Origin of the sequence: Geobacter sp. DSM 9736, assembly GCF_900187405.1 — a bacterium.
GTDB lineage: Bacteria > Desulfobacterota > Desulfuromonadia > Geobacterales > Geobacteraceae > DSM-9736.
Genome location: NZ_LT896716.1, coordinates 1148178 through 1609550 on the forward strand (window position 1 = coordinate 1148178; position 461373 = coordinate 1609550).

Annotated in this window: 369 protein-coding genes, 4 tRNA genes, 1 other RNA gene, 8 pseudogenes and 2 riboswitches (2 of these 384 running past the window's edge); of the genes and pseudogenes, 147 read left to right on the plus strand and 235 right to left on the minus strand. The window is 55.8% G+C overall.

Annotated elements, in window-relative coordinates:
• The 4 genes in view from CFB04_RS17825 to CFB04_RS05455 are tightly spaced (each overlapping or abutting the next) and all read left to right on the plus strand, a layout consistent with a single transcriptional unit that may run on beyond the window.
• Positions 1–7, plus strand: the final stretch of a protein-coding gene (locus CFB04_RS17825; RefSeq protein WP_157698725.1) for a hypothetical protein. 164 nt of this gene lie to the left of the window's left edge; 7 of the gene's 171 nt are visible here — the last part of the coding sequence; the start codon falls outside the window, past its left edge; it ends in the stop codon at positions 5–7.
• On the plus strand, positions 7–1725 hold the full coding sequence (locus CFB04_RS05445; RefSeq protein ID WP_088534326.1) for a hypothetical protein: 1719 nt from the start codon (positions 7–9) through the stop codon (positions 1723–1725). Before CFB04_RS17825 ends, CFB04_RS05445 begins: the two co-directional genes overlap by 1 nt.
• On the plus strand, positions 1722–1976 hold the full coding sequence (locus tag CFB04_RS05450; protein WP_088534327.1) for a hypothetical protein: 255 nt from the start codon (positions 1722–1724) through the stop codon (positions 1974–1976). The genes CFB04_RS05445 and CFB04_RS05450 overlap by 4 nt, the downstream gene beginning before the upstream one ends.
• Positions 1977–2348 carry a hypothetical protein gene (locus tag CFB04_RS05455; protein ID WP_088534328.1) on the plus strand — a complete coding sequence of 124 codons (372 nt, stop codon included), beginning with the start codon at positions 1977–1979 and terminating at the stop codon, positions 2346–2348.
• 168 nt (positions 2349–2516) lie between these two features.
• Here CFB04_RS05455 and CFB04_RS05460 read toward each other — a convergent pair whose 3' ends face one another.
• Both CFB04_RS05460 and CFB04_RS05465 read right to left on the minus strand, forming a co-directional pair.
• On the minus strand, positions 2517–2756 hold the full coding sequence (locus CFB04_RS05460; protein WP_088534329.1) for a hypothetical protein: 240 nt from the start codon (positions 2754–2756) through the stop codon (positions 2517–2519).
• 2 nt (positions 2757–2758) lie between these two features.
• A complete protein-coding gene (locus CFB04_RS05465; RefSeq protein ID WP_088534330.1) occupies positions 2759–3319 on the minus strand; it encodes a recombinase family protein in 561 nt (186 codons plus the stop codon).
• Positions 3320–3767: 448 nt separating this feature from the next.
• Here CFB04_RS05465 and CFB04_RS05470 point away from each other — a divergent pair, with 448 nt between their 5' ends.
• Positions 3768–4409, plus strand: a complete 642-nt coding sequence (locus CFB04_RS05470) for a super-infection exclusion protein B (RefSeq protein WP_157698726.1) — start codon at positions 3768–3770, stop codon at positions 4407–4409.
• A 16-nt stretch (positions 4410–4425) separates the two neighbouring features.
• Positions 4426–5280: a hypothetical protein gene (locus CFB04_RS05475; protein ID WP_088534332.1), complete on the plus strand. Its 855-nt coding sequence runs from the start codon at positions 4426–4428 to the stop codon at positions 5278–5280.
• A 174-nt stretch (positions 5281–5454) separates the two neighbouring features.
• Here the strand turns inward: CFB04_RS05475 and CFB04_RS05480 are convergent, their stop codons facing one another.
• Entirely contained in the window at positions 5455–5823 is a 369-nt protein-coding gene (locus tag CFB04_RS05480) for a hypothetical protein (protein ID WP_088534333.1), read from the minus strand.
• A 210-nt stretch (positions 5824–6033) separates the two neighbouring features.
• On the opposite strand from CFB04_RS05480, the gene CFB04_RS05485 reads away from it, so the two are divergent.
• Complete coding sequence (locus tag CFB04_RS05485; protein ID WP_088534334.1) at positions 6034–6231, plus strand: hypothetical protein; 198 nt, start codon at positions 6034–6036, stop codon at positions 6229–6231.
• A 448-nt stretch (positions 6232–6679) separates the two neighbouring features.
• Here CFB04_RS05485 and CFB04_RS05490 read toward each other — a convergent pair whose 3' ends face one another.
• Positions 6680–7858, minus strand: coding sequence for a methyl-accepting chemotaxis protein (locus CFB04_RS05490; RefSeq protein ID WP_088534335.1), 1179 nt, complete (start codon positions 7856–7858; stop codon positions 6680–6682).
• Positions 7859–8256: 398 nt separating this feature from the next.
• On the opposite strand from CFB04_RS05490, the gene CFB04_RS05495 reads away from it, so the two are divergent.
• The 7 genes from CFB04_RS05495 (at position 8257) to CFB04_RS05525 (ending at position 14676) form a co-directional block, all read left to right on the plus strand.
• On the plus strand, positions 8257–9483 hold the full coding sequence (locus CFB04_RS05495; protein ID WP_088534336.1) for a nitrogen regulation protein NR(II): 1227 nt from the start codon (positions 8257–8259) through the stop codon (positions 9481–9483).
• An 18-nt stretch (positions 9484–9501) separates the two neighbouring features.
• Positions 9502–10848: a sigma-54 dependent transcriptional regulator gene (locus tag CFB04_RS05500; RefSeq protein WP_088534337.1), complete on the plus strand. Its 1347-nt coding sequence runs from the start codon at positions 9502–9504 to the stop codon at positions 10846–10848.
• A gap of 176 nt (positions 10849–11024) precedes the next feature.
• Positions 11025–11309: a hypothetical protein gene (locus CFB04_RS05505; RefSeq protein WP_088534338.1), complete on the plus strand. Its 285-nt coding sequence runs from the start codon at positions 11025–11027 to the stop codon at positions 11307–11309.
• Positions 11310–11330: 21 nt separating this feature from the next.
• On the plus strand, positions 11331–11861 hold the full coding sequence (locus CFB04_RS05510; protein ID WP_088534339.1) for a DNA-binding protein: 531 nt from the start codon (positions 11331–11333) through the stop codon (positions 11859–11861).
• A 23-nt stretch (positions 11862–11884) separates the two neighbouring features.
• The gene (locus CFB04_RS05515) at positions 11885–12733 is read left to right on the plus strand and encodes a transporter (protein WP_088534340.1); all 849 of its coding nucleotides are present in this window, start codon (positions 11885–11887) and stop codon (positions 12731–12733) included.
• Positions 12734–12752: 19 nt separating this feature from the next.
• The gene (locus CFB04_RS05520; RefSeq protein WP_088534341.1) at positions 12753–13643 is read left to right on the plus strand and encodes a hypothetical protein; all 891 of its coding nucleotides are present in this window, start codon (positions 12753–12755) and stop codon (positions 13641–13643) included.
• A gap of 502 nt (positions 13644–14145) precedes the next feature.
• Positions 14146–14676 (plus strand): hypothetical protein, encoded by a 531-nt coding sequence (locus CFB04_RS05525; protein WP_088534342.1) that lies wholly within the window; start codon positions 14146–14148, stop codon positions 14674–14676.
• Positions 14677–14747: 71 nt separating this feature from the next.
• Here the strand turns inward: CFB04_RS05525 and CFB04_RS05530 are convergent, their stop codons facing one another.
• Complete coding sequence (locus tag CFB04_RS05530) at positions 14748–15251, minus strand: hemerythrin domain-containing protein (RefSeq protein ID WP_088534343.1); 504 nt, start codon at positions 15249–15251, stop codon at positions 14748–14750.
• Positions 15252–15372: 121 nt separating this feature from the next.
• On the opposite strand from CFB04_RS05530, the gene CFB04_RS17830 reads away from it, so the two are divergent.
• The 3 genes from CFB04_RS17830 to CFB04_RS05545 all read left to right on the plus strand — a co-directional run bounded on the left by CFB04_RS17830 (position 15373) and on the right by CFB04_RS05545 (position 22315).
• On the plus strand, positions 15373–17025 hold the full coding sequence (locus tag CFB04_RS17830) for an AAA family ATPase (protein ID WP_157698727.1): 1653 nt from the start codon (positions 15373–15375) through the stop codon (positions 17023–17025).
• Positions 17022–17615, plus strand: a complete 594-nt coding sequence (locus tag CFB04_RS05540) for a general secretion pathway protein GspB (protein ID WP_088534344.1) — start codon at positions 17022–17024, stop codon at positions 17613–17615. Before CFB04_RS17830 ends, CFB04_RS05540 begins: the two co-directional genes overlap by 4 nt.
• A 236-nt stretch (positions 17616–17851) precedes the next feature.
• Positions 17852–22315 (plus strand): kelch repeat-containing protein, encoded by a 4464-nt coding sequence (locus tag CFB04_RS05545; RefSeq protein WP_088534345.1) that lies wholly within the window; start codon positions 17852–17854, stop codon positions 22313–22315.
• A 192-nt stretch (positions 22316–22507) separates the two neighbouring features.
• Here CFB04_RS05545 and rlmB read toward each other — a convergent pair whose 3' ends face one another.
• The 5 genes from rlmB to gdhA all read right to left on the minus strand — a co-directional run bounded on the left by rlmB (position 22508) and on the right by gdhA (position 28330).
• The gene (gene rlmB / locus CFB04_RS05550; RefSeq protein ID WP_088534346.1) at positions 22508–23260 is read right to left on the minus strand and encodes a 23S rRNA (guanosine(2251)-2'-O)-methyltransferase RlmB; all 753 of its coding nucleotides are present in this window, start codon (positions 23258–23260) and stop codon (positions 22508–22510) included.
• Between the two features lie 21 nt (positions 23261–23281).
• Positions 23282–24004, minus strand: coding sequence for an orotidine-5'-phosphate decarboxylase (gene pyrF, locus CFB04_RS05555; RefSeq protein WP_088534347.1), 723 nt, complete (start codon positions 24002–24004; stop codon positions 23282–23284).
• Between the two features lie 21 nt (positions 24005–24025).
• Positions 24026–25741 (minus strand): proline--tRNA ligase, encoded by a 1716-nt coding sequence (locus CFB04_RS05560; protein ID WP_088534348.1) that lies wholly within the window; start codon positions 25739–25741, stop codon positions 24026–24028.
• 61 nt (positions 25742–25802) lie between these two features.
• Positions 25803–26861: a flavodoxin-dependent (E)-4-hydroxy-3-methylbut-2-enyl-diphosphate synthase gene (gene ispG / locus CFB04_RS05565; RefSeq protein WP_088534349.1), complete on the minus strand. Its 1059-nt coding sequence runs from the start codon at positions 26859–26861 to the stop codon at positions 25803–25805.
• Positions 26862–26980: 119 nt separating this feature from the next.
• On the minus strand, positions 26981–28330 hold the full coding sequence (gene gdhA / locus CFB04_RS05570) for an NADP-specific glutamate dehydrogenase (protein ID WP_088534350.1): 1350 nt from the start codon (positions 28328–28330) through the stop codon (positions 26981–26983).
• Positions 28331–28609: 279 nt separating this feature from the next.
• Here gdhA and rlmD point away from each other — a divergent pair, with 279 nt between their 5' ends.
• A complete protein-coding gene (rlmD, locus tag CFB04_RS05575) occupies positions 28610–29986 on the plus strand; it encodes a 23S rRNA (uracil(1939)-C(5))-methyltransferase RlmD (protein ID WP_088534351.1) in 1377 nt (458 codons plus the stop codon).
• A 69-nt stretch (positions 29987–30055) separates the two neighbouring features.
• Here the strand turns inward: rlmD and CFB04_RS05580 are convergent, their stop codons facing one another.
• The 3 genes from CFB04_RS05580 to CFB04_RS05590 all read right to left on the minus strand — a co-directional run bounded on the left by CFB04_RS05580 (position 30056) and on the right by CFB04_RS05590 (position 31949).
• Positions 30056–30922, minus strand: a complete 867-nt coding sequence (locus CFB04_RS05580; RefSeq protein ID WP_088534352.1) for an NAD(P)-dependent oxidoreductase — start codon at positions 30920–30922, stop codon at positions 30056–30058.
• Positions 30923–31014: 92 nt separating this feature from the next.
• Positions 31015–31671 carry an endonuclease III gene (gene nth, locus CFB04_RS05585; protein WP_088534353.1) on the minus strand — a complete coding sequence of 219 codons (657 nt, stop codon included), beginning with the start codon at positions 31669–31671 and terminating at the stop codon, positions 31015–31017.
• Positions 31668–31949, minus strand: coding sequence for a hypothetical protein (locus CFB04_RS05590; protein ID WP_369833232.1), 282 nt, complete (start codon positions 31947–31949; stop codon positions 31668–31670). Before CFB04_RS05590 ends, nth begins: the two co-directional genes overlap by 4 nt.
• Positions 31950–32000: 51 nt before the next feature.
• On the opposite strand from CFB04_RS05590, the gene CFB04_RS05595 reads away from it, so the two are divergent.
• Positions 32001–32882, plus strand: a complete 882-nt coding sequence (locus tag CFB04_RS05595) for a PHP domain-containing protein (protein ID WP_088534355.1) — start codon at positions 32001–32003, stop codon at positions 32880–32882.
• Positions 32883–32931: 49 nt separating this feature from the next.
• A complete protein-coding gene (locus CFB04_RS05600) occupies positions 32932–33150 on the plus strand; it encodes a hypothetical protein (protein ID WP_088534356.1) in 219 nt (72 codons plus the stop codon).
• Positions 33151–33169: 19 nt separating this feature from the next.
• On the opposite strand, the gene CFB04_RS05605 is transcribed toward CFB04_RS05600, so the two are convergent.
• From CFB04_RS05605 to nadC, 9 genes are all read right to left on the minus strand, one after another.
• Positions 33170–33991, minus strand: coding sequence for a cytidylate kinase family protein (locus tag CFB04_RS05605; protein ID WP_088534357.1), 822 nt, complete (start codon positions 33989–33991; stop codon positions 33170–33172).
• Positions 33992–34109: 118 nt separating this feature from the next.
• On the minus strand, positions 34110–34793 hold the full coding sequence (locus tag CFB04_RS05610; protein ID WP_088534358.1) for an MgtC/SapB family protein: 684 nt from the start codon (positions 34791–34793) through the stop codon (positions 34110–34112).
• 29 nt (positions 34794–34822) lie between these two features.
• Complete coding sequence (locus CFB04_RS05615) at positions 34823–35683, minus strand: ATP/GTP-binding protein (protein WP_088534359.1); 861 nt, start codon at positions 35681–35683, stop codon at positions 34823–34825.
• A gap of 12 nt (positions 35684–35695) precedes the next feature.
• Entirely contained in the window at positions 35696–36589 is an 894-nt protein-coding gene (locus tag CFB04_RS05620; RefSeq protein WP_088534360.1) for a hypothetical protein, read from the minus strand.
• Entirely contained in the window at positions 36586–37533 is a 948-nt protein-coding gene (locus CFB04_RS05625) for a hypothetical protein (protein WP_088534361.1), read from the minus strand. Before CFB04_RS05625 ends, CFB04_RS05620 begins: the two co-directional genes overlap by 4 nt.
• Before the next feature lie 71 nt (positions 37534–37604).
• Positions 37605–39704, minus strand: coding sequence for an elongation factor G (fusA, locus tag CFB04_RS05630; RefSeq protein WP_088534362.1), 2100 nt, complete (start codon positions 39702–39704; stop codon positions 37605–37607).
• Between the two features lie 30 nt (positions 39705–39734).
• The gene (locus tag CFB04_RS05635) at positions 39735–40499 is read right to left on the minus strand and encodes a type III pantothenate kinase (RefSeq protein WP_088534363.1); all 765 of its coding nucleotides are present in this window, start codon (positions 40497–40499) and stop codon (positions 39735–39737) included.
• Between the two features lie 18 nt (positions 40500–40517).
• On the minus strand, positions 40518–41528 hold the full coding sequence (locus tag CFB04_RS05640; RefSeq protein ID WP_088534364.1) for a biotin--[acetyl-CoA-carboxylase] ligase: 1011 nt from the start codon (positions 41526–41528) through the stop codon (positions 40518–40520).
• A 3-nt stretch (positions 41529–41531) separates the two neighbouring features.
• The gene (gene nadC / locus CFB04_RS05645; RefSeq protein WP_088534365.1) at positions 41532–42359 is read right to left on the minus strand and encodes a carboxylating nicotinate-nucleotide diphosphorylase; all 828 of its coding nucleotides are present in this window, start codon (positions 42357–42359) and stop codon (positions 41532–41534) included.
• A gap of 816 nt (positions 42360–43175) precedes the next feature.
• Here nadC and CFB04_RS18505 point away from each other — a divergent pair.
• Together CFB04_RS18505 and CFB04_RS05655 are read left to right on the plus strand one after the other, a co-directional pair.
• Positions 43176–43910 (plus strand): GGDEF domain-containing protein, encoded by a 735-nt coding sequence (locus CFB04_RS18505; RefSeq protein ID WP_369833235.1) that lies wholly within the window; start codon positions 43176–43178, stop codon positions 43908–43910.
• Entirely contained in the window at positions 43898–44380 is a 483-nt protein-coding gene (locus CFB04_RS05655) for a tetratricopeptide repeat protein (RefSeq protein ID WP_088534367.1), read from the plus strand. The genes CFB04_RS18505 and CFB04_RS05655 overlap by 13 nt, the downstream gene beginning before the upstream one ends.
• Here CFB04_RS05655 and CFB04_RS05660 read toward each other — a convergent pair whose 3' ends face one another.
• Positions 44381–44905: a DUF4124 domain-containing protein gene (locus CFB04_RS05660; RefSeq protein WP_088534368.1), complete on the minus strand. Its 525-nt coding sequence runs from the start codon at positions 44903–44905 to the stop codon at positions 44381–44383.
• Positions 44906–45028: 123 nt separating this feature from the next.
• Here CFB04_RS05660 and CFB04_RS05665 point away from each other — a divergent pair, with 123 nt between their 5' ends.
• On the plus strand, positions 45029–46051 hold the full coding sequence (locus tag CFB04_RS05665; protein ID WP_088534369.1) for a cytochrome c3 family protein: 1023 nt from the start codon (positions 45029–45031) through the stop codon (positions 46049–46051).
• Between the two features lie 194 nt (positions 46052–46245).
• Here CFB04_RS05665 and flgM read toward each other — a convergent pair whose 3' ends face one another.
• From flgM to miaB, 7 genes are all read right to left on the minus strand, one after another.
• Positions 46246–46554, minus strand: a complete 309-nt coding sequence (gene flgM / locus CFB04_RS05670) for a flagellar biosynthesis anti-sigma factor FlgM (RefSeq protein WP_088534370.1) — start codon at positions 46552–46554, stop codon at positions 46246–46248.
• A gap of 87 nt (positions 46555–46641) precedes the next feature.
• On the minus strand, positions 46642–47286 hold the full coding sequence (locus CFB04_RS05675) for an HAD-IIIA family hydrolase (RefSeq protein WP_088534371.1): 645 nt from the start codon (positions 47284–47286) through the stop codon (positions 46642–46644).
• Between the two features lie 3 nt (positions 47287–47289).
• Positions 47290–48840 carry a glutamine-hydrolyzing GMP synthase gene (gene guaA, locus CFB04_RS05680; protein ID WP_088534372.1) on the minus strand — a complete coding sequence of 517 codons (1551 nt, stop codon included), beginning with the start codon at positions 48838–48840 and terminating at the stop codon, positions 47290–47292.
• Positions 48841–48851: 11 nt separating this feature from the next.
• The gene (guaB, locus tag CFB04_RS05685) at positions 48852–50324 is read right to left on the minus strand and encodes an IMP dehydrogenase (protein WP_088534373.1); all 1473 of its coding nucleotides are present in this window, start codon (positions 50322–50324) and stop codon (positions 48852–48854) included.
• Between the two features lie 141 nt (positions 50325–50465).
• Positions 50466–51536: a M42 family metallopeptidase gene (locus CFB04_RS05690; RefSeq protein ID WP_088534374.1), complete on the minus strand. Its 1071-nt coding sequence runs from the start codon at positions 51534–51536 to the stop codon at positions 50466–50468.
• Between the two features lie 13 nt (positions 51537–51549).
• Entirely contained in the window at positions 51550–52047 is a 498-nt protein-coding gene (locus CFB04_RS05695; protein WP_088534375.1) for a bifunctional nuclease domain-containing protein, read from the minus strand.
• Positions 52048–52081: 34 nt separating this feature from the next.
• Positions 52082–53407: a tRNA (N6-isopentenyl adenosine(37)-C2)-methylthiotransferase MiaB gene (gene miaB / locus CFB04_RS05700; RefSeq protein ID WP_088534376.1), complete on the minus strand. Its 1326-nt coding sequence runs from the start codon at positions 53405–53407 to the stop codon at positions 52082–52084.
• 130 nt (positions 53408–53537) lie between these two features.
• Between miaB and CFB04_RS05705 the strand changes: the two genes are divergently transcribed.
• A complete protein-coding gene (locus CFB04_RS05705) occupies positions 53538–54119 on the plus strand; it encodes an HD domain-containing protein (RefSeq protein ID WP_088534377.1) in 582 nt (193 codons plus the stop codon).
• A gap of 53 nt (positions 54120–54172) precedes the next feature.
• Here CFB04_RS05705 and hisG read toward each other — a convergent pair whose 3' ends face one another.
• Positions 54173–55048 (minus strand): ATP phosphoribosyltransferase, encoded by an 876-nt coding sequence (hisG, locus tag CFB04_RS05710; protein WP_088534378.1) that lies wholly within the window; start codon positions 55046–55048, stop codon positions 54173–54175.
• Positions 55049–55068: 20 nt separating this feature from the next.
• Positions 55069–55443 carry a phosphoribosyl-AMP cyclohydrolase gene (hisI, locus tag CFB04_RS05715; protein WP_088534379.1) on the minus strand — a complete coding sequence of 125 codons (375 nt, stop codon included), beginning with the start codon at positions 55441–55443 and terminating at the stop codon, positions 55069–55071.
• A 286-nt stretch (positions 55444–55729) separates the two neighbouring features.
• On the opposite strand from hisI, the gene CFB04_RS17835 reads away from it, so the two are divergent.
• The gene (locus CFB04_RS17835; RefSeq protein ID WP_157698728.1) at positions 55730–58399 is read left to right on the plus strand and encodes a 6-bladed beta-propeller; all 2670 of its coding nucleotides are present in this window, start codon (positions 55730–55732) and stop codon (positions 58397–58399) included.
• 69 nt (positions 58400–58468) lie between these two features.
• Here the strand turns inward: CFB04_RS17835 and CFB04_RS05725 are convergent, their stop codons facing one another.
• Together CFB04_RS05725 and CFB04_RS05735 are read right to left on the minus strand one after the other, a co-directional pair.
• On the minus strand, positions 58469–59314 hold the full coding sequence (locus CFB04_RS05725; RefSeq protein ID WP_157698729.1) for a hypothetical protein: 846 nt from the start codon (positions 59312–59314) through the stop codon (positions 58469–58471).
• 115 nt (positions 59315–59429) lie between these two features.
• On the minus strand, positions 59430–59744 hold the full coding sequence (locus CFB04_RS05735) for a hypothetical protein (protein WP_157698730.1): 315 nt from the start codon (positions 59742–59744) through the stop codon (positions 59430–59432).
• A 495-nt stretch (positions 59745–60239) separates the two neighbouring features.
• On the opposite strand from CFB04_RS05735, the gene CFB04_RS05740 reads away from it, so the two are divergent.
• Both CFB04_RS05740 and CFB04_RS05745 read left to right on the plus strand, forming a co-directional pair.
• Positions 60240–62945 carry a cation-translocating P-type ATPase gene (locus CFB04_RS05740; protein WP_088534384.1) on the plus strand — a complete coding sequence of 902 codons (2706 nt, stop codon included), beginning with the start codon at positions 60240–60242 and terminating at the stop codon, positions 62943–62945.
• On the plus strand, positions 62942–63445 hold the full coding sequence (locus tag CFB04_RS05745; RefSeq protein ID WP_088534385.1) for a hypothetical protein: 504 nt from the start codon (positions 62942–62944) through the stop codon (positions 63443–63445). The genes CFB04_RS05740 and CFB04_RS05745 overlap by 4 nt, the downstream gene beginning before the upstream one ends.
• A 230-nt stretch (positions 63446–63675) precedes the next feature.
• Here CFB04_RS05745 and CFB04_RS05750 read toward each other — a convergent pair whose 3' ends face one another.
• The 12 genes from CFB04_RS05750 to lepA form a co-directional block, all read right to left on the minus strand.
• Positions 63676–63876 carry a DUF1858 domain-containing protein gene (locus CFB04_RS05750; RefSeq protein WP_088534386.1) on the minus strand — a complete coding sequence of 67 codons (201 nt, stop codon included), beginning with the start codon at positions 63874–63876 and terminating at the stop codon, positions 63676–63678.
• A gap of 28 nt (positions 63877–63904) precedes the next feature.
• A complete protein-coding gene (gene greA, locus CFB04_RS05755; RefSeq protein WP_088534387.1) occupies positions 63905–64381 on the minus strand; it encodes a transcription elongation factor GreA in 477 nt (158 codons plus the stop codon).
• Positions 64382–64603: 222 nt separating this feature from the next.
• Positions 64604–67852 carry a carbamoyl-phosphate synthase large subunit gene (carB, locus tag CFB04_RS05760; protein ID WP_088534388.1) on the minus strand — a complete coding sequence of 1083 codons (3249 nt, stop codon included), beginning with the start codon at positions 67850–67852 and terminating at the stop codon, positions 64604–64606.
• A gap of 184 nt (positions 67853–68036) precedes the next feature.
• Positions 68037–71237 carry a carbamoyl-phosphate synthase large subunit gene (gene carB / locus CFB04_RS05765; protein WP_088534389.1) on the minus strand — a complete coding sequence of 1067 codons (3201 nt, stop codon included), beginning with the start codon at positions 71235–71237 and terminating at the stop codon, positions 68037–68039.
• A 169-nt stretch (positions 71238–71406) separates the two neighbouring features.
• Positions 71407–71736 (minus strand): DMT family protein, encoded by a 330-nt coding sequence (locus CFB04_RS05770; protein ID WP_088534390.1) that lies wholly within the window; start codon positions 71734–71736, stop codon positions 71407–71409.
• Positions 71733–72659 (minus strand): radical SAM protein, encoded by a 927-nt coding sequence (locus CFB04_RS05775; protein WP_088534391.1) that lies wholly within the window; start codon positions 72657–72659, stop codon positions 71733–71735. The genes CFB04_RS05770 and CFB04_RS05775 overlap by 4 nt, the downstream gene beginning before the upstream one ends.
• Before the next feature lie 78 nt (positions 72660–72737).
• Complete coding sequence (gene carA / locus CFB04_RS05780; protein ID WP_088534392.1) at positions 72738–73865, minus strand: glutamine-hydrolyzing carbamoyl-phosphate synthase small subunit; 1128 nt, start codon at positions 73863–73865, stop codon at positions 72738–72740.
• Positions 73866–74008: 143 nt separating this feature from the next.
• Positions 74009–75283 carry a dihydroorotase gene (locus CFB04_RS05785; RefSeq protein ID WP_088534393.1) on the minus strand — a complete coding sequence of 425 codons (1275 nt, stop codon included), beginning with the start codon at positions 75281–75283 and terminating at the stop codon, positions 74009–74011.
• 171 nt (positions 75284–75454) lie between these two features.
• A complete protein-coding gene (locus tag CFB04_RS05790) occupies positions 75455–76390 on the minus strand; it encodes an aspartate carbamoyltransferase catalytic subunit (protein ID WP_088534394.1) in 936 nt (311 codons plus the stop codon).
• Positions 76391–76421: 31 nt separating this feature from the next.
• Complete coding sequence (pyrR, locus tag CFB04_RS05795; RefSeq protein ID WP_088534395.1) at positions 76422–76961, minus strand: bifunctional pyr operon transcriptional regulator/uracil phosphoribosyltransferase PyrR; 540 nt, start codon at positions 76959–76961, stop codon at positions 76422–76424.
• Between the two features lie 215 nt (positions 76962–77176).
• Complete coding sequence (lepB, locus tag CFB04_RS05800) at positions 77177–77845, minus strand: signal peptidase I (protein WP_088534396.1); 669 nt, start codon at positions 77843–77845, stop codon at positions 77177–77179.
• A gap of 46 nt (positions 77846–77891) precedes the next feature.
• Positions 77892–79694, minus strand: a complete 1803-nt coding sequence (gene lepA / locus CFB04_RS05805; RefSeq protein WP_088534397.1) for a translation elongation factor 4 — start codon at positions 79692–79694, stop codon at positions 77892–77894.
• 180 nt (positions 79695–79874) lie between these two features.
• Here lepA and yhbY point away from each other — a divergent pair, with 180 nt between their 5' ends.
• On the plus strand, positions 79875–80165 hold the full coding sequence (gene yhbY, locus CFB04_RS05810) for a ribosome assembly RNA-binding protein YhbY (RefSeq protein WP_088534398.1): 291 nt from the start codon (positions 79875–79877) through the stop codon (positions 80163–80165).
• A 33-nt stretch (positions 80166–80198) separates the two neighbouring features.
• Here the strand turns inward: yhbY and CFB04_RS05815 are convergent, their stop codons facing one another.
• Positions 80199–80828 carry a hypothetical protein gene (locus CFB04_RS05815; RefSeq protein ID WP_088534399.1) on the minus strand — a complete coding sequence of 210 codons (630 nt, stop codon included), beginning with the start codon at positions 80826–80828 and terminating at the stop codon, positions 80199–80201.
• Positions 80829–80903: 75 nt separating this feature from the next.
• A riboswitch (cyclic di-GMP riboswitch) is annotated at positions 80904–80980 on the minus strand.
• A gap of 92 nt (positions 80981–81072) precedes the next feature.
• Between CFB04_RS05815 and CFB04_RS05820 the strand changes: the two genes are divergently transcribed.
• Complete coding sequence (locus CFB04_RS05820; protein ID WP_088534400.1) at positions 81073–81267, plus strand: ferredoxin; 195 nt, start codon at positions 81073–81075, stop codon at positions 81265–81267.
• A 156-nt stretch (positions 81268–81423) separates the two neighbouring features.
• Here CFB04_RS05820 and CFB04_RS05825 read toward each other — a convergent pair whose 3' ends face one another.
• Positions 81424–82554 carry a deoxyguanosinetriphosphate triphosphohydrolase gene (locus CFB04_RS05825; RefSeq protein ID WP_172825545.1) on the minus strand — a complete coding sequence of 377 codons (1131 nt, stop codon included), beginning with the start codon at positions 82552–82554 and terminating at the stop codon, positions 81424–81426.
• A gap of 183 nt (positions 82555–82737) precedes the next feature.
• On the opposite strand from CFB04_RS05825, the gene CFB04_RS05830 reads away from it, so the two are divergent.
• The 10 genes from CFB04_RS05830 (at position 82738) to CFB04_RS05875 (ending at position 92925) form a co-directional block, all read left to right on the plus strand.
• Entirely contained in the window at positions 82738–83835 is a 1098-nt protein-coding gene (locus CFB04_RS05830; RefSeq protein WP_231934384.1) for a class II fructose-bisphosphate aldolase, read from the plus strand.
• A complete protein-coding gene (gene rsmD / locus CFB04_RS05835) occupies positions 83823–84416 on the plus strand; it encodes a 16S rRNA (guanine(966)-N(2))-methyltransferase RsmD (RefSeq protein ID WP_088534402.1) in 594 nt (197 codons plus the stop codon). Before CFB04_RS05830 ends, rsmD begins: the two co-directional genes overlap by 13 nt.
• 24 nt (positions 84417–84440) lie before the next feature.
• Positions 84441–84932, plus strand: a complete 492-nt coding sequence (coaD, locus tag CFB04_RS05840) for a pantetheine-phosphate adenylyltransferase (RefSeq protein ID WP_088534403.1) — start codon at positions 84441–84443, stop codon at positions 84930–84932.
• A gap of 67 nt (positions 84933–84999) precedes the next feature.
• The gene (locus CFB04_RS05845; RefSeq protein WP_088534404.1) at positions 85000–86193 is read left to right on the plus strand and encodes a pyridoxal phosphate-dependent aminotransferase; all 1194 of its coding nucleotides are present in this window, start codon (positions 85000–85002) and stop codon (positions 86191–86193) included.
• A 116-nt stretch (positions 86194–86309) separates the two neighbouring features.
• Entirely contained in the window at positions 86310–87281 is a 972-nt protein-coding gene (locus CFB04_RS05850) for a PilZ-like domain-containing protein (RefSeq protein ID WP_088534405.1), read from the plus strand.
• A gap of 257 nt (positions 87282–87538) precedes the next feature.
• The gene (locus tag CFB04_RS05855; protein WP_088534406.1) at positions 87539–89068 is read left to right on the plus strand and encodes a glutamate synthase-related protein; all 1530 of its coding nucleotides are present in this window, start codon (positions 87539–87541) and stop codon (positions 89066–89068) included.
• Positions 89069–89226: 158 nt separating this feature from the next.
• Complete coding sequence (locus CFB04_RS05860; protein ID WP_088534407.1) at positions 89227–89676, plus strand: 4Fe-4S dicluster domain-containing protein; 450 nt, start codon at positions 89227–89229, stop codon at positions 89674–89676.
• A complete protein-coding gene (locus tag CFB04_RS05865; protein ID WP_088534408.1) occupies positions 89673–90950 on the plus strand; it encodes an NAD(P)/FAD-dependent oxidoreductase in 1278 nt (425 codons plus the stop codon). The genes CFB04_RS05860 and CFB04_RS05865 overlap by 4 nt, the downstream gene beginning before the upstream one ends.
• 40 nt (positions 90951–90990) lie before the next feature.
• Positions 90991–92106 (plus strand): glutamine amidotransferase family protein, encoded by a 1116-nt coding sequence (locus CFB04_RS05870; RefSeq protein ID WP_088534409.1) that lies wholly within the window; start codon positions 90991–90993, stop codon positions 92104–92106.
• Positions 92107–92178: 72 nt separating this feature from the next.
• Positions 92179–92925, plus strand: a complete 747-nt coding sequence (locus CFB04_RS05875; RefSeq protein WP_088534410.1) for a hypothetical protein — start codon at positions 92179–92181, stop codon at positions 92923–92925.
• 182 nt (positions 92926–93107) lie between these two features.
• Here the strand turns inward: CFB04_RS05875 and CFB04_RS05880 are convergent, their stop codons facing one another.
• From CFB04_RS05880 to CFB04_RS05930, 11 genes are all read right to left on the minus strand, one after another.
• Positions 93108–93836: a DUF72 domain-containing protein gene (locus tag CFB04_RS05880; RefSeq protein WP_088534411.1), complete on the minus strand. Its 729-nt coding sequence runs from the start codon at positions 93834–93836 to the stop codon at positions 93108–93110.
• A 76-nt stretch (positions 93837–93912) separates the two neighbouring features.
• Positions 93913–94800 carry a signal peptide peptidase SppA gene (sppA, locus tag CFB04_RS05885; protein ID WP_304441162.1) on the minus strand — a complete coding sequence of 296 codons (888 nt, stop codon included), beginning with the start codon at positions 94798–94800 and terminating at the stop codon, positions 93913–93915.
• 85 nt (positions 94801–94885) lie between these two features.
• Positions 94886–95278 (minus strand): hypothetical protein, encoded by a 393-nt coding sequence (locus CFB04_RS05890; protein WP_088534413.1) that lies wholly within the window; start codon positions 95276–95278, stop codon positions 94886–94888.
• 16 nt (positions 95279–95294) lie between these two features.
• Positions 95295–95681: a response regulator gene (locus CFB04_RS05895; RefSeq protein ID WP_088534414.1), complete on the minus strand. Its 387-nt coding sequence runs from the start codon at positions 95679–95681 to the stop codon at positions 95295–95297.
• Positions 95682–95710: 29 nt separating this feature from the next.
• Positions 95711–96670 carry an ABC transporter substrate-binding protein gene (locus tag CFB04_RS05900; protein WP_088534415.1) on the minus strand — a complete coding sequence of 320 codons (960 nt, stop codon included), beginning with the start codon at positions 96668–96670 and terminating at the stop codon, positions 95711–95713.
• Between the two features lie 16 nt (positions 96671–96686).
• The gene (locus CFB04_RS05905; RefSeq protein ID WP_088534416.1) at positions 96687–98777 is read right to left on the minus strand and encodes a hypothetical protein; all 2091 of its coding nucleotides are present in this window, start codon (positions 98775–98777) and stop codon (positions 96687–96689) included.
• Between the two features lie 19 nt (positions 98778–98796).
• A complete protein-coding gene (locus tag CFB04_RS05910; protein WP_231934386.1) occupies positions 98797–99819 on the minus strand; it encodes a DmsE family decaheme c-type cytochrome in 1023 nt (340 codons plus the stop codon).
• 62 nt (positions 99820–99881) lie between these two features.
• Entirely contained in the window at positions 99882–100763 is an 882-nt protein-coding gene (locus tag CFB04_RS05915) for an ABC transporter ATP-binding protein (RefSeq protein WP_088534418.1), read from the minus strand.
• An 86-nt stretch (positions 100764–100849) separates the two neighbouring features.
• A complete protein-coding gene (locus tag CFB04_RS05920; protein ID WP_088534419.1) occupies positions 100850–101293 on the minus strand; it encodes a hypothetical protein in 444 nt (147 codons plus the stop codon).
• Between the two features lie 28 nt (positions 101294–101321).
• The gene (locus tag CFB04_RS05925) at positions 101322–101735 is read right to left on the minus strand and encodes a CoA-binding protein (protein ID WP_088534420.1); all 414 of its coding nucleotides are present in this window, start codon (positions 101733–101735) and stop codon (positions 101322–101324) included.
• Between the two features lie 115 nt (positions 101736–101850).
• Positions 101851–102507, minus strand: a complete 657-nt coding sequence (locus tag CFB04_RS05930; RefSeq protein ID WP_231934463.1) for a tetratricopeptide repeat protein — start codon at positions 102505–102507, stop codon at positions 101851–101853.
• Positions 102508–103069: 562 nt separating this feature from the next.
• Here CFB04_RS05930 and CFB04_RS05935 point away from each other — a divergent pair.
• Positions 103070–104287, plus strand: a complete 1218-nt coding sequence (locus tag CFB04_RS05935; RefSeq protein ID WP_088534422.1) for an ammonium transporter — start codon at positions 103070–103072, stop codon at positions 104285–104287.
• Between the two features lie 16 nt (positions 104288–104303).
• Here the strand turns inward: CFB04_RS05935 and CFB04_RS05940 are convergent, their stop codons facing one another.
• From CFB04_RS05940 to CFB04_RS06025, 18 genes and pseudogenes are all read right to left on the minus strand, one after another.
• Positions 104304–105374, minus strand: coding sequence for a low specificity L-threonine aldolase (locus CFB04_RS05940; RefSeq protein WP_088534423.1), 1071 nt, complete (start codon positions 105372–105374; stop codon positions 104304–104306).
• A 25-nt stretch (positions 105375–105399) separates the two neighbouring features.
• On the minus strand, positions 105400–106023 hold the full coding sequence (locus CFB04_RS05945; protein ID WP_231934388.1) for a TPM domain-containing protein: 624 nt from the start codon (positions 106021–106023) through the stop codon (positions 105400–105402).
• Between the two features lie 33 nt (positions 106024–106056).
• Positions 106057–106920 carry a YgcG family protein gene (locus CFB04_RS05950; RefSeq protein ID WP_088534425.1) on the minus strand — a complete coding sequence of 288 codons (864 nt, stop codon included), beginning with the start codon at positions 106918–106920 and terminating at the stop codon, positions 106057–106059.
• A gap of 6 nt (positions 106921–106926) precedes the next feature.
• Positions 106927–107511 (minus strand): LemA family protein, encoded by a 585-nt coding sequence (locus CFB04_RS05955; protein WP_088534426.1) that lies wholly within the window; start codon positions 107509–107511, stop codon positions 106927–106929.
• A 70-nt stretch (positions 107512–107581) separates the two neighbouring features.
• Positions 107582–107821, minus strand: a pseudogene (locus tag CFB04_RS05960) (SemiSWEET family sugar transporter); the annotation flags it as partial.
• Entirely contained in the window at positions 107821–108555 is a 735-nt protein-coding gene (locus CFB04_RS05965; protein WP_088534427.1) for an RNA methyltransferase, read from the minus strand. The pseudogene CFB04_RS05960 and the gene CFB04_RS05965, both read right to left, overlap by 1 nt.
• 7 nt (positions 108556–108562) lie before the next feature.
• A complete protein-coding gene (locus CFB04_RS05970; protein ID WP_088534428.1) occupies positions 108563–109183 on the minus strand; it encodes a DedA family protein in 621 nt (206 codons plus the stop codon).
• A 172-nt stretch (positions 109184–109355) separates the two neighbouring features.
• Positions 109356–109904 (minus strand): 2-oxoacid:acceptor oxidoreductase family protein, encoded by a 549-nt coding sequence (locus CFB04_RS05975; protein ID WP_088534429.1) that lies wholly within the window; start codon positions 109902–109904, stop codon positions 109356–109358.
• Between the two features lie 28 nt (positions 109905–109932).
• Entirely contained in the window at positions 109933–110754 is an 822-nt protein-coding gene (locus tag CFB04_RS05980; RefSeq protein WP_088534430.1) for a 2-oxoacid:ferredoxin oxidoreductase subunit beta, read from the minus strand.
• Between the two features lie 2 nt (positions 110755–110756).
• On the minus strand, positions 110757–111890 hold the full coding sequence (locus CFB04_RS05985; protein WP_088534431.1) for a 2-oxoacid:acceptor oxidoreductase subunit alpha: 1134 nt from the start codon (positions 111888–111890) through the stop codon (positions 110757–110759).
• Between the two features lie 23 nt (positions 111891–111913).
• A complete protein-coding gene (locus CFB04_RS05990) occupies positions 111914–112108 on the minus strand; it encodes a 4Fe-4S binding protein (protein ID WP_088534432.1) in 195 nt (64 codons plus the stop codon).
• A 207-nt stretch (positions 112109–112315) separates the two neighbouring features.
• Positions 112316–113275, minus strand: a complete 960-nt coding sequence (mdh, locus tag CFB04_RS05995) for a malate dehydrogenase (protein ID WP_088534433.1) — start codon at positions 113273–113275, stop codon at positions 112316–112318.
• A gap of 38 nt (positions 113276–113313) precedes the next feature.
• Positions 113314–115536: an NADP-dependent isocitrate dehydrogenase gene (locus CFB04_RS06000; protein ID WP_088534434.1), complete on the minus strand. Its 2223-nt coding sequence runs from the start codon at positions 115534–115536 to the stop codon at positions 113314–113316.
• A gap of 292 nt (positions 115537–115828) precedes the next feature.
• Positions 115829–116527, minus strand: coding sequence for a LysM peptidoglycan-binding domain-containing protein (locus CFB04_RS06005; protein ID WP_231934390.1), 699 nt, complete (start codon positions 116525–116527; stop codon positions 115829–115831).
• Between the two features lie 18 nt (positions 116528–116545).
• The gene (gene aspS, locus CFB04_RS06010) at positions 116546–118327 is read right to left on the minus strand and encodes an aspartate--tRNA ligase (RefSeq protein ID WP_088534435.1); all 1782 of its coding nucleotides are present in this window, start codon (positions 118325–118327) and stop codon (positions 116546–116548) included.
• Positions 118328–118487: 160 nt separating this feature from the next.
• A complete protein-coding gene (locus CFB04_RS06015) occupies positions 118488–119006 on the minus strand; it encodes a BCAM0308 family protein (RefSeq protein WP_088534436.1) in 519 nt (172 codons plus the stop codon).
• Positions 119007–119174: 168 nt separating this feature from the next.
• The gene (locus CFB04_RS06020; protein WP_088534437.1) at positions 119175–119624 is read right to left on the minus strand and encodes a hypothetical protein; all 450 of its coding nucleotides are present in this window, start codon (positions 119622–119624) and stop codon (positions 119175–119177) included.
• Positions 119625–119698: 74 nt separating this feature from the next.
• Positions 119699–120292, minus strand: a complete 594-nt coding sequence (locus CFB04_RS06025; protein WP_088534438.1) for an ACP phosphodiesterase — start codon at positions 120290–120292, stop codon at positions 119699–119701.
• A gap of 197 nt (positions 120293–120489) precedes the next feature.
• Between CFB04_RS06025 and CFB04_RS17840 the strand changes: the two genes are divergently transcribed.
• Positions 120490–120666, plus strand: a complete 177-nt coding sequence (locus tag CFB04_RS17840; protein WP_157698731.1) for a hypothetical protein — start codon at positions 120490–120492, stop codon at positions 120664–120666.
• Positions 120667–120707: 41 nt separating this feature from the next.
• On the opposite strand, the gene CFB04_RS17845 is transcribed toward CFB04_RS17840, so the two are convergent.
• Complete coding sequence (locus CFB04_RS17845; protein ID WP_157698732.1) at positions 120708–120878, minus strand: hypothetical protein; 171 nt, start codon at positions 120876–120878, stop codon at positions 120708–120710.
• A gap of 383 nt (positions 120879–121261) precedes the next feature.
• Between CFB04_RS17845 and CFB04_RS06030 the strand changes: the two genes are divergently transcribed.
• From CFB04_RS06030 to CFB04_RS06050, 5 genes are all read left to right on the plus strand, one after another.
• The gene (locus CFB04_RS06030) at positions 121262–123769 is read left to right on the plus strand and encodes a glycogen/starch/alpha-glucan phosphorylase (protein WP_088534439.1); all 2508 of its coding nucleotides are present in this window, start codon (positions 121262–121264) and stop codon (positions 123767–123769) included.
• A gap of 106 nt (positions 123770–123875) precedes the next feature.
• On the plus strand, positions 123876–124058 hold the full coding sequence (locus CFB04_RS06035) for a DUF1328 domain-containing protein (protein WP_088534440.1): 183 nt from the start codon (positions 123876–123878) through the stop codon (positions 124056–124058).
• A gap of 102 nt (positions 124059–124160) precedes the next feature.
• Positions 124161–124808, plus strand: coding sequence for a DUF3793 family protein (locus CFB04_RS06040; protein WP_088534441.1), 648 nt, complete (start codon positions 124161–124163; stop codon positions 124806–124808).
• Between the two features lie 132 nt (positions 124809–124940).
• Positions 124941–125129: a DUF1328 domain-containing protein gene (locus CFB04_RS06045; RefSeq protein ID WP_088536717.1), complete on the plus strand. Its 189-nt coding sequence runs from the start codon at positions 124941–124943 to the stop codon at positions 125127–125129.
• A gap of 132 nt (positions 125130–125261) precedes the next feature.
• The gene (locus CFB04_RS06050; protein ID WP_231934392.1) at positions 125262–125528 is read left to right on the plus strand and encodes a hypothetical protein; all 267 of its coding nucleotides are present in this window, start codon (positions 125262–125264) and stop codon (positions 125526–125528) included.
• 34 nt (positions 125529–125562) lie between these two features.
• Here CFB04_RS06050 and CFB04_RS06055 read toward each other — a convergent pair whose 3' ends face one another.
• The 3 genes from CFB04_RS06055 to CFB04_RS06065 all read right to left on the minus strand — a co-directional run bounded on the left by CFB04_RS06055 (position 125563) and on the right by CFB04_RS06065 (position 129200).
• A complete protein-coding gene (locus CFB04_RS06055) occupies positions 125563–126840 on the minus strand; it encodes a hypothetical protein (RefSeq protein WP_088534442.1) in 1278 nt (425 codons plus the stop codon).
• Positions 126841–126961: 121 nt separating this feature from the next.
• Entirely contained in the window at positions 126962–128119 is a 1158-nt protein-coding gene (locus CFB04_RS06060; RefSeq protein WP_231934394.1) for a hypothetical protein, read from the minus strand.
• A 214-nt stretch (positions 128120–128333) separates the two neighbouring features.
• Positions 128334–129200: a hypothetical protein gene (locus tag CFB04_RS06065; protein WP_088534443.1), complete on the minus strand. Its 867-nt coding sequence runs from the start codon at positions 129198–129200 to the stop codon at positions 128334–128336.
• Between the two features lie 337 nt (positions 129201–129537).
• Here CFB04_RS06065 and CFB04_RS06070 point away from each other — a divergent pair, with 337 nt between their 5' ends.
• Complete coding sequence (locus CFB04_RS06070; RefSeq protein WP_197692580.1) at positions 129538–130371, plus strand: glutaminyl-peptide cyclotransferase; 834 nt, start codon at positions 129538–129540, stop codon at positions 130369–130371.
• Positions 130372–130406: 35 nt separating this feature from the next.
• On the opposite strand, the gene CFB04_RS06075 is transcribed toward CFB04_RS06070, so the two are convergent.
• A complete protein-coding gene (locus tag CFB04_RS06075) occupies positions 130407–131411 on the minus strand; it encodes a transposase (protein ID WP_157698733.1) in 1005 nt (334 codons plus the stop codon).
• Positions 131412–131590: 179 nt separating this feature from the next.
• On the opposite strand from CFB04_RS06075, the gene rbr (CFB04_RS06080) reads away from it, so the two are divergent.
• The gene (gene rbr / locus CFB04_RS06080) at positions 131591–132166 is read left to right on the plus strand and encodes a rubrerythrin (RefSeq protein WP_088534445.1); all 576 of its coding nucleotides are present in this window, start codon (positions 131591–131593) and stop codon (positions 132164–132166) included.
• Between the two features lie 137 nt (positions 132167–132303).
• Positions 132304–133611: a M23 family metallopeptidase gene (locus CFB04_RS06085; protein ID WP_088534446.1), complete on the plus strand. Its 1308-nt coding sequence runs from the start codon at positions 132304–132306 to the stop codon at positions 133609–133611.
• A gap of 58 nt (positions 133612–133669) precedes the next feature.
• Here CFB04_RS06085 and CFB04_RS06090 read toward each other — a convergent pair whose 3' ends face one another.
• A complete protein-coding gene (locus tag CFB04_RS06090) occupies positions 133670–134521 on the minus strand; it encodes a rod shape-determining protein (protein WP_231934395.1) in 852 nt (283 codons plus the stop codon).
• A gap of 410 nt (positions 134522–134931) precedes the next feature.
• Here CFB04_RS06090 and CFB04_RS06095 point away from each other — a divergent pair, with 410 nt between their 5' ends.
• Together CFB04_RS06095 and CFB04_RS06100 are read left to right on the plus strand one after the other, a co-directional pair.
• Positions 134932–135900, plus strand: a complete 969-nt coding sequence (locus CFB04_RS06095; RefSeq protein ID WP_197692583.1) for a queuosine salvage family protein — start codon at positions 134932–134934, stop codon at positions 135898–135900.
• 216 nt (positions 135901–136116) lie between these two features.
• Complete coding sequence (locus tag CFB04_RS06100) at positions 136117–137400, plus strand: sialidase family protein (RefSeq protein WP_088534448.1); 1284 nt, start codon at positions 136117–136119, stop codon at positions 137398–137400.
• 13 nt (positions 137401–137413) lie between these two features.
• On the opposite strand, the gene CFB04_RS06105 is transcribed toward CFB04_RS06100, so the two are convergent.
• The 26 genes from CFB04_RS06105 to rnr form a co-directional block, all read right to left on the minus strand.
• Positions 137414–138223, minus strand: coding sequence for a metallophosphoesterase (locus tag CFB04_RS06105; protein WP_088534449.1), 810 nt, complete (start codon positions 138221–138223; stop codon positions 137414–137416).
• A gap of 22 nt (positions 138224–138245) precedes the next feature.
• Positions 138246–139169, minus strand: a complete 924-nt coding sequence (locus CFB04_RS06110; RefSeq protein WP_197692585.1) for a diacylglycerol kinase family protein — start codon at positions 139167–139169, stop codon at positions 138246–138248.
• A gap of 87 nt (positions 139170–139256) precedes the next feature.
• A complete protein-coding gene (locus CFB04_RS06115) occupies positions 139257–140882 on the minus strand; it encodes an ABC-F family ATP-binding cassette domain-containing protein (protein ID WP_088534450.1) in 1626 nt (541 codons plus the stop codon).
• 100 nt (positions 140883–140982) lie between these two features.
• Complete coding sequence (locus tag CFB04_RS06120) at positions 140983–142323, minus strand: NAD(P)/FAD-dependent oxidoreductase (RefSeq protein WP_088534451.1); 1341 nt, start codon at positions 142321–142323, stop codon at positions 140983–140985.
• Positions 142320–143555 (minus strand): glycosyltransferase, encoded by a 1236-nt coding sequence (locus tag CFB04_RS06125; protein WP_088534452.1) that lies wholly within the window; start codon positions 143553–143555, stop codon positions 142320–142322. The genes CFB04_RS06120 and CFB04_RS06125 overlap by 4 nt, the downstream gene beginning before the upstream one ends.
• 2 nt (positions 143556–143557) lie before the next feature.
• Entirely contained in the window at positions 143558–144220 is a 663-nt protein-coding gene (locus CFB04_RS06130; protein ID WP_157698735.1) for an ABC transporter ATP-binding protein, read from the minus strand.
• 52 nt (positions 144221–144272) lie between these two features.
• Complete coding sequence (locus CFB04_RS06135) at positions 144273–145046, minus strand: ABC transporter permease (RefSeq protein WP_088534454.1); 774 nt, start codon at positions 145044–145046, stop codon at positions 144273–144275.
• Entirely contained in the window at positions 145043–145945 is a 903-nt protein-coding gene (locus CFB04_RS06140; protein ID WP_088534455.1) for a glycosyltransferase family A protein, read from the minus strand. The genes CFB04_RS06135 and CFB04_RS06140 overlap by 4 nt, the downstream gene beginning before the upstream one ends.
• Before the next feature lie 6 nt (positions 145946–145951).
• On the minus strand, positions 145952–146803 hold the full coding sequence (locus CFB04_RS06145; RefSeq protein WP_088534456.1) for a decaprenyl-phosphate phosphoribosyltransferase: 852 nt from the start codon (positions 146801–146803) through the stop codon (positions 145952–145954).
• On the minus strand, positions 146796–148589 hold the full coding sequence (locus CFB04_RS06150; protein ID WP_088534457.1) for a M48 family metallopeptidase: 1794 nt from the start codon (positions 148587–148589) through the stop codon (positions 146796–146798). Before CFB04_RS06150 ends, CFB04_RS06145 begins: the two co-directional genes overlap by 8 nt.
• Positions 148586–149389 carry an ABC transporter ATP-binding protein gene (locus CFB04_RS06155; protein WP_369833241.1) on the minus strand — a complete coding sequence of 268 codons (804 nt, stop codon included), beginning with the start codon at positions 149387–149389 and terminating at the stop codon, positions 148586–148588. Before CFB04_RS06155 ends, CFB04_RS06150 begins: the two co-directional genes overlap by 4 nt.
• Before the next feature lie 80 nt (positions 149390–149469).
• A complete protein-coding gene (locus CFB04_RS06160) occupies positions 149470–150330 on the minus strand; it encodes a M48 family metallopeptidase (RefSeq protein WP_088534459.1) in 861 nt (286 codons plus the stop codon).
• A complete protein-coding gene (locus tag CFB04_RS06165) occupies positions 150327–151118 on the minus strand; it encodes a hypothetical protein (RefSeq protein WP_088534460.1) in 792 nt (263 codons plus the stop codon). The genes CFB04_RS06160 and CFB04_RS06165 overlap by 4 nt, the downstream gene beginning before the upstream one ends.
• Positions 151119–151194: 76 nt before the next feature.
• Positions 151195–151512: a hypothetical protein gene (locus CFB04_RS06170; RefSeq protein WP_088534461.1), complete on the minus strand. Its 318-nt coding sequence runs from the start codon at positions 151510–151512 to the stop codon at positions 151195–151197.
• A 20-nt stretch (positions 151513–151532) separates the two neighbouring features.
• Positions 151533–151745, minus strand: coding sequence for a type IV pilin protein (locus CFB04_RS18420; RefSeq protein WP_088534462.1), 213 nt, complete (start codon positions 151743–151745; stop codon positions 151533–151535).
• A 199-nt stretch (positions 151746–151944) separates the two neighbouring features.
• Positions 151945–153327, minus strand: coding sequence for a sigma-54 dependent transcriptional regulator (locus CFB04_RS06180; RefSeq protein ID WP_088534463.1), 1383 nt, complete (start codon positions 153325–153327; stop codon positions 151945–151947).
• Positions 153309–154967, minus strand: a complete 1659-nt coding sequence (locus tag CFB04_RS06185; protein ID WP_088534464.1) for a nitrogen regulation protein NR(II) — start codon at positions 154965–154967, stop codon at positions 153309–153311. Before CFB04_RS06185 ends, CFB04_RS06180 begins: the two co-directional genes overlap by 19 nt.
• Before the next feature lie 2 nt (positions 154968–154969).
• Positions 154970–156190 (minus strand): type II secretion system F family protein, encoded by a 1221-nt coding sequence (locus CFB04_RS06190; protein WP_088534465.1) that lies wholly within the window; start codon positions 156188–156190, stop codon positions 154970–154972.
• Between the two features lie 12 nt (positions 156191–156202).
• Complete coding sequence (locus CFB04_RS06195) at positions 156203–157306, minus strand: type IV pilus twitching motility protein PilT (protein WP_088534466.1); 1104 nt, start codon at positions 157304–157306, stop codon at positions 156203–156205.
• A 19-nt stretch (positions 157307–157325) separates the two neighbouring features.
• A complete protein-coding gene (gene pilB / locus CFB04_RS06200; protein ID WP_088534467.1) occupies positions 157326–159035 on the minus strand; it encodes a type IV-A pilus assembly ATPase PilB in 1710 nt (569 codons plus the stop codon).
• Between the two features lie 38 nt (positions 159036–159073).
• Positions 159074–159958 carry a shikimate dehydrogenase gene (locus tag CFB04_RS06205; RefSeq protein ID WP_088534468.1) on the minus strand — a complete coding sequence of 295 codons (885 nt, stop codon included), beginning with the start codon at positions 159956–159958 and terminating at the stop codon, positions 159074–159076.
• A gap of 167 nt (positions 159959–160125) precedes the next feature.
• Entirely contained in the window at positions 160126–161982 is a 1857-nt protein-coding gene (locus tag CFB04_RS06210; RefSeq protein WP_088534469.1) for a DUF2723 domain-containing protein, read from the minus strand.
• Complete coding sequence (locus tag CFB04_RS06215; protein WP_255396961.1) at positions 161969–162997, minus strand: lysylphosphatidylglycerol synthase transmembrane domain-containing protein; 1029 nt, start codon at positions 162995–162997, stop codon at positions 161969–161971. Before CFB04_RS06215 ends, CFB04_RS06210 begins: the two co-directional genes overlap by 14 nt.
• Before the next feature lies 1 nt (position 162998).
• On the minus strand, positions 162999–163961 hold the full coding sequence (locus CFB04_RS06220) for a bifunctional riboflavin kinase/FAD synthetase (protein ID WP_088534470.1): 963 nt from the start codon (positions 163959–163961) through the stop codon (positions 162999–163001).
• Between the two features lie 16 nt (positions 163962–163977).
• Positions 163978–164811 carry a twin-arginine translocase subunit TatC gene (tatC, locus tag CFB04_RS06225; RefSeq protein WP_088534471.1) on the minus strand — a complete coding sequence of 278 codons (834 nt, stop codon included), beginning with the start codon at positions 164809–164811 and terminating at the stop codon, positions 163978–163980.
• A 91-nt stretch (positions 164812–164902) separates the two neighbouring features.
• Entirely contained in the window at positions 164903–167197 is a 2295-nt protein-coding gene (gene rnr / locus CFB04_RS06230; RefSeq protein ID WP_088534472.1) for a ribonuclease R, read from the minus strand.
• 181 nt (positions 167198–167378) lie between these two features.
• Between rnr and CFB04_RS06235 the strand changes: the two genes are divergently transcribed.
• The 3 genes from CFB04_RS06235 to CFB04_RS06245 all read left to right on the plus strand — a co-directional run bounded on the left by CFB04_RS06235 (position 167379) and on the right by CFB04_RS06245 (position 171482).
• Complete coding sequence (locus CFB04_RS06235; protein ID WP_172825441.1) at positions 167379–169559, plus strand: tetratricopeptide repeat protein; 2181 nt, start codon at positions 167379–167381, stop codon at positions 169557–169559.
• 191 nt (positions 169560–169750) lie between these two features.
• Positions 169751–170164, plus strand: coding sequence for a MarR family winged helix-turn-helix transcriptional regulator (locus tag CFB04_RS06240; RefSeq protein ID WP_088534474.1), 414 nt, complete (start codon positions 169751–169753; stop codon positions 170162–170164).
• A 13-nt stretch (positions 170165–170177) separates the two neighbouring features.
• A complete protein-coding gene (locus CFB04_RS06245; RefSeq protein ID WP_088534475.1) occupies positions 170178–171482 on the plus strand; it encodes a TolC family protein in 1305 nt (434 codons plus the stop codon).
• Positions 171483–171522: 40 nt separating this feature from the next.
• Here the strand turns inward: CFB04_RS06245 and gltX are convergent, their stop codons facing one another.
• Both gltX and CFB04_RS06255 read right to left on the minus strand, forming a co-directional pair.
• Entirely contained in the window at positions 171523–172923 is a 1401-nt protein-coding gene (gene gltX, locus CFB04_RS06250) for a glutamate--tRNA ligase (RefSeq protein ID WP_088534476.1), read from the minus strand.
• Positions 172924–172956: 33 nt separating this feature from the next.
• Positions 172957–173136 (minus strand): DNA gyrase inhibitor YacG, encoded by a 180-nt coding sequence (locus tag CFB04_RS06255; protein ID WP_088534477.1) that lies wholly within the window; start codon positions 173134–173136, stop codon positions 172957–172959.
• Positions 173137–173303: 167 nt separating this feature from the next.
• On the opposite strand from CFB04_RS06255, the gene CFB04_RS06260 reads away from it, so the two are divergent.
• Positions 173304–174395 (plus strand): AAA family ATPase, encoded by a 1092-nt coding sequence (locus tag CFB04_RS06260; RefSeq protein ID WP_088534478.1) that lies wholly within the window; start codon positions 173304–173306, stop codon positions 174393–174395.
• A gap of 60 nt (positions 174396–174455) precedes the next feature.
• Here the strand turns inward: CFB04_RS06260 and CFB04_RS06265 are convergent, their stop codons facing one another.
• From CFB04_RS06265 to CFB04_RS06275, 3 genes are all read right to left on the minus strand, one after another.
• Complete coding sequence (locus CFB04_RS06265) at positions 174456–174680, minus strand: GSU3473 family protein (RefSeq protein WP_088534479.1); 225 nt, start codon at positions 174678–174680, stop codon at positions 174456–174458.
• Positions 174681–174774: 94 nt separating this feature from the next.
• Complete coding sequence (pgsA, locus tag CFB04_RS06270; RefSeq protein WP_088534480.1) at positions 174775–175365, minus strand: CDP-diacylglycerol--glycerol-3-phosphate 3-phosphatidyltransferase; 591 nt, start codon at positions 175363–175365, stop codon at positions 174775–174777.
• A gap of 36 nt (positions 175366–175401) precedes the next feature.
• Positions 175402–175941 (minus strand): lytic transglycosylase domain-containing protein, encoded by a 540-nt coding sequence (locus tag CFB04_RS06275; RefSeq protein WP_088536723.1) that lies wholly within the window; start codon positions 175939–175941, stop codon positions 175402–175404.
• Positions 175942–176205: 264 nt separating this feature from the next.
• On the opposite strand from CFB04_RS06275, the gene nadB reads away from it, so the two are divergent.
• From nadB to CFB04_RS06290, 3 genes are read left to right on the plus strand one after another with little or no spacing between them, the layout of a single operon-like run.
• Positions 176206–177801: an L-aspartate oxidase gene (nadB, locus tag CFB04_RS06280; RefSeq protein ID WP_088534481.1), complete on the plus strand. Its 1596-nt coding sequence runs from the start codon at positions 176206–176208 to the stop codon at positions 177799–177801.
• Positions 177802–177814: 13 nt separating this feature from the next.
• Positions 177815–178093 carry a chorismate mutase gene (locus CFB04_RS06285; protein WP_088534482.1) on the plus strand — a complete coding sequence of 93 codons (279 nt, stop codon included), beginning with the start codon at positions 177815–177817 and terminating at the stop codon, positions 178091–178093.
• Between the two features lie 3 nt (positions 178094–178096).
• The gene (locus CFB04_RS06290) at positions 178097–178306 is read left to right on the plus strand and encodes a hypothetical protein (RefSeq protein ID WP_088534483.1); all 210 of its coding nucleotides are present in this window, start codon (positions 178097–178099) and stop codon (positions 178304–178306) included.
• 58 nt (positions 178307–178364) lie between these two features.
• On the opposite strand, the pseudogene CFB04_RS06295 reads toward CFB04_RS06290, so the two are convergent.
• The 5 genes and pseudogenes from CFB04_RS06295 to CFB04_RS06310 all read right to left on the minus strand — a co-directional run.
• Positions 178365–178613 (minus strand): annotated as a pseudogene (locus CFB04_RS06295) (HD-GYP domain-containing protein); the annotation flags it as partial.
• Between the two features lie 126 nt (positions 178614–178739).
• Positions 178740–185042: a fibronectin type III domain-containing protein gene (locus CFB04_RS06300; protein WP_197692587.1), complete on the minus strand. Its 6303-nt coding sequence runs from the start codon at positions 185040–185042 to the stop codon at positions 178740–178742.
• A gap of 41 nt (positions 185043–185083) precedes the next feature.
• Positions 185084–189796 carry a CxxxxCH/CxxCH domain-containing protein gene (locus tag CFB04_RS06305; RefSeq protein WP_369833280.1) on the minus strand — a complete coding sequence of 1571 codons (4713 nt, stop codon included), beginning with the start codon at positions 189794–189796 and terminating at the stop codon, positions 185084–185086.
• 141 nt (positions 189797–189937) lie between these two features.
• Positions 189938–192145: pseudogene (locus CFB04_RS18510) on the minus strand (CxxxxCH/CxxCH domain-containing protein); the annotation flags it as partial.
• A 239-nt stretch (positions 192146–192384) separates the two neighbouring features.
• The gene (locus tag CFB04_RS06310) at positions 192385–192852 is read right to left on the minus strand and encodes a hypothetical protein (RefSeq protein ID WP_088534487.1); all 468 of its coding nucleotides are present in this window, start codon (positions 192850–192852) and stop codon (positions 192385–192387) included.
• Positions 192853–193006: 154 nt separating this feature from the next.
• On the opposite strand from CFB04_RS06310, the gene CFB04_RS06315 reads away from it, so the two are divergent.
• Positions 193007–193306, plus strand: a complete 300-nt coding sequence (locus tag CFB04_RS06315) for a zf-TFIIB domain-containing protein (RefSeq protein WP_088534488.1) — start codon at positions 193007–193009, stop codon at positions 193304–193306.
• Between the two features lie 4 nt (positions 193307–193310).
• Here CFB04_RS06315 and CFB04_RS06320 read toward each other — a convergent pair whose 3' ends face one another.
• Both CFB04_RS06320 and CFB04_RS06325 read right to left on the minus strand, forming a co-directional pair.
• A complete protein-coding gene (locus CFB04_RS06320; protein WP_157698736.1) occupies positions 193311–193673 on the minus strand; it encodes a PilZ domain-containing protein in 363 nt (120 codons plus the stop codon).
• A gap of 100 nt (positions 193674–193773) precedes the next feature.
• Positions 193774–194277, minus strand: a complete 504-nt coding sequence (locus CFB04_RS06325; RefSeq protein WP_088534490.1) for a DinB family protein — start codon at positions 194275–194277, stop codon at positions 193774–193776.
• A gap of 152 nt (positions 194278–194429) precedes the next feature.
• On the opposite strand from CFB04_RS06325, the gene egtD reads away from it, so the two are divergent.
• Both egtD and CFB04_RS06335 read left to right on the plus strand, forming a co-directional pair.
• On the plus strand, positions 194430–195497 hold the full coding sequence (gene egtD / locus CFB04_RS06330; protein ID WP_157698737.1) for an L-histidine N(alpha)-methyltransferase: 1068 nt from the start codon (positions 194430–194432) through the stop codon (positions 195495–195497).
• Entirely contained in the window at positions 195494–198889 is a 3396-nt protein-coding gene (locus tag CFB04_RS06335; RefSeq protein WP_088534492.1) for an IscS subfamily cysteine desulfurase, read from the plus strand. The genes egtD and CFB04_RS06335 overlap by 4 nt, the downstream gene beginning before the upstream one ends.
• 24 nt (positions 198890–198913) lie before the next feature.
• On the opposite strand, the gene CFB04_RS06340 is transcribed toward CFB04_RS06335, so the two are convergent.
• Entirely contained in the window at positions 198914–199468 is a 555-nt protein-coding gene (locus CFB04_RS06340; protein ID WP_157698738.1) for a DedA family protein, read from the minus strand.
• Between the two features lie 98 nt (positions 199469–199566).
• On the opposite strand from CFB04_RS06340, the gene CFB04_RS18035 reads away from it, so the two are divergent.
• Positions 199567–199722, plus strand: coding sequence for a hypothetical protein (locus CFB04_RS18035; protein ID WP_172825445.1), 156 nt, complete (start codon positions 199567–199569; stop codon positions 199720–199722).
• 36 nt (positions 199723–199758) lie between these two features.
• Here CFB04_RS18035 and CFB04_RS06345 read toward each other — a convergent pair whose 3' ends face one another.
• The gene (locus tag CFB04_RS06345; RefSeq protein ID WP_088534494.1) at positions 199759–200892 is read right to left on the minus strand and encodes a M20/M25/M40 family metallo-hydrolase; all 1134 of its coding nucleotides are present in this window, start codon (positions 200890–200892) and stop codon (positions 199759–199761) included.
• Between the two features lie 222 nt (positions 200893–201114).
• Here CFB04_RS06345 and CFB04_RS06350 point away from each other — a divergent pair, with 222 nt between their 5' ends.
• Positions 201115–201816, plus strand: a complete 702-nt coding sequence (locus tag CFB04_RS06350; RefSeq protein ID WP_088534495.1) for a hypothetical protein — start codon at positions 201115–201117, stop codon at positions 201814–201816.
• 136 nt (positions 201817–201952) lie between these two features.
• On the opposite strand, the gene nifJ is transcribed toward CFB04_RS06350, so the two are convergent.
• Both nifJ and lon read right to left on the minus strand, forming a co-directional pair.
• On the minus strand, positions 201953–205669 hold the full coding sequence (gene nifJ, locus CFB04_RS06355; RefSeq protein WP_088534496.1) for a pyruvate:ferredoxin (flavodoxin) oxidoreductase: 3717 nt from the start codon (positions 205667–205669) through the stop codon (positions 201953–201955).
• Between the two features lie 47 nt (positions 205670–205716).
• Positions 205717–208152: an endopeptidase La gene (lon, locus tag CFB04_RS06360; RefSeq protein ID WP_088534497.1), complete on the minus strand. Its 2436-nt coding sequence runs from the start codon at positions 208150–208152 to the stop codon at positions 205717–205719.
• 629 nt (positions 208153–208781) lie between these two features.
• Here lon and CFB04_RS06365 point away from each other — a divergent pair.
• Complete coding sequence (locus CFB04_RS06365; RefSeq protein WP_088534498.1) at positions 208782–210008, plus strand: ATP-binding protein; 1227 nt, start codon at positions 208782–208784, stop codon at positions 210006–210008.
• Between the two features lie 118 nt (positions 210009–210126).
• Here the strand turns inward: CFB04_RS06365 and CFB04_RS06370 are convergent, their stop codons facing one another.
• Entirely contained in the window at positions 210127–212652 is a 2526-nt protein-coding gene (locus tag CFB04_RS06370) for a PAS domain-containing hybrid sensor histidine kinase/response regulator (RefSeq protein WP_088534499.1), read from the minus strand.
• Positions 212653–212878: 226 nt separating this feature from the next.
• Between CFB04_RS06370 and lexA (CFB04_RS06375) the strand changes: the two genes are divergently transcribed.
• From lexA (CFB04_RS06375) to CFB04_RS06385, 3 genes are read left to right on the plus strand one after another with little or no spacing between them, the layout of a single operon-like run.
• Complete coding sequence (gene lexA / locus CFB04_RS06375; RefSeq protein WP_088534500.1) at positions 212879–213499, plus strand: transcriptional repressor LexA; 621 nt, start codon at positions 212879–212881, stop codon at positions 213497–213499.
• A complete protein-coding gene (locus CFB04_RS06380) occupies positions 213475–214731 on the plus strand; it encodes a DNA polymerase IV (RefSeq protein ID WP_088534501.1) in 1257 nt (418 codons plus the stop codon). The genes lexA (CFB04_RS06375) and CFB04_RS06380 overlap by 25 nt, the downstream gene beginning before the upstream one ends.
• A gap of 6 nt (positions 214732–214737) precedes the next feature.
• On the plus strand, positions 214738–217728 hold the full coding sequence (locus tag CFB04_RS06385; RefSeq protein ID WP_088534502.1) for a DNA polymerase III subunit alpha: 2991 nt from the start codon (positions 214738–214740) through the stop codon (positions 217726–217728).
• Positions 217729–217886: 158 nt separating this feature from the next.
• On the opposite strand, the gene CFB04_RS06390 is transcribed toward CFB04_RS06385, so the two are convergent.
• The 14 genes from CFB04_RS06390 to CFB04_RS06455 form a co-directional block, all read right to left on the minus strand.
• Positions 217887–217963 (minus strand) — tRNA-Met (locus CFB04_RS06390).
• A gap of 66 nt (positions 217964–218029) precedes the next feature.
• The gene (locus tag CFB04_RS06395) at positions 218030–218785 is read right to left on the minus strand and encodes an SPOR domain-containing protein (RefSeq protein ID WP_088534503.1); all 756 of its coding nucleotides are present in this window, start codon (positions 218783–218785) and stop codon (positions 218030–218032) included.
• A gap of 43 nt (positions 218786–218828) precedes the next feature.
• The gene (gene argS / locus CFB04_RS06400; RefSeq protein WP_088534504.1) at positions 218829–220514 is read right to left on the minus strand and encodes an arginine--tRNA ligase; all 1686 of its coding nucleotides are present in this window, start codon (positions 220512–220514) and stop codon (positions 218829–218831) included.
• On the minus strand, positions 220511–220696 hold the full coding sequence (locus CFB04_RS06405; protein ID WP_088534505.1) for a hypothetical protein: 186 nt from the start codon (positions 220694–220696) through the stop codon (positions 220511–220513). Before CFB04_RS06405 ends, argS begins: the two co-directional genes overlap by 4 nt.
• A gap of 130 nt (positions 220697–220826) precedes the next feature.
• A complete protein-coding gene (locus tag CFB04_RS06410; RefSeq protein WP_088534506.1) occupies positions 220827–221150 on the minus strand; it encodes a septum formation initiator family protein in 324 nt (107 codons plus the stop codon).
• Positions 221151–221161: 11 nt separating this feature from the next.
• Positions 221162–222097: a UDP-glucuronic acid decarboxylase family protein gene (locus CFB04_RS06415; protein WP_088534507.1), complete on the minus strand. Its 936-nt coding sequence runs from the start codon at positions 222095–222097 to the stop codon at positions 221162–221164.
• A 15-nt stretch (positions 222098–222112) separates the two neighbouring features.
• Entirely contained in the window at positions 222113–223459 is a 1347-nt protein-coding gene (locus CFB04_RS06420) for a UDP-glucose/GDP-mannose dehydrogenase family protein (RefSeq protein ID WP_088534508.1), read from the minus strand.
• 88 nt (positions 223460–223547) lie between these two features.
• Positions 223548–224375 carry a 16S rRNA (adenine(1518)-N(6)/adenine(1519)-N(6))-dimethyltransferase RsmA gene (rsmA, locus tag CFB04_RS06425; protein ID WP_088534509.1) on the minus strand — a complete coding sequence of 276 codons (828 nt, stop codon included), beginning with the start codon at positions 224373–224375 and terminating at the stop codon, positions 223548–223550.
• A 1-nt stretch (position 224376) separates the two neighbouring features.
• Complete coding sequence (gene tsaD / locus CFB04_RS06430; RefSeq protein ID WP_088534510.1) at positions 224377–225411, minus strand: tRNA (adenosine(37)-N6)-threonylcarbamoyltransferase complex transferase subunit TsaD; 1035 nt, start codon at positions 225409–225411, stop codon at positions 224377–224379.
• A gap of 70 nt (positions 225412–225481) precedes the next feature.
• Complete coding sequence (locus CFB04_RS06435) at positions 225482–226801, minus strand: PhoH family protein (RefSeq protein WP_088534511.1); 1320 nt, start codon at positions 226799–226801, stop codon at positions 225482–225484.
• A 39-nt stretch (positions 226802–226840) separates the two neighbouring features.
• The gene (locus CFB04_RS06440) at positions 226841–227104 is read right to left on the minus strand and encodes a hypothetical protein (protein ID WP_088534512.1); all 264 of its coding nucleotides are present in this window, start codon (positions 227102–227104) and stop codon (positions 226841–226843) included.
• Positions 227101–228255 carry an aminotransferase class V-fold PLP-dependent enzyme gene (locus CFB04_RS06445; protein ID WP_088536724.1) on the minus strand — a complete coding sequence of 385 codons (1155 nt, stop codon included), beginning with the start codon at positions 228253–228255 and terminating at the stop codon, positions 227101–227103. The genes CFB04_RS06440 and CFB04_RS06445 overlap by 4 nt, the downstream gene beginning before the upstream one ends.
• Positions 228256–228315: 60 nt before the next feature.
• On the minus strand, positions 228316–229677 hold the full coding sequence (locus tag CFB04_RS06450; protein WP_157698739.1) for a right-handed parallel beta-helix repeat-containing protein: 1362 nt from the start codon (positions 229675–229677) through the stop codon (positions 228316–228318).
• Positions 229637–230713 carry a sensor domain-containing diguanylate cyclase gene (locus CFB04_RS06455; RefSeq protein WP_088536725.1) on the minus strand — a complete coding sequence of 359 codons (1077 nt, stop codon included), beginning with the start codon at positions 230711–230713 and terminating at the stop codon, positions 229637–229639. Before CFB04_RS06455 ends, CFB04_RS06450 begins: the two co-directional genes overlap by 41 nt.
• Before the next feature lie 281 nt (positions 230714–230994).
• Between CFB04_RS06455 and CFB04_RS06460 the strand changes: the two genes are divergently transcribed.
• From CFB04_RS06460 to rbr (CFB04_RS06480), 5 genes are all read left to right on the plus strand, one after another.
• Positions 230995–233229 carry a vitamin B12-dependent ribonucleotide reductase gene (locus CFB04_RS06460; RefSeq protein ID WP_088534514.1) on the plus strand — a complete coding sequence of 745 codons (2235 nt, stop codon included), beginning with the start codon at positions 230995–230997 and terminating at the stop codon, positions 233227–233229.
• Between the two features lie 264 nt (positions 233230–233493).
• Positions 233494–233958 carry a Fur family transcriptional regulator gene (locus CFB04_RS06465; RefSeq protein WP_088534515.1) on the plus strand — a complete coding sequence of 155 codons (465 nt, stop codon included), beginning with the start codon at positions 233494–233496 and terminating at the stop codon, positions 233956–233958.
• Between the two features lie 128 nt (positions 233959–234086).
• Positions 234087–235580, plus strand: a complete 1494-nt coding sequence (locus CFB04_RS06470) for a catalase (RefSeq protein WP_088534516.1) — start codon at positions 234087–234089, stop codon at positions 235578–235580.
• Positions 235581–235690: 110 nt separating this feature from the next.
• Entirely contained in the window at positions 235691–236698 is a 1008-nt protein-coding gene (locus CFB04_RS06475) for a cytochrome-c peroxidase (RefSeq protein WP_231934465.1), read from the plus strand.
• A 157-nt stretch (positions 236699–236855) separates the two neighbouring features.
• Positions 236856–237431, plus strand: a complete 576-nt coding sequence (gene rbr, locus CFB04_RS06480) for a rubrerythrin (RefSeq protein WP_088534517.1) — start codon at positions 236856–236858, stop codon at positions 237429–237431.
• A gap of 66 nt (positions 237432–237497) precedes the next feature.
• Here rbr (CFB04_RS06480) and CFB04_RS06485 read toward each other — a convergent pair whose 3' ends face one another.
• From CFB04_RS06485 to CFB04_RS06540, 12 genes and pseudogenes are all read right to left on the minus strand, one after another.
• The gene (locus CFB04_RS06485) at positions 237498–240287 is read right to left on the minus strand and encodes a BPTD_3080 family restriction endonuclease (RefSeq protein WP_088534518.1); all 2790 of its coding nucleotides are present in this window, start codon (positions 240285–240287) and stop codon (positions 237498–237500) included.
• Positions 240284–240547, minus strand: a complete 264-nt coding sequence (locus CFB04_RS06490; protein ID WP_088534519.1) for a DUF2442 domain-containing protein — start codon at positions 240545–240547, stop codon at positions 240284–240286. Before CFB04_RS06490 ends, CFB04_RS06485 begins: the two co-directional genes overlap by 4 nt.
• Before the next feature lie 12 nt (positions 240548–240559).
• Complete coding sequence (locus tag CFB04_RS06495; protein WP_088534520.1) at positions 240560–240829, minus strand: DUF4160 domain-containing protein; 270 nt, start codon at positions 240827–240829, stop codon at positions 240560–240562.
• Positions 240830–240842: 13 nt separating this feature from the next.
• Positions 240843–241127: pseudogene (locus CFB04_RS06500) on the minus strand (site-specific DNA-methyltransferase); the annotation flags it as partial.
• Between the two features lie 12 nt (positions 241128–241139).
• A complete protein-coding gene (locus tag CFB04_RS06505; protein ID WP_157698740.1) occupies positions 241140–241412 on the minus strand; it encodes a MazG-like family protein in 273 nt (90 codons plus the stop codon).
• Positions 241413–241493: 81 nt separating this feature from the next.
• Positions 241494–242426, minus strand: coding sequence for an HNH endonuclease (locus CFB04_RS17850; RefSeq protein WP_157698741.1), 933 nt, complete (start codon positions 242424–242426; stop codon positions 241494–241496).
• A gap of 31 nt (positions 242427–242457) precedes the next feature.
• Positions 242458–243024, minus strand: a pseudogene (locus tag CFB04_RS06515) (site-specific DNA-methyltransferase); the annotation flags it as partial.
• Positions 243025–243334: 310 nt separating this feature from the next.
• Complete coding sequence (locus CFB04_RS06520; protein ID WP_231934398.1) at positions 243335–244354, minus strand: rhomboid family intramembrane serine protease; 1020 nt, start codon at positions 244352–244354, stop codon at positions 243335–243337.
• Positions 244355–244734: 380 nt separating this feature from the next.
• A complete protein-coding gene (nifK, locus tag CFB04_RS06525; protein ID WP_088534523.1) occupies positions 244735–246204 on the minus strand; it encodes a nitrogenase molybdenum-iron protein subunit beta in 1470 nt (489 codons plus the stop codon).
• Between the two features lie 328 nt (positions 246205–246532).
• Positions 246533–247972, minus strand: a complete 1440-nt coding sequence (gene nifD / locus CFB04_RS06530) for a nitrogenase molybdenum-iron protein alpha chain (protein ID WP_088534524.1) — start codon at positions 247970–247972, stop codon at positions 246533–246535.
• A gap of 279 nt (positions 247973–248251) precedes the next feature.
• Entirely contained in the window at positions 248252–249121 is an 870-nt protein-coding gene (gene nifH / locus CFB04_RS06535) for a nitrogenase iron protein (protein WP_088534525.1), read from the minus strand.
• A gap of 872 nt (positions 249122–249993) precedes the next feature.
• Entirely contained in the window at positions 249994–250560 is a 567-nt protein-coding gene (locus CFB04_RS06540; RefSeq protein ID WP_088534526.1) for an ANTAR domain-containing response regulator, read from the minus strand.
• Positions 250561–250886: 326 nt separating this feature from the next.
• Between CFB04_RS06540 and CFB04_RS06545 the strand changes: the two genes are divergently transcribed.
• The 4 genes from CFB04_RS06545 (at position 250887) to CFB04_RS06560 (ending at position 256587) form a co-directional block, all read left to right on the plus strand.
• Positions 250887–251879: an efflux RND transporter periplasmic adaptor subunit gene (locus CFB04_RS06545; RefSeq protein ID WP_088534527.1), complete on the plus strand. Its 993-nt coding sequence runs from the start codon at positions 250887–250889 to the stop codon at positions 251877–251879.
• Positions 251880–252121: 242 nt separating this feature from the next.
• Complete coding sequence (locus CFB04_RS18515) at positions 252122–254065, plus strand: ATP-binding cassette domain-containing protein (protein WP_088534528.1); 1944 nt, start codon at positions 252122–252124, stop codon at positions 254063–254065.
• The gene (locus tag CFB04_RS06555) at positions 254062–255165 is read left to right on the plus strand and encodes an ABC transporter permease (RefSeq protein ID WP_088534529.1); all 1104 of its coding nucleotides are present in this window, start codon (positions 254062–254064) and stop codon (positions 255163–255165) included. The genes CFB04_RS18515 and CFB04_RS06555 overlap by 4 nt, the downstream gene beginning before the upstream one ends.
• A gap of 300 nt (positions 255166–255465) precedes the next feature.
• Positions 255466–256587 carry an ABC transporter permease gene (locus CFB04_RS06560; protein WP_088534530.1) on the plus strand — a complete coding sequence of 374 codons (1122 nt, stop codon included), beginning with the start codon at positions 255466–255468 and terminating at the stop codon, positions 256585–256587.
• Here the strand turns inward: CFB04_RS06560 and CFB04_RS06565 are convergent.
• Positions 256582–257115 (minus strand): isoprenylcysteine carboxylmethyltransferase family protein, encoded by a 534-nt coding sequence (locus tag CFB04_RS06565; protein ID WP_157698742.1) that lies wholly within the window; start codon positions 257113–257115, stop codon positions 256582–256584. The two genes, CFB04_RS06560 and CFB04_RS06565, sit on opposite strands and share 6 nt — an antisense overlap.
• 180 nt (positions 257116–257295) lie before the next feature.
• Here CFB04_RS06565 and CFB04_RS06570 point away from each other — a divergent pair, with 180 nt between their 5' ends.
• From CFB04_RS06570 to galU, 8 genes are all read left to right on the plus strand, one after another.
• On the plus strand, positions 257296–257607 hold the full coding sequence (locus tag CFB04_RS06570; RefSeq protein ID WP_088534532.1) for a YggT family protein: 312 nt from the start codon (positions 257296–257298) through the stop codon (positions 257605–257607).
• A gap of 1 nt (position 257608) precedes the next feature.
• A complete protein-coding gene (locus CFB04_RS06575; protein ID WP_088534533.1) occupies positions 257609–258061 on the plus strand; it encodes a DivIVA domain-containing protein in 453 nt (150 codons plus the stop codon).
• Positions 258058–258363, plus strand: a complete 306-nt coding sequence (locus CFB04_RS06580) for a DUF167 domain-containing protein (protein WP_088534534.1) — start codon at positions 258058–258060, stop codon at positions 258361–258363. The genes CFB04_RS06575 and CFB04_RS06580 overlap by 4 nt, the downstream gene beginning before the upstream one ends.
• A gap of 73 nt (positions 258364–258436) precedes the next feature.
• Positions 258437–258688, plus strand: coding sequence for an FmdB family zinc ribbon protein (locus tag CFB04_RS06585; RefSeq protein ID WP_088534535.1), 252 nt, complete (start codon positions 258437–258439; stop codon positions 258686–258688).
• A gap of 275 nt (positions 258689–258963) precedes the next feature.
• On the plus strand, positions 258964–259809 hold the full coding sequence (folD, locus tag CFB04_RS06590) for a bifunctional methylenetetrahydrofolate dehydrogenase/methenyltetrahydrofolate cyclohydrolase FolD (protein WP_088534536.1): 846 nt from the start codon (positions 258964–258966) through the stop codon (positions 259807–259809).
• A 64-nt stretch (positions 259810–259873) separates the two neighbouring features.
• Positions 259874–260521 (plus strand): methylenetetrahydrofolate reductase C-terminal domain-containing protein, encoded by a 648-nt coding sequence (locus CFB04_RS06595; RefSeq protein WP_088534537.1) that lies wholly within the window; start codon positions 259874–259876, stop codon positions 260519–260521.
• A 172-nt stretch (positions 260522–260693) separates the two neighbouring features.
• Positions 260694–261563 carry a methylenetetrahydrofolate reductase gene (locus CFB04_RS06600; protein WP_088534538.1) on the plus strand — a complete coding sequence of 290 codons (870 nt, stop codon included), beginning with the start codon at positions 260694–260696 and terminating at the stop codon, positions 261561–261563.
• A 71-nt stretch (positions 261564–261634) separates the two neighbouring features.
• Positions 261635–262498, plus strand: coding sequence for a UTP--glucose-1-phosphate uridylyltransferase GalU (gene galU, locus CFB04_RS06605; RefSeq protein WP_088534539.1), 864 nt, complete (start codon positions 261635–261637; stop codon positions 262496–262498).
• A 12-nt stretch (positions 262499–262510) separates the two neighbouring features.
• On the opposite strand, the gene CFB04_RS06610 is transcribed toward galU, so the two are convergent.
• A complete protein-coding gene (locus CFB04_RS06610) occupies positions 262511–263437 on the minus strand; it encodes an energy transducer TonB (protein WP_088534540.1) in 927 nt (308 codons plus the stop codon).
• Positions 263438–263672: 235 nt separating this feature from the next.
• Here CFB04_RS06610 and CFB04_RS06615 point away from each other — a divergent pair, with 235 nt between their 5' ends.
• Positions 263673–264605: a TerC family protein gene (locus CFB04_RS06615; RefSeq protein ID WP_197692593.1), complete on the plus strand. Its 933-nt coding sequence runs from the start codon at positions 263673–263675 to the stop codon at positions 264603–264605.
• A gap of 24 nt (positions 264606–264629) precedes the next feature.
• On the opposite strand, the gene CFB04_RS06620 is transcribed toward CFB04_RS06615, so the two are convergent.
• Complete coding sequence (locus CFB04_RS06620) at positions 264630–265709, minus strand: AI-2E family transporter (RefSeq protein WP_088534541.1); 1080 nt, start codon at positions 265707–265709, stop codon at positions 264630–264632.
• 70 nt (positions 265710–265779) lie between these two features.
• Positions 265780–267096 carry a hemolysin family protein gene (locus tag CFB04_RS06625; RefSeq protein WP_088534542.1) on the minus strand — a complete coding sequence of 439 codons (1317 nt, stop codon included), beginning with the start codon at positions 267094–267096 and terminating at the stop codon, positions 265780–265782.
• Positions 267097–267255: 159 nt separating this feature from the next.
• Here CFB04_RS06625 and lexA (CFB04_RS06630) point away from each other — a divergent pair, with 159 nt between their 5' ends.
• From lexA (CFB04_RS06630) to CFB04_RS06715, 18 genes are all read left to right on the plus strand, one after another.
• Positions 267256–267855: a transcriptional repressor LexA gene (gene lexA / locus CFB04_RS06630; protein ID WP_088534543.1), complete on the plus strand. Its 600-nt coding sequence runs from the start codon at positions 267256–267258 to the stop codon at positions 267853–267855.
• A 37-nt stretch (positions 267856–267892) separates the two neighbouring features.
• Positions 267893–269119 (plus strand): DNA polymerase IV, encoded by a 1227-nt coding sequence (dinB, locus tag CFB04_RS06635; protein ID WP_088534544.1) that lies wholly within the window; start codon positions 267893–267895, stop codon positions 269117–269119.
• Between the two features lie 68 nt (positions 269120–269187).
• Positions 269188–269502 (plus strand): hypothetical protein, encoded by a 315-nt coding sequence (locus tag CFB04_RS06640; RefSeq protein WP_088534545.1) that lies wholly within the window; start codon positions 269188–269190, stop codon positions 269500–269502.
• 82 nt (positions 269503–269584) lie between these two features.
• A tRNA-Sec gene (locus CFB04_RS06645) sits at positions 269585–269682 on the plus strand.
• A 187-nt stretch (positions 269683–269869) separates the two neighbouring features.
• Positions 269870–271111 carry an integrase arm-type DNA-binding domain-containing protein gene (locus CFB04_RS06650; RefSeq protein WP_088534546.1) on the plus strand — a complete coding sequence of 414 codons (1242 nt, stop codon included), beginning with the start codon at positions 269870–269872 and terminating at the stop codon, positions 271109–271111.
• 50 nt (positions 271112–271161) lie between these two features.
• Positions 271162–271368 (plus strand): hypothetical protein, encoded by a 207-nt coding sequence (locus CFB04_RS06655; protein WP_157698743.1) that lies wholly within the window; start codon positions 271162–271164, stop codon positions 271366–271368.
• A 44-nt stretch (positions 271369–271412) separates the two neighbouring features.
• Positions 271413–271808, plus strand: coding sequence for a hypothetical protein (locus tag CFB04_RS06660; protein WP_088534548.1), 396 nt, complete (start codon positions 271413–271415; stop codon positions 271806–271808).
• A 101-nt stretch (positions 271809–271909) separates the two neighbouring features.
• Positions 271910–272563, plus strand: coding sequence for a hypothetical protein (locus CFB04_RS06665; protein ID WP_088534549.1), 654 nt, complete (start codon positions 271910–271912; stop codon positions 272561–272563).
• Between the two features lie 78 nt (positions 272564–272641).
• A complete protein-coding gene (locus CFB04_RS06670; RefSeq protein WP_088534550.1) occupies positions 272642–272878 on the plus strand; it encodes an AlpA family transcriptional regulator in 237 nt (78 codons plus the stop codon).
• 70 nt (positions 272879–272948) lie between these two features.
• On the plus strand, positions 272949–273197 hold the full coding sequence (locus tag CFB04_RS06675) for a DUF5659 domain-containing protein (protein ID WP_088534551.1): 249 nt from the start codon (positions 272949–272951) through the stop codon (positions 273195–273197).
• 267 nt (positions 273198–273464) lie between these two features.
• Entirely contained in the window at positions 273465–275231 is a 1767-nt protein-coding gene (locus CFB04_RS06685; protein WP_197692595.1) for an AAA family ATPase, read from the plus strand.
• A 75-nt stretch (positions 275232–275306) separates the two neighbouring features.
• Positions 275307–275783: a hypothetical protein gene (locus CFB04_RS18200; RefSeq protein ID WP_088534554.1), complete on the plus strand. Its 477-nt coding sequence runs from the start codon at positions 275307–275309 to the stop codon at positions 275781–275783.
• A 208-nt stretch (positions 275784–275991) separates the two neighbouring features.
• The gene (locus tag CFB04_RS17860) at positions 275992–276150 is read left to right on the plus strand and encodes a hypothetical protein (protein WP_157698744.1); all 159 of its coding nucleotides are present in this window, start codon (positions 275992–275994) and stop codon (positions 276148–276150) included.
• Between the two features lie 56 nt (positions 276151–276206).
• A complete protein-coding gene (locus tag CFB04_RS06700; RefSeq protein ID WP_157698745.1) occupies positions 276207–276743 on the plus strand; it encodes a hypothetical protein in 537 nt (178 codons plus the stop codon).
• 105 nt (positions 276744–276848) lie between these two features.
• The gene (locus tag CFB04_RS06705) at positions 276849–277244 is read left to right on the plus strand and encodes a helix-turn-helix domain-containing protein (protein ID WP_088534557.1); all 396 of its coding nucleotides are present in this window, start codon (positions 276849–276851) and stop codon (positions 277242–277244) included.
• Between the two features lie 56 nt (positions 277245–277300).
• Positions 277301–277684 (plus strand): hypothetical protein, encoded by a 384-nt coding sequence (locus tag CFB04_RS17865; RefSeq protein WP_157698746.1) that lies wholly within the window; start codon positions 277301–277303, stop codon positions 277682–277684.
• Positions 277685–278390: 706 nt separating this feature from the next.
• On the plus strand, positions 278391–282164 hold the full coding sequence (locus tag CFB04_RS06710; protein ID WP_088534558.1) for a PAS domain S-box protein: 3774 nt from the start codon (positions 278391–278393) through the stop codon (positions 282162–282164).
• Positions 282165–282374: 210 nt separating this feature from the next.
• Positions 282375–284171: a GGDEF and EAL domain-containing protein gene (locus tag CFB04_RS06715; RefSeq protein ID WP_172825451.1), complete on the plus strand. Its 1797-nt coding sequence runs from the start codon at positions 282375–282377 to the stop codon at positions 284169–284171.
• A 42-nt stretch (positions 284172–284213) separates the two neighbouring features.
• Here the strand turns inward: CFB04_RS06715 and mobB are convergent, their stop codons facing one another.
• The 16 genes and pseudogenes from mobB to CFB04_RS06795 all read right to left on the minus strand — a co-directional run bounded on the left by mobB (position 284214) and on the right by CFB04_RS06795 (position 298827).
• On the minus strand, positions 284214–284714 hold the full coding sequence (gene mobB, locus CFB04_RS06720) for a molybdopterin-guanine dinucleotide biosynthesis protein B (RefSeq protein WP_088536729.1): 501 nt from the start codon (positions 284712–284714) through the stop codon (positions 284214–284216).
• A gap of 27 nt (positions 284715–284741) precedes the next feature.
• A pseudogene (locus CFB04_RS06725) lies at positions 284742–285221 on the minus strand (molybdenum cofactor biosynthesis protein B); the annotation flags it as partial.
• The gene (gene moaC / locus CFB04_RS06730; RefSeq protein ID WP_088534560.1) at positions 285218–285727 is read right to left on the minus strand and encodes a cyclic pyranopterin monophosphate synthase MoaC; all 510 of its coding nucleotides are present in this window, start codon (positions 285725–285727) and stop codon (positions 285218–285220) included. The pseudogene CFB04_RS06725 and the gene moaC, both read right to left, overlap by 4 nt.
• Positions 285728–285735: 8 nt before the next feature.
• Positions 285736–286953, minus strand: coding sequence for a gephyrin-like molybdotransferase Glp (glp, locus tag CFB04_RS06735; protein ID WP_088534561.1), 1218 nt, complete (start codon positions 286951–286953; stop codon positions 285736–285738).
• Between the two features lie 13 nt (positions 286954–286966).
• Entirely contained in the window at positions 286967–288070 is a 1104-nt protein-coding gene (locus tag CFB04_RS06740; RefSeq protein ID WP_088534562.1) for an ABC transporter ATP-binding protein, read from the minus strand.
• Positions 288067–288765 carry an ABC transporter permease gene (locus CFB04_RS06745; RefSeq protein WP_088534563.1) on the minus strand — a complete coding sequence of 233 codons (699 nt, stop codon included), beginning with the start codon at positions 288763–288765 and terminating at the stop codon, positions 288067–288069. The genes CFB04_RS06740 and CFB04_RS06745 overlap by 4 nt, the downstream gene beginning before the upstream one ends.
• On the minus strand, positions 288765–289616 hold the full coding sequence (locus CFB04_RS06750) for a substrate-binding domain-containing protein (RefSeq protein ID WP_088534564.1): 852 nt from the start codon (positions 289614–289616) through the stop codon (positions 288765–288767). Before CFB04_RS06750 ends, CFB04_RS06745 begins: the two co-directional genes overlap by 1 nt.
• A gap of 120 nt (positions 289617–289736) precedes the next feature.
• A riboswitch (molybdenum cofactor riboswitch) is annotated at positions 289737–289853 on the minus strand.
• 428 nt (positions 289854–290281) lie between these two features.
• Positions 290282–290615, minus strand: a transfer-messenger RNA (tmRNA) gene (gene ssrA / locus CFB04_RS06755).
• Positions 290616–290910: 295 nt separating this feature from the next.
• Positions 290911–291366 (minus strand): SsrA-binding protein SmpB, encoded by a 456-nt coding sequence (gene smpB / locus CFB04_RS06760; RefSeq protein ID WP_088534565.1) that lies wholly within the window; start codon positions 291364–291366, stop codon positions 290911–290913.
• A gap of 61 nt (positions 291367–291427) precedes the next feature.
• Entirely contained in the window at positions 291428–292672 is a 1245-nt protein-coding gene (locus CFB04_RS06765) for an amidohydrolase family protein (protein ID WP_088534566.1), read from the minus strand.
• Positions 292673–292756: 84 nt separating this feature from the next.
• Positions 292757–293155: an aspartate 1-decarboxylase gene (gene panD, locus CFB04_RS06770; protein WP_088534567.1), complete on the minus strand. Its 399-nt coding sequence runs from the start codon at positions 293153–293155 to the stop codon at positions 292757–292759.
• 3 nt (positions 293156–293158) lie between these two features.
• On the minus strand, positions 293159–294007 hold the full coding sequence (panC, locus tag CFB04_RS06775; RefSeq protein ID WP_088534568.1) for a pantoate--beta-alanine ligase: 849 nt from the start codon (positions 294005–294007) through the stop codon (positions 293159–293161).
• Between the two features lies 1 nt (position 294008).
• Positions 294009–294812, minus strand: coding sequence for a 3-methyl-2-oxobutanoate hydroxymethyltransferase (gene panB / locus CFB04_RS06780; protein WP_088536730.1), 804 nt, complete (start codon positions 294810–294812; stop codon positions 294009–294011).
• A 294-nt stretch (positions 294813–295106) separates the two neighbouring features.
• Positions 295107–297086: a methyl-accepting chemotaxis protein gene (locus CFB04_RS06785; protein ID WP_231934400.1), complete on the minus strand. Its 1980-nt coding sequence runs from the start codon at positions 297084–297086 to the stop codon at positions 295107–295109.
• A gap of 87 nt (positions 297087–297173) precedes the next feature.
• Complete coding sequence (locus CFB04_RS06790) at positions 297174–298259, minus strand: 6-phosphofructokinase (RefSeq protein WP_088534570.1); 1086 nt, start codon at positions 298257–298259, stop codon at positions 297174–297176.
• A 70-nt stretch (positions 298260–298329) separates the two neighbouring features.
• Positions 298330–298827, minus strand: coding sequence for an HIT domain-containing protein (locus CFB04_RS06795; RefSeq protein WP_088534571.1), 498 nt, complete (start codon positions 298825–298827; stop codon positions 298330–298332).
• A gap of 253 nt (positions 298828–299080) precedes the next feature.
• Here CFB04_RS06795 and CFB04_RS06800 point away from each other — a divergent pair, with 253 nt between their 5' ends.
• Positions 299081–301336, plus strand: coding sequence for an NADP-dependent malic enzyme (locus CFB04_RS06800; protein ID WP_088534572.1), 2256 nt, complete (start codon positions 299081–299083; stop codon positions 301334–301336).
• 128 nt (positions 301337–301464) lie between these two features.
• Positions 301465–302169, plus strand: coding sequence for a TonB C-terminal domain-containing protein (locus tag CFB04_RS06805; RefSeq protein ID WP_088534573.1), 705 nt, complete (start codon positions 301465–301467; stop codon positions 302167–302169).
• 42 nt (positions 302170–302211) lie between these two features.
• On the opposite strand, the gene CFB04_RS06810 is transcribed toward CFB04_RS06805, so the two are convergent.
• The gene (locus tag CFB04_RS06810; RefSeq protein ID WP_088534574.1) at positions 302212–304083 is read right to left on the minus strand and encodes a tetratricopeptide repeat protein; all 1872 of its coding nucleotides are present in this window, start codon (positions 304081–304083) and stop codon (positions 302212–302214) included.
• Between the two features lie 155 nt (positions 304084–304238).
• Here CFB04_RS06810 and CFB04_RS06815 point away from each other — a divergent pair, with 155 nt between their 5' ends.
• Entirely contained in the window at positions 304239–305033 is a 795-nt protein-coding gene (locus CFB04_RS06815) for a sulfite exporter TauE/SafE family protein (protein ID WP_088534575.1), read from the plus strand.
• A 595-nt stretch (positions 305034–305628) separates the two neighbouring features.
• On the opposite strand, the gene CFB04_RS06820 is transcribed toward CFB04_RS06815, so the two are convergent.
• The 11 genes from CFB04_RS06820 to recG all read right to left on the minus strand — a co-directional run bounded on the left by CFB04_RS06820 (position 305629) and on the right by recG (position 315079).
• Positions 305629–306624 carry a hypothetical protein gene (locus CFB04_RS06820; RefSeq protein ID WP_088534576.1) on the minus strand — a complete coding sequence of 332 codons (996 nt, stop codon included), beginning with the start codon at positions 306622–306624 and terminating at the stop codon, positions 305629–305631.
• A 434-nt stretch (positions 306625–307058) separates the two neighbouring features.
• A tRNA-Gly gene (locus tag CFB04_RS06825) sits at positions 307059–307133 on the minus strand.
• Positions 307134–307172: 39 nt separating this feature from the next.
• Complete coding sequence (locus CFB04_RS06830) at positions 307173–307913, minus strand: ABC transporter ATP-binding protein (RefSeq protein ID WP_088534577.1); 741 nt, start codon at positions 307911–307913, stop codon at positions 307173–307175.
• Between the two features lie 31 nt (positions 307914–307944).
• A complete protein-coding gene (locus CFB04_RS06835; protein WP_088534578.1) occupies positions 307945–309105 on the minus strand; it encodes an FtsX-like permease family protein in 1161 nt (386 codons plus the stop codon).
• A gap of 29 nt (positions 309106–309134) precedes the next feature.
• Positions 309135–309587, minus strand: coding sequence for a DUF2318 domain-containing protein (locus tag CFB04_RS06840; protein ID WP_088534579.1), 453 nt, complete (start codon positions 309585–309587; stop codon positions 309135–309137).
• Between the two features lie 20 nt (positions 309588–309607).
• Complete coding sequence (locus tag CFB04_RS06845) at positions 309608–310006, minus strand: heavy-metal-associated domain-containing protein (protein ID WP_088534580.1); 399 nt, start codon at positions 310004–310006, stop codon at positions 309608–309610.
• Positions 310007–310017: 11 nt separating this feature from the next.
• Positions 310018–310446, minus strand: a complete 429-nt coding sequence (locus tag CFB04_RS06850) for a hypothetical protein (RefSeq protein ID WP_088534581.1) — start codon at positions 310444–310446, stop codon at positions 310018–310020.
• A 203-nt stretch (positions 310447–310649) separates the two neighbouring features.
• The gene (gene gluQRS, locus CFB04_RS06855) at positions 310650–311600 is read right to left on the minus strand and encodes a tRNA glutamyl-Q(34) synthetase GluQRS (RefSeq protein ID WP_088534582.1); all 951 of its coding nucleotides are present in this window, start codon (positions 311598–311600) and stop codon (positions 310650–310652) included.
• Between the two features lie 339 nt (positions 311601–311939).
• Positions 311940–312248: a pyrimidine/purine nucleoside phosphorylase gene (locus CFB04_RS06860; RefSeq protein WP_088534583.1), complete on the minus strand. Its 309-nt coding sequence runs from the start codon at positions 312246–312248 to the stop codon at positions 311940–311942.
• 53 nt (positions 312249–312301) lie between these two features.
• On the minus strand, positions 312302–312748 hold the full coding sequence (locus tag CFB04_RS06865; protein WP_088534584.1) for an FxLYD domain-containing protein: 447 nt from the start codon (positions 312746–312748) through the stop codon (positions 312302–312304).
• A 42-nt stretch (positions 312749–312790) separates the two neighbouring features.
• The gene (gene recG, locus CFB04_RS06870; protein ID WP_088534585.1) at positions 312791–315079 is read right to left on the minus strand and encodes an ATP-dependent DNA helicase RecG; all 2289 of its coding nucleotides are present in this window, start codon (positions 315077–315079) and stop codon (positions 312791–312793) included.
• Between the two features lie 320 nt (positions 315080–315399).
• Here recG and CFB04_RS18315 point away from each other — a divergent pair, with 320 nt between their 5' ends.
• The 3 genes from CFB04_RS18315 (at position 315400) to CFB04_RS06885 (ending at position 318644) form a co-directional block, all read left to right on the plus strand.
• Entirely contained in the window at positions 315400–316467 is a 1068-nt protein-coding gene (locus tag CFB04_RS18315) for a cytochrome c3 family protein (protein WP_231934409.1), read from the plus strand.
• A 398-nt stretch (positions 316468–316865) separates the two neighbouring features.
• Complete coding sequence (locus CFB04_RS06880) at positions 316866–317909, plus strand: PAS domain-containing protein (protein WP_231934410.1); 1044 nt, start codon at positions 316866–316868, stop codon at positions 317907–317909.
• A 120-nt stretch (positions 317910–318029) separates the two neighbouring features.
• A complete protein-coding gene (locus tag CFB04_RS06885; RefSeq protein WP_088534586.1) occupies positions 318030–318644 on the plus strand; it encodes a PAS domain-containing protein in 615 nt (204 codons plus the stop codon).
• A 42-nt stretch (positions 318645–318686) separates the two neighbouring features.
• Here the strand turns inward: CFB04_RS06885 and CFB04_RS06890 are convergent, their stop codons facing one another.
• Together CFB04_RS06890 and CFB04_RS06895 are read right to left on the minus strand one after the other, a co-directional pair.
• Positions 318687–321353 (minus strand): response regulator, encoded by a 2667-nt coding sequence (locus CFB04_RS06890; RefSeq protein WP_088534587.1) that lies wholly within the window; start codon positions 321351–321353, stop codon positions 318687–318689.
• A gap of 108 nt (positions 321354–321461) precedes the next feature.
• A complete protein-coding gene (locus CFB04_RS06895) occupies positions 321462–321914 on the minus strand; it encodes a DUF2147 domain-containing protein (protein WP_088534588.1) in 453 nt (150 codons plus the stop codon).
• Between the two features lie 147 nt (positions 321915–322061).
• Between CFB04_RS06895 and CFB04_RS06900 the strand changes: the two genes are divergently transcribed.
• The 4 genes from CFB04_RS06900 (at position 322062) to CFB04_RS06915 (ending at position 326595) form a co-directional block, all read left to right on the plus strand.
• A complete protein-coding gene (locus CFB04_RS06900) occupies positions 322062–323489 on the plus strand; it encodes a cobalamin-dependent protein (RefSeq protein WP_088534589.1) in 1428 nt (475 codons plus the stop codon).
• Positions 323490–323556: 67 nt separating this feature from the next.
• Complete coding sequence (locus CFB04_RS06905; protein ID WP_088534590.1) at positions 323557–324267, plus strand: methyltransferase domain-containing protein; 711 nt, start codon at positions 323557–323559, stop codon at positions 324265–324267.
• Positions 324264–325484: a U32 family peptidase gene (locus CFB04_RS06910; RefSeq protein WP_088534591.1), complete on the plus strand. Its 1221-nt coding sequence runs from the start codon at positions 324264–324266 to the stop codon at positions 325482–325484. Before CFB04_RS06905 ends, CFB04_RS06910 begins: the two co-directional genes overlap by 4 nt.
• Before the next feature lie 4 nt (positions 325485–325488).
• Positions 325489–326595 (plus strand): type III polyketide synthase, encoded by a 1107-nt coding sequence (locus tag CFB04_RS06915; RefSeq protein ID WP_088534592.1) that lies wholly within the window; start codon positions 325489–325491, stop codon positions 326593–326595.
• On the opposite strand, the gene CFB04_RS06920 is transcribed toward CFB04_RS06915, so the two are convergent.
• Both CFB04_RS06920 and CFB04_RS06925 read right to left on the minus strand, forming a co-directional pair.
• Positions 326573–327985, minus strand: coding sequence for a radical SAM protein (locus CFB04_RS06920; RefSeq protein ID WP_088534593.1), 1413 nt, complete (start codon positions 327983–327985; stop codon positions 326573–326575). The two genes, CFB04_RS06915 and CFB04_RS06920, sit on opposite strands and share 23 nt — an antisense overlap.
• Positions 327986–328123: 138 nt before the next feature.
• The gene (locus tag CFB04_RS06925) at positions 328124–331111 is read right to left on the minus strand and encodes a PAS domain S-box protein (RefSeq protein WP_088534594.1); all 2988 of its coding nucleotides are present in this window, start codon (positions 331109–331111) and stop codon (positions 328124–328126) included.
• Positions 331112–331325: 214 nt separating this feature from the next.
• On the opposite strand from CFB04_RS06925, the gene CFB04_RS06930 reads away from it, so the two are divergent.
• Positions 331326–332270: a DUF523 and DUF1722 domain-containing protein gene (locus CFB04_RS06930; RefSeq protein WP_088534595.1), complete on the plus strand. Its 945-nt coding sequence runs from the start codon at positions 331326–331328 to the stop codon at positions 332268–332270.
• Positions 332271–332292: 22 nt separating this feature from the next.
• On the plus strand, positions 332293–332688 hold the full coding sequence (locus tag CFB04_RS06935) for an OsmC family protein (RefSeq protein ID WP_088534596.1): 396 nt from the start codon (positions 332293–332295) through the stop codon (positions 332686–332688).
• A 35-nt stretch (positions 332689–332723) separates the two neighbouring features.
• Here CFB04_RS06935 and CFB04_RS06940 read toward each other — a convergent pair whose 3' ends face one another.
• Positions 332724–333188 carry a metallophosphoesterase family protein gene (locus tag CFB04_RS06940; protein ID WP_088536732.1) on the minus strand — a complete coding sequence of 155 codons (465 nt, stop codon included), beginning with the start codon at positions 333186–333188 and terminating at the stop codon, positions 332724–332726.
• Between the two features lie 223 nt (positions 333189–333411).
• On the opposite strand from CFB04_RS06940, the gene CFB04_RS06945 reads away from it, so the two are divergent.
• Together CFB04_RS06945 and CFB04_RS06950 are read left to right on the plus strand one after the other, a co-directional pair.
• Positions 333412–334755 carry a serine hydrolase gene (locus CFB04_RS06945; RefSeq protein ID WP_088534597.1) on the plus strand — a complete coding sequence of 448 codons (1344 nt, stop codon included), beginning with the start codon at positions 333412–333414 and terminating at the stop codon, positions 334753–334755.
• 281 nt (positions 334756–335036) lie between these two features.
• Positions 335037–341630 carry a PAS domain S-box protein gene (locus tag CFB04_RS06950; protein ID WP_172825452.1) on the plus strand — a complete coding sequence of 2198 codons (6594 nt, stop codon included), beginning with the start codon at positions 335037–335039 and terminating at the stop codon, positions 341628–341630.
• 59 nt (positions 341631–341689) lie between these two features.
• On the opposite strand, the gene CFB04_RS06955 is transcribed toward CFB04_RS06950, so the two are convergent.
• The 19 genes and pseudogenes from CFB04_RS06955 to fdnG all read right to left on the minus strand — a co-directional run bounded on the left by CFB04_RS06955 (position 341690) and on the right by fdnG (position 397983).
• Entirely contained in the window at positions 341690–342850 is a 1161-nt protein-coding gene (locus CFB04_RS06955; protein WP_088534599.1) for a lipocalin-like domain-containing protein, read from the minus strand.
• Positions 342851–345451, minus strand: a complete 2601-nt coding sequence (locus tag CFB04_RS06960) for an FtsX-like permease family protein (protein WP_088534600.1) — start codon at positions 345449–345451, stop codon at positions 342851–342853.
• Entirely contained in the window at positions 345448–346146 is a 699-nt protein-coding gene (locus tag CFB04_RS06965) for an ABC transporter ATP-binding protein (protein WP_088536733.1), read from the minus strand. The genes CFB04_RS06960 and CFB04_RS06965 overlap by 4 nt, the downstream gene beginning before the upstream one ends.
• 170 nt (positions 346147–346316) lie before the next feature.
• Entirely contained in the window at positions 346317–346676 is a 360-nt protein-coding gene (locus tag CFB04_RS06970; RefSeq protein WP_088534601.1) for a hypothetical protein, read from the minus strand.
• 134 nt (positions 346677–346810) lie between these two features.
• Positions 346811–347179, minus strand: coding sequence for a DUF2267 domain-containing protein (locus CFB04_RS06975; protein ID WP_088534602.1), 369 nt, complete (start codon positions 347177–347179; stop codon positions 346811–346813).
• A 529-nt stretch (positions 347180–347708) separates the two neighbouring features.
• Positions 347709–350537: a CxxxxCH/CxxCH domain-containing protein gene (locus CFB04_RS06980; RefSeq protein ID WP_088534603.1), complete on the minus strand. Its 2829-nt coding sequence runs from the start codon at positions 350535–350537 to the stop codon at positions 347709–347711.
• Positions 350538–350666: 129 nt separating this feature from the next.
• Positions 350667–356444, minus strand: a complete 5778-nt coding sequence (locus CFB04_RS06985; protein WP_231934414.1) for a CxxxxCH/CxxCH domain-containing protein — start codon at positions 356442–356444, stop codon at positions 350667–350669.
• Positions 356445–356455: 11 nt separating this feature from the next.
• Positions 356456–360772 (minus strand): CxxxxCH/CxxCH domain-containing protein, encoded by a 4317-nt coding sequence (locus CFB04_RS06990; RefSeq protein ID WP_088534604.1) that lies wholly within the window; start codon positions 360770–360772, stop codon positions 356456–356458.
• Positions 360773–360791: 19 nt separating this feature from the next.
• Positions 360792–364598 (minus strand): CxxxxCH/CxxCH domain-containing protein, encoded by a 3807-nt coding sequence (locus tag CFB04_RS06995; RefSeq protein WP_088534605.1) that lies wholly within the window; start codon positions 364596–364598, stop codon positions 360792–360794.
• Between the two features lie 21 nt (positions 364599–364619).
• Positions 364620–370622 (minus strand): CxxxxCH/CxxCH domain-containing protein, encoded by a 6003-nt coding sequence (locus CFB04_RS07000; protein ID WP_088534606.1) that lies wholly within the window; start codon positions 370620–370622, stop codon positions 364620–364622.
• 631 nt (positions 370623–371253) lie between these two features.
• Positions 371254–383358, minus strand: a complete 12105-nt coding sequence (locus CFB04_RS07005) for a DUF2341 domain-containing protein (RefSeq protein WP_088534607.1) — start codon at positions 383356–383358, stop codon at positions 371254–371256.
• Between the two features lie 10 nt (positions 383359–383368).
• Entirely contained in the window at positions 383369–388501 is a 5133-nt protein-coding gene (locus CFB04_RS07010; protein WP_088534608.1) for a CxxxxCH/CxxCH domain-containing protein, read from the minus strand.
• A gap of 376 nt (positions 388502–388877) precedes the next feature.
• Positions 388878–389345 carry an MOSC domain-containing protein gene (locus CFB04_RS07015; protein WP_088534609.1) on the minus strand — a complete coding sequence of 156 codons (468 nt, stop codon included), beginning with the start codon at positions 389343–389345 and terminating at the stop codon, positions 388878–388880.
• An 11-nt stretch (positions 389346–389356) separates the two neighbouring features.
• Positions 389357–390334 (minus strand): GTP 3',8-cyclase MoaA, encoded by a 978-nt coding sequence (moaA, locus tag CFB04_RS07020; RefSeq protein ID WP_088534610.1) that lies wholly within the window; start codon positions 390332–390334, stop codon positions 389357–389359.
• The gene (gene fdhD, locus CFB04_RS07025) at positions 390321–391724 is read right to left on the minus strand and encodes a formate dehydrogenase accessory sulfurtransferase FdhD (RefSeq protein ID WP_088534611.1); all 1404 of its coding nucleotides are present in this window, start codon (positions 391722–391724) and stop codon (positions 390321–390323) included. The genes moaA and fdhD overlap by 14 nt, the downstream gene beginning before the upstream one ends.
• A 139-nt stretch (positions 391725–391863) precedes the next feature.
• Entirely contained in the window at positions 391864–392493 is a 630-nt protein-coding gene (locus tag CFB04_RS07030) for a molybdenum cofactor guanylyltransferase (RefSeq protein ID WP_088534612.1), read from the minus strand.
• A gap of 1 nt (position 392494) precedes the next feature.
• On the minus strand, positions 392495–393703 hold the full coding sequence (gene nrfD, locus CFB04_RS07035; protein WP_088534613.1) for an NrfD/PsrC family molybdoenzyme membrane anchor subunit: 1209 nt from the start codon (positions 393701–393703) through the stop codon (positions 392495–392497).
• Between the two features lie 434 nt (positions 393704–394137).
• A complete protein-coding gene (locus CFB04_RS07045) occupies positions 394138–394953 on the minus strand; it encodes a 4Fe-4S dicluster domain-containing protein (protein ID WP_088534615.1) in 816 nt (271 codons plus the stop codon).
• Positions 394950–397983, minus strand: a pseudogene (gene fdnG, locus CFB04_RS07050) (formate dehydrogenase-N subunit alpha). The gene CFB04_RS07045 and the pseudogene fdnG overlap by 4 nt, the downstream one beginning before the upstream one ends.
• Positions 397984–398254: 271 nt before the next feature.
• On the opposite strand from fdnG, the gene CFB04_RS07055 reads away from it, so the two are divergent.
• From CFB04_RS07055 to CFB04_RS07070, 4 genes are read left to right on the plus strand one after another with little or no spacing between them, the layout of a single operon-like run.
• Entirely contained in the window at positions 398255–399640 is a 1386-nt protein-coding gene (locus CFB04_RS07055; protein ID WP_088536735.1) for a sigma-54 dependent transcriptional regulator, read from the plus strand.
• Positions 399637–401709, plus strand: coding sequence for a cache domain-containing protein (locus CFB04_RS07060; RefSeq protein WP_088534616.1), 2073 nt, complete (start codon positions 399637–399639; stop codon positions 401707–401709). Before CFB04_RS07055 ends, CFB04_RS07060 begins: the two co-directional genes overlap by 4 nt.
• Positions 401670–402710, plus strand: a complete 1041-nt coding sequence (locus tag CFB04_RS07065; RefSeq protein ID WP_088534617.1) for a flagellar hook-length control protein FliK — start codon at positions 401670–401672, stop codon at positions 402708–402710. The genes CFB04_RS07060 and CFB04_RS07065 overlap by 40 nt, the downstream gene beginning before the upstream one ends.
• Positions 402700–403005 (plus strand): EscU/YscU/HrcU family type III secretion system export apparatus switch protein, encoded by a 306-nt coding sequence (locus tag CFB04_RS07070; RefSeq protein WP_088534618.1) that lies wholly within the window; start codon positions 402700–402702, stop codon positions 403003–403005. Before CFB04_RS07065 ends, CFB04_RS07070 begins: the two co-directional genes overlap by 11 nt.
• Before the next feature lie 104 nt (positions 403006–403109).
• Here CFB04_RS07070 and pta read toward each other — a convergent pair whose 3' ends face one another.
• Both pta and CFB04_RS07080 read right to left on the minus strand, forming a co-directional pair.
• Positions 403110–404111, minus strand: coding sequence for a phosphate acetyltransferase (pta, locus tag CFB04_RS07075; protein ID WP_088534619.1), 1002 nt, complete (start codon positions 404109–404111; stop codon positions 403110–403112).
• 119 nt (positions 404112–404230) lie between these two features.
• Positions 404231–405496, minus strand: coding sequence for an acetate kinase (locus CFB04_RS07080; RefSeq protein WP_088534620.1), 1266 nt, complete (start codon positions 405494–405496; stop codon positions 404231–404233).
• Between the two features lie 256 nt (positions 405497–405752).
• Here CFB04_RS07080 and CFB04_RS07085 point away from each other — a divergent pair, with 256 nt between their 5' ends.
• On the plus strand, positions 405753–405920 hold the full coding sequence (locus CFB04_RS07085) for a DUF362 domain-containing protein (protein ID WP_088534621.1): 168 nt from the start codon (positions 405753–405755) through the stop codon (positions 405918–405920).
• Between the two features lie 70 nt (positions 405921–405990).
• Here the strand turns inward: CFB04_RS07085 and CFB04_RS07090 are convergent, their stop codons facing one another.
• Complete coding sequence (locus tag CFB04_RS07090; protein WP_088534622.1) at positions 405991–407121, minus strand: DUF3426 domain-containing protein; 1131 nt, start codon at positions 407119–407121, stop codon at positions 405991–405993.
• Entirely contained in the window at positions 407121–407681 is a 561-nt protein-coding gene (hpt, locus tag CFB04_RS07095; protein WP_231934416.1) for a hypoxanthine phosphoribosyltransferase, read from the minus strand. Before hpt ends, CFB04_RS07090 begins: the two co-directional genes overlap by 1 nt.
• Before the next feature lie 152 nt (positions 407682–407833).
• Here hpt and CFB04_RS07100 point away from each other — a divergent pair, with 152 nt between their 5' ends.
• A complete protein-coding gene (locus tag CFB04_RS07100; protein WP_088534623.1) occupies positions 407834–408517 on the plus strand; it encodes a DUF1573 domain-containing protein in 684 nt (227 codons plus the stop codon).
• Positions 408518–408522: 5 nt separating this feature from the next.
• On the opposite strand, the gene CFB04_RS07105 is transcribed toward CFB04_RS07100, so the two are convergent.
• On the minus strand, positions 408523–409410 hold the full coding sequence (locus tag CFB04_RS07105; protein ID WP_231934423.1) for an MBL fold metallo-hydrolase: 888 nt from the start codon (positions 409408–409410) through the stop codon (positions 408523–408525).
• Between the two features lie 133 nt (positions 409411–409543).
• Between CFB04_RS07105 and CFB04_RS07110 the strand changes: the two genes are divergently transcribed.
• Positions 409544–409620, plus strand: a tRNA-Arg gene (locus tag CFB04_RS07110).
• A gap of 65 nt (positions 409621–409685) precedes the next feature.
• Here the strand turns inward: CFB04_RS07110 and CFB04_RS07115 are convergent.
• A complete protein-coding gene (locus CFB04_RS07115) occupies positions 409686–410639 on the minus strand; it encodes an HD-GYP domain-containing protein (RefSeq protein ID WP_088534625.1) in 954 nt (317 codons plus the stop codon).
• Between the two features lie 232 nt (positions 410640–410871).
• Here CFB04_RS07115 and CFB04_RS07120 point away from each other — a divergent pair, with 232 nt between their 5' ends.
• The 5 genes from CFB04_RS07120 (at position 410872) to CFB04_RS18205 (ending at position 416185) form a co-directional block, all read left to right on the plus strand.
• Positions 410872–411891, plus strand: coding sequence for a 4Fe-4S dicluster domain-containing protein (locus tag CFB04_RS07120; protein WP_088534626.1), 1020 nt, complete (start codon positions 410872–410874; stop codon positions 411889–411891).
• Complete coding sequence (locus CFB04_RS07125; protein ID WP_088534627.1) at positions 411878–412714, plus strand: FAD/NAD(P)-binding protein; 837 nt, start codon at positions 411878–411880, stop codon at positions 412712–412714. Before CFB04_RS07120 ends, CFB04_RS07125 begins: the two co-directional genes overlap by 14 nt.
• Positions 412711–413466 (plus strand): NADH:ubiquinone oxidoreductase, encoded by a 756-nt coding sequence (locus CFB04_RS07130; RefSeq protein ID WP_088534628.1) that lies wholly within the window; start codon positions 412711–412713, stop codon positions 413464–413466. Before CFB04_RS07125 ends, CFB04_RS07130 begins: the two co-directional genes overlap by 4 nt.
• Positions 413450–414727, plus strand: coding sequence for a Ni/Fe hydrogenase subunit alpha (locus CFB04_RS07135; RefSeq protein ID WP_088534629.1), 1278 nt, complete (start codon positions 413450–413452; stop codon positions 414725–414727). The genes CFB04_RS07130 and CFB04_RS07135 overlap by 17 nt, the downstream gene beginning before the upstream one ends.
• A 153-nt stretch (positions 414728–414880) precedes the next feature.
• A complete protein-coding gene (locus tag CFB04_RS18205) occupies positions 414881–416185 on the plus strand; it encodes a hypothetical protein (RefSeq protein WP_197692597.1) in 1305 nt (434 codons plus the stop codon).
• Positions 416186–416273: 88 nt separating this feature from the next.
• On the opposite strand, the gene CFB04_RS07145 is transcribed toward CFB04_RS18205, so the two are convergent.
• Together CFB04_RS07145 and CFB04_RS07150 are read right to left on the minus strand one after the other, a co-directional pair.
• Positions 416274–417554 carry a class II fructose-bisphosphate aldolase gene (locus CFB04_RS07145; RefSeq protein ID WP_088534630.1) on the minus strand — a complete coding sequence of 427 codons (1281 nt, stop codon included), beginning with the start codon at positions 417552–417554 and terminating at the stop codon, positions 416274–416276.
• Between the two features lie 94 nt (positions 417555–417648).
• On the minus strand, positions 417649–420330 hold the full coding sequence (locus tag CFB04_RS07150) for an HAD-IC family P-type ATPase (RefSeq protein WP_088534631.1): 2682 nt from the start codon (positions 420328–420330) through the stop codon (positions 417649–417651).
• Positions 420331–420477: 147 nt separating this feature from the next.
• Between CFB04_RS07150 and mnmH the strand changes: the two genes are divergently transcribed.
• The 8 genes from mnmH to CFB04_RS07190 all read left to right on the plus strand — a co-directional run bounded on the left by mnmH (position 420478) and on the right by CFB04_RS07190 (position 428789).
• A complete protein-coding gene (mnmH, locus tag CFB04_RS07155) occupies positions 420478–421512 on the plus strand; it encodes a tRNA 2-selenouridine(34) synthase MnmH (RefSeq protein WP_088534632.1) in 1035 nt (344 codons plus the stop codon).
• Positions 421513–421532: 20 nt separating this feature from the next.
• The gene (locus CFB04_RS07160) at positions 421533–422483 is read left to right on the plus strand and encodes a zinc metalloprotease HtpX (RefSeq protein WP_088534633.1); all 951 of its coding nucleotides are present in this window, start codon (positions 421533–421535) and stop codon (positions 422481–422483) included.
• A gap of 260 nt (positions 422484–422743) precedes the next feature.
• Positions 422744–423163, plus strand: coding sequence for a PPC domain-containing DNA-binding protein (locus CFB04_RS07165; RefSeq protein ID WP_157698747.1), 420 nt, complete (start codon positions 422744–422746; stop codon positions 423161–423163).
• Positions 423164–423233: 70 nt separating this feature from the next.
• Positions 423234–424136: an RluA family pseudouridine synthase gene (locus CFB04_RS07170; RefSeq protein WP_088534635.1), complete on the plus strand. Its 903-nt coding sequence runs from the start codon at positions 423234–423236 to the stop codon at positions 424134–424136.
• Between the two features lie 219 nt (positions 424137–424355).
• Complete coding sequence (asnB, locus tag CFB04_RS07175; RefSeq protein WP_088534636.1) at positions 424356–426389, plus strand: asparagine synthase (glutamine-hydrolyzing); 2034 nt, start codon at positions 424356–424358, stop codon at positions 426387–426389.
• Positions 426390–426410: 21 nt separating this feature from the next.
• Positions 426411–427427: an NAD(+) synthase gene (nadE, locus tag CFB04_RS07180; protein ID WP_088534637.1), complete on the plus strand. Its 1017-nt coding sequence runs from the start codon at positions 426411–426413 to the stop codon at positions 427425–427427.
• A 15-nt stretch (positions 427428–427442) separates the two neighbouring features.
• Positions 427443–427724 (plus strand): acyl carrier protein, encoded by a 282-nt coding sequence (locus tag CFB04_RS07185; protein ID WP_088534638.1) that lies wholly within the window; start codon positions 427443–427445, stop codon positions 427722–427724.
• Between the two features lie 327 nt (positions 427725–428051).
• Positions 428052–428789 carry a GNAT family N-acetyltransferase gene (locus tag CFB04_RS07190; protein WP_088534639.1) on the plus strand — a complete coding sequence of 246 codons (738 nt, stop codon included), beginning with the start codon at positions 428052–428054 and terminating at the stop codon, positions 428787–428789.
• 15 nt (positions 428790–428804) lie between these two features.
• Here CFB04_RS07190 and CFB04_RS07195 read toward each other — a convergent pair whose 3' ends face one another.
• The 6 genes from CFB04_RS07195 to dnaE form a co-directional block, all read right to left on the minus strand.
• Positions 428805–428981 (minus strand): DUF1328 domain-containing protein, encoded by a 177-nt coding sequence (locus tag CFB04_RS07195; RefSeq protein WP_088534640.1) that lies wholly within the window; start codon positions 428979–428981, stop codon positions 428805–428807.
• A gap of 84 nt (positions 428982–429065) precedes the next feature.
• Positions 429066–429863 (minus strand): tetratricopeptide repeat protein, encoded by a 798-nt coding sequence (locus CFB04_RS07200; RefSeq protein WP_231934424.1) that lies wholly within the window; start codon positions 429861–429863, stop codon positions 429066–429068.
• Positions 429864–430138: 275 nt separating this feature from the next.
• Positions 430139–430849, minus strand: a complete 711-nt coding sequence (locus CFB04_RS07205) for a pseudouridine synthase (protein WP_088534641.1) — start codon at positions 430847–430849, stop codon at positions 430139–430141.
• Between the two features lie 245 nt (positions 430850–431094).
• Positions 431095–432744 carry a methyl-accepting chemotaxis protein gene (locus tag CFB04_RS07210; RefSeq protein ID WP_088534642.1) on the minus strand — a complete coding sequence of 550 codons (1650 nt, stop codon included), beginning with the start codon at positions 432742–432744 and terminating at the stop codon, positions 431095–431097.
• A 175-nt stretch (positions 432745–432919) separates the two neighbouring features.
• Positions 432920–433876, minus strand: coding sequence for an acetyl-CoA carboxylase carboxyltransferase subunit alpha (locus CFB04_RS07215; RefSeq protein WP_088534643.1), 957 nt, complete (start codon positions 433874–433876; stop codon positions 432920–432922).
• 159 nt (positions 433877–434035) lie between these two features.
• Positions 434036–437512, minus strand: a complete 3477-nt coding sequence (gene dnaE / locus CFB04_RS07220) for a DNA polymerase III subunit alpha (protein WP_088534644.1) — start codon at positions 437510–437512, stop codon at positions 434036–434038.
• 179 nt (positions 437513–437691) lie between these two features.
• On the opposite strand from dnaE, the gene CFB04_RS07225 reads away from it, so the two are divergent.
• Positions 437692–439080: a TatD family hydrolase gene (locus CFB04_RS07225; RefSeq protein WP_088534645.1), complete on the plus strand. Its 1389-nt coding sequence runs from the start codon at positions 437692–437694 to the stop codon at positions 439078–439080.
• Here the strand turns inward: CFB04_RS07225 and CFB04_RS07230 are convergent.
• From CFB04_RS07230 to CFB04_RS07250, 5 genes are all read right to left on the minus strand, one after another.
• Positions 439077–440255 carry a GGDEF domain-containing protein gene (locus CFB04_RS07230; protein WP_088534646.1) on the minus strand — a complete coding sequence of 393 codons (1179 nt, stop codon included), beginning with the start codon at positions 440253–440255 and terminating at the stop codon, positions 439077–439079. The two genes, CFB04_RS07225 and CFB04_RS07230, sit on opposite strands and share 4 nt — an antisense overlap.
• Before the next feature lie 163 nt (positions 440256–440418).
• Positions 440419–440946, minus strand: coding sequence for a hypothetical protein (locus CFB04_RS07235; protein WP_088534647.1), 528 nt, complete (start codon positions 440944–440946; stop codon positions 440419–440421).
• Between the two features lie 24 nt (positions 440947–440970).
• On the minus strand, positions 440971–442389 hold the full coding sequence (locus tag CFB04_RS07240) for a DUF1566 domain-containing protein (RefSeq protein WP_088534648.1): 1419 nt from the start codon (positions 442387–442389) through the stop codon (positions 440971–440973).
• A gap of 54 nt (positions 442390–442443) precedes the next feature.
• On the minus strand, positions 442444–443070 hold the full coding sequence (locus CFB04_RS07245; RefSeq protein WP_088534649.1) for a DUF1566 domain-containing protein: 627 nt from the start codon (positions 443068–443070) through the stop codon (positions 442444–442446).
• 151 nt (positions 443071–443221) lie between these two features.
• Positions 443222–444493 (minus strand): DUF1566 domain-containing protein, encoded by a 1272-nt coding sequence (locus CFB04_RS07250; RefSeq protein WP_172825453.1) that lies wholly within the window; start codon positions 444491–444493, stop codon positions 443222–443224.
• Between the two features lie 298 nt (positions 444494–444791).
• Between CFB04_RS07250 and CFB04_RS07255 the strand changes: the two genes are divergently transcribed.
• Positions 444792–445226, plus strand: coding sequence for a CBS domain-containing protein (locus tag CFB04_RS07255; protein ID WP_088534651.1), 435 nt, complete (start codon positions 444792–444794; stop codon positions 445224–445226).
• Positions 445227–445308: 82 nt separating this feature from the next.
• On the opposite strand, the gene CFB04_RS07260 is transcribed toward CFB04_RS07255, so the two are convergent.
• The 3 genes and pseudogenes from CFB04_RS07260 to CFB04_RS07270 form a co-directional block, all read right to left on the minus strand.
• Complete coding sequence (locus tag CFB04_RS07260) at positions 445309–447426, minus strand: response regulator (RefSeq protein ID WP_088534652.1); 2118 nt, start codon at positions 447424–447426, stop codon at positions 445309–445311.
• 81 nt (positions 447427–447507) lie between these two features.
• Entirely contained in the window at positions 447508–449919 is a 2412-nt protein-coding gene (locus CFB04_RS07265; RefSeq protein ID WP_369833284.1) for a CheR family methyltransferase, read from the minus strand.
• Positions 449908–450521, minus strand: a pseudogene (locus CFB04_RS07270) (chemotaxis protein CheB); the annotation flags it as partial. The gene CFB04_RS07265 and the pseudogene CFB04_RS07270, both read right to left, overlap by 12 nt.
• Positions 450522–450797: 276 nt before the next feature.
• Between CFB04_RS07270 and CFB04_RS07275 the strand changes: the two are divergent.
• Complete coding sequence (locus CFB04_RS07275) at positions 450798–451772, plus strand: chemotaxis protein CheB (RefSeq protein ID WP_088534655.1); 975 nt, start codon at positions 450798–450800, stop codon at positions 451770–451772.
• A gap of 477 nt (positions 451773–452249) precedes the next feature.
• Here the strand turns inward: CFB04_RS07275 and CFB04_RS07280 are convergent, their stop codons facing one another.
• The 3 genes from CFB04_RS07280 to yedF form a co-directional block, all read right to left on the minus strand.
• The gene (locus tag CFB04_RS07280) at positions 452250–453266 is read right to left on the minus strand and encodes a transglutaminase family protein (RefSeq protein WP_088534656.1); all 1017 of its coding nucleotides are present in this window, start codon (positions 453264–453266) and stop codon (positions 452250–452252) included.
• A 47-nt stretch (positions 453267–453313) separates the two neighbouring features.
• Entirely contained in the window at positions 453314–453739 is a 426-nt protein-coding gene (locus CFB04_RS07285; protein WP_088534657.1) for a rhodanese-like domain-containing protein, read from the minus strand.
• Positions 453740–454073: 334 nt separating this feature from the next.
• Positions 454074–454655 (minus strand): sulfurtransferase-like selenium metabolism protein YedF, encoded by a 582-nt coding sequence (gene yedF / locus CFB04_RS07290; protein WP_088534658.1) that lies wholly within the window; start codon positions 454653–454655, stop codon positions 454074–454076.
• Positions 454656–454790: 135 nt separating this feature from the next.
• Here yedF and CFB04_RS07295 point away from each other — a divergent pair, with 135 nt between their 5' ends.
• Positions 454791–455678: a selenium metabolism-associated LysR family transcriptional regulator gene (locus CFB04_RS07295; protein ID WP_088534659.1), complete on the plus strand. Its 888-nt coding sequence runs from the start codon at positions 454791–454793 to the stop codon at positions 455676–455678.
• 76 nt (positions 455679–455754) lie between these two features.
• Complete coding sequence (locus CFB04_RS07300) at positions 455755–458307, plus strand: PAS domain S-box protein (RefSeq protein WP_088534660.1); 2553 nt, start codon at positions 455755–455757, stop codon at positions 458305–458307.
• A 43-nt stretch (positions 458308–458350) separates the two neighbouring features.
• On the opposite strand, the gene CFB04_RS07305 is transcribed toward CFB04_RS07300, so the two are convergent.
• The gene (locus CFB04_RS07305; protein WP_088536738.1) at positions 458351–458854 is read right to left on the minus strand and encodes a nitroreductase; all 504 of its coding nucleotides are present in this window, start codon (positions 458852–458854) and stop codon (positions 458351–458353) included.
• A 123-nt stretch (positions 458855–458977) separates the two neighbouring features.
• Between CFB04_RS07305 and CFB04_RS18520 the strand changes: the two genes are divergently transcribed.
• Both CFB04_RS18520 and CFB04_RS07315 read left to right on the plus strand, forming a co-directional pair.
• Complete coding sequence (locus CFB04_RS18520) at positions 458978–459184, plus strand: ArsR family transcriptional regulator (RefSeq protein ID WP_088534661.1); 207 nt, start codon at positions 458978–458980, stop codon at positions 459182–459184.
• A 234-nt stretch (positions 459185–459418) separates the two neighbouring features.
• Positions 459419–459613, plus strand: a complete 195-nt coding sequence (locus tag CFB04_RS07315) for a GSU3473 family protein (protein ID WP_088534662.1) — start codon at positions 459419–459421, stop codon at positions 459611–459613.
• A 19-nt stretch (positions 459614–459632) separates the two neighbouring features.
• Here CFB04_RS07315 and CFB04_RS17870 read toward each other — a convergent pair whose 3' ends face one another.
• Complete coding sequence (locus CFB04_RS17870) at positions 459633–459782, minus strand: lmo0937 family membrane protein (RefSeq protein WP_157698748.1); 150 nt, start codon at positions 459780–459782, stop codon at positions 459633–459635.
• Between the two features lie 186 nt (positions 459783–459968).
• On the opposite strand from CFB04_RS17870, the gene CFB04_RS07320 reads away from it, so the two are divergent.
• The 3 genes from CFB04_RS07320 to CFB04_RS07330 all read left to right on the plus strand — a co-directional run.
• On the plus strand, positions 459969–460415 hold the full coding sequence (locus tag CFB04_RS07320) for an Hsp20/alpha crystallin family protein (protein WP_088534663.1): 447 nt from the start codon (positions 459969–459971) through the stop codon (positions 460413–460415).
• A 21-nt stretch (positions 460416–460436) separates the two neighbouring features.
• Entirely contained in the window at positions 460437–460838 is a 402-nt protein-coding gene (locus CFB04_RS07325) for an Hsp20/alpha crystallin family protein (RefSeq protein WP_088534664.1), read from the plus strand.
• 226 nt (positions 460839–461064) lie between these two features.
• A protein-coding gene (locus tag CFB04_RS07330) for a hypothetical protein (RefSeq protein ID WP_088534665.1) crosses the window boundary here: on the plus strand, positions 461065–461373 show its 5' portion. The gene runs 129 nt beyond the window's last position; the window shows 309 of its 438 coding nt (coding positions 1–309); it begins with the start codon at positions 461065–461067; the stop codon falls past the right edge of the window.

Here is a 461373-nt window from a genome sequence, read left to right on the forward strand (position 1 = left end):
CAGGTAATGCCCGAGTTCGGAAAAGCACAGCCGTCCACCCGTAAGCAGGTTGACGCCCGTGATACCTTCAGTTGGACTACTCCTAATTTAAAAATTACCGCAAGGCCAACTGATCCTTACGAGAAGCAAGGCGGTGGACCTGACCCCTCAGTAACCTCTTTCGTAGAGACCCTGAAGAACATTGAGGGTATCACGAACGGATTCATCTCAATCCAGAAGGCCTACAAGGAAGAGAACGCTCAGAAGGGTAAGGCTGATGCCGTTCAGGGTAAACCCTACGAGGAACCTGAAGGCTTCCTCAACACAGGGTACGGCTACAGGGAGGCCTACGAGGTCACCCAAGGTGAAGCCAAAGGCCTTGAGTTCAGGAAGGAGTACCTCACCAAGCTGAAGGAGAACAACTACTTTCAGAATGACCCTGAGCCGCAGAAGGCACACGACAAGTTCTTCCAAGAGCTTTACGGTCATCATTTCTCTTCAGTAGGAACCAATAGCACCATCATGTTTGGTGCCTCAGAGCAACTGAAGCAGGCACAGGTGGAAGGCTCCATTGAGTTCCAGAAGGCTTCCTATGATACTGCCAAGACCTCATTCACCAACTCGATAAGCCAGATGCAGCAGGACCACCTGTTCACCTATGCCAGGGGCGCAAGGACCGAAGAGGACATCGCCAACCTGAGACGCCTGATGAACGATGATTGGGCCTTGAAGGTCAAGCCTACCAACTTCGTGACTCGTGACGAATATTCCAGGATGGTGGTAGCCAACATCGGAGCGGTGGCAGTGAAGATCGCTCAAGACCCCAACAAGACATCCTCAGAGGCACTCTCGGAAGCACATAGACTCCTTTCGCTGTACGACTCTCCCGACCCCGACACCAAGCAGAGTTGGAGTACGATGGTGGACGCTGAGGGGAAACTGAAGTTCAGGGGTGACATTGAGCACATTGAGAAGAGAATAACTGACATTCAGCACGAGAGAGAAAAGCTAGACCATGAGTGGCTGAAGAAGAAGCAGGACGCAGAGGAGAAAGACCTTTTTATCAACACGGTCCTGAATCCGCAGACGCCCTACACGGAGAAGTTGGCAGCTATCAAGGGGGCAAAGTTCCTCTCAGGTAACCAAGTTGAAGACCTTGTGGCGAAGGCATACACCTACCACCACGAGGAACGGAATATCATTGAGGACTACCCGGCAATAACAGACCTTAGGGAGCGTATCGAGATGGCTTCAAGCGTCCCGCAGCTTCAACGCCTCAGGTCATCCGTAAGTAAGTCCTATGGTTTCCAACTCAATGCTGCCACTGCTAAGGAGCTGTTCACGCGGATTACCTCCAGGATTGACGGTATTGAATCAGACCTCAGGGCGAACCGTTCCATAAATCTGCAAGAGCGTCAATTTTGGTGGGAGCGTGTAAAGGGTGTTGTGGGGGAGAAGACTTTGATTGACATGGACAACGTGAACGGCCCGCTACGCGTCAATGAATACGGCAAGCTATTCTTCAACAGATTAGGAACCGGCGAAGCGCCCCATAAGGTAGCTGAAGACCTACTCAAGCACTATAAGGAAAGCATAAATACTGATGCCGCTCAGGTCTTTGGCCCCTCTAAGTACACCTCAGCTGAAGCGATATTGAGAGACGCCGAAAGCGGAAAGATACAATGGGACGTAGCAAACCAAGAACTCGAACGATTTATAGCCACGCAGAAGAGGAAGAAACAATGACAGAACCGCAGAAAGGCGTATCCCGGAATAAAGGGACCACCTACCACGTCAACCTTGACAGGCACTCCCTGAGATCACTGAAGGGATGCCACGAGATTAACAACGCACACGGAAACGACCACAGCCACAGCGTGATAATCAGGCGCGCCCTCAGGGTCTATTATGCACGTCTCAAGAAGCTGAAGAAGCAGCCCTCCCGGTATGAAGATGAGGCGTTGCACCTTGATCGAGCTGCAAAGGGAGTCGTTTAGATGGTAGGCGGCAAGACTGTTCCCGCCTCTGCTGAAGAATTGGCAAAGAGGCAGCTTGAAAGAAAGATCAGAGAAGTTCAGAAGGGCGGACACTTCAAGGGCAAAAAGGAGCTGCTGAAATTCCTGCACGGGGAACAGCTCTCACCACGGCAGAGCATCGCTGCACACTGCTATGAGTGCATGGGGTACTATGCTGATGGGAAGGACGCCTTTCCAGATAGAAAGCTAGATTGCCGCTCAACACTCTGCCCCTCTTACCCCTACAACCCTTACCGCGAGGGCGGGAGTCAGAAAAGACGGAGCCTTTCACCGGAAACCCGTCAGAAGCTTTCGGAACGCATGAAGCAGATGAGGACTACAAGAAGCTCCTGAGCTACTTTCAAGGGGTATTCTCTGGTCTTTACGGGTTGCCCCATGCTATCCCCTTACCCGACCATGTGCAGCCGGTTGTAGACCATTGAAACGCAGTAGACACCGCCATGCCCACAAGAACAGAGAAGGTTCTCCCCTAAGGATCACGGGAAGCCTTCTCTGTTTTTTTCAAATCCCATTGAGGTTGATCAATCTCCGCTTAAGATCGGCCTTGACCGCTGTAGCCTCTCCCCCTGTCCATGCTGTACTTGAAGCGAGGAACATGACAACACCTTCAACCCGCGTCTGTTGGTCTGTGTCCTTCATAAGCTGAAGCGCCCCAAGCGCCCCCCTTAGCTCCGGGGCGTATTGTCTGGAAATGTAGGAGGCCAACTCAGGAACGGGCATCACTGATATATCCTTTCCCATTGCTAAGCCTCCTGCCGGATGTACTGGTACAGGGTTTCACGGCTAATCCCAAAGTCCCGCGCTACCTGTGCTTTACTCTCTCCATTCCCTACCCGTTGACGTAAGGTTTCTACCTGAGTATCCGAGAGGGACGGCTTACGCCCCTTATAGACGCCCTTCTGTTTTGCTATCGCTATTCCCTCCCTCTGCCGTTCCTTGATCAATGCTCTTTCAAATTCGGCAAATGCCCCCATGACGGAAAGAAGTAGCGTTGCCATGGGTGAATCATCACCGGTGAAGGTAAGACCCTCCTTGACAAACTGAACGCGGACCCCACGTCCCGTCAACTCGTTCACAATCCTCCTAAGATCATCTAGGTTCCGCGCTAACCGGTCCATCGAGTGAACAAGGACCGTGTCACCCTGCCTCAGAAAACGCAGCATCTCAGCCAATGCCGGTCTGTTAGTATCCTTTCCAGACACCTTATCTGTGAAGAATCGGTCTAGCTCCACCCCCTCCAGCTGTCTCCCCGTGTCCTGATCTACCGTGGATACCCTCAGGTAACCTATCCGCTGCCCGTTCATGGTGTCCCTCCTCCATCAGTGATAGTGTCAGGTTAGACTCTAAGACTTAAGTGGAAATGTGTCAAGAAATAAATTTGCTGACCCTATCCTGACGCTAATAAAGAGACTGCCTGACGTGGTGCTAAGGTATACCCCAGGTTGACACACCTCCCATTCCTCCTCGCACTGGACATCACCAAGGCTGTCGGTTGCGTCCGAGGATACGAGGTGCCATGTCCCCTTCACTGTCACAATGGAACGGCGGCTCAACTTCAGGAGTCCTGGAAGTATATCCCGCCTGTGTGCCTTTCGAGACCCCCACGGGGGAAAACGCAAACAGCCGGGATAACACACACCCTTTCACATTTTTGCAGCATTTTGGTCCGAGTTGCATTTTCTAAAGTGCTTTATTTGGAGCGGTTAACGGTGATATAGTAGCATACCCCATGTTTCAGGCATGGGGGGAGTTGTGAAGGTTACCTTAGATATCAACGGCAGTGAGGATACTGGAATGTTAAAGGAAGCTTTAGGGAACATTCTTGACATACTGAAGTCACCAAAGCTTGTTACCTGGATTGCTATAAGTTCTGCCGCTGTCTTATATATTCCTGACCGATACGCACCTTTTCTAATACCCTTCAGAGAGTCATATGGTGTTTACACCACGGTTACCCTTGTTTCTGCCTGTGTGTATCTGCTTATTGATGGTGTACTGTGGCTCATAAATAAAGTTCAAACACGGCGCAAGCTAAAGAAGGCAGTGCAAAGGTTGTTAAATAGGCTTTATGACTTATCCTATGAAGAGAAAATCATAATGCGTGAGTTTATCTTTCAGGACAGTAAGAATATCAAGTTCCCCATTGAACAGAGAGTGGTAAACGGACTTGCAAGGGATGGCTTGATTCAGTTAGTACAGAGACTACCTCAGTTTTCCTCAGGAAGCTTTGTAGGTGTCTTCAGGCTTACACCCACCATTGATGGCCTACTTACTGAGGAGGTTGTGGGGTTGCCTGTAGGGGAAATTACGCGGGAAGAACGGCAGCGTATTATCAATGAGCGGCCTTACTTCGTTCACAAGATTACCGAAAGGGAGAGGATATGGGAATGGTAAGTAAGGGGGAAACGCTATGAGCAAACTCACCGAAAAGGACGCACCCCTTACCCGTGAAGAAGTTCAACAATACCTTGAGAGTTACTCAGATTTTTCTTTCGAGGTAAAGGTACTGTCCACCCTTACTGCACAGGGTTTTGATTGTTCCCATTCCCGTGTCTATAGTGATCCAATTACGGCTAAAACACGACAATACGACATTAGAGCTGCTCGTTTCACTCCTACATCTGATTCGGTTTTCCATGAGCTTTTATTACCGGTAGAGTGCAAGAATATCCGGCCCGAATATCCATTGGTGGTTCACTGTCTCCCGAGAAGACGCGAGGAGGCAACTCATGATGTGGTTGTCACTGTAAACGGGAAAAGGAGGGGAACGATTACTGTACCTCCCCAATTTTCATGGTACCGAGAACGCACACTAACAGGGAAGGCTATTGACCAATTACGCCGTAAGGAAGTGGACAAGAAAACACCCCCAGTAATAACCGGCTCAGATGCTGAGGTTTTCGATAAGGTCACACAGGCACTCTCCTCAGCCTACGGAGTAATCGAGAATGCTGGCAAAAATATGGGTGGTTTAAAGCTGTTAGTTTCGTCAGTAGTGCCTATACTAGTTATACCCTCAGGCACTCTCTGGAAACTTAGCTATGATGATACAGGCAAGGTCTGTGAAGGTCCGGAGTGTGTACAACAGGTGTCTTATTACTGCGGTAAAACCTGGAGCTTTGCCGGAGACCTCGTCAGTAAGTATAATATCAGCCACCTGGAAATCGTAACGTTTGATTATCTCGCGGACTTCCTCAAGCTGCTTTACCTGGACAGGGACGACCTTATAGACCTACTGACCAAAGAGGGGTTTTTGGCCCGATAAGCGTAGTTACTACGGTGGGAGGAAGGGGAAAAGAAACACAAAGCGCCCCCCGGTGGCCTTCCGGGGCAACGTGACAGCACCTAAAGTGGTACTGGAGGCGCTTTGCGTCAGTGTTCAAAGGAAGTGGCCTATAGCACCCCCGTGCGACCGGTCACGGGTACGCCTACAAAACTGTCAACGGTCGGCAAGATGATTAGCCGTAAATCTTCCGCCACGAGAGAAGCCACCCGCACGGAGGGGGACACCTGAGGCGCTACTGAAGAGTTTTTCAGCCTCCTCAGCGGCCTCCTTTCCCGTGTAACCGCGTACCGTGCAGGTACACTCGGGATCAGCCCCCGCTCTTAATGCTCCCACCCTGGCGCGGTCTGCTAGGTGCTCCCCGCGTCTTGCTATGTCCTCAGCAAACTGATTAAGAACAGCTTTGAAGGTAGGCTCCAAGTTCTCATAGTCTGCAAAGATCGCGCGCTGTGCATCCTTATAAAAGAAGTAACCCTCCCCGACTTCTAGAATGACGCCACCTGTCCCACGAAATTCAAGCCTCATTAGCCCCTCCCGTTACAGTGAGATGAGGGTAATATGGCTGTGAAAATGAAAAAGAACTAGACTTATAGTTATTTTTTATGCATTGTCTCATACGAAACAGAGACTAATCGTTGCAGATCAGAAACGATTTCCGTTTGGAAACGGTTTGGCTACCTGAACTATTCGGGGTTTCAAATAGTATGGGCTGTCACTTTAGCAGGAGGTGCAACAGTGGAGGACAAACAAGGCTTTGTGTTAAAAGTCGTTTTTCTCATGCTTATTGCTTCTATTCTGTCCGCGTTCATCGTCAAAGAGTTGCCCGGACGTTACCAGATTTCAGGACCATTCGTAATTGACACAACAACTGGGATTATAAAGAGACTGACGCCGCTAAACCAGTATCCTATCACCTTTGATAAGCTGCCATAACCCACGTACCTGAACCTTAAAAGATCAGAGGGAAAATGAGCTTGACGCGCCTTCCCTTCAGTGCTACCGTTGTTGCCACAAATGTTGCCACTTCAACCGGCACCAAAGGGACAACCTGAGCAAAGGCAGATAGAACAGTTATAGCGTCACTTCAAGAACTTAGGGCGTTGCACGAGGACTAACAGGGTTAAGCCTAGAGAGTCCCCAGTATCGCCCACCATTCAAAACATCTAGGGGTCAGCGCAGATATGCCTGACCCCTTTGCAGTTTATGCTCCTCTGAGTTCTAGATGGCAGACGTCTCTGCGGTTATTCAATTGTCGGTCATTCGGAACTCCGGTTACCTTGGCACTGCACCCCACGCTTTCACTCATCGCGGGGTGTTGAAGAGGAATCTGGTCATGTATCCAGCTAGATGCTGTATGACCCTTTATGGAGGTAGGAAATTCCTACAGCCTGAACTGCCCCACCAGCTTCTGCAGGTGTTCCGCCTGTGAGGAAAGATCGGAGGATGCTGAAGCGGTACTTGAGGTGCCTTTTGCCGTTCCTTCAACTTCTTCGGTTATACGCTGGATGTTATTGGAGATTTCCACAGTTGTAGACGACTGTTGTTCAGCTGCCGTTGCAATCTCGTTCACCTGCGCGGTCACCTCGGTGATCTGTTGCAATATCTCGGATAGAGCGTCCCCGGCCCTTCCTGAATAGTCCGTTCCCTTCTCGACCTCGACAACCCCCTCTTCGATCGCTGCGACCGCCTCGCTTGTCTCCTTCTGAATAGTCCTGATCATCTCGCTTATTTCTCGGGTCGCTCTCGTTGTCCTTTCTGCCAAGGCTCTAACTTCATCAGCAACCACGGCAAAACCTCGCCCCTGCTCACCAGCGCGGGCTGCTTCGATGGCGGCATTCAACGCCAGCAGGTTGGTCTGATCCGCTATGTCTTCAATGGTCGTGACTATTTCGCCGATCTGATTGGACCTTGCACCGAGTTCCTTTACCGTCCGTGCGACATTGTTGACGCGCGTTGAAATGGAATCTATGCATTCGGTTGTTTTGAGAACAATATCTGCCCCCGAACGGGCGGTGCCACTTGCCCGCGATGAGCTCTCCGCTGCATGAAGACAGTTGGTGGCTATCTCCGCGGAGGTGGCTGCCATCTCCTCACTTGCTACGGCGACTGTGTTGGCTTGGGTTGCAACGTTCTCAGTTCCGGTGGCTATCTGATCCGCGCTGTCCTGCAGTAGGCCAGAGGCAGTTGAAACTTTCGAGGAAGTCTCGGAAATCTGGAGAAGGATGTTGCGCATGGTGGACTGAAGCATGCCAATTGATCGTATGATACTGCTGATCTCATTGTTTCTCTTGGGAGCGATGTTCTGCGTGAGGTCCCCTTCCGTCATCTTCGAGAGGTACCCCATGATGCGGTTTAGAGCCTCGTTGACGGACCAGAATAACAGACCGCTGAAAAATATTCCCGTAGCGACGAAGACCGATGTTGAGACAACGGCCAGAGCCGGGGAAAACATTCTTCCAGCAACAACGGCAACGATTATGCAGAGGCTGTAGCAAACACACAACAGGATAATCCTGGTCCGTACCTTCAGCCTTCTATACAGGTCGAGTATATCTAACATCCTCCCCTCCAGCGCTCAATCCATGATTTTATAGCTGCTTATCGAACAAAACCTATAATTCTTGAGGAGGTTTATTTTTTCTTGTCATTTCGATGAACATGAATCTGCTTAGAGCCCATACTCGGCGCGATTGTGGTTGGCGAAAGGTCTCAGTTCTTAAGAAAGTACAACGCGAAGAATGCCTCCAAGCTTATTTAGATTAGGCTAACTACATGTGGACCTACATATGTTTTTTCCATTGACGCATGCAACTTCTTCTCTATAGTACCTCTCATATATGACTACGGTTATGCTCTCAGTCGACTGCGGAGGCTAATATCTATCGCAGCAGCGTTCTTTCTACCCCTCTTGCTGCTGTACGGCCATGGCTAAATGCGGCTGCATCTCGGATCTGACAAATGCAAAAAGCACTCATTCTGACGTTTGGGATTCTCCTCACACTCGCACTGGTCTGGTTTTCTATGAGCAATTACCGTGCAGCGTCTCCCCTGGCCGAAGAAAGTCTCCGAGGCATCGCCCTTTCAATCACTGCTGCGGTGGAGAGTGCTGCAGCATCCGATCATGGCCTTCTTTCACTTGCGAACTTGCGTACGAGAGATCTGGCGTTTCTTAGTATCGTAGACAGGAATGGTCGAATCCGCTTCCATTCAAACCCGGATCTCATCGGAACCAAGGCCGACGATGTCCGCTACGGCAAAATGCTTGGATCTGGTCGATCCGTTGACGGCCGGGTTCTGCTGCGGACGGGAGAGCGGGCCTACGAGTTCCTTGCTCCGGTTCATCTTCCCGGCGGCACGACACTCCTACATCTCACCCTCCATACTTACCGTGCTGACGCCGTTGTCCGGAGAGCCAGACTAAACATCTCGATCATTCTTCTGCTTCTCATCGGCGGATGGGCAGCATCCCTGGTAATTTACCGCCTTTCGGTACGGGAAGAGAAGCATCAGCGGAGGATGGCGCATCAGGAAAATATGGCCCGACTGGGGGAAATGGGAGCGGTTCTTGCCCACGAGATCAGGAACCCCTTGGGCGGCATCAAAGGTTTTGCGCAGGTCATCGAAAAAAGACCGGTGGATGAAAGGAACAGTAAATTTGCCAGCCGGATCGTCGCAGAAACGATTCGGCTCGAAAACTTGGTCGCCGACCTTCTCAGTTACGCGCATAACAATAGATTGAAGTCGGAAAGGGTAAACCTTTGCGATGTTATCGAACATTCCGTATCGCTACTGCGTCCCGAGGCGAACCAGCACGCGATCGAGCTGTCGGTTTCGTGCGGAGACTCCATGTACCTGCTCGGCAGACGCGACCACCTGGAACAGGTGCTTCTCAACATCATCCGGAACGGCATCCAGTCCATGCACCAAGGGGGGGTACTGGCTATCGAAACCGGCCGCACCGGCACGACCCTGGTTGTAACCATAACAGACACGGGGGAAGGTATACGTGAGGAGGATGCTGAGAGAATATTCGATCCTTTCTTCACCACGAAGGCAAAGGGCACTGGGCTCGGGCTCCCACTCTGCAAGAAAATCATCGAGGAGCATGAAGGTTCCATAGAGGCGAAATGTTCATCCGGCAAAGGGACTTCGATCATCATTAAACTGCCGGGTCTTACCGAATAAAAGGAGATAAATCCGGGTATGAAGGGATATGTGCTTCTTGCAGAAGACGATGAAACGTTTAGGTCCTTTCTTCAGACCATATTGGAGGATGAAGGGTACAAGGTAACGCTGGCCGGTGACGGTCGGCACGCGGCGCAACTTCTCGCACGGGAGAGCTTCGACCTCGTGATATCGGACCTTAAGATGCCGGGGAAAGGAGGCCTCGAGCTCTTCCGGGAGACGCGGAACGCCCCCTCGGCGCCCCCCTTCATCTTTCTCACGGCCTTCGGAACGGTCGATGAAGCAGTCGCCGCCATGAAAGAAGGAGCGGTGGATTTTCTCACCAAACCCCTCCCCTCCCCCAATGCGCTCACAGCCGTGCTCGACCGGGTGATGGAGACGAGACTGCGGGCTAAAACGCTAGTATCAATGAGGGAATCAGAGATCGCGGGTCTTCCACCCGAAGAACTGATCTTTGCAGGCATGGCAATGAGGTCGGTCCATAAATTGGTACATGATGTCGCCGGAACCACGGCAAACGTCCTAATTTATGGGGAAAGCGGTACCGGCAAAGAACTCGTGGCCCGGTCGATCCACCTGCTCAGCCAAAGGAGCTCGGCTCCTTTCATCCCACTGAATTGCGCGGCGATTCCGGAAAACCTGCTGGAAAGCGAGCTTTTCGGGCATGAGAAAGGCGCATTCACCGGAGCAATCCACGCGAGGCAGGGAAAATTCGAACTAGCGGGGGGCGGCACCATCTTTCTCGACGAGATCGGCGAGATGCCGCCGGCGCTCCAGGCAAAGCTGCTACGTGTGCTGCAGGAACGTACATTCGAGCGTGTGGGAGGAAGCCGTGAGATCCGTGCGGACATGCGGGTCATCGCTGCCACCAATCGAAACCTGGAAGAAGAGGTCTCCGAGCGACGTTTCCGGGAAGACCTTTTTTACCGCCTCAATGTTTTCCCCCTCAATCTCCCACCACTTAGGGAACGGCGGGATGCAATCCCGCTCCTGGTGGAGTATTTCCTCGACCGCTTCAGCCGTCAGTTGGGGAAAACCGTGCGCGGACTGGACCCGGCGGCCATGGAAATCCTGTCGGTCTACCCTTGGCCGGGTAACGTCCGTGAATTGCAGAACGTCATTGAGCGGGGGGTGATCCTCGCCCAGGGAGTGGTGAGGTGCGAGAACCTGCCGAATGCGATGCTGCAGGCCTCTGCCATCGAAGGACGGGACAGCCGGGAGGTTCTCAGGGGGGTCGAACGAGATATCATCGTGCGAGCATTGGAAAAGCATAAGGGGAACCGGCGTCTTGCAGCGGAAGAACTTGGAATTTCCCGCCGCTCGCTCCAGTACAAGCTGAAAGATTTCGGTCTCGTTGGTGAATGAAGAATGATGGTGCAAACCTTTTCTCACATGGTGCAGAAAATTGCACCATGTGAGGAGACAGGACCAAATCAGTTGAATGAATACCTTTAAGTTACAGCAACATGCACTACACCTTGATTCCGGCACGTTCCGTGGAATGCCCTCCTTCAACCATTACAGGAAAGGAGGTAATACAGATGAAGGAAATGAAGAAAACGGCTCTGTATGCAACAACGGCTCTCACGCTGGTGGCCCTGTCGGCCCCGGCTTTCGGGAGAGGGGGTAACCAGGGCAGCGGCAGGGGCAACGGCAATTGCAGCAACTGCTCCAAGCAGCACCAGGTTAACCCCAAATGCGACGGCACCGGAATGCGTCAACGACAGAGGGACGGTTCCGGCACGCGGCACAACGTGAACGTGGGCACGACGACGGCGCCCCAAACCACACCGATGACTACCGAAACGACTCCGGCAACTCCATAGACAGCAAGGAGCATCAACCGCATGAAAAGAGGCCGCCATATCCCCCGTCTCCTCTTCCTGGCACTGGCAGGAAACTTCCTGTTCCTCGTGCCGGTCTACGCCGGTTTTTTCGGTGGGGATGAGAATGGGAGAAGCGGCCTCGACCTGAATTATGGCTATGATATCAATACTGTCACCACCATTACGGGTAAGGCGGCTTCGCCTCCCCGGCAGATTGAACTGGAGCATGTAGTTATCGAGCTTAATACCGCCGGCGAGCCCGTAAACGTCTGTGTCGGTCCCGCCTCGTACTGGCAGGAAAGCGGAATTTCAGTCAACGTAAACGACGAAATCACCGCAAAGGGTTCAATGGCCCAGGGAAAGGATGGGAAGAACTATCTGATGGCTCAGAAAGTCATCAACCAGACATCGGGAGCGACCGTAGAACTCCGGTCCGACAGGGGAAACCCGGCATGGTCCGGCCGAGGCATGAATCGCTCCGGGCGCCCCGAAGGTGGAATGCGAATTCGGGGTGGCGGAATGATGCGCGGCGGAGGGATGATGCGCAGGTGAACGTGCGCTACACCAGGAGAAACATGATCACTCAGATTCTAAGACCTCTCGCTCTGTCGATCTTCATATCAGTGACCCTCCTCCCGTTTAAGAGGGCGCATGGCGAGATTCTGCCCTTCCTAGGTCTCGGTTTCGAATTTACTTCCGGCGACTATGGAACCGGCACGCGCACAAATACCGTTTTCGTCCCGGTCACGATCGGGGCGGACCTGACGGACCGCTGGGGGGTACTGCTCGAAATCCCCTATATTTACCAGGACAACACCAACGTCATCGGCAGACAGTACAACCAGATGCAGATGCAGACAACCAGGATGAAGACGGCGGCTGCGATGGTTCCGGGCTCCGGAAGCATGGGGCGCACGGCCTCATCGAATCCGTCTGCCGGCCGGGGAGGACTTGGGGACCTCACGCTCCGTATCGGGTATGTAGCTATTGAGGAGACACGCGCACTTCCCCGGATCAAGCCGGTCGCATCCGTGAAGCTCCCAACCGCAGATAAAGATCACGGTCTGGGGACGGGAAAATTCGAGGAAAGCCTCTCTGTAGAATTCTCAAAATGGATGGGAGACTGGTATGGGTTCATCGAGCCGGGTTACACGTTCCAGGGAAGCTCACCTGCCCTTGCACTGAAGGACTATCCTTTCCTTGACGCAGGTATCGGATACCAACTGACGAACCGGTTTCGTCCCCTCCTAATTGTGAAATCTTCCGGAGCTCCGCAAGAAGGGGCAACTGCACTTCTGGATGCACGAATCAAAGGAAAGTATCAGACCACGGCTCAAACCGGCATAGAGGCTTACGGGGCCAAGGGAATCACAACATCGAGCCCCGATTACGCAGTAGGACTTACCATTTACTACGATTTCTGAAACTACCAAGGAGAATTGCATGAAAAAAAAAGCAGCTCTTACACTCATCGGCGTACTTTTCATTGCGGGTTGCAGCGGCTCAGGCAGCACCGGTTCTGCAACACAGATAAGCGGGGCCGTGGCGGATGGCTACCTGCAGAATGCCCTGGTATTCCTCGACAAGAACAGAAATTACCAGCTCGATCCGGGTGAGCCTTCCACGACCACCGACGCAAACGGAGCATATACTCTCAATGTCGCTCCCGAAGATGTTGGTATTTATCCAATTGTCGCGCTTGCCATCGAAGGACAAACCATCGACGCTGACACACCCGGGGTCCCCCTGACCAGCACCTACGTCCTATGCACCCCCGGCGCCGCAGTGTCCGGCACGGTCAATAACTTCATCAGCCCTTTTTCTACACTTATCCGCGAAAAGCTCGAAGCCAATCCTGGCATGACGGTGGCGGATGCAATAACGCAACTGCGTAACCAACTAAACATGCCCGCCGGTGTCAACATGATGGGGAACTATGTTGCCGGATCCGCATCAGGGCTGCATGGAACAGAATACCAGGAGATGCACCAGGTAGCCCGTCAGATGGCGGGGCTGATGGCTGAGCAGTCGGCTCTCGTGATGAACGGAAGAAGCGTCAACACCAACAACTTCCGGAGCATGATGGGGGAAATAAACGATTACCTCCCACAGATTGCGGATAATGCCATCGGAGGGGAGGGAATGAACAGCGTGTTCATGAACACCATGCGAGCACGAATGCAGACAGCAATGGAATCACTGCCTGCTTACGGCGGATTCAGAAACTACTCCGCAACCTTCCGCAGCATGACGAGTGTCACGTATTTCTGGAATTTTTCTGGTGGACGCATGCAACCTCGTGGGGGAACAATGCGTGGTGGCATGGGAAGATAGTGAACAAAACAGGCGGCCGCTCCAATACGAGCGGCCGCTTTCCGGTTCCGAGCGGATAAGTTGGCTTAAGTTTGCGGATTCAAGTATTGCGCGTTTCGGTGCTATTTTCCGGCTTCATCTTTTTCAATTTTCTCTTTCTTGACACCCCGGGCCCCGGGGCTGCATGTGTCGGACATTCAGGTGGGAACACCGAGGCGGGGCAGGACGTACTTTTGCAGAATAATCCATACTGCGAGAATCCCGAACATTACTAGCAGGTCTTTCATAGCGCTCCCTCCGCGTATGAATATAGTAAGAATATATAGCATAATCAATATATTTTTATCAGACCTCTCCGCGCCTCCTCTTCCTCCCCAATATGCTCAATGCTAAATTCCCAATCCATCCCCGCCGCATTTTATTGACAATAAGTTAATTTGTAATTCTTTATTATACGTTTATACTTTTCTGTAAATTGCGCCGATGCACGCGGCGCCCACATTCAGCTACAGGAGGAGCAACGATGAAGAACGCAAAACGGTTAATATGTGCCGCAGCAGTTGTGGTTGCTCTGTCAGGAATGGCATGTACCAGCGGCAGAAGCAGCAGCATGGGAGGGGCAACGGGAGGAAGCACTGGCTCCGGCACAGGCGGCGCAATGTACAATTACACGAGTTCTTCTGGAGGTACGGGGGCAGGCGGAATCGGCGGAGGCAGTTATGACACCGGCGGAACCATGCAGAACGACACGACGGGTTACGGCGGTCAGAAAGGGTACGATCCTGGCGGCTCAACAGCAAACGAGTCTACCGCCCCTGGAGGTCCGAGCAGCAGGCGTGGACCATACGGTGAGAGCAGTGGGTTCGACCCTGCCCGGATGGGTAATTTCACAAGTGCAACAAGCGGCTCCGGCGCCGGTGGTACGGGCACCGATCAGGACGCGGCTCTTCGCAACTACACCAGTTCGACCAGAGGATACAACGCAGGAGGAACCATGAGGTCCTATTCCAGCGCATCAGGCCACAGCACAGGAGGAGGGACGGCTGGCTGGTAGTTGACCGAAAAAGAATGCTAAAAGGCCGCTGCCCGGATAGAGCAGCGGCTTTATTTTTAGGGTGTATCTTATTATCTTTCCGCTCTCGGCTGTCTCGGCTGAGAGATTTTCCCCTGTGCCGTCTGGGGAGCACGCTGCTTCTCAGACATGATCTGATCAGTGATCTGCCTGACCTGGTCCTGGCTCAAGAGCTCGATAGCCTGAGGAAACACCTCGTTCTCCTCGGTATCGACATGATCTTCCTTCGCGTCCTCAAGAGCAAGGAAGTTCGATTCCCACTCCTCCGATCCGACATCCTGGTCCGCCATCTGCTCGAGAATGTCCTTCAGGTCGTCATGATCCGTGTATGCATCCTGAATAAGCTCAGAGAGTTCCTCGAAATCGAGGAGGATAGGATAGACATATTTTTCTTCAAGATTCATGTGTTGGTTCAGTTCATTCTCAAGACGGCTGCAGAGTGCTTCCTTCTGGGCCTGCTCCGCGTCGCGTATTTCCTCCATAATGCTCGTCACCGTTCGATGGTCCTGTTTAAGGATCTGGAAGACATCCTGTCCCTGTGCTTGTCTGGTAGCCATAGTCACCCCCTTGGGTTAGAGATCTATAACAAATCCTAGCTGATAATCGGCCCTAGGCAAGCAGTTTAGCCAACTTGCAGAGGGTGCCGGAGAAAATATTGGTTTGCATGGTGACGAGGAAATGTTACAGTGGCCGGGCTTTCAGACGACAGATGTTTCCTTCCCTCAGGCCGAGCATAGCATGTACTGCAGCTATTACGGATTCCGCGAAAAACCGTTCAACCTTACTCCCGATCCGGGATTCATCTTTCTCGGTGAACAGCATCGCGAAGCATTCGCTCATCTCCTCTACGGCATCGACAGCCATACCGGATTTATCTCCCTTACGGGAGAGGTGGGAACCGGAAAGACAACCGTCATTCGCACCCTCCTCGGCCAGCTCTCAGCCGACAGGTACCGCACTGCGATCATCTTCAATCCCTCCCTCTCCACAATCGGACTGATGCAGGCCATCACCAAAGAGTTCGGTCTCCCCGTTTCCTTCTCCGATACGACGGAACATCTTCTGGACCGGCTGAACAATTTTCTATTACAAGAGAACGAGTCAGGAAGGACCGTAGTGCTCGTGATCGACGAGGCTCAGAACCTGGCTCCGCAAGTCCTGGAGCAGGTTCGTCTCATCTCCAACCTGGAAACGGAGCGGCACAAGCTCATCCAGATCGTGCTCGTAGGCCAGCCTGAACTGCGCGACCTGCTCTCCCGGCGCGAGTTGCGACAGTTGAAGCAGCGGATTGGTGTGAGCTGTCACCTCAACCCGATGAAATTCCAGGACACAAGGTCGTACGTCGACCATAGACTCGGCATCGCCGGACGCAGCGACGGCGGTCTCTTTTCCCCCGCCTCGCTCCGAAGGATACACCGTTTTTCCGGCGGAATTCCGCGTCTGGTCAATCTGGCCTGCGACCGCGCTCTGCTTCTCGGTTACAGCAGGGGGAAAGTGCCGATTACCGGCAAAATGGCGGACATAGCCATAACCGATCTTAGGAAGACCGATAAAAGGCGGATATGGCATAGGAGAGGTCTGGCCTGGGGTGGAGCAGTGCTCTGTATTGCTCTGGCAACAGCTTTTTTGCCAGACTTTTTGTGGAATAGAGAGACTTCAACGCCGGCTGAAGCGGTAATACCTGACAGGACTGCCGACCTGCAAAGGATTTTGGCAGCCATGACTGCAAATGAAAGCGCGGCAGTAGCTTTCAATGCCATGGCCACGTGCTGGAGCGTTCAACCTCTCATGAATCCATCAAATGATGTGGTGCCGGAGCAGCTGGCACGGGAGCGAGGACTGAGGTCGATGAAATTTACCGGAGACCTGGCCACACTCGAACGCCTCGACTCCCCCGCCCTCCTTGAACTGTCCCTCCCCACGGCGGGCACACGCTACCTGGCGCTGACCAACATGGATGACAGCGATCTTCTTACGGTTCCCCAGCTTCCCGGCAACAATCGGCTTACAAAAGCGGATTTAGCCGAGCTTTGGACCGGACGCGCGTTCATCTTCTGGAGGAACTACCTGGAAATTCCGACAGGGCTCAAGGAGGGCGCACGTCCCGATCTGATCTCACGGCTTCAGGGCCTTCTTAAGGGAAGCGGCACTTATTCCGGACCGCTGAACGGCAAATTCGACTCCGAAACCATCTCCGCAATCAAGACGTTCCAGCGACAGAATAATATAGAGGAGACCGGAACAGCCGGACAGCAGACACTGATCCTGCTCTACAGAAGTGGCGGAGGCTTCTCGGTTCCATCGTTGCACCGCAAGGAGAAGGTGTCGTGAGCCTTATACTCGATGCGCTAAAAAAACTGGAACAGGAAAAAGTACGCCAGGAAAGAGGTCAGAAACTCGGCGCTGCCATCGTCGCGCCCGTGCCTCGGCACTCGTCCCGTACTCCGGTGATTGCTCTCGTTCTGGCAGCCGTTTCAGTCACAGCCGTAGCAACCGCGCTTATAGTCAAGGGTATCGGCAACAGAACAATCGATGCAGTATCCACTCAGCAACCTCTCGAAAAAACTTCTGCCGGTATCGTTGTTTCTCCGCTTCCTGAGCCGACTTCAGCCTCGCCTGCTACACCATTGCAGCCAACTGCTATTTTAAAAGAGGTCGCGCCCAAACAACACACCTTGCCCTCACCCATCCTGCCCCCCATTTCACACTCTATGAATAGCCCCGAGTCCCCCGAACTGAATGTAAGCGGCATTGCATGGCAGGATGAGAAAAGTGCCCGGCGCGCAGTGGTTAACGGCGCATTGGTTGCGGAGGGAGCCACTATCGCAGGTGCTCGGCTCATCGAGATCCTTCCCGACAAGGTCCGCTTCAGCTTCGAAGGCCGCACCATCGACGTTACCAATTCGACTCCCTTCCCCTGATTCCCTCTCTCAAAAGCCATCCAAACACTATTATTAATTAAATTTTTTTATTTATAGGTATTATATTTGCATTTATATGAAGATTCGTATTGATCCATGTCCAAAACCAAAGTAATCAAGCCGAGTTCCGCTCAGGAGCGATTCCCGCTCTTGCCCTTTGACCGGAAAACCCCGGCTATATGACTGCCGATTAGAAGGAGATTCTTCAGAAAAAGTAGAAATAAAAGGAGGGGGCGATGGCCGGATGTGTGCGGTTCGTAAACCGGTTGCACAGCTGCTGGTTTCTCGTGGCAATACTTTTTCTGCTGTTCATACCCTATCCGCCTCCAGAAGCATCTGCTGACGGGTTTTCATCGGCGGCCCCAATGGGAGCGGCTCGCTCCTACCATACGGCAACCATCCTGGGTACAGGCAATATCCTCATCTGCGGAGGCCTGGGCACAGGATACCTGAGTTCCACCGAGCTTTATGACCCGGTACGTAATGTCTTTCGCCCCTCCCCCCCGCTTTCCACTCCCCGCTACTACCATTCCGCTACCCTTCTCCCCAACGGTAAGGTTCTCATAGCAGGAGGGAGCGTCAACGCCTCTGAGTATTTCAGAAGCACGGAACTGTATGATCCCTCTACCAATACCATCTCTGCTGCAGCCGAAATGGCTGACCCCCGCAACGCTCATACGGCGACGCTTCTTTCAGACGGCAGAGTCCTTATCGCCGGAGGGTATACAGGGACCGCAACCTTAAGCCGCGCCGAGCTGTACGATCCAGGAACTAATTCGTTCTCCCGCACAGCCGGCGACATGGGCTCACAACGCAACGCCCATACCGCCACACTCTTGCCCGGAGGAAAAATCCTCATAGCCGGAGGATACGTCGGCTCCTCCGCTCACCGTTCGACGGAAGTTTACGACCCGGCAACAAACACCTTCACTAACCTCAATCAGATGAACACTGCTCGCTTCTATCACACCGCGACACTGCTTCCAAACGGTAAAGTCCTTATTGCGGGTGGAGCCAACGATACGGCAGTACTCAGCAGTGCAGAGCTTTTCGATCCCGTCACGGGGACCTTCACAGCCGTGGGGAGTATGTCTTTTGCCCGTCAGTTTCACTCAGCCGTACTTCTCCCAAACGGAAAAGTCCTTATCGCTGGAGGTCGCTACGGCAACACCTTCTTGAACAGCGCCGAGATTTTCGATCCCGATACGAATCTGTTTACTAACGTACCGGGAATGCTGGCCCCTCGGCACGCGCACACAGCCGCACTAATGGCTAACGGAAAGGTCATGATCGCCGGAGGAAGCAATATGACCGGAGCCGTACGCAGTACGGAGGTCTATAATGCAGCCACCGGCTCGTTCTCGCCGCTTTCCGCCATGACAGATCCGCGCACAGGTCACGTCTCCGTGCTCCTTCCAAACGGAATGATCCTTACAGCAGGCGGCGATGGCGGCTCAGGGGCAGTCAACACAGCGGAGACATTCGATCCCTCCACCGGCAGCTCAACGAGCACGGGTATCATGGGGGCACGACGAAAAGCACTCACTGCAACGCTTCTGGCTTCCGGTCAGATTCTGATTGCTGGCGGCAATGACGGATCGAGCAGTCTTTCTTCTGCTGAGCTCTACGATCCCGCAGCCCGCACCTTCACCCACGCATCCGCCATGCATACGCCACGGCAGAACCATACAGCGACGCTGCTTCCCGACGGGAAGGTCCTATTAGCAGGAGGATTAAATAACGGAGCCCCCTTGCGCGAAGCCGAACTTTATGATCCGGCCACCAATTCATTCGCCCCTGCCCCCAGCATCAACACAGAGCGTCATTCCCATTCCGCCGTCCTTCTCCCTTCCGGAAAGGTCCTGATTTCAGGAGGAACAAATTCATCCCCTCTTAGATCGAGTGAACTGTTTGATCCGGCAACGGCAACCTTTTCTCCCACGGGGAACATGCTCGACATACGCTCTGAACATAGCGCACTCCTGCTTCCCGACGGAAAGGTGCTTGTAACAGGCGGTACGAATGGTGTTGCAGCACTCTCCTCAGCCGAGCTGTACGATCCTGATACCGGCTTCTTCAGCGCCACTGGCTCTCTTGCCGCTGCCCGGCATTCTCATACATCCACCCTGCTCAACAATGGAGAAGTTATTGTCAGCGGTGGCATAAACGCAGGAGCGTCAGTCAGTTCCGCAGAGACATACAGTTCTGTGACAAATAACTTTTCCCCAGCTCCTTCCATGACCTCTCCCAGAAGTTCTCACACTGCTGTTCCGTTGCTGGATGGGAGAGTCTACGTCGCCGGCGGCCGAAGTGCGGCCCCTCTTGCGTCGGCGGAAGTGTACGATCCCGGGCTCGGGGTGTCCGAGACCCGCCGGCCTGTCATTTCGACAGTCGAACCGGTGCCGTTTAAACCTAACCAGCTGGTTATTTCCGGGACAGGATTCACGGGAACCACTGAAAGTTCGGGAGGTTCGACCAACAACTCCTCCTCCGATTTTCCGATCTTTCAGTTGCAGCGAGTAGAAGGGGGTCTGACCAGCATTGTAACTTCCGACTCAACGGCCCCTTGGAGCTATAACTTGTTTGCTTCGGCACCCTTCCCCCCCCTTCAGATGGGACACTATCGGGCAAGCATACGTAACAGCAGTATCCCGTCGAAAGAAAAAATCATTCTACTTGCTCCCGCCGTCTCCGCTGCCCCGGGTTCACACGATTTTTCCACCGTCCATGTGAATCATCAGAGCGCGCCACAGCCTTTCACCATCTCCAACACAGGTTCCGCCGACCTCAGCATCACCACGATGCAGATCACTGGTCCTGATGCCGCCATGTTTTCCGCTACCCCAGAACCGGGTTGCAGGCTCTCCGGCATCTGGGGAGTGGAGGAAGCCTGCGACGTAGCAGTCACCTTCGCACCAACATCGGAAGGAATAAAACAGGCGACTATGAGCATAACCTCCAATGATCCCGAAACGCCTGTCATCACACTCTATTTCTCCGGAAGCGGAGCGATTGCTACCTACACCCTTACTGCAGGCTCCGACGGGACAGGAAGCGGAACTTTCAGCCTTTCCACAGGGGAAAGCTGCTCGGGACCCTGCAGTAATTCATATGCCGAAGGCACATCGATAACGATCACCGCCAATCCGGACCAAACATCTTTATTCACCGGCTGGACCGGCTGTGATTCGACTGTCGGCTCCGAATGTACGATGACCGTGAATTCAGCCAGAAGCATCATAGCCACTTTCGTCCATGCTTTTCCTCTCAATGTGACACTCAGCGGGGGCGCAAGCGGCACGGTAAATCTCTCTACGGGAGCAACCTGCAGCGGAAACTGCAATATTCTGATCGGCGATGGAGCGCTTGTTACCCTCACCCCCCTCCCCGGTACATCCTCATTCTTTTCCGGCTGGGAGGGATGTGACACGGTCACGGGCAACTTATGCACCGTTAACATGTCAGCCGCTCGAAATATAATCGCCACCTTTGGAGCGGTCTACCCTCTGACAGTTTCTCTTTCCGGCACAGGAACAGGCTACGTCAACTTGTCGACCGGCCAGACCTGCTCCGGCACCTGCAGTTACCCCTTCAACAGTGGAAGTACCATTACTCTCGCAGCAAGTCCCGAGGCCGGATCGACATTCAATGGGTGGAGTGGCTGCGATTACATAAACGGCTCCTCATGCACCGTAACGATTGCTGCTACAAGACAGGTGACTGCAATCTTTTCCCCTACCTTTCCCCTTGCACTCGAAGTATCGGGAGAAGGACGCGGCACCGTCAACTTCTCCACAGGTCAAAGCTGTTCGAGTACCTGCAGCCACAATTTCGGCAGCGGATCGGTAGTTGTACTTACCGCAGCACCGGAGTCCTCCTTCAGCTTCGGGGGCTGGACAGGCTGTGATACCGTGGTGGGCAACGCATGCACGGTAGCGATATCGGCAGCGCGCAATGTCACCGCCACCTTCACCTCCTCGCCTCTCTCGCTGAATCTGAATTTCAACGGCTCCGGCACGGGTACTGTGACTTTCTCAACCGGAGAGATTTGTACCGGTACATGCAGCCATCCCTTTGGCCCAGGAACAGAAATAAGCCTTACCCCGGCCCCAGGTAGCGATTCGATCTTCAGCGGCTGGTCAGGTTGTGATTCCGTTGGGGGAAATGTCTGCACAGTCACCATAAACCGCGTCCGGCAAGTTACGGCAACGTTCTACAGGGCGTACAACCTCTCATTATCAGTGCTTGGCCCCGGGATAGTGCTGCTTCCCACTGGAGGAATCTGTTCCGGCACCTGCAATCAGACAGTCATCGCCGGTACAACCACCACGTTCACAGCTTTACCGGAAAGTAGTGCCGTCACCGAATGGAACGGGTGCGATTCGCAGACAGATAACACCTGCACCGTTACCATTAACAGCCAAAAAAGCGTAAGTGCCGGTTTCGGTTACCTCGTTAAACTGGGCGAGCGTGTTTTTACCACCATCCAATCAGCATATAACGATGCAGGGGATGGTGACCGGGTACTCATACGCAACAGGGAGTTCCCGGAAATTCTCACCTGCAGCCGGGCGATCACCGTCACCATCTCAGGTGGCTATGACAGGGAGTTCAGCAGCATTGCCGGTCAAACTTCTGTCCTCTCACCTCTGATAATAGGGAAAGGTAGCGTGGTAATAGAAAACGTGGTGATTCGTTAGTGAACTTTGGTTTGGAGGGGGGAGGTCAGCTTGGAAGGCGGCTATGGAACATGCTGAGCGGGGGAACAACAGATGCCCTGACTCCCTCTTTTCTGACGGTGGAACGGAGACGTCGGCGAACGCAGTGTTATCTGGATTTTTAGTGGGGTGGGTTTCCATTGGTTATTGAGGGAGGCCTGTCGTCATTGACAGCTAACTTGCCCCGGAAACCTGCATCCGCTGGCGGACGATTTCAAAAAGCACGATCCCTCCGGCAACAGAGGCGTTGAGGGAGTTTACTCCACCCTTGAGCGGTATACTCACCATCGCGTCGCACGATTTGCGCACCAATGGCCGCACTCCTTCCCCTTCGCTACCGATGACAATCGCTATATTCCCTGTCATTCTCTGGCTATAGATTGAATCGGATGCCTCGTCGGAAGTCCCATAGATCCAGAAACCCTCATCTTTAAGTCGCTGCAGTGCCTGAACCAGATTAGTAACCTGGGCCACCGGTATAGTCTCTACGGCTCCGGCAGATGCCTTTTCAACCGTGGCGGTTACGCCGGCAGCCCGGTCCCGGGGAATGACAACACCGTGTGCGCCCGCACAAGCGGCACTTCTTACGAGGGCACCAAGGTTGTGCGGGTCCTGGATGCTGTCGAGTACAAGCAGAAGGCCCGGCTCACTACTTTTCCGCCAGATGGTGACAATCTCCTCCAGATCTGTGTAGGCGAAAGCCTCCATCCTTAGGGCAACACCCTGATGATGTGGTGTTCCACAGAGCCTGACGAGATCGTCCCGTTCGCGTCTCCGGACAGGAACTCCCCTTTCCGCAGCCAGTGCCACTAGTTTTTCAACCCGCCGTTCCTTTTCGTGAGCAACTATAAAAAGCTCGAAGGCCCTCCGTTTTCCGCGGAGGGCCTCCATGACAGGATTAATGCCGTAAACGAACTCATCTTTCATGGCTTTTCCTCAATTCAGGCTTCAAGCTCCAACAGCTGCAACTTCGTCGACAATGGCAGCACATGCACTCAGCGGATCGGAAGCAGCGCTGATCGGTCTCCCTATTACAAGGTAGTCTGCGCCGGCCTTCACTGCTTCACCAGGGGTCATGATCCGCTTCTGATCGTCCACACCGGCAAAGACAGGTCGAACTCCCGGAGTCACAATAAGAAAATCGGTGCCGCACTCCTCCCGAATGGCTCCGACCTCCTGGGGAGACGCGACAACGCCATCAATTCCGGCTTTTTGGGCTAAGCGAGCAAGCCTTACGACCATTTCCTGCAGCGGCCTCTCGATACCTACCTCCTGCAGAGTCTGCTCCGTTGAAGAGGTCAGAATTGTCACTGCCAGCACTCGTGTGCTGCGCGATTGTGAAGCTTTGTCCAGCTCTTCCCGCGTGCGCGCCATCATCTCGTAACCGCCGAGAGCGTGCAGGTTGAACAGCGTTACCCCCAGCCGGGCGGCCTCTATGGCGGCCATGGCTACAGTGTTTGGAATATCGTGATACTTAAGATCGAGAAAGACCTCGATCCCCCGGTCGAGAATTGTCCTGACGGCGGCGGGTCCGCTTGCAGTAAAAAGCTGCTTTCCAACCTTGAACATCCCAACGTGCCCGGAGAGCAGAGACGCCCACTTCTCTATCTCTTCATAACGATCTACATCAAGAGCAAATATGATTTTTTTCAGAGCTTCATCACGGGTCATGTCTCAACCTTTGCATTATATTCAGGACGAAAGCGCCTGTTTTACCGTAGCTACAACAGTCTCTACCGCATCGTTCATCGGCAGGAGCCGAACCTCTCCGGTTTTGCGGTCTTTGAGCTCAACTTTTCCTTCTGCCAGATTCTTGCTCCCCACCACCAGGCGGAGCGGTATGCCTATAAGGTCGGCATCCTTAAATTTGACTCCGGGTCGCTCATCACGGTCATCGAGAAGCACTTCGACTCCTGCAGCCGAAAGTTGCTCATACAACGACTCCGCAGCGATACGCACCTCATCCTTCTTCGGATCGAGAGCCGATACGATGCAGTGAAAGGGTGCAATCGGAAGAGGGAAGATAATCCCGTTGTCATCATGGTTCTGTTCGATGCATGCAGCCACGGTCCGGCTGACGCCGATGCCGTAGCACCCCATAAAGATCGTCTGTTCTTTACCCTCTGCATCAAGAAAAGTCGCCTTGAGAGCCTTTGAGTACTTCATGCCTAACTTGAAGACGTGACCGACCTCAATTCCGCGCCACATTTCCAGGCTGCCGCCGCTGCACCGTGGGCATGGATCTCCCTGCACTACGTTGCGGATATCGGCCCACATGGTGGGAGTGAAATCCCTGTCAAACCTGACATTTTTATAATGGAGGTCCTTGGCATTGGCACCGGTCACAAAGTTATTCATGCCGCGGACGGCAACATCGGCGATGATTTTCACTGAAAGACCGACAGGCCCGGCAAACCCCACCGGAGCCCCCGTAATACTTTCAACCTGTTCGTCGGAAGCCATCTCCACATGATCGCATCCGAGGGCATTCCTCAGCTTGATCTCATTCAGATCGTGGTCCCCCCGCAGAAGCGCAACCACCTGCTCACCATCCGCCAGTAGAACAAGAGTCTTCAGTAAGGCCGAACTCTGCACCCCGAGAAAACTCGACACTTCTTCGATGCTGCGCCTGTCCGGAGTGAGGACCTTTTCAAGTGGACCATTTTCAGCGCTGACGACACACTCCACCTGACGCGCCTCTGCCTTTTCAACGTTGGCGGCATATTCACAGGCGGAGCATGATACTATGGCATCCTCCCCCGATTCGGCAAGCACCATGAATTCGTGCGATGAAGTCCCGCCTATGGAGCCCGTATCCGCTTCAACCGCCCGGAATTTAAGACCGCACCGCTCGAATATGCGACGGTAGGCTTTATACATCTTTTCGTAAGCGTTGTCGGCGCCAGCTTCATCCACATCAAAGGAATAAGCATCCTTCATGATGAACTCTCGCCCCCGCATCAGCCCGAATCGGGGCCTTATCTCGTCACGGAACTTTCCCTGTATCTGGTAAAGGTTCAGGGGCATCTGACGGTAGCTTTTAACTTCCCGGCGAACCAGGTCGGTGATGACCTCCTCGTGGGTCGGTCCAAGGCAAAATTCGGCATCCTTGCGATCTTTGAATCGCAGCAACTCCTTGCCATACTGCTCCCAGCGCCCCGATTCCTGCCACAGCTCGGCCGGTTGTACCGTCGGCATGAGAAGCTCGATTGCTCCCGCCCTGTTCATCTCCTCTCGGATTATATTCTCTACCTTCCTGATGGATCGGAGCCCCAGGGGAAGGTAGTTGTAAATTCCGGCAGCGAGCTTGCGGATCATGCCTGCGCGCAGCATGAGCTGGTGAGAGATCACTTCCGCATCCGCAGGGGTCTCCTTGACCGTCGGAATGAAATACTGGGAATATCGCATCGTCTACCTCGATCGGATGCGTCCTTGGGGGACGCTAAGGATTATCTTCTAGAATACTTGCCTACAGCTTCCGCATCATCTGCTCGACCTCAGCAACAAGAGCATCCGCAAGTTCCTTCTCCGGCACCTTGCGAACAACCTCACCCTGCCTGAACAGAAGCCCCTCTCCCTTGCCGCCGGCTATCCCGACGTCAGCCTCACGGGCTTCCCCCGGACCGTTGACCACGCAGCCCATCACGGCTATCGTCAATGGGGCTTTTACCTCGCGCAATCGCCGCTCAACCTCTTCAGCCACACTGATAAGATCTACCTGGCAACGGCCGCATGTGGGACAGGAAACCAGGTTTACACCATGCTGGCGAAGCCCGAGGCTCTTGAGAATCTCATAACCTACCCGCACTTCGTCTACGGGATCGCCGGTGAGGGACACACGGAGGGTATCCCCTATCCCCTCAGCCAGCAGAATCCCAAGTCCGACCGCTGATTTGATCGTACCCGAAAAAGTGGTCCCCGCTTCTGTAATGCCTATATGGAGCGGATAGTCCACCGCCTGTGCGAGAAGCCGATATGCATCGACAGTCCTCACAACGTCGGAAGCCTTGAGCGAAATCTTGATCTGGTCGTAGCCGAGATCCTCAAGAATGCGGACGTGCCCCAGCGCCGACTCCACCATTGCCTCGGCCGTCGGATGTCCGTATTTCTCAAGAAGCTCTTTTTCCAGAGAACCTGCGTTCACGCCTATACGAATCGGGATACATCGGTCACGAGCCGCCTGTACGACTTCCGCAACCTTCCATCTCTCACCGATGTTGCCGGGATTGAGGCGCAGACCGTCGACACCCTCATCGAGCACCCTGAGGGCGAGACGGTAGTCGAAATGAATATCGGCCACTACGGGAATGGGACTCTGCCGCTTGATGACACCAAGAGCCTCCGCCGCTTCCATGTCTGGGACTGCGCATCTCACGATCTCACACCCCGCAGTCGAGAGATCGTTTATCTGGGCAAGGGTTGCGGCTACAGCACGAGTGTCGGTGTTGCACATCGACTGGACGCTGCAGGGAGCGCCGCCACCGATCTTAACTGCACCAATGGCTATCTGTCGGGTCGGTTTTTTCATGGCCGGGGCATAGTAGCCAGTTCATCTGATAAAGTCAAGGAGGGAGCGGAACCGGGAGCTGAACGAGAAAAAGGCGGGGATGGTTCCCCGCCTTTTTTATAGCATCGTCAAATGAATGGTTAAACGAGGCCGTGAGCAACCATGGCGTCGGCTACCTTGATGAAGCCGGCAATGTTTGCACCGACAACATAGTTCCCGGGTGCGCCGTACTCTTCCGCAGTCTCGTAGCAGAGCTTGTGGATGCCGACCATGATGTTTTCAAGCTTCTTCTCGGTAAACTCGAAGCTCCAGGAATCACGCTGAGCATTCTGCTGCATTTCCAGGGCAGAAGTGGCAACGCCGCCGGCGTTGGCCGCTTTGCCAGGACCGTATGCGATCTTGGCATCCAGGAATACTTTAACCCCTTCCGGAGTGGTCGGCATGTTCGCCCCTTCACCGACTGCGATGCAGCCGTTCTTAACGAGGGTCTTTGCATCCTTCCCGTTGATCTCGTTCTGGGTAGCGGAGGGCATGGCAACCTGACACGGAATGTCCCAGATGTTGCCGTTTGCGATGTACTTCGCATCCTTGTGGTAGGTAGCATAATCGGAGATGCGCCGCCGCTCGACTTCCTTCAGCTGCTTGATCAGGTCGAGGTCGAGACCTTTTTCGTGAACGATTACACCATTGGAGTCGGAGCAGGCAATGCACTTGCCGCCCAACTGGTGAATCTTCTCGATTGTGTAAATGGCAACGTTGCCGGAACCGGAAACGAGGCATGTTTTTCCTTCGAAGGAATCTTTCCGGACCTTGAGGGCTTCATTGACGAAAAAGGTAGCGCCGTAGCCGGTTGCTTCGGGACGAACCAGAGAGCCGCCCCACTTGAGACCCTTGCCGGTAAGTACGCCTGCCTCCCAGCGGTTGGTGATGCGCTTGTACTGACCGAACATGTACCCGATCTCACGGCCGCCTACACCGATATCGCCGGCGGGGACGTCCGTGTGCTCACCCAGGTGGCGGTAGAGTTCAGTCATGAAACTCTGGCAGAAGCGCATGATCTCATCATCAGACCTACCTTTCGGATCGAAATCGGAACCGCCCTTGCCGCCGCCGATAGGCATGCCGGTAAGAGAGTTCTTGAAGATCTGCTCGAAACCGAGGAACTTGATGATGCCGAGGTACACCGACGGGTGGAAGCGAAGGCCCCCTTTATACGGTCCGAGTGCGCTGTTGAACTCGACACGGAAGCCGCGGTTGATGTGAACCTGCCCGTTGTCATCCTGCCAGGGCACCCTGAAGATGATCTGCCGCTCCGGCTCACAGATGCGCTCAATAATCTTCCGCTCAAGGTATTCAGGATGCTTAGAGACAACGGGACCGAGAGATTCGAGAACTTCGGCAACTGCCTGATGGAACTCCACTTCCCCCGGGTTCCGCTTGAGAACGTCCTGATAAATTCCTTCAAGTTTTTCATCGACCTGTGGTGACATTACTACCTCCCTTGTTGAGTTAAATGCATAAGCACTATGCATGTGTGTGCCTATTTTCCGTGCGACACTTGCAGCCACCGGGCCAACTTGAGCACAAAAGTAGCAAGGTGCCGTTTTTAAAGATTATTATGCCCACAAAATGTGCACCCAAAAACATCATGTCAGGTTTCGACACTTCATCTGATTACATTTTGTGCTTCAACTTCTACTCATTGACGACTCAGTGAGTTTTAAAAAAGTAACATTGACAGTACAGACATTTTAAGGTCTATTGACCAAATGGATAAGAAAAGGCAGCCAGCGATAAATGGAGCGCAGGTCGGGCAATCACTTGATGTGACTATTACATCACTTGACAGGGACGGATATGGCCGTGGGACTGTAGAGAGCCAACAGGTTAAAGTCGCGGGGGGGCTGCCGGGAGAAACCGCACGAGTAAAGGTGACCCATTGCTCCCGTAACATCATTCACGCGGACCTTATCCGGGTCCTGAGACATTCCCCCGATCGCCTTATAACCAAGAACTGCGCCATCTCATCGGAATGCGAGGGGTGCCCTATCCTGCCTATGAAATATTCGGCACAGCTGGCATGGAAGCAGGCGATGGTGAAAGCGGAGCTGGAGAAGGTGCTTCCTCCCGGCGCGGTATCGTTGTCTCCAACCACACCTTCGCCTTCCCCGTTCAACTATCGGAATTCGGCAAAACTTGTTGTGGCTGGGAAACATGCACTACCGCAGATAGGGATTTACAAGCGCAACAGTCACGATGTGATCGATATTGAAAACTGCGCCCTCCACCACCCGCTTATCAATACGATAATAAAGACAGTAAAACAGGGGATCAAGAAGGGAAAGGTGCCTATCTACAGTCCGAGAACCGGATCCGGGCTCCTGCGTTATCTCGTCATCCGTGTCTCCAGCTCCGAAAATCGGGCGATGGTCATCTTCGTTACTGCTGATCGCAGCTACAATGAAATACACCATCTTGCACGCCACCTTCAGGCAGCCGTTCCGGAAGTTGCAGTAGTTGCGCAGAACGTCAACTCTTCCACTGGGAATATCATACTAGGTCCTCGTGACCATTTTCTTACCCGTCAACAAACCCTCATCGATGCCATCGGGAATATCCGCTTTTCTATCTCGCCTCACTCCTTTTTTCAGGTGAACAGCGGCTGCGCAGCCATCCTCTACAAAAAAGTGAGGGAGTACGCGGATCTGAATGGAACCGAACGAGTACTCGATCTTTATTGCGGAGTAGGAGGTATTTCTCTTTTCCTCGCAGATCAAGCCAGGGAAGTAATGGGGATTGAATCGGTTCAGGCTGCGGTTGCTGATGCCGAACGTAATGCAAAGCTCAACGGAGTAAGCAACTGCCGGTTCCTTGCCGGAGATGTGGCTGAACTACTTGAAGATGCTGGACGGGCAGATGTGGTTATACTTAATCCGCCCCGTAAAGGGTGTGACGAGGTGGTATTGCGGAAAGCGGCACAATTGGAGCCGGATAGAATGATCTATGTTTCCTGTTCACCGATTTCCCTCGCTCGTGACCTGAAACTCCTTCATGAACTGGGGTACGTAGCCACTTCGGTTCAGCCGGTTGACATGTTTCCGCAAACCCCACATGTAGAAAACGTGACGCTTATAATAAAGAAGTAACCGCAGCTTCGAGGAAAAGAAAAAGGCGCTCGGTTGAGCGCCTTTGAAGTGTTTGATTACATCCGGGTGCTACTTTCTCAGGACCTTTACCACGGCTGAGAAGTCTTCCTCCCCTCTTCCGTCCTTCACCGCCTGCTCGTAAGACGCACAGACAACTTCAGCAGCAGGCAACTCAAGGTTAACCTTCTTTGCAGCCTCCATCACGAGAAGCAACTGCTCATGAACGTACTTCAACGCCAGGTTCCGAGTGAAGTCCCCACGGGCTATGGTTCGCCCCTTAGAGTGGAAGAGAGGAGAAGCAACCCCGCCGGAGTCGAGCACCTCCAGAATCTTGTCTACGTTGAAGCCCAGTTTCTCGCCGAAGACCAGTCCTTCTGCCAGAGCCTGCATCAGCTCAGCCTGCACGAGGTTCACCAGGAACTTCATTCTGGTGGCATCTCCTATCTCGCCAATGTGTATGATGTTCAGGCCGAAATAGGAGAAGAGTTCGCGACAGCGGCCTACCAGAGACTGGTCCCCCCCGGTGAGAATAGTCATAAGTCCGTTGGCTGCATGTTCCTTGGTGCCCCAGACAGGAGCGTCGAGAAACATTACGCGTCTGCGGGCTGCCTCATCTGCCATCTCCATGGTGCTTTCGAGGGAATGGGTTCCCATATCGACGAGTATCGTGCCTGGATCGATTCCGGCGAAGATTCCCTGCGGACCATAGAGGTCGGGGCGCAGACGCTCCTTTTCAGGCCTGATGATGATGACGACGTCTTTCCCTTTGGCGGCAACCATCGGGTTCTCCGCTGCAACAGCGCCTTTGCCTACCAGCTCATTTACGGGTTCGGAGTCGCTGTCGTACACCATCAGCTTGTAGTTCCCCTTCAGCAGGTTTGCTGCCATATACCTGCCGACCGTTCCCAACCCGATGAATCCGACGTTCCTCAACATATCCGGCCTCCTGAAGTATCAAATAAAAGTGTTATGCGTAATAATACATCTCTCGGCAAAAGAAACAATAACATTATTTTAAAACGAAACGATCAGCGGGATTTTTTCACTCCTATACGGTCGCAGACGGAGAAGAGCGGACAAGTGGAACACTTGGGAGAGGTCGGCAAACAGAGGTTCTGACCGAAGGTAACAAGCCAATCATTGATTACCGGCCAGTAGCGGACAGGCAGCTTAGCACGTAGTACAGCTTCAGTATGGTCAGGACTGGTTGTAGACAAATACCCCCACCGATTGCAGATGCGATGAACATGGGTATCCACACAGATACCAGGTTTTCCGAATCCGAGGGTCACTACCAGGTTTGCAGTCTTACGCCCGACCCCTTTCAGCTTGAGGAGTTCGTCTATTTCATCCGGAACCCTCTCCTGGTACTCCTCGGCAAGAATCCGGCAGATCTCTTTTATCTGCGCAGCTTTGTTCCTATAGAAGCCCACGGGGTAAATTGCTTTCTCCAAGACCGCTAGCGGCAACTCTGCCATTGCAGAAGGGGTATCAGCGAGAGCGAAGAGGCGCTCGGATGCAGCCCCGGTCGTCTTGTCCCTGGTGCGGAGGGAAAGAATACAGGAGATAAGCACCTTGAATGGGCTTCCTTCACGCTGTGATACGATTGTTACAGCGGGGGATTGCCACTGACTGACTGCTTCACCAAGCACCCCCATGGCATAATCGATATCGGTATCCTTCACCGGAGTCCCCGGTTTCGGAAAATTCGCATGAAAAGAACACCAATGATCGACAGGCAGAGGCCGACGCAAAAAAAGAGGTAGCCGATGCTTCGTCCCTCTCCCCATCCAAGGAAATCACGTCCTTTCATAAAAGCAATCATTGCTAAACCGGCAAAGGTACCGATTCCGCCAAGGATATAAATGGTGAAGGCTGCAACAGCAAGACCTATTCCCTGTTTTTTAACCATAGTTTCCTCTACGTTGAAGTTTTCTGGAATACTACTCATTCTATTGGCCACTGACAACCGAAACTTCCTTTGCTGACGGATGGGATAATGATATAAGAACCTATGACTGACAAACAGAAGCGGTTGGTGGACCTGCATATCCACTCATGCCATTCGGATGGGCTTCACACCCCTGTGGAGCTCGTGCGCAGGGCGAAGACGCGAGGCCTGGCGGCCATCGCCATTGCCGATCACGATGCTGTCGAGGGAATAGACGAAGCCTTGGAGGCCGGGAGTCAATACGGCATCGAGGTTATCCCTGCAGTTGAACTCTCGGTGGAACTAGACGAGTACCGGGATGTGCACGTGCTGGGATATTTAATAGACCACCACGATCAGCTGTTCCGGAAACAACTGGCGCTTTTCAGGTCGCGCCGCGAGGAGCGGGGCCGCCTAATCGTAAAACGGATAAACGAACAGCTGGCTGCAGAACACCATGAGCCGATTCGGTATGAAGAGGCAGTCGCAACGGCAGAGGGGGCGCTAGGGCGGCCTCACATCGCGCGACTGCTGCTGGCAAAAGGAATAGTGCGCACTATGCAGGATGCCTTCCTCCGCTACCTGGGGCCGTGCGACGTTCCGAAAGAATACTTTCCGTTCGATAAGGCACTGAAAGAAATCAGACGCATCGGGGGCGTATCTGTCCTTGCTCACCCGCCGAGCATATCCCAGGACCGGGAGATTCTAGGAACTGTAATACGGGGCCTGGTTGAGAGGGGGCTTGATGGAATTGAAGTATTCAACAACATGTGCTACAAAGAGGACTCGCTGTTCCTGGCGGGACTGGCAGCCGAAACCGGGCTCATTTCGACGGGTGGATCGGACTTTCATGGTGGCGATTCAGACACGGAGATTGGAAGTCTCCGTAATGGCCTCAAGGTGAGTTACGAATGCGTTGAGAAACTGAAGGATCGTCAATCTCGCCGCATTCTATCTGCCACCTGAACAATCACGGCAGTCGAAATGCAATTACATCGCCTGAAAGAAGGACGCCATGGCCGATGCAAAAGAAGTACTGGAACTGATGAGGAACGTAGCACGATCCAGGCTGGACATGCTGAACAATGGTGTTACGTTTTACGATGAGGGGAAAAAGGCATTTTATGCCGGGGAGTACCGCAAGAAACTTGACGAGATAGATCGCCTGATACGGCGCTTCAGCCTGAAGCTCGTCCACAGTAAAGAAAAAGAATCAGACCGCCCCGAGTCTTAGCCGAGACTCTCCACAACCCCTATTTTTTGTAGGGTTTGTAGCTGATTACCTGCACGGTATCCTCAATCTCCACGACCCCTTCTATCCCTGCGATGATAGTCATCGCTTTCTCTTTTTCCAGCTCCGAATGAACGTGACCGGCAAGGAAAACCTCGCCTCCTCTGGCGCTGATTCGGAAATGTGATGTTTCAATATTGTCCGCCTTCAGAAGCTCAGTCTCTATCCTTTTGGCAAGGATGACGTCATCCAGGAAAGAGTTGGCCTCCGCCTCAGCTTCTTTCAGCCGCGGATCTCTTGCCGCCGCTACGATGCTGTCTACAATGGCCCCAACTGAGAGACGGGAAGTGTTGAAAACAAGATCGTACCCCAGCGAATCAGTCCAGTCTCGGTCGAAATAGAATTGAATGAATCCCCCCCGCTGATGATCACTTTTGCGAATCAGTTCACGCGCCAGATCGGGGTCCATCCATTCGCGTTCTGCGAAGTTCTCAACTCTCTCGTCAAATGGAGCGGTAAACCTTATACGTAACACGTTCCGCATTTCCTTCAGCAGGTCCTGTGCACCTCGGCCGTAGAGGATTGCATTCCCCTTTTTCACGCAGTCGAGCATGATGAGATCAATCGTTCCAAGACATGCGGCGTGCACTCTATCTTCGGCAGAAAGAAAAACCGGAGGCTTTTCATCGACCCGCTCAACCATTTCGGGTGTAAGACCGTACAGGGGAGCGAGTTCAGCGATTTTAGGACCGTCGATAAGAGTGTATTTGAGTTTCTTGGCTACTTCCCTTGTTATCTGATAAGCGCCGGTGCCCATTTCTCGGGAAACGGTTATGATCGCCATCTTTCCTCCTGGTATTATTCCGCTGCACAGGGCAGTTCCCTCTGGGTACAATCTCGGAAGGTTTTTAGCATTTTACGAGCCGAGGGACAAGGGGTAATTTATCTTGAATTGACCTATCCTATTCAATCCTTACTTTCTTGACCCCCTCAACCGACGACAGGTTTTCTGAAAGCGCTTCGAGATGTCCGCGAGTATTGTATTTCGCTTGATATTCGAGAAGAAGCTCCCCTGCCTCGACATTTCTCTCGACTGCTACGTTCACCAGCATCAGTTCGCTCTCAAGCAGCAGCTGTTCTATACGCTGTTTCTGTCCTGTTCTGTCGCTGCTCCACACTTTGATCGCAGTATAAGCATCCCGTCCGAGTCTCAGCTCCACTCTTTTCAGGAGGAGCAGGCTGAACAGGGAGAGAACCGTCACAAGGAAAGCCGTCAGAAACATTCCGATCCCGCATGACAGCCCGATTCCAGCAGCTACCCACAGACATGCAGCCGTAGTCAATCCTCTTATGGAAGTCCGCTCCCTGATGATGGCTCCAGCACCGAGAAACCCTATCCCTGTGACGATCTGGGCAGCAATCCTTCCCGGGTCCACTCCTATTGGCATCGCGCCGCTGAAGTTGCCGTATATCCTATAGATGTACAGTGAAGCAAGGGCGTATAGGCATGATCCGAGGGAAACAAGCAGATGGGTCCTGAAGCCTGCTGACCGACCATGAACTTCTCTCTCCAAACCGATGAGTCCACCCAGCAGAGCTGAAATGACGAGTCGTACTGCCATGTCTGAATTGAGATCGTGAACCATGATTGTCCTATGATATGAATTTAAAGGGTTTAACCATCCAGAGATACAGAGACCGTCACAGTGAACCGCTGATACCGGTCACCACATGTTACTGTCAGTGGCAGGCGTACTACGCCATTCTCAAGCAACGGCTCACCCAACTCGACTACATGTCCCAACACAGTTTGTCCATGGGTTTCTAGGTGCGCAGTCTTAACCTCTTCAGGCGCGCCTATCGGCACACCAGCAGGTGAAGGACCCTGGCCGCTGCCGAAGATATCGGAAATCTTCTTTTCGAACATTCCTGTTGAGTCCGTCACGTTAAGTCCCTGCTGACGTAGATCGATTTGGATCAACTTCAAAAGAGTACCCAACGTATCGACCACTCCTTCTCCGGACCTTGCGACAGCGGAAACCGTTCGAAAGGTATCGGCATTTAACATGCCGATCATATCCCCAACCGGAGAAGCACCCGGCAAATCCCGTTTGTTGAGCTGAATGACCATAGGGATTTCACGTAACGACCGACCTACCTCCTCCAGCAACTCCTTAAGTTGCCGAATGCTGTCGCTATTGGCCTCCATGCGTGCCGGGTCCGAATCTGCAACGAAAACGATGCCGTCGACCCCTTTCAGCACCATCCTCCATGAAGTAGAGGAGCCATCATCGAGCAGCGTATACAGGTGATACCTCAAAGAGTAACTCGAAGGTGCGGAATCTGCTGAAGCCGAAAGGATATCGAAGAAAAGCATGCGAGCGTCATGAAGTTCCATCAACTTCGGCTTCCCACGCTCCTTCTCCTGTAGCTGAGAGAATACCTGCTGAAGGTTTGTCTCCTTACCGGCCATGCCGGGCCCGAAATATACGATCTTCGCGTTTATCTCCTGCTTGATATGGTTAATCAGGGCCACGCAGCATCTCCCTTACCTTTTCTTCTGAATGGTGTTCAACATCTTTCGAGCCTGCGCCGCAATGACTGAAGATATATTCCTGCTCTTCGCGAGCATGCTGAGGTCCCTTTCGGACAATGTGGAGAGAAACCGTAATGCGACCGGTAGAGGCGTCTTGCTGTTCTCCACAAGAGCCTTACGAATCCGGTAGTTCTTGATCCAGTCCTTGTTGCAGCAGATGAGCCGCACAGCTTCGTCATTGATCGTGCTAGACCGGGCGACAACTTCTATTTCCTGATCCGTGATTCTGGGATTCTTCAGAACCGCTCCAGAAACCAGCTTGTTTGTGTCCCTCAAGAGTATGCTGCGCCATTCCTTGTCACCCGTCATGGCGTATTTTATTTTCTCTGTAATGCTCAACTCCTGAGCCAGGCTATGTTTGCTCCTGAACTCCTCGCCTTCATCATCCGGCACATCAAGAATTTCATCCTCAGATGCGGGATCAAGATCACCGTTGGGAGTATCTGGGTCATGATTCGGCGGAGCGGCTGCGGCAATGAAATCCCGAGTCCCCTTATCAATAAGAGGATGAGCCATGATAAGCAAAATGATATCTTCCTTGGTACGGTGGATCCGAGCCAAAGCATCGAGAACCTTTGGGTGAGTTTCGGGTGAAAGAACCAGTTCCAGCAGCATTCCGTGCGACATGCCCTGGAGTGCAGCAAGTGCGGCCGACCGTATCCGTTCGTCGTGATCGCGGCTAAGAACTACGAGAACAACCGCCAGCTCCGCTGTAGGAAAAGAACCTTCCCCGCGTGCTGCCTTGAGCTTCTCTTCTGTTCCCGCCTCTCCATTTAGAAGGCGCGCAGCCGCAGGGGAGACCCTAAGCCTTACCTTGTGTACGGATACACCAGGCCGGTCCGTCACTTTGATGCCACTACCCTTGCCTCGATCCCTGCCTTATTCAGGTCCCGGACCTGCCGCTCAGCAGCCTTCCTCGGTAGTCCCGAAGCAGTGATGCGGCTGACTGGAAGGTTGACCTTAACATCCCGAACGGTGATTGAGAAACCCGCCGCCATCAGTCGATCCCTTTCTTTTACCGCCTGCCCCTGATTGTAAAAGGAACCTGCGTAGAGAGAGTACCCTCCGTTCTCATGCAAAACAAACCCTGAGCCCGTGAATTTCCTCAACCCGTTCAAGTTGCTCTCGGCCTCCTGCCTGGTGGGATGCCGAGAGACATGGAGCCGATGCATTTTCTCCTCTTTCTTCGTCTGTATAACTGAGATCTTTCTGCTGCCCGCCTGCTTAAGGCTGAACGAAACCTTTTCTTTTTCTTTCGCAAGAACTACATCCACCACAACCGAAACTGCATCTACTGCTTTCGTTTTAGGCTTATCAGCTTTCTTTTCCTTCTGAGACTTCGCAGCGCGCTCTTCGCTCTGGCTCTGCCGGGAAGCAGACGCCTTCAGTTCAGGTTCTGCGCGCGGTGCCAAAGCACCTTTATCCGCCTTCTTTCCGTGCTCCGCCACAACAGGAGAAGGCGTTTCCGGCTTCTGAACATTGGAGGGCTTGTCGGCGGTTCCAGCAGTCCCCCGCTCTGCGCCCCCTTCGGCTGCACTGACTTTTTGCTGTGCTGTAGTCATCTGCTGCTGCTCTACACGGGGCGGGATAGGTTGTTTTAGCACAGGAGCCTCCGTTGCAGGAGCGGTTACCCCTCCATCGTGAGGCTTGATCAAACCGGTAAAAAAATAAGCATACCCGGCCAGAAGAGCTACCATAAGCAGGAGCAGCAGAAGCGTCCGCTGCACACCGCCTTTTTCACCCAATGCAGGGTTCTTTCCGGCGCCCCTCGGCTCCTGTGGAACAACCATACAAACTACCTCCTTGTTGTGCAGGTACAGCCGTAATGCCCTAATGGGTTCGGCTGTACCCCCTGCGTTTCCTAATGGGAATGATTATTTTTCCCCTGTTCCGACGCCGATTCAGCGATGATTTTCTGGGCAAGGTGCGTCGGCACCTCTTCGTAATGAGAAAACTCCATTGTAAACATGCCGCGGTCACTGGTCATTGATTTCAAGTCGTTGGCGTAGGTGAGGACCTCGGCCATCGGCACAACCGTCCTGATTATCTGAGAGTTTGCCTTCGGTTCTACCCCCACTACCTTCCCGCGCCTTGAATTGATGTCCCCTATGACGTCCCCCATTACTTCCTCGGGAACCGTTATTTTCATATTCATGATTGGCTCAAGAAGCACGACCTTTGCAGTTTCCATTGCTTTCTTGAAAGCCAGGGAACCGGCGACTTTAAATGCCATCTCTGAAGAATCGACAGTGTGAAAGGAACCATCGAAAACCGCCGCCTTGAAGTCGACGAGAGGATACCCAGCGAGAAAACCGTCCTGTGCAGCCTCGAAGATACCCTTTTCTACAGCTGGAATGTACTGACGAGGAATGACTCCTCCAACAATCTTATCCTCGAACTGGAAGCCGTCCCCCCGACTCAGCGGAGAGAACTCAACCCAGCAGTCGCCATATTGCCCACGTCCACCACTCTGTTTCTTGTACTTTCCCTGTGCCTTGACACCTGCCTTGAAAGTCTCAAGATACGGTACCTTCTGGGTCTTCATCTCCACGTCTACGCCGAACTTGCGCTTCAGTTTCTCGATAGTCACCTCAAGGTGAACCTGACCCATACCCGACAGTATCAGCTCCCGAGTCTTTTCATCCCGACGGGCCTGGATCGTCTGGTCCTCCTCCATGAGGCGCTGGAGAGCCCCGTGGATCTTGTCCTCGTCATTCTTCGTCTTTGGCTGTATCGCATACGAGATTACGGGCTGCAGGGGCTTTATCGGCTCGAAGACAATAGGTTTGTCCTTGGAACAGAGTGTGTCACCTGTCAGCGTCTCCTTGAGCTTCGCCACCGCAACAATGTCCCCTGCAACGGCTTGCTTGATCGGCTTCTGCTTCTTGCCTTCAAGCTGAAATATCTGTCCTATCCTTTCCTCGGCCTCTCGTACGGAGTTGTATACGGTTGAATCTGAATTCAGTGTTCCGGAGTATATTCGAAAAATAGTGATCTTCCCGGCATAAGGGTCGGAAGTCGTTTTAAAAACCAGTGCAGAGAAAGGTTCCGACTCCTCAGGAGCGCGTTCCTCTATCTCTCTGGTCTTAGGATTCGTGCCGTGGACCTTTCCCCTGTCGAGCGGCGACGGAAGGCAGTGGCATATGTAGTCGAGGAGATGGCGGACGCCTATGTTCAGAACAGCAGAGCCGCAGAAGACTGGGGTAAAGGTATAACGAAGTGTACCGATGCGCAGACCGTCAAGAATTTCTTCCTCTGTCAGTTCGCCTGTCTCCAGATACTTCTCCGTCAATGCATCATAAGCCTCGGCGACCGTCTCAACCAGAATTTCACGCAGTCTTTGAGCCTCGGGTTGGTACTCAGCGGGAATCTCTGTTTCGGTGTAGGTACCCGAAAAATCCTTAGCATAGCGATACGCCTTCATTCGGACCAGATCGATGACACCCTCGAACGTTTCCGCAGCGCCCAGCGGCATCTGCACCGCGACCCCCCGAGCTTTTAGCGACTTCTCCATGTCATCTATTGCCCGCAGAAAATTCGCGTATTCCCTGTCCATCTTGTTAACGAAGGCGATACGGGGGATTTCGAACTCATTAGCCCATTCCCAGACCTCCTCGGTCTGGACCTTCACCCCCGAAATAGCGGACAGAATAACTACGGCACCGCCGAGAGCCCTCAAGCAGGCTCGCGTATCGGCAATGAAGTTCCCGTACCCTGGGGTATCCACTATGTGAAGATCATAGCCGTTCCACTCGCAGTGATGGAGGGAAGAGGAAATAGTGATCTTACGCTTTATTTCCTCGGGGTCGAAGTCCATGTTGGAAGTACCGTCATCGACACGTCCCAACCGGTCGGTCATTCCAGCATCGAACAACAATGCCTCAGTCAAGGAAGTCTTACCGGCACCTCCATGAGCGACAATACCAAGGTTCCTCAGCTTTGCGGTGTCATACTTCGGCATACACTCTTCCCCCCTTTGGATGTATTGTGGCTATCTGTTCCGCTCGTACAAAATGCGCAATCCTTCCAAGGTTAGAAACTCGTCCACGCCCTCTATTGTTTTGGATTCGGGAGCAATCAATCCGGCTAGCCCCCCTGTAGCGATCACTTTTGGATTATCCTTGCTTTCGTTCTTCATCCTGCCGACAATCTCGTCCACAAGGCCTATGTAGCCGTAGAAGATGCCGGCCTGCATGGAATTCACGGTATTCTTGGCTATGATGGCCGGAGGTTTGATGATTTCAACCCGCGGCAGCTTGCTTGCCTTCTGAAACAGCGCTTCCATGGAAATCATGACCCCCGGGACGATTGCCCCGCCGCAATATTCCCCCTTTCTGTTCACATAATCGAACGTTGTAGCCGTGCCGAAGTCGACGATCACCAAAGAGGTCCGGTATTTTTCGAAGCCTGCAACGGCATTGACTATCCTGTCAGCGCCGACTTCTTTCGGATTATCGTAATGTATGGGCATCCCCGTTTTTATTCCGGGACCCACGACATAGGGTTTAAAAGAAAAATATTGCTGTGACAGTTTTTCTAGGACCCCCGTCAGGGTCGGAACGACGGAAGATATTATGATGTCTTTCACATCGCCGAAGCTGATGCCCGCAAGACGGAACAGGTCGTGGACAAGGATCCCGTACTCGTCGGGTGTTTTCGATTTGTCGGTCGATACGCGCCAATCCCTGACAAGATGATCGCCGTCGTAGATGCCGAGGACTATGTTACTGTTGCCGACGTCGATTACCAGAAGCAAGAAGACCTCCCTGTTCCTTTATATGAGAGTAACATCGCCAGCCAGTATTTTTTCCACGGACCCTTCCCCCACCTGCAGAAGAAGGGCGCCATACTCATCGATTCCGATGACTACCCCGGTCACTTCCCTCTCCTGAACGGTCACCCTGACAGAGCGCCCCATAACGGTACTGCGTGCCAGCCATTCATCCCTAATGGGTTTATAACCGTTTGCAAGAAAGCTGTCGTACAGGTCATCCAGAGATCGAAGGAGGACGCGCGTGAAGGACTGACGATCAACTGCTTTTTCCTGCTCAAGCAACAATGATGTGGCCGGATGCCGCAGCTCCATCGGAAATTGGTCGCAGGTCATATTTAAATTTACGCCGATTCCGAGGATGATGAAGTTCACCTGCTCCGTTTCCGCACTTAACTCATTCAGGAGACCCGCAACCTTCCGCCCGTTGACAAGGACGTCATTCGGCCATTTTATCAAAGGACGGAGATCAGTCTCCTGCTCGATGGCTCGGGCAACCGCAACCGCAGATGAAAAGGTCAGCTGTGCAGCCTGCATCGGTGCTATAGGTGGCCGTAGGATAACAGAACAGTAAAGATTGACGCCGTCGGGAGATTCCCAGCGCCGCCCAAGTCGACCTTTTCCTAACCGCTGGGCTTCGGCGAGAACAACAGTCCCCTCTGCTGCGCCTTCCTCCGCTAATTGGTAGGCCGTTTCATTAGTTGACTCGATCTCACGGTACCAGACCAGCCGGGAGCCGATTCTTTTTGCATCAAGTCCGGCAGAAAGCTCCGGAGGTATCAGTGTATTCGGTGCCGAAATAAGCCGATAGCCGCGGGAGGGAACCGCGGCTATCTCGTACCCCAGATCCCGGAGAGCTTTAATATGTTTCCATACGGCAGTTCGCGAAATATGCAGCGCATCGCTCAACTCCTCGCCGGAAAGAATCCCGTCTCCCCGCCGACGGAACATGTCAAGAATCCGGTGGTCCGTTCCGGTGGCGGCGGAATCAACCAGTGAGGCATTGCAGTGCATATGTTAACCCTTTAGCAACATTGATATGTCCATTGCGCGAGCGGAATGAGTTATCGCCCCTACCGATATGATATCAACCCCCGTCGCCGCTATCGTCGCAACGGTCTCAAGACTTACGCCGCCAGAAGCTTCCACAAGTGCCTTTCCACTGATGATTCCGACGGCTTCCCGCATCATATCAGTGGTCATGTTGTCCAGCATAATAATGTCGGCACCGGCTTCAACAGCCTCAGCGACTTGCGCCAGAGATTCGGTTTCAATCTCGATCTTCATGGTGTGAGGTATGTACGCTCTGGCACGCCTGATGGCTTCAGTTATACCGCCCGCCGCCGCAATATGGTTCTCTTTGATGAGTACGCCATCGTAGAGGCCGGTACGATGATTTATCCCACCACCGACTCTGACCGAGTACTTCTCCAGCATTCTTAGTCCGGGAGTCGTTTTTCGGGTATCCACGATCCGGGCCTTTGTACCTTTGACAGCTTCCACATAACGGGAGGTTAGGGTTGCTATGCCGCACATTCTCTGAAGAAGGTTAAGCGCAACCCGTTCACCCTGAAGGAGAAGTCCTGCATCTCCATCAAGATCGGCCAGGACATCCTGAGGTTTCACCCTTGCTCCGTCCGAAAAATGAGGGGTAAAGCGAATGGATGTACTAAGAAGATGAAAAACTCTTGCCGCCACATCGATGCCCGCGACGAGCATTTCCTCTTTTGCCTTAAGAACAGCTCCCCGTTCCCCACTCGCACCGACCACCGCCAGCGTCGTAATATCCCCGGTATGGATATCTTCCAGCAAAGCATTTTCTATTATTCTGTCTAGACCGATCATGATCTCCCCTCGAATGCCCGTTTATATCACAGCTTACGTACTCCCGCAACCACAATGGGTTTTCACGCAGTCATTGCCTCCGGCAGCCTGTTCATGCCCTTCCGGCTTATAGCCCATCCCACCACTCCGCAGGACCGGAATAAAGAATACCAACCTGAACAGACCGCTACTTCTGTTGACTTATCCCCCCCCGTGCAATACAATGCCGCAACTAAATAACTCAACTAGAAAAATATCATGTTACGTCTACAGTTTACCCTGGTTCAGAAGCTGATCGCCAGTTATGCCGCGATAGCGTTCTTTACCCTTGCAGCCCTGCTCTTCTCCATTACCGGCCTTTATTCCATTAACAAAACGGCACGGGATATCGCCCATCACGACCTCGTCGTGATAAGCTCAGCCCAGAAACTGCGCGAGTCGCTTCTCGCACAGGAACGTGCTGCAGGCAGATATGGCATCCTGAAGAGCCCTGAGTTCATAGAGCTCTTCCGGCAGCGTCAAAGCGAGTTTCTCGAAACCGTCAGTGTCCTGGGCACGCGCAGCAAAGATCCTGAAGTGCTAAAACTTGTGGCCTCTTACGAAAAATATCAGCATGTCATCGATGGCCTGTTCTCCGGCGCTGATGACCAGAGAGAAGTTCAGAAAGTTCTCACAGGTCAGCTCCTCAAGAGCATAGACAAGATATCTCTGAATGGACAACGGCAGCTCGATGTCAAACTTAAGAATGCAGAGAACAGGGAACGCTCTACTATACAAGCCACACTCTTTCTATCCTTTTCCGGATTTCTGCTGGCTGCTGGGGTAGCAGCCTACGCTGTGTACACCATATCAAGATCTATCAGGAAGCTTAAGCGTGCCACTCATCGCATAGCCGAAGGCGATTTCGACTACGATCCCCAAATTCCCCCAGGAGATGAAGTAGGAGATCTTGCACGGGATTTCACCTCCATGGCGGCTCGTCTCAAGGTTCTCGAGCAGATGAGCCTGGACGCGAGCCCTTTAACCCGGCTCCCGGGGAATATAGCCATCGAACGCGTACTTAGCAAGCGTCTGGCAAGCAATGAGCTATTTGCAGTCTGCTACGTTGATCTTGATAACTTCAAGGCATACAATGATCGTTACGGCTACATAAAAGCCAGCGAAGTAATAAAAATGACGGCAGAAATAGTTTATGAAGCTGTTGGAGCACTTAACGAGGAAGATTCATTTGTCGGTCATGTAGGTGGAGACGACTTCATCATTGTGGTCTCCTCGGATAATGCAGCCCCTGTTTGCGAGAATGTCATCAGCACCTTCGACCGGGAAATCCGCGGACACTATAGCGCGGAAGACCTCGCAAAAGGAGCAATAGAAGGAGCTGACCGATATGGCGTCCATAGAATATTTCCTATAATGACGATATCCATTGCAGCAATAATTTGCCAGAAGGGCCTTTATGATTCCGCAGTCGATATTGCGAAAAATGCAGCGGACATGAAAGAGTTTCTGAAGGCAAAGCCGGGCAGCAACTACTACATCAACAGGCGTACCCATCAAAGATGCGAACACTGACAGCTGTCATTATCATCTCAATGCTCTCCGGATGCGCCCAGATCCCGACATGGATGCACCTGAACTCTTCCCCCTATGAACAACGCAAAAGGCTTTCCCAGGCGGTAGAGCTAGTGAAGGAAGGAAATAATGCCTCCGCCTCCCGCCTTCTTGCATCAATCTGCCGCGAACCAGGCGTTCCCGGGATAACGGATGAAGCCCTTTTTCGCCTGGCTCTTCTTTCCCTTCGTGGAGGGGACAGAGAAAATGCATCTAACATGCTGGAAAGGCTGGGAAGGGAATATCCCCGCAGTATTTGGACCAGGACAGCGAATCCTATTGTTGAGTTGCTTGCACAGCACGACGACCTCAGGAACCAGAACCGCACCCTAAAAAACACGAATCAGGCGCTTACACGGGAAAACAAGGAGCTCCTCCAGAGCATTGAGCGCCTGAAACATCTGGATCTGGAACTGGAACTGAAGAAATAACTATTGACGCCACCCCGGCGGCACCCCTCCCCTGTCGGCATCCTGCTCCAAGGCCTCTAGTTTTTTTTTCAGCTCCTTTATCCTCACCTCATCCTTCTCGATCTTCTCTTTGAGTGCATTATATGCTCCCCGGTCTGATGGCTTCTGGTAAAGTGTCCGCCTGCGGTTGATTTCAAGAAGGCGTTGTCGCTCCTCAGGCAACCGATCCTCTATTAGCGAGATCTCACTGCGCAACCCTTCGAAAGAACTTCGCCACCATGATTCATCACGCCCTCCTGGCTGAAAGCGTCCACCATCTGCAGGTGACGCAGAATCGACTGCAAAGGATGCATCATCATTTATTATCATTATGTTCGGTTGCTCTGACACATTCCTTTTACGAACATTTTTGCGGTATTTCTGAGGGACCTTGTCAAGAGTGTCTGTAAATCCAACCGACCCCCTGTCGTCTGTCCATTCATATACCTCTGCCAGAGCCTGCGATGAGAGTATGCAGACTGCGACAACGATAGCGATGAGTTTCATTCCAGCCTCCCCTTTCACATACAAACGCCCGCTGAGTGCGGCTTCATAGTTTTAATTTAATTTGACGCCCTCTTCTCTGCTTGTGTATAGTGTGACGGATTTATCTTACGCTCAGGAGTGCTTATGAAGCCCAGATTCATGATCGTCGTTACCCTGCTGGCAGCAGCTTTAGCCTCGATCTCCCATGCCAAGGAAACTAAAAACATCGAGTATCGTTTTGCAAGCGCCGATCCGGTTGTTTTCAGCCACGACCTGCACCTCAAGAAATATAACAACAACTGCAGGATTTGCCACAACGCCCTGTTCGATCTACGCAATCGTCGGCACTTCACCATGGCGGAAATGGAAAAAACCAAGTCATGCGGCGCCTGTCACACAGGTATCAAGGCCTTCAGTGTTTCCGATGACAGACACTGCACTAAATGCCACAAGGGGAAACCCCGTGCAGTAACCTATCGTGTCAAGGGAGCCACAGAAGCTGTTTTCAGCCATCAAGCTCACATCACCGCCACTGGCGGCAAGTGCAAAAGCTGCCACAACGGCAAAATCCTTACCGGGAAAGACCGGGGGGTGACAATGGCTCAGATGGAAAAAGGACGCACGTGCGGTGCGTGCCATAACGGCAAAACAGCTTTTACAGTTGCCGGCAACTGCGGTAACTGCCATAACGGAATGAAACCGAAAGAGATTGTTTTCAAGGCGAAAGGTATCACCAAGGCTACGTTCAGCCATGACTTGCATCTTGGAATGTACGCATGCAAAGATTGCCATACCGGTATCTTTCCATACAAAGCCGGCGCAAAGCATTTTTCCATGGCCGACATGGCCAAAGGAAAGTCATGTGGATCATGCCACAATGGTAACGATGCCTTTACATCTAACGGTGACTGCGACAAGTGTCACAAAAACTTCAAACCACGCGACATCACCTACAAGACTGACATGGGAGAAGCTAAATTCAGCCATGATGTGCACCTCAGCATGTTCAAGTGCGTCGACTGTCACACAAAACGTTTCCCTTACCGGTCGGGAGTCAAGCATTTCACGATGGGAGACATGGAAAACGGTCAATCATGCGGTGGCTGTCATGACGGCAAGGATGCCTTCACAGTCAAGGATAACTGTAACAAGTGCCATAAAATCTAATTGGCCACAATACATCCTCCGACGGCCCTGTCTCTCGACAGGGTCGTTTTTATATGGTTGGTTTAGAAGCTGCTCTTAACCAGCATATAACACCTGCGGCGACTTGAACCAGTCATTCAGCAAAAAAAATCCCCGCTTCTTTGGCGGGGACTTGTTCACATCGGCGATCCAGCGACTATTTGGCAGTTACTTGCCTACCCGGTGTACCCATTCTTCAATGCGCTTATCATTTTAGCAGCCACGTCCTTGCTATCTACCTGATACCTCCCGGACTCGACCGCCACTTTCAGCTCCTTGACCCGATCAGGGCGAGAATCCGGAATCTCCTTCAACGATTCACTTGCCTTGTTGACTCGCTCAACCGATGGAGAAAGGGTAACATTGTCTCCTCGTACAAGGGACGCTTCAGCAGGCTTTACGGCCTGATTTGCAGCCTGCTCCTCTACCTTCTCATTCCTGAAGGGATTGACGGCTACCTGCTGTGTGCTTTCTTCGATTTTCATCGGTATATCCTCCGCGCAGTATTTCGTTAAGTTTTCATATCGGCAAGGAAGACTAATAACTTTAGAAAAAAAGCTTATATCTGTTTTTTATCTGAAACACGGCAACTGCAGCAAGGCGGGAAGATCATTGATGATGAAGTCAGCCTGTTTTAGTTCCTCAGGTTGACCATAGCCGAAGCGGCAACCAACTGTTGCAACCCCGGCAGCTTTTCCGGCTACCATGTCATTGATGCTATCCCCTATCATTACCGCATTAGAAGGTGGTATTGAAAGGTCTTGCAGAACTTTGACAATAGGGTCAGGAGAAGGCTTTCTGGTTGGTAGGGAATCTCCTCCAAGGATAACGTAAAAATACTCGTCAATCTTTAAAAGAGAGAGTAGTTTTCGGCAGAGGTGCTCGACCTTGTTCGACACCAAAGCAATTGTTGCACCCTGATCCTTTAGTTCTCCGAGCGTCTCAAGTACACCCGGGTAAAGCCTGGACCGCTCCACAAGATGCTTTTCGTTGTAGGATAGGAAAAGATTCAGGCAGTGATCTACTTCAGAAGCATCTGCATCATGTAGCGCATGCTCCACAAGGTACCTAGCCCCTTGTCCCACGAGCTTCCTGACGTCTCCCATTCCAAGTGCTTTACGCCCTGTCATCATCATGAAGTGATTTACGGCATCGGTTAGGTCGGGAAGCGAATCGACAAGGGTACCGTCCAGATCGAAGATAACCAGCTTTGTCAAGCTCTATTCCCACTCGATTGTAGCTGGAGGTTTCTGGCTGATATCATAAACTACCCGATTCACTCCTTTAACCTCATTGATAATCCGGGAAGATATACTTCCCAGGATATCATAGGGAAGCTTGACCCAGTCCGCAGTCATCCCGTCGAGAGAATTGACAGCCCTCAGTGCGACCGTGTAATCATAAGTGCGTGCATCCCCCATTACACCAACCGTACGAACAGGAAGAATTACCGCGAATGATTGCCATATCTCCCGGTACAGCCCTGCCTTCCGAATCTCTTCAAGAACGATCGCATCCGCTTCTCGAAGAATATCCAGTTTTTCCTTGGATATCTCGCCAATGCAGCGGATGGCGAGTCCCGGCCCCGGGAAAGGCTGCCTGTAAATAACCTCATCCGGCATCCCTAGTTCCTTCCCGAGCAGACGCACCTCATCTTTAAAAAGCTCGCGCACCGGTTCAAGGAGCTTCAAGTTCATCTTTTCCGGCAGCCCCCCTACATTATGGTGACTTTTGATCACAGCCGAGGGACCTTTTGTGGATACGGATTCGATCACATCAGGGTAAAGCGTACCCTGCGCCAAATAATCCACATGACCAAGCTTTTTAGCTTCCTCTTCGAAGAGAAAAATGAACTCATTACCGATAATTTTTCTTTTCTGCTCAGGATCTGTTATCCCCTCCAGCTTCTCAAGGAAGCGGTCAGAAGCATCTACATAGGCAAGATTAATGTGGAAGTGGCTTCTGAAAAGACTTACGACTTTGTCAGCCTCCCCCTTTCTGAGCAAACCATTGTTAACGAACACGCAATGCAGTTGATCCCCTATTGCCTTGTGAATCAACACGGCGACTACCGATGAATCGACCCCCCCCGACAAGGCACAAAGAACTTTGCCGTTGCCTACCTTGCGGCGGATATCCTGGATTTCCGTTTCAATGAAGTTGGCCATGGTCCAGACGGGGCGGCAGTCACAGATGGCAGAGATGAAATTACCGAGAATCTCTTCACCGCGTGGAGTATGCACTACCTCAGGGTGAAACTGAACGCCAAAGAAGCGTCGCTGCTCATCCTTCATTGCGGCCACCGGGCAGTGGTCAGTGTGAGAGATAACCTGGAAGCCACTGGGCAAGCTTTCGATGCGGTCCCCGTGAGACATCCATACTTCAGCTTTTCCTTCAAAACCAACAAATAAATCCTTAGAATCGTCCACAGTCATGAGGGACCGGCCATACTCCCGCTTTTTCGACCGCTCGACTTTCCCTCCCAACTGGTGAGTCATGAGCTGCATGCCGTAGCAGATTCCCAGAACCGGAACATTAAGATCGAATATCCGGACATCGGAATGGGGAGCATCCTCGTCATAGACACTGGAAGGACCACCGGAAAGGATAATTCCTTTCGGCTGGAATTCCTGTATCCGCGAAAATGGCAGGTTGTAGGGATGAATTTCACAATAGACGCTTTGTTCCCTCACGCGGCGAGCAATCAGCTGAGTCACCTGAGAGCCAAAATCTAATATGAGTATTTTTTCACTATGAATATCAGCCGTCATTATCGTTCCTGTCAGTTGCTACCGACCCGGTAGTTCGGTGCTTCTTTAGTTATAGTAACATCGTGCACATGCGACTCCTTGAGTCCGGCACCGGTTATTCTTATAAAGCGGCCTTTGAGGTGTAGCTCTTTTAAGGTCCGACATCCGGTATATCCCATTCCCGCCCTTAGCCCACCCATGAGTTGGTGGATGCTGGTAGATAGCGGCCCGCGCAACGGCACCATGCCTTCGATGCCTTCGGGAACGAGCTTGACTTCACTCTCGACGTCACTCTGAAAGTAGCGGTCCTTGCTTCCCTCTTTCATGGCACCGATGGATCCCATGCCCCGGTAACTTTTGTACGCCCGCCCCTGATAAAGTATTGTATCCCCAGGGGACTCTTCAGTCCCGGCAAATAAAGAGCCGATCATGATGACGTCTGCACCCGCTGCGACCGCCTTCGTTACGTCGCCTGAATATTTGATTCCACCATCTGCAATAATAGGAACACCATACTCTCTCGCTACACGCGCACACTCTTGAATTGCCGTGATCTGCGGAACGCCGACCCCGGCAACGACGCGTGTAGTACAAATCGAGCCCGGGCCGATCCCAACCTTGATTGCATCCACTCCCGCCTTAATCAAAGCTTCGGCTGCATCAGCGGTGGCAATGTTCCCAGCAATCAATTCAAGCTTAGGGAAGGTCTTCCTCGCCCGGATTATAGCATCAAGCACTCCCTGAGAATGACCATGAGCTGTATCTATAACGACTAAGTCAACCCCTGCCCGCATGAGTGCTTCAATCCGCGACTCCATGTCGGCAGAAGGACCGACCGCACCACCGACACGTAGCCTTCCCAGGCTGTCTTTACAGGCATTGGGATATTTCTTGATCTTTTCAATATCCTTGATGGTGATCAGACCTTTCAGGTTCTTCTCATCATCTACCACCAACAGTTTCTCAACCCTTGTATGCTTCAGGTGCTCCTTTGCTTCATCAAGGGTTGTTCCGACAGGTACGGTTACAAGATTCCTTTTCGTCATCCGCTCGGAAATCGGCAGGTCCATATTCGTTTCAAATCTCAAGTCTCGGTTCGTTAATATACCAACCAATTTTCCGTTAGCCTTGGTAATCGGAACTCCTGAAATACGATACTCCGCCATAATGGCAAGAGCCTCTCTTATCTTCTGGTTCGGGCGCATTGTGATCGGGTCGACGATCATCCCGGACTCGCTCTTTTTTACCTTATCCACCTCCATAGCCTGCGCTTCAATGGAAAGATTCTTGTGGATTATGCCAATTCCGCCCTCGCGGGCCATTGTAATGGCGGTCCTCGCCTCGGTGACGGTGTCCATGGCAGCACTTACGAGAGGTATATTCAGAGTTATATTACGGGAGATGCGAGTGGTGAGGTCGACCTCTTTAGGTAATACCTGGGAGTGGGCAGGTACCAGCAAGACGTCGTCAAATGTAAGTCCTTCCAAAACGTTTTCCTCTAGCATTGCCTTCTCCTTTTACAGTTTTTCGGAAAAGTATTAACCGGGCAAATTAGTACAGGGGGTGGTGCAAGTCAAGTTAAAATGGGCTCAACAAATTGAGGATGAGTACTGCACTAAACCCTTGGCAAGGATAGGGGCATAGCATCAAACAGGAATGAAACTGTTCTCTTTGCTGATTCGGCGAACTGTTGCCACAAGCAAGTTCACCGACTGCTCCAGATCAGAGAGGGAGAGAACCTCCACGGGTGTATGCATGTAGCGAAGAGGTATCTTGACCAGCGCAGTAGCGACTCCACCCCGGGAAATCTGCATTACGTTTGCATCAGTCCCTGTTGCTTTCGGGATGCCGGTAAACTGTACGGGTATTTTTTCGCGCTCGGCGGTTTCCGCCAGAAGCTCAAACAAAGCCGGATTGACATTTGCGCCCCGGGGAATGATCGGCCCCTTTCCTAAGGCCACCTCCCCGTTGTGTTTTTTCTCGACATCCGGCTGGTCCGTACAAAAATCCACCTCCACACAAATCCCTACATGAGGATTTACAGTATAACTACTCGTCGTGCCCCCCCTTAGTCCTACCTCCTCTTGGACAGAGGAGACTCCAAACAGGTCTGACGAAAGTCCTCCTTCCTCGCTGATTCTGCGCAAAACCTCAGCTACAACGAAACTGCCGGCCTTGTCATCAAATCCACGAGCTGTAACACGATCTCCCTCAAGCTCAAGAAGCTCGACGCTGAAGGTAACCGGATCCCCGACACGGACCAGCCCCTCGGCCTCCTTTTTTGAGCCTACTCCGATGTCTATATACTGGCTATCTAGCTTAACTACAGTTTCACGGTCCTTCGCTTCCATAAGATGTATTGGTTTTTTACCGACAACACCAGGAATCGTGCCGTTTCTGCCATGCACCAATACTCGCTGCCCCGGTACAATGTGCGGGTCGACACCACCGATGGCACCGAAATAAAGAAAACCACGGTCCTCTATGTATTTGATCTGGAATCCGATCTCATCTGAATGGCCAACCAGCATCACTCTGGGCAATTCTTCTGTCCCCGTCCCCCTGACAAGACCTATTACATTGCCTAGCACGTCAGTCTTTGCTTCTGCAAAAGGCTCTATATAGGAGCGGAAAACCCGCTGGGCCGGCTGCTCATAGCCAGAAGGGCTCGGAGCGGCTATCAACTGACGAAGGAAGTTCAATGATTCTGCGCGCATTATACCTCCGATGCTACATAGGATATTTACCCATATCTTTTGGATCCAGATTATCTAGAAATTCTACGAATCGACGAGCGTCGCTTTCCGCTCCCCCATTGCCCAGTGAGTCAAGAGATGCTTGCGTCAGTACAGTATAGTCAACAAGAATTGGCAGCCGGTACTTCAATGAACATAGTACGGCCTCGCTCCCCTTGATCTCGACCGTCACATCATCGGAACCCTCTCTCCTAGATGTGAGGGTCCCGTACAGTATTCCGTCGCAAATGCGTTCAATGGAAATACGGGTGACTGATACTCCGAGCTGTTTCAGCAACACTGCAACAAGATCCTCACGTCCACTATGTGAGATCATTTCCCGACCTATAAGCTCAACAGCAATGGAAACGGCTTCGTTGGAACTGACCCAGATCGGTACCATGTTTTCTTCACGTAAATCCCGTAAAAGCACCGCGAGTTTCTTTGTCAAGGCATCTAGCGCGAATCCATATACATTCATTTCAATAAACATTATAACCTCTTCTGGTGTAACATCAGGTGATGTTTCAGACAGAACAAATTTCACCTAAAAGGGAGTTCTGATAGGCCGCTGTAATCTGCACGTTTACAAGTTTACCTCTGTATGACTCATCCCCTGGAAAGTTGACAATACGGTTGCCTGATGTTCGACCGAACACCTGTCCTTCTTTTTTGCTTCGTCCTTCCACAAGGACTTCCTGAACCGACCCCACATGTCGGGAGTTGCTTTCAAGCGTGTGCAGACGCTGCAGTTCCTGGAGCCGGCTCAGCCGCTCCTGCTTCTCCTTGCGTTTAACGTCATCAGGTAGTCCGGCAGCCTCGGTACCTGGCCGAGCTGAATATATAAACGAGAAAAGGTCTGCATACCTGACCTCTTCCATAAGCGACAGCGTTTCCAGAAAATCTTCTTCCTTTTCTCCAGGAAATCCAACGATCATATCGCCTGTGATCTGAATATCCGGCCTGGCCCGCCTAAGACCATCAATCATTGCAAGATATTGGCGGCGATTGTAGCCACGGTTCATTTTCGTGAGGATCAAGTCACTTCCAGCTTGGGCAGGAAGGTGGATATGGCTGCATAATTTAGGTAGGTTCGCAAAGCAGTTCATCAGCTCAAGAGAAATATCCTTTGGGTGTGAGGTCGTGAATCGAATTCGCTCTATGCCTTCTATGCTGGAGATTTCGTGTAGAAGATTCGGAAAATCGTGCTCATCAGCCTCCTTCAAACCGTACGAATTGACATTCTGCCCAAGCAGAGTCACCTCTTTAACACCCTGGGCCGTCATCAGCCTAATCTCGCGTACTATTTCGGAGGAGCTACGACTTATTTCTCTACCCCTTACATAAGGGACTATGCAATAGGAACAGAAGTTGTCACATCCCTGCATGATGGTTACAAATCTTGAGGGTCCGCCTGACGTGTCACTAAACGGGAACAGGGCGGAACGTGTTTCCCGGTCAAGAAAGTGAACCTCCGCACTTCTCTTGCCCTGTTCGGCGGCATTTACCATATCAGGAAGCAGATGTAGGTTGTGAGTCCCGAACACAAGGTCGAGGTGAGGTACTTTTTCAAGGAGCTTTTCTCCTTCCTGCTGCGCCACACAGCCCCCCACGCCGAGGATCAGGCTTCTGTTCTTCTTTTTCAGACCTTTATATGTTGCGAGATGGTTGTAGACCTTTTCCTCCGCTTTAGCCCTGACGCTACAGGTGTTTAGGATGATGAGATCCGCCCGCGACGAATCCTCCACCGGTTGATATCCGATGCCCTTGAGCAGAGCGATGATCTTATCCGAATCGCTGACGTTCATCTGACAGCCGAATGTTTCTACAAAAACCGACTTTACTCTTTCCAAGTTCCGCTTCTCCGTTCCGTTATAATCCTGTAATTCTTGAATATCCTTAGTTCAGTTGACATCTTCGCTCATGAGCACTAAGCTCACAACACTTATATCGTACGACAAAGAGAAAAAGGGAGCAACCTCGATGGATCCACTCCAGCTCTTGCATAAATATTTTCCGGATCAGAAGGCAAGGACCATAGTTATCACACACAGTCGTCTTGTAGCCGACAAAGCAGTATCAATCGCAAACCGCTTAGGAACGCCTGATATCAGATTTATAGAGGAAGCTGCCATGCTCCACGATATAGGGGTGTCACGCGTGCATGCACCAAGAATTGGCTGTTTCGGACCCAATAACTATATCTGTCACGGAATATTAGGGCGAAGCATCCTGGAGGATGAAGGATTTCCACAACACGCACTGGCCTGCGAGCGACACATAGGCGTTGGTCTCACAGTAGAAGACATCCTGCACCAGCAATTACCTCTCCCCCACAGGGACATGACGCCCGTAACGCTTGCTGAAGAAATAATCAGCTTTGCTGATCTATTTTATTCCAAAAAGCCGAATGAAATATCGAAGGAAAAGTCGGTTATAGAAGTGCGAAAAAATCTGGCCCGCTTTGGCCAGGCAAAGGTCGTAATTTTCGATGCCCTACTAGACAAATTTTCCGCCGGATCAAACACCATAAAACTTGAGCTGGGCAGTTGCCATTTCAGCTGACAACAAAAAGGGGCAGTCAAGACCGCCCCTCATTATTTTATAATCGGTTTGAGTCAAATTATTTTATTAAGCGGGTATTCAATAATACCCTCAGCACCCTGCTTCAACAGTTCCGGAACGATGCCCCTCACTTCCTTCTCGGGGAGGATGCTTTCGATCGAGACCCAGTCCGAGTTGTACAGGTTCGCAACAGTGGGATTTTTAAGACTTGGCAAAATCTTGATGATCTCTTCAACCTTGCTGCCAGGAGCATTCATCTTGAGACCTACCATCCCCTCGGCCTTAAGGGCGGATTTCAGAAGAGTAGCAATCTGCTCGATTTTCCCTCTCTTCCACGGATCTGCCATTGCAGCCCTGTTAGCCACCATTACCGGCACCGACTCCATCATCTCGCACACGATCCGCAACCCGTTTGCTTTTATTGTCGAGCCAGTCTCCGTAACTTCCACGATGGCATCACAAAGCCCATCAACCACTTTTGCTTCAGTTGCCCCCCATGAAAATTCGACTGTTACCGGAATGCCTCTATCAGCAAAGTAGCGTTTCGTGAAACCCACAAGCTCCGTCGAGATGGTGGCTCCATGAAGGTCCTCCGGCTTCTGGACAGGGGAATCCTTCGTTACCACGAGCACCCAACGTGCCGGACGCCTAGACACTTTTGAGTATACCATCTCGCATATTGTCACAACATCCGACTCGTTCTCGGCCACCCAATCTCGGCCAGCAATGCCGACATCTATAGTGCCACGCTCAACATATTTCCCCATCTCCTGGGGACGTATTAGCTTACAATGAATGTCCTCATCGTCTATGGTCGGAAAATAACTGCGGGACGAAATTCCGATGTTCCATCCAGCCTTTTTAAACAGTTCGACAGTTGCCGCTTCAAGGCTACCCTTGGGAATGCCAAAATTCAAAAGAGTCTTCATTTGTTCTCCTGGACAATCTATTACTTGTATACTTGCGCCGGATCGAAAAGAGGATTCGAGTGCTCCACCCATTTTCCATCCTCCCATTTGACATAAAAGCAGCTACGATTCCCCGTGTGGCATGCTGCCGGACCATTTTGTCGAACCTTGATTACAACTGTGTCAGCATCGCAATCCGTAAGCACCTCCTGAACGTCTTGCGTGTTTCCAGACTCCTCCCCCTTCATCCAGTACTTATTTCGACTGCGGCTGAAGAACCACGTCTTGCCGGTTTCAAGGGTAAGGTTGAGAGTTTTCTCATCCATAAAAGCAACCATGAGAACCTCGTTCGTCTCGCAATCCTGGATTACGGCCGGGATAAGCCCCCCCATTTTTTCAAAATCAAGCTTGATCATATAATCATCACTCCTGTGCCGACATTTTTACAGAAGGTTTTTGAATACACTACTGCTTACCAGGTGTCAATAGTGTTGGCCACTGATGATAAGACTTGAACAGGCTGCTCAATGCTAGGACATAGCTGGAAGTGGAAGTATCGAATCTCGCCTCGGAGATCCTCCAGCTATAACGAAAAGAACAGGCATTCTCTAGCAACATGGGTAGAGCAAATTGCAGGATCCTGACACCAAAGATTAAGGCACTAAACATGCACCGGTCCGTGTAACAATCGGGAAGGTCACTATGAGGTGGAGAAGTTTCATTATACACGGTTTTATAGCAGGATGTAGTTTGGTCCTGACCCCTATTAATGTTTGTGCGATACTGCCCCCCCGCATAGCGACACTTCCACCTATAACAGAGGGTTTACGTACTCCTATTCGCCTCGTCCAGACCAACTCTGAAACAGTGTACGTCACTGATCCCCGTAGTGGCGGAATCATCCATATTGACTTAAACGGCAAAGTCATCAAACACATTCCTACGGATCGAATACCCATCGGCATTGCAGTAACTTCGCAAGGAGAATTGCTCGTCACTCAAGAAGACCATGTTGTCATTTTGGACGGCTCAGGAGCCAAGATAGGAGTACTTGGTGCGGCAACGGGACAATTCAAATTGGCTAATGGGATTACACTGGATGATGTTGGCAACATTTATGTTTCCGACAGCCTAGCCAACTGCGTCCAGGTGTTTGATCGAAACGGACGCTACATTTTCAGGTTCGGAGAAAGAGGTTCCGAACCAGGACAACTCTCTTCACCCACAGGAATAACATTCGAAAGAAATTCCAGGCAGATTGCTGTTGCGGATACATTAAATGGAAGAATACAATTTTTTGATCTGGCAGGACTGCACAAAAAAACAATCGGTTCCTACGGGACAGGACCACTTAGGTTCACCTCACCACAAGCAGTCACATTTGAGTACGAGACCCATACCGGATCCCTTACGCGAATGTATGCTGTAGATAGCTTCCAGAGCACAGTACAGGTTATCAATCCATCCGGGTCCGGCACCTTTATCGGCTATGTCGGCAGCTATGGGACCTCCCCAGGAAAGCTTGTCAATCCCTCCGATGTTGCTTTTTCTCAGGCTTCACGGAAACTCATGGTCGTTAATAGTCTAGCTAGCGGAATATCTCAATTCAGGATAGGGATCGACAGTACTGTACGCGAGATACCGCTACATCTAACGATCGACCAAGTACCTACCATTATAACAACACCCTCTCTCACAATTTCCGGGACTGTGACAACTGGTGCCAGACTTTCAGCGTCCGTAACTACTGGTTTGATCCGTTCAATCAAATACCCCACTCCGTCAACTTGGGGTATGGAGGTAGAACTCCTCAGTACCGGAATAAATAAAATAGAAGTTAGGGCGACCAGCGACAATGGAGAACATATTCATGAGTCAATCTCCGTATGCCTCACCACTGCTTTGCCAACAATTACAATAGACCCAATTCCATCTCTTAGTAACAGTCCATACCTGCAACTCACAGGCACTAAAGCTGCCAACGATACTGTCTTGATCTCTACTGACAGCAGTGCGGTAGTGGGCTTAGTAAGCTATCCTAGCGCCACAACCTGGCAAGCAGCTGTCTCTGGTCTTTCTCAAGGAGATAACACATTGACTGCCGTTGCTACCAACGGTTCAGCAATAAGTGCAACAACCACCAAAGTCACTATCGACACGACACCTCCATCTCTCACCGTCTCAACCCTCCCGAATGAAAGTTCCGCTGCTGAACCTTTAATGAATATAACTGGTATCGCTACTGATGAACACCTAGACAAAATATTAGTTAATGCAAATGAGGCTGCGATATATAATTCTATATTTAGCAGCGCATTGATACTTAAAGGCGGAACAAACAATTTAGAAATATCCGCATACGACAAAGCAGGCAACATAACAACTATTAAGCGGGGGATTCGTTTCATTATACCTACTCCCCCCGTTATCGTCACCTCACCAGCTGATAACTCATGGGTGGAAACAGGCGTCATAACCCTCGTGGGAAAGACTGAACCCGGATATGACATAATGGTGAATGACATTGCTGCTACGCTTGACGGCTCACGTTGGGAAGCCACCGTTCCCTTAGGTTCAGGAATGAATACACTTCAGATTACTGCCTCGCAACCTGTTGGGGCAAGTTACAGTCTGAAACGAACTATTTTCAGCGGCCCAGGCCCCGCATTCTCTCTTACAGTTCCTCCTGAAGATACAGCTACAAAAGAAGAGACTGTCTCCTTATCAGGGTCAGTAGAATCAGGCACCAGTCTGAGCTACACCATCAACGGAACCAGCTACCCGCTAACCCAACTTAGTGGCGTATTCAGCCTCACATCCGCCCTACGGCAAGAAGGAGTCTACCCCATAGTAGTGACAGCGATCGATTCCGCCGGTAATCCTTCCACAATAATCCGGACGTTAATAAGAGACGTAACCCCCCCTGCCATAAGCTTGAAGCTGAATACTGATGTATTGACTTCGAAAGTGATCACGGGAGAGGCAGAAACTGGAGCAGTAATCTCCGCCCGTAATGAGAACACGGTAATTGCGTCGACAGTGGCGATCGAAGGAAATTGGGCTTTGGACCTAAATGGATACAATTTCACGAGAGATTCACTGGCCATCATCGCTCGTGATGCCGCGGGAAATGAACGTGTACGTTCCTTATACTCCACCGGTGCAATAGTGAGCGGTGGCGGAGAGCCTGATCTGCGGGATGCAGTAAAGCTTTTTAGAATCGCTTTCGGATATGACCAACCATCGCCGCAAGAACTTGAGACAGGCGACATAGCTCCCCTGAAGAATGGGAAGCCTAGCCCTGACGGCATAATCGATGCCAATGATGTAATACTGGTGTTATGCAGGTTGATAGGCTTGATACAGTGGTAATGGCCAAGAGATATATAAAAAGACAAGCGCGGTTAACCGCGCCTGTCCGTCTGACTCATAGAAACGATGCTAATGCGCTGGCGTCATCCGACGTCGTATCGTGGCACGTGAACCTATTGCTCCTCCTGCCACTCCCAAGGCCAGAGACAAAAGAACGCCGAAAAATAGTCCCCATGAGGCTCGGGCCAAGCTCGAAACAGCAGCCGAAGCAGCCCCTTTTGCCTGCTGCGGCAACTGCTGTGCGGAGCCGAACATCGACAGACCCTGGTCAACCATACCAGTCGCTCTCTCCCGTGAAAACCCCATCTGATTAACCATCACATTGATTGCTCCTTCCCTGTCACCGGCCTGCAGGTTCTTTTGCACCGCCTGCAATGATTCTGGGGTTATATTGCCTCCTTCACCTCCTCCTTTAAGGAGTTTTTCAAGCCCCGCCTGAGCCGAAGGTGAACCCGCTGCACCACCAGCAGTTACAGCTGCACCTCCCGCAGCTGCTTTAAATCCTTGCCCAAGGGCTCCAAAGGCTCCTCCGACGAGAGAACCTATCGACGTGGTGATGAGATAAGCAAACACAAGGGTACTGACCCCCCAAGCTATAAGACCGTGAAAAATACCGTCTGCGAGCCTTGAGAGCCCAGACATCCGTGCGGCAACATACCCTCCTACAAAAGCAGACAATACCATACTAATGCCCGTCCAGATCACTGCAGCAAGCGGTACCGTTCCAACCGGTTCTGCAGCTTCTGGATTGATTGCCGTAAGGCCAGCAGCGACTCCTAGTAATCCTAGCAGGAGGTATGTGGCCATTCCGCTCGCAAGACCCCCAAATATTGCTCCCCAACTGATCCAAGGGAAATACTTTCTCTTACCGCCTGAAATTCCTGATGCTCTTGTTCCCAAAGTTTGAGTTTCCATTTAGCATCCTCCTTTCGGCAACTGCCTGCCATCGGCAGACGCTGCTGGTGACGCTCTTCGGGATGATAAAAAAAAAGATTTCCCGTAACATGAACAGGAAATCCTCCCTTGCAACTTACCAATGCCTGAATGGCAAAAGCGAGATGTAATAGCATGGGTGTTCCCGGCTGGCCGGGGACACCCATTTCAATTTATCAGTAGCTTGAGCTGCTGCCTGAAGAACTGCCACCCATAGAACCGCCTGAAGAACTGCCACCCATGGAACCACCCGTTCCTCCACCCTTGGAGCTGCTTGTATAGCTACCCATAGTACCACTGCTGCCACCAGCTCCGGAACCACTGCTACTATCGGAGCTGCTCCCGTAGGAGGATCCACCTGTCCCTCCCCCCATGCTGCTGCCAGACCCCGTGTCTGAACTGCTGCTTCCATACGATCCACCTGTGCCGGACCCGCTGGAACTACTCGTGCCAGCACCCAACGCCATTCCTGAAAGAGCAGTCAACGCAGCTGCAGTCAAAACGAGACGCTTAACACTATTCATCGTATTCCTCCTCAATTAGCTGTGTTTGAGCCTTTGTCGACTCATGTTTTGAGAAGTATACCATTCGCATTAGATCTTTCAAACCTGAAGTAATTTATAGGCATATTGGAGCAGGCGATACTACTATCATTAAAACCATACATTTTTGAATGCAATCCTGAGGAGCTCTCCATGCTATGAACACAAGCATCCTTCTTAATCCTCTTTTTCAACTTCATCCTCCATGTTCTTCATCACCCAACGGCTCCTTTCTTACCAGGCTAGCAAAGCTTTTGTCATTAGCCCCTTTAATTGCACAACCCTTCATCTACTGGTACTATGTCCCCCAAGTATTTGGCTGCACGAGGCTTTCCGGCTATCTAGAAGGGAGACATTCCTTACCGATGAAGAAAACAATCTGGCACCAGCTTTCCGCTGCAGCGGCACTTGACGAGTTACATTCCGAACAAACCGGCGGCCTCAGCCGAACCGAGGCACAGCAACGCCTGGGGATATATGGAACGAACGAACTTGTCGAACAAGGAAGAAGGAGTCCTCTAAAGATACTGTGGGAGCAAATTTCTGCTACGATGGTAGTGGTCCTACTGGTCGCGGCAGGCATAGCAGGCCTTCTGGGAGACATCAAAAATTCTGTCGCAATTCTTGTGATAGTAGTTCTCTTTGCGGCATTCGGATTCATCCAGGATTTTCGTGCCGAGAAGGCAATTGCCGCCCTCAGGCAGATGGCTGTTCCGACTGTGCGTGTGCTGAGGGACGGCGTACTGCTGGAGCTTTCTTCACGGGAACTCGTTCCCGGTGATATTGTCCAGATCGAAGCTGGCAACCTGATTCCTGCAGACATGCGGCTTCTTGATACATCAAACCTTCAGATTCAGGAGTCTGCGCTTACTGGAGAATCGGAACCGGTATCGAAAGTTATTGATCCCCTCCACGAAGAAAATCCTCCTCTCGGAGATCGACGCAACATGGCATATATGGGAACTGTGGTAACCCGTGGACGCGCCACCGCCCTCGTCACCTCCACAGGGATGCAGACCGAGCTCGGTAAGATTGCCGGGCTCATGCAGCAGAAACCACCTGAACAAACCCCACTCCAGCACCGCCTCGATCGTCTCGGTAAAAATTTAGCGGTAATAGGCATTGCCATAGCAGTGCTTATTTCCGCTCTCGGCCTCGCCCGGGGGGACACTGTTCATCACATGCTTCTTACCGCCGTTTCCATTGCGGTAGCGATCATCCCCGAGGGCCTTCCCGCTGTTGTGACTATCACCCTCGCCTTGGGAGCACAGCGGATGCTCCGGCGTAACGCCCTGATCCGCAAGCTGCCCGCAGTAGAGACCCTTGGCTCCGTTACCGTGATCTGCACCGACAAAACCGGAACCCTCACACAAAACAGGATGACCGTGACAGTGCTTGAAGCGGGTGGCGAACGCCTGGAAATCTCTGACGAGATAGATAATGGATTAACTTCGGAGGCGATCACGGCTTCTCCAGGCTCTTCCTTGGCGCTACTTCTCCTTGGAGGGGCCCTCTGTAACGACGCACGCATCGGAGAATCAAACGGGGACGAGAGGATCATAGGCGACCCGACGGAAGGGGCTCTCATAGTTGCTGCAGCGCGAGGCGGAATTTCTACCGACCTGCTCTCGGAGTTTCCCCGGCTAGCCGAAGTACCCTTCGACTCTGAGCGTAAAAGGATGACCACCGTCCACAAAGCATCCGATGGCTCCAAATGGATGGAGGCTCTTGGTTCTTCCACCCCATGGATCGCCTTTACAAAGGGAAGTGTTGACGGGCTGCTGCACATATCCGACACATTTCTTTGGGAGGGAACTGTAACTTCTCTGGGCGAAGAGCAACGGAAGCGTATAGTTTCCTTAAACGAGCAGCTCGCCGAGCGGGGGATGCGCGTTCTCGGGGTAGCCTGCCTCGTCCTGGACAGCATGCCTGACACCGTGGATTCAGTTCTTGAATCAGGACTCACCTTTATCGGCCTTTTCGGAATGATCGATCCTCCACGGGATGAAGTAAAGGACGCCGTGGCACTGACCCGGAGCGCCGGAATGCGCACGATCATGATAACGGGAGACCACCCTCTTACGGCTGCAGAGATAGCACGCCAGCTTGGCCTGCCGAACCACGACAAAGTCGTTACCGGCATCGACCTTGAGAAAATATTGCCTGAAGACCTCGGACAAGCAGCCTCTGAAGCCGGAGTTTTCGCCCGTGTATCACCGGAACACAAACTGCGCATCGTGGAAGCGCTTCAGCGAGGAGGGCAGATAGTCTCCATGACTGGTGACGGGGTGAACGACGCGCCGGCACTGCGCCAGGCAAACATCGGGGTGGCGATGGGGATCACCGGTACCGACGTCGCAAAAGAGGCCTCTGACCTGGTGCTCCTCGATGATAACTTTGCCACCATTGTGGCCGCCGTTCAGGAAGGACGAACCATATACGATAACATCCGGAAGTTCGTGCGCTTTTCAGTGGCGGGAAACATCGGAAAGGTCCTCGTTATGCTCCTCGCTCCGCTTGCAGACAAGCCAATTCCTCTTCTCCCCCTTCAGCTCCTCTGGCTTAACCTGCTGACTGATGGACTACTAGGTTTAGGAATGGGAGTTGAACCACCCGAAAAAAACATCATGCGCCGCCAACCACATCCTCCCGGCGAGGGCGTGTTCACCAAGGGTGCATGGATAAGAACCGCATGGATCGGCGGATTGATAGGCGGTCTTTCCCTTACGGCAGGGGCCTGGTACTATATGCACGGAGATCCCCGCTGGCAAAGCCTCCTCTTCACATCGCTGGCTTTTGCACAGGTAGGTCAGGCACTTGCAGTGCGCTCTGGTCGTGACTCCCTCTTCACTGCGGGTCTCCTCTCAAACAAGCTTATGCTCGTTATGGCCGTGGTCGTGATTATCCTCCAAATGCTAGTAATATACCTCCCCCCGCTTCAGGCGTTCTTCGTTACCCGCCACCTCGGCTTCCGAGAGATTCTTATCGCAACCGGCATCGGCGTCATCGTGTTTTTCGCTATCGAAGGGGAAAAGATAGTTCGGCGCAAAGCGGCAAAGGACGAAGCATGAAGATTGAAGTGGTAGTGAACGACCTTATGCAGACGGATTATGTATACCTCCGTACGGAACCCCCTGGTAAGAATTTTCATCCGGAGTTCAAGCCCGAACTGTCACCAGGTGAGCTCCTGATGATGGGTGTCTTCGGTGGCAAATACATGACAGACTGCGCTACGGAGTTTCCCGAAGACTGGTATGCTAATGCAAGGCTATGCCATGAACGACACGTGCCGGAACTGAATTTCTTCGGCGTCAACGCCTCAAAACCCCTCTCCTACTGGCGGGCCAAGGGGTGGATCTACCATGAAGATCCGCGGGGATGGTTCCAGTGGTACTGCAGGTACTACATGGGGAGACGCTGTTCGGACGACTTGCGGCAGATCGCCCGGTGGAAGGCCATCTGTCGTCATGTTGCACAAGTTAGGAGAAACTGTCCAGAAGGAATCCTCGCGTGTCGCAGAAAGCAGCGCCAAGCATTGCTCCACTGGGCGTACGACAGCCGAAAGATCTGACCCCATAACCAAACAATAAGGTAACGGCAATTTGCGTCTCCTGACACCAATGCATTTTGTTGGAACGAAAGTCCTTCTACCGAGCGGCCCCTTTTTTTGTTTTGTGCCAACTTATCTTCGTATCATCTGTCGGGTGTAAAGCGGTGGAGGGAAATTCAAAATGAGGGAGATTCAAGAAAGAAAACAGAGGGCGTCTGCAGGCGCCCCCGAGAGTGGAAACATATGCTGCTTTAAGCGAAGAGCGCGTTGATGTCGCGGACGATGTCGTCCACGTTGAGGCCGTGGGCTGTGCATCCCTGCTCCAGCGTCTCGTTCTGTGCACCCATGCACCCGATGCACCCAAGGTTGTACTTTGCGAGAACCTTCACCACATCAGGGTGCATGCGCATTACCTGGGCGAACGTCATATCTTTGTTGACCTGCTGACTCATGGTGGAACTCCTTTCCCGGCTTTACGGTCTATTCGTATTTTATGTCGATGATCTCGTATTCCTTGAGACCAGAGGGGACTTTGACCTTGACGGTGTCATCAAGCTTGTGGCCGATGAGCGCCTTTCCTACAGGTGAGGTACACGAGATCTTCGACAGCTTGATGTCGGCCTCGTCTTCACCGACGATTTTGTAGGTGATCTCCTCCTCGGTGGCGGTGTCGTATAGGGTGACGGTGGAGCCGAAGACAACCTTGTCCGGCTTGAGGTTGGTGAGGTCTACCACATAGGCGCGGGCAAGCTTGTCCTGGAGCTCGAGGATACGCCCCTCGATGAAGCTCTGGCGGTGCTTCGCCGCGTCGTACTCCGCGTTCTCCGAGAGGTCTCCATGGGAACGCGCTTCGGCGATATCCTGAATGACCTTCGGCCGCTCCTCGCGGATCAGGCGTTTCAACTCTTCTTGCAGTGCTTCGTAGCTCTCTTTAGTCAAAGGTACGGAATGGGACATCCTTCAATCCTTGAACGGTTGTTGAAAAACAGCCATCTTGCCGCCGTCCTCGAAAGCCCCCGTGTGCGGCGTAGCGCTGCTACGCCTCCGTGGGGCTTCCTGCGGGTGCGACAACCTGGCTGTTTTTGAACAACCTGAGTGTCGTATGCTACCAAGAGTGTTCGTAAGCTATCAAACTGAGAGAGCGCCGTTGACGGCGCTCTGATTCATCTTCTGCTTCCTCTAGGAGAGAAATTCCTGGAGGGGTTTTACGTCCAGTTCTTCCTGCCGCATGGCGATGATACCGTCTACGGCCGCCCGGGCACCCGCTGTGGTGGTGAAGTAGGCGATGTTGTTCATGAGGGCGTTTCTACGGATTGAGAAGGAATCGGCGACTGCCTGGGCTCCCTGCGTGGTGTTTATCACCATGCAGATCTCGTTGTTCTTGATGGAGTCGACGATATGCGGCCGTCCTTCGACGACCTTGTTCACAATCTGGACCGGGATACCTTTCTCCTCGAGATACCCCGCGGTGCCGCGGGTGGCAACCAATTTAAAGCCGTTAGCATACAGGTTTCTAGCCGCTGAGACAATATGTTTTTTGTCGGCGTCCCGAACGCTGATGAACACCTTCCCCGTCTTAGGTAGCCGAACGTTCGCGCCTAGCTGCGCCTTGGCAAATGCCTTGGCGAAGGTGTCATCTATCCCCATCACCTCTCCGGTGGACTTCATTTCCGGACCCAGGATGGTGTCAACCCCCGGGAATTTTACAAATGGGAAAACCGACTCTTTTACTGCAACGTGCTTCGGCTCCAGCTCTCCCGTTACCCCAAGTTCGCGCAAGGTCTTACCCGCCATGATCCGTGCAGCAATCTTCGCCAAAGGACGACCCGTCGCCTTGGAAACAAAGGGGGCAGTGCGGGAGGCGCGCGGGTTAACCTCGAGGATGTAGATCTCGCCGTCCTTTACTGCAAACTGCACGTTCATCAGCCCCTTTACGTTAAGCTCCAGCGCCATCAGCTTCGTCTGGCGCTTGATTTCGTCGATGATCTCCTTGTCGATGGAGTACGGAGGGAGGGAGCAGGCGGAGTCGCCGGAGTGGATTCCCGCCTCCTCTATATGCTCCATGATCCCGCCTATCACAGCTTCCTTCCCGTCGCAGAGGGCGTCGACGTCGACCTCTATCGCCTCGTCCAGGAACTTGTCGACGAGGATCGGGTGCTCGGGGGAAGCCTGCACCGCGGTGTGCATGTAGCGGCGAAGCTCGTCCACCTCGTAGACGATCTCCATCGCGCGACCGCCGAGGACGTAGGAGGGACGGACCACAACGGGATAACCGATCCGGTCGGCCACCTTCTCCGCCTCCTCGAAGGAGCGGGCGGTGCCATTCTCCGGCTGACGGAGACCGAGCTTGTGGAGCATCACCTGGAACCGCTCACGGTCCTCGGCGCGGTCGATGGAATCGGGGGAGGTGCCGATGATGGGTACCCCCGCCTTCTCGAGCGCCACCGCGAGCTTGAGAGGAGTTTGCCCGCCGAACTGGACGATCACTCCGTCCGGCTTCTCCACATCGACGATGGAGAGGACGTCCTCGTAGGTGAGGGGCTCAAAGTAGAGCCGGTCGGAGGTGTCGTAGTCGGTGGAGACGGTCTCCGGGTTGCAGTTGACCATGATCGTCTCGTATCCGTCCTCGGCTAGTGCGAAGACACCATGGACGCAGCAGTAGTCGAACTCGATCCCCTGCCCGATCCGGTTCGGCCCGCCGCCGAGGATCATGATTTTCTTCCGGTCAGTCGGCTCCGCCTCGCACTCCTCCTCATAGGTCGAGTAGAGGTACGGTGTATGGGCGACGAACTCCGCGGCACAGGTGTCGACCCGCTTGAAGACCGGTTTCACGCCGATAGAGAGTCGAAGCCTCCGAACCTCATCCTCCGTTTTCCCCCACAGCTTCCCGAGGAACTTGTCGGAGAACCCGAACCGCTTCGCCTCCCGGAGTTTGCTTTTCAGTTTCTCCTCTACCTCAACCTCTACCTTAACCTGTTTTAGCTCCTCCTCCTTCTCGATGATCTGCCGGATGTTGTGGAGGAACCAGGGATCGATGGCAGTGACGTTGAAAATGTCGTCGACGGTCATCCCGCTTCTGAAGGCGTCCGCCACGTACCAGAGGCGATCACAGTTGGGGGTCCGAAGTTTCTCCATGAGGAGCTGCTGCTCTTTCGATGTGAGGGCGCGGCGCGTCTCGTCGCTGTCCTTGAAGAGACGGGAGTCGAAGCCGCAGACGCCGATCTCCAGCGAGCGGAGCGCCTTCTGGAGCGACTCCTTGAAGGTTCGCCCGATGGCCATCACCTCGCCGACCGACTTCATCTGGGTGGTGAGGGTTGCGTCGGCGGCGGGGAACTTCTCGAAGGTGAAGCGCGGGACCTTCGTCACCACGTAATCGATGGTTGGCTCGAAGCAGGCCGGGGTCTCGCGGGTGATGTCGTTGGTGATCTCGTCGAGGGAGTAGCCGACGGCAAGCTTGGCGGCGATCTTGGCGATGGGGAAGCCGGTGGCCTTGGACGCCAGCGCCGAACTGCGGGAGACGCGGGGGTTCATCTCGATCACCACGAGGCGCCCGTCCCGCGGGTTGATGCCGAACTGGATGTTGGAGCCGCCGGTGTCGACGCCGATCTCGCGGATGATCTTGAGGGAGGCGTCCCGCAGGATCTGGTATTCCTTGTCGGTCAGGGTCTGGGCGGGAGCGACGGTGATGGAGTCGCCGGTGTGGACCCCCATCGGGTCCAAGTTCTCGATGGAGCAGATGATGACTACGTTGTCCTGGGTGTCGCGCATCACCTCAAGCTCGTACTCCTTCCACCCGATGACCGACTCCTCCACAAGAACCTCGTCCGTAGGAGAAGCCTCTATGCCGGAAAGAGCGATCTTTTCATACTCCTCCATGTTGTACGCAATGCCGCCGCCGGTACCTCCCAGAGTGAAGGAAGGGCGTACTATCGCGGGGAAGCCCACCATCTTCACAACATCCATGGCTTCCTCTCTGTTGTGTGCAAACCCGGACCGCGGCACGCCCAGGCCGATCTTCTCCATAGCGGCCTTGAAGAGCGTCCGGTCTTCTGCCTTTTTTATGGCCGGAAGTTTGGCACCGATGAGCTCCACACCGAACTTTTCAAGAACGCCATTTTCCGCCACCGCCACTGCCGTGTTGAGGGCAGTCTGGCCGCCGAGAGTCGGAAGCAGCGCGTCGGGGCGCTCCTTCTCGATGATCTTCGCCAGCATCTCCGGCGTTACCGGCTCCACGTAGGTTCGGTCCGCAAAATCCGGATCGGTCATGATGGTGGCCGGGTTGCTGTTGAGGAGCACCACCTCGTACCCCTCCTCCTTGAGCGCCTTGCACGCCTGGGTACCGGAGTAGTCGAATTCGCACGCCTGGCCGATGACAATGGGGCCTGCGCCTATGATGAGGATCTTCTTTATATCTGTTCTTTTCGGCACTTTAATGCTCCTTTTTGTGCTGCCTGACAGTTTCTTAAAAACGGAGGTTGTTCAAAAATAGCCAGATCGTAGCACCCGCAGGAAGCCCCGCGTAGGCGTAGTACCCTCTGGGGCATAAACAGCGTTACGCCGCTCAAGGAGGCTTTCGAGGATGGCGGCGAGATGGCTGTTTTTCAACAACCGCTTACTTGATGGCAGCATGGTACTCCTGCAGGCTGCGCACCGAGTCCTGCCCCCGCTTGCGGGCGGCAATCCCCTCTGCGGCGGCAATGGCCGCAGAGGTGGTCGTGATATAGGGGACCTTGTGCTTGATGGCTGCCTTCCGTATGTACGAATCGTCGTGAAGGCTCGTCCTCCCCGACGGCGTGTTCACCACGAGATGCACGAGCCCGTTCTTGATGGCGTCGGCCACATTTGGTCGCCCTTCGTGCATCTTGAGGAGGACTTCCGCCTTAACGCCGTTACGGTTGAGGTACTCAGCAGTACCCTCAGTCGCCTTGATGCCGAATCCGAGGGAAGCAAAGCGGCGGGCAGCTTCCAGTGCTCCAGTCCGATCGTTTTCGGCAACAGTGATAAGCACAGAACCTTCCAGCGGGAGCTTCGCATTCGCCCCCTCCTGGGATTTGTAGAAGGCAAGGCCGTAGGAAGAGGCCATACCGAGGACTTCACCCGTGGAACGCATCTCCGGGCCGAGCACCGGGTCCACCTCGGGAAACATGTTGAAGGGGAACACCGCCTCCTTGACGCCGAAGTGGGGAACCGGACGGCGCACGAGGCCCATGTCCTTCAGCTTCCCCCCCAGCATCACCTGGACCGCCAGGCGCGGCATCGGAATGTTGCAGACCTTGGAGACAAGCGGAACGGTACGGCTCGCCCGCGGATTCGCTTCCAGAATATAGACACGGTCGTCGGAGATGGCGTACTGGATATTCATCAGTCCCACCACCCCCATCTCGACGGCAATGCGACGGGTATACTCTTCAATGGTGTCGATGTGCTTCTGCGGGATGCTGACGGGAGGAATTACGCAGGCCGAATCCCCGGAATGCACCCCCGCCATTTCGATATGCTCCATAACCGCCGGGACGAAGGCATCGGTGCCGTCACTGATGGCATCGGCCTCTGCCTCTATCGCATTCTGGAGGAACCGGTCGATGAGTATGGGGCGCTCAGGTGTGACGTCCACCGCCTTAGCCAGGTATTCCCGCAGCATTTCCTCGTCATGGACCACTTCCATAGCCCGGCCGCCGAGGACGTAGGAGGGGCGAACGATGAGCGGATAGCCGATTCGGGCGGCTATAGTCAATGCATCTTTCAGGTTATCCGCCATTCCCGATTCGGGCTGGGGGATGCCCAGTTTGTGCATCATTGCATTGAACTGCTCCCGGTCTTCGGCCATGTCGATGGTATCGGGAGAAGTGCCGATGATCCGCACACCGGCATCCTGCAATTGACGGGCGATATTCAGGGGGGTCTGTCCTCCGAACTGCACGAGCACCCCTTCCGGCTGCTCCTTCGCATAGATCGACAGCACATCCTCCACGGTGAGCGGCTCGAAGTAGAGCTTGTCGGAGGTATCGTAGTCGGTCGAAACCGTCTCGGGATTGCAGTTGACCATGATGGTCTCGTACCCCGCGTCTTTCAGGGCAAAGGCGGTATGGACGCAGCAGTAGTCGAACTCGATTCCCTGGCCGATGCGGTTGGGGCCGCCGCCAAGGACCATGATTTTCTTCCGTCCGGAGACGGAGACCTTATCGGGTGCATTGTAGGTTGAAAAATAGTAGGCGGCGTTCTCGACCCCGCTCACCGGCACAGGCTCCCATGCTTCCGAGAGCCCAATGGCAATCCGCCGTTCGCGGACCGTCTTTTCCGTAAGCCCGAGAATCTGCGCCAGGTACCGGTCCGCAAAGCCGTCCTTTTTCGCCTGAAGGAGCAGTTCGTCGGGGGGGAGGTCTCCCTTGTGGGCGAGCATACGCTCTTCCAGCTCCACGAGCTCCTTCATCTGCTGCAGGAACCAGACCTTGATGTGGGTCCGCTGATGGAGCAGCTCGAGGGACGCTCCCTTGCGGAGCGCCTCATAGAGTATAAACTGCCTCTCGCTGGAAGGTTCCGCCAGCATCTCCATCAGCTCGGGAAGACTCCGCCGATTGAAGTCCCTCGCGAAACCGAGGCCGTAGCGGCCGTTCTCCAGGGAGCGTATCGCCTTCTGGAGCGCCTCCTTGTAATTCTTGCCGATGCTCATCACTTCGCCGACCGCCCGCATCTGCGTGCCGAGCTTGTCCTGGACGCCCCTGAACTTTTCGAAAGCCCATCGGGCGAACTTTACTACGACATAGTCTCCGCTGGGGGTGTACTTCTCAAGGGAGCCGTCCCGCCAGTAGGGGATCTCGTCGAGGGTCATGCCGGCTGCAAGAAGGGAGGACACGAGAGCGATGGGAAACCCCGTCGCCTTGGAGGCGAGAGCCGAAGAACGGGAGGTGCGGGGATTGATCTCGATGACAACGACACGGCCGCTCCTGGGGTCGTGGGCGAACTGCACGTTTGTGCCGCCGATAACCTCTATGGCGTCAACGATCCGATAGGCATAATCTTGCAGCCGGGCCTGAAGCTCCTGAGTGATAGTCAGCATCGGTGCAGTGCAGTATGAATCGCCGGTGTGCACCCCCATGGCATCGACGTTCTCTATGAAGCATACGGTGATTTTCTGGCTCTTGGCGTCGCGGACGACTTCCAGCTCCAGTTCCTCCCAGCCGAGGACAGACTCTTCGACCAGCACCTGACTGACCGGACTGGCCGACAGGCCGCGGCTCACGATGGTCTCGAACTCATCCATATTATACGCAAAGCCACCGCCTGTTCCCCCCATAGTGTAGGCAGGACGTATAACAACCGGGAATCCGATCTTCTCCAGTACTGCCTTAGCATCTTCCATAGTGTGGGCGATGTCGCTGCGGGCCGTCTCGATGCCGAGAGCTGTCATGGTATTCTTGAAGGTCTCTCGGTCTTCGCCCCTCTTGATGGCGTCAAGATTGACGCCTATGACCTTGACTCCGTACTTCTCCAGGACACCGGCTTCAGCCAGGGCGCTGGAAAGATTCAGCCCTGTCTGCCCGCCCAGATTAGGCAGCAGCGCGTCGGGGCGCTCCTTGGCGATGATCTCGGTGAGGGTCGGCACGTTGAGCGGCTCGATGTATGTGGCATCCGCCATGCCGGGGTCTGTCATGATCGTGGCCGGATTGGAGTTCACAAGTACGATACGGTAACCGAGCGCCCGCAGCGCCTTGCATGCCTGTGTTCCGGAGTAGTCGAATTCGCAGGCCTGACCGATGATGATGGGTCCCGAGCCTATGATGAGGACTTTGTTGATGTCAGTACGTTTCGGCATTGTTGCTCCTGAAATGGTTGTTGAAAAACAGTCATCTAGCCGCCGTCCTCGAAAGATCCCGTGTGCGGCGTAGCGCTGCTACGCCTTGGGGCTTTCTGCGGGTGCGACGACTGTCTGCTTTTGAACAACCTTTGGTTTCAAACCGTTATCTGGTTAACATCTTTAAAAATCAGCCCCGGAAGATGAAGAAGACTGCTCCGGCGAGGCAGCAGCCGGCCCAGAGGTAGTTGAGGCGGATCGGCTCACCCATGTAGAGGATTGCGAAGGGGACGAAGACCGAGAGAGCGATCACTTCCTGCAGTATCTTCAGCTGACCGAGATCGAAGGTGCCGTACCCGGCCCGGTTTGCCGGGACCTGAATGAGGTACTCGAAAAAGGCGATCCCCCAGCTGACGGCCACGGCAATGTACCAGGGCGCGGCTCGCAGGTTCTTCAGATGGGCGTACCACGCGAAGGTCATGAAGATGTTCGAGAGTGCAAGCAGTACGACCGTTCTCATACCGGCTTCCGATCCTCGTCGAGCTCCTGAACCCATCCGTTCTCGAGCCCTGCCGCCTCTAGGGCCTCTACAGCTATCTCATACTCCTCCGCGGTGACGGCGCGGTCCATCCCCGGAATACCGGCCGCCTCCCCTGCCGGGAAGTACTGGCTCATCAGCGCAATATGTGTCTCCCGGCCGAGGTGCTCCGCGATCCAGGGGAGGGTTTCACTGCTCCCCGCCCTCCCCTCCGGGAGGACCAGGTGCCGGATGATGAGACCCCGGACGGCGATGCCGTCGTCATCCACCAAAAGATGCCCCGCCTGGCGAAGCATTTCTGATACGGCGGCCCGGTTATGCTCCCGGTAGCCGGGGGCGCCGGAGAGTTCCTTCGCTACCCGGTCGACGGCGTACTTCATGTCGGGGAGGTAGATGTCGACCACTCCTTCGAGGAGGCGAAGCGCATCCACCGTCTCGTACCCGCTCGAGTTCCAGACGAGGGGGAGACGGAACCCCTTCGGGATCGCGAGCCAGAGGGCCGCAAGAATCTGCGGCAGGAAGTGGGTCGGCGTCACGAGGTTCACGTTGTGGGCGCCGCGCCGCTGGAGGTTGAGCATCCTGTCGGCAAGCCCGGTGGTGGTGAGGTCTTCCCCGTTCCCGAGGTGGCTGATGGGGAAGTTCTGGCAGAAGGGGCAGCCGAGCGTGCACCTCGAGAAGAAGATCGTCCCCGAGCCCCTGCTCCCCGAAATCGGCGGCTCCTCTCCGCGGTGGAGGTTCGCCGAGGCGATCCGCGGCCGAACGCCGCTACGGCAGCGTCCCTCCTCCCCCCGGATGCGGTCCACCCCGCAGCGGTGGGGGCAGAGGTCGCAGCTGCGAAGCCGGGCATACGCCTGCCGCACGCGTTCTAAAAGCTCACCTGATTGAAAAAGATCAATGTACTTCATAATCGTGAGAGGTAAGACGTGAGACGTAAAGACGTGAGACGTAAAAGCTTTGACTTCTAACGTCTAACATCTTACGTCTCACGCCGTTTTAAACTTCTCCATCATCTCCGTGAAACGCGAGAACAGATAGTGCGAATCGTGCGGCCCCGGCGAGGCCTCGGGGTGGTGCTGGACCGAGAATATCGGGAGGTTGCAGTGCATCATCCCCTCCACCGTCTGGTCGTTGAGGTTCTCATGGGCGAGGCTGCATGTATCGACAAGGGACTCGATGTCGACGGAGAAGCCGTGGTTCTGAGCAGTTATCTCCACCCGCTTCGTCTTCATGTCCATCACGGGGAGGTTCGACCCGTGGTTGCCGAACTTGAGCTTGATGGTCTTCCCGCCGAGCGCGAGCCCCAGGAGCTGGTGCCCGAGGCAGATGCCGAAGATCGGTTTCTTCCCGATGAACTTGCGGATGTTCTCCTGCACCTCCGTCATCGGCTCCGGGTCGCCGGGACCGTTGGAGAGGAAGATCCCGTCAGGATTCATGGCGAGGGCCTCGTCGGCGGGGAAGGTCGCCGGAACAACCGTCACGTCGCACCCCGCGGAGACGAGGCAGCGCAGGATGTTGTACTTGATCCCGAAATCGTAGGCCACCACCTTGTACTTCAGCTCCGAGGGCGCCGCCTGCCCGTAACCATCCCCGAGCTCCCAGAGCTTCTCAGTCCAGTGGTACGGCTTCGCGCAGCTGACGCCGCTCGCCAGGTCGAGCCCCGCCATGCTCGGAAGGGCCTGCGCCTTTTTCACGAGACTCGCATGGTCGAAATCGACGGTCGAAATGATCCCGTTCTGGGCACCCTTGTCCCGCAGGTGCCGGGTGAGCGCCCTCGTGTCGATCCCCTGGATCCCCACCACCCCGTTCTCCTTGAGGTAGGCGTCGAGGCTCATGGTGGCCCGCCAGTTGGAGTAACAGTCGAGGTATTCCCTGACGATGAAACCGGAGAGATAGAGCTGTGCGCTCTCGATATCCTCGTGGTTGATGCCGGTATTGCCTATCTGGGTGTAGGTCATGGTGACCATCTGCCCCTTGTAGGAGGGATCGGTGAGGACCTCCTGATAGCCGGTCATGGCCGTGTTGAAGACGACCTCCCCGCTCGCTTCGCCGGAGGCGCCGAACGAGGTTCCTTCAAAGACGCGCCCGTCGGCAAGCGCCAGTACCGCTTTCATACAAACTCCTTCTTGACGATCAGCCACAGAGACTCAGAGACACTGAGATGAGAGCAAACTTCACAGGTTAAAAGCACTCTCTGAAGTCCTGGAACCAGAAATCGAAGTTCTCTGTGTCTCTGCGCCTCTGTGGCAAATTGGATTTACCGTTTATACACGACCTTGCCGGCGACGATGGTGCACACCGCGGCGCCCTTCATCTTCTCGCCGAGCCAGGGTGAATTCTTCGACTTGCTGGACAGCCCCTCCGCCGTCACTGTCCACTCGAGCTTCGGGTCGATAAGGGTGATGTCGGCGGGTGCGCCCTTCCTGAGGGTCCCGCGGTCGATCCTAAGAATTTTTGCCGGGTTGGATGCCATTTTCTCAACCATTGCAGCAAGAGTCAACACCCCTTCCTCCACGAGGCGGAGGGAGAGCGGGAGCGAGGTTTCAAGGCCTATGATCCCGTTCATGGCGAGGTTGAATTCGATATCCTTCTCATCCAGATGATGCGGGGCGTGGTCGGTGGCGATGGCATCGATGGTCCCGTCGGCAAGCCCCGCCTTGATAGCGGCCATGTCCTCCGCCGACCGAAGCGGCGGGTTCATCTTTGCATTCGTGTTGTAGCCGCGCACCGCATCCTCGGTGAGGGTGAAGTAGTGGGGCGCCGTCTCGCAGGTAACCTTCACCCCCCGCGCCTTGGCGTTCCGGATGATGCGCAACGCCCCCTTAGTGGAGACGTGGGCGATGTGGACCGGGGAGCCGGTGAACTCGGCGAGGTAGACGTCACGGGCGGTGGCGGAGTCCTCGGCGGCCCAGGGAATCCCCTTGAGGCCGATCTCGGTGGCGGTGAACCCCTCGTTCATCACACCCTCCCCCACGAGCGCCAGGTCCTCGGCATGGGAGATCACCATCATCCCCATTCCGCGGGCGTACTCGAGAGCACGGCGCATCACCTCCGAGTTGACGACGGGCCGGCCGTCGTCGGAAACCGCGACGCATCCGGCTTCCTTGAGCTCCCCCATCTCGGCGAGGGTCTCGCCCTTGCTCCCCTGGGTAATGGCGCCGATGGGGAATACGTTCACCACCCCTTCCGCCTTCGCCTTGGCGAGGATGTAGGTGGTAATCGCCTTGTTGTCATTGACCGGCTTCGTGTTGGGCATGCAGGCGACGGAGGTGAACCCGCCGGCGGCCGCTGCGCGGGTGCCGGTGACGATGTCCTCCTTGTACTCAAGCCCCGGGTCGCGCAGGTGGACGTGCATGTCGATGAGCCCCGGCGTCACGATTTTGCCGGCGGCATCGATCGTCTCGACCTTCCCCGCCGGAGAGAGCCCTTTGCCGATCTCCTTGATCGTCCCGTTCTCCACGAGAACATCGAGCGTATCGTCAATCCCCTGCGACGGGTCGATCACCCGTCCTCCCTTGATCAGCATATTCATGATTCACCTCGTAATCGTAGATTCACTGTTTTCGCCACAGAGACTCAGAGGCACGGAGATACTTCTTATAAGGCTCCAGATTTTGGTTCCCAGCTAGTCGGCGCGCTTATCGAAATCTCTTTAGGTTTCCTCAGTGTCTCCGTGGCTCTGTGGCGGAAGTATTTCGGGGGTTTATTCACTTGTTAACTCCCCGCCGCTTACATGGTACAGCATCGCCATCCGGACGGCGACGCCGTTTTCCACCTGCTTGAGGATCCACGACTGGTCCCCGTCGGCAGCGTAGGAGGAGAGCTCGACACCCCTGTTGATGGGGCCCGGGTGCATCACCATCGCCCCCGGCTTGGCGAGCTTCAGGTTCTCCGGATTGAGGCCATAGTAGCGGGCGTATTCCCGCATCGTGGGAAGCATCGTCTTCCCCTGGCGTTCCAGCTGGATGCGGAGCATCATCACCACGTCGGCATCGGCGATGGCATCGCGCATGTCGTTGCAGACGGTGACGTTGCCGAGCCTCTCCACACCCGCCGGGATCATCGTCGGCGGGCCCGAGACGAAGATCTGCGATCCCATTTTCGTGAGCCCTGAGATGTTGGATCGGGCGACGCGGCTGTGACTGATGTCCCCGACGATGGCGACCTTCAGCCCCTCCAGCGTCCCGAAGCGGTCACGCATGGTCAGCATGTCGAGAAGCCCCTGGGAGGGGTGCTCGTGGGCTCCGTCTCCGGCGTTGATGATGGAGCTCTTGAGGCGGCTTCCGAGGAAGTAGTGGGCGCCCGAGACGTTGTGGCGCATGACGATGATGTCGGGTGCCATCGCTTCAAGGTTCTTCGCGGTATCGAGGAGGGTCTCCCCCTTGGTGGACGAGCTGGTCGAGGTGCTGATGTTTACCGTGTCGGCGGACAGCCGCTTCCCTGCGATCTCGAACGATGTGCGGGTGCGGGTGGATGCCTCGTAAAAGAGGTTGATGATGGTTTTGCCGCGAAGGGTCGGAACCTTCTTGATGTCACGGCTGTTGATCTCCCGCATGTTCTCCGCTGTGTCGAGGAGAAGCAGGATTTCCTCCTTGGTCAGATCCTTCAGCGCAATAATGTCCTTATGTTTGAAAACCATGTTACTCCCCCTCCAACGGTTAGAGTACGCGCTACGGCTTCTCGACAATTACTTCAACCGGCTTTTCGTCGGCATCGAAGGCTACGATGATGCTCTCGGCACGGCTCGTAGGGACATTCCTCCCGACAAAGTCGGCTCTGATCGGCAGTTCACGATGTCCCCGGTCCACAAGGACCGCAAGCTGTATGGCAGTCGGCCTCCCATGGTCCATGAGAGCATCCAGGGCTGCCCGAATGGTTCGGCCTGTATAGAGGACGTCGTCGAAGAGCACCACACGCTTCCCTTCAATGCTGAACGGAATATCTGTGTTGCCGACAGGGAGGTGGGCGGTATGCCCCTTGATGTCGTCCCGGTAGAGTGTAATGTCAACCGCTCCCACAGGAAGCTTCACTCCTTCGATCTCCTCAAGCCGGAGGGCCAGCTCCTTGGCGAGATAGACTCCGCCGGTCCTGATCCCCACGAGGACCAGATCCTGCACCCCTTTGTTCCGTTCGAGAATTTCGTGGGCGATACGCGTAAGGGCTCTCCTGACCCCAGTGCTGTCGAGAATCACCGTTTTCTCAGCTGCCACGCTCTCTCCTTTCCGATGCGGCAGGTGCCGCACCCCTTCGGATTCGAACTACAAAAAAAGCCTTCCCGCGCGCAGGCGGAAAGGCTCTTGATATACATCGAGAGTATGCCGTTTCTCACCTTTGCTAACCTCACGGGGTTAAATTAAAAGGTAAAAGTCTGTTCGAAAAGTCGGGTGACATTATCACCCATTCCGTTTCCCGTCAAGGAAGAAAATCAGTCGATCAGTTTGCCGATGCTCCCGAAACGTACGCGGAAATTCTCCTTGTCCCAGGACCAGTACTTGATGAAGGCTAAACCCTTGATCTTGTCAGCGGTAACGAATTTCCAAAAGCGGCTGTCGTAGGAACGATCACGGTTATCACCCATGACAAAGTAGGCATCAGGGGGCACGGTAACGGGGCCGAAGTTGTCCCGAGGATTCATCTCTTTAGGGATGACCTCCTTCTCCTTGTGAACCTCATGGGGATTCACGTATAGCTTACCGTTCACGAAAACCTGTTTGTTGCGCCCCTCCACCACATCGCCGGGAGTACCGACTACCCGCTTGATGAAATCCTTGCTCGGGTCCTCAGGATACTCGAAAACGATAACATCTCCCCGGCGCGGGTCCCGGATCTTGAGGACCTTTTTGTTGGTGAAGGGTATCTCTGTGCCGTAGATGAACTTACTGACCAGGATGTGATCCCCTATTGCCAGAGTATCTTCCATTGAGCCGGAAGGGATCTTGAACGCCTGCACCACGAATGTTCTGATTACGAGAGCGAGGAGGACTGCGATAATAATCGATTCGGCATATTCACGGACGATATGCTTCTTCTTCGGCGCGCTTTCTGCCTCACGAACCGCCTGCCCCTGCTTCTCCTCGTTGTTGTATTCTGTCATCGAAACAAGTCCCTTTCGGATGGTATGAGTAGGGGAGATGTCGGGTTTACTTGTCCTCGACCCGCAGGATGGCAAGGAACGCTTCCTGAGGAAGTTCCACGTTCCCCACGTTCTTCATCCGCTTCTTCCCTTCCTTCTGCTTCTCGAGCAGTTTACGCTTCCTGGTGATATCACCGCCGTAGCACTTTGCGAGCACGTCCTTTCGCATCGCCTTCACCGTCTCCCGCGCTATCACCTTGTTACCGATGGCAGCCTGGATCGCCACCTCAAACATCTGCCGAGGGATTAGCTCCTTCATCTTCGAGACCAGGTCTCGTCCGCGGAAGTAGGCCTTTTCTTTGTGGATGATGAGCGAGAGAGCGTCCACAGCTTCTCCGTTGATGAGGATGTTCATCCGCACCAGGTCGCTCTGCCGGTAGTCGAGCTGCTCGTAGTCGAGGGATGCGTAGCCCTTGGTGATCGACTTCAGGCGGTCGTAGAAGTCCAGGACCACCTCGTTCAAGGGGAGTTCGTAAACGATCATCACCCGGGTGGGGGTGAGGTACTTGATCTCCCGCTGAATCCCCCGCTTCTCCTCGCATAGCGCGAGAATCCCCCCGACGTATTCATTGGGGGCGTGGATGGAGGCGAGGATGAAAGGCTCCTCGAGGTAATCGATCTCCTGCACCGGCGGGAGCAGGTTGGCGCTCTCGATGGTGATTACCTGCCCCCCCACTTTATGAACGCGGTAGACGACGGTGGGAGCGGTGGTGATCAGCTCCAGGTTGAACTCACGCTCTAGCCGCTCCTGGATGATCTCCATATGGAGAAGGCCAAGGAAGCCGCAACGAAAGCCGAACCCGAGGGCGAGCGAAGTCTCCGGCTCGTAGGAGAAGGAGGAGTCATTCAACTTCAGCTTGGCAAGGGCGTCCCGAAGCTGCTCGTATTGGACCGTGTCGATGGGGTAAAGACCGGAGAACACCATCGGCTTCACTTCCTTGAAGCCGTCGAGAGGCGCCCCGCACTGCCGGTGGAAATGGGTGACGGTATCACCTACCTTGGCGTCCTTCACCTCCTTGATGCCGGCGATGATGAAGCCGACCTCTCCCGCAGAAAGCTCTGGCACCTCCCGCATCACCGGGGCAAAGACCCCCACCTTGAGCGCCTCGTAGCTGCTGCCGGTGGACATGAGAAGGATTTTGTCCCCCTTCTTGAGCACCCCGTCGATGAGACGGATGAGAATGATCACCCCCTGGTACTGGTCGTACCAGGAATCGAAAAGGAGCGCCTTGAGGGGCTTCTCCCGTTCTCCCGAAGGCGATGGAATTTTCCGCACGATCTCCTCAAGGATCTCCCGGGTGCCGATGCCCTCCTTGGCGCTCGCGTGGACGGCATCGTGGGCGTCGAGACCGATGATCTCCTCGATCTCCTGCTGGACCCGCTCCGGGTCGGCAGCGGGAAGGTCGATCTTGTTGAGAACCGGGAAAACCTCGAGGTTGTTGTCGATGGCGAGGTAAACGTTGGCGAGGGTCTGGGCCTCTACCCCCTGTGAGGCGTCTACCACGAGGAGCGCACCCTCGCAGGCGGCAAGGGAGCGGGAGACCTCATAGGTGAAGTCAACGTGGCCGGGGGTGTCGATCAGGTTGAGGATGTACTCTTTCCCGTCGTCAGCCCGGTAGGTCAGCCGCACCGTCTGCGCCTTGATGGTGATGCCTCGTTCCCGCTCCAGGTCCATCTTGTCGAGGAACTGGTCCTGCTTCTCCCGGTCGGAGAGCGCCCCGGTGTACTCTAGAAGCCGATCGGCGAGGGTGGACTTGCCATGGTCAATGTGCGCGATTATGGAAAAATTGCGAATGCGTTCTAGGCTCATATACTCACTTTGTCGTAAGGTGCAACGTTGGAAGATATAACAAGTACGTAGGCGTGTAAAGGAAAATGAGGCTGCCGCCCGGCTTGTGACGGGCGCCCGCGGGTAATGCGACCTGCCCTTGTTGCCATATAGGCAAGAGCGTGGTATAGGTCACCTACCATGGGAAAGGAAGGACGATAAATGTTAAGCGGTAAGCAGAAACGGTTCCTGAGAGGGCTCGGCCATTCCCTCAAGCCTGTTATTCTTGTCGGAAAGGGAGAGGTAGATGAGGGGCTCATTGCTGAGACAGGTGAGGCACTCGCTTTTCATGAGCTGATAAAGGTCAAGGTGCTCGAAAGCTGCCTGATGGAGAAAACAGAGGTGGCTCAGGCCATTGCCGTAGCGTGCGGAGCTGAGGTTGCCCAGATCCTCGGCCGCACCATCCTGCTCTACAAACAGAGCAAGGAACGGAAGATTGAACTTCCACGGTAAAGAAAGGCGGAGCTCCCGCTCCGCCTTTTCTGGTCAGTCGTCGTCACGACCATGTTTGTGACGCTTACGTTCTTGCTTCTCCGCTTGCTTGATTTCCTTCCAGTTCTGGTGGTCGCCCCTGCGCCGGTCCTTCCAGTGGTCGTCATGATCGCCTCTGCGGCGGTCCTTGGAATGATCATGGTCATGCCTGCGATGTTCCCTCCACTCGGGACGGAAGTGACGGCCACGATAACGGTCCCTGTCGACTTCGTAGATGCGGACCTCCTGGTCGCGATAAGCTCGTATCCGGTCGAACTTGTGCCGGCGAAGCCCCGGGGGTAGGTGCTTGTATTTGACCCGCATCCACGGTCCGTCATAGTAGGATGCCCGGTACCAGCCGTTGTCTCTGTAGAGATAATAGGCCCCCGATACATAGAAAAGGTCGTAAGGTACGCCCACCGCAACGTAGAAACCAAGGCTGGGCGGAATGATGAACTCCGGAGGCTCCTCGATCACCACCACCGGCGGGGGTGCGGAAACAACAACGGGGGGCTGAGAGATCACCACAGGAGGGGGTGCGGAGGGTCGGTTTCCAACACTGACGTTAACGTCGAAACCGACATCCGATGCGTGGAGGGGGGCTGCGCAGAGCAGCAGGAGGGGGATAAGCGCTGCTTTCTTCATCTGGTCTCCTTTCTGTCATTCCCCGACTGCGTTTGCCGGAAAATGAAAAGCCGGGGCTAAAATATCGGTGGATATTTCGGCAACCCGGCTGTCTCCTTGAGACCCTGTAGGCTTTCCGCCCCTCCCTCACAGGAGGTTTAGTATTATCGTGTATCACCTTGCGGCTTTTGTTTATGTCGGATTGTAGATACTCCGAGTCGAGTCGCGAAGTCAAGGGTAAATTGCCGAACGGAAAGGGAGCGTAATGAAAGAGGTGTATGTCGACCGGGAACAGTGCATCAGCTGCGGGCTCTGTGTTTCCCTCGTGCCGGAGGTCTTCCGGTTCGAAGAGGATAAGTCCATTGCCCACGACCCGCACGGGGCACCCGAGAACCGGATCCAGGAATGCGTCGACGGCTGCCCTGTCTCGGCCATCCATTGGCGGGAGGAGCAGGAATAAGGTGCTCCGTTAGAACATCCGCCAGAAATCCAGGTCGCTCGAAAACAGCCAGGTCGTCGCACCCGCAGAAAGCCCCGCGGAGGCGTAGCAATGCTACGCTGCACAAGCCGGCTTTCGAGGACGGCGGCGAAATGGCTTTTTTTCAGCAACATACTTCTAGACCGGCTCGTACGGTTCGTAGAGGCGTTTGTACTCATCAAGCGCGAACCGGTCCGTCATCCCCGCGATATAGTCACAGATAACACGTTCCCGCCCTACGTCCTCCATTTTCCTGAGATACTTCCTTGGCAGAAGTGTCGGGTGCTTTACATAGGTTTCGAATAGCTGTACTAGGTACCGCTCAGCTTTGACCCGCATACGCTCCACCTTGAAGTGGCGGTAGAGGTTCTCCAGAAGAAACCGCTTAAGCTCCCTGTTTTTGGCGGCCATGGAGGAACTGAAGCTGACTACCTGGCGGTTTACGCGGCGAAGGTCCTCAAGAGAAGATATTTGGTTATCCTTCAGGTTCTGAAGCGTTACCTGTGTCAGGTCCTTGATAAACATACCTATCATCGCGCTTATCGTCTGATGCTTCATCCGCTCTGGATCCAGCCCGGGATAATTTGCAGCAACCATACCTGCAGCCTCATGCCACAGCTGGACCTGCTCCAGTTGGGCCATGGATATATAGCCGGACTTGAGCCCGTCGTCGATGTCATGGTTGTTGTATGCTATTTCATCGGCGTAGTTGATCAATTGGGCCTCGACAGTTGGCACCACGCCCGGGAGGAATTCACCTATGCTTTCGACAGGCCTGTCATAAGGAGAGGAATGCTTGATGATGCCTTCCCGCACCTCCCAGGAAAGATTCAGTCCGTTGAAACCCGGGTAGCGCTCCTCCAGTTCGTCTACAACCCGCAGCGACTGCAGGTTGTGTTCGAACCCACCATAACCCTCCATCAGCCGGTTCAGAACCTCTTCACCAGTGTGACCGAAGGGAGTGTGTCCAAGATCGTGTGCAAGAGCAAGCGCCTCAGTGAGCTCTTCATTGATCTTCAATCTCCGGGCAATGGCTTTGCCTATCTGAGCTACCTCTAGAGAATGAGTAAGCCGGGTGCGGTAATAGTCCCCCTCATGGTTGACAAAGACCTGGGTTTTATATTCTAGCCTGCGGAATGCGGCACAATGGATGATCCGGTCACGGTCACGCTCAAATGCTGGACGCTGGTCCCGAAACATCTCCCGGTGTTTTCTTCCGCGGGAAAACACGCTCCGGGCTGCATAACCTGCCAGGTCGGGACGCTCCATGGCGGCCTCTTCAAAAATTTCATTTTCCTCGGTCATGGGGCGTATTTAAACCCGCTCTCCGTGGGGTGTCAACCCCAAACTTCCCCTTGACTAGCTTGAATTGACATGGTAGCTTTTACTACTTTTGAAAATTTTCATAAATCCGGGAGCAGTGCCTAAAGCCTGACAGGCATACATCCTTACATGATGAACGACAGCCTACTTGCACGAGTTCCGGATATAGTGAAAAGCCGACTCGGCTCTTCAAGCCCTCTATGCCTTCTTAACGGCAATGACATTTTCGGCGCCATCGGTCAGATCAACATGATCGTGATGGCATGCAATCCCCGGATAAGGCACGTTATACCCGGCATCATGCAGGCTGCTGAGGAACTTGACGCCATCCTCGCCTTTGAACTCACGAAATCGGAAGGTGGCATCGACGGAGGATATACGGGCATGACGCCCGAAACCTTCTTCAGCACCATTGTCGAGTATGCGGGTTCTACGAATTTCACCAAACCATTCCTCGTTCACGCCGACCACATCACCATCAAGAACACTACGGATACCGAACTGGAATCCGCACGCCTGCTAATCGATGCGCAGATCAAAGCCGGCTTCACCTCCTTTGCCCTGGACGCATCCTTCAATCCGCTTCACGAGAACATTGACATAATCGCAGACCTGGCTGCTCCCATCATTGCAGCAGGGTATTCCCTCGAAGTTGAACTTGGTGAAGTGAAGCCGGTCGGCAGCAATTCCGAGCTGACTTCTGTTGAAGAAACAGAAGCCTTTCTCGAAGGCCTCGCCGCACGGGGCATTAAACCACGTCTTCTTGCAATCGACAACGGATCCAAAACCGGGAACTATATAGAAGGTCAAATAGTAAACATAGACCTGGAACGGACCAAGCAGATCCACACGGTAGCAGAATCCTACGGCGTGTCGGGTCTGGTTCAGCATGGAATTACCGGTACTCCCATCCGTATCGTGGGGAAGCTGGCCGAATATGGAATCAGAAAGGGGAATATCGGAACCCTGTGGCAGAATGTTGCCCATGCCGGACTTCCCCTCGATCTTATGGACGCTATGCGGCAATGGGCGCGCGATCACAAGCAGGACATAAAATACGCAACGAGGCTGTTCAAGGATCAAATAGATGCCATCCCCGAGGAGAATGCGCGGCTGATTCACGAGATGGCGTATCGGGAAGCGAAGGAGTTTCTCACCGCATTCGGCGCCAAGGGAAGTGCCTCGCGGCTCGCGATTGCTTTAAAGGATTCGTCTTGCGGATTGTAGCGGGATCCGCCAAAGGAAGAAAACTGCTCGTCCCGAAGGGACAGCGGGTGAGGCCTACGGCTGACAGGGTGAAAGAAGCTGTATTCAGCATCTTGAAAACCCTCCTGGGCGATCTCGACGGCTGCCGGGTCCTCGACATCTTCGCCGGAACCGGCAACCTGGGAATAGAAGCATTGAGCCGTGGTGCAGCAAGTGCGGTCTTTATCGACAATCACCGAGAATCCGCATTGACGATCGAGAAGAACATCAGATTAGCCGGGTTCAGCGAAAAATGTCGGATAATTCAGAGCGACGCACTCCGAGCTCTTCAGGCGATTGAAAAGGAGAGAATCCGCTTCCGACTCGTCTTTCTGGACCCTCCTTACCGAATTGGATTTGCGGAGAAGGTACTCAACCACCTGGGCACTTCGACTGTAATCGAACCCGGGGCTGTTATCGTAACTGAGCATTCGCTACAGGAGAACCTCCAGGACCGTTTCGGAAACCTGCAGAAGTTCGATGCACGCACATATGGCGACACAGCACTCTCCTTCTTCAGCCCTGAGGAAAGAGAAGAATTCCCCGTTGCCGACGAGACCTGACCTTATCTACCACGAGGGGCACCAATGCCGAGAAAGATAGCTGTCTATCCCGGGTCATTCGATCCGATCACGTACGGGCATCTCGACATCATCAACCGGGGGTTGAGGATATTCGACAAAGTCATTATTGCCGTCGCTCGTAACTCGGCGAAAAACTCACTCTTCACCATCGAAGAACGCGTCGACCTGATCAACGATGTCCTCGCCGACAACGACAGGGCAATTGTTGACACCTTTGACGGCCTTCTGGTAGACTACGTCCTCGCTCATCAGGCCACTGTGATCATCCGGGGGCTCCGGGCCGTATCCGACTTCGAGTACGAGTTCCAGATCGCTCAAATGAACCGCAGCATTTCTCAGCATGTGGAGACGCTGTTCATGATGACCTCCGTCCCCTACAGCTACCTTTCATCATCCATCGTAAAGGAAGTAAGTTCGCTTGACGGGCCGGTCGAAGCCCTTGTGCCGCCCGTTGTTAAAAAAGCGCTGGATGACAAATTCCGTTCCCTTAAATAATCCAGAATAGGTTAATAACGAGAAGGACTACCCCCGGGGTCGCCCCCCACACAACAAGGAGGTAACAATGAAACTTGCAGATCGTGTTAACAAGATCCAGCCTTCCCCGACGCTGGCAATAGATGCCAAGGCAAAAGCCCTCAAGGCTCAGGGTGTCGACGTGGTTGGATTCGGAGCCGGTGAACCGGATTTCGACACTCCCGTAAATATAAAGGAAGCCGGTAAAAAGGCCATCGATGCAGGATTCACAAAATATACTCCGGTCGGCGGAACCGATGAACTTAAAGATGCAATCATCGCAAAGATGAAGAAGGACCACGGGCTGGAGTATACCAGGGATGAAATTTCCGTCGCCTGCGGCGCAAAGCACACACTCTACAACATCTCTCAGGCACTCATTCAGGAAGGGGATGAAGTAATCATACCCGCCCCTTACTGGGTATCGTACCCGGACCAAGTGGTACTTGCCGGCGGAACCCCCGTCTTCATCGAAACCGGAGAGGAAACAGCATTCAAAATCACGCCGGCCCAGCTCGAAAAAGCTATCACGCCCCGCACTAAAGCCCTTATCCTCAACTCCCCCTGCAACCCCACGGGCACCAGCTACACCCAGGAGGAGCTGAAGGCCATCGGCCAGGTCTGCCTGAAGTACGATTTTCTTATCATTTCTGATGATATTTATGAGCGGCTCATCTACGACGGAATCACCTTCAGCAATATCGCACAGGTTGTGCCGGAGCTTAAGCCCCGCACCGTCGTAGTCAACGGCGTCTCAAAGACCTACTCCATGACCGGGTGGCGTATTGGCTACGCCTGCGGACCCAAGGAGCTCATGGCCGCTATGACGAAAATGCAGTCCCAGTCGACCTCCAACCCCACCTCCATCGCCCAGAAAGCGTCGGTTGAAGCCATCGCCGGTTCCCAGGATGCAGTTGCCGAAATGGTGAAAGAGTTCGAAAAACGACGTACATACATAGTCGAGCGGCTCAACGCCATGCCGGGGGTCACCTGCTTCAAATCAACAGGCGCATTCTATGTTTTTCCGAACTTCTCAGGTGTCTACGGGAAAAGTTTCAACGGAAAGAAAATCAGCAATTCTTCCGATTTTGCAGCCTATCTTCTGGAAGAAGCCAAAGTGGCCCTGGTACCTGGAGTAGCGTTCGGAGCCGATAGGTACGCCCGCCTATCTTATGCAATCAGCATGGAGAATATCAAAAAAGGTATGGACCGGATCGAAGAAGCCATCAAAAATTTATCCTGATATGCTGAAGTTTTTCATAACTTAGACGATGAAATGCGGGTGAATCATTTTTTCACCCGCATTTTTTTTGCCGCCCCCGCCTATCCGGCGCAACAGACTCTCGATGAGGCCCAAGCTTGAGCAGCTATATCCCTCAGTACCAGAAATATTTCTCTGTAAACCAGCGGGTAATCGTACGGATACCGTTGGAAGAAGGCGGCACCTTCAAGGAATGGGCCGAAGTGAAAACTCTTCGGGAAGACCTCGTCGATGTACAGCTATCTCGAGACATCTTGCCCTCAGGTGCAGAACTCTCTTCAGGAACTACCCTGGAACTTCGAATGGGCACCAGAGGGAACGGTTACCGCTGCCGTGCGATGGTAGTGGCGACCGGAAACCAGAAGCGGCTTCGCCTGCGTCTCCTGGGGGACGTCCTTCTTGATGAACTGAGAGAGTACTTCCGCATAGATGTTTACCTCCCGCTGCAGTTGACGGTCCCAGTCAGGCAGGACGCGGAAAGAGTACTCGAAGAATGGCAGATGAGAAGAACCGTACGTCTTCGAAAAAAGCAGAAGGAGTCGCAGGCATATAATGGCTGGATTCCTGACACTAAGGAGGAAGTCCCAGCCAGAGCTGCAAACATAAGCGGTGGAGGGCTTAGAGTAACTATTCCGGAGAAACTGCATGATGGAGACCTGGTGCTTTTCGAGCTCACCCTCCCCCTTCATCCACGCATCGTGATCGATGTGGTCGGCCAAGTCATCACAAGCCAGGAGATCTACGCCGGCACCACTTCTCTTCACTCCACAGCATTCCGCTTTTTCCACATCGATGAGCGGGATAGGGACCAGATAGTAAAGTACATAACAGCAGAACAACTCGCCCTCTTACGGCATTACCGCAAAGGGCTCGAAATCTCCCCTGATGACCCGGCAATGCTGCGATTTGCACGGAAACAGGTTATTGCTCTAGCGGTGGCGTCTGGTGTGTGTCTTTTTCTTATATGGTTTCTTTCGTGGGCCTCAGCGTACCGCGCCACACATCCGAGAAGCGAACTTGAGCGTATTTTTCATAAGGGGCTCATGGAATATATCGAAAAGATCCGCTGAGTATCTTCCCCAACTCTAATACATACCAAAACTACTCTCCGGGCTACCCAATCTTTAGCTGAGCCCAATAAAGCTTTTTATCCCCCATAGAGCCATATTCCATTTTCACCCCTCGTTTAGCTACAGTAGCTCTTCTATAGACGCACACATAAAGAATTACAGACACTCACTTTTATGGCACATTTGTAGCATAGCCAAACACAATCGCATCGTCTGAACCCGGATCTGTTTACAATCCGGCCATGGAGGTTTCACAGGTGCTCTACAAAACCGTCAACGAGTCGTTCAACGAATTCCTGATTGACCGCAGCGATGCCAAGTGCATCCGCTGCAAGGTGTGCGTCCGGCAATGCTCCTATGATGTGCACGAATACGTGGATCAGGACGACTCGCTCATCGAAGACAATTCGAGCTGCATCGGCTGCCGGCGCTGCTCGGCTCTCTGCCCGACCGGCGCAATTACTATCCGCGCCAACGAGGAAACCTTCAAGCGGAACGAGTCATGGTCCAACGCCCATATCCGCAACCTCTACGCCCAGGCAGACACCGGCGGGATTCTGCTCGCTGCAATGGGGAATCCGGCGAAGTACCCGATCTACTGGGACCACATGCTCCTCGACGCATCCCAGGTGACGAACCCTTCTATCGACCCGCTCCGCGAGCCTATGGAGCTGCGCACCTACCTCGGGAAAAAGCCGCACGCAGTGGAGGTAGTCCGGGATGAAAAGACCGGGAAGCCACGGCTCGCCACGAAGCTTTCCCCCCAGATCAAGCTCGAGTACCCGTTCATCTTTTCCGCCATGAGCTACGGCGCCCTCAACCTCAATGCACACAAAGCGATGGCAGCCGCTGCCGAAGAACTCGGCACGATTTACAACACCGGTGAAGGTGGGCTCCACAAAAACCTCTACAGGTATGGGAAGAACGTCATCGTTCAAGTAGCCTCAGGGCGCTTCGGCGTGAGCGAGCAGTACCTGAACGCCGGCGTCGGAATAGAGATCAAGGTCGGACAGGGGGCGAAACCGGGAATCGGCGGGCATCTCCCCGGCGAGAAGGTGAACAGCGAGATCTCAGAGACGAGGATGATCCCTATCGGGTCGGACGCCATTTCCCCCGCCCCTCACCACGATATCTACTCTATCGAGGACCTGCGCCAGCTCATCTTCGCCCTCAAGGAAGCGACGAACTACGAAAAGCCAGTTTCGGTGAAGATTGCCGCGGTCCACCACGTGGCCGCCATCGCCTCGGGCGTGGCAAGAGCCGGAGCCGACATCATCACCATCGATGGATTCCGAGGGGGGACAGGCGCGGCGCCACAGGTCATCCGAGATAACGTCGGGATCCCGATGGAGCTCGCCCTGGCCGCAGTCGATTCCCGCTTGCGGGACGAGGGGATCAGGAACCAGGTCTCCATCGTCGTCGGCGGCGGGGTGCGCAACTCCAGCGACGCCATCAAGGCCATTGCGCTGGGCGCAGACGCCATCAACCTCGGCACCTCCACCCTCCTCGCGCTCGGGTGCACCCTCTGCCAGCGCTGCTACACCGGCAAATGCCCATGGGGAATCACCACCAACAACCCGTACCTCGCAAAGCGCCTCAACCCGGAGATCGGCGCGGAGAAGCTTGTGAACCTGATCCACGCATGGGGACACGAGATGAAGGAGATCCTCGGCGGGATGGGGTTGAACGCCCTTGAGTCGCTGCGCGGCAACCGCTACAAGCTGCGGGCTGTGGGGCTGTCTGAGAAGGATATGAATATACTTGGTGTCATGCCGGCCGGAGAGTAAATCCGGGGCAATCTCATCTACAGGCTGTGGATTTTAGGCCAGATTCTCGCACCCGCAGGAGCGACCGCGGAGGCGTAGCCCGGCTACGCTGCACAAAGGAGCAACGAGGACGGCAGCGAGATGGCCTGAAAGCCGCAGCCCCTACAACAGGAACAGCTATGAAGCGAATCTACACACTTGAAGATGCCTGTATCGGGTGCCACCTCTGCGAGGTCGCCTGCATCACCGAACACTCTACCTCCAAGAACCCCATCAAGGCGTTCCTCCACGAGCCGCAGCGTCCTATCTCACGCTGCACCGTCGAGGAATTGGACGGGGGAGTGGTATCCTTCTCCACTACCTGCAGGCACTGCGACGAGCCGGAATGCCTGAGAGCCTGCATCTCCGGGGCGATCCAGAAGAACGAGAACGGCGTGGTCAGGATCGATGCCGAGCAGTGCGTGGGTTGCTGGTCCTGCGTTATGGCATGCCCCTACGGCGCGGTCCAGCGCAACGTGAACCGGAAGAAGGCCAACAAGTGCGACCTCTGCCCTGATCGCTCAACTCCGGCCTGCGTGGAGGCCTGCCCTAACCGGGCACTGGTGTACAAGGAGGGAAGCCAGAAATGAACTACGTCATCATCGGCAATTCCGTTGCAGCCGTCGGAGCTGTGAGAGGCATTCGCACCGTCGACCAGGAAGGGACAATCACCGTCATATCCCGCGAGAAGCATACCGCCTACGGCCGGCCGCTCATCTCCTACCTCCTCGGTGGGCTGATCACCGAGAAGCGGATGGCTTACCTCCCCGAGAACTTTTACGAGAAGAACCGGGTGAACCTCCTCCTAGGTTCCGAAGTGGTAGGCGTCGACACCGCCAAGAAGACATTGAAGCTGGCCGGCGGGGACAAGCTCCCCTTCGACAGGCTTCTCATCGCCACCGGCGGTGATCCGTTTGTCCCCCCCATCGAGGGTCTTGCCGGTAAAGAGAAAATCTTCACCTTCACCACCTGGGACGATGCTGCAAAGCTCAAAGGGGTTGCCGACGACATAGAACGGGTCGTGGTGATCGGCGGGGGCCTCATCGGCCTCAAGGCGGCTGAGGGTCTCCACCTCCTCGGGAAGAAGATCACCATCGTCGAACTCGCCGACCGGATCCTCTCTGCCGCCTTCGATCGGGCAGCGGGACGGGTGGTGGCCAAGAAAATGAAGGCCAACGGGATCGACGTAATTACCGAGGACACCGTGGTGCGCATCGAAGGCGACGGGGCAAAAATCGCCGGCGTCACACTCAAGTCCGGCGACTTCCTCCCCTGCGACACAGTCATTGTCGCCATCGGCGTCCGTCCAGCCTCCTCCTTCCTCAAGGGGAGCGGAGTGGAAGTGAACCGTGGTGTCGTCGTCGACGACCGGATGCAGACGACTGCCGAGGGTATCTATGCCGCGGGTGACGTGGCCGAAGCACGCGACTTTTTTTCCGGAGACAAGAACCCGATGCCGATCTGGCCCGACGCCTACATCCAGGGGGATGTGGCGGGGGTTGCCATGGCAGGCGGGGAAAAGCGCTACGGCGGCGGACTCGCCATGAACTCCATCGAGCTCTTCAAGGTCCCCACCATCTCGATGGGAATCACCAACCCGGGAGACCCGAAGCGCTACGAAATCCTCACCTACCAGGATCTGGAAAACTACCAGTACCGGAAGGTGATCCTCGAGGGGAACAGGATTGTCGGTGCAGTCCTGGTCCGGACCGTCGACAGAGCAGGAATCTTCTCCGGGCTGATCCGCGAAAAGGTCGACATCACCCCCTTCCGGGAAAGACTCCTCGCTCCCGACTTCGGGTTCGCGCACCTGACGAAGGAAATTCGCACCATCCTCTTCGGCCCCTGCGGCAAAGCCGCCTAAGCCAAGGATCAAGGTTGAGAACAACCGGAGGCAATAGCTAATGAATCGTAAACCTACACATAACTTTCAAAAAGACATCTCCAACTGCGGTCTTACCGGCTTCATCTCCACCTCAGGAAAGTCTGTGGAAGGGAGCGTCATCATAAAATCTATCTCCCTCATGCACGACCGCGGTAACGGCCTTGGCGGCGGCTTTGCAGCCTACGGCATCTACCCCGAGTACAGGGAGCTCTTCGCCTTCCACCTCATGTACGAAAACGACATGGCGCTGCAGCTCACCGAGGAGTACCTGGAGACGCAGTTCAAGATCGAGCACGAAGAGGACATCCCCACGCGGAGGGTTTCTGCCATAGCCAACCCGCCGGTCTTCAAGCGCTACTTCGCGCAGCCGCTGGAAACGGCCGAGTACCGGGAAGCCATTGATTTCCAGAACATGACTGACGAGGACGTCATAGTCAGACACGTGATGCGGATCAACAACGAGATCGAAGGAGCCTTCGTCGTTTCCTCCGGGAAGAACATGGGTGCTTTCAAGGGGGTGGGATACCCGGAGGAAATCGCCGACTTCTTTCGCCTGGAGGAGTACAGCGGATACATCTGGACCGCCCACAACCGTTTCCCGACCAACACCCCCGGATGGTGGGGGGGCGCGCACCCCTTCACCCTCCTCGACTGGTCCATCGTCCATAACGGCGAGATCTCTTCCTACGGGATCAACAAGCGGTACCTCGAAATGTACGGCTACCTCTGCACGATGCTCACCGATACCGAGGTGGTCGCCTACATGCTCGACCTCCTCATCCGCAAGCACGGACTCACACCAGAGCTGGCAAGCCTCGCCCTCGCCTCCCCCTTCTGGGAGCTGATCGACGCTCTTCCCGAGGACGAGCGGCAGCTCTTGACGGCACTGCGCCAGACGTACGGGAGCGGGCTCCTCAACGGCCCCTTTGCGATCCTCTTCGCCAGCAACGAAGGGCTGATCGGACTGAACGACCGTGTCAAGCTCCGGCCCCTCATCTGCGCCACAAAGGACGACTTCGTCTATATGGCCTCTGAGGAGGCGGCAATCAGGGAAATCTGCCCGCAGCCGGACCGGGTCTGGGCGCCGCGGGGAGGCGAACCGGTAATAGCAAAACTTCAGCCGGGGGTGGTGTAAGGCAGGAAGAGGTAAAGGTAGAGGTAGAGGTAGAGAAAAACCAAGCTACGCTTTGCTGTGCAAGGAGCATTTATGAGAATCGACGCGCAAGGAATGTACTACAAGGACCTCAACGGCAAGATCCGTGAAGCGGTTTCCGCTGGAGCCGCCGAGATCGACCTCCTCAACGTCAACGGCCAGTACTTCATCGGCGACGGGATCAACAAGCCTGTCACCCTCACCATTCACGGTGTCCCCGGTAACGACCTCGCTGCTTTCATGAACGGAGCGAAGATCGTCGTCAGGGAGAATGCCCAGGACAACATCGGAAACACGATGAACGCCGGAAAGGTGATCGTCCACGGCCACGCTGGCGACGTGCTCGGCTACGGCATGCGGGGCGGCAGGGTCCACATTCTGAAGGACGTTGGATACCGCGTCGGCATCCACATGAAGTCGTACGACGAGAACAAGCCGGTCCTCGTGGCCGGCGGGAAGGCAGGGGACTTCTTCGGCGAATACATGGCAGGCGGTGTCCTCATCCTTCTCGGGATGTACTCCGACGAGCCTGAGAAGCCGAAGCACGGATACTGCTTCGGCACCGGAATGCACGGCGGCGTGATCTACGTCCGCGGCGGGGTCGACGAAGGGAAACTCTCCAGGGAGGTCGGGGTCTTCGACCTGACGCCCGAGGACAAGCAGGAACTGGAAGGATACCTCAGGGATTACTGCAGCGACTTCGGTTTGGACGTGAAGCAGGTTCTCAAGGAGAAATTCGTGAAGATCGCGCCGAAGAGCAGGCGGCCCTACGGCAACATGTACTGCCCGATGCCGCGGTAGACGATTGTTGAAAAACAGTCATCTCGCCGCCGTCCTCGAAAGCCTCCGTGTGCGGCGTAGCGCTGCTACGCCTCCGTGGAGGCTTTCTGCGGGTTCGACGATCTGACTATTTTTGAACAACCTGACTTTTCAATAGCCTCGTACAATTTCTATAGCGGGGCCTTCACGGCCCCGCTCATAACCTACCCCTCCATCATCCCCCTAAGCTCTACCGCGTTCCGCGGCGCATACCCCCCAATATCGTTATTGAAATAGATGTAGACGTCCCTCCCCTTTTCCAGATACCCCCGAATCCGTCCTGCGTCGACCTCCAGTTCCTTGGCGGAGTAGTTTCCGGTGTAGTGCATGTCGTGACCGTGTCGCCTGATGTAGACGAAATCTGCAGTTTGGGGTGGATCGACAAGGAAGGGTGGGTTGTCGGCGGCGCAGATGTTCACGCCGTAGCGGCGGCAGATGTCGGTTACGCTGGGAATAAGCCAGCTCGGGTGGCGGAATTCAAAGGTGTGGCGCACGGGATAGGGAGCGATGAGCTCGAGGAACGACGCGAAACGGTCGAGGTCGAGCTGGAAGCCCGGGGAAAGCTGCCAGAGTACCACCTTCAGCTTGTCACCGAGATTGCGGGCGGCATCGAAGTAGCGGTGTACCGCTTCCTCGGCGTCGGCCAGACGCTTGATGTGAGTGATGAACCTGCTCCCCTTTATGGCGAAGGCAAACCCTGACGGGGTATCATTTCTCCATTTCGAGAACGTTTCGGGGGAAGGGAGACGGTAGAAGGTTACATTCAGCTCCACCGTGGAGAAGACGGTGCAGTAGTGCTCGAACCACCTTCTCTGGGGGAGCTTTTCAGGGTAGAAATTCCCCCGCCAGTGCTTGTAATTAAAGCCGCTGCACCCGATTTCGATAGATGCCATCGAACCCTCGCAACAACCTGTTCTTCCATCAACAGATTATCTACCACGTTACCACAACCTCCCGAAGGCGCAACATTCACCATACTCCTGCAGCAGGTTCATATATGGCGCTGAGTCCCGTCTCCTGCCGGAGCGTCTGAGTAACTCTGACGGCAGCCTCCTCAACTAGCAGATCGAGAAGGAGTTTCTTCTTTTTCGGCGGGCAGATCACCTGCGGTTCTCCCTGGATTCCTCCGAGTCTGCCGGCCTCCTCGATGGCATCCTGAAGAGTTCCCAGTCGGTCAACGAGCTTCAGATCCTTTGCCTGCTCCCCTGACAGCACACGGCCATCGGCTATTTTTCTTACCTCATCTACCGGTATTTTTCGTCCATCAGCGACAGCCCGGACGAATTGGCTGTGGGCACTGTCGATTACGCTCTGCAATACCCCCTTCTCCGCTTCAGTCAAAGGACGGAGAGGAGAACCGGAGTCCTTGAACTCTCCTGTTTTCAAAGTAAAAGCTTTCAGCCCTATCTTATCCATCAGCCCTTGCACATTCGTAAGCTTCATCAGAACGCCTATACTGCCGGTGATGGTGCCTGGATTGGCAAATATGAGACTGGCGGGGGCGGAGATGTAGTATCCACCGGAGGCGGCGAGACTACCCATCGAGACCACCACCTTCTTACGGCCCGCCAGCTTCTTCACCTCGTCGTGAATCTCCTGTGATGGTGCCACTATTCCACCAGGTGAATCGACACGTAAAACTACAGCCTTCACACGACCATCCTTTCCAAGATCGCGCAATTGCTTCACAACTTCCTGAGAGTCCAGGATCATCCCCTTCACCTCAACGAGACCTACCCCATCCCCCCTGAGGGTTCCAGCTCTACTAAAAAGAAGAATTACTGATAATACGGCGGTTAAAGCGCAGGCCAAAAAACCGCCCGCAACGACCCAAACCCATACCGGCGTTTTTTTCACGCTAGCTTCTCCTGGTTCGAAAGGAATACGCTCCGTTTATCCGGGCGACATATTAACTGCAAAAATCTGAATAGAGACAAGACGATCAGCAGCCGCAGCCACAATTGTGGCAGACCTTGCGGTTGTGATCTTCGGGGGGGATTGTTTCAGGAGCAAAAGCAACGCGGTTCACAGCTCTCCTGATATCTTCCTGGAGGTCGAGATTTGCACTCTTACCTATGACATGCCCGACACACAGACTGCTGAACCCATCTGCAGGCGAGGATATCCGGACCGAGTTAAGCAGGTCAGCATAGCTGTTGATTGCGATGGTAATGGCGTCGTTTTCCGCTCTTTCGAGTTGGACGCCGTACCGCAACAGATCTCCCGCCAGGTCTTGCAAAAACGATTCGAACGACGGACCGGCGATATCCACCTGCCAATCGTTTCTCACGTGTTCCTGACGAAAGAACGTCAGCACCATTTTCTTACCGTTCATCCCTGCGCTTCCTTTCTTACCCTACCTGAGCCTTTTTCTGGAGCGAACTGAAGATCATGTCCAGTACTGCCTGCTGCTTCGATTCGAATTTATTGAGAACCGCGAGACAGGTTCCAAGGGGAAAATGCTCATGGAGGTAATCCGCATCCCTGCCTGAAAGAATAATGATCCTGTTCTTGTCGATGCCGATTTTCGAAGCGAACTGGAATATCTTCATCCCGTCGATCATCGGCATTTCAAGATCTATCACAAGAAGGTCGATCCCCTTCTTACGTATGATCTTCAACGCCTTGAGCGGTTCGTTGCAGACTTCGACCTGCAGAAGCGGATAATACAATTTGATGTTGTTGCTCAATGCGGTCGAATAAGTTTTATCATCATCTACGATCAGGATCTTTCCCATTTACACCTCAGACCTGCTGCTGGTCTCCATTACTTCAACACCCTCGTCGCCTGGCCAAGCACCTGAAAAGGAACGTGAAGATCGAGTGACTTCGCGACACGCATATTGATGACGAGGTCCACCTTCTTGGGGGAGATAATCGGCATCTGAAGAGGCTTTTTCCCACCTATTATCCTGGCCGCGTACTCCCCGGCTAGCTGGCCCTGCTCCGCCGGACTTACTTCCAAAGAAATAAGAGCTCCTTTTTCGCAGGCATCCGGCATTTGCGACACGACAGGTATACGGTGCTCATTGGCTTTCTGTACTATCTTCTCAAATCCACGGCACCCCACGGCGCATTCGGAGACATAGATGGAGTTTACCTGGGAGATAACGGAATTCAATGCTCCATCAAGCGCTGCCACGGAGGAAACGTTTAACTCGGTGACAAGAAAACCCTGCTGAGCCGCAATTCGCTTGATCTCCTTCAGCTGCACCATGGACCCGATCTCCCTGGAATTGTATACTACCGCGATGTTCTTGATTGGCTTTATCCCAAGGAAATTGGAGATGAGTGTCGTCATGGGCACCTTCGAGCTTACCCCCGTCAGATTATGGCCGGCGACCGTCAGACTTCGCGTGATTCCCGTTTCCACGGGGCCATAGACATCCACGAACACTACCGGCACATCCACTGATTCGCGAACAGCCGCCAGTGTGACCGGAGCGCCGTACGTCACTATTATGTCGGCACCTAGAGCATTCAGTTTCCTGATGCTGTTCGCCCAGGAAATCGGATCCGGATTCGGCGTCTGAAGAACGATATCAAGATTATCCCGATCGAACCCCCTGGCCGCCAGACTTTTGACGAGCGCCTTATGAGCCTCCCGGTAGCGGGGTTGATCGCTGCTGATCACCGCAGCCAGGAATTTACCTGCGGCAGTGGCGGATACTGCCGGTGATAGCAGCAGCATAAGCAGCAAAATGTATTTAATGCAGCGTAGCGACATCAATGCTCCGGAAGTATTACCATGCGGCGTTCAGCAAGAGCATGTAGCTGTGAATCGTGCCATTGAAAATAGAAGCACTGGCCTCATCGTCATAGTCGCGGAATGAATAATCGAAGGCACATGAGACATTTTGCGTAATCCGATACTCCGTTCTGGCAGAAACCGTACTCTCAACTGTCTTCGTACGTGAGATATCACGGATTGAGGCAGTATCCCCGATAACAGCGCCACCCTGGGAGACTGCAAGAAAAGCCGGATCAAACTCGGACAGAGAACGTACCTGCTGGAGGAGAACCGAAAGATCGAGATTCTCGTTTAACCGGTAGGTGGAGTTTAGTGCGTAGACGTGCGCTTGGGAAGTGAAGGCTGCTGCATTGGACACTGCATCGGCAAAGGATGTGAAAAGGACCGATTGGTCGACTGAAGTACGGAGGAATCCGTAACTCGCGGTGACAGTGAAATCGGTAAGGGGAGTTGCCCACAAGCTTGCTGTAAGCCTGTTGTCCCTCTTGTCCCTTGCTAGCGGCGACCCGTAATTGCCGAAAGTAATATCGGGAAAAGTAAGTATAACCGAACGGGCTATGACGTCGTTTGAATCACGTGCCGCCACGTACCCGGCAGTTGCTCCCCAGCGATTGGAGCTGTTGTAAGTTGCCAGGAGCTGCCCCTCGTGACGTTCAGAGAATGAAGTGCCGTACGAGGGGGTATCGGCGGAGCTGTATTCGTACTGTGCCTTCAGGCGCAGCCCCTTGTAGGCTCTGCTTATGACGGAAAATCTTCCCCTATGGGTGGTTGTCGTCTCAGGCAAGTCTCTCCAGTGCATCAGCGTATCCCGATCGCCAAGGTCTGAACGGCGGAGGAAGCTCCCCCGGTATTCGCCAACGAAGGTCAGTGAATTGGCCGGCCTGACGGACAAGGTGGCTGTGACAATGTTGTTCACGCTGTCAAGTGTCGGACGCACGGAGATGGCGTCGGTGAAACGGCTCCCGATGGTTGCCGGAGTGCTGTGGTCAACCTCCTGCAGCCGGTATTTTATAGCCAGCGAAAACTCCTTGCAGGGGGTGTAGACAAAATCGGTGGCAGCGTTATGGAGGGTGGTTGAAGTACCGTCAGCTCCAGAAATATCCGACAATCTGGAGAGATTTTCCCTTTTACCGTAAGAATAGGATGCGGCTCCGACGAGACCGCCAGCCAGGGAGGTGTGGAATTTTACGGTGTGCGAGATGAGCCTGCTGTCAGGGTCCTCGTTATGCTGCTGAAGTCCTGCAACTCTCAAGGGGTTACCGCCGACAAAGCTGGTTACCGGTATCGGCGCATCATCTGCGAACTGCCTCACCTGAAAGGAGTAGATGAGGTCGACGGGGCCAAGATGAGTGTCGAAACCGATGGTGCCCTCATGGGTTTTCCGGTCGACAGGGCGACTGACTGCGTAGATACGGTTCAGGGGTCCCTCGAACGCTTGATCGGCAAAGATCTGCTGGCGGTTCCCTTCCCGGAAAAGCCGCCAGTATCCGAGGTTCAGGTGGAACGGGAAGTCGTGGATCTTGTATCGGAAGGTTGCGAGGTCCTGTTCGGTGCGAATTCCGTAGCGGTAAGTCGGGTCGGGAACAGCCACGTAGGATGCGACACTGGGGCTGTCAGCGCGCCCTGTAAAAAAATCGGGCGTAAACAGCTCCTCCCGGTCCAGGTTGTGGAACATCGATTCGGTGCGGATGTGAAACCTGTAGTCTCCCCGGTAGTCGAAAAGCAGATCACCGTAATAATCATGATCGTTGAGAAAACTGCCGTCGAGGGAGTATTTTAGATTCGCTCCGAGCCTGTTGTAATAGGCTCCGAAGACGGGGCTCGAGTGGAGGTAGTCGAACTCCGCCCCCCTTCCGCCATACCCGTCGATCTGGAGAAAACGGTAGCCCAAATGCCCGCCGGTAACGATACGAGGCTCCAGGGGAGCAGTGTCGGCATTACCCCCGTCCGCACCATCCTCGGAATCAGCGATGACATAAGGCTGATCGTCCGCCTCCGCCACCAATGTCTCAGCTCGAGCGGAAACGGCGGCTGCCACGAGAACGACAGGGATGGACAGCTTCCAGAGCAGTTGTCTCAACACGCGAATACTCCTTGCCGGCCTACTGACGAAGCGTTCCGGGACCGGTGAGGGCCGGGGCCGGTATGTCGGTGCCGTGGACCTGGGAATGGCAATCAGTGCAGCGGTTGGTAAAGAGCTTCTTCAACTCGGTAGCTCCTGTCCTGTACTCCCCAATCGAGTTCTGGGGATAATTGATCATGTGCCCCGCATGGCACTGGAGGCAGAGAAAGGGCATCGAGGCGCTGAGCAGGTTGTTATTGACGGAACCATGCGGCGTATGGCAGTTGGCGCAGTTTTCGGTGACGTCGCCATGCTCGAATACAAACGGCCCCTGCTTTTCCATGTGGCACCTGGTGCAGGTATCCTTCGGAGTTATCCCCCGCAGGAGATGCTCCTGAGTGGACCCGTGCACCTCGTGGCAGTCGACGCAGGCAATCTTCTTCTCAAGGAGCGCATGGTGAGAGAAGAGCTGGTTTTCGGCCTTCACTTCCGGATGGCAGCCGTAGCACATCTCTGCCATCTCCCGATGGCTCACCTTCTGCTGCGGCCCTTGATGAAGCTTATGGCAATCGAAGCAGCTCACGTCGTTGAGAGCATGGGCGCTGGCATTCCAATGAGCGAGGGCGGGAATGGAAGCGGCTGAATGACACTTAAGGCAGATCAGCGACTGTGCCTGGGGAGGAAGGTTCATGATATCCAGGAAGGTGGTGGTGTCGCACTTTTTGTTGAGGCGGTCGTTCTCTTCCGGATTGTCCGGCAGATTCTCTATTGCCAGGCTTCCCGGACCGTGACACGACTCGCAATTCACCAGGGGAAGTCGTGTTTCCGGTTTTATCTGCTCCCCATGTACGCTACGCCTGAAATCGTCGGTGATTCCGTCATGCTTGTGGCATTTGGCCACACAGTTGTCGGTTCCGACATATTCGGCATCTAGGCGACCAACGATCATCCTCTCGTATTCACGTACCGGAAAGAGCGGTTTACTTTCCTTGAGGTTGGCACAGGCGGCGAGAAAAAAGGAAACCGAGGACAGCAGGAAGACCCACCCGAAGATACGTCGCAAACGCTTCTCCTCCTTTGACAGCACACACAGCCGTAAGATGCAGCGGCACATAACAAGGCGAACTATTCTTTCGCAATACCCTTCGTCGTAGTATAGATGAATCCGGTAACGATAGGATTACTGCTCCCCTTGATCTCCCGAGGGGTTCCGACCTCGACTACCCTACCGTCATGCATCATGGCGAGCCGGTCAGATATGTAGAGCGCGAAATTGAGATCGTGAGTAACGATTACAGTGGTGTTTTTGGTAGTTTCTTTCAATTTGATAATCGTGTTGGCCAACTCGTCGGTGGTTACAGGATCGAGTTCGGCTGTCGGCTCGTCATAAAGAATAAGGTCGGGATTCATAGCAAGGGATCTGGCTATTGCCACCCTTTTCTTCATTCCTCCCGACAGTTCTGAGGTACGCAGTGTTTCGGTTCCCTCCAGCCCTACCAGGGCCAATTTCTCGCGTATGATCTCCCTGATTCTGTATTCCTTGCATATCCGCTTTTCCCTAAGCCATAACCCAACGTTTTCACCGACGGTCAGAGAATTGAAAAGGGCAGAAGATTGAAAGACCATACTGTACCGGTAGTCAGGCACGTTCGTTGTGCGATTCTCGCTGAAAATCGGCAACTCATCGATGTATATCTCTCCTGAATCCGGATTCTCCAGTTTCACCACATGCTTCAGAAGGACGCTTTTCCCCGTTCCGGATGGACCAATGATTGAAAATGTCTCTCCAGGTCGGATCTCCAGATCGACATCCTTCAGGACATGCTTTTCCCCATAATACTTGTTCAGCTTCTCTATCCTTATGGAGACCCCACGGGTATTGGAAAGATTGATGGCGCATTCAGGTTCTTCATCATGAAAGATGGACCCGGACAAACCATGCTTCAATTTGTCGAAAAAAATGCCAACATTGGATTTGTGATGGTCGTTGAGGAGCTTAGGAAACACGTTAATTTCCCTTTGACGGTAGTGAAATCACCGAATTCGGCACTTCATGCAGGAACAGGCACAGCGCCCGCTCCTTGCTGGATGCTTCAGAAGATATACCTGCGCGCGTTGGTAAAGTAGCTCTTGTGCCGATAGATGTACTGGGTAAGCAAAAGTATGGCCAATGCTGCAGCGACATTATTAACCACCAGAGCTTCCTGCTCTATCCGCCCCCCAAGCACTTTTTCAAGTTCAGCAGGGGCGATGAGAGTGAGGTTGACGATGGTATTGCAGATCTCAAAAAGATTGTAGAAGAGGAGAAGATACCATGTCAGCATCTGCCGTTTCATGAGGCCAAGAAACAGGTAAAGGCAAACGAGGCTATCGGCAAATACTAGAACCTTACCTGGGGTGTCGAGATAGATCTTCCCCATAAAGGGAAACGGGTTCCCGAAGGTGGAGGCCGAAACAAGAAAGAAAAAAAGGTACAGGCCGGTGATCAGCGTCAACCCGAGAGGTCTACGTATTTCCTGCTCATCAGTCTCTGTCATTGAAACCTCACACGCATCGGACTGAGAGTTAGTGGGTTACCAGGAACCGGTGCTCCTTCAGGATGCACCTGTCCATAATCACCGTGAGACCAGCCTCTTCTGCTCGTCTTGCAGCATCTTCATTCACTACACCTTCCTGCATCCAGACTACTCTTGCACCTATTGCTATAGCGTCTTCCACTATGGAAGGGACTGCCTCTGAACGTCGGAAGATATCGACTATATCGACCTGATCGGGGATATCACGAAGGCTGGCGTAGCATTTTTCTCCGAGAATCTCCTGCTCCGCCGGGTTAACAGGAATAATGCGAAAGCCGGCGCGCTGTAGATACTGTGCGACTCCGTGGCTCGGTCGGAAGTGATCCGATGAGAGCCCCACGACGGCAATTGTTTTGCACATGTTAAATATCTGTTTCAGGTCCTTCCCTATTTGTGCTTGCATGGCTCCTCCCTTCACTTTCTTCTCATGTCGCTGACCCAGACACAGATGAAGATGACTACCATGACTCCTGCGATGAATATCCAGTCTGCTGCACTGAAACCGAACATCGTAACCCCTATGCGTTAAGATCTTCGAGAGCCCGTCTCGCATCGGCGTGATCGGGATCAAGGCTGAGCGCCTCCTTCAAATAATCCTCGGCGTACTTGGGCATCCCCATGTTCCGGTAGCAAAGCCCGAGAACGTACCATATCTCCGGAATCGGAAACTCAGCTGTAAAGACCGAATCCTCCAGCACATCCAGGAGAAGAGCCGAAGCCTCCTCATCTTCCCCCTGCTGATGCAGGCCGAAAGCAGTCGCAACTACTTCCAGGTAATCAACAGCCGGAACGTGAGAAAGCAGCCCCTGCTCGATCCTTTGGAGGCGCTTGTCCAGTTTTTCCGCAACTGACTCATCAAGACCAGTCTCTATCACCCTGCGCCAGAGCTGCTTCGCCTGATCGTATTTCCCGAGGATGTAGGAAATCTCTCCAAGATTATAGAGAGCATCTCTGCTATCCGGGTCCAGTTGTACAGCCGAAGCAATGTATTTCTCGGCACGATACAGGGAGACTGTCGTGAACTGGAGACCCGAAAGGCGCATGCCTTTGTCAAAGTAGGTCATGCCGATTTCGAGGGGAAAGCGTGAATTCTCAGGTTCCAGGAGCGCGAAGATCTTAAGGTAATTTATCTTGCGATCAAGGTACGGCACCTCCACATCCTTCTTGTCGAGCATCACGATGTGGCTGGCAAGCTCAGAGAGATAGTGCGGGTATCCATCCCTCAGAAGTTCTGCATATCGTGACGCATTCAGACAATCCGGATTGCTGCGCAGTGCCTGGTAAATTCCACGACCGACTGCATCGTAGGAAGGCTGCTCATCCCCGAGTTTCTGAAAATCATCCTCCAGAAGAGGTACGGGTAGCTCATCATAGAAAAAACGGAACTTTCCGTCTCTCCCTTCCAGCAGTGCGCCGGCAGGGGGCGTATAGTAACGGATGCCTGTTATCGGCGTCGGTGCTTGTGTTTGAGGTTTCTTGATGACTCTCTCCTCTCACTGGATGGTACTCCGTTTGATACATTGTATGCGAGCCACCGTCAACCTCTATTTCCCCATCGCCTTTTTTTTAGGCAAACAGGCTTTGAAAACGTGCAGGCGATTCTATCCAAACATCCAGAAACTATGCGTATCCTGCTGATATCAAGAGTTTACCATATTGGCAAACAGCTTGCTTTGCATTGCAGGCAGTGCGACGGTCACCATCGCCGGTGCCGCATCTTGCCAACGGGGGTAAAAAATGGAAGCTTTGTCGATGGAGACGCTGCGAAGCAGCACGGATGTGCTCTTTCTTATGCTCGGGGCTGTAATGGTCTTCGCAATGCACGCGGGGTTCGCCTTTCTCGAAGTAGGAACGGTGCGCCAGAAAAATCAGGTGAACGCACTTGTAAAGATACTTACCGATTGGTCCGTGTCGACCATCGTCTACTTCATCGTCGGCTTCCCCCTCGCCTACGGGGTCTCTTTCCTTGTACCTTCCGGCACGCTCATAGCCTCGGCACAAGGCTACGACCTCGTTCGCTTTTTCTTTCTTCTATGCTTTGCAGCCTGCATTCCGGCCATAATTTCGGGAGGTATCGCGGAGCGAGCCAAATTCTGGCCACAAGTCATCGCCGGTGCCATCTTCGCCGGGTTCACCTATCCGCTGTTCGAATCGCTGATCTGGGGTCAGAATGCATCCCTGTTGCAGGGGCTATTCAAGAAGATCGGCGGCGCCGAGTTTCACGATTATGCCGGGTCAGTCGTGGTTCATTCTATCGGGGGATGGCTTGCTCTTCCTGCTGTACTGATCCTCGGCCCGCGCATGGGGCGCTACCTGCGTGGTAAATCGCATCCGATTCCGGTCAGCAATATCCCATTTCTTGCACTAGGCTCGTGGATTCTCGCTGTAGGCTGGTTCGGCTTCAATGTCATGAGCGCCGGTCACATCGAGAAGATTTCCGGACTGGTTGCCGTGAACTCCCTTCTTGCCATGATTGGAGGTGTGCTCTTCGCTCTTGTCGCCGGCAAGAACGATCCCGGCTTTATACACAATGGCGCCCTTGCCGGACTTATCGCCGTCTGCGCCGGAAGCGATATCATGCACCCCCTTGCGGCTTTTTTCACTGGGGGCATAGCTTCACTGATCTTTGTCTACGGGTTCCACATCGAACAGGAAAAGCTGAAAATAGATGATGTCCTCGGGGTCTGGCCGCTACACGGAGTTATAGGATCGTGGGGTGGGATCGCTGCCGGCATATTCGGTCTCGAAACGTTCGGGGGCTTGGGTGGTGTAAGCTTCGTGAGCCAGCTGCTGGGAAGCCTTTGCGCAGTCCTTTATGCGCTCGCAAATGGCTTTGTCATATATGGTCTTCTTTCCAGAACGGTCGGAATACGACTGGACGAGGAACAGGAATTCTCCGGAGCGGATTTGAGCGTGCACCACATTGGGGCATATCCTGAGAACAACGTCCGGTAAGCCTTTGGCAACAGGTTTAGAAACCGGGAGAAGCTTCCTGTCTGGCAAGCTCCTGAATATCCAGGACCAGCTGATCTATATCAGCATCGGTGGTTTCCCAGGAGCACATGAATCGAGCCCCCCCTGAGCCGATGAACGTATAGAAGTGCCACCCTTTCCCGCGCAGCGCGCTAAGCATCCGTTCAGACATCTCGATGAAAACGGAATTGGCCTGGCAGGGAAACATCAATTTAATGCCGGCGACTGTCTGAAGCCGCTCCGCAAGTCTTCGAGCACACCGGTTTGCATGGGCTGCATTCCGGATCCAGGCCCCGGATTCAAGCAAGCCCACCCAAGGAGCCGAAAGATACCGCATTTTGGAAGCAAGCTGCCCCGCCTGCTTGCAACGGTAGTCGAATTCCTTGGCAAGCTCCCTGTTGAAAAAAACAACCGCCTCCCCCACCGCCAGCCCGTTTTTGGCTCCACCAAAACAAAGTACGTCAACACCCGCCTGCCAGGTCAACTCCCGCGGACGCACGTTCAGCGCCGCAACAGCATTGGCAAACCGCGAACCATCCATATGCACATGAAGCTGCAACCGTTTTGCCAGGTCGCCGACCTCCCGCAATTCATCCACAGAATAGACCGTGCCGAGTTCGGTACATTGCGTGACGCTCAGCGCCCTAGGTTTCGGGTAGTGAATATCTGATCGACGTTTCACCGTATGCTCAACCGACTCCAGGTCCACCTTTCCGTCCGGCCCTGGGACAAGAAGAACTTTCGTCCCGTTTGAAAAAAACTCGGACGCTCCGCATTCGTCCGTTTCCACGTGGGACGTCTCATGGCAAATGATGCTGTGATAGGAATGACATAGTGAGGCCAATGCCAGGGAGTTTGCTGCCGTCCCGGTAAAGACGAAAAAAACTTCACAATCGGTCTCAAAAAGATCGCGTATGCACTGACATGCCCGTGAAGTCCAGTTGTCATCCCCATAAGAAGCGGCGTAACCTTCGTTTGCCGCGGCCATTGCAGCCCAAGCCTCGGGACATATTCCCGAGTAATTGTCGCTGGAAAACTCATTGCGTAAAGACACCTGCACCTTCTCCACATCTCCCTCCCGTACCCGTTCGTGATCAGATTATTAAGTGGTCAGGCAATTCGTTCTTGTCGTCGCTGCGCAGCGGAAAATGGCGCTCCAGTTCCAGCCCGCATGCAGTAATTACTCTGCAGAGCGTATCGCACCCATTTCCTTTCCTGATACCGGATGCAAGTTCGCCCGCTAGGTGCTGCCAGAAATCGGGTGGTATCTTCGAGTTTATGCCTCGGTCTCCGAGTATCCAAACCTTCCGTTCAAGAAGAGAGATATAAATGAGGATGCCGGTCTCGTCCCTGGTACGGTAGAGTCCTTTTTCAAAAAATGCCCGAACGGCCCCGCTTCGTACTGCAGTTGCAATGCGTACTCGACCTATGAAGCCTAGCTTCAGGCGCGGCACTCGCCTCAACACAAGGAGCAGTGGGTAGTACCCTAGGCAGACAAGGGGTACATAGGTCCAAATCGAGACATGCCGGACAGCGACGGAAATGACCAGGGAAAGAAGTCCGCTCAGCAGAATTGCCCCCAGGTAATCGGCCTCCCGGTAATCATCGCTTTGCGGAACGACCATAGTCGCAATTTCGCCCGAAGTCCTGGCCTCGGCCTTCTGCGTCGTGCTCCGTATACACTCCTGCTCTTCGACTGTAAAAAAATTCCTAGCCATTTTAAGACTCATGTGCACATGCTTCGGTCGTTGTCACCAGTCACCGGAGGCACCGCCGCCTCCAAATCCGCCCCCTCCACCTGAAAAGCCTCCACCGCCGAACCCTCCGCCACCGCCAAAACCACCACCGAAACCGCCGCCGTAGAAGGGGCCGTGAAAGCCACCTCCTCTCCGCCCGTTTCCGAACAGCAATGCCAGTACAAGTCCCAGCACGAAACCGGCCACTCCGAGAAGGACGAGAAGCAGAAAACTCAGGCCAGGAAAGGTGATACCGGCTACGAAAGGCAGTCCAGCTGCACCAGCCAATCCTCCGAGAAGCCGAGAAATAGCTCCTAGAAAAATACATGCAACAAGCAGGAAAATGACAAGCGTGAAGACTGGTGAAGCACTCGTCTGTCCCTGGCGAAGGTCGCGCGAGTGCGCATACTCTCCCTTGACAGCCGCCATAATAGCGGAAATTCCTGCCACGACCCCGCCATCAAAATCACCTGCTTTGAATCTCGGAGAAATCTCCCCTCGAATGATCCTGCCGGACAGAAGGTCCGTCATCGTACCCTCAAGCCCCCTCCCGACCTCTATCCGTACGCGACGTTCCTCCTTGGCAATTATAATTATAAGGCCGTTATCGACCTTCTTCTGTCCAATACGCCAAGCCTCAGCAACTTTGATCGAGTACTCCTCAAGAACTTCTCCTCCCAGCGTAGGAATAGAGAGAACAACGATCTGAGTACCCTCACGCTCTTCGAACTCCGCGAGGCGGCGCTCAAGACTTTGTGCGGTCTCCGGAGAAAGGATGCCGGCATAGTCGTTAACGTGCCCTTGCAAAGGAGGTACATCAAGAGGATGTCCCCACTGGGGAAGAAGCAACAGCAAAAAAAGGATTAGGAGGCGTTTCATGACTGATCAGAATTTGACCTTGGGCGCGACTTTGGCTCCCTCGTCCGCCTGGAACGGCTCCTTCCGACTCAGATGAAGCAGCAAAGAATTGGTAAGGCTGTTGGGAAAGGTTCTGATGCTGGTGTTGAAGTCCTGGACCGCCTTGTTATACCGAACCCTCGCTACATTGATCCGGTTCTCGGTCCCCTCCAACTGGTTCTGAAGATCAAGGAAATTCTGGTTTGCCTTAAGATCGGGGTAACGCTCAACCACTACCATAAGTCGGGAAAGAGCACCGGAAAGTTGACCTTGAGCAGCCTGAAATTGGGAAAAGGCCTGCGGATTGTCGATCAGCTGCTTCGACGCCTGAATCGATCCCACCTTTGCACGGGCTTCAGTAACCGCGGTGAGTGTCTCAGCTTCATGTTTCGCATACCCTTTAACTACCTCAACCAGGTTGGGAATCAAATCTGCACGTCGCTGATAGGCCGCCTCCACATCCCCCCACGCCGCAAAGACCTGCTCCTCCATGGCCTGCATTGTGTTGTAGCCGCAGCCCGAAAGGACCGCCAGAACTGTCAGAATCGGGACCAGCCTGAGCATTTTGCGCATATACCCCCCTTTTCATCTTGCTATCACAAGGATAATCACCATTCCGACGGTTGTCATCCCGCCGGTAGGAAATAATCATAAAGAGCAGCAGAAGGCAACAGACCAGCGAGATGATATCCGCCACGATAAGCGGTATGTCATTGATGATGATGCCGTAAATAAGCCACAATGTGACGCCGATGCTCAATAGGATCGGCTGCCAGATCGACAGGTCCCGCACCTGGCGGGTACGGTATACCCTTATCACCTGCGGAATTCCGGCAATACTGGTAAGTGCGCCAGCAATGAGTCCAAGATGCGTTACCGTCATTACCTTTTTTTCCCTTTATATTCGTTGGTGGCCCAGTCTATCTGAGTCATCATACCGCGAAAGATGGCTACATCACGGCTGTCCATTTCCGAGCGTGCGAGTATCCGACGGAACGTTCGCATCAGATGGTCAGGATTCTGCGGGTTGAGAAAGCCGATCCGTAGAAGGGTCTGCTCCATGTGACTGTACAGCGATTCGAAGTCACCGGCGGCAGCGAGTTGTCTACCGCTCTTCTCCCCCTTGCTGCTCCTTGCTTTGAAAAATTCGTATGAAAAAATGAGGACCGCCTGTGCGAGATTCAAGGACCCGTACTCATCATCAGTGGGTATAGTTGCCTGCCATGTGCATTGCGCAACCTCTTCCGTTGTTAGACCGCTGTCCTCACGACCGAAAACGAAGGCAGCACGGTTAATATCTATTTGTGCATTCAGGCGCGCGGCAACCTCTACAGGAGACATGATATCCCTGCGATATTTTCCGTGGCGGCGCGTGGTAGCTATCGAAATATGACGATCTGATAGCGCCTCGGCCAAGCTTCCAAAAATCCGAGCACTGTCAAGGACATCCCGAGCAGAGACGGCAAACCTGTACGCATCAGGATGCTGAACAGGACAAGGGTTCACAAGGAGCAATTCACGCAGCCCCATGTTCTTCATGGCACGGCATACCATGCCGATGTTTCCGGGGCTCTGCGGCTCTACTAGAACCACCGCCACGCTACTTTGGTTTTGCATTTAATGATTACCTGTTACCAGCGCGATATTCTTTGATTCTTTTGAGTCGCCGACGTGCGGGCCTTCGGCGCCACCATGCATGAACAAAATGAAAGGCCCACATGCAGCCGATGATCGTTATCAGAATGAGCAGGAGGTGATGTTCATATTTACCGACATCCTCAACAAACAGAGCAGCGCTTTTACCAAAAAGGTAGCCGGCCAGAGAAAAGATGACAGACCAGGAAAAGGCGCTGAGCAGGTTCAGCCACGCGAATTTCCTCCCGGGAAAGCTCGTAATCCCGAGAATAACGGGTAAGACAATCCGGAAGCCGTAAGTGTAACGGGAAATGAAGGCTACAAAGGTGCCGTATCGTTCTATCAGGCGTATGGCTTTACGAAACTTCCGGGCTATGAAAGGAAATTTTCTGAGAAGACGAGTCCCTTGCCACCGTCCAACGTAGAAGTAAAACTGATCACCGAGGAAAGATCCGCTAAGGGCAACCAGAATGACTCCGGCAATGTGCAGATAACCCTGAAAGGCGAGGAACCCGGCAATAATGAGCCCCGCCTCCCCCTCAAGAAAGGTCCAGAGAAAGAGGACCCAATAGCCATGTGCCTGGAGGTATTCACGTAGGAACTCCTGCAAGGCGCCCCCGGTTCCTCATGATACAAACGTGTCTATATTACAGATCGAATGCTGTTGCGTCAATGGGGGCAGATGGAACGATCCGGATTGCTGCTCAGCAAAAAACTACGTGCCAAAAAAAAGCCCGGCAGAATACTCTGCCGGGCATTATACAGTAACAGGACTGTACTGTTTACTTCTTAGCAGCCAGTGCCTTCTCGAAACCGACCTGAAAAGCCTTCTTGTTCAATTCCAGAAACGCCTCAGGAACGCGGGCAAGAACAGCTTTCTCGGCACTTTCCTTGGTAACGACACCGGTAAGAGCGACCATCGCGCCGAGAGCAACGATGTTGGTAACGATCTCACGTCCGATTTCATTCTTCGCGGTGTTGGTGATATTGAATTTGGTCACCTTGAAGTTCCCGGGCGGCTCACGGAGAACCAGGTCGGAGTCGATGAGAAGCACGCCCCCTTCCTTGAGATCATGGGAGTACTTGTCGGCTGCTTCCTGGGTGAGCGCGAGGAGCGCATCACACTGGGTAACCTTTGGGTAGTCGATCGCGGTATCGGAGATGATAACCTCCGACTTGGATGCACCACCGCGGGCCTCCGGGCCGTAGCTCTGGGACTGGACTGCCTGAATCCCGTCATAGATCGAAGCGGCCTCGGCCAGAATGACGCCGGCCAGGATCAGGCCCTGTCCGCCAGCGCCAGAAAACCTCAGTTCATATCTTCCAGCCATTATTGTTATCTCCTTTTATAGCAGTGAATTACTTGGCAGCGCCCTGGGCCCGCTCGATGACCTTCTGATACTGCTCGCAGTACTCCGGTTTGTCTTCTTTGTAGAGGACACCTGTAAGAACCTTCCCCTTGAGCTGCTCAGGGTCCATCTTCTCGGCAGCCTTAACAGGAACAGCAACGTTCTTCAGCTCGTTCATCATCTCGACAACCGAACGGAACTTGTTGCGGCGACCATAGCAGGTCGGGCAGTCATCGAGGATTTCGACTACGGACATCCCCTTGTGCTGTACGGCTTCAACTATGAGCTTGTCTATCTGATTCGCATGGAAAGCGGTACCGCGAGCAACGAAAGTCGCACCAGCACCGATGGCAAGCTTGGCAATATCGAACGTCGGATCAGGGTTGCCATAAACAGTGGTGGAAGCCTTGGCGCCGGTCGGGGTGGCGGGAGAGAACTGGCCACCGGTCATGCCATAGATTTTATTGTTGAGGATGACGTAAGTCATGTCGATGTTTCTGCGGCAGGCATGAATGAAGTGGTTTCCGCCGATGGCGGTACCGTCGCCGTCACCGCCGACAACGAATACGTTCATTTCCGGCTTTGCCATTTTGACCCCTGTGGCAAAAGCAGCGGCGCGGCCGTGGGCAGTGTGAAGCGTGCAGCAGTCCATGTAGCCGGGGAGCCGGGAAGCACACCCGATACCGGAGACGATGGCAGTGTTCTCTTTCTTGAGCTGGAGGGCGTCCATTGCGCGGATCAGACCCTTCATGACAATTCCGTGGCCGCAGCCGGGGCACCAGATGTGCGGCAGCTTGCCGGGACGGATGTACTTTTCATATTCAAAAGCCATGGTTACTTGACCTCCTTGATCTTGGCAAGAATCTCATTCGGATTCACCGGCTCACCGTCAACGTGGTAGATGCCGTGGACCGGTGCATTCCCTTCAATGCATCCCTTGACAACGCCATTACACATGCCGAGGCTCATCTCGGGAGTAATGAATGCCTTGACTTTCTTGGAGATCTCGAGCAAACGCTCCTCGGGGAACGGCCAGAAGGTGATGAGACGGAAGAGGCCTGCCTTGAGCCCTTCCTTGCGGGCCTGGTCGACGGCATAGCGGGCGGAACGGGAGGTGGAACCGAAGGCAACGATGACGACGTCGGCATCATCAACCTGGTACTCTTCCCACTTCATGATGTCGGCCTTGTTTGCTTCTACCTTGCGGATCTGACGCTCTTCCTCGGCCTGGACGATCGACGCCTTAGTGGTCGGGAAGCCGTCTTCCATCTTGTTGAGGCCGGTGACATGAAACTTGTAGCCGGAACCAAAAGCGGCAAGGGGAGGAACATCCCCGAATTTTGTATCGTACGGCTTGTACTGTTCGGGCGGAACCGAGGGAGCAGTGCGGTCAATGACTTCGAGCTCGCCCGGCTCAGGGAAAACGATCCGCTCCCGCATGTGGCCGACGATCTCGTCGGGCATCACAAATACCGGCATGCGGTATTTTTCGGCAAGGTTGAAGGCGCGGACGGTCTCCTCGAAGAGCTCCTGGACGGATGCCGGAACGAGGGTGATGCTCGCGTGATCACCGTGGGAGCCCCATTTGGCGCACATGATGTCGGACTGGGAGGGGCCGGTCGGCATACCGGTGGAGGGGCCACCGCGCATGACGTTGACGATGACGCAGGGGACCTCGGTAATGCAGGCGTAGCTGATGATCTCCTGCTTGAGGGAAAGTCCCGGGCCGGAAGTAGCAGTAAGCGACTTCGCACCTGTGAGCGCACCACCGATAACGGCGGACATGGCGCCGATTTCGTCTTCCATCTGAATGAACTTGCCACCGATCTTCGGCAGCTCAACCGACATCACTTCTGCCACTTCGGTGGAAGGTGTGATAGGGTAACCTGCGAAAAACTTGCAGCCGGCGTACAAAGCGCCATGGGCAGCGGCTTCGTTACCCTGAAGAAATGCAACTTTCTTTGCCACTTTCGATACCTCCTGTTGATTGGTTAAGGTGTAACCTTGATTGCAAAGTCAGGACATCTCAGCTCGCACTGCATGCATTTGATGCATGCCTCGAGATTTTTTACAGCCGCGACGAACCCCTGCATTTCCAAAACCTTGGTTGGGCAGAACTCGACGCAGATGTGGCATCCTTTGCAGTACTTCTCGATGATCTCGATTGTCGGAAGCTTCTTTTCCATCTACTTGCGCTCCTTTTTGGTGGATAAGCCGTTTTGGCTAAAAAAACCCGATCAAACTACCATACTTTTTTGTGTAATACAACACTTCCGTAGCGGAGGGAATAAGTGGCGGCGCGTAGGGGGGTCTTTTCGGAAGTCAAAGCTAATAAAGGGAAAGAAGGGCAGGTGCCCTTCTTTCCCTTTGCAGTTACAACACATCAAACGATGTTATTTCATGCTGTCGACGAGCTCCTTGACGGCTGCCACGGACTTGTCGAACATGCCCTGCTCTTCGGCGTCGAGGGAGAACTCGATGATCTTCTCGATTCCATTGGCACCGAGAACACAAGGTACGCCTACATAATACCCTTTTACGCCGAACTCGCCGTTGAGCAGAGCGCAAACCGGGAGGAGGCGCTTCTGGTCGCGGAGTATCGCCTCGACCATGGCGATGGCACTGGAAGCCGGGGAGTAGAAAGCAGAACCAGTCTTGAGCAGAGCGACGACTTCGCCCCCTGCACCCTGGGTACGCTTGACCATCTCAGCCATGACTTCCTTGGCCTTGGCCTTGTCGCCGTTGTACTTACGCTCGAGGAGCTCCATGACGGGTACGCCGTTGACGTTGGCGTAGCGAACGATGGGGACCATTGTGTCGCCGTGGCCACCGAGAACCATCGCGTTGACGTCGCGAACCGAAACGCCGAGTTCCCAGGCGATGAAGGTGGCGAAGCGGGCAGAGTCAAGAACGCCGGCCATACCCATGACACGGGTTGAGGGGAAGCCGGTAATCTTCTGACAGAGGGTAACCATGGCATCAAGCGGGTTGGAAATGACGATAACAAAGGAATTGGGGGCGTACTGCTTGATCCCCTCGGCAACCGAGGTCATGATCTTGGCGTTGGTTGCGATAAGATCATCACGGCTCATGCCGGGTTTGCGGGGAAGACCCGCAGTAACGATGACCACGTCGGAACCTTCGATGTCCTTATACTCGTTGGCGCCCTTGAGACAGATGTCGAAGTTATCAACCGGAGAAGCCTCGGCGATGTCGAGAGTCTTACCCTGGGGCATCCCTTCGACGATGTCGAAGAGCACCACGTCTCCGAGCTCGCGAAGTGCGCAAAGCTGGGCGAGAACGCCACCGATCTGACCACCACCGATTAATGCAATCTTCTTTCTAGCTGCCATGACCTTCCTCCTTGTAATGGAATATGTTTCCTCTACCACTAAGCAATAGAGTCGATAATTGCATTGAGGGTCGGGCTCGGACGCATAGCTTTAGAGACCTTCTCTGCGTCGGGATGATAGTAGCCGCCCATGTCGACAGGTTTCCCCTGGGCCCCGATCAGCTCCTCGTTGATCTTCGCCTCGTTCTCGGCAAGCTTCTTCGCAACGCCGGCGAACTTGGCCTGGAGCTCCTTGTCCTTAGTCTGCGCGGCGAGAGCCTCCGCCCAGTACATCGCCAGGTAATAATGGGAACCGCGGTTATCGATCTGCCCCACCTTACGTGCCGGCGATTTGTTGTTATCGAGGAATTTGGCGATTGCCTGATCCAGGGTCTCGGCGAGAACCTGGGCCTTGTCGTTCTTGAACGTCCCAGCTAGGTGCTCCAGCGATGCGGCAAATGCGGAGAACTCGCCGAGGGAATCCCAACGCAGGTACCCTTCCTTCTCGAACTGCTGAACATGCTTAGGAGCAGACCCTCCTGCACCGGTCTCGAACAGCCCGCCGCCGGCGAGAAGAGGAACGATGGAGAGCATCTTTGCGCTCGTGCCGACCTCGAGGATCGGGAACAGATCGGTGAGGTAGTCACGGAGGACGTTGCCGGTACAGGAGATGGTGTCCTCTCCCTTGCGTATCCTCTCCAGCGAGTAGTTCATGGCATCAACCGGTGCCAGAACCTTGATGGTAAGGCCGGCGGTGTCGTGATCCTTCAGGTACTTCTCGACCTTCGCGATGACATTTGCGTCATGAGCGCGGTTTTTATCGAGCCAGAAAACGGCGTGGGCACCCGTCGCTTTTGCCCTTCTCACGGCAAGCTTAACCCAATCCTGGATCGGGATATCCTTCACACGCGACATCCTCCAGATGTCACCCTTCTCCACCTGGTGTTCCATGAGAACTTTCCCGTCTTCAGCAACAACGCGGATGGTCCCGTCAGCCGGTATCTCGAAGGTGGTGGGGTGTGAACCGTACTCCTCCGCCTTCTGGGCCATTAGGCCGACGTTGGGGACAGAACCCATGGTTGCCGGATCGAGTGCACCGTTCTTCTTGCAGTCTTCGACTATCGCCTTGTACATCGTTGCGTAGCAACGATCAGGGATCATCGCCTTAGTATCCTGAAGCTTCCCTTCCGGGTTCCACATCTTTCCGGATTCACGCACTACGACCGGCATGGAGGCATCAACGATGATGTCGTTGGGCACATGGAGGTTCGTGATCCCCTTGTCGGAATCGACCATTGCGAGAGCAGGACGTTTCGCGTATACGGCCTTGATGTCCCCTTCGATCTCGGCACGCTTGGCCTCGGGAAGGCTCTGCATCTTATTATAGAGATCACCGAGTCCCATGTTCGGGTTGACGCCGAGCTGCTTGAAGGTATCGGCATGCTTATCGAAGACTTCCTTGTAGAAAACAGATACTGCGTGGCCGAACATGATCGGGTCGGAGACCTTCATCATTGTGGCCTTGAGGTGGAGAGAGAGGAGCTGGCCATTTTTCTTTGCGTCCTCGATCTGCTCCTCATAGAACTTCCTGAGAGCCTTAACACTCATGAAGGTGCCGTCTAAAATCTCACCCTTTTCAGCCTTGAGGCCATCCTTCAGGACCGTTACCTTACCATTACTTTCGAGCTCTATGCGGAAGCCGCCGCCATTCTCCATGACGACAGACTTCTCATTGCCGTAGAAGTCGCCGCCGGTCATGTGGGCCACTTCCGACTTGGAGTCGGATGTCCAGGCGCCGAGCTTGTGGGGGTGTTTCTTGGAGAAGTTCTTCACCGAAAGCGGCGCGCGGCGGTCGGAGTTACCCTCACGCAGAACCGGATTCACCGCACTGCCGAGAACCTTCGAGTAACGGGCCTGAATCTCCTTCTCGGCATCGTTCTTCGGGACTTCCGGGTAGTCGGGGACGTTATAGCCTTGGGACTGGAGCTCCTTGATCGCGTCCTTGAGCTGCGGCACAGAGGCGCTGATGTTCGGGAGCTTGATGATGTTAGCCTCAATGTTCTGGGTCAGCTCGCCCAGTTGAGTCAGGTAATCGGGAATTCTCTGCTCAGGCTTCAGGTTCTCCGGAAAAGTGGCGATTATCCTGCCTGCGAGGGATATGTCCCTTGTTTCGACCTCGACTCCTGTACCTTGGGTAAACTTCTGAATGATCGGGAGCAGGGAGTAAGTCGCAAGTGCAGGTGCTTCATCAATTTCAGTCCAGATAATCTTGTGTGTTGCCATGTTCCCTCCTTGGTTTTTATGCCTGTATGCCAGGAAATTAATGGAATCACCTACAGGTGCCATCTACCACAAAAAGCTTCATCCGGTTCTTTAACCAGAAGATAAACCACCGGAACACCTACACAAAAATACATACAAGCGCCCCAGCAGAAGCCACCCTAAACACTCCACCAGGCCCTATAATGAGTTTGTATACAGTATACAAAGAACATTAAGCTGTCAAGCAAAATGTCCTCTTATTTTTAACGTTTACTAAGAATAAAAATGAAGGGAACCACATCGGCTGGCGAGGTCAATAGATCGAGCGTTGTTGTGCGTAACGGCGGGCCTCGTTGATGTCGTCACGTGAAAGGTTGCGCGGGATGCGCAGAACCTGCCCCGGCCAAATATGCCGGGGATCTTTTATTTGGTCGCGGTTCGCGCGGTACAGAAGAGGCCAGAGAGATGGATCGTTATAAACGTCTGGCGAAGCTGCAATGAGAGGAAGCGTCTCGCCCCTCTTCGCGGTATGGAAAGCTGGAAGCGGACGCTCCCTGCTCGGGCGGGTTTTCTCGGGAAACCGCTGCTTTTGTTCACGCCTCAAGCGCGACTCTGCATCGGCTTTTTCCTGCTCCTGCCTGCGCTGCTCCTCCAAAAGGTGTTGTCGACGCTGCTCCTCAAGTCGCTTGGCCTCAGCCAGTCTAACGTTTTCCTCCTGCTGCCGCCTTTGTTCAGCTGCGAGCTCGCTTTCGAGGAGTTTACCCTTGGTCAGTGCGAGGCCAAAATAGTTGTCTGCTTCCTTCACATCGCCTGCCGAGAGGCGCGCATCTCCCATCCGCATCGCATCTTCGGCACTTGTATATTCTTCGGGGAAAATGCGCCCCCCCCCGGAAAGGCGGACACGATCCAGGGTCATTGCAGCCTCATGCCGCCATACAGGAACAGGCGAAGCACAGGATGAAACCAACACCCCCACAAGCGCCGCGCTCGACATGAAATACTTGATGCTCATCCAGATCCCGGTTTCGGGCTATTTAACCGATAATTTGAGACCCAGTTCGCGCAGCTGCTTATCATCTACCCGGGAAGGAGCCTCCGACATGAGACAAGCCCCTTTCTGGGTTTTCGGGAATGCAATGACGTCACGGATGGAGTCACTGCCGGTGAGTAGCATGATTAAGCGGTCCATGCCGAAGGCAATACCCCCGTGGGGCGGGGTACCATATTCGAGTGCATCAAGCAGAAAGCCGAACTTGCTTCGGGCATCTTCATCTGAGAGCCCCAGCATGCGGAACATGAGGGACTGAATCTTTTCCTGGTGGATCCTGATACTGCCCCCCCCGATCTCGTTACCATTCAGCACAAGGTCATAAGCCTTAGCACGGCATCGTCCGGGGTCCGCTTCTACAAACTCCAGATCTTCGTCCATAGGGGCAGTGAAGGGATGATGTACCGCCGCCCACCTCTTCTCCTCATCGTCCCATTCGAGAAGTGGAAAATCCGTAATCCAGACGAAGCGGTAGGTCTCCTTGTCCACAAGACCCAGAATTGCGGCAAGATGGTTCCGCAGCTTTCCAAGGGAGTCATTCACCACCTTCGGTCTATCTGCTACAAACAGCAGCAGATCTCCCTCTTCGGCACCGAACTTCTCGTTCATGGCAGCAATTTCGTCAGCGGTGAAAAACTTGGCAATAGGTGAATGCCACTCTCCCTGCTCTATCTTCACGTAAGCAAGACCCTTCGCACCATATATTTTTGCGAATTCCGTCAGGTCATCGATCTCCTTACGCGAGAAGCGGGCACAACCCTTTGCGTTCAGGCCCTTGACAATGCCACCTGAAGCAACAACCTCGGCAAAAACCTTGAAGCCGGCGTTCCTTACTGTCTCTGACAGTTCAACAAGTTCAAGGTCGAACCTGAGATCGGGATTGTCGACACCGAAACGGCGGATCGCCTCAGAATAAGTCATTCGTTCAATGGGCAACTCAACTTCCACCCCTTTCGCTTCACGGAAAACGAGGGCCATGAGCCCCTCCATTACACGAATAATGTCATCCCTGTCTATGAATGACATTTCACAATCTATTTGTGTGAATTCCGGTTGGCGATCCGCACGCAGGTCTTCGTCCCGGAAACAGCGTACGATCTGGAAGTACCTGTCGTACCCGGAAATCATAAGTATCTGCTTGAAAATCTGAGGCGATTGCGGAAGGGCGTAGAACGACCCCTGATTGATACGTGAGGGAACAAGAAAATCACGAGCTCCCTCCGGCGTTGATTTAGTGAGAAAAGGAGTTTCTATTTCGAGAAAGCCGTTGTCCGTCAGATACTGCCGGGTCACTTGGGCAACCTTGGATCTGAGGATGATGTTGTTCTGCAGCGCAGGGCGACGGAGATCAAGATAACGGTGCTTCAGGCGGAGATTCTCCGCCACGTCCACATAGCCGTCCAGAGTAAATGGCAGTGCCTTGGATCGATTGAGTAGCTTGCACTCTGTGACGAGAACCTCCACTTCACCTGTGGGCATTTTCGGATTAACAGTCCCATCAGGGCGAGGTACGACTGTCCCACGTACCGCCACAACATATTCGTTGCGTATTGCTTCAGCCTTCACGTGGGCAGACGCGCATTTCTCGGGATCGAAGACCACTTGCGCCACGCCTTCCCTGTCACGGAGGTCGATGAATATTACTCCACCGTGGTCGCGCCTGCGGAGAGCCCACCCCATCAGCACAACCTCCCTACCCACGTCTTTTCGGGTCAGCATCCCGCAGTAATCAGACCGCTTCCAATCCCCCAAAAAATCAATCACAGATACGTCCTCCCCCACTCGACAATGAAAAAATCCGGGGCAGTATACTCAAAAAGCCCCGTAGCTTCAAGGAATAAAGCCATGGACTCTGCCTCAGCACTTCCCGCAGTCATTTATCGCTACACGCTCCATTGTCACAAAAACCGAGCGCACGGAATACCTACTGCTGCCTGCTCCATAGCACGCGGACGAAGTTGTGCTCGTGACTCCACAGATATTGAAGGTCACCGCTGTGTGCCTTGAACACATCCCGCCCTATCTTTTGTGCAAGTTTATCATCGGAGGTGGAAATTGTGAGGACATTTCCTTCTTGGACTACTTCCATAATCCGTGAAAGCGGATTCTTCATGCGGGACTTTTTCTCTGTATTCTTAATTGTATTAAGTATCTCGTCTTCATGCTGGATCAGGTAATCACCTCGGAACGTAGCTATGCCTGCAGGATTATTGTCCAGCATTCGCTGGCATGCCGGGCAGACAATCGAGTGTCTGATGACTCCCCGGCTGGTTACCGAAAACTGTTCCTCATCGAGATACCAGCGCTTGTTCCAGTAAATCGCTTTGCATCGGGAGCACCGGGCAGCCTGTTTGGAGGTAGCTTCAGTATGATAGACATCAGTACTGCGGGTCGCTCTCTGACCTTTTTCCTCCATACTTATCCTATGTCCTCTCGGCGTCATGACCCCTCCTTCCAGGTATCATTACTCTGGGCGATCAACAGCTGGTAATTTTAGTATAGGCGAGACAGAACCCTTTACAACTAACGGAGAGACGGGTAGCTAATCCAGATGAGGAACAACGGGGAAATTCGAGGGGGAAAAGTCAGCCCCGGCAGGCGCGAGAACGTCTTAGCGCAAACCGAGGCGACCCAGGAAACGGCCGAGGAATTTGTTTAGGGGATGATCGCGAGACATAAATGACAAAACGGGTGGCTTCCGTGTCCCTATCTCTTCGAGCCTGTTCCGTATATCCTCATTGTCACCGAGAGCAAGACCGGCCCTAAAAGCTTCCAGAGCTTCAGCCTTTTGATTCTGTATTAGGTAGATCTTGCCCATGTTGAGGAAATGTACAGGGTTGGGATCGAGCTCAGCCGCCCGTGCGCAAAGATCCAGTCCCTTCCGGAACTGTCCACGCTCTCGTGCGGAACAGTACCCAAGGTACGACCACCACTCGATTCGATCATGTAGCTTAAGCGCTTTTTCTATGTGCGCCAATGCCGTAAGCGTATCATCAGCATCCAGCGATTTGAGGGCGCGGGCAAACTCCCGCCCTGCCTCGGTTTCACAATCTGATATCATCCACTCCTCCCGCAAGCAGCATATCGCGCTCTTATCTTCCTAACATGAAAGCACTAAATGTCAAAACAGTCATGCTAACTCCCATTGATCAACCTTGTTTTCTCATCTGTCGCGAAATCGATCACTCTCGGCAAGAACTCCTGAAAATCCTCTAGCAGTTCATCATAGTTGCGCGCCAGCTCTTGATGCCCTTGAGCCAGCGGATTCACCCTCGCCACTCGACGTGACATCCGTTCCAATGCTCGAGCAATTCCGGAAACCTCAGTATATGAGGGGATCAATTCCCCGAAAATAAGGGGAACGATCGGGCGCAGGCGTTCCGGAAGCATAAATGCCCGCCCCTCCACCTGGGTTCGAACCCAAAGCAAATATCCTTCTAGCGGCTTGTCAGACCATTTATCCCATTGCCTGGCAAGAAAGTGATCATAAAAGAGATCGACCAGCACGCCCCTGTACAGTCCATACCGTGATGACAGCCTGTAGCGGCTTCGGCGGAAAACCAAGTCGCTCTCGGCAAAACGGTCGATTCGGCGGTGGAGTATGATACCCGCCCTTAAATCTAAAGGATAATCGGTACCCACCCTTCCCTTCACAAAATCGCCCATGAAGTTACCGACGATAATATCGGGATTTGTCCCGGAGAGAAAAAGGTGGATTAAGAAATTCATTCTCACCTGCAATATCGGTTTACGAAAGGTTTTGTTTTAACCTTTTTCTCACTGATTCGCAACCGGTTTACACATTTTCATGAAAAAATAGTGCATCACGGCTTGTTCCAGAGCTTCAATGAAAATCCATCTCTTACAGGTAGGCGGAGGATGTATTTAGGGAAAGAAAAAAGGGGATCAAGGAAGAGCACGAAAAAATGGAAAAAACACGCCTGAGGGCGCGAGCGGAGACTTGGAAAAATTCACAGGCTACGGCACAGAAGGAGCGGGGGGAAGTTAATTTCCCGGCAGGTTCAGGTACCGGCGCCTGCCATTTCCCCATAGGATGTAACCGGCAGTTCCAGCAGCGGCAGGAAAGTCAGGCGGATCATTAATCAGAACCTGCTCCGAACCCCTCGTCTCGGCTGAACCTGAATTATCGCCTCCACGCAAGAAGAATTTTTTTCCTCCATTCTTCATGGCGGCAGAAGGCATGCGTTTCGACAATGGCACGAATTACGTAGTTGAGTGCTAAAGCCATAACAAGAGCGAGAGCAGCTGCGGCAGCAGCAGTCACAGTCGAAACCAACATAAGATCATTCATCATTCACCCCGTCATTTGCTTCATGAGTATCCTGCACCCACACTGACTTTGTCAACCACGAATCCTGAGGGGAGCAAAACCGGATCAGTCGCAGGATGCGCTGCCGCACAGACTTCTAACAATCTGCTACACTGTAATTAATATTTCAGAACTGAGGAGCATGAATATTTTCGGGAGATCCAGCAAAGGGTTACAGATCAACTTCATCCTATTTGGCTGCGGGGGATCGATCAACCTATTGACGAACATGCGCCTAAGGGGTCATGTTCTTCTTTTGGATCGTTCGCTATCAATGCTAAGTAAAGTAGTCGCCTGAGGCGCCGAAGAAGAGAGAATGCCTAAGAATCCATACCGCAGCGGTATCGCGTGATGCCGCAGGAGACCCTATGACCGCCAAAAAGAAAGGTTCACTCGCGGCTGCCTCAGCATTGGCCGAACTCCCTTCACTGCCGATGGATGCGCCTTCTTTGCGTACCGCCTTCCGCCACTACTTCGCCTACAACCTGGGAAGGGATAAATACTGCAGGTCAGTCTATTACCTGTACCTTGCACTGGCGCTTACTGTCCGTGACCGGCTTATAGAACGGTGGAAGAACACACGTTATACGCACCTGGAGTCAAAGTGCAAGCACTCATACTATCTTTCACTGGAATTTTTGATGGGTCGGACTCTCGGCAACGCTATGCTGAATCTGGGCATGACGGATGCCGCTTCCATTGCGCTCCATGAGCTAGGCGTAATCCTGGAAGAACTTTCAGACGCTGAGCATGACGCAGGACTCGGTAACGGAGGCCTGGGACGACTGGCCGCCTGCTTCCTGGATAGTTGCGCTACGCTTCAGTTACCGGTTATGGGTTATGGAATCCGATATGAGTACGGGATGTTCCGCCAAAGAATAGACGACGGGAAACAGGTAGAAGAACCGGATCACTGGCTCCGAGAAGGAAATCCGTGGGAAGTGGCACGACCGGAATACACACAGCGGGTGTGTTACGGCGGTCGCAGCGAATTCTATCAGACATGTGACGGTCGCACGGCAGTTCGCTGGGTCGACACTAAGGATGTGCTCGCAGTCCCATATGATGTACCTATACCAGGTTACCGGAACGGAACTGTCAACACCCTTAGACTTTGGAAAGCCGCGGCCACGGACGAGTTTGATCTTGGCGAGTTCAACGCCGGGAGCTATCCCGAATCAGTGGCAGCAAAGAATGCTGCTGAAAACATAACCATGGTTCTTTACCCTAATGATGCAAGTGAAAACGGAAAGGAATTGCGCCTCCGTCAGCAGTACTTCCTCGCATCCGCCAGCCTGCAGGACGTGCTTGCACGCTGGAAAGCGTTACATAAAAACGGGTTCAACGACTTCGCCTCCATGAACTGCTTTCAACTCAACGACACCCATCCAAGCTGCGCTGTTCCTGAACTGATGCGGCTGCTGATGGACGAGCATGGATTGGGCTGGGATCAGGCCTGGGAAATAACCAGCGAAACAATGGCGTACACTAACCACACCCTGCTTCCGGAAGCGCTTGAAAAATGGCCGGTACACCTATTCCGGCAACTTCTCCCGCGAATTCTCGACATAATATTCGAAATCAACGCACGATACCTTCGGGAAGTCGCGCACCGGTGGCCAGGTGATCACGAGAGACTGCGTCGGATGTCTATCATCGAGGAGGGAGAAACACCGCAGGTGAGGATGGCTTATCTTGCGGTAGCGGCAAGTTTTTCAGTAAACGGCGTCGCGGAACTGCACTCCCGACTCCTGACAGAAGGTCTTTTTCGAGACTTTTACGAACTGTGGCCAAAGAAATTCAACAACAAAACAAATGGAGCAACTCCCCGGCGGTGGCTGGCATTGTGCAACCCACGATTGAGCTCTCTCATTACCGATACCATAGGGGACAAGTGGATAGCAGACTTGAGTGAGGTTCTACGGCTCTCAGATCACGCAGGCGATGCGGCACTCCGGGAACGATGGCACAGTGTAAAGCGTCAAAACAAGGAGCGGCTGGCCGCCCTCGTGAAGTCGGAATGCGGGATAACACTCAGCCCCGATGCTCTGTTCGACGTCCAGGTAAAGCGAATCCATGAGTACAAGCGCCAACTCCTGAACGTTCTCCATATTATTCACCTGTACGACAGAATCAAAAGGGGAGACACTGCCGATTGGACGAACCGCTGCGTCCTGATAGGCGGGAAGGCCGCCCCTGGCTACTTCATGGCGAAATTGATCATCAAACTGATAAATAACGTTGCCAAGGTCATCAACGAAGATGATGAAATCGGCGATCTCCTGAAGGTGGTCTTTTTCCCCAACTACCGCGTGAGCGCATTGGAAGTCATCTGCCCCGGCACTGACTTGTCCGAACAGATTTCGACCGCTGGCAAGGAAGCATCGGGTACCAGCAACATGAAGTTCATGATGAACGGAGCATTGACAATAGGGACTCTTGATGGGGCCAACATTGAGATTCTCGAAGAAGTAGGCGAAGAGAACTTCTTTCGTTTTGGTCTTGACTCAGCTCAGGTAGAGAACCTCCGTAAGCATTATGATCCATCGGGAACCATCAACGGTGACCCCGACCTTGCGCGGGTAATTCAGCTTCTAAAGAGCAGCTACTTCAATATGTTCGAACCGGGAATCTTCGATCCTCTGATCAACTCCATCACAAGCCCCCGGGATCCTTGGGTAACTGTGGCAGATTTCCGCAGCTACGTCGACACGCAGCAGCTGGTATCCCAAAGCTACCGTGATAAAGATCGATGGAGCCAGATGAGCATTCTCAATACCGCCCATAGCGGTAAATTTTCAACTGATCGTACTATCGCCGAGTACAACAACGAAATTTGGAAACTCAAGCCTGTCCAGCCACACCCGATAGCTTAGATGGACATGAAGTGCTGGATGATAGTGATATACTTTAGACTGTGTGGTCAGAAAATTTACTGGAAAAGGAGGTAACGGCAGCATAGGAAAAGGGAGGTGAGAGAAAATGTTAAGGTGGGCGGTAATATTTTTCATCATCTCCGTCATCGCCGCTATTTTCGGCTTTGGAGGCATTGCCTCCGCAGCAGCCGGCATAGCCAAGGTCCTGTTCTACCTGTTCCTGGCAGTGGCGGTGATCATGCTGATTCTGGGCCTGACGGCAGGCCACCGTCTTACCCATCACCGGTAATGATCACACTGGAAGGCGGCAATACTTGCCGCCTTTTTTATTGACATTTGATCGCGGCTATTGTAAATGAAAAATACTTTCATTTTCACGAGGAGCCATTGCATGAAAGTTAACCACAGGATTAACCCCGGACGAAATACATCTTGGAGCGACCTCGCCGGCAGATTCCCCCAAGGTCGTGACTGTCTCGCCTCCTTTTTGGCAATGAACTGCGCTGAAGTCGTGGCTGGAGTAAAACCCGCCAATCTCTTAAATATCGTTGGACGGACGCGTCGTTGCGGTACGAATCTTCTACTTCTTTGGGAGCTTCACGGAGCAGATTTGATGGCGGAAACTGAACTCAATGTAGTTGAGCTCTGCAAAGAGGATAACAGGCTACTTCTGCTTGTTTTCAATAGCAAGCAAATGCAAAACATACTTGACGCAATACCGGTTCAGCGCGTGCTAACGGAATGTGGTTACGACAATCCTGGCTCCATCCCCCACGTTCTGGACATATTGAAAAGAAGAGTAAACAAAACCTGCTTTCCACATGAAATAGGAGTGCTTCTAGGTTACCCGCTGAAGGATGTACTCGCGTTTATGGGGCGGATAAATCTTCCTTTCACTTGCCAAGGACCATGGAGAATTTATGGCGACCCCATGCGGAGCCTTCTGCTGGCTGACTGTTACAGGGATTGCAGAAAAAATATGGCAAAGCGTCTCAATGCGTGCATTACTCCAATAGACTGCCTAGTGAATGCAGCCTGATAATAAGAGATAATGTTTTAAGTCGATATATTGACTACATCTTACAAATTTATATTGCTGGGCGGTTGTGCTGGCGTGTGGAATGATATAATCCAAAATGTAAGGATAGGTTAGAAAGGGAGGTGAATGGGGATGTTGTACTGGGCAGCTGTCTTCTTCATCATTGCCATAGTAGCCGCGGTTTTCGGGTTTGCAGGGATAGCCTCTGCAGCAGCCGGCATCGCAAAGATACTATTCTTCCTGTTCATAGCAGTAGCCATTATAATGCTGATACTAGGCCTCGTTGGAGGTGGGCGTATCACTCGTCGGCCACATCTGTAAGACTTCCATGGAAGGGTCTGCTTCAAGAAGGCGGCTGTTTGAGCTGCCTTCTTTAGTTTCTGGACCATTCGAATTTCTGCTGGACGATGAACTCATCCTATTGTAATGTTCGCCTGCAAAAGGAGGAATATTATGTTCATGAATGATGACCTTGGTGCATCGGTTTACAAATCCTGGAGTAACAAACAGCAGCGGGACGAGATAAAACGGCTGGTGGAAGGATATAGAAACGGACTTCCGGTTGGGGTGCTGTGCAAAATGTCGGAAGCGATAGCTGGCAGCCGTAAACGGGCCAGAAGGTACATCCAGCAGATGCTCACCCCCGAAGAGCGTAACGAAGCAGTCGCAAGGGAGACCACCGAAGGAATGCGCATGCTGCTGAAGGAGTTCATGCTGTAATCCAGCACCGGCTCCGGGCGGATCAGCAGGAGTCTCAACCGAACCGGTAGACCTGCCTGCCATCCTGATATAGTTCGATAGGACCATCCTGCGAGACCTTGATCACCCGCCCGAATATTGATGCAGCGCAGGCTGCCGTGGTCCTTCCGCCTCCACTTACTACCTCCCGGGCATGGGATGTGTCGATGATGAAGCCAGTCTCGACAAGCTTCCCCCCCTTGTTGAAAACCGTCATTCCGTCCGAAGAAAGAATTCGCAAAAGAGTTCCTGCACGTTTCAGCTCACCGATTTTCCTGCCTTTCACCCGGCTGACGACAAGCCTTCCTACAGGATCATCCCCTCCGACCGAACCCTTCTTTAAACCTTCGAGGTGCTTCGCTCCCCGCTCAAGAATCAAAATAACAGTGCCATGCCGTATTTTAGAAAGAGCGTACGCTGTCCAAAGCAGATCGTCGGCAGCACTTTGGTCGAGTGTGCCACCAAGAAATGAGCGGAAGATATCCGGGTCGAAAACCGCCCAGACGCCCTTCCGTCTCACGAGCAGTTTGTCCGGATTCAGAAGAACCTCGATTTCGGATGAATCATTTACAGTTATGGCAAACGCACCGCTCCCCGCATTCCTGATGAAGGAAAAAATGTTACGATACGTCAACCGCTCGACATCGTCGCTGACCTGGTCGCTGCTCGTACGCAATAGTCCCGTCACCTGCATAGCGACATTTGCGACAAAAAAAAGACTGTTTCCATCCACGAAACGATACGCGAGAGGGTTGTTGAAAAAATTCGGTGAGATAGACTGGTACGGTTGCAAAGGGATCAACGTGTGCCCTCGCGATTCAATCAGCCTGCGAAGTTCGGGGAGTGTTGTACGGTGGACAATGAAGCCGCTCGTTGCAGGCTTGCCTTCGTATCTCTGGTAAGACAGGTTCTTTAGAAGCTGGATCAGCTGCTGGATTGGCCAGAAGCCCTTTCTGCGGTCACCTCTCAGCGAGCGGGCAACCGTGATATCCATAATCGAAGCCAGCAATGCAGTCCTGAAGTGAGCAGCATAACCTTCCTGCCGAAAACCGGTGAACATTGCAGCGAACGCGGTCATCAGTTCACGGCAGAAAGCTACCTCTGTGCGGGTAAATGGAAGTTCGCTTCGGCGAGCCGTGAAGGTGTATGCGATTTCATCAATAATGAACCGTTCCCTGATAGTCTGTATCTCCGATTCCCCACGCTCCCCCTCGATCACTTCGAGATAAACAGAAGCTCCACCAAGAAGTGTCTCGATATTCCCCCGGATCGCATCAAATACGGCTGCCGGCATCCTGTTACCTCGCATTACGTAAGGCGTATAGTATAGCTGAACTTGCATGGCTACGGAGCACAGGTCAATGCTCCACAGAAATGACTATTTAAAAAGCCCGCAGAAGCGGGCTCTTTTTGAATTACTGGTATTGTATGTAAATCGGCTTTGGATTGAGCCGCAGCAGGTCCTGGGGTGTCATGAGCGGATCCCCTTTTTTGGTGTCGTTGTGATAGAAGAGCTTAAACCCCGTGTACTGGACAGGCTCCGAAACTATGTAATCTCTGTAGGAGTCCCTCTTGAGCCAGGGAGCGCCCCATCCGTCCATGTGCATAACAAGCTGAACCTCGGGGCGAAGCTGAATCAGCTTTGAATTTGTCACCATATTGCGAGTGAAACGGTGGACTATAAAAACCTTAGGGGGGAGCTTGTACTGCTTCACAAGCTTTTGCAGGTATTCCGATGCGAAGTTGATGTCCGCCGCATCATACGTACCAATCTTGCTACCAGGAATCTTTCCGCTCTTGATGAGGTTGAACTCCGGATCGATTGCAAGGTGAACGTCCGGGTTCTTGAGTATCCATTCGAAGCGGGGGAGGAGCGTCCTGAGGTTCTCGTGGCCGGTCTGAATATCTATGAACATGATGGCGTTGGCTTCCTTCGCCCACCCATACACCTCGTTGACAATCTTGTCCGGCATCACCATCCTATACTTCCCGGCCTTCCCGGGAGCACCCTGTGCCACAGCAGCAATGAGATGCAAGGCAGGTTGTACCGGAAGCGACGGGTCCGCCTTTTCCCATTTCACAACCTCTCCCTTCAGGCGGCGCAGCATCTCATCCTTCGGATATTCCCCCAGAGCTCCCATGCGCTTGGAAAGAGGATTTCCGTAATATGCCACAATACGCTTCTTCGGCAGAATTGATCCGGGCAACGGTTCAGGACCTTTCACCGGCCAACCGGACTTCTCTGCGTACTCCGGATCTTCACCAGCGTTGTACTTCCTTTTCGGCGCAGTAGCGGCTGCTCCGCCACCTGTACTGGCCCCAGTTGTCGTTTCTGCCTGCGCAGCTTCCTGTTTGGCTGAAGTGCCTACTGCAGAACTTCTTACTGCCTGCGTTGCGGCTTCCAGTGTAGATGCTTTCTCACCACCACTGGCGTTCTTTACGACGGCATCTTCACCTGCCCGAGCCGACTGCTGATTCTCCTGGGCACAGCCTGAAGCAACAGCAGCAAGAAATAATACTAGGGAAGCGACAAGAAGAGGACGGGATGAATGATGACTCTGCAGGTGTTTCACGGGTTTGCTCCTCGAAAACCGCAATTAACTGCGGCCATGGGGGTAATAGGCACATAAAAAACCACAGGCATACCTGTGGTCATAAGACCTTTTCTTTATACCACTCGTGAGCCGGACTCGGCAAGAGACAAAAGCGTTCGCATAAATCATTCAAGATGTGCAATCGCAGAAAGGGAACAGGCATTGCCTGGAAGGCATTAAAATGGAAGAAATCTCAAGAGGCAGGTTCGCGAATACAAGCCGCAGCCGGCGTTTCAGTCAGCCCGATAAGTTTATTGTAACTTTCCTTCATAAACAGCTTGGCCCCCTGCAGGACAAGGGGATTGATCCTGCAGTTACCGGGCAGTTGCAGAATTTTGCACCCTCTTATGATCTTGGATTCATCCAAAGAAGGCTTCCCTGTAGGCAGCCCCCTGAAGATGAATTTCGCGTTGGTCATTGCAGCCATCTCTCTTTTTGTATGAAGAATAAAATCGGTAATCTTGAATTTCTGGCTTTCATTATTAGAAAAGAAAATATCGTCATAAATAACATCTTCTATATAGAGCGAAATATCGATGGCGCACAGTTTTTCCTGATAAAACACGCCAAGTATTAAAACTTTTGGATTTTCGAAAAGGATCTTGGCCCATGAGTAGAACTGATTCTTTATAAGCCTCTCTTTTTTGTAACTGTGCCTGGTGCGGTGGTAGAACTCGACGTAGGGTTCGTACGCCCCCTCCACGAACTCCATGATGTCCGTAACCTGCCTCACCTCGAAGTTTTTTAGCCCCTTCTTTGTTAGCCATCTCTGTTTTTCATTCAGCTTCTCAAAGGAATAGCTCTGCAATTCATCGTAAACTAGCAGGTTAATTTGCGAGTTAGCCGAGACCCGAGAAGGTACCGCATGAATGATACCCCCGATGCAGGAGCCTCTCGGATATCGGTTCACGGAGGGATCGACTTCCGAGAACGGAAAGAGAGGTCTGAAAAAGAACGGCCTAACCTGCGCCCACCACACGCCGTCTATCAATTCCACCTTCATACCGTTTGCGCGGCTGTACTCAGCAAATTCATCGATTGTGATCGGCTCCCAGTTCATACTTCCAAAGTCTACCCGAGGTGTTGATTTAGTCAATTTCTAACTTCACCTAACAGTAAATATTAGCTTTAATTATAACGTGCAATGCCTTTGCTTATGTCAATAATTAGAACCATTCATTAGTAGTCAATTTTGCCTTTGTTACACATACGATATCTACAAAGTATTATTGGTTACAAATGATATACTCATTACCAGTGTCATGTAGTCATGCACTTCGATCAAAAGATAGTACGATTAGACACGGGAGGTAATGAATATGGCGGCTGCAGTGCAAATTCTAATTCTATGGGTACTCTTACTTTCAGGGTGCGGATCAGGAGGGGGTGGGGCTCAAGTGGTGCAGAATATTAATGGTGACGTCTCTACAGATAATGAACCGACTGGACCGTCTCCCACATCGGAAGGTCCCACATCGGTAAACCCAGCACCGGCAAGCCCTGCATCCGAAGCCGCTACTTTGGACGATACTGCACCCGGCCCGTCGCGACCTGCACCGGTTGAGGTCCTTCGGACTTATCCCCATGACTCCTCTGCGTTTACTCAGGGCCTTCTCTTTGAAAACGGTTTTTTATGGGAAAGTACCGGAGGCTACGGAACATCTTCCATTCGACGTGTAAACATCGAAAGCGGGCAGGTCATTCAACAGGAAGCTCTTTTCGGGGCATTCGGAGAAGGTATCGCGAGACTAGGGAACAGGCTGTATCAAGCGACACTAGAAGGTCAGACCGGCTATATATATGACCTTCCGGTTCTGCAGCGTAGCGGCACATTCACCTACGAGGGGGAGGGGTGGGGATTGACTAGTGACGGAAACCTGCTGATCCTGAGCGATGGGACGAGTTCCCTTCGTTTCATAAATACTGAAATTAACCGAGTGGAACATACGGTACAGGTCACCGAGGGAGGGGTGCCAGTAGCCCAACTGAATGAACTTGAATGGGTACGGGGGGAAATCTGGGCCAATGTCTGGCATAGCGACAGGATTGTTCGTATTGATCCACAGACGGGGATCGTGCGAGGCTCCATCGACCTGTCCGCGCTCGCACCGGCCGTACGACATCAGAACCCGGAGGCTGTGCTGAACGGCATCGCCTGGGACAGCACATCGGACCGTATATTTGTAACAGGCAAATTATGGCCAGTGCTTTATGAGATAAGGGTGCCGTAGTCGGATTTTCATACACCTAAGGCATTATCACTGTATCAGAAGAGGGAGAGCTGGTCGGACGTGACCTTCTCCCTACCCTGATCCTTTTCGCCCTTCTCTTTTTTGCTGCTACCAGCCGCAACCCGCCTCTTTTTTTCCCGTGACGGCTCCGGCGTTTTCATAAAAGCCTCTTCTGCGCGTGACCGCTGCATTGCCGCCTGAAGGGTGCTGCACTTTTTAAGGATGCGCGAAATGCTTGAGTAGTGCAGTCTCAGGAAATCAGCAACTTCCTTCTGTGAATATCCCCATCGCTCTACCGCTTCCAGTATCCTCGTGTCCCGCTCCAGCTCCCGTCTCGACTCGAACAGAGCTGCCAGTTCCGGCCGGTTGACAAGCCTCTGGGAGACAGGTATCTCCTTAACATCCATATGGCTCTTCAGTAGGGGCTCAAGCTTTGTGCAGAAATCTTGACTTCCCAGCACCACCTGTCCCTTTACTCGCCGCAATGGGTTCTCTCCCTGCATACCTGCCAGAACATACTCGCGGAAAGAACCAGCGGCATCTTCACCTTCAAAAACTTTGAGTATACGCTTCATATCCAGACACTTGTGTGGGAGTTCCATTCCACAGGTGCTACGATAGCTGCTCCAGGCATACATTTCGATTTCGTTCACGATACGCTCTCGCAAAGGATCGAGAAGAAGGTATCGAATAACATCCCGCAGGTCCGGGCCCTTTTCTACAAGGACCGATTTAAACCTTCCCTGAAACAGGTGCCCGCTTTTCTTTTCTGTGCGATTGAAGTATTGAGTGTATACGGAATTTACCTGTCGCATCCCCTTCGAGAGGTTTCCATCGGGTGTTTCAATTATGAGATGATAGTGTGAGTTCATCAGACAGTACGCATGGCAGACCCAATTGAACCGCCGCACCGTCGAATCAAGTATATCCAGAAAAGCCTCGCGATGATCATCGGATAGAAAAACCCGCTGGTCATGGTTGCCGCGAGACATCACGTAGTAAATCGCACCGGGAAACTCCAGCCGAAGCGGTCGTGCCATTAGCTCCTCCTTTAGAGACAGTGGGACTATATCAAACATCAAAATATTAGTAAAGACCCGACCCCGCCGAAAGAGCAGCGATTCCTGTTCTGGAAAAATCTTGTTTGTTGTGATACATACCGGAGCATAATGCTCCGCCGATAGCGGAGACTCATACCTTTCCAAGAGGAGATCGACCGATGGGGAACCTTAAAGGAACTAAAACAGAAGAAAACCTTTTGAAATCCTTCGCAGGTGAGAGCCAGGCTAGAAACCGCTACACCTATTTTGCCGGAACCGCTCGAAAGGAAGGTTATGTACAGATAGCCGACATTTTCGAGGAGACTGCAAATCAGGAAAAAGAACATGCGAAACGCTTCTTCAAGTTCCTCCAGGGTGGACTTGCAGAGATCACAGCCACTTTTCCTGCTGGGCGTATCGGCACAACCGCGGAAAATCTCCTGGCAGCTGCCGTGGGAGAAAACGAGGAGCATACCCAGCTCTACCCGGCTTTTGCAAAGGTAGCCATAGAAGAAGGTTTTACGGAAATCGCCGCAGTATGGACCGCAATTTCCGTCGCCGAAAAGCAGCACGAAAAACGGTACCGTGACCTGCTTGCCAACATAGAAAAAGGGCAAGTCTTTGAAAGAGCAGAGTCGGTCACATGGCGATGCCGTAACTGCGGGTACCTACATGAGAGCAACGGCGCACCGGAAACTTGCCCCGCTTGCGCGCATCCCAAGGCACACTTCGAACTCCTGGGGGAAAACTGGTAATAGCTACAGCTTGTGGAGCTTTTGGGCATCAAGAGCTTCACTCGCTCTGTACCGCAGCTTCCCGCTGTACGTATACTCTGACATAACTTCCTGCTCTGGTATACTGCATGTAAATGACTAGCTTGGAAAGGGTAAGAATGAAACGGTCAGCGCTCCTGTTTTTCTTCATTTTGCTCGTTCTCGCATCTGCCCTCGGTCTTTATTACTTTTTTGGCACTCCTGCTCCCACAGTGTCGATCAGTCCCGATGGCGGACCGGTTTCCGCTCAACGGGAAGTAGCGGTGAGCGTCGACGCCTCCGGGAGCGTTCTGAGACACATCTCAGTTGTAGCCAGCCAAGGGGACAAGTCCTTCACGGTGTTCTCGAAAGAGTATCCCGGCAGCCTTCAAAAAGCCAAGGAAGCTTTTACTCTGGCTCAGGCCGGGCTGAAAGAGGGGGAGTTCAAGCTTGAGGTAAAAGCCAGCAACGCCCCTCTTCATTTCGGGGCCGGCAGAACTTCATCCGTTGCCCGATCGTTTCAATACGACAACACCCCTCCCGCAATTTCCGTACTTAGCCCTGCCCATAACATTTCCCACGGTGGTGCGGGGATTGTCGTCTATTCCGTATCCAAGGAGGTGGAAAAGACCGGGATCATATTCCATAACAGGTTCATACCGGGATACCGGCAAGGCGGGAACTTTTATGCGTGCCTCTTCCCGTTCCCCTACAATGTTGCTCCTGAGCAGTTCATCCCCAGAGTTGTAGCAGTTGATCGGGCTGGCAACGAGCGTCAAACAGGAATCAACTACCACCTGCTCAGAAAGAGTTTTCCCACCGATCGTATTACCCTTTCGGATCCGTTTCTTGAAAAGACAGCTGCCGAGTTCAAAAATAAATTCCCACAAATAACTGACCCACTGGAGATGTTTCTTAAGGTAAACAGGGAACTCCGAGAGCAGGACGCACAGGCCCTTTTCCAGTATGCCCGCCAGACTTCCCCCCTCCCCCTCTGGCAAGGTCAGTTTTTACGTCTACCCAATTCTGCTCCGCGGGGTGCCTTCGCTCAAACTCGCACCTACATCTACAAGGGAAAACGGATAGACCAGCAGACCCATCTCGGAATAGATCTCGCCTCACTGGCCCAGTCTCCGGTGCCGGCCGCCAACAGCGGTAATGTCGTTTTCTCGGGTGACCTTGGTCTCTATGGGCAGTGCGTCATAATAGACCACGGACTCGGACTCCAAAGCCTCTACGGCCACTTGAGCAGAACCGCCGTCAAAACAGGCGACAAAGTTGAAAAGGGGCAGGTGATCGGAAATACCGGAGCAACCGGTATGGCTGCCGGAGACCATCTTCATTTTGGAATTGTTGTTTCGGGAATACCGGTCAGTCCTGTAGAGTGGTGGGACCCATCATGGATCAAGAACAACATTACGGGTAAGCTGGAGATGGTAAGGAAATAAGGGATAGCTCGTTCCTCCCTGTCCTGTATACCACTTTTTTGTTGAAATCAATTTCACCTTACCGATCACCCCGGCTGACATCACAACTCCCCCTCCACATATCTGTCGCCGCAACCACGGGAAGAATGGCCCTTACCCCTTCAACCACGGCCTCAAGAGGATGGGGAGCAAAGGTTACCGTTATCCCGGTCTGCTCCTCTACACGCTGCCGCATCCCGGGTATAAGCGCACCGCCTCCGGTGAGACGAATCCCGCTATCGATCAGTTCGCTGCCGAGACGGTGAGGCGCATCCTGGAGGAACGAGCTGATTGATCCAAGCATTTCCTTCATTACGGGTTCGACGGCACTGATCATTTCCTCACCAGCCGCGAGCTTGTCACGCCGTGCTACTCCGATCCTTCTGATGAATTCCTCCGCTTCATTTTCCGTTATGACCTTACCCAGAAGACTCCAAGCTTTCTCAATTACGGCGCCTCGCATCCTGGCAATGCCACCCCTTATCGTGACTGTAGTCACTATCCTCCCCGAACTTATGATCGCGCAGTCGGTGACCCCTTCCCCAATGTCGATCACCGTATGGGCAAAGGGAGATGCCACGTCGACCCCGGCGCCGATGGCGGCCGCAAGCGGCTCTGGAACTATGACGACGGAAGAGGCCCCTGCACGCAGTACCGAATCCACGAGCAGATCTCGCTCAGCTCGTGACACATCGCCTGGCGCACATGCAACTACGCGAGGACGCACCAAGCCGAAACGGCGCGTCTGCCTCAGTAATGGCTCCAATACAGCCACCGCAGCTTCGCCATCGACGACTGCGCCTGCAGTTACTGCATGATGATCCCCTGCCAATGAGGGGGTAGAGATCACAGGACCGCTCGATGTTGCTACCCGCGTTGTAGCTGTTCCCACATCGATCGCTACATCCTGCGTCCAAATGGAACAGCAATGTTGAATTGATCCCATAAAAAACCGCCTAGATTCGATGTTCGGGATAGCCCCACAATGATCATCGGAGGTATCAGGGAAATCTTCAATAATAATTGCGTGTTCCTATGTGAACAGGACACATTGTTCATGAATGAGCCCATCTTCTCTTATAGGCGTACACATTGAGATCCATAACGGATACGATACGCTGTTGAAAAGGATCAGGTGTAGTCACGAATTTGATGGTTGCTGCTTCGGCAGTTACCGAAGCAGTGGCACGACGGGAGATTTTGTTAGTGGCGTGGCACGTGCGTCACCACCCCTGTTACTTCCAGGAAAAACAAGCTGCTGGCAGACCTCTACCAGGAGGTTGTGGTAGCCATGGAGGGAATATGATGGATCATGGATTTCTGGAAAAGGTCAGAACGCGGTGCAAGGCGGTAGCGGAGCAGGCAAAGCACGTTGTTATAAAGCATGATGCCATTCCGGAATATGCCGCTTCGCTACCTCTTTCACGCATAGCAATGCCGGAGCATCATCCCGACCATCACTATCTGGGCCATGAATATGATACTGTTGCCTTCTTCCTCACTCTCGACAGCATCAACTTCGGTTCCGGGTATTTCCCGTACCTGAGGAAAAACACAGACCTATCGGGGTACTTCACCATTGCTACCGCCCTGAATTCTTATTTCCGTAAGGCCGGGCACATCCCTCCAGAACGATTGGAGAGGATCACGCCAAAGCAGTGCGAGGAGCTACTAGAACAGAACGCTTCGGACGAACCGGTGCGGGATCTGATGACTCTCTATGCTAAAGCTTTGAACGACTTGGGAAGATATGTCATTGAACGGTTCGGCGGTAGTTTCACTTCTTTGGTGGAAGCTGCGGGCTTTTCCTGCGACCGGCTAGTCGGCATCCTGACCCAGATGCCGTATTTCAATGACTCCGCCTGCTATGGAGAGCTTTCGGTTCCTTTCTACAAACGGGCGCAGATAGTCTCCGCTGACCTGTTCATAGCTTTCTCCGGGAAAAAGTGGGGGCGGTTCGATGATCTTGAACGACTAACGATATTTGCAGACAACCTCGTCCCTCACGTTCTGCAGATGGATGGGGTACTCGTCTACACGCCCCGACTCGCCGACCGCATAGTCCGTGAAGAACCTATCGAGAATGGCTCACCGGAAGAAGTAGAGATCCGGGCCTGCGCTGTACATGCGGTCGAACTCCTGGTTGCTGAATTGCACCGAAACGGGGCTATGGTGACAGCTATGGGGATCGACAACCTCCTCTGGCACCGTGGGCAGTCCCCGAACTACAAAAGCAGACCCCGTCATCGGACGAGGTGCGTGTACTATTAGCTCCAGAGTACCCTCCCCACCCTTCCACAGTCCCTCATAAGCCGGCGAATCACCCCTTCCTACAGGTTTAAAGCTTTGTCTTCTGGATTAGATTTACTGGCATAGTACACTTTAGCTAGATTCTCAGGCATAGGAGTCGGAATGAGTCAACGTCATTTCCCGCTAAGCTGGTTCAGGAGTTGGGCTGGCTTCCTGAATGTGTGCCTAGGTGTATCCTTGCTTACTGCGACCGTTTCCGCTGCAGATCCATGCCGATCTGTCATGTGGGAAAAGACTATCGAGATCGCGGCAGGACATGGAGAACGTGGACCATGGCAGCAAAACGAATCTTCGTATGACTACGTCGATGATCCGACGGTCGATATGGATTATCGTGGCAACGTCTCCGTCGCTTGGGTAGATCAGGCTGACAAGGATATCTTTTTCCAACGCTTCTCTATCGATGGCAAGAAGCGAATCGGCGACCGGGTGAACATCTCCCGCACTCCGGAGACTTTTTCATGGTTGCCGCGCCTGGTCGTGGAGCCAAAGGAGTCGCGTAAGATCTACATCATCTGGCAGGAGATCATATTTTCAGGTGGAACGCATGGGGGGGAGATCCTCTTCGCATATTCAGTAGACGGGGGGGAGAGCTTCTCAGAGCCGGTTAACCTGTCCAAATCCACCGGTGGTGACGGAAAGGGACGCATCAACCGAAAACTTTGGGATAACGGCAGCCTTGACATGGTCGTGGATACGCGAGGTACTGTCTATGCAGCGTGGACCGAATATGACGGAGCGCTCTGGTTCAGCCGCTCCAGCAACGGCGGAAAAACCTTCTCCTCACCGCGCAGGATAAGCGGCACGCGTGCCAGCCCTGCCCGGGCACCTTCGCTGTCGCTAGGGCCAGGCCGCACATTGTACCTTGCGTGGACTGTGGGGGAGCAGAATTCCGCTGATATCCATCTCGCCGCTTCGCCGAATGGAGGAGAGCCCTTCCATGAAACAAATGTAGTGGCACGCACACCGGGTTATTCCGATGCACCAAAACTTGAAGTCGACCGGAAGGGGGTGCTGCACCTGGTGTATGCAGAGAGCCTGAGGGATAGTATAGAGCCAGTCAAAATCATATATACTTCCACAACAGATGGAGGTCGTACATTCCTCCCGCCGCGGGACATTTCTGGTCCCGTGCCCAAAGCAGGCAGCAGAGCAGGCTTTCCGGACATCGAAATTGACGCTGAGGGGAAAATCTATGTGGTTTGGGAATCGTTTCAAGGCCGCAATGAGCGTCCAAGAGGGCTGGCAATAGTCTGCTCGAAAGACGGAGGGAGAAGATTCACCATCCCGAAGCTCATCGCTGGAAGCGCAGACCGCGATGGGTACAATGGCAGCCACCAGGGCTTGCTTATGAAAAAGCTGGCTGTGAACCCAAACGGAGAGGTGGTCCTGGTGAACAGCAGCCTGGTGCCGAATGTAAGGAGCCGAGTATGGATGGTTCGTGGAAAGAGCATGGAATGAACAGCAGGAAAAATCAAGATAGCAGCCATCCCTCTCCGGCTTGCTGGTACCGTTCTTCCCTGAATACCTGAAAAATCCCCTGCTCCACCCGCCAATAATACCGTTCGATGGTTACAAACGGCCTTTCTATCCGAAGCACGTTAAACGTATTCAATTCACCTCTTCCCCGGGTAGAGGTAGCTGTTCCTGCATGGACCACCAGTGCTGAGTACCCCTGAATCGGGTAGCGTGATGCTGTCCCGCCGGTGTGGCTTACATGGTAATGTCCGGCCAGCAGCAGATCGGCTCCGCATGACGCCATGACCTTCATAGCCATATCTGCGCGGCCAACCACCGTCGCCTTGCGCCACTGCCGGGGCAGGTCAAGTGGGTGGTGCGTCACCAGGACCTTGATGACCTTACTGTCAATCGAGCAGAACCGCTGGCGGACCCGGCTGATCTGTTCATGATTTATCCGGCCGTTCTTGAAGGTCAATGAACGGGCAGTATTTAGCCCCAGCACCGCTATCTCATTATCGGAATAGAAAGGTTCGGCTTCGCTGCTTATGTACCTGCGGAAGTTAGCCAGCGGACGGAAGAAGCGACCCACCACGTTAAAAAGAGGGACGTCGTGGTTCCCGGGAACAATTATCTGAGGAGAGGGCAGCTGAGCAAGGAAGTCACGAGCTTCTGCAAACTGCCTCTCGCTTGCCCTTTGTGTAAGGTCCCCCGAAACAACCACCACGTCGGGATGTACACCGCGAACCGCATCTATCAGCGGTTGTACAGTGGGGTATGCAATTCGGCCGAAGTGGATATCGGATATATGGACGATGGTGCGCATCTTGAGCTCACGAGAAAAGAAATCAGCTTGAATCGCCTTCCCTCTTCGGCACTAGCACCCTCAGGCCGCCTTTCCGGCAACGGAACCGAAGTGGAGGCGCCATAACTACTACTTCTCCGTCAAGAGCAACCCTGGTGCGATGGGTGCGGATATCTACCTGCAGCTCTTCGGTACTGAATATGTCCAGTTGCTCCGCATCCCTGATTCGGCCGAACATCGCACGCAGCACAAGAGCGAGAAGCCCCGATCTGCCTACCTGGTGCGCCATATACACCGACAATGCCCCTGCATCCATACTGGAACGGGTTCCGAGTTTCAACCCGTCGATCTTGTACTCATTGTTGCCAACGAAGAGAAATGGCGTCTTCCTGATGATGGTTTTTTCTCCGGCTGACAGTGTCACATGCAGAACCGGATACCACCCGAGCACAGTCAGCGCACCTCTGAAAAAGGCCCACCATTTGGAGCGTCCCATCCGTTGGTGCATCTCTCGATGCTGAACGATCAACGGGTAAAGGCCCAGGCTCGAATTGTTTATGAATGTCCGGCCGTTGACTTCTCCCAGGTCCAGCACTGCGGTGTGCCCTTGCGCGACAGTGGCGACTGCATCATCAAGGTCAAGCGGAATGCCGGCATCCTTTGCAAAGTGGTTCAACGTACCAAGGGGAAGAACGCCGAGTGCCGCATCGGTCGCCGCAACAACCGAAGCGACTGTACTTACCGTGCCGTCACCACCGCCGGCTACAACGGCCCAACAGCCTCTCTGAAGCGCCTCTTCGGCATGCTGCCGGATCTCCTTGTTCTGAACGCAGACGCAAGATTCCGGGTCTATGCCCTGCGCATGAAACCGTTCCCGAACACGTACGGCTTCGTCGGGCGCTCCGACGCTTCCCGATCCTGCATTGATGATCACCGCTATTCCGGAACCGATCGCGCGCCGGCCCACATATTCTCCTTGAAAAATCCGTATTTTTAAACGTACTCACAACATTATTGTATACGAAATTCCGGCACTTGACAGAGCTCATATCGTTCAGGCATCTGCCTGGATTTTTGAAAGATAGTATTCATAGTTCCCTTCGTAGGAGCGCATCTCGCCGTGGTCTATTTCGAACACCCTGTCTACCAGCGACCGGAGAAAGTGTCGATCGTGAGAAACGATGAGAACGGTTCCCGTGAATTCCTTCAGCGCATCCAGCAGTATCTCACGGGAGCGGATATCCAGGTGGTTTGTGGGTTCGTCCAGTACAAGCAGGTTCACCGGCCTTGCAAGGATCGTCGCCAGCACCACCCTGCTCTTCTCCCCCCCGGAGAGCGTCTCGACCCGTTTGTCCACTGCGTCGCCGCTAAACAGGAAAGCCGCAAGGAGGTTTCGTATGACGCCTATGCCCGCCAATGGTATCGCCTCCTGCACCGTCTCGAAGACCGTCTTCTTTGGGTCAAGGACATCCATGGCGTGCTGACTGAAATACCCGACGGCTACGTTGGCACCCAGAACAACAGTGCCCGTCGTTGGCTCTGTCTGCCCCGCCAGCACCTTCAGAAAGGTGGATTTTCCGGCTCCGTTCACCCCCACCACCGCCACCTTGTCACCCCGACGAACCATACCAGACACCCCGCCGAAAACCGGCTTAGGAGCGCCATCAGGGTTGGACCAGCATTTCGATAATCCATCCATAGCCACCACATCGTCGCCGCTTCGGGGGGGAGGTGCGAATTCGAATTTCACCATCCTTTCCTCGGCCGGAATCTCGATCCTCTCGATCTTCTCCAGCTTCTTCACCCGTGACTGTACCTGGGCCGCATGAGAAGCCCGTGCCGCAAATCGGGAAATAAATTCCTCCTCCTTGGCGAGCATCTCCTGCTGCCGTTTGTGCGAAGCCAGCAGCTGCTCCCGCCGGATTTCCCGCTCGCGTTCGTAAAAATCGTAGTTGCCACTGTAGGTTGTAATCGTCATGTTGGACACTTCAACGATGCGAGAAACTACCCGGTTCATAAAGTCACGGTCATGGCTCGTCATGAGCAGTGCTCCCGTGAACTCCTCGGCAAGCCACTCTTCGAGCCAGATGATCGACTCGACGTCCAGGTGATTGGTCGGCTCGTCGAGAAGCAGCACGTCGGGCTGCAGGGTCAGGATGCCTGCCAGCGCTATCCTCATCTTCCACCCGCCACTGAACGACTCCACCGGATGGTTAAAACGATCTGGACCTATGCCGAGGCCGGTCAAAACAGCCTGTGCCCTCGTATCAAGCTCGTATCCTCCGGCATGCTCGAACCGCTCTACCGCCTCGCCATATCGTTCCAGCAGGGCGGCCATCTCCTCATCCGACTGCGGTTCGCACATCGCCGACTCCATCTCTTTCAGCTCCGAAGCCAGCCTGACAGTTTCGGCACACGTAGCCATAACCTGCTCCAGTGCCGTTTTCCCCGACATCTCCCCCACGTCCTGGGAGAAGTAGCCTATTGTCGTCTTTTTCGCTACGGTCATCTCGCCGGCATCCGGCTCCTCCTGCCCCGTGATGATGCGAAAGATGGTCGTCTTACCGGCGCCGTTGGGACCGACGAGACCGGTGCGCGTTCCGGAAAGAATCTGAAAGCTCGCGTCACGGAACAGCACCTGGCTACCGTGCTGGCGTGTAATGTTCGAAAGGTGGATCATGTTCTTCTCTCCTCAATAAAAAACCACAGGAGGGTTCCTGTGGTTCGTGCTGAGTCCGTTTATACCACTGCCAGGGGATGAGACGCAACTTCAACCTACCTCAGAAGGTTGATTCCTCCGCTCCCGTCAATATCCGTTCAACAACCTCCACCCCCTGCATGAAGCTGTGATCCATATTTCCAACCTCGTACTTCCATGCTCCAAAACGCCCACGCGAGTATACCCCCTGGGACTCAAGAAACGGGTTGATCACAGCGAGCGCAGCATCCCTGCCGAGGGATGGGACAGGATAGGAGTATGGAATATCGATAAGGTAGCGACTGATTATCCGTTCTCTCTCCTCTGTAGTGAGCAGGCCTACGTTGACCAGCCCCTGAACCGTGTCTTCGATTATAGTTTCGCGCCTCACCGGTTTATGGGAAGAATATGTCGTTTCGCACATCAGCGAGAAGTAGCGGCTTATGTCACCATCCGGCAAGTTCCACGGCGAGTAATTGTGGAAGTTGGTAACCCGGTAAAATGGACAGTTATCCTCGGGGAAGTACATCCAACATCTACTGTCGCGCCTTTTTCCTTCGACGCCGATTCCGACGATTAGGCCGCTGTTGTGAATGAGCTGGGAAGCCGCCTCATGCACCCGGGCCGGAACATTCTTGCAGAGGCCGATGAAAATATCGAGAGGGATGGTGGTGATGAGGACGTCATAGTATTCCCGCCGCCCATTGGCAAAGGCAAGCTCTCGGGCGGCAAGATCGACCTCAATCAGCTCATGGGTGAGCATGATGCGATCCGGGAACCTGCGTGCGATGCCGCTGAATATTGCTCCAGTCCCTCCCCTTTTCGGAAACCTGAAGGTATTGTTGGGCCCCCAGCTCAGATCGTCGCGACCTTCGGCGATGTTCCGCTCGATCCTCGCCAGATCCACTACGCTCACCCGTTCAGCGATCCACTCCTTGCTCATCTGCTCCAGCGGTGTGCCCCATACCTTCCGGTTATAGGGTTCCATGAAATGCTTGACGATTCCCGCACCAAACACCGCGTCCAGCCATTGACTGAAATTGGCAGCACCAGCCAGGTTGCCTTCGAGGTTGCGCAAGCCATCGACGCACTCCTGCAGAACCAGCTCTGGAAGGTACCGTACGTTGTTCTGAAAAGGGTACGGGACCCAGGTGCCGCAGGTTCTGACCCAGCTCTCCCGCTGGTGCTCGTAATACTCCCCTTGCAGCGACTCTTCAACAGCTCTGTCGAAGTAATCGTAGTGGGAGAATAGGACATGGCCGCCGATGTCCCATGTGAAGCCGTTGTCATCGGCAAAGGATGCGGATAGGCCGCCGACATGGTCGGAAAGCTCATAAACTTGCCACGTTTGATAACCAAGGCTATTAAGACGGTGAGCAGCGCCAATCCCACAGGGGCCCGCGCCTACAATGGAAAAATTCATGGTACCTGCAGTAGCGCTTGGCTGCTCTGGCGCACAACGCTGAGACTCTCAACATGTTCGCGAAAAAGCTCTTCATAAGACTTGTACATTGTATTTAACGAGAAAAGCTCATTTACTCTTTCTCGCGAGTTTTCAACACACTTGGCCATATCAGGTTCATCGCGAAGAAATTCAATTATCGCCTTTTGTAGAAGGTCAGGCCTTTTCGGCAGTACAATGGCTCCATAAGCAGTGCATTCTATCTCTGATGAGGTTTCACTTCCAAGAATCTCTGCAGGACCTGTTTTACACCTCGTTGCTATAACAGGTGTACCTATTGCCATGGATTCAACCAATACAAGTCCAAATCCTTCAAAAAGTGAGCTAGAGACAAGACATCGAGCTTTCTTTATGTATTTGTAGGGATTCGATCTATATCCAGCAAAAACGACTTTATCCGATAGACCGAGCTTCGAAGATAGTTTCTTAAGTGCCGAGGTATGACACTTTTCAGGTGAAACATCATCGCCTAGTATCAATAGATTTAAATCATTGAAATGTTCTGTAACGGCTTTGAATGATTGTAAAAGATAAGTAAGTCCTTTCTGATAAGAAATTCTACCTACAGTTATTATATAATTGTCACTAATATCTATATCTTCGATTGGTTCCTCGGATTTTATTTGAACCCTATCAATATCTATTCCATTATATATAACTCGCACTCTGTTTGAAATTCTGCTTCCGCATATATCGATAAGATCAGACATCCCTTCTTTTGACACGCACACCACACAATCGGCCAAATTATAGTAATGTTTGGTAATAAGCTTTTTTAACCATGTGAGGGTTTTGTATTTGATTTCATAACACATCGATGCGTAGGTGTTAATGTGATCAGATATAATACACGTAACAGGAAAAGATACTTGATTACCTTTACAGGCTAGAACATTAACAAGATTATTGATCCACAACCCGCTATAGACGATGTCAGGTTTAATCCGATTAAGTAGCGCCGCGATTTTAGCAGACAGCCCGTATATTTTTACAAAATCCAATATCCCGTCTATATTTGTATTAAAACCGTACACTTTGACGCCCTCAGGGAGAGAATCTAACAATACACCTTTAGCCTGAAACAGGATCAAAGAACATTCATGGCCGTTACTGGTCAGATTTCGTATTAAGTCCAGATAAATATTCTCCGTTCCACCTGATTCAAAATGATGCAATAAAAAAGAAATTTTCATATTCAACCCTCTATAGCAAAAGATGACATAACACCAGAGTCTACTTGGATCAATGTATTACATATTGAATTAAGCTGCTCGATATTGTGGCTCACAATGATCATGCTTTTGCCGCTCTGTCTAATCTTCATCAATCTTTCCAGACAACGAGCCTGAAAACGTTCATCCCCTACTGCCAGAACCTCATCAAACAAGAAAATGTCTGCCGGGCTGTGAACTGCTATGGAAAAAGCCAGACGAAGATACATGCCGGAAGAATATTTTTTTACCGGCACATTCACAAAGTCCTGTAATTCCGAAAATTCCATTATTTCACCGAGCTTCCTCTTTGTTTCACGGACGGAAAGACCTAGAATGCTACCATTCATGTAGATGTTTTCTATACCAGTCAAATCTGGATGCATACCGGCACCCAGCTCAATCAACGGGGCAACCCTGCCATCGACGTTGATGCTGCCTCTTGTAGGATAGGTCACATTTGAGATAAGTTTCAGTGAAGTACTCTTACCGGAGCCATTCGGTCCATACAATCCAAGGCACTGTCCGCGACGCACATCGAGACTCACGTCTCTCAATGCCCAGAATTCCCCATCATCTAATTCTGCATTATGATTTCTGCGCCTGGTAAAGAGGTTGATGATTTCCTCTCTTATCGAATTATTCATCACAGGTCGCTTGGAATATTTTTTCCATACGTTTCTGAATTGTATGACTGGTTCAGATAACATCGGCGAATGCCCTTTCGATACGGATGAAGATGCGGTACACAATGAAATACAGCACCAATACTCCGCACGTCATCAGTCCCATCTGCCACAAAACAACTCCTCTTCCCTCTATACTTACACGTCTCATATTCTCGACTATGAACGTCAAGGGATTGAGAAAAAGGACCCACTTCCAGCGATTATCCACTGCATCAATCGAGTAAACCACCGGCGTGGCGAAAAATATGAACTGTAGTACAAAGTTAGAGGCCATTTTCACATCCCGATACCATACATTCAGTGCAGCAAGCAAAAGTGAAATCGATGTCGTATAGATCACAAGTAAGACCATAAGAGGAAAGATCCACAGAATATTGTATGTCAACGGCGTACCGTATATCAGGAGCAGAAGGAAATATATAAGAAGGCCGACGAGATAATCTATAAAGTTGATAGCCACTCCGGACAGCGTGATTATTTCTCGTGGAAAATATATTTTGGTAACCAGATTGAAGTTGCCCGAGAGACTTGTAACTGCAAAATTGGCGGCCCCTGAAAAGAAAGTCCAAGGGAGAACACCGGCATAAAAAAACAATACATACGGGTACCCTTTGTGGGTGGTATTCAGGATAACTCCGAAAATGAACGTGAAAAGCGCCATTAGACTTAATGGCTGTATCACTGCCCACAGAAGGCCGATGAGTGTCTGCTTGTAGCGGATAAGGAACTCCCGCCATATAAAAACCAGCAGAAGATCCTTATATGAGGCGAGACGATTTATCATTTGTAGGCTTGCTCCCGTACGCCTCTAACAGCATCGATAAGGCCAAACATGAATCCCCTGCCGAATGCCCCCTGTTCCCGAAATTTACGCACCGGCAGTATTGACAGAGGTGCGTGGCGTGCACAATTAAGTAACAGGAGCAACCAGATCGGGTGGGAGTAACGAGCCTTCAGGGTGTAGAAGGAATACCCGACAGCTCGTGGCTTGCGGGTATTGGGCACCAGTAGCGGCGGATGGTAGTACTGGAGTCTCTTAGTCGTCACTGCTATTTTCCCTGCAATGGCGAAGCGGGTTACGAACTCAACATCCTCCTGGCCGACGAAAGGAGCGACAAAACCTCCAAGCTCCCGGAGGACCTCGCGTCGATAGGCAGTGCAACGACTGGACATAAAAAAGGGATCGTGAAAGGAGTACCTGTCTTCAATGCAGCCGTAACTTGCCAGACCGAACGGTACGATGGCGTCGCCCTCAGGATGCTGAGCGAACATGGAATGAAGAACCGACAGGAAGTCGTTCTGCAAAATCACCGTGTCGTCATCGAGGAAAAGAATGTATTCCCCTCGCGACAGCCCGAGGCCGTAGTTTCTGGAATACCCCATCAATCCATGGTGCTTGTCCAGAGGAGCATAAACAACCGGCAGCAGAGCTGAAAAACCTTCCGCCAGTGCCCTCCCCTCTTCACTCCCTCCCCGGTCCTCTACGAGAATGACCTCGAACAGATCACTCGGGATATCCTGCTGGACCAGGGACCATAATATCCCCTCAAGAACATTCAGACGGCCATAAAAGTTTATAATACAGGATAGCTTTATCCCATCCCGCGCCGGAGGCACTTCGCAGTCCCCCCGCAGGTCGAAAGGAAAGAGCTTGTAAAGCGTTTTCAAAACTATCTTTCGCATAATATCCTAAAAATAAAGTCGCCAGCCGATGATGAATGCCCAGGCAAGGCTGACCAGCAGAAGCGGCGTATCTTTCAGCAACAACTCGGTCGGGTCGCCGCTTTGCCCGGACTTCACGCTCATGATGTAGCGAAGGAGACCGAAGCAGCAGAGCGGAACCGTATAAAATAGATAGTTTCGGGAAAGGGTGTACATTCCGTACGTCACAAGAACGGCTCCACCCGTCAAATACATGGCTCCGTCAAGGAATCCATCGGGGTAGCCAGAGAGACTTTTTCGATGCAGACGCGCATCTTCCCCGAGGCTGCGCTTCTCCGTAAGCCGCTTCCCGATGCTGAGGAAGAGCGCCAGCAGAAACACAGTAAGAAAGAGCCAGTCCGAGATAGCAACAGCAAAAATCTCGCCACCAGCTTCAAGCCGGATGATGAACCCCGTGGCGATACAGAAAATATCGACGAGGGAATATTCCTTAAGTTTCACCGAGTAAGAAATGGAGACGAGAAGGTAGAGGACAAGGTAGACGAAAAAACGCGGCGAAGCAATGAGTGCTGCGACCAGCAGGGAGCCACAGACCAGCGCCAGCGACAGTACAGCACCGGCGATCCGGGAGACTGCTCCGGAGGAAATCGGGCGGGCCTGCTTTCGGGGGTGATGGGCGTCCTGCTCATGATCCAGAATGTCATTCAGAACATACGTGGCGCTCGAACCCAGACAGAAGGCCGTAAGCGGCAGAAGGCCCTCAACAGCAAGCCCCAGCGTCATCTGCCCTCCCAGAAACGGAGGGAAATAAAGCATCAGGTTCTTCAGCCACTGATGAGGGCGGAGGAGTTTTATATAAGCAAGCCACACGTCAGACATTGCTTATCTTTGCTCGTTTCATAAGTTTGATAGCGAAAGCTTTATAGGGACTCCCTTGCTCAAATTTTTCTGAAGCTTTTGCGAAATATTTCAAAGCTCGCCCACTCTCTTGTAATGATAATGCAATCTTACCAAGCATATAATGCACTTCAGCGGAAGGCTCGAGAGCATAAAGTCTGTCAGATGCATCCATTATGCTCGCGACGACTGCCTGCCGCTGCGACGGAGGACATTCCACAAGCCGTCCCTGGTGTACATGTATCAGCTCTTCATATGCAAGAATGGATTTGCCCTTCGTTTTCTTTACGACCTTTTGCAGAACCTCAAGACATTCCTGGTATCTCTTCTGCTCACGAAGCACCGATGCATAATTAAGATCGAATTTTTCGTCATACACGAAGCTGTAGAGCGACCTGGCTATCGCCATCTCTCTTTCTGCCCCTGCAATGTCGCCACTCCTATAGAGAGCAATGCCATACATGTTCCTGACCTCGTTAAAGTCTGGAACCTTTTTGACTGTATCGGCATAAAGGGAAAGATTGCTGCACCATGCAAGATTTCGCTGGGCTGTCCCTACCAGTGCAGCACAAAAAAGAGGAACAAACGCCCACTTCCAACGAGCTAAGGGGGCCGGTCGAGACAAGTTCTTCACGCTGAGTTGAAGAATCCCGTTAAAAGGGGAGATCCGTGGTTGCTGTTCCCACCTTTCAAATAACTGATGCATAGCATGCACAGCCGCGGTCACAATAAAAGCCGAGGCCATGTAGACATAACGTTCAGAAAACGGGGTCCATGCTATCTGACCAAATGCAATCACAAAGGATGGAATAATCAGCCCGACGCCAGCGACAAAGACAGCGGAAAGCAGGCTTCTGCGCCACAGTATCCATATGCACAACATAACGAGAGGCAAAGCCATCAGTTCATATAAAGGATCGATCTGAACGATCGCGAAGTTGAGAGGAAACGGCCAGAATATCTTCTTCAAGTAAAACCCGAAGCTTCGCAGGATCAGCATGAATGAATAGAGCGGACTGATCTCCCAGTACTGCAACGTCAAGCCTATGTTGCTCTTGTTCGATATAAAAGCTGAACTCCGGAAAAAGAAAAAAAAGACACCGGCCCCTGCAACTGCCAGTACCATTAGTGATTTGGAGACAGCATTTCCACGTGCGTTACCACCTTCTTCCACCTTGGCGACTATGAACAGTGCCCCCCCCAAAAGGAATCCAAGGGCGCTTTCCTTGGACATGAACCCGCAACAAAGCGCTAGCGCAGATGCTGCCACATATCGAACTGATCCCGTTTTTCGAAACCTTATCAGAAGTATTGCAGCGGTAAGTATAAATACCAACGCAAGGGGGTCTGTTCTTCCGGATACCCAGCTTACCGATTCGACATTGACAGGATGGAGGCCAAAAGCCAAGGCGCAGATAAGAGGAATATAGGTGTTACCAACCTCCTGCCTTGCTACAAGCTCTCGCGATAAAAAGAACACCAGGAGTGCGTTCAAGAGATGAAGCAAGATATTCTCAAGATGCATGAAGCTGCTATTGAGACCCCAGAAGTACTTGTCCAGGTAGAAGCTGAGCCCCAACAGCGGGCGGTAGTAAAGTCCGTTCCCATATCCTGGCAGGAATAGGGACTTTAGCGATAGAGTATCCTGGTGCTCAATCGCCCGGATCATACCGATGTCGTCAACCTGATTGAACTCGGCGAATATAGCGGGATAATAGGCTGCTAGTACAAGCGCAGATACAAGCAGCAATTGAAACCTGACTCTCATCTGTTCACATTCACCAGCCTGAGGAAAAAGTCCTCGAGGCTCTTTCGGTCCGGCTCAATAAGAACCACTTCGGACTCTCCTGGCAGTTCAGTCAGGAATCTTTGCAGATCTTGTTTTTGTACATAAACCTGCCGCACCCCTGACACATCTTGAAGATGGACGGTATAGCCCTCTATCCTTTCCCGCAATATGGAACCCACTTCTTCTACACGCTCGAGTTTTCCTCGGACTATTATACCCACCCTGTCGCAAATGGATTCGACATCAGAGGTGATATGTGTGCTGAAAAAAACAGATTTTCCCTGCTTCTTCAGTTCGAGCAGTATCTCCTTCACCAACGCGCGTCCGACCGGATCAAGGCCACTCATCGGCTCGTCGAGTATGTAGAGGTCAGGGTCATGCACAAGCACCTGAGCAAGTCCAAGGCGCTGAACCATCCCTTTGCTATAGCTTCGCACCTGCCTCTTTCTCGCTTCCCAGAGGTCCATCCTCTTCAGAATTTTCTCCATATCTTCATAAGCGCTTAAGCGAGGCAAGCCGAACGTGTCGCAGACAAAAAGAAGATATTCCTCTGCGGTCAGAAAATCATAGAAGGAAGGGTTTTCAGGAAGGTAGCCAACCCTTGTGCGGGAGTTGCCATCTCTGGAATCAAGGCCAAATATTCGGGCCGATCCAACTGTCGGGGCAATAAGGCCCATCATTATCTTTATGGTAGTACTTTTGCCGGCACCGTTCGGTCCCAAAAAACCGAAGATCTCGCCAGGGTTAACGAGAAGCGAAAGATCTTTCAACGCTTCCACTTTGGTCCCCTGCTTCCCCCTGTATGTTTTGGAGACTCCTGTGAGTTCAATTGCATTCATAGCATACATTCCTCACCCTGCTATTGATTCTGCACTTTCTTATCGCTACCGGATGCAAATTTACTGGTGCTCCTCACCTGTCCTCGGTCGTCGATATAGAAGCTGCCGCCGTATGGATCTACCGGGGGTGGCGAAAGGTAGCCATCTTTCACGAGAGACTGCACATCCTCCGGCATTACGCTATTTTTTTCCTGAAACCGATCTCTGGCAATCTCGATACGTCTTACCTCTTTAAACGCTTTGAGGCGTCTTGCAAAACTCTTCTTCACAGCATCGTTCCGTGCCCTTTTTTCCATAGTGGAAAGATAAGCGATAGCAAGGTCAGTTTTTCCTGACTCGTACATGTACCGCCCGGCCAGATTTATATGCAACTCGTTCCCGGTAAGTTCTCCTGCCCTTTTATAGTATCTTGCAGCTGTCGTGTAATCCTTGAGGAAGTAGGCGTAATTGAAACCGGCAAAGAACGGAAGATAAAAATCCCATTTCCGGTATTTCATACCATGCTCCAGGAGCTGGTTCGCTTCCTTTATACGCTTCAGGTCCCATACAAGTATCGCTTGCGCGAAATAGTAAGCATCCATGTTATAAGGATCAACTGTCACGGCAGTCTGGATAGTCCTGTACATCCCGTAGTAATCAGGAGGTATCACCACCTTGTTTGCCTCTTTCTCGACAAGATCGCCATAGTAAAGGAGAACATTCATGACCAGTGAAGCTGCTACAGCTTGTTTCTGATCAGCAGAAATGAATTTCAGCACCTCAGGCCGTGGGACGTAGCCGAGCTTCTCCGCGAAGGGCTTCCTCTGCATATAAGCTGCAAGAGGATTGATTAGTGCAATGTACAGGATAATAAGAACAGAAAAAAAAACTAGCCGCCTCACACCAGCTCCCGGCGTGAAAACAGGGCAGAAGAGAGTAGCAGGATAATTGCGGTATAGACACAGAAGTACAAGGTAGTCAGCAGCAGCCCAGAAGGGGAGACTTTAACGGCATAAATAGCATTAACCTTGAGATCAAAAGCGGCAAAATTAGGAAGCAGGTAGTACAGGATAGTAGCAAGAGCTTTAATTATTGCGGGCAACGACTGTCCCGTTGGGGTATGAATAAAATCATAAGCTTCCTGAGTAGCAGAACCAACGAGGAATATTGATATCGCGCCAAACACGGGAAGAAAGAATGATGTGCTGACAGTTGAAAAAAGGAACGCAAAGGAGACAAGCAAAATGTACTTGAACGAGTCGAAGAGAAGGGATAGCAGGATATTCGTCCATACAATCGGACGATCTGGAGGATATACGGACGATACATACCACACTACCACACAACACGCTGCACCAAGGACTATCGTAGCAACCAGGATAAATAAAGCGACACCAGAAAATCTCCCAAGAAGGTAAGAGCTCCTGCTTATGGGAAGCCCGAGCACGCTGAAGGTATAACGGCGCTCCATGTCCTTCCAAAGAGAAGTACCTCCCAAGAAGATGGACAGGAGGAGGAGAATGAAGGAAACCAGAGAGAGAGCAAGCGTCAGTGAAAGTTCCGTTACCTGCCGCATGGAGAGCGAGCTTACGGAGGGAATCCCGAGAAAAACAACGGCGGTCATCAGTATGCCATGAAAAACCCTGTCCCTGAGGACCCCCCTGAATGTCACGGACAAAACGGAGAACACGCTCACACTCCTCTATGCGCAATAAAAAGAGAGGGCTGATCGTAATCAACCCTCCATATTATCTGATATACTGAAGCTATTGCCAGCCGCTTCCAATGTCAGTCGAATCGTTCGGTGCGTCAGGACCGTCTGCGACTGCGGCTTTCGAAAGGATCTTAGTCGGATCACCAGTAACACCGGTGCCTCCTACTGTTCCGAATTGCTTGCTTCCCTGTGAATTTTGAGAAGTAGCTGCATAGGAAGTCGTCGTAGCAGAAACCTTGAGAGTAACGTTTTTAGAGGGAGCGAAGACCCCTCCGCCAATTGTAGTGGAAGTAGTGATATCAACGGCAAATGCTGAAGCAGCAAAGGCAGACGCCATAAGGAATGTGGGTATTAGGATGGGCTTTTTCATTAAATGACTCCTTTCATTGTTTACATTGCCTGATACTGCTGATTATCGGTGTAAGCCGACTCCATCTGCGTCTTGAAGTTCCTCAGGTCACTCTGCGCAGCAGTGTCAAAAGACTTCGCCCGGTAAGACGAGAACTGCGGAATTGCAATCGCCGCGAGGATGCCGATGATCGCGACGACGATCAGCAGCTCGATGAGGGTGAAACCTTTTCTGTTTCTCAATTTGTTTAACATCTGTTTCTCCTTTCTCTGTTCTGTTGCTATCACCAATGGCTGTGATTGCTGAATTTGTAACGGGAGGATGCGAGACCCGTGCCAACCTGCAACAGCTACTAGAGAGCAATAATTACTACTGGTTAAGCCGAATCCAAAACTAGATAACTGCATCTGTACAATTTACCGTCAGCGATTGTGACATTTTTTGTCATCCACGTCAATCTCCCAGTCCCGGCTCCTCGTCCATGCCGAATTTGGCGAGGCGGTAGCGGAAGGAGCGGAAACTCATGCCGAGAAGCTCCGCCGCCTTCTTTTTTACTCCTCCTGTCTTCTGGAGCGCCTGAAGAAGAAACCGCTTTTCCACTGCATCGAGATATCCCTCAAGATCCATCCCCCCCTCCGGAAGCTCCTGATCGGTCGCAACGGTTGACTGGGGGCGCTTCAATTGGGAAGGAAGGGAGTCCACCGTTATTGCATTGTTGCCAATGATGAGACAGCGCTCGACAATGTTCTCAAGTTCGCGGACGTTGCCGGGATAGTGGTAGGTGGAAAGCAGCTTTACCGCTTCCGGAGCTACGACATCGTGACGGCAAGGCTGCTGGGTGAACTTGGTAACGAAATGCTCAACGAGAAGCGGAATATCCTCCGGCCTCTCCCGAAGTGAGGGCATCCTGAGCTCCACTACATTCAGCCGATAGAAAAGATCCTCACGGAAACAGCCCTCCTTTACATGCTCTTCCAGGTTCCGGTTCGAAGCGGCGACGATGCGTACGTCCACACGCTTGTCTTCGCTTCCGCCTATCCGCCTGACCTCCCTCTCCTGGAGGACCCGCAGGAGCTTGGCCTGAAGCTGCAGCGGTATCTCTCCGATCTCATCAAGAAAAAGGGTACCGCCGTCCGCCTGCTCGAAGAGCCCGGCTCGATCGCAGATTGCTCCGGTGAACGAGCCTTTCTTATGGCCGAAGAGCTCGCTCTCAATAAGAGTCTCTGGGATCGCGCCACAGTTGACAGCAATGAAGGGCCTGTCCCTGCGAGGGCTGTTGTAGTGGATTGCTCGTGCCGCAAGTTCCTTGCCGGTTCCGCTTTCCCCGAGAATGAGAACGCTGGCGACGCTCGCCGCAACCTTCTCGATGAGAGAGTAGATGTCCCGCATGGCCCGACTCTTCCCGATCAGCCCGCTGAAGTCGTACCGCCCCCTGACCTCCTGGCGCAGCCGTACGTTTTCACGCTGCAGATCCCGCTTTTCCAGCGCGTTCCGGATAAGAACCTTGATTTCCTCAACTCGGAAGGGTTTTGCGATGTAGTCGTAGGCCCCAAGCTTCATCGCTTCGACCGCCTGTTCCGCAGTGGAAAAAGCCGTAACCATCAGGACAGACGTTTCAGGGGTAAGCTGCTTTATCCGCTCCAACAGAACAAGCCCGCCCAGCCCCGGCATCGAGACATCGGAGATGACCAGGTCATAATCGTTTTTCTCAAGCATCGAGAGCGCCACTTCAGCAGTGTCCGCCTCTGAAGTCCGGTATCCCTCCCGTTGAAGAAGAATCCCGAGGAACTCCCTCATGCTCAATTCGTCATCGACTATCAGAATGTGTGGCTGCATGCAATATGCTCCTCAAGTGGTGCCTCACCTAAAACAAGAGGAAGGTTTACTGTGAACACCGACCCTTTCCCCTTGCTGCTCTCTACAGTAATGGTCCCGCCGTGGGCCTCGATGATGCGATAGACCGTGGCGAGCCCAAGACCGGTCCCCTTCTTCTTGCTCGTAAAAAATGGTTCAAAGACTCTGTTCATCTCACTGCGGTCCATCCCGCAGCCGGTGTCAGAGACTGATATGGTCACCGACCCGACCGCATCCTGCTTAACCGTAATTTTTATCGTCCCCTGGTACTCCATCGCCTCCGCGGCATTCACCATCAGGTTCCAGAACACCTGCTCCATCTGATCGCAATCAGCCTCGATGATGACATGATCATCACACGAAACCTGTATGGAGACATGAGCAAAACGTACGTCCTGGCGCAAAAGCAACTCTACGGAGCTCAGAAGCTCCGATAGACGCATGGCGCGCAGGTCGGGTTTTACCGGACGTGCATAGGCCAGGAAGTCGTGAATGAGCTTGTTTAGCCTGTCCGTCTCCCTTACTACGATGTCGATAAGCTTTCCGTTGTTGGCGTCGGCAGCTACTTCCTGAGCAAGGAGCTGCACAGAGCCGCTTATGGAAGCCAGCGGGTTTCGGATTTCATGTGCGATGTGTGCCGCCAGCTGCCCGATTGCCGACAACCGGTCCGCCTTTTTCAGCTCTTCTTCCATCCTCTTGAGGCGCGTGAGGTCCTGAAAAATAACGATAACACCGGTTTTTTCCCCAACGGCATCCGACAGCGGGACCGATTTGAAGCCGATGGTCCTTTCGGTTCCGTCAAAGCAGGTGAAGAAGAATTCTCCTCGCTGGACATCGTTCATCGTCTCGCCGAGATAACAGATACTCGGAAAGATCTCGTGAAGGTACCTGCCATAGGCCTCTGTCTGCGTCATCCCTGTCAGGGATTCCGCGTACTGGTTGAACACACGGATCCGCCCCTCGTGATTTAGGGTCAGAAGCCCGCTATTGAGATTGGCGACGATGGAGCTGTTGAGCCTGTCCAGTTCCTCGTAATCGATACCCTTTTCCACCAGGGCCCGCTCGCTCCTGCGATTTCGCTCGGCCAGGTATCCCGTAAGAAACGCAGTGAGATAGAAGGCAAGGATGTTGAGAAAAATGGTGTAGAGAAGCCGCTGTTCTCCCATCTCCAGCGCGGGGCTCGCACTCAATCCGAAGGGAAGGAGCCTGCCGTAATACTGCAGGTCGAGCAGTGCGCCATAGAGGATCGCACAGAGCGAAGCGGTATAGATGGCACCTTTCCTGGCGAGTAGCACGCAGGAATTGACGATGCAGAGTAGGTAGAGAAAGGAGTACGGGGAAGACACTCCGCCGGTAAAGAGAATGAGGAGCGTTACTAGAAGGATGTCCCACACTACCTGTACGTGCGGGATCGCGGAACGCAATTTATTGAACTTCAGGGCGATGAGCGACAGGAAGGAAAAGAGGTATGTTGCGACGATGAGCCTGGCGACACCGGAATAAGGCTCATCATCGGGAACGACTGAATACTTGCGGTTCAGGACATAGGTCACGGCAAGAACCAGCGAGATAGCGGCAAGCCGGACAATTATGTACCAGGAGATGCGGTTCTTGTCCGTCATTTCTAGCCGCCGACGGCTCCCGCCAATTTGAAAATGGGAAGATACATGGCGATGACGAGACCGCCGACAGTGGTTCCGAGGAAGACCATCAGGAGCGGTTCCATCATAGATGTGAGCGCAGCCACAGCGTCATCCACCTCATCGTCGTAGAAATCTGCGATCTTGTTCAGCATGGTATCCATGGCGCCAGTTGCTTCGCCGACCGATATCATCTGAACGACCATCGGGGGAAAGACACCCGATTCCTGAAGCGGCTCCGCTATGGTCTTCCCCTCCGAGATCGCGCTGCGGACCTTGTATATCGCTTCCTCCACCACAACGTTTCCTGAAGTCTTTGCAACGATCTCCAGGCCATCCATGATCGGCACACCGCTGCTGATCATGGTGCCAAGGGTCCGGGTAAACTTCGCGACGGACACCTTCCGGATGAGAGAACCGAAAACCGGCGCCTTGAGAGCCAGGCTGTCAATGACTTTCCTTCCCTTTTTGGTTGCGTAGTATTTCCTGAATGCCGCAGACAGCATGAAGAGTCCCAGGATCATGACGATGATGTACTTCTTGAAAAAATTGCTGAGAGCGATGACGAATTTGGTTGGAGCAGGCAGATCCCCTCCGAAATCGGCGAACATTTTGGCGAAGGTGGGGATAACGAAGACAAGGATGACGCCGATGACGATGACGGCGATCGCCATAATGGTGGAAGGATATACCATCGCCCCCTTCACCTGCTTCTTTAGCTTCATTGCCTTTTCGATATAGGCGGCTAACCGCCCCAGTATCGTATCTAGAATGCCTCCAACCTCACCGGCCGCTACCAGATTCACGTAGAGCTGGTCGAATGCCTTGGGATGCTTGGCGAGAGCTTCGGCGAAAGTAGACCCGCTCTCGACGCTCTCCTTGACTTTCACCAGGATGTCCTTGAACGTCTTGTTCTCCTGCTGGGATGCGAGGATGTCGAGACACTGGACGAGCGGCAGCCCCGAGTCGATCATTGTGGCGAACTGCCGGGTAAAGACCACAAGTTCCTTGGTTTCGACCTTGCCGCTTCCGAAGCTTGGAAGCTTCAGTTCCTTCCGAAGCCCCTTTCCTTCTTCCTTGACAGAGATCCCCGTGAAACCATACCGCTTCAGCTGAGCTTCCACGTTACTGACAGTAGCAGCTTCCATTACGCCTTTCTGAAACGACCCCGCCTTGCTTCTTGCTTCCCAGCTGAATTTTGCCATGACAACTCCTTGTCAAACGCCCTGCCGCGGTCTGCCAGGCTGACCTGCAGGTCCGCCGTTGCTCATCATCTGCCTCAATTCAGAAGGATCAGGAGAACGACCCATTGCGTCGTCGAGAGAGATGATCCTTCTCGACATGAGGCTGTAGAGAGACTGGTTCATCGTCTGCATCCCGAATTTATCCTGACCGACCTGCATCTGCGAATAAATCTGATGTATTTTGTCTTCCCTGATGAGATTGCGGATGGCGGCGTTAGGCACCATCACCTCAAGGGCAAGCGCCCTCCCCCGCCCGCTCGCACGTGGAATAAGCGTCTGGGAAAGCACACCTTCCAGCACGAAGGAGAGCTGTGTCCGTACCTGCGTCTGCTGGTAAGGAGGGAAGACATCTATAATCCGGTTTATCGTCTGAGTGCAGGAGTTTGTGTGAAGGGTGGCGAAGCAGAGATGGCCCGTTTCCGCCAGGGTCAGCGCAGCCTCGATAGTCTCCAGATCCCGCAACTCACCGACGAGCACAACATCCGGGTCCTGACGCAGCACATATTTCAGTGCGGACTTGAAACTCTTCGTGTCCGCTCCGACCTCCCGCTGGTTGACAAGACAACCTTTGTGGGGATGAAGATATTCGATGGGGTCTTCTATAGTAACGATATGATCGTGCCGCTCGCTATTGATCTTGTCGATGATCGACGCAAGGGTGGTCGATTTACCGCTGCCGGTGGGTCCCGTAACCAGAATCAAGCCCCGCGGCTTGCATGAAAGCTCGCTCACCACCGGCGGAAGTCCCAGCTCTTCGAATGTGAGAATCTTGTAAGGGATAACACGGAATACGCCCGCGACGGCGCCACGCTGGATGAAGATGTTCCCCCTGAAACGGGAAAGACCCTTCACCCCAAACGATAGATCCAGTTCATTCTCCTCCTCGAACTTGTGCTTCTGGGAGTCGGTGAGGACGCTGTAGCAGAGCTGCTTCGTCTCCACCGGCGTAAGAGGAGGAAGATCCATCGGCCGGAGCGAGCCGTCGATCCTTATCTGGGGAGGCGTGCTAGTGGTTATGTGGAGGTCGGAGCCCCCGCAGTCAACCAGTTCCTTCAGCAATTGGTGTAGGTTAGCCATTATTTACCTCTTAAACCCTCTAATCGTCAGAGATGGTGACACGAAGAACCTCTTCGAACGAGGTGACGCCATCCTTCAGTTTGGTGAGCCCCGACTGCCGCATTGTCTTGACGCCCAGCCGCATCGACTCGCGCTTGATCTCCGCCGTATTGGCGCCATTGAGAATCAGTTCCCTGATCTCCTCCAGCATGGGCATTACCTGATAAAAGCCTACCCTCCCCTTGTAGCCGGTACCGTTGCATTTTGGGCAACCCGCCCCCTTGTAGCAAACATATTCCGGAGCTTCATCGGCGTGCACACCCGCATCTACGAGTGCCTGCACCGGAATTTCCTCGACAACCCTGCAATCGGAGCAGACTCTTCTTGCAAGCCTTTGTGCTGTAATGAGGTTCACCGCAGACGCTACTAGAAAAGGCTCTATTCCCATGTTGAGGAGCCGGTTAACCGTGGAAGGAGCATCGTTGGTATGTAGGGTGGAGAGAACGAGGTGTCCTGTAAGAGCCGCCTTCACAGCTATTTCGGCAGTTTCGAAATCACGGATCTCGCCGATCATGATGATGTCCGGGTCCTGACGGAGAAACGCCCGAAGCGCAGCGGCGAAATTCAAGCCGATCTCCTCGTGCATCTGCACCTGATTTATCCCGGCGAAGTTGAACTCGACCGGATCTTCGGCGGTCGAGATGTTGTCCGAAACCTTGTTGAGCTCCGAGAGTGCGGAATAGAGCGAGACGGTTTTGCCGCTGCCTGTAGGCCCTGTAACGAGCACCATGCCGAAGGGTTTGTGGATCTCGCGCTTGAAGTGAGCCAGCGCCTCCTCCTCGTACCCCAGCTTCGTCATGTCGAGCTGGAGACTCGACTTGTCAAGGAGACGGAGAACGATCTTCTCCCCGAAGAGCGTGGGGAGGACCGATACGCGGTAGTCCATGTCCTTCCCGCCGCCGAGCTTAATCTTGATCCTGCCGTCCTGGGGGAGGCGGCGCTCGGAGATGTCGAGCTCCGCCATGATCTTGATCCTGGAAGTGATGGCGTTCTTAAGCTTCATGGGAGGCTTCATCACCTCGTAGAGCACACCGTCGATCCGGTAACGCACGCGGAAATATCGTTCGTACGGTTCCACGTGAATGTCGCTCGCCTTCTTCTTGATGGCGTCGGTGAGGATGAAGTTAACGAGCTTGACCACAGGCGCGTCTTCGGTGGAGCGCTCCAGAGAGGAGATATCGAGCTCATCCTCGTCCCCGACAACCTCCAGCTCCTCCATTCCCTGAAGGTCGCTCATGACATCGGCGAGCGAGGCGGACTGGTCGTAATACTTGTCGATGGCGGTCTTCACCGCGGATTCAGCGGCAACTACCACTTCTATGTTGTAGCCGGTCATGAACTTGATGTCGTCGACGGCGAAAATGTTCGACGGATCGCTCATGGCGATGACGAGGGTGGAACCGGCTCTGCTGATGGGTACAACCTGGTACTTCTGTGAGGTTTCGACCGGAATAAGCTTGATGATGGAGGAATCTACTTCGAGTTCGCTGAGGTTGATCGACGGCAGCCCGTACTGTTTTGCCAGAAAATGGGTGAGATCGGATTCGGTGATGAGGTTGTTCTTTATAAGGATTGAACCGAGCCGGTGCTGCCCCCCCGACTGCTTCTGCTCCTCTATGGCTGAAGCAAGCTGCTCGGGAGTGATCAGCTTGTTACGAACCAGCAGTTCTCCCAGCCTGCTCAACTGCATAAATTCCTCTTTGCTCCACACAAGATAGTAATGGTCACTCAATAACCCCCGTCGAGCATCGACAGCAGAGCCTTTTTCATGCAGTCAGCGGGAATCTCGGCTCCGGTCCAGAGTCTCAACGCCGCTTCCCCCTGGGCTGCGAGCATCCCCAGACCGTTTGCAGTTTTGAGGCCAAGGCCGCGGGCAGCGGCAAGAAGCGGCGTCTCGGCAGGCACATATACCATGTCGTAGACCCCTCCCCCCGACTTCATAGATGAAAGATCAAATCCTGAAAAGGAGGATCCTCCCATGCCTATGGATGTCGTGTTAACGATCAGATCGGCCGACGCAAGTACATCTCCATCCTGCAGCGACCGGAGTGAAGCTGAGCGCAGCTGGATGTGAGGGAATTCCGTCCGCACGCGGCGGATCAGCTCTTCTCCCCGCTCCTCGGTACGGTTTACCAGCAGAAGCGACGAAACACTCTCCTGACACAGACCCGTCACCGCAGCACGGGCAGCCCCTCCTGCACCGACGACCACAACTCGGGCACCTTCAGGTTCGAGTCCGAGATCCCGCCGAAGGGAAGAAATGAACCCGGTGCAATCCGTATTGTATCCGACAAGCCGATCCTCCTCCCGCTTTACCGTATTGACGGCGCCTATCAGTGAAGCTTCGGGGGAGAGTGCGTCGAGATATGGGATGATCGATGATTTATGGGGGATCGTTACGTTGAAACCGGCGACATTCAGCGCTCGCAGGCCTGCCACCGCCTGGCCCAGCAGCTCAGGAGCCACCGGGAACGGGACATAGACCCAGTCGAGGCCGAGCTGGCGCAAAGCCGCATTCTGCATAAATGGCGACAGCGAATGCTCGACCGGCCATCCGATGATTCCGAGAATCCTGGTGCTTCCCGTTATCCCGCCCTGTTCAGAAAAATTCATAGCGGACCCTTCAGGCAACGTTTATCAGTACAACTGGAAAATACAGATGTTCGCAGGGGACTTTGACTGCACAGTGTGAGGAGGGACGTTGTCAAAAGTTCAATTCAGATTGTCAAATTGTTGATCGGCAGTAGCCGGGAAACCTTTAGATTTTTTCGTGTGTACGGCTACCGCAGGCCATACCCGGAGAGTATACGCGCCACCTGCCCTTGCATCTCCGGCGCGATACGTTCCGCCATCCGAAGCTCCCGGACCGCCTCCTGAACCCGGCCAAGACGCAGGAAAGTTTCTCCCGCTTCCATGTGAGCGCTCGCATAGATCAGAATTGCCTTACCGGTGTCCAGATCACGGAAAAACATATCATCGTTGATGCCACGGAAGTTGTAAAGCCTCCACACAGCCAGATCCGGCGGATAGGTAGTCGCAGAGGGCGATTTAATCAGCTCATAGCATATGCCTCTCTGTATCATGGAGAACTCTTCGAAACCCACGGAATAACGAGTGGAGAAATCGATATAAACGGGCCGATTCCTGATCTGCTCTGAAATAGCTACTTTCAGCACATACTCTGCTGGCTGGAACTCCAGAGGAAGCGATCGTAACATGCTGTAGCGGAAAAGCTTCGGGAAAGCGTCCAAGTACCAGGTAAAGACAAGATGCGGCGTATGGAGAATGTCAAGATCCTCACGCATCTTCTCCACCCCCTGCAGGTACCAGAGCGGGAAAGCACCGCTGTCCCCCCAGGTGAAGAGGACAGCTCCTTCAGGCATGCTTCTTAGTGAGTTGGTGGCATAATCGTATGCGATGTAGTTTTCGTGCTGGTCGTTTTCCACGTAGTTACCGGCACACAATGTAACGGGTAGCGCAAAGAGAAGCGCAAGGGCAGCCACACGAACCGGCTTTCCCCCGCTCCGCAAAGACCCGCAGGTGTATAGAATCTGCCTGAGAAGGAAGAACATTCCCATCCCGATGAAGACCGCCGAGAGAAGGTAGATCGGGTCGAAAAACTCCTCAGTCAGAAAGATCAGGTCATCTGGAGTATTGAAGTATCCCACGATGACAAGGAGGAACACAGCGATGGCTATGGCATACGAAACGATTTCGTGGCGAAGCTTCCTGAAATAGGCGAGAAGGCCGATGAGCAGCAGGAATAGGCCCAGGAGCGTGAACTCGTAAGGCACGCTGAAGGCGTTGATCTGCTTCCAGAGCAGGGAAAGGGAGCGAACGGGTTTATCAACAGGGTATCCCTTGCGGAGAAAATTCCAGAGGAACTGCGTCAGCGTTTTCGGATCCCCCCAGTTGAGGAGGGGATTCTGCATGGCACGAATTGGCAGATGAAGATGAACGGATATAAAGCCGAATGCGGCGAACGATAGGACGAGGAGCAGCTCCTTCACCCGTGTAACAAGGCGCCAGTCTTGGGAAAGGATCAGAAAAGCGAAAGATGGCAGCATAAGGATCATGATCTGATGCCCCCCGAAGCCGAGACCTGAGAGAAAAGCTCCCAGATAGATATAGCCAGGATAGTCCTCACCATTCCGATACTTTTCGCGCCATAGCAGGATCAGGTAGAAAATCATCGCACAGAGGAAAGCCACAAGCGGGTATGGCTTATCATGGTTGGACTGCAGCCAGAGCCGTGGAGAGAACGCAAATGTGAGGGCAGCCGCCAGCGCCACCAAGCGCCGCTGAAGGATGCTCGCTTCGCGGTCTACTGCTGTGACTAGCCTGCACACGAGCAGATAAACTCCATAGCAGGCGACAGCAGCAGAGAGAGCGGTTGCTATGTTCACGCGAAACGCAATATTTCCGAAAGGAAGGTAGGTAAAGGGTTTTGCATAGTTGATGAAGAGCGGGTAGCCGGGAGAGTGCGCTGCACCGAGAGAATGGATCGCTGTAAGGAATTCACCGCTGTCGAAGAAAGTAACAGAGGGTGCGAGGGTGAGAAGATATACGGCAAAGGGAACGATAACGGCAAGAACGGCACAGGGATCAATCTGTGCGATAAAGTTACGGTCTCTCAATTGACTGCTCCTGTGTGGCGGATTCGCTGATGGCCCTGAGGGAAACGTTTCCACGCCATAGACAGTAGAACCCTGCAATGATCACCGGAAAGAAGCTCAGCCCGTGGATGACAAAGGCAATGCTGAGGGCCTTTTCAGAGGTGATATTGAAAGCGGTCAGGGCTGTGACGCAGGCGAAGTGGTAAGTCCCTATGAATCCGGGAGAGGCCGGAACCATCACCGCGAATACGAGAAATACCATGATGAACATCGAAGCGATAATCGGGAGGTGTACCCCGAAGGCTTGAAGGATAAGGTCGATGGGCCAGATGGCGGTAGCCCAGACCAGGAGGGAGGTAAGGACGAGGGGTGCCAGGTCCGCAGGCTTCGACGAGAGCCTGATGCCAGCGATGAAAGAGCCGAGAACCGGTATGATCTTCTCTGACACCTTGGCGGGGAACGGCTTTAGAAGGAACCCGACGTAGTGCAGCGTCCTCGCTGTCTGTCGTTTGAGAAGAAGGAGAAATAGGATGACCATCAGGTAGAAGCCTACCGTCGCGTACCCTCCCATCTCCATCCCATGCTCTACTTTTTCCATTCCGGGGGGAAGCTTCAGACTGAAGAAGGTGGCGAGGAGAATGATGAGTACAGTAAAGCCGTCGAAGAGGCGGTCGAGTACGAGTGTGGCAAAGACAGAGCTAGTCTCCAGCTTTTCCCGGTTGGCAAGCGCGTACGCCCGCACGAATTCGCCTAATCGAGCAGGGAGAAGATTGTTCGCCATATACCCGATGATGGTCGCCGAGGTGAGGCTCCCGATCCCGATCCGCTTGATCGGGAGCAGAAGGAAGTGCCAGCGTACGGCGCGAAAAAAATAGCTCACAAACGTAAGTAATACCGCCGGCCAGAGGAACAGGTAGTCAATTTCCCTAAAAGCCTCCAGAAGCTTTGTAGTGTCTATTTTCCGGAACAGCATGAAGAGGAAGAACATGCTGATGCCGGTGCCGATCCACAACTTCTTGTCGAAAGCCTTCCCCACGTCAGTCCCCCGTCAGGTAGCTCGGATATTCGATGAGCCGGGTGTGTGACAGAATCTCGCGGCACCGTGCCACATCTGCGGCTATCGACAGCTTGAGTGCTTCCACATCCGGAAACTTCCGCTCGTCACGGACCCGCTCGATGAAGTAGACACGGATTTCCCTGTCGTACAGATCTTCCTCGAAGTCGAACAGAAAGACTTCCACTGACAGTGCTTGATTGGAAAAGGTGGGGTTGACTCCAATATTGCAGGCACCTTCATATACCTCGGAATCGACCTTCACCTTTACGGCGTACACCCCGTTCTTCGGAAGCAGTTCCTTTTCGGTGGCGATGTTCGCCGTGGGAAAACCGAGGCCTGAACCCCGGTGATGACCATGCACTACTTTACCCGCCAACGAGAAGTGGCGCCCGAGAAGCGCGACGACACCGGCTACGTCCCCCGCAGAGACCATGCTGCGAATGAGGGAACTGCTGTATGTGGTGCGGCCATCTCCGACCGGTTCCATCACATCTACCTCGAATCCGAGTTCACCACCCAAATGCTGCAGCAGTGACACATCACCTTCCCTGCTGCGGCCGAAGCGGTAATCGGAACCGATGATCAGCTTTCTGATTCCGATTCTCCCGACGAGCACCCCTCTGACAAACTCCTCGGCGCTGACGGACGCAAATGTGCGGTCAAATGGGATTGCAACGAGGACATCGATTCCAGAGGCTTCGATAAGTGCTTCTTTTTCCGCGCAGGTGCTGATCAGTCGCAGATCCTTGCCCGACGGCACCACCTTGAGAGGGTGAGGCACAAAGGTAATGACGACCGACACACCACCGAGACGAGCAGCATCACTTCTTACACGACGGAAGATCTCCCGGTGCCCCAAGTGGACGCCGTCAAAATTCCCGATAGTGGCGACCGGGCTGGGAAGACCACCCGTAATGTCCTCAATCGCGCGGAATACTCTCATCTTAAGTCACCGGGCATCATGTCTCGGGAACCGGAAGCTTCTTCTTCCCGAAAATAAGCACAATCCAGATGCTGATTTCATACATGAGGTAAAGCGGCACCATGATCACGAACATCGTGATGAGGTCTGCGTGGAACGCGGCGATGATCGAGCTTGCGAGAAGTGCGTACTTCCGGTTTCGTGCAAGAAGCCCGTAATTAACGATGCCGAACCGTGACAGGAGGAGCGCCAGGACGGGAAGTTCGAAGATGAGGCCGAACATCAGAATGAGCCGAAGGCAGAAATTGACATAGGCGCTCAGATTGAACCAGCTGCGCAGCCCTTCGGCCTCATATGACAAGGAAAAGTTTATGATGACGGGCCAGATAAGGATGAGGAAAAACAGTGCTCCTGCGCAGAAACTGAAGGTACTGAAGGTAACGAATGGAACCGCCAGCTTCTTCTCCTTGCGGGTGAGTCCAGGGGCGATGAAGAGCCACAGTTGATGAAAGACCACCGGCAAGGAGATTATGAAGCCTGCAATCATTGAAATCTTGCATTGGATAAAGAAAGGTTCCAGGGGGGCGCTGTAGTTGAGCTGACGCTCCTTCACGGGGATTGCCAGATCCTTGTCGAGCTTGTACCTCGTGTAGAGCGTCGGAAAACGGTCTTTCACCTCCTGGTAGGCTCTAACTTTTATGTCAGTAAGGTAGGTTTTCCCGGCCAGGGGCTTTTCGACGAAATTGAGAAGGGTCGGCGAAAAATTCCAGGAGATGCCCATTCCTATAACTATGGCGACAATTGCGATAATGAGCCGTTTTCTCAGCTCGATAAGATGCTCGATAAACGGCAGTACCCGCTCGTCTCCCATGAAAACCTCAAAGGTAAAGGTGTAAAACTGCGAGAAGATAACACAGCGTTACGGCACGCGCAACAGCTTTCGCCCCCAGCTTTCCTGCATATCAGCGCCTTCGCCGGGTTGGTGGTTTTCGACCTTTGCCCCCCCTCTTTGTCGTCGCTCCGGCTCCCCCTCCACCAGGTTTTGTTCCTTTGGCAACAGGACGTTTCCCCTTTACCGGAACCCGGACGTACTCCTCCCGCTCCTGATTCATATGCTGGTAATCGCCGACAGCCTCGCCATCCTCCCCCGCCAGCACGAAATCGATCTGCCTGCGCTCTAGGCTGGCACCCGCTACGATCACCCGCACACGGTCGCCAAGGCGATATGTCCTGCGGCTCCGCTCCCCTATCATGGCGTGCTGCTGCTCTTCGTACCGGTAAAAGTCATGCGGCATCGTGGAGACATGAACCATCCCTTCAACGAATAACTCGATCAGCTCTACAAAAAGCCCATAGGAGGTGACTCCCGTTATGAACCCGTCGAACTGCTCCCCGATACGGCCCCTCATGAACTGGACTTTCTTGAGGTCGACAATTTCCCGCTCCGCTTCGGTAGCGGTACGCTCCCGTGAGCTGCAGTGAATAGCCATATCCGGCAGTTTCCCAGCCAGGTCCTCCAGAGCCTCTCCCTTCTTCAGTGTCCCTGTTATTATGCCTTTGAGTATCCTGTGAACCTGAAGATCCGGGTAACGGCGAATAGGAGAGGTGAAATGGGTGTAACAGGAAGCCGCCAGACCGAAGTGCCCAAGATTCTCCGCCGAGTACCGCGCCTGCTTCATGCTGCGCAGCAGCACCTCGTTGATTAGCCGTTCCTCGGGCTTCCCCGCCGCCTGATCAAGGAGAAGCTGGAGAGCAGCCGGATCTACCCGTTCCCCATCGAACCGGAAATCGTACCCGAACCCGCTGATGAACTCCCTGAAGTCACGCAGTTTAATCATGTCGGGTGGCTCGTGAACACGGTATAGGGAAGGAACGTTGCGCTTCTCCAGAAACGAGGCCACGGACTCGTTGGCGGCAAGCATGAACTCCTCTATTATCCGATGCGCCAGGTTCCTTTCCGCCCTTACGATGGACATGGTTCCTCCCTGTAAATCCAGCACCAGCTGGGGTTCCGGCAGATCGAAGTCGATGCTCCCGCGCCGGCGTCTTTTCTCCATCAGAATCAGGGCAAGCTCCTGCATTACAAGCAGGTCGGGCAGCAGATGCCGGTGGGATTCAACAATATCCGGCTCCTGGTCAACGAGCAGTCTTCGCACCGTGGTATAAGTAAGGCGGGCGGCACTTCGAATTACACTGGGGTAAAATTTTGAATCCACCATGCTGCCCGAGGCATCGAAAAGAAGCTCAGCGGTCAGTGCAAGACGATCCACCAGCGGGTTCAGCGAGCATATGCCGTTGGAAAGTTCCTCGGGAAGCATGGGGATTGCACGGTCGGGAAAGTAGACGGAGGTTCCACGCTCATAAGCATCCCGATCCAGCGCCGACCCCGGCCGCACGTAATGTGAGACATCGGCGATGGAAACCCAGAGCCGGATCCTGTCTCCCACCCTTTCAGCGGCGACTGCATCGTCAAAATCCCGTGCCGTCTCCCCATCGATAGTAACCGTCAGGCGGGACCTCAGGTCGGTCCTGGCTCCTACATCGGCCTCGGAAACAGACTGGGAAACCGAGCGGGCAGCCTTCATCGACTCAGGCGAAAACTCTACCGGGAGCTCGTATTTGGCGATGATCGTCCTTACTTCCACCTCAGGGTCCTCGGGAAATCCGAGAACCTCCACGATTCTCCCCTCGGCTGGTCGCCCTCCCACCGGATACCTGTCTATCTCGGCTACCACAACCTGGCCATCTCGTGCTGCTCCACGGAATCTCGCCGGAATGGAAACCTCCTGTGAAAGACGCAGATCCTCGGGAATCACCAGAGCCGCCTTTCCAGCCTCCCGCAGACGGCCGACAACCTTCGTATGGGCCCGCTGAACGATCCTCACAATGCGTCCTTCCCGCTTTCCTTCGCCCGGGGCGGGCAGGACCGCTACCTCCACCTGATCACCGTGCATGGTCTCACGCAAGTATCTGGCGGGAATGAATATGTCTCCGCCACCGTCATCTGCCGAAACGAAACCGTATCCGTCACGATGTGTGGACAGCTTTCCTGTCAAGGTCGTGGAGGCCGACTGCAGCGCATAACGGTTTCCCCTCACTCTGAGGATTTCTCCCTCATCAGCCATCGCCTCCACTAACTGGCGCACCCGAAGCCGCTGCCCCCGGTCTGCTCCGGCCATTCCCATCAGCTCCCTGAGGGAGGCGCTACCGCCGTTTTGTCGCATAAGCTTGATTACGAGGGATTTGGAAATTTTCATAGGGATAACCTCGTGCGTATTTTTAGGTAAACTTTAACCTATAAACGGCACGACTATGCGCAAAGAACCCGCACAAGTCAATCTGTTTGGCTATGGAATTTCCTTTTGATTTTTTCGAATGGTTCCGGTTACTATTGAGTCCGCTTTTAAGGACCAGCTTTCCCACCTCTCGGAGTTGCCAATGCGTTTTCGTCTTTCTCTTCCCGTCGTCGCTTTCATTCTTCTCAGTGTCCCAGCTTCGGGTCTTACCGTACTCGCCCAGGCTGGAGCGTTGGAGCAGGCTGCATCAAAAATGAAGGACAAGGATTACGATGCCGCGCGAGAGGCGGCATTGGCTGCTCCTCCAGGAGGAGCGCGGGATCTTGTAGCCGGAATGGCCGCGTTCAGGGCTGAACGATGGGAAGACGCTGCGCTCTCCCTGGGGCGCGCTTCGGAAACACTCCCCCTGCTTGCCGACTACGCCCTTTTTTACAGGGCACAGGCGCTCTTCACCCTTTCCCGCTTTAGTGAAAGTATTGCGCCTCTGCAAGCATTGCAGAACAAATACCCCGAAAGCCCACTGCTGCGCCGGGGACGCATCCTGATGGCGGACGCTTTTTTCGCTTCCGGCGACTATCGTGCCGCCCTCGACACATACTTGAAATTCATGGAAAACTATCCCTCTGGAAGTGATTCTCTCACCGCCGTCTATCAAACAGCGCTTTGCCGGGAAAAACTCGACGACATGAAAGGAGCTGTTGCCGCCCTGCGGGGTGCCTGGCTCGCCTACCCGGCCTCCGACATTGCCGTAAAAGCTGAGAAAGAGCTACGGAGGATGAACGAGCATGGAGCCACCATCCCTCCATACACTGAGGAAGAGCTTCTGAAACGGGGAATCACCCTCTATAACCTGCGCAAGTATGACGAAGCTCTCAGGACCTTCGAAGGAATAAAGGCGGGCCCCGAAGCGCCAGAGCTTGCCTGCAGGCTTTCCCTGAGAAAAGGCCAGACCCTCTTCAAATTACGCCGCTGCAAGGAAGCAGAGCAAACCCTCACCCTCCTAGATCCGGGGACGCTGAAAAAGGAAGTTGGGGAAGAAGTACTGTACTGGCTCGCCCGCAGCCTAGACAAGAACGGGAAGGATGACGACGCCGTAGCAGCCTATCTCAGGCTGGTGGAACTCTACCCCGATGCCGATCTGGCTGACAACGCTCTCCTGGAAGCGTCCCTCATCAGAAAAGACCAGAAACGCCCGGATGAAGCACGGGCGCTTCTTGATCGCCTCATTGCCACCTATCCGGCATCCAATCTTCAACCGCAGGTCTACTGGGAGCTAGCATGGGGAAGCTATCAGAAGCGGGAGCACCAGAAAGCGGCTGAAGGATTCAAGAAACTGCTGGACACCTCCACATGGCGGGAAAAAGCCCTTTACTGGTACGCGCGTGCCGAGGCAGGCGCCGGAAATGCTGAAGCCTCCGGAGCTTCATATGCGGCTCTCCTCAGTGAATATCCGTACGGCTTTTATTCATCCTTGCTACGGCAGGAATCAGGAGTAGAGGACACACTCGAAGTCCCGGCACCATCCGTGAAAACCGCGCGTGCGACTGTTCCTCCTGCATTGGAACGGGCAAGACTCCTCCTTTCTCTGGGGCTCCAGGAAGAAACCAGATCAGAACTTGCTGCAGTGAGAAAGAAAGCTACCGCTAAAAACGGCCTAATGGAAGCCCTGGCTGAGCTCTTCCTGGAAATGAACGACTACAACAGTGCCTACAACCTGTATCAGAAGGAATCCTTGAAGAAGGAGGATGCAGTGCGTCTCTCCGCATGGCGGTTCCTCTATCCCCTTGCCTTCCGCGATCAGGTAGCCGCCAACGCAACACAGCAAGGCATCCCCGACAGCCTCGTTTATTCGATCATTCGGGCCGAGAGCAGCTACCTTCCTACAGCGCTTTCGCCGGTGGGGGCCGTGGGATTGATGCAACTGATGCCTGCAACGGCCTCGGCGGTAGCGAAGCAGCCGGTGCCGGAAGTAAAGAGCCGCCTCGTACAGCCTGACTTCAACATCCGCCTCGGCACGAAACACATGAAGGACCTGCTGCGCACCTACGACGGCGATCTCGTGTCGGCTGTGGCGGCTTACAACGCCGGCGCCGGCAACGTCAACCGATGGCGCAAAGCATACGCCGGCCTCCCCCGGGACGAGTTCATCGAAAGCATCCCCTTCGGCGAGACGAGGGAGTACGTGAAGAAGGTCGTAACGGCGGCAACCTTGTATCGGAAACTTTACGGACTCGATGCTCCCGTGCAGCAACCGGCCCCTAAACCTGTAAAAGAAGAAGCCTCCGCTCCTCCTCCCCCTCAACCGGCTTCACCGGCTTCCTGAACCTCCTGGACATAAGGGCCGCATGATCAGCATGCGGCTTTTTTTTGCGTCATACATTTCTCTCTTTAACCTCTCCATGTTCGCCCGGTCTTCTCCCCCGGGTTCCTAACCAGACCTCCCCCCCTTTCGCTTTGACAGCATGATGTAGATGTGGCATATCTGCTTCAAGAAATAATTAATAGGAAAAGTTCATGATCGAGATTGAAAGAAGCGTGGGTTTCCTGCTGGCGAAAGCGTATCAGCGTGCGTGTGCCCTGTTCAAGGAAGAGTTTGACGGCTACGATATAACTCCCCAGCAATTCGGGCTGCTCGGATTCCTCTGGCAGCAGGATGGCCTATCACAGGCCGAGCTTTCCCAGCGCAGCCAGATCGACCGAACCACCATGGGAGGATTGATCGACCGGCTGGAGAAGGAGGGGCTCGTCAAGCGGATACCTCACCCTGAAGACCGGCGGGCGTACCGGATTGTTCTTACGGAGAAGGGACGCAACCTCAATGATGAGCTTTCGGAACTCGCAAAGAAGGTGATTGAGCGCTTCATCAGCAGGATCACTCCAGAAGAGCACATTACACTTCTCAGCATTCTGGAGAAGCTTCGCCATTGAGCCGGAGAAACGAATGCGAGTCCTTATCCTCACCATCGTAGCCTGTGTCTGCATTGCAGGTGCAGGAAGCGCAGGGGAACTGACCCTGGAGCAGTGTCTGCGGAAAGCTGCCGCCATGAATCGCACGTTGAAGCTTGCTGCCATAGACCATGAGGCTGCTGCTGAAGGGGTCCGCATCGCCAGAAGCGGCTATCTCCCCCGTATCGATCTTCAAGGAGGGTACACGGCACAGCTCGAACCCCAATCGATCAAATTCGGCAGCGGTTCATTCCCCACACAGGACCAGACTTACCCCTTTTTTAACCTCGGCATCAACCAGATCCTTTACGATTTCGGCCGCACCGGTGCCCGGGTCCGACGGGCCGCACTCGTTGCCGACGCAGCAGCCCTGGAACTCAGCGGCAGGAAGCAGGACATCTTTCTGCAGGTAACGGAGGCTTATTTCGCAGTGCTTGAACAGAGCCGGGTACTACTGGCGCTGGAGGAGGAAGTTACACAGCGCCGGGAACATTCCCGTGTAGCGCAAAACCTTTTCGAGCAGGGGGTAGTGACCCGCAACGACCTTCTGCAGGCCGAAGTAAGACTGGCGGACAGCACGCAACGTAAGCTGGACGCTGCCAACAGAGTGGAAACGGCCTGGCTCAAACTCAACTTCCTGATGTGTGAAGAACCGGGATTCCGCGGCGAACTCCAGGAGTTACCGGAAATCGGTGAGGTCGACCTGGAAGAGGCAACGGCCGAACGTGCATTATCAGCAAGGCCTGATATCGCAGCTCTGAAAAGGGTCGCTCAGGCAGGTGAGGCCGAAGTAACCGAGGCTAGAACCGCTTTTTTCCCGGAGGTTTACGCGCGGGCGGGTATAGATTACGTGCAAAACAGCAGATCGCAGGAACAAGCAATCTATTCAGCTACGCTGGGGCTTCGAGTAAATCTCTTTGAAGGATTCGCCGCGACGGCCCGCCAGCAACAGGCGGTGCTCGGCAGGTCACACAGCAACGAAATCCTCAGGGCGGAGGAGGAACGGATAAGGATAGATCTGGAGATAGCGAAAAACGAGGTCCGCGTGACAGCACAGCGAGTGAGGACATTGGAACAATCGATACGCCAAGGGGAAGAGAACCTACGCATAAACCGCGACCGTTACACCGAGCAGGTCGGCACTGCAACCGAGGTGCTCGACTCTCAGACCCTTTTGACGCAGGTGAGGACCGAGTACATCAGGGCTAAGTACGCTCACCAACTGGCCCTGGCAAGGGTAAAGCACGCTCTCGGACAGCTTGCAGGTCCTCCCTCTCTCCGGGAGATCCGAAGCCCTTAGGCGATCGCAGGAGGACTGGCTAGATGTCGAACCGGAAAGATCAGCGCCGGAGGAAGTCGAGCGCCCTGCTGATCCTCTTAAGGGATTCGTTTTTCCCAAGCACCTCAATCACCTCATAAATCCCGGGTGATGTAGTCCCTCCGCATAACGCAACCCGCACTGCCGGACCTATCTGGCCGAGCTTAATACCCCGGGCCGAACACAGTTCCTTGAATGCCGCCTCTATGCCGGATTGGTTGAAGGGATCGAGATTCCGCAAATGGAGAAGAAGCTCCTCGAAAAGCGGATCAACATCAGCCTTGAGAAATTTCGCCGCGGCTTCTTCTTCATAAGCGAAATCGTCCCTGAAATAGAACAGCGCACCATCTGCCATTTCCACCAGTGTCCGGGAGCGCTCCTGCAAGGTACGGACTACCATTGTCAGGTCCGGCCCCTGGGAAGTGTCGACATTCCTCTCATGCAGGAAAGGCGTGAGCAGGTCAGCCAGCCTCACAGGATCGCCGGTTTTTATGTAATGGGCATTGAGCCAGAGGAGCTTATCCGGATTGAATACTCCTGCTGAACGCCCCACATTCTCGATGGAGAATTTCTGCACAAGTTCTTCGCGGCTGAAAATTTCCTCGTCCCCGTAGCTCCAGCCGAGTCTGACGAGGTAATTCACCATTGCCTCGGGGAGAAAACCCATGTCGCGGTAGGCCATCACACTGGTTGCTCCGTGACGTTTTGAAAGCCTGGTCTTGTCGGCGCCCAATATCATCGGCACATGGGCGAACTGGGGAACCGGGTACCCCAGCGCCTCGTACAAAAGGATCTGTCGGGGCGTGTTGTTTACGTGGTCATCACCTCGGATTACGGTGGTGATTGCCATCGTCGCGTCATCTATCACTACGGTGAAGTTGTAGGTCGGGGTCCCGTCGCTACGTTGGATGATGAGGTCGTCAAGCTCCTCGTTGTTAAAGGAGATCGGTCCCTTTACAAGGTCATTGAAGGCCGTAATGCCATCGTGAGGCGCCCTGAATCGCACAGCGAACGGGCGCTCTGGAGTGACTGCCCTGAGGCTGCGGCAGGTGCCGTCGTACTTCGGCTTCCTCCCCTCCTTCATTGCCAGTTCCCGCTTTGCCTCCAGTTCTTCCGGAGTGCAATAGCAGCGATATGCCTTCCCTTCAGCCAGAAGCTTCTCAACGAATTCCCGGTATACGGGGAACCGCTCGGTCTGAAAAAACGGGCCTTCATTCCAGTCAAGGCCGAGCCAGCGCATTCCTTCGAAGATAGCATTTACGGATTCCTCGGTGGAGCGGGCCACATCCGTATCTTCTATGCGCAGTATGAAAGTCCCCTGCTCCTTTTTTGCAAGAAGCCAATTGAAAAGGGCTGTGCGTGCCCCACCGACGTGGAGGTAGCCTGTGGGACTGGGGGCGAATCGAAGACGTGGTTGTGACATTGGAACTCCTTCTTGTTTGTTCTTTCCGGCTGCTTACGATTCTTCTTCCTCATCCGGAGACTTTATGTCCGAAGGAATACGATAGCGCTCGTCTGCCCAGGCCCCAAGATCGATCAGCCTGCACCGTTCGGAGCAGAAAGGACGATTGGCGTTGCCCTGCCAGGTACACTGCTTGCCGCACGTAGGACACTTTACCGTCTCTAAAGGATTCATGCTGTTGGCTCCAAAGACCGCTGCCGCTTGAGGCGACGCAAGTTTATAGCGAATGCCCCCGGAAAAGTCAAACCTATTGCTTGCGGCCCGGCAGCAAGATGGTTGACAGCATGGGGGTTGCCGGTATTATTGTTCATACTTTGCAGCACCAGGGGATGGAGGGTTTTATGGCAAAAAGGATTTTCATCGCCGCGACCGGTCAGAACTGCGGCAAAACCACCATGAGTGTTTCACTGATGCATCTCGCCCGGAAGAAGTATGGCCGGGTCGGCTTCATCAAGCCTATTGGCCCGAAGATCGACTATTACAACGATTTCATGGTCGATATGGATGCGCTCCTAATGGCTAAAACCTATGCCATGGAAGAGGATATCGCTTTAATGTCTCCCGTTGCCCTTCACAAGAACTTCACGAAGGATTATCTAGAGGGCCGCCTCACGGAACTGGATATGAGCGGGTGCATCGTCAAGGCAGTGGAAGAGTTGGACAGCAAATACGACTTCCTCATCATTGAAGGTGCCGGTCATGGGGGAGTAGGATCGGTAGTAGGACTCAGCAACGCAAAGGTAGCGAAGCTGGTGGATGCACCTGTTGTCATCGTAACGGAAAGCGGGATCGGCAAGGTAATTGACGCGGTACACCTCAATCTCGCCCTCTACGAGCGCGAAAAAGCCGACGTGCGGGCCGTCATTGTAAACAAGCTTCTGGCGAACAAACGGGACTCTATTCTCGACCTGCTCCGCAAAGGGGTAAGCTGGCAGGGAATAGACGTTATCGGCGGCTTCAACTACTCACCTATTCTTGCAAATCCTACCCTCAGCCACATATCGAAGCTTCTCGACCTGCCGCTGCACGGGAATCCGGAGGAGCGAAGCCGCATAATTCACCATATCCAACTGGGTGCGGCATCCTCGCAGAAGGTCATAGACGGATTGCTGGAATCTACACTCATGATTGTCACAGCCTCTCGGGACGAGCTGATCGTCACAATCTCATCCCTCTACCACATCCCCGCCTACAAAGCCAAAATCGCCGGAATGGTAATCGCCGGACACACTCCCGTAGCAAAAATAACGCAGCAGATCCTAGACGACAGCACGATCCCATACATTCGCCTCGAACGCTCTACAGCGGAAGCGTTCATGATTCTCAAGGAGGATGTCGCGAAGATTTCAGCCGAGGATCAGGAAAAATTGAATTGGATCAAGGCCAACGCGGAGAGCGATATTGACTTCGAAGCCATAGATGCACTGCTCTGAATCACTCGAAGCTACTCTTTCTTAACACCTTCAGACTTTATCCAGTGAAGCAAGCGCCACTCATTCATTAACGGTACGCGCGCGGCTGTCGAGATTGCGAGCACGCCTGCGCCGTTCTGTTCCATGGTACTCCCCGGAAGAACTCCGCACGGGATCGCGCCCCACCTTTACCCAGCCACTCGACCGGCAGAATTGGATTACGCGACCTGTCGATATCAGGTAGTCGAGGCGATACGACTCTATAAGGTCATGGGTGCCGTCGTCATAGACCACGAGAATCAGCATTGGTCCCCCCGCTAAACCACCGGTAGCCACATTGTTACCGCAAATTGTATCACATCCGGGGGCGAATGGCGCGGGAGGGGGGACGAACGGAGGGTCAGCGTGCTATTACCTTCATGAACTTGAGGAGGTAGTCCACTCCGGACCAGATCGTAATGATGGTGGCAATCCAAAGGTAGAACATGCCGACATTGTGCATATTTACAAAGAGGTACGGATGATCGATAGAGAAAAACCAATGGTAGTCAAAGTGGAGAAGAAGACCGATGATGGCCACCAACTGAAAGATGGTCTTGAACTTACCGAGGTTGCTGGCAGCTATCACGATGCCCTCGCTGGAGGCGATGCCTCGCAGACCTGTAATAATGATCTCTCTGCCGAGAATGACCAGGACCATCCAGGCGGGAACCCTTCCGAAAGGTATGATCATTATGAGAGCCGTCATCACGATCAGCTTGTCGGCGATAGGGTCGAGAAACTTGCCGAAGACGGTTTCGATACCCATGCGCCGAGCAAAATACCCGTCAAGCCAGTCGGTCACCGAGGCAGCGGCAAAGAGTGCGGCCGCCCAGAATCCTGCAGTACGTGACGGAGAGAGGAGCAGAATTACCAGCACCGGAATGGCAGCAATCCGCATCAGCGTGAGAATATTGGGGAGGTTCCAAATTGTGCGTTCGGCTGAAGGCATGGACTCTTTCAAGAAACGATGCTCTAGGCACCGGCCTCAGTTGCTTTGATAATTTTTCTGGTACTCCAGCACCTTGGAGACGTAACTGCGGGTTTCCTGATACGGCGGAATGCCGCCATAGCGGGCAACCCGAGATAGCCCGGCATTGTACGCAGCCAAAGCTAGCGACACATCGCCTTTGCACGTATCCAGGAGAAACCTTAGATAGCGCACCCCTCCCCGGATGTTCTCCGCGGGATCGAAAGCGTCGGCGACCTTAAGATCCTGGGCAGTCTTCGGCATCAACTGCATTAGTCCCTGTGCACCCTTGCGGGAAACTGCATTGGGGTTGTAGGCGGATTCGGCATGAATCACTGCCTTGATAAGGGACTTATCGACGCCGTACTTCACGGCGCAGCTGCTGATGAGTGACTCGTAACGCGCAGGATCCCCCGAAATACGGAAGGAGGTCCGCAGTTGCTTCTCGCGTTTGATATCCCGCATGAAAATCTTGAATCGCTTATCTGTCGGAGCATCGGTGAAATGAACGACTCCGTTCGAATCTTCATACCTGTAGATGTCGGCTTTCGCCTCCATCCCACACAAGACCGAAACCAAAACCAGAGCTACAATTGGATACGCTTTTTTCAAGGCAATTCTCATCAGGAGACGATACGGAAGCGGGCATGTCCAGAATTTGTATAAATCAGTATCGGCAATTTTACAAGAAGATTGACGGATTTCCAGTTTTACGAAAAGGGGAAAAGCTTGACAAACGGGGGTTCGGGGTAAATAATTTAAAGCCTTTCAGAAACACCTCCGACAGGACCACCCCCTGCGGAGGCACTTAGGGGGGTCTTCATGCGTGTAGAAAGCGATTTTCTGGTGATCGGCAGCGGTATAGCCGGTCTCTCCTTTGCCCTCAAGGCGGCGCGGCATGGAACCGTCGCGCTCGTTACCAAACGGGAGATAACTGAATCGGCGACCAATTACGCCCAGGGAGGGATAGCCTCCGTCTTCTCGCAGGAGGATACCTTCGAGGCTCATGTGGAAGACACCCTGGTAGCGGGAGCTGGGATCTGCCACGAAGATGTCGTTAAGATGGTTGTAGAAGAAGGTCCACAGGTCATTCACCGTCTTATAGAATGGGGAGTTCAGTTCACCACGAGCGGCGACTCGTACGACCTTACACGTGAAGGTGGACACAGCCAGCGGCGTATCCTCCATGCCGAGGACATAACAGGGAGGGAGATAGAACGGGCGCTTGTCGCGGCAACGAGGCAGGATCCGAATATTTCCATTTACGAACACCACATAGCCGTCGACCTGATCACCGAGGCTAAGGTCACGCGCAAAAGGGTCAAGCCCAACCGGTGCCTGGGCGCCCATGTTCTGGACATTGCCAGCGGGCATGTAAAGACCTTCTCCGCCAAAATCACCCTCCTCGCCTCCGGCGGTGCCGGCAAGGTCTATCTCTATACCTGCAATCCAGACGTCGCCACTGGGGATGGCGTAGCTATGGCGTACCGGGCAGGTGCGACAATCGCGAATATGGAGTTCATGCAGTTTCACCCCACGACCCTCTACCACCCCCACGCAAAGTCATTCCTGATTTCGGAAGCAGTGCGAGGAGAAGGTGCGATCCTTCGCCGGCGGGACGGCACGGCATTCATGGAAAAGTATCACCACTTGAAGGACCTTGCTCCCCGCGACATCGTTGCCCGGGCCATCGACAACGAAATGAAGACCCACGGCGACGACTGCGTCTTCCTCGACATAACCCATAAGGAACCCGATTATGTCAGGAATCGCTTTCCCAACATTTATCAGACCTGCATTGAATTCGGTCTGGACATGACGAGGGAGCCGCTTCCGGTAGTCCCCGCCGCTCATTACCTCTGCGGGGGAGTTGCGGTTGATTCCAACGGAGAGAGCGACATACAGCACCTCTACGCCATCGGAGAAGTCGCCTTCACAGGGCTGCACGGTGCAAACCGCCTCGCCAGCAATTCTCTTCTCGAAGCCGCGGTGTACGCAGGTCGCGCTTACAAGCATGCAGTCGAGATACTCAAGACCGGAAAGTTTGAAAAACCGGAGATCCCCGAGTGGGACGCGGGAACCGCAACTGACTCCGACGAAACTGTAGTCGTGTCACAGAACTGGGATGAAGTGCGCCGCTTCATGTGGAACTACGTCGGCATAGTGCGATCCAACAAGCGCCTCGAACGTGCAATGCGCCGCATCAAGCTGATCCAGGAAGAGATCGAAGACTACTACTGGGACTTCACGATCACCTCCGACCTGGTCGAATTGCGCAACATATCCACCGTCGCAGAACTGATCGTCCTCTGCGCCCAGCAGAGGAAGGAATCCAGGGGGCTCCATTACAACATTGACTACCCAGAGCGGGATGATGCTCATTGGCGAAGGGACACATTCGTCAAGAAGCAGTTCTAGGGAGCTGACAGGCATGAACATAGAGTCCTTGCGCGAGGAAATCGACCGACTTGACGACGAGTTGCTGCGCATTTTCAACGAACGCGCCGCCCTTGCCCTCAGGATCGGAATGATAAAGAAAGGGTTGTCCCTTCCTGTCTACGACCCGGGGAGGGAAAAGAATATTTTCCAGCGAATGAAGCAGCATAACCCGGGGCCCCTTGACGACCATGCTATTGTCAGGTTGTTCGAGCGCGTTATAGACGAATCCCGCAGGCTCGAGAGGATCATGTCTCACAAGGAGGAGGGGTAGCACGTGCTGATTATCATGAAAACATCCGCCGATGAAGAGGCCCTTATCAACGTGAAGGAGTACCTGATCAACAGGAATTTCGACATCCACCAGTCGACAGGGGCTAACCGCACTATTATCGGGGTAATAGGAGACACGGAGTCGCTGGATACGCGGCAGATCGAAGCAATGCCGGGGGTACTCCAGGTAATCAGGATAATAAAGGAAGAATAACCTTAACTATTCAACGGAGCGAATGCACCGCACGGGGGACGAATGGCCCCACCCCACCTCAATATGGCCCGGCCTGGCTCTCGTAGATGTTCCTGAAGAGAGTCTCGATATTGAAAAATGTTTCGAGAAGATGCGGGTCAAAGTCTTTGCGGGGATCGATCCGCTCTTCCCCCCTCCTCATGATCTCCACCGCCTCACCGTGCCCCACAGGCTGCTTATAGCTCCGCCGCGAACGCAGGGCGTCGTAGACGTCCGCAATCTTCACGATCCTTCCTGCCAGAGGAATATCCTCCCCTTTGAGACCATATGGATATCCCGATCAGTCCCAATTTTTCATGATGAGAAGTGAATAATCACGATATCAGCCACTCTAATAAAAAAAGGGCAAAGCTCTTTGCTTCACCCTCCAACAACAGTGCATCGAAAACTAGACCTATTGGCAGGTATCGTCACCTGCCCGGAAGACAGCGGTAGAGACGGTTGCAGTGCTGCTGTAGGGCGAGCTGTCCCCTCCTTTGACCGCACGAACCCGGTAGCTGTATCGCCTGTTCGGCTCAAGGCCTGTCGTGTCTGTGTAGGTGAAGGTCGTGCCGTTCGCCGTCCTGCCAAGAAGCACCCAATTCCCGTCGCGTACGAGCCGCTCAATCTCGTACATGTCCGGGTCGTCACACGGCTCCGGAAGACAGGAGAGTGGGACCCAATCCAGCTTGACCTTCTGGGAATTAACAGCGGTCGCGACCAGATTCTGGACCGCAAGCGCAGAGGTTGTCCCGCATTTTTCGACACTGGCAGCAGAGTCCCCGCCCGTGCTGTTCCAGGCTCTCATTCGATAGCAGTACGTAGTGCTCTCCTGGAGGCCTGCATCCTGATAGCCGACAACCTTGGGGGACAAAGACGGGCAAGCCACCGTAGGATAGGGCTCACCACAATAGGATGTTGTGTAACCGACAGCCTGATCGGCAAGGGCAGCATAAGCACCACTTCCTTGCTTCCGCTCCATCCTGTAGTTGGTGGCACCAGGAACGACCTGCCAGGAAAGATCGATCTGCGCAGCAGAAATAACCGAAAGAGTTACTACTGGCACTGCAGGAGTAGTGGTCGCCGACTGTTCGGGACTGGCAGCCGAGTATCCAGCGGCAGAATTTGCGCTGATTCTGTAGAAATAGAGTGTGCCCGGTGTAAGGCCGGCATTGGGAAAGCTCTCGACATTAGCCGCCACCGTTCCGACCGAGCTCCAGGTGCCGCTGGCATCTGTTTTGCGCTCAATATTGTAGCCGCTGTTTCCTGTAACGTTAGACCAGAGGACGGTGATGCTCGTAGCGGTTATGCTGCTGAGCGTCGGTTGGCCGGGTGCAGTTGGTTTCGTCGTCTGAAACACGGCATTGCTAGCAGCTGAATCGGGGGTTCCCGATGGACCGGCTGCGACAATCTGATAGCAGTAAAAGGTTCCGGGTTCAAGGCCGCTATGGTTATAGGTAACCGCATTCAATGCCTGAGCTATGGGCCCGTTCCAGGCGCCGGGTGTGCAGTCGGCCCCTGACCTGACCTTCCAGTACAACTTGTAACCGTTGTCGCCGTTGACATTGCTCCATGTAGGAGTCAATTGAGTCGTGGTTGCGGATACTGCGGTCGGAGCAGTCATCACAGGGGCCGGAGGTGTAGTTGTAACCCAATGCGCATTGCTCCAGGCGGTATAATCGGATACGTTGTAGGTGCCTCTCACCCGGTAACGGTACGTGTAACCCGCGGTAAGATCCGTAAGTGACGTCGCCGCAATATCGGCTCCGACTTTCGGAGCCAGTACAGAACAGCCTCCAAGAGGATGCGTGACCGGCTGATTATGATCCGACGTAACACACTGCTCTATCTCGTAACCTGTGTTTCCCGTGATGTTGTTCCATGACAGGTCCACACGGGTACCCGAGACTACGACGGGAGCGGCAAGAACGGGAGCATCAGGTGGAGTGGTCTTGCATTTCGCCTCGCTGTATACTGAAGGTGGCGCACCGGCCTCGGAACTGTATGCCTGCACCCTGTAGCAGTACTGCGTATTCAACGAGAGTGAACTGTGCGTGTAGGAGACGTTGTTCATGGGATGCGCTGCAACGATCACTGACCATGGTCCAGTATCGGCAGGGCCTGTTTCAATGGCGTATCCTGTCTCGCCCGGACGGGCATCCCAATCCAGCGTCAGCGAGGTGGAACTAGCGGGAGTAACTGTCAGTGCCGGCAAGGGAAGATTCGTCCATGAATGGAGGACATTGCTCGCACGGGAGGTGTTTCCTGCGACAGTGGCTATGATCTGGTAGCGATAGTTAGTGCCGGCACTGAGTCCCGTAGCGGAATAACTTGTCGCAGCAACTCCCGTAGCCTTGTTTCCCCAAGCAGCATAGGATGCCGCAACACCTCTGCACGTACTCGGATTGGCGCTGTCGGTGCAGGCGGATTGTTGGATGGTATATCCTGAGGCTTCCGGTACCGCGGTCCATACAAGGTCGATTTGGGTACCGGAAGCGCCGGACGCGCTGCTGAGAGTCGGCGAGGAGAGAAGAGTCTTGGCGCTGACCTCGGAACTCCAGTTGGAGCTGCCCGCAGCGTTGTTGGCTCTTACACGATAGTAGTAAGTCCTGTTAGGGGTAAGATCCGCTACGGTACAGAAGAGATTCGTGCCGACCGGGCAACCGGAGTCGACATAGCTTCCTCCCGCCCCCTCCTTGTATTGAAGTGTATATGAGGTGACATTCGCCCCGGTGACAACAGGGTTGGTCCAGGCGACGTACATCTGGGTGCTGGTAATGGTCGCAGCAGCAACTGGAGTGGTCAGGGTTGGAACACCGAGAGCGGCTGTACCACTCGTCTCGTTGCTCCACGACGAATCCCCCCCACTGTTGACCGCCTTGACCTGAAAAAAGTACTGGTTTGGTGCAGCAAGGCCGGTAACGGTGCAGGTGGTGCCGGCTATCGAAGTGCATCCGGCAAAATTCGCATAAGCCCCACCCGACACCTTGTACTGAAGGGTGTATGAAGCTGCACCAGTGACGGAATTCCAGCCGAGAACCATCTGCGTGTTGGTGATGCCTGTAGGTGCATTGAGGACCGGAGCAACCGGCCTTGTAACAGCACTCTGCTCATTGCTCGCAGCCGAAAAGCCCGCTGCACTGCCGGTGCTGACCCGGTAATAATGCGTCGTACCCGGGGTGAGCCCGGTGTCGGTATGTGAATTGGCTCCCGCTGCCTTTGTCGCTACCTCGCTCCAAGCTCCTCCTCCTATCTTGCGCTCAATCCTGTACCCTGTATTTCCGGCCACCTGGTTCCAGCTCAGGCTGATATGTGTTGTGGAATCAACAGTCGGCGGATCGAGCGTAGGCGCTGGCAGCCGCGTGGTAACACATTTTTCGAGTTTTCGCGAATTCAGACTGCCAATGGAGGCATCGATTCGGTAGCAGTAACTGGCGCCCGGCGAAAGGCCGCTGTCAGTGTAACCGGTTGTGCCGGAGTCTTCCGTCGCAACGTGCGTCCACACACTTAACGGGTTCGAAGGACCCTCTGTCCGTTCGATGCGAAACGACGTCCCGGGGGTATTTTCTCTCCAGCCCAGATCCACCTTGCCGTAATCAGGCTGTGGTGCCACCACAAATGGGGCGGGAACCAGAATGTAATTGTTTATCTGCTTCAGAAGTATGTAGTCGGCATTGGTAGAATTCCTTGAGAAACCTGCTACGAATGCCTCACCTTTATAGTTCGCGGCAATTGAAACCGCTTCGTCCTGCCTGCCGCTCCCGTCATACAGCATCGCACCTAAAAATGTCCCCTCATGGTCATAGATAAGGGAGAGAATGTCGGAAGTGCCGTCGAACTCGACTCCGGCTCCGCCCCTAGTATTCCCGGCAAGATAGATGTGGCCTGATGAATCCATCGTCATGGCCGTTAGGAAGTCGTATCCCGGGCGGTTGAAATTCTTCTCCCATAAAATACTGCCGTCTGCAGCCAAATACCGTATGACGTGAAAATCGCTGTCGGTCGGGCTCACGTAGGTAGTGCCGGCGACGACGATGTTCCCGTCTATCGGGTCCACCTTTACTGCTGCTCCCCAATTGTCAAAACCGGAGCCGCTGCACCGCATTTCCCATATACGGCGTTGCGGAGGTGCCGCTGCCCCGGCGTATTTTATCGTATGAATATCCCGGAGGCTTCCTCCGCGTGTCGCGTATCCGGTTGCATAGACATTCCCGTCAGTATCGATGTCTAGGGAGAGAGCCCTGTCGTCACCCAAACCGCTGTCGAAGGTGTCCGTCCAGAGCAGGGTCCCATCGGCACCGCTATATTTACGGGTGAACCAGTCGTAGCTGCCGGCAGGGTCGGCGGAAGTGTCGAAGCTGTAGCCGGTAACTACGATATCTCCGGAAGGATCGAAAGCAACAGCAGTCGGAACATCGTGGCGACCGCTGTCATAAATGGTAACGGCTCCCCATGGGCGGCTGCCGTCCTGGTTGTACTTGATCACGAACAGGTCGTCGTTGTTGGAACCGTTTCTGCCGTAACCGACTACGACACTGCTGTTCGACCCGTTCTTAGCCATGGCTATCGCCTTGGCGAGGTCGATTCCGGACTCGGTCCCGTACTGGTGGTCCCATACAAAGGGAGGGTTCGTATTCGGATCTGTATGCCCCGACGTGTCGAACTTGATAGTGTACAGGTCGTCGCTCTTGTCACTTCCGCCCGACAGATAGGCGGTTCCTGTCACCAGCAGGTCCCCGGTGGAATCCAGCACCGCTCCCGAAGCCATGTCATTGCCGCCGTCCCCGCTGTCATAGCGCGCCTTCCACTTGAGAGACTTGTCGCTGCGATCCACCTTGAGCGTGAGATAGTCGAGAGAGAAGGAATCTTCCACCCCTTCTTCTGTCATCTCGCTGTAGCCTGTCACTACGGGATGATCGTCGGAGCCGACAGTAACTGCAGTGGCCTTGTCTTCGCGGTCATCAACACTGTTGAACCGGTAATTCCATGGGGAGGTATTGTAGCTCACCACCTTTGTCAAAGCCCTTGCCTCATTGCTGTAATAAGAATCGCCATTTGCTGCGTTGGCCGCACGTACCCGGTAATAATAGTAGTTGTCAGCGGCCAGGCCGGTATCAGTATAGGTGGTGGTATCGGGAGGCAGGATGGCCGGCACTGTTGCAATATCGGTGAAGGTCCCACCATCCCCCAGCTTCCTCTGAATGACGAATTTCTCCTCGTTTGAAGCGTTGTCGGTCCAGTTCAGGGTAATGGATGTACCTGAAGCGGCGGTGGCCGTAAGGTCTCCGGGAGCGTTAAGCGGCCCGAAGTCATACTTGAGTGCACTGAAATCATATCCTGAGACACCGTCTGACCAGGCACCGACGCAGACATTGCGAGCGCTAAGGGCAATGCCCACAGGGCGGTCGTTCCTTTTCTCACTGCCGTTCCAAATAGCCTTCCATAATATTTTTCCGGTATCTTTCCGGTACTTGATCGTAAGTAAGTCTTCGTCGGTGGAGACGGTCGTATAGCCGGTAACAAAGACCCCTCCGTCTGCAGCTGGATCAACGGTCACCCCTACCGGGATGTCTGTTGAACCGTTACCGGCGTCAAAGACATTCTTCCAGATGAGTGTTCCGTCGCTTCCTCGGTAACGTGCGGTGAAGAAATCCTGATTGCCGACAAGGGTTGAGGTGTACCCGACGACATAGACATCATCGTCGTCATCGATCCAGACTCCCTTTGACTCGTCGTTGCCGCTACCATCGAAGGTAGCTTCCCATACCGGTGTCGGATTCCCCGGGTCATACTTGCCAACATAGATGTCAGTATTATTGAGCGGGTTGGTAATGAAACCGGTCACAACAATGTTCCCCTCCGAGTCGATCCTTACGGCCACACCGCGGTCATCACGGCTTCCTGCGGATGAGTGCCTCCACTCCCTTATGAATGATCTGTCGAAACCATACAGACGGGTGAAAACATCGAAATCCGCGCCAGACTTCGAAGAATAGCCGGTTACGGCAATTGTTCCTGCACCTGCAGCTATTGCGGAAATCCTGTTGTCATTGTTTGGATAGGCGGCATCGTCAAGAAGCTCGACCCACTCCGGAGCGCTTGCAACCGGACCGCTCTGCCGGTACTTGATGATCAGGACGTCGTCGCGCTTCGCCCCGTTGGCGGAATAGCCTCCGATGTAGATGTCGCTGCCGCCGTCCACGGCGATAGCTGTGGCGTAATCGTTTCCGTTGGCCGCTCCATCGTCGAATGTATGTTCCCACAGTTTGGAGCCATCGGCGCCGCTGTACTTGATGGTGAGGATATCGTAATCGGCACCATTGTTTGTATAGCCGGTTACTATGATATCCCCGGCGGAATCGACTGCTACTGCAGTCGCAACGTCGGAACCCGTACCGCCATACGTAACCGGTGCCCACGCAGTACCGGAACCATCCGATTTGAATTTCGCGATGTGGTAGTCGTTACCAGTGACGCCGGTATTGCTGTAACCAACAACGATCAGGTTTCCTGCAGGATCAACAGCCATGGCGCGTGCAAGCTGTTGCCCTGCTTTTGCGTCGATCACGGGGAAAGGAGCGAGCAGATCTCCTCCCTTGCCGTACGCAAAACTTGTGAAGAACAGGGCAAGGATCAACGGAAACAATAGTGAGAAAATAGAAGCGGATCGCTGCAATATTCGCAATCGATTTAAACGGGTTTTATGTCTTCGGATCATGAACTTCCTCCGATACTGCATCTGACGTTCACGTCGGTATCCTACCAGGGTGTCTTGTCGTTCCAGTAGTTCCCGTTGGGCCACTGTGCCGGCGGAGCGGAGTAATTGTAAGCAGGGTTGTATCTGCCGACATGGCAGGCAGTCGTTGCATCAGGCGACCCCGCTCCACCGAGCATGCTGCCGATCGGATAGCCACGGTGCTCATTGCCCGTGCCATGAGGCCTCGAACTGTTGTACTGCTTATCTACTCCCCACGCTTGCCCGCCGGAAACCCTGCCACCGCGGTGCTTGTAATCGAGGCAATTGGTCTGCATGAGCCGGGGCAATCCGGAGTTATGGGGCTGATGGCATTTCGAGCAGGTAAAGGAATGCTCGGTATTGGCTCCCCACCCCTTCACCGACTCATGAATCCGATCGATTGTCTTGAATCCTGCCGCACCGTCATTCCTGTTAGTACCGTCGGTCAGGTTCTCCTTCGTGTGGCAATTCAGGCAGAGCCCGGCAAACTGTGAGTCGCTCTCACTAGGCCTCTTGGCAGCACCTCCCGGAATGCCGTTGGAAGTTCCGAACGTATTACGGTCGAGTGTGTGCCTGGTAACCGGGGAAGTTCCATAAAAGCCGTATTTATGGGCACCGGTGAATTTTCCCCACGATTTGTCAGTAGCTTCGCTGCCTGACGGATCGGGAGGAGGCGCATCCTCCTTGTAGGGAGAGGTCATCCAAGTTCCCTTGAGCAGCGGCACGCCGTATTCCTGGTTGGAGCCAAGGGTGGGGGTTACTCCGTGAGGATCATGACAGGGTGTACATAGACCGTTTACGGTGGCTGAATATGGAACGATCCTGTACATATCCCCCGCAAGAATGGTCGCGGCAAAAGCATCGACGGTCAGGACTGTCTCCGTGCTGGAGATGATCTTACGCAACTGACCGCTGTTACTGCCGGTTGCCATCAGAAGGTACGAGTTCCTCCATTTGTTGAGCGGCCAGTTTTTTCCGCTGTCGGTCAACGTGGTTGCCGTTCCGCCTGTGGCAGTCCCTGTGTCCTTTGCCAGATTGGGAAGTGCTCCCCCGGGCTCCGAAGCCTTGAGATGACCACCCAGGATGGTTTTGCGGGAATCCCTTTCGGGGAAGCGGGCAGTTGATGCCTTTACCCCCTCGCCGAAGCGCGCAGTGTCCTTGTATCCCATGATGGGGGCGGACGCACCGAAAGTTGAGCTATACCCCCAAGGTGTCTTTCCTGTCGGAACCGCGGTACCCGCATTTGCCGTGTTGTGGCAGTCGAAGCATTGCCCGGCCCCCGCGCCGTATGGATTGACTCCGAGACTGTTCGACGAGGCCTTGTAATCCGCAGTGTAGCCCCCGATGTCCTTTTTGGTTTCTTTGAGGTTTCCGCCGTTGTTGGTGCCGTTGAACGTGACGTAGCTGGTCGTCACCCCCTGTACCTTGGAGCCGTGTGAGTTGTGGCAATCGAAGCATCCAACATTGGTGCTCCCGTTCCGGCTGTTGGGAATGCCTTCATCCACGCCGGTTGCAGGATCCCATCCGCCACTATTGCCCACGGCATTGCCATGGGCGGAGAAGGATTTCGGAGCTATCTTTTTCGCGGCCGTAGCCGTTGCCGAATATTTTCCCCAGTTTGTTGTGCCAGTCTGGGAGTAGCGGGCAGCGATACTCTGCAGGTCCCAGGCGTACTGCCGCGGCGTCTTGCAGTCGTTGAAGGGGGTGCTGTAGTTGTTCTGATCGCTGTGACATGAGATGCAATGGACCGTGACCTTATCTACCTGGTTCCGTTCTTCGCCGGTTCCCATCTTGACGGCTACGAATTTTACAGCCGTTGCCCTCCCTTCCACAGAAGAGATCTCCCGGTACACCGGAGGCCGCAGGTTGGGCCCGTATATCACGAGATCAACGGTGTCGTTCCTGACCGAGGTGTAGGTCTTGTAGTTATACCCGGTGTGGTATTGATTATCGATCAACCCCTCCGGAGTGGCCTCCCAGTGGCATTGGTAACAATGCCTGTTGTTCAGCTCGACTCCCTGAACATGGTGGGAGTTCGACTTCATCTGGCCGATGATGTCCATTCGCTTCCCGACGGTACCGGAGTGGCACTTCACGCAGTCGCGCGGCAGACCGAAGGCAGTGTGCTTCGGGATCGGCTTTGTGCTGGTATGGCAACTGTCGCAGTTCTGCTTGCTGGCATGACTGTCGGTGAAACGGTGCTCGTGGCAAATGGTGCAGCGTCTGTTGATGTTGTGCCCATCCCCGGAATTGCGCGTGAAATGCTTGCTGCTCGCGGAGTGGCACACGTTGCAAATGCCGTCGAAGGGCTCCGTCTTTTTCGCGTAGTAGGCTCCCGTATCTTCGGTAAACGTGACAACTGCCTGGGTCTTCGGCCTTCCGAACTTCCCGTCGGTCGTCGTGGCCACCTTTTTCTGAATCATGTAGAGGTTGGCGTCTCCGTGGGGATCGTGGCAGTCCCAGCAGAACTTGCCCCCTTTCCAGGTCCCCAGGTAATTGCCTGTGCCGTCTTTGGCCCAGCCGCCGCTCTCCTTGAAGGCACGGTAGTGCTTGTACCCGAAATGGCCGCCGGATGCTCTCGCCTTTCTGGGTTTTATGAATCCGGTGCCCGGGTCATACCCCAGGGAGTACTTCATGGGGTTGTCCGACGGAGCGATGTGGCAACTTGTGCACTGACCGTTGCTGTCGTCATCGTGGCACTGGAGACAGACACCCATCATCATGTACTGGTTTTTCACATCGGCTATTTGTTCCCTGGTCCAGATGCCCGAATTGGTATTGTGCCCCTTGTGCGTTCCGCCCGGAAAGAGGCCGGTATCGGAATCATGGCAGGTGAGCGCCGTACAGTTGTCCAGAGCGGTGTGTGATGGATGCCTGATCTCGGTGGAAGTGTTGCGGTACCTGAACAGTATTCCGGCTGCCGTCGCCTGTGGAGACAAGGACTGGGTCTGCCCTACATGACAGGAGATGCATTCTAGGTCGGTGCGCTCCATGTGGCAGTACACGCATTCTTTTTCGAATCGCCGGTCGAACTGCCCGTGCATTCTCAAACGGTACGGATTCGAGGGATCGCTGTGAAGCACGCTGTTGTCATGGCAGTACCAGCAGGGATTTCCGGGAAAGCTAGCGGCAGGATTTCTGGAAAAAGGATAGGACCCTGTGTAGGCGGCCGAGGAGTACCTTCCATGACCGCTCGTTTCCCACTGGGTGAGATTTATCTTTCCCTGGGTGCCGTTGAAGGCATCGAAGTCGTCGACGTCAGGACCGGTAATGCCATGACATGAAAGACAGGTGACGGCGCTGCCTACGGAGCCGCCCCATACCGGGTCGACGCCGCTAGTATGGCAGGTTGTGCCGGAACAGCTTCTGGTAATCGGATCATAATCGGCACCGGGCATATCCTTGAAATCAACGTCTTTCTTCTTGTTGACATGGTATGCGGCATCTATGTGCGCCACTTCCCCCATTCCTCCGGGAGGTATGCCGTCTTTGTGGCAGCTTATGCAATCACCTTTAATCGTCTTCGCATGGCAAATGTCGCAGGTGAAATTGGTTTGGGCATGGCGGGGGTGAGAGTTGGCACGCGCAGTGCCGGGTCCCTGGTTTGGAAACATCGGCAGCGAACCTATCCACTCCTGCCCCGCGGGCCATCTGTAGGCCGTCTGATTGCCGAATTTTGCCGGGAGATTCCATACTCTTCCCGTAGGATCCCCCGGGTGAACCTTATTGTCATGACACCCGGCATTGTTGCATGAGCCGGTGGGATGACCGTGACAGCTGTTGCATTCGGTCTTCGGTGCATTCCATGGAAACGGGCGCACTACATCAGGGTCGATGGTACCGTCGCTGTGGCAGTACACGTTATCGCAGACTTTCTCTGTGTAGCTCGGTTTGTCCCGGCTCGGAATCTCCCATTTTGCAGCGATCTTTACATCCTTGACTCCATTCAGGTGCCGGGCTCTGTCCTTGATGTCCCCCGCAGCATCCATTGTGGCGTCATGACAGTAATAGCACGGGTACTTCCTGATCCACTGAGGCCCTACCAGCCTGTGGTGGCCGTCGGCATTCATGGTGATGTCGGGGGTGCAGAACTCCCTGGCGCTGCTCCAGTTTCCTTGGACAACCCCGCAGTTCCCCTCGGAAGTGTCGGACGTCCTTCCTTTGTGGCAGGAATAGCACTTCATGGTGATATCCGTGTCCGACCATTTCACGCTGAACGTCGGCTCGCCTCCGCGCGCATCGCTGTGACAATACGTAGTGCAGCTCTTGCTGCCGCTGTTATAGCTGCCTCCATTGTTAAACGAAATGTCCTTGGTCCTGTTGGCGTGACGGCTCCTGTCGACGATCTTCCCCGTACCGTCAATAGTGCCGCTGTGACAGCGGTCGCAGCTGGATACGTAGATGGTGCTGGCGGTATGCTTGCCATGCCTGCCGCTAAGTTCTTCGGCAGAAGCAGAATCGCCATGACATGATGCGCAGGTGAGCGGGGCTCCTCCCCAGGTCATCGTCCTGAAATTTGCAGTGCTGTTGTCAAAACGAAGGCCATTGGAATGACAGTAGACGGTGCTGCATTGCTGGTCCGATGAGGTGTAGACGGCCCCGTCTCCGGCCACAGCGGAAAATGCCACATCCCGGTTTCTGTTCAGATGAAGGGTAGAATAGGGGCGAAGCCTGCTGGCTTGCGACAGGTCCACAGTCTGCCTGTGACATCTCGCACACCCGGTGGAGTCGGCAATTCCGCCTCCCCAGACATGGGACCGATGGCTGTTGGCTGTAACGGTCCCGGCCCCGCCGTTTGCGTAGCTAGGTTCGCCTGCCACGCTCGTGAAGGCGGAAAAGGTTCCGTCGGGAAGACTGTTTGCGCCGTGGCAACCGTTGCACGTAAAAGTACGCGAAGAGTACCAGCCGGCTGAACTCATGTCCCAGAACTGGTTGGCTTGCATCCCGGTGCTGTGACAGTAGGCGGTGGTGCAGCTTCCCGAGCCGGAGACATTGATTCTGCCTGCTCTGGCTCCCGAATAGTTCTTGATCCCGTTGCCGTGGTTGGCACGGTTTGAGATTATTCGGCTGCCACTTACCGTGCTGGCGTGACAGTCGGTACAGGTATACCTGTTACCAGCCCCGAGGGTAGAATAATTATCCAGGTGCCTCCTGTGTTTACCGCTGGCTATGGGAGCAGCGCTTGCGGTATCGCCGCCATGACAGCCGGTACAGTCGACAGGCAGGATACCACCCCATTGTGCAGAACCGCCGAAATGGCAACCGATATTGCTGCAAGTTTTGGTGCCTGGGGTCCAGGTGGCAGCTCCCGCCTTGGCTGGATCGAAATTTACGTCAACAGCGCTGTTAACATGTTTCAGACTGCCGGCTTTAATTTCCGTGCCGCTCGTGGTTGTCTGAACATGACAGGCCCCGCAGCTGCCTGCCCCTCCTGATGTGTGGCTTTCATGGCTGTTGGCCCGTACACTACCGGCTCCACTGTTGGCATAGTTAGGCTCGCCTGCACGGCTTGTGAAGGCGGGGGAGCCGTCGCTGCCATGACATCCCCGGCAATCGAACGTTGCGGCTGAAGTCCAGGAGGCAGCGTTCAGGTTCTTTTTCGAGCCCTTGCCGTCGCTGTGGCAGTAGGAGTTGGAACAGACACGGGTGGCACCGTTGTAGCCGGCGCTCCCTCCGGCTCTTGCGCCGGAATAATCGACCAGTCCATTGGCATGGCGAGCCGGATTCAAGATAGTGTAGTTATTGCTGACTGTGCGGGCATGACAATCGGCACAGCCGAATGGTGCACCAAGGGATTCGTTGGCACCAGGGCTTATGTGCGACCCGTGCCTGCCGGTCAGTATCGGAGTACCGCTCGCTTCATCGCTTCCATGACAGGCGCTGCAACTGCCACCCATCGCCGAAAAAGCTCCCCTCCCCCCTTCGTTATGAGGATGACAGATGCTGCATGCATTCGCCGGTGCATCCGCAAGGCGGTGAGCACCCGGGTACCCGGCACTTTCGGGGACAGTGTGGCAGGCCTGACACACCCCTGTTCCGGCGGCGTTTTTGTATGGGCGCGTGCCTGCGGAAGTGTACTGGAACATAACCTTACTGTTGACTACCTTGCCGGCAGGCGATGATATGTTCATGTAACGTCTGACAAGGAATACGTTGGGTCTTGTCCCGTCGGCCTCGTCTACATGCCCGCCGTGGCAATCTGCGCACTGGACATTCTGGCCGCGCCCATCATGGTTTTGCCGTAAATGGCAGTTTGTGCAGATATTGACGGAGCCTGCCGAACTTCCACGCATATCGGTTCGAAGGAGAGCACCGGCAGAAGGTTGCAGGCCGTAGTAGCTGGTAGCGTTGTCGAATGTAGAGCTGTTTGAATCAGTGTAGTGAACTCCATGACAGGTAGTGCAAAGTAGAGTACCGTTCTTTAACGGCAGAGCAGAGGTGGGATTCGAGGGGTTGGCATTGAGCGGAGGGACATTGAACTCCGCCGGCTTCTGCCTTACCAGAGATTGCGCACCAGTGTAATTGAAGTTGACAGGATGGGTGCCCAGGCTGTGGTCAGTGGTGCCTCGGGACCTGTGGCAATCGAGACACAGCTGGTCCCTGTCGATTTTAGCCCTAAGGAAAGGCCTGTCTTTATAGGTGTGGAGATCATGGCAGCGCGGGCAGCCAAGACCGGAAAGGGTCTTTGTGGAGCGGAGCTCGGTACTGGCCGGTTCTTCCGCCCCCGCATCAGGTCGGATTTGTGGGCCCGACCAGTTGTGGGATGTCTGGTAGCGAAGTCCAGGCTGTCCTGTGTACCCACTGAATGGGGTAGCAGCGTCGGCGAGAGTAAACGGTTTGCGTCCGGCCAGGGGAACTCCCGGCCGGTGGCACGTGAGGCAGGCATTGGTAAGCCCGGTAGATCCCAGGGTCATGTGCACCGAATGGCAGTTGGAGCAGGTGTAGCCATTGGTCAGATTATGGGGGGGCTCGACCCCCGCACCATTTCGATAGAAAACCAGAATGAGAATTATCGCGAAGGTGGTCAGAAATCTGTTCACTGTCCCTATTCTCCGTTGATGAGTGGCCACAGCTACGAGTTCCATAGCTTTGGCAAGGGGAATGCCCTTTGTTTATCGGAGTTTCGGGATGGTTTCTTAAGATTTTTTTACCTTATAGGGTTTTTCAAACTGCTGCCGTAACACCCGAAGGACGGGCCATGCAGGGGCGCCGTTCAGAGCGGCTTTCGATGACCGGAACGAGTTGCAACGACCAGTGAAGAGTAGACGGCATTGGAGGGAAAGCGGGCAACAAACAGGAGTTGGATTACAGGAGCAGGCACATATCAGTGCTGCTTAGGCATATGGGCAACTTCATCGATCTTCCAGATTCCACAGTCATTTTTGACGAGGGTGTATTCGAGGCAGTACGTTTCGAACCGTTTCTCTTTTATTATCCTGCCTGACTTTCTGTCTTCACACCAAAACTGCCACCACTCCTCGGTGCGGACTTTCGCCGCATTACCCGAGGAAACTATTGTCGGCTTTCCGAGCCGTTTTAGCTTTACCTCAGATCGCATTACAGTGTTCGAGGTCCTGAGAGAATATAGCGTGGGGAAGAGGTTTCCCAGCTGATGCTCTGTGGCTATCTGTGCAAGAGGATCTATGTCGTGATGTTCGAAAGCGGCTTGCTTCGCGCTGCAGTAAGTGGAAATTGCCCGGGTGACCGTCTGCTCAGCTGCCGAGGTGCAGGCAGCGAGCCCACAAGCGTATGCAAAAAAAAGCAGCACTCGGAATAGCAACAGGTTCGGCATCTTCCCCCCTCCCTGGACAACTGCAAAAGAAGCTTATTATTATATATGATTAATTGTCAACAATTAATTCACACTGAATACCACCAATCAGTTTGCTCTTGCATAAAACTAATGAACATGTAAATTAAGGGTATAATAATACAAGGAGCCCGCCATGAAAGACATCTGGAAGGAACGGGAAAAGGCGCTGGAAAACGAATATATACTGAAGCAGGAAAAAGAAAAGATCGAGAAGATGCGAAGCGAAACCCGCGAGCAGCTGGTGAGGGATCTTTGCCGCAACCGCTGCCCGAAGTGCGGCGAGAGCATAACACCTATGACGTTCAGGGGAGTGCCGCTCGACAAATGTCCCGGATGCGGTGGCATCTGGCTGGGGCCTGCCGATCTGCAGATACTGGCTGCGAAAGACCACCGTTCCTGGTTCGAAAAATGGTTTCTGGGGGAAGCCGAATAGCGCTTTACCCCTCGTCGTAAACAATTCGCCTGAAACTCATTCCCGACGCTTCGTTATCGGAAGACGCAGCATGAAGAAGCATTTCAATCGTTGCATAGCTGCGTGCATCGAGATCAAGGAATCTCACGCCGACGATACAGAAGCCGATATGAACAATCTGGACCCCTACCACAAGAGGCGTCGATTCATCATCACGCTGTATCGAAAGCCGCCAGACTTCACCAGGGCGTGCCAGAAGTGTTTCTCTCAGCCGAACGAGAGCCCCGTGGGCAGAAATATTCTCCACCCTCCCCGGGTAGGCATGCCGATCATGCTCCAGACTCGCCTTCATGTCACACCCAATCCTCACCGCACGCCGCTTGTTCACGTCCGATCTCCTTTGCATCGTTCTATCTGTAAGGATATCGGACAGGAACAGGGAAAATTTAATCAATATTAACCTTAAAGAACGCGGCACAGAATCTGTGTCAGACGCCTGTAAGGTAAGGGCGGTTCGCTGGCCATAGCCCCATGACCTGACGCATGACGGCTATTTCTCCCACATGATAGGCCATATGATCAGCTGCGATAAGAACCTCACGGTATATCGTGTAGTCGGGGGCGTGAGGGAGGGGAGCAAGCAGGTCGCACCCCTGGTCGGATACGATCGCCAGCAATGCGGCAAGGTCTGCTGATACCGCCTCCACCGACTGCCGCCAGCGCCGCTCATCCGCGACCTCTTCAGGCCGGGGCCGGTACCCTTCCGGATAAGGAGGGGACTGGTGCTGCGGGTTCCTGATGAATTCAAGGATGTCCCACTGGGCGATCCGGATATGCTCCACGAAATGCCAGAAGGAATAGGGGGTATTCGGCGGCTTAATGTTGATCTGTTCCAGGGGGAAGTCGGCAACAGCCTCCCTGAAAGCCATGTGGGCGTTTTGACTGTCGAGAAGGGCCAGCAGTTCATGACGGATCAAATCATCATGCTTCATGGGAACCTCTTTCTCCGATTGCAGTTTCTTTAGTAAATACAACCGAATCCTCTTTTGTCAAAGTCGGCCATGTTTGACTGCGAAAACAGATATCTTATACTTTTCCAATGTCCAACACCGCACCAAGTACCGGCAGTAGACAAGGAGCCAACATGCAGATCTCAACGACGGGAGCGTCGAGGCTTCGATGCGATGTCCTGAAGGAGGCGCTCTCTGCGTCCGAACCGGTCATACTTCACCAGCAGGGGGGACACGAGCCTCTTGTTGATTTCGCCAAGTCAGTTGCATGTGGCCTGGGAAGTCAGCCGCGCCGCATTGAAAGCCGATTTCTCTATGACACACGGGGCAGTGCGCTTTTCGAGATGATAACCCGTCAACCTGAGTATTATCTTACGCGTATCGAAGCCTCGATACTGGCAGAAGCAGCCCCGCGCTTGAGAAGCATCACCGGCCCGGTTTCCATTCTCGAACTGGGCTCCGGAAGCTCCGAGAAGACCGGGTTTCTGATCGATGCGTGGCTGGCGCGAGATGGGGTAGCCACCTATATCCCTGTAGATGTTAGCGAAAGCGCCCTTCGCCAGGCATGCTCATGGATAGCGGTGCGATCTCCGTCTATCCAGGTGGCTGGGATCCATGGTCAGTACGAACAGGCCATATCATGGTTGAACCAGGCATCTCCTGCAATGGCGGTATTTCTCGGCAGCACCATAGGAAATATGGATGAAACGGAGATGAGCCGCTTTCTCCGCCTGATAAGCTCGGCCATGGGAAGGGATGACTTTTTCCTCATCGGCTTCGACCTGGTTAAAGACTCGAAGGTTATTGATGCCGCGTACAACGATGCTGCCGGAGTGACCGCCCGATTCACGAAGAACCTGTTCGTTCGCATGAACCGCGAGCTTGGATGTGAAATAGAATCCTCTACGATTGAGCACCATGCTAAGTACTGCGAAGAACAGGAGCGCGTGAAGATCCATGCCCGGTTCACGAGGAGCCACAAAATCGACATTATGCCCCTCGGAACCAGTTTCTTTGTGGGCAGCGGCGAAGTTATACGCACGGAAATCAGCCGCAAGTTCAGGCTTGGGACTCTCATTCCCCTATTGATGTCACATGGGCTGAAAACGGTGGAAGTCTTTACGGACTCTCGGGAATGGTTCGCCTTGCTCCTGCTCCGTAAAGCAGGAGAAGGCCCGTGGGCTTCAAAGGGTAGTGCATGAAAATGAATGCGAGGGAGCAACGCAGCGGTCTGTGTGGCATTTGTCCTGCCGGCTGCTTCGTCACGGTTACCGTTGAACACGATCGGCTTGTGGCCATTGAACCGCAAGCGGATCACCCTTTCGGCATGATCTGCCGGATCGGCCGCCACGCTCCGGAGATAGTTCACGATCCAAATCGGCTTTTACACCCTATGCGTCGAACGGGACCGAAAAGTGCCGGCTCCTTCGAAAAAATCAGCTGGGACGATGCCTACGCGATCATCACCGAAAACTTGATGAAGACAAGGGAACAGTACGGTCCGGAAGGGGCGGCGATCTACACAGGCAGGGGCAGCTTCGACATGGCCCTCTGCGACGTCTTCCAGCCTGCGGGAGTCGCAGTATCATCCGCTTCCAGCGTACTCTTCCCTTTCGGGTCCCCCAACACCCTCGGAGTCGGTGCTCTCTGTTACGTTTCCTTCGCAATGATCGCTCCACATGTCACCATGGGAGAGATGCTGATCACAATGGAGACGGACCTTGAGCAGGCCGAATTGATCCTGCTATGGGGAGCCAATCCGGCCACAGACTCCCCTCCCCTCGCCCATCTCCAGATCATAAAGGCAAAAGAACGGGGCGCGAGGGTGATCTCCATCGACCCCCGCCGCGCAGGCACCGCCGTTGAAGCAGATGCCCGCTGGGTTCCGATACGGCCCGGGACAGATGGAGCCCTAGCCCTGGGAATGATCCAGGTACTCATCGAAGAAGAACTCTACGATGAGAAGTTCGCCGGTGACTGGACGGTCGGTTTCGAGGAGTTGGCCACGTACGTGCAGCATTTTCGCCCTGAAACGGTGGAACGTATAACCGGGGTCGCCGCAGAGACCGTTCGGGAACTGGCCCGTTTGGTGGCCACCAGGCGCGGTGTCTGTCCGGTGATGTATACGGGCCTGGAATACTCCGACAGCGGCGTCCAGGCGATACGCGCCGTCTTTACCCTGTTCGCACTTGCAGGGCAGCTTGACGTTCCGGGAGGACTGCTTTTCCGGATGAAGGAGAATACATTCCCCCAGAACCGGACCCGCCTCGTGCCTAACCCCGACATCAGGAAGGCGCTCGGCCGAGACCGCTTCCCCCTCTACAGCGCCTACCGGGAAGAATCTCATGCCATAGCTCTTCCAGATGCAGTGCTTCGCGGCAAGCCATATCCGGTGCGGTCATTGATCATACTTGGAGGATCAATCTGCACCGCATGGCCTCAGCCGCGTGTTTGGTGCAAAACCCTTGAAGCGCTCGATTTCCTCGTAGTGATCGACCGGTACCCTACAGCGGATTCGGCGTATGCCGATATCGTGCTGCCTGCAGCCACCGGATTCGAAATCACCTCCTATATGCGATTCGGACCGCTCTTCAAGATCCGCGAACCACTGGTCCCACCGCAAGGGGAAGCACGCAGCGACTTCCAGATCTTGGCCGGCCTGGCGCAGCACCTTGGATATGGGCACATGTACCCACGGAACGAGGAGGAACTTCTCGCCTTTGCCCTTGAAGGGAGCGGCTTCACACTGGAGGAGGTACGAAACGCCGGTGGAGAAATCCAGCTTCCCACTGCCATGATGCAGTACCGGAAATGGGAAAAGGGGCTGCTGCGTCCCGACGGCAAGCCGGGGTTCGACACGCCCAGCGGCAAATTCGAGATAGCTTCTTCCATTCTGGCCGAATACGGGTACGACCCGCTCCCGGTGTATTCAGAGCCGGCGGAGGGCCCCCTCGCCGCTCCCGAAACGGCACTCACCTTCCCCTTGGTATTTAATTCGGGAGCCCGCACCCACTACGATTTCAGGAGCCAGCATCATGGGGTGCCCCCTTTGGCCGCTCACCACCCCGAGCCGATCCTGACGATCAACACGCATGATGCCGCGAGCCGAAACATCTCCGACGGAGATCGTATCCGCGTCAAAACTCCACGGGGAGAAGCCGTCTTCACCGCATTTACTACATCCGGCATCGTCCGGGGTGCCGTAGACGCCGCCATGGGTGGGGGAGGCCCCCTGGGTAATGAAGCATGGCGAACGTGCAACGTGAATGAACTCACGGACCTCGGCAGATTCGACCCCATATCGGGGTTCCCGATCTACAAGGCGCTCCTGTGCCAGGTGGAAAAGATTACTGAAGATAGAGTCATGGAACGCTTGAATCCTCCCGTGGAAGAAGAGCGCAAGGAGGCGCGGGTGCGGGTGCAAGCGATGCGGCAGATCTACCTTGACCACAACGCCACGACCCCCGTTGCCCCGGAAGTTCTTGAAGCCATGCTCCCCTACCTCACCGACTGTTGCGGCAATCCTTCGAGCATCCATAGCTCGGGAATACGGGCGCGGGATGCGGTGGAAGCGGCGCGGCGCATCATTGCTCAGGCACTCAACTGCACCGCCCGCCGGATTGTCTTCACCGGTAGCGGCTCGGAGGGGAACAGCCTCGCCATTCTCGGCGCCACCAGAGGTTCGAACAGTAGCCGCCGTCACCTCGTCACCAGTTCCATCGAGCACCCGGCAGTGCTTGCCCCCTTCCGGCTGCTGGAAAGAAGCGGATACGATCTTACTCTCCTGCCGGCTACACGTGAAGGACTGGTAGCACCAGAAGAACTGGCCCGTGCGATACGTCCCGACACACTCCTCGTCTCAGTAATGCTCGCTAACAACGAAACGGGAGCGGTTCAACCGATAGGGGAATTGGCCTGCATTGCCCATAGTGCAGGTGCGCTCTTTCATTGCGACGCAGTGCAGGCATTCGGGAGAATCGATGTGGATGTCGCGGCCCTGGGGGTCGACCTGCTGACGGTATCGGCCCACAAGCTCCATGGGCCGAAGGGAGTCGGAGCGCTGTTTTCCCGCCGTGAAGTGTCTCTGGTGCCGATTGTCGCAGGGGGGGGGCAGGAAGAAGGCCTTAGGGCGGGAACGGAAAATGTTGCCGGAATAGCCGGATTCGGAACTGCCGTCGAGATGGCAATGGAGCGCCTGCACCGGCAGGAGGGGAAGCGCCTGATACAATTGCGGGACCGGCTTGAGGAGGAAATACGTACACTTGTTCCCGGTGCCCGACGTAACGGCCCCCGCGATCTACGCCTCCCCAATACCCTGAACATGCACCTGCCGGAGATCAGGGGCGAATCGCTAGTTCTCATGCTCGACCGCAAGGGGATCTGCCTTTCTGCAGGTTCAGCCTGCAAATCGGGTAATCCTGATCCCTCCCATGCCCTTCTCGCCATGGGTCTGACTCCCGCTGAAGCACATTGCTCCATCAGGCTTTCACTTGGCTATGGAACCTGTGAGGAGGACATCCACCGTGCGATAGTTGCTTTCAGCGAGGTGATGTCCGAAGCCAGCAGCATGGTCAGGTTCATGGCGTGCCGGTAAGAGAAGGTCGCTCATCACCCCCGCCTACTGTTTTCTGATCCGGTACCTGTAGAACCAGATCATCCCGGCCGGCAGAAGGATCACCAGGACTATGATCCACTGGTAACGGTGTACATCTTCCAGGAACAGCCGTATGACGCTTCCGAAGAAATAGCCGGCGCATGCAACCACTGAAGCCCAGATGAAGGTACTGATCATGTTGAGGATCATGAACCTGCGGGTACTGAACCCGCTCGTGCCGATGAGAAGGGGAGCTACCGTGCGCATACCGTAGATGAAACGATAGCCAATGATGGCCACTATATGGTATCTCACGAGAAACCTTCTCACGCTTTCGATCCGAGACCGCCACTGTGGCCTCCTCTCGATAATAGCTTGCCCCTTGTGCCTCCCCAACTGGAACATGGCCTGATCGACAAGGAAAGCTCCGGTGCAAGCAATGAGAATGACTAGAGAAAGCCGCAGGTCCCCCTGATACGCCAGCAATCCGGAGACGATAACTACCGTCTCGCCTTCAAGCAGGACTCCGGCGAAAAGGGCGGCGTACCCGTAGCTGGTAATGAAGGATTCAAATGTCATGCTATAACAATAGCAGAGATCTTTTACTAGAAAGCCGGCGCCAGGAAGAAATGTCGGAAAGGCAATTAGACACCCCATCACTGCAACGGGAGGATTCCATGAGAGTACTCGTCCGTCGAGGAGAAAAGGTCCGCATATGGGAAACCATTGAAGACCCCAAGGTGGTGTGCGAAGTATGCGGGACCGAAATGGAAGCGGATAGGGAAAGCGGAGAGGTTCACTGTGCCGTCTGCGAAGGCTCTGAGCAGTACTGAAGCATCTTCAGCAGAGGTCCGCTCCAGAGGTTCGGCTCAACTGGTACTATGACCACCATCTGCCCCGTCTGAGATCAGAGCCAGCACCCAATCTGCCAACGAGGCCAGCTGATCGAGGGCAATCCGCTCAGCCGTGGTATGTACCGCTTCGTAGCCGCAGCTCAACACAACGGATGGCAGTCCGCCGCTGTTGAAGATATTGGCATCGGAACCGCCGCCAGTCGACTTGAACGTCACCGGCAGGCCGACTCGTTGTGCAGCAGAAGCAGCACGCCGTGCCGGCTGAGAATCTTCTGCCAGCGTATATCCGGGATAACAGGAGGTCACCGTTATCTCGACGCTGCCCCCCTGCGCGGCCGCCGCGCTCCTCATCGCCTCCGTCATCAGGTTTACCTGAACCCGCAATTTCTCGGGATCCAGAGAGCGGGCCTCTGCTTCCAGTTCACATCGATCAGGAACGATGTTGGTAGGGCCGGCGGCAGATATGCTCCCGATATTCGCGGTTGTTTGCGGGTCGACGCGAAGGAGCTTCATCCGGCTGATGGCAGCGGCGGCCATCAGAATGGCGGAGACCCCCTCTTCGGGAGCGAAGCCCGCGTGAGCCTTGCGACCATTGAAAACCGCCTGTATCTTCGCCTGCTCCGGCGCCTGTATGACTATCTCCCCTACAGGGCCGCTGGCGTCCAGCACGAAACAGCATGGGGCGGCAACCCTGCCGAGATCGAAAAACCGGGAACCGACAAGTGCCAGCTCTTCGGCAACGGTGAAGACGACCTCAACGGTAGGGTGCGGGAGGTTCCTCTCCTTAATCGCTGTTAGAGCTTCCAGGATCGCCGCTATGCCGGCGGCATCGTCGGCTCCGAGCACCGTAGTTCCGTCACTTACGATGAAATCTCCTTCGATTCGCGGTCTGACGCCTCTTCCCGGCGATACCCTGTCCATGTGACATGAAAAGAGCAGAGGTGTCCCTCCCCCTCTCCCCTCAAGCCGCCCGAACAGGTTTCCCGTGTCACCGCCAGATTTCTCCCCCGCATCATCCTCCGTAACGACGAAGCCAAGCTCCAGCAGGTGCCTCGTCAGTTTCTCCGCCAGCAGGCGCTCCTTTTTCGGCTCCGAGTCGGTAGCGCAAATGTCCATGAAGGTACCGAAGAGACGGTTCCTGTCTATCATGTGCTCACTCTCCATTGTGGGAATCTGCAAAGGTGCGAAGATAGCCGAGGCGCAGCATAAACGCAACACCTGTTATGCTTGTTATTACTTCGCTGTATTTTGTTCCGAGCAGGACCGGGTGAGCCGGTTCTGGAGAATATGACTCTTCTTAATGCCTACCCTTGAATCGTAGTCAAAACGCTGTAACATTAGCTTGCGTTTATTAACCAAAGCGAGGGAGCCATGAAAAAAATCATGCTGTTCCTGCTGCCACTCGTCCTGTTTCTTCCAGCTTGCGGCAGCCACCAAAACGATGGAGGCGCCGGTCTCTCATTGACCTCCACCGGTACGACGACCGACCTTACACATTTGAAGAATTTCGTGGAAGCAACGGGAACGCCCGGAAGCACAGCAAGCTTCGGTCTGACCGGCAACGACTCCAATGGCATCAGTTACACGGGTACCATGCGCTTTACGGTCAACCCTGAGACTACAATGGAATCAGAGACAGTGAAGGTAGCCAGTCAATACCTCTCCGTAACAGATACAGCAACCGGTGCCTGGGGAGCAGGAACGAGAACGGCATACCTCTCTATCTCCAGGGGGTGCCTGGTGAGAGTAGCCAACCGGAATGGCTCGGTTTCGACACCTTTATCACAACGTGCACTCCCGCCTACTGCAAAAGTAGGTGACTCCGGAATCTATGCAGCCCTGTCCCGTGACGACGGAGATTCGGAGACGATATCATGGAGACTTGACCCCGGCACTAACAGAGGCTCCATTTTCGCCTTCACTTCAGTAGTCACATCGGGTAAAGGCACCACCATGGCCATAGAGGAAGACAGATTTCATCTGGATCCAGCAGGAAATGTCTATGCCATAGATCTTACCTTCGATTATCCCGGCATGGGCTTCTCTCGAACACTAAGCGGGCCGAGGCTTTAGCTCCTGCGGTTCAAAGTCTGTAAAGATCTGACCCTCGCATTGATTTGATAGCTGCTTGTGCGTTAATGGGAGCGCCCCGGCATCAGAATTGCCGGGGCAATCAATCCACGAAGCAACGCTCTCATGCTGCTCACCGTTAAATCGTTTCCTTGTCAATTCCAGCCCTGCCGTCGTCGCACGGCTCTTCGGGTTCGCCTGGCCGGCTGTAGCGAGCGTCACTTGTCGCACTGACACAGACCGGTGCAGGCTCTTCGGCGGCGCCTGCTGCGGCCGGAACACGATCGTGTTTCCTACCTCCTTCGGGGGGCACGTCCCCTTCCGTGGGGCGCCATTCGGCTATGTTCTTGAGTATCGAGAACCGCTCCAGGATCTCCTGCTCCAGCATCCCGCGCAGCTCTCGTGAAGCCTCCGGATCCATCCGTTCCAGGGCCGCATATCGGACCTCTCCCGACAGGAATGCCTGCAGTGAACCGTCCGGCTCTTTCGACTCGAAGATGAATGGGTTTTTACCCTGGAGCTTGAGAAGGGGGTTGTACCGGTAGAGCGGCCAGTACCCGGATTTCACGGCCAGCTGGGCTTCGTCCATTGACTTCCCCATTCCCCTCCTCAGCCCCTGGTTGATGCAGGTGGAGTAGGCGATGATCACTGACGGCCCGGGGTAGGCCTCCGCCTCCAGTATCGCCTTTAAGGTCTGGTTTTTGTCTGCACCCATGGAAACGGAAGCGACATAAACGGAGCCGTAGGTCATCGCCATGCGTCCGAGATCCTTCTTTGATGTCCGTTTCCCCGCCGCTGCGAATTTGGCGAGCGATCCGAGAGGGGTGGCCTTGGAGCACTGCCCGCCGGTGTTTGAGTAGAGCTCGGTATCCATCACCAGGATGTTCACGTCTTCCCCTGTGGAGATGACGTGGTCGAGGCCGCCGAAACCGATATCATAGGCCCACCCGTCGCCGCCGAAAATCCAGATCGATTTCTTGGTAAAGAGGTCCGTGGAAGCGGCGATGTCTCTGAGCAGATGATGCCCTTCCGAAACTGCAGGAAGAAGTTCCTTAAGCCGGTCACCCTGCACACGGGAAAGCTTAGGATCATCCATACCATCCAGCCACGCCGCCAGCACTTCCCTCACCTCCCCCGGTATCCCGTCCGTCAGGACCTGACGCACCTTGTCTGCGAGATGAGCCCGGCGCTGGGAGATGGCAAGATGGTAACCGTATCCGAACTCGGCAGCATCCTCAAAAAGGGAGTTGTTCCAGACCGGGCCGTGGCCATCCTTATTGGTCCGGTAGGGGCTCACGGGGGCAGACGCCCCCCAGATGGAGGTGCACCCGGTTGCGTTGGCTATCATCATCCGTTCGCCGAAAAGCTGCGTGATAAGCTTGACGTATGGGCTTTCACCGCACCCCGAGCAGGCGCCGTGGAACTCCAGAAGCGGCTGCTGGAACTGGCTGCCCTTGAGCGTCTCCCGTTTCAAAAGATGACCTTTATAGCCCAGGCTCTCGGCGAACTTCCGGTTTTCCTCCTGGACTGCTGCCTGCGTTTCGATGGGCTTCATCACCAGAGCGGAGACCTTGGCGGGGCAGATGTCGGCGCAGTTGCCGCACCCCATGCAGTCGAGAGGAAAAACCTGTATCCGGTAGCTGTACCCGGAAAGTTCCTTTCCTACGGCAGGGAGGGTCTCGAACGTCTGCGGCGCCAGAGCCGTCTCCTGTTCGTCCGCCAGGAAGGGGCGGATGGTCGCGTGGGGGCAGACGAAGGAGCACTGGTTGCACTGGATACAGTTCTCCTTGATCCATTCGGGAACATTGATGGCAACCCCCCGTTTCTCGTATCGTGACGTCGAGAATGGAAAAGCTCCGTCGGGAGCGAAAGCCGATACAGGCACCTCATCCCCCTTCTGCCGCAGGATCGGGAAGATGACGTCCCGTACATAGGGCGGCATCGTCTGCTCCAGACGGAAGTCGAGCCCGCAGCTGTCGGAAGCATCTCGCCACGCGTCGGGATAGAGTATCTCCACCATGTTCTCCACTGCCAGGTCGACGACGTTAAGGTTCATATCCACTACAGCCTCCCCCTTCCTTCCGTACTCCGCCCTGATGGAGTCCTTGAGGAGTGCCAATGCCTGCTGGAATGGGAGAACCCTTGAGAGCTTGAAAAAGCCGGTCTGCATGATCATGTTGATCCGGCCCCCGAGCCCGGCCGCAGTCGCTATACTGACCGCATCGATATTGAAGAATTTCAGCTGCTTCTCGGCAATGGTACGCCGCATGGTTGCCGGCAGGTTCGCCTCCATTTCCGCCACGGTTTTCCACGGTGAGTTGAGGAGAAAGATGCCACGATCCTTTATCCCCTCCAGTACGTCGTAAACCTGAACGTAGGGTGACTGGTGGCAGGCGACGAAGTCGGCAGTGTCCACCAGGTATGTGGACTGGATCGGGCTTTTGCCGAAGCGCAGGTGGGAAACGGTTATGCCACCCGATTTCTTGGAATCGTATGCGAAGTAGGCCTGGACGTACATGTCGGTGTTGTCGCCGATGATCTTGATGGCAGCCTTGTTGGCTCCGACGGTTCCGTCGGCACCCATCCCCCAGAAGCGGCACTGTATGGTTCCTTCCGGCGTGGTGGAGAGCGTCCCGCAAACAGGAAGGGACATTTCAGTCACATCGTCCTCTATCCCGACGGTGAAGTGGCGCTTGCCGGGAGAGCCGTCCATATTGTCGAATACAGCTTTGACATGGACGGGACGGAACTCCTTGGAACCGAGACCGTACCGGCCTGCGTATATCCGGGGTATGTCTCCGCCCCGCTGGACGAAGGCTGCGCAGACATCCGCATAGAGAGGCTCACCCAGGGATCCCGGCTCTTTCGTACGATCGAGAACCGTAACTTTCTGTGCGGTGGCTGGAATCGCACCAAGGAGAGCCTCCGCATCGAAAGGACGGTACAGCCGCACCTTTACCAGCCCTACTTTCTCGCCCCGGGCAAGTAGATGCTTCACCACCTCTTCGATCGTCTCGCAGGAAGACCCCATCGCAACGATCACCCGTTCAGCAGTGGGGTCGCCGACATAATCGAATAGCTTGTAGTGCCGCCCTGTCAGCGCCCCGACTTTCTCCATGTTGTTTGCGACTATCGAGGCAGCCGCCAGATACCAGGGGTTCGCCCGCTCTCTCCCCTGAAAATAGATGTCAGGATTCTGGGCAGTGCCTCGCAGTTCAGGGTGCTCCGGATTCATGGCACGTTTCCGGAATTTTGCCAGCTTTGTCCAGTCCACCAGACGGGCCATGTCGTCATATTCGATCACCTGGATCTTCTGCACCTCGTGTGAGGTACGGAACCCGTCGAAAAAGTGCAGGAACGGAAGGCTCGCGTCGATGGCGGAAAGGTGAGCTACCAGTGCCAGGTCCATGCATTCCTGAACTGAGGATGAGCAGAGAAGTGCGAAACCGGTCTGCCGGGCGGCCATGACATCCTGGTGGTCACCGAAGATGGAGAGCGCATGTGTCGCAAGAGCTCTGGCAGAGACGTGAAACACCCCCGGCAGCAGCTCTCCGGCAATCTTGTACATGTTGGGGAGCATGAGGAGAAGGCCCTGCGAGGCAGTAAAGGTAGTGGTGAGGGCGCCGGCGACGAGCGACCCGTGCACGGAACCCGCAGCCCCGGCCTCCGACTGAAGCTGACGTACCTTAAGGGGCTGCCCGAATATGTTCCTTCGCCCCTCGGCCGCCCACTCGTCCGAAACCTCCCCCATCCCCGACGATGGAGTGATCGGGTAGATGGCTGCCGTCTCGCTCATAGCGTACGCCACATACGCGGTTGCAGTATTGCCGTCCATGGTTTTCATCATACCGGCCATGCTGGCTCCTTTCTCTAAAGGGTGGTCCCTTTGTATGCGCATTGGACTCAAGCTTCCATTTTTCGATCAGCAACTTCCGGTGCCTGGAGTTGAGCAGCGATGTCTGACCCGGCGGTAATCGCTTCCGCTCTTGCCGGAACTGCGACGAAAGCTTTCTCGAAGACGTCGTCGACGCTTCTGACTGGGATAATCTCCACCTTCTGAAGGATCTGCTGCGGAATGTCGGCAAGGTCGCGCACATTCCCCTCAGGAATCATGATCACCCTGATTCCTGCCCGGACAGCACCGAGGATCTTCTCCTTTATCCCTCCGATAGGGAGGACTTTCCCCCGGAGCGTAATCTCCCCCGTCATCGCCACCTCCCGTCGGACAGGTTTCCTGATCAGCGTCGAGAGTACTGCCGTGGCCATGGTGATTCCGGCTGACGGCCCGTCCTTCGGAAGAGCTCCCGCGGGGACGTGGATGTGGAGAGATGTCGCGCGAAACCGCTCCGCCGGAATGTTGAAGCGGTCGGCATTGGCGCGGATATAGGAAAGGGCCGCATCCGCGGATTCCTTCATTACCTCTCCCAGCGAACCGGTCAGATGAAGCGTAGGCTTTCCTTCCATCGCTATCGCCTCGACAAAAAGAATTTCGCCTCCTGCAGGTGTCCAGGCCAGACCGGTCGCCGTCCCGACTTCGTCCTGCTCCAGTTCCGTATCGAACATCCGCGGGGGCTCCCCCATAAGCTCCTCCACATCGCCAGCGCTTATTACATACTTCGCAAGGGAACCCTCCGCTACCTTCTTGGCTATTTTCCTGCAAATCTTCCCGATGCCCCGTTCAAGGTTCCGCAGTCCTGCTTCACGGGTATATCTCGAGATTATGGCTCCGATTGCTTCAGGCATGAACGCTACCTGCGCCGGCTCCAGCCCGTTCTTCTCTATCTGCCTCGGAACGAGATACCTAAGCGCGATATCCAGCTTTTCCTCCTCGGTGTAACCCGCCAGATGTATCATCTCCATTCTGTCGAGAAGAGGCGGCGGAATACGTTCGATGGTGTTGGCTGTAGTGATGAAAACGATATTTGAGAGATCGAAGGGGACATTGAGGTAGTGATCGGTGAAACTGTTGTTCTGCTCCGGATCAAGCACCTCCAGCAGAGCCGAGTAAGGATCTCCCCCCCGGAAGTCGCTGCCGATCTTGTCGATCTCATCGAGCATGAACACGGGATTCTTTGTCCCCGCCTGCTTCAGTGAGTAGATTATGCGCCCGGGCATGGCACCGATGTAAGTTCTCCTATGCCCCCTGATATCGGCCTCGTCGTGTATTCCACCGAGGGAAATCCGTACGAAGTTCCTTCCCATTGCCCTGGCGATGGATTTGCCGAGGGAAGTCTTTCCCACCCCCGGAGGACCCACGAAGCAGATGATCGACCCCCTCGTAGTCTTCTGCAGCTTGTGCACTGCCAGGAACTCCAGAATGCGCTCCTTTATTTTTTCGAGGAATGCATGGTCCTCATCAAGGACCTCCCTTGCTTCTCCTATATCTATTGAATCGTCGCTGAAGGTGTTCCATGGGAGATCGATCATCCAGTCCAGGTAGTTGCGAACACTTTCAGCTTCCGGCCCCTCCTGGGGCATCCGCTCCAGGCGAGCCAGTTGCCTGAGGGCCTCTTTTTCGGCGACCTCCGGCATCTGTTTGTCTACTATCTTCTCCTTCATCTCCGAAATGTCCGAACGAGCACTGCTGCCGCCGAGTTCGTTCTGGATCGCCTTCAACTGTTCGCGGAGATAATACTCTTTCTGGTGCTTCTTTATTTCTTCATCCACGGTCGACTTGAGCCGGTTCTGCATCGACACCACTTCCGCCTCTCGTGACAGAATGTCGTCGAGAATCAGCAGGCGCCGGGCCGGATCGGTGGATTCGAGAATGGACTGCGCTTCTAACACCGAAAGACGCAGGTTCCCTGCAATCGAAAAAGCCACCACGACAGGATCGTTAATACCCTGAAGAAAATATACGAGCTCCTGGGGTATGGTGTCCCCGGATAGCGCGATAGCGCCGAAACGTTCGACGACATTCCTTACCAGTGCTCTCTCCTCCACGGTATGCCCCACCTCCACATCGTGGAGATGTTCGACGGAAACCATCCTGTAGGTTCTCTCAGGCCAGATCGTGGTAATGAAGGCTCTTGAAATGCCCTGGACCAGAATCACCGCACCGTGCTCCTGAGGCATTGAGTGGAGGAGGATGCAGATCGTACCGACCTGGTACAGGTCTTCAGCAGTTGGATCGGCGCTGGAAGCTTCACGTTGCGCCACCAGAAAAATGAGTCTGTCTTGCAGAAGTGCCTGCTGCACTGCAGCAAGAGAAAAATCCCGTTCCACAGTGAGTTGCAGCCGCATCATCGGAAAAATCACGGTATCCTGAAGCGGCAACAGCGGTATCCTCTCAGGAATGTTGATCTCACCACTCGTTGGATCGTTCATCGCTCTGGCCATACAGCCCTCCCATCATTGATTTATAAATTCTAACAATTATTGATGGTATGGGAAGTAGGGGCACCTGGTTCCTTACGATTCCTACAAGATTGGTACAAGGAAAGCCTCTCTAATAAAAAAGGTTCGGCACCGACCGAAGCTGTACCTGCAGTCTCACAACTTTTATTTGGTTCAAACGCTCAAGTTATGCTTTAAGTTTTCAACGTCTCCGAACGGATTTTCCGCAGCTACCATCCCGACTAAAAAAAAGCAGCGCGAGCATACACTCAAAAAACATATTGACATGTAATTTCAGCAGCTTAAGCAATGTGCTCAACCTTTGTGCAGTACGCTAAAGTACCTGTTGAATGAAGATTTTTCATAACGGTATCCACAGGAGGAAGCCACTTATCCACAGCCCCTGTCGATAAGATGTCCAGATACGTAATTCACCGCTTAAAAAACTATTTTTATTATTAGACGCCAATGTTGCCATCGTGATCTGGAAAGGGATGTCTGTTTCTGATGGCGATCAATTCTTCATGAGATTAAGCATCTTGACCAGCCTTTGACCGAAAGTGTTCGCCAGTCTTTACTTCATGCTTTATTTATAGTATGAGATTTTTATTATATCTTCTTCAAGGTGGTTCATGCCCGCTGGAATTCTGTCTCGCCTGTTCAGCAGAAACGGAAGTGCATCAACCACCTCCGAATCCTGCTTTTCTACCGTGTTTCACAACGCCCCCATTCTGTTTGCCATAAGTACAATTCCCGACGGCAGATATATCGAAGTAAATGATACCTTCCTCAGCACCCTCGGGTTTAGCCGCCATGAAGTCATGGGTAATACCTCTTTTAAAATGGATCTCTGGCATAATCCGGAGGATCGTAGCAGATTGGTTTCTCACCTTCGAGAGCACGGTTCGTTTCAAAATGAGGAGATAATAATAAGAAAGAAGAACGGCGACTGTTTCACTGGACTATTCTCGGGCATAATTCTGGATATTGATGGAGAACAGCTTCTTTTTACGCTTGCCACGGATATCTCTCAGCGCAAAGATGCAGAAGAGAATCTGTTACGAGCCAAATTGCTGCTTGAAAATACGGTGAACGAACAGGCGCAAGTGATCCTTGCCGAAATGAAGGAACAGCAGCGTGTCCGCGAAGATCTGAAGGTGGCGCGACAGATGCTGATCGAGCGCAACCGTCAGTCCATGATGGGGCAGATGATAAACAACATCATCCATCAATGGCGGCAGCCGTTGAATAATCTCGGACTCCTCATTCAGAACGTTTCATTCGAGCAGGGGGAGGATGGCCAGAAATCCCAAATGTACCTCGACAAGGCGATGCACCTCATCCTCTATATGGCAGAGACCGCTGAAGTTTTCAGATCTTTTCTGAAGCCGGTTTTGGAGAAAAGCGAATTCAGCCTAAATGACGCGATAGGACGCACCATCCTCCTTTTCGACACCATGCACAGTGGAGAAAATATCGGGGTTGACTACGTGAAACCAGGGGAACGGATAGCGACGGTCGGCAATAGTAATGAATTCTGTCAGGCGATTCTGAATGTGCTGAATAACGCGCGAGATGCTCTTCTAGAGAGGAATGTTCCCGACCCCAGGATAATAGTTGAAATTGAAAAGTGCGAAGGGCAATGGGTTGTTGTCGTTTCCGACAACGGGGGAGGAATTGCAGAAGAGGCTTTCGGAAGTCTATTCGACGTTTATTTTACGACCAAACCGTCGGATGAGGGTACAGGAATCGGCCTCTGCATTACCAGGACCATTATCGAGGACCGGATGGGTGGTAAAGTCTCCTTCTGTAACAGAGGCAGCGGTGCAGAGTTCAGATTAGCTGTTCCGTGCATCTGAGGAGTTGATGCTCTTCCACTCAAGGCGTTCTGTTAACGTGCAGAAATCCTCTGGCATTTTTTGGCTTTCTGCCTGATCTGTGAATGCCAAGCTGACTCGGCCCGGACACTGGAGCAGTTTACTTTTTCATGAGATTGAGAATCACCTCCACGCCTTTCTGGGTGTCCAGAGGCTTTGTAAGATATGCATCCATTCCGGCAGCAAGGCATCGTTCCCTGTCTTCATCAAATGCGTGAGCCGTCATAGCCACGATCGGGATGCGTCCCCCAACGGACTTTTCCTTCTCCCGTATAACTTTGGTAGCGGATATGCCGTCCATATGCGGCATTTGCACATCCATGATTATCAAATCGTACAGGCCGTTCTCATACTTCTGGACCGCTTCGCTACCGGATCGTGCAATATCGGTCTTGAATCCTTCCCAGGTTAGTATCTCCTTGATCAGGTCACATGCAAGTATGTCGTCTTCTGCAATGAGAATGAACGGAGGCTTGTCTGATACATAGCTACGCGCGAGTACGGTTTCCGTTGGGGCTGCCTGAATCGAATCATCGACTTTCAGGCTTTCTTCAGCCTCACCCAGAGGTAGGGTAAAGTAGAAAGAACTCCCCTCTCCTTCCTTGCTTTTGCATGAAATGGTTCCTCCCATTATTTCTACCAATTGCTTGCTAATCGCCAGGCCCAGCCCGGTGCCTCCATATCTTCGGGTTTCTGAGTCATCAGCCTGACTGAAGGGACGGAAAAGAAGATCCTTTTTGTCATCCGGTATGCCTATGCCGGTATCGGTTATGGAGAAGCTGTAAACCGGCTTCCCCGTCGGCTGTTTCTCTCCGGGTATGACCTGTACCAGGACACTGCCTTGTTCGGTGAACTTGATGGCATTGCCGATAAGGTTGACCAGGACCTGTCTCAACCGCAAAGGATCCCCAATCAGATTGTCGGGCACTCCACCTCCAATGATATAAGAGACTTCGAGCCCTTTGTGCTGAGTCTCTGCCGAAAAAAAATCTATCGATTCGGAGATGCATTCAGATAATGAGAAACGTCTCTCTGTAATGGATAATTTGCCCGCCTCTATTTTGGATAAATCAAGAATATCGCTGATAATCAAGAGAAGAGATCGGGCCGCCTTATCGGCCTTGGCGAGCAAGTCTCGCTGCTTTGGTTCGAGCGGCCCGGCATAGCCTCCAAGAAGCAACTGAAGCACTCCGAGAAAACCGTGGATCGGAGTACGGAGTTCATGGCTCATGTTTGCAAGGAAGCGACTCTTTGCCATGCTTGCCGCCTCGGCAGCCTGACGTGCTTGAAGCAGCTCCTGTTCACGAAGTTTCCTTTCAGTTATCACTTCGGTAAACATGATGATGCCGCCGATTTTCCCCTGGCTTTCATGCCATGGACGCACATCCCATCGAACCCAATCTATGGATCCGTCCCTCCGCGGAAAGGGATCTTCCTCGCACTGCTCCGATGCTCCTTCCAGGCAACGTTTATGAATCTCTTTCCAGCGCTCAGGTATGTCGGGAAAAACATCATAGTGACTTCGTCCAGTAACTACCTGTTCGTCCAACCCGTAACTGGCCAGCCACCGGCGACTGGTGACGATGTACCTCATATCACGATCGAACATTGCAACAGCCGCCGGTATGTTCTCAAAGAGAAAGCGGAACTTCTCCTCGCTTCCGCGAAGCTCTTCTTCCATCTGTTTTCGGTCGGTAATATCCTGCACGGCTCCGGCCACGGCGATGACTTCACCTTCCTCCGTCTTAATCGGAAAGAAGCTGGCAAGCCAATGCCGGCTCACTCCAGGCAGCTTGCGAGTATGACCTGGTACTTCAACGTCGAGAACCGCCTCTCCTCTCTCAAAAACCGGTGCCCAGACCATTTTCAGTTTCTCGATCATCTCTACTGGCAGCATGTCATAAAGAGAATGCCCCAGATGCGCCTCCAAGGGCATACCGTTGGTCTCTGCCAATCGGGCGTTGGCACGCAAAAAAATCAGGTCGCGATCAAGAACGAATAAGGCTACTGGTGCGTAATGGTAAAGCTGGCCAAGCTCTTCGAACTGTTTGTGCAGTTGTTCCTCGCTTGTCTTCGAAAGGTATTCCAGCTGCCTTCGTTTGGTTATGTCTATGACTGCGAATCTGCATTCTCTCCCCTCTTCGCACCATATAGCTTCGATCTGTGCGTCGAATTGCCGATCCGGTTCCTTCGTAAGAGTCAATTCCAGTGAATCCTTACTCTCTGCATCGAATATGTTCGCCAGAAACTCCGCAAAGGATTGTCGATTAGCCTCATTGACATAATCGTTAAAATTGCTGCCCAATAGAACCGAACGTTCCATCCCCAAAAGAAGCGCTCCGGTCAAATTGAGGCCGCGAACGATCCCGTCTCTGCCCAGAGTGAAGTAGCCGACGGGGGCGTAATCGTATAGACTCATATACCTCTGCACGGCCGCCGTCAGTTCTTCTTTCTCCGAGCGAAGTTCATCTATTCGTAGTTCCAGGGATTTTTGTTGAGACTGGAGTTCGCGAAGAAGCCTCTGCCGTTCAGCCGTCGCTGCAGGTGAAGGATGGTGTTGTCCATCCCAAAGCCCCTTCTTCTTTTCCCGCTGCGGGCCGTATCGGTGCTTCTTCTCGTATTGCATGAATATATTTTACCAGCGTCGCGGAATATTCCTCGCAAGAAGCACTCGAAATCGTCCAACCCCGGTCCAGCGTGAATCATCCGGTGCCAACGACCGACAACAACCAACAAAACAACAACTATGACGAAAGAAAAACGACGACGACGACGAGAAAGAGAAGGAAAGCGCTCCGGCTTGACTTACGAACAACTTGCGAGTATAGTGTCGCATCAAACGAGGATTAAGCATGACACCGAAACAGAAGAAAGTGCTCGATTTTATAACCGGATATCGCATCCGCAAAGGTTTCGCGCCGTCGCAGCAAGAAATTGCAGCTGGGTGCGGATTTCAATCGTTGGGAACGGTGCAGCACTACCTGAAGCTCCTGGAGCGGGAAGGCCACGTGGCCCGTCGCTGGAACGGAAAACGGAGTATCGAACTTCTCCCTTCGGAAATGTCTACATCGGGAATCGAGCTGCCGCTTGTGGGAATCGTCGCGGCAGGAAAACCGGTCGAAGCATTCCAGCTTCCCGACGTGATCGAAGTTCCCTCGTCCATGGGGGGGCCGGGAAACGTAGTGTACGAAGTCCGTGGGGAGTCGATGGTGGAAATGGGGATCATGGAGGGCGACTACGTTGCGGTCCACCCACAGCTTACGGCGGAAAACGGACAGACCGTCATCGCGGAGCTTAACGGCTCCATCACTATCAAGAAGTTCGTGCGCAAAGAAAGCAGGATCGAGCTGCACCCTGCCAACTCGGCCATGTCACCTATCGTCGTCCAGGAGACGGACGATTTTCATATACGCGGGGTCATCGTCGGCTCCATGCGGCTCTATCGCAGATGGACCGGCAAATCCTCCACATAGCTATCCCCTCCTTTCCCATTGCCCTTGCGCGCGTCACTGAAGCTCGACTTCGACGAAGACCCGTGGCGGTCGCGTCGCTTAACTCGGAGCGGGCGCTCCTCCAGTGCGTTTCCGAAGAGGCCAGGTCGGAAGGGATCGAACCAGGAACCCCGGTCTTCAGGGCGCGAAGGCTATGCCCCTCTCTGGCAGTAATCCCCCCCGATCCGATCCTTCTTGCAAAAGGGAACGCAGCTCTGACAAAATTTTCGGTAGAATTCACACCACTGGTGGAAACGCAGGGGGGACGCGTCTATCTCGACCTCACTGCATCCCGCAGGCTCTTCGGCCCGGCGCGGGACGTGGCGGCAAGGCTGGAACGTTCGATCTCGAAGGACCTGCGGGTGGAAGCAGTGGCAGGATCAGGCGGCAACAAGCTCGTCTCACGCATAGCCGCCGATACGCTCTCCGAACCAGGGATTTACGATGTGCTTTATGGTTCCGAAAAGCATTTTCTCGCCCCCTTCCCCGTCTCTGTCCTCCCGGGCGTGGGCGAATCGAGGCAACTTCTCCTGTTCCGCGACCTTAACCTTCAGCGAGTGGAGCAGATAGCAGAGCTTTCCATTCCCCAACTCCGCCTTGCCGTGGGACCATTTGCACCTCTCCTGCACGAGCGGGCGAACGGCATTGACCGTTCGCCGGTGCAACCTCCCCGAAAAAGCACCGAAATCGAGGAAGAGGCCTTCCTTGAGCGTGAGGAGAACGACGATGAAGTCCTGACGTCGGAACTGCTTCGACTGGTTGAAGCGTGTGGCATAAGGCTTCGCCATTTAGGGAAGGAAACCCGGAAAATCACCCTCACCGTCACCTACACCGACGGTGTCACCGATGAGGGGAAGCGTACCCTCCCCCACCCCCTCTCCCTCGACATCCCCCTGTTTGCCCAGGCGCAGGAACTCCTCCTCTCTACCTGCAGACGTCGCGTAAGGGTTCGGGGGCTGCGGCTGTCGTGCGGTAATATAGGAAAAGAAAATGCACAGATGGAGCTCTTTTCCACCACCGCCTGCGACACATCTCCAGGCCACATGGCCCTCCAGACGACACTGGACCACCTGAGAGACAAGTTCGGTCATGAAGCGGTTACGTGGGGAAGGCGGCTCATAAAGCAGGAAAGGGAGCTGGTAGCGGAGAGCGAACCGCCGGCTTGGGATTCCGAGAGAACCAGGTATATGACGCTGACCAAGAGGAACGGGTAACACGCCATGTTCTGCCATTTACATACCCACTCAGCCTTCTCCCCCAACTGGGGCATCCATTCACCGGAAGCTCTGTGTGCGGCAGCGAAAGAAATGGGAATGGTCTCCCTCGCCCTCACCGACAGAAACGGCCTCTACGCCATCCCCCGCTTCGTCAATGCCGCTCGCGAGGCGGGCATTGCACCTATCATCGGCAGTGAGGCGGTGACGCCGGAACATCGGGCACTCCTTCTGGCACGGAACGAAACCGGCTACGCGAACCTGTGCCGCCTCGTCTCCGACCTCCACTGCCGGAAGGATTTCAATCTTCCCTCTGCTGTCAGCCAATACCGTAACGGGCTCATTGTGATTAGCGACGACAGAAGGCTCCTGTGGCACTTTCGGCAAGATATCGAGAACATATTTGTAGAACTCTCCCCAGGCCACTCGATGCATACGGCTCTGGCTACGGCCCGAGAGCTGAAACTGCCTCCAGTAGCGACATCACGGGCGGTATTTCTCCAGCCGGGCGACCTTCACCTTCAACGTGTTCTCCGCGCCATACATCTGAATACAAAACTATCCCGCCTGAAATCGGAAGAGTGCGCCACAGAGTCCGACTCCCTGCACCATCCAGAAAAAATGGCGGAATTCTATCCCCATTGTCCCGAGGCGCTGGAGAATACGCAGCGGATTGCCACCGGCTGCCGCACCGACTGGGACTTTTCCCGCACCATCTTCCCCGCATTTCGGGATTATGACGACGACGGAGCTTTCGCCGAGCTTGAACGACGTGCGCGGGAAGGAGCGCTGTGGCGATATGGAGCTATTGACGCGAGGACTGAGGCACGCATCAGGAAAGAACTCGGTCTGATCCGGGACAAAGGGTTTGCTCACTACTTCCTGGTCGTAGAAGAACTGTCAAAGCGCTCGGAGCGGACCTGTGGCCGGGGGAGCGCAGCAGCATCCGTCGTAGCCTTTTGCCTCGGGATTACTCATGTAGACCCCATCAAGCACAACCTTTTCTTCGAGCGGTTCCTCAACGAGGGTCGCACCGACCCTCCCGACATCGACATTGATTTTCCTTGGGACGAGCGGGATGAGATTCTCGACTTTGCCTTTGCCCGGTACGGAGCAAAAAGAACCGCCATGATAGCAAACCAGGTGGGCTTCAAGGGACGGGCTGCGCTGCGGGAAGTGGCGAAGGTGTACGGACTTTCAGCCACCGAGATAAAGGAGATGACCGAGCGGGTCTCCGGGTTCTGGAAAGCCGATCAGACTGCAGGGGCGGTTGCGGTGCACCCCCTTTTCCAGGGAGAAGCACTATCGAAGGATTGGCAGGATATCATCACACTCGCAAGAAAACTAAAGGGGCACCTGCGCCACCTTTCGCTCCATTGCGGGGGAATAGTCGTAGTCCCAGATGAAATCCGAAAGTACGTCCCTGTGGAACTGTCCAGGAAGGGGCTCCCGCTTATCCAGTGGGAAAAGGACCAGGCGGAAGATTCAGGGCTGGTGAAGATAGACATCCTGGGTAACCGTTCCCTAGCGGTTATCCGTGATGCAATGGCGGCGGTTAAGAGAAATTGTGGCCGGGAAATCGACTACGCCTCGTGGGAACCCTATTCGGATGAGAATACGAAAGCCCTGATCCGTCGCGGACGTACGATCGGGGTGTTTTATCTTGAATCCCCATCAATCAGGCTCCTGTTGCGGAAGATCTGGGGAGAAGCTCCCGTTCCGCAGGCCCTCTCCCTGGACATTTTCGAGGTACTCGTGCAGGCCTCCTCCATCATTCGCCCCGCCGCCAACTCCTTCATGGTCGAGTACGCAGCAAGGCTTCGGGGAAAAGCATGGGACCCGCTCCATCCACTTCTTTCCGAGGTCTTGAACGAAACGTACGGGATTGCAATCTACCAGGAGCAGATAACGCAGATTGCAATGGCGCTTGCAGGTTTTTCCGCCTATGACGGAGATCAGCTGAGGAAGATCATCAGCAAAAAGCACAAGGAGAAAAAGCTGGCCCAGTACAGGCAACTGTTTTTTGAAGGTGCTTGTAACAACGGCGTCCCCAAGAAGACCATCGAGGCCATATGGGATCAGATCATGTCTTTTGCGGGTTACTCTTTCTGCAAACCCCACTCCGCGAGCTACACATTATTGAGCGGGAAATCGGCATGGCTTAAGGCAAACCACCCGGCTGAATTCATGGCTGCGGTCATCTCCAACCAGGGAGGCTACTACTCGACGTTTGCGTATATCTCTGAATCGCGCAGACTAGGACTTGAAATCCTACCTCCCGACATCAATGGGAGCGAGATACACTATACAGGCTGCGGAAAAAATCTTCGTGTGGGGCTGATGCAGGTGCAGGGGTTGAAAGCGGATGCTGCGGAAAAGCTCTTGAAGGAGCGCAATCAAGGGGGTGACTTTACATCCTTTTCCAACTTTAACAGGCGGGTAAGAATTGACTGTTCCGATGCAGCCCGGTTGGTGAAAGCAGGATGCTTTGATTCCGTCGAAGGGATGCAGAAACGGCCGACACTGCTTTGGCAGCTATTATCTCAACAGAACAATGAGGGACACCTTTTTGACGTAAACCCTGAGACTCCGGTAGTATCCCCTTACGACGAGAAGGCGGTTCTGCGCCAGGAGATTGAGAGCCTTGGTTTCCTGGTATCCCGCCATCCCCTTACGCTCTACCGCGACGAATGGCTCCGTTATAGGCCGATAAAGGCGATTGAGATGATCAATCATGCCGGGAAAAGCGTCACGATGGTCGGATGGTGGATCACCACAAAGACGGTGGAAGACAAGCACGGACGCCCGATGGAATTTATCTCCTTTGAAGACACCACTGCAATCTTTGACGCAACGTTCTTTCCGGAAGTTTACAAAAAATTCTGCCGAAGGCTGTCGCAGAACCGTCCATACCTTCTGAAGGGGTTAATTAAAGAAGAATTCGGCATTCCTACACTGACGGTGAGATGGGTGACATTTCTGAGTGAGGAAAGGTGATGCACCTGATCCACTCATGCGGCAACCCCATGTTTTACTTTCACATCCGAGGCCCTTTCAAGAAGCCTTCCCTGTGCAGCCATAATTTGTACTGTACAAAATACTGTACAGCAAACGCAAAAATGGGTTAGCCACAAAGACTAACCCATTGATTGATTTGGTTGCGGGGAGAGGATTTGAACCTCTGACCTTCGGGTTATGAGCCCGACGAGCTACCAGACTGCTCCACCCCGCGCCATGAAGACCTAATTATTATCACAGGCATTGATCTAGTGTCAACACAAATTTTCTCCACCTGCTATTATTTTTCCGTTACCGCAACAGCGCCCTTCCCAGCCTTCTGAGCGAGGTCGACGGCGGCCTGGTGACTGAGGTTCCGTCCCAGACGCACCCGGTACCATACTCCCTTGTCCCCGGCCTTCGACTCCAATACGTACGCAGCAAATCCTTTGGATGCTATCCGCGACACAGCAGCCTCGGCCTCCTTACGATCGCGGTAAGATGCAATCTGGACAGCAAACGTAGCAGCGCCCCCTTTTGCCGCTTCCTCTCCCTGAGTGGTGGATGCTGCCGATGGTTCGGAAGCTGCGGAGTTGCCTGTTTTTGATTCTCCGGGCGACCGGGCGGCAGTCGAGGAGGTTTTCGCCTGATCAGTCGAAACGGAGTGAACAGGAGGACTTGTATGTTTACCGGTGTCATCTGTGCTTTTCTTGGGATTGATTCCGCTGCCGATGAGAGACTGGTTTCCCTTGGAAAGAGTTTCGTAGAAGGTTAGTGCGGGATCGTGGGAAGATGCGGGAATTGCACTCTTCCCGATATCAACGGAACTCTTTGCTCCCTGATTCTGCTCCTGAGACGGAGCTGCCTGCATCATTGGCTGTGGAACCGGCCTGAAAACGAACCAGCCAGTGACAACTCCGCCTGCGTAAGAAACAATGATCACAGCAAGAACAATTAGTACGAAAAAGCCTGCAGGCCGTTTCTTGGGCCGGTTCTTCCCCACACCTCTTCGGTCGCGCAAAGCCGCTTTACGCTCATGATAATCGAGCACCATCATCTGCTATCCACTATCTCTTCCGCATGCAGTTGCTACGGAAGCTTCACATCCGCTCCGGGGCGGAAACCCCCAGAAGCGCCATCCCATTCCTCAAGGTCTGCCTCACACAACCCAGCAGCACAAGCCGCGCGTTAGTTAGATCCGGCTCTTCCGTTATAACGCGATTCTTGTTATAGAAGCTGTGGAATTCGCCGGCCAGCCCCTGTAGGAAACTCGCGATCCTGTGCGGTTCGGTCGTGAGGGCAGCACCCTCCACAACTTCCGGGAAGAGTCCCATCATTTTGATGATTGCCATCTCTTCCGGAGTTGAAAGCAGGTCAAGACGCGACGCTGCGGCTTTTAGCGGCACAATCCCCCTATCGGCGGCGTTTTCGAAAATGCTGCAGATCCTCGCGTGGGCATACTGTACATAATAGACAGGGTTGTCGAGCGATTGCTGCTTTGCTAGATCAATATCGAAGACGAGCTGGGAATCGGGCTTCCTCATAACAAAGAAGTAACGCGTCGCATCCCGCCCGACTTCGTCGATAAGGTCACGCAGTGTAACGTAGCTCCCGGCTCTTTTCGATATTTTCACCTCTTCGCCGCCACGCATAACCGTTACCATCTGATGGAGAACGTATTCGGGCCAACCTTCGGGGATTCCGGCGTTAAGGGCCTGCAGCCCGGCACGGACACGGGTAATGGTGCTGTGATGATCAGCCCCCTGTTCGTTGATGACCCGGAAGAAACCACGCTCCCACTTGTCCAGGTGATACGCCACATCAGGGACGAAGTAGGTGTACCCACCGTCCGTCTTGCGCATGACTCGGTCCTTGTCGTCACCGAAGTCGGTAGTCTTCAGCCAGAGGGCGCCGTCCTGTTCGAAAGTATAGCCATTCTCAACAAGGCGCCGTACGACTCCCTCCACTTTTCCATTTGCATAGAGGCCGGACTCGAGATAATAGACATCGAATCCGACACCAAACGCGGTCAGATCCTGGTCCTGTTCCCGCCGAAGCGCGGCCACTGCGAACCGGCGAATGGCGTCCAGGTCATTGGGGTCTCCGGAGGCCGTTACATGCTGGTCACCGGCATTGACCGTCTCCCCTGCCAGAAAAGCCCTCGCCACATCGCGGATATATTCTCCCTGGTAGCCATCGGCGGGCCACCGTTGATCGCCCGGCTCGATATCGAGACACCGCGCCTGGACCGAGAGAGCGAGATTCGCAATCTGCTGTCCAGCATCGTTGTAGTAGAACTCACGAGTTACTTCCCAGCCAGTAGCTGCAAGCAACCTGCAGAGGGTGTCGCCGATGGCGGCGCCACGGCCATGTCCGATATGAAGCGGACCCGTGGGATTGGCGCTAACGAACTCAACCTGGACTTTCCGCCCCATGCCGGTGTTGCTGGAGCCGAAGGCGTCCGCTGCATCCTCTACGGCAACAAGGGTGCGCTGCCATGCCTCGTTCTTGATCCGGAAATTGATGAAGCCAGGCCCTGCCACTTCTACCGCAGCAAGAATATCCGATCCTTGTGAAAGCCGCGCTGCCAGTAGTTCGGCTATCACCCGCGGCGCCTTTCGCTCTCCCTTGGCCATCTGCATCGCCACATTCGTGGCGAAGTCGCCATGCTCTGGATTAGCCGGCTTCTCAATAACAACGGAAGGGGGCGTTCCGGAGACAAGAACACCCTCGGCAAACGCCGCCTCTATGGTTCTACGGATGAGATCGAGTAAGGTCTCTTTCATCGATCTCCCTCCCTATGCTGTTCGTCGGCCTTTTCTTCCGGCTGCGACGCGTCACGATATTTGATGGATATGTCACGGCTGTAGTCTGGGCAACGGGCGCCACCATCAGATACGCAGAACTTCTTGGCGCAGTTCTCGCGCCACGCGCAGATCGCGCAGAATTGTCGTTCGGTGCTGCTCACATTCACTCCTTATTGTTATAAACCGGCATACCAGGGGCAGTAATGTACGAGCCGGGAGAAGCTGAGGATGGGATTGATCAGAACCGGGATGCTGTAACATGCTCTCCGGCGAAACGTCCTGAGCATCTGGTCATTTTTTAGGAGATGTAACAGGCTGCCCTGTGCCGGGGCCAGTGTTTTCAGTCTTGGGGAACTGATACACAATCTCGTTGGGAAGGACCAGCCCGAAGTCGCGCCGCGCGATGCTCTCCAGATAACGCCGGTCGCTCTTCAGAGCCTCGATCTCCCGCTTCAGCCTGTCGTTTTCCACCCTGAGGGTCTCGGCCTGCTTTAGAATAACCTCTTTCTCAGCTTTCAAACGGTGGATATGGAGTATCCCCCGCTCTCCGAAAACAGTGAAAAAGAGAATAAAAAGAATGACAGCAGCGGCGATGAAAAACATGCGCTTGCGCATCGTGCCTCAACCTACTTCCTACCCAAGACCCCGGCGAAGTAATCGATGGTTTGCTTCAGTCCCGTCGCCACATCCACCTTCGGGCTCCAGCCGAGTTTCTCCCCTGCCAGCGAGATGTCGGGGCGGCGCTGCTTCGGATCATCAGCGGGAAGGGGATTGAAAATGATTTTGGATGAGGATCCGGTAAGGCCGATGATCCTCTGCGCGAATTCAAGGATAGTCGTCTCGGTCGGATTTCCCAGGTTCACAGGTCCGATAAAGTCTTCACACTCCATCATGCGGATCATCCCATCTACCAGATCGTCCACGTAACAGAAGGAACGTGTCTGGCTCCCTTCGCCGTAGACTGTCAGGTCCTCTCCCCGCAGTGCCTGGACGATGAAGTTGGAAACAACCCTCCCGTCGTTTTCCGCCATCCTCGGGCCGTAGGTATTGAAGATTCTTATGATCCGGACATCGACACCGTTCTGCCGGTGATAGTCCATCATAAGGGTCTCCGCCACGCGCTTCCCCTCGTCATAGCAGCTGCGTATGCCGATGGGGTTAACGTTCCCCCAGTATTCCTCCGTCTGCGGGTGTACCTGCGGATCTCCATATATTTCGGATGTGGATGCCTGTAGAATGCGGGCCCTGACCCGCTTGGCGAGGCCCAGCATGTTGATGGCACCCATCACGCTCGTCTTGATGGTCTTCACCGGATTGTACTGGTAGTGGATCGGTGATGCGGGACAAGCCAGGTTGTAGATGCGGTCCACTTCCAGCAGTATCGGCTGAGTGATGTCGTGGCGTATCAGTTCGAAACGCTCATTACCCATAAGACGGGCTATGTTACGCTTGTTTCCTGTAAAGAAGTTATCGAGACAGAGAACATCGTGCCCTTCCCCTACGAGTCGCTCGCAGAGATGTGACCCTATAAAGCCGGCACCGCCGGTGACGAGAATACGCATTGAGACCTCGCAGAATTATTTGAACGATTTACCGTTCCGGCCGATGGGGAAGTAGCGGAAGCCGGCTTCGCTCATCCGGTGCGGCTCGTACAGGTTTCTGCCGTCGAAAATCACCGGCTGGTTTAGCAGCGCCTTGATTCTATCGAAATTCGGATTCCGGTATTCGCTCCACTCCGTGATAATGGCAAGGGCGTCGGCACCTTCCAGGATTTCGTACTGGTTCTGGCTGTAGGCGATCCGGTCCCCGAAAATTTTCCGGGCCTCCTTGATAGCTTCCGGATCATGGGCACGAACGATAGCCCCCATCTCCAGCAACCGGTTGATTATGACCACCGATGGGGCCTCTCGCATGTCATCGGTACGCGGTTTGAACGACAGTCCCCACAGGGCAATGGACTTTCCAACCAGAGGTTTGTTTCCCTGCGGATTACCGAGCCATTTTTCAATTTTACCCGGGAGCACCAGCTTCTGACGTTCATTTGCCTCTTCCACCGCCTTGAGCAGGAGGAAGTCGTAATCCGATTCTTCCGACGTCTTCACGAGAGCCTTGACGTCCTTGGGAAAACAGGACCCGCCGTACCCCACCCCGGGAAACAGGAAGTCATAGCCGATACGTGAATCGGAACCGATCCCTTCGCGAACCGCCGCAACATCTGCCCCCATGCGTTCGCAGAGGTTTGCGATCTGATTCATGAAAGTGATCTTTGTGGCAAGCATCGCATTGGCGGCATACTTAGTCATCTCCGCGCTCCGGACATCCATTATGATGAGACGGTTCGTGCGGCGCATGAAGGGGGAGTAAAGCTCTTTCATTATTTCGGCAGTGCGGACATTGTCGGTACCTATTACAACCCGGTCCGGCTTCATGAAATCGTCAATGGCGGCTCCTTCCTTGAGAAACTCCGGATTGGAGACAACATCGAATTCCAGGGAGGTCCGGCGGGCATCGAGCTCCTCCTGGACGGCAGCCCGTACTTTGTCTGCAGTCCCGACAGGCACTGTGGACTTGTCGACTATGATCTTGAAGCACTCCATATGCTTACCGATTGCGCGGGCGACATCAAGGACATACTTCAGGTCTGCAGAACCGTCCTCTCCCGGAGGGGTGCCGACGGCTATGAAATTGAGGAGAGATGCCTTGACTGCCGAAGCGAGATCGGTGGTAAAGGTAAGTCGTCCCTCCTCGCTGTTTCTCAGCACCATCTCTTTGAGCCCGGGCTCGTAGATGGGAATGATGCCGTTTTTCAGGCCTTCTATCTTTTTTTCATCCACATCAACGCAGATTACGTCGTTGCCGCTTTCAGCAAAACAGGTTCCGGCCACGAGCCCGACGTAACCCGTACCAATAACGCATACCTTCATTCAGCCTCCTCATGGCGGGGTTTAGCAACGTTCTTGTATAACATACAAAGTCCTGTTCTTCTACCTTCTTTTCCCTATCCGTAACCTGCTAAGGGTGTGACTGACACGGGGATAAGCGCAGGATCTCCCTGCTCAGCGCCGCGAACTCTTCCAATGAAAGAGTCTCTCCACGCCTCCCGCCGTCGATGCCGCAATTGACAAGCCCGTTCTGCAAGACGGGGTCGGAAGAAAGGCCGGACCCTTTCAGGCAATTCCATAGCGTTTTACGACGCTGCGCGAAGGAGGTCTTTACGAGTCTGCGAAAGAATAGTTCCTCCCCCACGGGAAACCGGGGCGCGCTCAGGGTATCGAAGCGGAGCACGATGGAATCAACTTTCGGGACGGGATGGAAGGCGCCGGGACGCACCAGGAACTCGCGCCGTATGTCGAAGTGCAGCCCGCACAGAATCGTGAGAATTCCGTACTCCTTGCAGTCAGGAGGAGCCAGAAGCCGCTCTCCCACCTCTTTCTGCAGCATAAGGACAAGACGGGAAAAGAGGGAGTGTTGGTCGAGAAACCTGAACAGCACCTGTGAAGAGATGTTGTAGGGGAGGTTCGCCGCCACCTTGCATGGCAGGGCTGCGCCCGCCAGCAGCCGGGGGAGGTCGGCCTTGAGGATGTCCTGCTCCACAATGGTTACGTTGGATGCAACGGCGAATTCCTTTTGCAGCAGCGGGACCAACTGCCGGTCAACCTCCACCGCCACGAGGTGTGCGGCTTTTTGCGCGAGCAGCCTCGTCAATGCCCCCCGCCCCGGCCCGACCTCGAGAACGCTCTCCCCCGGCTCGATGCCTAGGGAATCTACTATGCGGGAAAGAATACCGTGATCGGTAAGGAAGTTCTGACCGAAGCATTTTTTAGGACGGGGAACTGCCATATCAAACGCCCCTGATGTCAAGGCGCTCAGAGATCGCGTCGAGAGGCCACACAGGCAGCGCATCCAGCTCGAACCCGCTCGTGACTCCGTTCACAAGGTAGTAGTCGCCGGCGACCCCCAGCATAGCTGCGTTGTCGGCACAAAGAGATGGGGACGGTATGTGCAGTTCCACTCCCATTCGAGATGAAAGGGAGTTCATTTCGCTCCTAAGCCGACTGTTGCAAGCTACCCCTCCCGCCACCACTAGCCGGCGGAGCCCCGTCGACTCGAGGGCTGCAGCGGTCTTGCAAACAAGAACGTCGCATACTGCCGCCTGAAATGAAGCGCACAGATTTTCCAGCGCAGTTCCCTCACGGTCATCCGGATGTTTCTGGAGCCTGTTCAGCACCGCGGTCTTCAGCCCGCTGAAACTGAAGTTGAACCCGCCGTCGTGCAGGAGTGGACGGGGAAGCGGAACAGCCGCGGGGTCCCCCTTTGCAGCGAGCCGGTCTATCGCCACTCCGCCGGGATAGGGAAGACCAACCAGCTTCGCCACTTTGTCGAAGGCTTCGCCTGCCGCATCGTCGAGGGTTTGACCGAGGGTCCGGTAGCGCCCGATGCCGTCTACCTGATAGAGGTGGGTATGTCCACCGGAAACCGCAAGGGCCAGAAAAGGAAACTCAACCGGCCCTTCCAGAAAGGGAGCCAGAAGATGGCTCTCGATATGGTTTACCCCCACGAGGGGCACCCGGCATGCCCATGCTATGGCTTTGGCCGTGGCGATACCTACCAGGAGAGCGCCGGCAAGCCCAGGCCCCTGGGTGACGGCAACCCCCTCTATATCCGTAAACTCCATCCCCGCCGACTTCAGTGTCTCCTGAACTACGAGGCTGATTGTCTCAAGGTGCTTACGGGACGCAATTTCGGGGACAACGCCGCCATACTCGGCATGAGTGGCTATCTGCGTGGAAACCACCGAGGAAAGAACAGTCCTTCCGTCCCTTACTATCGCGGCGGCGGTCTCGTCACACGAGGTTTCTATGGTGAGAAGAAGCATGATAAAAGAAGAAGGGCGCGCTGTTTGGGCACGCCCCGCCTTTCCAGGATTCGGTGGGTTGATCCTTCGATTACAGCAGATTCGCTGCAAGTTCTGCCAGGGCCGAGCGCTCCCCCTTCGTCATAGTGACGTGGGCAGCGATCGGCTGTTCCTTGAACTTCTCCACGACATAGGTCAACCCGTTGCTCGAAGAATCTACATACGGGTTATCGATCTGGTACGGGTCGCCGGTAAGAACTATCTTGGTCCCCTCGCCGGCGCGGGTGACGATAGTCTTAATTTCATGCGGTGTAAGGTTCTGTGCTTCGTCAACGATCATGTACTGGTTAGGGATCGAACGGCCACGGATGTAGGTCAGCGGTTCGATGTCCATGATGCCCATCGACATCAGCTCCTTGTACCCCTTGCTGTGGCGCTTCTCTCCCTCGTGCCCGGAAAGGAGCAGCTCCACGTTGTCGAAGATCGGCTGCATCCAGGGAGAAAGCTTCTCCTCTATGTCCCCTGGAAGGAAGCCCAGGTCACGCCCCATTGGGAATACGGGACGCGAAACGAGCAGCCTGTGGAAAACGTTCTCTTCCGCGGTCTTATGGAGTCCGGCGGCGATCGCCAGCAGTGTTTTCCCGGTCCCCGCCTTCCCCACCAGCGTTACCAGCTTGATGCTGTCGTCAAGGAGCGCATCGAGAGCGAAAGCCTGCTCACGGTTTCGCGGGTGGATGCTCCAGATACCCTCCTTGGCGATCCGCTTGATGGCGCTGATCCGGCGTTTTTCACCATCGTACTTTCCGATGGCGGTATGGGAGCCGTTAAGCTGGTCCCTCAGGGTTACGAACTGATTCGCCAAGAGGGGCGCGTCGGGGAGTTCCAGCCACCCCTGGCCATGGAAACGGTCAACCAACTCCGGCTCCACCTCCATCTCTACGAAACCCGTATAGAGCTCTTCTATGGCGACCTTATCCGACTCGTAATCCTGAGCCACGAGGCCGATGGCGTCCGCTTTTATGCGAAGATTGGTGTCTTTGGTCACGAAAATAACGGGCTGATTCTCGTTCCTGTCCTTGACGTCCACCGCCACCGCGAGAATGCGGTTGTCACCCCGCTCTTCGCGCAGTTCGGGTGGAAGTCGTTTCATAACCCTGTCTTCGTAAATCTCTACTCGAAGATTTCCGCCGCTCTTTATCCTGATCCCGGATGAGAGAGAGCCTTCCTTGCGCAGGTTGTCGAGCAGACGTGAAATCTGGCGGGCATTCCTGCCGGTCTCGTTCATATCCTTCTTGAACCGGTCTATCTCCTCGATGACGGTTATCGGGATGACTATGTCATTTTCCTCAAACTTGAAAATAGCCTGGGGGTCGTACAGCAGGACGTTGGTATCGAGCACGAAACTTTTCATGTATGCCTTTCTGTCGGTGGATTTGAGCGTGAGCTGAAGCTATCGCGGTACAACCTTCATCTGCAAACCGCCCGAAGTCGCCATGAGCCTGAGGTAGTAATGGTTTTCCTTCTTGTCCTGAACCTCGAGGACAACTTCTCCCTCCCTGTTGAGAGCCGCCACGACACTTTCCGGCGATTCCTTGATGATAAAGAGCTGATAGATCCGGGTCTTGTACAGCTCCTCCTTGAGCACCGGCCGCTCCGGGGGCAGCGAGCAAGCGGTTAGCACCGCAGCAAGGGCAAAAACAATCATCTTCCTCATCGACCCCTCCCGGCGCCGGATACAATGGAGCGCACCCCGCGCGACAATAGTGCGATGTCTTCTTCTGTATTGAAATATCCGGGGCTTACCCGCACCGTTCCCTCGGGGAACGTGCCAATGGTCCTGTGGGCACAGGGAGCGCAGTGAAGGCCGACCCTGACGCAGATTTCCTGCTCCCCCAAAAGAAAACCAAGCTGCGCCGGATCAATTCCGGAAGCGGTGAAAGAAACGACGCCGGCCCGCATGGTCTTCTCCCGAAGGCCGTGAATGGTGACACCGGGAATGGATAGAAGTTCCGCAACGAGAAGTTCGGTCAGCTCCGATTCGCGTGCAGCAATGGATGCCATTCCCGTATCGCGGATGAAATCGATTCCCGCCTTTAGCCCGGCAATGCCCGGTGTGTTAAGAGTACCGCTTTCAAGTCGTTCCGGAACAGCCACAGGTTGTTCCATCGACGAGGAACTGCCGCCGGTGCCGCCGAAGAGTAGCGGTTCCGGCTCCACTTTTCCACCCAACAGGAGGAGACCGGTACCTTGGGGACCCAGGAGTCCTTTATGGCCCGGAGCGGCAAGAAGATCGATCTTCATCAAATTGACGTCGATGGGCAGGTGACCCGCACTCTGCGCTGCATCCACAAGAAAGAGAGCCCCGGCATCATGCGCAATAGCGCCCACATCGGCCACGGGCTGTATCGTTCCCGTCACGTTTGAGCAATGGGTCATGGCGACGAGACGGGTGTTCGGGCGCATCGCCTCCGCCATGCGCTCCGGAGAAACCCGTCCTTCCCGGTCCGCCTCGACCCAGGTTACTTCAACCCCCCGGCGTGAGGCTGAATGGAGCGGCCGCGCCAGAGAATTGTGCTCCATGGTCGTCGTGACCACATGGTCCCCCTCTTTAAGGACCCCCTGCACGGCGATATTGAGTGCTTCAGTGGCGCTATGTGTAAAGACGACGCGGGATGAATCTGCAAGGCCGAAGAAGGAACTCACTGCCTCCCTCGCTTCGAATACCAGCCGAGTCGCCTCTATCGCTTTTCCGTACCCCCCACGCCCAGGACCGACCCCTATCCGGCGCATCGCATCTTCCACCGCCCGATATACGGACTCCGGTTTCGGAAAAGAAGTGGCTGCATTATCGAGATAAACCGACATGAACGAAACGGTAGCATGATGCCGCTGAATAGGCAACGGCTTTCGAGGTTAAACCGGCTCCTACCGCACGGCCGGCGAGGGTTGCACAGGCGGAACTGCCGCCGGACGCTCCCTGAGCGGCGGTAATACACGCACGCTTCCACCGAAGATGCGGGAAAGTATATCGGTATCCGGGATCCCTCCCCACCAGTTGCCGATGGCAGTGAACTCTTCGGTTCCTGAGTTCTGGATATCGTAACCCGTATTGCCGGAGAAGACGTTGCCCCAGGCCATGCTTCTCCCCCCTTCGACCCTCAGACCGACCTTGCCGTTCCCCGAAATGTCGTTGGAAGATATCTTGAGGCGCGATGACGCAACCTCCAGGCCGAAGGCCCGGTTGTTCAGGATGCGGTTCGCGATGACGCTCCCCTCGCAGCCGTTGAACTTCAGGCCGTTGCCGTTGACGGAAAAGCTGCTGCCGCGGACTCGCACCCGGCTTTTCTCCGCCGACAGCGCCGTCTGCTCGTTTCCGAAGAGAGTCGCACCCTCCATGGCGAGTGATGATGCCACTGCAATAATTGCATTTCCGTTGGCTGAAAAATTGGCTTCGCGAATATCCGCCTCGCTGTCGGAAAGCCTGACTCCTGCGACACAGTCGCGGGCACCGCCGCCGGTGATAGTAACGAGCGAGTCGTGGAATGAAGCGCCGGTACGGCAGGTGGCAAAATCGACATTTCTGATGACGATGCGGGAGAAGGATGCTTCGAGACCGATCTCCGCCCCCTGGATTCGACAATGCTCTAACAGGTTGTTCTTCTCGGTGGCGAGCAGGACTATCCCCTGCCAGTCTCCGGCCAAAAACGGCGTGAAATCTCCGGAGATAACGACCGGACGGTCGGCTGTACCGATGGCCGAAATACGTCCCTGCACCAAGAGAGCGCTTTTCTGCCCCTCGCCTGCGCTGCGGAACCGGATGTACGTGCCAGGTTCTATAGTCAACGTAGCCTGAGGCGCGACAGTCGCATCCCCTTCAACGAGAATCTCGCCACGCCACGTCACATCCTCGGTAAGAACGACATTCCTCAGCACGACAGCGCCTCCTGCAGCAACCCGGTCCCGGATCTGCGGAGAAACAGCCTCGGAAGTGGTTTCGGAAGGAGCAGGGGGTGATGAGGGAACACCTGCAGGTGGTAGAAGTACTGGCACCGGCTTCGGGGAATCAACTTCAGGGGAGACGGCGGGTGGCGGAGTCACCGGGGAAGCGGCAGAATTCTGCGCTGCAGGCCGGAGAGCCTGCTGCACCGGTGGAACTAAACCCGGGGCACTCTCTTTGGAAGGGCTTGTTGCGCAACCTGGAGCCATCAGGGAGACAAGCAGAAGAATGAGCGAGCAGCAGCCGGTTCTATTCATGCGAATTATCGGGATAGGAATCTTGTTCTCCATCGCTCCTGAAGTAATAAACACGGTTCTTCCCCAGCTCCTTGGCACGATAGAGAAGAGAGTCCGCAGCATTGAAGAGATCTTCACGCTCGATGCCGTTGGAAGGATAGCAGGCGACGCCGACACTTACAGAAACGCCGATCTTCCCCTGCCCGCCGAAAATAGCGGCAGTCTCTGCGCAAATCGTCGCCCGGAGGCGCTCCGCCACCTGCAGCGCACTGTCCAGACCCGATTCGGGAAGAAGGACAACGAACTCCTCACCACCATAGCGAAAAGCATAGTCGACCCGGCGCAAAATCCTGGAGATGGTCTCCCCCACAGCCACCAGCACCTGATCGCCACTGAAGTGTCCGTAGGTATCGTTGTATTTTTTGAAGTCATCCACATCCAGGATGATAAGCGCAAGCGGTTTCTCGTAACGCTTGGCCCGGTCCACCTCCTGCTTGAAAACCTGCTGGAAGTAGCGGTGATTGTGCAGGCCGGTCAAAGCGTCCGTAATGGCCATCAGTCTTGTACGATTGTGGAGCTTCGCGTTGTCGATGGCCATTGCTGCAAAAGAGGCGAGTACAGTCAGGAGCTTAAGCTTGTCCCGCTCGAACTTCCGCGGAACGAAATCATCCAGATAGAGCACGCCCACGACCTGCTCGTTCACGCAGAGCGGCACACAGACAAGTGCCCGTATCCCCTCTTCTGCCATAAGCGGATTGCTGAACGCCGTCTCCCCGGTATCCTCAATGTAAACAATCTCCCGGGATGCGAGCACCTGTTCCGTGAGCCCCCCCGGCTTTACCTCCCAGCGCTCGTGCCGGACGAAGTCTGCGGTGAGCCCCGCATGGGAATAGAGGTTAAGTTCCTGCCGCCTGTCGTCATAGAGGGCAATGCTGCCGGCGGGCGCAGCGGCGAAGTTCATGGCACTCGAAAGTATCGACTGCAACAGGGTATCCAGGTCGAGCGTTGAAACCACAGTCCGCGCCACCTCGATGAACTCTTCGAGAGCTCGAACCTGATTTTCCAGTACATTTTTTTCGTTCTGTTCCATACGCCGCCGAGACGACAGATTCGCGAGCCGGACGGTTGCCGGTCCGCATCTGTCGAAAATACCGGTTCTCTTCAAAGGCGCTACTTTTAGCATAAACGGGTCACTTTGTAAATTGTGGATGCACCGTTGACAGGTGCTAGCACCGATGAAGCCGTGAACTTTCAGCCCCTTACGCAAACGTTATTTATTTAGCTTGACACCCCATACATGTTGTGGTTTATTTCCGCCTGCGCCACAAAATGTGGTAGTTCATGAGTAATTTCAATTAAGAAGGAGAGTGTATGGAACAGGCTAAGGGAAAGGGTGCCATCCCAGGATTATCGAAAAATGCAGTGACGGTCCTCGAAAAGCGTTACCTGAAAAGGGACACCAGCGGCAAAGCTCTGGAGACACCAGCCGACATGTTCCGCCGGGTTGCCAAGACCATCGCCTCTGCCGATAAAACTTTCGATTCCAAAGCCGACACCGCCTCCCTTGCCGATGCCTTTTACCGGATAATGACCACGTTTGAGTTCCTCCCGAACTCGCCGACCCTCATGAACGCCGGACGCGAGCTAGGGCAGCTATCGGCGTGCTTCGTCCTGCCTGTGGGCGATTCCATGGAGGAGATCTTCGAGTCAGTCAAGCACACCGCCCTCATCCACAAGTCCGGAGGGGGAACCGGCTTCTCCTTCTCTCGGCTTCGACCCGCCAACGACGTCGTCATGTCCACCACCGGCATCTCCAGCGGCCCCCTCTCCTTCATGCGGGTCTTCGATGTCGCCACGGAAACGATAAAGCAGGGGGGCACCCGGCGGGGCGCGAACATGGGAATCCTGCGGGTCGACCACCCGGACATCATGAACTTCATCATGTGCAAGGCCGACCAGCGCCACCTCAACAATTTCAACATATCCGTCGGCCTCACAGAGGCCTTCATGAAAGCTGTCGAAGCCGACCGGGACTACGACCTCATCAATCCCCGCAGCGGTGAAAATGCAGGGACCCTCAACGCCCGAAAGGTCTTCAGCCGCATTGTCGACCAGGCGTGGGAGAACGGGGAGCCGGGGATCATCTTCCTTGACCGCCTGAACCGCGACAACCCGACCCCGGCCCTCGGCGAGATAGAATCCACAAACCCGTGCGGCGAGCAGCCGCTCCTACCCTACGAGTCCTGCAACCTGGGGTCGATAAACCTCGGGAAAATGGTGAAGAACGGCCAAATCGACTGGGACCACCTCAGGGAAGTCGTGAAGCTCTCGGTGCACTTCCTCGACAACGTCATCGAGGTTAATAACTATCCCCTCGAACAGATCGACAAGATGACCCGCGGCAACCGCAAAATCGGCCTCGGCGTCATGGGATGGGCAGATATGCTGATTCTCCTCGGCATTCCGTACAACTCGGCAGAAGCGGTCAATCTGGGCGCTAAGATTATGAAGTTCATCAACGACGAGGGGCACGCGGCGTCACGCGAGCTTGCCAAGGTGCGAGGTCCCTTCCCCAATTTCAAGGGCTCCATCTACGACAAGCCGGGTCATGCCCCGATCCGCAACGCGACCGTCACCACCATCGCCCCCACCGGCACAATCTCCATCATCGCCAACGCCTCATCCGGCGTCGAGCCGCTCTTCGCCGTCTCCTTCGTCCGGCAGGTCATGGACAACAATATCCTCGTCGAGGTGAACCCGATCTTTGAGAAGATAGCCAAAGAACGCGGCTTCTACAGCGAAGAGCTTATGCAGCGAATCGCCGAGCATGGCACGGTCCACGACATCGAGGAAGTGCCGGAAGAAATCCGCAACATATTCGTCACCGCCCACGATATCACTCCGGAAGAGCACATCGAAATGCAGGCGGCCTTCCAGCGCTATACCGACAACGCCGTTAGCAAGACGGTCAACTTCCCCAACACGGCCACAGTTGACGAGGTCGAGAAGGTCTACCGCCTCGCCTACCAGCTCGACTGCAAGGGTGTCACCATCTACCGCGACGGCTCCCGTGACGAGCAGGTCCTCTCCACCGGCAAGAAGGAGGAGAAGCCATCCCTCCCCTCGCCGGAGGAGAAGCACGCCATCAAGCGAGACCGTCCCAAGGCCCTCAAGGGGTGGACGTACCAGATGCAGACCGGCTGCGGCCCTCTCTACGTCACCATCAACGAAGACCAGACCGGTCTCTTCGAACTCTTCACGACCATGGGAAAAGCCGGCGGCTGCGCCGCCTCCCAGTGCGAGGCCATCGGCCGCATGGTGTCGCTCGCCTGGCGAAGCGGCATCCAGGCCCGTCAGGTAATCAAGCAGCTCCTCGGCATCTCCTGCCACGCCCCCTCCGGCTTCGGCGAGAACAAGGTCCTCTCCTGCGCCGACGCAGTTGCCAAGGCGATCCAGTCGCACCTCATGGCCAGCGGCAATGCCTCCGGCCTCGATTTAGGGAACCACGGCGTAGACCGCGGCGCCTGCCCGGAATGCGGGGGAGTCGTCGAGCACGAAGGAGGGTGCGCGGTGTGTCGGGTGTGTGGGTATAGTGAGTGTGCGTAAGATTGTGATGAGATGAAATGACAAAGCCCGCTGCGAAGCGGGCTTTTTTGTGTCAAGATGCTCGCCCCCCCTACTTCTGCGGATCAAGGTTAAAATGATACACAACTTTCTCGATCCTTTAGCTAAACCAGATCTCCTACCTTCCGCTCCTCCCGCCGCCCGCCCGGGCATTTGAAAAAAATAATATCCTAAAGCAATTGACCACTTCTTCTTCCCGGGTATTTTTTCTTACATAGGAAAAATTACGGGTAAGGAACATCTGCAATGCAGAAAAACCACGAATGGCTGCAGGGAGAAATTTCAAGGTTCGAAAACGCCTGCCGAGAAGCCGGTCTGAGGCTTACCCACCAACGGCTGGAAATCTACCGGGAGCTGGCTTCGGCATCGGACCATCCGTCAGCCGAAACCCTCCATCAGAGACTGCGCCAACGCATGCCGATGCTTTCCCTCGACACAGTCTACAGGACACTGTCGACCCTTGCGCAGTACGGGCTCATCCACAAGGTCGACACGGCGGAAAGCCAGTCCCGGTTCGACGCCGCACCTGTCAAGCACCACCATCTCATCTGCAGCAGATGCAAGGAAATCGTCGATTTCGGATGGCGAGAGATCGATGAAGCCCCCCTCCCCGAAGAAATACATTCCTGGGGGTGCATCGGCAGCAAGAGCATTGTCGCCTACGGTGTATGCAGGAAATGCCTCGAAAACGAAGTACCCCCATCACCATGAAGACAGATTTTCAGATCAAGACCAATTCCTATCCGAGCTCCGGAAAACCGGAAGAGAGTGAAATCCGTCAAGACAGGAATAAGACCGCATCTATCGCAGTACAGTAAGTCAATCGAAAGGAGAAGATAATGGCAGACAAGAAGCTGACGACGAGAGCAGGAGCCCCGGTTGTGGACAACCAGAACGTAATTACCGCCGGCCGGCGAGGGCCGATGCTTCTTCAGGATGTCTGGTTCCTGGAGAAACTCGCCCACTTCGACCGTGAGGTGATCCCCGAGCGCCGGATGCACGCCAAGGGCTCCGGCGCCTACGGCACCTTTACCGTGACCCACGACATCACCCGCTATACGAAAGCGAAGATTTTCTCCCAGGTAGGAAAGCAAACCGACCTCTTCCTCCGCTTTTCCACGGTAGCGGGAGAACGGGGCGCCGCCGACGCGGAAAGGGATATCCGGGGCTTCGCCGTCAAGTTCTACACCGAAGAGGGGAACTGGGACCTGGTGGGGAACAACACCCCCGTATTTTTCCTGCGCGATCCGCTGAAGTTCCCCGACCTGAACCATGCGGTCAAGCGCGACCCACGCACCAACATGCGCAGCGCCCGCAACAACTGGGACTTCTGGACCTCGCTCCCCGAGGCGCTGCACCAGGTCACCATCGTCATGAGCGACCGGGGGATACCCGCCACGTACCGCCACATGCACGGCTTCGGCAGCCATACCTTCAGCTTCATCAATGCGAACAACGAACGCTACTGGGTGAAGTTCCACCTCCGCACCCAGCAGGGGATCAAAAACCTGTCCGACGAGGAGTCGGAAGGCCTCATCGGAAAGGACCGGGAAAGCCACCAGCGCGACCTGTTCGAGAGCATCGAAAAGGGGGACTTCCCCCGGTGGACCATGTTCGTCCAGATCATGCCGGAAAAGGACGCGGCGACCTGCCCCTACAACCCCTTCGATCTCACCAAGGTCTGGTTCCACAAGGACTACCCCCTCATCGAGGTGGGCGTTCTCGAGTTGAACCGCAACCCCGAGAACTACTTCGCCGAGGTGGAGCAGTCGGCATTCAACCCCGGGAACGTGGTTCCCGGCATCGGATTCTCCCCCGATAAGATGCTCCAGGGAAGGCTCTTCTCCTACGGCGATGCCCAGCGCTACCGCCTCGGAGTGAACCACCACCAGATCCCGGTCAATGCCCCCCGCTGCCCGTACCACAGCTACCATCGGGACGGCGCCATGCGCATTGACGGCAATTACGGCGGCACCCTCGGATACGAGCCGAACAGCTATGGTGAGTGGCAGGAGCAGCGCGATTTTTCGGAGCCACCGCTCTCGCTTGAAGGAGCCGCCGACCACTGGAACCACCGGGAGGACGACGACTACTACACCCAGCCAGGCCTGCTTTTCCGCCTTATGGGGCCGGAGAAGCAGCAGATCCTCTTCGCCAACACGGCCCGCGCCCTCGGAGGGGCTCCGCGTGAGGTCCAGATCCGCCACATAGGCAACTGCCTCAAGGCCGATCCGGCTTACGGCAAAGGAGTCGCCGACGCCCTCGGAATCCCGATGGGGGAAGTTGAAGCAGCGACTGGAGTGCAAAACCTAGCTCCGGCTCCCGTGTCCTGATGCTCAAGAACCTCTCCCATACTGATGGGAGCAGAAATTTCACTTAACGGAGGGCTATGATGAAACTCGGGAAAAAAATGGTCGGTTATACGACAGCTGCCTCACTGTGTATGTGCGCTATGACGGCAACGGCATGGGGGAAGGAAGACACCATGAAACGGGCACAGGCGCTTTTTCAGCCGGTGCCGGCAAAACCGCCCGCACTCAAGGGGAACCCGGCGACTCCGGCCAAAGTGGAACTGGGCAAAATGCTCTACTTCGACCCGCGCCTCTCGTCGTCCCAGCTCATCAGCTGCAATACCTGCCACAACGTCGGGCTCGCAGGGATCGATCTTCAGGAAACCTCCATCGGCCACGGGTGGCAGAAGGGCCCGCGCAACGCACCGACCGTGCTCAACGCGGTGTTCAACATCGCCCAGTTCTGGGACGGAAGAGCCGAGGATCTGAAAGCCCAGGCAAAGGGTCCGGTCCAGGCTTCGGTGGAGATGAACAACACTCCTGAGCACGCCGTCCAGACGCTCGAGAGCATCCCGGGGTATGTGGAGCTTTTCAGGAAGGCGTTCCCGAAACAGCAGAACCCGGTGACCTTCGACAACATGGCCAAGGCCATCGAGGTCTTCGAGGCGACCCTTCTCACCCCCGACTCCCCGTTCGATCTCTACCTCAAGGGGAAGAAGAAGGCATTGAGCACGAAGCAGGAGAAGGGTCTCGCCCTCTTCATGGATAAAGGGTGCGTCGCATGTCACAGCGGACTTAACGTCGGGGGGAGCGGCTACTTCCCGTTCGGCGTGGTCGAAGCCCCTTCGGCGGAAATACGTCCCGCTGCTGACACCGGGCGGTTCAAAGTCACCAACACCTCCAAAGACAACTACGTGTTCCGTTCACCTTCGCTGCGCAACGTGGCCCTGACCGCCCCGTACTTCCATTCCGGAAAAGTCTGGAGCCTCAAAGAGGCAGTGACCGTGATGGGGACTTCGCAGCTCGGTGTCAAGATCAACGAGGCCGAAGCCGATGACATCACCGCGTTCCTCGTAACCCTGAACGGAAAGCAGCCGAAAGTCGAGCACCCCATCCTGCCGCCGGGGAGCGGGTCGACACCGCAGCCGATCACGAAGTGATAGTCGGGTGAACCCCGACCGATACTGCGGCGGGGTTCCCATTCCTCGAATGTATACCGCTGACCGGCAGCAGGGCGTTGTGAACGGGAGAATTTTCATGTAATGTCGCCGCACGCGTAAAGTCCACATTATAAATGCAGATGGAGGAGAGAGCTCGATGGGTAGTCTAAAGGGAACAAAAACAGAACAGAACCTCTTGAAGTCATTCGCCGGCGAGAGCCAGGCACGGAACCGTTACACCTACTTCGCGGGGGTGGCTCGGAAAGAAGGATACGTGCAGATTGCCGAAATCTTCGAGGAAACCGCCAACCAGGAAAAAGAGCACGCCAAGCGCTTCTTCAAGTTCCTGGAGGGGGGAGACGCGGAAATTACCGCATGTTTCCCCGCCGGCAAAATCGGCACCACCGCCGAAAACCTCCTGGCCGCAGCCATGGGGGAATTTGAAGAGCACAGCGACCTCTACCCCGCATTCGCTCAGGTGGCGGACGAGGAAGGCTTCCCCGTCATCGCCGCCGCATGGAGGGCGATCTCGGTTGCGGAAAAACAGCATGAGAAGCGGTACCGCGACCTTCTCGCCAACATTGAAAACCGGCGTGTCTTCAGCCGTGACGAAGAAGTGACGTGGCGCTGCCGCAACTGCGGGTACGTGCTCGATGCAAACAGCGCCCCCGAGAAATGCCCGGCCTGCGTGCATCCTCAGGCGCACTTCGAGCTGCTCGGAGAGAACTGGTAACGGTTCAGCACGACACACAAAAGGGGCAGCCCGCGGCGGGCTGCCCCTTCTCTTCCTTATCTTACCTCAGCCGTGCCTCGCCAGTATGTCCTGCATCTGTGCAGGGACAAATGCAACATCCCAGCACCATTCGCCAAACCCGCCCCGCTGGTTGATTGCACGTACCCAGACGTCCAGTGCCGCACGTTTCGCCCGGTTCTGCTCCGAATCCTCACCCTTGATTTCCAGCACGAGGCTCTTCCCGTTCTTCAGGCGAATCAGAAAATCAGGAATGAAGCGGCGCCTGACACCGTTCCAGAGATACCAGACGTAGAAACCTAGATGATCGTTCTTTGCGTATGCCGAGACGCGGCTGCTCTGGTCTAGCAGGTTTGCGGCGTACTGCTCCCATGAACTGTCCGCCACCATGTGGCTGATCTGGGAGCGGCGTGTCGGGTGGCATACCTTCGTAGTATACCAGGTGCGCATTGTGGCGGTGGAGCCGAGGGGGGCATCCTCGTCGAACACCGGCTCCAGCCGTTCCTGGTTCTGCTCCGTCACATGGCGCAGGAGGTGATGCACGATGAGATCGATGTTGAGCGCAAAGAGTATCCGCTTGCGCAACGGTTCCTGATGATAGAGCGACGGAATCTGCATCCTGTCCGAATCGAGAAACTGCTCCACAATGCGGATAAGCTGGAACACCAGATACTCGCGAGTTCCCTGGAATTTTCGCTCCAGTTCTTCAAACCCTTTCCTAGCCGCCTGGAACACGAGTCTCTGAAGGCGGAAACCTTCAGGCAACTGTTCAAGATCTATGGCGTGTCCCTTGCTCAAATCCGCCGCGCCACCCAGAGCCGGAGCCAGTTCGGCGCTGATCCGCGTCTGGGCCGGGTCAAGTATCAACGGTCCGACCTGTCCCCAATCCACCGTCAGGACCGGGCGAACCACCGTGTCGATACGCAGCACGTTAGGCCAGCGGATTTCCAGATCCGCTCGCTCCGGAAGTGATTCGATCTGCGTACTCGGTTTCGGAGGAGGCGGAGGCGGCCCACCTTCGTCGCCTACCTGAAAGATCGACAGGGGTACTCCGAAGACGTTCACATACTCGGGAAGAAACAGCCCCTTTTCGTCGATTTCGTACGAAACACGTCGCAGCCCCCGCCCGATGACCTGCTCGCAGAGAAGCTGGCTCGTAAAGGCGCGTAAGCCCATTATGTGGGTGACGTTCTTGGCGTCCCATCCCTCCGACAGCATCGCTACTGAAATAACCTTCTGCAAATCCTGCCCGGCAGCCCCCCGCTTACCTACGTTGTCGACTATTTCTCGCAGCAGCTCTTCCTTTTTCAGGGAACGCAGGCGCTCCTTGCGGGTTTCAGGAATGGAAGCCGCGTCAACGATGGCGCGGAGAGTCTCTTCGTAGTTCTTGTCGCTGGCTGCAGTTTCGCCGATTTCGGCCTTTTCCAGCACCTTGGAATCCACCCGCAACGTCCGGGTCGGGGCCAGCAGCTCGGGCCAATGGGCATCTCCGTTGCGAAAATAGTGCTCAATGCGCGATGCCGTTTCGGTCCGGTTGCATACCGTCAGCATGACCGGCGGTGATGGATGCCCCGCCTCCTGCCACTGGCGCAGGGTTTCCCGCCAATCGGCCCCGAGCAGTGTATAGGCATCCTGAATCAGCTTGGGCAACGGCTCGTGGCTTTCAGCCTTGCTGTTGAGGTTTTCCGCAACTTCGGGATCGCGGTAGATGTGGTAGAGCTTGGAGCGATACGTCTTGGCATCGGGAAGCGCGTCGTCGCGAATAACCACCCGTGGCGTCTTTACCAGCCCGGCCTCAATGGCGTCGTTGAGGCCGAAATCGGAAACGATCCAGCCGAACAGACCAGCTTCGCTGCTTGCCTTCCCCGTGGGGGCGAATGGGGTTGCCGAAAGATCGAAACAGCAGCGGATGCGCCGGGTCTTGTGGATGCGGTCGAGCCCCTCGATCCATCGCGTCGCCTCGTCCAGGTCGATCCCCTGCTCCGCCGCCTGCTTCTTGCTGATTTTCAGCTCCGCGGGAATGCGGTAGGCATGGTGGGCTTCATCATTGAGCACGACAAGGTCGCGGCAGGTCGCCAGTTTGCCCAGCACCCGGCGGGTGAACGCCTCGTCGCTCTCGGCCCCCTTCTTCACCACCGAGCGCTCCGTCTGCTTCAGCGGCATCAGTGAGTGCCAGTTCTCGATTAGGATCTCCGCCTGGTTCAGTTTCTGGCGGAGCGCTTCCGAAGGGCAGAGGCCGAAAGCGTCGTAGAAGTTGTCCGGCTCCCCCGGATAGAGAACCCGCAGCCGTTCCTTGACCGTAATCCCCGGGGCGACGATGAATACCGCCCTGGAAAAATCCTTCGCCCGCTTCGGGTAAGTCAGCGCGTTCAGCACCTGCCACGTGATAACCATCGCCATCACCGTCGTCTTGCCGCTCCCAGTCGCCATCTTGCAGCAGAGGCGCTGCCACGGGCCGCCGTCGCCGGGGACGTCTATCCCCTGCCGGTGTTCCGCCGAGCCCTCCGTCCACCAGATCAGCGTCTCCATCGCCTCCAATTGGCAGAAGTAGAAGGGGAACTGCCGTGCTTCCCGGTCGTGCCAGTGTTCCAGGAGCCTACGTGTCACGCTCGTTACGCCGGGGTATCCAGCCGCACGCCACTCTCCGACCCGTTGCCGGATAGTGTTCACCAAATCCAGCGGCTCCGTCCGCTTCGTGTTGTAGCGCACGTCGAAAATCTCATAGCCGGCGGAACGGCGCTCCTCGACCATAGTCAGAGAGCCGTCCCGTGCTTGCTGCCAGTGCTGGCGTGGAGGCTCGTAAGGGGAGTTGATGATGAGTGAGGAAGGTTGGTTCATGCAGCATTCCCCAGGGGCGAATTCATGTCCGGCACGCTCTCCAGATAGAGGGTATCTGGACAGAAATCCTCCTCGTTCGGCCACTCCACCGTGCCGTGGGAAGCCTTCCCCTGCAGGAAATAGGGGACGCTCGCCAGAGGGGTGTAAACCGGGTACTGCAGGTACGGACGGACGTCGAATTTCCGGCGCTCGCCATTTGAGAAGGTCAGGCTGATGGTAAGGTTATCATGGCAAACCGCTTCAACCACACGTGGATTCATGGCTCTCCTCCCTCAACGCAGGGGGTCGATCTTGAAAATCGGCTGTCCCTTGGTTGCCAGCGACCAGTCAGCCATGAGCTCCTCCTGATGAATCTCTATCCAGGCAGCGAGAAGCTTCATCTTGTTTGCCGGCAGCTCCCCTTCGAGGACTTCTCCGCCGGGAATGGCGACGATGCACTCCTGCCCCTGGTACTCCACATGGATGTGGGGCAGGTGATGCTGCTTCGAGTCAAGAGAATACATGTAGATGATCAGTCCGTAAAACATGCTGACAACGGGCATAACTCGCCTCCTTTCAATCCAGCGGCAGTATCTTCAGACTCTCTATACCCCGGTCATCTACAATCTTAACCGCGACCTTCCGGTTGTCACCCGCTTCGAAAGGAAGGGACACGGTGCCGTGGAACTGCTGGAGCAGCTCTTCGTTCAGCTCGGCCCGGATGTCCTTCTTAAGCTTCTGCCACCCTTCCCCCTTGCCGGCCATCGGGAAGAAAACCTGGCGGGGAAACAGCGAACGCTCGTCGTAGTCGGTGTTGAGGAGCCAGAGGGCGATCTTCCCCGTACCGCCGGAGACCAAGTCACGCTATCAGTCCTATTTCAGTGCGTTATATTTTGTTGCAACATCTTTTGCTTTGTCGACTGGACATCTTTTGTGATTCTGATTAATTTTCCTTGCTACAGCATCTTCGATTTCAACTCCTAAATTATGGCCAAGGTAGGAAAGAAGGATGGCCACATCTGCAAGTTCATGTTCAATTTCAAGCGTTGCTCTTCGATAATCTTCTCTACTTCGTCGTCGCGCCCAACGAAAGATATCAAGTATTTCAGAAGCTTCTACACATATTGCAGCACTGAGATTTCGCACTGAATGAATTGCTCCCAGTTTCTTTCTCTACTGAACTCTAACAACCGATCTAATAGCTGCTTTGAGAGCATGAAACTCATCTCATGCCTGGAATCTATTTTTTAAATGCCATTCAAGTCGATCAGGGTCTGGCCTCATAATCGGCTGGGTCGGCACTACCGATAAAGGTTGATTATCAAGACGATAATACACTTTACCATTGAACCACGTCTCTCTGATCCTTGGGCTTACTCGTATCCGATAATCCGGAGAGACACTTACCAAGCCCACATCAAAAAGTCGGTGAAAATCCGCTCTGAGCAGAAGTCCATTTCTGACATCATGCCCTCCTTCGCCGGAGTAAGGGACAATATGTGCCGCCTCGAGGGCCACCAGCGTTGTTTCGCCAGTTATCGCACAGCGCCGCTGATAAGCCTCCGTGACCAGTACGCGGAATGAAGACTGACCAAGTCTTGGACGAACTTCAATTGGAGCCCCATATTTTTCAGTAGATTCGGCCGCAATAGTGGCATTAGAAATATTGCCTGGTTCACCAGCAGACGCCGTAAGCTTATACTGGATTTTTCTCCATATTTCGCGTCCAGCACCTACTCCTGACTCGAACATCTTTCCTCGTACTATATTAGACGACCAATCAGGCGGGTCCGCAAGCCAGTCTGATTCATTCAAAAAGAATGGGCTTGTTAGGACTGTGCAGCCGATATCATCATCATTGCGGCCGCCAGCAGTCAAGGGTTGAATGAGTTCTCGGAGCTCTTCAATGGAACTGCAACCATTTTTCTCACCAAAAACCTCCCATGCAATGCTTAACGGAAGCCTGCTATAGGTCACAAAAAATCCACCGCCTGCAATGTGATTATAAGGACGTTTTAGCTTGAACAGAAAGGGAAGGCCTACGGGTGCTCCAGTAAACGGCGGGATCGCGCTAGGCTGCCAGAAATTAACCTCATCCGGCCTTAATTTTGAAAGATACTTGAACCAACGATTATCAGTTACGCCCACCCAATATCTCACTTAACAAACCTCCGATTGCATATTCACCTGCCCCCACCATCCCCTCCTTCTGAAGCAGCGAATTCATCACCAGCAGGGAGTCGCCGGCAATGAGCCGATTGGCCCAGCCGCGATCATGCCTGTAGAAGTCGATGGCGTCCCGCAGGGGCAGGCTTTCGAAGGGGGCCTCGAACAGACCGGGCTGCACCATCTTCGACGGCTTCCCCTCCTTCATCCGCTTGCGCACCGCGGCCAGGATGCTCATCGGGTCCATCCGCTCGTGGACGTGGAGGGAGACGGTGTCCACATCGAAGCTGGTGCGCTCGGCCTTTCCGGTCCAGTTGAGGTAGGGGGACTGGAGGCGCTTCAACTCCTCCAGGGCGAGGCGCATGGTTTCGGGGTCGGCGGAAGCCAGGGCATCATCGATCAGGCTTTCGATTGCTGAACGGCTGCTGTCGAACTGGAGGGCCGGGTCCAGGTGAGGGTCGTAGGACCATAGGGTCTGCGGCTGCGCAGGATCGGTAGCGGGAGTTACCACGCCGACCTCGGGATTGTTCTTCCTTCGATCGGGATGGCGGTAGGAAATTATCTGAGCAGCATCCTGGTTTTTGGGACGAGGGGCGGCTGCAGCTTTTTTCTTCATGCCGGTGACGATAGGGACAGGTTCTTCGGCCAAACCATCCAGACTCCCCTGTTGCTCATCCATCCAGTCATCCTCCAGGGTGCGTTGAACATCTTACGTCTCTAGTAAAGCGTTCACTTTTTCGCACATTTCCCAATGCGAGTCAAGGAACCAACCGGCAAAACAAACTTGTTTTACAACATAATTGTTTTGGTAAAGAGGAGAAAAACAGGTGAATGTTCCTGCGTTCAGGAGGTGTCTCTTTTACTTTCCAGAACTACTGCGAGTGAGGTTTTCAGTAACGCGCTCAATACACTCCCAATGTGAAAGCGGCCCACCAGGACAAGACAACTACCGCGGCGCTGGCCGACGCAAGCAGAACACTGACCAGTTGCCCCGGCCGGCCATACCTTACGATCAGAAATTCCGCTGCCAACCCGAAGCCGATACCGAAGAAAAACCCGAAAAAATGCGCCCCGAGGTCGGTGTTCCGCCCCTCGGTTCCCAGCAGGACCAGGAGCGCCAGCGCAGCCGCCACCGGCAGAGGCCAGCGGCGGTGCAGATGGTGCCGGTAGCGGACCAGGCTGATCGAGGCGAATATCCCGACGGCGGCGAATACGGCGGTGGAGGCGCCAACGGAATCGTGGCTCGGAAGTTGAACATGGGCATTCAGCCAGTTTCCTGAAGCTCCTGCTGCGAGGAGCAGGCTCCAGGAGAGGCCTGAGCCGAGTTCACGGCAGAGGCAGACGAGAAAGAAACCGCCGATGGTGAGATTGCCGATCAGATGCACCAGGTCGGCGTGCAGCGTGAGCGCGGTCACGAGCCGCCACCATTCGCCGTCAAGGATCAGGTTGGCCCTTGCGCTGCCGAGTTCGGTCCAGTTCGGGGCCGAGTGTCCATCCGGCAAGTTGCCGAGCTGCGTCACATTGAAAAAGGTGGCCAGCAGGATCAATACGGAGAGGGTTGCCAGCGTGTTCTCCACGAGCGGACGGGGGGCAGGTGGAGGCGGCGGCCAGTCCCGGTTCTCTTCCTCAAAAAGGCGCAACTGCTCCGCTGCCTCGTCATAGGCCCCGGCAGGCACCAGCAACCGCCACCCGCCAATCCCCATTTCGACATGGCTCGGGAGAGCACGAGCCGCCAGCACCAACGCCCAGAGATTCGCCTGCCGCTCGCTAAGGGTGCCCGCTCCTGCGTCACCGATACGTCCGGGGCGGATCTCCAGCCATTGCTCTTCATAACTGCCGCTGAGCGCGTCTTGTTCCATGACGATACTATAAGCATCATCATCCCCAATTACCACCTTTGGGGTTGTTGAAAAAACATTCATCTCGCCGCCCTCCTCGAAAGCCACCGTGTGCGGCGTCGCGCTGTTTATGCCCCAGAGGGTACTACACCTCCTTGGGGCTTTCTGCGGGTGCGACGATCTGACTATTTTTGAACAACCAAATTTTTTCAATAACGTGATTTAAGTATCAAGACGGCGCAGATGAACTTACCGCAGAGGTAAAAAGAGAGAAAACCAAAGAGAAAAACAAAAAGGACACCACCGAAGGGAAGTGTCCTTTTTGTTTAAAACCGAGTGCGAGCGAGATTTTTCCGTCAGGTTTATGCCGGCGGGAGCGGGCCCCGCGGAGGCGTAGCAGCGCTACGCCGCACAAGAGGGCCCGCGCCCGCCGGTATGAAGATGGCGTAAAAGGCTCGCTCGGATCAGCGCATCATTTCGAAGAACCTGTCCTCGCAGCTCTGATCCACGATGTCGATAAACGTATTGCATATCTCCGTCACCATGTTGATGACCCCCTGATAGCCGACGATCGGATAGCGGTGCCTGTTGACCCTGTCGAAAACCGGGAAACCGAATCGGAAGAGCGGGATGTTGGCGTCCCTGGCGGCGAACTTGCCGTGGGTGTCGCCGATGATGGCATCCACCGGGTCGGTCATGAGGAGGCTCCGCATGTGCCAGAGGTCTTTCCCCATGTATATCTTTCCCTGCTTGCCGTACATGGAGGCGTCCAGAAGCGCCTGGATCTCCTTCTCCACCTTTTTGCTCCCCTTGCTGCAGAGGATGTGATAGGGGACCGCCCCCATTTCGAGGAGGAAGGAGATGTACCCGAGAAGCTGGTCGGGGTCGCCGTAGAGGGCGAACTTCTTCCCGTGGATGTACTGGTGGGAATCGGTGATGGCGTCCACCGCCCTTCCCCGCTCTGCCTTGAGGCTTTCGGGAATGGGCCTGCCCGACATTTCGGCAATATTCATAAGGAAAGCATCAGTTTTTGCAATGCCTAGCGGCATCGGGAGGGCGGAATGTTTCCCTGCGTAGCTGTCTTTCAGCCAGGCGTAGGTCTTGGTGGCCGAGAAGGGGCCGAGGTTGATGGTCGCTTTGCCGTTGATGGAATCGGCGGCGTCTTCAAGCTTCGTCCCCCCTGGATAGAGGCGGTAGGTGCCGTCGAGGGGGGAGTCGAACACTTCGGAGATATCGCCGAGGATCGTGTAGGGAACGCCGAATGCCTCGAAGATCTTCTTGTACTCGCGGAAGTTCCCGGTATTGGCATCAAAGCCGGGGATGAGGTTTATCTTCCCGGTGCAGCGCCCTTCCACCTTCTTCCCGTCGGTGAGGTTCTGGAGGATGGAGAGGAGCATGGCATCGTACCCGTGGACGTGGGAGCCGTTGAAGCTCGGGGTGTTGGCATAGGGCACCGGCATATCCGCGGGAACGATCCCTTTGTTGCGTGCGTTCTTGATGAAGGCGCTCAGGTCGTCCCCGATGATCTCAGGCATGCAGGATGTGAAGACGGAGATCATCTTCGGCTTGTAGAGGGCGATGGCGTTATCGAGCCCCTCGTGAAGGTTGTTCTGCCCGCCGAAAACCGCGCCGTCCTCGGTCATCGCGTCGGAGACGGCGGGTGCCGGCTCGCGGAAGTGGCGGTTCAGGGTGGAGCGGTAGTAGGAGGCGCAACCCTGGGAGCCGTGCACGAAGGGGAGCGAGCCTTCGAAGGCGTGGGCTACGAGCTCCGCCCCCAGCGGCTGGCAAGTGTGGGGAGGACACACCACGAGCGCCTCGCGCTTGAAGTTGAGCTCCTTGTATTCTTCGGTATTGATCCAGTTCGCAACCCGCTCGATCTCTTCGGCGGGTGTCTCGGTAACCGGATTTACTGCTAGGCCAAGATTGTTAGCCATAATCGTATCTCCTTTGGGGAGCGGTTCTTTTCCGCTCTGGCTGCGTAAGTCTTCGGCACCGGTTGTGCGGCGTAGCGCTGCTACGCCTCCGCCCGGTCCCTCGACAGCCTTGCCAGGACGAAAAACTCCTCGCTCCCTGATTCATCGTCGGGACTCATCCGTCCACGATCGGTGGATTTTCTATGATCTTTCAAACACCGGCGTCCGATTTTGCGTCAGATCGTCGCCGGCCCGAGGCGAGCCGCGGAGGCGTAGCAGCGCTACGCCGCACAAGAGCGAGCCGAGGTCCGGGGGCGAGATGGCGTGAAAGCGGGCGCCATCAAAGCGCCTAGAAAGGCGCTTTGACAAGCGACCACGTGGGCGAATTTATCGCCATATCTATATCCCTGGCAAAGATCGGAAAACCCTTATACCCATGATACGGCCCGGAATAATCCCAGCTGTGCATCTGCCGGAACGGTATCCCCATCTTCTGGAACAGGTACTTCTCCTTGATCCCGGAGGCGACGAGGTCCGGCTGCAGCACGTGGGCAAACTGCTCCATCTCGAATTCGGACGCGTCGTCGTAGACCACGGTGGCATCGGGCATCTCCGGGGCGGTCCGTTCGTAGTCGTCGGTATGGGCGAACTCGTAGCCGGACCCCACGCAAACCATCCCCAGGTCCTCATACGCGCCGATGGTGTGGCGGGGACGAAGGCCGCCGACGTAGATCATCACCTTCTTCCCTTCGAGACGCGGGCGGTACTCGTCGATCACCGCCTGCATCTGCGCGTCGTACTTGGCGATCACCGCCTCCACTTTCTGCTTGATGGTGTCGTCGAAGAGCTCGGCGAGCTTGCGAAGCGATTCCCTGATTTTGGTCGGGCCGAAGAAGTTGAGCTCGATCCAGGGGATGCCGTACTTCTCCTCCATCACCTTGCACATGTAGTTCATGGAGCGGTAGCAGTGGATGACGTTCAGCTTCACCTGGTGCGTCGCGGCGATCTTCTCCATCTCGCCGTCGCCGGTCCAGACCGCCTTCACGTTGAATCCGCACTCCTCAAGCAGCGGCTTTGTCGACCAGGCGTCGCCACCGATGTTGTACTCGCCGATGAGGGCAATGTCGTAGGGGCCGATGGGCTCGGAAAACTCCCGGGTCTCGATGATGTAGTCGCGGATGGTGTCGTTACTTATGTGGTGGCCGAGGGACTGCGAGACGCCCCGGAACCCCTCGCAGTTGCAGGGGATGATCGGGATGTCGAGCTCTTTGGCGGAGGTCTTCGCCACGGCATTGATGTCGTCGCCGATGAGGCCGACGGGGCACTCGGAGAGGACCGAAATCCCCTTGGCCAGCGGGAAGAGGTCCTTTGCCTCCTTGAGGAGCACCTTGAGCTTCTTGTCACCGCCGTAGACGATGTCCTTCTCCTGGAAGTCGGAGGTGAACTGCATCCCGAACTGGTCGACTCCGAGCTTCCCGGTCATCAGATTTCGGCGTGTGCCCCAGGAGTACCAGCCGCAACCGACCGGGCCGTGGGATACGTGCACCATGTCGCGGATCGGCCCCCAGACGACCCCTTTCGCTCCTGCGTAGGCGCAGCCCCGGGCGCTCATCACGCCGGGAACGGTCTTCTTGTTGGACTTGACGCAGGCGGTACAGTTAGCCTGATCATTGGGCGCCAGGTGCGGCGCCCGTTTTTTCCGACCCTTCTCGGGGTAGACTTCCAGGACTTTGTCGATCATCTCCTGGGTTGATTCTTTGGTAATGCCTTCGACTGTAGTTATTGACATATATCTCTCCATTCAACGGCTCCGCCAAAAGCCCATCTGCTGCGTTCCGCTCCGGGCCGTGGCGCTCAACGTAGCGCTGCTACGCCTCGCACCCCGGTCCTCGCGCGCCTTGCATATGGAGCTTTTTGCGAACCCGAGAGGTTTTCTAAAACCCTTTGGACGAACGATTTTGATGCCAGGTCGGTGTCGACCGAGGAGCGCCGCGGAGACGTAGCAGCGCTACGTCGCACAAGGACGCCCCGCAGGGCGGCGCCGAGATGGCGCAAAAGCGTTTGGACATTACTTAGCAGCGGCTTCCGCGACACCTACAATCGACTCGTCCTCCGCTTCCATGATTCCGAACTCCATGAGCAGGTCTTCCAGCTCATCCATCTCCAGCGGGGTCGGCACCACAAGCATCTTGTTGTCGAGGATCTTCTGAGCCAGCATCCGGTACTCTTCCGCCTGCTTGTGCTCCGGCGAATACTCGATAACCGTCATGCGCCGCAGCTCTGCCCGCTGCACCTGGTTGTCCCGCGGGACGAAGTGTATCATCTGGGTCCCGAGCTTCCGCGCCAACGCCTCGATCAGCTCATACTCCTTGTCCGTCTTGCGGGAGTTGCAGATCAACCCGGCGAGCCTGACCTTTCCGGAGGAGGCATACTTGAGTATTCCCTTGGCGATGTTATTGGCGGCATACATGGCCATCATCTCGCCGGAGCAGACGATGTAGATCTCCTCCGCCTTGTTCTCGCGGATCGGCATTGCGAATCCGCCGCAGACAACATCTCCTAAAACATCGTAGAAGACGAAGTCGAGGTCGGGGGTATAGGCCCCATTTTCCTCAAGGAAGTTGATGGCAGTGATGACGCCACGGCCGGCGCAGCCGACACCCGGCTCGGGACCGCCAGATTCTACGCATTTCACGTCGCCGTACCCCATCTTCAGCACGTCTTCCAGCTCCAGGTCCTCCACCGTGCCCCGCTCCCGGACCAGGTCCATCACCGTAGCCTGCGCCTTGGCATGGAGGATCAAGCGGGTGGAGTCCGCCTTCGGATCGCACCCGACGATCATCACCTTCTTGCCGAGGGAGGCGAGCCCCGCCACCGTATTCTGGGTCGTCGTGGACTTGCCGATACCGCCCTTGCCATAAATCGCGATCTGTCTCATGTTCTCTCCTTTGGGGACCGCCGCTTTCGCGCGTCTTGCACGCCGGCTCCTCGTCGGCATCCTCGACGTAGCGCTGCTACGCCTGCGGTGCCTTCTCGTCGCCGTCGCACAATCCATCACCAAATCGACGGTCCCTGGTTTTGTGTCGGGGCAACAAAAAAGGCGCCCCATTTGTTAAATGGCGGGCGCCTTTGCCGAACTTCAATCAATAGTGAATACGTCGGCGTATTCGAGTTGGTTTGTTTTGTCTGGGTTAGAGCATCGAGTGTGCCAATACGGAAACTGCTGGATTTTCAAGCATTCAACTTCTGCATCCGTATCCAGCCAGCCTACCGACGGTGCATGTGCTATGTTTTTAGGCAAAACCGACTGGCGAATGATTTCAAGGTCAGGTCGGTGGCTTCCAAGGAAGAGCGCGGAGGCGTGGCAGCGCCACGCTGCACAAGCGATGACGAAGGAAACACCGAGATGGCCCGAAAGCGTTCGCCACAAACCGAATGGCGAATGATTTCGAGGTCAGGTCTTGGCTTCCAAGGAAGAGCGCGGAGGCGTGGTAGCACCACGCTGCACAAGCGATGACGAAGGAAACGCCGTGATGGCCCGAAAGCGTTCGCCACAAACCGAATGGCGAATGATTTCGAGGTCAGGTCTTGGCTTCCAAGGAAGAGCGCGGAGGCGTAGCGGGAGCTACATCGCACAAGCGATGAAGAAGGCAACGTCAAGATGGCCCGAAAGCATTCGCTACAAAACACCGTGACGAACGATTTCGAGGTCAGGTCGGTGTGGAGCTAGGCAAGCCGCGGAGGCGTAGCAGCGCTACGCCGCACAAGAGCGAGCCGAAGCCCCGCGCCGAGATGGCCCGAAAGCGTTCGTCACCCCTCCGTGAGCAGGATGGCTTCTGCTATCTGCCTCATACTCTTGCGCTTATCCATCGCAAGCTTCTGCATCCTCCGGAACGCCTCCGGCTCCGAGAGCCCCTGGGTCCGCATGAGGACACCCTTCGCCTTCTCGATCACCTTCCGGCTTTCTATGACCTCCTTCAGGTCCTCCACCTGCTCCTTCAACTCCTCCACCTCGTCCGCATGAGCAAAGGCAAGCTCTATCGCCGGCCACAGGTCCTGCTCCCGGAACGGCTTCGTGAGGAATGCAGCAATGCCGCTTTCTTTTGCACGTTTGACCGTCTCCGGGTCATGGCATGCAGTGAGGAGAAGGATGGGGATCTTCAGCTTCGCCCGTATCTGCTGAGCTGCCGTAATCCCGTCCTGCTCCGGCATCGAAACATCGAGAAGCGCGACATCGGGAAGCTTGTCCAGCGCCAGCTCGACGGCCCGTTTCCCGTCGCCGCATTCATAGATTTGATCGAAGCCGAGTTCCTTCAGCTTCTTGTTAATGCTACCCCTGACAATCGCTTCGTCTTCAGCTATCAAAACACTTTTCACGTGTCACCGCCTTCCGTGGGATGCCGTCCTTGTAGGGGGTACTCAGCATGATTCATTCCAACCGGTGGTTATACCTGCCATCCATGCCGTGAAGCCCTAATCCACAAGCCCTCGGAGCCCCTTTTACGACTTCGGCACATTGCAAACAGGATGAGGAAAAAAGAGGCAGAAACGGGATGGCGCTGCGTTCCCCTCCCCCCATATTTCTCTTAGCCTGAACCCCGCTCCGGAGTTGACATCGTGATGAGATAGCTATAATGATAGTCCTACGACTATAGGGCAGCGCCGCAGGGGCTACTGGTATCTCTCATTGCAAAGAGGCTTTCGTGAAACGACATATTCTCATCCCCGCCATTCTGCTTCTCCTCGCCGCAGTTGCAGCCGTCTGGCATTTCACCCGTAGCGAACCGAAAGAACCGCCAGGCATAAAAGTCTCCGGCACTATCGAGGTCACCGATGTTGCCGTCAGCTTCAAGATCCCCGGTCGGGTCGAGGAGCGGCTGGTGGACGAAGGAGAGGCCGTAACGGCGGGGCAGCTTATTGCGAGACTCGATGACCAGGACCAGAACCACGAAGTGGCGGCAAGGCAAGGGGAAGTCAATGCCGTACGGGCCGCCCTGGCGGAACTGGAAGCAGGGTCCCGCAGCGAGGAAATAGCCCAGGCCGAAGCGGCTTTTCAGCGCGCAAAGGCGGAGAGCGAGCGGTTCAAGGTAGATTACGAGCGGGACAAAGCGCTTTTTGCGAGGGAGGTAATCCCGGCTCGGCAACTGGACGCGTCGCGCACGGCATTCGAGACCTCCCGGGCCGCAGCACGGGAAGCGGCCGAACGGCTTTCACTCGTTCGGAAGGGACCGCGACAGGAGACCATCTCCCAGGCCCGCGCACGGCTCCAGAGTGCCGAAGCCGCCCTCGCCGAAGCAAAGACACGCCTAGGCTACACCGAACTTCGCTCCCCCCTCACCGGGGTTGTTCTTGCAAAGCATACGGAGCCGGGGGAGCTGGTGGCCGCCGGCACCCCGTTAGTGACAGTGGGAAACCTGCACGACGTCTGGCTGCGGGCATACATAACGGAGACCGACCTGGGAAGGGTCAAGCTCGGACAGAAGGCACGGGTGACAAGCGACAGCTGGCCGGGAAAGGCCTTCGACGGTACCATCACCTTCATCTCCTCCGAAGCGGAGTTCACGCCGAAGAACGTGCAGACCGAGAAGGAACGGGTGAAGCTCGTCTATCGTATCAAGATCTCGGTGGGGAACCCGCAGCAGGAGTTGAAGCCGGGAATGCCGGCGGATGCTTTGATACTGGCTGACAACCGGTAGCTTGCCACAGAGACACCGAGACGCAGAGAATACCATGTCTCGTCAGACAAACAGATGCAAAGATGATGCATGACGGGTGATTAGAGCTATGAGGGTGGCCAAAAGCCAGGCTGCGGGAGGTTCCACCCGCTCCCGCTCCGCACCTCCCAATATCGCTTTATTACAACTTTTCCTCTGGGCCTCTGTGTCTCTGTGGCGAATTTAGGCGCAGTGTCTCTGTGCCTCTGTGGCAGGTTAGGTTCATGGATGCAATTACAACAGACAACCTCACCAAGCGCTTCGCCGGAGTAACCGCCGTCTCCGGGCTCTCCCTCTCGGTGGCGCAGGGGGAGCTCTTCGGCCTTATCGGCCCCGACGGGGCGGGTAAAACCACAACCCTGCGGATGCTTGCCGCCATCATGGACCCGGATGCCGGAGAGGCCCGTGTGCTTGGGCGTGACACGGTGCGCGAAGCAGCTCCCCTCAAGAACGACATCGGGTACATGAGCCAGCGGTTCGGCCTCTACCCTGATCTCACGGTGCTCGAAAACATCCACTTCTATGCCGACATCTTCGGTGTCTCGAAGAAGGAGCGTGCCCCACAGGTGGAGCGCCTACTCACCTTCAGCAACCTCGGCCCCTTTCGCGGGCGACTTGCCGGCAAGCTCTCGGGTGGCATGAAGCAGAAGCTCGGCCTCGCCTGCGCACTGATCCACAGGCCGAAGATACTCCTGCTAGACGAGCCCACCAACGGCGTGGACCCGGTTTCCCGCAGGGATTTCTGGCGAATTCTCTATCAGCTGCTTACCGAGGGTGTCACAATCTTCGTCTCCACCGCCTACCTCGACGAAGCCGACCGCTGCCACCGGGTCGGGCTTCTCCACGAGGGAAAACTCCTCGCCTGCGACGCGCCGATGAAGCTCCGGTCCCTAGTCTCGGGGCAGGTCCTGGAGATCGCCACTTCCGACGCCCGCCGAGCGGCACCTTTTCTGCGGGAGCGGTTCCCAGGACATCCGGTGGGCGTCTTCGGGGACAAGATCCACATAACTGCCACCGATCCGGAAACGACCTCTTCGGCGGTGGAGGAGGCCCTGCGGCAGGCTGCAATACCCTATCATCCCCCCCGCACTGTGGAAGCGAACCTGGAGGACGTCTTCGTTTCGATCCTCACGGCCTCCCGTTCCGATGAAGACGCTGTGCGCCCCTCCGCCGCTTTCCCGGCTGAGGTGCCAAGAGCGGCATCCGATCGGCAAGGCCAAGAGCCCCCTTCCGTATCGCTGCGATCGCTGGGAAAGCGGTTCGGGGACTTCACCGCCGTCGCAGGGATCAGTCTCGACGTTCGCCGGGGAGAGATCTTCGGGTTCCTCGGCCCCAACGGAGCCGGGAAATCGACCACCATCCGGATGCTCTGCGGCATCCTCCCTCCTTCAGCCGGCACCGGCACGGTGGCAGGGTATGACGTGGTGACCCAGGCGGAGGAGATCAAGAAAAACATCGGCTACATGAGCCAGCGTTTTTCACTCTATGAAGACCTGACGGTTGAGGAGAACATCGATTTCTACAGCGGGATTTACCGCATTCCACCTGACAGGCGCCGGAGCAGAAAGGAGTGGGTGATAGAGATGGCAGGGCTCGCCGGGCACCGGCGATCGCTGACGGGAAACCTTTCGGGGGGGTGGAAACAGCGCCTCGCTCTTGGATGCTCCATCCTCCACCAACCGCCTGTGATCTTCCTCGACGAGCCGACCTCCGGGGTCGATCCGATCAGCCGCAGGCAGTTCTGGGACCTCATCTACCACCTGTCGGCTGAGGGTGTGACGGTTTTCGTTACAACCCACTACATGGACGAGGCGGAGTACTGCGACCGGCTCGGGCTAATCTACCGGGGCGAACTGATTGCCCTCGGTTCTCCGGCGGAACTGAAGACGCAGCATATGCCGGAACAGGTGCTGGAAGTATCGTCCGAACGCCCCCAGGAGGCGATGGAAGTCCTTGAAAATCTGGCCGGAGTAAAGCATGCCGCGCTCTTCGGTCAGAGTATTCATGTGGTAGTCAAGGAAGAGAAGACTGGAGAATCGGAACTTGCAAGGGCTCTGGCCGACCGCAACTTCAGAGTCACGGCGATCAACCGGATACTTCCCTCCCTGGAGGATGTCTTCGTCTCCCTAATCGAGGCACGGGACGAGCAGGATAAGGCTCAACGATGAACCTGCAGCGCGTAATAGCAGTGGCCCGGAAGGAATTCCTCCACGTCCTTCGCGACCCCCGGAGCCTCGGGATGGGCATCGGTATCCCGCTCCTTCTCCTTTTCCTCTTCGGTTATGCGCTTACCCTCGATGTGGACCGTGTCCCCCTCGTCGTCTGGGACCAGAGCGGCACCCCCGAAAGCCGCGAGTTTACGAGCCGTTTCACCGGTTCGAGCTATTTTTCCCTCCAGAGATCGGTCTCGGGTTACGGCGAGATAGAGACGGCCATCGACACCCGCCAGGCACTGGCCGCCCTCGTCATCCCCTCCGGTTTCGCCAGGAGCCTCGCGAAGGGAGACGCGCCGGTCCAACTGATCCTCGACGGGAGCGACGCCAACACGGCGACCATCGCCCTCGGCTACGCCGAAGCGGTAACGGGCGACTATTCCCGGCGGATTTCCCTCCACCCGACGCCGCTTCTCGACCTGCGCCCCCGGGTCTGGTTCAACGACGAGATGGAGTCGCGAAACTACATATTCCCCGGGCTCATCGCAGTGATCATGATGGTGATCACCGCCCTTCTCACCTCGCTCACCGTGGCTCGCGAGTGGGAGACGGGGACGATGGAGCAGCTCATCTCCACTCCCCTCACCGGGGGAGAAATGATCGCCGGAAAACTGGTGCCCTATCTGGCCATCGGGCTCCTCGACCTGATCCTCTCGGTGCTCGTGGGCCGTTACCTCTTCGACGTCCCGCTGCGCGGCAACCTCTTGCTCCTCGCCGGACTCTCTATAGTCTATCTGGTGAGTGCTCTTTCCCTCGGGATGCTCATCAGCATCATGGCCAAGAATCAGCTTATGGCGAGCCAGCTTGCCCTGGTGGCCACCGTGCTCCCGTCGTTTCTCCTCTCCGGCTTCATCTTCCCCATCGAGAACATGCCACCCCCTCTCCAGGCGCTCACCCACATAGTAAGCGCACGCTACCTCATCGTCATCATGCGCGGCATCTACCTGAAGGACGTGGGGATGGAAGCTCTCGCGGGTGATGCGGCTTTTCTCGTGATATTCGGGGTGGTGGTTCTGGCGGTGGCGATGCGGAAATTCCGGAAGAAGATAGGCTGAAACTTCTAATCGGCCACAGAGACACAGAGGCACGGAGGAAGCTTAAAAATCTTTAACAGGATGGACAGGAGGGGCAGGAGAAAATCCTCCTTCTCTCTGTTTTAACTAAACCACAGTAACACGGAGGCACGGAGAAACAGGACATTCTTTTACAGGGAGGAACAGAGAACACAGACTGATTGTTTCCAACTCAAGCAATTTGGGTTTTACCTTTTCTCCTGTATCTCCTGTCCCTCCTGTTAATATGTTGGTTTTCTCCGTGTCTCTGCGTCTCTGTGGCAAACTTGATCTAGAGGTTCCATGCACGACCGCCTGAAGGCAATGCTCATCAAGGAATTCATCCAGATGTTCCGCGACCCGCGGATGCGGTTCGTCCTCATCGTTCTTCCGGTTATGCAGACCATCATCTTCGGATACGCCGTCAACACCGACGTGAAGCAGGTGGCGACGGCGGTCTACGATCAGGACAACAGCCCGGAGAGCAGGGAGCTTGTGGCCGGTTTCACCAGCTCGGGCTATTTCAGCATAGCAGCTTACGTGGAAAGCGATGCTCACATGCGGGACCTCCTCGACCGGGGAAAGGTAAAGGCGGTAATCCACTGCGGGGCGGGGTTCGGCGAGACTCTCAGGAGCGGACGAAGCACCCCCCTCCAGCTGATCCTCGACGGGAGCGACTCCAATACCGCCGGCATTGTCCTCTCTTATGCAGGGAGGATTGCTTCCCTATACAGCGAGCGTCTGGCCGCGAAGAGCCCGGTTCCCGGTTCCTCTCCGCCCGGGCGTGTCGTGCTGCAAAGCCGTGCATGGTTCAACGAAAACCTGGAAAGCCGCAACTTCTACGTCCCCGCTGTCATAGCGAACATCGTGCTTATAATCACCATGCTCCTTTCCAGCATGGCCATCGTGCGCGAAAAGGAGATCGGCACGATTGAACAGATGATCGTTACGCCGATCCGCAAGGGTGAGTTCATCTTCGGCAAGACTGTCCCTTTCGTGCTGATAGGTTTCACCAACGTCGCCCTCATTTCGCTTGTCGCAGTCTTCTGGTTCGAAGTACCGCTTCGGGGGAGCCTCCTTCTTCTCTTCGCCGGAACCGCACTTTTTCTCCTGAGCAGCCTCGGGTTCGGGCTACTCATATCCACGGTCAGCCGGACCCAGCAGCAGGCGATGATGAGTGCCTTCTTCTTCGTCTTCCCCGCCATGCTCCTCTCCGGCTTCGCATTCCCCATCGCCAACATGCCGGAACCGGTGCAGTGGATAACTTACCTGAACCCGCTGCGTTACTACCTCATCATCATTCGAGAAATATTCCTGAAAGGTGTGGGAATAGGCACGCTGTGGCCGCAAATGGCGGGACTTGGCGCTCTCGGCTCCGTCATCTTCACCTTCGCGGTGGCCAGGTTCCAGAAGACCCTGTCATGAAGGTATGCCGAATCGCTCAGCGTAGTCGGTCATCTCCCGCAGCGCCTTTTCTTCCAGAACGATGCGGTGGCGCAGAATCAGGATATTAACTGGGAAATATGCAGCGAAACAGAGGGGCGATCGGAGCAGAAGCGGCAGCAGAATGAATTCCAGCGTCACGACGAGGTAGTGGGGATGGCGGAAAAAGCGATACGGACCATCCCGCTTCACCTTTCCGCCGGGAATGAGCACGATCCTGGCACTCCACCATTCACCCAGCGAAACCATGCTCCAGTAACGGAGCACCTGGAGTAGAAGGTACCCGGCAAGACATCCCCACGTCACTGTATCGAGCGGAATACGCCAGGGCACCGACTCGATGACGAGGGATACGAGGAACATTATGTGGAGCGCGGCGATCGGCAGGAAAGTCTCCGGATATAACTCCCTCCCTCCCCGCGCCAGCATAACCCGCAGGTTACGCCGGGTTACGGCCAGCTCCAGCAGCCTTTGCGCTATCAGCAGGAGAAATAGCCACCCCACCTGCATACATGCCCCCCAGCAAAGTACCGGCCTCTTCTGCGACCGGCAGAAACAGTCTAGCATCCGCCACCCGGAAGTCCACCCTACCCTCCCCCCGCAGGCCGCGGTTTCCTTGACATGCTGCTCAAATTTCTGTATAGAATTCCGGCATCTGTAAGCATTTATCCTGAAGGGATACACATCACCATGTTCGTTGTCGCCAATTTTCTAAACGCCGTAGCCTATGTCCTCGATTTCGTCCTCACGGTCTACATGTACATCCTCATCGCCCGGGCCATCCTCTCCTGGGTGAATCCCGACCCCTACAACCCAATCGTGAACTTCCTCTACCGCGCGACCGAGCCGGTCCTCCATCGCGTACGCCGGGTTCTCCCCGACATGGGAGGTCTCGACCTGTCTCCCCTCGTGGTTCTGCTCGCAATATTCTTTCTGCAGAAGTTCGTCATCAACTCGATGTTCGAGCTCGTCAACCGCCTGAAGTTCGGCTTAGGGGCCTGACATGAAAATTTCCCCCCTGGACATCCAGCAGCAGCAGTTCAAAGGAAAGATGCTCGGCGGCATCGACCCTGAAGACGTCGACGTATTCCTTCAGCAGGTGGCGCAGGAGATGGAAGAGCTGATCCGGGAAAATACGGAGCTGAAGGAGCAGGTGCGGCGGACGGCGACCGAAGCCGAGGAGATGAGGCAGCGTGAGGTGAACCTGAGGGAAACGATGCTGGCAGCCCAGAAGGTCATCGAAGAGATGAAGGGTAACGCTGAGCGGGAAGCGCGGCTGATCGTATCGGAGGCGGAGCTCAAGGCGGAGCGCGTGGTAGCGGACGCCGAAGCGAGCCTCGTGCAGCTCAACAACCAGATACAGGAAATGCGCCGTGACAAGGTCAAGTTCGAATCAGCGCTGAAATCGCTCCTCGACTCCCACTACCGAATGCTGACCCTGACCGAAGAGCAGTGACTGAAGACAGCCTTAAAATCAGCGAAGATGCCGAAGGAGTCACATTCTCCGTCCATGTACAGCCAAGGGCGTCACGTACCGGCATATGTGGTGTGCATGACGGAGAACTGAAGATCCGCCTGACATCCCCTCCCGTGGATGACGCCGCCAACCGGCTCTGCGTAGAGTACCTCGCCAAATCTCTCGGCATCGCCAAATCAAGCGTACGGATAACCGCAGGGGCAAAATCCCGGCACAAGACGATCCGAGCAGAAGGGGTGGATTCCGCGGCCATCTCCGCCCTCGTCCCACCAATTTCCTGACCCCTTGACAAGACCGGCGCCCAATCATTATATTTAGTCCGGACAATTTCAGATTCCAGAGGAGGAGCATGCCATGCCCGTTTACGAATATGAATGCCAATCATGCAGCAACAGGTTCGAGCTTCGCCAGAAGTTCTCCGACGCCCCCGCCAACGAGTGCCCGACCTGCGGCGGCGAGGTGAAAAAAATGATATCCAGCACGGCCTTCACCCTCAAAGGGGGTGGTTGGTATGCAGAGGGATATGGCGCCAAGAAGTCCGCAGACTCGGCACCCGCCTGCGCCTCGGGAGGAAGCTGCGCCGGATGCCCTTCGGCCGCCGCCTGAACCCTCTCTACCTGCCGTAGATGTATACGAAATCCTCCGCCCGCGGAGGATTTTTTTTGCCTGAAATCCATTTACAAAGGTAGGGCCCTTGCGTATTATTTCCGGATCATTATGACCAGCAGGTTTAATAATCTCTGGTTGCTCAAAAACAATCAGATCGTCGCACCTGCAGAAAGCCCCACGAGAGGCGTAGCTGCGCCACGCCGCACACGGCGGCTTTCGAGGAGGGGGGCGAGATGGCTGATTTTCAGCGACCTATCAAAGGAGCAATGAGTATGGCTAACATCATCGACGGCAAGGCAATTGCGGCCAAGATTCGTGGAGAGATAGCAGTTGAGGTGAACCGGCTGGAAGCCAAGGGGATCAAACCGGGGCTCGCGGTTGTCCTGGTCGGAGAAGACCCCGCCAGCAAGGTCTATGTGAGCATGAAGGAGAAGGCATGCCAGGACGTGGGGATATTTTCCGACGAGCATAAACTTCCTGCGACGACCAGCGAGAAGGAGCTCCTCGACCTGATCGACCGGCTCAACAAGGACGAGCGGATTCACGGAATCCTCGTTCAGCTCCCCCTGCCGAAACACATCGATACGGAAAAGGTCCTTGACGCCATTTCCCCTTTCAAGGACGTGGACGGTTTCCACCCCTACAACGTCGGGCGGCTCGTGGTGGGGAAGCCTGTCTTCCAGCCCTGCACCCCTTACGGCGTCATGGTGATGCTGAAGGAAGCGGGCGTGGAATTGGCGGGCAAAGAAGTGGTCGTGGTGGGCCGCTCAAACATCGTGGGGAAGCCGGTAGCATTCATGTGCCTTCAGCAGAACGCCACCGTTACCCTCTGCCACTCCCGTACGAAGAACCTCGCCGAGAAGGTTGGGATGGCGGACGTCGTCATTGCAGCAGTGGGGCAGCCGGAAATGATAAAGGGGGCCTGGATCAAGCCGGGAGCCGTGGTGATCGATGTCGGTGTGAACCGGGTAGGTGAGAAGAAGCTCGTTGGGGATGTTGAATACGCCGCAGCCAGTGAGCGCGCTTCGGCCATCACCCCCGTTCCCGGCGGGGTCGGCCCGATGACGATCACGATGCTCCTCTACAATACGGTGGAGTCTGCAAAGAGGGGTGCATAACGGCGCCGGTCGGTTGAAGCTAAACATGCAGAAAGCACTTTCTCTTTGAAGCTGGATTTCCTCTATGATAGTCAGCAGACAGAAACCATTTACCGAAATACTTACCGCTATCGGCGATAGCCGCACTGTCTTCCTCGTCGGCTGCGCCAAGTGCGCCACCGTCTGCAAGGCCGGAGGCGAAGAGGAAGTCTGGCAGATGCAGGAAGCGCTAACTGCAGAGGGGAAGGAAGTGACCGGCTCCCTAGTCATCGACGAGGCTTGCCACATGCTGCGGGCCTCCCGCGACCTACGCGGCAGGAAAGAGATGGTTGAGGAAGCGGAAGCGGTGCTGGTTCTTGCCTGCGGCGCCGGCGTGCAGTCGATCTCCTCGGCACTTCCCCAGAAAGTCATAGCAGGGCTCGACACCCTCTTCCTCGGCAACATCCGCCGCTTCGGCCAATTCGAGCAGAAATGCTCCCTGTGCGGCGAATGCATCCTCACCGGCACCGGCGGGATTTGCCCGGTCACGGTCTGCGCGAAAGGCCTGCTCAACGGCCCCTGCGGCGGGATGGACAACGGGCGCTGCGAGACCGACGCCGAACTCGAATGCGCCTGGTACCAGATCTACACCCGCCTCCAGAACCGTGGCGAAGAGGATAGCCTGCGGCGCATTATCCTCCGGAAAGACTTCTCGAAGATGCTTAAACCCGGTAAGCTGAAGAACGAGAGATGAGCGTCACACGCCCCAGGTGGTTAGGTTTCCTCCGGGATAAAAAATACTTGAGAGGAAGGGACAGGATCTGGATTTCAGGAAACCGGAACAGGTTGAAACTTTGTCCCACCGTACTGCCATTTGTGTGGACTCTCTCCTGCATATCCTGTTTCATCCCGTAAAGTAGGGTTCCATGACTTCAAGATTACAGCAGCAACTGGATGCAGGCCGGTTCGTCATCACAGCGGAGGTCTGCCCCCCCAAGGGGTGCGACTGCACCGACTTTCTCGCCCACGCACGCGCGCTGCAGCAGCATGTCGATGCCTTCAACGTCACCGACAACCAGGGGGCGAACATGAGGATCTCTCCGGTGGCTGCGGCTGCGCTCCTCGTGGGTGAGGGGATCGAGCCGATCTTCCAGATAACGTGCCGCGACCGCAACCGCATGGCGCTCCAGAGCGAACTTCTCGGCGCAGCTGCCCTCGGCGTCACAAACGTTCTCGCCCTTACGGGCGACCATATCTCCTTCGGAGATCACCGTGACGCACGCCCCGTCTTCGACCTCGACTCGGTCCAGCTGCTGCAGACAATCGCCGAACTCAATGCGGGCCGAGACATCGCAGGGAACAAGCTGCAAGGGGCTCCTTCCTTCTTTGCCGGCGCAGCAGCGGCGCCGGAAGCCGAGCCGTTCCCCCTTACCCTCATGAAAATTCGAAAGAAAGTAGAGACAGGGGCACGGTTTTTCCAGACCCAGGCCGTTTTCGAGCCGGAAAAACTCCGTCTGTTCCATGAAGCGGTGGCTCCCTTGCAGGTAAAGGTAATCGCCGGTATACTTCTGCTGAAATCTGCGGGCATGGCCCGCTACGTCACCAGAAACATCCCTGGGTTGAAGGTTCCCGATCACATTGTAGATGAACTCGAAAAAGCAGCCGACCCGCTGGAAGCAGGCGTGGAAATCGCACGAAGAACGGCAGCAGCGGCCAGGCCCTGGTGCGATGGTCTCCATATCATGGCAATGGGAAGGGAAGACCTCATCCCGCGTATCATCGAAGCCGTGCGCTGAGCTGATTCTTATAGGTCCAACAGGACCTATACGTCGTATAAGACCTATAAAATGCTTTCAAAGGAGTGGGCATGCAGGTAAAAAAGGCGGTATTTCCCGTAGCCGGCCTCGGCACCAGGTTCCTTCCCGCAACCAAATCATCTCCGAAAGAAATGCTTCCCCTTATCGACAAGCCTCTCGTGCAGTATGTGGTGGAGGAAGCCGTCGCCTCGGGAATTGAACAGATACTCTTCGTGACCGGCCGCAACAAGCGGGCCATCGAGGATCATTTCGACATCGCCTTCGAGCTGGAGGCGCTCCTCTACGAAAAGGGGAAGGACGCGGAACTCTCCCAGATACGGGACATCGCCGAAATGGTCAACATCTTCTACGTCCGCCAGAAGCAGGCGATGGGACTCGGGCACGCAATTCTCTGCGCCCGCGATTTTGTTGGTGACGAACCTTTCGCGGTTCTTCTGGGCGACGATATCATCGACGCCCCCCGCCCCTGCCTCGCCCAGCTCCTGGACGTCTACAAAAAGTACCGGGGTCCGGTGCTTGCCCTGGAGCGGGTCCCGATGGAGAACATCTCCTCCTACGGCTGCGTCAAGGCAACGACAATTTCCGAGCGGGTCTACGAGGTGACCGATCTCGTTGAAAAGCCCAAGAAGGAAGACGCCCCTTCCGATCTTGCCATTATCGGCCGTTACGTCCTTACTCCCGACATATTCCCCATACTCGAAAAGCAGGAGCCGGGGAAAGGTGGGGAGATCCAGCTTACCGATGCGATCCTGAAGCTCTCCCAGGACGAGGCTATCTACGGGTGCTGCTTCGAGGGAGTCAGGCACGATTGCGGCGACAAGCTCGGGTTTCTCAAGGCAACGGTGGACCTTGCGCTCAAGCGGGAGGAATTCAACGGTGAGTTCAGGGAATTTCTGAAGCAGAAGCTTGGGTGATGCCGGGAAGTTTCAGTGGAGACTGCGGCTTCCGCCGCTGATGATGCCGTATTGGAAGAACGCTATCAGCTTGAAGGTCTCCCTCTGGTACCCCTTGGGAAAAGAGCCTACGGGACCGATGGCTTTCAGTGTGCGGGTAACCTCCTCATCCAGTATCCGGCTCCCCGAACTCTCCAGAATCTCGGCCTTGACCACTTCGCCGTTCCTGTTGAACGTAATACGGACAGGAGTCGTACCTTCAATCCCCATCCGGACTGCATCCGGAGGATAGCGCCATACTCCGTAAACGGCATTCTCGAATCTACGCAGGAATGATCCGAACTGAATATCGTCGGTGTTGAGGAATTTGGTTTCTCCTTCTTCAACCTCCTCCCCATACTTCTTCCGATAGGACTCTTCGAGCTTCGCCATCTTCCCTGCACCGGGGAGAAGCTTCGCCAGATCCGGCACCTGCTCCCGCCTGGGCCTCGGCGCCTCTATCCCCTCCTCCCCCCGTGGGGGCTCTCGCTTCGCCGGATATCCTCCCCGCTCTGCCTGCTGCGGTGCCATCTTCCGGGAATCTCTCGGAGATGGTGCCTGCTGTGGCACCCGGGAGGGAGCCGGAAGCTGCTGTGGTTGGGGTGGCTGCGGACGGACCGGCACGGGCGATGGAACCTGCCGAGGTATCGAAGCTAACCGTTCACGCTCCCGCTCTCCCCTGGGGGCCGTCTCCTTCTCCACCCGCCTGCGCTGCTCATCCAGCCGCTTAACCTCCTCGCGCGGCTTCCCAGGAAGCTCCTTCGGCACCGGGAGATCGCGAAGCTCCACCATGTACGGCTCCTGCTTCGTCTCCCTTTTTTCAGCGGGTATAACCAGGAACAGCGCGAAAACTGCAGCGTGAAGAATGGCGGAAACCGCCAGAAGATAGAGAAAAACCTTTTCGATATACCGGTCTGACATCAGCCTCTCTACAGGTAACGCTTACTTTCGGTACACCCATTGTACCCGTCTGCCGCCGCAATGTCACCCCCTCCGCACTGCACTCCGAAATGAAGGCGGGGCAGGTATAGCGTATCGCGCCCCTTCGGGAGGTATGGTAAACCTATTGACAGGGAGACCGATTTCCATTACTACGGGAAGTCGTGCCACGACAGGCCCCTAAGCCTCCACCACCCGTCCTGAAAGGATTTCCTACATGCCATCCTCCCCAAACATGCTCTGGCTCGGCTTCGCCGGCGTGATCCTCGTCATGTTCATCCTCGACCTTGGGGTCTTCAACCGGAAGAGCCACGAGATCCGGCTGCGCGAGGCGCTGGCATGGACGATCGTGTGGGTCTCCCTGGCCCTCGGCTTCAACGCATGGATCTATTACACCATGGGGCCCACCAAAGCGCTGGAGTTCCTGACCGGCTACATAATCGAAGAATCGCTTTCAGTGGACAACCTCTTCGTCTTCATCATGATCTTCTCCTACTTCCGCGTGCCTAAGGCCCTCCAGCCGAAGATCCTCAAGTGGGGCATTCTCGGAGCCCTGGTTATGCGGGGCATTTTCATAATCGCCGGGATCGAGCTGATCGAACGCTTCCACTGGATGATCTATCTGTTCGGCGCCCTTCTGATATACACAGGGATAAAGATGGCGTTCGGACACGACGAGAAGATCGAGCCGGAAAAGAATCCGCTTGTCAGGCTGGCACGGCGGATCATGCCGGTCACTCGGCGTATGCAGGGGGACCGGTTTTTCATCAAGAAGTGCGGCAAGCGGGCGGCTACCCCACTCTTCCTCACCCTGCTCGTGGTGGAATCGTCGGACCTCATTTTCGCCGTTGATTCGATCCCGGCGGTGCTTGCAGTAACCCGCGACCCCTTCATCGTCTATACGTCAAACGTATTCGCGATCATGGGACTGCGCTCCCTCTATTATCTGCTGGCAGGGTTCATGGAACTGTTCGTTCACCTGAAGATCGGCGTCTCGTTCATCCTGGCCTATGTCGGAGTGAAGATGCTGCTGGTGGACATCTTTCACATACCCATCTACTTCTCGCTGGGGATGATCCTGGGGGTGCTGACGATATCCATCATCACCTCCGTCACCATCGGAAAGAAGCACCGGAGGCATCCCCACTGAAGCCTGCCGTCGGTCCGGCGACCGTCACATTTCCCGATGTCCACCCGGCCCCGGGAACATCTCCGCACGGTATACCTTGAACAGCTCGATGAAAAGCGCAAGGATTACGGGGCCGATCAGAACGCCCGAAAACCCGAAGGAGACCACCCCCCCCAGGATTCCGACTGCGATCACCAATACCGACAACCTTGCCTTTCCGCTGATGAAGAAGGGGCGGATGACGTTATCGATGGAACCTACCGCAACAGCGCCCCAGATGAGGAGAAAAACCCCCATCACCGTCTTTCCCTGAAGCAGCAGGTATATCGCCCCCGGTGCCCAGACAAGCGCCGTTCCTACAATGGGGATGAGCGCGCAGACCGCCATCACGGCCCCGAAAAGAAGCGGTGCGGGAAGGCCCGCTATCCAGAACCCTATCCCCCCCATTATCCCCTGAACTATGCAGGTCAGAAAAATGCCATAGATCACGGCCGACAGGACGCGCTTCACCGTTGCGATCATCAGCTCCTTACGGGACACGTCGAGAGGGACCGCCGACCAGAACTGCCGCTGGAAGTGGTCACCGTCACGAAAGACGAAGAAGAGCGCGATGACCAGGATGATCAGCTTAAGGAGGAAACCGAAGACATTCCTGGCTATTCCACCCGAATAGCTGGCTACAAGCGACGTGGCTCCCTTCAGGAGCGTGACTATGGTTCCCTTAAGGTCGATCTGCAGCCCTCCCAGCAGAGGCGTCAGCCGGTCGAGCCAGGGAGCGACGAAAGCGTGACGTTTCACGTTCTCCAGCAGATGATAGTTGTCCCCCGCCGCAAGGATCTCGAGGTGAGCATAAAGCCGGGCAGCCTCCTGAGAAAGGAGAAACGCCAGGCCCACGACGGGGCCGACGCAGACAACAGCAACGACAACCGTCATGAATCCTGCGGCGGCGTTGTCTCGCCCCCTCAGCCGATCGCGCACTCTGGTATAGAGGGGGAAAGCCGAGATGCCGATCACTCCGGCGAGGACGAGAGGGGCAAGAAAAGGGGAGATGATCGAGTAGACCTGATAGATGATGAAGAGGGTAAAGGAGAAGACAAGAAGGGTAAAGAGCAGCTTGCGGTCCATGGAATTCCCTTCAATAAGGAGTCGCCCAGGCGGCGGATCTGTGGTTTGCAGGAACGATGACGCCGACGCGTCAGTCACCCTGCTCCGGCTCATTGCGCGAAATCCGTACCTTCACGATGGCCGTCGGCGTCACCTCCTCGCAGCGCAGGAGAAAACCGCTCCATTCCAGCGTCTCCCCCTTCTCGGGGAAGCGCCCCAGCCTGTCGAGAATAAGTCCCGCCAAGGTGTCGTAGGGCAGGTCCTCTTCACCCAAGTCGATCTCGAGGATATCTTCGAGGTCGCTTATGGAAATGAGGGCATCGACGCTGAGGCTGCCGTCCGGCAGGCGCTGAACGCGACGGGGCTCTCCGATATCGTGTTCGTCTTCGATTTCCCCCACCAGTTCCTCCAGGAGGTCTTCCGTCGTCACAAGACCGCTCAGGCCGCCATACTCATCCACGACTAGAGCCATGTGAATCCGCTTGCGCTGCATCTCCTTGAGCAGATCGTTGAGACGCTTCCCTTCGGGAACATAATAAGGGGGGCGGATGATGGTATTGATGTCGAAGCCCGGATCATCCACCATTCTCCCGAGAAGGTCCTTGCTGTGGACAAAGCCGGCAATATTTTCTATGGTCTCCCGGTATACGGGGTAACGGGAATACATGTTGTCAAGCACGTAGCCGAGCATCTCCTCGCGGGGTTGCTCCAGATCGAGAGCCACCATCCGTGTACGCGGCACCATCACCTCCCGAACCGAGGTGTGGGTGAAATCGAAGATGTTCTTGATATATTCGCTTTCGACGGCTGAAACGGCTCCGGTTTCATGCCCTTCGGCGACTATATGCTGAACTTCCTCCCTCGTTATGAACGGCCGCGCTTCCGCCTTTACTCTCAGTACTGCGAGTACTGCCTTGCTGGAAGCAGTCAGGATCGAAACCGCTACGCTTCCCCACTTCGTCATCAGGTTGATCGGCCGCGCGATTACGAGGGCTATTTTGTCTGCATAGGCCAGTCCGAGAGCTTTCGGCACCAGCTCCCCTATGATGAGTGACAGGTAGGATATGACTGCAACAACGATGAACAATGAGATGGGCTCAGCTCCATCCCGCACCATCTCAAACTGTGAGGACTCAAGGACCGGCTTCAGGTACTCGCCGGCGATCAGTCCGCCTATGGCCGATGCCGCGGAGCCCACAACAGTAACCCCTATCTGAACGAGAGCCAACACCCGCTGGGGATCTTTCTGCAGATCTTCCACTATCTTCGCCCGCTCGTCCCCGGAAGCGACCAGGTGGGCGATTCTGCTCTTCCTGATGGAAATGATGGCGAACTCGGAGCAGGAGAAGAATCCGTTGACCACCACGAGAACTGCTATCAGCACCATTTCCAGAAAAACCGTATCCAAACACTCCTCCCTCAGCTTAGAATCTGGTCATTTTTACCGCTGAATACCCTTTTGTCAACTCTTTGTACATCTTCATCGTTATTAGCTCACCAATGGCTTCTTGACATGAATTTCACCTGGTGATAAGGTTGGTTACCATTTGCGAACCAAAGGAAATCAATATTGACACTGACCACCCGTCAAAAACAGGTTCTCGATTTCGTAACCACCCATCTGGAAAGCAACGGCTACCCCCCCACCCTGCGGGAAGTAGCTTCACATCTGCAGGTAAGCGGCACCAACGGAGTCCTGAAGCATCTGGACGCACTGGAGAGAAAGGGACTGATCCGCAGACACGCCGGAAGCTCACGGGGTATGAGCCTTACGGGTATATCTCCCGCCCTTTCGCTCCCGATCGTAGGCACTGTAAAGGCCGGTCTCCCGCAGACCGCATTGGAGGAGATCGAGGGATACCTCTCGGTGGACCGATCAATGGTAAGCGCCGAAGGATGCTTCTTTCTGCGGGTCAAAGGGGACTCCATGATAAACGCAGCCATAATCGACGGTGACCTGGCCCTTGTACGGCCACAGCAGACCGCCCAGAACCGTGATATCGTGGTCGCCATGACTGACGGGGAGGCGACCCTGAAGCGATTCTATCGCGGCGGGGACCACATCCGCCTCCAGCCGGAAAACCCTAACATGGCGCCGATCATCATCCGGAAAGGGGAGGACATCTCCATCATCGGCAAGGTGATCGGCGTGTACCGTCACCTCTGACCATCGTATCGGCACTTGCAGCAACACCAGGAGCGCAATGTCTTTCCGCACGATCCTTCACCTCGACATGAACGCATTTTTCGCCTCGGTTGAGCAGCAGGCCGACCCGTCGCTACAGGGAAAGCCGATAGCCGTTACCGGAGCGGCCGAAAGAACAGTCATCACCACTGCGTCCTACGAAGCGCGGGCATACGGGGTGAAAACCGGCATGACCATCGGCGAGGCGCGTCGCAAATGCCCCCACCTGATCCTCGTCGTTGGCAAAAACCGTAAATACACCCATACATCGACCCTCATCATGGAGATGCTGCGCGACTTTACTCCGCTCGTGGAGGTGTCCTCCATAGATGAGGCTTTCCTGGACGTAACCGGAAGCATTCCACTCTTCGGACCTCCCGCTGAAATCGCACTGGAGATCAAAAAACGCATCAGGGATCGCTTCGGCCTCACCTGCTCCGTCGGGATCGCGCCAAACAAGCTCCTCGCCAAGCTTGCCTCTGACATGCAGAAGCCCGACGGACTCGTCACCATAGAGCCGCACGAGGTTGCCTCCATCCTTGACCGTGTTCCGGTCGGGGACATGTGCGGTATCGGCGCCAAGACACAGGATATCCTGCGTCTTCTCGGGATACGGACCTGCGGCGATCTTGGCCGGTTCCCGCCTCACATCCTCAAAAATCGCCTCGGCGTGTTTGGGGAGAGACTGCACCTCATGGGACGGGGAATCGACGACTCTGCAGTCGTCCCCACCGAAGAAGCCGAGGCCGTAAAGACGGTGGGCCACAGCATGACCCTGGCCATTGACGTGAACGACAGGGAGGAAATTGCACGGCGGCTTCTCCAGCTCTCCGAAATGGTGGGGCGGCGTGCACGCAAACATGGTGTCACTGGCAAGACCGTCACCCTCACCGTGCGCTATCCCGACTTCACGACTTTCAGCAGACAATCGACGGACGACTCGTACACTAACCAGAGCAGGGAAATCTACAGGCGGGTGAAAGGAATCCTGGAGATGATCGTTCTGGAGCAGCCGGTTCGCCTCCTGGGCGTAAGGCTCGGGGCGCTTCGCCAGTCGGAAGAACAGCTCTCCCTTTTCAACGAAGAGCAGCAGCAGGTCACGGCAACCTCAGCCATGGACAGCATCAACGACCGTTACGGCAACTTCACCGTCACCTATGGCTCGCTCCTCAACACTACCGGGGAATCGGGCGTCATCTCGCCCGCCTGGCGTCCGGAAGGGATCAGGCGGGTTGACGTGACGTAAGTGCTGAGCATGGAATGGTTTGCCCTTTCGGGCCGGATTGGTATCCTTATCGTAGACAGAGGCGGCTCATGGATGCACCCTCAAGAAAGGATACCAACGTGAAGAACCTGGGGCAATATGTTGAATCCATGCTGAACAAGCACTGCTCCTGCACAAGGATCGAGAACAAGATCCTTCTCGAAACCATCAGCATCTGTCCGGAGTGCCAGACCCTCTTCACCACATTGATCTACCAGATACCACAGGAGCGTATGCAGGAAGTGCTGGAGCGCCTGACGGATCTGATGGCCGAGCTCGGCATAACCTCCCAGGGATCTCCTGAAGGGGAAATAGGTTTCGAACCCACCGGCTCGGACAATCCCGAGGAACCTACAGGAGAATGAATCTCTGAGCGGTTTTGAAGCGGGCGGAGCAGGTCCAAAGAACTTGCCAGATCACCGAAGAAGTGCGATACTCCTCCACCGCGGAGGCACGACGGTCGCTGGTGGGCCGCGCGGTCTTCAAAACCGTTGAGGGGGATGAGAAATCTCCCTGGTGGGTTCGATTCCCATGTGCCTCCGCCAATAACCATCCAAGCCCATCCATAGATATCCAATAAACCCGCTGATATGGCGGGTTTTTTATTGTCGCTTGTACATCTTCATGCTATATTGTCCACGTAAATCCGGGGTAACTTAGGGGTAGGTTCAAGGGTAACCAGAACTATCCACAGGGTAACACCCCCAACTTCCCCGGGGTAACGGAGGCAATATGGCACTCACCGACGTTCAAGCTAAGAAAGCTCAACCAAAAGAGAAGCCCTACAAGCTGACGGACGGCGAGGGGCTATACCTGCAAGTTACCCCAAACGGTGGAAAGTGGTGGCGCTTCAAGTACCGGATCGACGGGAAAGAGAAGCTGCTTTCTCTGGGGGTATATCCTGACATCTCTCTGGCAGAGGCACGGGAACGGAGGCGAGAGGCAAGAAACCTTGTGGCCCATGGTATCGACCCCTCCGTGGAACGGAAAGCAGCCAAAGCTGCAAAGCGGGAACTACAGGCCAATAGCTTCGAGATAATCGCCCGTGAATGGCACGAACACATGCAGGGTAAGAAGGAATGGACAGCAGAACACGCGACGACGATCATGAACAGGCTGGAAAAGGACTGCTTTCCATGGATCGGCAGCAAGCCTATTACCGAAGTCACCGCCAAAGAGATCAAGGCCATTCTGGACAGAATAAAATCACGAGGCGTAATCGAAACTGCCAGACGCGCGCTCACGATCATGGGGCAAGTCTACCGATACGCCATCATGACTGACCGGGCAGAGTATGACATTTCCGGAGGATTCAGAGGCTATCTTCCGGCTACAGGTAAAACCCGGAAGCACATGGCATCGGTTACCGACCCCAAAGAACTCGCCCCCCTTCTCCGCGCCATAGATGGCTATCAAGGAACCCTTGCCGCTCAGTGCGCTTTGAAGCTGCTACCCCTCCTCTTTGTCCGTCCTGGGGAACTGCGGCATATGGAATGGGCCGAGATCGACTTAGAGGCCGCTGAATGGAACATCCCCGCCCCAAAGATGAAAATGAAGCAACCGCACCTTGTACCCCTGTCACAGCAAGCGGTTGATGTTCTGAACGAGATAAAGCCTCTCACGGGCCACGGTAAATATGTGTTTCCCTCTGCGCGGTCCTTTCACCGCTGCATGTCCGACAACACTATCAATGCCGCCTTCCGGCGCATGGGTTTTGATGGAGAAACAATCACCGGCCACGGCTTCAGAGCAACCGCCCGAACCATCCTTGACGAAATTCTAGGCTTCCGCGTTGACTTCATCGAACACCAGCTAGCACATGCCGTGAAAGACCCGAACGGCAGAGCCTACAATCGGACGGCGCACCTTGCCGAGCGCCGGAAGATGATGCAAACGTGGGCGGATTATCTGGATGGGCTGAAGACGGGGGCGAAGGTTCTGCCGTTTAAGCCCTTAGCATCAGACAGGGGGTAGCCAGGAGCAATCAGAAAAAGCCCGTTATATGGCAAATATGGAGGCGTAAATTGTCGAACAAAAAGGGAAACGGGATGAATCTAACCCCCGCCGATATCCAAGCCCTAGCCCGCGCCATCGTAGCTGAGCAGAACCGGCAGCAACCCCCCGACAATATGACCTTTCGTGAGCGGTGGGACTGGCTGAAGGAGGAAGGGCGCAAGGGGTTGGCGAGAGAGAGAACTGAACAGAAAAGGAGGGCAGCGGATAACAAATAGTGGTGGTGTTAGTCTAATGAATGAGATAACCAAAGGAGGGAGTTATGGGAAAGGTTAGTAACCTGGCAGCCGAGGTTCAGCAGCTCGCAGCAGAATTACAGACAGTCCAGAACGATCCCGAGCGCCTTGATGTTGTCACGCAGAAGTTAAGAACGGTACTAGATGAATTGCATTATGAGATCGAAGACCCACCCACACGGTTGGCTAAACTACAATACAGAAGATACTTCAACAATAAGCCTGTCCCCGTCAACCGCCTAGCGTGTAACCTTCTCAGACACCAAGACTGTCACATATTACGTTACCTCATCCATGCTAATGTCATTCCAGCCTTGAAAAAGCGAGGAAGATGGTACGCCACCACTGAAACCCTCATTGCCTACTACAAATACAGAATAGAAAAAGACGAAATCGCGCGTTCGTGCAAGCGAGCGGCATGATATAACCAACCTCGCGGGGATAGTCCGGCCAGACGACAAGCCGCCTATCCTGGGGCGGTTTCCCCGCGATCATTACCAGGAGCGCTACAGGAGGCGCAAACATGCTTGACCCAGAAGTTAAATTCATGATTCAGGATTTACATACAAAAGTAGCACATGCATATAACATTACCTATGACAAGCTATCCAAGGCAAACTCTCATGATGCCATAGAAAATGCTGTTAAGACTTTAAAGGGACTTAGATCTGCCCCAGATGGTGTTGAATTTTCTCTCTTTGCAGCCGCCAAAGGTATGTACCTCGCACATGATCTAGCACAAAATCTCTACATGTTGCATGATTTCCCTCCTGAATCACTCCCAACTGATTATGTAATGGAACTGCTCAATACTGCTTTTGCTGCGGGGTTACTCTTAGGTAGCGCCCATCACGGTAATTATACAAGGATAGCTTTCGAGCGACATAAGCCCTTTTTAGATGCTTGCAAGAGAAGCAAAAAGGATAATTTAGGCAAGGTATTAGAAGATATGGTGGTCACTCACCTCGATACATCCGGAAGATTCCCCAGATTCAAAGAAATCATTCACGAACTAGAGTCACTCGCCGCTTCTGGACATGCGATAATTCAAGAAGTTGTGGACGACGAAGAAACAGTGCATTGGGTCACAAAGAAAGGGTTAGAAGAAGAGACATCATTTAAGGGCGTCCGCAATAGATTGAGTTTGATTAAGAAGAAATATATTGAATCGAGATAAAAAATCCCGCTACCCGCATAGCCGGGATTTGCACTTTGTAGGATACCTCTAAACAACAATGAACGGAGGTGTACTACTATGGATGCAAGAGCAAAAACCCCCCTCCCCGAGACCGGCTATCTCCGGCTCTCCCAGATCGTTGGCAACCCCAAGCAAGGCATTCCCGCGATTATTCCCGTCTCAAAATCCAGTTGGTGGGCAGGTGTAGCAAGTGGCCGCTATCCTTCCCCCGTCAAACTGTCGCCGCGTTGTACTGCGTGGCGGGTGGAGGATATCCGCGCTTGGATTGCCAATACCAGCAAGGAGGCAGCGTAAAGTAATGGTGTAACAACAAACCCATCCCAACGGGGGATTGGGTACAACAGCAAAAAGGAGCTGTGAAGAAATGAAGACTTTCGAGACTGAATCAATCGACCTCGCTGCATTCCTGACAGCGGCGGGAAACCCACCAACCGTTTACCTCAAGCCTAACGCATCCCGCGCCCTCTTCGAATTCACTGAAACTGAAGAACTCCGAGAAGCCATTGTTTCCTATGAGAGAGGGGCAGCACTCCCAGCCAAGAAGCTGCTAACCACCCGTTCAGCACTTTACCGAGAAGCTAGCCGGGTAGTGCGCGAAGGGGGTGGACGATGACCACGAACGGTAGACACCCTCACAGCAAGAGGCTACTCACCAAACCCCTCAAGTGCTCGTTGATCGGTCTACTCAACAAAGTTGACCGGCTTCATGATGAAGGAAACGCTACCAGAATCACAATAGCAATGATCGATTGCATCCAACTACTATTGGCAGAGGCTTCGTACCTTGACTCTAAGGAGGTACGCAATGGACGAATTTCTTGAAGCCATAAGGAAAGCTACAGGGGGCGCACCTTCCCCTTCCGAACTTGTGCCGGGGAAATTGATACGGTTTCCGACTAGCGACAGAAGAGGCGATGACGCCGGATGGTGCAAGCTCTTCGATGATGGGCAAGCGGGCGTTTTTGGTGACTGGCGGAGCGGCGTTAGTGATACCTGGCAAGGCAACACGCCAAAGACAGACGGAGAGCGGGCGGCATTCCTAGCAAGGGTAAAGCAAGCGCGGGAAGAGGCAGCGCGGGTACAAGAGCAGGAGCGGGCCGAATGCCGGAAGAGATCAGCCGAGATATGGGGCAGCGCCACAGAAGCGAAACCAGAAAATCCCTACCTCCTCGCAAAACAGGTGAAGCCCTACGGCGTGAGACAGTGGCAAGATAACGTCCTTGTGCCGGTGAGAGACAGCGGCGGCACACTTCACGGCTTACAGTTCATAGGGCCGGAAGGTGCTAAGAAATTCAAGAAAGGCACAGCGGTTGCGGGGTGTTACCACTCACTAGGCAAACCCGATGGAAAGATCATCATTGCCGAAGGCTATGCTACCGGCGCAACCCTTCACGAAATCACCGGTCATGCTGTTGCTGTCGCCTTTAACGCGGGGAACCTCAAACCAGTTGCTGAGGCATTGCGGGCGAAGTATCCAGATATTGAAATCATCATTGCAGCCGATGACGACCACGCCACAGAAGGCAACCCCGGCCTTACAAAAGCGACCGAAGCGGCACAGGCGGTAAATGGTTTGCTAGCTGTTCCGGCCTTCCCCGATACACGGGGGGCAAAGGATACCGACTTCAACGACCTTGTACGGATAACTACGCCAAACGTAGTTAAGGCATGTATCGACAGTGCAGCCATACCTATCCCTTCCCCTGCCAAAGAAAACGCCTCACAGACTTTAGAAGCACGGAAAATCAAAGCTGTATCTGTCCTTGAGTTCATGCAGCTAGATTTCCCCCCGCGCCGGTCCCTGCTTGCTCCTTGGTTGCCATTCCAGGGCTTAACTATGGTGTACGCGCCAAGGGGCATCGGAAAAACGCATTTCAGCCTAGGTGTTGCCTATGCCGTTTCGAGCGGTGGAAAATTCTTGAACTGGGAGGCACCGGCCCCGGCGGGGGTTCTCTTCCTTGACGGTGAAATGCCTGCAAACGTGCTGAAAGAGAGGATAGCGCGGCTTGCTGTTTCAGAGGAAAAGGAGCCAGCCGCCCCCTTTCATATCATCACCCCAGACCTTCAGCCGGATTGCAGGATGCTCGACCTATCGAGACTAGAAGACCAGCAGGAGTTGCAACCATTCCTTGAAGGTATCGCGCTAATAATCGTGGACAACCTTAGCACCCTATGCAGGACCGGGAAGGAGAACGAGGGCGAAGGGTGGTTGACGGTACAACAATGGGCGCTGCAGCAACGAGCAGCGGGGCGGTCCGTCCTCTTCATTCACCATGCAGGCAAGAACGGAGAGCAGCGGGGTACATCACGCCGGGAGGATGTCCTTGATACGGTTATCGCGCTGAAACGGCCAGCGGACTACACCCCAGATAAAGGGGCTTGCTTTGAGGTGCACTTTGAGAAGGCGCGGGGACTATTCGGAGATGACACTAAACCCTTTGAGGCACAGCTAACCACTACGCCGGATGGACAGCAGGCATGGACGATTAAACCTCTTGATGAATCGACGGCGGAGAAGGTTGCAAAGCTCTTAAATGAAGGGGTGGAGCAAAAAGATATTCCAGAGATGCTAGGGATTCATAAGGGCTCAGTTTCGAAGGCAAAGAAAAGGGCTCAAGAATTGGGATTGCTGAAGGCGGTTTCCTAGGTTTCCCAGTTTCCTTGTATAGGGGAGGAAACCAGGAAACTTTTTCAAGAAACGGGAAACACGGAGGGAAACCCAATGGAAACGACTAGCCTTAAAGCACTGTCAATCAAGCATCTACAGGGAAACCACCAAGCAAACTTTAGGGAAACTTCTAGTTTCCTAGGGGGAAACTTCAAGGAAACCGGGGCAGTGGTTGCCGAGTGGGATTCACTGCAATTTGCAGCTAAGGAACTTGGGACAATCCAGGAAGTTATGCGGACAGCGGTTTACCTGACCCCTGCCGGAAAGTTGATGGTGTCAGGGCATGTTGATGACCTTGCAGCGGAGGTTGTGAAATTGACCGGCGATGACCTGAACAAGCAACGGGAATTGCTAATCCGCCATTGTGAAGCCTTCGACCCTAACCATATATGGCGGCTTTGGGAAGAGTGGGAAGAACGGGCGGCGATAATGGAGCATGAGGCGGGATTGCCGAGGGAAGAGGCAGAGAGGCAGGCGGCAGCGATCTTACATCTAACTGCATTTCTGCCGGACCAGCAAGCGGCGGCATAGGAGGTATAGCAATGGGTGAGGTGATACGGGTTAATTTTTGGGCGAAGTACGAGCGGCTTCCTTTCGGCTTTGAGGGTGATCCGTGGTCAGATTTCGACATTTGCCCGATGTGTGATGCAAAGCCAGGAGAATACCACGAGAGAGGATGCGGCATTGAGCGGTGCAATATTTGCGGCGGTCAGTCAATTTCGTGCAGGTGTGACTAACTATGTCAGACGAGATACTCAGAGAAATCGACGGCAGTTTATCAGGAATAATACTTGAACTGCACGCGCTGAACGAGTCGCTAAGGGCAGTGGTTGAGCTGCTAACTAAATCCCTGCTGATATGCGGGAACGAACAAACAGACGGAAAAGGGGTGCAATAATGAGCATGAGCCAGGGAAGCAGTAACCAGAGTACAGAGAGTGGCGGGAACACTCAAGTGTCACGAGATGACCGGCTACAGATTTACAACAACGCGGCCATGAAGGTAGGAAATCCTGCTGGCGGCTGGGGGCTTGGTTCGCCTCAAAGCGAACCCTACAACGGCCCCACTGTTACAAACGCCCGTATTTCGGATTACTGGAATAAAGTTGATCGTTACGGCACCGGAGATCCTTCTATCACTGATTATGCCGGATATGCAGCCGGGCGGGTGAAGGATGGCTACAACTACCTTGATGACAAGGCTAGACGGTTCGGCAGTGCTCAAGACGAAGCCTTAAAAAAGGATGGCTCTTTCTCTAATGTCAGGAGCAGTGACGGTTTTGGCTTCAACATGGAAACAGCCGGGTATTTAACAGGAGCAGCACAACGGACACTTGCCCCACTTCTCAGCATGGCAGGGGCAAATAAAGGGCTAGGCATTCCCCCCTCAGCACCACTTGTGCCAGGCGGCTCGAAACCGGCCTTAGAGGATGAAGAATATCTAGAGCGGTATTATGGGATACCACGGAGGAAGAAGAGGCGGCTTTACTGACACATTCCGGGGAAGGGGCGAAGGCTTGAAAACTTACAATATGTATGTTTTCGCCTCCCATTCCGCCCTTTTTATGTTCGGCTTTCTTCGCCGGAAGGAGACGTTATGAAAACAAATAGGCTTACAACAGAGGAGAAACAGCACATTGCAATATTAGCCGCTCAGGGTAGTAGCTGTCTTGCCATTGGCAATGCGATAGGCAGAGACGACAAGACGGTTGCACGCGCCCTGAAGAAAGAGGACGTGCAAGCATTGGTTACCGAGGCTCAACAGCGGATCGGCCTGAAGTGGCAGGAGATATCAGAAAGCATCCTTGATCGGATTACAGAGGGGGACATAGAAAAGGCCGGATTGAGAGACAAGGTTGTTGCTGGAGGGATTGCGCTGGATAAATCAAGGCTAGCCCTTGGCCTGTCTACTGAAAACGTTTCTAGGGCTGTTAAGATTGTACTTGCAACGAATAGTGATGAACTAAGTAAACTCGTTGAAGGAGAAGAGTAGACTTTAATGTTAGATTAGTGTAATCTTCGCCGCCACTGCCAAGAGCGGGAGGGGAAATGAAGGGAACGATATCTGGCTTATTGGTACTGTTTATCTGCACTGGCTGTACTCGCTACTACTATAACCCCAATTGTCGTGGAGAGCCTTATTTCAGCGAAAATAAGAACTTCTGCAAGGAATATAGTGAATTGCAATGTTCAAAAGTTGATGGGGTGGCATGGCCTGCAATGCTGCTATTACCTTTAGCCGTTGTCGCAGGTGCTGCAGAGGTGCAAAATAAGGTAACTAGCAGCCCCCACTACCAGGCGGGGGGATCGGCTTATACCGACTACACAAGACCGGAGAATCAACCCGCCCCTCGATTATCGCCGATGCAGCAACAGATAAACAACGGTAATGGTCTTGGCCGATACGGTAATTACCCGGATTACCAGCGCTAATCGATTGCTGCTTTTTTGCTACTAGCCGGTCAGGATATCAAGCAATCGAATACGCCTTATATACCTGCTATCATTATAAATACAAGTCTTCTAATCGTCAGATAACGCGTCAATGCTGTTAATGCTTGGGCCGGGAAATCGGCCTGCCCTTTTTTTAGTCCGACACCGGTAAGTTTCACTCCCCTATAGAGCCAGCATAGAAGGGAATTCAACTGTCGTTTTCGGTTGATTTTTCGAGTAATGGGAGACCTTTTGTTTGGTGTAAGTTTTTTGAGGGCTATTTACCAATGCAACGCCTGGCACAATGGTACCCCCCCCTCTTATTTTTTCACTTTTGCCTAAGTAGCTGTAGGGGATAGCGTAGCTAAAGCCCGCTACAATAAAGGTTTTGCAACCTTGTCGTACTCGACAGCCTTGTGCGTTTTTGCGTACCTCACTACAGGTATTAGAGCAATTCACAGCCTTCTTCTAAAAAATGTGGCGCACCCAGAGAGGTTGTAGACGCAAAATCTAGCAACCTATGCAAGGCTACCCCCTAAGTTCCGCTTCTAAAGCCATTTAACACGGGGTATCTTTGGGGGTAACAGCAACATCATCAGCTGATATTTCTTTTTTATTCCGAAGATTTACAAAGCATTTTGTATTCCCATGTGCTCCGCCAATCAACATCCAACCCAATCACGATGCAGTGAGGCAACCCGCTAAAATGGCGGGTTTTCTTTTAACGAACGCCGCGCTGTGCCTGCTGCTGGCGGCAGTGGCGCTGGTTCTAGTGGCACTTGGTCCCGGCAGCAGAGTGAGACGGACCATCAGTCGGGTCTTGGCGGCGGTAGTGATGACCGTGGGATCACTTACTTTTCTGGAGCATATCCTGGGGATAAATTTCGGCATCGACCAGTTTCTTGCCCATGAGCCCCCCGGCGCTCTCGGAATACTTCACCCGAACAGGATGGGACCGCCCGGAGCTATTACGTATGCGACTGGCGGACTATCCCTTCTTCTCCTGCTGCGGAGGAACGAGAGATCTGTGAGGGCGGCTCAATGGCTTGCGATAATGATCTGCATTGTTGCGATGTTGGGTATCCTCGGATACTTCTACAGTATCAAAGGCCTTTACGGGGCCGCCCGTTTTACGGTTATCGCCCTGCCGGCAACCATAGGCAACCTGCTCTTCGGCATAGGCTTGCTGTGCGCGCGGCCAAGGGATGGGATAATGGCCGGAGTAACATCTTCCGACCAGGGAAGCGCTATCGTCAGACGGTTGCTGCCTGCGGCGGTCCTGCTTCCCATCTTACTTGGATGGCTTCGGTTGCAAGGAGAGTGGCACGGCCTGTACGAGTTGCAGTTCGGCACCGCACTTCTCATCATTTCCTGGATCATCATCTTTTCCATTCTCATCTACAAGACCGGTGCCTGGCTCAGACAAGCCGCCGAAACTGAGCGGCTGGCTTTGGAAGAGGTACAGACCCAGCGGCAACTTCTCGATTCGGTTGTTGCAAACATACCTGCCGGGATATTCCTCGCCCGCGCCGAGGACCTGCGGATAGAGCTGGCAAATCAGCAGTACAAGGAGTTCGCACCGGGAAAAGAGATGGTAGGCAAAACGGTCGAGGAGGTATGGCCGGAGATCCAGCCCTGGTTCGGAGACATCCAGCGCAGGGTAGCTGCCACCGGAATTCCGCATCACGCGGTGGATGATCGGATTCTGCTGGCCCGCTCCCATGGTGCTGCACTGGAGGAACGTTACTTCACCTGGTCGACGGTCCGGGTTCCTCTCCCCGAGGGGCAAGAATGGGGAGTACTGACCACTGCCTGGGAGACGACCCAGCGGAAGCGGACCGAAGATGAGCTGAAACAGGCCCGGGATCTGCTCAAAGGCATTCTGGAAGGAACCACTTCCTATATCGGCGCTGTGGACACTAAGTACCGTTTTATGGCCATGAACAGCGCCTACCGAGAGACATTCTCCGACTTGTTCGGTGTGGAAGCAAAGATAGGAGATTGCATCGCAGACCTTCTCGCCCATGTGCCTGAGCAAAAGGCAACAGCAATGTCGGTATGGCAAAAGGCATTGCAGGGGGAGACATTTGTAGTGGAGGAGGAATTCGGCGTTCCCGGACGCAGTCGCCACTTCGAGATCCGCTTCAGCCCCATAAAGGATCGAGAAGGGACCATTGTCGGCGCCGCCCAGATCTCGTCGGACATAACAGCCAGAAAAGAGGCCGAGGAAGCGCTCAGGCAGAATGAAGAACGACTGCGCACAATATTTGATAATGCGGGGATAGGAATCGTCGAGGTGGCGGAAGGAGATCGTTTCGTAGCCGTAAACGACCGCGTCTGCGAGATGCTCGGTTATGCACGCGACGAGCTGCTGACAATGGATGTGCATCGGCTGACATCGCCGGAGGACCGCCCACTGAGCGACGAGATGAACCGCAAGGTGCACGAGGGAGTACTTGCCCGGGCGGTCTATGACAAGCGCTACCTAAAACGGGATGGTTCCGCCCTGTGGGTTCACGTCAGTGTCACCGGTATCCGAGACTCGGGCGGCCGCTGGATTCGTTCCATCACCACAGTCGAGGATATTTCCGAGCGGAAGCAGGCCGAGGATGCCCTTCGACGGAGCGAGCAGAAATTTCGCGCAGTGTTCGAACAGGCAGCTGTGGGGATCGCCAGGGTCAGTTTCACCGATGCCCGTTGGATGGATATAAATGAGGCATTTTATCAAATGCTCGGCTACACCGTGGAGGAGATGCTGGCGACGCCATGGCCGGATATCACACACCCGGAAGATGTTGATCTGGACCTTGTTCCTTTCCGCAGAATGGCAGTCGGAGAACTGGAAAATTACAGTGTTGAGAAGCGCTTTATCCATAAGGATGGTCACCACGTCTGGGCAAGGCTTACCCTGTCGCTGGTAAAAGATGTTGCCGGCAATCCGGACTACGAAATCGCCATTATTGAAAATATCAGCGAATATAAATACGCGGAGAATCGTTTGAGGGAAAACGAGGCACGCTTCCGTGGCATTTTTGAAAATGCAGCTGTCGGCATCAGCCTCTTCGACCGGTCCGGCAGGCTGATGCAGGCAAACGATAAGCTCTGCGACACGCTCGGCTACCAGGAGAGCGAACTGAAGGGGCGGAGCTTCGAGGACTTCAGTTTTGCCGAGGATATGGAGCCGGATCGAAGCAACTACCGGCACATGATGGACGGGGAACTCCCATATTACGTGGTGGAGAAACGGTATGCCCGGAAGGATCGTACCCTCGTTTGGGTGCGGGTGACGCGGGCAGTGCAACGGGGTCCTGATGACGAACCGCAGTATTCCATAAACATTGTCGAAGATATTTCCGCCCGCAAGGAAGCAGAGAGCGAGTTACACAGGACAGCTGCGCTCCTGCGAACAGTGACAGAAAACACACCCGATTTCATATTTGTGAAGGACCGGCAGGGGCGAATGCTCATGGCGAACCCGGCAACGCTGAATGATCTCGGAAAACCTCCTGAAGAAGTGCTGGGCCGTACTGACGACGAGTTCCTTGGTGGAGAAGGAGCTTTAAAGATCATGGAAAACGATCGCATGGTCATGGAGCGGGGTGAGACGCTGGTTTTGGAGGAGATTCCGCACCCCCAGGGCGACAGGCGCGTGTACCTCTCTTCGAAGAGCCCCTACCTTGACGAGAATGGGAAGGTCATCGGTCTGATCGGCATATCCCGCGACATCACCGATATCAAGCGCGCCGGTGAGGAAAGGGAGCGCCTGCTGGCGGAAGTGCAGCGTTCGAACCAGGACCTGCAGCAATTCGCCTATGTCGCCTCCCACGATCTTCAGGAGCCGTTGCGCATGGTGTCGAGCTATATGCAGCTGCTCGAACGGAAGTACAGGGATCAACTCGACGAGAAGGCGCAGAAATACATTCACTACGCAGTAGACGGAACTAAGCGGATGCAGAACCTGATAGACGGTCTCCTGAGATATTCGCGGATTTCAAGGGAGAAAGAGCTTGTACCTGTCGATACGAACGCCACGTATGCAGCCGCCATTGCCAATCTCGCCAAAGCAATCGGGGAAGCAGGCGGTAATGTGACGGTAGATCTCCTTCCTACGGTTCCCGGAGATGAAATCCAGCTAGTACAGCTCTTCCAGAACCTGATCGGCAACGGGCTGAAGTACCGGAAGCCCGGATCAGCGCCGAAGGTCCATGTTTCGGCACGGCAGCTGGGAGAAGAGTGGATCTTTTCCGTTACGGACGACGGCATCGGCATCCCGCCGCAGCACTTTGACCGGATATTCCAGATCTTCCAGCGCCTTCACACAAAAGATGAATATCCGGGCACGGGAATAGGCCTCGCCTCCTGCAAGAAGATCGTTGAACGGCACGGCGGAAGGATCTGGGTCGAGTCAGAACCAGGAAAAGGTTCCACCTTCTATTTTGCTCTACCGGCGAAAGAACCGGCACACGAACCACGGGATTAGAAAGGCTCCCGGTATCGGTTTTGCAGCCGAAGCAAGAAATATTGCCATAATCCCACGGCCTAATGATATAAACCTATAATTTCGACGTAAGTAGCAGAGGAGCAGCAGGAATTGAACAGGCATAAAGAAACAATAATTAACGACGTTGTCAAAAATTTGCGGTCATTCGAGTGCCTGCTACCGTCAAAGGAACGACAACGGTACAATTTTTTGCTTCAGAAAGTAATAGCCTTTAACAAACATGGCGAAAAAATTCTCTCGCATTTAAATAATTCACTGAAAGAAAACAAGGAACAGTACGAATCCCTGATAAATAACATTGATGTCGGCATAACCCTCATCGATGACAATTACCGGATTCTGATGGTGAGCAACTCCAATATGCAGATGCACAACATCAGCGGCCAGAAAGTCCTGGGGAAGGAATGCTTTTGCGTTTTCGCTAAAAGGGACTCGGTATGCGCGACATGTCCCGGCACTGTTGCTTTGGCAACAGGAAAGCCCGCAGTTGTGGAAGATGAAGGGGTACGTGATGACGGCACCAGGCTGACGGTGAGGATCAAGGCTTTTCCGGTTTTCGATTCAGACGGAAAAGCGAGAAAATTCATCGAAGTCGTTGAAGATATAACGGACCGCAAAAAAAGCGAGCGGGAAATAAGGCAGCTGGCATATTTCGATACCCTTACCGACCTGCCCAACAGGACCCTTCTGAAGGACAGGCTTAACCAGCTTCTGATTCACGCGAAAAGGTTCGACGAAAAACTGGCGGTTCTTTTTATAGACCTCGACAATTTCAAGGGCATCAACGATACGAAGGGACATGCCATAGGAGATAAGCTGTTGACGGCCGTCGGAAAGAGGCTGGTGAAATGCGTCAGATCAAACGACACGGTGGCTCGCCTGGGAGGGGATGAATTCGTTATCGTCGCGTCCGACATACAGCAGGAGCAGGATGTAACACATATCGGCCAGAAGATTCTCGACATGCTCGGAGAGCCCCTGGAGATAGAGGGCAACGAACTGTTCACATCGGCCAGCATCGGCATAGCGCTCTTTCCCCTGGACGGGCAGACTGTGGGCAAGCTCCTGAAAAACGCCGACACCGCAATGTACGCGGCGAAAGAGAGCGGCAGAAACAACTATAAATTCTTCTCCCGCGAGATGAACAGGAAAGCGGTGGAAAGAATGGAAATCGAGACAAGCCTGCGCAGGGCACTGGACAAGGAGGAGTTTTATCTTCTCTATCAGCCTCAGGTAAATGTCCGGACCGGCAGCATAACGGGCGTCGAGGCTCTTCTGAGGTGGAACCACCCGGAGCGGGGACTGCTTCTGCCGGACAAATTTATTCCTGTTGCGGAAGACACAGGGCTGATAATTCAAATCGGGGAGTGGGTCATAAGGACAGCGTGCCGGCAGCTGAAGGAATGGCACGATCAGGGACTGGGGCCCCTTCGGCTGGCACTCAACATCTCCGGCAAGCAGTTCAAAGAGAGCAACTTCGGAAAAATGCTTGAGGGAGTCATCAAGGAAGTCGGCATCAAGCCGCAAAATGTAGAACTGGAACTGACGGAAAGCGTTCTGATGGCGAATGCAGCACATACCGTAAAAATGCTTAAACGGATAAAGAATACCGGCGTCACCCTCGCTATAGACGACTTCGGAACCGGCTACTGCTCCCTGGCGTATCTGAAAAATTTCCCCATAGCCCGATTGAAGATCGACAAGACATTCATTTCGGAAGTAACCACTACCAAAAGCGATGCTTTGATAACCGAGGCAATCGTAGCTTTATCCAGAACACTGGGACTCCAGGTCATAGCTGAAGGAGTTGAGAACATCGAGCAGATGCATTTTCTTGCAAGCAGGGACTGCCATGAAATGCAGGGGTACCTCTTCAGCAAGCCTAAGTTGGCCGACGAAATCGATATGCTGCTGCGCCGGCAGGGCACTTCTCAACTACCTCCCCTCTTCCCGGAGAGCGAATTTCTGCCAATAGCCTCTCCTTAGGCAAGAGCATCTGTCTAAAGGCTGAAGCTCCGCGACCCTCTATCAGCGCTTCAGGAATCGCGCCTCCACGAATAAAGCGACAGCCTCCGGATCGTTCAGGTCGAGGAGCGGCACGTCAACGTCCAGTTGCATATCACTGGCAACGGCAATCAGGGTGGGATCATAATTCTCGCCCCGGCAGAGGAGCTCGCTGCTTCGCTCCCGGCGGTGCACCTCGATCTTAGGCAGGTCCCCCAGCTTGAAGCCCTCCGTAATGACGATGTCGACGTCACCGAAGTAGGTAGCAATGAGTTCCCTGATGGGAGGGGATGCAGCATGCCGCTTAACGAGGGCCAGTTTCTCAGGGGAAGAGATGAGCATCGTATCGGCCCCGGCAGCAGTCAGGCGGTGGCTGTCCTTTCCCGGATGATCGATATCGAAGCGGTGGGCATCATGCTTTATTGCTCCAACCCGCCATCCCCGCTTCTTCAGCTCCGCTATCACCTTTTCAAGCAGGGTCGTCTTTCCGGTGCCCGATTTGGCGACGAATGACACGGCTTTCAGCCCTTCTGGCGCCACAAGGGCGCTTCCGGCACAATCCTCCGGATCCCCCTTGATCTTCGCCACCGCATGGGGCACCGCAGGCCAGACCGCTTCCAGGTTTTCCACCGCTCCCTTCGGGCTGCCGGGAAGATTGATTACCAGACACCCTCCCCGGATTCCGGCAATGGCCCGGGAGATCATGGCGTGGGGGGTCTTCGTGAGGCTCTTTGCCCGCATCACCTCGCCAAAGCCTGGGATAACACGGTCCACCACACCAAGTGTGGCGTCAGGAGTGACATCCCGAGGGGAGACGCCGGTGCCGCCACAGGTAAGGATGAGGTCGTAAGCACCGCTGTCGGACCACTCCCTGAGTCGCTGGGCAATGAGTGAGGCCTCGTCCGGAACCACCTCAGTCCTGAGCACCGCCGCGCCCTGCTCCGCCAGCCACTTTTCCAGCGCCGGCCCGCTCGTATCAACACGCTCCCCACGAGCTCCCTTGTCGCTCAGAACCAGAATCGCCACATTCATAACCCGCTCCCCTCCTCACTGTCGGTGTCGTACCCTTCCCGCCGGTACGTTCCGCTCTTCCCCCCCTCCTTGTAGAGGAGGCACACTTCGCCGATGCTGATTCCCTTGTCGCTCCCCTTGCACATGTCGTAGATGGTGAGAGCTGCCACGGAGGCTGCGACCATGGCCTCCATCTCCACCCCGGTCCGCTCGAAGGCCCGCACCGTTGCAATCACCGATACCTCCCCTGTTGCCGGAACGGGGAAAAAATCGACGGCAGCATGATGAATGGCGAGAGGATGGGACAGGGGAATGAGCTCGGGGGTTTTCTTGGCGGCGCTTATCCCTGCGAGCCTGGAGACGCCGAGGACGTCCCCCTTGCTCATGCAGCCATCTAGAATAGCCTGCAGCGTCTCGGGCTTCATCCGCACTACGCCCCGCGCCCGTGCCGTCCGCAGCGTCGGCTGCTTTCCGCTCACATCCACCATGATCGCCTGGCCATTTTCGTCGAAATGGTTGAATGACATCTGACCTCCTATCGCTCCGTCATTGTTACATCGTCCCGCAGAAGCTGAACTTTCACCTCTTCCCCCGCTGCTAGATTGCCGGACTCTTTGGGGATGAAGGCCACGGCATTGGCGCGCAGCATCGTCCTCAGGATGCCGGTCTGCTGGTTTCCAGAAGTACGGGCCACCAGCTTTCCGTTCTCCATCTCGACGCTTACACGGATGAATGTGAGCTTCCCCGGCTTCTTCCGGACATCGTCGAGAAGAGTTGCGGTAACAAGGGGCCTGAAGACCCGGCTGTGCCCCATCATCCTGAGGAGCGCCGGCCGCACGAACTGGTCAAATGTAATCATGGTCGATACCGGATTCCCCGGCAGAGCAAACACCGGCCTGCCCTCTTTAATGCCGAAGGCTGTGGGTCCCCCCGGTTTTATGTCCACCTTCCAGAAGACCTGCTCCACCCCGAGTTCAGCCAGGCAGTCCCGCACGAAATCGCGATCGCCGGCCGAAACGCCGGCCGACGTGATGAGAGCGTCCGCTTTAAGTCCTTCGATCATCAGTTTGCGGTGACTTTCCATGTTGTCTCTGGCGATGCCGAGAATAATCGGCTCTGCGCCTGCCTCTCGGACGGCTGCGGCCAAAGACAGCGCATTGCTGTTGATGATGCTACCCTTGCGTGGGGTTTCCCCCAGCTCGATCAGTTCGTCCCCCGTCGAGAGGATAGCCACCCGCGCCCTCCTGAAGACCGACAAGAATGCCTTTCCGAAGGAGGCAAGCATGCTCACCTCCGGCGGGCCGATCAGCGAACCGGCGGTTGCGAATGTCTCACCATGGGGCACGTCCTCTCCTCTGAAGCGGATGTGCTGGCGAGGGATCACCCTCTCCCTCAGGAGCACCATCCCGTCCCGCTCCTCCGTTTCCTCCACCGGCACGACAGCATCTGCGCCCGGCGGGATCGGCGCCCCGGTCATTATCCTTATTGAACACCCCGGCTGCAATTCCTCATCGGCCACTTCTCCCGCCGGAACAAAACCGGCCACCCGCAGGGTCGTCCCCTCGCCGGTGCACTCAGCAGCTCTCACCGCAAAACCGTCCATGGCGGAATTGTCGTAGAGGGGCATGTCCCAGGGCGCCGTCACATCCTCGGCCAGTACCCTTCCCACAGCGTCCAGGAGCGGGACACGCTCGCAACCGATCGGAACGATTTTTCCGAGAATTATGCTGCGTGCTTCTTCGAAGGTAGGCATGGTGGTATCTCCTTCAATGGTTTTTTTTTGTGACATGCATGAGATGAACTGCAGCAGCCTTGAACGACGCAAAGACGGCCGTTCCTTTCTCCAGGTGGAGGTCACCGAAGGACTGGCTCGTCACGTAGGCAACGAGGGGAAAGCCGCAATCGAGGCTAACCTTGTCGAAAACGCCGGCGTGCGACGTCCCTCCGATAAAGGCGGGGATGACATTTCTGGCGCTGGTGCTTCCGTGGGTGTCGGTGGTTGTGATGGTGACGTGTTCCGGACGGATGCAGAAAAGGGCGGTGTCTCCGGGGTCCGCGCTGCCGGGAAACTGGACTCTCTGCCCCCCCAGCTCTACGGTAAGCATTCCGCGGCCTGTCTCCACGACGTCGCCTTCGAACATGTTTTCCATTCCGACAAATGTTGCGACGAACTGGTCAACGGGCCGGTTCATGATTTCGAAAGGAGTCCCCGTCTGGACAATCCTCCCATTGTTCATGACGACCATTCGGTCCGACAGACGGATGGCCTCCAACTGGTCATGGGTAGCAAGCACGGCCGACGTCGATGTCTTGGTCAGAATATGCGCGAGATCCTCTGTGAGGGCCTGCCTGGTTGGAGGGTCCAGGGCTGAAAAAGGCTCGTCAAGGAAGATGATATCCGGGCGGATTGCGAAAGCCCGCGCCAGGCTTGTCCGCTGGGCCTCACCGCCGGAGAGCTTCCTGGCGGAGCGCTCAGCTAAATAGCTTATATCGAAAAGCTCCAGGGTCTCGGCGACCCGCGCCGCGATCTCTTTCCGCGAAAATTTGCGGATTTTCAGCCCCGCGGCCACATTGTCGAACACAGTCCCGTCGAACAAGAGCGGCTCCTGGAAAACCATCGCCATCCGCCTACGGTATGCGAAGGTGGCGCGATCCGAAGATATCGCCTCACCGCGACATCGGATCTGTCCCGACGCCACCGGCAGAAGGCGCGCCAGGGCCAGCAGAAAGGTTGATTTCCCCGCGCCGTTGGGGCCGACAAGAGAAACCACCTCTTTATCTCCGAGAACAAAAGAGGGGACGCTAAGCACCCGAACACCCCCCCGGACCACCTCCAGCTCGCTGGCTTCAAGAAGATGGGGCGCCGTCATCTCGGCCTCTCCCTCTGCTGGATTTTCGTCAGGGCGTAATTTACCGAAAAGCAGAGCAGCAGCAGGATGATACTTAGCGCAATTGCGACGTCGAAATTTCCCCGGCCAGTCTCCATCACCGTTGCCGTAGTCAGTACTCGGGTGTATCCCTTGATGTTACCACCCACCATGATGGATGCTCCCACCTCGGATATGACACCGCCGAATCCTGCCATCACCCCGGCGAGAAGGGGAAGTCGAGCCTCGCGCATGAGGATCAGTATCATCTGCACCCTGCTCGCGCCGAGAGCGAGAATCTGCAACTTCAGGTTTGCAGGGAGGTTCTGTATCGAAGCGATGGTGATGCCCGTTACGATTGGAGTAGCGATGACTGCCTGCGCAATGACCATAGCAGCCGGGGTGTACAGCATGTCGAGAAATCCGAAGGGGCCGTTGCGCCAGAGGAAGATGGAGACAAAAAGTCCCACCACCACGGGAGGAAGCCCCATCCCGGTGTTCACGAGGCTCACAAGGAGACGTTTTCCCGGAAAATCGGAAAGGGCGATGGTGGTGCCCGAAGTAAGTCCGAGAAGGAGGCTGATAAACGTTGCTGTCCCTGAGACCTTAAGTGAAAGCCACGCTATTCCCAGCACTTCCCGATCAAGGCTCCCGATAAGAGAGAATGCCTTGGCGATCCCTTCTGCGATTATATCCATTACAGTCCCAAAGACTCCGGTTTCTTACCCGCATCCGGGAAAAATAGAGGAGAGCCGAATTTGGCGACGCCGTAGCTGCCTATAATTTTCTGAGCCTTGGCAGACACCATGAAATCTGCAAATGCCCGCGCACCTGGGCCGTTTACCGTAGACCATCTTGCCGGGTTCACTTCAATCACGTGGTAGACATTCAGAAGCTTGAAGTCTCCTTCCACAAGGATGTCGAGCCCCAACGTCTTCTTCAGGGACAGGTATGTACCCCGGTCAGCCAGCGTGTAGCCCCTTTTCTCAGCAGCAACGTTCAGGGTCTGACCCATGCCGAGCCCCGTCTGCTGGTACCACCTTTGACCCTCCGGATTTACTCCCGCGGATTTCCATAACCCTTTCTCTTTCGCATGAGTTCCGGAATTATCCCCACGGGAAAGAAAGAGTGATCCAGCGTCGGCGATCTTTTTCATGGCTGCTGCAGCATCTTTCATTCCGCGTAACTTGGCAGGATCGGTTCCGGGGCCGACTACTATAAAATCATTATGCATGACAAGCCGCCGGTTGATGCCTGCTCCCCTTTCGATGAACTTCTTCTCGGCATCGGGTGAATGGACCAGCAGCACATCCGCCTCCCCCTTTTCCCCCATTGCCATTGCCTGTCCGGAGCCAACCGCAATGGTCTTAACGAAATAGCCGGTCTCCTTCTCGAACAGAGGGAGGAGAACGTCAAGGAGCCCAGAGTCCTGCGTACTCGTAGTGGTGGCAAGAATGACGTTCTTCGACGCAGCCTCGGCAGACCCGGCGGAAAACACCACCACAAGAAGAAATAAAGCTGATACCACTGTGTGTCTGAAAAATGTCATTTTCCCTCCTTAGCACCATTTGTTCTTTCAAGCTGGCAAGCCCGTCGATTCGGGTCAGAGATGAAAATAAAAAAGGACTTCTCCGAATGGAAAAGTCCCCTATGCCAATACCCCTATGCGAGTACGGCCTGAAGGTCTCCTTTCCAGAAGGGAGGCGCCACCGTTTCCAGCGGCACCCGTTGGCCTGGCGTCATGAGGTATCCTTTTAGACGCTGCGGCTCGGAGAGTTCGATATTCAGTTGCTGGCGTGCAAGAGCGGTTGTAGCAGAAAAGCTCTAATAGCAAAACCATGTATACATATCAACCTGTCCTGAAAAGCGCTGTTGTTGCAGAATCGGACTATTGGCAACAGGTCGAAGTCAAAGAAAAAAGCCCCTGATTTCAGAGGCTCTTCTCACGCCGGTAAAGCCGGCATTTAATTTGGTGGAGGTGGCGGGACAGTGATCCTGGGGTTTCCCCAAGGGCTGGACTATCTTTTCATCTCATTGAGATGCCGGGCGCTCTAGCTGGTCATTAAGAGGACTAGACCTCTCCAGTAGTCTCTGCACCTTCCAAGACTGCAGTCTTGGCTCGGCTCAGGGTTGCCATGCCGTAATTACGGTTTAGGGTTCCCTGAATTCACCCGGTTTTCACCTGCGGATCGCTCCGCAGGGCGACCATTTCGTTAATCGAACCCGCGTCCGAAAGTCATACGCAGAAGGCGTCTACATGCTTGTTTCGGTTTTTAAGGTTTAGCGGACTTCGTCTCCACCGAACAGGATACTCGGACCGCGATCCTGCTTCATTTCACCTTCCCGCCGCAGGCATTCGGGTCGGCTATCTCACGTAAATGACGTCCACTCCGGGCCCATGAGAAGAACTCGGGTGGACGGTAGCAGGTTATTAAGCTGCTACAGCGTAGTCATAATTGTCGGCATTTATAGCCGTGGAGGATTTTTAACGAGGCCAACCCCCATCCCCGGCATGCAACCTTTGCTTCCTACCCCCGTCGAAACCTTTACACCCCCTTTTGTGAAACGCCACTTTTGGCCGATTTCAGCGTAAGCTTCGTCGTTCGTTGTGCGGCGTAGCTTCCGCTACGCCTCCGCCTCACTCCTCACCTTCCACTGACCTCGACTCAAAAATTGTCGTTTCTTTAACCCTGCTTTGTTTGGCCGATCTAAGCGTCAGGCTCGTCGTTCATTGTGCGGCGTAGCTTCCGCTACGCCTCCGCCTCACTCCTCACCTTCCTTGACCTCGACTCAAACTTGTCGTTTCCTAGTCCTGTCTTGTTTTGGCCGATCTCAAACCTGCTTTATCTATTCCTCTCCTTCATCGCCTGCGCTACGTCTCGTTTCATATCCTTCTTTTTCATGTCCTCGCGCTTGTCGTAGAGTTTCTTGCCTTTTGCCAGCCCGAGCTCAGCTTTGACCATGCCATTCTTGAAGTATAGTCGAAGGGGGATGAGCGTGTATCCCTGCTCTCTGATCTTTCCAAAGAGCTTGGCGATCTCCTTTTTATGAAGAAGGAGTTTCCTCATCCGGTCCGGATCATGGTTTTCACGGTTTCCGAAGTCGTAAGGAGAGATGTGCAGATTATTAAGAAACGCCTCACCACTCTTCACCTGTGCAAAGGCGTCATTAAGGTTTGCCTTTCCCTGGCGAAGTGATTTTACCTCCGTTCCTGTCAGCACCATCCCCGCTTCGAATTTCTCCTCGATGAAGTACTCGTGGAAGGCCTTCTTGTTGTTGCAGATCAGCTTTTCTCCCATGTTTCGATCATAACAGATACCTTTCGGGAAGGGAAGAGGCAAGCCGGTTTGTTCCGACAGATCAGATCGTCACATGGCGTCCCGCGATGAAGACCTCCTCGATGCCGCTCTCCTCGATGACTGCATCCATCACTTCATCGCCGTCAGGCAACGTCTTCGGCCGCACAACTATAAAATCCGCCCGCTTTCCGACATCGAGGGAACCTGCCTCTCCGAGGTGAAGGATCTCTGCGGCATTGCAGGTGACCATTTCGAGAAGCTCTCGCGGGGTAAAGAGACCGGGATGCTGGCTGCGCAAAAAACGCATCTCGTCCCAGAGGGAAAGCGAGTCGTTGCTGGCCAGGGAATCAGTGCCGAGGGCGAGCAGAATGCCCGTTTTCTTGAAATTCCGTACCGGGGCAGTCCCCACCACGAGCCGGTCGTTACTGCGAGGGCAGAGGACCACCGGCACGCAGCGCTCCCGAAGAAGTTCCGCATCGGCAGCCGACACGTGCACGCAATGCACGGCAACAGTATCCTTGTCGAGGACACCTATGTCATCCAGGAAGCGGACCGGCGTCGTATGCCGGGGACGGGGAAGGTACGCCTCCCAGTGGACGAGGGGGTAAAGCTCCTCGGCAATGCGGCCGGACGTATCATGCAGGAATGCCGATTCCTCACGGGACTCGGCTACATGAATCATGACAGGGAGAGAGTGCCGGGCAGCAAAGAGCTTGAGGTCCCGGAGGTAATCCGGAGCCACGGTGTGGGGAGCATGCGGGGAGATGCCTGGAGATATACTGTTGGAAAAACGGAATGCAATAGCTTCTTCCAGGCCGCGAAGCTGTTGCAGGTTCTGGACAGGGTCCTGTCCCAGCGCTTCGAAAAACAGGCGCCCGAAAAAAGGAGCCGTCTCGTAATGGGGAAGAAGCCGCCGGTCACTCATGATATCACCAACGGCTGTCGTCCCGGCTTCCAGGGAGATGCGAAAGCCCTCACGGAGGGATAGTTCGAGCTCTTGCTGTGTGAGGGCCCGCTTTATTTTTATGACCTGGACTACCCAATCGACGTAGGTGCGGGGGGAGTAATCGATTCCCTTCCGTATCTTCCATGCAGGAAAATGTGTAAGCTCAAGGTGAGTATGAGCGTTGACCAGCCCCGGCATGATAACGCAGCCCGGAAATTCGTGAATGGTAGCGGTATGCTGGCTTCGCAGCTCGGCAAGCGTACCCGTACCCACGACTCTCCCCTCTGACACCAGAAGAGCGTTACTTTTCTCCGGTGCGCCGGTCATGGTGAGCATGCGTGACGCTGCGAAGATCTCCATGATAAGGTGTCCTTCCTAAACGGGAAGTGCACGGTCTGTGATATACAGTAGCGCGCAACCGGCGATTCGCAAGTAGTGCGGTCGTTACCAGACCACCTTTTTGAGGGTTCCCTGGCCCGGCTCTTCTTTTCTTGTGGGGAGCATTCTGTTCTTGTCGTCCACGAACACAAGCTTCGGCTCATGGCGAAGAGCCTCTTCATTGTTCATGTTGACGAAGCTGGCAATGATGACTAGATCACGTGGTGCGACCATACGCGCAGCAGCACCATTGATGCAGATGACTCCCGATCCCCGCTCCCCCTCGATGGCATAGGTTTCGAAACGATTCCCATTATCCACATCCCAGATGCATACAGCCTCGTAAGGAATGATGTCTGCCGCCTCCATAAGGTCCTTGTCGATGGTGATGCTCCCCTCGTAATGAAGATCTGCACCGGTCACCGTGGCACGGTGTATCTTGCTCTTCAGCATTTTTCTGTCCATTTCTCACTCCTCTCCCAATATGGTATTGTCGATCAGTCTCGTTGTTCCTATTCGAACTGCCAGAGCCAGAAGCGTCCCGGCACCGGCAGTCAGCACCTCATCCAGTGTATGCTTGTCGCAAAACTCGGCATAATCGACAACAGCCGAGGAAACCTTTGAAATTTCCGCCAGCGCCGTCTCACGCAACGCAGCCACCCGAAGTTCGCCGGACATGTATGATGTCCGGACCGCGTCCAGAGCCCTCTTCAGGCAGAGGGCCTCCTGTCGCTGGACCGGGGAAAGATAGGCATTGCGGGAGCTCATGGCCAGACCGTCCTCCTCCCGAACAATGGGCATTCCGAGAATCTCGATTCCCATGTTCAGGTCCTCCACCATGCGACGGATCACGGCCAGTTGCTGGAAATCCTTTTCTCCGAATAGTGCTATATGGGGCATGACAATATTGAACAGTTTGCAGACTACTGTCGTCACCCCACGGAAGTGACCCGGACGGCTTGCCCCGCACAGAGGGAGTGTGAGGCGCTCAACATCCACGTACGTCTCGTAACCCCGGGGATACATTGCAGACGCTTTGGGAGCAAAAATAATATCGACGCCGGAAGCCTCGGCAATGCTCTTGTCCCGCTCCATGTCCCGTGGATACGCGTCGAAATCTTCTCCTGCTCCGAACTGGGTCGGATTCACGAAGATGCTGGTCACCACTATGTCCGATAGCCTGCGTGCCTCGCGCATGAGGGAGGCATGTCCCTGATGTAGGTACCCCATGGTGGGAACGAAGGAAATCCTTCTACCTTCACTACGAGCGGCGTTTGAAAACGCCTGCATTTCCTGTATCGATTCGATGATCCGCATGTCAGCTGAATGAGTGCCCTTCTGTTGGGAACTCCCCCTCCTTTACCTCCCGTATGTACTGCTGCACCGCGTCCGTCATAAGTGTCCGCGCATCCCCATACCGCTTGACGAATTTTGGTGAATATTTCTCGCAGAGGCCCAGAATATCGTGAATGACGAGGACCTGGCCATCACAGCAGGGGCCCGCGCCGATGCCGATGGTGGGGATGTCTATTTCCGCAGTTATCCTTTCGGCCAGAGCACGAGGAATCCCTTCCAGGACGACAGCAAAAGCCCCCGCCTCGGCAACAGCGTGGGCATCCTTTACCAACTGTTCGGCCTGCTCGTCCCTCTTCCCCTGCACCCGGTATCCACCCATTCTGTGAATTGACTGCGGGGTAAGGCCAATGTGGGCCATAACGGGAATATCCATGTCGACGATGGCCCGAATGGTGGCTGCTATGTTCCCCCCCCCTTCAAGCTTCACCGCAGCAGCTCCCCCCTCCTTTATCAGACGGCCGGCATTCAGGCGCGCCTCAGCAACCTCCACCTGGTACGAAAGAAAGGGCATGTCCGCCACTACCAGCGCTTTCGGTTGGGCACGAACAACTGCACGGGTATGGTAGATCATTTCATCCATTGTAACGGGCAAGGTCGTTTCGTACCCGGAGAAGACAACCCCCACCGAATCTCCGACAAGCAGCATGTCGATGCCGCAGCCATCGATAATTCGGGCAGTGGGGTAGTCATAACAGGTAAGAACGGTGATCTTCTGCCCCTCCGCCTTCATCTTCTGGAAGTCCTGAATTGTCCGTTGCTTTCTCACAAGTAACTCCACAAAAAAAGCGCCTCGGAATCGAAGGCGCTTGTGCATACGAAAGAGGTAATCCTCTCCTGCATGTTCGGCTATTGCCTCCGTCCCGGTCCTTGATGAATCCTGGCGGTATTGCGATAAATGCGGATTGCTGAGGGCTCCACTGGAGTAGCGGGCCGATCCGCAGGGGTAGCATGTATCAGATAATAATAAAGAAGTCCAACTTTTTTTCAATCCGGTGCATCAGAAAAAGAAAAGCCGGCTTGTCGCCGGCTTTCAGGAGGGGTACATGCAGCAGTCTGGGCACTACCCGGCGATCTCCTTGATGGTTTGCAGCTCCTTCACCACCTCGCCACTCTCCTCACGCCGCTTTTCCAGATCGTCGAATAGCCCGACAATCATCGATCCCAGAGCTTCCACAGTCTTCTGTATATCATTACCGTCCCGAACCTGCCGGCCGGTGGCATTCACCATCTCCTGAGTCATCTCCTTGATGGAATCGATAGCACGGGCGATATTCTTTGTGGAATTGGACTGTTCCTTCGAAGCATTGAAAATCTGAGAGGTCATGGTGCTGATATCCTCGATGGAACGGGTGACCAACTGAACGCTCTTCGCCTGCTCTTCCGTTGCAACATTTATCTCTTCGGTCATCTCCATGGCGTTCTGCGAACTCTCTACGATAACCTGGAGAGCTTCACCCGTTTCCTGACCGAGCTTGACCCCTCTCCTGACGAGTTCCTTTGTAAGGGTGATGGTGTCAGCGGCATCCTTCGACTCCCCCATTATCTCTTCTATGATGCCCGTTATTTCACCTGTGGACTGCCCGGTCTGGAGAGAGAGATTCCTGATTTCATCAGCTACGACTCCGAAGCTTTTTCCGTATTCCCCTGCCTGGGCAGCTATGATCGACGCATTGAGGGCCAGAAGATTAGTTCGCTTCGTTATATCGTTGATGACACTCACAATCCCTTCGATCCTGCTGCTGTTTTCGCTGAGACGCTTGATGCCCCTGTACGAAAGGTCGACCGAGCTCTGTATCTCGTCGAGGGCGGAAATGGTTTCCTTTACGATCGCGCTACCCCGGTCTGCCTGCTCTCGCACCCGGCGGGATATCTGGTGTGATATCACCGTGTTTTGCTCAACGTTCTTGATGGAGGCGTTTATCTCCTCCATTGCCGAAACAGACTTATCCACGTTTTCAGAAAGAGCGTCCAGGTTGCGGGCCACCTGCTCGATGGCTACGAGTATCTCTGCAACGGCGGCGCTGGTTTCGTCCACGGAAACCATGACGCTCTGGGAAGCGGAAGCGATGCTTGTGGTGTTGTCGCTCAACGAGTCTACTGCAGACTTCAGACTGAATACGTTGCGAGAGAAGAACTCACGGTTTTTGAGCAGCCCGGAAAAGGTCTTACCAAGTTCAAGAGTAAGGGTATCGATGGATTGAAGGAGGTTGATGCGGGTGATTGCGGAGGCGGCCTGATCTGCAAACAGTTTGACTGTATCGACATCCGTGTCGTTGAGCGTACGGTGGCTGAACTTGTTATCGATGCCGAAAACACCCACGGATTCACCTTTGACTACTATGGGGCACAACACGAAATTACGCGAGCGCAGCGGCTTTATGCTGTCGAAAGGGGGATGAAGGTGGAACTCGGAGGAGCATTTAGAGATATCTTCAATCAGGTATACCTTCCGCTCCTGAAAGCATTTGTATATTACACCGCAGCGACGATCTAGCGGCAGCTGGATTCCGGTGGTGTCGAATCCTTCGTTACCCGTCGAGGTGGTGAATAGCAGGTTCTCCCGAGCGTCGTCCACCAGGAGGATGTTTACTCTCTCATATCCCAGCACCTCGCTCAGCCCCTCGGCACATAAAGCAAGCACTTCGCGGATATTTATGGATTTCTGGATCCGACTGCTGATCTGGTGGAAGTTCTTGATGTTATTGTCGAGGACCTTGTATCTGTTCTCGAAAATCTCCTTCTGTGAAGCGACCTCCTTATGGAGAGCGTCGAGCTCGGCCGCGCGCCGGTGAAGTTCGTCACTCACCTTGCCGATGCGCCGCCCGAGAAATCCCATCACAAGCGCGGTTCCGATTCCCATATAACTGTAAAGAGCGATGTTGTATGAATCCTTGACGATGTCGCCATAAACAAGCTGGCTCAACGAAAGGGAAGTATCGCGAAAGAAAATGATACGCAGAACAGTCCAGACAACCGGAGCAGAGACACCCAGCATGAGCCCGAGCAGGGAATACAGCGTCTTCCTGTCAGTTAATTCCATGGTAGCCTGCATCGTAGTTTACAACCTCCTTCGGGCCTTCCCACTCCTGACTGGAGCGGATACAGGAAAATGACTACAGGTGCGACATCATCTTCCCAAAGCAATTCCCAATTCCTCGGCACAGGTAACCATTTCGCCAGAAGCATTGACCAACTTTAGCTTCCTTATGGCCCTCTCAATGGGGACGGACCTGATCTCCCGCCCCTTCAGACAAGCCATTTGTCCGAAATTACCATCCTCCAGCAATTCGACAGCCTTTATTCCGAAGCGGCTACCGAGACACCTGTCGAACGTGGAGGGGGAGCCGCCGCGCTGAAGGTGGCCGAGAACGGTTACACGCGTATCCATATCGAGGAGTTCCCCAACCTCTTTTGCAACAAATTCTCCGATTCCACCGAGGCGTTCCACCGCATGCCTCGCATCCGGCCCGGCCTTAACCCGGCGCCCTCCACCACGGGGAAAAGCTCCCTCTGCGGCGACGACTATGCTGAAGCGGCTCCCTCTGCGGCGTCGCTGTTCTATGGCATCGCAAATTCTCTGAAGGTCGAAAGGAATCTCGGGAATGAGAATGACATCGGCACCACCGGCAATTCCCGATTCGAGTGCTATCCAACCCGCATATCGTCCCATGACTTCCATCACCATTACCCGATGGTGACTCTCTGCAGTGGAGTGAAGCTTGTCGAGAGCGTCGGTAGCGGTCTCCAGAGCGGTATTGTAGCCGAACGTGACATCCGTCTCGAGAAGGTCGTTATCGATCGTCTTAGGGACACCGACAATCGGAATGCCGTGGTTCATAAGCTCCAGGGCGATCTTGAGCGACCCTTCTCCACCGATGACAACGATGGCATCGATACAACGCTTCTTGATGTTAGCCAGCACCCTCGCCGAGAGATCGACCGTCTCGATTCTTCCGTTGCGTTCGACGGCAGAAGAAAATGGATTACCTCGATTGGTAGTTCCGAGGATCGTGCCCCCTCGGGGAAGTATGCCGCGGACATCGTCAAGGGTTAAACCCCTCATTTTTTTCTGGTCGAGCAGCCCGTCGAAGCCGTCCTCTATTCCAACCACTTCCCAGCCCCTGCCGATGATCGCTCCCTTGACGACCCCCCTGATGACTGCGTTAAGTCCGGGACAGTCACCACCCCCCGTGAGTATGCCGATCCGCTTCATGTCTTCCTCCTCGTGCTACCTATCGGCAGTTTGGTAATTGGAATGAAGTGGCGGGAAACAGCGGAAGCTGTTATGGTAGATTCCCGGCGGGTTTCGGGAACCTGCGGATCAGTGTATCGTAGGTTGTAAGGAGATTCTCCGGCATGACACGCACATCTGACAGAACTGACATATAGTTCGTATCGCCGCTCCATCGGGGGACGATATGCATGTGGAGGTGTTCATCCACACCGGCTCCGGCAGCTTTCCCCAGATTCATGCCTATGTTGTATCCATCGGGAGATGCAACCTCATGTAGTACATTGCGTGCAAGCGTTAGGGTTTCGAACAGGTCGAGCATCTCGTATTCTGCAAGATCGTTCAGGTCGGCGGTGTGTCTGTACGGGACGATGAGGAGGTGGCCGTTGGTGTACGGATATCGGTTGAGCATTATGAACGAATGCTTACTGCGGTAAAGGATCAGCCTCTCCCGGTCCCCGGTGGACGAGTCGATACCGCAGAAGATGCAGCCGGAAGGCTTTTCATTGAGGATGTATTCCATACGCCACGGAGCCCAGAGCCTTTCCATGCTTCCTCCTCTCCCAACATCAGATTTCAAACGGGGAGAAATTATCGTTCAAACAGGCACTTTTGACAACGATAAAAACCGCGGCATTTTTTGTAAAATCTTTTTTTATTTTACTCGGAATAAAATTCTTGACAGGACAAAACAAAGGGAATAATGTCTGTCAAATTCGAGACTTTGCTTAATTGGATTGCGCGAGACATTTGTTTGAGTGGAATAAATTTTACCAAAACTAAAGAACCAGAAGGAGGAGGAAATGAGTAAAAAGCAGGAAGCCTTGGATTACCATTCCAGTGGGCGTAAAGGAAAGATTGAGGTCATATCCTCCAAGCCGTGCTCGACCTCCCGCGATCTTTCGCTCGCCTACTCGCCAGGCGTCGCCGAGCCGTGCCTTGAAATAGAGAAGAACCCGGAAGATGCGTACAAATATACCGCCAAGGGCAACCTCGTAGCCGTCATTTCAAACGGGACCGCCGTCCTTGGCCTTGGTAACATCGGCGCTCTCGCAGGAAAACCGGTGATGGAAGGAAAGGGAATACTCTTCAAGAGGTTTGCGGATATTGATGTCTTCGATATAGAAATCAACAGCGAAGACCCCGATGAAGTCATACGTACATGCCAGCTCCTCGAACCCACCTTCGGCGGCATCAACCTGGAAGACATCAAAGCTCCCGAGTGCTTTTACATCGAGGAGGAGCTGAAGAAAACGATGAACATCCCTGTCTTCCACGATGACCAGCACGGCACCGCCATCATATCCGCAGCCGGACTGATCAATGCGCTGGAGCTGATCGGCAAGAAAATGGAGGAGATCCGGCTGGTCGTCAACGGCGCCGGTGCCTCCGCCATCGCGTGCGCCAACCTTGCCATATCTCTCGGATTGAAGAAGGAAAACCTCATAATGTGCGACACCAAGGGGGTCATCTACAAGGGGCGCACAGACGGTATGAACAAGTACAAAGAACGGTTCGCGGTCGACACCCCGCTGCGAACCCTGGAAGAGGCTGCGGAAGGCGCCGACGTGCTGTTCGGGCTCTCGTCAAAGGGTGCCTTCACCCCCGACATGGTCCGCAAAATGGCCGCCAATCCCATCATCTTCGCCATGGCTAACCCGGATCCGGAGATCACTCCGGAAGAAGCGCGTGCGGTACGTGGCGACGTCCTTGTCGCCACCGGCCGTTCCGACTACCCGAACCAGGTGAACAATGTCCTCGGCTTCCCCTTCATCTTCCGGGGCGCACTTGATGTACGTGCGACAACCATCAATGAGGATATGAAAAAGGCAGCCGTCTTCGCCCTTGCCGACCTGGCGCGAGAGGAATGCCCCGACTCCGTCTGCCGGGCATATGGAAATAAGAAATTCACTTTCGGCCCAGAATACATCATACCCAAGCCCTTCGATCCCCGGGCGCTTCTGAGGGTTGCCCCGGCAGTAGCCAAGGCCGCCATGGACTCCGGGGTTGCCCGCCAACCGATACAGGACCTGGCGAAATACGTAGAGCAACTCGAATCGCTCCAGGGAATGGCGAAAGAAACCCTCAGAATGATCATCAACAAGGCGAAGAGCGACCCGAAACGCATCGTCTTCGTCGAAGGTGACAACGAGAAGATACTGCGCGCAGCTCATATCCTGGTGGAAGAGGGAATCGCACATCCGATACTCGTCGGGAACGAGGAGAAGATACGGAGCGTCATCGCTGAACTTGGCCTTGATCTGAACGGCAACGTCCAGGTCATCAATCCCGCCACCTTCGAACGGGCGGAAGAGTACGCACAGGAGCTCTTCCAGCTGCGGCAACGGAAGGGAATGACGCTGTCCGAAGCGCGGCGGCTGGTGACGCGGAAATCCCGCACCCATTTCGGCTGTATGATGGTCCGCATGGGAGACGCTGACACCCTTCTGTCGGGCATCGACACCCACTACCCAGAAACGATACGTCCCGCCCTGGAAGTTATAGGGAAGCAGGAGGGGCTTTCCAGCGTCCACGGCCTGTACCTCATGGTATCGAAGAAAGGAATTTTCCTGCTTGCGGATACCACAGTCTGCATCGAACCCACACCGGAAGAGTTGGCCGAGACCGCCATTCTCGCCGCGGAAAAAGCGAGAATGCTGGATATAGAACCGAAGATCGCCATGCTCTCCTTCTCGAACTTCGGTTCGGTGCAGCATCCCCAGACGCTCAAAGTGAAGCGTGCCGTGGAGATCGTCAAGGAACGCGCTCCGGGACTCATTGTAGATGGCGAAATGCAGGCCGACACCGCAGTGATAACAGAGATGCTCGAGAAGAGCTTTCCCTTTGCGGCTCTCAAAGCACAGGCCAACACCCTCATCTTCCCCGACCTAAACTCCGGGAATATCTGCTACAAGCTCCTTCATCATATAGGGGGAGCTGAAACTGTAGGCCCGATCCTGATGGGAATGAAAAAACCTGTGCACGTGCTGCAGCGTGGAGACGATGTATCGGATATCGTAAACATGGCTGCCATTGCGGTGGTCGACGCACAAGGATAAGCAACACGAAATATGCGAACCCGGGAGGCGCCGTCAGGCGCCTCCTTTTTTAGTTGGGTGGCCTTTTTCTTGCTAATGAAAGGTGAGACCGCTGCCGGATAGGCAGCATTAAGTTAAAAGGAAGACTGATGAATCGAGAGCAGACGTCCCAATTCCCCCTGTTCGCAAACGGAGGGGGCAATGAGCGTTTCAGCCGTATGGTGGTGTTTTCGCTGCTGGTGCACGTGTTTTTCTCTTTTGCATTTCTCATGATGCAGAGAGGATCGGGGGGAGCCCCGGTGGTGCAATACTTGGACTTGAAGATGATGGAACCGGTCGCGGCCCCTGCCGAACAGGCAGCGCCCGCCGTACCTGCAGAAAAAACGCCTGCTCCCGCTGAGATCCAGGAAGAGCAACCTGCCCCGCCGGCTGAAACAGCCGCGGAAGCCGCCCCCCCCCGTCAGCAGGGGTTTCAGCAGGCGTCCCTCCAGTTCGGCATCGCCAATGGTCATTTCGGCAGCATTTCCGATGGCAGGACGCTGCGCGATGACATGCGGGAGTACTATCTCTCGATGCTGGCACAGTTCAACGAAAGCTGGTGGGAACAAAAAGGGAAGGAAACTGTTGTACAGCGCGGCGCAGTAATGATGGTGACCGTATCACGAGATGGTGCCATCGTCGACATGAAGCTGCTGCAAGGCTCCGGAAATGTGGCTGAGGACCGCCTCATGGTGCAGGCGCTGCAGGCGGCAGGACCGCTTGCCCCGCTGCCGGACAGCTACGAAGGGGACTTCTTCACGGCACCGCTCCGTTTCGTTCCGCCATTGAACCTGATGGCACCCTTCTCAGGCTAGGTCTGCGTCTTTAAACACTAAAACGGGTTTCCCCCCCCCTCTCTACCGAACGTGCAGATCTCGAAAGTCGGGAGAGAGGGAAGCTGCCTGTTTCAGTAGGAGTTCCGCTTCCTCCGAACGGCCAGCGGCTGCGCAGAGCCTAGAGAGCTCGTATGAAGCTCCGGCTGCCTCCTCCTGGGTTGCCCCTTCTCTGGAGAGGGCCGCACGCAAAACCTCCTCCGCTTTCTGTGCCTCACCCTTCTCACGGTAACAGATGCCTTCAAGAACAAGACACACGCCTTTCTTGAGTGGGTCTCCAGCCGCCATCCTGAACTCCGCGATCGCTTCGTCGAAAAGCCTCATTTCCTTGTAAGCCAATCCGAGGTCGTAGTGCGCCTGAGCATCGTCCCCTCCCCGCTCTTCCCCGCTTGTCGCGCCTGGGGAAAGCTGCAAATCACCTGAAAAGCCTTCCCCTGGGGACCCGCCTGCGAACCCTCCACCAAAGAGATTATCTACTGCATCGGAGAATTCAATGAAAGTAGGCAGGTCAGCATCTCCGGAAACAGGGCCGCTTCCATGAACCGACTCTTCATGCATCATCCCCCAGTCTTCGCCGAAATCGACCTCGACCTCAACAGCATCTGAAGGGGGATTAGAAGATTCCGCTCTTCCCGTACAGCTGTCACTTCCACCAACCTGATCGTGAAATGCCGGCGTAATGACACCCGGGCCGCCTCCCTGAGCTACTTCATCGATGAGAGAGAGGTCAAGCTCCTCTTCCCACTCATCCTCCGGCTCCTTGGCAACGTACGGTTCTCCGGGGTCTGCGGCAGAAGATACAGGAGACCCATTTTCCGCAAGGGCATCAGGTCCCTTCAGCAGCTGAAGTCTCCGTACTGCTTCTTGGAGCTTAGCCGTATCCCCCCCTGCCTCGTACAACTCCGACACGGATTGAAGAATTCTTGCCTGGTACTCCGGATACCTTTCGGACAGGGCAATATATAGGCGCTCGGGCACATCGAACTCGGAGATCCGTATGAAGTCGGGTACGAAAATATCCAACTGGGACAGGGCCTCTTCCCCCCCTCCGTCTTCAAGCATCAGCTCAATCAGGGCTTGACGCGGATAGGGATCGGTGATGAACTGGGCGGACATCTTGCGGAAGAGGCTCTTCAGACCAGCGCGATCTGCTGTGCTGCGGTAGGCATCTGCCAGCAGACGCCATGGCTTCGGATCATCCGGGGCAGTCGCCACCAGATCCCTGAGCTGCGGCAGAACCCCTGCGGCATCGCCCTGATCAATCCTTACAGAAAGCATGTTCAGCAGGTAATCATTCCGGTCCGGGAAGAGCTTCTGAATTCGGGCACAGGCTCTGTCATAGGCAGGCATCTCACCTCGCCTTAGAAGCAACATCGCATGGGCAGTGAAGTCGCCGTAAGCCTCCTCAGTGAGTCCTGAATCGTACCGTGTTTCAGCCAGCAGCAGCCGTGTATCAGGATTATCGGAGTCGATCTGAATCATCTTCTCCAGGACAGCCACGGAGCCTTCGAGATCCCCGGCTTCCCGATAACGGAGAAGAACGACTCCATACTCGCTAAGGGCATTTCCGGTAAAACCATATTCACGGTTCAGCTCTGCAAGTTTGAAAGCGGTGCGGATATCGGCCGGATCGAGCTTCTGGATTTGCTTGTAGACCGCTATAGCCTTCAAGTGGTAGCCGTTGTCGGCGTAGAAAGTCCCTATCGCTTCGTATGCAGCGATTGCCTCTTTGTGGCGGCCCACACGGACCAAGAGCTCCGCAAGCTTCTGGCGGGCCTTGATATCAGCAGGATCAAGACCTACGACCTGTTCGTACTCCCTGATCGCGCGATCCAACTGCCCTTTGGCGATCAATTTTCCGGCACTCTCGATCAATTTATCTTTGCGTGTGCTCACCGGGCTCCCCTACCGAAATCTGAAGGGGAAGGTACTGTAAACACATAGTCCTGTCAAGGTGGAAGGGGTGATGATCGAAAGCCAGCAAAACCGGAAAACTGTTGAGAATTGCTCCACAACCCCCTATAGTAGCCGGCACCAACAATGGAGGGGACATGATCTATTGGATGGCCTATCTGCTAGTCGGATCGTGCGCAGGGATTCTTGCCGGACTTCTGGGGGTCGGAGGAGGAATCATCATAGTACCTATGCTGACCTTTCTCTTCAGCATGGAGAACATGCCTGCGGAACATATCGCTCATCTTTCTCTCGGTACGTCCCTCGCCAGCATCGTCTTTACCTCGATATCCAGTTTCCGCACCCACCATGCACATGGGGCAGTGAAGTGGCAGATCGTAAGGAGGATTTCTCCCGGCATCGTCGCCGGCACCCTTTTCGGCTCCTGGGTTGCCGCCCGTCTCACCACCGGATTCCTCAAGGGATTCTTTGTCCTGTTTATCTACGTCGTGGCCGTTCAAATGCTCCTAAACGTCAAACCCGCTCCTCACCGTGAACTTCCGGGAGTGCCAGGGATGTCGTTTTCGGGTAGCATCATAGGCTGCATTTCGAGCCTCGTCGGTATTGGCGGTGGGAGCATGTCCGTGCCCTTCATGCTCTGGTGCAATACGCCTCTGCACATCGCCATCGGCACATCTGCAGCCATAGGGCTCCCAATCGCCGCAGCCGGAGCCATCGGTTATATCGCCAACGGTCTCGCTGCTTCCAATCTACCCTCGATGAGTGCAGGCTTTGTTTATATTCCAGCATTGATAGGTATTTCCGGTGCTAGCATCTGCACCGCCCCCATAGGAGCAAGGCTCGCCCACAGGCTGCCGGTGCTTCACCTTAAAAGGATCTTCGCGATCATGCTTATCGGGATCGGAACGAAGATGCTGCTCTCTCTCGGTTGAGACCATCGGCGTTGCGAGGTGGAATGGTTCGGGGGTTGCCATATCGGCTCCTGGTCGACTGAGCCTCAATGACGAAGCAGTCAATTACCGGTCAAATCTCCGGCATTTTCAGCCCTTGTCAACTTTTTGGAGCACTGTATAAATATTAGGCATACTGCAGAAATTACGATTGCGACAACAGTATTACGCATAATCAACAGAGTTATGAAAAAGTTTTCCACAGGTCTTGTGGAAAAACAAAATCCTGCGCATAAAAACTCTATATTTCACAATAATTACGCAAGCATGCAACAAATTGCATACAATCAGCCACGTGGATAAACAGTTGACAGAACTGCAGAATTCGTGGTCGAGCAAGATGTCTGCCTACAAAAACTGCGGAATCAGAAGTAGCGCCAACGCTTTCAATTCAAAAAACAGAGGTACCCAAGTTTAAGAGATGGAGGGATATTTCGTTTGACAGGATTTAGTCAGATGCGAGTCGCTTGAAGCTTTCCCAGCAATGCAGCCAAGAGGTTACTCTGTTGATCAGGCAGAGAGAGGCAGTATTCCTGCCTCTCCCCGCTTGGTCATATTGTGGAATTTTCGGTGGGGGTTAATTTGAATCGGCAGTCTTCTCAGTTGTCAGAGTAACTGCTGGGGCATCAGGGGCCAAAGCCTTATCTATTTCAGCCTTAAATGTCTTTTTCTTTGTTTCGGACATAAGGGACATCGCCTTCTTTTCGATACGAAGGGAATCGGCCTCGAAGCCCAGCTTGCTTAAGGACATCAAATCCCTGGAAAGAACGGTCAGATCGACCTTCTCAACATCCTGGGGGTTAGCTTCGTTAAAAACGAGGGTTGTATATTTCTTGGTAATGACGCTGGCCTGCTCCAATTGATTCCTTAACTGCCTCGACACATCTATTTCCTTTTCGCCGAACACATCCTCAGCCTGTGCAAGGATTTTGATCCGATCTATGTTGTTACTGACCGAGCTAAGCTTGATCAGGCTTATTTCCGCCTTGCCGTTCTGATCAAGCGTGATCTTCATGCGATCATCATCTCCAGCAACAACTATGATCTCCTGGTTAAACAATGGCTTCTTTATATGCTCTTCTTTTTCGTCAAGCAATTTCTTGTCGGATTTAAGAACTGTACGCTCAGTACGTTCCTCGGATTCGATATTCAGAAACGGATTCACACCTGCAAAGCTCCAGTCCAACAAGCTGTCCGTGAATTTGTTTGGAACTAATCCAAAAAGAAGAAAATCAGTCATATTTACTACAACGGCAACGGGTAACGCTGCAACACCCACGGGAAATTCATAAAGCTCGCGCGCACCCTGGTATGGGGTTACAACATCGTAATCCGTCTTCAATTCATAAGTCGCCACCTTAAAGGCTTTGTTCTCTTGCACACTTGCATTTATAACTGGAGAGGTCACCAATGATCCGGTATTAGTTTCAATATCTATAGTATGACTTAGCTTTGTTCTAACAACATTTGCTTCTACTATCGTATCTACCTTGACGTGATTTGCACATCCAAACGAATAAGCACAAAGATTAACCACAACCACGGCCAGCAAACATTTTTTGATACTCATCATAATCCCTCCATTCACATTATATTTAGTTGAAGCATGCCTTGTCTTCCACAATCCCTCAAGTTTGGCATAGTGACAAACTGAAGTCATAACTGCCCTGAACTCCTATTAACGTGATGTCCACTATCGCCTAGAATGCATCTTAAGAAAAAAATTTGTCCCGCTTTGTAACAGATAGATTGGGCAAAATCAATTGGCTTTTTTTCTTAAAATGCTCAACATAACCACCATTGGATTACAGGGTGCCTGAAAAGCTGAAGGAACGGCAAGACAGGTCATTGAGGAGAAAGAACGGCAGATCCGGGAAAAGAGGGGGCAGAAAAGATATACGGGGATTTTTTAGTCAGGAAAAAACAAATCCCCGGTTCCGTATGGGTACAGTACCGGGGAGAGTCGTGAAAGGTTCGTGAAAACTTCCTGAACCTGAATTGTTTTTCTGGAGCGGGAAACGGGATTCGAACCCGCGACTTCAACCTTGGCAAGGTTGCACTCTACCACTGAGTTATTCCCGCTCAACGAGCTTCTTTATATAACAAAGCTTGTTTATGTCGTCAACACTTTTTCGGAACTTTTTTATACGCGATGGAAAGGCGGCAAGCCTTCCGCGGCTTTACCCCCTCCTCTTCGGCCACTACCTTCCCGTCGCGGAGGAAAATCGTCCGGTCGGAATAGGCGCAGTTCTCAGGGTTGTGCGTCACCATTACCACCGTCTGCCCTTCGCCGTTCAGATCCCGGAAAAGAGCCATGATTTCCTCGCTGTTCTTGGAATCGAGATTCCCGGTCGGCTCGTCGGCAAGAATTATGCGCGGCCGGTTGACGATGGCGCGTGCTATGGCCACACGCTCCTGCTCTCCCCCCGAAAGCTGATTGGGGAGACGCCCCCCCTTTCCGGCAAGGCCGACGCGCATCAGGGCTTCCCTGGCTGCCGAGATCTTCTCGCTACGCTTCATTTTCTTGATGGCGAGGGGCAGCATTACGTTTTCGAGGGCTGTCAGGTAGGGAACAAGGTGAAACGACTGGAAGACGAATCCCAGGTTTTCAGCCCTGAAATCGGCAAGCTTCTCCCCGCTCAGGGCGTAAATGTCTGTTCCGGCCATCTCCACCGTACCGTCCGAAGGGGTGTTCATGCCGCCGAGGACGGCCAGAAGGGTGCTTTTCCCCGAGCCCGACTGGCCCATGATTGTCACGAACTCACCCTCGTCGATTCCGATACTGACGCCTGAGAGCGCCTCGACCGTTTCGTCGCCGCTCCGATACTGCTTGCTGATATGATTTACCGCTATTATTGCCATAGCAACCTTCCTTTATAAGCTGGTTCAGCCGTTACAGTGCACGCAGCGCTTCCGTAGGATCCATCCTGCTCGCGTGCAGAGCAGGGTAAAGGCTCGCAAGCAGGCCGAGAACAAGAGAAAGCGCTACCGCCCCGGCAGCAACGGTGGCATCCCAGACGAGCGCGGCGCTGCCGCTTTCAGCCATGAAGGGGAGCACCGCCTTCGCCACTCCCATGCCGGAAGCATATCCGAGCAGTCCCGCCAGCAGCCCAACCAGAGCCGCCTCCAGAAGGATGATTCGCATGATATGGCTGCGGCGGAACCCGATGGCACGGAAGACGCCGATCTCGGTGGTCCGCTCGTTCACGCTCCCCATCATGGTCACAAATATGATAAGCGAGCCGATAAAGCCGACAACTCCGGCCATTGCGTATGAGAACCGCCTGAACTGATCGAGGGCGTGGAGGCGGCTGGCTACGACCTGCTGAATTGCCGAGACCTTGGCTTCAGGAAGTTTTTCCGCTATCTGCGTCACCATATCTCCGATGGGACAGCCGGAGCAGAGAGCCGCAACCTCCACAAGCGTGATCTTCCCTTCCTTGCCCAGCACCTTCTGAGCCTTGGCAAGAGCCATGAACACCAGAGAATCATCCTGTGATCCGGTCTGATCGAGAATACCCGCCACACCGAACTCTTCTCCCTTTATCGTGACCTTGTCCCCCGTCATCACGTTGAGAGCCTTTGCCGCATCGCTTCCCAGCAGAAGATCCTGCTCTTTTTTGGGGGTTTCGCCGAAGACGCTCCACCACTGCTTCATCTTCAGTTCCATATCGAAGTCGACCCCGACGAGCAGGACATTCCTGTCCCCGATGCGGACTCCCCCCAAGACCTTCGGAGAGACGGCGGAGATATTGCGATGGTTCGGGATAGTCTTTATCTTCGCCAGGTCCTGCTCGTGGATCTCGCGCTGGTCGAACGTTATGCCGCCGAGGCTGATCCCCCCGTAGTTCATCGCCAGATCCTGGCTCTGGGGTGTTATCAGGATATTGGCACCGAATTCCTCCATCTTCCGCTCGATGTCCTGCTCCATGGATTTGGTCAGAGTGATGAGGGTTACGATGGTGGCGATGCCGACCAGAAGCCCCAGGGTCAGGAAAGCCATCTTTCCCTTCCGCCGGCGCAGATTGTTGAGGGATATATTATGTAGCTTCATTCGCTTTTACCTTTTTCTCATTCTTCGGATCAGAAGAAGCGGCTTCCCGTCTTCAGGTCGTTGACGCTGATGATGATGTTCCCTCCGGCTTCCCGGTGCGGCAGGTAGGAAGGATTGCAGCCGCCGGTAGCGTTGGGGCCGAGTCTGCCGATGGCGAACTTCATGTTGCAGTTGCGACATACCATTACCTCCCCCTTCTGCTCGTACCCTTTCTTCTCGCGGTAACAGGCATCGCAGGCATCGAAGGCGGCCTTGACGGAGCCGTCAGCCGCTCTGACTACGAAAAAGACGATCTCCTTTCCATTCTCGTTTATCTTGTAGAATCTGGCTTTGCCATCATTCAGGTTTGAGGAACTTATGGTTACCGCACCGTTGACTGCTTTCACCTTCTGGGCTTTTCCCATCCCCGGAATGGTGAACGCCGCCGCCACTGCTGCCACCATCAGCACAATGATGGATATCGTAAGCGATTTCAGTTTCATGTCTCTCTCTCCCTTGACCTTTACTTGTTCTTGTTACAGCAGCCGCACCCAGACTGTCCGGCAGAAGCGCCGGCAGATGCAGCATCATACCGCTCCGACGGAAGGACCTGAAGAATGCTGCTCCCATACCCCAGCGCCGTGACCCGCTCCGCGATAGCTTCCGGCTTGACGGCTCCGGAATCGTAGGCAACGGCAACCCGCCCTTCTCCCACCTCTACCTGTACCGAAGCTATGCCCCCCTTGCCTTCGAGAGCATCGGTGATTTTTCCCGCACAGGCGCCACATGTCATCCCCATCGTCCTGAGAACGACAACCGTATCCGCCGGAGGGGTACGCTTGACCAGAGCGAACACCGCACCTGCACCAAGGGCACTGATCACTAGAACCAGCGCCGCCAACCTCAACGAAAATCTCTTCATTTCTTCTCCTTTCAACGAACCGTGGAACAGTTCCCACCGCAAGGCTTACCGCAATCGGGATTATCTCCCGAAGAGCGGCATGTACGGTAATACTGCTCAAGGCTTACGATTCTCTCCATACGGCTGTCGACACCCCGCTCCCTGTACGCCGTTACCAGGTCCTGGGGTTTCACGGCTGCGTTATCGAAAGCCACCAGCGTCATTCCCTGTGCCTTGTCGTGCTGAACCCAGGCAACTCCTGGGCGGCACCTGAGATTCCTGCTCACGTCGGAAGAGCACCCACCGCAGCCGCCGCCGCACCCACCGACTGCATCCCCGGAAGTCCTGATATAGGCGACGGAGTTAGGGCCGCTCCAAGACCTGACAAGGAATGCTCCTGCTGAGAGAAAGACTATGACAGCAGCCACCAATATCCAGTCGATCATCCTTTTCTTCGTCATTTTACAACCTCTGCCATTGCGGCCCCCACGGACCACTTGCTCTATATCAAGCACCATGCCAATTGCCAAATAAACAGACACAGCTGAGATTGCTGCACTTTTTACCGGTGAATGTGGAAGCTTGGGCAAACACGGAGAATATTACGCAAAGGGATGGGGAATTTTCTACACAGACATATTTAGGATATGGGGGAGGGAGACGCCTATCTGGTAGCCAATGGCGGCGTAAAAGGTAGGGCCCCGGCTTTTGTCGGAATCCGAGACGGATCGAAGGAGCCGAGAGCCCAGGAAAGTACTTCCGCCGTCGATGAAACGGCAAGCACTGCCGGAGGATTCTGGCCGAGAAAGCGTAATACTTCCCGGAGAAGACGGCTTCCATCCCGGGCAAGGTCCATTCCCGCCGAAATCGAGACGGCGCAGTCCCGCTTCGACAGCTTTTCCCCATCGGGGCCGGTAACCAGCGGAAGATGGCAGTACGCGGGGCTAGGGAGTTGGAGCAGGCGCTGCAGATGGATCTGACGAGGCGTCGATGAGAGGAGATCGGCACCCCGCACCACCTGTGTCACCCCCTGGGCGGCATCGTCAACAACCACCGCCAGATGATAGGCGAAAGGGCCGTCGGCACGCTTTACCACAAAGTCACCGCACGTCTCGGCCAGATTCTCGCTCACATCCCCGTGAATGCAGTCGCTAAAGGAGACCGGCTCCTCCTGAACCTTCAGCCGGATTGCCCGAGGGGGCTTTCCTGCTGCAAGTCCGGCGCGGCACGTGCCCGGATAGGTTATCTCCCCGGCGGTACCGTGAGGAGCGGAGGAGATGCGGGCAATTTCGGCGCGGGAGCATCCGCAGGGATAGGCGCAGCCTCTTTCCACCAGGGCGTCGAGAGCCTCTTGGTAGAGGCTTGTTCGATTGCTCTGGTATACCACCTCTCCGTCCCACAGAAGACCCAGCGCCTCCAGCGTACGAAGAATATCGGCATCCATCCCGGGGATGACTCGCGGAGTGTCGAGATCCTCCATCCGTACGAGCCACGCCCCCCCCTCACGTTTCGCCATTAGGTAGCTGCCGACGACCGCCACTAGCGAGCCTACGTGGAGAGGCCCGGTCGGGGAGGGAGCGAACCTCCCCACGACCGGGGCGTATGAGACTTCCATGCGTTTTTCCATAACAAATAGTGAAAAAAACTCGGGGTCGCTCAAAAGCAGTCAGATCGTCGCACCCGCAGAGAGCCCCCACACATCGAAGTAAGCAGCGGCGTCAGATTCGCGATGATTCCGACGTCGGCGACCACCGATGGCCCGCAGGCTTGAGCCAAGCTACATCGAGGAGCAGGAGGAGAAGCCGGCGGCGGAAGGACGCAAGCGCTCCGGCGGCGTCAGATTCGCGATGATTCCGTCGTCGGCGACGACCGATGGACCGCAGGCGTAGCAGCGCTACGTCGAGGAGCCTGCGGAGGAGCCGGCGGCGGAAGGGCGCGAATATGGCGTCGCCTCCTACAGGAAGGAACAGCAGTAGTCGACGACCGTTCTCACCCGCATCGTGAAGCTTGAGCCGGCAGGAACCTGGAAAGACTCACCCCCCTGCACCATCCGCCATTCCCCGTCGCCGATCTGCACATCGGTCTCACCCGACAGGATTTCCATGAATTCGGGTACCTGGGTGTTGAATGTGTATTCTCCCGGCTGGGCGATGCCGAGGGTCTTCTTGCTGCCGTCGGCAAAGAGCAGGGTGCGGCTCGTCACTCCGCCGCCGAAGAACATGTTCGCCTTTTTAACAACGGTTACTCCCTTGAATTCAGCCATAAATCCTCCTGTTCGTTTAAATTACTCTTCAATTTGATGAACGTGCAGAGCCGTCAGTGCGGGATATCCGCCTCGAAGCTGTGAAAAGCAGGTGTATCGGAAAGCTTTCCTTCTACAATGTGGTAGCTGACGAAGAACTGAATCCGCGAGGGGCGCTCCGTCTTCGCCCTTAGGGGGAAACTCAGGGTGAAGGGGTTCGTCTGGTTCGGGGCCAGCTTCGCAGGAAACGAGGTGTATGTTTCAGTGCCGAGACGTTTGCCGCTGGCATCCAGAAGGGTAGCCGTAATACTCAGCTCCTTCAGGTCGGAGTAGAGCTTGTCCCTGGCAAATCCCTGAACGGCAAGCCGGTCTTCCGTCATTTCCGTGCGCCAGACGAGTTCCAGATCACGGGTCGTGTAGTAACCCGGAGATGGAGCCCCTGGTGTGTCGGCAGAACGGTAGCCGGAACATCCGGTGATGAAAAGCGCCAGCAGAACGACAAGGAAATGCAGTTTTCTCATTTTGAGCCTCCAATAGATAATAACGACGGTAAGAGCTGCAGCTCAGGCGATTGCCGCCAGTTCGAGTCTACCCCCCCAGCGGCGCACAAGCTCTTCCCGAAGCCCTTCGTGCTCGGGCCATGACAGCGCCGAATCTTTCTCGACTATGCCGAAAGCCTCACGCCGCGCCTCCTCCAGTATCCTGGCGTCCCTGAGGATGCTAGCCACACGGAAATCGGGAATCCCCGCCTGCCGGGTCCCCAGGAAGTCGCCGGGGCCACGTATCTCCAGATCCGCCTCTGCGATCCTGAACCCGTCACTGGTCTGCTCCATCACCCGGAGGCGTTTTTCTCCATCCTCCGACAGTTTTCCAGGAGTGAGGAGGATGCAGCGGGACCTTCCCCCTCCCCTGCCTACGCGCCCCCGCAGCTGGTGGAGCTGGGAGAGCCCGAAGCGCTCGGCATGCTCGATCACCATCACCGTCGCGTTTGGAACGTCGATTCCCACCTCGATCACCGTTGTCGCCACCAGGATGTCGAGGCGACGCTCCTTGAAGGCCCGCATAGTCTCTTCCTTCTCCTCCGGCTTCATCCGCCCGTGGAGAAGCCCCACCTTGAGATCCGGGAAGACCTCGGCCGTCAGGTGCTCCGCCATCTGGGTCGCCGCCTTCAGCTCCGACTTCTCCGTCTCCTCCACGAGGGGGTAGATGACGTATGCCTGGTGCCCCTTCGCCACTTCCTCCCGGACAATCCCGTACACCTGGGCGCGGCGCGATTCGAAGGCGATCTTCGTCTCAACCGGCGTCCTCCCCGGCGGCAGCTCGTCTATCACCGAGAGGGAGAGGTCGCCGAAAACCGTCATCGCAAGGGTCCGCGGGATCGGGGTCGCGGTCATGACGAGGATATCCGGGTTGCAACCTTTCTTTTTAAGGATACCACGCTGGAGAACCCCGAAGCGGTGCTGCTCGTCGATGATGCCGAGGCCCAGGCGGTGAAACTCCACCTTCTCCTGGATCACCGCGTGTGTGCCGATGACGATCTTGGCCTCCCCGGACGCGATGTCGTTCAGCCGTTCCGTCCTCACCTTCCCCTTGAGGGACGCGGTGAGGAGCGTCACCTTGATCCCGAGCTCTTCGCACCAGCGGTGGATGTTGAGGTAGTGCTGCTCGGCGAGTATCTCGGTGGGGGCCATGATGGCCACCTGATAGCCGTTCTCCACCGCCACGAGAGCGGCCATGAGCGCCACCAGAGTCTTCCCGCACCCGACGTCCCCCTGGACGAGGCGGTGCATCGGGTGGGGCGCCATCATGTCCGCCTTTATCTCCGAGAGAACCCGGCGCTGGGCCCCCGTCATCTGGAACGGCAGGAGCTTCAGAAGCTCCTTGGTGTAGCGGTGGGTGACCTCGAAGGAAATCCCCTCCTCCATGGCCACACCGCGCTTCTTGAGGGCGAGCCCCAGTTCCAGGTAGAAGAATTCGTCGAAGGCGAGGGTCTGATGTGCAGGCGTCTTCTTCCCGTTCAGCTCCTCCAGCGGCAGCTCCTCGGGAAAATGGACCTCCCGGAGCGCGCCGGGCAGCGGCAGGAGCGCATGCGACTTCACCACCGGCTCGGGCAGGTGGCTCGCAGCGCTGTCGGCGAAATGGTCCACAACCTCCTTCATCACCTTGCGCATGAGCTTCTGGTTGAGCCCTTCGGTGAGCGGATACACGGGAACGATACGCCCGAAGTTGAAGGGGTCCCGCGCCATCACGGTATCGAGGTCCTCGGAAGCCGAAACCCATTCCACCTCGGGGTGGTGGACCTCCAGCATGAAGCCGTACTGCGACACCTCCCCTGTGAAGATCCCCCGCTTGCCGGGGCTCCATGCCTTCTTCATGAATGTCGGGTGGTAGCGGAACCATTTGAAGGTGATCGACCCGGAGCCGTCCCGCACCACCGCCTCGAAAAACCGCCTCCCCCCCTTGGTCGTCACCGCGTCGGCGGTCACCACCTCCCCCTGGAAGACGCACGTCTCCCCCGGCTTGAGCTTCGCGATGGGAAGGATCGTGCGCCTGTCCTCGTACCGGTGAGGCAGGAGGTAGAGGGCGTCTTCAACCGTGGCGATCCCCTTTTTGGAAAGGGTCTCAGCAAGCTTAGGCCCGATCCCCTTGATGAACCGGATCGGCGTCTCCAGGTTCTTCCGGCTGATGGCCTGGCGAAGCGGCACAACCGAAGGCTCCGAAACCTTCACAAGCACGAGCCTCCCCTCCCCGTCCACCTCTACGTTCACACGGTCTCCGGGCTTGAGGCCGAGCTTCGAGAGGAGGTCGGCGGGAATGCTGAGGCTGTTTTTGTCGTCGAGTGTTATCTGCATGGGTGGTCGTCGGTTCTCTTAGCCAGGGGAACTGGATGATGGCCGAGCATAGTAATACCCCAGAATTATGGTTTTTTCCAGATAACTGTAAGGCAGATGCTGAAGGTCGAGAGAAAAGCCCTAATGCGTGAGCTATTTTTAATTGGCCTGTATTGACTTTACCTGCGGCGTCATGTATATTCGCCCGAACCATTGAAGGAGGCCGTAAAGCTTGAGTTACAGTGTGTATGTAACAATCAAGCCTTGCGAGGCATCGTCCTGAATCATTAACATTAGTGAAAAATTGTTTTGGCTTTTTGAATTATCTACAGGGAGACTTTATGAAAAGAATTATTTTTATTTTGATATTAGTTTCTACAAGCAAAGCTCATGGCGATGTCCTCTGGTATAGCCTTGAACATGGTTCAAAGCTAGATATGATCAATGAAATGAGTGTCGATTTGACAGGCCGTATAGGCATCCCTGAATGTGGAACTGTCGAGAGAAATGCAAATGAAGCAAAAGCAATGTATCCTTTAAAAGAAGTTTACTATGACAATATACCTGTAGCGATTCAACCTCATTTGTCCGCAAGAAGACATGAAATCCCGTTGTTCGGAGGCCCTGGAGTTGAACTATCCGCGACACCTGCAATGGATATTTATCGAAATGGAACGGTTTCCAGCTTCAGCTGGCCTCTCCAGCAACTGCTGGAGAGCGATTGGGGAAGTGAGGCGTTGATCTACAGGCGACAGCTTGTGCTTGACGAAGCACAGAATAGCTTTGCCACATTCAATGGGCAGCAGTGTCCGGAGACTATTAGGCTTAATTTGAAAGTAATTGATTCTTGGACGACTTATCAGCCTGAAATACAAAACCTTCCTGATGGGCAACAGGTAACCGTCTCCGCGATTAAAGGAGTTCGAGAAAGCCTACTCGGATACCTGACAATAATGGCGGCAGTGATCCCCAATTCTTCGGAGAAAACACACGAAGAAGACCATGATCAGCTCAGGGGTCGGGTCGAACCCGGAATCAAGCTAAACGCGCGCCCGAATCTCAAGGTACAAGCCACAAGACCAAAGTACATTTCCCACGAAGAACTGCAAGGCAAACCCATTTCTTCACCTAAATTTATGCAACCGAACCGAGTGACGCCTGCCACTCCTGGCGCTGGCCATTCAAGCACAATTTCACACGACCATGTACGGCTCAACGCCAAAAATGGGGCAGTTACATTTTCACATCCTCAGCACGGTAATAATGCATGCAATTCATGTCATGAAGGACAAACTGGAAAGATAGCTGGAATAGGAAAAGAATGGGCACACAGAACCTGTAAGGGATGCCATTCAAAAGCAAATCGAGGACCTATCAAATGTGGTGAGTGTCACCGCAAGGGGGGTTAGCACACGGGAAGAATGATGACATTAACCGTAACAGAGTAATGGGGTCAGGCTTCAAAGTTGAAAAGTTGAAGCCCTAATGTCTATTCCAACCATCTCACGCAAACGCATCCCACTCCCGGGAGGAGCATTAGGAGAACCTAGGGACACTCAAGCTTCTGCGCTCCTACCCCCGTCCTGCCACTCGCCCACTTGGTCTGCAGAAAGTTTCGGCAATGTCCTCAATACGCAGGAGGAACTTGAAGCAGCACCGAAAAGCCGGCGCTACAGCCCCTCACGGCCAGGACTTCCCTCCCCTTTCCCCACACATACCCACCCCGGTTATTGACATATAATGAGCCAGGCCTTATCATCCTGCCATCTCGGAATTCGGCGCGTCGGCCCTGAACCTCGGAGGGAATATGGATACCTACTTTGCCACCGCTGAACGCAACAGTGCTGATGACCTCAAGCAGGAAATCGACACCATCATCAAGAATGAAGTAGTCCGGGAACTGCTGCATGCACTGAGCGGACTTATAGCGGTTCTGGATGAGCACAGGCAGGTTGTTGCTCTCAATGATTCATTCCTGCAGATGCTCGGCGTCAGCGATCCGGCTGAGGTTCTGGGGCTGCGGCTGGGGGAAGCGCTGCACTGCATCCACTCCCACGAAGAGCCGCATGGCTGCGGAACCACTAAATACTGCGCTACCTGCGGAGCTGCCATCGCAACCGTCTCCGCCCTGGGCGAGGAGAAGCCGGCAGAAAGGATCTGCGCACTTACCGCAGAACGTGACGGAGTCAGGCTGGACACCTCCCTCTCAGTCCGGGCCAATCCGATAAAGCTTGAAGGGAACAGGTTTGTCCTTGTGTTCCTGCAGGACATAACGCTCGAAGAGCTGCGGGCCTCCCTGGAAAGAACCTTTTTCCACGACATCAGCAATATGCTGACGGGTCTGATAGGTGCCAGTGAAATGCTCGCTGCAAAGAACAGGGAATCGACTCTGGCACAGGTGGTGTTTCAGTCCGCCTTACGCCTGTCGGATGAAGTCGCCATACAGAAAAGCATGTTCCAGAGCGGAGCCGAGGACTACCGGGTGACACGGCGCGAAGCCCTGGCCCCGCAGCTCCTCAACGACCTGAAGAACGTCTTCACGAGCCACCCGGCGTCGTTGAACAAGTACATGAAGGTGCGGGAGCCTGCACCGCAAATCTCCATCCGGACCGACCTATCACTGGCATTGAGGGTGATGTGCAACATGGTCACCAATGCCCTGGAAGCAACAGAAGAATCCGGGGCGGTCGAGATATGGTTCGAAGAAGAGGAAGCCTTCCTGATTTTCTGCGTATGGAATGGAACTGCTATCGCAGACCGGGTAAAGCTCAGGATATTCCAGCGGAACTTCAGCACCAAAAGAGGGGTCCGGCAGAGGGATCGGCACCTACTCGATGCTTCTTTTCGGTGAAAAACTGCTCGGCGGAAAAGTAACCTTTACGTCGTCGGAAGAAGAGGGAACAATCTTCAGGTTCGCGCTGCCCCGATGACCGCCGTCCGGGGAACCTCCCTGCGCATTAAGGAGTATTGAGTGGAAAGAAAAAAGCTCACGTTACAGGAATATGAAGCGCTGGTTGAGCAATCTCCCATCCTGAGCTGGAGGGCCAACACCGAAGCCCTCTGCGACTACTTCAACGAGCGCTGGCTCTCGTTCAGAGGCCGCTCGATGGCGGAGGAATACGGAAACGGGTGGGCAAAAGGAGTTCATCCCGAAGACTACGACCGCTGCCTGAAGATCTACCTGGGCGCATTCCACGCACGGGAGATATTCGAGATGGAATACCGCCTGAAGCGGTATGACGGTGAGTATCGCTGGATATTCGACCGGGGGGTGCCTTTTACCGACGAGCGTGGCGAGTTTGCCGGCTATATCGGCAGTTGCATCGATGTCACCGAGAGAGTCGATGCACAGGAGGCGCTACGGGTCAAGATGGAAGCGGAGATCAAGGCTCTGAAGGGAATCATCCCTATTTGCTCGTACTGCCATAAGATAAGGAATGACGAGGAGATATGGCAACAGCTGGAAAGCTATATAACCGAGCATTCAGAAGCCCTGTTCAGCCATGGGATGTGCCCTGAATGCAGCGAGAGGGAATTGCGGAAGGTTCGGGAGATGAAAAGCGAGTTCGAATACCGTTTCCGGTGAGAATCGTTTTCCAACCTTTCCCAAAGCCCCTTGGCCGCGCCTTCACAAGCTCCGCCCCTCCTGCCCCGGTACGCTTTCTCCGCTGAGAAGCCGATGAAGCTTCTGCTTCAGTTGCTCCATCCCGAAGGGCTTCTGAATGAATTCGATATGGGTCGCATTCAGGAACTGTTTCCCCACCTCTTGCTCGTGATAGCCGCTCGACAGCAAAATCGGCACATCCGGGTCAAGACCCCTTATTTCGGCCAGTGCTTCCTTCCCATCCAGATGCGGCATCGTGAGGTCAAGAAGGATGCACCTGACCTCGTCTCTTCGCGATTCGAAGACCCTTATACCCTCAGCACCATCTGCTGCCGTGAGGACGTCATAGCCTAAGGCCTGCAGCATCTCTTTTCCCAGGCTGCGGATCGACTCCTCATCATCGACAAGCAGCACCGTACCGCTTGCAGGTGCGGCATCCGACGTGGGGGGAGGCGGGAGAACTTCGGGAGCCGGCTCGGCCGGAACGGGAAGAAGCACTCTGAAGGAAGCTCCCCTCCCCTTCTCGCTCCTGACCAGGATAGTCCCCTTGTGGCCCCGGACAATGCCGAGGACCGTCGCCATCCCCAAGCCTCTCCCCGTAAACTTGGTGGAGAAGAAAGGATCGAATATCTTCCCCATTACCTCCGGATCGATGCCGGGACCGGTATCGGAAACCTCCAGATACACATAGGAACCTTCGGGAAGCTGTTCAACCAGCCACCCCTGGGAAAAACAAGCAGCATCGCATTCGATGCGGCCCGCAGAGACATGGATATCCCCCACCGCATCGCCAAGGGCTTCGGAAGCGTTGATGACGAGGTTCATGATGACCTGACGGAGTTGCGTCGCGTCGGCTTCGATCAGAGGCAGCTCGGAGGAGAAGCTGAGATGAAGGGCGGCTTTTTTCGATATCGACACCTCCAGAAGTTCCGTCATTTCCTCCACGACAGCCCGCAGGCTCACCGGCTCGACCTGAAAGTGCCCCTTACCTGAATATGCGAGCATCTGCCGCGCCAGGTCCGCCGCCCTGCGTGCCGCTTTTTCGATCTGCCTGATGTTCTCCTGTGCGGGAGATTGAGGGTCCGTGTGTATGAGCGCCATGTCGGCGTTCCCGAGGACCGCCATCAGAATGTTGTTGAAATCGTGTGCAATGCCGCCGGCCAGTACCCCCAGGCTCTCCAGCTTCTGCACATGGAGCATCTGCGATTGAATCAGTTTTTTCTCGTCTTCCAGGGTTTTCTTTTCAGAGACGTCCATGGCGATCACAAGCAGATGAGGGACGCCGTCATTCTCGAACCTGGAAAAGAGGCACTCAAGACAGACGGACTTCTTAAAGGAGCTGGCAAAGCACTTCTCCGCGCGTCGGGTAACGCCGTCAGCCAAAACCGATTCCGCCGTCAGGTCGAACCCCGTTTCCCGCCACGATGCTATGGTTCTGAAGTTCTGGGCCTCAATCTCCGCAACCGAACCGCCGATCATTCGTGCAACTGCATCGTTTGCAAGAACGCATTTTCCCGAAGCCCCCTCGTAAACCAGTATACCCGTCGGAGAAGATGCCAGTAGCGTACGGACGAATGAAAGCACCCGATTGGTGATCTGTTCCGCCTTCTTTCGCTCGTTCAGCTCCATATTCAGCTGTTCGTTCGCCGTGCAGAGCTCTACGGTCCTCTCCGCAACACGCTCCTCCAGGTCCCTGTTGGCCCGCCTCAACTCCTCTTCCGCCTGCTGCTCGTTCTTCCACTTGAGGAATATCACCCTGGAAGAGTAGAGCGTACCCAGCGCAAACAGCACGACCAGAGACGACATGGTGAAAAGATCCCGCCACCAGTCGGCCAGGTAATCGCCGGTAGCCCGTCCGACATTGACGTAGAGAGGATACTTCGGCAACTTCCGGTACGAAAACATCCGTTTCACATCGTCCAGGCTGCCGGAAGTGAGATATGTTCCGGAAGTGTGTCCCTGCTGGATCAGGCTGCGAAATTCACGGGAGACCTTTCTGCTGTTTATCGTGACCGTCCCTCCCTCGGCAGAAGGGTACCGTGCTACCACGTTTAGTTGAGCATCACGCAGCGTCACTACGGGATCGCTCCCAAGTTCGAAGGAAGCAAAGAGACCGGTCAGCAGATCTATGGGGATGGTACCCTGAACGACACCGGCAAAGGAACCATCGGGCGCATCGATCCTGCGTGCGAACCCGAGGAGCCACCTTTTGCTAACCACGCCGAAGACGGGCCTGGAAATCACCAGTCCTGCATTCGGGTCTTGCCGCAACCGGATGAAATAATCCCGGTCGGAGATATTGAAGGTGCCCGACCCGTTTTCATAGCTGATGTTCCCGGCCTCGTCAGACACCCGAAGGCTGTATAGCTCGGCGACCCGCTCCCGCTGACTGTCAACAAACCGCACGAAAGAGGCTGCATCCATACCGCCGTTGCGTATCTGCCTCTGGGTCTCATCCGCCACCGTGCGCAACACTATATCGATCTTGTCGATCATGCCGCTCAGGCTGGTTTCCAGAGCTCCGGCAAGGTTCTGGGTCTGCGTTCTCACCCGGGATTCATGCTGCTGCCGGCTCTGAAAGACCGAAACACCTGCAAGGAGGAGGACGAACAGGTTTGCTGCAAGTACACCGAGAACCAGGCGTACAACAAAAGCCCGTTGAGCATCAGTTTTTATATCCGGTCCAGGCATAGAGGGTCCAATTGTTAACATAGAAGGATTACTTTGAGAACCTATTATGATCACTCCCCACGCATCGGGAGAAATTCCGGTCAAGAACCGGCTCAAGTGACATAGCGTCTATTTCGTCCAGACAGTGCTCCTGCCGAACAGCGGGATTCCGATATAGCCCCTCAACTCCAGACGGCGGGGAGACACCAGCCTGATCTCGCTTTTGTAGGTCGCACCCGACTCCGGATCATAAATGCGCCCCTTCTCCCATAACCCATCACCAGCATAGCGGAACCCTTCCATTATCTGCAAGCCAAGCAGAGGACGATTCCGAAGCGCCGGGTCAGGGTTTTCCCTGTCCACCCGCGGCCTTCCCCCCATCCCTTCTTCGTCGTCGGGCGGATATTCCGGCATGCCGAGCCATACGATCTTCCCGCAATAGTGGAAACCGCAGCGATAGATGTCTATTTTCGCCCTGCCATCCTCGCTGTTCCATCTCCCTGTAATGCTTTCCGCACCCTCTCCAAACGCGCAAACTGCCGCAATACAAATAGCCGCCACCATGGCGAGGCTTTTGACCATGCCGTGTCCTCCCTTCGAGAAGTTGCTCGCGCCACCGTACCACAATCATTGTGCAAAGCGTCTCGAAGTCAATGGCCGGCCGCAGAGATCGACCTTGCGTAGCGGGCATCCTCGTTTATCATTGTTTCGGCACACTGCGGGGAAATCATGACTCAAAGGATACTGTTGATAAGCACCAACCGGGAACTGGCGCCGCAACCGGTCCTGCCGGCCGGGGCGGCGTTGGTCGCCCAGGCCCTTCAGGTCGCGGGATTCCAGGTCCGCCTTCTTGACCTCTGCTTCGAAAAGCGGCCGCTCAGGCGGATCGACGACACCCTGAGAACCTTCGGGCCCGACGGCATCGGGATATCCCTCCGGAACCTCGACAACTGCGACCTTCTGTCACCCCGATCATACCTGCACGAGGTGAAGGAAGTTGTCGACTTCCTGAAGAGCCGCACCGATGCCCCTGTATTGATCGGTGGTGCTGGAGTGAGCATCATGCCCCGGCGGGTACTCGAATTTCTGGAACTGGATTACGCAGTTGCCGGGGAGGGGGAGGCTGCTGCGGTTATGTTCTTTCAGGCCGGTGGAGCGGAGGAACGATCGCGGATACCCGGCGTCGTGTGCAGGAGGGAAGAAGCCGCCCCGGAGGCCGGCGAGCACCTGGGCCGAATCGGCGTGATGCCGCGGCTGCATCGATGGGTGGATACGAAGCTGTACCTGCGGTTCGAACCGGTCATCCCGGTACAGGGGAAGCGGGGATGCGCGAATCGCTGCCTCTACTGCACCTATCCCGCAATCGAGGGGAACCGATGGCGGTGCAGGGACCCCGGAGAGGTGGCAGAGGAAATCGAAGCAGCGATGGCCGCCGGAGGGATGGAGTTCGAGTTCGTGGACAGCGTCTTCAATCAGCCGGAGGGATACATGGAGATGCTGCTGGAAAAAATTATACGGAGCCGGATCCGGGCCCGCTTCCATGTCTCATCCCTCTCCCCATCCGGATTGACCGGTTCGCAGGTGCGGCTCATGGAAAGGGCCGGAGTGGTCTCGGTGGTGATCACGCCGGAAGCCGCCTCGGATGCAACCCTGGCTGCGCTTCGCAAAGGGTTCACCGCAGCAGAGGTCGCCCGCGCCGCCTTTCTCCTCTCCGGATCAGGCATCCGTGCGCTCTGGTGTTTTCTGCTCGGGGGGCCGGAGGAGGATGAAAATACCCTGGCGGAAACCATTGCCTTCATGAACCGGAAGATACCGGGAAAGGACAGGGCCTTCATCACTACCGGTATCCGGATCTATCCAGGCACCGGCATGCATGAGACGGCTCTGCGGGAGGAGGTCGTATCCCCGGCAGAGGATCTCCTTATGCCGGCCTTCTACTTCACGCCCCGGCTCACCCTCAAGCAGGCGCAGAAAATGCTGCGCTACGGCATTGAGGCCCAGGAACGCTGCATATTCCCGTCCGACACCAGACTCGGGCCTGTGGGAGCATTCCGCCGCCTGGGCGCGGCACTGAAGCTGCCCACCCCCTTCTGGCGGTACTCCTCGTCCCTGAACAGGCTGATGCAAAGGAGCCGGGTCATTAACCGTTCCTGGTGATGTGGCGCCTCGGGAAAATGATGGTACTATCAATTAAGCTCGGCACCCCCTCCAGGCGAGGATTCCCATGCTCCCCACCCCGAAGCGCAGGACCGAACGCGAACTGCTGGACCTCCCCCATGAAGCATACGCATTCGAGGAACTGGAGGGAAGCCTCAAGGACATCAGCATCGTAAACAGGTACCTGGGAGACACCCTTGCGGTGCTGAAGCATCTTTCGGCGATGACCGGGGGGGCGAGCGGACGGATGACACTGCTGGATGTGGGGACAGGTTCGGCGGACATACCGGCCGCCATAGCCGGATGGTGTCGAAACCGAGGAGTCGGAATCGAGATAACGGGAATCGACAACAATCCACACACCGTCGGAATAGCGCGGAAAAAGACCGGCCATATCCCCGAAATCCGCATTGCGGTTGCTGACGGGCTCGACCTGCCGTATCCCGACCGCAGCTTCGATTACGTTATCTGCTGCAAGACCCTCCACCACTTCGCAGATGAAGAGGCGGTGCAGCTCATCAGGGAAACGGCGAGGGTCGCGAGGAGGGGATACCTGATCCTCGATCTTCGGCGCAGTTGGACGGCGTGTTTCCTGATAAGCATCCTCACGAGGCTCTTCACCCGTAACCGGCTCACACGAAATGACGGCCCCCTCTCCGTCCTGAGAAGCTACACTCCTGCCGAGCTTGCATCACTCGCCTCCTGCGCCGGCGTCCCTGCGTTCACAATTCACCGGGAGCCGTTCTGGCTGATGGTACTGAGAGGAGAGGCCGTGTGATATTTTCAGTAGCAACGAATTTCAGGTCAGATTTTCTCGACGCCATGAAAGGCTTGCCGGTGGCGGAGCTCTTCGGAAAGCTCCCCGCCGACAGCATCGGCGGGGGGCGCGCCTCTTTCATGCTTTCCCCCCTCGGCCGGAAGGAGTTCAAGGAGCACGTACGGCTGGCCGCAGAACGCGGCATAGGCTTCAACTATCTGGTCAATCCGGCATGCATGGACAACAGGGAGTACACCCGCAAAGGTCAGGCGGATCTGGAGCGCCTACTGGGTTTCATCGAGGAAGCCGGCGTCACTGCCGTAACGGTTTCCCTTCCCTTCCTGCTCCCCATAATCAAAAAGCGGCACCCACGGCTTAAAGTGAGAATCGGGGTGTATGCCCGCGTGGACAGCGTCGCCAAGGCACGATACTGGGAGGATCTGGGCGCCGACTGCATCACCCTGGAATCGATCTCGGTCAACCGCAACTTTCCGCTGCTGGCGGCTATACGGCGAAGCGTCCGGCTGGAGCTCCAGCTGATAGCCAACTCCAATTGCCTCATCTTCTGTCCGCTTTCGGGGCAGCACATGGTAAACCTCTCGCACGCCTCCCAGAAGGGGCACTCCAGCCGCGGCTTCATGATCGACTACTGCGCTCTCAGCTGCTCATTCCACAAACTCGCCGACCCCTCCCACTATCTGCGGTCCGAATTCATCAGGCCGGAGGACATCCACCTGTACGAGGAGCTGGGATACACCTCCTTCAAGATCCTCGAAAGGGGTGCGCCGACCGCTCTCATGGAAAAGCGTGTTCGCGCCTATGCCGAGCGCAGCTTCGAAGGTAATCTGCTCGACCTGATCCAGCCGTACGGTTACAGGGGGAAACCGGGCTCCGGACTTGGAGGCATGAGGGATATCGGGAGGTTTCTAAGGTATTTCTTCAGACCGCGGACCATCAGCACATCGGGGATGCTGAAGCTGAAAACGCTTGCGGAAAAACGAGGGCTGATCGCGGCGACGGAAGGGGAGCCGGTCCGCATAGACAACAGGGCGCTGGACGGGTTTATTAGGGGAATTAAGGAGATCGACTGCCGGAGTACTGGATGCAGTGAGTGCGGCTACTGTGCGGCATGGACCGAAAGGGCCGTCACAGTGGACGAGACGTACCGTTCGGAGATGCTTAGGCTATACTCGGAGGCGTTCAACGACATGTATTCGGGAAAGCTGTGGAGGCACTGAATCGATGGGCACCGCAAAAGCTTACATAGCTTCCATTGCTGCCGTGGCTCCTGCCTTCAGCGCGGACCAGCAGTTCGTTGCCGACCTGATCCGGGACCGGTACTCCGCGATGCTGACCCCCCGTAGCCAGGGGCTGATCCGGGCCACCTTTTCGCACCCCAGCATCCGGAAACGACACTTCGCCCTGGACGACCCGTTACGCGTCATCGACGAATCTCCTGACGAAAGAATCGCCAGGTTCACCGAAAAGTCGATAGAGCTGTCTGGGGAGGCTGTTGCAAGCGCACTGGACAGGGCCGGCCTGGGAGTCGCCGACGTCAGGGGGCTCGTGGTCAACACCTGCACGGGCTACATCTGCCCCGGCATATCCACCTATCTCCTTGAAAGGCTGGGGCTCCCCCGCAGCACCAGGGTGTACGACATGGTGGGGAGCGGCTGCGGCGGCGCCCTCCCGAACCTTCAGGTGGCCGAATCGATACTCGGAACCACCGGAGGCGCCGTGGTGAGCGTGGCCGTCGAGATATGCAGTGCCGTCTTTCAGATGGACAACAGCCTGAGCCTGATCATGTCCAACGCGATCTTCTCCGACGGAGCGGCTGCGGCTGTCCTATGGGAGAGGCCGGAGGGGCTGGAGCTGGTTGCTTCCGCATCACGATACGTCCCCGAGAAACGTGACGATATACGCTTCGTTCACCGGCAGGGACAACTTCACAACCAGCTCTCCCTGAACCTGCCGGGGGTCGTCAAGGTTGCCGCCGCGGAGGCCGTCGGTGAGGTTCTCTCCTGCCGGAGCCTTACGCCCGGCGACATCCGGCACTGGGCGCTCCACACCGGAGGGGAAAAGATCATCAACGCGGTGCGGGACGAAATAGGCATTCCGGAGGAGCGGCTCCGGGCAACCCGCCGCATATTGGAAGAGTATGGCAATATGTCGTCTCCCACAGTCTGGTTCGTTCTCGACGAACTGCTCCGGGAGGGGGTCCCTCCGGGAGACTGGTGTCTGATGGCTGCCTACGGAGCCGGCCTTTCGGCCCATGCTTACCTGCTGAAAAAATCCCCGGTAACTGCAGGCCCTTCGAACAGATTCCTCAGAACGTATGCCGGGATCTGAACTGGTCCCCACTGAACCAGCCACGTATATGCTCAAGGGCGCTCAGCAGGACCTTCAGCGCCCCCTTCTCCCTCTTCCTCACGAAGTAATTCCCCCTGAACATCGACGGGCTGAAGAAGATCTTTATGTTCTCCCAGTTCATGATGCGGTTAAGCTGCTTCAGGGTAAGGTGCCTTGTGCGGACGTTGCAGATGAAGCCGGTATACCTGCTCAGATCGTCATGGTTTTCGACAAGTGCGGCATCAAGCAGCTCCTTCCGGATGACCGTTCCCGGATACGGCGTTACGCACTGGACGTACGGAAGATCCACCTTGAGCCTTCTGGCGACACGAAACACCTCACGGACATCCTCCCGGGTATCCTCCGGGTTGCCTACTATGAGCCCGCCCATGACGGCAATCCCGTGCGCCCTCAAGAGGGCTACCGCCCGCTCGGTCTTCTCCCGGATGTCCCCTTTCCTGAAGCGGCGCAGAGTCTCCTCACGCACCGCTTCTATACCCAGGAAAACGAGCCTGAAATTCGCCCGCGCCAGCACGGGAATCAGTTCCGGGTCTGCGACGATCCCCTCAACTGATGCCTGCACCAGATATTCCATTGCGTTTAGACCGTTTTCGATTATCGCTTCCCCAAGGCGCCGGAAACGGAGCGGGTCAAGAGTGACGTTATCGTCCACAAGCAGCACCGTCTCCGTCCCATGCCGCTGCAGCTCCTTCAGGTCCGCGATCACCCGGGAAAGAGGAAACCGGCGGAAGCTCGTACCGTACATTCCGTTGATGGAGCAGAAAGTACACGGCATCGTGCAGCCGCGGGATGTCTCCACACAGTCCATCTTTCGTCCGAAATATGTGAATCCGTCCAGAACGCGGGCCTTCCTGTCGGGTAGAGGAAGGCGCTCAAGATCGAGAAGGCAGCCCGCCGGGTTGTGAATGAAGCCTTCCTCCCGCGCCCATGAAAGTCCCGGCACCGATTCGTAACCTCTATCCCTCTCCAGGGCCTCCACCAGCAAAGGAAAAGCCCCCTCTCCCTCCCCGCGGATGAGGAAGTCGAAAGGCGCGCCCCGCGGCGTCAGTTCACCGCCGGCAAGTGTCGCGTGATAGCCCCCCAGGACAATCTTCGCTTCCGGGACCGAAGCCCTGCAGATGCCGGCCACCTCGACGGCGCTCCGGTACTGGAAGCTCATGCTGCTTATTCCGATCAGATCGGGACGGAATTCCTGCAGAAATTTATGAAGCCAGGGGCGTATCCTCCGGTGGACGAGAACCAGGTCCACGATCTTTACCTGGTGCCCCGGCAGGTTCCCGGCAATGGAGCAAAGACCGAGATTCGGCACTTTTATTATGCGATTGAAATTGTTCGCCGCATCGGGCATTGCCAGAAGGAGAACTCTCATCAGCCATCCTTGCGATTGCTTGCGCTGCTCGTTTGATCATTATAGGGTACGGGAGGGGGAAGGCAAACGGCGTGAGCTGAATTTGAGGCAGAGGCAGGGCTTGAAGCGGGAGTAGCAGCAATTCCGGGTCAGTGAAGCTTACGAAATGACATTCTCGACCTTCTGCAACAGGTCGTGCACGGTGAAGGGCTTGTGGATGAAACTGACCCCTTCTTTCAGGACGCCATGGTGAACTATGACGCTATCGGTATGACCCGACATGTAAAGAACCGGCAGGGCGGGATGTACCTCAAGCAGTCGGGTATGCAGCTCCGGGCCGTTCATGTGCGGCATCACCACGTCCGTAACCAGCAGGTCCACCATCCGGTCCGCCGCTATCTCAAGAGCCTGAAGCGGGTTCTCCGCCAGAAGGACATTGAACCCCTGCATGAGCAATATCTCGTTAGCAAGCTGACGAACCATTTCATTGTCCTCGACGAGCAGGACCGTGCAGCCCTTCCCGCCCCTGCGGGTGCCGTCTCTCGCCGGGGCATCCGCCTCAAGCACCTTCTCCGCGACCAGCGGAAAAAAGATCTTGAAGACAGTCCCTCTGCCGGGCTCGCTGTAGGTCCAGATACTGCCGCCGTGCTGCTTGACGAGGCCGTACACTGTTGCGAGGCCGAGGCCGGTACCATGACCTTTCGTGGTAAAGAAGGGCTCGAAAACATTCTTCACCGTCTCCTCGTCCATTCCGCACCCGTTGTCGGTGACTGCGAGCATGACGTACTCCCCCGGGACCATACCCGGATGCTGCCGGGCGTACTCCTCATCGATCAGCACCGGAGCCGTCTCGAATGTTATGGTGCCGTGGCCGGATATGGCATCCTGGGCGTTGACAGCCAGATTCATGATGATCTGCTCCAGCTGGTTTCGGTCAGCCCTGATCCCGCAATGGTCCTGTGTCAGGAGCATTCTGATCTCGATATCCTCCCGGATTGTTCTGCGGAGGATGTCGTGGAAAGAGCTTATCACCTGGTTGAGATCCAGGGCCTTCATCTCCAGGATCTGTTTCCTGCCGAAGCCAAGGAGCTGCTGAACGAGCTTCTTCGCCTTGTGCGCCGCCAGCAGCATGCGCTCCATCTGCTGACCTTCGCTGCTCCCCTCCCGAAACCTCCCCCTGAGAATGTCGGCGTAGCCGATGATAGGGGTGAGGAGGTTGTTGAAATCGTGGGCGATTCCTCCTGCGAGCCTGCCTATGGATTCGAGCTTCTGGGACTGGTTCAGCTGTTCGAGCAGTCGCTTTTTCTCCTCCTCCGCCTGCCTGTGCGAGGTCATGTCCCTGGCGATCGCACAGACATACTCCCTGTCGTTATACCGGAAGTAGTTGGCGGCCACCTCGACGGGGAAGACACTCCCATCCTTCCTGCGATGGAAGGCGGCAAGGTTTTTGCTCCCCGCCACCCTCATGTCTTCCCAGTACTGCTCCCATCTGGAGCTGCTGACTTCATTATCTATTTCGGAGACATGCCGTCCTATGAGGTCGGAGTATCTGTAGCCGAGCGTACTGCAGGCAGTTTCATTCACCTCCCAGATATGGCCGTCGGAAGAAACCCAGTAAACGCAGTCGGCGAAATTTTCGATGGTGAAATTCTTGAGTCTGAGATCTTCCTCCACATGTTTCCGCTCGGTTATGTCGCGCACTACCGCCAGTACCCGCCCCCGCCCGCCTATGGCGGTCGCGGACAGAACGACTTCACTGTAAAAACGGGATCCGTCCTTCCTGACGGAAATCCATTCGAAGCACTGAGGCTCGCCGCCCGAGGCACGCCCCATCAGACGCATGGCCTCATCCCTGGCGGAGGGGCGCTTACCGAAGCTCAGATCCTGCACGGAAAGCTGAATCAACTCCTCAGCAGTATACTGAAACATCTCCTCGGCGGCCCTGTTGACTTCGACTATCCTTCCCGTTTCTCCTTCATGAACAAAAAGTGCATCCTTGGTGGCATTGAAAATTTCACGATAATTGCTCTCCCGCCGGCGCAACGCCTCCTCGGCCGCCCGCTGCTTCTCTTCTCGTGCCGCCAGTTGCATTGCCATATCGTCAAAGGAACGGGCAAGCTCTCCCAGTTCCCCCCCCTCAACCACCGTCGCCACCCGGACATCCAGGTCTCCTGCCGCCAGCCGACGCGAAGCTGCCTGAAGCGCGCTTACTCGACCGATGATGGAATGCTCTCCCACTATCCAGCCGGCGGCGAGCGCCAGTGCGAGAAAGGCCGTAAGAACTATAAGATTGGCAATGATGGCATGGGTGCTTTCCGATACCACCGTCTCCACCGGAATCCCCACCCGGACATACATGTAGGATGTTGATTCGCCAGGAAGAAACAGCTTCCGGTACCCGAAAAAACGAGGAACCCCATCGAGGCCGGGAGCCATGAAAGTCCCCCGTTCGGCGCCGTTACGCATGATCTTCATAATCTCGGGGCGCTCGGGCGTCCCGATATACTGCCCTGGATTGAGCGCACTCTGGATTATGATACCGCGGTGGTCGGTCAAGATGTAAGAGGAGCCTTCCGGTAGCTTCGCCCGCTCAAACATTCTGCGGCAATAGTCGAGGTTGAAATTAAGCGCTATGACTCCCCCATATTCCCGGGTGGGAGTCTTGAAGGGATATCCGAAGCTCATCGTGGGCTGTTTGAATATTCTGCCGATGATATGTTCCCCGGAGGAGAACCGACCGGTGGAAATTGCATTGATGAAGTAACGGCGGTCGGCGACAGAAAAGCGATTGTTCAGCGGGACTGCAGATCCCCACATCTTTCCGGCCGGGTCGGCAATGAAGATGTTCAGATACTGGGGGCTGAACCGCAGCACGTCAGCCAGCAGCCGTTCGACGCGGACGCTATCCCGTTGCCTCACATCAGGTAGCTGCGCCAGGGTAACCAGCAGCTGTTCCGCTGCGCTCACCAGCGAGTCCTGCTCTGCAGCTATCCCTTCGGCCACTTTCCGGGCTTCCTCATATGATTCCGAGATAGCCGCACGGCGCTGCTGGAAGCCTGAAAACATGATGATTCCGGCAGCGGGAAGAGCCACGATGGCAACCACCAGGAATAGCTGCACTCTGAGAGACATGGCGAACAATTTCACAAAAGATCCTTCAATAGGAACTGCGGAGCCCCCACAGCAAAAAAATCGTCATGAGCGGTATCGGCAGAATGGTTAATTTTCTTTAGTCTTCACTCTCCGCCATTTACGGTGCGCCTGCGTCCTTTCCACCCGACCAGCGGAAGGATTAGCACTTGCCTCGGAAGGAGATTGTGCAATACTGGGATTGAACTTCTCATGAGTTGCGAGGAACTTTATGTCCACCTCCCCAGCCATCGGTGTAAGCGCCTGCCTCCTCGGCGAACGTGTCCGTTACGACGGAGGGCACAAGCTCGACCACTATGTCGCATCTCTCGGCAGGTTTTTCAGGCTGGTTCCTGTCTGTCCTGAAGTCGAATGCGGCATGCCGATTCCTCGCGAAGCCATGCGCCTGGAGGTTGATAACGATGTCATCCGGCTGGTCACCGTCCGGACGAAGCTCGACAAAACCGAGCAGATGCTCTCGTTCTGTGAATCCAAGGTCCGGGAGCTCGAGAAAGAAGAGCTGTGCGGCTTCATTTTCAAGAAAAACTCGCCCAGTTCGGGGTTGTTCCGGGTGAAGATATATGGTGACGGCGGAGTACGGAAAAGCGGAAGAGGTTTCTTTGCAGATGCAGTCGTTCGGCGTTTTCCTTTGCTGCCGGTGGAGGAGGAAGGACGCCTCAACGACCCCCTGATACGGGAAAACTTTATCGAACGTGCCTTTGCATGTCGGCGGTGGAAGGACTTCACCTCCGGGAATCCCGATGCCGGCAAGCTGGTCCGCTTCCACACCGAACACAAGCTGTTCATGTTGGCTCACTCTCCTCAGATCTACCGCGAAATGGGGAAGCTCGTCGCACAGGCAGGGGCATTCCCGCTGCCGGAGCTGTTACGACAGTACGAGAACCTGCTGATGAGCGGGAGCGCGTTGCAGGCAACGGTTAAGAAGAATACGAATGTGCTGATGCATGCAGCGGGATACTTCAAGAAGCGACTCTCCTCCGACGAAAAGGAGGAGCTGCTCCAGTTGATAAGCCAGTACCACGACCGGCTCATTCCCCTCATAGTCCCGGTCACTCTCCTCAAACATTACATCCGTAAGTTCGAGGAGGAATATTTGGAGAGACAGGTATACCTCTCCCCGGCTCCAGCCGAACTGATGCTGAGAAACCACGTATGATTTCAAAGTAAAAGGAGTTGGCATGGACATAATTGTGACATTTCCCGGAGGGAAAAAGGTCCTAGCAGAGGTTGACGGCAGGGAAATCATGACGGATCAGCCGGTATCCAGTGGGGGTGAAGGAAGCGCCCCGACCCCCTTCGACTATTTCCTCGCATCCGTCGGGACCTGTGCCGGAATTTACGCCCTGAGCTTCTGCCTGGAACGAAACATTCCGACCGAAGGAATGAAGGTGACACAACGGGCCGAATTTGCGGAAAGTGACGGAAAGAAGCGGCTGGCAAGGGTTTCGCTTGAAATCACGCTTCCCGACGGGTTTCCCGATAAGTATCGGAATGCCATCGTGAAATCCGCTGAGCTTTGCGCGGTAAAAAAGGCGATTTTCGATCCACCCGAATTCTCGGTTACCGCCACATAGCCACTGAATGCTTCGGAGCCGGCACGAAGGCCCCATCACTTCCCCTCTTCGAGAATGAGAATGTCGGCAGAAAGGCGGGTCCCCTCTACATGCAGGAGCGCCACCGCAGCCGGGAGCCTGAATCTGCGCGGCCCTGCGCTGCCGGGATTGAGATAGAGGACACCCTCCTTCTCCCGCACACGGGGGGTGTGGGAGTGCCCGCTGATCACACCACAAACACCAGCCGAAACAGGTTCAAGGTCGAGCATCTCCAGATCGTGCAGCACACACAGGCATGCAGACTCTACCAGGACAATCTCCCGATCTGGCAGCGCATCAGCCCACTGGCCGCGGTCGCAGTTGCCCCGCACCGCCACCACCGGCGCTATCCCCCGCAGTTCCTCCAGCACGGCCGGTGCCCCCACGTCCCCGGCGTGTATTATCAGATCGCTCCCCTGCAAAGCAGCGACGGCCGCAGGTCGAAGAACCCCGTGGGTGTCTGAAATCACGCCGATTTTCACCTTTTCCCCCGCTTTCAACTCAGGATGTCCGGAAACAGGAATCTAGCATATCAGGAATATGAGGGGTAGCAAAAAGTAATCGTCTTTAATCGTTCCGCGCGCCAGGACCCTACCGAAGTGTGACGGCCGTCACCGAATATCAAAGCTCATAAAGCTATAGTATCTCACCTGGCCGCCGATATGTAAGGAAGGTTCGGCAAGACTCCCCCAAGAAGGTTCCTGTATGCCTGTTCTCGCATTCATAGCCACAATTTGCCTGCTGCTGTTTCCGGCAGTCTCCCCTGCACAGGGAGAGACACCGGCTGCGGAGCGCGCCGCCACCATCGGCCTGGTTATGGAGCGAGCCATCGCCTCGAACCTGATTACGGGAGGCGTGGTCGTGGTCGGCAACCGCGACGGCATCATCCATACCGCGGCAAGCGGGCAGATGAGCAGGACACCCGGCGCTCCTTCCCTGAGCGATCGGACGATTTTCGATCTGGCATCTCTTACAAAAGCAGTGGCAACGGCTCCGGCAGTGATGAAGCTGGTCGATGAGGGGCGCATCTCCCTCCTGGACCCGCTCTCCCGGTGGTTCCCCGAGTTCCGGCGATCACCTCGGGCGAACGTGACCATCATCAACCTGCTTACCCACACGTCGGGCCTTGCCGACTTCGACCTGCGTCGCGGTGACGGCATCAAGACGGCAATCCGTAAAGCTGCAGCCGCAAGAATGAGGGAACCGGCCGGGAAAAGCTTCAACTACGCCGACATCAACTTCATTTTGCTTGGGGAACTCATCCAGAGGGCCTCCGGGAAAACCCTCGACAAATTTTGCCAGGAGGAAATCTTCGCCCCCATTGGAGCTACGGACACAATGTTTCTGCCGCCGCAAGGCCTTGCCGCCATGATCGCTCCGACGATAGATTACAGCAGCGGCGTAGTCCAGGACCGCAATGCCCGCCGCCTCGGCGGTGTTGCAGGGCACGCAGGCCTCTTCGGTTCCGCAAGGGATCTCGCCCTCTTTGCGCGTCTCATGCTGGGTGGAGGAACCATAGACGGAAAGCGTATCTTCTCGGAACGCGTCGTAAGCCAGATGACCACCCCCTATATCTCCGGCGGCAGTGTTCTGCGCGGCCTCGGGTGGGATATCACCTCGCCATATTCCGCGCCGAAGGGGGCGTTCTTTTCCGAATATTCATTCGGGCACACCGGCTACAGCGGCACCTCCATCTGGATCGACCCGAGACAGGACCTGTTCGTGGTTCTTCTTACCACGCGCCTGAACTACCGGGACACAAAGGTATTCAACCAGTTCCGGAGCGATGTCTCCACCATAGCTGCCGCCACCTTCAGGCCCTCCGGCGGACTTCCTTCAGTCCCAGCAACCGAAGTTGCCAAGGTTACAATGAATCTGATCCAGGCGACATATCAGCCGACACGGCCTGTCCGGGCCACGCGGACCGCCGGCACCCGCTCGCGCATAATTCAGGTAGCCTCCGCATCTCCTGAAAAACGATCAGCCTACATGAAGAAGTCCAGCAAGAAACAGAAACGCAAAGGTTACGTACGGAGCCGCCGGGCCTGATTTTCACGCCGCACCCGGTGCCGCACCACTTCTTGGCCCCTTTCGGGCTCCCCCACCTCATTCCTTTCCTCCCGACAGCATCATATGCTAACCCGCATTAACTGCAACCCTCGCCATCCCGGAACATTTGAGCACGCAGCAACCTCAGTCGAGCCTGACAGATGTTTAGCCGATGCAGAGCAGGGCGGCTAAACATGAGAGATAGCAGAGTTATCTCCTTGCCTCTCCCCCTATCTCATGGTATTTGTTTACGATTTCAACAGCAGGATCAGAGGTGCGCAATGCCGCGAGGAATAGAACCGAAACAGGACCAGAACGGTCCCGTCAGGAGCCAGCAACTGGAGGCGATTTTCCGCATGGTAAAGGACCGGACCGGCCACGACTTCGCCTCGTACAAGGCCAACACCGTCTTGCGCAGGATCGAGAGGCGGATGGCGGTAAACGACATCCTGGATGCGGAGAGGTACATTTCTCTTCTGCAGCAGGACGAGCAGGAAGCGCACGCTCTCTGCCAGGAGATACTCATCGGCGTCACCAGTTTCTTCAGGGACCCGGAGGCTTTCGAGGTCTTGCGAAAAAGCGTCATACCGCGGATTTTCCAGCAGCACACCACCGAAGGCCCGGTGCGCATATGGCATGCATGCTGCTCCACCGGAGAAGAGGTCTATTCCACGGCCATCCTGATCCGGGAGTACCTGACTGAGAATAAACTCTCGATTCCCGTCCAGTTCTTCGCCACAGACATCGATGAAGCAGCAGTCTCACAAGCACGGGCCGGTTTCTACTCCGGCGACGTAGCGGGCGAGGTCGGCGAAGAAAGGCTCAGGACCTGGTTCAGCAAAAAGGAAGGGGGCTGGCTGGTTTCGAAGCAGCTCCGGGAGATGGTCGTCTTCGCGCACCACAGCCTCATCAAGGACCCTCCGTTCTCTCGGCTCGATCTCCTCGTCTGCCGCAATTTCCTCATCTATCTCAACCCGGAGATGCAGAAACGGCTGATCTCCCTGTTTCACCAGGTCCTCAGACCCTCGGGATTCCTCTTCCTGGGAAGCTCGGAAAGCACCGGACGTTCGTGCGACCTGTTCGCGCCGTTGGACAAGAAGTGGAAGATTTTTAAGCGGCTGGAGGGTAGCCGTACCTATGAACCGGCTTTCCCGTTTACTGCTACGATCCGCAGGGTTCAGTACGGTCGGCAACAGCTGCCCTCCAAGGATGGGTCGCCCGGACCTGCTGCCGCCGCGGAAAAGCTGCTTCTTGAGCGATACTGCCCCCCCTGTCTGCTGGTGAACGAAAGATACGAGGTAGTCCAGGTCTCCACACGCCCCACAGATCTTCTTGAGGTGCCGGTCGGCGAGCCAACACGGGATATCCTCAAGATGGCGAGGGAGGAACTGCGCCCAGCCCTGCGAGCCGCAATATACAAAGCATTTTCGGAGCGTAAGGTGGTGACGTTCCGGGGAGTGGCTCTCGGGGGGGAACAGGAAAGCCGGACGGTAAACGTCATTGTCGAGCCGGTCGGAGGCGAATCATCTTCGGCGGACCTCGCCATGGTGATCCTGGAACAGGCCGCACCTCCTCCCTTCCCGCTGTTGCAGAGTGCGGAAGAGGATGGTACCGGGGACGAAGCTTCAAAGGACATGCTGGTCCGGCAACTGGCGGAGCAGTTACGGGTCACCCACGAGCAGCTCCAGGCGACGACGGAGCAGCTGGAGACATCCCACGAGGGGTTCCTTTCGGCCAACGAAGAACTGATGTCCATCAACGAGGAATACCAGTCCGCCAATGAGGAACTGCAGTCCACCAACGAAGAGCTGGAAACGTCCAAGGAAGAACTCCAGGCTCTCAACGAGGAACTGGTAACCGTAAACGCCGAGCTGCAAGCCACGGTGGAAGAACTGAACCGCGCCAACGCAGACATGGGAAATCTTCTCTGCAGTTCGGAGATAGCAACTCTCTTTCTCGACCGGCAGTTCATTATCAAACGCTTTACCCCCGCCATGGGGAAGCTCTTCAATCTGATCGAGGCCGACATCGGGCGCTCCTTCAGCCACTTCGCACGGAGCATCGACTGGCCTGTGCTCACACGTGACGCAGCATCGGTGCTGGAGACACTGACGCCCGTAGAGCGGGAGGTTTCGGGGGTCGAGGCGGGCCGCGTGCACCTGATGCGGGTTCTCCCCTACCGTGAACCCTCCGGGGAGGTGGACGGGGTGGTCATTACCCTCGTCGACCTGACCGAGCACAAACGGATGGAAGAGCGGACGCTTCACCTGGCTTCCTTCCCGCAAATGAACCCCAACCCGGTGCTGGAAACGGACCTGTCGGGGAAGGTCATCTTTCATAATCCTGCCGCAGAGAGGGCGCTGCAGGAGATGGGTCTGACGGCTGATGACATGGCGCTGTTTCTCCCCCAGGACATCAACGACATAATAAGAAACTGCGAACCCGACACCGAGTGCATCTTTTACCGCGATGTCGACATCAGGGACCGCGTCTACGGCGAGACGCTGCTCGTTGCTCCGCAATTCAATGTTGTTCGCATTTACGGCTACGACATTACCGAGCGGAGACGCACAAAGGAAATGATACGCCGCCAGAACTCCCTGCTGCAGGGAATAAACCGGATATTCCATCAGGCGCTGAGCGCGGACTCCAAAGAGGAGCTGGGAGAGGCCGCCCTTGCGGTTGCAGGGGAGATCACCGGGAGCAGCTTCGGTTTCATCGGCGAAATCGGCGAAGATGGTCTTCTTCAAGATGTAGCAATAACAAATCCCGGCGGGGATGCCTGTACCACGCATGCTTGTGCAGGTGAAAGCCCCACCCCCGCGAATTTCCACCTTCACGGGCTGTACAGGCAGGTGCTGCTGACGGGAAAACCGCTGCTGGCCAACAACCCGCAAAGCCTCCAGGCCTGCATCGGCCTGCCCCAGGGACACCCCAAGCTAACATCATTGCTAAGCGTTCCGCTGATGGAAGAAGGTCGGGCAGTCGGTTTGATAGCAATGGGAAACCGGCCCGGTGGATACCGGCAGGAAGACATTGAAGCAGTGGAAGCCATCGCGCCGGTGATCACGGAAGTCTTCCGGCGCAAAGAGGCGGAACAGGAGATTGCCAGGCTCAACCAGGATCTGCAAAGACGCCTTGCGGAACAGCAGGCTATATTCGACATGGTCCCCATGGGGCTCGCGATAGCGGAGGATGTCTCCTGCGCCCACATCCGCGCCAACAGGACCCTGGAGACATTTCTGGGCGTACCACAGGGGGGCGAGGTATCCAAGAGTGCCGATCAGCCACCAGAGTACCGGGTGGTATGCGGAGAGCGCGAGCTGGCGGCGGGCGAACTCCCGATCCAACGGGCAGCCCGGGGGGAAACGGTACAGGGAGATAGCTTCGACATCGTACGGGGGGACGGCCGGAGGATCGCCCTCTACAGCAACGCCGTTCCACTGCGGGACGAAAAAGGAAACCTTCGCGGAGCGGTCGGCGCATTTCTGGACATTACGGAGCTCAGGCGAGCGGAGGAGGCAGTGCGGAAAAGCCAGGCGCTTCTCTCGGAGGCAGAGCGCCTTTCCCACACGGGAGCATGGGAATGGGACCTGGAAACGGACGCCTGGAGCTTCTCCGAGCAATGGCTCGCCATCCACGGGGTTCAGCGGGAAAGCCTCTCGCCTGCTGAATTGCTGGATATTTCCCATCCCGAGGACCGGGATTCCGTGGCATCAGCCTTCCAGGATGCTCGGAGCGGAAAGAAAGCTTATGAGCTGGAGCACCGGATCATACGGCAGGATACGGGAGAGGAGCGATACGTGCGTGCCCGCGGGCAGTTCGTAACTGACTCGGCGGGAAAGATCATCAGGATGTACGGTTTCGCACAGGACATCACCCAGCTCAAGCGCCGGGAGGAGGAGCTGAGACAGGCTCTATCTGAAGCCGAAGAAGGGCGCCGCATCCTGCAAGCGATCATGGAGTACCTGCCGATGGGGCTCACCATTGCGGACGCCCCCGATGCAAAGATCCGCATGGTCAGCAGATATGGCCAGGAACTCACGGGCAGGCCACGGGAAGTTATCGAGGGAATTTCCGAAGATGAGCATTCGGAGAGATGGGGCATCTACTACCCGGACCGGGACGAGCTGGTGCCCCCCCAGGATCTGCCGCTCAGCCGTGCCGTGGCCACCGGCGAAGTCTCCCATGACGAGGAGTACCTCCTGAAACGTCCGGACGGAACCAGTGTCACAATCTCCACGCACGCCGGCCCCATCGAGGACAGAGACGGAAATGTCGTCGGAGGACTGATCGCATGGCACGACGTCACCGCACGGAAACAGACGGAACTGGAGGTGCGGAGAAGCGGGGAACTGCACCGTGAGCTGGCTGAAGCGCTGGAGGAAGAACGTGCGAAACTGAGCGCCGCCATCGACAATCTTCCCGTGGGGGTCTGCATCATAGACACCAGCGGAGCAATGACTTCCATGAATAAAACGGGCCTGCACCTGCACGGGTTCGACTCTCCGGAAGAGATGCTTCGCCAGTTGAGCGATTATGCCGGCAGCTTCGGTCTGTATCACCTGGACGGCCGGAAGATGGCGGTGGAAGAATGGCCGGCCTTCAAGGCGCAGCGGGGTGAGTTCGTACAGGACTACGAGGTGCGCCTGCGAAATACCCGCGCCGGTCTCGAAAGAATCATCTCCTACAGCGTCGCGCCGGTGTGCAACACCCAGGGCGATATCGTCCTGACCGTATACGTCATGCAGGACCTCACGGAACAGAAACAGGTGGAAGAGGAATTGCGGGCCAACGAGGAACGGCTGAAACGTGCGCAAGAGATTACTCATCTCGGCAGCTGGGAACTTGACCTTGTGGAAAACGTGCTTACCTGGTCCGATGAAGTCTACCGGATTTTCGGTCTTCAGCCCCAGGAATTCGACGCGACGTATGAGGCATTTCTGGAAGCGGTCCATCCCGAAGACCGTTCCAGGGTCGCAGAGGCCTATTCAGCCTCCCTGCGGGACGGACGCGACTCGTACCAGATCGAGCACCGGATAGTGAGGCGCGGAACTGGGGAAGTCCGTTTCGTTCTGGAAAAGTGCGAACATCTTCGTGACCCCTCCGGAAAGATAGTCAGGTCGGTGGGTATGGCTCACGACATCACGGAACGGAAAGAGGCGGAGGATGCCCTGCTCGCCATCTCGGCACGTCTGAACCTGCTGGCGGAAACAGCCGGGGAGCTCCTGCGGACCGAATCGCCCCAGCAGATGGTGGAGTCCCTCTGCCGCAACGTAATGTCCTTCCTTGATTGCGACGTCTTCTTCAATTTCCTTGTGGATGAGGAGCAGGGGCGCCTGCATCTCAACGCCTGTGCCGGAATCCCCGAGGAGGACGCGAAGAAGATCGAATGGCTCGATTACGGCGTTGCCGTCTGCGGCTGTGCGGCACGCGATGCATGCCGCATCGTAGCTGAGGACATTCCGAACACATCCGACCAGCGGACGGATCTGGTAAGGTCATACGGGGTAAAGGCCTACGCCTGCCACCCCCTGTTGGCGGAGGGGCGCGCCCTGGGCACCCTATCCTTCGGCACCCGCTCCAGAACGAAGTTCAGCTATGAAGATCTTGCCCTGATGAAAGCGGTTGCCGACCAGGTGGCGGTCGCAATGGTGAAGATACGGAACCAGCAGGCGCTGGAAAAAGCGCGGGCATCCGCCGAAGCCGCAAACCAGGCGAAAAGCCAGTTCCTGGCCAACATGAGCCACGAGCTCCGCACTCCCATGAACGGTGTTCTCGGAATGCTTCAGCTGACCCTGGCGGGGACGCTGGAAGACAAACAGCGGGAATTCCTGGAGATGGCGGAGCACTCCGCGTCGTCACTGCTCAGGATAATCAACGATATACTGGATTTTTCCAAGATCGAAGCAGGGAAGGTCTCCATCGAGGAGAAACCGTTCCCGCTCCACGAGTGCATCACGGAAGCACTGGATATCTTCTGCTACGAAGCTCGCCACAAGGGACTCGGCTGCAGCCTTGCCATTTCGGATGAAGTACCGGCGGGCGTAGTTGGAGACTATGTACGGCTCCGTCAGGTTCTCATCAATCTCATCGGCAATGCCGTCAAGTACACCGTGCAGGGAGAAGTATCGGTTTTCGTCACACCCACCGGAACGACTCCGGACGGTAAAACGGAGATCACGTTCAGCGTCCGGGACACCGGCATAGGCATTCCGCAAGACAAGATGCACCTTCTCTTCCGCTCCTTCAGCCAGGTTGACGATTCCAACACCCGCAGTTACGGAGGAACCGGCCTAGGGCTTGCCATCTCACGGCTCATTGTCGAGATGATGGGTGGAGAAATTTCGGTGGAGAGCGAAGAGGAGAAAGGGAGCACCTTCTCCTTTACGCTCCCGTTCCGTAAATCGGAGATAACGACTGCCTCCACCCCAGTAAAAACCCTCATTCCGGGAGCATTTGACGCCAATGACGGGAACCCCCGAAAACCGCGCATCCTTGCGGCTGAAGATGATCCGCTGGCGGGGGAGTTCCTGAAAAACGCGCTTGAGCTTTTCGGTCTCGATATGGATCTCGCGCTTACCGGCCTGGAGGCAGTCGAGATGTGGGAAAGAGGGGGATACGACCTCATAATCATGGACGTGCAGATGCCGCGGATGGATGGCCTTACAGCAACCAAAATCATAAGGGAGAAGGAACAGGCGACAGGTAACCACATACCCATCCTGGCGATGACGGCGCACGCATTTCGAGAAGACGAGGAACGTTGCCTGGCGGCGGGAATGGACGCATACCTGACGAAACCCCTCAACCTGAACCAGGGGATGGATCTGATCACTAAACTGCTGGATAAGGATGGATCATCGGGCTCGTGAACCTGCTGCTTGACTATCCGAGACCGAAAATGGCTGACCGGTCCCGATTCCCGGGACCGTCAGCCCCCTTCGGGACGAACCGGCCCCCCATACCCCGTCAACTCGACATAACCGTATCCTCCCGGTGAAGCACCCCTCCCCTTCACTGCCACAGCTCCCTCCCAGTACCTGAAGGTCATCCGCAGCTCCTGATCGGGAAGCAGAGGCAGTATCTCCAAATCGAGCCCTTCCCCCGGAATCCGCAGACGCCAGCGGGCAGGATATCGCACATCTGTGGCGGAGCTTCGCCAGGACCCGAGTATGTCGAGGTTCACCTCATCCGCCGAGAGTGACCGCGCGGAACCGTCGGCAAGGGTAAGGGTGCCGCTGCTGACGGGATCGATGCTGCCGTCCCTTTTCCGCAGGCGGTAGAGCATCACGCTTCTCCCGTCCTCCAGGTGAAGGGCGAACCAGTCCCAGCCGACCTGGTTCTTCTCAAGCGCACTGGTGCTCCATTCCCTGTCGAACCAGGATAAGCCGCTCACGCGGTACGCCCTGCCTCCGGCCCTGATGGTCCCGGCAGTCTCCATCCTGGGAATAGAGTAGTAATACGAGGCGTTACCCTCCAGTGAGCTTTTGCGGCTCAGCCCCCCCTCTCCATTCAGAACCGGAGGGACGACGCTTCGCACGCGAAGATCGATGGAAGTTCCGTCCATGCCGGCGGATAGTCGCATCCCCCAGGGCTTTTCCCCGGTGACCCGCGCCTCCCAGTCTTCCACCCATACCCTCAGGGGAACCCCACCGGCGCCGGCCAGTCCAAGCGCCTCACGACTGAAGCGCTCGGCGGCATGGAAACGCTTTCCGGAGACGTCGGTGAGGGCAAAATGCGCCATGTACACCTCGGAAGCACCCCACCTGGACTGGCGGGGACGCGGATTGGGAGAAAGGGAGGTACGGAAAAAGGTAAGCTGATAGCCGAAGCGGCGGCCATCATCGGCAGAGAGGTTCCCGGTGAAATACCACCATTCGTTGCGAAAACCGGGATGGGGCCCGTGGTCTGCAGGAAAGTCGAATTTCCTGGGGGCAAGTGCGCGTGCATAACCTTCAGCCGGCACGCCGGAGAGTATCTCAGCCACGGTAAGGGGAGTTTTTTCAGGAGGAGCCCGCCGACAGGAAGGAAGCAAGAGGAGCAGGACAGCCGGCAGGACAATACAGGAGAGGCACCTGAGAACAGGGTTCATCTACTCCTCCTTCAGCGCCAGGGCCGGTGAGGTTCCTGCCAGTGTCCGGGCAGGATAGATCCCCGCCAGAAGCGCCGCCGCCATCGACAGGATGAGTGCCTCCGCTACGAGATGATATCCGAAGGAGAACTGCATGGTCCAGCCGAAGGATCGGCGGTTGATGACGTAGACCAGCGCCAGAGCCTGCAGCATGCCGAGAGGGATGGAAAGAAGGCCGGCGATGATGCCGATGAGCCCGGTCTCCCCGAAGATCATCCCCCATGCCTGCCGCGGCGTCATGCCCACCGCACGCAGAACAGCCAGCTCCCTGGACCGCTCAAGCTGGATTGCCATCAGCGCCGAAAGAATCCCCACGAAAGCTACGGTGACGGTGAGAAGGCGAAGGACTCCGGTAATGGCGAATGTCCTGTCGAAGATGTTCAGCGTGGCCTTCCGCAGCTCACGGTTTTCCACCACCATCACCCGCCTCGATCCGGGGGATTCCCTCAACCGCTTCGCCAGCTCTCCCGCAGCCACACCTTCGAGTAGTGTCGAAAGCCGGTTTGGCTGCCTCAACCGCTTCGCCAGCTCTCCCGCAGCCACACCCTCCTCGGCATAAAACCCCATACCGTCGACGCTCGGGTCTTTCCAGAAACGAATGTAGGCGGCGCGGCTGATAAGGACGACCCCTGCATCGGACCCGTAATCGTAGAATACTCCCGCCACAGGGAACCGCCGCACCCCTTCAGCCGTCCGCAACGAGATACTTTCACCCACCCTGAGCCGGTGCCGGTAGGCGTACGGCTCCGACACCATAACGACCTCGCCGCGGCTGAACGCCCCCCAGGTATTCCAGCCCCCCCCTTCCCGGAAATGGTAGGAGGCATACGTCTCCTTCGGCACCTCCATGGCAAGGACCTCCGTCGGCCCTTGGGAGCCCTCTATGCTGATTCTCCTGGTCAGACTGACGGCAGAAGCGCCGGAAACTCTGCCGAGCAGCTCCACTGACTCTGGATCGAGCGGCGGCTTGTTCCTTCCCGTCCCGGTTCCTGCGGTGGTCACATATACGTCCGCCCGAAGCCAGCTGTCGAGCCATCCGACGACAGTGCTCCGGAAACTGTCTACCATCGCACCGATACCGAGTGTGGCCGACACAGCAACAACCAGGGCCGCGGTGGCGACCCCTGTTCGGGAAATGGACGCCACTACGCCACGAGCCGCCATTTTCCCGACAACCCCCATCATCGACGAGATGAACGGTCTGAACAGCCGTGAGAGGGTAACCGTCGCTGCCGGGACGAGAAGAGCATACCCGACTATAATGAAAAAGAGGCCTGTGAAGCCGCCGATTACGCCACTGCGCTCCACCAGCAGAAAGCAGCTTCCAGCACCCATGAACAGCAATCCGGCGAGACCGGAAAAAGGGACGAGACGCATCATGCGAGTCTCAAGGGTAATTCTGGAAACAACCGTCCGGGGAGGGGTGGTCGTAGCCTCCAGGGCCGGGGGGAATGCCGCGAGCATAGTGGCTCCTACCCCTAGGAAGGATGCTTTTAAGAACGTTCCCGGCAACGGAGTCACCGATACGACCTCCAGAGAAAAATACAAATCATTGATCGTGCGGGTCACGAGGCGTGTCAACTCCGTGCCGAGCAGTGTCCCCAAGAGTATCCCCGACATGGTGCCCAGAATCCCGATAACAAGCGCCTCGCCGCAGAGCATGGTGAAGATCTCTCGACGTGTCACTCCCACCGCGCGCAGCAGCCCTATGAAACGCCGACGGCGGACCACGGAGAAGGTCATCGTGTTGTAGATGAGAAACATCCCCACCACCAGTGCGAGAAGGCTCAGTGCGGTGAGGTTGAGACGGAAGGCCCTGGTCATCTGCTGGAGGTTTCCAAGTCTTGAAGCTGCAGGAATGATCTCCGCGCCGGGAGGGAGCAGGCTGCGAATCTGCTCCATTTTCTGCTCCCCTTCCCTCCCCTCCGGCATTATCAGATCGATCCGGGAAAGGCGCCCGACCATGCCGAGAAGCTCCTGGGCAGTGGCAATGTCCGTAACGACCACCGATTGAAGCCCCTGCTTGGCGACCTCGTTCTCAGGCTCCAGAAAACCGGTTACAAGCAGCCTGTGTCGCTCCCCTCCCGACTCCACGGTGAAGGAGTCCCCTTGCCGCACCTTCAGGCGGACCGCCGTCTCGTAGAGCAGCAGCCCTGTGGCAGGCCTGGTAAGGAAGGAAGCTATGTCGGCCGCACGGGGAAAGCGCAACCCGAAGGATCGAAACGGGGTCTCGGCAAAGGGATCGATACCGACGATACGCAAGGTCCCTGCCCCGGGCACCTGCAACTGCCCCTCGACCACAGGTGCGCTTCGCCGAATCCCACGGCGCAGCCGCAAATCGACATACAGCTGGTCGGGCAGACCCTGCGGAGTTCCCGAGATGAAGTGGGTTGCCTTGCCGCCGATGGTCTGGGCAGCGAAACGGAAGGCACGTTGAGCGCTTTCGTTTGCAAGGTCCACCGCCGTTACGACACCGACTCCGAGCGCAACCCCCACTAAAGCAAGCAACGCCTGCCATGGATGCCGCGTTAATTGGCGAAGACCCGCCATGGCGAGGATCATGGCGCCTTCTCTCCGAGCCAGGGCTCGATTCCTCCGCCGCCGACGAGTAGCGTCCTGTCGGAAAAACGGGTGAGTTCGGTACTGTGTGTGACGAGAATTACGGTAACCCCTGCCGGTCTAGCCAGCGCGCCGAAAAGGTCGATCACCTGCCCTCCCGTCTCCTTGTCCAGGTTTCCCGTCGGCTCGTCGGCCAGGATCAGTTGGGGAGAGTTGGCGAGAGCCCGGACAACCGCTACACGCTGCTGTTCACCTCCGGAAAGCAGCTCGGGGTAGGCACTCCTGCGGTCGGCAAGCCCCACCCGTTCAAGGAGTTCCTCCCCCCGGCGGCGATGAACGGGATCTGCACGTCCTGCGAGTTCCAGGGGGAGAAGAACGTTTTCGATGACGGTAAGGGTTGGGACGAGGTTGTAGAACTGGAAGACGAATCCAATCCTTTCCCGGCGGAAGAGTGTTCGTTCTCTTTCGGAGAGCCGGTTGAGGCGAACTCCCGCCACCTCCACCTCCCCCTTGTCCGGAAGATCGATCCCGCTTATGAGGTTGAGGAGCGTAGACTTGCCCGAACCGCTTCGCCCCAGAAGGATAAGCCACTCCCCCGGCGCCACGGCCAGAGACACGTCACGCAGTACTATCCTGTCGCGCTCCCCTTCGCGAAAACCTTTCCATATCTTGGACAGGTGTACATGAGGCCCGGACATTGGCGGCATTGGATCACTCCGGATTTTTATAAAAGCTTAGCAGGAAAAATGTCGACAGGGAGGTATGAATGCGACGATGAGCTGAAAGAGCCGGAGAATAGGTTTATTCAAGAAGGGACATATTGCTGGGAGCGCGCCCTCCAGGGACTCCTGAAGGGCACGCAGGTGAATCAGCGTGACCCGCCGGAACTGCCGTTCATGCTGCCCGAACTGCCGCCTGTGCTGCCGTTCATGCTGCCGGAACTTCCACCAGTGCTGCCGCCCATGCCGCTCGACCCCCCGCTGGTGCTTCCGCTAAAGCTTCCGCCCGTCTCCCCACCGGAGGTTCCACCCATGCTGCCCGAGCTTCCACCTGTCGCTCCACCCGAACTTCCGCCGCTGCCGCTGCTGGTGCCTGTATCCGAGCCGCTGCTGCCGCCTGTGCCCGAACCACCGCCACCGCCTCCTTTAGTACATCCTGCATTAAATGCAAGCCCGGAGAGGGCGAGCATTGCTGCTGCCGTAAGAAGTGATTTTCTGAAGCTTGCCATCTCTTCCTCCTCTTGTTTGTTGTTTTGTGTGCACTCCCGGAGAAGCGCCCGGCTGCTCCCGTCGCAACCGACAGGACCGGATTTCACCCACCTGCCGCAGGGAATTCAGATTCCACGGCAGCGGGAACAAGAGCTCATGCAAAAAATTGCTTCATATCCGCCGGGAGTTGGGAAAGTATGTCGTCCCATTCCCCGTCGCTCACAGCCTTGTGCAACACTCCGATCACACCTTTTACGTGGGATTTGGCTACATTCGGTTCCGTCCCTTCCCGACGCGCCACCCGCTCTACGAACTCGTCGAGGCCGAATTCGTAGCGTCGATCGCTCTGCTTCAGGTATTGTCCCAGTTCGCGGGGAAGCTGTGATGCCACATCCTTTTTCTCCCCTTCGTCGAGACGCTCCCCAAGTGTCTGCAGCGTAGCCTGGGTAGCGATGAGAGCAGCGTCCTTTGACCCGAAGCCGATCTTCATCTGCACCTCTTTGATAAACTGGTCATATTTCATGGCTTTCACCCTTTTTGTTCAACTGATTTATAAACTATTCTAATAGAGATTCTAACAGCAGGGGTGGGGCTGTCAACCGACAGGGCCTGACGCAGCGCGGCCGGAAGCCGAAACGAAGAGCAACCGGAATGGGGCGGAAGTTATTAAAGCGTCGGCACCGACTCAAACCCGGTACTAATGAAAGGAGGTGAGATTAAAGATTAATGCGAGTTGTTTCCGGTCTGAAAAAAAGAAAGACACCGTACCTGCGGCACGGTGTCCCATTGCATCCACATCTCATGCCGGCTCAGCAGGGGTGAACGACTGCAGCGCCGACAACTTTCGGAGTAACGTACTTCTTCTTCATGTTAGCCTCCTTCCCCTGCGGGTTCTAGCAACGCTAGTGTACTTATTTTTGCAAAAAACTCCATTAAAAAATGAATATTAACTAAGAAAATAGATCAGTAGCCGCGATCTACTCTGCAGCTACCGGTCCCCACAAGTGCGAGGGAACCGGATGGCAGTAGAGTCTCTTTCGACTCACGCCTGCTTACAGAGAGCTGTGACAGCTTTCGCAATCGACGGCAGTATCGTTCCAGTTGACCTGTTTGCCCATATGGCAGGCGATATTTGAGCAGCTGCCTGCATTCCACATGGGATTCGACAGAGCCAGCTTCGAGGTATCGAATGACGTGGCGCCGGCTTTGTAGTTCCCCCCGTTCCGCGTCCAGTATCCGCCGGCTGCGGTATAACTTGCGAAGGAAGCGGGCCTGAGCTGCGCCTTGGACACCACCGTGGTCCCGGGGAAAGCGATATCGACCCTGCCGTTTACATGGGTTCCACGGTTGGCGATCTGGGCAAAATCGGATCCGGCACTGTGACAGCTGTTGCAGGCCGTATTCCTGTCGTTGCGCGAATAGGTAACCGTAGCATTGTGGCAGGTGTTGCAGTTAATGGTAGTGGCTTGCGCAGCGACACCGTGGCTTACGTTGCCGCCGCTTCCGGCTGAGAGTTTGCCGATCCCGCCGCTGAAGATGTCACCTGCATGAATACCGACCACGTGGGCGGAATGCGCAGCAGACCCGGCAATCGTGCCGTTCGGGGAGTTGCCGTGGCAATTCGAGCAGCGGTCGCCGGTGAAGCTCCCCTCGTACCATTCAGGTGTGACCGCATATACCGGGGTACCTGCATAGCCGTTACTGTGGCAATAGACATTGAGACAGACTACCCTGCTACCAGGTACGGAAGTAGGATCGGTCCCCCCGGCTACTCCGGCAACACCAAAGGTTGTGATGGTGGACCTGTTCTTGCTGCGCAGCAGGCTCACGGACTGGCCGGGAACTGTCGGCCGGAAATCGAGCAGCACCTGACCTCTGGCATGGTTGGCATTTACGAGCGGGTGGCAGTTTGAGCAGCCGAACTGGTACTTTCCGGTTGCGTCGCTGCCGTACGAATGGTTCCCCGTATAGGTGTAGAATCGGGGCATCGCTCCTGAGAGGTGCTTGTTGTGCGCCCCCTTGAGGCTGGAGGCGGGGTGGCAAAGATCGCAATTACCCGGCTGTCCCCACTGGGCGGAGCGGCCGGCATGGCAGGAGATATTGTTGCAGGTTTTTCCGGCTGCCCACTCGGCGGTGCCTCCGGTCTTGGCGGGGTTGAAACTGACGTCGATGGTTCCGTCGATGTGCCGAGTGGAGCCGCTGGCGATGCCGATTCCGGTCGTGGTGGTCAGCGTGTGGCAGGCATCGCAGGAGGATGCCCCTGCACTCCCCACATGTTTCCGGTGGCTGTTGGCCGTGGGTGTCCCGGCATTTCCGGTAACATAGTTAGGCTCACCGGCAACGCTGTCGAAATCAGCCCCCTGGGCAACGGTCTTCGCACCGTGGCACCCCTTGCAATCATTTATGGCTGCACCTGAAATCCAGCTCCCCGGATTGGCGGCAGTACCTTTACCGTCGCTGTGGCAGTACACATTGGAGCAATCCTTCCCGTTCCGGCCCGCCTTCGCGCCGGAGTAATCAGCGAAGCGGTTTATATGTTTTGTGCGGACAGTAACAACAGTGTCGCTGGCGGCTCCGACAGTTTTGGCGTGGCAGTCGCCACACTTGAAGTTGCTGCCCAGATAGGAGCCGTTGTTAACGTGCTGATCGTGCTTACCGGAAAGCGTACCTGTCAGTGCCCCGCCGTGACAGCCGGTACAGTCGGCCGGCATGGGGCCACTACCCCAGACTACCGACCGATAGGTCGGAGGGGCCTGGCCGTCACTGTGGCAGTAAACGTTGAGGCAGGCGCCTGGCGCAGTACCGGCAGCCTTCTTGTATGTAGTCCCCGAGGCGGCCGCACCGTTGTATGTACCCCCCACGGCTGTGGTGGAATTCTTGAACCTTATGGTCACGAACCTGTCCACATGGTCCGGGCGGCTCTTGATGGACGTATTGTTGGAGACGGTGGCAGCATGGCATGTGGCACAGGCTATGTCGTTGCTGATTGTCGAACTGAGATGCCGGGCGTGGCCGTATCCGCCTGCCGGTGAGTTCATCGGATTTCCGGATGCCGCATCACTCTTGTGGCAACCGGTGCAGTTAAGGGAGCCGTTCCCCCATGTTGCCGTCTGAACCGGTGCATTGTATGGTGCAGCACCTTTGTCGCCGGGGCTGTGGCAGTAGAGATTGGTACAGGACCCGAATACACGGGAAGCGCTCTGGCTGGGCAGGAAGTTGAGTCCGCTCCCCGAGTAGTTCCCTTCCGACGTAACCTTTATTCCACGGCTGCCGGCCGAAGTTGCATGGGAGAACTGGAGTGCGGAATGGTCGGGATGGCACTTGGCGCAACCTCCGAGAGCGGGATAGTAGAGGTTGTGCTTGCCGTGGCCGAGAGAAGAACCGGGTATCGTATGGCAGCCGGAACAGTCGGCGGTTGTATCGTACGGAGTGCGCCCCCATACCGGGGTCACGCGCTCAAAGTGGCAGTTGACATTGCTGCAGGTCCCCAGAGTGGGAACTGATGTCTGGTTCTTGAAGGAAACGGCACCGGAGCCGATTTTGTATTGGCCGGTAGCCGGGGAATTATTTATCGAGGCGCGGAAGCCGATGCCGCCATCCATATGGCTCGTGGTAAAGCCGTTTACGACATGGCATCGGGCGCAGTCTGAGACGGTAGCAGAACCCGCCGGCTCATGGGTTTGATGGTTTCCGGAAAAACCGCCGGTCATCGGGTTGCGGTCCGGTGAGTCGATCGGCGACATCCCATGGCAGGAACTGCAGGTCATGTTGTACTGGGGCCCCGCTTCGGCCAGGCTGCAGAAAACGAACGTCAGCGCCACCGGTAAAAACCAGAGGGTAACAAGAGGCTTCAGACGTCCCACCCTGTATGCCTTTTCCATTGTCAACTCCCTTTAAACGGGGACTCCATGAGTCCCACATCCAGAATTTCATATCACTTCAAGCTCTTTCGAGCGTCCAGGGGTCCCCTGCCCTCCCGGGCAGGGCTTGCTCATCCCCAATTATCTGCGTCAGAAGGTGCCGCCCACCGTGTAGCTTCTGGAACCCTGATTACAGTTGATCGGAGAGCCGCTCGCCATGTTGCAGTTGGGCGAATAGGTCGAGCTGCCGATCATTCTCGGCTGGTGGTTGGTCAGTACCTGCGTGTTCCGGATGAAGGCGTAAGGTCTGGCATTGACGACCGCCGGAGTACCCTGAGCCGTGCCTGCCCAGCGTGTAGCCTTAGTCAGACCGCCCGACGGCAGCACATCCATACCATGAACGTCCATCGCGCGTACCGGCCGCTGAATTGCTGTCGAGTAGCCGCTGGAGTGGCACATGTTGCATCCGTAGCTCATGTAGCTGGTCATGCCGTTGTTGGTGCTGCCGAGTGCCGAACCGGTACCGTGCGAGGAGGTACCGGTCTGGTAACCGGCATGACATACCTTGCAGAGCGTCACGTCGTTGGTTGAGGAGGGTGTGCTGCCCGGGGTTGGTATTGTCGCATTCCCACGCACCGTAACGGCGTTGCCGTGTGCGGAGACCGTTCGTAGCGTGAGCGGAGTGGATCCGGTTACGTTGTGGCAATCGAAACAGTTGATGACTACACCCTGGCTGCGGGTGCCGGTGGTCCCCCTGGTGCCGGTCGGTTTATAGGGGTCGGTGAGCCTTGCAGCCGTCGGGTAGTCGCGGTTGAGTGGGCCGAGGACCGGGTGCCGTGAGGAGTTGGTCGTGGCGAGCTGCGACTTGACGTTCACGAGACCGTTGGCTGCAGCGGCGCCGTTGGTCACCGTGTAGTTTGCTCCCAGGCTTACGCCGCCGAACGGCATCGTCTGAGTACCCCCGGCAGTGCGTGCCGTGGTGTTTCTTGCGCCGTCGCTGTCGTGGCATGCCAGGCAGAATTTCTGGGTGATCACGTTGTCGATGGTGTCGAGGTTGTGTCCATTGGAAGTCCTTGTCCCGGCCCTGTAGGAGGTGGAGAAGCGCTGGAACAGGAATATCTCGCTATTACTGACTTTGGTAATGGGGGTTTCACCAGAACCATCAGGGTCACGAAGATCTATGTTCCCGTCTTTATGATAGGTAGCCGATGTTCTGCCCGTTGCATATTCACCTTCCAGGTGGCAGACGATGCAGTCGGCGTCGGTGACGGCGCCGCGGACGTTCTTCTTGTGACCCCATGCGAGGCCGAATTCCGCTACCGCATTAGCAAGAACTTTACCCGGACGACCCATTGTACGGGTAATGGTCTTGGCATGACAGGTCACGCACTTCGGTCCTTCGATGCTGCCGTTGACATGGAGACGTGCGTTGGCCAGAGTGCCGTTGGTATTGAAGTGACCGTGACACTCGTTGCACGACGTGGTCGGCTGTGACACGTACGGCGCGTGAGTTGCCGCGGATGGCCCGGAGGTCGGCGGATTGCCGTGGCAGGTACCGCAGGTATCGGCGCTCTTGGCGGCTGTCCAGGTGACAGACTCGCTGGGCGCACCTCCCCTGCCGTCATTGTGGCAGGCGTTGGTGCCGCATGTCCCGCCCATTGTGTAGGTGTAGCCCTTGGCATCGGTGGTGGTGCTGCCGCCCGGAGTATACGCGACGGACGGAAGCACGTCGGCTACTCCGTCACCCTCATCATGCTGTGTGGTGGGGTGGCAGTTCTTGCAGGCGAAGCCGTAAGCGGTGGCGCTCGTCTTGTTGCTGCCGGTCACGTTGTTGAAGACGGTGGCCAGGTTGTAATGTATGGCATGGCCGGCGGTGGTCCCTGCGGAGAGGTCGCCGTTGTTGTTGCCGCCGTGGCAGCTGTTACACGGCCCGTTGCTCCCCCGGTAGGCGTTCCCGTTGTAAGCCGTATCGGCACTGTGGACGTGGCAGGTTGTACAGACGGTGGTGTTGTTATGCCCGTCGGAAGCGGTTGCCGTGTAGTGGATCATCTTGTTCGGGTCCGTCGCCTTGTAGGTATGGCAGACGTTGCAGACACCGTTGAATGGAGCGGTCGACCGCGCCCAGTCTCCTGCGGTGGCCTTGGCGACAAACCGGACCGTAGTCACGGTGAAGAAGGTAGGCACGCCGGTCAGGGCATTCGATTCACGTGCAGGCTTCTTGTGGATCATGGCAATGGGGCGCCCGTCAGTAGCACTTGCCCGGTCACCGTGGGAATCGTGGCAGTCCCAGCAGAGCTGGCCGCCGTTCAGAGTGGAAGAGTGCTTGCTGCCGAAGTGGTACTTGTTAACCTTGCGTGTAGCCGTCTTCGTGGTGTAGCCGGTTCCGGGAGTTACGCCGGTAGCTCCGACGCTGGCGTGGCAGACGAGACAGACGCCGTTTCTCCCCCAGGAGGCGTGATTGAAGTTGCGCAGGCGCAGCGGGTTATCGACGTCGCCGTGTGGAACAGAATCGTACTCGTGACAGTAGAGGCACGGATCGCCGCTGCCCCCTGCGGTTGCGGCCGCCGACGAGAAGCCGGCGAAGGGGGCCCCCGTTACATCATAGGTGCCCGTGGTCTTTCCGTGGCCGGAGTAGCGCCATTCGGTCCTCGAAATAACTGCCATGGTGCTGTTCTTGAAGCCGTAATTCACTACGTCGGCAGTGGCAAAATGGCAGTCGCCGCACTTGTTCTTGCCACCCCAGGTGAACCGCGTGGTCGTGTTGCCGCCATGGCAGCTTACGTTGGTGCAGGTGGTTTTCACAACAGGCGGGTTGGTGGTGGCCGTAGCCGTGAAGGTATTGTTTCGGCCGATGAACACTTTGGTGCCGTTGGCCGCAACGTTGTAGTTCTTGTTGACGTGGTTCCTCACGTTGGTGATGGTATTCCCGGTGGTTGTCGTCAGGTTGTGGCACCAGTCGCAGGTGAAGCCCCAGAACTGGGCGTGTTTCGGATGGCTGTTGGCCTTCCCCTTGTACCCGTTCTCATAGTTGGGACCGATCGGATAGCTGGAGTGGCAGCTGCCGCAGCCGACGGTCTGGGAGAGGTCCCATTTGATCCAGGGGGTTGAGTAGTCGGTAAAGGAGTAAGCGTTGCTGTGGCAGTAGCCGTTCTTGCAGCTGTTGTTGCCAGCGTTCCAGCGGAACGCAGCCGAGCCGACGGCAGTGCTTGCGGAGATGTTTCGGAAGCCGTTGGGGTGCTTGGCACGCTGACCGGAAAGTAGCGCCGTATTGCTGGAAGCGGTCGAAGCATGACAGGCGGCGCAGGTGACGAACGTGTTGTTGGTCGTCGTGTTGTTGGAGCCGATGGTTCCGCCGTTGCCGTAGGTGTTGGAGTGCTTGTTATGCGGCGCTGACCAGGTTGTGGTTGCCGGATTGTTGCTCGCCTGGTCGTGGCAGTTCCCGCAGCTCGCCGTGGAGGTAGACCAGGAGAGGGTTACTTTCGGTGGACCGCCGCGCCCGTCGGAGTGGCAGTAGGTGTCGCAGGTGGTCCCGGAGGAATACAGATAGCCGCGCCCGTCGCGAAGAATCGGTGCAGTTCCGCGGGTGATCGTCTCCGGACGCCCGGCACCCTGAGGCGTAGTGAACGGAAGCCTGAGCGCAAGCTGGGCAGCAGTGCCGTTTGCCGCGGCAGGCCCGTTGATGTGGCTCTCCGTAGGGTTGCCGGGGTGGCAGACACCGCACATGAAGACGTTGTTGGTGGCTGAGAGATTGGTATTTGCCCAGCCGGCCTCCGTGGTGTTGGAGGGGCGTGTCGTCGTGTTGTAATGCCTGCGGTGTGCGGCGGAGAGGGTCGCAGTCGAGGTCGTGGTATTGTTCGCTTCGTGGCAGCTGCCGCAGGTGTTCAGGGTCGTTGTGGTCCAGGTCGTAGATGTGTTGGCGTGGCAGTAGGTGCTGGCACAGCGACGGGTGCCGACTGTCCACGACCCGGAGAAATTCCCCATCTTTATGAACGAGACGTCGAGGGTGCGGTTGATGTGCTTCACGTCGGTGCCGTTGTAGACCGACACGCCGTCTGCGCCTACGGTGTTGGAGTGGCACCAGTTGCAGGGGGTCGGACGGTGGGGGAGCGGGCCGCTGCCGATGTGGTTCGTATGACGGTTGCTGGATACCGGCGCAGCGTTGCTCGCGAGACCGCCGTGGCAGTAATCGCACTCGATGGTCCCCTGCTGTCCGTCGGCGATGTTATTCCAGGTAGTCGGCGGAGCCTTGTACGTGCCCTGTCCGTTACTGTGGCAGTAGATCTGCGTGCAACCGCTGGTGCCGTAAGCGGCGCCGCCGGTTGATTTCGGTCCCCATGCCACCTCGGCGGTTCTGTTGATATGGGTTGTGGGGCCGATGATCGCACGGTCGGTGGAATCAACGGTTGTATTGTGGCACTCCTGGCAGCGGAAGTTGAAATTGCCGAACCTATCGCTGGTGTTGTTCACGTGCGCTTTGTGCCCGTTGCTCCCTATCGGGTTGACGGTGCCGGAAGCGTTGCCGTGGCAGCCGACGCAGTTGGCGGGGAGTGAATCACCCCATGTCGGGCTAGCGACATATGCAGCCCCCCCCTTCCCGTCGGAGTGGCAGTAGAGTCCCGAACACTGCCCGAACTGGGAACTGGGTGCAAGCTGCCCGGTGGCACCTGAAACTTCGGCGGCAGGGGCACCTGCAGGCTGGTATTTCGCCGTGGCACCGATTCGCGGATTTGCAGTATCGAATGCCCATCTGACGCTTCCCTGGACATGGGTTACGTCGATGGCCGGGTGACAGCTGTCGCAGGTGAAGCTGTAGCCGGTGGCCGAACCGGCATGCTTTACGTGTCCGCCGGTGGTGACCGGATTGGCAGGAGTCGTACCGTGGCAGCTGCCGCAGGTGGCCTGACCTGTTCCGTCCCAACGCGGGGACTGGTTGGTGCCGCCGGTGAGTGGCTGCCTTACGACGGAACCGCCATCGGTGGCTCCCCCGCCATGGCAGTAGACGTTGGAGCAGCGGTTGGCTTCCGCGTAGGTGCTGGCCGCCGCAGCTATGGTGGAGTTGGGTGTTCCCGATGCGAAGCGGTACCCGCGGGTAGCGGACGTGTAGGGAGTGTATGTGCCGCTCGTCACCTTGCCGCCGAAACCGAAGAAGCCGATATCGATAGTGTTGCTCAGGTTCGGCATCTTGATGGTACCGTTATTGATGTAATGACAGGTATCGCACACCATATCGCGGGTCTGCGTATGAACCACGTGAGCTCCGACCTGTCCCGGCTCCATGGCGTTGGATGCGCGGGGGGTACCGATAAGGCCGGTATCGCCGCCTAAAACTGCTTCCGAAGGGGGGTTGCCGTGGCAGCCGCCGCAGGCAGCCTTGAAGCCGGTGTTGTGCTTATGGCAGGAGGTACAGACGGCCTTCGGGTTTGGGTGATCGAGTCCGGCGGTGTTGTTAGCGGTGTCGGCGTTATGGAAACGGTTCTGGCTGTGGCAGACCTCGCAGATGCGGCTGGAGGTCGCATGGCCACCGGCGTCTTCCCCCATGCTCGTGACGTTGCGGAATTCGACGGTTACATTGGGGGAACCACCGGGCCAGTTCTCGCCGTTCATGGTGGTGATGGTCCGACGGACGTTCTTTATGTTCGGCTTCCTGTTCGGTTCGTGGCAGGTGGCGCAGGTGAACTGGCCATACTTGCCGCCGGCCACACCCCATCCACCCTGGCTCTGCCACTTGGTGGAGGCGGTGTCGGCGCTGTTGTGGAGGAGGTCCACAGCGCCGCAGGTAGCCGGGGAGAGCAGGCCGATGCTTCCGGCCACCATCAGTGCCAGCGCCCCGCTCAGCATCGCATGCAACCGATTGTATGATCTGCTCCGTCTCGTCATCGTATCATCACCCTTCATAATGGTTCTCGTTGTTCGGTAGCTGCCGTTCATCGCACCCTCCATCACTGGTTCACATGGCAGCTCACGCAGGTGAGCTGTGCGCCCCATGTGATGCCGGGCTGGTTGACGTGGCATGCGGTAAGACATGTCTTGGTGTCCGGATTCCAGGTCGAAAGACTCAGGTCCGTGCTGTCGTAGGAGTTGGGCTGTTTATAAGTTCCGTTACGCGACCAGCCAAGGGCGTTTGCCACGTTGGAAAGCTGAGCCTTCGTCTTGAACGTAACCGGTGCGAAGGCAACGTCCTTGGTCCCGTTGACGTGAAGTCGGGCGTTGGCGATCTCGCCGGGCTGGAGCGGTGTCCTGCTCGAAGAGGTGTGGCATGCATCGCAGCGGAATTCGCTGGAGGTGCCGGACATGGCGTAGGTATCGACCTTTGTGCTGCTGACGATGCCGCTGTGGCATGTCGCGCAGCCGATGGTGGTTGCGAGGGCAGGGTTGCCGTGAGCCATGTTGCCGCTGGAGGAGTAGCCGAGGTAGCCGTTGCCGTTGTTTCCGACATAGGTATTCATGAAGTGGATTCCCACCATATGCCCCGTTTCTGCATAGGGGGGTGTTCCGTTGTTGCCGAGGCTCGACTCCGCCACGTAATGCGACTGGCCCGCGTAGCGCGGCGGATTGTCGTGGCAGCCGCCGCAGCGGTTGGCCCCGAAGCTGCCGCCGTACCAGTCCGGAGTCTGGCGGTAGTCGCCGGGAAGGAGTGAAAGCGTCCGTCCGTTGGAATGGCAGTAAACGGTTTCACAAGTGACGCTGGTACCCGGATTTCGTGTATAACCAGCTGTATCAGTAGTGTTCAGGTTGTTGAGGGTGACGATGCTGCCTGCCCCGGCCTTGTTCCGGTTCAGGGTCAGATCGACCTGCCCGTTGCGGTGTTTGGATTTGTCTGTGGGGTGGCATGTCGCGCATCCGAACCTGTAGATCGTCCCGGAAGAGCGGTTACTGGTGAATGCGTAGAAGCTGGCGATGCCGCCGGAAACAAGGTCACCTACGTGAACGCTGTGGCGGCTGCTGAGGCTCCCGTGGCAGGCGAGGCAGCCAGCACTGGCGGTATCACCCCAGCGGGGGCTTCCGCCGTTGTGGCAGGAGATGTTGCTGCATGTGCGCGTGCCGTAGTCGTATCCGGAAGAAGCCCCTGCCTGTGCGGTGTTGAAGTCGACATTGACGCCACGGTTGATGTGGAGCCCGGTTCCCTGGATGGCAGTACCGTCCGGAGTAACCGTATTGAAGTGACATGTCTGGCAGGTAGCTGCAGACGTTGCATGGCTTCTGTGATTGTTGGCGCGAAGCTGCCCGATGCCGGTGTTGGCGTAGTTCGGCTCGCCCGCCTGGCTTGCGAAGTCGGGGGAGGCATCGACACCGTGACAGCCGGTACAGTTGGAAATTGCGGGACCGGTGGTCCAGCTGACGGCCGTGCCGGCAGCTCCCTTGCCGTCACTATGGCAGTAGGAAGTGGCGCAGGAAGCGACGTTGCTGCCGGCATCAGCGCCGGAATAGTTGACGAACTGGTCGCCGTGATTTGCCTGGCTTCCAACGATCCTGTCGGCATTGACAGTCTGTGCGTGACACTCAACGCATGCGTACGCTTCACCGTTGAGAGCTGCCTGGCTTATGTGCTGTGCATGCATCCCTGTCGCGATGGCAGTAGCACTTCCGCTGTTACCGCCGTGGCAACCGGTGCAGTCCGCAGGCATGGAGGAACCCCAGAATGCCTTGGGAGAACCGGCACCATGGCAGCTGATGCTGGCGCACGACTTTTCGCCCGGTTCGAACAGGAAGCTTTTCGTGCCGCCAGGATCGACGGCGATAAACGTATCTATGTGCTTGAGCGATCCGTTGAGAGCGCCGGAGGCCTGTACCGTCGCACCATGGCAGTAAACGCAGGTAGTGGCGCCTGATGTCCCGACGTGCTTCCTGTGGCTGTTGGAGCGAAGCTGCGTGGCCCCGGCTGAGGCATAGTTCGGCTCGCCGGCGAGACTGGTGAAATCTGCGGGGGAAGCCGCGCCATGGCAACCGATGCAATTGTCGATGGCGGGTCCTGCGGTCCAGCTTACAGCGATCCCAGCCCCACCTTTTCCGTCGCTGTGACAGTAGGCTGTATTGCAGTTAGTGGCGCTCACGCCCGCCTTAGCGCCGGAGTAGTTCACCATCTGGTTGATATGCAGCGGCTTGTTTGAGAATGTGCGATCTCCGCTCACGACCTGGGCGTGACACTCGGCGCAGCCGTAATTCTCGCCGTTGACCGAAAGCTGGTTTACGTGCTGCAGGTGCTTGCCGGTCCTGATGTCGTTCGGGGCGGAGGAGGCATTACCGCCGTGACACCCGATACAGTCGGTATTGGCGGCAGCGCCCCACGCAACTGCTGGTGAACCCGCACCATGGCAGCTGATGTTAGAACAGTTCTTGCTTCCCGCCAGGTAGGAGAAAGTCTTGTCGCCACCCTGCAGGACCTGGATGTTCCTGTCCAGGTGCTTTCCGGAGGCGTTGACGGCTCCGGCCGGAGTGACGGTCTCGCTGTGGCAGTAGACGCAGGAAGCGGACCCGTCCGCCACATGTACGTCGTGGCTGTTGGCTCGGGGGAGTCCTCCGCCTGTGCTGGCGTAGTTGGGCTCTCCGGCGACGCTGGTGAAAGCGGCAGGAGAAGCTGCGCCATGGCAGCCGATACAGTTGGAGATGGCCGGACCCGCCGTCCAGCTTACCGCGATACCTGCGGCGCCTTTGCCGTCTGAGTGGCAGTAAGCGACGTTACAGGTTGCGATGTTCTTTCCTGCCTTGGCTCCGGAGAAGTTCACGAACTGATTGTTGTGGTTCGCGCGGTTGGCGATGGTTCGGTCGGCAGAGACGGTCTTCGCGTGGCAATCGGCGCAGCCGAGGTTGAGACCGTTGACGTCCGCCTGGTTTACATGCTGGGTGTGCATCCCGGTATTCATCGGCCCGCTGCTGGCCGCGTTGCCGCCATGACAGCCTGCGCACTCGGAATTGAAGGAAGGATCACCCCAGGTAGCCTCGACGCGGGGAGCCCCCCCCTTGCCGTCCGTATGGCAGGCTACGTTGGAGCATTGGCCGTAGCTGTTGCTGGGCGCCATGTCGCCGGTCGATCCGACGGCTGCCCCTTTGTAAACCGCGTTTGCCCCTACCCTCGGGTCGGCAGTCTTCATGGACCAGCGGACATTCCCCTGCACGTGCGTATTATCTCCCGAGACGGGATGGCATAAGTCGCACGAATAACTGTAGCCGCCGGTGGAAGCTGAGTGCTTGACGTGACTCCCCATAGTGGGGGGATTAGCCGAGTCCTTTCCGTGGCAGCTTCCGCAGTACGCCTGATTCTGCCCGTCCCACCGCGGGTTGGGGTTAGTCCCTCCCGTCAGCGGCTCTTTTACCTGTGTCCCGCCGACCTTGACGCCGCCACCGTGACAGTAAACGTTGGAGCATTTGTTGGCGTTGGCAAAGGTGTTCACCGCAGCGGCGATGGTGGTATTGGCAGTGCCGGAGGCTATGCGATAACCCCGTGTGGCCGAGGTATAGGGTATGTAGGTGCCGCTCGTCACCTTGCCGCCGAAGCCGAAGAAGCCGATATCGATGGTGTTGCTCAGGTTCGGCATCTTGATGGTACCGTTGTTGATGTAGTGGCAGGTATCGCACACCATATCGCGGGTCTGGGTGTGGGTGGCATGAGCGCCGACTTCACCCGGCGTCATTATGTTTGAGGGCCGCGGCGTGCCGATCAGTCCGTAATCTCCACCCAGGGAGGCAGTTGTGGGAGGATTGCCGTGACACCCGCCGCAGGCTGCCTTGAACCCGGTATTGTGCTTGTGGCAGGATGTACAGACGGCTTGTGGAGTCGGGTGAAGAAGGCCGCCGGTATTGTTGGCGGTGTTGGCATTGTGGAACTGCACCCTGCTGTGGCAGACCTCGCATATCCTGCTGGAGGATGCATGCCCGCCCCGATCCTGGCCCATGCTGGTGGTATTGAGGAAGTTGACGGAGACCGAAGGGGAACCGGAGGCCCAGTTTTCCCCGTTCATGGTGCTGATGGTTCTCCGGATGTTCTTGATGTTGTCCGCATCGGGCTCATGGCAGGTCTCGCAGGAGAATTTGCCGTACTTCCCACCCTCGACCCCCCACCCCTGTGGCCACTTGTTCGAGCCCGTGTCGGCGCTGTTGTGCATCAGATCAAGAGCCAGGGCCGTTCCAGGAGCGAACGCCATTTGGAGCGCGAGCAACACGAGCAGGGCAACAAGCCCCCTGCCCGCCAATCTGTTCAGAACCTCCATCCGCTTCTCCATTCCATCATTACCTTTTATGCAAGTCTGAAGAGTCATCATACCTATCCCCCGTCTGCCGCTACTGGTTGGCATGGCAGCTGACACACTTGAGCGCCCCACCCCAGGTTATGCCGGGCTGGTTGACGTGGCAGGCGGTCAGACAGGTCTTGGTGGCAGGATCCCAGGTCGAAGTCCCCAGGTCCATGCTGTCATAGGAGCCGGCTGTCTTGTACGAACCATTTCTCGTCCAGCCGAGAGCGTTGGCGACGTTGGAGAGCTGTGCCTTCGTCTTGAACGTGAGGGCCGGGAACGCAACATCCTTCTTCCCGTTGATATGCCGTGCGGTATCAGTGATCAGCCCCGGCTGTAAGGGTGTGCGTGTCGAAGCGGTATGGCACCTGCTGCAGTCGAACTTGCCGCCACTTCCGTGCATGGCATATGTATCGACCTGGGTAGAGCTCACGATGCCGCTGTGACAGATGTAGCAGCCGACGGTGGTGGCGTAAGCGGGGTTGCCGTGGGCCATGTCGCCGGACGAGGAATAGCCGAGGAAGCCGTTCTGCCCGCTCCCCCTGTATGTGTTCCGGTAGTGAATACCGACCATGTGACCCGAGTCGCGGACCGGGAGCGTGCCGTTGTCCCCCATCGTGCTGGCAGCTACGTAGTGCGACTGACCCGCATACTGGGGCGGGTTGTCGTGGCACATTCCGCAACGGTTGGCCGGCGGCGTACCGTACCAGTCGGGAGATGCCTTGAAGTCGGGAGCTGCAAGCGCCGTTGATTTCCCGCTGCTGTGGCAGTAGGAGAGGAGACAGTTCACGTTGGCACCGGTGGTTCCGGCGATGCCGCTCCCGGCAACGCCGATGCCGTCGGCAGTGGCCAGGTTGAGGGTCGTTATGTAGCTTGCCCCTGCCTTGCTCCGGTTGATGGTGAGGTCCACGGTGCCGTTGCGGTGTTTCCCGAGATCGGTCGGATGGCAGTTGGCGCAGCCGATTCTGACCGCTGAACCGGCGGACCTGATGGCAGTGAAGTTGTAGAAGGTAACCGACCGCGAACTGATGAGGTCGCCGATATGCTTGGCATGGGTGGCTGACAGGCTTGCGTGGCAGACGTTACAGCCGGCGGAAGAAGGATCCCCCCACGCGGCGTTGGCCCCTCCGTGGCAAGAGATGTTGTTACACGTTCTGGTGAGAGCATCCCAGCTTGCGGTGGCTTTGGCGGTATTGAAGTTGACGTCGATGAAGCGGTCGAGATGGAGGCCACCACTCTTTATAGCTGTCCCGGTAGTCGTGACGGTATTGGTATGGCAGGTGTCGCAGGTCGAAGCCCCGGCGGCGCTGTGGGTCCTGTGGCTGTTGGAGCGGAGAGCGTTGCCGCCAGCTGTGGCGTAGTTAGGCTCACCTGCGACAGAAACGAATGCGGGCGCCGCATCTGAGCCGTGACATCCTGTGCAGTTCAGGGTGGTAGAAGAGAACCAGCCGGCAGAGGTGAGCGATTTGAACACACCCTTGCCGTCGGAGTGACAGAAGACGGTAGAGCACACCCCGGTGGCAACATTCAGGTTTGCCTGGCCCCCTGCCTTTGTCCCGGAGTAATTGATGAAGCGGTCGGCATGCTTGTTCCGATCGTTCCACCCGGTGCTCGTGCGTGTCTGTGCATGACATTCGTAACAGGAGATTCCCGTCCCGATGGAGGGGTTGATGGTAGCGCTTACGTGGACCCCGTGCTTGCCGGAGAGCCCTGCCGAATTGCTCGAATAATTGTGGCATCCGGTACAACCGAGAGAGCCGGAGGTGCCGTACCACGTTTTCGATCCGGTGAGGTTGCGGAAGCGCAGGGTGGTCCCGGCCTGCCCGCCGGTCTGGGCGTTACTGTGGCAGTAGACGTTGGCGCAGGTTCTCGTAGCATCGACACCCGGGGCATGACCGCTGGAAGGATACGTGCCGCCGTACGTCGGGGCGAAAGCTACCTCGATCTGGTAGTTGATGTGGTTGCCGGGATTGGTGACGGTGGTGTTACCCGATACTGTCGTGTTGTGACAGTCGGAACATGAGTAGCTGTAGTAGGTATTGGCAGCGGCGAAGCTAGTCCCGCGCATGTGCTTCTGGTGGCGCCCGGTAGACATCACCCTGAACCGGCTGCTGGTGGCACCTGCGCCGCCGTGGCACCCTGTGCAGTTTGCGGGAAGCGTGCCGCTCCAGGTAGCAGTCGACATCACCCTGAAGGGTGCCGTGGCTGCCGTTCCGAAGCTGTGACAGTACACGTTGGAACAGGTCTCGCCACTGTAGATGGTGGATGAATTGAAGGAGTTATACGTTACCTCCGTAGTCCCGTTGACGTGGTACTGGGTGCCGGTGGCAGGATTGAGAGTGTTGTCCCCCGCCGGGTTCATCGTATTGATATGACACCTTTCGCAGGTGTAATTGCCTTTGGTTCCTTCGATGTGCGCGTAATGAGCACCGGTAGCTATCCGGTTGCCGCCGCTCGTCCCGCCATGACAGGCGGAGCAGTCGGAAGGGAGAGATGCGCCCCAAGTCGGAGTGATTCTGCCGGCTCCCCCCTTGCCGTCCGAGTGACAGGTTACGTTGGAGCACTGGCGATATGAGGCACTGGGAGCCAGGTCCCCGGTCGAGCCTGAGGCGAGCCCGTCGTAGGCCGCCTCGTTGCCGATCCTGGGATCGGTGGTCTTCATTGCCCAGCGTACGTTCCCCTGCACGTGCGAGTTGTCTCCCGAGACGGGGTGACATAGGTCGCAGGAGAAGCCGTACCCACCGGTGGATGCCGAGTGCTTCACGTGGCTCCCCATGGTCGGCGGATTGGCGGAAGTCGTGCCGTGGCAGCTGCCGCAGGAATTCTGGTTGGCGGCATCCCAGCGGGGAGCAGTATTGGTCCCGCCGGTGAGCGGAGCCTTTATCTCGGTGGATCCCTCGTATACCCCACCGCCGTGGCAGTATACGTTGGAGCATATATTGGAATTGCCGTACACGTTAACGGCTGCCGCGACTGTCGTGTTGACGGTGCCCGAGGAGAAGCGGTAGCCGCGGTTGGAGGAGGAATAGGGAATATAGGTGCCGTGGGTGATCTTGCCGCCGAAACCGAAGAACCCGATGTCGATAGTGTTGCTGAGGTTCGGCATCTTCACCGTACCATTGCTGATGTAGTGGCAGGTGTCGCACACCATGGCGCGGGCCTGGGTATGGGTGGCATGCGCGCCTACCAGCCCCGGAGCCATTGCATTGGAAGGACGGGGAGTCCCGATGAGACCGTAGTCACCTCCCACCTCGGCGGTAGTAGGGGGATTTCCGTGGCATCCGCCGCAGGCAGCTTTGAAGCCGGTGTTGTGATAGTGGCAGGAGGTACACTTCGCCTGAGGAGTCGGGTGCTCGAGCCCTCCAGTGTTGTTGGCGGTATCAGAGTTGTGGAACTGGACTTTGCTGTGACAGACCTCGCAGATCCTGTTGGAGTCGGCGTGCCCCCCCCGGTCCTGCCCCATGCTGCTGGTGTTCAGGAAGCTGACGGTGACCGAGGAAGCGCCGTTCGGCCAGTTCTCGCCGTTGGGGGTCCTGATGGTACCGCGGACATTCTTGATGTTGGGTGCACCCGGCTGATGGCAGGTCTGGCAGGTGAACTCGCCGTATTTACCTCCCGGGACCCCCCAACCCTGCGGCCATTTGGTGGAGCCGGTATCAGCGCTGTTGTGCAGGAGATCCACCGCTCCGGCGGTTCCATCCCAGGTCGCAACAAGCGTAAGCAGTGCGATCAGAACCGTTATCATCGCTGCAGGCGACGATCCCTTTCGGGCCTGCGCAGTGCAAACCGTCACGAAGGCTTTGGAAATACTTTCCTTCATCTTCTCACCTTTATGTCCAGTGTGTTTGAAAGTCATTCCATCTCCCGTCCGACCGGCCTATTGATTTGCATGGCAGCTGAAGCACCTGAGCGAGGCGCCCCAGGTGATGTTGGGCTGGTTGACGTGGCATGCGGTCAAACATGTCTTCGTCGCCGGATCCCAGGTGGAAGTCCCGAGATTCATGCTGTCGTACGAACCGGCGTTCTTGTACGAGCCGTTGCGGGACCAGCCAAGTGCATTGGCCACATTGGAAAGCTGCGCCTTGGTCTTGAAGGTCAGCGACGGGAAGGCGACATCCTTCTTACCGTTGATGTGGCGGGCGGTATCGGTGATCAGGCCTGGCTGCAGCGGCGTTCTTGTACTTGCATTGTGGCAGTTGCTGCAGCTGTACCTGCTGCCGGTGCCGTGCATTGCGTAGGTGTCGATCTGTGTGGAGCTCACGACGCCGCTGTGGCAGATATAGCAGCCGATTGTGGTGGCGACGGCAGGATTCCCGTGGGCCTTGTCGCCACCGGACGAATAGCCGAGGAAGCCGTTCGCTCCATCACCCTTGTAGACGTTATCGAAATGAATACCGACCATGTGGCCTGCATCCATGTATGGCGGGCGGCCGTCGTCTCCCAGGCTGCTGGCGGCGACATAGTGCGACTGGCCTGCATACTGTGGCGGATTGTCGTGGCACATCCCGCAGCGGTTTGCAGGCGCAGGGCCGTACCAGTTCGGGGACGCTTTAAAATCGCCAGCGGTAAGCGCCGTGGACTTCCCGTTGCTGTGACAATAAGAGAGTGCGCAGCTTACGTTGGAACCGGAGGTTCCGGTAATTCCGCTGCTGGCGATGTTGATGCCGTCGGCACTTGCAAGATTGAGAGAGTTCAGGTAGCTGCCGCCGCTCTTGCCGCGGTTGATGGAGAGATCGACGGTACCGTTGCGGTGCTTTGCTGAATCGGTCGGGTGGCAGTTGGCACAACCGATGCGGATTCCCTGGCCGCTGGAGCGGATGGCTGTGAAGTTGTAGAAGGTGACGGCGTCGGAGCTGATGAGGTTGCCGATGTGCTTGGAGTGTGCTGCCGAGAGATTTCCGTGGCACACTTTGCAACCGGCGGAAGAAGCGTCACCCCACACGGCGCTGGACCCGGAATGACACGAAATGTTGTTACAGGTTCTCGACAGCTGGTTCCATGTGGCCGTTGCCTTGGCAGAATTGAAATTGACGTCGATGTTCCGGTCGAGATGCAGGCTTCCGGGTTTGATGGCGGTACCTGCCGCAGTAACCGTGGCATTGTGACATGTGTCGCATGTCGAAGCTCCTGCGGTAGTGTGGCTCCTGTGACTGTTGGAGCGCAGTACATTGCCGCCGGCGCTGGCATAGTTCGGCTCTCCGGCGACACCGGCGAAGGCGGGAGCCGGATCGTTGCCATGACAGCCTATGCAGTTCGTGTAGGTGACTGCTGAATTCCACCCATTGGCGGCAGTGAAGGCGACGTTCTGCTGTCCCTTGCCGTCGGTGTGGCAATAGCTTGCGGAGCACCCTCCTGCGGCCGGCGCATGACTGCCCGCCCTGGTCCCGGAGTAGTTGATAAAGCCGTTGCCGTGCAGATCGCGGCTAGAGAAGGTTCGCTCATCTGAGTTGATGGTTTTGGCGTGACACTCGGAACAGTTGAAATTTCCGCCGAGATCGGGATTGTTCACGTGGGCTGTATGCTTGCCGGACGAAATCACCCCGGAGCTGGAAGCGTTGTTGCCGTGACAACCGGTACAGTCGGCGGATACGGAAGCACCCCAGGTCTGTGTATATGAACCGACTCCGCCGTGGCAGCTGATGTTGCTGCAGGTTTTGTCGGCTGCCCAGGTAAACGTCTTACCGCCACCGGCGACGACATCAATGGAGCGGTTAAGAATATGGGTGGCGCTGTCCTGAATAATAGCACCTTCCCCGGTAACCGTCGTGCCGTGGCAATAGACGCAGCTGGCCGCACCGCTGTCTACGTGGTTCCTGTGGCTGTTGGCGCGTGCAGTGCCCGACCCGGTGCTTGCGTAGTTCGGTTCCCCAGCGTTGCTCACGAAATCAGCGGCAGTACTGTTGCCGTGACACCCCTTACAGTCGAGGGTTGCTGCTGATTTCCAGCCGTTGCCGGCATCGAAGGGAACATTCTGTTGCCCCTTGCCGTCAGAGTGGCAGTAGGATGCAGAGCACACGCCCGTGGCAAGTGTGTAGCTGTTCCTGCTGCCAGCCAAGCCTCCCGTGTAATTCTTGAACCCATTTCCGTGGACCGACGTGTCGTAGATCGAACGGTCGTCGGGGTTTGAGGTAAGGGCGTGGCAGACGTTGCAGCTGTAATTGCTGCCGAGGACAGATTTATTGTTGATGTGGACTGCGTGTTTTCCGCTGGCCATAGGATTGGCGCTGGCAATATTATTGCCGTGACAGCCGGTACAGTCGGACGGGAATGACTGTCCCCACTGGGCAGGGCTCGAGCCTGTGCCGTGGCAGTTGATGTTGGAGCAGGTCTTGTCGGCACCCCAGGTGAACGTCTTGCCACCGCCGGGAGCTACCTCGATAAGCCGGTTGGTATGCAGGTCGCCGCTGATGAGGGTTCCGGCGGGGTTAACCACATTGCTGTGGCAGTATACGCAGGTCCCGGCGCCTACCCCACCCATGTGCCGCTGGTGGCTGTTGGCCCTGGGTTGTCCCGCACCGGCATTGGGATAGTTCGGCTCACCGGCGACGCTGGTGTTATGGCCGAAGACGGGATCGTTGCCGTGACATCCCTTGCACCCCATGGTGGCGGACGAGTTCCAGCCGTTGGCCGCAGTGAAAGCAACATTCTGCCGGCCTTTCCCGTCGGTATGACAATAGCTTGCGCTGCACCCTCCGGCAGCGGCGGCGTAGCTGCCTGCCCTGGTGCCCGAATAGTTGAAGAAGCCGTTGCCGTGGAGAGAGCGGTCGGCAAAGGTGCGTTCATCCGCATTTATCGTCTTGGCATGGCACTCGGCGCAGTTGTAGTTCACACCGAGGCCGGGGTTGTTGATATGGGCGGCATGCTTGCCCGATGCGATCGGCGCGGAACTCGCAGCGTTGTTGCCATGGCAGCCGGTACAATCGGCGGAGACGGGAGCACCCCAGACCTGGTCGTACGACCCTTTCCCACCGTGACAGCTGATGTTGGAGCAAGTCTTGCCGGCAGCATAGGTGAAGGTCTTCCCGCCACCGGCAACAACGTCGATGCTGCGGTTGAGGATATGGGTGGTGCTTTCGGAGATGATGCCGCCTGCTCCGGTAACAGTCGTGCCATGGCAGTAGACGCATGTTGCGACACCATCGTCGACGTGATTCCTATGGCTGTTTGCGCGGGGGGTGCCTGCGCCGGTGCTTGCATAGTTCGGCTCCCCGGCGACGCTCACGAAATCGGAACCGCTACTGTTGCCATGGCACCCTTTACAGTCCAGAGCAGCGGCGGATTTCCAGCCGTTAGCGGCATCAAACGGCACGTTCTGCGTTCCTTTGCCGTCGGAGTGGCAGTAGGCGGCGGAGCAAACGCCGGTGGCGGTGGTGTAGCTTCCGCGACCGCCGGCTAGCCTGCCGGTGTAATTCTTGAAGCCGTTGCCATGAAATGCTGGATCGGCGATTGTCCTGTCGTCACTGACCGTAAGGGCATGGCAGACGACACAGGCATAATTCGTCCCGAGAACAGCTGCGTTATTCATGTGGGCGGCATGTTTGCCGGTGGTCTGGGGAGTGGCACTGGTCAGGTTCCCGCCATGGCAGCCGGTACAGTCGACTGGAAGTGTTGCCCCCCACTTGATGGGTGCCGGACCGCCATGACAGCTGATGTTGGAACAGGTCTTGGTAGCGAGTTCGTAATCGAACGTCTTGCCGCCGCCGGCGCGTACCTCCCGGATGCTGTTGGTGTGAGTGGAACTTCCAGCAATGATGGTGCCTGCGGAGGTCACGGTCGAACTGTGGCAATAGACGCAGGTCTCTGAACCTACCCCGCCCATATGGCGCTGATGGTTGTTGGCTTTCAGCGTATCGGCGCCGGTATTGGCATAGTTGGGTTCGCCGGCGGCCGAAGCGAACGTGGGAGCACTATCGGCGCCGTGGCAGCCGATGCAGTTGGTAAGCGCGGGGCCGGAGGTCCAGCTGACGGCGATACCGGGGGTTCCTTTTCCGTCACTGTGACAGTAGGCATTGTTGCAGGCTGCGCGATCCCTTCCCGCCTTTGCGCCGGAATAATCCCTCAGCTTGTTTACATGAAGTGCCGTGGAACTGATCGTTTCGTTGCCGCTGACGGTGTTTGCGTGGCACTCTGCACACCCGTAGTTACTTCCGATCCTGGCGTTGTCCACATGCTGGCGATGCGCGCCTGTTACGACCGGTGTCCCGCTGGCAGCATCACCACCGTGGCACCCCAGACAGGAAAGGGTACCGCCCCAGGTGGCACTTTTGGTCGTACCATTTCCGTCACTGTGACAGTAGTTTGCGGAGCAGGAACCGTAGCCGTTGGCAGGGGGGTTGACTTCCTGGTCATAACTGCCGCCGTAGGAGGCCGGCATCGCAACTTCTATGTTCTGATTCCCGTGCTTGGCCGGGAGGTCAGATCCGGAATTCGTGTGGCAGTCAGCGCAGTCGTAGGCGTAGGTCGAGATATGCTTGCCATGGTTGCCGGAATCTATGGGAGCTGCATCGCTCTTCTTGCCGCCATGACACCCGTCACAATTGAGAAGGCCTCCTCCCCACCGGACAGTGCTGTAAACGGTCGCCCCCCCAGTCCCATTCGCGCCGCTCTGCACGTTGCTGTGGCAATATACGTTGGAGCAGTCTCCGTATGCTTCAGTGGTTGCAAGGGTAGTCGTTGAATGGATATTGAAGCCCCGATAGGTGGCCGCGGGTGATAGAGCGGAGAGGTTCCACTTGACGTGGCCGTTCACCATGTGAGGGTTCGGGTAGTCATCATGGCACTTTGTGCAGGAATACTCCAGGTTGCCTACATGCTTGCCGTGGGCGCCGGTGGCTACCGACGGTGTTGGCGGATTGGCAGGGGTGGTTCCGTGGCAGACGGCGTTGCTGCAATCCCCGAGGGGGCCGTTGGTCCATGAGATAGGCTCAACAGGGGCCCTTCCGGAGGGAATGGCCCAGTTGTCGCCGTGACAGTATACGCTGCAGGTAACCACCTCGTGCTTTTCTGCGACAGGCGGCTGTTTTATGAGGCTAGTTCCAGGGTTTCCTGGCGCCAGAACAACATCATTGTTGAAGTCAGGGTATGGCGTGACAGTTATTGTTCCTCCGGAAATGACCCCCGTGAAGGGTGGCCAGGTGCTGCTGTAGATCTTGAAGCCGAATTCGATGACATCGTTTCCGAGAAGGCCGTGCCCGTAGTTGTTGTGACAGGAGGCGCAGGCCATCCGCAGATCCCCGCGGTGCTGACGGTGCGCTCCAGCATCAGCGGGAGGATAGCTACCGTAGATATTTGACGACAATTCGGCCGGGGTGAGAGGCGGGTCACCATGACAGTCGGTACAGGACCCGGCCTTCGGCGGACGGAATCCGAGCTTGTGGGAGTGGCACTTCATGCAGTCCCTGCGATTGCTCTTGTGTTCCGCATGAGTGCTGCTCGAAAGCTTGGATGCGCTGTAGTTATGGTAGATGGTCCTGTGGTGGCAGACTTCGCAGACGTTGCGCGAACCTTGACGATAGACGGTGCGCTCGTCGTTGCCGAAGACACCGGTGACGTCGTTGCGGGACGATGTGATCCTGTCGAATATGACGGGCCTGCTTCCTATGGAGGTGGGAATGGAAGGGCTGACCTTCTTGATGTTGGGCGTAGGTCCTTTGCTGTGGCAGGTTGCGCAGGTATAGGATGCCCCCCAGGTGCCGTATTTTCCGGAGGCGGTATTCTCACTGTTATGCATGAGCGGACTGGCGGCCTCACTGCTCACGGAGCCGAGGGTTACCAGCAACACCGTCAGGCATAGTGCCCTGATAAGGAAGGTCACGTCCGTGATGGCCGATCGGGCACTGCCGGAATGACCGGCACCGGGTCCCGCTTTCAGGTGTGTCATACTGTTTCTCCCCCTGCACATGAATCGGAAATGCACACAGGCCACCTGCCCCCTCTGCCTGAAGGAGAAAAGCGGCCGGACCGTTGAGACATGAAACTGCGCGCGCCTCGACGATCTATTAAAAAACCTGAACCGTCCGACAGGACGGAACAGGGTATACTCGGGCTGCGATTTACTAGCATCATCGGTGCCAGAGCGCCCTTCCACTAGTAGCGGCAGATCATTATTTTTCTCAAATACAACTAGCCAGGATGTGTATTACGCAATTCATGGTTAACCTCTTGTAACTTCTGCACATGCAAATAAAATAAGACAATAGGTTAATTAACTAAAAACAATGTTTCCCGCTAACGCTAAGGACTTATTCATGCCCTGGACAGGTATTGATAAAGCGGCATATTTTTATCTGGTAATATGCCGTTTTATATCAGCGTATTGACGTGCCTGGGAACGACCAGAGAAACGAAAGGCATCGACTGAACATTCGATGCCTTCCAGGTGTCGGATCAGCAGGGATGTAAGGAGGTACTCTCCGTGACCTTCGGCCTGCTGTATTTCCTCTTCATCCGGCCCCCCCTCCCTAAAATTCCAGCTTTCGGAGCTGACGAAATGCTGCTCTTTACATGGAACGCTATGGTACCGCGCATACCCCGTTTACTAGTATCTTTCCCGTGTCGCAGGGGCACGTGCTCTTGTCTCCACCAGTGAATGAAGGCGTTGTGGATATGGTTCCCCCTCCCGGATAGGTGTATGTGACCGCGGCCTCGTTGCCGGGGGGGGATATCTCTGCCCCCCGGAACGCCCTCACCCTGTAAACATACTTCTTCAGGGGCTCGATGGCGATGGTATCGATGAACTTCATCAGGTTGTGCTCACCCTGGATTCCGGAAATCTTTTTCAGAGGCACCCATCGACCATTCCATATCTTCGTCTCGACGATGAAGCCCTCCTCGTTGTTCGATTCATCGTACCAATTCAGCTGAACCTTGAACGGATTGAGGGCGGTGGCAGTCAGGTTCCCTGCCCGTTCCGAATAGGTCACGGGGAACTTCGGCTGCCCCGTTCCGGGATCCGCCATGATGCTCGTGTAGTCCGAGATGATCCCATGTTCGGCATTGCAGTATTCGGTAGCGCGCCATCCTGCGACATGATAGGCGTACGTTGTCTCGGGAATCAGCCCGGTGCTGCTGTAGGATGTCACGTTCGGGATAGTCACCGGATCGCCGCACTCCTGCTGCGTGCAAGCATCAGCTGGATTCACGCAGATGCATTTCTTAAGCACGAAGGCGGTCTGGTCCTTCCGTGCGTTCGCCTGCCAGGCAAGGTCTGCCTGAACATCGGAAACAGGGGTAGCCAGCAGGTTTACAGGCGGCTCGAAATGCGGTGTCATCTCCCCCCTCGGGTCGCTTGCCGGCCCCTGCCATTCCCCCTGCTTTACCGCGGAGACGCGATAGTTGTACCAGGTATCGGGGCAGAGCCTGTTATCGGTAAATGTCACCAGGGAGGGGTCGTCGCTGCTGTTGTAGATGCTGAAGTTCTTGATCAGGATGTCGGCCCAACTGGGTCCGAACTCGAGCATGGCCTGTCCGGCCGTCTTGACCGCAGGAACGCTGTTGATGTCGGCGACCTTTCTGTCATCTACATAGATCCTGAAGTTGCTCCCGCTCTTGACTCCGCGGATACGGTACCATGTGCCGACGGTAAAGGGAGTCCCACCATCGGCATCGACCCCTATGTTGACCCCCTTGTTGCCGGGATCGTAACGCCAGAAGATGCGGTTTCCTCCTGATAACCATATACCGGGGCTGCGGTCACTGCCTCCGGCATTGAACCCGAATATCTTGTAAGTGCAGGTGCTGCAAACCGTAGAGCGGAATTTGATATCGAATTCGATTGTATGGGTATCCGTATTGAGGATGTCGGTCGTCTGGCTCTGGAGGTTGTAAACGGAGTTCCTCACCAGGGCCCCGTCCTCGTAGGTGGGGGTATAGTTGTGCAGCGACGAGAGGCTGAGGCCGCTGCCGGAAGAATCGTTCAGGTTGCCGTTGAAGGGGAATCGGGCCTTGAGCTTCGAATCGATAAGCCGTGACGGAGAGACATTGGAATATTCGAGCACGTAGTTCTCACAATTACTGTTCGTACAGCGCTCGATATTGAATCCCGTTTCGTTGCTCGTCGTCCTGTTCCAGAGAAGCTGCAGCGACGTCGCCGTCGAAGGCAGGACAGTGACCGTGGGTGCTATCTGGGTAGTGGTAGCGTAGGCAGTGTTGCTTGCCGGGCTTTCCCAGGGACAGCCCGGTACCGACTTGTAAGCGGCTATTTTATATCTGTAGGTTTGCCCGACGGATAGACCGGTGTCGCGATAGGTAACGCCCGACACCTGTTTGTATGGTGTAGTCCCGAAAGTACACTCGCTGCCGCTATCCATGCAGCGGTATATATTGAAGCCGGTCTTGTCGGTGAAGAGATCGTTCCAACCGAGGTCGATGGAGGACTCGGAGAATCTCGTTGCGGTCAGGAGAACAGGGGGACTCGGCACAAGCTGGATGGCATCAAACCAGGCAGTCTGGGTTCCCGCCGTAGTTGTGGAAACTCCGCATTCCAGATTGAGCTGCGAAATGCTGCCCCCCCCGGGTGCGGTCAGCGGAAGGTCGATCTCCTGGGAGAACCCTATCCACCCCTGGTTGTTTTTGGATGCGTCTGAAGCCAATATCTGAAACTGGGTCGTATCGCTCCCCCAGTTCACGCTCGTCGCCCAGTTGGCGAGGCCGCACCAGGCCCTTCCGCCGCCGGCGAGCGCTGCCTTCATGTAACCGGTCAGTATGTACTTTCCTCCCGGCTTCAGATTGCTCAGAGACTGGTATATGTTACGCGAGGTATTGGCCGCCAGGTTCTTTGACTGTTTCAGGCTCGCCCTGCCGCTTACATAGACAGCTGCGTCGGAGGAGAGGCCTGTCGAGTCGGGCCAACCGGTCCAACCGGTCCAAGTACTCTCGAAATCGGAGTTTGCCACGAGGTTTCCCGGAACAGGCGTTACAACGGTTGCCGACGCCGATGGGCCCGCAGCCCCAGTGCCGGTCCTGGCACCGATCGCTACGGCGGGGAGCGCTGCGGCATAACGGGCGGCTATTTCAGCATTTGTCAGAGCCCTCGAATAGAAGCGGACTTCGTCGAAGATCCCCTTGAGAGGATTCCAGTTCCCCGTGTTGTTGCCTCTCCCCCCCATGTAGAAATGGCCGTTGTTCACCACGATCTTCGGCTTGGAGGATACGGTAACGGAACCGTATTCGACACCGTTTACGAATAGCGAAATGTTCCCGGTGGACGAATCGTACCTGCCCACCAGATGGTACCACTGTCCCGGAGTCAACCGGGGCCCGGTACTTGTCTGGTAGTAAGGGGCTGTCGTTGTTACCGGTGGCGAATCGACCGAACCGATACCGAAATATACCCGCTGTTGAGGATTGGTCGGGGTAGCATCCGTGGAGTTATCAAGCCAGATGCCGAACATCTCCCACGGCTGTCCCCCATCAGTGGTGGTCTTGGAGACCAGCCGTGCCCAGTCGGGGCTCTTCTGGTACTGATACCACAGCTCGATGGAAACCTGATCCGTCACATCGAAAACGGAACCTGTGGTATCGGCGACATAAGCGCCGTCATTGACACCATCGGTTTTCAAACCGTTGCCGAACCGACCCGTGGAGACAATGCCATTGCCCGACCCGAAACCGTAGAGAGTGGCATTCTTCCCGCTGCCGCTCCTGTCTGCAGTGGAGCCGCTCAAGGTCCCGGCGTTCTCTTCAAAAGGCCAGTACCCTGAGAGACCTGTCCCGAAGACGGCGTCCTTGTTGCTGGCACTGGTAGCGGAAGGGTTCCCGTAATAGAGGTCTACGTTGGAGCCGCCACCAGTCCTGAACCAGACTATTGCCGTGGCGCTGCTCCCCGTGCCGGTCGTGGACTGAATCCAGTACGGGAGTTCGACGCCGTTGTCACGGTCAAGGAAACGGATGTCACGGAAATCATCCTGCATATCTTTGTCGGCCCCTTTTGTGATGCGGACCTGGGTAAGGAAATTTGGCTGGAAATCGGTGATCACAAGGGAAGACTTGCTCCTCCACACCTGTCCTCCGGAGTTCCCGAAGGGCATGGATGGGTGCTCCACGGGCGCCAGGAGATAGGCATAGGTCGTGCCGGAGCAGGCGGAAACGTCGCTGTAGGAGACGGCTCCGGCATTTGTCGTAGCAACGTCTACATAAGCGGTGGAGCACGCGGGAGCACCGACCGGGAGACTGGGGCAGCGCTTGATGGCGAAACCGGATTCGGCAATGGTGGTATCGTTCCATGCCAGGTCTACCTGGGTGGTGTTCGAAGCCGTAGCGGAAAAGGATGCGGGAGGATTGACCGTCGCCGTTGCATGGTCGGGGCCGTTGGGAGGGGGGGCCGAATTGGGAAGGCTGGGTGCGCTGGTAATGGTGCCGCACCCGCCTGTCGTGTACGACTTGATCATGTACCGGTATGTAGTGCCTGGCACGAGGAAGTAGTTGTCGTTGTACGTAACGGTACCGCCGGTGCCCCCCAGCGGTGCGACGCTAACGGGCAGTTTTGCGAAGGTGGTGCAGTCGGCCGCTCCGGAGCAGCGCCAGACCTCGAATCCGGCCTCATCCGGAGTCGTATCTTTCCATGTAACCTGGATCTGCTGTTCCGAGATGCGCGTCGCTACTACATTCAGCGGAGCAGTCGGCAGCCCGGTGGAAACCGTTTCGCCCGTAACGACCGTAGGGCCGAGCACCCATGAGGTGCCGTCGGGATTGTTTTTGTAGGCGCTTATCCGGTAGCGGTAGATGCCGGAACAGAGGTTCGTGTCGGAGTAGCCGGCAGTGGTAGAAAGGGCGTTATCGTTGGGCGGAACCAGTATGACCGCCGTAACCCCGGTATCGTCAAGACTGCAGGCAGTGCTTTCATCAGGATCCTTGCACCGCTCCACTTTAAACCCTGTTTCTCCTACGGTATTGTCGGTCCAGGACAGTGCTACCTGGGAGGTGCCTGGCACAGCCGTGAAAGCCGCCGGTGCGGCCTGTTGCGTGGTCGTGAGGCACACGGTGTCGCTGTAGCCCGTCCCACCCTCCGGCCAGGATGGATTCAGTGCTTTCACCCTGTAGCAGTACCTTACCGGAGTCGCAGGCGAATCGAGCTGAAGATCCCTGTCCACGTAGCTCACCGACTGACCGACACCGGGATTGGGCGCAATGCTCGCCGGCAAGAGGGTGAAACTGCCGCAGGGTTCACCCGTACACCTTTCGATGGCGAAGCCGGTCTCCGTGGAAGTGGTATCTGTCCAGGTGATGGTATTCCTGTCTGTGGCCAGTGACGTGGTATCCGCCACGATATCCAACTGGTACCCGGATAGCGCTGGGTTCCCGGTGGGATAGGTAACGGTAACCGGTCTGCGGAAGCGCCATGATCCGGGTTCACCCGAAAGCGTGTAGGGTGCTCCGGCTGGTTCTATTTCACCGAGCGCGGCGGCAGGAGACATGGCGGCATGCTTTCTGACCCGCAGCCATTCCCACTCGGCCGAGTAAGTCTGGTTGTTATAGCTGTCGCTGTCGTAACGACGGCCGAGCACGATCGGCCGCGCGTTGATGCCCGTCCCGGTTTTAGTGAGGTCCAAGGGGCCCCAGTAGGTGATGCTGCGATTCTGCTCGATGTCGTTTACGAGCATTCCGGCAGTAGTTGTGCTTTTCAAAACCACGTCGAAGATCATGGCGTCGGTCAGTGCTGTGCCCGCAGGGGGCGTTGTCGTATCGGCCATCCTGGTATACGCGTTGTTGTTTGAATAATGCAGCGAACCCGGTGCAATGAGCCACCCGGTATTCTCGTACCAGTAGTTCAATACTCCGAGGGGAACGAAGCCGTTGGTGGGAAGCAATGCTGTCTTGACCCGTGCCTGAAGCCTGTACCCGGGGCCGAAGGAGGATTTAGAGGTAAGCCTGCCTGTGGTATTGGTGCCGCGAAGCTTGCTTCCCGCCACGCTGAAGCCGGTCCCGTCGGTAACCGTCCATTTGCCCTGGTCTATGGAGCTGTTATCGAAGTCGTCGAAGAAGTCGAAGATGTTTGAGCCTGTTGTCGCCGAAGAGGAAGCCATCAGGTTACCGTAGTAGAGTTTGAGGTTTTTGCCACCGGCCGGGATGTCGAGTTTTACGGTAAACTTGGTGGCGGTCCTGTTGCACTGTGAGAGAGTGTCGTCCTTGCCGGCTATGTAGTAATTGAGTTTCGTGCTCCCATCGCTGTCTACTATGCGGACATCCTCGCAGGCGGTCGTGATGCGGGAAAAGGTTTTTGCGGGGTCTGTCGACGCAGCGGGTGCCGTCAAATCGGTAGTGGCGCTCAGGATTCCGCTGGACGCCGTCTCCCAGAAACCCTTGCCACCGTTGCACGCAGCGTTTTCCGCTCGGTATGCCCTCACCCGGTACCAGTAGGTAGTATTGAAGGCAAGTCCACTGTCGGTATACTTCCATGTCCCGGCGGTGGCGGTGGCGACATCCGCATTGGCGGCAGTAAGAGTGACGAACGACGCACACTCGGCATCGGTGCAGCGATCGACCTTGAATCCCTCCTGATCCTTACCGGTGGGGAATGTCCAGGCGACCTCTATCTCTGCCTCCGACCGCCTTGATACGGAGGTGAGGGCTGGGGCTGCCGGTAGAGCCGCCGTTGTCACCTGCGTCGGTGCCGGCTGGGCAGCTCCCGCGGCAGGCTTGCTCCAGAGGCCGTCCCAGGTGAAATCGAAAGCGAATCCGGCATCGTTGCTGTCGGCAGGAGCGGGCGTCCCGAGAGTGGCTACAGGCTCCACCTGTGCATATCTTCGTGCAAAGACCCAGTCGACGCTGATCTTTCCGTTGCCCCCTCCGCCGTCCCCTTCCGAGAAATGGATCGCTGTGGGGGTCCCGGTATAGGCCGTCGAGTAGATCTGGGTGCCATCCTCCTTGTGAATACTCCAGGTATTGGCAGTGCCTCCCAGATGGTCGGCTCTTACTCTGACATACTGGTCGGCGGGCACCTGTTTCGTGGTGCCGCTCGCATTATAGGCCTGAAGGTAATTTCCACCGACATCGAAAATACCTGTATCGGTGCCGATGCCCGAGGTAAGCATGCGATTGCGGATGAGGCCCTGCCCCAGGTACGCCGAAGTGTTGTTGATGCGCGCTTCCACCCGGTAGGGGGGCGTCATCGCCTTAGAAATGGTGAGGTAGCTGGTCTTGGCCGGATTGGCGGTACTGTCGAGAGTCACAACTCCACCGGACACTACTGCCGTAGCTGCCCCGTTAATCGACACACTCCACTGGCCGAGGCTGGATCCGTTGAAATCATCGAAGAAGTCGAAAACGGATGAACCGGAACCATTGGGCGCAGCAGCACTTGAATTGCCGTAATAGAGATAGATGGAATCCCCGATACTGGGCATTTTGAACCATATCGTTGCGGAACCTGAAGCCCCCGGCGACATGCTTTCCACCCAGTATGGGACCTCCACCTTCAACGTCTCGTTATACAGACGGATGTCGGAAAAATCGGTGTTCATTCCCGTTTGGTACGGTACCACCAGCTTCGTCTGATGGTTCGCCAACGGATTGGCAACGCTGACCGGAATCCTTCGCGTCCAGCGGCCGTCACCGTCCATCGAAAGCCCTTCATTCACGGCTTTCACCCAGTAGTTGTAGGTCGTGCCGTTGCAGGCCGTAGTGTCGGCATAGGCGGTTGAGTTGAAGATTAACGAGCGGGGAAATCCCGGATCGAGTGGGGTCATGTTGCACGTGCTTCCCGTGCACCGGACGACCTGGAACTCTGTTTCAGTGAGAGTCGGGTCAGTCCAGGAGAGGCTCACATGGGTGGTACCCGGCGCCGAGGCGGTCAACACCGGAGAAGAGGTGGTCGTCGAGGCGAAGGCTGTATTGGAAAAGGCTCCGTCCCATCCGGGCGTACCGCTGCAAACCTGCGAAAATGTTTTATAGGGGCGTATCCTGTAGCGGAACGTGGTTCCAGGAGCAAGGCCGCCGTCACGGTACGACGTGACATTCGCGCCGACAGTCGTCACCTGGACAAAATTCCCGCAAGGGGTATTCCCCTCGGAATCGGCGCACCTCTCGATTTTGTACCCGGTCTCATCGAATGCACTGTCCACCCATGCGATATCGATACGCGCTTCAGATACGCGGGTCGCTGTGAGGTCATACACAGGGCTCAGTTGCAGGTCGTCCAGGTATCCCTGGGCGCCTGCAAGAGCGAAGCACCGGAGACGGGATCCGGTAACGGGAACGCTGGTGGTGACGGCGAGGCTCTGGGTCACCTCTTCCCACCCTGTGGTCGTACCGGAATTGGCGATGGAAAAACTGGAGCCGTCCAGCGAATCGCACTTAACCTTCCCTGCAGCAGCTGCGGATTTCATCCAGGCAGAGAGACGGTACTTTCCACCCGGCGCAAACAGAACGTACTGCTTTATCCCAGACTGGGATGCCGTTCCTACTGCATCGATGCCAAGGCTCCTGGCGCCGCCATGGTAAACGGCAGGGTCAAAGGTTATGTCCGTGGCCACCGAACCTCCGACGTAGGTCCAACCTATACCCTGGCCTGCAGCGAAAGGGTCCGGCGCCTCGAATCCCGGATCGCCCACGATATTGTCCACCGTCGGCGGGACGGCACCGACAGTCTCCGAAAAGAGTGAAGTCCACCCGGGGCCGGTCGTGCGCACCTTGTAACGGTAGGTAGATCCGGGGCAGACAGACTCATCATCGTAAACCGCAGCCGTGCCGGAAACCGCCTGGAGCAGCGTAAAATCGGAACAGGCGGCGGATGGAGAGGAATCCATGCAACGCCAGATTTCGAACCCGGTGTGGCCGGTAGCTGCGGGAGTCCATACCAAGGTTACCTTTGCAGTTCCCGAAGCCGCAGCAGTGACCGGGGTCGGAGCAGGCGGAGTAGCTGTCACGACTGTTGTCCGGACCCACGGCGAGAGCACGCCGCCGTTGTCATGGCGTATCGAGTAACAGTACGCAGTCTGCTGGCGAAGCACCGGGTCGGTATCGGCGTAGCTGGTGACAGAACCGGCCTGATCCGGAAGCGCGGTCGGTAAATTCACATTGTTCTCGCACGCTCCCTCCTGCCGCTGGAGGTGGTAAATCCCACCTTTCGTTACGGCAACGGGGGGCCAGGACAGGGTGACCGAGGCATAGCCGGGAACAGCTTCCAACGGATACGGGCCTACGACGGCGTCCCCTGCAATTTTTACTACGACATAATCGGCATTCGAAAGACCGTTACGGGTAATTCCGGCGACGAAAGCTTCTCCCAGGTAGTTGGTCGTCACGTCGTAAGACTTGTCTTCTCGGCCGACCGTCTTGAACATCGTGCCGTCACCGAGTAGGGTCCCGGATCGATCGATCTTGACGGTGAGGATTTCGGTATCGCTCCCGCCGCTCGTGGTTGTGCCGGTAACAAAGACGCTTCCGGAGCCGTCGATGGCCATTTCGATCATGTCATCGTCGGAGGTGTTGCGAAGTACCGGCCTCGCCCAGACCATCGAACCGGCCGGCGAATATCTCACCACATGGAAATCGTTGTTGCCCGGATCGGTCAACCTGTTGCCGCCGACAACTACCTCGCCGTTGCCCGGGTCCACCTTGACGGTAACCGCCTCGTCGTCTCCTCCGGCCGGACCGTCATACGGAAGATCCCACTGTTTCACGCCGGAAGCGTCATATTTGACAGTTATGTAGTCCCAGTTCCCGTCGGCGTTTGTCCTGTAGCCGGTTACGTAGATGTTTCCAGCTTCGTCTGCCGCCACGTCGTTGGCCTGATCGTCCCGGTTTAGCAGGCCCCCGATTCCACCATCTTCACGGCCGTCGTACATAGCCTCCCAGATAAGATCCCCCGGGTTTTTTCCCTGGGGGCAGCCCGATGAGATGCTTCCGCAGAACTTGGCAGTGTAGATGTCGTAGTCGCTGCGGGTGCCCGTGCGTTTCATGAACCCGGTGATGATCACGTTTCCTGCCGGATCGAAGGTCACAGCGGTCGGCTCGTCGTTTTCTCCCTTGTCTATGGGTAGCGCGGTCCAGAATCCCGCCGCCGCAGGACCGCCTGCCGGATAATGGATCAGGTAAATGTCGTGACCGAGAGAGAAATTGGTACTGGAATGCATGCCGAATCCGACCACCGCTACGGCGCCGGACAGGCTGGTGGCTGAAGCGATGGAGACTGGACGGTCGTCGGTTGCGCCGGGACCATTGTACTGGTGGGACCATTCATCGATAAGGTCGGGGTCTATCTCAGGCTCTGGCGCAGCGTCGGCCTTGTACTTGATGGTATAGATGGAGTTCATGTACTTGCCGGCTGCAGCATTATTCATGTAGGCATAGCCGGAGACGATGATCTGGTTGTTCCTGTCCACCGCCAGACACATTGCCGCATCTTCCTGGCTCTGTGAATCATCGTATCGCTGACTCCAAAGTTTGTTTCTCAGGTCCTCCCGGCTAAGCTTCAGGGTGTAGTAATCGACTCCGCCCGGGTCGAAGAAACTCTTGCCGGTCACTACGGGATTGCCGTCCGGCCCCGTTGCCACCGAAAGAGCATAATCATCATTTTCCGCGATGCCGGCGTACGTGAATACTTCGGAGGCACCGGGCGTACGCAGGTTCAGGTACTGCGTGACCGCATGTGCGGTATTGCTGGGGTGGGTTTCTCCGTTGGCATCGTAAGCCTTCACACGGTAATAGTAGTAACGGCCGGGTATCAGTCCTCCGTCGGTCTTGGTCGTGACGTTCCCCACATCCAGAACCAGAGTTTTGTCCGGGTTGTCGAAATCGCACCCGGTCAGGTGGTCCGCCCCCTCTGTACACCGCTCCACCCGAAACGAAGGAGCAGTTGCGTTATTGTCCTGCCAGGTCAGCGATATTTCCGTGTTGGATGCAGGGGTAGCGCTGAGAAGGGTAGGAGCGTTGAGTGCTCCTTTCGCGTAGGTGACCACATGGAAATCCAGGTCGTCGTTGTCATAGATGTAGTAACCGTCGCCGGCAGCTATATCGAAGTCGAAGGGGTAGGCGACGGTAAGGCTCGTCGCATCGTTACCGAGGATGGGGCGGAACGATCCCTCGTTGGCTCCGCTCGTCATCATCACGTAATAGTTGGTCCACCTGTTGACGGACCACATTCTAGTGCCGTCAACGACTCTCTTCTCCGCTTTGGCCGTCCCGGCCGAAACAGCGGAAAGCCCCTCCAGCGGGGTCGTTTCGTCGGCATATCCCGTGACATAAAATCGCTCCGGGTTAACGGGGTCCGAAGCGACGCCCACTGCCCTGTCGTCACGGGCGGCCGTGCCGCTGAAAGTGCGCGTCCACAGCTGCGCACCGTTGCTCTTGCGGTACTTTATTATCCGGAAGTCGGAGTTGGCGGAAGCATCTTCGGTGTACCCGACCACGAACAGAGCATCGCTTTCGTCGACCGCCATGGCAGTCGGGATGTCCGTGTTGTCATCCCCGGAGCTGAAAAGAACCCCGCCCCCCTCCCATGCTGTCTGGGGATTCGAAGGAGCCGAGCGGTAGCGAACGGTATGGGCATGAAAGCGGCCGGTATCGCTACGATAGGTGCGGCCGGTGACGAAGACGTCATCCGTAGTGGAATCTATCGCCAATGCTGCGGGTTCGTCTTCCGAACCGCCGTCGAAGGTATGGGACCAGAGAATATCGCCGGGGTTCTTCCCCGTGCACGGAGGGAGGGAGCTTGCGCAGTATTTCACCGTATGCATGTCCTGGTCGGCACCGTTGGCCACAGATCCGGCGACAACTGCATGCCCCAGCGAATCGAGTTTTATGAAGAGGCCGGAGTCATCGCGCTGGAATTCTCCCGGAGCCTGGACCGACGTCTGCCACAGCACAGCCTGTCCTGCTGCATCGTACATCACCGTTTTCAGATGAAGGTCGTTTCCGCTCCAGGTCTGCCCCGTCACCGCGACCCCACCCGTACCTGCCGCCAGCGACGATACTTTGCCCACCGTGACCGTTCCAGCGTTCGGTATCTGCCATGACAGAGTCCCGTTCTTGCCGTATTTGAGGACGAGGAAGCTTTCGGACCCGTTGTACCGGCTGGAACCCCCAACGAAGAGAGAGTCCCCATGAACGGCAATTGAAGAGGCCGAATCCATGATGCCCCCGTCGAATATCTTCGTCCAGGCGGCTACGGCATCCTGTGTGTTCTGCACCGCGTCATACCGGATGGTGACGACGTCGGTGTTGTTGGCTCCTACCGTCGTTCCGGTGACGTAGACATTGTTTTCGCTGTCGAGGGCGAGCGCCACGGCGCGTGCCTTGAACCCGGATCTTGCATAGGTCCCGCGCCACGCGATGGTCCCGTCGGGGCGCACCTTGATAGTGTAGAACTCCTCGTCACTCCCCCCGGGAGAAAGGTGAAAGCCCGTAACGATGACATTGCCTCCGGAATCGACGGCGGAGGCGGCCGGATGCTGCTTTCCGGCCTTTCGGTCGCGTACCTTCCAGACCTCGTCCCCCCCGTTGAGAGCGGCCGCCGGAAGTGCCCCGGCAAGGATCAGCGCCGCCGCAAGAAGCAGGTACAAAACCGACTTCCAATCCCGGTATCCACACTTCCTGATGCTGCCGACTATGGTAGCAGGGGTTATTCCCGTCATTTTCTCGCTCCACCTCTCATATTTTCCATCTGGAAACCGGAACATATCGAAGCTCCTATTGTGGTGGCGGTGTAGGCCATGGCGTCACATTGTTCCAGTAGTTCTCGTTGGGCCATTGCGTCGGGACCGGAGAAGCCGGCACACCGTCGGAATCGGGAGCGCCGATGCTGAAGGGCAGATTGAACCTGCTCACATGACAGCTGATGGAAGCCTCGGGAGACGTCGATTGCTTCCCGAGGACGGAGCCGATCGGATACCCACGGAGCTGGGTTCGGGAAGAGCTGTCGTTTATGTCGCGATAGTAGAGCCATCCATTGGAGCTCAGCGCCTTCAGCGATGACCATGCTATCCCGTCGCTCGCCTTATCGCCGCGGTGTCTGTAGTCGAGGCAGTTGGTCTGCATCAACCTAGGAAGGCTCGAATTGTGTGGCTGGTGGCACTTGGAGCAGGGATTTGCGTGTTCCTTGTTTGTCCCCCACCCTTTTACCGCCGCATGAACCCGCTCCACGCTTTTCCACTCGGCCTTGTTCGCCCCCGTTGCGGTTCCGGCAGCCCCGGTGTAGTTGCCGAGGAGGGCGGTGCGGGGATGGCACCGGAGACAGAGTCCAGCGAAGGCCTGGTCATCCTCGACCATTTTCTTCGGTGTACCCGCCGTGGTTCCGAAGGTGTTCCGGTCGAGGCTGTATTTAACTTCCGGATCGGGGTTCGGGTATTTGCGGCCTTGATACTTCGGCGTCCCCCACGACTTTTCGGCGATGGAATTCGTTCCGCGGGGATTGGGTGCCGGGTAGTCCTCCTTGTACGGAGAGGAGAGCCACGTATCCTTGAGAAGCGGAACCGCATAGCTCTGCAGTCCCTCAAGAGTGGGGCTCACCCCGTGAGGGTCGTGGCACGGCGTGCAGAGACCTTCGATGGCGCCCATGACAGGTTTCTTCAGGCCTCCGTTAGTGGCCTTGAAATGTCCCCCCATTATCGGCTTTGCTGTCTTCAGCGGCATACCCAGTTTGTAAGGGTCGCTGTTCCGGTCGCCGAAGCGATAGCCGTCCCGGTACCCCTTGATCGGCTGTGTAGCTCCAAATGTGGAGTTGTAGCCCCACGGCGTGCCGGTGCTGTTATCGTCGCCCTTCTTCTCGGTCATATGGCAATCGAAACATTGGCCCGCAGCCGTTGTGTAGGGATTGACAACTCCGTCGCCGGCAGCCTTGCCTTTGGCGAAATAGGTCACTTTGTAACCGCCTTTGCCTGCGGTGACTTCCTTGAGGTTGCCGCCGTTTCGCAGACCGCTGTAGCTGACGTAGCTGGAGGTGACTCCGATGGCCTTCGTATTGCCGTGGGAGTTGTGGCAGTCGAAGCACTGAACCCCCTGCCGTGCGCTGCTCATTCCCGGAAATCCCTTCCGGGTGTCGGAAAGCCCCGAATCAGTGCCTGTCGAGGAGTTCCAGCCACCCTGATTGGCGGCTGCATTGCCGTGGGCGGAGAAAGCCTTGGTCAATTTGAACTTGGCGTTGACGCTTGTCGATGAATACTTGCCCCATCTCGTCACCTGCTTCTGTGCGTATCGGGCCGCGATGCTCTGACGGTCCCACGCGTACTGGCGAGGTGTCTTGCAATCGTCGAAGGGAGTCGTGTCGTTATTCTCATCGCTGTGGCAGCCGAGGCAGGTATTGGTTATCTTCGCCACTTCCTTCCTCTCCACGTATATGTCCGGGCTGCTCACTTTGGACGCAGTGAACTGGACCGCCGAGGCACGTCCTTCCGAGGAGGAGTAGAGCCGGTACGACTGCGGACGTACCTTCGGACCGTAGATGACGAGGTCCACTTTCGCATCCCGCACGGTTGTGTAGTTCTTGTAGTTGTACCCTTCGTGATACTGGATATCTATGAGACCGAGCTCCGTTGCCTCCCAGTGACACTCGTAGCAGTGCTTGTTGTTGGCCGGGATGCCCTGAACGTGGTGGGACTTCCCTCGGAATTGCCCCATCACATCCACGCGTGCGTTGAGATCCCCTGCATGGCACTTCGTGCAATCACGGGGAAGGCCGAAGCCGGAGTGGCGGGGTACCGGCTTGCTCTTATGGCAGGTCCCGCAGGTGCTTCCCCGGCCTCCGTGGCTGTCGGTGAACTTGTGCTCGTGGCATCGGGTGCACACATAGCTGCTGTTATGGCCGTCCCCGCCGTCCTGGCGATAGTGCTGGCTCCCCGTCTGGTGGCAGACGTTGCAGATGCCGTCGATTGTCCCGTTGGACTTTGCATAGTCGGCTCCGGTATTCTTCTGGACGAAGACGACCTTCTTCCTTTTCCCCGGGCTGGGTATCCCGTGCCGGCCGTCGGTTTCGGTCGCAACGTAATCCTGAATCATGTAGAGGTTCGTGTCGCCGTGGGGGTCATGGCAGTCCCAGCAGAATTTCCCACCTTTCCAAATGCCTCGCACCTTGCCGTTGGCGTCCTTCTCCCATCCACCGGAAGCAAGAAATCCCTTGTAATGTTTGTAACCGAAATGAACGGAAGAAGCCTTCGCCTTTACCGGCTTGCGGTACCCGGTGCCGGGGTCGAAACCGAGCCGGTATTTCGGGTTCGAACCGTCATGGCAGCCGTTGCACTTGTCGTTGCTGTCGTCATCATGACACTGGAGACAGACCCCCATCATCATGTACTGGTTTTTCACATCCTCCTTCTGCTCCGCAGTCCAGGTTCCGGCGTTCGTCTTGTGCTGTGTGGCGTCGGTGCCGTGGCAGACGAGCACGCAGGAGGTGGCGCCGTTCGTATATGAGGTATGTGGATGAGACGCTGTAGTTATGTTCAGCAACTGGGGAGCAAGAGATCCAGCATTGTTGTGGCACCCCATGCATTCGCCGTCGTTGCCGGTCATGTGGCAAAAGACGCACTCTTTATCGAAACGGTTGCTGAACTGGTTATGGAGCCTGAGACGGAAAGGATTTCCGCCGTCATTGTGAAGGATTCTGTTGTCGTGGCAGTACCAGCAGGGGTTGAGGGGGAAGTTCGCCGGTGGGTTTCCGGAGGAGTAGTTGCTCATGGTCCGTCCGTGGCCGGTACGCTTCCATTCGCTCAGGTTGATCTGGGCCTTCAGCTTGTTCACATTTCCGAAGTCGTCGAAATCCCGGGCTGTATAGGTGCCGTGGCACGAGAGGCATATGACCTCGCTCTTGACCGAAGCGCCCCATGCCGGATCGGCTCCGGTATGGCAGGCGGTGCCGGAACAGGTCTTGTTTCCCTGGTTGTAGGTACCGTTCTTGCCGGCGGGACCGCTCTGCTTGAAGGTCACGTCCCGCAGCTTGTTGACATGGAACAGGGGGTTGAGGTGCGACACCTCCCCCATGGAGCCTGAGAGCGCCTGGTGACATGCCTTGCAGTCACCCCCATAGGCGATTGTAGTGCGATGGCATTCATCGCAGCTGAAGTCGGTGGCGAGGTGCCTGGAGTGGGAATTGGCGCGGGGCCTGCCTGTTCCCTCGTTTGCGAACATAGGCATCGCCGACTTCCACTCCTCACCCTTCTCCCAATCTACCTGTACCGAAAGAACAGTGGATCGGTTGTCGAGAATGAACTTTCGGCGCCCGTCGTGGCAGTCGGCGCACGAACCGCGGGCATGGCCGTGACAGCTGTTGCATTCGGTGGCTATGCGTGATCCGTCTGCTTTGCGCCAGTTCCAGGGAAAATCCCTCGTCGGCTCGGGATCGGTCGTACCGTCACTGTGGCAGTATACGTTGTCGCAGACCTTGGTGGAGGTGTTGTAGGTGGGAGGGGCGTAGCTTTTGCGGTCACCGGTTATTTTCCAGAAGTCGTTGATCAAGACGTCCCGCGCCCCGTTGACGTGCCTGCTGGAACTGTAGGAACCGTTGACGTGACGGCCCGGGACAATCCCGCCGTCTACTGGGGGTTTTCCTGAAACGGGAATCGACGCAACAGTTCCCGCATGACAATAGGTGCATGGATACTTACGGATCCATTGGGAGCCCACCAGGCGGCTGTGCCCATTGGAGGTCATGGGACGGAAGTTGGCGCTGGTCCCCCGGTGACAGCCGTCGCACTGAAGCGGGGTCGTATCGGACCATTTTACCTCCACTGCAGGAGGACGATTCATGGCATCGCTATGGCAGTAAAGGTTGGTACAGGTACGGTCCTGTCCGTAATTTCCGCCACCCTTCAGGGCCACATCCTTCGCCTCGTTCACGTGCAATGTTCTGTCATTTATGGCGCTGCTGCCTGATGCCGTTTCATTGTGGCACCTGTCGCAGGAGAAAGCATAGGTTGCGCCGCCGGCATGTTTGCCGTGTCTGCCGCTCAGTTCGTCGGTACTGTCAGAGTTGCCGTGGCAGCCGTTACAGCCGAGTTCGCCCGAGCCCCACAGGACTGTCCGGTACTTATTCTCTTTGTCGAAAGGAGCACCGCTGCTGTGACAGTAGATGTCGGAGCAGTTTCCGAAAGCCCGGCTTTCGCTCTGGCTCGGAAGATAATTATCGCCGGAACCGGAATAAGATCCCTCCGGTATACCCTCAGGGCTCCTGGGCCGGACCTGGATGCCGCGGCTGCCCGCACTCGTAGCGTGGGCAAATGGGCTCTCGGCGGCGGCATGGTCTGAATGGCATTTCCCGCATCCCCCGGCGAAGTAGCTCTCGTGCTTCTCATGACTCCCGGCGGTTCCTCCCCCTCCCCCAGCTGGAGGAAAACCGTGGCAGGTCATGCAGGTTTCCGACGAAGGCGCACCGAGTGGCGCGCCCCCCCATGCCGGCGAGGTGGTTTCGAAGTGACAGTTCACGTTCGAGCAGGTGCCGAATTCATAGCCCCTGGAGCGTACAGAACTCTGCGTGAACTGTACCGCTCCACCCCTGTAGCTACCGATGGCGGGGGAAGAGTTGATGCTGAATGCAAGACTGATGACACCGTCGCGGTGGCCGGCGGTGTACGCGGCGCTGCCTGGGTGGCATTTTTCGCATTCCGACGGAGAAGAAGGGGGGGAGAGATGCGAGCGGTGATTTCCGGGAAAACCGCCCGTCGACGTATCACGAGAGGAGGCATCAAGGGGACGGTAGTCACCGGAGGATGGCGAGATCCTGGTGCCGTGGCAATCATAGCATTCCAGTGCAAAGCCGACTCCAGCAGACAGTAACAGGACCGCAAGCACAAAGAGCCAGAGGCGGCTTTTCAGCCAGTAGCGCAAGATTTTCACTTATTTCCTCCCCGCATGAGTCAACAAAGACTGGAGACGATGTCATCAAGAATTTTGGTGCACGGCGGGGAACGGAGGGAGGCCGTGTTTTAACACTGAAACAATGGTGAATACTGCTAAAAGGCGCAATTGAAGAGCTGATCTGGCAGGCAGCAAACCGGAATAATCACAGCTTCAGGTAGATTATTCGGTCACAATGGCTTTTTATTAATTATTTGGCATATTGTAAAAAGCAATTAGAAGACCATTTTAATTAGTTAGGTTGGTGGAGTGGTTGTGAGTGCTTCAGGAGGGAAGAGACGGAAGCGCTCCGGCGAACCCGTGTAAAATGGTTACCCGGCGCTGGACGTACGGGAAACAGCAGGGAATTGGGAAGTTACTCGGTGAGGGTATTCAGTGGATACCCGGCTGAAGGGGGAACTACTGTGAGGGGATCGGAAGGCCTGACCACGCCCCCCGCAAGAACGCGCGCGAAAATGCCTTCTCGTGGCATGACGCAATCACCTGCCTGGTAATAGATGGCACAGCGGGCATGGCATTCCTTGCCGATTCGGGTTACCTGGAGAAGAGCTTCCCCTACCTGAAGAAGTGTGCCGACCTGAAGTCCTGGCAGGTCTAACCCTTCGGTCGTAATATTTTCCGCGAAATCGCCCGAGGAGACTTCCAGGCCCAGACACCGCATCTTGTCGATGCTCTCGCTGGCGAGAAGGCTTACCTGGCGATCACCCGGCCCGGCGTGAGCATCGCCCACTATCCCGTGGTCTTCCTGCAAAACTACCTCTGCGACGGGGTGCTTGCGCTCCCCCTTCCGCTCGCTTACCGATACCGCTACGACTTGTGCCACAAAAATCTCCTTTATCCCCCGATACCGGACATCGCAAAGGGAGAATGACTGATTGCGTCGCTGCCGATACAGTGGCCCCGACCTTTGATGCTGACGAGGCGGCGGAGGGCGCCATCGAGCCCGCACCGGTCCTCCGCATGCAGGAACGGCTTGAGGTCGACGGAATCGGTGCCGAACAGGCAGCTTCGGGCAACGCCGGCGGAAGTTACCCTGATCCGATTGCAATCGTCGCAGAAATGGCGGGAGATGGGGGTAATAATACCGAGGGCTCCGCGCCCCCCCTTTATCCGAAATTCACGGGCAGGCCCGCCCAGGTCTCCCCGCTCCACCGGCTCAAGGGAAAATCGCGAGGAGAGCTCTGCCAGAATCCTGTCTCCGGGTAACAGAAGAGAACCGACATTGTCTGTCCGCGCCGCCGGCATGTATTCGATGAACCTGACGGTACAGGGACGCTCCAACGTCAGCGCGGCAAAGTCAGCCAACTCTCCGTCATTCACACCCCGCATGACCACCATGTTGATCTTCAGGGGAAAACCGGCCCGCCCGGCGGCAGAGATACCGGCCAGGACACGGGACAGATCCCCTCCCCTGGTGATATGGGCAAAGACCTCGGGGCGGAGCGAATCAAGGCTGATATTGAGCCTCTGCACCCCTGCCTCCTTCAAGTCCCCCGCCATCTCCTCCAGAAGAAGCCCGTTTGTTGTTAGCACCAACTGCCGCAGACCCTCGATACGGGACAGCTTGGAAAGGAAGCTGCAAACTCCGCGACGCACGAGGGGCTCACCCCCGGTTACACGGATCTTTTCGATGCCGATGGCCACAGCAGCTTCAGCCACGGAAACCAGCTCCTCGTAGCTGAGTATGTCCGAGTGGAAAAGCTTGGTCACGCCGCCGGCAGGCATGCAGTATGTGCAGCGAAGGTTGCAGCGGTCGGTTATCGAAAGACGCAGATAATTGATCTTTCTCCCGCAGTTATCACGGAGACTCAATGGCTCCCCCCTCACCCTGCCCACATGCCTCTACGAGCCTGGAATATTCCTCCGGCGTGTTGATGTTGAGAAAAGAGCGGTATGCCGGATCGAAACGGGCGACATCTTCGGAAGAAACCAGACTGGTGTTCAGCAGGCCGATAACCTCCATCATTTTTCTGGGTCCGGATACCAGGAATTCTTCGAGTTTCTTGACAGCCGCACGGGTATAGAGGGCATGCAGCGGTTCGCAGCCGGTGGCTGAGCAAGGAATGACGGCATCCCGCGATCCCGCCATCGATACCATGTGCCGGATGAGATGTGGATTGAGAAACGGCATGTCGCAAGCAACGACGAAGACCTTGTCGCAGGAGGCCTGTACTGCCCCGGCGTGTATGCCGGCGAGTACTCCCCTTTCGGCAGACAGGTCGGGCACCTTGCGACACGGCAGGAAAGCGTACTCTTCGGGAGAATTCGTCACAACGATCACCTCGTCGAATAGGCGGTCGAGTTGCCGGTGAAGGGTCTCGATAAGAGTTGCATTGCCGTAAGGCAGAAGTGCCTTGTTACTCCCCATGCGCGAAGAGGAGCCTCCCGCCAGAATGACTCCCGTGACTCCCGGTATCCGCTGGCATGCTGCATCGTCTACAGCAGGCGCTCCGAGGACCAGGCGTTCACAACCCGCATAGACAGTGTATTTCCCCCCCCTTACATACCCGACAAGGGTAATTCCGGCCTGCTCGCAGAGCTGCACGGCCTTGTCAGTAGGCGAGGTACGGGAGGCGATGAGGAGGAGTCCGAGAAGAGAAGCCTTGGCGGCCATTTCGGAGGAGATCCTCCCCGATGTGACGAGCAGCTTCCCCCGCAGGTCGATCTTCTTCAGAAGCGCCTCGCCGGCGATCCTGTCCAGGGTGTTGTGCCGTCCGATATCCTCCGCGAACAGGACCAGGGTTCCGTCTTTCTCTCCCACCGCCGCCGAGTGTATTCCTCCGTGGGCCCGGTACCCCTCGGTCCGCTTGGCCAGTGCATCGGCAAGAATGAACACAGCTTCCGGATCGACTGAAGCAGTGCCGTCAACGGCAAACTGAGCGGCGGCAGGAAGGTTGAAGGTGATCCCGGTGCCGCAACCGCTCGTCAGCACGGGCTTCAGCCGCTCGGGGATCTCCCCCCGTATCCGGACATTCGCCACGCCAACATCCTCACAGACAGACAGCACGTGGAAGTCCTCGACCCGCTCAACGAAACCCTGTAGCCGAAGAAATCCGGCGACAAGGAAGCGGAGGTCATGGGGGGAAGCGATAAGGGTGGCCATCTCGCGGCCGTTAACGTGGAGCACGAGGGGAAATTCCTCCACCACCGGCCGCTCGTGCCGCTCGAATGCCCCGTTATGGTATGTATGGCAAATTGTCATTTATCGCTTGGAAGGTGAGTGCGGCATTCACGGTAGGGCGGATGCCAGCTGGATATAGAGTTTCTGCTATTATGCAGAAATAGCCGTATTCTTCAACAACAATATCCCCAGCTCAAGCGGACGCAACTGCATTGTCGCTTCACATCCGGGCAGAGGCAGGCATTGCGATTTCCGCCCGCTCCGCCTGCCTCAACCGGTAATACTCCTCGGGAGTATTGATGTTGCTGAAGGAGAGGAAATCCGGATCGAAACGGGCAACTTCCGCCCTGGGCACCGTCCGTACCTTTAATCCGGTAAAGAAGGAAACGATGCGGCGTCTGCCCGAGAGGAGGGCTGAATCCATAGCTTCCAGGCAGTTCTTGCCGTAGATGGCATGGAGCGGCTCTACACCGTGGGGGCTTTCTGCGACCACCACGTCCGCCTCCCCGGTAAGCCCCGCCATGTGCCTTACCAGGTTCGGGTTGAGATACGGCATGTCGCAGGCGACGACAAAAGCGGCAGAAGCTGCGGCATGGAAGAGCCCCGCATGGACGCCCGCCAGCGCCCCTCCTCCAGTATGGAGATCTGCAACTTTCCTGCACGGAAGAAAATCGTACTGCTCCGGCGAGTTGGTCACTACGAGAACCTCGGGGAATATCTCGCAGAACTGCCTATAAATGGCTTCTATGAAGCGCCCCCCCCGGTACGGGAGGAGCGCTTTGTTGCTACCCATCCGGGAGGAACGCCCCCCCGCGAGAATGACGCCGGCTGTGGAAGACGGATTCGCCATATCAGACCTCGTTCGCTACGCCGTTTGTCCCTTTGTCGATCTTTCTGAACGTATCCGGGATCGAGTAATCCACTGTCTCCGGATGGTGCTCGAACACCGGGAAATATTTCGCGATCAGTACGAAGAAGAGGACGTGGGCCGCGATGATCCCTATGGTGACGAGCGATTCGAGGAGAGAGGGAAAGTAGATCTGCTGATCCGGCTGGATCATCCCGAACATGGAGACGTTGAAGCGGTTGAGAATGAGCCCGCATATGACCAGCGTAGCGGCGCGAAGCTGGAGTCGGCTGTCGGTGCGGCACCGCTCCAGGGTGAAAAGAATCATCGGCAGCACAACTCCCCCGAGAACCTCCACGAGAAAGAGGGTCGTCAGAACCGGCCGGTCGAAAAGCCTGCCGTGGCTCAGGAACGCCAGGGCGTAGAGCTTGACCGCCAGGTAGACGCCGAGAACCCACGGGATGATCTTTGTGAGGGTCTTGAGGAGCTCCGTCTCGTCCGGCTGGTTCATGTACCGGTGCACCATGGTGGCCTCGAAGATGATGATGGAGAGCCCGGTGAAAATCGCGGAGAGCCAGAACTGGAGCGGCAGGAGCGGGTTGTACCAGAGATTGTGGAGCTTATCGACGGCGATAAGGAAGAAGGTTCCCAGAGACGACTGGTGCAGGGTTGAAATGGAGGCGGCCAGCACCGCGAAGGGGACTTCCAGGTTGCGGAGCAGCCTCAGCGGTATGTGCCACCCGAACCTCTCCGACACCGGGTGCAGAAACTCCAGGAAAAGGACGGTGGTGTACGCCATCACGCACATGGATACCTCGAACATCGGGGAGTGAACGTTCCAGTAGACGAGGGTGTGCCAACCCTTGTGCGGCTGCCCGAGATCGAGGAGAAGGCCGATGCAGACAAGGGAGTAGCCGAGAAAGCCGGTGATGATGGCAGGGCGGACCAGCGGCTCCAGGCGCTTGATGTGGAAGACATGGGCGACTACGCCGATGGTGAATGCACCCGCCGCCAGGGGAACTGCCGTGACGACGTCGAAGGATATCCAAAGTCCCCACGGGTAGGTGTCATTGAGGTTGGTGGTGGCGCCGAGGCCGAAGATGAAGCGGACGGCGGAGGCCAACGCTCCCAGCACCACCAGGAAGATCATGAACTTCAGGAAGCGGTGGTACCCTTTTATTTCGTTGATGATAACTCGTGCAGCTGCTGTCATGGAGATTCCTCCTGATACGTCTGATAATAGAACACGTGGGTGCGGAAGCTGCCGGGACACCTCCGCCGCTCAGACGAGAAATTTCTGCTGCTCTATGGCTCATTCGCGGCAGCCGTCTGGCTGCCTGAGCTCATTTCGCAGAGAGCAGCGACGAAATTTCCCGAATTCGCTCTGTCGGCATCCCGGCAACTTCCGGACGGACGGCACAAGAAAGCCTTAGAACTGGAAATTGAAGGTTGCTCAAAAACAGCCAGATCGTCGCACCTGTTTGACTGCCCCAGCGGCGTCAGATTCGCGATGATTCCGTTGTCGGCGCCGACCGATGGCCCGCAGGCGTAGCAGCGCTACGTCGAGGAGCCTGAGGAGAAGCCGACGGCGGAAGGGCGCGAATATGACGCCGCCTGCGAAGAGGACGGCGGCGAGATGGCTGTGCTTCAGCGACCGTCCTCCTCTTCTTCGCGCCGGATGCGCTCCTTCCGGTGGCTGAACCAGGAGATCAGCGAAAGCCCTCCGCCGACGGTCAGGAAGACGCCGGGGACAAGCCGCAGCGCATCCCAGGTATAGGACGGCAGCGGGCGCTTGGTTACCGGCTTGAATCCGAGCTCGTCGAGAGGCTGGTGGGTCAGATAAAGAACGCTAGTCCCGCCGGCCTCTTCCCTCCCGTAGATGGTGGGGAAGTAGCGCTTAGGCCTGTTGCGCAGGCGTTTCTCCGCCTCCTTAATCATCTCTGCGCGGGTACCATAGGATATGGCAGTCGGACAGGCGGTTACGCAAGCAGGCTGGAGCCCGTTCCTGACACGGCTGTAGCAGCCGGTGCATTTCTTCACGAGTGGAAACGCCTTGCTCCACTCGTACTTGGGAATGCCGAACGGGCAAGCCACCATGCAGAAACGGCAGCCGATGCACTTATCGGCAAGGTAGACAACCGGGCCTTCGGCGGTCTTGCGGAAGGCCCCGACGGGGCAGACGGAAGCGCATGCAGGCTCGTTGCAATGCATGCACATCTCCTTGTAGAACGCGAACTCGTTCTGTCCCTGCTTCTGGTAATCCTTGAACTTCACCCGGGTGAATGTATGTTCCGACATCTGGGGAGGGTTCTGATATCCCTCCCCGCTGAAGAAGGTTGTCTTCTCCCCCTTCAGCTGGTTCCACTGCTTGCACGCCACCTGACATCCTCGGCATCCGGTGCACTTTGTGGTGTCTATGAGAAATGTATTTGTCTTGTTGAAGTCGATGGTGCCGGAGCTCATCCTTTCCTCCCCCCCTTCTCGATGTTGCACAGAAACGCCTTGAATTCGGGGATGCCTGTGTTGGCGCACCCTACCGACGGGGTAAGGACATTGCCGCTGTCACCGGTCGCAAGGCCGGCATACCCGAAATGCCACGGCATACCCACCTGCTCCACCAGGTTGCCGTCCACCTCGAAGGGTTTAAGGCGGGAGGTAACGAGGGCCACCGCTTCGATACTTCCCCGCTCGGTGGATACCCGCACCTTGTCCCCCTGCCGTATTCCCTTCTTCTTCGCGAGGGTTTCAGACAGCTCGACGAACATATCCGGAACCAGCTCCACGAGCCATGGCAGGCTGCGGGTCATGGCCCCCGCCTGCCAGTGTTCGGTGACGCGGTAGGTGCTTCCGATGTAGGGAAACTTGCTCGTATCGCTGGAGACATCCTTGGGGAGTTTCACAACAGGATTTGTCTGCACCCTCGATAGAAGGTTCCGTGCAGGGCTCTCCACCGGCTCGTAATGCTCCGGGAATGGTCCGTCCTTCATGTCGAGGGCGTAGAGCCTGCCGTGCCCCTCGGGAATCATGATGAAGGGGTACTTTCCTTCCTTGTCGTCCGCCATCGGGGGCCACGGGCCGTCGGGCACATCCCCCTGCCACTTCTTCTCCAGCCCGTTCCATGCAAGGAGCGGGCGGTTCGGGTTGAACGGCTCCCCTTTCGGGTTGACCGAAGCCCTGTTGTAGATGATGCGCCGGTTCACCGGCCAGCACCAGGACCACTTGGGGAACAAACCGAGACCGGTCGGGTCCGACTGGTCGCGGCGGGCCATCTGGTTCCCATCGTTGGTGTAGGACCCGCAGTAGATCCAGCAGCCGCTTGTCGTGGAGCCGTCATCCTGCAGGTACTTGAACATGGGGACCTGGTCACCCTTCCTGAACGAAAGGATCTTGTCCTTCTCCTTGATCTCAATGTCGCGGGTGAAGTAACCGTTGATCTCCTTCGCCACCAGGTGTACGTCCGGCTCGTGACCGTTGCCGTAGCTCCAGGAAAGCCGGGTGATCGGCTCAGGGAAGGCTCCGCCCTGCCTGGTGTAGAGAGCCTTCAGCCGCCTGTGGAATTGGTCTATGATCCAGAGATCGCTTTTGGAATCGCCAAGGGGATGCACGGCAGCATACCGCCACTGGGCCCAGCGGCCGGAGTTGGAAATTGAACCTTCCTTCTCTACAGAGGAGCACGCAGGAAGCATGAAGACCTCGGTCTGTATCGACTTCGGGTCGACCCCAGGGCGCTTCCAGAAGATGGATGTCTCCGTCTCCCAGAGATCGGCGGTAACGAGCCACTTGAGCTTGCCGAGCGCCTCTCGTGCCTTGACGGAATCGGGTCCTCCGACCGCGGGGTTCATCCCCATGCAGACCAGCCCCTCGATCTCCCCCTTCCCCATCTTCTCCATGACCTTCACGTAATTGTAGTTTCCCATCCGCTTCGGGAGGTATTCATAGCAGAAGCCGTTTTCGGGGGTGGCGTCGTCGCCGTACCATGCCTTGAGAAGGCTGGTTATGTACTTTGGAGTGTTTCCCCACCAGTTGGCGCTCTTGGGGTCTTTGGTCTTGGGGGTCCACTTCTCGACATAGGTCTTCAGGTCGGTGTTGTCGAATTCAGGCGACTTCAGGTATCCGGGAAGAATGTGGAAAAGAAGCCCGTAGTCGGTGGAACCCTGGACGTTGCTCTCGCCGCGGAGGGCGTTGACCCCGCCGCCGGCGATGCCGATATTCCCGAGAAGCATCTGCAGGAGCGCTACCGCACGTACATTCTGGCTTCCGTGGGTCGACTGGGTGATTCCCATGGCATAGAGGATGGTGCCCGACTTGTCGGCGCGGCCGGTACCGCAGAAGGCGCGGGCGACCTTGAGGTAATCCTCCATTCTCGTGCCGGTAGTAGAGCAGACAGTCTCGATGTCGTACCGGCTGTAGTGTTTCTTCATGAGCTGGTAGACACAGTTCTGGTCCCGAAGGCTCGGGTCGCGGCGCGGCTTTCCGGTACCATCGAGGGCATAGCCCCACGACTTCGGATCGTAGCTTTTCTCAGCGTCGTCGAAAGAGCAGAACATGCCGTCCTGGAAGCTGTATGTGTCATTTACGATGAAGCTCGCGTTGGTGTACTCCCTGACATACTCCTCGTGGATCATCCCCTTTTCGAGAGCGTAGTTTATCAGCCCCCCGAGAAAGGCGATGTCGGTGCCCGGGCGGACCTGGGCGTAGATGTCAGCTTTGGACGAAGTCCTAGTGTAGCGTGGATCGACGGAAATGAGACTGGCTCCGTTGTCCATCGCCTCCTCGATCCATTTGAACGATATGGGGTGATTCTCCGCGGGATTGCAGCCGATGGCGAGGATCACGTCGGAGTTCTTCAGGTCTATCCAATGGTTGGTCATGGCACCACGACCGAATGAAGCCGCCAGACCGGCGACTGTAGAGGAGTGTCAAAGTCGGGCCTGGTGCTCCAGCTGCCCCACCCCAAAGGAGCGGGAAAACTTGGACCAGAGGTAGCACTCTTCGTTGTCGAGGCCTGCACCGCCGAAGAAAGCCATCCCGTCGGTGCGGTTGACGACGTATTCCTTGTTGTCCTTCTTGTTTACCTCCGTCTTTTTGAAGGTGCGGTCGCGTGTATCCTTCATCCGCAGGGCGATCCTGTCGAGAGCCCAGTCCCAGCTCTTCTCTTCCCAGCGGTCGGAGCCGGGGGCCCGGTACATGACCTTCTGAAGACGGCGCTCGTTGTTGGCTATCTGAAACAGCGCCCCCCCCCTTGGGACAGAGGGAGCCACGGTTGATGGGGTGCTCCGGATCTCCCTCGGTATTTACAACCTTTCCGTCTTTCGTATGAACGATGAGGCCGCACCCGACCGAACAAAAAGGACAGACAGTAGTAGTTGTTTTCAATCCCTTGGTGCGAAGGTCGGGAGCGTCGACGCTCGCCTCCCCCGGCTTGCCCGATACGGCGAGTCCTGCAGCCGCCAGCGCCCCTCCTTGCAGAAACTGCCTGCGTGAAATACCCATAACATCAACCTCCTGTATGATGCGGGCCTTTCGGCCCGGTTCTTGTTAAATGTCGGGTAAAAGCGCAAGCGTTGTGCCAACCTGTTTACACGTAGACAAAACAGGGTTAGGCTGCGCAACGCATCGAAATCTGTAGCTTTGGGAACCGGAGGAACGAGGTGGGGCCTCTATGAAAGATTCTTTTCTTGTGGAATTTTGTCCGTCTTTGTATCATTTTGTCCCGGACAAAAAGTCGCTTTCGGCGCCGAATGAACTTCAGAGAGATGCCGCCATGACAACTGCCATACTGATATGTGACGATGAAGAAGGAATCAGGAAGTACCTTGCGAAGATGCTGAAGGGTCAAGGACTGGGGGTCGAAACATTCGCCGACGGCAAGAGCCTGCTCTCCCGCCTCGAAAGCGGTGCCGGGGACGATGCGGACCTGCTGATACAGGACGTGCGGATGCCCGACCTGGACGGCATTCAGGTGTTGAAGCAGGTGAAGAAGCTGCGACCCTCCCTTCCGGTTGTGGTAATGACCGCCTTCGGCACCATCGACTCGGCGGTGGAGGCGATCCGCCTGGGCGCTTCGGACTACGTGACGAAGCCTTTCCCTAAGGAGAAGATACTCGGGGTCATCGGCAACATCCTTGAAAAAGAGCAGCTCCGGCAGGAAAACAGGGTACTGCGCGAAGAACTGTCACGCCCGGGAACCGGGGGTTCCATCATCTTCGCGAGCCACCGGTTCAGGAAGGTCTACGATCTTACCCTTCAGGTGGCGGCAAGCGACGCAAACATCATGATCCTGGGTGAGTCAGGAACCGGGAAGGAGCTGATCGCAGGAGCGGTACATGACAACAGCCCGCGGCGCAGCAAACGGTTTCTTTCTATAAACTGCGCTGCCCTTACCGAGACTCTCCTCGAAAGCCAGCTCTTCGGCCATGTCCGCGGCGCATTCACTGGTGCGGTAACCGCGCAGAAGGGGCTTCTGGAAGAGGCGGATGGGGGAACCCTTTTCCTCGACGAGATCGGCGATGTGAGCCCGGCGGTGCAGGCAAAACTGCTGCGGGTGATCCAGGAGCGTGATTTTATCCCGGTCGGAGCCCTGAAGCCGAAGAGCGTGGATATCCGGTTCGTGGCAGCCACCAACAAGGACCTGGAAAAGGAAGTGCGGGAAGGCAGATTCCGGGAGGACCTCTACTACCGTCTCAACGTGATCACCATCAACCTCCCGCCGCTGCGGGAGCGTCCCGAGGACATAGAGCCCCTTGCCATCCATTTTCTGCGGAAGTATGCGCGCCGGGCGGGGAAGGAACTGCGCGGTATATCTCCCGACGCTCTTGAGATCATGAACGGCTACCGCTGGCCGGGGAATGTACGGGAACTGGAAAACGTCATGGAACGGGCTGCAATTCTTGCCCGCGGAGATGTCATCACCACGGATGTCATTCCCCTGCGAGGGGCGTCAGCTGTCGAGGAGCCCCCGGCAAACCGGCTGGCCTCCCTTGAGGTAGTCGAGCGGGAGCATATCGAGCTGATCCTGAAGCGTACCGGCTACCACAAAAGCCGCTCCGCGGAAATCCTAGGCATTTCCCGCAAGACCCTCGACCGCAAAATACTCGAATATGAAATTTCTGTCCCGAGCAGCGGCAATCTTTCACCGGAAACGCCATGAAGCCGCGCCGCTACCCCATCCGGGTGAAGCTCGCCCTTGCCACGCTCCTTCCCCTTACAGCGGCGATCATTGTCTGCTGGCTCGTCGGCCTGTCCGTCATAAACTCGCGCATTGCCAGCCAGGCCCAGGAAAAGGTTCGCACCGATCTGAACGCAGCCAGGTCCGTATATGGAAGCGAGCTTGAGCATATCCGTGAGGTAGTGAAGTTCACCGCCGGTAATCCCTTCAACGCGGCCGTCATAGCAAGGAACGACCGGGAGCGGCTGCGCTCCGTGCTCGTTCCGCTCCTTCATGGGGAGCGGCTCGACGTCTTCAGCGTGATCGACCTGAAGGGTAAGGTGGTGTTCCGGGCACATAACCCTTCGACGCGCGGCGATGACAAGTCCGGCGATTCTCTTATCAGGAGGGCGCTTCAGGGAGAGGTTGCGGTGGGAACGGACCTCATGTCGCCGGAAGAGACAGCCCGCGAAGGAGCCGATCTGGCATCCCGGGCGGCCGTCCGGCTCCTGCCGACTCCACGGGCACGGCAGCGTGCCGAGTCGGTGGAAAAGTCGGCGATGTTCCTAATGGCGGCTGCCCCCGTACGTGACTCCAACGGCCGCATCATCGGCGCCCTCTACGGTGGAAAGATGCTCAACGGCAACAACTCTCTGGTGGACCGGATCAAGAGCACCGTCTTCGAGGGGATAAGGTTTGGTGACCGCGATGTGGGCACAGCCACCATATTTCTCGATGACCTGCGGATAGCCACTAATGTCTCCTTCGCCGACGGCACACGCGCGATCGGCACACGCCTTTCCGAAGAGGTATATCGGAAAGTCAACCTCCAGCGGGAGAAGTGGATCGGGCGCGCTTTCGTAGTAGATGACTGGTACTTCGCGGCATATGACCCGATCTCCGACGTGGACGGCAACATTATCGGGTCCCTCTACGTGGGGATGCTGGAGCGGCCGTACGTGGAGATGCGGCGCGAATTCTCACTCGTCTCAGCCATCGTCCTCCTCTGCGGCCTCGCAATAGGAATCGTCATATCGGGGCTAGTCAGCTCCAGGCTCGCGCGTCCGGTACGTCAGCTCGAAAACGTGGCCCGCAGAATCGCAGCCGGGGAGCGGAACCTACCCATCGCAGTGAAGTCCGGAGACGAAATCGGCGATCTGGCAAACGAGTTTTCATACATGACGCGAACCCTCGCCCAGCGGGAGGAAGACATCCGCCTCCTCAATCACGATCTTGAGCGGAAGGTGCTTGAACGCACCCACGAGCTGGAAGAGAAGAATACCCTCCTCCTAAAGACGCAGCAGGAACTGGTACGTGCTGGTAAGCTTGCGGCAGTAGGGGAACTGGCTGCCGGCGTCGCACACGAGATCAACAATCCGATGGCGATCATTCGAGGGAATGCCGAACTGCTGCAGATGGCTATCCCCGAGGATGAGGAGAACCGGGAAGAGGTCGACACGATCCTGCAACAGGTTGGACGGGTGGAGAAGATCGTGGGGAATCTTCTTGTCTTCGCACGCCAGGAGCGGAAACACCTGGGAAGAGTAAACATCCCCCCCCTCCTCGACGAAATCGTCAGGCAGGTCGGCCACCATGTTCCGCTGAAGGGTATTCGCATCGTGACTGATCATGATCCTGATCCCACCGCCATCGAAGGGGACGGCGACCAGTTGCGCCAGGTGTTCACCAACCTCATTCTCAACGCCATTCAGGCCATCGAGGGAGGAGGAACCATTACCCTTTCCAGCCGCTGTCGAATCGAGGCAGGGTGGTGCGACGTAACGGTAGCCGACACAGGAAAAGGAATAAAAGTCGAAGAAAGGGAGAAGATATTCAACCCCTTTTTCACCACCAGACCCGGAGGGACTGGGCTCGGCCTCTCCGTTTCCTACGGGATTGTCAAGGAGCATGGAGGACGCATCGAGGTAGCAAGCACACCCGGCGCTGGAAGCATTTTTACCGTCAGTCTTCCCCTTTCCCAGAGCACCGTACCATCTGACAATATTCCTGACGAACCGAACGGGAGACGCGAATGCGAATCGTCGATACCGCAGACATCATCCGCCTCTTAGGCAGGATCTCCGGAAACAGCGCCCAGGGGACTATCGAAGCACGTCACGACCGGCAGCCCCCCCTGCACCTGGATCCGGGGCAGGAAGTGCGGGGCGAGGTGCTACAGAGGCTTGCCGGAGGGCGTTTCCTCGTAAAGATCGCGGGTGAAGTTCTCGACATGAATCTTCCATCCACTGTAAAGCCTGGAGAAACGGTGCCGCTCACCTTCATCGGCGACAAGCCGCGTCTTACCTTCAGTCTCGGCGCGTCGGCCACCAGCGGACAACCCGCCAATGTCAGCGAAACAGCTCGGCTCCTTGCCCTCCTCTCCCGGACTCCACCGCAAAACGAGCCTTTATCCACGCTTCCACTCCTGTCGAAACAGGAAGTCTCGTCCGGAGGCGCCACTATGCTTGCGGCCCGATTACGTGAGGCTCTTGGCGAGAGCGGAGTCTTCTACGAGAGCCACCTGGCGGAATGGGCGGCGGGTAAAAGGGATCTCGAAGAATTGCAGCGGGAGCCGCAGGGAAGACTTTCCCAAAGAAAGCCCTCCTCGCCTGCGGCACTACCCGATGCCCCGGAGAGGCGCCGTTTGACGGTGATTCACGGAGAAGAACAGCAGAAGCCCCTGGCTGCACAGGAGAGCCGAAGGACGGAAATTGCCGACCCGCAGACGCTTCCCCTCGTCCGCCAGCAGCTCACCCTTCTCCAGGGAGGATTATTCGCCTGGAACGGTGAAGCATGGCCCGGTCAGCAGATGGAATGGACGGTGGGAGAACGTGAACCCGAGCCGGAAAAGGAGCAGGTTAAGCAGTGGCAGGCATCGGTTAAACTGGACCTTCCAGAGCTGGGAAATGTGAAGGCGCACCTCGTTCTGATCGAGGGGAAACTGACGGTGGCGTTGAACGTAGAGAGGCCGGATACGGAAACGCGCATGGAACAGCACGAGGGGAAGCTGCGTTCCGAACTCTCTGCAAGGGGAATATGCCTGATGGAAATGGTGGTCAGCCGTGAGGGATGATTCCGGGAAAGGGAAGAAAGCGGCGGCTCTCGCTTACAAGAAAGGGGACTATGCCCCACGTGTCGTGGCCAAGGGGCAGGGTGCTACAGCCGAAGCGATGATCGCACTCGCACGCGAGAACGGCGTATACGTCCATGAATCTCCGGAGCTCGTAAGCCTGCTCATGCAGGTCGACCTCGATCGATTCATTCCCCCCGAACTCTATGTCGCCGTTGCAGAGCTTCTGGTCTGGATTTACTGGCTGGAGCACGGAGAGGCCCCGCAGGGAACGGCGCAGGAGGGCACGCTTATCTGAAGTGTGCTTCCGAAAGAGGAGAATCCCGCACCCCAACGTAAAAAGGCCACCGGCACTGTACCGGCGGCCTTTCGTCTACAAAAATGCCTGAGGTGGTTCTTCGTCTACCCCTGTGCCTGGACAGCGGTAATCGCCGCCACGTTGACGATGTCATCCACCGAACAACCGCGGGAGAGGTCATTCACGGGCTTTGCAAGCCCCTGAATAACCGGACCGATCGCCTCCGCCCCGGCCACACGCTCAACAAGCTTGTATGAAATGTTCCCGGCATCAAGATCGGGGAAAATGAGTACATTTGCTTTTCCGGCAACGGGGCTTCCCGGAGCCTTCTTCTCCCCGACCTTCGGAAGCAGCGCCGCATCGGCCTGCAGTTCGCCGTCGATCTGCAACGAAGGATCGATTCCCTTGGCGATATCCATCGCCTTCAGCACCTTGTCAACGTCGCTGTGGCTCGCGCTTCCCTTGGTGGAAAAAGAGAGCATTGCAACACGCGCCGGCACATCGAGGAAGGAGCTGCAATTGCGGGCTGTGGCAACGGCGATTTCCGCCAGCGCCTGAGCATCGGGATTGGGGTTGACTGCACAGTCGGCGAAGAGAACGACACCATTCTCCCCGAATGTAGGGGTCTTCGTAATCATGAGGAAGAACGACGATACGGTCTTTATGCCCGGAGCGGTGCCGACAGTCTGGAAGGCAGCCTTGAGGACATTGCCGGTTGTGCTGGTGGCTCCCGCCACCTCCCCGCCTGCATCCCCGAGACGAACCATCATGCCTGCATAATAGAGGTTGTCCTTGGCCGTCAGGAGCTGCTTTGCTTCTTCCCTGGTAAGCCCTTTGCTCTTCCGCAGCTCGACAAAAGCATCTATGTACTGTTCGAGTTTAGGGGAATCTGCGGGATCAAGGAGATCGACCCCCGCGAGGTTCACTCCCTTGGCGGCAGCGGCCCCTTTTACTTCATCAACATTGCCGAGAATGACCACCTTCGCCAGCCCCTCTGCCGTAATCTGCTGAGCGGCGTACAGCATCCGCTCGTCATAACTTTCCGGAAGAACGACGGTCTGGAGGCTCTTCTTCGCCTTAGCCTTGATTTGATCCATCAGATGCATGGTGTTTCCCTCCTCAGTAAATGAATATCAGAAAAAGATGAAAAGAAAACTCCGAAAAAAGGAGCAACGGACTCCATATGTAATGGTATGGCTCCGATGCCCCATGTTGCTGCATATAATCATTTGCGCACGAAATCGTTTTTCCCAAAGGAATATTCGAAGTGCATATGGTCGGTATAGGTTCCGGCGAGAATGGCCGCCACATCCTCGGTGAAGACGAGTTCCTCGTCGGTGGGAATGACAAAGACCTTAACCGGGGAATCGTCGGTCGTGATCAGCGTCTCACGCTTTCTGGTCATTGCGCTCTTGTTGCGCTCCTTGTCGAGATGAATCCCGATATGTTCCAGCCCTTCGATGGTCTTCTCGCGGATCGGCCATCCCATCTCACCTACGCCGGCGGTGAAGATAACGGCATCAAGTCGACCGATTGCGGCCATGTAGGAGCCGATATACTTGCGAAGGCGGTAGGCTTCAATATCGAGGGCGATCTTGCAGAGGCGGTCGCCGTTGTTGGCGTTTTCAATGACATCGCGACGGTCCGTGAAGCGACCGGTAATGCCCAGGACCCCACTCTTCTTATTCAGGATGCTGTCTATCTCCTTGGCGGAAAGATTCTCCTTCTGCATCATGAAGGCGGGGATTGCCGGATCTATATCCCCGCAACGGGTACCCATCACGGCACCTTCCAGTGGAGTGAGACCCATACTGGTATCCACGGAAACGCCACCCATTATGGCTGTGTGTGAAACGCCGTTGCCGATATGCATTGTAACAAGGTTGCACTCGCTCGGTTTTTTCCCGAGAAGTACGGCTGCCCTTTTAGAAACATAGAGATGAGATGTGCCATGGAAACCGTAACGGCGAACGCCGTGTTTTTCGTACCACTCGTACGGTACGGGATAAAGGTAGGCATGTTCGGGCATCGTCTGATGAAACGCGGTATCGAAAATGGCTACGTGAGGAACTTTAGGCAGAAGAGCCTGCGCCGCCTCGATGCCGGCAATGTTGGGAGGATTGTGCAACGGAGCAAGGTGCTGAACCTCCTTTACTGCATCGAGGACCTGCTCGTCTATCATCACGGACCGGGTAAACTTCTCCCCGCCGTGGACCACCCTGTGCCCGACTGCGGAGATCTGGTTCACGTCGGTCATGACGCCATGTACCGGATCTGTAAGGGTTTTGATGATGAGGTCGATGGCAACCTGGTGGTCCGGGCATTCCGATTCTTCCCGGTACGTTTCCCGTCCCGGCACTTCATGCAGAATGAAGGAGTCCCCGATAATGACTCGCTCTACCATCCCCTTTGCGATGACCTCTTTCCGGTCCCAGTCGAACAGCTGGTATTTGACCGATGAGCTCCCGCAATTCAAGGCAAGAATATCCATGAAAAACCCTCCTGATTTTAAACTGGCAAGAAGCCGATTATCTTCAATTTGATTGAATTATTTGCGTGTAGATAAAAAACCGAACACAAACTTTACCATAAATAAAACTGTATTTTATACTACAGGAGAGTCGGGGTCAATTCAAGTCTTTTATCGGGCATTTTCTGCCCAAAGCTTTCTGCTGGACATTTACTGCCGGCTATGCTAGTTTCTGCCAAAATCAAACGGTTAATCATCAAAAAAGGAGGTGACAACCTTGGCTCACAAAATTACCGACGAGTGCATCAACTGCGGCGCATGTGACGACTCCTGCCCTGTCAACGCCATCAGCGAAGTAGGTGACAAGAGGGCGATCGACGCCGATACCTGCATCGATTGCGGCGCTTGCGTGGATACCTGCCCGACCAACGCGATCGTAGCCTGATCCGCTCCGCTACTTCATAAAAAAGGCCGGCATTATGCCGGCCTTTTTTATTTCTTCATTTTCAAATCCCTCACTGACTCGCCACCGTCGAACCGGCAATCTCCACACCGAACTCCGCAGCTTCATTCGGCACCCTGCTGAATACCAGCACGAAGGGGATTGCCTTGCCCGGGGCCACTCCGAGATTGGACAGAGAATCACCGAACTGATTGTTCATCGCTGCTTCTATCTTATTTAAAGGAAGCGTAGCCAGCTGCTCCTTTGTCAGCACATTTCCGCAATAAGCCGTTTTGCGGGCAACCACCTCCCCCTTCGGCCCATATAGCAAAGCACGTACCTGGATGGAAGCGCGAGGCTTGCGATAGTTATTGACCACGTCGCCGGTGATGACCAGCAATTCTCCAGCCTCCTTGTTGCTAACGAATGTCCCGCTGCTGGTACGGAGGGTTATCTTACCCTCTTCGGCAGGCTCGAGTCCCGCCCACTTGGCAACCGCGCTCAACCCCAACCGGTCGAACCCGGCGGGACCCGCGTTGAGCAGATAGAAACCGGCGCCCGCCAGAGCAATCACGAAAGCAACCGATACTGCCATGACGGCAACAGGCAAAGCGGAGGATGTCCGTCGTGACGAGGCGGGCTGAGGGCCAGCATCCTCGGGAATCTCAATCCCTCCTGGAACCGCTGCCTCACTGGTGTCTACCGCACGACCCGTGCCTTCCCCCTCCAACCCTCCCCTATCGAGGGCAAGGTTAAAAGATGCATCAGGGGGATCTACGAACGCATCTAACCCCGCAGCCGGAGCAGAATCGTCTTCAGTAGATGATTCCATATCCCCGTAATCGGCGGTATCTACGGCACTGCTGGGAAGGGATTCGGCGCTGGAGAAGAGTTGGGCATTGTCGTCCACACTGGTAGTATGGGAAAAGAAGCCCTCGCGTCCGGCGTCGCTACCGACTCCGGTCCGATCCTGCCGACTGAGCAGTCCTTCTTCCGACGCCGCCTCACCGGATTCACACTTCTGCACTTCCTCCGGCTCCATCCCGGCCAGAATCCGCCCAAACTCGGATTCGGCGGAAGATGGTTCCCGATGAACGATAAAAACATGCCTGCACCGGGAGCATCGCACCTTTACCCCGGAATCCTTTACCTTCGCGTCATCAAGCCTGAATTTGGTGGAGCATTGCCCACACTGGACTATCATCAATCCCTCCCTGCGGATACCGGTTCAGCATGGTAGATGTCAGGCAACTGGCGCCAGTCGCCGTTCAAATCAAGTCCGTAACCGACTACAAAACCGGACTCGCACACGATGCCAGCATAATCCACCCGGACATCCGCCCGACGCCGCTCATGCTTGTCTATGAGAGTGCAGACCCGCAGACTCGCCGGCCCCTCCTCCTGCAGATCGCGCAGGAGTGCGGAAAGGGAAATGCCTGTATCCACGATATCCTCGACAACAAGCAGGTGCCTTCCCCTGGCATAAGACTTAAGCTGCATGGTAGTAACAGGCTTGCCGGTGCTTTCAGTCCCCTGGTAGCTGGCAATACGCACGAAATCAAGGTTCAGCGGAACAGTAAGCTTTCTCACCAGATCCGCCGCAAACATGAATGCTCCCTGCAGCACGACAATGACGAGCAGCTCTCGCCCCGCATAATCTGCCGAAACCTCCGCAGCCAGCCGGTCAACGGCATCGGCAATTCTCTGCCGCGAATAGAGCAGCTGCAACTGCATTCCGTTCTTTTCGTCGTAAATAGGCTTCATGGCTGGCATTTCTCCGCTGGTTTCTATAACAGAAAGGCAGATGGCGTGTCAAATCAATATGGCTTACCAGGGGAGGCTGTGTTATAATCCTGAACGCTTTCTCACAGTAACGGCAGTTCCCGCTGCCGAAATCCACTTGATGGAGCACTGCCATGAGCAAAAATGTCGCGCTCGTAACAATCTTCTTCCTGTATCTGACAGCCACCGCGTTGGCTGCGCCGGCGATAGAGGTCAAGCAGCCTGTGTTCAATTTCGGCGCCATCACCGAAGGGGCAAAGATCGATCATGTCTTCACCATCAGAAATGCGGGAGATGCCCCCCTCAACATCCTGCACGTCAGGCCGGCATGCGGATGCACGGCAGCGAACGCCTCCTCGCCCGTCGTACAGCCTGGAAAAACAGCGGAGATCAAGACAACGTTCAATTCCACCAACTTTACAGGGAATATAACAAAAACCATTGCGCTGGAGACAAACGACCCGCAAACCCCAAACTACACGCTTACGATGAAGGGTGTTGTGAACAGCGAGGTACAAGCCAACCCGAAGCAGCTGAATTTCGGTCAGGTTAAGGCCGGCACAGCCAAGACGCTGGTATTAAGCGTGGAGAACCGGGGAAAGAAGCCACTCAAACTGACATCAGTAAAGACTCCGATGCCGCAGGTGGTGATCAAGAGCGAAAATCAGCAGTTGCGGCCGGGCGAATCCGGGAAGATCCACATCACGGTGACCCCCCGTGCTGAGGACCGTATTCTAAGCGGCTATGTCACCATCGCAACAGATCATCCCACGAAGGCGGAGATAATGGTGCCGGTGTTCGGTTCGCCGGTGAAATAACAGGTTCAACGGGCGCTGGCGCCGGAAGCTTTCCCGTTCGTCTGGTCCGACTTGAATTCGCCATATGCCCTTTCGATGTTGACGTTAAAGAACGTCTTGTACCCCGGCAGCTGCTGATAGGCTGGGAGGGAGAAACCCTTCTTCGTCTGTGCCAGGTTCTCCCCCTTTTCCACGTGGCGCAGTACTTCCGTCAAGAATTCACGCATAAAAACCAGAAAAGCGCTTATTCCCCCGCTGTCGGTAACCGAGCCGACACCTGGGATGACCGTAGCTGCAGTAAGACTCTCCAGCATCTCCAGGTTCATCACCCAATCGCGCATGTAGCCGTTCCCCATATAGCCAACAACTCCGTTGAACAGCAGATCCGAAGTAAACAGAACATCCTCATTGGGTATGTACACGACCACGTCGCCGGCACTGTGCCCTTTGCCGGTATTGCTGAGGACTATGGAGAGCTGTCCCCGCTGAAGGGTCAGAGCGTTTTCGAAGATGGTAACCGGATTTTTAACTCGCCTGTATTCGCTATTGAGTGACTGCCACGTCTGCCATGAGGTAAAGATTGACGCATTGACCGGCAGGTCGAGGTCAATATAGTTGTATCCGCTGTGGTGGTGGGTGAGGATGACTTCCTTCACGGGGAAGCTCGTTATCTGGGAGACCTCTGCAAGAAGCTCCTTGACGGCCTCCGGAACGAAATGTGATCCGGCAAGAATCACATGATTATCAGATATGATGACCATTGCGTTGCTCCCCGCCTTGCCGGCAGGCAGAGCGACAGCGGCATACACCGAATCCGAAACCTTCTTCATTTCGTAGTGAGCAGCCGGAGCAATGCGGGGGAGCATCAGAAAGAACAGCAAAAACGGGAACAGAATATTTAGTTTCTTCATCATCTTCTCCTAGGAACGGCAAATTGTAGCAGAAGCGGCTGAAAATGGACAGATGTATGCCATACTTGCCTGAGGGCATGGGGAGGAAGATTTAACCTTGAGTAATGACGGAAAATATAGTAGTAATAGCCATCGTGGGCGGTTAGCTCAGTTGGATAGAGCGCAGGCCTCCGAAGCCTGAGGTCGCTGGTTCGAATCCAGTATCGCCCGCCAAAAACTACAAAAAGCGCAGAAGCCTAAGGCTCCTGCGCTTTTTTGTCTCTCTGAAGGCATTCCCCTCAGACATGCTTCGAAATCATCTCCACAAACCCTTCGAAGAGCATCGGGTTGAACACGGCGGACAGATTCCGCATCATGGCAAGAGCTTCTTCATGCGATGTTCCCCTTCGGAAAGGGCGGCTCGTGGTCAACGCGAAGTAGGTATCGCAAATGGCGGCCAGCTGTGCCGAAGGGTGGATCGAATCCCCCCTGAGGCAGTCAGGATAGCCACTGCCGTTGAACCGTTCATGATGCTGCCGGATTATCGCCAGTGCCGTTTCGCTGATCCCCTCGACCCCTGACATGAATTCATGACCTTTCTCCGGATGCTCCTTGACCAGCGAGTATTCGATATTCGAAAGTGCTTCCGGTTTTTCCAGTATCTCGTCGGAGATAAAAACCATTCCCACATCATGAAGAAGAGACCCCACCCCCACCTCGACCAGTGCCTCCTCCTCAAGGTTCAATAACTTCTCGTGAAGGAGCATCATGAGGGCGGATACCTGGACGCTGTGAACGAAGATATAGAAATTTTGAGGCATGATTGTCTTGAGAGGCTTGAGCGGATCCTGGTCGGAAGTCAGATAGCCCAGGAGGTGGCGGACGACGTTCCGGCAGCGTCCATGATCCATCACCTTGTCCGGCGTCTCGAAAATGTCGGTAAGATAGTAGGCGGAAGCCTGATAGATCATCGTTCCCTTGGCACTGCTGCCTATATCGTCCCGGGCTACAAGTGCGGGAAGATTATTTTCCAGATAGTCGGCAATGATATAAATGTCTATGACGCGAACGTAAAGAAATTCGAGCCGAGACCGCCGCAGCTTCGCCAGATCGTTGTCGGTCAGGCTCATGTCGTGCTTCCGGTAGAGGATGTAGTTCCCCAGGTTCTTGTTCCTGATGTAGAGCGCAACCTGCGGAAAGAACTCGGGAATGATACTTTCAATGGCTAGGGCTCTGAAATCTCGGTCCTTCATGGGGTGCATCCTTTCCACCCGCCGCGGCCGGGGCGGGTAACCTCAGATCCCAGCATCTTTCATACCACCGTGATCACCTAAGAATCAACATGTTGCACCTGAGCAAAACATGAGCCTGTACTAAAGGTGGACAGACCAAGTGATTTTTTGAACCGCCATATGCACTGTGGAAGCCTTGTCCACCCCCCCTCCTGGTGGTAAGGTTAAAGTGTCAGCTTTGGAGGACGTTCCAATGCGTTTCCTGCAGGACATCCACCTCCCACGATTCATCGAGCATCTTTCCGACCACGGCGTACTGCACGGCCCCATCCGGACCGATGACGGCGTGCTGGCGTTTCGCCCTCTCCGGTCGCCCGGCGAAATACAGCACCATTATTCCCGCACCCTTCTCCCCCCGAAGAAATACCTGCTGCCCCCCCGTGAAAAGATCCTCGAATGGAGCGAAGCAGCCGGATATATGCACGTTCTTGAGGAACATCCGCCCATCGTACTCTACGGGCTACATCCCTGCGACGTAGCGGGGATCGCCTATCTTGACAAGATGTTTCTCCACTCCGACCAGTGCTACGAGGAGAAGAGAAAGGCTCTGATCCTCGTGTCGGTTTCGTGCGAACCTGACCAATTCTGCTTCTGCGGCGCAACCGGCAGTTGTTCCACTGCATGTGGCGATATTCATCTTGAAGCAGGCGAAGGCGGATTCTATATTCATCCAGCGGGGGAGATCGGCGACGTCCTCCTCGCTTCCTCCTCTTCATTTCTCGAAGATCGGGAGCCTCCTCGACATGAAGAACGATCCTTTCCCGGAGAAGCTCCAATCAAGGAAGCAGTGGCCTGCGGCGAGAAGTTCAACCAGAGCCCGCTCTGGGATGAATTCGCCGACCGGTGCCTCTCATGCGGAGCCTGCTCCCTCTGTTGCCCGACCTGTTACTGCTTCGACATAAAGGAACATGGTGACTTGGATGGAAGCAGCGCCCCGCGCCTTCGGGAATGGGACAACTGCCTCTTCCGCTCCCACGGCGAGATCGCCGGGGGAACCAACTTCAGGCTCTCTCGCCGCGAGCGCTTCCGGTACCGGTACCAGCACAAGTATCTCGGGTTCGGTCCGAGCCGCGGCCTCCTCTCCTGCGTTGGTTGTGGTCGTTGCCGGGAGGTCTGCCCCGTCGAGATTGATCTGCTTCGACTCTTCGAGGAATGGAAAGGTGGACAGACAGAGGGCATCTTCCGAAGGAGGATGCTGAATGACCGTGAATAGGCCTATCTCAGTTCCTGCAACAGCGACAATAGAGGCCGTCCGTCGACTGACCGGTGACACGGCACTGTATCGACTCCGCCTGGAGGAGCAAAGATGCTTCTCCTTTTCGCCGGGGCAGTTCATCCAGCTATCGGTTCCCGCAGGGGGAGAAGTTCCCATTTCCCTCGCCGGAACGCCCGGGGACAGCCACCTGGAGCTCTGCGTCAGGCGTGCGGGACACGTGACGAACCTGCTCCACTGCCTTTCGGCCGACGCAAAGGTTGCAGTGAGGGGCCCCTTCGGAAATGGCTTTCCGGTGGAAAAATGGAAAGGAAAAGATGTCCTTATGCTGGCTGGAGGACTCGGAATGGCGCCACTCCGTTCCCTGCTCCGCTACCTTCTGGAGAGGCGTAGAGAGTATGGAGAGATTACGCTGATGTATGGCGCACGCCGGACCGACCTCCTCCTGTTCCGAGAGGAGCTTGCGGTACTGTCATGCCGTAAAGACCTGAAACTGTTCCTCACTGTTGATTTCCTCGAGGGGGAGGCGGCCGAGGGGCTGGCCTGCAGAAAGGGGCTCGTCACCGATATCCTCTCGGGAATTCGATTCCTGAGGCGGGATGCCGTCGCCGCCGTATGCGGCCCCCCGCCCCTCTACCGCTGCGTCATAGGCGAGCTGCAGCAAGCCGGAATCGAGGAGGAAAATATCCACCTCTCCCTGGAGCGCCGCATGAAGTGCGGAATCGGTCTTTGCTGTCACTGCGGGGTAGGAGATCAGTTCTGCTGCAGCGACGGCCCCGTGTTCACCTGGCTTCAACTCAGGCACATCGAAGGTGCGCTGTGAAAAGGCCGGTGGTAGCGTTTGCCGGGCTCACCGCCTGTTCCGGGTGCCAATTGACGCTTCTCAATTGCGAAGAAGAGCTTGCACGTCTCAGCGCCTCCTTCGACTTCGCCTACTTCCCATTGGGGAATTCCAGCCTGCGGGAATGTACGGAGTTCGACGCCGCATTCGTCGAAGGCGCGGTATCCACACCCGCTGATCTGGCAACCCTCATGCAGTTGAGAAGCAGCAGTCGCTACCTTGTCGCATTCGGCACCTGCGCGCTGTGGGGAGGCATTGCCGCAATGGACAACGATCAGCCCCGGGAACTTCTTGCTGCCGCAGTGTACGGGGAAGCCGGCAGGCAGATGGCCACCTTCTCTCCTGCGCCATTTGATCGTTTTGTGCAGACGGACCTGTCAATTCCCGGGTGTCCACCTGAAAAAGGGGAACTCCTGGTCACCCTGGCCGCGCTACTCCGGGACACCTTGCCCGTACTACCCGTCTACCCGGTGTGCACCGAATGCCGAAACCGCGAAAACAGATGCCTACTCATCGAGGACGACCTGCTCTGCCTCGGCCCTCTCATCCGGGCAGGCTGCAACGCACGCTGCCCGGCAGCGGGAATAGTATGCGAGGGGTGCCGCGGCCCTGCGGCAGAAGTCAATGTGGCAGCAGAGGTGGACCTGCTCGTCGCGAAGGGATACGACCGGGAGACAATTGAAACAAGGCTGCGCCGTTTTTATCCGGAGTGGGATCATGAGCGACGTTATTGAGATCAAGCCCTTGACGCGGGTCGAGGGGCACGGCCGCATCAAGGTACGAATGGCCGGTAAGAGAGTGGAAGATATCGAGCTCTCACTCTACGAGTCGCCTCGGCTCTTCGAGGCATTGCTGCTGGGGAAAACGTTCACCGACATCCCCGAAATCATCTGCCGTATCTGCTCCCTCTGCTCCACCGTCCACAGGATCACCGCCCTGCAGGCGGTGGAACGTGCTCTCGACATCCCCGTATCGGAACAGGTGCGTCTTTACCGTGAACTGATCCTCAACGGCGGCCACATCCAGAGCCATGCACTCCACCTGTTCTGCCTGATACTTCCCGACTACCTGGGGGTAGAGGGGTTTCCCGAGCTGGCACGGGAAGCCCCGGAGCTCTTCAGGTCCGGGCTGCGGATAAAGGAAGCCGGAAACCTTGTTCAGGAAGTCGTGGGAGGAAGACTCATTCATCCGGTAACCCTTATTGTGGGAGGAATGGGTAAGCCGGCGGGCCGCGATGGGCTGTTGCGCCTGAAGGAAGCCCTGGAGTCCGTGCTGCCCGAAGTAAAGGAAGCCCTCTCCCACTTTTCTTCCAGCCCGTCGGCTATGGTCCCGACCCCCCTTCCGGCAGCGAATTTTCTCGCTCTGGAGCAGGAGTTTTTTCCGTTGTTCGGAAACAATTTTCGGACGGCTCACCACCGGTATCCCGTGGCGGAATATCGGCACCTGATCGCAGAGGACTGCATGGGGGCGGGCAACGCCAAAATGAGCCTTTTCGCGGGAAAACCGCCAACAGTCGGAGCCGTCGCCAGGCTGAACCTGGAATTCGCATTGACGGATAGCGCTGTGGCTGCACTGATGGAATCCGGTGATGACAAGATGATGCAGGACATTCGGGGGAACACGTTCAGCCAGGCGATTGAGCTGATTCATGCCGTAGAGCGAAGCATATCACTCATCGACACGCTTCTCGCTGCCGGTTTTCCGCGGGAGGAAGCCCTCCCCCCTTCACCGCGGGGGGGAGCAGGCACCGCAGCCGTGGAAGCCCCACGCGGCACCCTCATCCACAGCTATGCATTCGACAGCAGCGGCAGATGCACGTTCGCCGACATTATAACTCCTACTGCACTTAATCAATCCGCCATGAAACGGGACCTTTGGGCAGTGGCCCGAGCTTTGGAAGGAAGCGACGAGCCGGAACTGAAACTACAGCTCGAAATGCTGGTTCGAGCTTATGATCCCTGCATATCATGCTCTGTTCACGTAGTGAGGTTGTAGAAACCGGCAGCGCCTTCATTGCCTCATCAGCACACTATTCCTTTACGGCCGCTTTTGATCCGCTTTTATTGACACCCCGCCAAACTACATTAGCATTTTACCATGGCTTATCGCTCCATAATGCTGTGCAAAAACCAACGAATGGAGGTTCGTATGAGGAAACAGCTACATATGGCTGCCTGGTTCGTCCTCGGCCTCGCGACATTCTTTTTGGCTGGTTGCGGAGATGATGACAATGGCGGCGGAGCTGCAGTTACCAACAGCATATCGGGAGTCGCAGTCGACGGTACGGTAATAAGCGGTGCGGTTACAGCCAAGGATGCGGGAGGTGTGGAAGTTTCTGCGCCTATAGATCAACAGACGGGTGCCTTCGGCTTCGATGTCAGCGCCAGGCAGCCTCCGTTCATCCTCAAGGCGGATTCCCTCTACTCCATTACCGACAACTCCGGCACCGCCAACATCAACCCATTCTCCAACATCATGGTGGCGGAAGCGGCACGCTTCCGTAACATCTCCTCCATGGACTCCTTTTACCGCAACCCGGAGGGAGGAAGGCTTCAGTCAATCTTCACCAGCATGACAACAGCCCGGCGTAATTTTCAGCAGAAGTTTGCGCCGCTACTGACGAGGTACAACCTGGGGTCACAGGACCCCATATCGACGCCTATGAGCCTGAATCAGGGATTCGGGCTGCTGTTCAGCGACATACGCACCACCGTGGGAAACAACGGCATCGTCACCATGCTCAACAGAAACAGTCAGCCGGTCTTCAGTGGGCCGCTGGGAGACATCCTGGCAGGAACGCTGATCACGGAAAATATCCTTGATCCGAGCAGCACCGGCACCACGGGAGCGGGAACGACAGGCGTGGGCACTCCCGGCATAGGAACGACGGGAACCGGGACTGTAGGTACCACGGGAACCATTGGTACAACAGGCACCGGCACAATCGGTACAACGGGGACAGGGACTGTCGGCATCGGAACCGGCGGCACGGGAACCGTCGGAACCACAGGGACAGGAACGATCGGCACCACCGGAACCGGCGGAGTCACAGGCACTGGAACAACAGGCACGACGACCGGAACAGGAACAATCGGTACGACCATCGGGACCGGAATTCCGACAACTACCGGCACGACGGGCATAGGGACCACAGGTGTCGGTACAACTGGAACCGGGACAATCGGGACGACGGGGACAATCGGAACCACAGGAACAGGCACAATCGGCACAACCATCGGAACAGGCACCCCAACAACCACCGGCACGACAGTCACGACCCCCATCGGCACCACCGGGACGGGTACCACCACAATCGGAACCACCGGAACCACTGGAACCGGCATCACCGGCACGGGTACCGGCACAATCGGGACCACGGGCACGGGGATAACGGGCACGGGGATAACGGGCACGACGACAACGACGCCGACCACAACCATCATCCTGCGTTAGGGTCCCAAAACAGAAGGGGCGGCTTGAGTAAGCCGCCCCACGGGGCCTCCGCGCCCCCTTTCCTTCGTTTACTTATCCACTACGGCCATCAGTCGTCGAAGTCCCCTTCCGGACCCTTGTCGCTCGCGATCGATTTGGCTCGTTCGATGATCTGTGAATCGGACCACTCCGCAGGGTTCTCGACCCTGCTCCCCTTGGCCCCAAGGTCATGGCTTCCTGCCCTGAGAATGGCCTCGATGGCTGCAGGCGCCGTGTCACGGGCATTGAAAACCTCTGTTATCAGCTTGTAGGTGAAATCTTCGACCCCTTTGCACATACGCTCCCTGATCTCACGCGGTTGCGCGAGGAGCTTGTTTTCGAAGGGAAGGTTGAGGTTCTTGTAGTCCCCTTTCTTCCACCCTTTCGAATCGGCATAGGCCACCATCTCAGCCCAGAGCTCATCGCTCATGCCGGCACCCTTCCGCTTGATGAAGTTCCCCTCCTGGTCAAGCTGCGCATTCCCGTAATCGTTCACCTCTAGGCCCCACGAGATCATCTGTAGGGCAGTGGCCACATTGGCCTTCGTGGTGGCAGTCTCGTTGGCGATCTGACGCAACCTCTCGGAGCTGTTTCCCGACGTCCCATGCTGTGCGCCATTCACCTTGTACGGTACGAGTGACTTGTGAATTTCCGCGGTTAGCCCTACCTGTATACCCGCGTCGCTAGCTTCGATTCCGTGAGTCGTCCCGTTGTTGAGCGCAATCCAGTCGGGGAAGATGTCGCGTGCGTTGAGGCCCCGGATTAGGAACATAGCCTCATCCACCGTCGAGAGCCCCTGTGATCCCTTGATCTCCCCAACTTCGGTTTCAAGGCCGGCCCACGAGGGGATGTAGGAGTTAATGGCGATGTTGGCCAGCAGGTTCTGGTCATCGGGAAGATGCGAAGCATCGATGGCGATGGAAGTGATTCCCGCTTCGAACATGGTCGGTATCTCGACCTTCGCAGCCGCAAGGTCCTTGTCGCTCTTGATCCCGTAGTGATCCGCATGGATCGCCACCGGAACGGTGATCCCGAGCTCGTTGCACAGCGCGTCGGTAATGCGCGCCATATTCCAGTAGTTTACCGGACAGTATGCCTTCTGCCCCCCTTCAGATTTGGCTATTTCGATGATGACGGGAGCATTGGCACGCTGGGCGGCTCGAAGAACGCCCCGGATGACGAAGTAGTTCCTGCCGTTGGCAGCCAGAGCGATGGCCTTGCCCCTGGAGAGCATGGCCCGGTCGATCACCTTGCCGCTGACGATGAGCGCCTTGGAATTGGGGAAGAGCTCACGGATGTTGGGCGGCCGCCCGACCTGGAGCGCCTTTTCGAAGTCTGCTGGATACGCCATGCCTGTTCTCTCCTTTATGATTAATGATGTTAAGCCGGACAAACGCACATTAACTACCACTAAACAGTCTCAAAATCAAGGGCAACAGACACAATTATGCCATGCGTTGCCGGATAATCCACCGCCTCGCCTCATCGAGAAGCACGAGAGCCACGGCGAAAGGCCAGGCGAGAAAAAACTCGTGAAGGGAAAGGGAAGCATTTCCGAAGATCGGATGCAGCGCATCGAGGCCGACGATTGTCCCTGCCAGCAGGAGTCCGACCCCGAGCCCGACCAGAAGGAGCGGGTTGGAGAAAAGACCCTGCCGGAGAAGTGATTGCCGGTGCGCCTTCGACACGAGGCCGTTGGCTACCTGGCAAAGGACGATTGCCGCGAAGAAAGCCGACACCCCCTTCAGATAGAGGGGATCTCCCGCGGCAAGGCTCGTCCCCCATCGCCAGCCGCCGGTCATTAGTACGCTGAAATAAGCGTAAAAGCCGGCAGCAGCCTCAATCGTACCGAACACGCCATAGGCAAGCAGCAGCAGATGAGGGCTCACGAGCCGCTCATCGCGCCGGCGCGGAGGCAGCAGCATGATGTCACGCTCCGGCTGCTCCTTGCCCAAGGCGATGGCCGGTAGCATGTCCGTGCCGAGATCGATGGCGAGAATCAGGGTAACTGTGAGCGGCAGGGGTATGCCGAAGAGAAGAAAGGCGAGATACGGCATGACTTCGGGCACCGCATGGCTTACCGTGTAGCGGATCGACTTCTTGAGATTCTCGAATATTCTGCGCCCTTCCTGGATCGCGGGGAAGATGGTGGCGAAGTTGTCATCGAGAAGGACGATGTCCGCCGCCTCCCGCGCAACGTCGGTACCCGAGCGTCCCATCGCAACCCCTATGTCGGCATGTTTCAGCGCAGGAGCATCGTTCACCCCGTCCCCCGTAACTGCCACCACCTCTCCCCGCCGTTGCAGGGCCTGCACGATACGCAGCTTCTGCTCGGGAGAGGTCCTTGCGAAGATCACCTCCTCCCGCTCCAGCTCCCACTCCAGGGCTTCATCGCGCATGGTACGCAGCTGCTCGCCGGTGATGACGGCAGCATCGGCTCCGGAAACTATCCCCACCGTGCGAGCAATGGCGAGGGCAGTGGTCTGATAATCCCCGGTGATCATGACCACGCGGATGCCTGCTGCCCGGATGCCACGGACTGCCGCAGGCACTTCCTGACGAGGCGGATCAAACATGCCGATCAGTCCTATGAAGGTGTACCCCGAGGAAGGGAGGTCCTCGTCCTGCCAGCTCCCGCGCACCGGCACCTCCTGACAGGCAAGGAGAAGCACCCGTTCCCCTCGTCTCGCAAGGTCTTCGTAAGCGTTCAGGTAAGCACTCCGATGCTCCTGAGTAAAGGGAACTTCCTGCCCGTTGATGAGGATCGTGCCGCACCGCTCGATCACCACATCAGGGGCGCCTTTCATGCAGGCCACCTGCTTCCCCGCCACCTCGTTCACCGTCACCATCATCTTCGTCCTGCCGGTGAAGGGCTCCTCGTAAAGCCGCGGGAAGTCATGCCGCACCCGACGGATGTCTTGAAAGCGGGCGGCGAATTCGAGAAGGGCCGTCTCGGTCGGGTCGCCGAGGAACGACCTTCCGTCATCGCCGGCAGCATGGGCATTGTTGCAGAGGATCGCCACAAGGAGCAGTTTTTCGAGTTCCTCGGGCTCGAACGAAGCGTCTGCATCGCTGTGCATGCACTCGTTGAGAAAGAGCCGCTGTACCGCCATCCGGTTTACGGTGAGCGTCCCGGTCTTGTCGGTGCAGACGACCGTGGTGCAGCCCAGGGTCTCCACCGATTCCAGGTTCTTTACGAGGGCCTTCTGGTCGGCCATCCGTCGGGCGGCTCCCGCGAGGCAGAGCGTGACCGTGGGGAGGAGCCCTTCAGGGACGTTGGCGACAATAATGCCGATGGCGAAGATGAGCTTTGCGGTAACGGGATTGGCGACGACAAAGAGGCTGACCAAAAATACCGCTGCCCCCATTATCACGGCAATAAACGAAATGATCCGGGTGAACCGTGCGATTTCCCTCCGGATCGGAATCTCCCGCGCCGTTACCGTCTGTGTCAGATCGGCAGTGCGGCCGATCTGGGTCTTCATGGCGGTAGCGAAAACGATTCCTTTCCCCTCCCCCGCCTGCACGGCGGTTCCGGAAAAGACGACGTTCCGGCTATCGAGAAGGTGCCGGTCGGTCGGGTATGTCGTTCGCAGTTGCGGCTCCGATTCCCCGGTAAGTGAGGCATTGTCTACCTTGAGCCCCGCCACATCGAACAGCCGGGCATCGGCTGGGACCTGCTCCCCTTCCTCAAGGAAAAGCACGTCCCCACGCACCACCTGCGCCGCTGGAATCTCCTGAATTTCACCACCGCGGACGACGCGGGCCAGCCGGGGGAGCATATTGCGGAACCCCGCCATTATCCGCTCCGCCTTCCGCTGCTGATACCAGCTGAAAGAACCGTTGAGAAGCATCACGACGAGGAGCGCAGCACCTATGTATGCGTTTCCCTGACCGGGCTCTACATAGTCGGCAATAAAGGAAAGGACGGAGCCGGCCAGAAGGAGCAGCGAAAACAGATTCGTCATCTGCCTCATGAATATTACTAATTCCGGTTCCCGCCTGCGCTGAATCAGTTCATTCGGGCCGTCATGTTGAAGCCGGCGCGCCGCCTCGCCAGTAGTGAGTCCGGTGACTGGATCTACGCCGAGCCGGTGACAGAATTCATCGAAAGGAACCTGATGCACAGCTTACCTCCGTGATGCATGCTTCATCATTATAGCTTCTCCACCAGACATTCCCAGCCGGACGTTCCTTTCTGGCGAACTGTGCCATACCTCCCTTGCAATCGCCTCCCCACCCCACTATAATGGCCCGTTCCAACGGAGAAACCGATGAAGTCACTACCCTTCGATCCAGCCCTTCTCGATACCCACTGCATCGTCGATGTCCGCTCACCGGCTGAGTTCGACGAAGACCATCTTCCCGGGGCAGTAAACGTTCCGCTCCTAGACAATGAAGAACGGGCCGAGATCGGCACGATCCACAAGCATCAGGGGCCGCTGGAGGCCCGCAGGCGAGGGCTTGAACTGACTGCCCATCGTTTTCCGGCAATGGTCGCCCAGATCGGTGCACAAGCATCAGGACGCCCCATCCTCGTCTACTGCTGGCGCGGAGGACTGCGCAGCAAGACCGTCGTTTCCATTCTCGATCTCACCGGTTACCCGGCCGTCCAGCTGACCGGCGGCTACAAATCGTTCCGAGCGCAGGTTGTCTCCTACTTCGAACCGTTCAATCCACCCGCTCCCCTCGTGGTTTTCCACGGAATGACCGGAATCGGAAAGACGACTTTTCTGCAGAAGCTCGGCCACCGCTATCCCGTGGTGGACCTGGAAGGACTCGCCTGCCACCGCGGCTCCGCCTTCGGAGAAGTCGGACTTCGGCAGACGCTGTCGCAGAAGCGGTTCGAGACGCTCCTTTGGGATTCTTTTCGCCGCCTCCAGCCCGGCGTCCCGATCCTAGTCGAGGGAGAAAGCAGGCGGATCGGTAAAGTCTCTCTCCCCGGCGACATGTACGACCGTATGCGGCAGTCGGTGAAAGTATGGTGTCAGGCTTCACTGGAAACCAGGGTGACGCGGCTGATAGCGGAATATGGCTGTATCGAGTATAAAGAAGAGATGGAGCGCGCCCTTCAGCGTATCCGGAAAAAGCTGGGGGAAGAGAGATACCGGGAGATAGCAGAGCATCTCGATCGGTGGGAGCTAGAACCTTTCATGATGAGGCTCATGGCGGATTACTATGATAAAGTCTATTACAAGACCCGCGAGTGGCAGGAAGACGCAGTGATCTGCCTTGAGGACTTCACCGCGGCCGAAGGAGAGCTGGACCTCTTTCTAAATCAAATCCTGGGCCGGGACCGCAGCAGCTGACGGATTCGAGGAAGGCAACCATGTCCGGATTCATGAGCCACCGCCTCACGAACCTTTTTCACACAATTATCCTCCTGGGTGCGCTCCTGTTGCTGCTGGCTCTGTTGGGCTGGTCCATCGCCGGGGTCTACGGGATCATCTGGGCGATCCTTGTTGGAATCCTTCCCCTGCTGGCAAGTCTGCGTATTTTTCCGGCCCTGACCCTCAAGATGTTTAATGCACGTCCCCTCGATGAGTGCGAAGCGCCGAAACTTCACGCGATTCTCAGGGAAATCTGCCGCCGCGCCCGCCTGCCGGCACCCCGCCTGCACTACATTGCCAGCGATGCTGCCCTCGTCTTTTCCATCGGCCATGGGGCAACCGCCGCCATATCCGTTTCCGATGGTATTCTTCGCCTTCTTACACTACGGGAACTGACATCGGTTCTCGCCCACGAAGTCAGCCATATCCTGCACAAGGATACATGGGTGATGAGCTTCGCCGACGTGGTGAGCCGTCTCACCCATACCATCTCGATCTTCGGTCAGATCCTGATCCTCATCAACCTGCCGCTCCTTCTCTTGGGAAAATACTCCCTCCCCTGGCTCCCCCTCCTTCTAATGCTTACAGCCCCCCTCGTGAGTGCCCTTCTCCAACTGGCGCTGTCGAGAACCCGCGAATATAACGCCGACATGAATGCGGTGGAGCTTCTGGGGGATGGAGCGGGACTTGCCTCCGCCCTTGCAAAAATGGAAGAGTATCAGCGGAAGATTCAGCAGCATGGCTTCGCCGGGCACGGGAAGGGGGACCCGTCGCTCTTGCGAACCCACCCCCCCACTGAAGAACGGATACGGAGGCTCCATCAGTTAACCGCAGAACTGGATCTCCTCCACCCTCACATCAACCACACGGAGGAGTACGAAAACCTCCCCACGAATTTGCAGAGGCCGCGCAGAAAGCCCCGCCGCCACTTCACCGGGCTCTGGCACTGAACTTCCCCCTTCTTTACCTGCCGCCATCACCTCCTCCTTTTCCATATTGCAACAGGTGGACAACCTGATGGGTCCAACCCGAGCAGGAGTGGCTACCCTTCACATGCCGGCATTGCTTTCCTCAAAGGTGAGACTATACTTCAGTAAGAGCCGTTCAAGCCCGCAACATTCTTACCGATATGTCTGGAGAAGGATGACCGGGGCACAAGCCACATGTTATGACGATCCCGCCTTGGATTCTAGGAAATGGAGGAACGACAATGATTATCGGCAAACTTCCCTACAGAACGGACCTGCTGCGAGAACTCAACAAGTTCGCCAAGGAGCATGATGTTACCGCCGGGTTCATCCAGCTGATAGGCTCTCTCTCAAGAGCCCGGCTCTCCTACTACGATCAGAAGACCCACGCATATCAGGTGCTCGATTTCGACGCGCCTTACGAGATAGTCTCCGGAACCGGGAACATCTCGATACGGGACGGCGCTCCCTTCGTACATATCCACCTTGCGGTTTCGGACAAGGAGGGAACGGTCGTCGGCGGGCACTGTCTCGACGGGTGCACTATCTTCGCGGTGGAGTTCATCATCTGGCCGTTCCGGGGCCCTGCTCCACGCCGCACGCTCGACCCGACCACTGGCCTGCTCCTCTGGGAAAACGGCTCCTATACCGACCAGAGCTGACCTGCAGCGAATTTAGTCGAGGGAGCCGGAAAAACTTGTAACACGAGGTGACCTCTCCTATACTCGCTCCATGATCATTTACGACATCACCGAAACCGACCACTGCCGGCGGGTAGAAAGCTTGCTGCAGAACATTCTTCCCGCCGCTCCTCTATCCTACCTCAGAAAAATCATCCGATCGGGGCACGTAACCGTCAACGACACTGCTACGAACGCCGACTTCATCGTACAGCTCGGGGACCGGATCGGGCTCAAGGAGACCGGGCGGACCAGGAAGCTTCTGGCACCCCAAAGACCGCGACTCGACATCCTCTTCGAAGACGACTGGATCGTAGTGATTGACAAGGAGCCGGGCATTGCCGTGCACCGGGCGGCGGAAGTAGATCATCACAACCTGGTGGAACTGGGGGAACTGATGCTCGGGTCAAGGGAGGTCCTGCCGATGCGGATCAAGCTGCGCCCAGTGAATCGCCTCGACCGCGGCACCTCCGGCGCCATTGTCCTAGCCAAAAGTCCTACCGCCGCGGGAATTTTCGGCAGGATGGTGAAAGAAGAAGGTTTCGGCAAACTTTATCTGGCGATAGTTCAGGGAACTCCCCCGCCGGCAGGAACTATTGAAATACCCCTCGAAGGAAAGGAATCACGAACCGAGTACCGCGTGCTCTTTCAGGGGAACGGTGCAGCCGTGGCTGCCGTAAACCCGCGAACAGGCAGGATGCACCAGATACGCCAGCACTTCAGGCTCGCGGGCCATCCTGTAATTGGAGACAAGCGGTATGGTGGAAAACCTCTCCATGATTACCCCGGTATCGGTCTTCACTCATTCGTCACTTCTTTTACCCACCCGGTCACCAACACTTTTCACCTTGTTCCCGCTCCTCTCCCTGCAGGAATGTACGGGATCCTGAAGGACCTTTCAGATACGGAAACAACTCGTCTCATACGTGAGCTCCCGCAGCTCATCGGGAAATAAGGAATCAGGCAGGTCCATTCACACACAACTCCCCTTTCCGCTCCGTAACCACTGCCCGCCTCAGCCTCTTCGAAATTTTCAACGGCCTGCATTTGTATTTTCAATGGCATTCGGTATAATGATCAACGTTAATAATAATTAATTATTTTGCGCACGTGCAGCTGACCGCTGGCCTTACCTGCCGGGGAAAAGCTTGCAGCAAAAGGAGTAAGTACCCCTATGTGCGGAATTGCCGGCATTTTCAATCTGGAGGCGCAGCTCCCCCCCGGTCTTGATCAAATAACGGCTATGGCTTCGATCTTCCGTTATAGAGGACCTAACGAATCTGGAGCCTATCTCGACGATGACGTAGCACTCGGGCATGTCCGCCTGAGCATAATCGGCATCGATGGCGGGATTCAGCCAATCTGCAACGAAACTGAAACTCTGTGGATAGTGTACAACGGTGAGGCCTTCAACTACCTCGAACTGAAAGATCAGCTGCTGGCGCGGGGGCATCGCTTCACGACCGAGACCGACACCGAAGTCGTTCTACACCTTTATGAGGAGTACGGTCCGCGCTGCCTCGACATGATAAATGGGCAGTTTGCACTGGCGATCTGGGATTCGACACGGCGCGAACTCTTCCTGGCACGGGACCGGGTAGGCATCCGACCCCTCTATTATACCTGTTCTAAAGGACGGCTCCTTTTCGCCTCGGAGATCAAGTCGATTTTGACCGTAGATGGAACCAGGCAGCTGGACATGCAGGGGCTCGCCCAGGTTTTCACCTTCTGGACCACCCTTCCCGGCAAAACCGTCTTCGAAGGTATCCATGAACTCCCCCCGGGACATTTCATGGGGGCAAGGGATGGAAAGCTTTCGACCGAGCGGTTCTGGAGCATTCCATTCCATTCCTCTCCCACCGCGATGACACGGGAAAAAGCAGCGGAAGAGTTGCGAGAGCTTCTCACTGACGCGGTACGCCTGCGGCTGCGGGCTGATGTACCGGTCGGCTCCTACCTGAGCGGCGGCCTCGACTCGTCCATCATCTCGATGTTGATCGCAAAGAACTTCAACAACCGCCTCAAGACCTTCTCAATCGGCTTCCAGGAAGACGCCTTCGACGAAAGCGACTATCAGGAAGAGCTTATCCGCTATCTGGGAGCGGACCATCGCCGGATCATGATCGATAACGGTGATATCAGGAGGCTTTTCCCGAAAACCATATGGCACTGCGAGAAGCCCCTTCTCCGGACGGCACCAGTCCCTCTTCTCGTCCTGTCGGGGTTGGTACAGTCGGAAGGGTTCCGGGTTGTACTTTCCGGTGAAGGAGCTGACGAGGTTTTCGGCGGGTACAACATATTCAGGGAGGCTAAGGTGCGCCGGTTCTGGGGGCGTGATGTGACCTCCGAGCACAGGCCGCTTCTGCTGGAAAGGCTCTACCCGTACATTTTCCGCAATCCCTCGCGGGGGAGGCAGTTCCTGCAGAGCTTCTTCAGAGTCTCCACCGAAGATCTGGAAAACCCGCTCTTTTCCCATATGATCAGGTGGGAAGCGAGCATGAAGAACCTTATGTTCCTCTCGGACGAGTGCCGCAGCGCCCTCGCCGGCTACAACCCGATCGACGACCTCCTGTGCAGACTCCCGGAGGACTTCTTCGAGCGTGATGTGGTAGGCAAGGCACAGTTTCTCGAAACCGAAATATTCCTGTCCAACTACCTGCTCTCATCCCAGGGGGACAGGGTCGGAATGGCGAATTCCGTGGAACTGCGCCACCCGTTCCTCGACTTCAGGGTAATCGACTTCGCGTACCGTCTTCCATCTCATTGGAAAATACGGGGCCTTGACGAGAAAAACATCCTCAAGAAAGCCTTCAGGGGAATGATCCCTGAGCGGATCGGGCGCCGTCCTAAAAAGCCTTACAGAGCGCCTATACGGGAACTCTTTTTCGCAGACGCGCCGACGGATTATGTGGATGATCAGCTTTCGGCTGCGGCTCTTCAGAAATCCGGCTATTTCAATCCCACAAAAGCTGGCCTTCTTTTCCGGAAGTTCCGCAACTCGCACCATGATTTTTCCAACGAATTCCAGAGCATGGCCTTGATCGGCATCCTCTCCACACAACTCGTTCACCAACAGTTCGTAGAAGGGGTCTCACTGCGGGCGGTCGAACAGATCAGGGTACAACGGGTTGTATCCCGTGGTTCATTGGGACTTCGGGATCCGGCGCCGGGCTGTACAACAGAACGGCAGCACGCCGTAACGTTTTAAATTCACGGAAAGGAACAGGAAATGAACCAGACGAAGCACTTCTCGCAGGAAATGCTGCGCCTCGATCCGGAACGGGAAACCGAGCGGATCTGCAGCCGGATGCGCGCCATCATGGTGAACCAGCTGAAGCGGCGCGGCGTAGTCATCGGCCTCTCCGGGGGAATAGACAGCAGCGTCACGGCAGCACTCGCAGTACGGACGTTCGGCTCTGACCGAGTGCTCGGCCTGGAAATGCCCGAGCGCCACTCCTCAGACGACACGTTGGAATACAGCGGAATGGCCGCCTCCTCACTTGGGATCAACACCCTCAGGGAGGATATCTCGGCAATTCTGGATGCACTCGGTTTCTACCGGAGGTACGACGACGCCATCAGGATGATCATCCCGGAGTATGGCGAAGGGTGGAAATCGAAAATCGTCTCCTCCAATGTACTCGAAAACAATGGTTTCACCCTGTTTTCGGTTGTCGTACAGTCCCCGGACGGGGAACTGATCAAACAGCGCCTTCCCCTCAACTGCTACCTGGAGATCGTCGCCGCGACCAACTTCAAGCAGCGGGTGCGCAAGATGCTGGAATATTATCATGCAGACCGGCTCAATTACTGCGTCGCCGGGACTCCGAACCGCCTTGAGTACGATCAGGGGTTCTTTGTAAAGCTGGGGGACGGCGCGGCGGACATAAAGCCCATAGCGCACCTTTACAAAACCCAGGTTTACCAGTTGGCCGAATATCTCGGGGTTCCGGAACCGATCAGGCGCCGCAGGCCTACAACGGACACGTATTCACTGGATCAGGGGCAGGATGAGTTCTACTTCTCGCTCCCCTATGAAAAGATGGATCTCTGCCTGTACGGAAAGAACAATTCCGTATCTCCGGAGCTTGTGGCTCCCGCCGTAGGGCTCGCCCCGGAGCAGGTTCGGAAGGTGTACCGCGACATCGACACCAAACGCACCACAACCCGCTATCTCCATCTGCCACCGGTACTGGTGGAGGAAGCCGGTGAACAATTTCAGCATGCATGTTCTACTTCATTATGATCAGGAGGATGCTCCATGAACTCTCGTGAAAAAATCCGCCATTTCGTAGTAGACAACTTTCTGTTCGGAGAGGATAGCAGCCTGAAGTGGGACACATCCTTTCTCGACGACGGCATTGTAGACTCCACAGGCATTCTCGAACTGGTAGCGTTTCTTGAATCCGAGTTCGGCGTCCGGATTGCAGACGATGAGCTGGTTCCGGACAACCTGGACTCCATCAACAAGGTTGCACGATTCATCGACAGGAAACTGGGAGGAGAACCGCTCCAGCTCTCCCCATCGCTGATGATCGCTTAGCAGGAACAATATCGGTAGATACGCCGCCGGACCGGGAGAACTGCGATACTTGCTGCAGCAGGGAGAATAAATTCAGGCAGATGCGGCCCGAGCAACTCCCGCACATACTCATTCAGCACGTCCAGCTTCTAGGCCCGGCTGAGGAAAAACCTGCCTGTTAATTAAAACAGGCAGTAATTTTATCAGGTACAGCTGAGGAAAGTCCGTCACAAGGAGGTTCTATAACGGTTCGGGGGTGACACCCGTTTCAGCAGAGGCCGGCATAACAAACGCATAACTGGAGCAGCATTTCTCAGCAGCCGCTTTTCTTTATTTGAAGGAGGGGGCATGAAAGAACTGGACCAGAGCGGCATCTCCCTGGTAGGAGGTGATGGGTTGCCTGTGGCTGAAGAAGTGAAACGTCCTGAAGTGGGAATAATCAGGAGCTGCAGTGCCAGGGTCGGCGAAGCTGCGAACATTCTGCAATCGCTAGGTCCGCTTGGCGCAGTGCGCCTCATGTCCGGGCTTCTCTTTTCCCTCAACCATTATTTCGTCATGGGAAGGAGCCTTGCCGCCCCCGTTGCGTATCCGTCACACAAAAAACCATCGCTGACATTCCTGCCGCTACGGGAAGAGGACATACCCAACCTTCGGAAACAGGTCGAAGCGCTCCCCTCCCGCGAGCGACGGGAGCTTCTGAGCCGACTCTATTTCCGTTCCTGCGGCTTCTCCAATTGCTACGCCATGAAGGCGGGTGAAGAGGTGGTTTACCTTCAATGGATCATTTTTCCGGAGGAGAACAGCGTAATCAAGAGCAGGTTCGCCCGCAAATTCTACCCTCTTTCAGAGCGGCAGGTAATGGTGGAGAATGTCTACACTTTTCCTCACTATCGTGGGCGCGGGCTGCTGCCCTTCGGCACGCTGCAGCTCCTGGAGATAGCGAAGGAGAAGGGTTTCAGCTCGGCAATCTGCTACATCCGCAATGACAACATCACATCATTGAACGAGTTCTACAAGATGGGTTTCAAGATCGTCAAGATAATCCGGGAGTACAAGGTGCTCGGGAAGGTGTGGCGGACGCTTTGAAAGGTGCTTGGAAATCTACTTAGTGATTCTCCGGTACCCGGTGATCCCCCTTATTATAAAAACTATGAGAAGAACCAGTAGGATGACGAAAAGGATTTTCGCCACGGAAGCAGCCAGCCCTGCAACTAGTTTGAAACCCAGCAGCCCTGCGACGATCGAGACGACCAGGAAAATCCCCGCCCATTTCAGCATCTCTGCCTCCAGAGGATCTTTTCCTTAATTGTCCCATGTTTTCATCCTGATGCAAAATGCAGGACTATAGGCGAGACGATGTGATCAGTGATCGCGGTTGCTATGCAGTTTCAGCGTATCCGCAACGAGGTGAGACGTATCCTCCCCCTGCTCCGCCGCTTTCTGGCCCCACCTGGCAGCCTCTGCCGGGTCCTTCTCGACCCCCCAGCCGTTGGAGTAGAGAACGGCAAGGCTCATCTGGGCCTTGGCAAAGCCTTGCTCCGCGCCTTTACGGAACCATTTGGCAGCTTCTGCGAGATCCAGGTCGACCCCTTCGCTCTTCATGTACATCGAGCCAAGGATGAACTGGGCCTGAGGGTCCCCCTGTTCGGCAGCAAGGCGACACCAGAAGGCGGCCTGCTCTTTGTCCTGCTCGACCCCCCAACCGTTGTAATACATACTCCCGAGACTGTACTGCGACTGGACATCACCCTGTTCCGCTGCCAGCCGAAACCACTCCGCCGCCTCTGCCAGATCCTTTTCGACCGGATCGCCATTGGCGTAGATGAAAGCCAGGCTCTTCTGCGATTCGACGTGCCCCTGCTCAGCCGCTTTCCGAAACCACTTTACCGCCGTCAGCTTGTCTTGCTGCACGCCCCACCCGTTGAAAAACGCACAGCCCAGGACATACTGCGCCTCCGGGTTCCCATGGCGAGCGGCCTGCTTGCACCATCCCGTCGGCCCTACTATCCCCCGCTCACGGTCTATAACCTGCGCCAGCTGTTTCTCGCCACGCTTTACCGAAGTTTCAAGACCCTGAATGGGACCGATGCCGGCGTCTGCCTGAACGAAAGAGATTCCAAGCGCAGCAAAAGCAACTATGATAACGAAGTTTCGTCTCATGCACCCACTATAGATTCTTGAGCGATTTATCAGCATTAACCACATACAGAGCCGGATGTGAAATAACCGGATGTTCTGCGAGATCACTACCTGAAAAGGCCGGCAGTGGAATATATTCTCCTTCTCCAGTCGGTAACCGACGGAAGCTGAGGCTCTTACGGCACCCTCACGGGAACTGCACGAGTTTGTTCATCCGAATATCTGCATGTAGCAACATACGTTCCAACTTATGAGGGGATGATGGGCTTTAGGGAATTGAAAAAGGGGATGCGGGCTCAGGCCAGCATCTGCTCGGCTTCGCCCGGTGAAAGGAGACGGTACTGCCCCGGCCTTAGATCTCCCAGATCAAGGCTGCCGTACCGGATACGCTTGAGCCGCACCACCGACAGGCCGACTGTTTCGCACATGCGACGGACCTGACGGTAGCGTCCTTCATGAATGGTTATGGAAAACCAGCTGTTCTTCTGGCTGGAATTCAACTGTCGGACTTTTGACGGAGCCGTTTTTCCGTCGTCAAGAACTACCCCTTCCTCCAGTTGACGAATCTGATCCGCCGACGGGAGTCCCTGGATTCTTACAAGATACTCCTTCTCCACTTCGTGACGCGGATGGGCCAGCGAATTTGCCCAGGCGCCGTCGTTGGTCAGAAGGAGCAACCCTTCGGTGTTGTAATCGAGGCGGCCTACCGGATATACCCGCTCACCGACCCCCTTCAGGAGGTCGGTCACGATGGGGCGCCCGGCAGGATCTTTCAGAGTGGTCATATACCCCGGTGGCTTGTAGAGAAGGACGTATACCTTGCGCCCAATCGGCTTTACCGGTTTCCCGTCGCAGGTAATGGTATCAGTGACCGGATCTGCCTTCGCACCAAGCTCGGTTACGACAGCGCCGTTAACCCGCACGCGTCCTGCAGTAATCAGGGCTTCCGCCTGACGCCGGGAGGCGATTCCCGCCTGTGACAATATCTTCTGAAGACGCTCGGCCATAAGGTGGTCCTTTGTTTTTACTATTGCCATAACCGGTACGGCGGCATTCGTCAAGGCAAAAGATGTCGGGTTGCATCGGTGTACGTGCGAGTACGGGCGGGGAGCCTACGGGAAGCAATGCAACGGCTGCAGGTGTGAGGCAGAATAGACGGGTATGGATTACGGTGCCCGGCAAGTGGCGGGCCAGAAGCATAGGCGTCAAAAAAGGGGCCGGTCAACCGGCCCCTTCGATTATCGATGCATCCTCAGGCAACCTTGAAGCGCGTCACAACGTCCTGGAGCTCCTCGGCAAGTTTAGCCAGCTGGTCGGCTGCAATTACCGATTCGTTGGCGCCACTTGCGGTGCGCTGCACTACATCGTTGATTGAAAGGATGTTGCCGCTCATTTCGTTGGTAGTGGCTGTCTGCTCCTCGGCGGCAGTAGCGATCTGGTTCACCTGCATCGCAACGTTGCTGATCTGATCGAGTATCCGCATCAGAGCATCACCCGATTTTGCAGCCTCCGACATGCCGGTTTCCACCTCCTTAACCCCCTCTTCCATGGCAACTACAGCACCTTTTGTTTCCGACTGGATGGCCTTGATCATCTCACCGATCTCGCGGGTAGCCTTGGTCGTCCGTTCCGCCAGAGCCCGCACTTCATCTGCGACGACGGCAAAACCCCGCCCCTGTTCCCCTGCACGCGCCGCCTCGATGGCCGCGTTCAGGGCCAGCAGATTCGTCTGGTCGGCAATATCCTCAATGGTTCCAATGATGGTGCCGATCTGGTCGCTGCGTTCGCCGAGACTCTCGACGGTCTGAGCTGTCGATTGCACTTTCCCTGCAATCCTGTTCATGATGTCGACGGTCTTCTCTACCACTTCAGCGCCAGCTCTTGCTGCATCACTTGCCTGTTCAGCCCCGTGGGCAGCAGTGTGACAATTGTTGGCTATATCACCGGCAGTGGCGGCCATCTCTTCCCCGGCAGTGGAAACGGTAGTCGCCTGCGCCGCCATCTCCTCCGCTCCCTCCGCCATCTCCTTGGAGGTAGCATGAAGCTGGGCGGAGGCGGCTGCCACTTGCTGGCTATTCTGCGAAACCAGTCCTATAACCTCCCTGAGCTCGTCCGCCATCCTGTTCACCTGAACTGCGAGCAGACCCATCTCGTCCTTGCTCTTCACATCGACTCGCGGCACCAGATCTCCATTCGCTATCCGCTCCAGGACCCGAAACACCTCATTCAGTGGGCGGCTAACTGAATTCGCCGTCAGCAGCCCTATGGCAGCCGCCACCAGGAGCACCATGACCATGACGACCACCATGCCCACCACTGCGCCGAAATATGCTTTCTCGTCACGCTTGAACATCTCGTCCCCTTCTTTGACGTTCAGGCTGACAAGTTCAGCAATGGCAGCTGCCGGTTTTTCATACAGAGGGGCCACCGTCGTTACGGCGAATTTCACTGCTTCCTCTACCTGTGCCTGGTCGCCGGCCGCATTGGCTGATCTGCTCATTTCCGCCAGCTTCGTCCCCTCGGCAAGGTACCGCTCGAAACCTTCGCGGAACTGAAGTGCAAGCTGTTTCTCAGAATCGTCCAGGTCCCACTTCTCGAATTCCTGAAGCTTCTCCTTGATGAACTTGGCGCGGCTTGCCATGTCCGCGCTCTTCTCGTCGATTTTCTGCTGGTCTTTCAAGGAGAGGAAATATACCAGGTCGAGGCGGATCGCGAGAAAGTTGTTTTTCAGGTCCTGAAGAAGAGCCACATGTCCGAGTCCGTCCTTCATCTCCCGTAAGTCGCTTCGCATTTTACTCATCTTAAAGAGCCCGAACCCAGCAATGGTCAGCATTCCCACGCAGCAGCACAAAATCAAGGTCACAATCTTGCTCTTGACTTTTAAGTCTGACCAAAAATTCATTTGTTCCTCCCGAAAAATGGTTTTTCAGTCACATCGTCATCGGGCAGACAAACTTTAATGTTGTATTGAAACTAAATTGTAATTTTACCTCTTGTGTGGGTTGTGCCTGTACGGCAACAAAAAAGCCGGGCGATTGCCCGGCTCATGGTGATTCATCAAATAAACGCTTTAACGTCTATTCCACAAACCGCGACATCTTGCGGAATTTCTCGTACCGCTCTTCAACGAGGCGATCGGCGGGGAGGTTTTTGAGCTCTTTAAGGTTACGTGCGAGAGCTTCATGAAGCGCTTCGGCCATGGCCTTGTGGTCTCGATGAGCGCCACCCATCGGCTCTTTCACGATCTCGTCGATCACTCCCAACTCCTTGATGTCACTGGCGGTGAGCTTGAGGGCTTCGGCAGCCTGCTCCCCCTTCGTCCCGTCGGACCAGAGGATCGCCGCACATCCCTCGGGGGAAATGACGGCATATACCGAGTGTTCCAGCATGAGAATCCGGTCGCCGACGGCGATGGCAAGGGCCCCGCCCGACCCCCCTTCGCCGGTGATGACGACTATGATGGGAACCGTCAGACACGCCATCTCCCGCAGGTTGCGGGCAATCGCCTCGGCCTGCCCTCTCTCCTCTGCCCCTATGCCGGGGAAAGCGCCGGGTGTATCGACAAAGGTGATTATCGGGAGCTTGAACCGCTGAGCCATCTCCATGAGACGCAGCGCCTTGCGGTACCCCTCGGGGTTGGGCATTCCAAAGTTGCGAAAAACCTTCTCCTTGGTGTCGCGCCCCTTCTGGTGCCCTATCACCATGACTGGCTCTCCGTCAAGCCGCGCCAGGCCGCCGACAATGGCGTGGTCGTCGCCAAAATTGCGGTCGCCGTGGAGTTCGACGAATTCCGTAAAAATCAGGTTGAGGTAGTCCAAGGTAAACGGCCGGTTGACATGCCGCGCCACCTGGGCCGTCTGCCACCGTGTCAGATTCGCAAAGATCCGATGACGCATCTCCTCCGCCCGCTTTTCGAGCTTTCCTACCTCTTTGCTCAGATCGATGGTGTCGGTAGAAAGGGAGCGAAGTTCTTCTATTTTCTTGTCGAGCTCTACAAGCGGCTTTTCGAAATCCATGTAATATTGATTACCCATTTATCTCTATCTCCTTTTGTTTTAAATGCAATTGCCGCAGAGACACTAAGCAGCCAAAAAACTAAAGCTCCGCCTCAGTCTCGTCTAAATGCCGGTACTCGAATTTCTGTGTCTCCTACGAGCGTAGTGTCTCCGTAGCAAACCAATATTAAGCAAAGCTTATTCAAAGGAAACGGCATTATAGCCGAACAGGTTGTTCACTTCCAGGACCAATTCATCGCTGGCCGATACTCCGCTGGAAGCGGGAAGACTCACCGTTGCCCTGCTTCTGGACGGAATCTCGAAATGCAGAAGTGCGCGGCATGTCCCCTGATAGCGGTCGATGATCCGTTTCAGGTCGGTCAGCCGCTCCCGGTCAACCCCCTCGGCCTGTAATCTGAAATGGACATTTTTCGTCTGCCGCTCGTTCACTTCGCGAAGAAGCACGATATCGGTCGCAATTACCTTGCACGCTTTCTCTCCGACATCCAAGGTGCCGGTAACGAGGATCGGGTCGTCGTTTTTCAGGTACTCCGCAGCGCGCGCATATATCTCCGAGAAGACCACCACCTCAACGGAGCCTGTCAGGTCCTCCACGGTGGCGAACCCCATCCGCTCTCCCTTTTTGTTGAGAATCTCCTTGAGCCCCGTAACGATACCGCATACCTTCACCTCGCTGCGGTCGGGGAGCTCAGAGAGCCCCGCCGTCTCCGCGTTGGCGAAGCGCTTCATATCCGCTGCATACCTGCCCAGGGGGTGCCCTGTGATAAAGAAACCGAGCGCTTCCTTTTCGAGATTGAGAAGCAGCTTGTCGTCCCATTCGGGAATGTCGGGGAGTGTATGCCTCCCGTTGCCGCTGCCGGAGGTGCGAACGATCTCCTCCATGCCGAAGAGGGAAACCTGGTCGCTCGCCCGCTCCTGCTGGATCTTCTGACCGAGGTTCATGGCCTCCTCCAGCACGGCCATGAGCTGAGCGCGCTTGCCGCCGGTGGAGTCGTAGGCGCCGCACTTGATGAGCGATTCCACGACCCGCTTGTTCACCCGCCGCAGGTCGACCCGCTCGCAAAAGTCGAACAGTCCGGTGAAGGGCCCATCTTCCCTCGCCTCGATGATCGACTCGATGGCACCCTCCCCCACGTTCTTTACGGCGCCGAGCCCGAAGCGGATGGAGTTGCCGAGTACGCGGAAAGAGCGGTGGGACGCGTTGATATCCGGGGGTAGAACTTCAATCCCCATCTCCCGGCAGTCGGCGATGTTCTTGATGACCTTCTCGGTGCTCCCCATGTCCTCGGTGAGGAGGGCAGCCATGAACTCAACCGGGTAGTGGGCCTTGAGGTAGGCCGTCTGGTAAGCTACGAGGGCGTACGCCGCCGAGTGTGACTTGTTGAAGCCGTACTCGGCGAACTTGGCCATCAGGTCGAAGATCGCCCCCGCCTTCTTGAGGTCGACGCCACCCTTCTCGGCTCCATCGAGGAAGATGTCTCGCTGCTTGGCCATCTCCGCAGGGTCCTTCTTACCCATGGCGCGGCGCAGGAGGTCCGCTCCCCCGAGGGAGTAGCCGGCAAGCGTCCGGGCGATCTGCATGACCTGCTCCTGGTAGACGATAACCCCATAGGTATCCTTGAGGATCGGCTCCAGTTGCGGCAGGTCGTAGACGACCTTCTGCTTCCCATGCTTGCGGGCAATAAAGTCATCCACCATCCCCGAGCCGAGGGGGCCGGGGCGGTAGAGGGCGCAGGCTGCGATGACGTCCTCGAAGCAGGATGGCTTGAGCTTTGTCAGCATCTCCTTCATCCCGGAGGACTCGAGTTGGAACACGCCAGTGGTGTTCCCGGCGGAGATGAGGTCGTAGCTGGCCTTGTCGTCATCCCGCAGCGTGGTGATGTCGAAGTCCGGATCTGGGCCGCTGCGGATAAGCTTCACCGCATTGTCGATGACGGTCAGGTTCTTGAGGCCGAGGAAGTCGAACTTGACTAACCCGATCTTCTCCACGTACTTCATTGAATACTGTGTGGTGATGGAACCGGTTTTCTGGTCCTTGTAGACGGGGCAGAATTCCTCGAGGACGTCGGGAGCCACGACGACACCTGCTGCATGGGTGGAGGCATGTCGAGCGAGACCTTCGAGACAGAGGCCCGTCTCAAGCAGATCCTTCACCCGGGGATCGGCATCCGCAGCCTCCTTGAGCTTCGGCTCCTGAGCAATCGCCTGCTCAAGGTTGATCCCGAGCACCTCGGGGACGAGCTTGGCGATCCGGTCCACATCCCCGTACGCCATATCCAGTGCACGCCCCACATCCCGGATGACCGCCCTCGCAGACATCGTCCCGAAGGTGATGATCTGGCACACCTTGTCGCGCCCGTACTTCTCGGTGACGTACTGGATAACCTCCTCGCGCCGGTCCTGGCAGAAATCGACGTCGATATCGGGCATCGAGATACGTTCCGGGTTGAGAAACCGCTCGAAGAGGAGGTTGTACGGGATCGGGTCCAGGTCGGTGATCTTGACGGCGTAGGCGACGAGCGAGCCTGCGGCCGACCCCCTCCCTGGCCCTACCGGAATTCCGTTATCCTTCGCCCAGTTGATGAAGTCGGCAACGATGAGGAAGTAGCCGGGGAAACCCATCTGCTTGATGCAGTCGAGCTCGATCCGCAGCCGGTCGTGGTACGCCTGCTCCTGGTCGAGGGTGAGATCGGGGTTCTTTGCACGGATGGTTACCAGCCGATCCCTGAGCCCCTCCAACGCCTGATCTTCGAGGACCTCGTCAAGGCTCTTCCCTTCCGGCTTCACGTACTGGGGAAAATGATATGTCTTGAAGTCGAATTCGATATCGCAGCGATTGGCGATGGCAACTGTGTTGGTGATGGCCTCGGGCGCGTAGTGGAAGGCCTTCGCCATCTCCTCCGGCGACTTGAAGTAGAACTCGTCCGCGGAGAGCCGCATCCGGTTCGGGTCGTTCATCGTCTTCCCGGTCTGGATGCAGAGAAGGACCTCGTGGGCCTTGGCGTCCTCGCGGTTGAGGTAGTGGCAGTCGTTGGTGGCGACGAGGGGAAGCGAGAGCTCCTTGGCCACTTCAAGAAGGCGCTTGTTTGCCACATCCTGCTCGGGGAGCGTGTTTTCCTGGAGCTCGATGTAGTAGCGGTCCCCGAAGAGCTCCGAATACCAGCGCGCTGCGGCCAGCGCATCCTCCATCTTGTTGCGCCCGCAGAGGTAGGCAACTTCTCCCTTCAGGCAGGCGGATAGACAGATGAGCCCCTCGTGGTGCTGGGCAAGGAGCTCCTTGTCGATGCGCGGCTTGTAGTAGAACCCGTCCTTGAAACCGGCGGAGACAAGGCGCGAAAGGTTCCTGTATCCCTGGAGGTTCTCACAGAGGAGGATTAGGTGGTAGTTGGTGACGTTCTCGGGGCCGAACCCTTCCCTGCTGGTGCGGGAACCGGGGGCGATGTAGACCTCTGCCCCGATCACCGGTTTGATCCCCTTGTCCTTGCACTTGGTGTAGAACTCGACGGCGCCGAACATGCAGCCGTGGTCGGTCATCGCAACCGCAGGCATGTTGTACTTCTGTGCCTTCTTGATCAGGTCGCCGAGACGTATCGCGCCGTCCAGCAGGGAATATTGGGTATGTAGATGAAGATGTACGAAATTCGATTGTTCCATATTTACCGGAGGCAGGCACAACGTTTTTAGTGAGGCTAAAAAATCCTGGCCGATTATGCCATGAATGGGTCCACGTGTCATTACCAAATTCGGAGCGGCAGGTGCCGCCAAAACCGCCTTGCCAGTATGCGGTCCGAGATGGTAACCTTTACAGAAACTAACGTCCGGGAAGGAAGGTCATGTCACAGGCGCCACAATTCATCGACTCCCACGCCCATATTTACGGCCACGAATTTGCTGCCGATTTCGATGCCATGCTGCTAAGAAGCGATGAGGCAGGTGTTTCACAGATCATAGCTGTAGGCGCAGACATAGAGACGAGCCGGGCTGCCTGCCAACTCGCGGAGCAGCACGACAATATCTGGTGTGCCGTCGGCATTCACCCGCATGACGCGGTGCGGGTAACCGATAAATGTTTCGATGTTATCCGGGAAATGGCAGTAGGCAGCAGAAAGACGGTCGCCATAGGAGAGATCGGCCTAGACTTCTTCCGAGATCGATCACCCCGCCCCGACCAGGAAAGGGTTTTCCGGCGTTTCATACGTCTGGCCAGACAGCTCTCCCTCCCGGTGATCGTCCATGACCGGGACGCTCACGAGAGGGTCATGCGTATCCTGCGGGAAGAGAAGGCGTCCGAAGTGGGTGGGGTATTGCATTGCTTCTCGGGCGACCTTGAGATGGCCCTCGAATGTGTTGACATGGGATTCTATATTTCGATCCCGGGCACCGTCACCTTTCCTGCAAACGAAGCCTTGCGTGAGGTGGTGCGCGGCATCAAGATCGAGAACCTTCTGATCGAAACCGATTGCCCCTACCTGGCCCCCGTCCCTCATCGCGGAAAGAGAAATGAACCCGCATATGTCCGGATCACAGCGGAAAAAGTTGCCGAATTGAAGGGACTCTCGCTGGAGGATGTGGGAAGGATAACCTCCCTCAACACTCGCCGCCTCTTCGGCATCGGGCGAGAGGACCAGAGCGCCATGATCGCTTACCGGATCAGAAATTCCCTCTATCTCAACATAACCAACCGCTGTTCCAACCACTGCTCGTTCTGCGCCAAGTTCGATGATTTCACGGTCAAGGGACACTTTCTCAAACTGCTCCACGAGCCTAACTTCAGCGAGGTTATGGGAGCCATCGGAAATGCCGGAATGTTCGATGAGGTTGTCTTCTGCGGTTACGGTGAGCCACTGCTTCGGCTGGATCTGGTGAAGGCGGTCGCAGCAGAGCTTAAGAAACAGGGTGTAAAGGTACGGATCAATACCGACGGCCAGGCAAACCTTGTACATGGAAGGAATATCGTGCCGGAACTGGAAGGGCTTGTGGATTGCGTTTCGGTGAGTCTCAATGCCCCGGACGCAGTCACCTATGCAAGGCTCTGCAACACGCCGTTCGGTGAAGGAGGATTCAACGCCGTCTGTGACTTCCTTCGTGAGGCGAAGGGCAGGATTCCCAAAGTGGTGGCTTCCGCAGTCACCGTGCCGGGGGTCAATGTAGCAGCGGTTCGCCGGCTTGCGGAATCACTGGGAGTCGAATTCAGGGAACGGGAATATGCCGAAGTAGGCTAGCACTCTGCAGGACCTCGCTGCTCCTCGTCATCGTCCCAGACGCATATACGGTCGCGACCCGTCTTTTTCGCACGGTACAGCACACGGTCGGCCCGCTCGATCAGCTCATCTACGGAAACGAGTCCGCTCGGATCCGCTGCAGCAATCCCCATGCTGACCGTGATGCTTATTGAAGCGGCATCGGTCTGAACAACTCCGTCGATCCGTTCCTTGAGCCGCCTGCCGATCCGCACCGCAGTTTCGAGATCGGTGTCTGGGAGGAACACGGCAAACTCCTCTCCTCCGTAGCGACATGGTGTGTCCGAGCGCCGCATCGCCTCGCTGATCCTCCCTGCCACCTCGAGAAGCACCTGGTCTCCCGAGGTGTGCCCGTACAGGTCATTGACCCTCTTGAAGTGATCGATATCGATCATGACCAGGGCAATGCACTCGAAGGCCGCCCGTTCCTCGGCTACCGCGAAAAAATGCCTCCGGTTGTAAAGGTTCGTCAGCGGGTCGAGCTTAGATATCTCTTCCGCCTCATGACGTGCCCGCTCCACCTCATTCAGGGCTATCGCCAGCTCTTCCCCTTTCTGCTGAATCAACCGTCTTTGCAGAAAGTCAAGCCGCATGTACCTTTCGATGGAATAGGCGGCGGACATGCCGGCAATATTGAAAGCCAGAAAGAAGAAGGTATTGTTGATGAGCACCGCCTGGGGAAGGACCCCCCGGACAAGACAGATGATCTCGTACATGATAAATATGCCCCAGCAAAGGATGGTAGCCCCGATGAAGCGCAGCCTTGTAAAGGTATAGAAGAACATCAGGCAAAGGAGCAGCCCCACGTAATAAAGATAATTCCCGAAGAGGTAGGAACAGGCCAACATCACTATAATTCCCGCCGCCGCGACTGCCCCGTACATGAACAGCACGGGCTGCATCACCTTCGGAAAATGTCTCGAATAGGTAAAGATATAGGATGCGAAAAGTAGGGGGCACACCAGACAGAAGCGGATGAACCATGCACCTTCCTTGAACTCGGGGATGATCTTTGGATCGAGAAATCCGAATACCGCATAGAGCACGCAGCCCAGCATCAAGCTGGCCCGCACCTGCGTAAGGTTCCCCGCAAAATAGTCGGCACGGAACTCCTCTTCGCGTTTCCGGTCCCTGAATTTAAGAGTTAGCTTGTTCATGTCCACTCAACGGAAAGATTGCACCACTTACAATTCATATCGTTCATATTTTCAGAATCTGTACATCGATCAAATCTAACTCAAGACGAAAGCTCCAAACGGCAAAGGCCGCATCCGAGGATGCGGCCTTTGTACTACCTTCAGTTTCCGAACAGATCACCTGCTACTTGAGTTCCAGCGTGTGGGTCGGCGCAAGTCCGGCAACAGGCTCTCCTGCAAGGTTCACCGGCTGGAAGTTGGTCAACGTTATGTCAGTAGGATTGAGGTTGCTGACCGCTCCCTCAAGGTTGACGGTAACGAACTCGCCGGTGCGGAAACCAGCCTGATCGGTGCTTGCCAGTACGAACGTAAGTGTTCCCGGCGTGGTCGCGGTGGCAGGAACGTAATCGGCCGGCGCTATCGTTGCTTTGTCGGCTGTTACGCCGGACGGGGTTATGACGCTGCTGCTGACGGTGCCATCATTCTCCGTCTTTACCGTAACGCCGACAGGTATGCTGACCGTGATCCCGACGCCTGCAAGAGAGGTCGCTTCGGGAAGGTTTCCCTGGGTCGAAATTTTAACGACCGCAGCAGTCGGTGTAACCGGCACCGGATCCGGTTCTTTCTGTGTCGCACCGCCACCTCCGCCGCCTCCGCAACCGAACAGGGACAGGATCAAACCGAACAGCATGAGATACTTGAAAGTTTTCATGTCTTTCCTCCAGAATATGTTTTGTTACAGGAGTCCCACCAGCCTGCGGAGCAGAATTACCACGTCTGCGGAATCGACGCTGCCGTTGGGAGCGCCAACGGGGGCTACATCCAGACGGGTACGTTCTTCGGCAGTAAGTTCGGCTTTTCCGAGGGCTGCACGGAAAGCCCTCACCACGTCGGCCATCCCCTGCGGATCACCACCCGGAGTGGTGACTTGTTCGAAGCTGAATACAACAGTGCAGTCGCCGGTCAGCGGGCCGGTGGTATAGACGTTGCCGTCGAAGGTGCCCGCGGGGCAGGTGCCGCCAACGGTGCCGGGCCTGAAGCCCTCTGCAGGGTTTACAGTAAAGCTTGCGCCTGCACCGCTCGCTACGACCACCTCATTTGCGGCCAGAGTCCCGTTGCCGTTTACGGAGCCGGTGGCAGTGAAGCTAGCTTCTGCCTCGACCCCGGTGCCGGAAAGAGGCAGCTCAAGAGTCGGAGTGTTGCTGGCATTGGATACGATAACAAGAGCGGCGGCCTTTTCGCCGGCCGTGGCGGGAGTGAAGGCGAGCGACATTGTGCAGTTGCCGCCGGCGGGAACGGTTGGCGTGAGGCTGCCGCAGGTTCCGGCGGCTCCATCCCCCGGATTCAGCGTGAACATGGCGTTATCGGTGCCGGTGACGGTGATGCTGGTTACTTCGAGAGGGTCAATCCCGCCATTTGCGATGGTAAGAACCTGGGCCGGGGCCGCCTCCCCCACCGGTATTCCGGTGAAGGCCGCAGGCGCATTTACGTTCACCGGAGCGTTGTAGCTGCGCACGAAGAGGGCATGGTTGGTCGGTGCGTCGTTAGGGCGGGTATCCCCTATGACATGCACTACCCAGCGTCTGGTGAAGGGGGTCACGCCGTCGATTTCACCCAGATACGTGTTGGACGTCCAGTAGAAAACGCCGTTGTTCCGGACATTCCTGAAGCCCTGGGTAGTCAGCCACTCGATGTTGAGCTCCTCCTCGGCAAAACTGAACTCCGGAAGATCTTCGTGGTGGGCAAGGCTGAGCAGCTCCTTGCGATTCGGCAGACGCCACTGACCGGCAAGCGAGCCGTCGTTTACATCGCAGACGCCGCTACGGATGGTCTCTGCATTATCAAGAGCTTGCTGCCAGGGTATGGACCCGAAGCAGTCCGCATTCCTCGTCCAGACCAGATCGGTCATCCGGTCGCTCATGATTCCGTTGGATGTGAAATTTCTGAAGCGGGGCTCCGGGGCCGGCACACCGGCTCTGATATCGCCGTCCTGTCCCCGAGTCCTGAAGACATCGTCGGCGCAACTGACCTCGTTGTTGGCGGCATCGTAGCAGGAGGTCTGGCCGGTTTGTGGCAGCTGAATTGCCGGAGCGGCAAGGGCGCCCGCCGGTACCAGCATGAGCAGGCTTAGAAGCATGTAGCGCAGATTCAACATAACTGTTCCTCCTCAAAAAGTATTCGGACCTTGATGTTCACAGCGCCTGTTCCGTCACTCCGTCGGCAACTGCCCCCCACGCACCGGAAGAACCCTGTAATCTGTGGTGGTGTCCTTGGGAGCGCCCCTCACATTGCCGTCATAAATATTGACCCCCCAGGCCAGGTTGGGAAAGTGTCCGTGAGTGGTTGACGTCCAGTAGCTTCCATCCGGAGCAGAGAAGGGATGGCCTTCAGGAAGCGCCGGAAGGGTGCGGGAGATATCGATGAGGCTCTCCATCTCCACTACGTTAGGAAGGCGCCAGTCGCCTGCGTTCGAACCGTCTGCCAGGCCGCACTCACCGGTGCTCAGTTCATTGGCCAGCCGGAGCGCGTCGGCCCAGTCGGTGGGCGCCAGACAGGTCGTGTTGGTAAGCCAGGTCAGGCCGGTAAGTTCGTCCGTCACCGTCCCGTCAGGAGTGACCCCATCGGCCTGCATATTGACGGTAAATCGCGGAGACGGCCACGCCACACCGGTCTGCAGTTCCCCATCCTGACCGGTGCCTGCACATGTTGGAAGTAGTTCGCCTGCCTCGCTGTAGCAGGTTTTCTGCCCCGTCTGCGGAAGCTGGACCGTCGCAGCCCCTGCGGCAACCGGAAATGCAATCGACGCAACCAAGAGCAACAAGAGTTTTTTGCACATGTAATTACTCCTCCTCGTCTGCGGCCGGCGGACACACCGGCCGTTTCGTTTTCGCGACCCCAGCGGGGCTCGCACCCTCCAGAAGAGCTGTCTGTCTTTCTACCCGTCTTTCATGTCTGTCCCTCCGTCAGAAAAGGATTTTTACTCCGGATTACAGTCCCACGAGCCTGCGTAGAAGTATCACCACGTCAGGAAAACCAACGCTGCCGTCCGGACGGGAAACGCCGTCCGGGCCGAGAGGCGCCAGGTCGTATCGCGCCTTCTCCGAGTCGGTCAGTTGCAGCCGGCCCATGGCATGGCGGAAAACACGCACCACATCCCCCATCCCATAGGTGTCAGCGGCAAAGCTGGCTGTGATGGTTCGATTTGAGGCTATCTCCGTGACCACCAGAGGATTCGAGGTGCTCGTGAAGCCGGATGGTTCCGTCCATTGGACAAAGCGGAATCCGGGATTCGGCACCGCAGCAACCGGAGTGGTATTTCCTCCCGGTGCTACCCTCTGTTCCATGGCGCCGCTGATGCTCCCCCCCTCACCGGCAATGAACGTCACCATGTTCGGAGCCTGCTCGAAGGAGAACAGGAGGGAGCAATCGGCGGTGACGGGTCCTGTCGTGTATGTAGCGCCCTGGAAGGAGCCGGCGGGACACGTACCCCCTACCGTTTCCATGATGAGGTAGCCGGTTGCCGGGGCAAGATTGAAGGAGGCCGTTTCCCCCTGCCGGATAGCGATTGTAGTCTCGGGGGTTACGGTGCCGCTCCCAGCACCGACGGCGGCCGTTACCGTCACATTTACCCGCAGGGGGTCCCGTACGTAGAGGGCGTGGAGGACCCGGTCAGGCTGAGTGTCATCGGAACTGGGCCACAGCGCTCCAGCAGGATGGTAGATCCATTTTGCTGCGGCATCCTGGATGTAGCTGTCCGATGTCCAGTACCAGTGATCTAGGGGGTCCGCGCCTGCCGGCAGGCTTCTCACCAGCCAGGTCCCGCCATCCCCCCGCTCGAAGTTCGTCAGAGAAAGCAGCTCCCTGCGGTTCGGCAGCCGCCATTGACCAGCACGGGAACCGTCCCCCAACCCGCATTCCGCATCAGCAAGCGTCTTCCCGCGGTCGAGCGCCTGCTGCCAGGAAGCGCCCGTGAGGCAGTTCAGGTCCTGCAGCCACACCAGATCGGTCTGATTGTCGGTCAACGTACCGTCACCGTTATCGGTGAAGCGAGTCGCCGGCGCCTGAACTCCGGCCTGAACAGCGCCATCCTGTCCGGCATGAGTATCGCCGCATGGAACAGGGCAGAAGAGATCAGGGCAAGCACCCTGCTCGTAGCACACGGTCTGCCCGGTCACAGGCAATTGCAGGGTGGCCGCGAGCGCCGCGGATGAAACAAGCAGCATGAGGCAAGCGAGCAATCCGGGAAAAATCTTCAGCATGTTGTGTCGCTCCTCGAAGAAAAGTACCGGCGGCCGAGCTGGTTGTGGCCGCGGCAGCCGCATCTGAATTGAAGATCGGGATAATTAGAGGATGCTAACAACAATAGCATTCAATTGAGGTCACGCAAGCTTGCTTATTAACTTTTTTTCATTGTTAGAAAGATAGTGTGCAGCGGGTTCCGGCACACCGGCCGGTATTGTGGGAAGAAAATCTTCTGTTGGGGAGGTCTGCAGAAATGCGGGGTAGCATAATGAGAGAAATGGGATACACTAAACCGAAGAGATGAGAGGAGACACCATGACGACCGTTGAACGTTGGATGACGAGAGGACCGGTCACCATAGAGGCTGACGCTACGATAATAGAGGCGATCCACCTGCTCAAAGAGAAGAATGTCCGGCGGCTGCCGGTGATGGAAAAGGGAAAGTTCGTCGGGCTGCTCACGGAGCGTATGATAAAGGAGTTCACCCCAAGCAAGGCGACCGCCCTCGACACATGGGAGATGCACTACATCCTCTCCAAGACCCAGGTGCGTCAGGCGATGAACCCGAACCCCCTCACGGTCACTCCGGACACCGACCTGATCGAGGCGGCACAGCTGATTCACGACAGAAAGCTGTACGGCATCTGCGTCACCGACCGCAGGGGGAACCTGGTTGGGATCCTCACCACCACGAATATCCTGGAAGCACTCATCGCAATCTGCAGAAACCCCCAGATCTGCGGTCAGTAACCTTCGGAAACAGAAAGCCCGGCAATCCATGGACGCCGGGCTTTTCCTTCAGCCTCATTGGCAGCGGAATCGGTACTTCCGCCTAGCCTGGGACCTTTTTCCCGAGCAGAGACCTGATAACCTCCACCCCCTTCTTCAGATCCACCGGCTTGGGTAGAAAATCATCCATTCCGGCTTCCAGACACCGCTCCCGCTCTTCCTGATATGCATGCGCCGTCATCGCCAGAATGGGTGTGTGCGTGCCGCGAGCCTGCTCTTTACCACGTATCATGCGGGTGGCGGCAATCCCGTCCAGTTTCGGCATCTGCACGTCCATGATTATCAGATCGAACTCTTCCTTTTCCCACATCTCAACGGCTTCCCTCCCGGTCCTGGCAAGGTCCATCCGGAATCCCTGATCCTCGAATATAGCCATCAGCAACTCGCTGGACAGCGGATCATCTTCGGCAACCAGGATTCGCGGGGTCTCTTTGGTTCCGGAAACCGGTGCAACGGCCTCAGCCGCCGCTGAAATGTCATAAGCGCTCTTTTTCGCCTCTTGGACCTCGTCCAGAGGCACGGTAAAGGAAAAGGTGCTCCCCGCCCCATCCTCACTTTCTACGGCGATGCTGCCACCCATCATGCCGATCATCCTGCTGCTGATGGCTAGCCCCAGACCCGTGCCGCCGTGCCTGCGGGTGTTCGTCTCGTCCAGCTGGCTGAACGGGCGAAAGAGAAGCTTCTGCTTCTCAGCCGGGATGCCGATGCCGGTGTCCGCCACCGTGAATGCGATCTCCAGCTTACCGTCCGGGGTTTTGCCTCCGGCCGCGACACGCATAGAAACGCTTCCCCGCTCGGTGAACTTGAACGCATTGCCGATCAGGTTGATGAGAACCTGCCTCAGCCGCACATAATCTCCGCGGACGGTCTCCGGCACTCCTTCTGCAATGGAAACCTCCAGCTCTAGTCCTTTCTGCTGGGCCTCTACCGAAAAGAGCTCCAGCGCGTCGGCAACGCATTCTCTGACCTGGAAGGGCGCTTCCTCGATCTCCAGTTTCCCCGCCTCGATCTTCGACAGGTCTAGAATATCGTTGATGATCCCGATGAGAGCGCCCGCCGACCTGGCGGCTTTGGCCGTCATTTCCCGCTGTTTATCCTGAAGCGGTCCGGCGTATCCGTTCAGGAGCAGCTGGAGCATGCCGAGAACGCCGTTCAGGGGGGTCCGAAGCTCATGGCTCATGTTTGCGAGGAACTGGCTTTTCGCCCTGTTGGCGTTCTCCGCGGCCTCCTTGGCCGACCGCAGTTCCTCCTGGGCCTGCTTCTGGTCGGTAAGATCGGTGAGGGCAATGACGACGCCGCGGGGAGTTTCGCCGGGGCCGCCGTCGGGGACCATCGCGATGCGGAGAAACAGCATAGGAGAGACGCAGCCGGGGCATTCCGCCTGAGTCTCGAAGGCAAGCGGCTCCCCTGCCAGTGCCTGCGCAAACCTGTCCCTGATGGAGTAGAAGAAATCGACCCCATGCACCTCGGAAAAGGACTTGCCGATGATGCTCTCTTCGCTGCCGTGCAGCAGCTGCGCATAGGCGGGGTTGACGAACCGGAACCGCTGTTCCCCGTCCAGATAACCGATGGGTACCGGCGCAATCCCCATGACCAGCTGCAGCTGCCGTCTCGTCTCGTCCCGCGTCTCTTCCGCCCGCTTCAGGTCCGTCACATCGGTCACGGCCGTGCGAAACAGGATCGTGCGCCGCTGATAGTCGGGGACCGGCACACTGGCAAGCTGGATGTCCCGAAGGGAACCGTCCCGGCGCTTCAGGCGAAATTCGGTCACGACCCGGCTTTCACCCTTCATGCAACGTTCCAGATGCTTGAAGAAGATATCGAGGTCAGGACGGGCGACGAACATGGTGAAAGGCAGGTTTTGCATCGCGTGCTGGTCGTAGCCTGCCATACCGGCAAACGTCATGTTCGCTTCAACAAGTCTGCCCTCTCCGGTCAGGCTAATATAGCCGAGGGGAGCATAGTGGTAGAGGTCGGCGAATCGGTCCCGCGATTCTTCCAGAAGAATCTGGGCCTGTGACAGCTGGCCCGAAAGCAGTTCCAAGGTGGACTCACATTCCGCCAGCCTGTCGAGAGCCGCATTCTTCTCGGCCTCCAGGCGCGCGATAATGTCTTCCGTGCTTTGGCTGGCCTGACTGGTATCCCGATTTTTCCTGGCCATCAATTACCCCACCCCCCTTGTAGCTCATCCATCTTTTCCCGTAGAAAACGCCGGATGAACGGAAGGGGAATTTGTGCAGCATCAGTCCTGCTTTTCTTCGAACGCCAGCAGTATTTTTTCATTGCCTTCGGCGCAATAAATCTTCCGGCCGTTCAGCAGCATGTGTCTCTTCCCCAGACTGGGGAACTCATGGCTCACTTCAAACCTTTCGAAACCGCCATCCTCCTGTAACACCTTCTCCAGGAGCTTGCGGAGGGCCGGAATGTTCCACTGTCCGTTACCCAGGTTGAAGAGAAAATTCCCTTCGGTTTCCTGCTGAGTCACCCGGAACCTCTCATAAAAAGCGCGATTGGCCTGCTCGACGATCAGATCTGTGCTCAGGATCAGGAACGGACCGGGCATCGATTCTACGATGGCGTTGGCAAATTCCTGGGCTTGCCGCAGGCTTTCGAGATGCAGCTTCATGTCGCTGATATCGAGGAGCGCTATCACCACGCCGTCGATCTTCTTGTCCAGCGTCATGTAGGGGCGTATGCGCAGCTGATACCAGCGGCCTTCGGCATCCTGCACCTCCAGCTCTTTCGGCACGAGAGTGTCGATCACCTCGTGGATCAACCCCTCCAGATTGGGAAAGTCGATTCTCAAGCGCAGATCTGAGAAAGGCCGCCCCACATCGCTTGGAATGAAGTTGAGGATCTTCTCGGCCATGGGGGTGAAGCGGCGGATCCGCAGATCGGTGGTAAGCATCACCACCGGGAAGCTGACGTTGTTGAGCAGGTTCGACAGGTCGTTGTTCACCTGGGTCAGCTCGGCGTTCCTCGTCTGCAGCTCCTCGTTAACGGTGATCAGCTCCTCGTTGGTGGACTGCAGTTCCTCCTTGGCCGTTTCCAGCTCTTCGTTGGTCGACTGCAGCTCTTCGTTGCTCGACTGGATCTCCTCCACGGCAGCACGGAACTCCTCGTTCATGGAGTCCTTTTCCTCCAGGGTCGCCTGGAGGTATTCCCTCGTGTTCTGCAGATCGGTGCGCAGCAGCTCGAAATCCCGCAATTCCCGCTTTCGGCCCGTGGGCGCTTTGGGGGCCTCCGCATGCATCACGACAGCACTGTCCCGAAAAATGACGAGGAAAAAATGCGGCTTCTTCTGATCCGGTGGGCGGACCGGCACCACGTCGAGGTTCACCCGCCTCTCTTCGCAGTTGCCGTGAAGAATTACCTCCCGCTTGTGTACCGGAACGTTTTGTTTTTTTGCCTGCAGCACCAGTGCACGCACCTCCAGCAGCAGCCCTTCGCGCAGCATTTTCATCAGGTTGAGGCTGCCCGATCCCGACATCGGTTCGATGAAATTGCCGGTTCGCCCCCGAAACTGTAGGATGTCCATGTGCTCGTTGATCAGCACCGCAGCCGGCGCGTAGGAAGCAAGAATCATCCGATCAGCTTCCTTCTGCACGTCGAATTCGCCGGGCATCTCCACCTGCGCTTTCTTTCCCGGCACCTGCTTTTCATCGTACCCGGCAAGCTGGAAGTCGGGGGAGACGCGGTACACCGCCTGCTTCTTCCGGTAAATCTTGTACTTCTTGTCCATGAGCATGAACAGGTCGGCAAAGCCGCCTATGGTTTCGGAAGAGCCGAGGATCAGCACGCCGTCGGGATTGAGGGCGTAGTGGAAGGTGGGGATGATCTTCTTCTGCAGTACCGGCGCCAGGTAGATGAGGACGTTTCGGCAACTGATCAGGTCCATCCGGGAGAAAGGGGGGTCCTTCGCCAGGTCCTGCCGGGCGAAGACGCAGACATCCCTGATCGTTTTGCTCACCTGGTAGCCGCTCTCCACCTTGGTGAAAAAACGTCTGAGACGCTCCTTGGAGACCTCTGCGGCGATGCTCTCCGGATAGATCCCGACGCGGGCGCGTTCCACCGTCCATTCGCTGATGTCGGTGGCGAATATCTGGATCGGGACACGCAGATTCATCTCGGCGCAGCACTCCAGCATGCAGATCGCCAGCGAATAGGCCTCTTCTCCGGTGGAACAGCCGGGTACCCAGACGCGCAAAGGGGAAGTCCCCTTCTGCTTCAAGAGCTCGGGGAGCAGATTCGCCTTGAGGAGGTCGAAGATTTCCTGGTCGCGGAAAAAGCTCGTGACATTGATGAGGAGGTCCCCCGCCAGGGCATCCAGCTCCGCCGCGTTCTTCTTCAGATACTGTGTGTAGTCGGCGAGGGCCTCGACTTTGGTGACCACCATGCGCCGGGAGATCCGGCGGCGGATGGTGTTCAGCTTGTAGTTGGAAAAATCGATACCCGACGACATGCGCAGCATGCGGAAAATATCATACAGCTCGGCCTGGTCGGCCCGCTCCGCCTGCTCCGTCCGCTCGATCTGGCCACCCGGTTCGGCAACAACTATCAGCGGATGCTTGCCGATACGCGCCAGTTCATTGGCGATATGAGCGGGATGGAGCACGAAATCGACAATGCCGGCGGCGATGGCATTGCGCGGCATATCGGGATATTTGGCCGAAACCTCGTCCTGGGCGAAGGTGAGCCCGCCTTCCATCTTGATAGCCTTCAAGCCCTGGGTGCCGTCGTTGGCGGTTCCGGAAAGAATGACGCCGATCGCCATGTTTTTTCGTTCATCTGCCAGGGAATTGAAAAAAAGTCGATGGGCAAGAACTTGCCCGCCGTTTGATCACGGGGCGCCAGCTTCAGATGGCCCTGCTTGATGGTCATCTGGCTGTTGGGCGGTATGATGTAGACGCAGTTGGCCTTTACTTCGACCCCGTCCATCGCTTCTTTCACGGGGATGGCAGCCTTCCGCCCTACTATCTCGGGAAGCATGTTCGCATGGGTCGGGTCCAGGTGCTGGACGACGATGAATGCCATGCCGGTGTCGTGTGGAATAGCTTCAAACAGCTCGCTGAGCGCTTCGATCCCCCCCGCGGAGGCACCGAAACCCACTATGTAGAACGGTTTCACGGGTTGAGGTTCAGCGGCTGTCAGCTTTTTCGCCGGCGCTTTCTTTGCGACGGCTCCCTCTGCGCTCCCCCTGTTTGTCCTGGTTTCTTTGCTGTCTTTATTCTTTTTTGTTTCTTTTCTGGTAGCCATCGTTTCCTCGGAACCGGCGTTGTCGAACCGTCTGAAATCCCCTCGCAGGGCGCTGTGTGACCGTATGTAACCGTCCAACTACTACATCAAAAATTTGTAAAAGAAAATGAAAAGTTAAGGTTTTTGCAATGGTTTCACTTCCCTGTCTCATCAAGTATAGCAAAGTCGAAATCGCATCCGCGCATCGTTTGGGTAAGTAGCCGATCAGCCTAACCGGCAAACGCACATGTGATAGAATATTTCAAGAAACCGCTGCAACCGAGACCGGAGGCTAATATGAAAGGTCGCGACATCATCACAATAGGTGCTTCGGCAGGGGGGGTGGAAGCCCTTCGGCAACTGGTTGCGGAGCTTCCGCACGATCTGCCGGCGGCCCTCTTTATTGTTCTTCATATTCCCGCGCACTCACCGAGCCTTCTCAGTTCTATTCTTGCAAAGAGGAGCAGGCTTCCCGTCATGTCTCCAGGTGACAGAACGACGATAGAGCATGGACATATCTACGTTGCGCCACCCGATCATCACCTGCTCGTCGAAGCAGACCATATGCGCGTCATGCGCGGTCCCAGGGAGAACCGGCACCGCCCGGCAATCGACCCCCTCTTCCGTTCGGCCGCCTGGTCATGCGGGCCGCGAGTTGTCGGCGTAGTTCTTTCCGGAACCATGGACGACGGCACTGCCGGCCTGTGGGCGGTGAAAACGTGCGGTGGCACAACGGTCGTGCAGGAGCCGTCCGATGCCCTGTTTCCCTGCATGCCGCTGAGTGCGCTTAACAATTTAGATATCGACCACTGCCTGCCGCTCCAAGACTTGCCCGAGCTCTTGAACAGCCTCGCGCGCAAGCCGCTGGAAACCGGCGTCACCCACCCCATGCCGGAAAAGATCCGGATAGAAGCGGAAGCGGCGATGCTCGAAAGGAGCATCGAGGATATGGATAAAATCGGCACCCCCTCGGTCTATACCTGCCCTGCCTGCAGGGGTTCGCTGTGGGAAGTGGAGGAAGGAAAGCTGACCCGCTATCGCTGTCACGTCGGCCACTCTTACATGCCGGGAAGCCTCGTGGCGGATCAGTCGGAACAGATCACGGCGGCACTCTACTCGGCACTGACGGCGATGGAGGAAAAAATTGCTATGCTGCGCCGGATCGCTGAGCAGCTGGGAAATGACCTGCCGAAAGAGAAGAAACGGTATGAAGAGATGGCGGACGAGCAGGAGAAGCAGGCAGAGCTGCTCCGGCGACTGATTCGAGGGTAGGAGGTTGTTGAAAAACAGCCATCTCGCCGCCGTCCTCGAAAGCCGCCGTGTGCGGCGTAGCGCTGCTACGCCTCCGTGGGGCTTTCTGCGGGTGCGACGATCTGGCTATTTTTGAACAACCTGAATTTTCCCGTTTTTCGACAAAAAGCCCGAAGCAGCAACTGCTCCGGGCTTTTGTTTGCTGATAAAGCTGACAACGGTGATCCAAAGGGGGGGCGGAGGTTCTCGCGGGAAAGATACCCCGCGCGACCTCCATATTACGAGCGAGCAGAAACAGTTGATGTAACCGTTTAAAAGGTGCTACGGGAGGCGGCATGCTTTGCGTCGTAGCTTTCCTGCGAGAGCCTCCGCACCCCCTACGATGGCGCTATCAATAACAAAGGGTGGTTTGTCAAAACAGCCTGAGTCCGGAGCAGCAACTGCTCCGGACATGCGGTCCTGCCTCATGACAGCGTCACGGTAATCTCGTTACATGACTTATTTTTCCCGGTAACCGATGGTGTACTTGAAACTCTTCGCATCGTAGAAGTCGAGGGGTTTTCCTCCCACCTCTGCATAGGGATACCCGAACGTGTTGAGGGGCGCGCCCGCCTGGGGCGGGTTGAGCACGAGATCTCTTCCCACCGCGAGTTTGATCCGGTACGGATCGATTCCTCCCCAGAAATATTCCCGATGCTCCTTCGCCTTGGGGTCCTGCGGACCGAGCTTTTCCACGAGCATCGCCTTACGCACGTCTGCCGGATCGGCAGGCACCCACCCGTAGCCGGGAAGATAGAATTCGGCCCAGCAGTGCTGCCAGGTGGTGATGTCCTCGCCGGACTTCTTCCCGAGGCGGATGCCGAAGATCTCCCGTGCGGGTATCCCGGCAGCCCGGCATAGTGAGATGAAGACCGAAGAAATGTCGGTGCACTTCCCCCCCGGCTTCTTGAGCAGCTCGCAGACGTCCCCTTTTCCGCATCCCTTGGTGTCGGGGTCGCGATACATGTTGTCGCAGGTCCAGTCGTAGATGGCCCGCGCCCTGGCGAGCACCGTCCTCTTTCCTGCAGTGATCTTATCGGCCAGCTTCTTCACTTCACCGTCCGTGGGCCCGAGGCTCGAAGGCACGAGGTAGTGGCGATAGTCTGCCGTGTCCCACGCAGCTTCCTTCTCTGGGAAATCACGCAGGGCAAGCTCCTGCCGCTTTGCAGAAAACGACAGGCTGAGCTTGCGGCTGCGTGCATCCTCACCCCAACGGGCGTAGAGGATGGGTGTGCCGTTCTGCCGGTCGGTGTAAACCGCAGCCTCCGCATAATCGCCGCCGATCTTGATGTCGCCGATCTGCTGATCCCTGTCCGAAACAGGATAAGGTAGCCACAGCTTCACCTCCTTCCCTGCTTCCTGTCCTGACAGATCCATGTCAACGGTAATTACGCCGCCTGCGGACGCCGCCCCCCAGGCAGTCGCCCCTGCGCAGAGCAGGATCAGGGGCATCAGCATCACAAGTATCTTCTTCATAAAAGCCCTCCTTGATTAGAAGCCATGCACCTGCTAACCTTCCACAACTAACGGCGCACCGAAATTTCGGGATACGGCCACCCCTGCATCCCCTTTTCAAGGATGAAGAGGCGTTTTTCATCGATCCCCTTCTCTTTCAGGTAGTCGTAGGTTTTTTTCGCTCCACCGCCACCCCGCGGACACACTATCACGACCTCTTTGCCGGATGATGCCGCCACCTTAACCGCGCCATCGAGCTTCCGCCGCTCACTCTCGCTCTTGACAGGGAAAGCCTCGGTACGGATCGAGCCACGGAAATGATGCTTCTCGAAATCCGCCGGCTCCTGAATGTCGACGATGATGGTCGGCCTTCCGGTAAGGAGCCATTCGCGGAACTGGTCCTGCGTTACGTACTGGTAGCCCCACGCTCCCGCCGGAATGGCGGCAAGCACTGTCAGCAGCATTGCCATCGCAATAATCTGTAGCCTTAGCATTGAGGTTCCTTTCTTAAGTGGTTAAAGCCTTAGGCCGGGTTCCGCGGCCTCTCCGTTACATTTCGCCGAGTGAGGAAGCCGGGCGGGAAGGGGAATTCTGTCCAGGAGCGAAGCGACTTTACAGAATTCCCCGCCCGACTGACGAGGGAGGGAATCCCGAAGGGACGAAATGTTCCGGGCGGATCTTTCTTTGCGTACTTTCTTTGGAGCCGAGCCAAAGAAAGTACGTGGGGTACGGGGCAACGCCCCGAAGGCATCAGAAATAATAAAAGGGAGGTGTTGTCCGTTCCCTATACATATTTTTTTGCCTCTCCAAGCGACGGAAGTTAACCAATTACAACCGAACAACAGGCCCCTGGAGGAGGCTCTCGGCAATCGTAAACATATTGGTTACCGTTCCCGCCCGCAGCTCCTCCCTCCGCTCGAAAAAATCGAGGCAGACGCCGCACGACATGACCTCCACCCCTCGGTTCCCTAACTGATCGAGGGCTTCCAGAACTTCCGATCCTTCCGTAGTGAGGAGGACGCCACGATTGATAAAGAGCATCCTGTCGGGAAGGTCCGTGACATCGAGGAGGGTGATGATGAAATTCTTCATGAGCAGCCTTCCCAGTTCTTCCGGCCCCTCCCCTAGCGCGTCGGAGGCAACGAGGATAACGTTTCTCCCTTTGCTCTCGGACCGTGTGAGGGAAGCGGTTGCGGTCCTCTCGGGCTGCAGCGTCAGTGAATATCCTCCCTCCACCTCCCGCTCCAGCACGGTGCAGCCTCGTGTAGTCGCGAAACGCGCGACGTTTTCACGGGGCGCTCCCCCATCCACTAGAATTTCCACCGGAGCTCCCGCCCCTTCTTCCAGCGCCCGCTTGGCCGTGACAACCGGCAGCGGACATGCCATCTTCCTGCAGTCTATGGATCGCATCTGCTCCTCATACCCCTTGACGTTGATAGACCGGTGTCGGCTGTTGTTAGTAAACCAGTTGACCCTTGCTTTGCAAATTGATAATTTCAATGAAACCGATTGGTACTATCGTTTTGGTAAATATGTGGAGACGATATGAATCTGAAGCAGCTTGAAGTATTCCAGGCGGTGGCGGAGAGCGGAAGTTTCTCCAAGGGAGCGGAAGCCTCCTTCATCACTCAATCCACTGTGAGCCAGCATATTGCGGCGCTGGAGCGGGAGTTCGGCGTAAAGCTTCTGGACCGGACAGGACGCGGAGCCCTGCTGACGGAAGGAGGAAAGGTCCTTCTCGAACAGGTGCAGCGGCTTGTAGCCGAGGCACGGGAGGTTTACAGGGTCATGGATCGGTTCAAAGGGCTCGACGACGTCCACCTGAGAATCGGAGGGAGCAACATTCCGGGCAGCTACCTGATCCCGGCGGCGCTCCCGCGTCTGCTCGCACGATTTCCAGGAATAAAGGTAACGGTGCTTCAGGGTGACAGCCGGGAAACGCTCCTTAGAGTAATCAAGGACGATGTTGAGATCGGTGTCGTCGGAAGCCGCTTCGCGACCGATGAATGCACCTTCCTCCCCGTCGGAAGGGATACGATCCGCCTGGTCGTAAACCGCCAGCATCCGTGGCGACGTCGCAGGAAAGTCCGGCTCGAAGAGCTGGCGGCCGAGGATTTCATCCTACGGGAGCCGGGCTCCGGCACGGGAAACGCAGTAATGGAAGCGCTGGAGCACGCCGGAGTACGGGTTCAGTCCCTCCGCGTCAGGGCATACTTTGGAAGCAACGAGGCGGTCAAGCATGCGGTAGCGGAAGGGGCCGGCATATCCTTTCTGTCCCTCGTTTCAGTGGCAAAGGAGATTGAGCGGGGAGAACTGGCTGCGGTTCACGTGGAGGGCCTCGCGATTACCAGGGAGTTCTTCCTCGTGGCGCGCGCGGGACGCCAGTTGTCACCGGCTGCTGCGGCTTTCGAAAACGTGTTGCGGCTACAGTAATGGCCCGAATCCCTCTTGATTTATTAGTTAATATGTATTAAAGATGGTGCGGCCTGAAACCTGAGGAGGGCACGTCTTGCCGGAAAGACTCCACATCCTGCACCTGGAAGATGACCCCCTCCATGCCGAGCTGGTGCGGGAGCAACTGGAGCTCGAAGGCATTGCGGCCGACATCGTCTGGGTCGACGACCGATCACGGTTCCTCACCTCCCTTGGAAGTAAGAGTTTTCACCTTATCCTCGCAGATTACCAGCTCCCCTCCTTCAGCGGACTCGAAGCGCTTTCACTCGTACGGGAAAGAAGGCTCGCCACCCCATTCATCCTTTTTACCGGACACATCGGAGAGGAAAAGGCGCTTGACGTCCTGCGGGCGGGAGCCACCGATTACATCCTCAAAGACCACCCGGCGCGGCTGGTGTCCGCGATACGGAGGGCGGTGCAGGAATCGGCCGACAGGGAAGGCCTTCGCCGCGCAGAGGTCCGCCAGGCATACTTTGAGAGACTGAACCAGCTCGTAATCGTATCCACCACGCTCCTCGCGGAAACAACCGTTGAGGGAATCCTCCAGAAGATCAGCGACGCCGCTCTCGAACTCACCGGAACCCGACATGCAACCGTCAGCGCAAAGCTTCGCGACGGCACACTCCGCATCTGCGCATCAGCTGACGGAGTGCCCGCCCTCTCTGCCGAACATCCTTTGTGCGACGAAACCGACGGGCTGTTGTCCCGCCGTTTGCAGGAGGAGATTTCCTTCCATTTCTCCGATGCCGAACTGCGGAGGCATCCCGCATGGGAACGGCTCCCCGAGGAGCTGATCCAGCGGCTGCGCGGGCTGGCGGGTGCCAGGCTTGTTGCCAAGGACGGAACCGCTTCCGGTGTCATAATGGTAACGGACAGGGAGGATGGAGAGGAATTTTCCGCAGAGGATGAAGCGATACTCGTGCAGCTCGCCTCCCTCGCCTCCCTCGGAATCAGACATATCGAATCGGGAGACGAAGTCAAGCAGCGGGAAATATCGCTCCTGGCAAGCGAGGAGCGGCTCGATCTGGCGCAGCGGGCGGGCCGGATCGGCATATTCGACTGGGACATGATCAGCGGCAAGTTCGTCTGGAGTTCTCAGATGGAGGAGCTTTTCGGGCTGTCTCCTGGCACCTTCGACGGCACATATGCGGACTGGATCGGCCGGATACACAGGCATGACCTGATGGGGCTGGAAGAACGGATTGAGCAGTGGACGAAGGAGCGCCTTGAGCGGGTAGTGTTCGACTACAGGATCGTACGACCTACCGGTGAAGTACGCTGGCTTGAGGCCCGGGCACGGTTCAGCTACCTGGAGGACGGCAGAGCCTCACGGATGATCGGTACCAACCTGGACATCACAGAGCGTAAGGTGGCCGAGGAAAGTCTTCGCAAGAGCGAGCAGCTTCTGCGTTTTCTGGCGGAAAAATCTCCGGACAACATCTTCATTCAGGACCGGGATCTTCGTTATGTATGGGTGGCCAAGCCCGACTCCCCTCTTACGGCACGCGAGTATAGGGGAAAGACCGACTTCGACTTTCACTCCGCAGACGACGCACGGTTTCTGACGCACATCAAACAGAGAGTAATCGAAAAAGAGCAGGCAATGACGGTGGACGTCCCCCTTAACATCGGCGGAAGCGGGGTTGTGTTCGAAGCCACCTTCGAGCCCTGGCGGGATGCGTGGGGAAACGTAATAGGCCTGGCAGGATACGCACGCGACATAACCGACAGGAAACGGGCTGAAGAGCAGCTGAAAGCAGCCAGGGACGAACTGGAAGTTCGGGTCTTCGAGCGGACAGCCGAGCTGGCGGAAGTCATACAGGCACTCAAGGAGGAGGCGCTGGAAAGGCGCAAGGCGGAAGATGCCCAGCGAGCGGAAATGCAGACACGAATGCAGGCGGTGGAGGCCTTGCGTGAACGGGAACGGGTTCTCATTCACCAGAGCCGTCTGGCAGCCATGGGTGAGATGATCGGAAACATCGCCCACCAGTGGCGGCAGCCCCTGAACACCCTCGGTCTGCTGGTACAGGAGATGCCGATCATTTACGAGGTGGGTGAATTCTCGAAAGGGTACCTGGACGGCAATGTCGCCAAGGCGATGCAGCTGATTCAACACATGTCGCAAACCATCGACGACTTCAGGAATTTCTTCCGGCCGAATAAAGAGAAGGTCCGTTTCGACCTGGAGGAAACAATCAGAAGAACCATAGCTCTCGTGGAAAAGAACTTTGTTACCCAGGGCATTCTCATCAACTTCGAATCCAGCCGGTCTATGCCTATAGATGGGTATCCCAACGAGTTCTCCCAAGTGCTGCTCAATATCCTGAACAACGCACGGGATGCATGCATTGAACGGCAGGTCACGAAACCGATGATCGCTATCCGGCTGTTCGGAGAAGGGGGGAAGATCATTGCCACCATAAGCGACAATGCCGGCGGCATACCGGCAGAGATCATCGAGAAGCTGTACGACCCCTATTTCACCACAAAGGGAAGCGGTACGGGAATCGGTCTTTTCATGTCGAAAGTCATCATCGAAAAGAATATGAACGGCTCACTGAGCGTGAGGAACACCGGAGAAGGTGCGGAGTTCCGGATCGAACTTTGAAACATTTTTTCAGGATTAGCAGAATAATTTCGAGAAACACTCGCTACAGCTCCTTCAGGATCAAATCCTCAAGATTTTTCCGGCTCGACCGCTGATCCCTGTCTGCCGGATGCCCAAGAGCCACCACCGCCATCAATTCTTCCCCTTCAGGAAGTTCCAGAAGCTCCCGCACCCTGGACGCATTTTTCAGTATCTCCCCGAGCCATACCGCTCCGAGCCCAAGGGCGTGGGCTGCGAGAAGCATGTTCTGAAGGCAGGCCCCAATACCCTGGTGGTCCTTCACATCGTTATACATCGCGGCACGATCGCAGAACACCGCAATCGCAACCGGCGCCCCTTCGAGCACGTGCCGGTAGCGCGTCAGCTTTGCCAGCTCTGCGCGCAGTTGCGGATCGCTTACCACAACGAACCGCCACGGCTGGTTGTTAAGCCCCGATGGCGCCCATGACCCCGCCTTGAGCACTTCGAGTATGTGGTTGCGGCTCACCGTGTCCGCGGTGAAGGTACGAATGCTTCGCCGGCTGTAAATGGCCTCCAGAACATCCATCATGGTCCCTCCTTAGTTCGAAACGAATACCACCATCACGTTTCGCCGTCAAGCCGGCTCCTTGTCCCTGCTGCAGATTCCGATACACTTTATCCGAATACCTCTAACAAAGGAGGAACACCTATGCCTGAGACAATGGAAATACGACGTGTCGATCCGACAGACGCACGGCAGCGGACGCTTTCAGGGAAAGCGTTGTTAGCCTGCGCCTACGAAAGCGACGAGCTGTTCCGGAGAAATCGCCTCGAAGGGGCACTCTCCATGCAGGAACTCACCTCACGCCTTCCGGGCCTCGACAAAAACCAGGAGATCATTCTCTACTGCGCCTGACCCGAAGAACATACATCTGCCGGTCTGGCAGCCAAACTACAGAATGATGGTTACACAAATGTAAGTGCATTGCGTGGAGGGGTAGCCGCCTGGAAAGATGCAGGTCTTCCCTTCACGAGCGCACCGTAGGCGTCTTTATTGGGAGTAGCGGCAGAAGGAAATCGAGATACCGGGGTTGACAACACAGGTTCCTGTGCAAAAATTGGAGTTTGCAAATCCAGTGGAGGTGTGCTCTTGCTCATAAGGGTGATTTATGACAACAAGCGGATAGGACTCGTGGATGAGCGGGCTCTTTCGAACCATATTCTGAATGGAGAGCTCCTGGCTTTCAGGCGTCTCGATGGATGGGCGAAGATAGGGCAGGACGCAGTCCGGGGCTTCGGGGGAACCTACGAAGGCCCGGACCGCAGATCAACCCGGAGAAGATAATCGCAGTTCCGAAGCCCGCCTACAATGGCCTGTCCCCGCGAATCAGCCGCAGAAGTATCATGACGATGGCGATGACGAGCAGTACGTGTATGAACCCGCTGATGGTGTACGAGGTAACGATTCCCAGAAGCCACAATACAAGGAGTATGATAGCGATGGTGTAAAGCATGGCATCCTCCTTTCGCAGTCTCCGGCCCTCGTGCTCCGCGTCGTGCGGGGACGGGGCCGTATCCTCCTGATAAAAGTATATCCCGCGTATCCCCCCCTACAAGTCTGTTTCGGTCCCCTCTTGATTTTCCTTCCCCCCATGATTACCTTTCGCATGAAGCATCGAAACGAAAGGAGGTATATCACAATGGCAAGCTGGGATATGTTCAGAGAACTGGACAACCTGAGGAGGGAAATCGATGATGCCTTTCGCAGTTTCGGCGGGAGCCGCCCCCTCAGCGGATTCCTTACCCCTGTCTCGCCACGCCGATTCCCCCTGATCAACCTGAGCGAAGATGAGGGACATGTCTACCTGGATGCACTGCTTCCCGGAGTAGACCCTGCCGGAATCGACCTTTCCGTGCTGCGCAACACGGTAACCATTTCAGGAGAGCGGAAACCGCCTGCGGAAGAGAAAGGGCAGGTAGTCCATCGAAGCGAACTCGGTTTCGGCAGGTTTTCACGGACCATCGAAGTGCCGGTGGAGGTCGACTCGGAGAATGTGACGGCGGAGTATCGCGATGGGGTCATGCGCCTTAAATTCGGCAAACCTGAATCGGCAAAACCGAAAAAGATAGAGATTAAACCTTCCTGAAATCGACAAGGAGAGCTAGCCATGGCAAATGACACGATTACACGGCCCGGCGCACAGGGCACGGCCCAAGGACGTGAAGAAACCAGAGCCAGCGAGAAGTACCTGAAGCCCCCAGTGAATATATTCGAGGTCGAAGAAGGGCTGAGACTCGTAGCGGACCTGCCAGGAACCGGCAAAGACGGCCTCGATGTGAACGTGGAGAAGGGCATTCTCACCATCAGCGCACAGGTCAAACGGGAAATGCCGGGACGTTCCATCTACACCGAGTTCGAGCTGGCCCCCTACTACCGGCAATTCCAGATACCGGAAACACTGGACCATGAGAAGGCTCACGCAAGCCTCGCCAACGGCGTCCTTACCCTCCATATTCCGAAAGCAGAAGTTGCGAAGCCGCGAAAGATAGAAGTCAAACTGGCAGGCTGATGCTCTGCTGAAACAGCAGGAGGGGGACCCCCGCTCGGCCTCGGGTCCCTCTCCTGAATAGGAACCGGTACCGTAAAATCATTCCTGCTGCTACTTTTTGCCAGTAATCCCCCCCACTTAACCAATTTTCAAAGGTTCCGCCCCCCTCCCCCCTTCGATTGTCTCTCTAAATTCAAAAGGTATACTTTCTGTGGATCGACAATTCAAATTATCGGGAGGAAGAGCCATGAGTCCACGCAACATCGTCGCGATTCTCGCATTTTGCAGCCTCGCCCTCACCACCGGCTGTACGACCGGAAGAAGCACGGGAAGCAGTCCGGGAGGGAGCAGTGATGCATACGGCAGAACCGGCACAGGTATGCCTGCCGACGTTGAGCATGGCAGGGGAACGGGAAGCCATACCGGAATCGGGACCATGGGTGGAGGCAGTACCGGTGGCTCCCAAACGGAGAGCGGACGGGGAAGCGGAGGCTCTCAGGGCAGCGAGGAGCGCAGCAGTTCCGAAACCGAGGATACACGCTCAATGTCCGGTTCC

Coding starts and splice junctions, on each gene's coding strand:
- CFB04_RS06665 (WP_088534549.1), top strand. CDS start 271,910: ATGCTTGACCCAGAAGTTAAATTCATGATTCAGGATTTACATACAAAA.
- CFB04_RS06435 (WP_088534511.1), bottom strand. CDS start 226,801: ATGAAAAGTTTCGTGCTCGATACCAACGTCCTGCTGTACGACCCCCAG.
- CFB04_RS07240 (WP_088534648.1), bottom strand. CDS start 442,389: ATGTTGAATCTGCGCTACATGCTTCTAAGCCTGCTCATGCTGGTACCG.
- CFB04_RS06860 (WP_088534583.1), bottom strand. CDS start 312,248: ATGGCTGAATTCAAGGGAGTAACCGTTGTTAAAAAGGCGAACATGTTC.
- CFB04_RS07045 (WP_088534615.1), bottom strand. CDS start 394,953: ATGAGCTCCGGCACCATCGACTTCAACAAGACAAATACATTTCTCATA.
- CFB04_RS06065 (WP_088534443.1), bottom strand. CDS start 129,200: ATGAACTGGGAGCCGATCACAATCGATGAATTTGCTGAGTACAGCCGC.
- CFB04_RS17835 (WP_157698728.1), top strand. CDS start 55,730: ATGAGGTGGAGAAGTTTCATTATACACGGTTTTATAGCAGGATGTAGT.
- CFB04_RS06460 (WP_088534514.1), top strand. CDS start 230,995: ATGGAACAGGCTAAGGGAAAGGGTGCCATCCCAGGATTATCGAAAAAT.
- CFB04_RS07145 (WP_088534630.1), bottom strand. CDS start 417,554: ATGGCGTATCCAGCAGACTTCGAAAAGGCGCTCCAGGTCGGGCGGCCG.
- CFB04_RS06520 (WP_231934398.1), bottom strand. CDS start 244,354: ATGAATGTTTTTTCAACAACCCCAAAGGTGGTAATTGGGGATGATGAT.
- CFB04_RS06310 (WP_088534487.1), bottom strand. CDS start 192,852: ATGCCGAACCTGTTGCTATTCCGAGTGCTGCTTTTTTTTGCATACGCT.
- CFB04_RS17865 (WP_157698746.1), top strand. CDS start 277,301: ATGAAGGGAACGATATCTGGCTTATTGGTACTGTTTATCTGCACTGGC.
- CFB04_RS05890 (WP_088534413.1), bottom strand. CDS start 95,278: ATGAACGGTAAGAAAATGGTGCTGACGTTCTTTCGTCAGGAACACGTG.
- gltX (WP_088534476.1), bottom strand. CDS start 172,923: ATGTCACAACCACGTCTTCGATTCGCCCCCAGTCCCACAGGCTACCTC.
- CFB04_RS06765 (WP_088534566.1), bottom strand. CDS start 292,672: ATGGAGATCTTCGCAGCGTCACGCATGCTCACCATGACCGGCGCACCG.
- CFB04_RS05975 (WP_088534429.1), bottom strand. CDS start 109,904: ATGGCTGGAAGATATGAACTGAGGTTTTCTGGCGCTGGCGGACAGGGC.
- glp (WP_088534561.1), bottom strand. CDS start 286,953: ATGCCTACCTTCGAAGAAGCACGCAGCATAATTCTCGGAAAAATCGTT.
- CFB04_RS06670 (WP_088534550.1), top strand. CDS start 272,642: ATGGATGCAAGAGCAAAAACCCCCCTCCCCGAGACCGGCTATCTCCGG.
- CFB04_RS07115 (WP_088534625.1), bottom strand. CDS start 410,639: ATGAAGGACCGAGATTTCAGAGCCCTAGCCATTGAAAGTATCATTCCC.
- CFB04_RS06120 (WP_088534451.1), bottom strand. CDS start 142,323: ATGAATTTTTCCATTGTAGGCGCGGGCCCCTGTGGGATTGGCGCTGCT.
- CFB04_RS07125 (WP_088534627.1), top strand. CDS start 411,878: ATGACCGTGAATAGGCCTATCTCAGTTCCTGCAACAGCGACAATAGAG.
- CFB04_RS06865 (WP_088534584.1), bottom strand. CDS start 312,748: ATGAGAAAACTGCATTTCCTTGTCGTTCTGCTGGCGCTTTTCATCACC.
- CFB04_RS06490 (WP_088534519.1), bottom strand. CDS start 240,547: ATGAATCCACGTGTGGTTGAAGCGGTTTGCCATGATAACCTTACCATC.
- CFB04_RS07060 (WP_088534616.1), top strand. CDS start 399,637: ATGAAGCCGCGCCGCTACCCCATCCGGGTGAAGCTCGCCCTTGCCACG.
- CFB04_RS05560 (WP_088534348.1), bottom strand. CDS start 25,741: ATGCGATATTCCCAGTATTTCATTCCGACGGTCAAGGAGACCCCTGCG.
- egtD (WP_157698737.1), top strand. CDS start 194,430: ATGCAGATCTCAACGACGGGAGCGTCGAGGCTTCGATGCGATGTCCTG.
- nifH (WP_088534525.1), bottom strand. CDS start 249,121: ATGAGACAGATCGCGATTTATGGCAAGGGCGGTATCGGCAAGTCCACG.
- CFB04_RS07100 (WP_088534623.1), top strand. CDS start 407,834: ATGAGCAAAAATGTCGCGCTCGTAACAATCTTCTTCCTGTATCTGACA.
- panC (WP_088534568.1), bottom strand. CDS start 294,007: ATGCGGATCATCGAATCGATACAGGAAATGCAGGCGTTTTCAAACGCC.
- CFB04_RS06955 (WP_088534599.1), bottom strand. CDS start 342,850: ATGAACCCTGTTCTCAGGTGCCTCTCCTGTATTGTCCTGCCGGCTGTC.
- CFB04_RS06170 (WP_088534461.1), bottom strand. CDS start 151,512: ATGAAAAAGCCCATCCTAATACCCACATTCCTTATGGCGTCTGCCTTT.
- CFB04_RS05965 (WP_088534427.1), bottom strand. CDS start 108,555: ATGCAAAACCAAAGTAGCGTGGCGGTGGTTCTAGTAGAGCCGCAGAGC.
- fdhD (WP_088534611.1), bottom strand. CDS start 391,724: ATGACAATTTGCCATACATACCATAACGGGGCATTCGAGCGGCACGAG.
- CFB04_RS06005 (WP_231934390.1), bottom strand. CDS start 116,527: ATGAGCATCAAGTATTTCATGTCGAGCGCGGCGCTTGTGGGGGTGTTG.
- CFB04_RS07265 (WP_369833284.1), bottom strand. CDS start 449,919: ATGCCGCGCAATGCCATCGCCGCCGGCATTGTCGATTTCGTGCTCCAT.
- CFB04_RS06620 (WP_088534541.1), bottom strand. CDS start 265,709: ATGGACCGCAAGCTGCTCTTTACCCTTCTTGTCTTCTCCTTTACCCTC.
- CFB04_RS06845 (WP_088534580.1), bottom strand. CDS start 310,006: ATGAAGAGATTTTCGTTGAGGTTGGCGGCGCTGGTTCTAGTGATCAGT.
- CFB04_RS06560 (WP_088534530.1), top strand. CDS start 255,466: ATGCACGACCGCCTGAAGGCAATGCTCATCAAGGAATTCATCCAGATG.
- tatC (WP_088534471.1), bottom strand. CDS start 164,811: ATGGGAGACGAGCGGGTACTGCCGTTTATCGAGCATCTTATCGAGCTG.
- CFB04_RS06335 (WP_088534492.1), top strand. CDS start 195,494: ATGAAAATGAATGCGAGGGAGCAACGCAGCGGTCTGTGTGGCATTTGT.
- CFB04_RS06975 (WP_088534602.1), bottom strand. CDS start 347,179: ATGAAATATGACCAGTTTATCAAAGAGGTGCAGATGAAGATCGGCTTC.
- yedF (WP_088534658.1), bottom strand. CDS start 454,655: ATGCGATCCATAGACTGCAGGAAGATGGCATGTCCGCTGCCGGTTGTC.
- CFB04_RS06565 (WP_157698742.1), bottom strand. CDS start 257,115: ATGCAGGTGGGGTGGCTATTTCTCCTGCTGATAGCGCAAAGGCTGCTG.
- CFB04_RS07195 (WP_088534640.1), bottom strand. CDS start 428,981: ATGCTGAAATGGGCGGGGATTTTCCTGGTCGTCTCGATCGTCGCAGGG.
- rbr (WP_088534517.1), top strand. CDS start 236,856: ATGGGTAGTCTAAAGGGAACAAAAACAGAACAGAACCTCTTGAAGTCA.
- yhbY (WP_088534398.1), top strand. CDS start 79,875: ATGTTAAGCGGTAAGCAGAAACGGTTCCTGAGAGGGCTCGGCCATTCC.
- hisI (WP_088534379.1), bottom strand. CDS start 55,443: ATGATCAAGCTTGATTTTGAAAAAATGGGGGGGCTTATCCCGGCCGTA.
- CFB04_RS05860 (WP_088534407.1), top strand. CDS start 89,227: ATGAAGCGAATCTACACACTTGAAGATGCCTGTATCGGGTGCCACCTC.
- CFB04_RS06135 (WP_088534454.1), bottom strand. CDS start 145,046: ATGATAAATCGTCTCGCCTCATATAAGGATCTTCTGCTGGTTTTTATA.
- CFB04_RS06240 (WP_088534474.1), top strand. CDS start 169,751: ATGATCGAGATTGAAAGAAGCGTGGGTTTCCTGCTGGCGAAAGCGTAT.
- CFB04_RS06255 (WP_088534477.1), bottom strand. CDS start 173,136: ATGAATCCTTTAGAGACGGTAAAGTGTCCTACGTGCGGCAAGCAGTGT.
- carA (WP_088534392.1), bottom strand. CDS start 73,865: ATGAAAGCGGTACTGGCGCTTGCCGACGGGCGCGTCTTTGAAGGAACC.
- CFB04_RS06970 (WP_088534601.1), bottom strand. CDS start 346,676: ATGGCAAGCTTCAGAAAATCACTTCTTACGGCAGCAGCAATGCTCGCC.
- asnB (WP_088534636.1), top strand. CDS start 424,356: ATGTGCGGAATTGCCGGCATTTTCAATCTGGAGGCGCAGCTCCCCCCC.
- CFB04_RS06945 (WP_088534597.1), top strand. CDS start 333,412: ATGCCTGTTCTCGCATTCATAGCCACAATTTGCCTGCTGCTGTTTCCG.
- CFB04_RS05465 (WP_088534330.1), bottom strand. CDS start 3,319: ATGAACGGGCAGCGGATAGGTTACCTGAGGGTATCCACGGTAGATCAG.
- galU (WP_088534539.1), top strand. CDS start 261,635: ATGCAGGTAAAAAAGGCGGTATTTCCCGTAGCCGGCCTCGGCACCAGG.
- CFB04_RS05770 (WP_088534390.1), bottom strand. CDS start 71,736: ATGAGAACGGTCGTACTGCTTGCACTCTCGAACATCTTCATGACCTTC.
- CFB04_RS06595 (WP_088534537.1), top strand. CDS start 259,874: ATGATAGTCAGCAGACAGAAACCATTTACCGAAATACTTACCGCTATC.
- CFB04_RS05980 (WP_088534430.1), bottom strand. CDS start 110,754: ATGGCTTTTGAATATGAAAAGTACATCCGTCCCGGCAAGCTGCCGCAC.
- CFB04_RS06740 (WP_088534562.1), bottom strand. CDS start 288,070: ATGACGGCGCCCCATCTTCTTGAAGCCAGCGAGCTGGAGGTGGTCCGG.
- CFB04_RS18315 (WP_231934409.1), top strand. CDS start 315,400: ATGAAAAGAATTATTTTTATTTTGATATTAGTTTCTACAAGCAAAGCT.
- CFB04_RS07090 (WP_088534622.1), bottom strand. CDS start 407,121: ATGATAGTCCAGTGTGGGCAATGCTCCACCAAATTCAGGCTTGATGAC.
- dinB (WP_088534544.1), top strand. CDS start 267,893: ATGTCTTTCCGCACGATCCTTCACCTCGACATGAACGCATTTTTCGCC.
- CFB04_RS06790 (WP_088534570.1), bottom strand. CDS start 298,259: ATGAAGCGGATCGGCATACTCACGGGGGGTGGTGACTGTCCCGGACTT.
- hisG (WP_088534378.1), bottom strand. CDS start 55,048: ATGAAGACTCTTTTGAATTTTGGCATTCCCAAGGGTAGCCTTGAAGCG.
- CFB04_RS07245 (WP_088534649.1), bottom strand. CDS start 443,070: ATGTGCAAAAAACTCTTGTTGCTCTTGGTTGCGTCGATTGCATTTCCG.
- CFB04_RS06000 (WP_088534434.1), bottom strand. CDS start 115,536: ATGGCAACACACAAGATTATCTGGACTGAAATTGATGAAGCACCTGCA.
- CFB04_RS18520 (WP_088534661.1), top strand. CDS start 458,978: ATGCCTGAGACAATGGAAATACGACGTGTCGATCCGACAGACGCACGG.
- CFB04_RS05595 (WP_088534355.1), top strand. CDS start 32,001: ATGACTGACAAACAGAAGCGGTTGGTGGACCTGCATATCCACTCATGC.
- CFB04_RS06495 (WP_088534520.1), bottom strand. CDS start 240,829: ATGCCCGTTGTCAGCATGTTTTACGGACTGATCATCTACATGTATTCT.
- gdhA (WP_088534350.1), bottom strand. CDS start 28,330: ATGTCACCACAGGTCGATGAAAAACTTGAAGGAATTTATCAGGACGTT.
- rsmA (WP_088534509.1), bottom strand. CDS start 224,375: ATGGCAGTTCCCCGTCCTAAAAAATGCTTCGGTCAGAACTTCCTTACC.
- nadE (WP_088534637.1), top strand. CDS start 426,411: ATGAACCAGACGAAGCACTTCTCGCAGGAAATGCTGCGCCTCGATCCG.
- CFB04_RS06190 (WP_088534465.1), bottom strand. CDS start 156,190: ATGGCAAAATTCAGCTGGGAAGCAAGAAGCAAGGCGGGGTCGTTTCAG.
- CFB04_RS06345 (WP_088534494.1), bottom strand. CDS start 200,892: ATGATAGACAGGAACCGTCTCTTCGGTACCTTCATGGACATTTGCGCT.
- CFB04_RS05900 (WP_088534415.1), bottom strand. CDS start 96,670: ATGTCGCTACGCTGCATTAAATACATTTTGCTGCTTATGCTGCTGCTA.
- CFB04_RS06035 (WP_088534440.1), top strand. CDS start 123,876: ATGTTAAGGTGGGCGGTAATATTTTTCATCATCTCCGTCATCGCCGCT.
- CFB04_RS07030 (WP_088534612.1), bottom strand. CDS start 392,493: ATGGCGAATCCGTCTTCCACAGCCGGCGTCATTCTCGCGGGGGGGCGT.
- dnaE (WP_088534644.1), bottom strand. CDS start 437,512: ATGGAACAATCGAATTTCGTACATCTTCATCTACATACCCAATATTCC.
- CFB04_RS05475 (WP_088534332.1), top strand. CDS start 4,426: ATGAGCAAACTCACCGAAAAGGACGCACCCCTTACCCGTGAAGAAGTT.
- CFB04_RS06220 (WP_088534470.1), bottom strand. CDS start 163,961: ATGAGAGTATTCCGCGCGATTGAGGACATTACGGGTGGTCTTCCCAGC.
- rlmB (WP_088534346.1), bottom strand. CDS start 23,260: ATGAAAGATGAGTTCGTTTACGGCATTAATCCTGTCATGGAGGCCCTC.
- CFB04_RS05845 (WP_088534404.1), top strand. CDS start 85,000: ATGAAACTTGCAGATCGTGTTAACAAGATCCAGCCTTCCCCGACGCTG.
- CFB04_RS06850 (WP_088534581.1), bottom strand. CDS start 310,446: ATGACGAAGAAAAGGATGATCGACTGGATATTGGTGGCTGCTGTCATA.
- CFB04_RS06420 (WP_088534508.1), bottom strand. CDS start 223,459: ATGAAGGTATGCGTTATTGGTACGGGTTACGTCGGGCTCGTGGCCGGA.
- CFB04_RS05655 (WP_088534367.1), top strand. CDS start 43,898: ATGCGAACACTGACAGCTGTCATTATCATCTCAATGCTCTCCGGATGC.
- CFB04_RS06465 (WP_088534515.1), top strand. CDS start 233,494: ATGCAGAAAAACCACGAATGGCTGCAGGGAGAAATTTCAAGGTTCGAA.
- CFB04_RS05530 (WP_088534343.1), bottom strand. CDS start 15,251: ATGGCTACCAGACAAGCACAGGGACAGGATGTCTTCCAGATCCTTAAA.
- CFB04_RS05605 (WP_088534357.1), bottom strand. CDS start 33,991: ATGGCGATCATAACCGTTTCCCGAGAAATGGGCACCGGCGCTTATCAG.
- CFB04_RS06570 (WP_088534532.1), top strand. CDS start 257,296: ATGTTCGTTGTCGCCAATTTTCTAAACGCCGTAGCCTATGTCCTCGAT.
- CFB04_RS07005 (WP_088534607.1), bottom strand. CDS start 383,358: ATGTTCCGGTTTCCAGATGGAAAATATGAGAGGTGGAGCGAGAAAATG.
- CFB04_RS06795 (WP_088534571.1), bottom strand. CDS start 298,827: ATGGAAAGGCTCTGGGCTCCGTGGCGTATGGAATACATCCTCAATGAA.
- CFB04_RS05490 (WP_088534335.1), bottom strand. CDS start 7,858: ATGTTAGATATACTCGACCTGTATAGAAGGCTGAAGGTACGGACCAGG.
- CFB04_RS07065 (WP_088534617.1), top strand. CDS start 401,670: ATGCGAATCGTCGATACCGCAGACATCATCCGCCTCTTAGGCAGGATC.
- mnmH (WP_088534632.1), top strand. CDS start 420,478: ATGAAGTCACTACCCTTCGATCCAGCCCTTCTCGATACCCACTGCATC.
- CFB04_RS05775 (WP_088534391.1), bottom strand. CDS start 72,659: ATGAAGTACATTGATCTTTTTCAATCAGGTGAGCTTTTAGAACGCGTG.
- CFB04_RS05690 (WP_088534374.1), bottom strand. CDS start 51,536: ATGCGCGCAGAATCATTGAACTTCCTTCGTCAGTTGATAGCCGCTCCG.
- CFB04_RS05460 (WP_088534329.1), bottom strand. CDS start 2,756: ATGGGAAAGGATATATCAGTGATGCCCGTTCCTGAGTTGGCCTCCTAC.
- CFB04_RS07080 (WP_088534620.1), bottom strand. CDS start 405,496: ATGGATATTCTTGCCTTGAATTGCGGGAGCTCATCGGTCAAATACCAG.
- CFB04_RS06920 (WP_088534593.1), bottom strand. CDS start 327,985: ATGAGAGTTCTCCTTCTGGCAATGCCCGATGCGGCGAACAATTTCAAT.
- CFB04_RS05495 (WP_088534336.1), top strand. CDS start 8,257: ATGCAAAAAGCACTCATTCTGACGTTTGGGATTCTCCTCACACTCGCA.
- CFB04_RS06410 (WP_088534506.1), bottom strand. CDS start 221,150: ATGCGCAAGCGCATGTTTTTCATCGCCGCTGCTGTCATTCTTTTTATT.
- rnr (WP_088534472.1), bottom strand. CDS start 167,197: ATGAAAATTTCCAAATCCCTCGTAATCAAGCTTATGCGACAAAACGGC.
- CFB04_RS06950 (WP_172825452.1), top strand. CDS start 335,037: ATGCCGCGAGGAATAGAACCGAAACAGGACCAGAACGGTCCCGTCAGG.
- CFB04_RS05600 (WP_088534356.1), top strand. CDS start 32,932: ATGGCCGATGCAAAAGAAGTACTGGAACTGATGAGGAACGTAGCACGA.
- CFB04_RS05955 (WP_088534426.1), bottom strand. CDS start 107,511: ATGCGCAAAATGCTCAGGCTGGTCCCGATTCTGACAGTTCTGGCGGTC.
- CFB04_RS17860 (WP_157698744.1), top strand. CDS start 275,992: ATGTCAGACGAGATACTCAGAGAAATCGACGGCAGTTTATCAGGAATA.
- CFB04_RS06485 (WP_088534518.1), bottom strand. CDS start 240,287: ATGAACCAACCTTCCTCACTCATCATCAACTCCCCTTACGAGCCTCCA.
- panD (WP_088534567.1), bottom strand. CDS start 293,155: ATGGACAGAAAAATGCTGAAGAGCAAGATACACCGTGCCACGGTGACC.
- CFB04_RS05455 (WP_088534328.1), top strand. CDS start 1,977: ATGGTAGGCGGCAAGACTGTTCCCGCCTCTGCTGAAGAATTGGCAAAG.
- CFB04_RS07105 (WP_231934423.1), bottom strand. CDS start 409,410: ATGATGAAGAAACTAAATATTCTGTTCCCGTTTTTGCTGTTCTTTCTG.
- CFB04_RS05500 (WP_088534337.1), top strand. CDS start 9,502: ATGAAGGGATATGTGCTTCTTGCAGAAGACGATGAAACGTTTAGGTCC.
- CFB04_RS07170 (WP_088534635.1), top strand. CDS start 423,234: ATGATCATTTACGACATCACCGAAACCGACCACTGCCGGCGGGTAGAA.
- flgM (WP_088534370.1), bottom strand. CDS start 46,554: ATGAAAATCGAAGAAAGCACACAGCAGGTAGCCGTCAATCCCTTCAGG.
- CFB04_RS06990 (WP_088534604.1), bottom strand. CDS start 360,772: ATGATGACTCTTCAGACTTGCATAAAAGGTAATGATGGAATGGAGAAG.
- CFB04_RS06650 (WP_088534546.1), top strand. CDS start 269,870: ATGGCACTCACCGACGTTCAAGCTAAGAAAGCTCAACCAAAAGAGAAG.
- CFB04_RS05505 (WP_088534338.1), top strand. CDS start 11,025: ATGAAGGAAATGAAGAAAACGGCTCTGTATGCAACAACGGCTCTCACG.
- CFB04_RS05610 (WP_088534358.1), bottom strand. CDS start 34,793: ATGGTTCACGATCTCAATTCAGACATGGCAGTACGACTCGTCATTTCA.
- CFB04_RS06185 (WP_088534464.1), bottom strand. CDS start 154,967: ATGACGGACAAGAACCGCATCTCCTGGTACATAATTGTCCGGCTTGCC.
- CFB04_RS05930 (WP_231934463.1), bottom strand. CDS start 102,507: ATGCTCGACAAGAAGGATGTGGAGGTGCCGTACCTTGATCGCAAGATA.
- CFB04_RS05625 (WP_088534361.1), bottom strand. CDS start 37,533: ATGGTTGTTCCACAGGAGCCGAGGGGCGCCGGAAAGAACCCTGCATTG.
- CFB04_RS18205 (WP_197692597.1), top strand. CDS start 414,881: ATGAGGAAACAGCTACATATGGCTGCCTGGTTCGTCCTCGGCCTCGCG.
- CFB04_RS07210 (WP_088534642.1), bottom strand. CDS start 432,744: ATGAATTTTTGGTCAGACTTAAAAGTCAAGAGCAAGATTGTGACCTTG.
- CFB04_RS05740 (WP_088534384.1), top strand. CDS start 60,240: ATGAAGAAAACAATCTGGCACCAGCTTTCCGCTGCAGCGGCACTTGAC.
- CFB04_RS07135 (WP_088534629.1), top strand. CDS start 413,450: ATGAGCGACGTTATTGAGATCAAGCCCTTGACGCGGGTCGAGGGGCAC.
- CFB04_RS06150 (WP_088534457.1), bottom strand. CDS start 148,589: ATGAGAGTCAGGTTTCAATTGCTGCTTGTATCTGCGCTTGTACTAGCA.
- CFB04_RS06055 (WP_088534442.1), bottom strand. CDS start 126,840: ATGCCGGCAGCCGTATTTGATGCGATCCGGGGGAATATCGAGACACTT.
- CFB04_RS06995 (WP_088534605.1), bottom strand. CDS start 364,598: ATGACTTTCAAACACACTGGACATAAAGGTGAGAAGATGAAGGAAAGT.
- CFB04_RS06130 (WP_157698735.1), bottom strand. CDS start 144,220: ATGAATAATTCGATAAGAGAGGAAATCATCAACCTCTTTACCAGGCGC.
- hpt (WP_231934416.1), bottom strand. CDS start 407,681: ATGAAGCCTATTTACGACGAAAAGAACGGAATGCAGTTGCAGCTGCTC.
- CFB04_RS06020 (WP_088534437.1), bottom strand. CDS start 119,624: ATGATATCAGATTGTGAAACCGAGGCAGGGCGGGAGTTTGCCCGCGCC.
- nifJ (WP_088534496.1), bottom strand. CDS start 205,669: ATGGCCGGTATGATGAAAACCATGGACGGCAATACTGCAACCGCGTAT.
- tsaD (WP_088534510.1), bottom strand. CDS start 225,411: ATGCTTCTTCTCACCATAGAAACCTCGTGTGACGAGACCGCCGCCGCG.
- CFB04_RS05785 (WP_088534393.1), bottom strand. CDS start 75,283: ATGAATATGCTGATCAAGGGAGGACGGGTGATCGACCCGTCGCAGGGG.
- CFB04_RS06900 (WP_088534589.1), top strand. CDS start 322,062: ATGACTCAAAGGATACTGTTGATAAGCACCAACCGGGAACTGGCGCCG.
- CFB04_RS06180 (WP_088534463.1), bottom strand. CDS start 153,327: ATGCAGCCACACATTCTGATAGTCGATGACGAATTGAGCATGAGGGAG.
- CFB04_RS07160 (WP_088534633.1), top strand. CDS start 421,533: ATGTCCGGATTCATGAGCCACCGCCTCACGAACCTTTTTCACACAATT.
- CFB04_RS05640 (WP_088534364.1), bottom strand. CDS start 41,528: ATGCACTGCAATGCCTCACTGGTTGATTCCGCCGCCACCGGAACGGAC.
- guaB (WP_088534373.1), bottom strand. CDS start 50,324: ATGCTAGAGGAAAACGTTTTGGAAGGACTTACATTTGACGACGTCTTG.
- CFB04_RS18420 (WP_088534462.1), bottom strand. CDS start 151,745: ATGTTAAACAAATTGAGAAACAGAAAAGGTTTCACCCTCATCGAGCTG.
- CFB04_RS07215 (WP_088534643.1), bottom strand. CDS start 433,876: ATGGGTAATCAATATTACATGGATTTCGAAAAGCCGCTTGTAGAGCTC.
- nadB (WP_088534481.1), top strand. CDS start 176,206: ATGCGTGTAGAAAGCGATTTTCTGGTGATCGGCAGCGGTATAGCCGGT.
- CFB04_RS07190 (WP_088534639.1), top strand. CDS start 428,052: ATGAAAGAACTGGACCAGAGCGGCATCTCCCTGGTAGGAGGTGATGGG.
- CFB04_RS05825 (WP_172825545.1), bottom strand. CDS start 82,554: ATGGAGCGTCCCGACCTGGCAGGTTATGCAGCCCGGAGCGTGTTTTCC.
- CFB04_RS07230 (WP_088534646.1), bottom strand. CDS start 440,255: ATGAACAAGCTAACTCTTAAATTCAGGGACCGGAAACGCGAAGAGGAG.
- CFB04_RS06205 (WP_088534468.1), bottom strand. CDS start 159,958: ATGAATTTTTCTGAACAGGGCGGGATAACGGGAAGCACCAGGATTCTC.
- CFB04_RS05895 (WP_088534414.1), bottom strand. CDS start 95,681: ATGGGAAAGATCCTGATCGTAGATGATGATAAAACTTATTCGACCGCA.
- CFB04_RS05830 (WP_231934384.1), top strand. CDS start 82,738: ATGATGAACGACAGCCTACTTGCACGAGTTCCGGATATAGTGAAAAGC.
- CFB04_RS07205 (WP_088534641.1), bottom strand. CDS start 430,849: ATGGCCGAGCGTCTTCAGAAGATATTGTCACAGGCGGGAATCGCCTCC.
- ispG (WP_088534349.1), bottom strand. CDS start 26,861: ATGAAAAAACCGACCCGACAGATAGCCATTGGTGCAGTTAAGATCGGT.
- CFB04_RS06710 (WP_088534558.1), top strand. CDS start 278,391: ATGGCGGGTTTTCTTTTAACGAACGCCGCGCTGTGCCTGCTGCTGGCG.
- lepA (WP_088534397.1), bottom strand. CDS start 79,694: ATGAGCCTAGAACGCATTCGCAATTTTTCCATAATCGCGCACATTGAC.
- CFB04_RS05875 (WP_088534410.1), top strand. CDS start 92,179: ATGAGAATCGACGCGCAAGGAATGTACTACAAGGACCTCAACGGCAAG.
- CFB04_RS06015 (WP_088534436.1), bottom strand. CDS start 119,006: ATGACGCCGAGAGGACATAGGATAAGTATGGAGGAAAAAGGTCAGAGA.
- nadC (WP_088534365.1), bottom strand. CDS start 42,359: ATGATCGGTCTAGACAGAATAATAGAAAATGCTTTGCTGGAAGATATC.
- CFB04_RS05735 (WP_157698730.1), bottom strand. CDS start 59,744: ATGGAAGCAGCAGTTCAGACACGGGGTCTGGCAGCAGCATGGGGGGAG.
- CFB04_RS05510 (WP_088534339.1), top strand. CDS start 11,331: ATGAAAAGAGGCCGCCATATCCCCCGTCTCCTCTTCCTGGCACTGGCA.
- CFB04_RS05745 (WP_088534385.1), top strand. CDS start 62,942: ATGAAGATTGAAGTGGTAGTGAACGACCTTATGCAGACGGATTATGTA.
- CFB04_RS07055 (WP_088536735.1), top strand. CDS start 398,255: ATGACAACTGCCATACTGATATGTGACGATGAAGAAGGAATCAGGAAG.
- CFB04_RS06025 (WP_088534438.1), bottom strand. CDS start 120,292: ATGAATTTCTTAATCCACCTTTTTCTCTCCGGGACAAATCCCGATATT.
- CFB04_RS05790 (WP_088534394.1), bottom strand. CDS start 76,390: ATGGTTTTCAAACATAAGGACATTATTGCGCTGAAGGATCTGACCAAG.
- CFB04_RS17845 (WP_157698732.1), bottom strand. CDS start 120,878: ATGATGAATGATCTTATGTTGGTTTCGACTGTGACTGCTGCTGCCGCA.
- CFB04_RS05950 (WP_088534425.1), bottom strand. CDS start 106,920: ATGAAACGCCTCCTAATCCTTTTTTTGCTGTTGCTTCTTCCCCAGTGG.
- CFB04_RS06445 (WP_088536724.1), bottom strand. CDS start 228,255: ATGTCGGTTTATCTCGATAATGCAGCCACTTCTTTTCCGAAACCGGAG.
- CFB04_RS07250 (WP_172825453.1), bottom strand. CDS start 444,493: ATGCTGAAGATTTTTCCCGGATTGCTCGCTTGCCTCATGCTGCTTGTT.
- CFB04_RS07305 (WP_088536738.1), bottom strand. CDS start 458,854: ATGGATGTTCTGGAGGCCATTTACAGCCGGCGAAGCATTCGTACCTTC.
- CFB04_RS06395 (WP_088534503.1), bottom strand. CDS start 218,785: ATGATGGTGCTCGATTATCATGAGCGTAAAGCGGCTTTGCGCGACCGA.
- gluQRS (WP_088534582.1), bottom strand. CDS start 311,600: ATGGAAGTCTCATACGCCCCGGTCGTGGGGAGGTTCGCTCCCTCCCCG.
- CFB04_RS06365 (WP_088534498.1), top strand. CDS start 208,782: ATGCCCGCTGGAATTCTGTCTCGCCTGTTCAGCAGAAACGGAAGTGCA.
- CFB04_RS06440 (WP_088534512.1), bottom strand. CDS start 227,104: ATGAGGAAGATGATTGTTTTTGCCCTTGCTGCGGTGCTAACCGCTTGC.
- CFB04_RS06115 (WP_088534450.1), bottom strand. CDS start 140,882: ATGATCCACCTTTCGAACATTACACGCCAGCACGGTAGCCAGGTGCTG.
- CFB04_RS06615 (WP_197692593.1), top strand. CDS start 263,673: ATGCCATCCTCCCCAAACATGCTCTGGCTCGGCTTCGCCGGCGTGATC.
- CFB04_RS17840 (WP_157698731.1), top strand. CDS start 120,490: ATGGAAAAAACACGCCTGAGGGCGCGAGCGGAGACTTGGAAAAATTCA.
- CFB04_RS05660 (WP_088534368.1), bottom strand. CDS start 44,905: ATGAAACTCATCGCTATCGTTGTCGCAGTCTGCATACTCTCATCGCAG.
- folD (WP_088534536.1), top strand. CDS start 258,964: ATGGCTAACATCATCGACGGCAAGGCAATTGCGGCCAAGATTCGTGGA.
- lexA (WP_088534500.1), top strand. CDS start 212,879: ATGACACCGAAACAGAAGAAAGTGCTCGATTTTATAACCGGATATCGC.
- CFB04_RS06265 (WP_088534479.1), bottom strand. CDS start 174,680: ATGCTGATTCTCGTGGTCTATGACGACGGCACCCATGACCTTATAGAG.
- CFB04_RS06350 (WP_088534495.1), top strand. CDS start 201,115: ATGAAAAAAATCATGCTGTTCCTGCTGCCACTCGTCCTGTTTCTTCCA.
- CFB04_RS05545 (WP_088534345.1), top strand. CDS start 17,852: ATGGCCGGATGTGTGCGGTTCGTAAACCGGTTGCACAGCTGCTGGTTT.
- CFB04_RS07000 (WP_088534606.1), bottom strand. CDS start 370,622: ATGACACACCTGAAAGCGGGACCCGGTGCCGGTCATTCCGGCAGTGCC.
- CFB04_RS06300 (WP_197692587.1), bottom strand. CDS start 185,042: ATGATCCGAAGACATAAAACCCGTTTAAATCGATTGCGAATATTGCAG.
- CFB04_RS06930 (WP_088534595.1), top strand. CDS start 331,326: ATGTCCACCTCCCCAGCCATCGGTGTAAGCGCCTGCCTCCTCGGCGAA.
- CFB04_RS06575 (WP_088534533.1), top strand. CDS start 257,609: ATGAAAATTTCCCCCCTGGACATCCAGCAGCAGCAGTTCAAAGGAAAG.
- CFB04_RS06415 (WP_088534507.1), bottom strand. CDS start 222,097: ATGCGTATTCTCGTCACCGGCGGTGCCGGCTTTATAGGGTCACATCTC.
- CFB04_RS06785 (WP_231934400.1), bottom strand. CDS start 297,086: ATGGAATTAACTGACAGGAAGACGCTGTATTCCCTGCTCGGGCTCATG.
- CFB04_RS06475 (WP_231934465.1), top strand. CDS start 235,691: ATGTGCGCTATGACGGCAACGGCATGGGGGAAGGAAGACACCATGAAA.
- CFB04_RS05450 (WP_088534327.1), top strand. CDS start 1,722: ATGACAGAACCGCAGAAAGGCGTATCCCGGAATAAAGGGACCACCTAC.
- CFB04_RS05925 (WP_088534420.1), bottom strand. CDS start 101,735: ATGCAAGCACAAATAGGGAAGGACCTGAAACAGATATTTAACATGTGC.
- pyrF (WP_088534347.1), bottom strand. CDS start 24,004: ATGACCCGTGATGAAGCTCTGAAAAAAATCATATTTGCTCTTGATGTA.
- carB (WP_088534389.1), bottom strand. CDS start 71,237: ATGCCGAAACGTACTGACATCAACAAAGTCCTCATCATAGGCTCGGGA.
- CFB04_RS06340 (WP_157698738.1), bottom strand. CDS start 199,468: ATGACATTTGAATCCTTCATTACCAGCTACGGGTACGCCGCCCTTTTC.
- CFB04_RS06050 (WP_231934392.1), top strand. CDS start 125,262: ATGTTCATGAATGATGACCTTGGTGCATCGGTTTACAAATCCTGGAGT.
- CFB04_RS05480 (WP_088534333.1), bottom strand. CDS start 5,823: ATGAGGCTTGAATTTCGTGGGACAGGTGGCGTCATTCTAGAAGTCGGG.
- CFB04_RS06470 (WP_088534516.1), top strand. CDS start 234,087: ATGGCAGACAAGAAGCTGACGACGAGAGCAGGAGCCCCGGTTGTGGAC.
- CFB04_RS05750 (WP_088534386.1), bottom strand. CDS start 63,876: ATGAGTCAGCAGGTCAACAAAGATATGACGTTCGCCCAGGTAATGCGC.
- CFB04_RS05665 (WP_088534369.1), top strand. CDS start 45,029: ATGAAGCCCAGATTCATGATCGTCGTTACCCTGCTGGCAGCAGCTTTA.
- CFB04_RS06675 (WP_088534551.1), top strand. CDS start 272,949: ATGAAGACTTTCGAGACTGAATCAATCGACCTCGCTGCATTCCTGACA.
- CFB04_RS05520 (WP_088534341.1), top strand. CDS start 12,753: ATGAAAAAAAAAGCAGCTCTTACACTCATCGGCGTACTTTTCATTGCG.
- CFB04_RS05815 (WP_088534399.1), bottom strand. CDS start 80,828: ATGAAGAAAGCAGCGCTTATCCCCCTCCTGCTGCTCTGCGCAGCCCCC.
- pilB (WP_088534467.1), bottom strand. CDS start 159,035: ATGCAGTTGAGCAGGCTGGGAGAACTGCTGGTTCGTAACAAGCTGATC.
- CFB04_RS06980 (WP_088534603.1), bottom strand. CDS start 350,537: ATGGAAAAGGCATACAGGGTGGGACGTCTGAAGCCTCTTGTTACCCTC.
- greA (WP_088534387.1), bottom strand. CDS start 64,381: ATGTCCCATTCCGTACCTTTGACTAAAGAGAGCTACGAAGCACTGCAA.
- CFB04_RS05725 (WP_157698729.1), bottom strand. CDS start 59,314: ATGGAAACTCAAACTTTGGGAACAAGAGCATCAGGAATTTCAGGCGGT.
- CFB04_RS06960 (WP_088534600.1), bottom strand. CDS start 345,451: ATGATCCTCGCCATGGCGGGTCTTCGCCAATTAACGCGGCATCCATGG.
- CFB04_RS06105 (WP_088534449.1), bottom strand. CDS start 138,223: ATGCGCACCATCGTCCATATATCCGATATCCACTTCGGCCGAATTGCA.
- CFB04_RS06555 (WP_088534529.1), top strand. CDS start 254,062: ATGAACCTGCAGCGCGTAATAGCAGTGGCCCGGAAGGAATTCCTCCAC.
- CFB04_RS05695 (WP_088534375.1), bottom strand. CDS start 52,047: ATGTTTATTGAAATGAATGTATATGGATTCGCGCTAGATGCCTTGACA.
- CFB04_RS06660 (WP_088534548.1), top strand. CDS start 271,413: ATGGGAAAGGTTAGTAACCTGGCAGCCGAGGTTCAGCAGCTCGCAGCA.
- CFB04_RS06840 (WP_088534579.1), bottom strand. CDS start 309,587: ATGAAACTGAAATCGCTTACGATATCCATCATTGTGCTGATGGTGGCA.
- CFB04_RS07200 (WP_231934424.1), bottom strand. CDS start 429,863: ATGAGACGAAACTTCGTTATCATAGTTGCTTTTGCTGCGCTTGGAATC.
- CFB04_RS06585 (WP_088534535.1), top strand. CDS start 258,437: ATGCCCGTTTACGAATATGAATGCCAATCATGCAGCAACAGGTTCGAG.
- CFB04_RS06285 (WP_088534482.1), top strand. CDS start 177,815: ATGAACATAGAGTCCTTGCGCGAGGAAATCGACCGACTTGACGACGAG.
- CFB04_RS05820 (WP_088534400.1), top strand. CDS start 81,073: ATGAAAGAGGTGTATGTCGACCGGGAACAGTGCATCAGCTGCGGGCTC.
- CFB04_RS06260 (WP_088534478.1), top strand. CDS start 173,304: ATGGCAAAAAGGATTTTCATCGCCGCGACCGGTCAGAACTGCGGCAAA.
- CFB04_RS07185 (WP_088534638.1), top strand. CDS start 427,443: ATGAACTCTCGTGAAAAAATCCGCCATTTCGTAGTAGACAACTTTCTG.
- pta (WP_088534619.1), bottom strand. CDS start 404,111: ATGCATCTGATGGATCAAATCAAGGCTAAGGCGAAGAAGAGCCTCCAG.
- CFB04_RS06815 (WP_088534575.1), top strand. CDS start 304,239: ATGATCTATTGGATGGCCTATCTGCTAGTCGGATCGTGCGCAGGGATT.
- nrfD (WP_088534613.1), bottom strand. CDS start 393,703: ATGACAGCAGCTGCACGAGTTATCATCAACGAAATAAAAGGGTACCAC.
- lepB (WP_088534396.1), bottom strand. CDS start 77,845: ATGACAGAATACAACAACGAGGAGAAGCAGGGGCAGGCGGTTCGTGAG.
- CFB04_RS06880 (WP_231934410.1), top strand. CDS start 316,866: ATGGATACCTACTTTGCCACCGCTGAACGCAACAGTGCTGATGACCTC.
- coaD (WP_088534403.1), top strand. CDS start 84,441: ATGCCGAGAAAGATAGCTGTCTATCCCGGGTCATTCGATCCGATCACG.
- CFB04_RS05525 (WP_088534342.1), top strand. CDS start 14,146: ATGAAGAACGCAAAACGGTTAATATGTGCCGCAGCAGTTGTGGTTGCT.
- CFB04_RS07295 (WP_088534659.1), top strand. CDS start 454,791: ATGAATCTGAAGCAGCTTGAAGTATTCCAGGCGGTGGCGGAGAGCGGA.
- CFB04_RS06030 (WP_088534439.1), top strand. CDS start 121,262: ATGACCGCCAAAAAGAAAGGTTCACTCGCGGCTGCCTCAGCATTGGCC.
- CFB04_RS06450 (WP_157698739.1), bottom strand. CDS start 229,677: ATGGAGAACAAGATTCCTATCCCGATAATTCGCATGAATAGAACCGGC.
- CFB04_RS18035 (WP_172825445.1), top strand. CDS start 199,567: ATGAGAGTACTCGTCCGTCGAGGAGAAAAGGTCCGCATATGGGAAACC.
- CFB04_RS06600 (WP_088534538.1), top strand. CDS start 260,694: ATGACTTCAAGATTACAGCAGCAACTGGATGCAGGCCGGTTCGTCATC.
- CFB04_RS06800 (WP_088534572.1), top strand. CDS start 299,081: ATGAGTAAAAAGCAGGAAGCCTTGGATTACCATTCCAGTGGGCGTAAA.
- CFB04_RS06935 (WP_088534596.1), top strand. CDS start 332,293: ATGGACATAATTGTGACATTTCCCGGAGGGAAAAAGGTCCTAGCAGAG.
- CFB04_RS06140 (WP_088534455.1), bottom strand. CDS start 145,945: ATGCGAAAGATAGTTTTGAAAACGCTTTACAAGCTCTTTCCTTTCGAC.
- CFB04_RS06890 (WP_088534587.1), bottom strand. CDS start 321,353: ATGCCTGGACCGGATATAAAAACTGATGCTCAACGGGCTTTTGTTGTA.
- CFB04_RS07280 (WP_088534656.1), bottom strand. CDS start 453,266: ATGAAGAAGATACTTGTGATGCTGATGCCCCTGATCCTGCTCTGCGCA.
- CFB04_RS06750 (WP_088534564.1), bottom strand. CDS start 289,616: ATGACATTTTTCAGACACACAGTGGTATCAGCTTTATTTCTTCTTGTG.
- mdh (WP_088534433.1), bottom strand. CDS start 113,275: ATGGCAGCTAGAAAGAAGATTGCATTAATCGGTGGTGGTCAGATCGGT.
- CFB04_RS05880 (WP_088534411.1), bottom strand. CDS start 93,836: ATGGCATCTATCGAAATCGGGTGCAGCGGCTTTAATTACAAGCACTGG.
- CFB04_RS07255 (WP_088534651.1), top strand. CDS start 444,792: ATGACGACCGTTGAACGTTGGATGACGAGAGGACCGGTCACCATAGAG.
- rbr (WP_088534445.1), top strand. CDS start 131,591: ATGGGGAACCTTAAAGGAACTAAAACAGAAGAAAACCTTTTGAAATCC.
- CFB04_RS05445 (WP_088534326.1), top strand. CDS start 7: ATGCCCGAGTTCGGAAAAGCACAGCCGTCCACCCGTAAGCAGGTTGAC.
- CFB04_RS06380 (WP_088534501.1), top strand. CDS start 213,475: ATGGACCGGCAAATCCTCCACATAGCTATCCCCTCCTTTCCCATTGCC.
- CFB04_RS06820 (WP_088534576.1), bottom strand. CDS start 306,624: ATGATGAGTATCAAAAAATGTTTGCTGGCCGTGGTTGTGGTTAATCTT.
- CFB04_RS07260 (WP_088534652.1), bottom strand. CDS start 447,426: ATGGCCAGGAAAAATCGGGATACCAGTCAGGCCAGCCAAAGCACGGAA.
- CFB04_RS06985 (WP_231934414.1), bottom strand. CDS start 356,444: ATGAACGGCAGCTACCGAACAACGAGAACCATTATGAAGGGTGATGAT.
- smpB (WP_088534565.1), bottom strand. CDS start 291,366: ATGGGAGAAAAGCTGATCTGCAACAACAAGAAGGCCTTCCACGAGTAC.
- CFB04_RS06640 (WP_088534545.1), top strand. CDS start 269,188: ATGGATGCACCCTCAAGAAAGGATACCAACGTGAAGAACCTGGGGCAA.
- CFB04_RS17870 (WP_157698748.1), bottom strand. CDS start 459,782: ATGCTTTACACCATCGCTATCATACTCCTTGTATTGTGGCTTCTGGGA.
- CFB04_RS06045 (WP_088536717.1), top strand. CDS start 124,941: ATGTTGTACTGGGCAGCTGTCTTCTTCATCATTGCCATAGTAGCCGCG.
- pgsA (WP_088534480.1), bottom strand. CDS start 175,365: ATGCCTTCAGCCGAACGCACAATTTGGAACCTCCCCAATATTCTCACG.
- CFB04_RS06145 (WP_088534456.1), bottom strand. CDS start 146,803: ATGTCTGACGTGTGGCTTGCTTATATAAAACTCCTCCGCCCTCATCAG.
- CFB04_RS06245 (WP_088534475.1), top strand. CDS start 170,178: ATGCGAGTCCTTATCCTCACCATCGTAGCCTGTGTCTGCATTGCAGGT.
- CFB04_RS07320 (WP_088534663.1), top strand. CDS start 459,969: ATGGCAAGCTGGGATATGTTCAGAGAACTGGACAACCTGAGGAGGGAA.
- CFB04_RS07120 (WP_088534626.1), top strand. CDS start 410,872: ATGCGTTTCCTGCAGGACATCCACCTCCCACGATTCATCGAGCATCTT.
- CFB04_RS06805 (WP_088534573.1), top strand. CDS start 301,465: ATGAATCGAGAGCAGACGTCCCAATTCCCCCTGTTCGCAAACGGAGGG.
- CFB04_RS06905 (WP_088534590.1), top strand. CDS start 323,557: ATGCTCCCCACCCCGAAGCGCAGGACCGAACGCGAACTGCTGGACCTC.
- CFB04_RS06085 (WP_088534446.1), top strand. CDS start 132,304: ATGAAACGGTCAGCGCTCCTGTTTTTCTTCATTTTGCTCGTTCTCGCA.
- CFB04_RS05870 (WP_088534409.1), top strand. CDS start 90,991: ATGAATCGTAAACCTACACATAACTTTCAAAAAGACATCTCCAACTGC.
- CFB04_RS05945 (WP_231934388.1), bottom strand. CDS start 106,023: ATGGCTAGGAATTTTTTTACAGTCGAAGAGCAGGAGTGTATACGGAGC.
- CFB04_RS05515 (WP_088534340.1), top strand. CDS start 11,885: ATGATCACTCAGATTCTAAGACCTCTCGCTCTGTCGATCTTCATATCA.
- fusA (WP_088534362.1), bottom strand. CDS start 39,704: ATGCCGAAGTATGACACCGCAAAGCTGAGGAACCTTGGTATTGTCGCT.
- guaA (WP_088534372.1), bottom strand. CDS start 48,840: ATGACGGCTGATATTCATAGTGAAAAAATACTCATATTAGATTTTGGC.
- CFB04_RS05920 (WP_088534419.1), bottom strand. CDS start 101,293: ATGACAGAGACTGATGAGCAGGAAATACGTAGACCTCTCGGGTTGACG.
- CFB04_RS18200 (WP_088534554.1), top strand. CDS start 275,307: ATGGAAACGACTAGCCTTAAAGCACTGTCAATCAAGCATCTACAGGGA.
- moaC (WP_088534560.1), bottom strand. CDS start 285,727: ATGTCATTCAACCATTTCGACGAAAATGGCCAGGCGATCATGGTGGAT.
- CFB04_RS05705 (WP_088534377.1), top strand. CDS start 53,538: ATGGATCCACTCCAGCTCTTGCATAAATATTTTCCGGATCAGAAGGCA.
- CFB04_RS07325 (WP_088534664.1), top strand. CDS start 460,437: ATGGCAAATGACACGATTACACGGCCCGGCGCACAGGGCACGGCCCAA.
- CFB04_RS06275 (WP_088536723.1), bottom strand. CDS start 175,941: ATGGAGGCGAAAGCCGACATCTACAGGTATGAAGATTCGAACGGAGTC.
- CFB04_RS07225 (WP_088534645.1), top strand. CDS start 437,692: ATGTCACAGGCGCCACAATTCATCGACTCCCACGCCCATATTTACGGC.
- CFB04_RS06370 (WP_088534499.1), bottom strand. CDS start 212,652: ATGCAATACGAGAAGAAGCACCGATACGGCCCGCAGCGGGAAAAGAAG.
- CFB04_RS06195 (WP_088534466.1), bottom strand. CDS start 157,306: ATGGCTAACCTACACCAATTGCTGAAGGAACTGGTTGACTGCGGGGGC.
- CFB04_RS06075 (WP_157698733.1), bottom strand. CDS start 131,411: ATGGCACGACCGCTTCGGCTGGAGTTTCCCGGTGCGATTTACTACGTG.
- CFB04_RS06915 (WP_088534592.1), top strand. CDS start 325,489: ATGGGCACCGCAAAAGCTTACATAGCTTCCATTGCTGCCGTGGCTCCT.
- CFB04_RS07165 (WP_157698747.1), top strand. CDS start 422,744: ATGATTATCGGCAAACTTCCCTACAGAACGGACCTGCTGCGAGAACTC.
- CFB04_RS06705 (WP_088534557.1), top strand. CDS start 276,849: ATGAAAACAAATAGGCTTACAACAGAGGAGAAACAGCACATTGCAATA.
- CFB04_RS06835 (WP_088534578.1), bottom strand. CDS start 309,105: ATGAAGCTACATAATATATCCCTCAACAATCTGCGCCGGCGGAAGGGA.
- CFB04_RS06125 (WP_088534452.1), bottom strand. CDS start 143,555: ATGAAAATTTCTTTTTTATTGCATCATTTTGAATCAGGTGGAACGGAG.
- CFB04_RS07235 (WP_088534647.1), bottom strand. CDS start 440,946: ATGAAAACTTTCAAGTATCTCATGCTGTTCGGTTTGATCCTGTCCCTG.
- CFB04_RS05865 (WP_088534408.1), top strand. CDS start 89,673: ATGAACTACGTCATCATCGGCAATTCCGTTGCAGCCGTCGGAGCTGTG.
- CFB04_RS07275 (WP_088534655.1), top strand. CDS start 450,798: ATGAAAGGTCGCGACATCATCACAATAGGTGCTTCGGCAGGGGGGGTG.
- CFB04_RS05990 (WP_088534432.1), bottom strand. CDS start 112,108: ATGGAAAAGAAGCTTCCGACAATCGAGATCATCGAGAAGTACTGCAAA.
- CFB04_RS06610 (WP_088534540.1), bottom strand. CDS start 263,437: ATGTCAGACCGGTATATCGAAAAGGTTTTTCTCTATCTTCTGGCGGTT.
- CFB04_RS06830 (WP_088534577.1), bottom strand. CDS start 307,913: ATGGCAATAATAGCGGTAAATCATATCAGCAAGCAGTATCGGAGCGGC.
- CFB04_RS17830 (WP_157698727.1), top strand. CDS start 15,373: ATGTTACAGTGGCCGGGCTTTCAGACGACAGATGTTTCCTTCCCTCAG.
- CFB04_RS06235 (WP_172825441.1), top strand. CDS start 167,379: ATGCGTTTTCGTCTTTCTCTTCCCGTCGTCGCTTTCATTCTTCTCAGT.
- lon (WP_088534497.1), bottom strand. CDS start 208,152: ATGGCCAGAGCGATGAACGATCCAACGAGTGGTGAGATCAACATTCCT.
- CFB04_RS18515 (WP_088534528.1), top strand. CDS start 252,122: ATGGATGCAATTACAACAGACAACCTCACCAAGCGCTTCGCCGGAGTA.
- rlmD (WP_088534351.1), top strand. CDS start 28,610: ATGGATAAGAAAAGGCAGCCAGCGATAAATGGAGCGCAGGTCGGGCAA.
- CFB04_RS06040 (WP_088534441.1), top strand. CDS start 124,161: ATGAAAGTTAACCACAGGATTAACCCCGGACGAAATACATCTTGGAGC.
- CFB04_RS06965 (WP_088536733.1), bottom strand. CDS start 346,146: ATGTCCGGGCCTCATGTACACCTGTCCAAGATATGGAAAGGTTTTCGC.
- nifK (WP_088534523.1), bottom strand. CDS start 246,204: ATGGCTAACAATCTTGGCCTAGCAGTAAATCCGGTTACCGAGACACCC.
- CFB04_RS06095 (WP_197692583.1), top strand. CDS start 134,932: ATGATGGATCATGGATTTCTGGAAAAGGTCAGAACGCGGTGCAAGGCG.
- CFB04_RS07285 (WP_088534657.1), bottom strand. CDS start 453,739: ATGCTAAGGCTACAGATTATTGCGATGGCAATGCTGCTGACAGTGCTT.
- CFB04_RS06325 (WP_088534490.1), bottom strand. CDS start 194,277: ATGAAGCATGATGATTTGATCCGTCATGAACTGCTGGCCCTTCTCGAC.
- CFB04_RS06895 (WP_088534588.1), bottom strand. CDS start 321,914: ATGGTCAAAAGCCTCGCCATGGTGGCGGCTATTTGTATTGCGGCAGTT.
- CFB04_RS06745 (WP_088534563.1), bottom strand. CDS start 288,765: ATGGATATAATCGCAGAAGGGATCGCCAAGGCATTCTCTCTTATCGGG.
- CFB04_RS06315 (WP_088534488.1), top strand. CDS start 193,007: ATGAAAGACATCTGGAAGGAACGGGAAAAGGCGCTGGAAAACGAATAT.
- CFB04_RS06455 (WP_088536725.1), bottom strand. CDS start 230,713: ATGGAACAGAACGAAAAAAATGTACTGGAAAATCAGGTTCGAGCTCTC.
- CFB04_RS05935 (WP_088534422.1), top strand. CDS start 103,070: ATGGAAGCTTTGTCGATGGAGACGCTGCGAAGCAGCACGGATGTGCTC.
- recG (WP_088534585.1), bottom strand. CDS start 315,079: ATGCAGATAACACTCGACGACAAAAACAGCCTCAGCATTCCCGCCGAC.
- argS (WP_088534504.1), bottom strand. CDS start 220,514: ATGAAAGAGACCTTACTCGATCTCATCCGTAGAACCATAGAGGCGGCG.
- CFB04_RS05580 (WP_088534352.1), bottom strand. CDS start 30,922: ATGTTGAGGAACGTCGGATTCATCGGGTTGGGAACGGTCGGCAGGTAT.
- CFB04_RS06385 (WP_088534502.1), top strand. CDS start 214,738: ATGTTCTGCCATTTACATACCCACTCAGCCTTCTCCCCCAACTGGGGC.
- nifD (WP_088534524.1), bottom strand. CDS start 247,972: ATGTCAATAACTACAGTCGAAGGCATTACCAAAGAATCAACCCAGGAG.